The 457,809-nt window shown below is 74.6% G+C and carries 415 protein-coding genes, 3 tRNA genes and 2 pseudogenes (2 of these 420 only partly in view); 162 read left to right on the top strand and 258 right to left on the bottom strand.

Annotated elements, in window-relative coordinates; genetic code table 11:
• From WCD41_RS05045 to WCD41_RS04950, 20 genes are all read right to left on the bottom strand, one after another.
• Positions 1–170 carry the beginning of a TIGR03084 family metal-binding protein gene (locus WCD41_RS05045; protein WP_337712267.1) on the bottom strand. It extends 943 nt beyond the left edge of the window, so only the first 170 of its 1,113 coding nucleotides appear in the window; its start codon is at positions 168–170; its stop codon lies beyond the left edge, outside the window.
• A gap of 36 nt (positions 171–206) precedes the next feature.
• Positions 207–758 (bottom strand): flavin reductase family protein, encoded by a 552-nt coding sequence (locus WCD41_RS05040; protein WP_337712266.1) that lies wholly within the window; start codon positions 756–758, stop codon positions 207–209.
• Position 759: 1 nt separating this feature from the next.
• Entirely contained in the window at positions 760–1,200 is a 441-nt protein-coding gene (locus tag WCD41_RS05035; protein WP_337712265.1) for an acyl-CoA thioesterase, read from the bottom strand.
• Entirely contained in the window at positions 1,197–7,022 is a 5,826-nt protein-coding gene (locus WCD41_RS05030) for a type I polyketide synthase (RefSeq protein WP_337712264.1), read from the bottom strand. Before WCD41_RS05030 ends, WCD41_RS05035 begins: the two co-directional genes overlap by 4 nt.
• Positions 7,023–7,125: 103 nt before the next feature.
• Positions 7,126–7,578 (bottom strand): SgcJ/EcaC family oxidoreductase, encoded by a 453-nt coding sequence (locus WCD41_RS05025; RefSeq protein WP_337712263.1) that lies wholly within the window; start codon positions 7,576–7,578, stop codon positions 7,126–7,128.
• A gap of 38 nt (positions 7,579–7,616) precedes the next feature.
• On the bottom strand, positions 7,617–8,093 hold the full coding sequence (locus WCD41_RS05020; RefSeq protein ID WP_337712262.1) for an SgcJ/EcaC family oxidoreductase: 477 nt from the start codon (positions 8,091–8,093) through the stop codon (positions 7,617–7,619).
• A 122-nt stretch (positions 8,094–8,215) separates the two neighbouring features.
• Positions 8,216–8,686, bottom strand: a complete 471-nt coding sequence (locus tag WCD41_RS05015; protein ID WP_337712261.1) for an SgcJ/EcaC family oxidoreductase — start codon at positions 8,684–8,686, stop codon at positions 8,216–8,218.
• The gene (locus WCD41_RS05010; RefSeq protein ID WP_337712260.1) at positions 8,686–9,486 is read right to left on the bottom strand and encodes an SAM-dependent methyltransferase; all 801 of its coding nucleotides are present in this window, start codon (positions 9,484–9,486) and stop codon (positions 8,686–8,688) included. The genes WCD41_RS05015 and WCD41_RS05010 overlap by 1 nt, the downstream gene beginning before the upstream one ends.
• Before the next feature lie 15 nt (positions 9,487–9,501).
• Positions 9,502–10,686, bottom strand: coding sequence for an acyl-CoA dehydrogenase family protein (locus WCD41_RS05005; RefSeq protein ID WP_337712259.1), 1,185 nt, complete (start codon positions 10,684–10,686; stop codon positions 9,502–9,504).
• A gap of 264 nt (positions 10,687–10,950) precedes the next feature.
• Complete coding sequence (locus tag WCD41_RS05000) at positions 10,951–12,123, bottom strand: glycosyltransferase (RefSeq protein ID WP_337712258.1); 1,173 nt, start codon at positions 12,121–12,123, stop codon at positions 10,951–10,953.
• A gap of 52 nt (positions 12,124–12,175) precedes the next feature.
• Positions 12,176–12,718, bottom strand: coding sequence for a DUF6239 family natural product biosynthesis protein (locus tag WCD41_RS04995; RefSeq protein ID WP_337712257.1), 543 nt, complete (start codon positions 12,716–12,718; stop codon positions 12,176–12,178).
• A 3-nt stretch (positions 12,719–12,721) separates the two neighbouring features.
• A complete protein-coding gene (locus WCD41_RS04990) occupies positions 12,722–13,300 on the bottom strand; it encodes a hypothetical protein (RefSeq protein ID WP_337712346.1) in 579 nt (192 codons plus the stop codon).
• Positions 13,301–13,317: 17 nt separating this feature from the next.
• Positions 13,318–14,985, bottom strand: a complete 1,668-nt coding sequence (locus tag WCD41_RS04985; protein WP_337712256.1) for a GMC family oxidoreductase N-terminal domain-containing protein — start codon at positions 14,983–14,985, stop codon at positions 13,318–13,320.
• A complete protein-coding gene (locus WCD41_RS04980) occupies positions 14,982–15,512 on the bottom strand; it encodes a DUF5987 family protein (protein ID WP_337712345.1) in 531 nt (176 codons plus the stop codon). The genes WCD41_RS04985 and WCD41_RS04980 overlap by 4 nt, the downstream gene beginning before the upstream one ends.
• Before the next feature lie 45 nt (positions 15,513–15,557).
• Entirely contained in the window at positions 15,558–16,898 is a 1,341-nt protein-coding gene (locus WCD41_RS04975; protein WP_337712255.1) for a cytochrome P450, read from the bottom strand.
• Positions 16,895–17,920, bottom strand: a complete 1,026-nt coding sequence (locus WCD41_RS04970) for an enediyne biosynthesis protein (protein ID WP_337712254.1) — start codon at positions 17,918–17,920, stop codon at positions 16,895–16,897. The genes WCD41_RS04975 and WCD41_RS04970 overlap by 4 nt, the downstream gene beginning before the upstream one ends.
• Positions 17,917–19,887: a CRTAC1 family protein gene (locus tag WCD41_RS04965; RefSeq protein WP_337712253.1), complete on the bottom strand. Its 1,971-nt coding sequence runs from the start codon at positions 19,885–19,887 to the stop codon at positions 17,917–17,919. Before WCD41_RS04965 ends, WCD41_RS04970 begins: the two co-directional genes overlap by 4 nt.
• Entirely contained in the window at positions 19,884–20,885 is a 1,002-nt protein-coding gene (locus WCD41_RS04960) for a DUF1702 family protein (protein ID WP_337712344.1), read from the bottom strand. Before WCD41_RS04960 ends, WCD41_RS04965 begins: the two co-directional genes overlap by 4 nt.
• 125 nt (positions 20,886–21,010) lie before the next feature.
• Complete coding sequence (locus WCD41_RS04955) at positions 21,011–22,033, bottom strand: DUF1702 family protein (RefSeq protein WP_337712252.1); 1,023 nt, start codon at positions 22,031–22,033, stop codon at positions 21,011–21,013.
• A 44-nt stretch (positions 22,034–22,077) separates the two neighbouring features.
• Entirely contained in the window at positions 22,078–22,872 is a 795-nt protein-coding gene (locus WCD41_RS04950) for a helix-turn-helix domain-containing protein (RefSeq protein WP_337712251.1), read from the bottom strand.
• Between the two features lie 196 nt (positions 22,873–23,068).
• On the opposite strand from WCD41_RS04950, the gene WCD41_RS04945 reads away from it, so the two are divergent.
• Entirely contained in the window at positions 23,069–23,674 is a 606-nt protein-coding gene (locus WCD41_RS04945) for a response regulator transcription factor (protein ID WP_337712250.1), read from the top strand.
• A 6-nt stretch (positions 23,675–23,680) separates the two neighbouring features.
• On the opposite strand, the gene WCD41_RS04940 is transcribed toward WCD41_RS04945, so the two are convergent.
• Genes WCD41_RS04940 through WCD41_RS04925 form a run of 4 tightly spaced genes read right to left on the bottom strand, consistent with a single transcriptional unit; the run spans position 23,681 to position 28,831 of the window.
• Positions 23,681–24,919 carry a sensor histidine kinase gene (locus WCD41_RS04940; RefSeq protein ID WP_337712249.1) on the bottom strand — a complete coding sequence of 413 codons (1,239 nt, stop codon included), beginning with the start codon at positions 24,917–24,919 and terminating at the stop codon, positions 23,681–23,683.
• A 44-nt stretch (positions 24,920–24,963) separates the two neighbouring features.
• Positions 24,964–26,412 (bottom strand): SagB/ThcOx family dehydrogenase, encoded by a 1,449-nt coding sequence (locus tag WCD41_RS04935; RefSeq protein ID WP_337712248.1) that lies wholly within the window; start codon positions 26,410–26,412, stop codon positions 24,964–24,966.
• Complete coding sequence (locus WCD41_RS04930; RefSeq protein WP_337712247.1) at positions 26,409–28,682, bottom strand: TOMM precursor leader peptide-binding protein; 2,274 nt, start codon at positions 28,680–28,682, stop codon at positions 26,409–26,411. The genes WCD41_RS04935 and WCD41_RS04930 overlap by 4 nt, the downstream gene beginning before the upstream one ends.
• Entirely contained in the window at positions 28,679–28,831 is a 153-nt protein-coding gene (locus WCD41_RS04925; protein WP_337712246.1) for a hypothetical protein, read from the bottom strand. Before WCD41_RS04925 ends, WCD41_RS04930 begins: the two co-directional genes overlap by 4 nt.
• Before the next feature lie 273 nt (positions 28,832–29,104).
• Between WCD41_RS04925 and WCD41_RS04920 the strand changes: the two genes are divergently transcribed.
• Both WCD41_RS04920 and WCD41_RS04915 read left to right on the top strand, forming a co-directional pair.
• On the top strand, positions 29,105–29,953 hold the full coding sequence (locus WCD41_RS04920) for an AfsR/SARP family transcriptional regulator (RefSeq protein ID WP_337712245.1): 849 nt from the start codon (positions 29,105–29,107) through the stop codon (positions 29,951–29,953).
• 46 nt (positions 29,954–29,999) lie between these two features.
• Positions 30,000–30,668 carry a winged helix-turn-helix transcriptional regulator gene (locus tag WCD41_RS04915; protein WP_337712244.1) on the top strand — a complete coding sequence of 223 codons (669 nt, stop codon included), beginning with the start codon at positions 30,000–30,002 and terminating at the stop codon, positions 30,666–30,668.
• Here WCD41_RS04915 and WCD41_RS04910 read toward each other — a convergent pair whose 3' ends face one another.
• Positions 30,669–32,072, bottom strand: coding sequence for a ferredoxin reductase family protein (locus WCD41_RS04910; RefSeq protein ID WP_337712243.1), 1,404 nt, complete (start codon positions 32,070–32,072; stop codon positions 30,669–30,671).
• A 184-nt stretch (positions 32,073–32,256) separates the two neighbouring features.
• Here WCD41_RS04910 and WCD41_RS04905 point away from each other — a divergent pair, with 184 nt between their 5' ends.
• Positions 32,257–33,222 carry a hypothetical protein gene (locus tag WCD41_RS04905; RefSeq protein WP_337712242.1) on the top strand — a complete coding sequence of 322 codons (966 nt, stop codon included), beginning with the start codon at positions 32,257–32,259 and terminating at the stop codon, positions 33,220–33,222.
• Here the strand turns inward: WCD41_RS04905 and WCD41_RS04900 are convergent.
• Entirely contained in the window at positions 33,211–34,308 is a 1,098-nt protein-coding gene (locus tag WCD41_RS04900; protein WP_337712241.1) for a winged helix DNA-binding domain-containing protein, read from the bottom strand. The genes WCD41_RS04905 and WCD41_RS04900 overlap by 12 nt on opposite strands.
• 209 nt (positions 34,309–34,517) lie before the next feature.
• Here WCD41_RS04900 and ppk2 point away from each other — a divergent pair, with 209 nt between their 5' ends.
• Positions 34,518–35,465: a polyphosphate kinase 2 gene (ppk2, locus tag WCD41_RS04895; protein ID WP_337712240.1), complete on the top strand. Its 948-nt coding sequence runs from the start codon at positions 34,518–34,520 to the stop codon at positions 35,463–35,465.
• A 37-nt stretch (positions 35,466–35,502) separates the two neighbouring features.
• On the opposite strand, the gene WCD41_RS04890 is transcribed toward ppk2, so the two are convergent.
• Positions 35,503–35,838: a bifunctional 3-phenylpropionate/cinnamic acid dioxygenase ferredoxin subunit gene (locus WCD41_RS04890; protein WP_337712239.1), complete on the bottom strand. Its 336-nt coding sequence runs from the start codon at positions 35,836–35,838 to the stop codon at positions 35,503–35,505.
• A 237-nt stretch (positions 35,839–36,075) separates the two neighbouring features.
• Here WCD41_RS04890 and WCD41_RS04885 point away from each other — a divergent pair, with 237 nt between their 5' ends.
• A complete protein-coding gene (locus tag WCD41_RS04885) occupies positions 36,076–37,521 on the top strand; it encodes an MFS transporter (protein ID WP_337712238.1) in 1,446 nt (481 codons plus the stop codon).
• An 8-nt stretch (positions 37,522–37,529) separates the two neighbouring features.
• Here WCD41_RS04885 and WCD41_RS04880 read toward each other — a convergent pair whose 3' ends face one another.
• A complete protein-coding gene (locus WCD41_RS04880; protein ID WP_337712237.1) occupies positions 37,530–38,732 on the bottom strand; it encodes an NAD(P)/FAD-dependent oxidoreductase in 1,203 nt (400 codons plus the stop codon).
• Positions 38,733–39,112: 380 nt separating this feature from the next.
• On the opposite strand from WCD41_RS04880, the gene WCD41_RS04875 reads away from it, so the two are divergent.
• The 3 genes from WCD41_RS04875 to WCD41_RS04865 are packed head-to-tail and all read left to right on the top strand — an operon-like array spanning position 39,113 to position 41,259.
• A complete protein-coding gene (locus tag WCD41_RS04875) occupies positions 39,113–40,258 on the top strand; it encodes an aromatic ring-hydroxylating oxygenase subunit alpha (protein WP_337712236.1) in 1,146 nt (381 codons plus the stop codon).
• Positions 40,259–40,286: 28 nt separating this feature from the next.
• Positions 40,287–40,478, top strand: coding sequence for a hypothetical protein (locus WCD41_RS04870; protein ID WP_337712235.1), 192 nt, complete (start codon positions 40,287–40,289; stop codon positions 40,476–40,478).
• 10 nt (positions 40,479–40,488) lie between these two features.
• Positions 40,489–41,259 carry an IclR family transcriptional regulator gene (locus tag WCD41_RS04865; protein WP_337712234.1) on the top strand — a complete coding sequence of 257 codons (771 nt, stop codon included), beginning with the start codon at positions 40,489–40,491 and terminating at the stop codon, positions 41,257–41,259.
• A 114-nt stretch (positions 41,260–41,373) separates the two neighbouring features.
• Here WCD41_RS04865 and purU read toward each other — a convergent pair whose 3' ends face one another.
• Both purU and WCD41_RS04855 read right to left on the bottom strand, forming a co-directional pair.
• The gene (gene purU, locus WCD41_RS04860) at positions 41,374–42,222 is read right to left on the bottom strand and encodes a formyltetrahydrofolate deformylase (protein ID WP_337712233.1); all 849 of its coding nucleotides are present in this window, start codon (positions 42,220–42,222) and stop codon (positions 41,374–41,376) included.
• 11 nt (positions 42,223–42,233) lie between these two features.
• On the bottom strand, positions 42,234–43,598 hold the full coding sequence (locus tag WCD41_RS04855; RefSeq protein WP_337712232.1) for an L-serine ammonia-lyase: 1,365 nt from the start codon (positions 43,596–43,598) through the stop codon (positions 42,234–42,236).
• Between the two features lie 101 nt (positions 43,599–43,699).
• Here WCD41_RS04855 and WCD41_RS04850 point away from each other — a divergent pair, with 101 nt between their 5' ends.
• Positions 43,700–44,368, top strand: a complete 669-nt coding sequence (locus WCD41_RS04850) for a GntR family transcriptional regulator (RefSeq protein WP_337712231.1) — start codon at positions 43,700–43,702, stop codon at positions 44,366–44,368.
• 54 nt (positions 44,369–44,422) lie between these two features.
• Here WCD41_RS04850 and WCD41_RS04845 read toward each other — a convergent pair whose 3' ends face one another.
• The 7 genes from WCD41_RS04845 to glyA (WCD41_RS04815) are packed head-to-tail and all read right to left on the bottom strand — an operon-like array spanning position 44,423 to position 53,621.
• Complete coding sequence (locus WCD41_RS04845; RefSeq protein WP_337712230.1) at positions 44,423–44,914, bottom strand: cyclodeaminase/cyclohydrolase family protein; 492 nt, start codon at positions 44,912–44,914, stop codon at positions 44,423–44,425.
• A gap of 38 nt (positions 44,915–44,952) precedes the next feature.
• On the bottom strand, positions 44,953–47,421 hold the full coding sequence (locus WCD41_RS04840; RefSeq protein ID WP_337712229.1) for a GcvT family protein: 2,469 nt from the start codon (positions 47,419–47,421) through the stop codon (positions 44,953–44,955).
• Between the two features lie 31 nt (positions 47,422–47,452).
• Positions 47,453–48,046 (bottom strand): sarcosine oxidase subunit gamma, encoded by a 594-nt coding sequence (locus WCD41_RS04835; RefSeq protein ID WP_337712228.1) that lies wholly within the window; start codon positions 48,044–48,046, stop codon positions 47,453–47,455.
• Positions 48,039–50,792 carry a 2Fe-2S iron-sulfur cluster-binding protein gene (locus WCD41_RS04830; RefSeq protein ID WP_337712227.1) on the bottom strand — a complete coding sequence of 918 codons (2,754 nt, stop codon included), beginning with the start codon at positions 50,790–50,792 and terminating at the stop codon, positions 48,039–48,041. The genes WCD41_RS04835 and WCD41_RS04830 overlap by 8 nt, the downstream gene beginning before the upstream one ends.
• Entirely contained in the window at positions 50,789–51,049 is a 261-nt protein-coding gene (locus WCD41_RS04825; RefSeq protein WP_337712226.1) for a sarcosine oxidase subunit delta, read from the bottom strand. Before WCD41_RS04825 ends, WCD41_RS04830 begins: the two co-directional genes overlap by 4 nt.
• Before the next feature lie 11 nt (positions 51,050–51,060).
• Positions 51,061–52,311 (bottom strand): sarcosine oxidase subunit beta family protein, encoded by a 1,251-nt coding sequence (locus WCD41_RS04820; RefSeq protein ID WP_337712225.1) that lies wholly within the window; start codon positions 52,309–52,311, stop codon positions 51,061–51,063.
• Complete coding sequence (gene glyA / locus WCD41_RS04815; RefSeq protein WP_337712224.1) at positions 52,308–53,621, bottom strand: serine hydroxymethyltransferase; 1,314 nt, start codon at positions 53,619–53,621, stop codon at positions 52,308–52,310. Before glyA (WCD41_RS04815) ends, WCD41_RS04820 begins: the two co-directional genes overlap by 4 nt.
• A gap of 110 nt (positions 53,622–53,731) precedes the next feature.
• Between glyA (WCD41_RS04815) and WCD41_RS04810 the strand changes: the two genes are divergently transcribed.
• On the top strand, positions 53,732–53,953 hold the full coding sequence (locus tag WCD41_RS04810) for a hypothetical protein (protein ID WP_337712223.1): 222 nt from the start codon (positions 53,732–53,734) through the stop codon (positions 53,951–53,953).
• A gap of 93 nt (positions 53,954–54,046) precedes the next feature.
• On the opposite strand, the gene WCD41_RS04805 is transcribed toward WCD41_RS04810, so the two are convergent.
• The 3 genes from WCD41_RS04805 to WCD41_RS04795 are packed head-to-tail and all read right to left on the bottom strand — an operon-like array spanning position 54,047 to position 55,388.
• The gene (locus WCD41_RS04805) at positions 54,047–54,229 is read right to left on the bottom strand and encodes a hypothetical protein (RefSeq protein ID WP_337712222.1); all 183 of its coding nucleotides are present in this window, start codon (positions 54,227–54,229) and stop codon (positions 54,047–54,049) included.
• A gap of 56 nt (positions 54,230–54,285) precedes the next feature.
• Positions 54,286–54,741 carry a hypothetical protein gene (locus WCD41_RS04800; RefSeq protein WP_337712221.1) on the bottom strand — a complete coding sequence of 152 codons (456 nt, stop codon included), beginning with the start codon at positions 54,739–54,741 and terminating at the stop codon, positions 54,286–54,288.
• Positions 54,738–55,388 carry a DJ-1/PfpI family protein gene (locus WCD41_RS04795; protein WP_337712220.1) on the bottom strand — a complete coding sequence of 217 codons (651 nt, stop codon included), beginning with the start codon at positions 55,386–55,388 and terminating at the stop codon, positions 54,738–54,740. The genes WCD41_RS04800 and WCD41_RS04795 overlap by 4 nt, the downstream gene beginning before the upstream one ends.
• A 76-nt stretch (positions 55,389–55,464) precedes the next feature.
• Between WCD41_RS04795 and WCD41_RS04790 the strand changes: the two genes are divergently transcribed.
• Together WCD41_RS04790 and WCD41_RS04785 are read left to right on the top strand one after the other, a co-directional pair.
• The gene (locus WCD41_RS04790; protein ID WP_337712219.1) at positions 55,465–55,896 is read left to right on the top strand and encodes a MarR family winged helix-turn-helix transcriptional regulator; all 432 of its coding nucleotides are present in this window, start codon (positions 55,465–55,467) and stop codon (positions 55,894–55,896) included.
• Positions 55,893–56,315, top strand: coding sequence for a DoxX family protein (locus WCD41_RS04785; protein WP_337712218.1), 423 nt, complete (start codon positions 55,893–55,895; stop codon positions 56,313–56,315). The genes WCD41_RS04790 and WCD41_RS04785 overlap by 4 nt, the downstream gene beginning before the upstream one ends.
• On the opposite strand, the gene WCD41_RS04780 is transcribed toward WCD41_RS04785, so the two are convergent.
• Positions 56,293–56,874, bottom strand: coding sequence for a TetR/AcrR family transcriptional regulator (locus tag WCD41_RS04780; protein ID WP_337712217.1), 582 nt, complete (start codon positions 56,872–56,874; stop codon positions 56,293–56,295). The genes WCD41_RS04785 and WCD41_RS04780 overlap by 23 nt on opposite strands.
• A 103-nt stretch (positions 56,875–56,977) precedes the next feature.
• Between WCD41_RS04780 and WCD41_RS04775 the strand changes: the two genes are divergently transcribed.
• From WCD41_RS04775 to WCD41_RS04740, 8 genes are read left to right on the top strand one after another with little or no spacing between them, the layout of a single operon-like run.
• The gene (locus WCD41_RS04775; protein WP_337712216.1) at positions 56,978–58,471 is read left to right on the top strand and encodes a class I adenylate-forming enzyme family protein; all 1,494 of its coding nucleotides are present in this window, start codon (positions 56,978–56,980) and stop codon (positions 58,469–58,471) included.
• A complete protein-coding gene (locus WCD41_RS04770; protein WP_337712215.1) occupies positions 58,468–59,262 on the top strand; it encodes an MBL fold metallo-hydrolase in 795 nt (264 codons plus the stop codon). The genes WCD41_RS04775 and WCD41_RS04770 overlap by 4 nt, the downstream gene beginning before the upstream one ends.
• A gap of 10 nt (positions 59,263–59,272) precedes the next feature.
• Positions 59,273–60,037, top strand: a complete 765-nt coding sequence (locus WCD41_RS04765) for an SDR family NAD(P)-dependent oxidoreductase (protein WP_337712214.1) — start codon at positions 59,273–59,275, stop codon at positions 60,035–60,037.
• A gap of 8 nt (positions 60,038–60,045) precedes the next feature.
• Positions 60,046–62,379: a xanthine dehydrogenase family protein molybdopterin-binding subunit gene (locus WCD41_RS04760; RefSeq protein ID WP_337712213.1), complete on the top strand. Its 2,334-nt coding sequence runs from the start codon at positions 60,046–60,048 to the stop codon at positions 62,377–62,379.
• Entirely contained in the window at positions 62,376–63,221 is an 846-nt protein-coding gene (locus tag WCD41_RS04755; RefSeq protein ID WP_337712212.1) for an FAD binding domain-containing protein, read from the top strand. Before WCD41_RS04760 ends, WCD41_RS04755 begins: the two co-directional genes overlap by 4 nt.
• The gene (locus WCD41_RS04750) at positions 63,218–63,697 is read left to right on the top strand and encodes a (2Fe-2S)-binding protein (RefSeq protein ID WP_337712211.1); all 480 of its coding nucleotides are present in this window, start codon (positions 63,218–63,220) and stop codon (positions 63,695–63,697) included. Before WCD41_RS04755 ends, WCD41_RS04750 begins: the two co-directional genes overlap by 4 nt.
• Positions 63,694–65,007, top strand: a complete 1,314-nt coding sequence (locus tag WCD41_RS04745; RefSeq protein ID WP_337712210.1) for an enoyl-CoA hydratase/isomerase family protein — start codon at positions 63,694–63,696, stop codon at positions 65,005–65,007. Before WCD41_RS04750 ends, WCD41_RS04745 begins: the two co-directional genes overlap by 4 nt.
• Before the next feature lie 5 nt (positions 65,008–65,012).
• Positions 65,013–65,828: an alpha/beta fold hydrolase gene (locus tag WCD41_RS04740; RefSeq protein ID WP_337712209.1), complete on the top strand. Its 816-nt coding sequence runs from the start codon at positions 65,013–65,015 to the stop codon at positions 65,826–65,828.
• 17 nt (positions 65,829–65,845) lie between these two features.
• Here WCD41_RS04740 and WCD41_RS04735 read toward each other — a convergent pair whose 3' ends face one another.
• From WCD41_RS04735 to WCD41_RS04685, 11 genes are all read right to left on the bottom strand, one after another.
• Positions 65,846–66,715: an SRPBCC family protein gene (locus WCD41_RS04735; protein WP_337712208.1), complete on the bottom strand. Its 870-nt coding sequence runs from the start codon at positions 66,713–66,715 to the stop codon at positions 65,846–65,848.
• 18 nt (positions 66,716–66,733) lie between these two features.
• A complete protein-coding gene (locus tag WCD41_RS04730; RefSeq protein ID WP_337712207.1) occupies positions 66,734–68,092 on the bottom strand; it encodes an FMN-binding glutamate synthase family protein in 1,359 nt (452 codons plus the stop codon).
• Between the two features lie 15 nt (positions 68,093–68,107).
• The gene (locus WCD41_RS04725; protein WP_337712206.1) at positions 68,108–68,821 is read right to left on the bottom strand and encodes a glutamate synthase; all 714 of its coding nucleotides are present in this window, start codon (positions 68,819–68,821) and stop codon (positions 68,108–68,110) included.
• A complete protein-coding gene (locus WCD41_RS04720) occupies positions 68,809–69,702 on the bottom strand; it encodes a class II glutamine amidotransferase domain-containing protein (RefSeq protein WP_337712205.1) in 894 nt (297 codons plus the stop codon). Before WCD41_RS04720 ends, WCD41_RS04725 begins: the two co-directional genes overlap by 13 nt.
• A 49-nt stretch (positions 69,703–69,751) precedes the next feature.
• The gene (locus WCD41_RS04715) at positions 69,752–70,015 is read right to left on the bottom strand and encodes a hypothetical protein (RefSeq protein WP_337712204.1); all 264 of its coding nucleotides are present in this window, start codon (positions 70,013–70,015) and stop codon (positions 69,752–69,754) included.
• Positions 70,012–70,686 carry a hypothetical protein gene (locus WCD41_RS04710; RefSeq protein ID WP_337712203.1) on the bottom strand — a complete coding sequence of 225 codons (675 nt, stop codon included), beginning with the start codon at positions 70,684–70,686 and terminating at the stop codon, positions 70,012–70,014. The genes WCD41_RS04715 and WCD41_RS04710 overlap by 4 nt, the downstream gene beginning before the upstream one ends.
• A gap of 1 nt (position 70,687) precedes the next feature.
• Positions 70,688–72,160 carry an APC family permease gene (locus tag WCD41_RS04705; RefSeq protein ID WP_337712202.1) on the bottom strand — a complete coding sequence of 491 codons (1,473 nt, stop codon included), beginning with the start codon at positions 72,158–72,160 and terminating at the stop codon, positions 70,688–70,690.
• Positions 72,157–72,339: a hypothetical protein gene (locus tag WCD41_RS04700; protein WP_337712201.1), complete on the bottom strand. Its 183-nt coding sequence runs from the start codon at positions 72,337–72,339 to the stop codon at positions 72,157–72,159. Before WCD41_RS04700 ends, WCD41_RS04705 begins: the two co-directional genes overlap by 4 nt.
• Entirely contained in the window at positions 72,336–72,797 is a 462-nt protein-coding gene (locus WCD41_RS04695; protein ID WP_337712200.1) for a hypothetical protein, read from the bottom strand. The genes WCD41_RS04700 and WCD41_RS04695 overlap by 4 nt, the downstream gene beginning before the upstream one ends.
• Positions 72,794–73,099, bottom strand: a complete 306-nt coding sequence (locus WCD41_RS04690) for a hypothetical protein (RefSeq protein WP_337712199.1) — start codon at positions 73,097–73,099, stop codon at positions 72,794–72,796. The genes WCD41_RS04695 and WCD41_RS04690 overlap by 4 nt, the downstream gene beginning before the upstream one ends.
• A 170-nt stretch (positions 73,100–73,269) precedes the next feature.
• Positions 73,270–74,001, bottom strand: coding sequence for a FadR/GntR family transcriptional regulator (locus WCD41_RS04685; RefSeq protein ID WP_337712198.1), 732 nt, complete (start codon positions 73,999–74,001; stop codon positions 73,270–73,272).
• 176 nt (positions 74,002–74,177) lie between these two features.
• Here WCD41_RS04685 and glnT point away from each other — a divergent pair, with 176 nt between their 5' ends.
• From glnT to WCD41_RS04660, 5 genes are read left to right on the top strand one after another with little or no spacing between them, the layout of a single operon-like run.
• Complete coding sequence (gene glnT / locus WCD41_RS04680; RefSeq protein WP_337712197.1) at positions 74,178–75,554, top strand: type III glutamate--ammonia ligase; 1,377 nt, start codon at positions 74,178–74,180, stop codon at positions 75,552–75,554.
• Between the two features lie 10 nt (positions 75,555–75,564).
• Entirely contained in the window at positions 75,565–76,854 is a 1,290-nt protein-coding gene (locus tag WCD41_RS04675; RefSeq protein ID WP_337712196.1) for an FAD-dependent oxidoreductase, read from the top strand.
• Positions 76,855–76,896: 42 nt separating this feature from the next.
• Positions 76,897–77,163: a sarcosine oxidase subunit delta gene (locus tag WCD41_RS04670; protein WP_337712195.1), complete on the top strand. Its 267-nt coding sequence runs from the start codon at positions 76,897–76,899 to the stop codon at positions 77,161–77,163.
• Complete coding sequence (locus WCD41_RS04665; RefSeq protein ID WP_337712194.1) at positions 77,160–79,997, top strand: 2Fe-2S iron-sulfur cluster-binding protein; 2,838 nt, start codon at positions 77,160–77,162, stop codon at positions 79,995–79,997. The genes WCD41_RS04670 and WCD41_RS04665 overlap by 4 nt, the downstream gene beginning before the upstream one ends.
• Complete coding sequence (locus WCD41_RS04660) at positions 79,990–80,622, top strand: sarcosine oxidase subunit gamma (protein WP_337712193.1); 633 nt, start codon at positions 79,990–79,992, stop codon at positions 80,620–80,622. The genes WCD41_RS04665 and WCD41_RS04660 overlap by 8 nt, the downstream gene beginning before the upstream one ends.
• Positions 80,623–80,680: 58 nt before the next feature.
• Here WCD41_RS04660 and WCD41_RS04655 read toward each other — a convergent pair whose 3' ends face one another.
• From WCD41_RS04655 to WCD41_RS04645, 3 genes are read right to left on the bottom strand one after another with little or no spacing between them, the layout of a single operon-like run.
• On the bottom strand, positions 80,681–81,481 hold the full coding sequence (locus WCD41_RS04655) for a cyclase family protein (protein WP_337712192.1): 801 nt from the start codon (positions 81,479–81,481) through the stop codon (positions 80,681–80,683).
• A gap of 16 nt (positions 81,482–81,497) precedes the next feature.
• On the bottom strand, positions 81,498–82,439 hold the full coding sequence (locus tag WCD41_RS04650) for a fumarylacetoacetate hydrolase family protein (protein WP_337712191.1): 942 nt from the start codon (positions 82,437–82,439) through the stop codon (positions 81,498–81,500).
• A complete protein-coding gene (locus WCD41_RS04645) occupies positions 82,436–83,701 on the bottom strand; it encodes an MFS transporter (protein ID WP_337712190.1) in 1,266 nt (421 codons plus the stop codon). The genes WCD41_RS04650 and WCD41_RS04645 overlap by 4 nt, the downstream gene beginning before the upstream one ends.
• Positions 83,702–83,827: 126 nt before the next feature.
• Between WCD41_RS04645 and WCD41_RS04640 the strand changes: the two genes are divergently transcribed.
• Positions 83,828–84,487: a TetR/AcrR family transcriptional regulator gene (locus WCD41_RS04640; protein WP_337712189.1), complete on the top strand. Its 660-nt coding sequence runs from the start codon at positions 83,828–83,830 to the stop codon at positions 84,485–84,487.
• Positions 84,488–84,491: 4 nt separating this feature from the next.
• Here WCD41_RS04640 and WCD41_RS04635 read toward each other — a convergent pair whose 3' ends face one another.
• Positions 84,492–85,187 carry a DUF3159 domain-containing protein gene (locus WCD41_RS04635; protein ID WP_337712188.1) on the bottom strand — a complete coding sequence of 232 codons (696 nt, stop codon included), beginning with the start codon at positions 85,185–85,187 and terminating at the stop codon, positions 84,492–84,494.
• Positions 85,188–85,268: 81 nt separating this feature from the next.
• Positions 85,269–86,018 (bottom strand): enoyl-CoA hydratase/isomerase family protein, encoded by a 750-nt coding sequence (locus WCD41_RS04630; protein WP_337712187.1) that lies wholly within the window; start codon positions 86,016–86,018, stop codon positions 85,269–85,271.
• Positions 86,019–86,083: 65 nt separating this feature from the next.
• On the opposite strand from WCD41_RS04630, the gene WCD41_RS04625 reads away from it, so the two are divergent.
• The 5 genes from WCD41_RS04625 (at position 86,084) to WCD41_RS04605 (ending at position 90,999) form a co-directional block, all read left to right on the top strand.
• Positions 86,084–86,314: a hypothetical protein gene (locus WCD41_RS04625; RefSeq protein ID WP_337712186.1), complete on the top strand. Its 231-nt coding sequence runs from the start codon at positions 86,084–86,086 to the stop codon at positions 86,312–86,314.
• A 67-nt stretch (positions 86,315–86,381) separates the two neighbouring features.
• Positions 86,382–88,295 carry a S9 family peptidase gene (locus WCD41_RS04620; protein WP_337712185.1) on the top strand — a complete coding sequence of 638 codons (1,914 nt, stop codon included), beginning with the start codon at positions 86,382–86,384 and terminating at the stop codon, positions 88,293–88,295.
• Positions 88,296–88,326: 31 nt separating this feature from the next.
• Positions 88,327–88,965 carry a DJ-1/PfpI family protein gene (locus WCD41_RS04615; protein ID WP_337712184.1) on the top strand — a complete coding sequence of 213 codons (639 nt, stop codon included), beginning with the start codon at positions 88,327–88,329 and terminating at the stop codon, positions 88,963–88,965.
• Between the two features lie 53 nt (positions 88,966–89,018).
• Positions 89,019–89,297, top strand: a complete 279-nt coding sequence (locus tag WCD41_RS04610) for a hypothetical protein (protein ID WP_337712183.1) — start codon at positions 89,019–89,021, stop codon at positions 89,295–89,297.
• Positions 89,298–89,595: 298 nt separating this feature from the next.
• Complete coding sequence (locus tag WCD41_RS04605; protein ID WP_337712182.1) at positions 89,596–90,999, top strand: DUF1996 domain-containing protein; 1,404 nt, start codon at positions 89,596–89,598, stop codon at positions 90,997–90,999.
• Positions 91,000–91,048: 49 nt separating this feature from the next.
• Here WCD41_RS04605 and WCD41_RS04600 read toward each other — a convergent pair whose 3' ends face one another.
• The 7 genes from WCD41_RS04600 to WCD41_RS04570 form a co-directional block, all read right to left on the bottom strand.
• Positions 91,049–91,663, bottom strand: coding sequence for a L,D-transpeptidase (locus tag WCD41_RS04600; protein WP_337712181.1), 615 nt, complete (start codon positions 91,661–91,663; stop codon positions 91,049–91,051).
• A gap of 95 nt (positions 91,664–91,758) precedes the next feature.
• On the bottom strand, positions 91,759–92,892 hold the full coding sequence (locus tag WCD41_RS04595; RefSeq protein WP_337712180.1) for a cytochrome P450: 1,134 nt from the start codon (positions 92,890–92,892) through the stop codon (positions 91,759–91,761).
• A 29-nt stretch (positions 92,893–92,921) separates the two neighbouring features.
• Positions 92,922–94,061 carry a cupin domain-containing protein gene (locus WCD41_RS04590; protein WP_337712179.1) on the bottom strand — a complete coding sequence of 380 codons (1,140 nt, stop codon included), beginning with the start codon at positions 94,059–94,061 and terminating at the stop codon, positions 92,922–92,924.
• A gap of 22 nt (positions 94,062–94,083) precedes the next feature.
• Complete coding sequence (dapA, locus tag WCD41_RS04585; RefSeq protein ID WP_337712178.1) at positions 94,084–95,004, bottom strand: 4-hydroxy-tetrahydrodipicolinate synthase; 921 nt, start codon at positions 95,002–95,004, stop codon at positions 94,084–94,086.
• Positions 95,001–95,915 carry an ornithine cyclodeaminase family protein gene (locus tag WCD41_RS04580; RefSeq protein ID WP_337712177.1) on the bottom strand — a complete coding sequence of 305 codons (915 nt, stop codon included), beginning with the start codon at positions 95,913–95,915 and terminating at the stop codon, positions 95,001–95,003. The genes dapA and WCD41_RS04580 overlap by 4 nt, the downstream gene beginning before the upstream one ends.
• Positions 95,912–96,769 carry a fumarylacetoacetate hydrolase family protein gene (locus tag WCD41_RS04575; protein WP_337712176.1) on the bottom strand — a complete coding sequence of 286 codons (858 nt, stop codon included), beginning with the start codon at positions 96,767–96,769 and terminating at the stop codon, positions 95,912–95,914. Before WCD41_RS04575 ends, WCD41_RS04580 begins: the two co-directional genes overlap by 4 nt.
• Positions 96,766–97,908, bottom strand: coding sequence for an LLM class flavin-dependent oxidoreductase (locus tag WCD41_RS04570; RefSeq protein WP_337712175.1), 1,143 nt, complete (start codon positions 97,906–97,908; stop codon positions 96,766–96,768). Before WCD41_RS04570 ends, WCD41_RS04575 begins: the two co-directional genes overlap by 4 nt.
• A gap of 99 nt (positions 97,909–98,007) precedes the next feature.
• Here WCD41_RS04570 and WCD41_RS04565 point away from each other — a divergent pair, with 99 nt between their 5' ends.
• A complete protein-coding gene (locus WCD41_RS04565; protein WP_337712174.1) occupies positions 98,008–98,973 on the top strand; it encodes a LysR family transcriptional regulator in 966 nt (321 codons plus the stop codon).
• On the opposite strand, the gene WCD41_RS04560 is transcribed toward WCD41_RS04565, so the two are convergent.
• Positions 98,916–100,118 (bottom strand): cytochrome P450, encoded by a 1,203-nt coding sequence (locus WCD41_RS04560; RefSeq protein ID WP_337712173.1) that lies wholly within the window; start codon positions 100,116–100,118, stop codon positions 98,916–98,918. The two genes, WCD41_RS04565 and WCD41_RS04560, sit on opposite strands and share 58 nt — an antisense overlap.
• 139 nt (positions 100,119–100,257) lie before the next feature.
• Here WCD41_RS04560 and WCD41_RS04555 point away from each other — a divergent pair, with 139 nt between their 5' ends.
• Positions 100,258–101,220 (top strand): EamA family transporter, encoded by a 963-nt coding sequence (locus tag WCD41_RS04555; RefSeq protein ID WP_337712172.1) that lies wholly within the window; start codon positions 100,258–100,260, stop codon positions 101,218–101,220.
• Positions 101,221–101,241: 21 nt separating this feature from the next.
• Here WCD41_RS04555 and WCD41_RS04550 read toward each other — a convergent pair whose 3' ends face one another.
• The 3 genes from WCD41_RS04550 to WCD41_RS04540 form a co-directional block, all read right to left on the bottom strand.
• Entirely contained in the window at positions 101,242–102,039 is a 798-nt protein-coding gene (locus tag WCD41_RS04550) for an alpha/beta hydrolase (RefSeq protein ID WP_337712171.1), read from the bottom strand.
• Positions 102,040–102,101: 62 nt separating this feature from the next.
• Positions 102,102–102,174: transfer RNA gene (locus tag WCD41_RS04545), tRNA-Glu, on the bottom strand.
• Positions 102,175–102,222: 48 nt separating this feature from the next.
• Positions 102,223–102,294, bottom strand: a tRNA-Gln gene (locus WCD41_RS04540).
• A 177-nt stretch (positions 102,295–102,471) separates the two neighbouring features.
• Here WCD41_RS04540 and ileS point away from each other — a divergent pair.
• From ileS to WCD41_RS04515, 5 genes are all read left to right on the top strand, one after another.
• Positions 102,472–105,612, top strand: a complete 3,141-nt coding sequence (gene ileS, locus WCD41_RS04535) for an isoleucine--tRNA ligase (RefSeq protein ID WP_337712170.1) — start codon at positions 102,472–102,474, stop codon at positions 105,610–105,612.
• A 72-nt stretch (positions 105,613–105,684) separates the two neighbouring features.
• Complete coding sequence (locus tag WCD41_RS04530) at positions 105,685–107,784, top strand: HNH endonuclease signature motif containing protein (protein WP_337712169.1); 2,100 nt, start codon at positions 105,685–105,687, stop codon at positions 107,782–107,784.
• Between the two features lie 212 nt (positions 107,785–107,996).
• Positions 107,997–108,665 carry a hypothetical protein gene (locus WCD41_RS04525; protein ID WP_337712168.1) on the top strand — a complete coding sequence of 223 codons (669 nt, stop codon included), beginning with the start codon at positions 107,997–107,999 and terminating at the stop codon, positions 108,663–108,665.
• Between the two features lie 82 nt (positions 108,666–108,747).
• Complete coding sequence (locus WCD41_RS04520; protein WP_337712167.1) at positions 108,748–110,577, top strand: LamG-like jellyroll fold domain-containing protein; 1,830 nt, start codon at positions 108,748–108,750, stop codon at positions 110,575–110,577.
• A gap of 47 nt (positions 110,578–110,624) precedes the next feature.
• A complete protein-coding gene (locus tag WCD41_RS04515; RefSeq protein WP_337712166.1) occupies positions 110,625–111,440 on the top strand; it encodes a class I SAM-dependent methyltransferase in 816 nt (271 codons plus the stop codon).
• Here WCD41_RS04515 and WCD41_RS04510 read toward each other — a convergent pair.
• Positions 111,418–112,707 carry an MFS transporter gene (locus WCD41_RS04510; protein WP_337712165.1) on the bottom strand — a complete coding sequence of 430 codons (1,290 nt, stop codon included), beginning with the start codon at positions 112,705–112,707 and terminating at the stop codon, positions 111,418–111,420. The genes WCD41_RS04515 and WCD41_RS04510 overlap by 23 nt on opposite strands.
• A 47-nt stretch (positions 112,708–112,754) precedes the next feature.
• The gene (locus tag WCD41_RS04505; protein WP_337712164.1) at positions 112,755–113,918 is read right to left on the bottom strand and encodes a CaiB/BaiF CoA transferase family protein; all 1,164 of its coding nucleotides are present in this window, start codon (positions 113,916–113,918) and stop codon (positions 112,755–112,757) included.
• 152 nt (positions 113,919–114,070) lie between these two features.
• Here WCD41_RS04505 and WCD41_RS04500 point away from each other — a divergent pair, with 152 nt between their 5' ends.
• Positions 114,071–115,570 (top strand): class F sortase, encoded by a 1,500-nt coding sequence (locus WCD41_RS04500; RefSeq protein ID WP_337712163.1) that lies wholly within the window; start codon positions 114,071–114,073, stop codon positions 115,568–115,570.
• A 12-nt stretch (positions 115,571–115,582) separates the two neighbouring features.
• Complete coding sequence (locus tag WCD41_RS04495; RefSeq protein WP_337712162.1) at positions 115,583–116,344, top strand: AIM24 family protein; 762 nt, start codon at positions 115,583–115,585, stop codon at positions 116,342–116,344.
• A 14-nt stretch (positions 116,345–116,358) separates the two neighbouring features.
• Here the strand turns inward: WCD41_RS04495 and lysS are convergent, their stop codons facing one another.
• A complete protein-coding gene (gene lysS / locus WCD41_RS04490; protein ID WP_337712343.1) occupies positions 116,359–117,993 on the bottom strand; it encodes a lysine--tRNA ligase in 1,635 nt (544 codons plus the stop codon).
• 46 nt (positions 117,994–118,039) lie between these two features.
• Positions 118,040–118,831, bottom strand: a complete 792-nt coding sequence (locus tag WCD41_RS04485) for a fumarylacetoacetate hydrolase family protein (protein WP_337712161.1) — start codon at positions 118,829–118,831, stop codon at positions 118,040–118,042.
• A gap of 92 nt (positions 118,832–118,923) precedes the next feature.
• Here WCD41_RS04485 and WCD41_RS04480 point away from each other — a divergent pair, with 92 nt between their 5' ends.
• Complete coding sequence (locus tag WCD41_RS04480) at positions 118,924–119,604, top strand: maleylpyruvate isomerase N-terminal domain-containing protein (RefSeq protein ID WP_337712160.1); 681 nt, start codon at positions 118,924–118,926, stop codon at positions 119,602–119,604.
• A gap of 4 nt (positions 119,605–119,608) precedes the next feature.
• Here WCD41_RS04480 and WCD41_RS04475 read toward each other — a convergent pair whose 3' ends face one another.
• From WCD41_RS04475 to WCD41_RS04450, 6 genes are all read right to left on the bottom strand, one after another.
• On the bottom strand, positions 119,609–120,538 hold the full coding sequence (locus WCD41_RS04475; RefSeq protein ID WP_337712159.1) for a hypothetical protein: 930 nt from the start codon (positions 120,536–120,538) through the stop codon (positions 119,609–119,611).
• A 61-nt stretch (positions 120,539–120,599) separates the two neighbouring features.
• Entirely contained in the window at positions 120,600–121,646 is a 1,047-nt protein-coding gene (locus tag WCD41_RS04470) for a 3-isopropylmalate dehydrogenase (protein WP_337712158.1), read from the bottom strand.
• Positions 121,647–121,839: 193 nt separating this feature from the next.
• The gene (gene serA, locus WCD41_RS04465) at positions 121,840–123,402 is read right to left on the bottom strand and encodes a phosphoglycerate dehydrogenase (RefSeq protein ID WP_337712342.1); all 1,563 of its coding nucleotides are present in this window, start codon (positions 123,400–123,402) and stop codon (positions 121,840–121,842) included.
• A gap of 247 nt (positions 123,403–123,649) precedes the next feature.
• Positions 123,650–124,672 carry a ketol-acid reductoisomerase gene (gene ilvC / locus WCD41_RS04460; RefSeq protein WP_337712157.1) on the bottom strand — a complete coding sequence of 341 codons (1,023 nt, stop codon included), beginning with the start codon at positions 124,670–124,672 and terminating at the stop codon, positions 123,650–123,652.
• A gap of 46 nt (positions 124,673–124,718) precedes the next feature.
• Positions 124,719–125,225 carry an acetolactate synthase small subunit gene (gene ilvN, locus WCD41_RS04455; protein ID WP_337712156.1) on the bottom strand — a complete coding sequence of 169 codons (507 nt, stop codon included), beginning with the start codon at positions 125,223–125,225 and terminating at the stop codon, positions 124,719–124,721.
• On the bottom strand, positions 125,222–127,165 hold the full coding sequence (locus WCD41_RS04450) for an acetolactate synthase large subunit (RefSeq protein WP_337712155.1): 1,944 nt from the start codon (positions 127,163–127,165) through the stop codon (positions 125,222–125,224). The genes ilvN and WCD41_RS04450 overlap by 4 nt, the downstream gene beginning before the upstream one ends.
• Positions 127,166–127,406: 241 nt before the next feature.
• Here WCD41_RS04450 and WCD41_RS04445 point away from each other — a divergent pair, with 241 nt between their 5' ends.
• On the top strand, positions 127,407–127,940 hold the full coding sequence (locus tag WCD41_RS04445) for a PH domain-containing protein (protein ID WP_337712154.1): 534 nt from the start codon (positions 127,407–127,409) through the stop codon (positions 127,938–127,940).
• An 80-nt stretch (positions 127,941–128,020) separates the two neighbouring features.
• Positions 128,021–129,862 carry a dihydroxy-acid dehydratase gene (gene ilvD, locus WCD41_RS04440; RefSeq protein WP_337712153.1) on the top strand — a complete coding sequence of 614 codons (1,842 nt, stop codon included), beginning with the start codon at positions 128,021–128,023 and terminating at the stop codon, positions 129,860–129,862.
• Here ilvD and WCD41_RS04435 read toward each other — a convergent pair.
• Together WCD41_RS04435 and WCD41_RS04430 are read right to left on the bottom strand one after the other, a co-directional pair.
• On the bottom strand, positions 129,849–130,382 hold the full coding sequence (locus WCD41_RS04435; protein WP_337712152.1) for a hypothetical protein: 534 nt from the start codon (positions 130,380–130,382) through the stop codon (positions 129,849–129,851). The two genes, ilvD and WCD41_RS04435, sit on opposite strands and share 14 nt — an antisense overlap.
• 10 nt (positions 130,383–130,392) lie before the next feature.
• Complete coding sequence (locus WCD41_RS04430; protein WP_337712151.1) at positions 130,393–130,581, bottom strand: hypothetical protein; 189 nt, start codon at positions 130,579–130,581, stop codon at positions 130,393–130,395.
• A gap of 88 nt (positions 130,582–130,669) precedes the next feature.
• Here WCD41_RS04430 and WCD41_RS04425 point away from each other — a divergent pair, with 88 nt between their 5' ends.
• Positions 130,670–131,038: a hypothetical protein gene (locus WCD41_RS04425; RefSeq protein ID WP_337712150.1), complete on the top strand. Its 369-nt coding sequence runs from the start codon at positions 130,670–130,672 to the stop codon at positions 131,036–131,038.
• Here the strand turns inward: WCD41_RS04425 and WCD41_RS04420 are convergent.
• Entirely contained in the window at positions 131,032–131,961 is a 930-nt protein-coding gene (locus WCD41_RS04420; protein ID WP_337712149.1) for a 2-hydroxyacid dehydrogenase, read from the bottom strand. The genes WCD41_RS04425 and WCD41_RS04420 overlap by 7 nt on opposite strands.
• Before the next feature lie 77 nt (positions 131,962–132,038).
• Between WCD41_RS04420 and WCD41_RS04415 the strand changes: the two genes are divergently transcribed.
• Together WCD41_RS04415 and WCD41_RS04410 are read left to right on the top strand one after the other, a co-directional pair.
• Complete coding sequence (locus WCD41_RS04415; RefSeq protein ID WP_337712148.1) at positions 132,039–133,199, top strand: PQQ-dependent sugar dehydrogenase; 1,161 nt, start codon at positions 132,039–132,041, stop codon at positions 133,197–133,199.
• A 29-nt stretch (positions 133,200–133,228) separates the two neighbouring features.
• On the top strand, positions 133,229–134,290 hold the full coding sequence (locus tag WCD41_RS04410; RefSeq protein ID WP_337712147.1) for a catalase family protein: 1,062 nt from the start codon (positions 133,229–133,231) through the stop codon (positions 134,288–134,290).
• Positions 134,291–134,464: 174 nt separating this feature from the next.
• Here the strand turns inward: WCD41_RS04410 and WCD41_RS04405 are convergent, their stop codons facing one another.
• The 4 genes from WCD41_RS04405 to gatC all read right to left on the bottom strand — a co-directional run bounded on the left by WCD41_RS04405 (position 134,465) and on the right by gatC (position 138,481).
• Complete coding sequence (locus WCD41_RS04405) at positions 134,465–134,980, bottom strand: hypothetical protein (protein WP_337712146.1); 516 nt, start codon at positions 134,978–134,980, stop codon at positions 134,465–134,467.
• Positions 134,981–135,153: 173 nt separating this feature from the next.
• A complete protein-coding gene (gatB, locus tag WCD41_RS04400; protein WP_337712145.1) occupies positions 135,154–136,662 on the bottom strand; it encodes an Asp-tRNA(Asn)/Glu-tRNA(Gln) amidotransferase subunit GatB in 1,509 nt (502 codons plus the stop codon).
• Positions 136,659–138,188, bottom strand: a complete 1,530-nt coding sequence (gene gatA / locus WCD41_RS04395; RefSeq protein ID WP_337712144.1) for an Asp-tRNA(Asn)/Glu-tRNA(Gln) amidotransferase subunit GatA — start codon at positions 138,186–138,188, stop codon at positions 136,659–136,661. The genes gatB and gatA overlap by 4 nt, the downstream gene beginning before the upstream one ends.
• Positions 138,185–138,481 carry an Asp-tRNA(Asn)/Glu-tRNA(Gln) amidotransferase subunit GatC gene (gene gatC / locus WCD41_RS04390; protein WP_337712143.1) on the bottom strand — a complete coding sequence of 99 codons (297 nt, stop codon included), beginning with the start codon at positions 138,479–138,481 and terminating at the stop codon, positions 138,185–138,187. The genes gatA and gatC overlap by 4 nt, the downstream gene beginning before the upstream one ends.
• A 286-nt stretch (positions 138,482–138,767) precedes the next feature.
• On the opposite strand from gatC, the gene WCD41_RS04385 reads away from it, so the two are divergent.
• A complete protein-coding gene (locus WCD41_RS04385; protein WP_337712142.1) occupies positions 138,768–139,427 on the top strand; it encodes an ACT domain-containing protein in 660 nt (219 codons plus the stop codon).
• 8 nt (positions 139,428–139,435) lie between these two features.
• Here the strand turns inward: WCD41_RS04385 and WCD41_RS04380 are convergent, their stop codons facing one another.
• The 6 genes from WCD41_RS04380 to WCD41_RS04355 form a co-directional block, all read right to left on the bottom strand.
• On the bottom strand, positions 139,436–140,251 hold the full coding sequence (locus WCD41_RS04380) for a 3-keto-5-aminohexanoate cleavage protein (RefSeq protein ID WP_337712141.1): 816 nt from the start codon (positions 140,249–140,251) through the stop codon (positions 139,436–139,438).
• Between the two features lie 236 nt (positions 140,252–140,487).
• Positions 140,488–142,626: an NAD-dependent DNA ligase LigA gene (gene ligA / locus WCD41_RS04375; RefSeq protein ID WP_337712140.1), complete on the bottom strand. Its 2,139-nt coding sequence runs from the start codon at positions 142,624–142,626 to the stop codon at positions 140,488–140,490.
• Between the two features lie 99 nt (positions 142,627–142,725).
• Positions 142,726–143,382, bottom strand: coding sequence for a hypothetical protein (locus tag WCD41_RS04370; RefSeq protein ID WP_337712139.1), 657 nt, complete (start codon positions 143,380–143,382; stop codon positions 142,726–142,728).
• 85 nt (positions 143,383–143,467) lie between these two features.
• Positions 143,468–144,415, bottom strand: a complete 948-nt coding sequence (locus WCD41_RS04365) for an NAD(P)-dependent oxidoreductase (RefSeq protein ID WP_337712138.1) — start codon at positions 144,413–144,415, stop codon at positions 143,468–143,470.
• Between the two features lie 4 nt (positions 144,416–144,419).
• Positions 144,420–145,508, bottom strand: a complete 1,089-nt coding sequence (locus tag WCD41_RS04360; protein ID WP_337712137.1) for a methionine synthase — start codon at positions 145,506–145,508, stop codon at positions 144,420–144,422.
• A 259-nt stretch (positions 145,509–145,767) separates the two neighbouring features.
• The gene (locus tag WCD41_RS04355; RefSeq protein WP_337712136.1) at positions 145,768–146,556 is read right to left on the bottom strand and encodes an ArsR/SmtB family transcription factor; all 789 of its coding nucleotides are present in this window, start codon (positions 146,554–146,556) and stop codon (positions 145,768–145,770) included.
• Positions 146,557–146,684: 128 nt separating this feature from the next.
• On the opposite strand from WCD41_RS04355, the gene WCD41_RS04350 reads away from it, so the two are divergent.
• Positions 146,685–147,545 carry a 3-methyladenine DNA glycosylase gene (locus WCD41_RS04350; RefSeq protein WP_337712135.1) on the top strand — a complete coding sequence of 287 codons (861 nt, stop codon included), beginning with the start codon at positions 146,685–146,687 and terminating at the stop codon, positions 147,543–147,545.
• Here the strand turns inward: WCD41_RS04350 and WCD41_RS04345 are convergent.
• Genes WCD41_RS04345 through mrf form a run of 3 tightly spaced genes read right to left on the bottom strand, consistent with a single transcriptional unit; the run spans position 147,528 to position 150,046 of the window.
• Entirely contained in the window at positions 147,528–148,394 is an 867-nt protein-coding gene (locus WCD41_RS04345; protein WP_337712134.1) for an EamA family transporter, read from the bottom strand. The two genes, WCD41_RS04350 and WCD41_RS04345, sit on opposite strands and share 18 nt — an antisense overlap.
• Before the next feature lie 21 nt (positions 148,395–148,415).
• Positions 148,416–148,775, bottom strand: coding sequence for a hypothetical protein (locus tag WCD41_RS04340; protein WP_337712133.1), 360 nt, complete (start codon positions 148,773–148,775; stop codon positions 148,416–148,418).
• The gene (gene mrf / locus WCD41_RS04335; RefSeq protein WP_337712132.1) at positions 148,772–150,046 is read right to left on the bottom strand and encodes a ribosome hibernation factor-recruiting GTPase MRF; all 1,275 of its coding nucleotides are present in this window, start codon (positions 150,044–150,046) and stop codon (positions 148,772–148,774) included. The genes WCD41_RS04340 and mrf overlap by 4 nt, the downstream gene beginning before the upstream one ends.
• Positions 150,047–150,105: 59 nt before the next feature.
• On the opposite strand from mrf, the gene rpmG reads away from it, so the two are divergent.
• Positions 150,106–150,270 carry a 50S ribosomal protein L33 gene (rpmG, locus tag WCD41_RS04330; RefSeq protein WP_337712131.1) on the top strand — a complete coding sequence of 55 codons (165 nt, stop codon included), beginning with the start codon at positions 150,106–150,108 and terminating at the stop codon, positions 150,268–150,270.
• Position 150,271: 1 nt separating this feature from the next.
• On the opposite strand, the gene WCD41_RS04325 is transcribed toward rpmG, so the two are convergent.
• From WCD41_RS04325 to WCD41_RS04280, 10 genes are all read right to left on the bottom strand, one after another.
• Positions 150,272–150,562 carry a DUF222 domain-containing protein gene (locus tag WCD41_RS04325; RefSeq protein WP_337712130.1) on the bottom strand — a complete coding sequence of 97 codons (291 nt, stop codon included), beginning with the start codon at positions 150,560–150,562 and terminating at the stop codon, positions 150,272–150,274.
• 10 nt (positions 150,563–150,572) lie between these two features.
• Positions 150,573–151,358 (bottom strand): enoyl-CoA hydratase/isomerase family protein, encoded by a 786-nt coding sequence (locus WCD41_RS04320; RefSeq protein WP_337712129.1) that lies wholly within the window; start codon positions 151,356–151,358, stop codon positions 150,573–150,575.
• A 10-nt stretch (positions 151,359–151,368) separates the two neighbouring features.
• A complete protein-coding gene (locus WCD41_RS04315) occupies positions 151,369–151,725 on the bottom strand; it encodes a PRC-barrel domain-containing protein (RefSeq protein WP_337712128.1) in 357 nt (118 codons plus the stop codon).
• A 10-nt stretch (positions 151,726–151,735) separates the two neighbouring features.
• Positions 151,736–152,164, bottom strand: a complete 429-nt coding sequence (locus WCD41_RS04310; protein ID WP_337712127.1) for a hypothetical protein — start codon at positions 152,162–152,164, stop codon at positions 151,736–151,738.
• A 90-nt stretch (positions 152,165–152,254) separates the two neighbouring features.
• Entirely contained in the window at positions 152,255–153,322 is a 1,068-nt protein-coding gene (gene mnmA, locus WCD41_RS04305; protein ID WP_337712126.1) for a tRNA 2-thiouridine(34) synthase MnmA, read from the bottom strand.
• Between the two features lie 7 nt (positions 153,323–153,329).
• Entirely contained in the window at positions 153,330–154,517 is a 1,188-nt protein-coding gene (locus WCD41_RS04300; RefSeq protein WP_337712125.1) for a cysteine desulfurase family protein, read from the bottom strand.
• Between the two features lie 76 nt (positions 154,518–154,593).
• Positions 154,594–155,529 (bottom strand): hypothetical protein, encoded by a 936-nt coding sequence (locus WCD41_RS04295; RefSeq protein ID WP_337712124.1) that lies wholly within the window; start codon positions 155,527–155,529, stop codon positions 154,594–154,596.
• Positions 155,526–156,125, bottom strand: a complete 600-nt coding sequence (locus tag WCD41_RS04290; RefSeq protein ID WP_337712123.1) for a hypothetical protein — start codon at positions 156,123–156,125, stop codon at positions 155,526–155,528. Before WCD41_RS04290 ends, WCD41_RS04295 begins: the two co-directional genes overlap by 4 nt.
• An 808-nt stretch (positions 156,126–156,933) precedes the next feature.
• The gene (locus tag WCD41_RS04285; RefSeq protein ID WP_337712122.1) at positions 156,934–157,893 is read right to left on the bottom strand and encodes an electron transfer flavoprotein subunit alpha/FixB family protein; all 960 of its coding nucleotides are present in this window, start codon (positions 157,891–157,893) and stop codon (positions 156,934–156,936) included.
• Between the two features lie 30 nt (positions 157,894–157,923).
• Positions 157,924–158,706 (bottom strand): electron transfer flavoprotein subunit beta/FixA family protein, encoded by a 783-nt coding sequence (locus WCD41_RS04280; RefSeq protein WP_337712121.1) that lies wholly within the window; start codon positions 158,704–158,706, stop codon positions 157,924–157,926.
• A gap of 256 nt (positions 158,707–158,962) precedes the next feature.
• On the opposite strand from WCD41_RS04280, the gene WCD41_RS04275 reads away from it, so the two are divergent.
• The gene (locus WCD41_RS04275) at positions 158,963–159,130 is read left to right on the top strand and encodes a hypothetical protein (protein WP_337712120.1); all 168 of its coding nucleotides are present in this window, start codon (positions 158,963–158,965) and stop codon (positions 159,128–159,130) included.
• Positions 159,131–159,202: 72 nt separating this feature from the next.
• Here the strand turns inward: WCD41_RS04275 and WCD41_RS04270 are convergent, their stop codons facing one another.
• The 6 genes from WCD41_RS04270 to WCD41_RS04245 all read right to left on the bottom strand — a co-directional run bounded on the left by WCD41_RS04270 (position 159,203) and on the right by WCD41_RS04245 (position 168,259).
• The gene (locus WCD41_RS04270) at positions 159,203–162,382 is read right to left on the bottom strand and encodes a condensation domain-containing protein (RefSeq protein ID WP_337712119.1); all 3,180 of its coding nucleotides are present in this window, start codon (positions 162,380–162,382) and stop codon (positions 159,203–159,205) included.
• Positions 162,379–163,050 (bottom strand): isochorismatase family protein, encoded by a 672-nt coding sequence (locus WCD41_RS04265; protein WP_337712118.1) that lies wholly within the window; start codon positions 163,048–163,050, stop codon positions 162,379–162,381. Before WCD41_RS04265 ends, WCD41_RS04270 begins: the two co-directional genes overlap by 4 nt.
• The gene (locus WCD41_RS04260; RefSeq protein ID WP_337712117.1) at positions 163,047–164,753 is read right to left on the bottom strand and encodes a (2,3-dihydroxybenzoyl)adenylate synthase; all 1,707 of its coding nucleotides are present in this window, start codon (positions 164,751–164,753) and stop codon (positions 163,047–163,049) included. Before WCD41_RS04260 ends, WCD41_RS04265 begins: the two co-directional genes overlap by 4 nt.
• Positions 164,750–165,985 carry an isochorismate synthase gene (locus tag WCD41_RS04255; RefSeq protein ID WP_337712116.1) on the bottom strand — a complete coding sequence of 412 codons (1,236 nt, stop codon included), beginning with the start codon at positions 165,983–165,985 and terminating at the stop codon, positions 164,750–164,752. The genes WCD41_RS04260 and WCD41_RS04255 overlap by 4 nt, the downstream gene beginning before the upstream one ends.
• A gap of 61 nt (positions 165,986–166,046) precedes the next feature.
• Positions 166,047–166,814 carry an SDR family NAD(P)-dependent oxidoreductase gene (locus WCD41_RS04250; protein ID WP_337712115.1) on the bottom strand — a complete coding sequence of 256 codons (768 nt, stop codon included), beginning with the start codon at positions 166,812–166,814 and terminating at the stop codon, positions 166,047–166,049.
• Positions 166,811–168,259, bottom strand: coding sequence for a lysine N(6)-hydroxylase/L-ornithine N(5)-oxygenase family protein (locus WCD41_RS04245; protein WP_337712114.1), 1,449 nt, complete (start codon positions 168,257–168,259; stop codon positions 166,811–166,813). Before WCD41_RS04245 ends, WCD41_RS04250 begins: the two co-directional genes overlap by 4 nt.
• Before the next feature lie 406 nt (positions 168,260–168,665).
• Between WCD41_RS04245 and WCD41_RS04240 the strand changes: the two genes are divergently transcribed.
• Both WCD41_RS04240 and WCD41_RS04235 read left to right on the top strand, forming a co-directional pair.
• The gene (locus WCD41_RS04240) at positions 168,666–170,273 is read left to right on the top strand and encodes an ATP-binding cassette domain-containing protein (RefSeq protein ID WP_337712341.1); all 1,608 of its coding nucleotides are present in this window, start codon (positions 168,666–168,668) and stop codon (positions 170,271–170,273) included.
• Positions 170,270–171,985: an ABC transporter ATP-binding protein gene (locus WCD41_RS04235; protein ID WP_337712113.1), complete on the top strand. Its 1,716-nt coding sequence runs from the start codon at positions 170,270–170,272 to the stop codon at positions 171,983–171,985. The genes WCD41_RS04240 and WCD41_RS04235 overlap by 4 nt, the downstream gene beginning before the upstream one ends.
• Here the strand turns inward: WCD41_RS04235 and WCD41_RS04230 are convergent.
• Positions 171,982–172,158: a hypothetical protein gene (locus WCD41_RS04230; protein ID WP_337712112.1), complete on the bottom strand. Its 177-nt coding sequence runs from the start codon at positions 172,156–172,158 to the stop codon at positions 171,982–171,984. The genes WCD41_RS04235 and WCD41_RS04230 overlap by 4 nt on opposite strands.
• A 252-nt stretch (positions 172,159–172,410) precedes the next feature.
• Here WCD41_RS04230 and WCD41_RS04225 point away from each other — a divergent pair, with 252 nt between their 5' ends.
• Positions 172,411–174,885: an HNH endonuclease signature motif containing protein gene (locus WCD41_RS04225; protein ID WP_337712111.1), complete on the top strand. Its 2,475-nt coding sequence runs from the start codon at positions 172,411–172,413 to the stop codon at positions 174,883–174,885.
• On the opposite strand, the gene WCD41_RS04220 is transcribed toward WCD41_RS04225, so the two are convergent.
• From WCD41_RS04220 to WCD41_RS04180, 9 genes are all read right to left on the bottom strand, one after another.
• Complete coding sequence (locus tag WCD41_RS04220; RefSeq protein WP_337712110.1) at positions 174,882–188,342, bottom strand: non-ribosomal peptide synthetase; 13,461 nt, start codon at positions 188,340–188,342, stop codon at positions 174,882–174,884. The genes WCD41_RS04225 and WCD41_RS04220 overlap by 4 nt on opposite strands.
• Positions 188,343–188,352: 10 nt before the next feature.
• Positions 188,353–189,759 (bottom strand): lysine N(6)-hydroxylase/L-ornithine N(5)-oxygenase family protein, encoded by a 1,407-nt coding sequence (locus tag WCD41_RS04215; RefSeq protein WP_337712109.1) that lies wholly within the window; start codon positions 189,757–189,759, stop codon positions 188,353–188,355.
• 32 nt (positions 189,760–189,791) lie between these two features.
• Positions 189,792–190,745, bottom strand: coding sequence for an iron-siderophore ABC transporter substrate-binding protein (locus WCD41_RS04210; RefSeq protein WP_337712108.1), 954 nt, complete (start codon positions 190,743–190,745; stop codon positions 189,792–189,794).
• 41 nt (positions 190,746–190,786) lie between these two features.
• Positions 190,787–191,740: an iron-siderophore ABC transporter substrate-binding protein gene (locus tag WCD41_RS04205; RefSeq protein ID WP_337712107.1), complete on the bottom strand. Its 954-nt coding sequence runs from the start codon at positions 191,738–191,740 to the stop codon at positions 190,787–190,789.
• Positions 191,741–191,864: 124 nt separating this feature from the next.
• Positions 191,865–192,686 (bottom strand): ABC transporter ATP-binding protein, encoded by an 822-nt coding sequence (locus tag WCD41_RS04200; RefSeq protein WP_373695080.1) that lies wholly within the window; start codon positions 192,684–192,686, stop codon positions 191,865–191,867.
• Positions 192,687–192,769: 83 nt separating this feature from the next.
• Positions 192,770–193,852, bottom strand: a complete 1,083-nt coding sequence (locus tag WCD41_RS04195; protein WP_337712106.1) for a FecCD family ABC transporter permease — start codon at positions 193,850–193,852, stop codon at positions 192,770–192,772.
• The gene (locus tag WCD41_RS04190) at positions 193,849–194,880 is read right to left on the bottom strand and encodes a FecCD family ABC transporter permease (RefSeq protein ID WP_337712105.1); all 1,032 of its coding nucleotides are present in this window, start codon (positions 194,878–194,880) and stop codon (positions 193,849–193,851) included. Before WCD41_RS04190 ends, WCD41_RS04195 begins: the two co-directional genes overlap by 4 nt.
• Positions 194,881–195,083: 203 nt before the next feature.
• The gene (locus tag WCD41_RS04185) at positions 195,084–195,755 is read right to left on the bottom strand and encodes a response regulator transcription factor (RefSeq protein WP_337712104.1); all 672 of its coding nucleotides are present in this window, start codon (positions 195,753–195,755) and stop codon (positions 195,084–195,086) included.
• Positions 195,731–197,746: a sensor histidine kinase gene (locus WCD41_RS04180; protein ID WP_337712103.1), complete on the bottom strand. Its 2,016-nt coding sequence runs from the start codon at positions 197,744–197,746 to the stop codon at positions 195,731–195,733. Before WCD41_RS04180 ends, WCD41_RS04185 begins: the two co-directional genes overlap by 25 nt.
• A gap of 186 nt (positions 197,747–197,932) precedes the next feature.
• On the opposite strand from WCD41_RS04180, the gene WCD41_RS04175 reads away from it, so the two are divergent.
• Positions 197,933–198,475, top strand: a complete 543-nt coding sequence (locus tag WCD41_RS04175; protein ID WP_337712102.1) for a hypothetical protein — start codon at positions 197,933–197,935, stop codon at positions 198,473–198,475.
• 69 nt (positions 198,476–198,544) lie between these two features.
• On the opposite strand, the gene WCD41_RS04170 is transcribed toward WCD41_RS04175, so the two are convergent.
• Together WCD41_RS04170 and WCD41_RS04165 are read right to left on the bottom strand one after the other, a co-directional pair.
• Positions 198,545–198,856, bottom strand: coding sequence for a hypothetical protein (locus WCD41_RS04170; protein ID WP_337712101.1), 312 nt, complete (start codon positions 198,854–198,856; stop codon positions 198,545–198,547).
• Positions 198,857–199,127: 271 nt separating this feature from the next.
• Positions 199,128–199,787, bottom strand: coding sequence for a hypothetical protein (locus WCD41_RS04165; RefSeq protein WP_337712100.1), 660 nt, complete (start codon positions 199,785–199,787; stop codon positions 199,128–199,130).
• Between WCD41_RS04165 and WCD41_RS04160 the strand changes: the two genes are divergently transcribed.
• On the top strand, positions 199,761–201,023 hold the full coding sequence (locus tag WCD41_RS04160; protein WP_337712099.1) for a toll/interleukin-1 receptor domain-containing protein: 1,263 nt from the start codon (positions 199,761–199,763) through the stop codon (positions 201,021–201,023). The two genes, WCD41_RS04165 and WCD41_RS04160, sit on opposite strands and share 27 nt — an antisense overlap.
• Entirely contained in the window at positions 201,020–201,778 is a 759-nt protein-coding gene (locus WCD41_RS04155) for a class I SAM-dependent methyltransferase (RefSeq protein WP_337712098.1), read from the top strand. The genes WCD41_RS04160 and WCD41_RS04155 overlap by 4 nt, the downstream gene beginning before the upstream one ends.
• Here WCD41_RS04155 and WCD41_RS04150 read toward each other — a convergent pair.
• The gene (locus WCD41_RS04150; RefSeq protein ID WP_337712097.1) at positions 201,756–202,052 is read right to left on the bottom strand and encodes a hypothetical protein; all 297 of its coding nucleotides are present in this window, start codon (positions 202,050–202,052) and stop codon (positions 201,756–201,758) included. The two genes, WCD41_RS04155 and WCD41_RS04150, sit on opposite strands and share 23 nt — an antisense overlap.
• 94 nt (positions 202,053–202,146) lie before the next feature.
• Here WCD41_RS04150 and WCD41_RS04145 point away from each other — a divergent pair, with 94 nt between their 5' ends.
• On the top strand, positions 202,147–203,694 hold the full coding sequence (locus WCD41_RS04145; RefSeq protein WP_337712096.1) for a 1,4-alpha-glucan branching protein domain-containing protein: 1,548 nt from the start codon (positions 202,147–202,149) through the stop codon (positions 203,692–203,694).
• Between the two features lie 74 nt (positions 203,695–203,768).
• The gene (locus WCD41_RS04140; protein WP_337712095.1) at positions 203,769–204,998 is read left to right on the top strand and encodes a glycosyltransferase family 4 protein; all 1,230 of its coding nucleotides are present in this window, start codon (positions 203,769–203,771) and stop codon (positions 204,996–204,998) included.
• 45 nt (positions 204,999–205,043) lie between these two features.
• Here WCD41_RS04140 and WCD41_RS04135 read toward each other — a convergent pair whose 3' ends face one another.
• Positions 205,044–205,790 carry an acyltransferase gene (locus WCD41_RS04135; RefSeq protein WP_337712094.1) on the bottom strand — a complete coding sequence of 249 codons (747 nt, stop codon included), beginning with the start codon at positions 205,788–205,790 and terminating at the stop codon, positions 205,044–205,046.
• 23 nt (positions 205,791–205,813) lie between these two features.
• On the opposite strand from WCD41_RS04135, the gene WCD41_RS04130 reads away from it, so the two are divergent.
• Positions 205,814–206,674: a PfkB family carbohydrate kinase gene (locus WCD41_RS04130; RefSeq protein ID WP_337712093.1), complete on the top strand. Its 861-nt coding sequence runs from the start codon at positions 205,814–205,816 to the stop codon at positions 206,672–206,674.
• Positions 206,671–207,609 (top strand): nucleoside hydrolase, encoded by a 939-nt coding sequence (locus tag WCD41_RS04125; RefSeq protein WP_337712092.1) that lies wholly within the window; start codon positions 206,671–206,673, stop codon positions 207,607–207,609. The genes WCD41_RS04130 and WCD41_RS04125 overlap by 4 nt, the downstream gene beginning before the upstream one ends.
• Here the strand turns inward: WCD41_RS04125 and WCD41_RS04120 are convergent.
• From WCD41_RS04120 to WCD41_RS04100, 5 genes are read right to left on the bottom strand one after another with little or no spacing between them, the layout of a single operon-like run.
• Complete coding sequence (locus tag WCD41_RS04120; protein ID WP_337712091.1) at positions 207,600–207,932, bottom strand: TraR/DksA C4-type zinc finger protein; 333 nt, start codon at positions 207,930–207,932, stop codon at positions 207,600–207,602. The genes WCD41_RS04125 and WCD41_RS04120 overlap by 10 nt on opposite strands.
• Positions 207,929–209,140, bottom strand: coding sequence for a THUMP-like domain-containing protein (locus tag WCD41_RS04115; RefSeq protein ID WP_337712090.1), 1,212 nt, complete (start codon positions 209,138–209,140; stop codon positions 207,929–207,931). The genes WCD41_RS04120 and WCD41_RS04115 overlap by 4 nt, the downstream gene beginning before the upstream one ends.
• Positions 209,140–210,072, bottom strand: coding sequence for a class I SAM-dependent methyltransferase (locus WCD41_RS04110; RefSeq protein WP_337712089.1), 933 nt, complete (start codon positions 210,070–210,072; stop codon positions 209,140–209,142). Before WCD41_RS04110 ends, WCD41_RS04115 begins: the two co-directional genes overlap by 1 nt.
• Positions 210,072–210,851, bottom strand: coding sequence for an enoyl-CoA hydratase/isomerase family protein (locus WCD41_RS04105; protein ID WP_337712088.1), 780 nt, complete (start codon positions 210,849–210,851; stop codon positions 210,072–210,074). The genes WCD41_RS04110 and WCD41_RS04105 overlap by 1 nt, the downstream gene beginning before the upstream one ends.
• Positions 210,852–210,889: 38 nt before the next feature.
• On the bottom strand, positions 210,890–211,699 hold the full coding sequence (locus WCD41_RS04100) for an ABC transporter ATP-binding protein (protein WP_373695079.1): 810 nt from the start codon (positions 211,697–211,699) through the stop codon (positions 210,890–210,892).
• Positions 211,700–211,775: 76 nt separating this feature from the next.
• Here WCD41_RS04100 and glgX point away from each other — a divergent pair, with 76 nt between their 5' ends.
• Both glgX and WCD41_RS04090 read left to right on the top strand, forming a co-directional pair.
• Positions 211,776–213,830 carry a glycogen debranching protein GlgX gene (glgX, locus tag WCD41_RS04095; protein ID WP_337712086.1) on the top strand — a complete coding sequence of 685 codons (2,055 nt, stop codon included), beginning with the start codon at positions 211,776–211,778 and terminating at the stop codon, positions 213,828–213,830.
• A gap of 104 nt (positions 213,831–213,934) precedes the next feature.
• A complete protein-coding gene (locus WCD41_RS04090) occupies positions 213,935–214,849 on the top strand; it encodes a DUF559 domain-containing protein (protein WP_337712085.1) in 915 nt (304 codons plus the stop codon).
• A gap of 53 nt (positions 214,850–214,902) precedes the next feature.
• Here the strand turns inward: WCD41_RS04090 and glgP are convergent, their stop codons facing one another.
• A complete protein-coding gene (gene glgP, locus WCD41_RS04085) occupies positions 214,903–217,446 on the bottom strand; it encodes an alpha-glucan family phosphorylase (RefSeq protein WP_337712084.1) in 2,544 nt (847 codons plus the stop codon).
• Between the two features lie 1,937 nt (positions 217,447–219,383).
• Here glgP and WCD41_RS04080 point away from each other — a divergent pair.
• The 6 genes from WCD41_RS04080 (at position 219,384) to WCD41_RS04055 (ending at position 229,254) form a co-directional block, all read left to right on the top strand.
• Positions 219,384–221,510 carry a maltotransferase domain-containing protein gene (locus WCD41_RS04080; RefSeq protein ID WP_337712339.1) on the top strand — a complete coding sequence of 709 codons (2,127 nt, stop codon included), beginning with the start codon at positions 219,384–219,386 and terminating at the stop codon, positions 221,508–221,510.
• A gap of 110 nt (positions 221,511–221,620) precedes the next feature.
• Positions 221,621–222,133, top strand: coding sequence for an FxsA family protein (locus WCD41_RS04075; protein WP_337712338.1), 513 nt, complete (start codon positions 221,621–221,623; stop codon positions 222,131–222,133).
• Positions 222,134–222,189: 56 nt separating this feature from the next.
• Positions 222,190–223,995, top strand: a complete 1,806-nt coding sequence (treS, locus tag WCD41_RS04070; RefSeq protein WP_337712083.1) for a maltose alpha-D-glucosyltransferase — start codon at positions 222,190–222,192, stop codon at positions 223,993–223,995.
• On the top strand, positions 223,995–225,464 hold the full coding sequence (locus WCD41_RS04065; RefSeq protein WP_337712082.1) for a maltokinase N-terminal cap-like domain-containing protein: 1,470 nt from the start codon (positions 223,995–223,997) through the stop codon (positions 225,462–225,464). The genes treS and WCD41_RS04065 overlap by 1 nt, the downstream gene beginning before the upstream one ends.
• Before the next feature lie 77 nt (positions 225,465–225,541).
• Positions 225,542–227,773, top strand: coding sequence for a 1,4-alpha-glucan branching protein GlgB (glgB, locus tag WCD41_RS04060; RefSeq protein ID WP_337712081.1), 2,232 nt, complete (start codon positions 225,542–225,544; stop codon positions 227,771–227,773).
• An 80-nt stretch (positions 227,774–227,853) separates the two neighbouring features.
• Positions 227,854–229,254 carry a neutral zinc metallopeptidase gene (locus WCD41_RS04055; protein WP_373695078.1) on the top strand — a complete coding sequence of 467 codons (1,401 nt, stop codon included), beginning with the start codon at positions 227,854–227,856 and terminating at the stop codon, positions 229,252–229,254.
• Positions 229,255–229,314: 60 nt separating this feature from the next.
• On the opposite strand, the gene WCD41_RS04050 is transcribed toward WCD41_RS04055, so the two are convergent.
• Both WCD41_RS04050 and WCD41_RS04045 read right to left on the bottom strand, forming a co-directional pair.
• Positions 229,315–230,262: a tetratricopeptide repeat protein gene (locus WCD41_RS04050; protein ID WP_337712337.1), complete on the bottom strand. Its 948-nt coding sequence runs from the start codon at positions 230,260–230,262 to the stop codon at positions 229,315–229,317.
• An 89-nt stretch (positions 230,263–230,351) separates the two neighbouring features.
• Positions 230,352–230,669, bottom strand: a complete 318-nt coding sequence (locus tag WCD41_RS04045) for a thiamine-binding protein (protein ID WP_337712079.1) — start codon at positions 230,667–230,669, stop codon at positions 230,352–230,354.
• Positions 230,670–230,713: 44 nt separating this feature from the next.
• Here WCD41_RS04045 and WCD41_RS04040 point away from each other — a divergent pair, with 44 nt between their 5' ends.
• Positions 230,714–231,217: a MarR family winged helix-turn-helix transcriptional regulator gene (locus WCD41_RS04040; RefSeq protein WP_337712078.1), complete on the top strand. Its 504-nt coding sequence runs from the start codon at positions 230,714–230,716 to the stop codon at positions 231,215–231,217.
• On the opposite strand, the gene cydC is transcribed toward WCD41_RS04040, so the two are convergent.
• Genes cydC through WCD41_RS04025 form a run of 3 tightly spaced genes read right to left on the bottom strand, consistent with a single transcriptional unit; the run spans position 231,193 to position 236,879 of the window.
• Positions 231,193–234,492 carry a thiol reductant ABC exporter subunit CydC gene (gene cydC, locus WCD41_RS04035; protein WP_337712077.1) on the bottom strand — a complete coding sequence of 1,100 codons (3,300 nt, stop codon included), beginning with the start codon at positions 234,490–234,492 and terminating at the stop codon, positions 231,193–231,195. The genes WCD41_RS04040 and cydC overlap by 25 nt on opposite strands.
• Positions 234,489–235,454 carry a cytochrome d ubiquinol oxidase subunit II gene (gene cydB, locus WCD41_RS04030; protein ID WP_337712076.1) on the bottom strand — a complete coding sequence of 322 codons (966 nt, stop codon included), beginning with the start codon at positions 235,452–235,454 and terminating at the stop codon, positions 234,489–234,491. Before cydB ends, cydC begins: the two co-directional genes overlap by 4 nt.
• Before the next feature lie 12 nt (positions 235,455–235,466).
• Positions 235,467–236,879: a cytochrome ubiquinol oxidase subunit I gene (locus WCD41_RS04025; protein WP_337712075.1), complete on the bottom strand. Its 1,413-nt coding sequence runs from the start codon at positions 236,877–236,879 to the stop codon at positions 235,467–235,469.
• 87 nt (positions 236,880–236,966) lie between these two features.
• Here WCD41_RS04025 and WCD41_RS04020 point away from each other — a divergent pair, with 87 nt between their 5' ends.
• On the top strand, positions 236,967–237,386 hold the full coding sequence (locus tag WCD41_RS04020) for a BlaI/MecI/CopY family transcriptional regulator (protein WP_337712074.1): 420 nt from the start codon (positions 236,967–236,969) through the stop codon (positions 237,384–237,386).
• A gap of 65 nt (positions 237,387–237,451) precedes the next feature.
• On the top strand, positions 237,452–238,357 hold the full coding sequence (locus WCD41_RS04015) for a M56 family metallopeptidase (RefSeq protein ID WP_337712073.1): 906 nt from the start codon (positions 237,452–237,454) through the stop codon (positions 238,355–238,357).
• 126 nt (positions 238,358–238,483) lie between these two features.
• On the opposite strand, the gene meaB is transcribed toward WCD41_RS04015, so the two are convergent.
• Positions 238,484–239,437, bottom strand: coding sequence for a methylmalonyl Co-A mutase-associated GTPase MeaB (gene meaB, locus WCD41_RS04010; RefSeq protein WP_337712072.1), 954 nt, complete (start codon positions 239,435–239,437; stop codon positions 238,484–238,486).
• Positions 239,438–239,535: 98 nt separating this feature from the next.
• On the opposite strand from meaB, the gene mce reads away from it, so the two are divergent.
• The 3 genes from mce (at position 239,536) to WCD41_RS03995 (ending at position 242,633) form a co-directional block, all read left to right on the top strand.
• Positions 239,536–239,997 carry a methylmalonyl-CoA epimerase gene (mce, locus tag WCD41_RS04005; protein WP_337712071.1) on the top strand — a complete coding sequence of 154 codons (462 nt, stop codon included), beginning with the start codon at positions 239,536–239,538 and terminating at the stop codon, positions 239,995–239,997.
• An 88-nt stretch (positions 239,998–240,085) separates the two neighbouring features.
• Positions 240,086–241,417 carry a crotonyl-CoA carboxylase/reductase gene (gene ccrA / locus WCD41_RS04000; RefSeq protein WP_337712070.1) on the top strand — a complete coding sequence of 444 codons (1,332 nt, stop codon included), beginning with the start codon at positions 240,086–240,088 and terminating at the stop codon, positions 241,415–241,417.
• A gap of 88 nt (positions 241,418–241,505) precedes the next feature.
• Positions 241,506–242,633, top strand: coding sequence for a DivIVA domain-containing protein (locus WCD41_RS03995; protein ID WP_337712069.1), 1,128 nt, complete (start codon positions 241,506–241,508; stop codon positions 242,631–242,633).
• A gap of 96 nt (positions 242,634–242,729) precedes the next feature.
• On the opposite strand, the gene WCD41_RS03990 is transcribed toward WCD41_RS03995, so the two are convergent.
• The 8 genes from WCD41_RS03990 to nucS all read right to left on the bottom strand — a co-directional run bounded on the left by WCD41_RS03990 (position 242,730) and on the right by nucS (position 251,670).
• Positions 242,730–242,993 (bottom strand): Rv1322 family protein, encoded by a 264-nt coding sequence (locus WCD41_RS03990; RefSeq protein ID WP_337712068.1) that lies wholly within the window; start codon positions 242,991–242,993, stop codon positions 242,730–242,732.
• Complete coding sequence (locus WCD41_RS03985) at positions 242,993–244,777, bottom strand: 3-hydroxyacyl-CoA dehydrogenase family protein (protein ID WP_337712067.1); 1,785 nt, start codon at positions 244,775–244,777, stop codon at positions 242,993–242,995. Before WCD41_RS03985 ends, WCD41_RS03990 begins: the two co-directional genes overlap by 1 nt.
• 60 nt (positions 244,778–244,837) lie before the next feature.
• Positions 244,838–246,289: a DHA2 family efflux MFS transporter permease subunit gene (locus WCD41_RS03980; protein WP_337712066.1), complete on the bottom strand. Its 1,452-nt coding sequence runs from the start codon at positions 246,287–246,289 to the stop codon at positions 244,838–244,840.
• On the bottom strand, positions 246,286–247,437 hold the full coding sequence (locus WCD41_RS03975) for an MBL fold metallo-hydrolase (RefSeq protein WP_337712065.1): 1,152 nt from the start codon (positions 247,435–247,437) through the stop codon (positions 246,286–246,288). The genes WCD41_RS03980 and WCD41_RS03975 overlap by 4 nt, the downstream gene beginning before the upstream one ends.
• Positions 247,434–248,816 (bottom strand): FAD-binding oxidoreductase, encoded by a 1,383-nt coding sequence (locus tag WCD41_RS03970; RefSeq protein WP_337712064.1) that lies wholly within the window; start codon positions 248,814–248,816, stop codon positions 247,434–247,436. The genes WCD41_RS03975 and WCD41_RS03970 overlap by 4 nt, the downstream gene beginning before the upstream one ends.
• Before the next feature lie 70 nt (positions 248,817–248,886).
• Entirely contained in the window at positions 248,887–250,407 is a 1,521-nt protein-coding gene (locus WCD41_RS03965; RefSeq protein WP_337712063.1) for an aldehyde dehydrogenase family protein, read from the bottom strand.
• A gap of 112 nt (positions 250,408–250,519) precedes the next feature.
• Complete coding sequence (locus WCD41_RS03960; RefSeq protein ID WP_337712062.1) at positions 250,520–251,011, bottom strand: HIT family protein; 492 nt, start codon at positions 251,009–251,011, stop codon at positions 250,520–250,522.
• The gene (gene nucS, locus WCD41_RS03955; RefSeq protein WP_337712061.1) at positions 251,011–251,670 is read right to left on the bottom strand and encodes an endonuclease NucS; all 660 of its coding nucleotides are present in this window, start codon (positions 251,668–251,670) and stop codon (positions 251,011–251,013) included. The genes WCD41_RS03960 and nucS overlap by 1 nt, the downstream gene beginning before the upstream one ends.
• Before the next feature lie 55 nt (positions 251,671–251,725).
• Here nucS and WCD41_RS03950 point away from each other — a divergent pair, with 55 nt between their 5' ends.
• Entirely contained in the window at positions 251,726–252,250 is a 525-nt protein-coding gene (locus tag WCD41_RS03950) for an NUDIX domain-containing protein (RefSeq protein ID WP_337712060.1), read from the top strand.
• Between the two features lie 39 nt (positions 252,251–252,289).
• Complete coding sequence (locus WCD41_RS03945; protein WP_337712059.1) at positions 252,290–253,282, top strand: methyl-accepting chemotaxis protein; 993 nt, start codon at positions 252,290–252,292, stop codon at positions 253,280–253,282.
• Here the strand turns inward: WCD41_RS03945 and WCD41_RS03940 are convergent, their stop codons facing one another.
• Positions 253,283–253,675, bottom strand: coding sequence for a PaaI family thioesterase (locus WCD41_RS03940; RefSeq protein WP_337712058.1), 393 nt, complete (start codon positions 253,673–253,675; stop codon positions 253,283–253,285).
• Positions 253,676–253,788: 113 nt separating this feature from the next.
• Between WCD41_RS03940 and WCD41_RS03935 the strand changes: the two genes are divergently transcribed.
• Entirely contained in the window at positions 253,789–254,148 is a 360-nt protein-coding gene (locus WCD41_RS03935) for a nuclear transport factor 2 family protein (RefSeq protein ID WP_337712057.1), read from the top strand.
• Here WCD41_RS03935 and WCD41_RS03930 read toward each other — a convergent pair whose 3' ends face one another.
• On the bottom strand, positions 254,149–256,182 hold the full coding sequence (locus tag WCD41_RS03930) for an ethylmalonyl-CoA mutase (RefSeq protein ID WP_337712056.1): 2,034 nt from the start codon (positions 256,180–256,182) through the stop codon (positions 254,149–254,151).
• A 156-nt stretch (positions 256,183–256,338) separates the two neighbouring features.
• Here WCD41_RS03930 and WCD41_RS03925 point away from each other — a divergent pair, with 156 nt between their 5' ends.
• The gene (locus WCD41_RS03925; RefSeq protein ID WP_337712055.1) at positions 256,339–256,632 is read left to right on the top strand and encodes a hypothetical protein; all 294 of its coding nucleotides are present in this window, start codon (positions 256,339–256,341) and stop codon (positions 256,630–256,632) included.
• 43 nt (positions 256,633–256,675) lie between these two features.
• Here the strand turns inward: WCD41_RS03925 and murA are convergent, their stop codons facing one another.
• Genes murA through WCD41_RS03905 form a run of 4 tightly spaced genes read right to left on the bottom strand, consistent with a single transcriptional unit; the run spans position 256,676 to position 261,004 of the window.
• Positions 256,676–257,944, bottom strand: coding sequence for a UDP-N-acetylglucosamine 1-carboxyvinyltransferase (gene murA, locus WCD41_RS03920; protein WP_337712054.1), 1,269 nt, complete (start codon positions 257,942–257,944; stop codon positions 256,676–256,678).
• A 12-nt stretch (positions 257,945–257,956) separates the two neighbouring features.
• On the bottom strand, positions 257,957–258,838 hold the full coding sequence (locus tag WCD41_RS03915) for an ABC transporter ATP-binding protein (protein ID WP_337712053.1): 882 nt from the start codon (positions 258,836–258,838) through the stop codon (positions 257,957–257,959).
• A gap of 31 nt (positions 258,839–258,869) precedes the next feature.
• A complete protein-coding gene (locus WCD41_RS03910; protein WP_337712052.1) occupies positions 258,870–259,922 on the bottom strand; it encodes a FecCD family ABC transporter permease in 1,053 nt (350 codons plus the stop codon).
• The gene (locus WCD41_RS03905; RefSeq protein ID WP_337712051.1) at positions 259,919–261,004 is read right to left on the bottom strand and encodes a FecCD family ABC transporter permease; all 1,086 of its coding nucleotides are present in this window, start codon (positions 261,002–261,004) and stop codon (positions 259,919–259,921) included. Before WCD41_RS03905 ends, WCD41_RS03910 begins: the two co-directional genes overlap by 4 nt.
• A 99-nt stretch (positions 261,005–261,103) precedes the next feature.
• On the opposite strand from WCD41_RS03905, the gene WCD41_RS03900 reads away from it, so the two are divergent.
• From WCD41_RS03900 to WCD41_RS03890, 3 genes are read left to right on the top strand one after another with little or no spacing between them, the layout of a single operon-like run.
• Positions 261,104–262,114, top strand: coding sequence for an iron-siderophore ABC transporter substrate-binding protein (locus WCD41_RS03900; protein WP_337712050.1), 1,011 nt, complete (start codon positions 261,104–261,106; stop codon positions 262,112–262,114).
• Positions 262,115–262,155: 41 nt separating this feature from the next.
• A complete protein-coding gene (locus tag WCD41_RS03895; RefSeq protein WP_337712049.1) occupies positions 262,156–262,737 on the top strand; it encodes a cob(I)yrinic acid a,c-diamide adenosyltransferase in 582 nt (193 codons plus the stop codon).
• A 2-nt stretch (positions 262,738–262,739) separates the two neighbouring features.
• Positions 262,740–263,474 carry a glycoside hydrolase family 16 protein gene (locus WCD41_RS03890; protein ID WP_337712048.1) on the top strand — a complete coding sequence of 245 codons (735 nt, stop codon included), beginning with the start codon at positions 262,740–262,742 and terminating at the stop codon, positions 263,472–263,474.
• On the opposite strand, the gene WCD41_RS03885 is transcribed toward WCD41_RS03890, so the two are convergent.
• Complete coding sequence (locus WCD41_RS03885; RefSeq protein ID WP_337712047.1) at positions 263,471–264,643, bottom strand: alanine racemase; 1,173 nt, start codon at positions 264,641–264,643, stop codon at positions 263,471–263,473. The genes WCD41_RS03890 and WCD41_RS03885 overlap by 4 nt on opposite strands.
• A gap of 40 nt (positions 264,644–264,683) precedes the next feature.
• On the opposite strand from WCD41_RS03885, the gene WCD41_RS03880 reads away from it, so the two are divergent.
• Both WCD41_RS03880 and WCD41_RS03875 read left to right on the top strand, forming a co-directional pair.
• The gene (locus WCD41_RS03880; protein ID WP_337712046.1) at positions 264,684–265,985 is read left to right on the top strand and encodes a D-arabinono-1,4-lactone oxidase; all 1,302 of its coding nucleotides are present in this window, start codon (positions 264,684–264,686) and stop codon (positions 265,983–265,985) included.
• A gap of 130 nt (positions 265,986–266,115) precedes the next feature.
• Positions 266,116–266,631 (top strand): hypothetical protein, encoded by a 516-nt coding sequence (locus WCD41_RS03875; protein WP_337712045.1) that lies wholly within the window; start codon positions 266,116–266,118, stop codon positions 266,629–266,631.
• Positions 266,632–266,670: 39 nt separating this feature from the next.
• On the opposite strand, the gene rutA is transcribed toward WCD41_RS03875, so the two are convergent.
• The 8 genes from rutA to WCD41_RS03835 all read right to left on the bottom strand — a co-directional run bounded on the left by rutA (position 266,671) and on the right by WCD41_RS03835 (position 274,784).
• Positions 266,671–267,723 (bottom strand): pyrimidine utilization protein A, encoded by a 1,053-nt coding sequence (gene rutA / locus WCD41_RS03870; RefSeq protein ID WP_337712044.1) that lies wholly within the window; start codon positions 267,721–267,723, stop codon positions 266,671–266,673.
• 23 nt (positions 267,724–267,746) lie between these two features.
• Complete coding sequence (locus WCD41_RS03865) at positions 267,747–268,787, bottom strand: LLM class flavin-dependent oxidoreductase (protein WP_337712043.1); 1,041 nt, start codon at positions 268,785–268,787, stop codon at positions 267,747–267,749.
• Positions 268,777–270,177: an MmgE/PrpD family protein gene (locus WCD41_RS03860; RefSeq protein WP_337712042.1), complete on the bottom strand. Its 1,401-nt coding sequence runs from the start codon at positions 270,175–270,177 to the stop codon at positions 268,777–268,779. The genes WCD41_RS03865 and WCD41_RS03860 overlap by 11 nt, the downstream gene beginning before the upstream one ends.
• Before the next feature lie 96 nt (positions 270,178–270,273).
• The gene (locus WCD41_RS03855; protein WP_337712041.1) at positions 270,274–271,665 is read right to left on the bottom strand and encodes an amidase; all 1,392 of its coding nucleotides are present in this window, start codon (positions 271,663–271,665) and stop codon (positions 270,274–270,276) included.
• Positions 271,662–271,856: a hypothetical protein gene (locus tag WCD41_RS03850; RefSeq protein ID WP_337712040.1), complete on the bottom strand. Its 195-nt coding sequence runs from the start codon at positions 271,854–271,856 to the stop codon at positions 271,662–271,664. The genes WCD41_RS03855 and WCD41_RS03850 overlap by 4 nt, the downstream gene beginning before the upstream one ends.
• Positions 271,857–271,867: 11 nt before the next feature.
• Entirely contained in the window at positions 271,868–273,031 is a 1,164-nt protein-coding gene (locus tag WCD41_RS03845) for an acyl-CoA dehydrogenase family protein (protein ID WP_337712039.1), read from the bottom strand.
• On the bottom strand, positions 273,031–274,245 hold the full coding sequence (locus WCD41_RS03840; protein ID WP_337712038.1) for a CaiB/BaiF CoA transferase family protein: 1,215 nt from the start codon (positions 274,243–274,245) through the stop codon (positions 273,031–273,033). The genes WCD41_RS03845 and WCD41_RS03840 overlap by 1 nt, the downstream gene beginning before the upstream one ends.
• Positions 274,242–274,784 carry a MaoC family dehydratase gene (locus tag WCD41_RS03835; RefSeq protein ID WP_337712037.1) on the bottom strand — a complete coding sequence of 181 codons (543 nt, stop codon included), beginning with the start codon at positions 274,782–274,784 and terminating at the stop codon, positions 274,242–274,244. Before WCD41_RS03835 ends, WCD41_RS03840 begins: the two co-directional genes overlap by 4 nt.
• Before the next feature lie 65 nt (positions 274,785–274,849).
• Here WCD41_RS03835 and WCD41_RS03830 point away from each other — a divergent pair, with 65 nt between their 5' ends.
• Both WCD41_RS03830 and WCD41_RS03825 read left to right on the top strand, forming a co-directional pair.
• Positions 274,850–275,605 (top strand): FadR/GntR family transcriptional regulator, encoded by a 756-nt coding sequence (locus tag WCD41_RS03830; RefSeq protein WP_337712036.1) that lies wholly within the window; start codon positions 274,850–274,852, stop codon positions 275,603–275,605.
• Positions 275,606–276,318: 713 nt separating this feature from the next.
• Positions 276,319–276,813 (top strand): hypothetical protein, encoded by a 495-nt coding sequence (locus tag WCD41_RS03825; RefSeq protein WP_337712035.1) that lies wholly within the window; start codon positions 276,319–276,321, stop codon positions 276,811–276,813.
• 4 nt (positions 276,814–276,817) lie between these two features.
• On the opposite strand, the gene WCD41_RS03820 is transcribed toward WCD41_RS03825, so the two are convergent.
• The 23 genes from WCD41_RS03820 to argS all read right to left on the bottom strand — a co-directional run bounded on the left by WCD41_RS03820 (position 276,818) and on the right by argS (position 300,185).
• The gene (locus tag WCD41_RS03820) at positions 276,818–277,252 is read right to left on the bottom strand and encodes a DUF2550 domain-containing protein (protein ID WP_337712336.1); all 435 of its coding nucleotides are present in this window, start codon (positions 277,250–277,252) and stop codon (positions 276,818–276,820) included.
• A 28-nt stretch (positions 277,253–277,280) separates the two neighbouring features.
• Entirely contained in the window at positions 277,281–277,679 is a 399-nt protein-coding gene (locus WCD41_RS03815) for a F0F1 ATP synthase subunit epsilon (protein WP_337712034.1), read from the bottom strand.
• The gene (gene atpD / locus WCD41_RS03810) at positions 277,679–279,139 is read right to left on the bottom strand and encodes a F0F1 ATP synthase subunit beta (RefSeq protein ID WP_337712033.1); all 1,461 of its coding nucleotides are present in this window, start codon (positions 279,137–279,139) and stop codon (positions 277,679–277,681) included. The genes WCD41_RS03815 and atpD overlap by 1 nt, the downstream gene beginning before the upstream one ends.
• 11 nt (positions 279,140–279,150) lie before the next feature.
• Positions 279,151–280,158 (bottom strand): F0F1 ATP synthase subunit gamma, encoded by a 1,008-nt coding sequence (locus tag WCD41_RS03805; protein WP_337712032.1) that lies wholly within the window; start codon positions 280,156–280,158, stop codon positions 279,151–279,153.
• A gap of 6 nt (positions 280,159–280,164) precedes the next feature.
• A complete protein-coding gene (gene atpA, locus WCD41_RS03800) occupies positions 280,165–281,859 on the bottom strand; it encodes a F0F1 ATP synthase subunit alpha (protein ID WP_337712031.1) in 1,695 nt (564 codons plus the stop codon).
• 42 nt (positions 281,860–281,901) lie between these two features.
• Entirely contained in the window at positions 281,902–282,729 is an 828-nt protein-coding gene (locus WCD41_RS03795) for a F0F1 ATP synthase subunit delta (protein ID WP_337712335.1), read from the bottom strand.
• 14 nt (positions 282,730–282,743) lie between these two features.
• A complete protein-coding gene (atpF, locus tag WCD41_RS03790) occupies positions 282,744–283,349 on the bottom strand; it encodes a F0F1 ATP synthase subunit B (protein ID WP_337712030.1) in 606 nt (201 codons plus the stop codon).
• A 40-nt stretch (positions 283,350–283,389) separates the two neighbouring features.
• Positions 283,390–283,596 carry an ATP synthase F0 subunit C gene (gene atpE, locus WCD41_RS03785; protein ID WP_116706531.1) on the bottom strand — a complete coding sequence of 69 codons (207 nt, stop codon included), beginning with the start codon at positions 283,594–283,596 and terminating at the stop codon, positions 283,390–283,392.
• Positions 283,597–283,687: 91 nt separating this feature from the next.
• Entirely contained in the window at positions 283,688–284,518 is an 831-nt protein-coding gene (gene atpB, locus WCD41_RS03780; protein WP_337712029.1) for a F0F1 ATP synthase subunit A, read from the bottom strand.
• Positions 284,515–284,814, bottom strand: a complete 300-nt coding sequence (locus WCD41_RS03775; RefSeq protein WP_337712028.1) for an AtpZ/AtpI family protein — start codon at positions 284,812–284,814, stop codon at positions 284,515–284,517. The genes atpB and WCD41_RS03775 overlap by 4 nt, the downstream gene beginning before the upstream one ends.
• An 86-nt stretch (positions 284,815–284,900) precedes the next feature.
• A complete protein-coding gene (locus tag WCD41_RS03770; protein WP_337712027.1) occupies positions 284,901–285,383 on the bottom strand; it encodes a Cg1360 family ATP-synthase-associated protein in 483 nt (160 codons plus the stop codon).
• Positions 285,384–285,412: 29 nt separating this feature from the next.
• Positions 285,413–286,546: a glycosyltransferase family 4 protein gene (locus WCD41_RS03765; RefSeq protein ID WP_337712334.1), complete on the bottom strand. Its 1,134-nt coding sequence runs from the start codon at positions 286,544–286,546 to the stop codon at positions 285,413–285,415.
• A gap of 88 nt (positions 286,547–286,634) precedes the next feature.
• Positions 286,635–287,921 carry a serine hydroxymethyltransferase gene (gene glyA / locus WCD41_RS03760; protein WP_337712026.1) on the bottom strand — a complete coding sequence of 429 codons (1,287 nt, stop codon included), beginning with the start codon at positions 287,919–287,921 and terminating at the stop codon, positions 286,635–286,637.
• Between the two features lie 103 nt (positions 287,922–288,024).
• Positions 288,025–288,669: an L-threonylcarbamoyladenylate synthase gene (locus WCD41_RS03755; RefSeq protein ID WP_337712025.1), complete on the bottom strand. Its 645-nt coding sequence runs from the start codon at positions 288,667–288,669 to the stop codon at positions 288,025–288,027.
• Positions 288,670–288,680: 11 nt separating this feature from the next.
• A complete protein-coding gene (gene prmC, locus WCD41_RS03750; protein ID WP_373695077.1) occupies positions 288,681–289,487 on the bottom strand; it encodes a peptide chain release factor N(5)-glutamine methyltransferase in 807 nt (268 codons plus the stop codon).
• Positions 289,487–290,578 carry a peptide chain release factor 1 gene (prfA, locus tag WCD41_RS03745; protein ID WP_337712332.1) on the bottom strand — a complete coding sequence of 364 codons (1,092 nt, stop codon included), beginning with the start codon at positions 290,576–290,578 and terminating at the stop codon, positions 289,487–289,489. Before prfA ends, prmC begins: the two co-directional genes overlap by 1 nt.
• Positions 290,579–290,693: 115 nt before the next feature.
• Positions 290,694–290,915, bottom strand: a complete 222-nt coding sequence (rpmE, locus tag WCD41_RS03740) for a 50S ribosomal protein L31 (RefSeq protein ID WP_337712024.1) — start codon at positions 290,913–290,915, stop codon at positions 290,694–290,696.
• Between the two features lie 146 nt (positions 290,916–291,061).
• Entirely contained in the window at positions 291,062–293,245 is a 2,184-nt protein-coding gene (gene rho, locus WCD41_RS03735; protein ID WP_337712331.1) for a transcription termination factor Rho, read from the bottom strand.
• A 414-nt stretch (positions 293,246–293,659) separates the two neighbouring features.
• Positions 293,660–294,586, bottom strand: coding sequence for a homoserine kinase (thrB, locus tag WCD41_RS03730; RefSeq protein ID WP_337712023.1), 927 nt, complete (start codon positions 294,584–294,586; stop codon positions 293,660–293,662).
• 14 nt (positions 294,587–294,600) lie between these two features.
• Positions 294,601–295,683 carry a threonine synthase gene (gene thrC / locus WCD41_RS03725; RefSeq protein ID WP_337712022.1) on the bottom strand — a complete coding sequence of 361 codons (1,083 nt, stop codon included), beginning with the start codon at positions 295,681–295,683 and terminating at the stop codon, positions 294,601–294,603.
• Between the two features lie 5 nt (positions 295,684–295,688).
• Positions 295,689–297,074 carry a homoserine dehydrogenase gene (locus WCD41_RS03720; protein ID WP_337712021.1) on the bottom strand — a complete coding sequence of 462 codons (1,386 nt, stop codon included), beginning with the start codon at positions 297,072–297,074 and terminating at the stop codon, positions 295,689–295,691.
• Positions 297,071–298,495, bottom strand: a complete 1,425-nt coding sequence (gene lysA, locus WCD41_RS03715) for a diaminopimelate decarboxylase (protein ID WP_337712020.1) — start codon at positions 298,493–298,495, stop codon at positions 297,071–297,073. The genes WCD41_RS03720 and lysA overlap by 4 nt, the downstream gene beginning before the upstream one ends.
• A gap of 37 nt (positions 298,496–298,532) precedes the next feature.
• Positions 298,533–300,185 carry an arginine--tRNA ligase gene (gene argS, locus WCD41_RS03710; protein ID WP_337712019.1) on the bottom strand — a complete coding sequence of 551 codons (1,653 nt, stop codon included), beginning with the start codon at positions 300,183–300,185 and terminating at the stop codon, positions 298,533–298,535.
• A 122-nt stretch (positions 300,186–300,307) separates the two neighbouring features.
• Here argS and WCD41_RS03705 point away from each other — a divergent pair, with 122 nt between their 5' ends.
• Positions 300,308–301,201, top strand: coding sequence for a thioredoxin-like domain-containing protein (locus tag WCD41_RS03705; RefSeq protein WP_337712018.1), 894 nt, complete (start codon positions 300,308–300,310; stop codon positions 301,199–301,201).
• Positions 301,202–301,203: 2 nt separating this feature from the next.
• Positions 301,204–301,977 (top strand): DUF305 domain-containing protein, encoded by a 774-nt coding sequence (locus WCD41_RS03700; RefSeq protein ID WP_337712017.1) that lies wholly within the window; start codon positions 301,204–301,206, stop codon positions 301,975–301,977.
• Positions 301,978–302,109: 132 nt separating this feature from the next.
• On the opposite strand, the gene WCD41_RS03695 is transcribed toward WCD41_RS03700, so the two are convergent.
• The gene (locus WCD41_RS03695) at positions 302,110–303,030 is read right to left on the bottom strand and encodes an endonuclease domain-containing protein (protein ID WP_337712016.1); all 921 of its coding nucleotides are present in this window, start codon (positions 303,028–303,030) and stop codon (positions 302,110–302,112) included.
• A 112-nt stretch (positions 303,031–303,142) separates the two neighbouring features.
• Positions 303,143–304,141 (bottom strand): NAD(P)-binding domain-containing protein, encoded by a 999-nt coding sequence (locus tag WCD41_RS03690; protein ID WP_337712015.1) that lies wholly within the window; start codon positions 304,139–304,141, stop codon positions 303,143–303,145.
• Between the two features lie 51 nt (positions 304,142–304,192).
• Between WCD41_RS03690 and WCD41_RS03685 the strand changes: the two genes are divergently transcribed.
• A tRNA-Arg gene (locus WCD41_RS03685) sits at positions 304,193–304,267 on the top strand.
• 114 nt (positions 304,268–304,381) lie between these two features.
• On the opposite strand, the gene WCD41_RS03680 is transcribed toward WCD41_RS03685, so the two are convergent.
• Positions 304,382–307,612: an ATP-binding protein gene (locus tag WCD41_RS03680; protein WP_337712014.1), complete on the bottom strand. Its 3,231-nt coding sequence runs from the start codon at positions 307,610–307,612 to the stop codon at positions 304,382–304,384.
• A gap of 127 nt (positions 307,613–307,739) precedes the next feature.
• Between WCD41_RS03680 and WCD41_RS03675 the strand changes: the two genes are divergently transcribed.
• The 4 genes from WCD41_RS03675 (at position 307,740) to WCD41_RS03660 (ending at position 310,740) form a co-directional block, all read left to right on the top strand.
• A complete protein-coding gene (locus WCD41_RS03675) occupies positions 307,740–308,597 on the top strand; it encodes a class I SAM-dependent methyltransferase (RefSeq protein ID WP_337712013.1) in 858 nt (285 codons plus the stop codon).
• Positions 308,594–309,541 (top strand): carbon-nitrogen hydrolase family protein, encoded by a 948-nt coding sequence (locus WCD41_RS03670; protein WP_337712012.1) that lies wholly within the window; start codon positions 308,594–308,596, stop codon positions 309,539–309,541. Before WCD41_RS03675 ends, WCD41_RS03670 begins: the two co-directional genes overlap by 4 nt.
• 97 nt (positions 309,542–309,638) lie before the next feature.
• Entirely contained in the window at positions 309,639–309,779 is a 141-nt protein-coding gene (locus WCD41_RS03665; protein ID WP_337712011.1) for a hypothetical protein, read from the top strand.
• 169 nt (positions 309,780–309,948) lie between these two features.
• Positions 309,949–310,740 carry a sulfite oxidase gene (locus WCD41_RS03660; RefSeq protein ID WP_337712010.1) on the top strand — a complete coding sequence of 264 codons (792 nt, stop codon included), beginning with the start codon at positions 309,949–309,951 and terminating at the stop codon, positions 310,738–310,740.
• Positions 310,741–310,775: 35 nt separating this feature from the next.
• On the opposite strand, the gene WCD41_RS03655 is transcribed toward WCD41_RS03660, so the two are convergent.
• Genes WCD41_RS03655 through WCD41_RS03630 form a run of 6 tightly spaced genes read right to left on the bottom strand, consistent with a single transcriptional unit; the run spans position 310,776 to position 315,520 of the window.
• Positions 310,776–311,069, bottom strand: coding sequence for a twin-arginine translocase TatA/TatE family subunit (locus WCD41_RS03655; RefSeq protein ID WP_337712009.1), 294 nt, complete (start codon positions 311,067–311,069; stop codon positions 310,776–310,778).
• A gap of 18 nt (positions 311,070–311,087) precedes the next feature.
• Positions 311,088–311,996 carry a twin-arginine translocase subunit TatC gene (gene tatC, locus WCD41_RS03650; RefSeq protein ID WP_337712008.1) on the bottom strand — a complete coding sequence of 303 codons (909 nt, stop codon included), beginning with the start codon at positions 311,994–311,996 and terminating at the stop codon, positions 311,088–311,090.
• A 3-nt stretch (positions 311,997–311,999) separates the two neighbouring features.
• Positions 312,000–312,260 carry a Sec-independent protein translocase subunit TatA gene (tatA, locus tag WCD41_RS03645; RefSeq protein ID WP_337712007.1) on the bottom strand — a complete coding sequence of 87 codons (261 nt, stop codon included), beginning with the start codon at positions 312,258–312,260 and terminating at the stop codon, positions 312,000–312,002.
• A 47-nt stretch (positions 312,261–312,307) separates the two neighbouring features.
• Positions 312,308–312,616, bottom strand: coding sequence for a hypothetical protein (locus tag WCD41_RS03640; protein WP_337712006.1), 309 nt, complete (start codon positions 312,614–312,616; stop codon positions 312,308–312,310).
• Positions 312,617–312,660: 44 nt separating this feature from the next.
• On the bottom strand, positions 312,661–313,140 hold the full coding sequence (locus WCD41_RS03635) for a (2Fe-2S)-binding protein (RefSeq protein ID WP_337712005.1): 480 nt from the start codon (positions 313,138–313,140) through the stop codon (positions 312,661–312,663).
• A 10-nt stretch (positions 313,141–313,150) separates the two neighbouring features.
• Entirely contained in the window at positions 313,151–315,520 is a 2,370-nt protein-coding gene (locus WCD41_RS03630; RefSeq protein WP_373695066.1) for a xanthine dehydrogenase family protein molybdopterin-binding subunit, read from the bottom strand.
• 203 nt (positions 315,521–315,723) lie between these two features.
• On the opposite strand from WCD41_RS03630, the gene WCD41_RS03625 reads away from it, so the two are divergent.
• A complete protein-coding gene (locus WCD41_RS03625; RefSeq protein WP_337712004.1) occupies positions 315,724–316,059 on the top strand; it encodes a DUF1330 domain-containing protein in 336 nt (111 codons plus the stop codon).
• A gap of 25 nt (positions 316,060–316,084) precedes the next feature.
• On the opposite strand, the gene WCD41_RS03620 is transcribed toward WCD41_RS03625, so the two are convergent.
• Positions 316,085–317,239: a cobalamin-independent methionine synthase II family protein gene (locus WCD41_RS03620; protein ID WP_337712003.1), complete on the bottom strand. Its 1,155-nt coding sequence runs from the start codon at positions 317,237–317,239 to the stop codon at positions 316,085–316,087.
• 49 nt (positions 317,240–317,288) lie between these two features.
• Positions 317,289–317,897 (bottom strand): dihydrofolate reductase family protein, encoded by a 609-nt coding sequence (locus WCD41_RS03615; protein ID WP_337712002.1) that lies wholly within the window; start codon positions 317,895–317,897, stop codon positions 317,289–317,291.
• Between the two features lie 190 nt (positions 317,898–318,087).
• On the opposite strand from WCD41_RS03615, the gene WCD41_RS03610 reads away from it, so the two are divergent.
• The 4 genes from WCD41_RS03610 to WCD41_RS03595 all read left to right on the top strand — a co-directional run bounded on the left by WCD41_RS03610 (position 318,088) and on the right by WCD41_RS03595 (position 320,836).
• The gene (locus WCD41_RS03610; protein WP_337712001.1) at positions 318,088–319,146 is read left to right on the top strand and encodes a homocysteine S-methyltransferase family protein; all 1,059 of its coding nucleotides are present in this window, start codon (positions 318,088–318,090) and stop codon (positions 319,144–319,146) included.
• A gap of 194 nt (positions 319,147–319,340) precedes the next feature.
• The gene (locus tag WCD41_RS03605) at positions 319,341–319,778 is read left to right on the top strand and encodes a DUF6325 family protein (protein ID WP_337712000.1); all 438 of its coding nucleotides are present in this window, start codon (positions 319,341–319,343) and stop codon (positions 319,776–319,778) included.
• A gap of 16 nt (positions 319,779–319,794) precedes the next feature.
• A complete protein-coding gene (locus tag WCD41_RS03600) occupies positions 319,795–320,076 on the top strand; it encodes an SHOCT domain-containing protein (protein ID WP_337711999.1) in 282 nt (93 codons plus the stop codon).
• Positions 320,077–320,143: 67 nt separating this feature from the next.
• Positions 320,144–320,836, top strand: a complete 693-nt coding sequence (locus tag WCD41_RS03595; RefSeq protein WP_337711998.1) for an ankyrin repeat domain-containing protein — start codon at positions 320,144–320,146, stop codon at positions 320,834–320,836.
• A gap of 12 nt (positions 320,837–320,848) precedes the next feature.
• Here the strand turns inward: WCD41_RS03595 and WCD41_RS03590 are convergent, their stop codons facing one another.
• Positions 320,849–321,661, bottom strand: coding sequence for a GrpB family protein (locus WCD41_RS03590; protein WP_337711997.1), 813 nt, complete (start codon positions 321,659–321,661; stop codon positions 320,849–320,851).
• Positions 321,662–321,903: 242 nt separating this feature from the next.
• Between WCD41_RS03590 and WCD41_RS03585 the strand changes: the two genes are divergently transcribed.
• Positions 321,904–323,382 carry an HNH endonuclease signature motif containing protein gene (locus WCD41_RS03585; protein WP_337711996.1) on the top strand — a complete coding sequence of 493 codons (1,479 nt, stop codon included), beginning with the start codon at positions 321,904–321,906 and terminating at the stop codon, positions 323,380–323,382.
• 4 nt (positions 323,383–323,386) lie between these two features.
• Here the strand turns inward: WCD41_RS03585 and WCD41_RS03580 are convergent, their stop codons facing one another.
• Positions 323,387–324,232: an SDR family oxidoreductase gene (locus tag WCD41_RS03580; protein WP_337711995.1), complete on the bottom strand. Its 846-nt coding sequence runs from the start codon at positions 324,230–324,232 to the stop codon at positions 323,387–323,389.
• A gap of 55 nt (positions 324,233–324,287) precedes the next feature.
• Between WCD41_RS03580 and WCD41_RS03575 the strand changes: the two genes are divergently transcribed.
• Positions 324,288–324,713 carry a MerR family transcriptional regulator gene (locus tag WCD41_RS03575; protein WP_337711994.1) on the top strand — a complete coding sequence of 142 codons (426 nt, stop codon included), beginning with the start codon at positions 324,288–324,290 and terminating at the stop codon, positions 324,711–324,713.
• Between the two features lie 7 nt (positions 324,714–324,720).
• Here the strand turns inward: WCD41_RS03575 and WCD41_RS03570 are convergent, their stop codons facing one another.
• From WCD41_RS03570 to WCD41_RS03560, 3 genes are read right to left on the bottom strand one after another with little or no spacing between them, the layout of a single operon-like run.
• Positions 324,721–325,182, bottom strand: coding sequence for a group II truncated hemoglobin (locus WCD41_RS03570; RefSeq protein ID WP_337711993.1), 462 nt, complete (start codon positions 325,180–325,182; stop codon positions 324,721–324,723).
• Positions 325,183–325,229: 47 nt separating this feature from the next.
• A complete protein-coding gene (locus tag WCD41_RS03565; protein ID WP_373695076.1) occupies positions 325,230–326,678 on the bottom strand; it encodes an aldehyde dehydrogenase in 1,449 nt (482 codons plus the stop codon).
• A gap of 55 nt (positions 326,679–326,733) precedes the next feature.
• Positions 326,734–327,291 (bottom strand): NAD(P)H-dependent oxidoreductase, encoded by a 558-nt coding sequence (locus tag WCD41_RS03560; RefSeq protein ID WP_337711991.1) that lies wholly within the window; start codon positions 327,289–327,291, stop codon positions 326,734–326,736.
• Positions 327,292–327,466: 175 nt separating this feature from the next.
• Here WCD41_RS03560 and WCD41_RS03555 point away from each other — a divergent pair, with 175 nt between their 5' ends.
• Positions 327,467–328,468: an AraC family transcriptional regulator gene (locus WCD41_RS03555; protein ID WP_337711990.1), complete on the top strand. Its 1,002-nt coding sequence runs from the start codon at positions 327,467–327,469 to the stop codon at positions 328,466–328,468.
• Between the two features lie 124 nt (positions 328,469–328,592).
• Positions 328,593–329,741: an LLM class flavin-dependent oxidoreductase gene (locus WCD41_RS03550; RefSeq protein ID WP_337711989.1), complete on the top strand. Its 1,149-nt coding sequence runs from the start codon at positions 328,593–328,595 to the stop codon at positions 329,739–329,741.
• Between the two features lie 19 nt (positions 329,742–329,760).
• On the opposite strand, the gene WCD41_RS03545 is transcribed toward WCD41_RS03550, so the two are convergent.
• Positions 329,761–330,816 carry a phenylacetaldoxime dehydratase family protein gene (locus tag WCD41_RS03545; RefSeq protein WP_337711988.1) on the bottom strand — a complete coding sequence of 352 codons (1,056 nt, stop codon included), beginning with the start codon at positions 330,814–330,816 and terminating at the stop codon, positions 329,761–329,763.
• A 127-nt stretch (positions 330,817–330,943) separates the two neighbouring features.
• On the opposite strand from WCD41_RS03545, the gene WCD41_RS03540 reads away from it, so the two are divergent.
• From WCD41_RS03540 to WCD41_RS03530, 3 genes are all read left to right on the top strand, one after another.
• Entirely contained in the window at positions 330,944–331,219 is a 276-nt protein-coding gene (locus WCD41_RS03540) for a DUF4242 domain-containing protein (protein WP_337711987.1), read from the top strand.
• Between the two features lie 243 nt (positions 331,220–331,462).
• Positions 331,463–332,299 (top strand): amino acid kinase family protein, encoded by an 837-nt coding sequence (locus WCD41_RS03535; RefSeq protein WP_337711986.1) that lies wholly within the window; start codon positions 331,463–331,465, stop codon positions 332,297–332,299.
• Positions 332,296–333,090: an amino acid kinase family protein gene (locus WCD41_RS03530; protein WP_337711985.1), complete on the top strand. Its 795-nt coding sequence runs from the start codon at positions 332,296–332,298 to the stop codon at positions 333,088–333,090. Before WCD41_RS03535 ends, WCD41_RS03530 begins: the two co-directional genes overlap by 4 nt.
• 7 nt (positions 333,091–333,097) lie before the next feature.
• Here the strand turns inward: WCD41_RS03530 and WCD41_RS03525 are convergent, their stop codons facing one another.
• A complete protein-coding gene (locus WCD41_RS03525) occupies positions 333,098–334,657 on the bottom strand; it encodes an alpha/beta hydrolase (protein WP_337711984.1) in 1,560 nt (519 codons plus the stop codon).
• A gap of 137 nt (positions 334,658–334,794) precedes the next feature.
• Here WCD41_RS03525 and WCD41_RS03520 point away from each other — a divergent pair, with 137 nt between their 5' ends.
• Positions 334,795–335,520: a 2OG-Fe(II) oxygenase gene (locus WCD41_RS03520; RefSeq protein ID WP_337711983.1), complete on the top strand. Its 726-nt coding sequence runs from the start codon at positions 334,795–334,797 to the stop codon at positions 335,518–335,520.
• A 307-nt stretch (positions 335,521–335,827) separates the two neighbouring features.
• Here WCD41_RS03520 and WCD41_RS03515 read toward each other — a convergent pair whose 3' ends face one another.
• A complete protein-coding gene (locus WCD41_RS03515; RefSeq protein ID WP_337711982.1) occupies positions 335,828–336,751 on the bottom strand; it encodes a LysR family transcriptional regulator in 924 nt (307 codons plus the stop codon).
• Between the two features lie 133 nt (positions 336,752–336,884).
• On the opposite strand from WCD41_RS03515, the gene solA reads away from it, so the two are divergent.
• Genes solA through WCD41_RS03490 form a run of 5 tightly spaced genes read left to right on the top strand, consistent with a single transcriptional unit; the run spans position 336,885 to position 342,966 of the window.
• Complete coding sequence (solA, locus tag WCD41_RS03510) at positions 336,885–338,066, top strand: N-methyl-L-tryptophan oxidase (protein WP_337711981.1); 1,182 nt, start codon at positions 336,885–336,887, stop codon at positions 338,064–338,066.
• Positions 338,059–339,372 (top strand): aromatic ring-hydroxylating oxygenase subunit alpha, encoded by a 1,314-nt coding sequence (locus WCD41_RS03505; protein WP_337711980.1) that lies wholly within the window; start codon positions 338,059–338,061, stop codon positions 339,370–339,372. Before solA ends, WCD41_RS03505 begins: the two co-directional genes overlap by 8 nt.
• Entirely contained in the window at positions 339,369–340,832 is a 1,464-nt protein-coding gene (locus tag WCD41_RS03500; RefSeq protein WP_337711979.1) for an aldehyde dehydrogenase family protein, read from the top strand. Before WCD41_RS03505 ends, WCD41_RS03500 begins: the two co-directional genes overlap by 4 nt.
• Positions 340,829–342,019 carry an NAD(P)/FAD-dependent oxidoreductase gene (locus tag WCD41_RS03495; RefSeq protein ID WP_337711978.1) on the top strand — a complete coding sequence of 397 codons (1,191 nt, stop codon included), beginning with the start codon at positions 340,829–340,831 and terminating at the stop codon, positions 342,017–342,019. The genes WCD41_RS03500 and WCD41_RS03495 overlap by 4 nt, the downstream gene beginning before the upstream one ends.
• 11 nt (positions 342,020–342,030) lie before the next feature.
• Positions 342,031–342,966 (top strand): PDR/VanB family oxidoreductase, encoded by a 936-nt coding sequence (locus tag WCD41_RS03490; RefSeq protein WP_337711977.1) that lies wholly within the window; start codon positions 342,031–342,033, stop codon positions 342,964–342,966.
• 16 nt (positions 342,967–342,982) lie between these two features.
• On the opposite strand, the gene WCD41_RS03485 is transcribed toward WCD41_RS03490, so the two are convergent.
• Both WCD41_RS03485 and WCD41_RS03480 read right to left on the bottom strand, forming a co-directional pair.
• The gene (locus WCD41_RS03485; RefSeq protein WP_337711976.1) at positions 342,983–343,507 is read right to left on the bottom strand and encodes a formaldehyde-activating enzyme; all 525 of its coding nucleotides are present in this window, start codon (positions 343,505–343,507) and stop codon (positions 342,983–342,985) included.
• The gene (locus tag WCD41_RS03480; RefSeq protein WP_337711975.1) at positions 343,504–344,928 is read right to left on the bottom strand and encodes an MDR family MFS transporter; all 1,425 of its coding nucleotides are present in this window, start codon (positions 344,926–344,928) and stop codon (positions 343,504–343,506) included. Before WCD41_RS03480 ends, WCD41_RS03485 begins: the two co-directional genes overlap by 4 nt.
• 95 nt (positions 344,929–345,023) lie before the next feature.
• Between WCD41_RS03480 and WCD41_RS03475 the strand changes: the two genes are divergently transcribed.
• A complete protein-coding gene (locus WCD41_RS03475) occupies positions 345,024–345,911 on the top strand; it encodes a siderophore-interacting protein (RefSeq protein ID WP_337711974.1) in 888 nt (295 codons plus the stop codon).
• 4 nt (positions 345,912–345,915) lie between these two features.
• Here WCD41_RS03475 and WCD41_RS03470 read toward each other — a convergent pair whose 3' ends face one another.
• The gene (locus WCD41_RS03470; RefSeq protein WP_373695075.1) at positions 345,916–352,947 is read right to left on the bottom strand and encodes a non-ribosomal peptide synthetase; all 7,032 of its coding nucleotides are present in this window, start codon (positions 352,945–352,947) and stop codon (positions 345,916–345,918) included.
• Between the two features lie 274 nt (positions 352,948–353,221).
• Between WCD41_RS03470 and WCD41_RS03465 the strand changes: the two genes are divergently transcribed.
• The 7 genes from WCD41_RS03465 to WCD41_RS03435 are packed head-to-tail and all read left to right on the top strand — an operon-like array spanning position 353,222 to position 358,736.
• On the top strand, positions 353,222–354,232 hold the full coding sequence (locus WCD41_RS03465; protein ID WP_337711972.1) for an ABC transporter substrate-binding protein: 1,011 nt from the start codon (positions 353,222–353,224) through the stop codon (positions 354,230–354,232).
• A 34-nt stretch (positions 354,233–354,266) separates the two neighbouring features.
• Positions 354,267–355,205: a methionyl-tRNA formyltransferase gene (locus WCD41_RS03460; RefSeq protein WP_337711971.1), complete on the top strand. Its 939-nt coding sequence runs from the start codon at positions 354,267–354,269 to the stop codon at positions 355,203–355,205.
• Complete coding sequence (locus WCD41_RS03455; RefSeq protein WP_337711970.1) at positions 355,202–356,251, top strand: FecCD family ABC transporter permease; 1,050 nt, start codon at positions 355,202–355,204, stop codon at positions 356,249–356,251. Before WCD41_RS03460 ends, WCD41_RS03455 begins: the two co-directional genes overlap by 4 nt.
• On the top strand, positions 356,248–357,324 hold the full coding sequence (locus WCD41_RS03450; RefSeq protein WP_337711969.1) for a FecCD family ABC transporter permease: 1,077 nt from the start codon (positions 356,248–356,250) through the stop codon (positions 357,322–357,324). The genes WCD41_RS03455 and WCD41_RS03450 overlap by 4 nt, the downstream gene beginning before the upstream one ends.
• A 7-nt stretch (positions 357,325–357,331) precedes the next feature.
• Positions 357,332–358,174 carry an ABC transporter ATP-binding protein gene (locus WCD41_RS03445; protein ID WP_337711968.1) on the top strand — a complete coding sequence of 281 codons (843 nt, stop codon included), beginning with the start codon at positions 357,332–357,334 and terminating at the stop codon, positions 358,172–358,174.
• 58 nt (positions 358,175–358,232) lie between these two features.
• Entirely contained in the window at positions 358,233–358,472 is a 240-nt protein-coding gene (locus tag WCD41_RS03440) for a phosphopantetheine-binding protein (RefSeq protein ID WP_337711967.1), read from the top strand.
• A gap of 3 nt (positions 358,473–358,475) precedes the next feature.
• Positions 358,476–358,736 (top strand): MbtH family protein, encoded by a 261-nt coding sequence (locus WCD41_RS03435; protein WP_337711966.1) that lies wholly within the window; start codon positions 358,476–358,478, stop codon positions 358,734–358,736.
• 25 nt (positions 358,737–358,761) lie between these two features.
• Here WCD41_RS03435 and WCD41_RS03430 read toward each other — a convergent pair whose 3' ends face one another.
• Positions 358,762–359,895 carry an alkaline phosphatase family protein gene (locus WCD41_RS03430; RefSeq protein ID WP_337711965.1) on the bottom strand — a complete coding sequence of 378 codons (1,134 nt, stop codon included), beginning with the start codon at positions 359,893–359,895 and terminating at the stop codon, positions 358,762–358,764.
• Between the two features lie 199 nt (positions 359,896–360,094).
• On the opposite strand from WCD41_RS03430, the gene WCD41_RS03425 reads away from it, so the two are divergent.
• On the top strand, positions 360,095–360,259 hold the full coding sequence (locus WCD41_RS03425; RefSeq protein WP_337711964.1) for a hypothetical protein: 165 nt from the start codon (positions 360,095–360,097) through the stop codon (positions 360,257–360,259).
• Positions 360,260–360,262: 3 nt separating this feature from the next.
• Here WCD41_RS03425 and WCD41_RS03420 read toward each other — a convergent pair whose 3' ends face one another.
• Positions 360,263–360,811, bottom strand: coding sequence for an HdeD family acid-resistance protein (locus WCD41_RS03420; protein ID WP_337711963.1), 549 nt, complete (start codon positions 360,809–360,811; stop codon positions 360,263–360,265).
• 93 nt (positions 360,812–360,904) lie between these two features.
• Positions 360,905–361,678, bottom strand: coding sequence for a hypothetical protein (locus tag WCD41_RS03415; RefSeq protein ID WP_337711962.1), 774 nt, complete (start codon positions 361,676–361,678; stop codon positions 360,905–360,907).
• 112 nt (positions 361,679–361,790) lie between these two features.
• Between WCD41_RS03415 and WCD41_RS03410 the strand changes: the two genes are divergently transcribed.
• The 3 genes from WCD41_RS03410 to WCD41_RS03400 are packed head-to-tail and all read left to right on the top strand — an operon-like array spanning position 361,791 to position 364,772.
• Positions 361,791–362,264 (top strand): pyridoxamine 5'-phosphate oxidase family protein, encoded by a 474-nt coding sequence (locus tag WCD41_RS03410; RefSeq protein ID WP_337711961.1) that lies wholly within the window; start codon positions 361,791–361,793, stop codon positions 362,262–362,264.
• Complete coding sequence (gene bla, locus WCD41_RS03405; protein ID WP_337711960.1) at positions 362,261–363,157, top strand: class A beta-lactamase; 897 nt, start codon at positions 362,261–362,263, stop codon at positions 363,155–363,157. Before WCD41_RS03410 ends, bla begins: the two co-directional genes overlap by 4 nt.
• A 22-nt stretch (positions 363,158–363,179) precedes the next feature.
• Positions 363,180–364,772 (top strand): metallophosphoesterase family protein, encoded by a 1,593-nt coding sequence (locus WCD41_RS03400; protein ID WP_337711959.1) that lies wholly within the window; start codon positions 363,180–363,182, stop codon positions 364,770–364,772.
• Between the two features lie 3 nt (positions 364,773–364,775).
• Here the strand turns inward: WCD41_RS03400 and WCD41_RS03395 are convergent, their stop codons facing one another.
• From WCD41_RS03395 to WCD41_RS03380, 4 genes are read right to left on the bottom strand one after another with little or no spacing between them, the layout of a single operon-like run.
• The gene (locus tag WCD41_RS03395) at positions 364,776–365,252 is read right to left on the bottom strand and encodes a GNAT family N-acetyltransferase (RefSeq protein ID WP_337711958.1); all 477 of its coding nucleotides are present in this window, start codon (positions 365,250–365,252) and stop codon (positions 364,776–364,778) included.
• Positions 365,249–366,016 (bottom strand): SGNH/GDSL hydrolase family protein, encoded by a 768-nt coding sequence (locus WCD41_RS03390; RefSeq protein ID WP_337711957.1) that lies wholly within the window; start codon positions 366,014–366,016, stop codon positions 365,249–365,251. Before WCD41_RS03390 ends, WCD41_RS03395 begins: the two co-directional genes overlap by 4 nt.
• 50 nt (positions 366,017–366,066) lie before the next feature.
• Complete coding sequence (locus WCD41_RS03385; RefSeq protein WP_337711956.1) at positions 366,067–366,822, bottom strand: SDR family oxidoreductase; 756 nt, start codon at positions 366,820–366,822, stop codon at positions 366,067–366,069.
• Complete coding sequence (locus WCD41_RS03380; RefSeq protein ID WP_337711955.1) at positions 366,822–367,499, bottom strand: RraA family protein; 678 nt, start codon at positions 367,497–367,499, stop codon at positions 366,822–366,824. The genes WCD41_RS03385 and WCD41_RS03380 overlap by 1 nt, the downstream gene beginning before the upstream one ends.
• A 51-nt stretch (positions 367,500–367,550) precedes the next feature.
• On the opposite strand from WCD41_RS03380, the gene WCD41_RS03375 reads away from it, so the two are divergent.
• Both WCD41_RS03375 and WCD41_RS03370 read left to right on the top strand, forming a co-directional pair.
• Positions 367,551–368,423, top strand: a complete 873-nt coding sequence (locus WCD41_RS03375) for a beta-keto acid cleavage family enzyme (protein WP_337711954.1) — start codon at positions 367,551–367,553, stop codon at positions 368,421–368,423.
• The gene (locus tag WCD41_RS03370; protein WP_337711953.1) at positions 368,420–369,175 is read left to right on the top strand and encodes a putative protein N(5)-glutamine methyltransferase; all 756 of its coding nucleotides are present in this window, start codon (positions 368,420–368,422) and stop codon (positions 369,173–369,175) included. Before WCD41_RS03375 ends, WCD41_RS03370 begins: the two co-directional genes overlap by 4 nt.
• A gap of 78 nt (positions 369,176–369,253) precedes the next feature.
• On the opposite strand, the gene ligD is transcribed toward WCD41_RS03370, so the two are convergent.
• The gene (gene ligD / locus WCD41_RS03365; RefSeq protein WP_337711952.1) at positions 369,254–370,282 is read right to left on the bottom strand and encodes a non-homologous end-joining DNA ligase; all 1,029 of its coding nucleotides are present in this window, start codon (positions 370,280–370,282) and stop codon (positions 369,254–369,256) included.
• 222 nt (positions 370,283–370,504) lie between these two features.
• On the opposite strand from ligD, the gene WCD41_RS03360 reads away from it, so the two are divergent.
• Positions 370,505–371,023: a L,D-transpeptidase gene (locus WCD41_RS03360; RefSeq protein ID WP_337711951.1), complete on the top strand. Its 519-nt coding sequence runs from the start codon at positions 370,505–370,507 to the stop codon at positions 371,021–371,023.
• A 43-nt stretch (positions 371,024–371,066) separates the two neighbouring features.
• On the opposite strand, the gene WCD41_RS03355 is transcribed toward WCD41_RS03360, so the two are convergent.
• Positions 371,067–372,716, bottom strand: a complete 1,650-nt coding sequence (locus WCD41_RS03355) for a P-loop domain-containing protein (protein ID WP_337711950.1) — start codon at positions 372,714–372,716, stop codon at positions 371,067–371,069.
• Between the two features lie 242 nt (positions 372,717–372,958).
• Between WCD41_RS03355 and WCD41_RS03350 the strand changes: the two genes are divergently transcribed.
• The 6 genes from WCD41_RS03350 to WCD41_RS03325 are packed head-to-tail and all read left to right on the top strand — an operon-like array spanning position 372,959 to position 379,004.
• Positions 372,959–374,731 (top strand): carbamoyltransferase family protein, encoded by a 1,773-nt coding sequence (locus tag WCD41_RS03350; protein WP_337711949.1) that lies wholly within the window; start codon positions 372,959–372,961, stop codon positions 374,729–374,731.
• The gene (locus WCD41_RS03345) at positions 374,728–375,837 is read left to right on the top strand and encodes a GNAT family N-acetyltransferase (protein ID WP_337711948.1); all 1,110 of its coding nucleotides are present in this window, start codon (positions 374,728–374,730) and stop codon (positions 375,835–375,837) included. The genes WCD41_RS03350 and WCD41_RS03345 overlap by 4 nt, the downstream gene beginning before the upstream one ends.
• The gene (locus tag WCD41_RS03340; protein WP_337711947.1) at positions 375,834–376,850 is read left to right on the top strand and encodes an LLM class flavin-dependent oxidoreductase; all 1,017 of its coding nucleotides are present in this window, start codon (positions 375,834–375,836) and stop codon (positions 376,848–376,850) included. Before WCD41_RS03345 ends, WCD41_RS03340 begins: the two co-directional genes overlap by 4 nt.
• Positions 376,847–378,439: an amino acid adenylation domain-containing protein gene (locus tag WCD41_RS03335; RefSeq protein ID WP_337711946.1), complete on the top strand. Its 1,593-nt coding sequence runs from the start codon at positions 376,847–376,849 to the stop codon at positions 378,437–378,439. The genes WCD41_RS03340 and WCD41_RS03335 overlap by 4 nt, the downstream gene beginning before the upstream one ends.
• Before the next feature lie 2 nt (positions 378,440–378,441).
• Complete coding sequence (locus WCD41_RS03330; RefSeq protein ID WP_337711945.1) at positions 378,442–378,711, top strand: acyl carrier protein; 270 nt, start codon at positions 378,442–378,444, stop codon at positions 378,709–378,711.
• Positions 378,708–379,004: a hypothetical protein gene (locus tag WCD41_RS03325; RefSeq protein ID WP_337711944.1), complete on the top strand. Its 297-nt coding sequence runs from the start codon at positions 378,708–378,710 to the stop codon at positions 379,002–379,004. Before WCD41_RS03330 ends, WCD41_RS03325 begins: the two co-directional genes overlap by 4 nt.
• On the opposite strand, the gene ald is transcribed toward WCD41_RS03325, so the two are convergent.
• Positions 379,001–380,098, bottom strand: coding sequence for an alanine dehydrogenase (gene ald, locus WCD41_RS03320; RefSeq protein ID WP_337711943.1), 1,098 nt, complete (start codon positions 380,096–380,098; stop codon positions 379,001–379,003). The two genes, WCD41_RS03325 and ald, sit on opposite strands and share 4 nt — an antisense overlap.
• A gap of 93 nt (positions 380,099–380,191) precedes the next feature.
• Here ald and WCD41_RS03315 point away from each other — a divergent pair, with 93 nt between their 5' ends.
• From WCD41_RS03315 to WCD41_RS03305, 3 genes are read left to right on the top strand one after another with little or no spacing between them, the layout of a single operon-like run.
• The gene (locus WCD41_RS03315) at positions 380,192–380,704 is read left to right on the top strand and encodes an Lrp/AsnC family transcriptional regulator (RefSeq protein WP_337711942.1); all 513 of its coding nucleotides are present in this window, start codon (positions 380,192–380,194) and stop codon (positions 380,702–380,704) included.
• 10 nt (positions 380,705–380,714) lie between these two features.
• Positions 380,715–381,089, top strand: a complete 375-nt coding sequence (locus WCD41_RS03310) for a hypothetical protein (RefSeq protein WP_337711941.1) — start codon at positions 380,715–380,717, stop codon at positions 381,087–381,089.
• Positions 381,079–381,474 carry a hypothetical protein gene (locus tag WCD41_RS03305; protein WP_337711940.1) on the top strand — a complete coding sequence of 132 codons (396 nt, stop codon included), beginning with the start codon at positions 381,079–381,081 and terminating at the stop codon, positions 381,472–381,474. The genes WCD41_RS03310 and WCD41_RS03305 overlap by 11 nt, the downstream gene beginning before the upstream one ends.
• Before the next feature lie 24 nt (positions 381,475–381,498).
• Here the strand turns inward: WCD41_RS03305 and WCD41_RS03300 are convergent, their stop codons facing one another.
• Complete coding sequence (locus WCD41_RS03300; protein ID WP_337711939.1) at positions 381,499–382,254, bottom strand: alpha/beta fold hydrolase; 756 nt, start codon at positions 382,252–382,254, stop codon at positions 381,499–381,501.
• A 46-nt stretch (positions 382,255–382,300) separates the two neighbouring features.
• Here WCD41_RS03300 and WCD41_RS03295 point away from each other — a divergent pair, with 46 nt between their 5' ends.
• On the top strand, positions 382,301–382,744 hold the full coding sequence (locus WCD41_RS03295; RefSeq protein WP_337711938.1) for a MarR family winged helix-turn-helix transcriptional regulator: 444 nt from the start codon (positions 382,301–382,303) through the stop codon (positions 382,742–382,744).
• A gap of 45 nt (positions 382,745–382,789) precedes the next feature.
• On the opposite strand, the gene WCD41_RS03290 is transcribed toward WCD41_RS03295, so the two are convergent.
• Positions 382,790–383,590: a siderophore-interacting protein gene (locus WCD41_RS03290; protein ID WP_337711937.1), complete on the bottom strand. Its 801-nt coding sequence runs from the start codon at positions 383,588–383,590 to the stop codon at positions 382,790–382,792.
• 59 nt (positions 383,591–383,649) lie between these two features.
• Positions 383,650–384,207: a dihydrofolate reductase family protein gene (locus WCD41_RS03285; RefSeq protein ID WP_337711936.1), complete on the bottom strand. Its 558-nt coding sequence runs from the start codon at positions 384,205–384,207 to the stop codon at positions 383,650–383,652.
• A gap of 73 nt (positions 384,208–384,280) precedes the next feature.
• Here WCD41_RS03285 and WCD41_RS03280 point away from each other — a divergent pair.
• The 3 genes and pseudogenes from WCD41_RS03280 to WCD41_RS03270 form a co-directional block, all read left to right on the top strand.
• Positions 384,281–385,633 (top strand): annotated as a pseudogene (locus WCD41_RS03280) (FAD-binding oxidoreductase); the annotation flags it as partial.
• 28 nt (positions 385,634–385,661) lie between these two features.
• Positions 385,662–386,639, top strand: coding sequence for an ERCC4 domain-containing protein (locus WCD41_RS03275; RefSeq protein ID WP_337712329.1), 978 nt, complete (start codon positions 385,662–385,664; stop codon positions 386,637–386,639).
• Between the two features lie 72 nt (positions 386,640–386,711).
• Positions 386,712–388,265 (top strand): flavin-containing monooxygenase, encoded by a 1,554-nt coding sequence (locus WCD41_RS03270; protein WP_373695074.1) that lies wholly within the window; start codon positions 386,712–386,714, stop codon positions 388,263–388,265.
• 70 nt (positions 388,266–388,335) lie between these two features.
• Here the strand turns inward: WCD41_RS03270 and WCD41_RS03265 are convergent, their stop codons facing one another.
• From WCD41_RS03265 to WCD41_RS03235, 7 genes are all read right to left on the bottom strand, one after another.
• Complete coding sequence (locus tag WCD41_RS03265; RefSeq protein WP_337711934.1) at positions 388,336–388,959, bottom strand: nucleoside/nucleotide kinase family protein; 624 nt, start codon at positions 388,957–388,959, stop codon at positions 388,336–388,338.
• A gap of 18 nt (positions 388,960–388,977) precedes the next feature.
• Positions 388,978–390,333: an MFS transporter gene (locus WCD41_RS03260; RefSeq protein ID WP_337711933.1), complete on the bottom strand. Its 1,356-nt coding sequence runs from the start codon at positions 390,331–390,333 to the stop codon at positions 388,978–388,980.
• An 80-nt stretch (positions 390,334–390,413) separates the two neighbouring features.
• A complete protein-coding gene (locus WCD41_RS03255; protein WP_337711932.1) occupies positions 390,414–390,953 on the bottom strand; it encodes a hypothetical protein in 540 nt (179 codons plus the stop codon).
• A 26-nt stretch (positions 390,954–390,979) separates the two neighbouring features.
• Complete coding sequence (locus WCD41_RS03250) at positions 390,980–391,525, bottom strand: hypothetical protein (RefSeq protein ID WP_337711931.1); 546 nt, start codon at positions 391,523–391,525, stop codon at positions 390,980–390,982.
• A 98-nt stretch (positions 391,526–391,623) separates the two neighbouring features.
• Positions 391,624–393,288, bottom strand: a complete 1,665-nt coding sequence (locus WCD41_RS03245; protein ID WP_337711930.1) for an acyl--CoA ligase family protein — start codon at positions 393,286–393,288, stop codon at positions 391,624–391,626.
• Positions 393,285–393,737 carry a rhodanese-like domain-containing protein gene (locus WCD41_RS03240; RefSeq protein ID WP_337711929.1) on the bottom strand — a complete coding sequence of 151 codons (453 nt, stop codon included), beginning with the start codon at positions 393,735–393,737 and terminating at the stop codon, positions 393,285–393,287. Before WCD41_RS03240 ends, WCD41_RS03245 begins: the two co-directional genes overlap by 4 nt.
• Entirely contained in the window at positions 393,734–394,360 is a 627-nt protein-coding gene (locus tag WCD41_RS03235; RefSeq protein WP_337711928.1) for a cysteine dioxygenase, read from the bottom strand. The genes WCD41_RS03240 and WCD41_RS03235 overlap by 4 nt, the downstream gene beginning before the upstream one ends.
• Before the next feature lie 420 nt (positions 394,361–394,780).
• On the opposite strand from WCD41_RS03235, the gene WCD41_RS03230 reads away from it, so the two are divergent.
• Positions 394,781–398,539 carry an ABC transporter ATP-binding protein gene (locus tag WCD41_RS03230; protein ID WP_337712328.1) on the top strand — a complete coding sequence of 1,253 codons (3,759 nt, stop codon included), beginning with the start codon at positions 394,781–394,783 and terminating at the stop codon, positions 398,537–398,539.
• 4 nt (positions 398,540–398,543) lie between these two features.
• Here the strand turns inward: WCD41_RS03230 and WCD41_RS03225 are convergent, their stop codons facing one another.
• Genes WCD41_RS03225 through WCD41_RS03185 form a run of 9 tightly spaced genes read right to left on the bottom strand, consistent with a single transcriptional unit; the run spans position 398,544 to position 409,216 of the window.
• Complete coding sequence (locus tag WCD41_RS03225; RefSeq protein ID WP_337711927.1) at positions 398,544–399,362, bottom strand: tetratricopeptide repeat protein; 819 nt, start codon at positions 399,360–399,362, stop codon at positions 398,544–398,546.
• On the bottom strand, positions 399,359–401,857 hold the full coding sequence (locus WCD41_RS03220; RefSeq protein WP_337711926.1) for an Hsp70 family protein: 2,499 nt from the start codon (positions 401,855–401,857) through the stop codon (positions 399,359–399,361). Before WCD41_RS03220 ends, WCD41_RS03225 begins: the two co-directional genes overlap by 4 nt.
• On the bottom strand, positions 401,854–402,399 hold the full coding sequence (locus WCD41_RS03215; RefSeq protein WP_337711925.1) for a hypothetical protein: 546 nt from the start codon (positions 402,397–402,399) through the stop codon (positions 401,854–401,856). The genes WCD41_RS03220 and WCD41_RS03215 overlap by 4 nt, the downstream gene beginning before the upstream one ends.
• A gap of 52 nt (positions 402,400–402,451) precedes the next feature.
• Positions 402,452–403,882: a hypothetical protein gene (locus WCD41_RS03210; RefSeq protein ID WP_337711924.1), complete on the bottom strand. Its 1,431-nt coding sequence runs from the start codon at positions 403,880–403,882 to the stop codon at positions 402,452–402,454.
• The gene (locus tag WCD41_RS03205; RefSeq protein ID WP_337711923.1) at positions 403,879–405,414 is read right to left on the bottom strand and encodes a hypothetical protein; all 1,536 of its coding nucleotides are present in this window, start codon (positions 405,412–405,414) and stop codon (positions 403,879–403,881) included. Before WCD41_RS03205 ends, WCD41_RS03210 begins: the two co-directional genes overlap by 4 nt.
• Positions 405,407–406,744 carry a hypothetical protein gene (locus WCD41_RS03200; protein ID WP_337711922.1) on the bottom strand — a complete coding sequence of 446 codons (1,338 nt, stop codon included), beginning with the start codon at positions 406,742–406,744 and terminating at the stop codon, positions 405,407–405,409. Before WCD41_RS03200 ends, WCD41_RS03205 begins: the two co-directional genes overlap by 8 nt.
• On the bottom strand, positions 406,741–407,805 hold the full coding sequence (locus WCD41_RS03195) for a serine/threonine-protein kinase (protein WP_337711921.1): 1,065 nt from the start codon (positions 407,803–407,805) through the stop codon (positions 406,741–406,743). Before WCD41_RS03195 ends, WCD41_RS03200 begins: the two co-directional genes overlap by 4 nt.
• A complete protein-coding gene (locus tag WCD41_RS03190; RefSeq protein WP_337711920.1) occupies positions 407,805–408,455 on the bottom strand; it encodes a PP2C family protein-serine/threonine phosphatase in 651 nt (216 codons plus the stop codon). Before WCD41_RS03190 ends, WCD41_RS03195 begins: the two co-directional genes overlap by 1 nt.
• Positions 408,452–409,216 (bottom strand): FHA domain-containing protein, encoded by a 765-nt coding sequence (locus tag WCD41_RS03185; RefSeq protein WP_337711919.1) that lies wholly within the window; start codon positions 409,214–409,216, stop codon positions 408,452–408,454. The genes WCD41_RS03190 and WCD41_RS03185 overlap by 4 nt, the downstream gene beginning before the upstream one ends.
• A gap of 324 nt (positions 409,217–409,540) precedes the next feature.
• On the opposite strand from WCD41_RS03185, the gene WCD41_RS03180 reads away from it, so the two are divergent.
• Both WCD41_RS03180 and WCD41_RS03175 read left to right on the top strand, forming a co-directional pair.
• Positions 409,541–410,332 carry a hypothetical protein gene (locus WCD41_RS03180; protein ID WP_337711918.1) on the top strand — a complete coding sequence of 264 codons (792 nt, stop codon included), beginning with the start codon at positions 409,541–409,543 and terminating at the stop codon, positions 410,330–410,332.
• An 89-nt stretch (positions 410,333–410,421) separates the two neighbouring features.
• Positions 410,422–411,072 (top strand): class F sortase, encoded by a 651-nt coding sequence (locus tag WCD41_RS03175; RefSeq protein WP_337711917.1) that lies wholly within the window; start codon positions 410,422–410,424, stop codon positions 411,070–411,072.
• Here WCD41_RS03175 and WCD41_RS03170 read toward each other — a convergent pair.
• Both WCD41_RS03170 and WCD41_RS03165 read right to left on the bottom strand, forming a co-directional pair.
• A complete protein-coding gene (locus tag WCD41_RS03170; RefSeq protein WP_337711916.1) occupies positions 411,065–411,676 on the bottom strand; it encodes a class F sortase in 612 nt (203 codons plus the stop codon). The two genes, WCD41_RS03175 and WCD41_RS03170, sit on opposite strands and share 8 nt — an antisense overlap.
• Positions 411,677–411,678: 2 nt before the next feature.
• Complete coding sequence (locus WCD41_RS03165; RefSeq protein WP_337711915.1) at positions 411,679–412,380, bottom strand: CHRD domain-containing protein; 702 nt, start codon at positions 412,378–412,380, stop codon at positions 411,679–411,681.
• Positions 412,381–412,615: 235 nt separating this feature from the next.
• Here WCD41_RS03165 and WCD41_RS03160 point away from each other — a divergent pair, with 235 nt between their 5' ends.
• From WCD41_RS03160 to WCD41_RS03145, 4 genes are all read left to right on the top strand, one after another.
• Positions 412,616–413,167: a sigma-70 family RNA polymerase sigma factor gene (locus WCD41_RS03160; protein ID WP_337711914.1), complete on the top strand. Its 552-nt coding sequence runs from the start codon at positions 412,616–412,618 to the stop codon at positions 413,165–413,167.
• The gene (locus WCD41_RS03155; RefSeq protein ID WP_337711913.1) at positions 413,164–413,844 is read left to right on the top strand and encodes a zf-HC2 domain-containing protein; all 681 of its coding nucleotides are present in this window, start codon (positions 413,164–413,166) and stop codon (positions 413,842–413,844) included. The genes WCD41_RS03160 and WCD41_RS03155 overlap by 4 nt, the downstream gene beginning before the upstream one ends.
• A 172-nt stretch (positions 413,845–414,016) precedes the next feature.
• On the top strand, positions 414,017–417,859 hold the full coding sequence (locus WCD41_RS03150) for a multifunctional oxoglutarate decarboxylase/oxoglutarate dehydrogenase thiamine pyrophosphate-binding subunit/dihydrolipoyllysine-residue succinyltransferase subunit (RefSeq protein WP_337711912.1): 3,843 nt from the start codon (positions 414,017–414,019) through the stop codon (positions 417,857–417,859).
• Positions 417,860–418,036 carry a DUF6104 family protein gene (locus tag WCD41_RS03145; protein WP_274191560.1) on the top strand — a complete coding sequence of 59 codons (177 nt, stop codon included), beginning with the start codon at positions 417,860–417,862 and terminating at the stop codon, positions 418,034–418,036.
• A gap of 193 nt (positions 418,037–418,229) precedes the next feature.
• Here WCD41_RS03145 and WCD41_RS03140 read toward each other — a convergent pair whose 3' ends face one another.
• The 8 genes from WCD41_RS03140 to WCD41_RS03105 form a co-directional block, all read right to left on the bottom strand.
• A complete protein-coding gene (locus tag WCD41_RS03140) occupies positions 418,230–419,240 on the bottom strand; it encodes a CobW family GTP-binding protein (RefSeq protein WP_337711911.1) in 1,011 nt (336 codons plus the stop codon).
• Positions 419,241–419,282: 42 nt separating this feature from the next.
• A complete protein-coding gene (locus tag WCD41_RS03135) occupies positions 419,283–420,212 on the bottom strand; it encodes an ABC transporter substrate-binding protein (protein ID WP_337711910.1) in 930 nt (309 codons plus the stop codon).
• Complete coding sequence (locus tag WCD41_RS03130) at positions 420,209–420,949, bottom strand: ABC transporter permease (protein WP_337711909.1); 741 nt, start codon at positions 420,947–420,949, stop codon at positions 420,209–420,211. Before WCD41_RS03130 ends, WCD41_RS03135 begins: the two co-directional genes overlap by 4 nt.
• A gap of 3 nt (positions 420,950–420,952) precedes the next feature.
• Positions 420,953–421,588: an ABC transporter permease gene (locus WCD41_RS03125; protein WP_337711908.1), complete on the bottom strand. Its 636-nt coding sequence runs from the start codon at positions 421,586–421,588 to the stop codon at positions 420,953–420,955.
• Positions 421,585–422,664: an ABC transporter ATP-binding protein gene (locus WCD41_RS03120; RefSeq protein WP_337711907.1), complete on the bottom strand. Its 1,080-nt coding sequence runs from the start codon at positions 422,662–422,664 to the stop codon at positions 421,585–421,587. The genes WCD41_RS03125 and WCD41_RS03120 overlap by 4 nt, the downstream gene beginning before the upstream one ends.
• A gap of 146 nt (positions 422,665–422,810) precedes the next feature.
• On the bottom strand, positions 422,811–425,501 hold the full coding sequence (locus WCD41_RS03115; RefSeq protein ID WP_337711906.1) for a putative bifunctional diguanylate cyclase/phosphodiesterase: 2,691 nt from the start codon (positions 425,499–425,501) through the stop codon (positions 422,811–422,813).
• 523 nt (positions 425,502–426,024) lie between these two features.
• Entirely contained in the window at positions 426,025–427,269 is a 1,245-nt protein-coding gene (locus WCD41_RS03110; RefSeq protein ID WP_337711905.1) for an NAD(P)-dependent malic enzyme, read from the bottom strand.
• Between the two features lie 247 nt (positions 427,270–427,516).
• Positions 427,517–427,858, bottom strand: coding sequence for a S24 family peptidase (locus WCD41_RS03105; protein ID WP_337711904.1), 342 nt, complete (start codon positions 427,856–427,858; stop codon positions 427,517–427,519).
• Positions 427,859–427,950: 92 nt separating this feature from the next.
• Here WCD41_RS03105 and sodN point away from each other — a divergent pair, with 92 nt between their 5' ends.
• The 3 genes from sodN (at position 427,951) to WCD41_RS03090 (ending at position 430,019) form a co-directional block, all read left to right on the top strand.
• Positions 427,951–428,364 (top strand): superoxide dismutase, Ni, encoded by a 414-nt coding sequence (gene sodN, locus WCD41_RS03100; protein WP_444876294.1) that lies wholly within the window; start codon positions 427,951–427,953, stop codon positions 428,362–428,364.
• 115 nt (positions 428,365–428,479) lie between these two features.
• Positions 428,480–429,118, top strand: a complete 639-nt coding sequence (locus tag WCD41_RS03095) for a histidine phosphatase family protein (RefSeq protein ID WP_337711903.1) — start codon at positions 428,480–428,482, stop codon at positions 429,116–429,118.
• A 4-nt stretch (positions 429,119–429,122) separates the two neighbouring features.
• A complete protein-coding gene (locus WCD41_RS03090; RefSeq protein ID WP_337711902.1) occupies positions 429,123–430,019 on the top strand; it encodes an NUDIX domain-containing protein in 897 nt (298 codons plus the stop codon).
• On the opposite strand, the gene WCD41_RS03085 is transcribed toward WCD41_RS03090, so the two are convergent.
• Positions 430,016–430,573, bottom strand: a complete 558-nt coding sequence (locus tag WCD41_RS03085; protein WP_337712326.1) for a class I SAM-dependent methyltransferase — start codon at positions 430,571–430,573, stop codon at positions 430,016–430,018. The genes WCD41_RS03090 and WCD41_RS03085 overlap by 4 nt on opposite strands.
• A gap of 19 nt (positions 430,574–430,592) precedes the next feature.
• Positions 430,593–430,943 carry a hypothetical protein gene (locus WCD41_RS03080; protein ID WP_337711901.1) on the bottom strand — a complete coding sequence of 117 codons (351 nt, stop codon included), beginning with the start codon at positions 430,941–430,943 and terminating at the stop codon, positions 430,593–430,595.
• A gap of 89 nt (positions 430,944–431,032) precedes the next feature.
• Between WCD41_RS03080 and WCD41_RS03075 the strand changes: the two genes are divergently transcribed.
• Entirely contained in the window at positions 431,033–431,953 is a 921-nt protein-coding gene (locus WCD41_RS03075; RefSeq protein WP_337711900.1) for a diacylglycerol/lipid kinase family protein, read from the top strand.
• Between the two features lie 468 nt (positions 431,954–432,421).
• Positions 432,422–432,676, top strand: a complete 255-nt coding sequence (locus WCD41_RS03070) for a WhiB family transcriptional regulator (RefSeq protein WP_274282119.1) — start codon at positions 432,422–432,424, stop codon at positions 432,674–432,676.
• A 187-nt stretch (positions 432,677–432,863) separates the two neighbouring features.
• On the opposite strand, the gene WCD41_RS03065 is transcribed toward WCD41_RS03070, so the two are convergent.
• Positions 432,864–434,345 (bottom strand): sensor histidine kinase, encoded by a 1,482-nt coding sequence (locus tag WCD41_RS03065; RefSeq protein ID WP_337712325.1) that lies wholly within the window; start codon positions 434,343–434,345, stop codon positions 432,864–432,866.
• A 114-nt stretch (positions 434,346–434,459) separates the two neighbouring features.
• On the opposite strand from WCD41_RS03065, the gene WCD41_RS31090 reads away from it, so the two are divergent.
• Complete coding sequence (locus WCD41_RS31090; RefSeq protein WP_373695073.1) at positions 434,460–434,534, top strand: 50S ribosomal protein bL37; 75 nt, start codon at positions 434,460–434,462, stop codon at positions 434,532–434,534.
• Between the two features lie 70 nt (positions 434,535–434,604).
• Here the strand turns inward: WCD41_RS31090 and rsrA are convergent, their stop codons facing one another.
• A complete protein-coding gene (rsrA, locus tag WCD41_RS03060) occupies positions 434,605–434,943 on the bottom strand; it encodes a mycothiol system anti-sigma-R factor (RefSeq protein ID WP_337711899.1) in 339 nt (112 codons plus the stop codon).
• Positions 434,940–435,761: a sigma-70 family RNA polymerase sigma factor gene (locus WCD41_RS03055; RefSeq protein WP_373695072.1), complete on the bottom strand. Its 822-nt coding sequence runs from the start codon at positions 435,759–435,761 to the stop codon at positions 434,940–434,942. The genes rsrA and WCD41_RS03055 overlap by 4 nt, the downstream gene beginning before the upstream one ends.
• 69 nt (positions 435,762–435,830) lie before the next feature.
• On the opposite strand from WCD41_RS03055, the pseudogene WCD41_RS03050 reads away from it, so the two are divergent.
• Positions 435,831–436,318 (top strand): annotated as a pseudogene (locus WCD41_RS03050) (aminoacyl-tRNA deacylase).
• Here the strand turns inward: WCD41_RS03050 and WCD41_RS03045 are convergent.
• Entirely contained in the window at positions 436,305–437,432 is a 1,128-nt protein-coding gene (locus WCD41_RS03045; RefSeq protein ID WP_337711897.1) for an epoxide hydrolase family protein, read from the bottom strand. The pseudogene WCD41_RS03050 and the gene WCD41_RS03045 sit on opposite strands and share 14 nt — an antisense overlap.
• Before the next feature lie 62 nt (positions 437,433–437,494).
• Between WCD41_RS03045 and WCD41_RS03040 the strand changes: the two genes are divergently transcribed.
• Positions 437,495–438,445, top strand: coding sequence for a helix-turn-helix transcriptional regulator (locus WCD41_RS03040; protein ID WP_337711895.1), 951 nt, complete (start codon positions 437,495–437,497; stop codon positions 438,443–438,445).
• Here the strand turns inward: WCD41_RS03040 and WCD41_RS03035 are convergent.
• Positions 438,438–439,475 carry an NAD(P)-dependent alcohol dehydrogenase gene (locus WCD41_RS03035; protein ID WP_337711894.1) on the bottom strand — a complete coding sequence of 346 codons (1,038 nt, stop codon included), beginning with the start codon at positions 439,473–439,475 and terminating at the stop codon, positions 438,438–438,440. The two genes, WCD41_RS03040 and WCD41_RS03035, sit on opposite strands and share 8 nt — an antisense overlap.
• An 82-nt stretch (positions 439,476–439,557) precedes the next feature.
• Between WCD41_RS03035 and WCD41_RS03030 the strand changes: the two genes are divergently transcribed.
• Positions 439,558–440,133, top strand: a complete 576-nt coding sequence (locus tag WCD41_RS03030) for a TetR/AcrR family transcriptional regulator (RefSeq protein ID WP_337711893.1) — start codon at positions 439,558–439,560, stop codon at positions 440,131–440,133.
• A 3-nt stretch (positions 440,134–440,136) separates the two neighbouring features.
• On the opposite strand, the gene WCD41_RS03025 is transcribed toward WCD41_RS03030, so the two are convergent.
• Both WCD41_RS03025 and WCD41_RS03020 read right to left on the bottom strand, forming a co-directional pair.
• Positions 440,137–440,793, bottom strand: a complete 657-nt coding sequence (locus tag WCD41_RS03025) for an alpha/beta hydrolase family protein (protein ID WP_337711892.1) — start codon at positions 440,791–440,793, stop codon at positions 440,137–440,139.
• Positions 440,790–441,590 (bottom strand): SOS response-associated peptidase, encoded by an 801-nt coding sequence (locus tag WCD41_RS03020; RefSeq protein WP_337711891.1) that lies wholly within the window; start codon positions 441,588–441,590, stop codon positions 440,790–440,792. The genes WCD41_RS03025 and WCD41_RS03020 overlap by 4 nt, the downstream gene beginning before the upstream one ends.
• A 55-nt stretch (positions 441,591–441,645) precedes the next feature.
• Between WCD41_RS03020 and aroA the strand changes: the two genes are divergently transcribed.
• From aroA to WCD41_RS03005, 3 genes are read left to right on the top strand one after another with little or no spacing between them, the layout of a single operon-like run.
• A complete protein-coding gene (gene aroA, locus WCD41_RS03015) occupies positions 441,646–442,959 on the top strand; it encodes a 3-phosphoshikimate 1-carboxyvinyltransferase (RefSeq protein WP_337711890.1) in 1,314 nt (437 codons plus the stop codon).
• A 10-nt stretch (positions 442,960–442,969) separates the two neighbouring features.
• Positions 442,970–444,007, top strand: a complete 1,038-nt coding sequence (gene rsgA / locus WCD41_RS03010; RefSeq protein WP_337711889.1) for a ribosome small subunit-dependent GTPase A — start codon at positions 442,970–442,972, stop codon at positions 444,005–444,007.
• The gene (locus WCD41_RS03005) at positions 444,004–445,059 is read left to right on the top strand and encodes a cation diffusion facilitator family transporter (RefSeq protein WP_337711888.1); all 1,056 of its coding nucleotides are present in this window, start codon (positions 444,004–444,006) and stop codon (positions 445,057–445,059) included. The genes rsgA and WCD41_RS03005 overlap by 4 nt, the downstream gene beginning before the upstream one ends.
• Here the strand turns inward: WCD41_RS03005 and WCD41_RS03000 are convergent.
• A complete protein-coding gene (locus tag WCD41_RS03000) occupies positions 445,016–445,603 on the bottom strand; it encodes a nucleoside/nucleotide kinase family protein (RefSeq protein WP_337711887.1) in 588 nt (195 codons plus the stop codon). The two genes, WCD41_RS03005 and WCD41_RS03000, sit on opposite strands and share 44 nt — an antisense overlap.
• A gap of 37 nt (positions 445,604–445,640) precedes the next feature.
• Here WCD41_RS03000 and WCD41_RS02995 point away from each other — a divergent pair, with 37 nt between their 5' ends.
• Positions 445,641–446,891: an FAD-binding domain-containing protein gene (locus WCD41_RS02995; protein ID WP_337711886.1), complete on the top strand. Its 1,251-nt coding sequence runs from the start codon at positions 445,641–445,643 to the stop codon at positions 446,889–446,891.
• Between the two features lie 16 nt (positions 446,892–446,907).
• Positions 446,908–447,675, top strand: a complete 768-nt coding sequence (locus tag WCD41_RS02990; protein WP_337711885.1) for a DUF5710 domain-containing protein — start codon at positions 446,908–446,910, stop codon at positions 447,673–447,675.
• A gap of 204 nt (positions 447,676–447,879) precedes the next feature.
• Here WCD41_RS02990 and WCD41_RS02985 read toward each other — a convergent pair whose 3' ends face one another.
• The 4 genes from WCD41_RS02985 to WCD41_RS02970 all read right to left on the bottom strand — a co-directional run bounded on the left by WCD41_RS02985 (position 447,880) and on the right by WCD41_RS02970 (position 453,439).
• Positions 447,880–449,895, bottom strand: coding sequence for an HNH endonuclease signature motif containing protein (locus WCD41_RS02985; protein WP_337711884.1), 2,016 nt, complete (start codon positions 449,893–449,895; stop codon positions 447,880–447,882).
• A 661-nt stretch (positions 449,896–450,556) separates the two neighbouring features.
• The gene (locus WCD41_RS02980; RefSeq protein ID WP_337711883.1) at positions 450,557–451,060 is read right to left on the bottom strand and encodes a DUF6912 family protein; all 504 of its coding nucleotides are present in this window, start codon (positions 451,058–451,060) and stop codon (positions 450,557–450,559) included.
• Positions 451,057–452,013 carry a patatin-like phospholipase family protein gene (locus tag WCD41_RS02975; protein WP_337711882.1) on the bottom strand — a complete coding sequence of 319 codons (957 nt, stop codon included), beginning with the start codon at positions 452,011–452,013 and terminating at the stop codon, positions 451,057–451,059. Before WCD41_RS02975 ends, WCD41_RS02980 begins: the two co-directional genes overlap by 4 nt.
• A 10-nt stretch (positions 452,014–452,023) precedes the next feature.
• On the bottom strand, positions 452,024–453,439 hold the full coding sequence (locus tag WCD41_RS02970; RefSeq protein WP_337711881.1) for a WS/DGAT/MGAT family O-acyltransferase: 1,416 nt from the start codon (positions 453,437–453,439) through the stop codon (positions 452,024–452,026).
• A gap of 66 nt (positions 453,440–453,505) precedes the next feature.
• Between WCD41_RS02970 and WCD41_RS02965 the strand changes: the two genes are divergently transcribed.
• Positions 453,506–454,288 carry a TrmH family RNA methyltransferase gene (locus tag WCD41_RS02965; RefSeq protein ID WP_337711880.1) on the top strand — a complete coding sequence of 261 codons (783 nt, stop codon included), beginning with the start codon at positions 453,506–453,508 and terminating at the stop codon, positions 454,286–454,288.
• A 116-nt stretch (positions 454,289–454,404) separates the two neighbouring features.
• On the top strand, positions 454,405–454,956 hold the full coding sequence (locus WCD41_RS02960; protein ID WP_337711879.1) for an Rv3235 family protein: 552 nt from the start codon (positions 454,405–454,407) through the stop codon (positions 454,954–454,956).
• A gap of 42 nt (positions 454,957–454,998) precedes the next feature.
• Here the strand turns inward: WCD41_RS02960 and secA are convergent, their stop codons facing one another.
• Positions 454,999–457,809, bottom strand: the 3' portion of a protein-coding gene (gene secA / locus WCD41_RS02955) for a preprotein translocase subunit SecA (RefSeq protein ID WP_337711878.1). The gene runs 405 nt beyond the window's last position; only the last 2,811 of its 3,216 coding nucleotides appear in the window; its start codon lies off the right edge, out of view; its stop codon occupies positions 454,999–455,001.

The following is a 457,809-nucleotide window of genomic DNA, read 5'->3' as shown; positions in this document are numbered from 1 at the left end:
AGCGAGAACACGAACGCGAGGTGGGCGACCTGGTCGGCGATCGTCCAGCCGGTCGCGGGGGTCTCCTGCTGCCACTGCTCGTCGGTGAGCCCGGCGACCATCGTCTCGATCGCCTCGGAGTCGGCCCGCAGCACGGCGAGCGCGCGGTGCGGCTCGGGGATGTCGGTCATCGTCGTCTCCTCTGCCGGGGATGGATCTGGGGTGGGTCAGGCGGCCCGCAGGAGCGGGGCCGGCGGGTCCTGGCGGCCGAAGCGGCCGCGGTGGAACAGGAGGGCCGGATCGGCGTCGTCGGCGCCGGTGTCGGCGGCGAGCACCTCGCCGACGACGATCGCGTGGTCGCCGCCGTCGTGGGTGGTGACGACCCGGCACTCCAGCCAGCCGAGCGCGCCCGTGATCAGGGGCGCCGCGGTGTGGGCGCCGAGCGCGTGGTCGACGGCGTCGAACTGGCGGGCGCCCGACGGCCGCCCCTTGTCGGCGAACCAGTGCGCCGCGGCGACCTGGTCGCCGCCGAGCACCGAGACCCCCAGCGCTCCGGAGCGCTCGATGGCGGCGTGGATGCGGGAGGTCCGGGCGACGCAGGCGAGCACCAGCGGCGGGTCGAGCGACACCGAGGTCACGGCGTTCGCCGTCATGCCGTGGCCGTCCGGGCCGGGGGTGGTCAGCACGGTGACGCCGGTGGCGAAGGAACCCATGACCGCGCGCAGGCTGCGGGCGATCTCCTCGGGGTCGGTGAGGCCCGTGGGTCCGGTGGGGCGCATCTCAGACACCCACCGGGACGGCCGAGTAGGGCGCCAGCGCCTCGCGCAGCGCCGCGGGCACCCGCGTCGGGACCGTGTTCGTGTTCGGTCCGCGCATGCACGCCACCCGCTGGCGGCCGCGGGCCACGAGCGTCTCGTCGCCGTCGGTCACCCGCACGTAGTCGAAGGCGAACTGGACCTGGGTGGACGTGAGCTCCTCCAGGCGCATCCGGATCGACAGCTCGTCGAACGCGGTGATCTCGGAGAAGAACTCGCAGTCGACCTTCAGCGTGAACAGCTTGAGGTCGTCGCGGACCTCGGCGAGCACCGCGGGCGCCTGCTCCTTGAGGAACATCTCCCGGCACCGGCCCTGCCAGCGCAGGTAGTTGACGTAGTAGACGTTCCCGACGAGGTTCGTCTCCTCGAAGCCGACGGTGTGCCGGATCTCGTAGTAGCCGCTCATCGGTCCTCCTCCTTCTCGGGCTCGGGCGCGGTGGTGCCCAGACCGGCCAGCACGACCGGTCCGTCGTGGTCGGTGGTGCGCGTGACCCACGTGGCGATGCGGTGCTCGCCGGCGGTGAACGTGACCCAGCCGTCCCGGGCCCGCTCGAGCGTGATCGCGGACGACATCGAGCCGGTCTTGCGCACGCACTCCAGCGCCGTCCAGACGCGGGTGCGGGCGACGTCGCCCGGCTCCCCCGCCTCGGCGGCCGCGAGGTCGGCGACGGCGGTGAGCGCCGTGCCGAGCAGGTCGGCCCAGCCGGCACCCGGCCCGCCGAGGCCCGCCTCGACGTCGCAGGCGACGACACCGTCGCCGACGGCCGCCAGCGTGAGGCCCGCGCCGTGCGACGCGGTCACCGTCCGCGGCGAGCCCGGGATCTCCGGGCGGCCGTCGGGGCGGTGCGCGACCGTCGTCGGCGTGCCGAGGGCGCGGGACACCGCGAGGGTCGTCGCGGCCCGGCGGCAGGCCAGGGACCCGTCGCAGTCGTCGGCGTCGGGCTCGACCGCGACCGCGCGGGTGCCGCCGAGCTCCCGCTCCAGGCCGCGCTCGACCAGGGAGGCGAGCAGCGGCGCGGGCCACGGCCCGGACCCGTCGCGGTGGCGGACGGCCCGCAGGACCAGGCCCTCCCACCGCTCGACGAGCGCGCCCTCGGGGTCGCGGACGTCGATGTCGTAGGTGTAGCTGTCGCCGTCCTGCCCCCGCTCGCGGGCGTCGATGACGAGGTGGTCGCACGCGTCGACCCGCGGGTCGGCGAGGTGCAGGCGCTCCACCGACTGCGGCAGCAGCGTGGCGTCGGGGACGCAGCACTGCAGGGCGTGCATCACCGTGTCGCGGGCCCCGGGGTCGGCGAGCAGCCGCTCCTGGGGCAGGTAGGGCGCGAACCAGACCGGGTCGGATCCCACACCCACCTCGGCGACCGCGTGGCGCGCGGCGGCGCGGCGGTAGCCGGTGAGGCGCTGGAAGCGCTTGCCCTGGAACAGGACGCCGCCGTAGAGCTCGCGACCCGGGTCGAGCGGCACGAGCGGGAGGTCCGGGAGGGTGGCTCCCCCGTCCACCGCGGGCTCGGCCCCGAAGTGCAGCCGGGCCCGGAAGTGGTCCGCGGCGAAGCCGGTGTCGGCACTGCGCACCGCCACGTCGACGGTGTGCGCGTCCCGGGCGAGCGCCGCCACACGCAGGGTGCCCGAGCCGCCGGGCGCGACCACGACGGGCCGCAGGAACTCCATCCCGCTCATCGTCGGGACGTCGTCGCGGCCGACGACCGCGCCGGCGACCTGGGTCATCGCCTCCATCCCGACGACCGCCGGCAGCAGCAGGTCGCCGTCGAGGGCGTGGTCGGTCAGGTACGGGTCGCTGCCCTCGGAGAGCTCGGCGTCGGCGACGATCTCGATGCCGGGGTAGTGCACGAGCGGGCGGTCGAGGAAGCGGCGCAGCGGCAGCTCCTCGCGCTCCACCGGCAGCGTCTCGAGCCCGCCGGTGCGCCCGGAGATGACGAGCGTGCCGGGCGTCGTGGTGTCCGCGACGACGCGGCGCAGCAGGTCGATGCCCACGTCGGCGGGGATCGGGGTGATCCCGTCGCGCTGGAGGGCCTCGACGACGCCGAGCTTCTCCCCCATCCCCGCGCCGGACCACACCGACCACTCGCAGGCGATCGCCCGGGCACCGGGGTGCTCGTCGGCGAACCGGCGGGTCAGCTCGGTCATCTGGTCGTTGGCGGTGGCGTAGTGCCCCTCGCCGCGCAGGCCCGCGCGCCCGATGATGCTGCCGAACGTGATCAGCAGCCGCACGCGGTCGCCGTCGACCGCACCGAGCACGGCGCGCAGTCCGTCGATCTTGGGAGCGAGGGTGGCGCGGAACTGGTCGGCGGTCAGGTTGAGCAGGGCGCCGGGCTCGTTGCGCCCGGCCCCGTGCAGCACCGCGGTGACCGGGCCCTGCTCGCCCTCGACGGTCGCGACGGCACGCGCCACGGCGTCGGCGTCGGTGACGTCGGCCTGCGCGTAGGTCACCCGGACCCCGGCCGCGGCCATCCGCTCGAGGTTCTCGGCCAGCTCCGGATCGGCGTCCGGGGCGCTGCGGCCGAGCAGGCCGAGCGCCGCGCCGGAGTCGCCCGCGAGGGCGAGCGCGCTCTCGGCGGTGATGCCCTTGCCGCCGCCGGTGACCAGCAGGACGTCGTCGGGACCCAGCGGGGACGTCCCCGCCCGGGGGTCGACGACGCGCAGGCGCGGGACGGTGCGGGTGCCCTCGGCGTCGTGGCGGACCTCGGAGTACCCGGTCGTGGCGGCGGTCTCGGCGAGCACGACGTCGACCGCGGCCGTCCGGGAGGCGGCGGCGGGCTCGACGTCGGCCAGGTCGACGACCGTCACGCGCGTCGAGGGGTCCTCGAGGCGCAGGGTGCGGGCGAGCCCCGCGGCGCCCAGGCCCTGCTGGACGACGACGAACCGCGTCCCGTTGGGGCGCGCGAGCGCGTCCTTGGCCGCGTCGAGGGCGAGCTCGGGCAGCTCGGGGCCGCCGTCGGCGGGCAGGCAGAGCAGCACACCGTCGCCGAGCCCGGCGCCGGCGAGCGCCTCGCGGACCGGCTCGGCCAGGACGTGGCCGGCCGGGGCGTGGACGCTCCAGTCGGCCGTGACGCCCGGGCTCCAGCGCACGTGGAAGGGGTGGGGCGCCTCGACGTGGGCGACCTCGAACGGCCGCACCCAGTCCCCGATGCCGGCGGGCTCCGCGGGGTTCTCCACGGGCCGGGCGGTCGCGGCCAGCTCGTCGATCATCTCGGCGATCTCGCCGAGCGCCGCCGTGCCGAGGTTCGGCATGCCCTCGAGCGGCGGCCGGCCCAGGGCGCGGCAGACCTCGTTGACCAGCTGGCCGACGGTGATCGACGACAGGTGCAGGTCGTCGAGCGGGTGGGTGTCGGCGTGCACGGCCTCGGCCGGCAGCTCGACCCGCTCGGCGGCCAGGCGGCAGAGCAGCTCGAGCGTGCCCTGCTCGGTCGAGGCCTCGGCGGAGGTCTCCGCGGCGGTCTCCGCCGCCGCGGGCGCCGGGCCGACGTCCATGCCCTCGCCGAGGGCGGGCGCCGACTCGCACGGGTTGGCGAGGAAGGTCATCGACCCGTCGAGCGGGAGCGGGCGCAGGACGCGGCCGGCGAACAGCGCGCCGGTGTCCACCGGCGCGCCCAGCGCGAACGCGGCGCCGACGACACGCAGGAGGCCGGCGAGCGAGGGCTGGTCGGTGTCGATCGCGAGCGCGGGCGTGGAGGGGGCGACCTGGGCGGCGAGGCCGGTCAGCACCCGGCCCGGTCCGACCTCGACGAGCAGGTCGGAGTCCTGCGCGACGGTCTCCGCGGCCGCGGTGAAGCGGACGGGGGCGACGATCTGCTCCGAGAGCAGGATCGGGAGGTCGGTGCCGGGGTCGAGGGGCGCGCCGGTCACGGTGGAGACCACCGGACGGACCGGGACGTCGAACGCGGTCGCCCGCAGCTCGTCGGCCATGGCGGCGGCCGCCGGCGCGACGCCGGGCGAGTGGAAGGCGTGCGACACCGGCAGCGGCGTGGCGGTCAGCCCGGCGCGCCGGGCCTTCTCCGCGACGGCCTCGACGGACGGGCGCGGGCCCGACACGACGGTCTGCTGCGGGGCGTTGAGCCCGGCGACGACCGCGTCGGTGCCGACGCAGAGGGCCTCGGCGGTCTGCTCGCCGGTCTCGAGGCCGAGCATCGTCCCGTCGCCCTCGCTCGCCGCCGCCATCACCCGGCCGCGGACGCCCGCGAGGCGCAGGACCTCGGCCTCGGACAGCGCGCCGGCCCAGTGCAGGGCGGTGAGCTCGCCGAGGCTGTGCCCGGTCGTCGTGTCCGCCGTGACGCCCAGGTCGCCCAGCACGCGCAGGGCGGCCAGCGAGCCGGCGACGATCCGCGGCTGCGCGACCTCGGTGGCGACCTGGTCGCCACCGGTCGGCAGCCCGCGCAGCACCTCCGCCGCGGCCGGGAACCGGCGCGGCAGGGCGGCGTCGCCCGCGCCCGACCCCGAGCCCTGCCCGGGGAAGAGGAAACCGATGCGCGGGGCGTGCGGGGCCGTCGAGAGCGAGATGCCGTCCGCGTCGACCACGCCGCCGACGGCGCCGTCGGCGACCAGCTCGCCGGCACGGGTGAGCTTCCGGACGGCCTCGTCCGGCGTGCGGGCGACGACGGCGAGCCGGACCGGGTCACCGGTCAGCTCGCCCGCGAGGGCGCCGGCCAGGTCGGCCAGCTCGGCGAGCGAGAGCTTGGCGACGACCGTCGTGAGGTCCTCGAGGCGCGCGGCGAGCGACGCGGCGTCGGGGGCGTCGAGCAGCAGGAGCTCGGCGTCCTGACGTCCCGCGACGATCTCGTGGGTGCGCTCGTCGAGCGCGTCACGACGGTCGGTCCCCGGGGCCTCGCCGAGGGCGATGTGGCTGTTCACGCCGCCGAAGCCCATCGCCGAGACACCGGCGCGCCGCGGGGCTCCCGCCGGCCACGGGGTCGCGGCGCTCGGCACCTGCAGCACCGCGTCGTCCGCGGTGAGCAGGGCGTGCGGCTCGCGGTGGCCCGTGGCCGGCGGGATGACCTGGTGGTGGACGGCGAGGGCCGCCTTGATCAGGCCGGCGACCCCCGCCGCGGCCTTCGTGTGGCCGATGTTGCCCTTGACGGTGCCGAGGGCCGCGGGCACGGCGGACCGGTCGGCGTCGCGCCGGGCGGTCGAGATGGCCTCGATCTCGGTCGCGTCGCCGAGCTCGGTGCCGGTGCCGTGGCCCTCGAAGTAGGCGACGTCCGCGGGCGTCCACCCGGCGCGGGCGTACGCGCGCTCGATGGCGGCCACGTGGCCGTGCGCCTCGGGGCGGGTGATGCCGCCCTTGCCGTCGGAGGACACGCCCCAGCCGGAGATGGAGGCGTAGATCCGCTTGCCGGCGGCGACGGCGTCGGACTCGCGCATGAGCACGAGCACGCCGCAGCCCTCGCCGGGCCAGAAGCCGTTGGAGCCCGCGTCGTAGACCTTCATCTCCCCCGTCGCGAGGGCGCCGGTCTTGGCGAAGCCGATGACCTCGAACGGGTCGATGGAGAGGTCGACGCCGCCGGCGAGGGCGACGTCGAGGCCGCCGTCGGCGAGCTGGGTCGCGGCCGACGAGACCGAGAGCAGCGACGACGAGCAGGCGCCGTCGACGGTGAAGCCGCCGCCCCCGAGGTCGAAGACGTTGCAGATGCGCCCGGCGATGGTGTTCGCGAGCCCGCCGGCCAGGGTGTCCTCGTCGATCTCGGGGAACGGCGACTTGTACTGCCGCTCGAGGTCGGCGAGGAAGGCCGCGGTCTCCTCGGTCGCCCAGCCCTTGTCGGTGAGGGCGGCCGCGACCGTGCGCCGCACGTAGGGCCAGCGCAGGCGCATGACGTTGGCGCGCGTGAACTCGCCGGTGAGGCTGTTGCCCAGGACCACGCCGGTGCGGGCCCGCGGCAGGCCGTCGCCGTCGGTGAAGCCGGCGTCGGCGAGGGCGCGGCCCGCGACGTCGAGCGCGAGCCAGTGGGTCGTGTCGGTCGTGCGGTACGTCGAGCCGGCGACCTTGTGCCCGACCCGGTCGAACTCGTAGTCGCGCAGGACGGCCGCCTGGGACGCGTAGAAGCGGTCCGGTGCCGACGGGTCGGAGGAGTAGTAGTCCTCCGCGTTCATCCGCTCGTCGGGCAGCCGGCGGAACGCGCGCCGCCCGGCGAGGACGTTCTCCCAGTACTCCGCGGGCGACGACGCGTCGGGGTAGCGCAGGCCCATCCCGACGATCGCGATCCGTTCTCCGTCCATGGTCCTCGCGCTCCCGTAGGTCGACAGGGGTCCGGGGGGAAGGCCGCCGTCCGCGGCCCCGGTCGGGGACCGCGGACGGCGGGCCGTGTCTCAGCCCTGGGTCTCAGCCCTGGATGGGGCTGGTCTGGTGCGACAGCAGCTTCCAGACGCCGTCGCGGCGCACGAGCACGTACGACGCGCGGACCTTCTCGCCGTCGGTGAGCTCGACGCCCGGGCGGGTGACCCCGCCCGTCGTGATCGCGACGGTGACGCCCTCGGCGACCGTGCGGATCTCGGTGGGCTCCTCGACGAGCACCGTGCCGGCGAGGTCGCCGGCGAACTGCTCGGCGGCGTAGGCGCGGATCTGGTCGCGCCCGCGGAGCTGGTCGTCGGCGATCAGCATGCTGCCGTCGTCGGTGAACAGGTCGGCGAACGCGTCCGCGTCGCCCTCGTCCCACGCGACACGGGCACGCAGCGGCACGGTCAGCGCGGCGCCCTCGTCACCGGTGGTGTAGCCGGAGTAGCGGTCGGCCCAGTGCTTGGCCTGGTCGACCAGGGTCGAAGCCGAAGTGGTCATCGCGGGTCCTCCTCGGGGGGTCGTGGCGGTCGGGCCGGTCACCAGCGCAGGGTGGCGCCGCCACCGCGCGGGCTGTTCTGGTAGGCGGCGAGCTGCCACTCGCCCTCGCGCTTGACGACCACCCAGGTCGAGCGCACCGCGAGCTCGGGCGCGATCTCGGTCTCGCCGGGGGCGAGGATGCCGCCGTGGGTGCGCAGGAGGGCGCAGTCGTCGGTCGCGAAGCGGACGTCGACCGGCGTGCCGGTGACGCCCGTGCCCTTGAACGGGCCGGCGTAGGCGGCCGCCATGAAGGCGCCGATCTCGCTGCGGCCGCGCTTGAGCACGTCGCCGGGCAGGACGAGGATGCCGTCCTCGGTGAACACGTCGGCCACGCCGTAGCCGTCGTTGCGCGACCACGCCTCGACGAGGCGCAGCGGCACGCCGAGGACCTCCTTCTCCCTGTCGCTGGTGAACTCGCCGTAGTAGTCGGCGAGACGGTCGGCCAGGTCCTGCCGCTCGGCGGTCGGTGTCGACATGTGTCCTCCTCGGTTGACCGGGTCGGGTCCCGGAGCGGGGGCCGGGACCTCGTCCATCGTCGGGGTGGTGCGGGCCGCGGATCGTCTCCTCGGCTGCGGCCGCTGCCGGGCCGGCGGACGTGCTAGCGGACGGCCGGGCAGCTGTGGTGTGACAGGAGCTCGAGCTCGCCGGGCGCGCGACGGCGGACCACCCACGTGGCGCGGATGCGCCGCTCGGGGGCGACCGCGGACTCGCCGGGCATGACGATCCCGCCCTCGGTGACCGACACCGCGACGTCGTCGGTGACGAGGTCGCAGGTCAGCGGGCCGCCGGCGACGGACGCGCCCGCGAGCGGGCCGGCGAAGCCGGTCCGCATGAAGTCGCGGACGGCCTCCCGGCCGAACAGCTCGTTCTCCCCGAGGGCGAGGCTGCCCTCGGGCGCGAAGACGTCGGCGAAGCGGTCGGCGTCGTTGCGCGCCCACGCGTCCTGGATGCGCTGGGCGATGGTGAGCACGGCCTTCTGGTCCGGGGCCGTGAACTCCCGGTAGTACGCCGGGTCCTCGACCACGCCGTGCCGTTCGAGCACGGCCGTGGCGTCTCCCCAGCCCGACATCAGCGGGCCTTCCGGGCCACACCGCCGAGCATGCGCCCGACGGTCTCGCCGTACTCGCCGTCGGCGTGCCAGCGGCCCACCGGGACGATGCCGGGCGCGACGACGTCGAGACCGGTGAACAGGCCCTCGATCGCGGCGGGCTCACGGAAGATCATCGGCGCGGTGGCCTGGTCGTAGCTGTCCTCCATGTCGGCCTGCTCGCGGGTGCGCGCGGGGTCGACGGTGAGGTGGGACAGCGCGAGGTAGGACCCGTCGGGCAGCGCGGCCCGGTAGCGGTCGACGATCCCCTGCGGGTCGTCGGCGTCGGTGCAGAAGTGCAGCACCGCCACCATCAGCAGGCCCACCGGCTCGTCGAAGTCGATGAGCTCCCGGGTGCGCGGGTGGCGCAGCACGGCCTCGGGGTCGCGCACGTCCTCGATGACGATGCGGGTCTCGGCCGAGTCGTCACCGAGCAGGATGTCGGCGCCGTGGGCCTCCACGGCCGGGTCGTTGTCGACGTACAGCACCCGCGGCCGCTCGCAGTGGCGCGCGGCGACCTGGTGGGTGTTCTCCATGCTCGGCAGGCCCGCGCCGAGGTCGACGAACTGGCGGACGCCGCGCTCGGCCAGGTACTGCACGGCCCGGCCCAGGAACGCCCGGTTCTCCCAGACGACGTCCCGGGTCAGCTCGCTGCCGACCTTGGCCATGACGGCGTCGCCCGCGGCCCGGTCCTCCGGGTAGTTGCTGGAGCCGTGCAGGAAGTAGTCGTACATGCGGGCCGGCGAGGGCCGGCCGAGGACGACGGAGTCGTTCGTGGTCATTCCGGTTCCTCCAGCTCAGAGGTACATCGTGTTGGCTTCGAGCCCGCACATGACCCGGCCGAACAGCTCGAAGTTGGTGTTCGGGTGCATGAGGGCGTGCTTGCTCAGCGCGGTCACGTCGCGCTGGATGCGCTGGATGGCGACGGTCGAGTAGATCGACGACCCGCCGCTCGCGTCGGCGAGGATGTCCACGGACTCCTTGGCCAGCTGGGCCATCCGCCCGAACGAGGCGCGGTAGCGCACCCGGTCCTCGAGCTTCCAGGGCTCGCCCGCGGCGCCCTTGCCCTCGAGCATGTCGGCCATCTTGTAGCCGTGGTACTCGGCCTCGTCGAGCTTGAGCAGCGCCTCGGCCACCTGGAAGTGCGTGATCGGGGCCTCGGCCTGCGCGGTGTAGTCCGTGAAGGTGATCTTGCGACCGGGCAGCCGGGCGAAGAAGTCCGCCTGCGCGGCCCGCGCGAGCCCGAGGACCACGCCGATGAACCCGGACGCGCCGGTGGCCAGCATGGGCTGGTTGAACAGCGCGGAGTCCCGGTTGGCCTCCGAGCGGTACTGGTTGCCCATGATCGCGGCCATCGGCAGGGTCCGCTCCCACGGCACGTGGACGCCGCGGGCGACCGAGGTGACGCTGCCGGTGCCGACCAGGCCGGTGGTGTGCCAGTCGTCGACGATCTCGAGGTCGGAGATCGGGACGAGGCCCGCGACGGGCCACTGGGTGCCGTCCGGGGCGGGGGCCATCGTCAGGACGACCTGCCAGGTGCTGTGCAGGGCGCCGCTGAGGAACGACCAGCGGCCGTCGACGACGAGGCCGTCCTCGGTCTCGGTCGCGGTCGCGGTCGGGCTGAGCACGACGCACACGCGGGACCGGTCGTCGGCGAAGACCTCGTCCTGGACGTGGTCGGGGAACATCCCGACCATCCAGGCGCCGATCGTCCACGCCGAGGCGTTCCACGCGACCGAGCCGTCGGCGCTCGCGAGGGTCGAGAGCACCTCGATCATCGTGCGGGTCGAGGACTCGTAGCCGCCGAGGCGGGCCGGGCGGCGCATGTGCAGGACGCCCTCGCGGGTCAGGGCGTCGACGGCGTCGTCGTGCAGGCGCCGGTTCTCCTCGCTCCAGCCGCGGAGCGCGGAGAGCTCCTCGGTGAGCGCGGCGGTGCGCTCGAACAGGCCCTCCTCGGGCGGGACGGTGGTCACGCTCTCCATCTCTCCTCCTGCCATGACTCCCCCTGGCCTCCGGTGTCTGGTGCCACGATCCGGCGTCCGGGCCCTCCCGGACGCCTCCTCGCTTGCGGCCCGCGGGTCCCTCAGGACCGGGCCCCGGCGCCCGTCGCGGCTCCTCTCGGTGCCGCCGCGGCCGGGCGGCGACCGTCGTCCGGTTCGCACTGTTCGCGGACCACCGTGACGGTCCGCGGGACCGGCGGACGTCTCACCGATTGCGCGCGGCGCGCCCCGCTCCCGGGGCGGGGATCACGCCGCCGCGGAGCCGGGCGGGAACGCCGTACGGGCGGATGCGGCCTGCGGGCCGAGGACGCCCTCGACCACCGCGGGGAGGGCGGGCCTGCTGCGCACCAGGTCGGCCAGCGCGGCGGCGGCGTCGGCCATCGCGGCGTCGTCGAGCACGGCGAGGCAGGTCGCGGCGACGTCCGCCGGGTCGTCGGGGTCGCCCGCGAGGACGCCGGCGCCGGCCCCGGCGAGCGCCCGGGCGTTCCCGATCTGGTCGTCGAAGGCCGGCATCATCACCGACGGCCGCCCCGCGAGCGCCGCGGCGAGCGCGGTGCCGTGCCCGCCGTGGTGCACCACGACGTCGCTGGTCTCCAGGAGGTGCGACACCGGCACCGGCCCGGCGACCCGGACCGCCGCGGGCCACGGCCCCCACTGCGCGACGGCGTCCGCGGGCGCGGCGAGCACCACCTCGCACCCGGCGCGGACCAGCGCGGTCACGAGGGTCGGCACGACCGCGCCCCGCCCCGCGGCCTCCGAGCGGGAGACGACGGTGCCGAGCGTGACGCAGACCCGTCCGCCGTCCCGCCCGGCGTCCGCCCGCGGCACGATCCGGTCGGTGAGGTCGCCGGGGCCCTCGTAGGGCACGTGCCGGAACTCCCGGGTCCGGTGGGCCGGGACACGGCCGCCGCGCAGCTCGTGGGGCCAGGGGGTGAGGACCTCGCGCGGAACGGACCGCAGCGCGTCGGGGTCGGCGACACCGCGCAGCTCGCGCCGCGCGGCGACCTCGTACTCGCGGGGCGCCTCGACGCTCCACCGCAGCTCGAGACACGGCAGGCCGGTCTCCGCGGCGGCGACACGTCCGGCCAGGTCGGCCCGTTCCACCACGACGACGTCGGGTCCCCAGTCGCGCACCGCCCGCCGCAGGCCGGGCAGGCGGTCCCGGGCCGAGCGACCGAAGAGCCGCCCGCGGTCCCAGGACGACGGGGCGTCGGCGACCTCGCGCGATCCGACCGCCCCGCCGGTCGCGGTCCCGTGCCCGACCCCGAGCGCGGGCAGGCCGGTCGCCACGACGGCGCCGACGGCGTCGGGCGACGTGGCGAGCACGACCTGGTGGCCCGCGAGGCGGCAGGCCCAGGCCAGGGGGACGAGAGAGCCGAGGTGGCCCGTCAGGCCGACGGTGGAGAAGAGGATGCGCATGGCGGGTCCCGTCGAGGATCGGCGCCGCGCCGGGGCGTCACCGCGGCGCGGCTCAGGTGGTCACGCCGAGCAGCAGCCCGGGGACGACGACGGCGCCGCAGGCCGCGACCGCGGGCAGGACGCGGCCCGGCCCCGCCCGCAGGACGGCGGCCCAGGCCAGCGCGACGGCGGCGGCGAACAGCGCCGCGGTGGTGGTGGCGGTCAGCGCGGCGACACCGGCGACGGCGATCGCCACGGGGGCGACCCGCGCCGCCGCACGACGCAGCCGCGGGCGGTCGCGGCGCACGGCCGCGAAGGGGATGACGAGCCCGGCGACGCCGAGCGCGGCGAGCCCGCCGGTCGGCATGCCCTCGGCCGGGCCGGCGGTGAGCAGCAGGGACACCCCGGCCGCGGCCGTGCCGAGCGTCGCGACGCGGGCGACGGGCGCCTCGTCACGGGCGTCCAGGAACGGCCGCAGGCCGATGGCGGCGACGGCGAGCACGATCCCCACGGTCAGCAGGAGGTCGAGCGCCATCGGGCCCACGACCACGGGGACGTCGAACCCGTGGTCGTGGGCCCCGCCGCTCGGCGGGGGCGGGGGCACGGCGGTCGCCATGGCTCACCCGACCGGGACGGGGCGGCGCACCGCGCAGGTGCACGCCGCGACCGGGTCGTCGGCCCGCGGGTGGCGGTGCAGCACCATCGCCACGATCATCGGGATGGTGACGATGGTGTTGTAGAACAGGTGCAGCTCCACCCGCGGGAACACCAGCTGCGCGATCGAGGTCGGCACGGTGGCCCCGAGCAGGAACGACCCCGTCAGCGCCTGGAGGAGCAGCAGCAGGTGCTCGAAGTGGTGCCAGATCTGGATGCCGGTGGCGATGTTCCACCAGGTCCGCGACCGGCCCGTGAAGCCCGGGCGCAGCAGCAGGAACGCGCCCATCATGATCACGGCGTAGCCGTAGTGCATCCACTCGGAGCTGACGAGCCAGGGCCACACCAGTCCCAGCAGGCCGTTCGCCTGCTTCGTCGGCCACCCGAGCGCGTAGATCTGGACGGCCTGGGCGATGTGCTCGGCCCAGTGGCCGACGACCACGACCGCGTAGACGGCGAGGGCTCGCTTGTGCCAGCGGGTGTTGAGGGCGTCGACGAGGTCCCGCCACGGGGTCGGGCGTGTGCCGGGGTCGACGGTGTTCACGGAAGTCACGCCAGTCCTCACTTCACCGACAGTGCGAGGGTCCTGCGGGTGCTGACGCCGCCGTCCGGGGTCGGCGCGCCGTAGGCGACGTCGATCCCCCGGTCCCGGGCCGCAGCGACGATAGCGGGCGCGGCGCGCTCGGCCAGGGCCGCGATGGTCATGGCTGGGTTGACAGTCAGTGCCCCGGGCACGGACGACCCGTCGGTCACGAAGACGCCCGGGTGCCCGCGCAGCTCGTGGTCCGGCGTGAGCGCCGAGGTCGTCGGGTCGTCCCCGATCCGGCAGGAGGCCAGCGGGTGCACGGTGTAGGCGCCGACGACGTCGTTGGTCCACGGCTCGACGGTGCCCAGGCCCTGGCCCTCGATGATCTCCTTGCACTCGGCGTCGGCGAGCTCCCAGCCGCGGCGGGTGTTCGCCGTCGGGTGGTAGGAGAGCGCGCCGCGCCCGAGCATCTGCTGGGAGATGCGCTGGGCGTTGCCGGTCTCGGGCGGCGGGCCGAAGACGCCCTCGTTGTCGTCCTCGGTCATCTGGAAGATGGTCAGCCAGTCCTGCCAGCGCTCGAGCATCTCCTTCTTGGCCCGCCCGAACCAGCGCGGGCCCCCGTCGGCGGCCTCCTCCGAGTTCTGGGCGAGGATCGTGCCCAGGCCGGGCGGGAAGTACAGCTGCTCGAGCGAGTAGCGCTCGTACTCGGGCAGGTCGGCGGTCAGGCGGTCCCAGTTGGCGACCGTCGGGCCCTTGCCGATCTGGTTGGCGCGGTAGCCGATCCCGGCCTCGCGCGTGAGCCCCAGGATGCGCTGCACCGCGTCGTCGTCGAGCACCGCGGTGTTGAGGCGCTCGCCGTTGCCGGAGAAGTAGCGCCCGACGCCGTGCGGCATCTCCCCGAGGTGGGGCTCGGAGCGCTGCAGGATCACCGGGGTCGCCCCGGCGCCCGCCCCGAGCACGACGATCTTCGCCTCGATGACCCCGCTGTCGTGCAGGACGCGGTAGTCCTCGGCGTCGACGACCCGGTAGTGCACGCGGTAGGAGCCGTCCTCGGTCCGCTCGAGGTGCTGGACCTCGTGCAGCGGGCGGATCACGGCGCCGTGCGCGAGCGCGGCGGGCAGGTAGTTGGTCAGCAGCGAGCGCTTCGCGTCGAAGCGGCAGCCGGCCATCATCCAGTTGCAGTTGGTGCAGCTGGCGTTGTCGATGGCCACCGGCGTCGGGTTCGCGGTGCGCCCCGAGTGGTGGCACGCCGCCGCCCAGAGGCCGCCGGCGAAGGTCACGTCGTCCCAGCTCTGCTTCGTCACCGGCAGCGACTCCTCGACCCGGTCGTACCAGGGCTCGAGGGAGTCACGGGAGATCGCGGCCGGCCACATCCGACGGCCGATCGACCCGTGGCGGTCGAAGACGAAGCGGGGCGCGCGGGGGTGGGCGGCGAAGTAGACGACGCTGCCGCCGCCCACGCAGTTGCCGCCGAGGATGCTCATCCCGTCGCCGACGGTGAAGTCGAAGATGCGGGTGTACGACGACCCCAGCTCGAAGTCGTGCTGGAAGTCGTCGGCCGCGAGCCACGGCCCGCGCTCGAGGACGGTGACGTCGGCGCCGCCCGCGGCCAGGTGGTAGGCCTCGATGGCCCCGCCGAAGCCGGAGCCGACGACGACGACGTCGGTCTTCTCGATGCTGGTCGAAGGCGTCTGGGTACTCATGCGGGGCTCCCCGAGGGTGTCGTGTCCGGGTGCAGGTCGGCCAGGGCGCGGCGGTACGAGTACGCCGGGAAGCGCCAGAGGCCGTCGGCGTCGGGCGTCGCGATGCCCATGGCCCGCAGGCCGGGGTGGCCCTCGGCGATCGCCTGCGCGGTCGGCAGGTGGGCGGCGGAGTCGAAGGCCATGTTGGCGAACATGAACAGCCCGACCCAGACGTCGCGCTCCGGGTGGCCCGGGGCCACCAGCGAGGACAGCAGCGCGGCGCGGTCGTCGTAGCCGAGCGCCACGAACGCCGGGAGCGCGCCGTCGAGGGCGACGTCCCGCTCCCCCGCGTACTTCGCGGCGTGGCCGTCGAGCATCGGGGCGAGGAAGGGCAGGCCCTCGGCGAAGCCGGAGGCCGGGTCGAACAGCAGCGTCAGGGCGCCGGACTCCACGGCGCCGGGAGTGTCGCTGACGCCCGCGATCGCCGGGTCGTCCGCTCCGCGGCGGCACCCGGGCAGAACGGTGTCGGCGAACGCCTCGAGGGTCATGGTGACGGGATCACGGGAGATCTCCACGGCGATCGCTCCTTCCTGTCAGGAGGGCTTGTGGACGGTCAGGGGCAGGCCGCCGCGCACCCGCAGCGACAGCATCGGCTCGCCCCGGGGCTCCCGGGAGACGGAGCGCAGCGGAGCTCGACCCGATGACGACGAGCCGGCCACGGCGCGCAGGTCCAGGTCGCGGCACAGGCGCGCGAGGACGAGCACGGCCTCGGCGGTGCCGAGGTTCGAGCCGACGCAGAAGTGGCGGCCGGCGCCGAAGGGCAGGTACGCCTCCTTCGGCCACGTCGCCCCCGGGGCGAAGCGCTCGGGGTCGAACACCTCCGGCTCGTCCCACCAGGCCGGGTCGCGGTGCAGCGTGTACGGGCAGACGACGACGTCGGAGCCCGCGGGCACGCGGTACCCGGCGACGACGTCGTCGTCGACGGCCACCCGCGGCAGCAGCCACACCGGCGGGTGCAGCCGCACGGTCTCGGAGACGACCTGCGCGGTGTAGGACAGCCGGGCGAGGTCGTCGACGTCGCCCGGCCGGTCGCCGAGCACCTCGCGCGCCTCCGCCCGCACCCGCCGGCGCACCTCCGGGTGACGGGAGAGCCGGTGCAGCGCCCACGACAGCGTCGCGGCCGTCGTCTCGTGCCCGGCGAGCAGCAGCGTGACGAGCCGCCCGCGCAGGGTGGCCCGGTCGACGCCCGCCCCGAGGCGGGCGACGAGCTCGCCGCGGCCCGTGTCGAGGATGGCGTCGACCACCGCGACCAGGCGGCGCTGGGCCGCCCGGAAGCGGTGCCCGCCCGGCGTGGGCCGCCACGAGACCGACGCGCCGAGCGTGACCGCCTCGAGCATCGCCTGGTCCTGCACGGTCTCGAACGCGTGCCCGAGGTCCGGGTACGCGGTGAGGTCGGCCCCGACGAGCGTCCGGCCGAGGACCCCGAGCGTGAGCGCGGTCATCTCGGCGGTGACGTCCACCGGCCCGTCCTCGACGCGGGCGCCGAGGCGCTCGACGAGCGCGCCCGCCTCGTCGGCGACGACGGGGATCTGCTCGGCCAGCCGCGCCGGCGTGAACGACGGCGCGACGGCCCTGCGCTGCTCCTTCCACGCCGGCCCGTCACTGGTGAGCACGCCGTCGCCGAGCACCCGCCGGGCCTCGGCGAGGCCGATGCCCTTGGTGTAGTTGCCGGCGTGGGTGGTCAGGACGTGCGCCGCGGCGTCCGGGTGGTTCACCACGAACATCGTCTTCGGGCCGATCCGCAGGCGGGCCAGGGGCCCGTACCCGCGGGCCCGGGTGAGCAGCGCGAGCCGGTCGGTGAACAGCTCGCGCAGCAGCACCGGGGTCGCCGCGAGGGGCGGGCCCGGGGCGGCCGGCGCCGCCGGGGCGGTCATGCCGCCGTCCGCTCCGGCGGTGCCGGGACCGCCGCGGGCGTGGAGGGCAGGGGCGTGACGGTCGCTGTCGGAGCGGCCGGAGCGGCCGTGCCGTCGGTGGCGGCGGCGGCGTTGTGCTTGTCCCGCAGGTACAGCGACCACAGGTAGCCACCACGGATCAGGCACACCGTGGCCGTCGCGAAGAACAGGCCGTAGGGCAGGTTGATGCCGGTGATCACGCCGTAGGTGACGGCCACGCCGGCGCCGAAGCAGAACTGCGGGAACGGCTTCGACGGGGTCGTCCCCGGGTCGCTGATCATGTAGTTGGTGAACAGGATGAACGCCGTGCCCGTCATCGTCGCGAGCGCGCCGGGGATCGCGTTGTCGACGACGAACCCGCGGACCACGGACTGGATCACGAAGAACGACAGCCAGCCCGCGATGAGCCACATGCGGTCGGTCAGCTTGGCGTTCAGCAGGGTGCCGAGGACGAGGATGACCGCCACGAGGATCCAGTCGGCCGCGCCCGAGAGGGCCTCGGTGAACTGGTAGGGCGGGGCGATCGAGGCCCACGGGAAGAGCACCAGGATGGTCGCGATGCCGAAGTTCGACGGGTTCATGAAGTGCCGCAGGCGGCCCTTCACCGGGGCGCGGAGGACCCACTTGGCACCCACCGCGACGACGACGCCGAACATCATCGTCCAGACCTGGTCCAGCGTGTAGGAGAGCATGTTCACCGCGAGCGCGGTGATGTGTGCCGGGAAGAGGAACTCCATGAGGCCCTTGAACCCGTTCCCGGCGTACCGGGGCGCGCGGCCCTCCTGCCAGGACCCGATCTTCTCGAGGCCCAGCTCCACCGTGTAGGCGGTCGCGAGGGCGACGAACGGCCAGGTCCAGGGCTGCTCGAACCCGAGGAACGCGTAGCCCGCGATGTTCAGGACCGAGATCGACATCGCGAAGCGCCGCAGCGCGGTGATGTGCTTGGGCTCCCGGGCGGGGGCCTTCTCGACGGTGCCGGTCGTGCTGCCGGTCGTGGTGCTCATCGGACGTCCTCCGGCGTGGTCGGGACGGTCGCGGCCTGCCCGAGCGCCACGGTGTGCCGTCCGGGGGCGAGGTCGACGGTCTGGGTGTGGGTCGCGCCGGTGGCGTCGCGCCAGCGCAGCGTCACGGGCAGCGGGGCGTCGTGCGCACCGAGGCCGAGGTGGACCTCGCTGGAGCGCTTGCCCGAGTGCCCGCCGCCGCCGTCGACGCGCTCGACGATCTTCCGGCCGTCGGGCAGCGTGACCTCGGCGGTGGCGCCGACGACCGGCGAGCCGGGCCCGGCGGTCTGCGTGCCCTCGCGGACGAGGTTCAGGGTCATGGCGTTGCCGGCGTCGGGGGCGGTGTTGCGGTAGAACGCCGGCTCCTCCCACTGGCGGGCGATCGCCAGGTCGAGGCGGCCGTCGCCGTCGGCGTCGCCGGTGGCCACGCCGCGGGTCGGGGTCGGGACGTCGAGCCCGAGCTCGTGGGCGAGGTCGGCGTAGCCGCCGTCCGCGCGGGGCGCGAAGAACCGCATCGGCTGGTTGCCGGACAGGTCGTCACCGCGCGAGACCCGCGGCCACATGGCCGGGTCCGACACCAGGGTGTCGTTGGCGGTCGCGAGCTCCTGCAGCTGCGGCCAGCGGTTGGTCTCGCCCTTGACGAAGCCGGTGGCCTGCGCGATCGCCAGGTTGCCGGAGTTGTCGAAGTCGCCGGCCTTGGCGTCCCAGGCCCAGCCCGACCAGGCGGTGCCGGACGCGGTCGAGTCGTCGACCCACGGCGCGCGGCCCTCGGTCATCGCGGCACCCATGGCCTCCGGCGTGCGCTCGGTGGCCATCCACTGGAAGTTGGACTCCTGGATGCCGTAGGGCTGGGTGATGTTGGAGACGAACAGGTCGGACACGCCGTCCCGGTTGAGGTCGGCGAAGTCCGCGGCCATGCCCTTGAACGAGTCGGCGCCCATCCGCTTGGACTTCGGCGCGGTCGGGTTCCGGTCGCCGTGCACCGCCTCGAACCGGATCTGCCCCGGGGTCGAGCGGTTGTGCAGCATCGCGTCCCGGCCGTGGTCCTGGGCCAGGTAGAGCTCCGGACGCTGGTCACCGTCGACGTCGGAGGCGCTCGAGCCGAGCACCCAGCCGCCGGAGATGTCGTCGGGCAGCACGCCCGGCTGCTCGACGAACGACGCCGGCTGGCCGGGCGCCCCGGCGACGCCCCGGAAGACGTGGTCCCGCCCGCCGTTGTGGGCGTTGGACAGCGAGGCGTTCATCGCCACGCCGCCGGAGCGGGTCGGGTCGAGCACCGGGCCGTCGGGGAAGTAGTTGCCGACGTAGAGGTCGAGCGTGCCGTCGCTGTCGAAGTCGTCGACGGCCACGGCGTTGGTGTTCCACTGCTCGCCGGTGTAGGTGGGCCCGCCCGCGTTCGGCACGAGCTCGGTCGCGCGCCAGGCGCCGGGGCCCTGGGCCACGCCCGGCTGAGCGAGGTGCACGATCGGCGTGCGGCCCCAGTAGTAGACGACGAGGTCCATCCGGCCGTTCTGGTCGACGTCGGCCGGGGTGCAGCCCATCGGCGCCATGTGGGGGTTCATCGGCAGGTCGCCGCTGGTCAGCGCGTAGGGCGCGTACCGCTCGTCCGAGCCCTCGACGGGCGCCGGGGTGATCGAGACCTGGTCGGTGCGGGTGTCGACGACGCAGAGGTCGTTGGCGAGCCGGTCACCGTCGAGGTCGTTCATCGCGATCGCGGCACCGACCGAGGAGATCCAGGCGTCGATGTTCGCGTAGTCCTGGTTGACGGCACGGATCTGCCGCTCGGGCAGGCCCTGGGGCAGGCCGATCGAGCGGGACTCGAAACCGTAGCCGCCGGCCAGGGTGGTGGTCTCCTCCCGGGTCACGCCCGGGAGGCGGGCGGCGAGGAAGAGCACCGCCACGAGGGCCAGGGCGACGACCCCGGCCACGTTGCGGCGCAGGAAGCGCAGCACGGTCCACAGTGCGCTCATCGGGCACCTCCGGTCGGGGCGGTCGGGGCCGTCAGCCGGCCCGTGGTCAGCGCCTGGCCGATGTGGCGGCGCCAGGTCTCGTAGGCCGGCTCACCGGGGCGCTCGGCGCCGTCGGCCCCGTCCACGGGACGCGTGTCCTCGCACACCCGGGCGGCGGTGACGGGGTCGGTGCCGGCGAGGACGGCGGTGGCGGCCCCGACGTGCGGGACCTCGAGTCCCGCCCGCAGGCGGGCCTCGGCGGCGAACGCCGAGCCCTGCGCGAGGTCCGCGCGGTACGGGCCCGAGCGCGTCACGAGGTGCTCGAGCTCCTCGGTCGTGGCGCCGCCGGCGTAGGTGGCGGCGAGGCCGATGCCGCCCCACAGATCGGCGCGGCGGTGCTCCGGGTAGGCGTCGACGAGGTCGGCGGCGCGGCGCGCGTCCGTGCCGGCGACGAACCACAGGGCGCGACCGATGCCCTGGTCGATCGCCCGGCCCTCGTAGGCCGCGTCGTCCCGGGCCCAGTCGAGCACGGGGCGGCGACGGTCCCCGTGGACCCAGTCGTCGGTGTGGAAGTAGGCCTGGTGGAAGCCGTAGCCGTCGAGGACCAGCCACCGCAGCAGCGGGTCGAACCGGTCGGGGCGCGGCCACAGGAGCCGCGGCAGCCGGGCCATCGCCCAGCCGACCCCGACCAGCGCCATGTAGACGTGGTCGCGGCCGCGGCCGCCCAGGAAGGTGTCGACGCGCCCGGAGCGGACCATCGGGAGGGCGTCGAGGACCGCGAGGCCCATCGCGGCGCCCTCCGCGGCGAACCCGCGGAACCGGGTGGGCACGGTCTCGAGGTACTCCTCGAGCTCGGCGACGGTCCGGGTGCCGACGGCCTCGCCGAACCCGTCCAGGAACCGCGCGCCGACGGTCTCGAGGACCTCCTTCGCCGCGGCGTCCTTGACGTGGAAGCCGCGGGTGGCGAGGCGCGTCTCGTCGTGGCTCGGCGTCAGGAGACGCCGTCGCCAGGTGAGCATGTCGGTCACGGCGCTGGTCCTCTCGGGAGTCGGGAGCAGGTCGGTCAGGTCGGCTGACGTCGGGTCGAGCGTCGCCGCGCGGGCGGCGCGGACACGTCTCGTGTGTTGCGGCGGGGCCCGGCCGGTCAGCCGGCCCGCACGCGAGGAGAGACCGCGGGCGACGCGGCCAGGCGGGCACGGATCCGCGCGCGCCAGTCGAGGTAGGCGGGCACGCCGGCGGCGCCCGGTGCCGGCGCGAGCCCGGTGACCAGGTCGGCCCCGCCGGGCACGGACGTGCCGGCGAGTGCCCGCGCCCCCGTGGTGACGTGCGCGGGCACGGTGCCGGTGTCGGCGGCGGCGTCCTGCGCCGCGCGGGCGGCGAGCACGGCACCGAGGGCCAGGTCCTCCGGGGCGCCGGCGGCCGCCAGCCGGCGGAGATCGTCGGCGGACGCGCCGCCGGCGAGGGTCGCGGCGAGCCCGACACCGGCCCACAGGTCGGCGTGCCGGTCCGGCGCGAACGCGGCGACGGCCGCGGCGACCCGGGGGACCTCGGCGCCGTGGAAGAACCACAGCGCCCGGCCGACGCCCTGGTCGGCGACCCGCGGGACGCCGGCGTCGTCGCCGCGCCACGGGACCGACGGGAGGCGCTCCTGGCGCCCGAGCCACCGGGGCGGGTCGAAGAACGCGAGGTCGAAGGCCCAGCCGTCGACCGCGAGCGCGGACAGCACCGCCTGGTGGTCGACGTCGTCGAGGTCGGGCACGGCCCGCGACCAGATCGCCGTCGGGAGCTTGGCGAGCGCGAACCCCACCCCGATCCAGCCGAGCAGCACGTGGTCCCGGGCCGGTCCGGTGAGCAGGTCGCGCGCCCGGGTACCGCCTCGTGGACCACCGCGGGGGTCCATCGCGTCGACGACGCAGGCGGCCATGACGGCCCCCTCGTGGTGGAAGCCGCGCAGGGGGTCGGGCTCGGCGGCGGCGCGTGCCGCGACCTGGGGCAGCGGCGAGCCGTCGACCGTGCCCCGGAACCCGCGGACCACCGCGGCCGGGACCGCCTCGAGATGGCGGACGGCCGGTCCCCCGGTCACGGGGAAGCCGCGGGCGGCGAAGGTGACGTCGCCCTCGGTGGGGGCGAGCAGCCGGCGGCGCAGCCGGCCGGTGAGCGTGGCCATGGGAACTCCTCCGGGCTCTGCTTCGTGTCCGGGTCGGCGGACCGTCAGGCGACCGCGCGCAGGTGGCGGACGGCGCCGGCGGCGGGCGACGGACCGGGCAGGCCCTCGGCGGGGTCGAGGAGGGAGACCGCGATCGGGGCGTCGGTGGGCGCCGGCTCGGCCAGCGTCATGTCCACGGGCGGGACGACGTCCTCGTGCGGGCGGACCTCCAGCGCGGCCGTGGCGACGCCGGCGACGCTCGCGTCCGGTGCGGCCGCGACGGCGAGCACGGTCCACTCGCCGGCCGGCAGGCCCTCCAGGACGGCGCCCTGCTCCCCCGGCGTGACCGTCGCCAGGGCGACCGGCGCGGCCTGCGGCACGGAACCGTCGAAGACCCCGACGGCCACGCGGTCGGCGTCCTCGGCGCCCTCGACGCCGACCGACACCGACGCGGCGCCCGGGCCCTCGCCGGCGGCGTGCTCGAGCACCTCGGCGGACGGGACGCGCGAGTAGTCGGTCGAGACCGCCAGCAGCCCGGCCTCCACGGCCGGGTCGCGGTACTGGCCCGGCGTCAGCCCGACCGCCCGCGTGAAGCGGCTGGTGAAGGTGCCGACGCTGGAGTAGCCGACCGAGCAGACGATGTCGGCGACCGTCTCGTCGGTGGTGAGCAGGCGGCGCTTGGCCTCGAACAGGCGGACCGCGGTCAGGAAGCGGCCGGGGGTGACGCCGATCGTCGAGGAGAACACCCGCGAGAAGTGGAAGGGGCTGACGAAGACCTCGGCGGCGAGGTCGTGGGTGGTGATCGGCTCGTCGTAGCGCGAACGCATGGACGAGACGGCGTGCTCGACGGCGGCCTGCATGGCGGCTCTCCCGGGGCTCGGCGGCGTGGCGTTGCGGCCACGTTCGCCGTCGGCGCTCCGGGTCCGGTCACGGACCGGTCAGCGCGGGGCGGGAGAAATTCACACGATCCGTCGGACAGAACCCCTGGTCCGGATGTCATGGTGAGCGGGCCGGAGCGGAACTTGCCGCGACGCCAGCCGCGAGGAGGCCGAACGGGTGATCAGGGTGCTCATTGCGGAGGATCAGCACTTGGTCCGCGGCGCCCTCGTGGCCCTCATCAACCAAGAACCCGATCTCGAGGTGATCGCCGAGCTCGCGGAGGGCGACGCGATCGTGCCGACCGCGCGCGAGGCCGGGCCGGACGTCGCGGTGATCGACATCGATCTCCCGGGCAAGGACGGCATCAGCGCGGCGTCCGACCTCCACGACGCCCTGCCGTCGTGCCGCACGCTGATCCTCACGAGCCTCGGGCGGCCCGGCACCGTGCGCCGCGCGCTCGACGCCCGGGTCAACGGCTTCATGCTCAAGGACGCCCCGGCCGCCAAGCTGGCCAACGCGATCCGCGAGGTCGCCGTCGGGCGCCGTGTGGTCGACAGCGAGCTCGCCCTCGCGGCCTGGGACACCGAGGACTGCCCGCTGGCGGCCCGCGAGATCGAGGTCCTGCGCCTGACCGCCGACGGCCACACCGTCGACGACGTCGCGGGGTCGCTCCACCTCTCCACGGGCACGGTGCGCAACTACCTGACCTCCGTCGTCACCAAGCTCAACGCCCGCAACCGTGTCGACGCGATCCGCATCGCCACCGAGGCCGGGTGGCTCTGAGCCCGGTCAGTCGCTGCGCCCGGCCCCGGACAGCGGGATCCGGCCGACGACGACGAACTGGTCCTCGTCGCGCTCGGCGGTGAGCTCCCCGCCGAGCTCGGCGAAGCGCTGGCGCAGGTTCGCGATGCCGCGGTGCGCCGAGTCGGGGCGGTCGTCGGGCAGGGCGCCCTTCTCGTCGGCGCGGTCGTTGGTGACCGTGATCCGCGCGGTGTCGCCCGACGAGGACACCGAGACGGTGCAGACCTCGGCCTTCGAGTGCCGCAGGATGTTGGTGACGGCCTCGCGCAGCAGGGTCGCGAACAGGGTCGCCACGTCGTCGGGGAGCTCGAAGTCGTGGCCGCGGATCGCGGTGTCGATCTCGGCCGCCCGCAGCACCGAGCGCGCGGACCACAGCTCGTCGGCGAGGGACAGCGACGTCGCGCCCGAGGCCACCATCCGCACCTCGCCCAGCGCGCGCCGGGAGACGCCGAGCAGCTCGTCGAGCTCGGTGCGCGCCCGGTCCGGCTCGGCGAGCACGAGACGGTGCGTCAGCTCCGCCTTCAGCGTGATCGCCGAGAGGCTCATCCCGAGCAGGTCGTGGGCGTCGCGGGAGAACCGCAACCGCTCCTCCGCCACCGCCATGCGGCTGAGCTCCTCGCGCGCGTCGTGCAGGTCCCGCACGAGGCGGGCGAGGCGGGTCAGCCCGAAGATCACGAGCCCGGTGATCGCCGTCGACGACACCGCGTAGGCCGTGGCGAACACCGGTTCCAGGTCGTCGGCGCCGAAGCGCCGTTCCATGAGCCCGCTCGCGACGACCACGGCGCCGTAGGCGGGCATGCCCCACCGCAGCGGCAGCGCGAGGAGCAGGCTGCCCGCCATGAAGCCGGTGAACCCCGTCCAGAACGTCCCGAGCCAGAGCGCCGGGAGGTAGACCAGGCCGGCCATCGCCGGCAGGGCGATCGCGGAGTGCAGCGGGGTCAGGGCGCCGCGGGGGCGGCTGAAGTACCCGAGCTGGAGGCCCAGGATCCCGGCGGTCAGCGTCGCGCTGATGATCGCCGCGACGAGCCCGAAGTTCTGCACGACCCCGACGTAGGACAGCGCGCCGTAGCCGCTGCACACGATGGCGACGAGCGCCGCCGAGAAGTTCGCGGCGGACCGTGAGACGTACAGGCCCGCGGCACGCACCTCGTCGGCGGTCTGCGGGCGGTCGCCCTCGACGGAGCGGAGATCCGCCGGGATCGGCCCGTAACTCCCCGAGACGGGCACATGCGAAGCCTAACTGACGATGCCGCCGTGCCGGCAGGACGTCGTCAAGTGTTCACGATCGGATCCATCACCGGGTCGAGGACGCAGACACCGACCGGGACCTCGCCCGGCCACAGGGCGTCGAGCAGGGTCTGCCAGCCCTCGGCGGCCCCCAGGGGGACGGGGTGCGTCGCCACCCCCGTGTCGCGCCCGACGAGGTGGAGCACCTGCTGCAGGGCCCCGGCGTGCGCGATCCCGGTGGCGTGGGTGAGGGAGCCCAGGGCCCAGGCGCTGCGCTCCCGCCGGCAGGTCACGAGCACGACGGCCGCCGGGGAGCTCGGCTGGGCGCCGATCTGGGCGAGGCAGGCCCGCACCACGTCGGTGACCGCGGGCGCCGGAGCGACGGCGCGCAGCGCGTGCCCCTCGGGGTCGTAGTGGTACACCCCCCGCGGGAGGTCGGCGCGATCCAGCGCGAGATAGATCTCGAGCTCGTAGAGCCAGGCGGTGCTGAGGTAGGGCCGCTGCGTCGTCTCCACGCCCGGCGAGTCCTCCCGCACCGACGGCGGGCGGTGCGCGCGCAGGCGGGCGGCGCGGTGCAGGAGGGCGCCGAGGCGCTCGGCCGGGAGGGGGGCACCGGTGAAGGCCGGCGCCTCGTAGTGCGGGGCGAGCACCGTGTCCAGGGGCCCCTCGGCCTGCGGGCCGCGGGGCAGGGCGCGGACCGGTCCGGCGTACGGGGCCCGCGTCACCGGGCCGGCCCGGCTGCCCTCGCGCAGCCGGAAGCGCTCCTCGACGGGCCCACCGGGCCGCCGGGTGCGGGCCTCGAACTCGAGCTCGTGGGCGCTCCACGTCGAGAGTCCCGGGTCGAGGTCCTCGTCGTAGCAGCCGTCCGGGCGGGCGACGACGACCACGCCGATCGCGATCAACCACCCGATGACGTCCTCGACGTCCTGCGCGGTCGCGCCGTCGAGACACGGCGCACCGGACACGCTCTCGACGTCGGAACGCCCCGACAGGTCCGAGACCTGCCGGCCGGTCGCGAGACGGGCGAGGATCGCGCCGAGCGCCGGCCCCTCGCAGACCAGTTCGTGGCGCGCCCCGGGGGCGTTGACGACGAACCGCCCCGCCCACGGACGGATCACGGCGAACCGCGACAGGCGCACGATCGCGCGCGGGTCGGCCGGCGCGGGCGCGAACGGGGCGACGGCCGCGATCGGGACCGCGGACAGACCGGCACGCTGGCGCCCGGGCAGCTCGAGCGAGTGCACGACGGCTCCGGACACGCCAGCGAGGACGTCGGCGAGCTCGGCCATCCCGTCCGGGTCGGTGTTGCCCAGGTCCACCGGCCCCAGGGCGAGGCGGCGCAACTGGGACTCGACCCGCAGGCCACGGGCACCGAGCGAGATCTCGCCCCACGGCGCGAGGAGGACCAGGTCGTGGTCGTCGGACTCCACGGCGACGTCCTCGCGCAACGCCCACAGCCGCCGCAGGGTCCGCTCGTCGCGGGGGGAGGTCACAGGAACACCGGACGAGGGTTCAGCTCGTCGTACGGGGTCGGGGTCGCCAGGCGGCCGAGGGCCACCGGCGCGTCGAACAGCCGGCCGGGGGCGAACCGGGCCCACATCGGCCGCAGCGTCGGCACGACGGTGCGCACCACGGGGAGCCCGATGTCGGGCCGGGTCTGGTCGAGCACGAGGGGCTCGAGGCCGTGGGCGACGAGCCGGTCGACCAGGGGGCCCGCCCCGGTCCCCGCGACGGGGTCGGCCGGGGGTGCGGCCGCGGCGGACGGGACCAGCCACGGCTCGCTCGCCACGTCGACCTCGTCCAGCCACCGCCGGACGTCCGGGTCGTCGGGGACGCGGGCGCCCTCGACGACCATCTCCGTCGTCGCGGTTAGCTCGCCGAGCGCGCGGTGCAGCGCCGTCGACGGGTCGGGGTCGGCACCGAGACCGAGCATGACCCGGTCCGTCGGGACGCCGTGCCGGCGGGCCGCGGACACGGCGGCGACCACGGGGACACCGAGGTCGGTGGTCAGGTCGAGCGCCCACACCTCGCGTCCCAGGGCGCCGTGCGCGTCGCGGGCGCGGCGGCCGTCGGCGTCGGCTGTGAGGTCGACCGCCGGCATCGGCGTCCGGTGGTACCACCAGAGGGCCACGGCGTCGCGCTCCACCAGCTCGAGCAGCCCGCCGCGGATCGCCTCGTCACGGGTCGGGCCGGCGGCGCAGCCGCTCGAGTCGGCGAAGGCCCAGGACGGGCCGGGGGCGCCGTGGTAGAGCATCGCGGTCGGCAGCCACCGCGCGGCACCGTCGCGCAGCGACCACAGCGGGCTCCAGTCGGTCTCCTCGGTGTCGTCGACCGGCGGGCCGATGTGGTTGAACGGGCCGTGCGCCGCGTTCCACGCCGCCGGGTCGGCCGACTGGCGGGGGTCGACGAGCAGGACGTCCCGCGGGTCGAGGGCGTCGGCACCGAGGTCGCCGCGGCGGGCGCGCACCCGCATCTCGTCGCCGTGGTACTGCCCGGACCAGCGCTCGAGCGCCTCGCCGAGTGCCGCGGCGCGCGCGGCGCGCTCGGTCGGTCCGGTGCCGGCGTTCCCGATCCGGGTGCGGCGTCGGACGTCCTCCAGCGCCAGCGCGCGGGCGGGCGGTGTCGGGCCGGTCCGCGCGACCATCGTGGGGCCGACGGCACCGGCCGCGACCTCGAGCACGGGGACGACCCCGGTCACGGGACTCACGAGGTGGACGTACCCGTCCGGGGCCGAGACGCTGCACGGAGGATCGTCCGGCGCGGGGCCGAGCGCGATCGGGGCCCGGCCGCGGCGCGCGACGAGCCCGGCGTCACCGCAGCCAGGGCACTGGGGGCGGCGCCGGAGCTCGTGGAGCTGGTCGGCGGTGGTGCGGCTGTCCAGGACGAGCACGCCACGGTGCACCGGACGCGTGTGCCCGTGCGCCCAGGCGTCGACCTCGAGGGCGGCGCGGTGGGCGGCGAGCCCGACGGCGGCCGGGTGCGACGGGAGCCGCCGCGCCAGCGGACCGGGGTCGCCCCGGCGCGCCAGCAGCGCCTCCTCGGCGCGCCGGTGGATCCGCAGCCGGGACCCGAGGCAGTGCCAGCACGGCCCGTCGGCGTCGGCACCGAAGAACGGGCCGATCCACTGCCGGACCCCGCGAACTCGCACGGGGAGCCAGGGGACGCCGTCCGCGCGGAAGCGCTCGGCGAGCTCGCCGAGCCGCGGGTCCAGGTGGTCGTCGACCGCGACGACGGCGACCTGGGCCGCCTCGTGCACGGTCCCGGGGTCCGGGTCCTCCGGGCGGCGCACCCGCAGTCCGGAGGCCTCCAGGGCCCCGGCGAGGGCGCGCGCCCCCGAACGGTCGCCCAGGTCGTGGAGGGCGACGACGGTCGGCGGGATGCCGGAGAGCGTCCGTCCGGTCGCCGCGCGGTGGAAGGCCTCCCGCTCGGCCCGGCCGTCGCCCGTCCGGTCGGCGGGGTCGGCGTCCTCGAGGACCCCGAGGGCACGGAGCCGCTCGAGCACCGCGACCACGTCGGCCGGCGCGACCCCGTCCGGCGCCGCGGCCACGAGGTCGGCGACGTCGAAGGCGTCGGCGTCACGCCGGCCGTCGACCAGGGTGGCCACGGCCGCCGCGGCCCGGCCCCACACGGTGACGAGGCCGTCCTCGCCGATGACGACGAGGCCGCCGTCCTCGGGCTCGAGGCGCAGGTGGCGGCCGACGCGTATCGCGCCGCTGCCGGCCACCGCCTGCCCGGGCACGGCGGCGTCGTCCGTGGCCGTCACCGCGGCGCCGCCTCCGTGCGCATGCACACCGAGGCCAGGACCGGTGCGGTCAGGTCCGGGGCCCACCCGTCGAACGTCTCGACGACCACCGGCGGGACGCCGGCGGCGGTGGAGCGGTCGGGGGACGCGAGGGCGGTGTCGTGCGACATCGGGGGGCTCCGTTCCTGGACGGTTCCTGGACGTTCTTGGTCGGTGGGGCTGTCGACGTCGGGCTGTCGACGAGGAACCACGGTGCTCGAACGGGGCCGCGAGCAGCAGTGCTCCGTTCACCGGCCGCATGTGAAGCCGTCACACGGACGAGTGAGACCTGCACGACGCGCAGATGGCGTGCGCACTGACCGCGGCGCGCCGTGATCGGCAGAGTTCCTCCCCGTTCACCGATGCGAAGCGACCGTCCGACGACACCGACAAGGGACGAACTCGTGACACTCACGCTCACCACTGCCCCCGGCGACGTGGGACCCGTCGACGGTCCCCGCGCCTTCGACGACGCCCTCGACCCCGACGTGCGATTCGCGCTGCTCGGGCGCCTGGAGGTGGTGGTCCACGGCCGCGACATGGCGCCGACCGCCCCGCGCGCGCTGCAGCTGCTCGCCCTGCTCCTGCTGCGGCCCCGCCAGGTGGTCCCGACGGACACCATCGTCGCCGAGCTCTGGGGCGACCGGCCCCCGAAGCGGGCCCGCGCCGCGGTGCAGACCCACGTCTACCAGCTGCGGCAGTGCTTCTCCGACCTCGGCCTCGCCGGCGATCCCGACCGGGTGCTCGTCACGCGCGCTCCCGGCTACGCCCTCGAGGTCGACCCCGCCCGCACCGACCTGCACGCCTTCGACGCCGGGTGCCGCGAGGGTCGTGACGCCCTCGCCGAGGGGCGCGTCGACGAGGCCGCCGCGCAGCTGCGGACCGCCGAGGACCTCTGGGCCGGGCCGCCCATCGCCAACGTCCCGCCGGGCTCCGTGCTCGCCGTCGAGAGCGTCGAGCTCCTGGAGCGGCGGCGGGCGGTGCGCAGCGCGCGCATCGACGCCGACATCGACCGCGGCCGGCACCGCGAGCTCGTCGGCGAGCTCTCCGCCCTCGTGCTCGCCCACCCGCTCGACGAGGGGCTGCACGCGCAGCTCATCCGCGTCCTCGGCCGCTGCGGCCGGCGCTCGGACGCCATGGGCGTCTTCCGCCGGCTGCGCGACGTCCTCACCGCCGAGCTCGGCGTCGAGCCCGGCGACGAGGTGGCCGACGCCTACGCCGAGCTGCTCACCCTCGGCGCGGACGCCGCCTGATCACACGTCGCACCACCACCATCACCCCTGTCGGGGAGGAGTAGAGATGTCCGGTCGCCGTTACGGCCAGTACTGCGGTCTCGCCAAGGCCATGGAGCTCGTGGGCGAGCGATGGGCGATGCTCGTCGTCCGTGACCTCGTCCTGCGGCCCAAGTCGCTGCCCGAGCTGCAGGCCACGCTGCCCGGGATCCCGCCCACGACCCTGACCACCCGGCTCAACGAGCTCGAGGCGGGGCGGGTCGTGCAGCGGCGGCTCGCCGAGGCGACGGTCCGCTACGAGCTCACGCCGTACGGCCGGCAGCTCGAGGACGTCCTCGCCGACCTCGGCGCCTGGGGCGCGCGCTCGCTCGGCGCCCACCCGGCGCCGGACGAGGTCTTCACGCCCGACTCGGCGGTGCTCGCCCTGCGGGCCACCTTCACCCCCGACGGCGGCGAGCCCGCGGTGTTCGTCGTCGACATGGGCGCCACGATCGTCACGGCCCGCGTGTCCCCGACCTCGGTGGAGGTCGCCGAGGGACGCGCCGACGACGCTGATCTCACGCTCGGGTTCCGCGGGTCGCCGATGCCGTTGCTGACCGGCGAGATCACCGCGGCGCGGGCCCGGCAGGACGGTCTCGTCGTCGCCCACGGGGACGTCGACCTGCTCGACCGCTTCCCGCGGCTGTTCTCCGTCGGGGCCACCCCCGCGCCCGCCGCGCCGCTGATCCCCGCCTGATCACCGCGTGCCGCCCCCGTGACGCCCGCCGGGGGCGGCGCCGGTCCCCACCGGCTCGGCCCGGGGGTCCCGTGCCGCCCGCGGCGAGGGCACGTCGGCCGGGGTGGCCGCCGGGAGCTGGCCGGTCCAGCCGAACTGCTCGCTGTGCACGGTCGCGGGCGGGACACCCAGCCGCTCGAGGGCGGCGAGGGTGCCGGACAGCAGCGAGGGCGGGCCGCACACGTAGTACTCGAGGCGCCCGCGGGCGCGCGGCAGGACCTCGCCGAGCAGGTCGGCGTCGATCCGCCGGCCCGCGGTGCGCACGACCTCGAGGTCGAGGCGGCGGGCCAGCACCTCGAGCTCCGGGCCGAACAGCGGCTGGTCGGCCCGCTCCGCGAGCACGAGGCGGTGCAGGCGCCGGTCGCCGCGCTCGGCGAGGGTGCGCAGCATGCTCATCATCGGCGTGATCCCCACGCCGCCGGCGATCAGCACGAGGCCGTCCACGTGCTCGGGGGCCTCCGGCGTGAAGCTGCCGTGCGGGCCGTCGAGCCACACCTTGCGGCCCGGCCCCATCCGCGCCAGCGCGCGGGTGAAGTCGCCGTTCGCGCGCACGGTGAGCTCGAGGCGGTCGGCCAGCTCGGCGCTGGAGGCGATCGTGAACGGGTGTTCCTGCACGCCGATCGCCCGGCGGTGCAGCCGCAGCCACACGAACTGGCCGGGCGCGAAGCCCTTCAGCCCGCGCCGGCGGAACACCGGGGTGAGCGCGAGCGTCGCGACCTCCGGCCCCTCCTGGCGCACGCCGTAGACGACGTAGGCCCCGCGCTGCGAGAACAGCGGCTGCCACACCCACCGGCGGGCGAGGACCCCGAGCAGCAGCAGGACGAGCGCGGCGAGGACGACCCGCATCACCGGGTCGGCGACCAGGTCGCCCATCCAGATCACGTGCAGCCCCGCGAGCAGGAGGGCCAGGGCGGCCGCGCCGACGTGCAGGCGCGCCCACCACTCGTAGCGCGTCCCGCGCCGCCGCCCCCACGCCGCGGCACCGGAGAGCAGGATCATCCCGGCGAACGCGGCGTACCCGAGCCCGATGCCGAACGAGACACCGAAGGGGTTGATCAGCTTCGGGCTCCGGACGACGGCGAGCACCGTGTGCGCGGCGACCAGCACGAGGGCGGCGACGCCCAGCCACCGGTGGACGCCCATGACGCGATCGATCCCGAGGGCGGTGGTCAGCGCCCGGATCCGCGAGGCGCCGACGGTCGTCAGCACCATCGCGACCACCGCGACGAGGCCCGACAGGACGATGGCGGGGCCCAGCAGCTTCCCGGGGTCCAGGCCCTCCCGGCCCAGGTACACCGCCGGCGGCCCCAGCAGCAGGAGGACGAAGGCCGACGACCACACCGCCCGTTTCGCGCGCTTCGACACGGCTCCCGACGCTAGGGGCGCGCCGGCGGATGATCGTCCGGCCCTGAGAGGACGAGATCCGTTCGGGAGACGGGCGGCCGTCCGGGCACGGTGAGATGGCGTGCTGCTGCATCGAACGGTCCAGAAGATGCGGCTGAACGCCGCGCCCGACTCTCAGGGCACGACACCGGGTAGCCCTGGCGGCGTGACCTCCCTGCTGACCGGACTCCTCCGCGGCACCGCCGCCGGCGCCGCCGGGACGACCGCGCTGAACGTGACGACCCAGGCCGACATGGCCCTGCGGGCGCGACCGGCGAGCGACACGCCCGTCGAGACGGTCTCGGCGCTCGCGGACCGCGCCGACGTGTCGATCCCCGGCCGACGTCGCGAGCGTCGCCACCGCCTCGAGGGCCTCGGCGGGCTCGCGGGCACCGCCACCGGGGTCGCGGTCGGTGGCGTCGGCGGCGCCCTGCGCAGCGCCGGGGTGCGGCTGCCGGCGGTGATCGGGGTGCCGGTGCTCGGCGCGGCCGCGATGCTCGCCTCCGACCTGCCGACCGCTCGCCTCGGCCTCACCGACCCGCGCCGGTGGGCCTCCGCCGACTGGGCCGCCGACGTCGTCCCGCACCTCGCCTACGGCGCGGCCACCCACGCCACCCTCGCCGCGACGTTCCGCGCCGACGAGCAGGCCGAACCGGACCGGCGTCCCGCGACCCTCGGGACGCTCGCCCGCGCCGCGGCCCTCGGCGCCGCGACCGGGGCCCGCAGCACGTTCGGCACGGCGGCGCTCTCCTGGCGCGCCCGTCCCGGCGACCGCGCCCCCGGCGGCCTGCTCGCCGGGCGGTTCGGGCGGGGCGCGGCGACGCTCGGCGCGCTCGGCGAGGCCGCCGGCGACAAGCACCCCGCGATCCCGCCGCGGACGGCGGCGCCCGGGCTGGCGCCGCGCCTCGGGCTCGCGGCCGTCGGGGCCGACGTCGCCGCGTGCCGCGACGGCCACGAGGGCGGGCCGGGCGTCCTGGTCGCGACGGCCGCCGCGGCGGGCGCCGCGTTCGGCGGCCAGCACCTCCGGGCCCTCGCCCGGGACCGCTTCGGCACCGACCTCCCGGGTGCGCTGGGCGAGGACGCCCTCGCCGCGCTGCTGGCGTGGTGGGGAGCCGGGCGGTCAGCGGGGTGACGCCGCGACCGTGACCCGGTGGTGCGCGCCGCCGGAGAGGAACCCGGCCAGCGCGCGGCCCTCCTCCCCGACGGCGGTGCGCTCGGCGCGGGTGACGCGGCGCCGGGGCGTCACGGTGACGGCGGCGTCGGCGGAGGTCGTCCACGTCGCCGCCACCCGGCCGTCGACGAGCACCACGCGCTCGCCCGCGACCGAGAGCCCGCGGTCGGCGTCGTCGATGATCCGGCGGCGGTCGTCGTAGCCGAGGATCGCGTTGTCGAAGGCGGGCAGGAACCGCACGGGGGCCGGGGTGTCGGGGTCGGGCCGCGGCGCGTCCGGGAGGTCGAGGAGCTCGCGGCCCCGCTCGTCGCGGAAGCCCACGAGCCGGTCGCGCACCGCGGCGACGGCCGCCGGCAGCCCGGCGAGCCCCGACCACGCCCGCAGGTCGGCCGACGCGGCGGGCCCGTGGGCCGCGAGGTAGCGCAGCACCAGGGTCTCCCCCACCGGGTCGGTGCCGTCCGCCACCGGCGGGTCGACCGGGCGCCCCAGCCACGACGCGACGAGCAGGCACCGCGCCGGGCCCACCTCGCCCCAGAGCCCGCGCGGCGGGACCTGCACCACCGGGACGAGGGTGCCGACGCTCTCGCCGAGCACGCGCGGCGCGACGTCCGGCCACCGCGCCGCGAGCTCCCGGCCGACCTCGGGCAGGGTGCGCGGCTCCTGCGCGAGGAGGCGTCCGCCCAGGTCGGCGAGCTCGTCGAGGTCGACCGCCGCGAGGTCCCGGCGGTACACCCCCAGCAGGCGCTGGCGCAGCATGGCGTCGTGGCGCGACCGCCAGGTCAGGGCGTCCTCGGCGGTGACGAGGTGGACGGTGCGGCGCATGAGGTGGGTCCGCACGACGCGCCGGCCCGCGAGGTGCGCGGAGAGCTCGGCCGGGTCGAACCCCGCGAGCCGGGACCAGAGCCCCGTGTAGGGCTCCTGCGGTTCCTGGGCCTGCAGGCCGCCGAGGTGGGCGACGGCGTCGAGCACTGGGACCGACGCGCGCTCGAGGAGGTGCTGGCGGGCCAGCGAGGCCCGGTTGAGGGCACGCCGGTCGAGGACGGTCACGCCGGGCAGCCTGGCACGGGGGGCGCGGGGCCGGGCTCGTCGGGAACGGCCGTCGGAGCAGCGTCCCGGAAGGTGGTGACGCGAACGGGGACTTCCGGCGCGTAGAAGCAGCGAACCGCCCGTTCGCTGCGAAGAGGGTGGGCGTGGGACGCCGCACAGGAGGGGCTCGTGTTCACCTGCGCGCCACCTGGTCGGGCGAGCATGCGCCGGTGACCGACGAGGACCGGGACGAGCAGATCGACATCGACGGAGCGTCCGTGGAGGACCACGGCGACGACGACCCGTTGCTGGTGGGCGCGGACGGGCTCCCGGTCGACACGTGGCGCGAGGGCTACCCGTACGCCGAGCGGATGTCGCGCGTGGAGTACGAGGAGGAGAAGCGCCTCCTGCAGATCGAGCTGCTGAAGTTCCAGAACTGGGTCAAGGACTCGGGCAGCAAGGTCGTCGTGCTCTTCGAGGGCCGCGACGCGGCGGGCAAGGGCGGCACGATCAAGCGCTTCATGGAGCACCTCAACCCGCGGGGCGCCCGGGTCGTCGCGCTGGAGAAGCCCAGCGAGCGCGAACGCAGCCAATGGTACTTCCAGCGCTACGTCGAGCACCTGCCCGCGGGCGGTGAGATCGTCCTGTTCGACCGCAGCTGGTACAACCGCGCCGGCGTCGAGCGCGTCATGGGCTACACCGAGGCCCGCGAGTACATGGAGTTCATGCGCGCCGCCCCCGACCTCGAGCGGATGCTCGTGCGCAGCGGGATCCACCTCGTGAAGTTCTGGTTCTCGGTGTCGCGCAACGAGCAGCGCACGCGCTTCCTGATCCGGCAGGTCGACCCGGTGCGACGGTGGAAGCTCAGCCCCACCGACCTCGCCTCGCTCGGACGATGGGACGACTACACCGCCGCCAAGGAGGCGATGTTCTTCTACACCGACACCGCCGACGCGCCGTGGACCGTCGTCAAGAGCAACGACAAGAAGCGCGCCCGGCTCGAGGCGATGCGCCACGTGCTCTCCCGGTTCGACTACCCCGAGAAGAACCACGAGCTCGTGGGCACGCCCGACCCCTACGTCGTCGGACCGGCGGCGTCGCTGTTCGAGCACGGCGAGAACGGGAGCGCGCCGGCCGCCCCGCCGCCCCTGGCGATGCCGCCGCGGCCCCGCAGCTGACGGCGGGTCACGCGGCGCCGGATCACTCGACGCCGGGTCACTCGACGCCGGCCAGCTCCCGCGCCTCCACCCGCACGGTCTCCTCGACCCAGACGAGACCCTCGTCGACCGTGACGCGGTGGGTGCGCACGGGCTTCTTCGCCGGCGGCCCGCTCGGCCGGCCCGTGCGCAGGTCGAAGCACGCCGCGTGCAGCGGGCACTCCACCGCGCAGCCCTCGAGCCAGCCGTCGGACAGCGACGCGTCCTGGTGCGTGCACGTGTCGTCGATCGCGTAGAGCTCGCCGTCCGCGTTGAAGACCGCGATGGCCACCGAACCCTGCACCCGGACCGACTCCCCGACGGGGATGTCGGACAGTTCGCCCACGTAGATCATTCTGGCTCCTGTTGCGCCGTGCGCATCGAGTCTTGCTATCCGCAACACAGAGCCTGAAGCTCGGGAATCCCGCCGTCAAGGGCACTGGCCGACCGCACCGAAGATTTACGTTGCAGCAATAGACCGTGACTGATACACGTCTCATATGTCAGCGGCGTGAGTCCCTCGCCGCGGTCGGGATGCCACACTCTGTGGCGCATCGAGCCCGCCACCGCCGCCGGCTCCAGGAGTGATCACATGGCCGAGCACGCGCAGCCGCGGGGACCGCGGCGGCGCGGCGGCGTGCCCCGCGCGATCGAGGGCGAGCACACCGTACGTCGGGCGACCGCCGCCGCGGCCATCGGCAACGTCGCCGAGTGGTACGACTTCGGGATCTACTCCTACCTGGCCGGCGCGGTGCTGACCAGGGTGTTCTTCCCCGACGCGGGCCCCTGGGCCGCGGTGTACGCCCTCGGCGCCTTCGCCGCCGCGTTCCTCGTGCGCCCGCTGGGCGGGCTGTTCTTCGGCCCGCTGGGCGACCGCATCGGGCGCACCAGGGTGCTCTCGGTGACGGTCGTGCTCATGGCCGCGGCCACCGTGCTGCTGGGCCTGATCCCGGGCCACGGGGCGATCGGCGCCGCCGCGCCGGTCCTCGTGCTCGTCATGCGCATGCTGCAGGGCTTCTCGGCGGGCGGGGAGTACACGGGCGCGCTGACGATGATCGCCGAGTACGCCCCGGACCGCCGGCGCGGGTTCTTCGGGAGCTGGCTGGAGTTCGGCACGCTCACCGGCTACACCCTCGGTGCGGGCGTGAGCGCGGCGCTGATCGCCCTGCTGCCCGACGACGACCTGCTCGCCTGGGGCTGGCGGGTGCCGTTCATGCTCGCCCTGCCGCTCGGCGTCGTCGGCATCTACCTGCGGCTGCGCCTCGAGGACACGCCCGCCTTCCGCCAGCTCATGGAGCGCTCCCCCGCCCTGGCGACGATGCCGCTGCGCCGCGCGCTGCAGATCCTGTGGGTGCGCTATCGACGCGCGCTCGCGGTGGCCGGCGGCCTCGTCGTCGCCTGGAACATCACCAACTACGTGCTGACCAACTACATCCCGATCTACCTCACGACCACCCTCGCCGAGCACGGCGAGACGGCCACGGCGGAGGCGACGTCGACCGCGCTGCAGGTCGTCGTGATGGTCGCGATGCTGCTCGTCGTCACCGCGCTGGGCCGGCTCTCCGACCGCGTCGGGCGCCGGCCCGTGCTCCTCGCGGGCAGCCTCGCGCTCGTCGTCGGCGGGCTGCCGGCGGTCTGGCTCCTGCGCCAGGGGCTGCTCGGCCAGCTCGGCGGGCTCGCCCTCATCGGGGGCTGCCTCGTCTGTTTCGCCGCGGTCGCGCCCTCCACGCTGCCCGCCCTGTTCCCGACGCTGGTGCGCTACGGCGGGCTCGCGCTGACGTTCAACGTCGCGGTGTCGCTGTTCGCGGGGACGGCGCCCACCGTGATCGCCGCGGCGACCACGGCCACCGGCAACCTCGACTGGCCGGGCTACTACCTGGTCGCCGCGGGGGTCGTGGGCCTGGTCAGCGTCCTGTTCCTCACCGAGTCGGCGGGCCGCCCGCTGCCGGGTGCGGCGCCGCTGGCCTCCAGTGCCGAGCTCCCGCCGCCCGAGGTCTCGGACGACGGGGTACCGCTCGAACCGCCGCGCGAGCGCTGACCACCCGCTCAGGCGGCCCGGGCCGGACGGCCGAGCTCGCTGCGGCGCACGCGCCCGAACACGCGTGGGTTGCCCATCCCGAACACGCCGGTGGTGACACCCTCACCGTCGACGTAGCGCGCCACGAAGCGGCCGTCGGCGGGCTCGCCGTCGACGACGTCCACGTGGTCGGCGGCCGACGGGTGCCCGGCGAGCTGCAGCATGCGCCCGTACTGCTCCGACCACACGTAGCCGCTGGGCCGGAAGGTGGCCCCGGGACGACCGGCGTCCGCGAGGAGGTTCGCCGCGGCGACCGCCGCCTGCTCGCCGGCGCTGGTCCAGTGCTCGTGGCGACGACCGGCGTCACCGTCCCCGTAGCGGGCCACGTCGCCGACCGCGACCACGTTCGGCAGGTCGGTGACCATCCCGGCGTCGGTGCGCACGCCGTTCGCGATCCGCAGGCCCGACCCCTCCAGCCACTCGGTGTTGGGCACGATGCCGATGCCCACCACCACCACGTCCGCCGGCACCGTGGTGCCGTCGCCGAGCTCGACGCCGACGACGCGGCGACCACGTGCCTCGCGGGCGGGCACCGTCGCGAGGCCGGCGACCGCGGCGCCCGGGCGCAGGTCGGTGCCGTGCCCGGCGTGCAGGTCGACGCAGCTGCGGGCGATCCGGGGGCCCAGTACGGGCGCGAGCGGGAGCGGGAGGCCGTCGAGCACGGTGACCTCGAGGCCCATCGACCGGCAGGTCGAGGCCACCTCGGCGCCGATGAACCCGCCGCCGACGATCGCCACCCGGGGCGAGCCGGCCCGCAGGGCGGCGCCGAGCGCGAGCGCGTCGTCGAGGGTGCGCAGCGTGTGCACGCCCTCGACGCCCTCGGTGCCGGGGAGGCGGCGGGCCCGCCCGCCGGTGGCGACCACGACGCCGTCGGTCGCCACGTCGCCGCCGTCGGCGAGCACGACCCGCCCGCCGGCCGGGTCGAGGCGTGCGGCGGCGACCCCGAGCCGCATCTCCAGGGCCAGCCCGGCCTCCTCCTCGGCGTCGAGCAGGCCGATCGCCTCGGCGTCGAGGTCGCCCGCCAGGAACGCCTTGGACAGCGGCGGGCGGTCGTAGGGCCGGTGCGGGTCGTCGCCGACCAGGACCAGGCGGCCGTCGTACCCGGCGCTGCGCAGGGCCTCGGCGGATCGGATCCCGGCGACGGACGCTCCGACGATCGTGATGGTGTGCATGCGGCCTCCTCGTGGGCCTCGACTAGGGGGACGGACCGACGACGGGCCACCCCACGATCTGGAGTGGTGTGTTGCGCGATAGGAGACACGATGCTCCATTCGCAACAAAGGACCGTGGGAGACGTCGACCCGCTTGTCAAGAGGGGATCGACGTGGCGCTGTGACGCATCCCCGCGACGGCCCGTTCGCCCGCACCCTTGACGGCGGACCTCGCGGTCGGGGACCGTGTTGTTGCGCATGACGGATCGTGTTCCGTATAGCGCAACTCAGCGGCGAGTCGGCGTCAGGCCGTCGGCCCGCTCCCACCCCGGGTCGCGACCGTTGCGCCGGTCGGACGACGCCCCTCCCCCGTTGGCGCCACCTCGAGGAGCACGATTCCCATGACCACCGGAGAGATCGCGCCGGAGATCGCGACGCCGGCGCTGCCGGCGAGCCTGCGCGGCACGTTGCCGGGCCGGTACTACACCGACCCCACGATCTTCGCGGCCGAGCAGGCCCTCATCTTCGAGACCGGCTGGTTCTGCGCGGTGCTCGCCGCCGACCTCGTGAAGGCCGGCGACTTCGAGACGGTGCAGATCGGGCGCGAGAGCGTCGTCGTGGCCCGCGGCCGGGACGGCGCCGTGAACGCCTACCTCAACGTGTGCCGCCACCGCGGCGCCCGGATCTGCACCGAGGAGAAGGGCAGCGTCCGGCGCTCCTTCCAGTGCCCGTACCACGCCTGGACCTACGGCCTCGACGGCAAGCTCATCTCCGCCCCGAACATCGGCGACATGCCCGACATCGACCGCGTCGAGTACGGGCTGCACCGCGTGCACGTGCGCGAGTGGCTCGGGTACGTGTGGCTCTGCCTGGCCGAGGAGCCGCCCTCGTTCGAGGACACCGTGATCGGCGACGTCGCGGCCCGTCTCGGCTCGCCGGACGCGATCGTCGGCTACCAGGTGGCCGACCTGAAGCTCGGCCGGCGCATCTCCTACGACGTGAAGGCGAACTGGAAGCAGATCGTCGAGAACTTCATGGAGTGCTACCACTGCGGGACGATCCACCCCGAGCTCACCGAGGTGCTGCCGGAGTTCGCCAACGGGCTCGCGGCGCAGTACTTCGTCGGCCACGGTGCCGAGTTCGGCGAGGACGTCGCCGGCTTCACCGTCGACGGTTCGGCGGGTCTCGAGCGCATCCCCGGCGTCGCCGAGGACCAGGACCGGCGCTACTACGCGATCACCGTGCGCCCGCAGGTCTTCGTCAACCTCGTGCCCGACCACGTCGTGTTCCACCGCATGTTCCCGCTGACCGCGGAGCGCACGCTGGTGCTCTGCGACTGGCTCTACCTGCCCGAGGTCGTCGACTCCGGCGCGGACATCGACCGCTCGGTGGAGCTGTTCCACCGCGTCAACCAGCAGGACTTCGACGCCTGCGAGCGCTGCCAGGTCTCCATGGACTCCCGCTCGTACGCGCGCGGCGGCGTCCTGGTGCCCAGCGAGCACCACATCGGCGAGTTCCACGACTGGGTCGCGCAGCGCGTCGGCTGAGTCCCCCGAGACCTCCAGGAGAGCAACGATGTCCATCACCCCCGAGAACCGCGACCCGTCCGGCACCGACGTCTCCCCGACGCCGTACCGCGACGCCTTCCGCGTGGCCGACGAGCTGGCCGTCCACGGCAGCGACTGCGTCTGCCCGACGTGCGCGGCCCGCCTGCCCGGCCTGCTCGCCGAGCTCGCCGCCGCCATCCGCCGGGACTCCTCGGACTGAGCGTCGTCCCATGGGAGCCACCGACGGTTCCGCGGTCCAGTCGGTCGACCGCGCGATCACGATCCTCGAGATCGTCGCGGCGCGCGGGGAGGTCGGGATCACCGAGATCGCCGACGAGCTCGACGTGCACAAGTCGACCGCCTCCCGGCTCGTGGCGGCGCTCCAGCACCGGCACCTGCTCGAGCAGCTCGGCGAGCGCGGGAAGTACGCCCTGAGCTTCGGCGTGGTCCGCCTCGCGGCCGCCACGACGGCCCGGCTCGACGTGGCGCGGCTCGGCCAGCCGGTGTGCCAGCAGCTCGCGGAGAGCCTCGGCGAGACCGTCAACATCGCGGTCACCGACGGCGAGGCCGCCATCACCGTCGCCCAGGAGTACGGCAGCGCGGCCATCACCTCGCAGAACTGGGTGGGGCGCCGCAGCCCCCTGCACGCCACCGGCGCGGGCAAGGTCCTGCTCGCGTGGATGCCCGAGGGCGAGCGGCGCCCGGTGCTGCGCCGCCGCCTCACCCGCTACACCGACGACACGATCGTGGAGACCGCCGCCCTGCGCACCGAGCTGGCGCGCGTGCTCGACGAGGGACACGCGCGGTCGTTCGAGGAGCTCGAGGTCGGGATGCACGCCGTCGCCGTGCCGGTGTTCTCCGCCGACGGCACCGTGGGCTCGGCGCTCTCGGCCACCGGCCCGGCCTACCGCCTCCCCCGCCGCCGCGCCCGCGCGATCGTCGCCGACCTGCGCGACGGCGCCGCCGAGCTCTCGGCGAAGCTCGGCTACCGCGGGGAGTAGGGGCCGGGGGCGCGACCGGCACGTACCGCAGCCCCGAACCTCTGTTGATCATGCGCAAGGTGCCGCTCGCCGCGGCGCGAGGCGCGCCGGCGTTCCGACGAGCCGCGACCCGCGTCAGCGGAAGACCACCGTCCGGTGGCCGTCGAGCAGCACGCGGCGCTCGCAGTGCCACCGCACCGCGCGGGAGAGCGCCAGGGCCTCGGCGTCGCGGCCGACGGTCTGCAGCGCACGGGGGTCGTGGGTGTGGTCGATGCGGACCACCTCCTGCTCGATGATCGGCCCCTCGTCGAGGTCGGCCGTCACGTAGTGGGCCGTGGCGCCGACGAACTTCACCCCGCGGTCGTAAGCCTGGTGGTAGGGCTTCGCGCCGGCGAAGCCGGGCAGGAACGAGTGGTGGATGTTGATCGCCCGGCCGCGCAGGGTCGCGCAGGCGCGGTCGGAGAGCACCTGCATGTAGCGGGCGAGCACCACCAGCTCGGCGTCGAGCTCGTCGACGAGCCGCAGCATCTCCGCCTCGGCGTCCGGCTTCGTCGCGGGCGTGACCGGCACGCAGAAGTACGGCAGCCCCGCGGACTCGGCCATCGGGCGCAGGGTCTCGTGGTTGGAGAGCACCCCGACGAGCTCGGCGCCGAGGCTCCCCGAACGCCAGCGGAAGATCAGGTCGTTGAGGCAGTGACCCGACGTGGAGACCATCACGAGCACCCGCGGGGCGCGCAGCGCGTGGAAGGCGTGCTCCATGGCGTAGTCCTCGGCGACGGGGGCGAAGTCGGCCGCCACCGCGTCGAGGTCGGTACCGGCGGGCGCCGCGACGCGGGTACGCATGAACAGGCGCCCGCTCACGGGGTCGTCGAACTGCTGGTGCTCGACGATGTCGCCGCCGTGCGCGGCGAGGTGGCTGCTGACCGCGCGGACAATGCCGGTGCGGTTCTCGCAGCTCAGGGTCAGGACGAAGGACTCGGTCACCGGGGATCCCGTCAGCACTCGACGATGTTGAGAGCGAGCCCGCCGCGGGCCGTCTCCTTGTACTTGACCTTCATGTCGGCACCCGTCTCCCGCATCGTCTTGATCGCCTTGTCGAGCGAGACGTGGTGGATGCCGTCGCCGCGCACCGCCATGCGGGCCGCGGTGATCGCCTTGACCGACGCGACGGCGTTGCGCTCGATGCAGGGGATCTGCACGAGCCCACCGACGGGGTCGCAGGTCAGGCCGAGGTTGTGCTCGATGCCGATCTCGGCGGCGTTCTCGACCTGCGCGGGCGAGCCCCCGAGCAGCTCGGCGAACCCGGCGGCGGCCATGGAGCACGCCGAGCCGACCTCGCCCTGGCACCCGACCTCGGCGCCCGAGATCGAGGCGTTGCGCTTGAACAACAGCCCGACCGCGCCCGCGGTGAGCAGGAAGCGCACGGCGGCGTCGTCGTCGAACGCCGGCAGCGCGCGGGCCGCGTGGCGCAGCACCGCGGGCACGATCCCGGCGGCCCCGTTGGTGGGCGCGGTGACGACGCGGCCGCCGGCGGCGTTCTCCTCGTTGACCGCGAGGGCGTCGAGCGTCACCCGCTCCATGTCGTTCGCGGCGCAGGCCTCGGCGTCGAGGCGCCGGCGCAGGTCGGGCGCGCGCCGCCGGACGCGCAGGCCACCGGGCAGCACGCCCTCGGTGGAGCAGCCGCGCTCGACGCACTCGCGCATCACCGACCACAGGTGCAGCAGCCCGGCGCGGGTCTCGGCCTCCGGGCGCCAGGCCCGCTCGTTGGCGAGGACGACGTCGCTGATCCGCAGGCCGTGGGCGCGGGCGATCGCGACGAGCTCGTCGCCGGAGGCGAAGGGGTGGCGCTCCGGGGTCGCGTCCTCGCGCAGCACCGGCTCGCCCGTCTCGTCCTCGTCGAGCACGAACCCGCCGCCGACCGAGTAGTACTCCCGGCGCTCGAGCACGGCACCGGAGGCGTCGCGGGCGGTGAAGACCATGCCGTTGCTGTGGAAGGGCAGCCGCCGGGTGCGGTGGAGCACGACGTCGTCGTCGACGGAGAAGTCGATCGCGTGCTTGCCGGCCAGGGCGATGCGGCCCTCGGCGCGGGCCGCCGCGACCAGCGGCCCGGCCTCCACGGGGTCGACCAGGTGGGGCTGCTCGCCGCACAGGCCGAGGACGACCGCCGTGACGCTGCCGTGCCCGTGACCGGTGGCCCCCAGCGAGCCGAAGAGCTCGGCGCGGACGGACGCGACGTCGTGCAGGCGGTCGGTGTCGCGCAGGCGCGCAGCGAAGAGGAAGGCGGCGCGCATCGGGCCGACCGTGTGCGAGCTGGACGGGCCGATCCCGACCTTGAACAGGTCGAACACCGAGATGGCCATGAGCACCCCCGAGGGGCTGTGTCGAGCGTTTGATGTTGAACTAGTATATCAATACGGTCGACAGAGGAGAAGACGTGATCGCCTTGTTGTACGCTCCGCGCATGACCGTTCTCCCGGACGAGCAGGAGACCAGCCCCCCGCTGTCGCTGTCCGAGCGCGCCTACGCCGCGATCCAGGACAAGCTGATCATGCTGGAGATCCCGCCGATGGCGCCGATCGACGAGGTCGCGCTGGTGGAGTCGCTGGAGGTGGGCCGCACGCCGGTGCGCGAGGCGCTCAAGCGGCTCGAGGTCGACCGCCTGGTCGTCTCCTACGCCCGCCGCGGCACGTTCGCGACGGCCGTCGACATCACCGACCTCGCCTACATCTCCGACATCCGTGTGCAGCTCGAGCCCCTGGCCGCGCGCCGGGCCGCGGAGAGCGCGTCGGCGGCGGTGCGCGAGGAGCTCGCCCTGCTCGCCGACGCCACCGAGCGTCTCGACGTCCCCGAGCTCTCGCGCGAGGAGCTGATGCGCTGGGACATGCGGGTGCACCGCGCGATCTACCGCGCCGCCGGCAACCCGCACCTCGAGGACACCCTGGTGCGCTACGACAACCTGGCGACGCGCATCTTCTGCCTGTTCCTCGACCGCATGCACGACTTCGTCTCCCACGTCGAGGAGCACGCGGGCCTGCTGCGCACCATCGCCGACGGCGAGGCCGACGTCGCCGCCCGCCGCGCCCGCCAGCACGTGCAGGGCTTCGAGAAGGCGATCCGCTCGGTCATCTGACGTATGTGAGCGAACTTCGGTGCCATAGCACCGAAGTTCGCTCACATGGGCCGGTCAGCGCAGCAGCTGCTCCCGCACGACGGCGGTCACCTTCGCCGCGCGCAGGACGACGTCGTCGACGGGGTCGATGGCGAGCAGGAGCTCCTCGCGCACCACGGGGTCGGTGATGCCGGCGAGGTGCACCTCGACCTCGACGCGCGCCGTCCCGACGGCCGCGCGCAGGGCCTCCGCGGCCGCGGCCACGTCGCTGACCAGCACCCGGTCGCCCGTGCGCAGGGTCTCCGCGAGGTCCAGCGCCCGCTCGGCCAGCTCGATGACGCGCACCGCGTGGCGGGCGGCGCCCACGGGGTCGGCGGCCTCGGCGCCGGCGAACCGCCGCGCGGCCTCCTGCAGTTCCTCGGCCCCGGGCCCGGAGCCCCGCACCCGGGCGAGGAGGGCGACGCCGACCGCGGCGTGCAGGGCGGCCGCTCCCCGGCCACCCGGCCCGGACGACGCCAGGGACTCCAGGACCTGATCGAGCGTGTCGCTGCGCACAACGCCTCCCACGGGGACGTCCGCCCTTGCGTCTCCGCCCGCCGCCGTCTTCAGCGTCGGATCCGCGCCATCTCGGGGTCGACGAGCGGTTCGCTCGCGACCGTCGCCCGGACGGGGTGCCCGAAGTACTGAATCTCTACGGGGGTCCCCGGCTCGAGTCCTGCGGGCAGCCACGCGTAGGCGATCGGCCGCCCGATGGTGTGCCCGAACGCCGCCGAGGTCACGTAGCCCGAGGGCTCGCCGTCGACGAGCACCGGCTCGTGACCGAGCACGACGCTGCGCCCGTCGTCGACCGTCAGGCAGGTCAGCGACCGCGCCACGTCCTGGGCGCCGTCGGCGGTGACCGCCGCACGGCCGACGAAGTCGCCCTTCGTGGACGGCCGTACCGCGAAGCCCAGGCCCGCCTCGTACGGCGAGTGCTCGGTGGTCATGTCGGTGCCCCAGCTGCGGTAGCCCTTCTCCAGCCGGAGGCTGGTGAACGCCGCCCGCCCCGCGGCGACGACGCCGTGCGCCTGGCCGGCCCGCCACAGCACGTCCCAGAGCCGCTGCCCGTACTCGGCGGTCGTGTAGATCTCCCAGCCGAGCTCGCCGACGTAGGACAGGCGCATCGCGGTCACCGGGACGCCGCCGATCTCGGTCTGCACGCACCGGAAGAACTTCAGCCCCTCGTGCGAGAGGTCGGCCGGGGTCAGCGGCTGCACGAGGTCGCGGGCGAGCGGGCCCCAGACGCCGATGCAGCAGGTGCCGCCGGAGATGTCCCGGACGGTGACGTCGCCGGCGTCTCCTGCGGCGCGCCGCAGGAGATCGAGGTCCAGCGGCCCGTTCGCCCCGACCTGGAAGAGCTCCGGGCCGAGCCGGGCGACGGTGAGGTCGCTGCGGATGCCGCCGGCCTCGTCGAGCGCCAGCGTGTAGGTCACCGACCCGACCGACTTGTCCATCTTCCCGGTGGTCAGGCGGTCGAGCATCGCGCACGCGCCCGGCCCCGACACCTCGATCCGGGTCAGCGACGTCATGTCGTACATCGCCACCGCGGTCCGGGTCTTCCACGCCTCCACCGCGGCGATCGGCGAGTGGAACCGCGCCGACCACGCGTCGCGCGTCGGCGGCAGCCACTCGGTGGGCAGCTCGGCGACCAGCGGGGCGTTGGCCGCGTACCACTGCGGGCGCTCCCAGCCGCGCGCCTCGAGGAACACCGCGCCGAGGTCGGTCTGCCGCGCGTGGAAGGGGCTCGTCCGCACCTCGCGGGGCGAGAGCTTCGGCTGCAGCGGGTGCACGACGTCGTAGATCTCGACGAAGTTCTGCTGCGAGGTCTCGGCGACGTAGTCGTCGGCGAGCTGGAACTCCTCGAAGCGGTGCACCGAGCACCCGTGCAGCTCGATCTCGCTGCGGCCGTCGATCAGCAGCTGCGCGACGCTGCGCGCGACCCCGGCGGAGTGGGTGACCCACACGGCCTCGGCGATCCAGAAGCCGGCGACGTCCGCCGACTCCCCGATCAGCGGCCCGCCGTCGGGGGTGAACGAGAAGATGCCGTTGAAGCCGTGGTCGATCTTCGAGTCGTTCAGCGAGGGCAGCAGCAGGCGGCTCTGCTCCCACTGGGGCGCGAAGTCCTCCTCGGTGAACGGCAGCATCGAGGGCTGGCGGCTGTCGCTGACGTCGTCGACCTCGGGCAGCTCGCCCAGCGACACCGGCATGGGGCGGTGCGCGTAGGAGCCGATGCCGATGCGGTCGTGGTGCTCGCGGTAGTACAGGTCCTGGTCCTGGTGGCGCAGGATCGGCAGCCGGGCCTCGATCGCCTCGTCGTTGCGTCCGGCGAGGTCGGGCACCTGGCCGGTGAAGACGTACTGGTGCGCGAGCGGCAGCAGCGGCACGCGCATCCCGACCATGTCGCCGATCGCCTGTCCCCAGAACCCGGCGCACGACACGACGACGTCGGCGGGCACCAGGCCCTGGTCGGTCTCGACGCCGGTGACGCGCCCGCCGGCCTGCGCCACGCCGGTGACGCGTGTCGAGCCGCGGAACACCGCGCCGCGCGACTCGGCCCGGCGGATCAGCGCGGTGACGGCACGCGACGCCTTGGCGAGCCCGTCGGTCGGCGTGTGCAGCCCGCCGAGGATGCGGGTGGGGTCCATCAGCGGGTGCAGCCGCGCGCACTCGTCGACGTCGACGACCTGTGCCGGGATGCCGCGTGCGGTGGCCCAGCCCTGCTTGCGGTGCAGGTCGGCGAGCCGCTCCGGGGTGGTGGCGACCTCGAGGCCGCCGACCTGGTTGAAGCACCACTGGCCGTCGACGTCCAGGGCGAGGAACTTCTCGACGGTGTAGGAGGCGAACTCGCTCATCGTCTTCGACGCGTTGGTCTGGAACACCAGGCCGGGCGCGTGGGAGGTCGACCCGCCCGGGAGCGGCAGCGGGCCCTGGTCGAGGACGGTGACGTCGGTCCAGCCGCGGCCGGTGAGCTCGTCGGCCAGGTTGGCGCCGACGATCCCGGCTCCGATGACGACGACGCGGGGTGTGGTGCTCATGGCGTCTCCACGCGGGAACGGGGTGGGTGGATCAGGGCTGGAACTCGGCGGCGGCGTCGACGAGCCAGTCGGCGACGTAGCCGGCGAAGGAACTGCGGACGATCACGGCGAGGTCGTCGACGTCGTGTGCCACGAGCAGCACGGCGGCCAGGCCGAGGAGGGTCTGGGCACACCGGCCGCGCGGGAACGCGGCGGGGCGCAGGTCGAGCGCGCAACCGAACGCGAGCAGCTCGCGGGCGGCGGTCCCCCGCACGCGAAGGCTCGTGCGCTGCGCGGAGACGTCGACGGCCATGCCGCCGTGGGCGCTCGCCGTCTCGTCGACGTGGAACTCCCAGCCCTCGGGGCGTGCGGTGGCGCTCGTGAGCAGCCACTCGTCGGGGCCGAGGCGCACGGCGGTGCCCGCCGGGAGCGCGGTCCACGTGTCGGGTGCGGTCGGCAGCGCCGCCCCGACGGCGGCGGCGACCGCGGCGGGCCCGCTACCGGCCGGGTCCACGCGCAGGTCGACGGCCGCGACGGGGTCCTCGACGTCGAGCCGCAGGGCCGTGCCGACGGAGGCCGCGGCGAGGGCGTCCCGGCGGTCGGCGAGCGGGTGGACGAGGGTCGGGCCAGGGCTGCGGTCAGCCATCTCGGCGGGCTCCTTCCGGGTCGACGAGCACGGTCTCGCCGATGCGGGCGGCCACGAGCTCGTCGCCGACGGGCACGTGGACGACCTCGCCGAGGCGCTCCCGCCCGCCCTTGACCAGGGCGAGCGCGAAGGGACGGGCGAGCGCGGCGCTGTGGTAGCTGGAGGTGACGTGCCCGAGCATCGGCACGGGCGCCGGGGGCAGCACCCCGTCGGCGCAGAAGTCGACGATCTGCGAGCCCTCGGGCAGCTTGGTGGCGGCGTCGGTGGGCAGCAGCGAGACGAGCTGCTTGCGCAGCGGGTTGCGGTTCTCCGGGCGCGCGTAGGAGCGCTTGCCGACGAAGTCGTCCTTCTTCTTCGACACGGCCCAGCTCATGCCGAGGTCGTGCGGCGAGACGGTGCCGTCGGTGTCCTGCCCGATGATCGGGTAGCCCTTCTCGGCCCGCAGGACGTGCATGGTCTCGGTGCCGTAGGGCGTGATCCCGTACTCCTGCCCGGCCTCGAGCAGCCGCTCCCAGACCGCGGGGTAGTACCAGGAGCTGACCGTCACCTCGAACGCGAGCTCGCCCGAGAACGAGATGCGGGCGAGCCGCACGGGCACGCCGTCGAGCGTGGTGTCCTGCCAGGTCATGAAGCCGAACGCGTCGTTGCTCGCGTCGACGTCGGGGAAGACCGCGCCGATCACGTCCCGCGAGCGCGGGCCCGCCACGGCGGCGATCGACCACTGCTCGGTCACCGAGGTCAGCCGCACCCGCAGGTCGGGCCACTCGGTCTGGAGCCACTCCTCCATCCCGTCCAGGACGTGGGTGGCGTTGCCGGTGGTGGTCGTGACGAGGTAGCGATCCTCGGCGAGGCGCAGCACGGTGCCGTCGTCGACGACCATCCCGTCGTTGCCGCACATCACGCCGTAGCGCACGCGCCCGACCTTCAGGCTCGACATCATGTTCGTGTAGAGCCGGTCGAGCAGGACCGGCGCGTCGGGCCCCCGGACGTCGATCTTGCCGAGCGTCGAGGCGTCCATGATCCCGACCGACGTGCGCACCGCGGCGCACTCGCGCAGCACGGCGGCGGTCATGTCCTCGCCGGCGTGCGGGTAGTGGCGGGCGCGCTTCCACTGCCCGACGTCCTCGAACTCGGCGCCCGCGGCCACGTGCCAGGCCTGCAGCGGGGTGGTGCGCACCGGGTCGAACAGGTCGCCGCGCTCGCGCCCGGCCAGGGCCGCGAAGGCGACCGGGGTGTAGGGCGGCCGGAAGGTCGTGGTGCCGACCTCCTGGATCGGCCGGCCGGTGAGCTCCGCGAGGATCCCGAGGGCCAGGATGCCGGAGGTCTTGCCCTGGTCGTGCGCCGTGCCGATGGTCGTGTACCGCTTGACGTGCTCGGGGTGGGTCATCCCGGCGCCGACGGCGCGCTCCATGTCGGCGACGGTCGCGTCGCGCGCGACGTCCACGAACTGCCGCGTGGGGTCACCCGCGGTGCGCCAGAGCACGAGCGTCGGCTCCGGCCACTCCGGGGGTTCCGCCACGGGCGCGTCGGTCCCGCCGGCCTCGCGCAGGACGTCCGCCAGCGCGAACGTGCCGTTGGCGGCGCCGACGGCGGTGACCCCGTCGGGGGTCGGGGTCGCCGGCCGGAACGCGCCGATCGCGGGGTCGTGGACCAGGGTGCCGCCGACGTGGCTGACCAGGTGCGCGGTCGGGTTCCAGCCGCCGCTGACCAGCAGGAGGTCGCACGGGACCTCCCGGCGCTCCGGTCCGACGAGGGCCGCGGTCAGGCGCTCCCCGCCGCGGGTGCCGTGCACGAGCGTGCCGGTCTCGACCGGGATGCCGCGCTCCTCGCACCGCTGCCGCCGGCCCTGCGGTGCCCGCTCCCGGGCGTCGAGGACCCGGACCGTCGCCCCGGCGTCGGCCAGGTCGGCCGCCGCGGCGTAGGCGGCGTCGTCCGTGGTGAACACGACGACCTCCCGGCCGGCGAGCACGCCGTGGCGGTGCAGGAGGTCGCGCGCGGCCGAGGCGAGCATGACGCCGGGGCGGTCGTTGTCCTCGAAGACGACCGGCCGCTCGATCGCGCCCGCCGCGACCACCACGCGCCCGGCGCGGATCCGGTGCACGCGCTGGCGGGTGCGCGCGGTCTCGCCGCGGCGCTCCAGGGCGAGCACGAAGCCGTCGTCGTAGTGGCCGAACGCCGTGGTGCGCTGCAGGTGCGTGACCCCGAGCGCCGCGAGCTCGGCGACGACCTCGTCGACGAAGGCGAGCGACGGCGCGCCGTCGATCGTCTCGGTGCCGGTCAGCGTCCCGCCCGCGACCGGGCGGTCGTCGACGAGCACGACGTCCTGCCCGGCGCGGGCGGCGGTGCGCGCCGCGACGAGGCCGGCGGGGCCGGCGCCGACGACGAGCACGTCGCAGTGGTGGTGCCGCCGGTCGTAGCGGGCGGTGTCGGGCACCTCGGCGAGGCGGCCCTGGCCGTTGACCCCCCGCACGACGAGGCCGTCGGTGGCCTCGACCGTCGCGGCGAGCAGCATCGGCTCCGGGAACGGCTCCTCGACCTGGATCAGGCCGGTCGGGTCCTCGGTCCACGACGACGTGATCCCGCGCGGGCGCCCGTACTTGACGCTGGTGGTCTGCGGGCGGGCGTCGTGGGCGAGCAGCACCGAGGCGACGGTGTCGCCGGGGTGCCCGGTGTACGGGGTGCCGTCGACCGTGATGGTGACGGTGCCGCGGCGGTCGACGCGGCCGTACCCGGCGACGCGGCTCATGAGGTCAGCTCCGGGGTGGTGAGGAACCGGTGGGTGCGGGTGTCGCGGACGGCGGTGAACCAGCGTCGGCACCCCGCGGCGTGCACCCAGCGCTCGGCGGCGGGGCCCTTGGGGTTGTCGCGGAAGAACACGAAGTGCGCCCACTGCTCGTCGGTCAGCGAGGCGGGGTGCTCGGGGTAGGCCACTCCGGCCTGGCCGCCGAAGGAGAACTCGGTCTCCTCGCGGGGGCCGCACCAGGGGCAGGCGATGAGTTGCATGCGGGGCTCCTTCAGTGCGCCACGGCGGCGGCGCCGTGCTCGTCGACGAGGGCTCCGGTGACGAAGCGGTCGAGGCCGAACGGCGCGACGAGGGGGTGGGGGCGGCCGTGGGCGACGGTGTCGGCGAACGCCCAGCCCAGCCCGGGTGTCGCCTTGAAGCCGCCGGTGCCCCAGCCGCAGTTGAGGAAGACGTTCTCGTAGGGCGTGGCGCCGACGATCGGGCTCGCGTCCGGGGTGACGTCGACGATCCCGGCCCAGCTGCGCAGCAGGTGGGCGCGGGCGAACACCGGGAACAGCTCGACGGCCGCGGCCATCTGGCGCTCGATGATGTGGAACGCGCCGCGCTGGCCGTAGCCGTTGTAGCTGTCGACGCCGGCGCCCATGACGAGCTCGCCCTTGTGCGCCTGCGACACGTACACGTGCACCGCGTTCGACATGACGATCGTCGGGTGCACGGGCTCGAGGAGCTCGGAGACGAGGGCCTGCAGCGGGTGCGACTGCAGCGGCGCGCGCACGCCGAGCATGTCGAGCAGCGTCGAGGTGTGTCCCGCCGCGCAGAGGGCGACGGTGCCGGCGGCGATGGTGCCGCGGGTGGTGTGCACGCCGGTGACGCGGTCCCCGTCGCGGACGAAGCCGGTGACCTCGCAGTTCTGGATGATGTCGATGCCGGCCTCGCTCGCGCGGCGGGCGAAGCCCCAGGCGACGTAGTCGTGCTTCGCGATACCGGCCCGCGGCTGGAACGTCGCCCCCTGGACCGGGTAACGGATGTCCGCCGAGACGTTGACGATCGGGCAGATCTTCGCGACCTCGTCGGGCCCGAGCCACTCGGCGTCGATCCCGTTGAGCCGGTTCGCCTCGACACGGCGCACCGAGTCGCGGACGTCCTGCTCGGTGTGGGCGAGGTTGAGCACGCCGCGCTGGCTGAACAGGATCGGGTAGCCGAGGTCCTCCTCGAGGCCCTCCCACAGCTTGAGGGCGTGCTCGTAGATGCCCGCCGACTCGTCCCACAGGTAGTTCGAGCGGATCAGGGTGGTGTTGCGGGCCATGTTGCCGCCCGCGAGCCAGCCCTTCTCGAGCACCGCGACGTTGGTGATGCCGTGGTTCTTCGCGAGGTAGTGCGCGGTCGCGAGGCCGTGGCCGCCTCCGCCCACGACGACGACGTCGTAGACCTTCTTCGGCTCGGCGTCGGTCCAGAGGTGGTCGGGGTGCTCGGGCAGGTGGGCGCCCGGGGGGTTCGGTGCTGTGGTGCCTGGAGTCGTCATGCCTGCAGCTCCGGGTAGAGGGGGTGGCGGGCGGCGAGGGCGGCGACACGCTCGGCGAGCGCGTCCAGCTCGGTGTCGGTGACCTGCGGGCGCAGGGCCCGGGCGATCACGTCGCTGACGATCACGAAGTCGTCGGCGTCGAAGCCGCGCGCGGCGAGCGCGGCGGTGCCGATGCGGACGCCGGAGCTGACCATCGGCGGGCGCGGGTCGAAGGGGACCGCGTTGCGGTTGACGGTGATGCCGACCCGGTGCAGGCGGTCCTCGGCCTGCTTCCCGTCGAGCTCGGAGTCGCGCAGGTCGACCAGGACGAGGTGCACGTCGGTGCCGCCGGAGACGACGCCGACGCCGCGCTCGGCGAGCAGGCGGTCGTCCAGGATCCGGGCAGCGAGGATGCGGGCACCGGCGAGGGTGCGGGCCTGGCGGTCGCGGAACTCGGGCTCGCCCGCGAGCTTGAACGCCACCGCCTTGGCGGCGATGACGTGCTCGAGCGGGCCGCCCTGCTGGCCGGGGAAGACGCTGGAGTTCAGCTTCTTCGCGAGCGCCGTGTCGGCCGAGAGGATCACGCCACCACGCGGGCCGCCGAGCGTCTTGTGCGTCGTCGAGGTGACGACGTGCGCATGCGGCACCGGCGAGGGGTGCAGGCCCGCGGCGACGAGCCCCGCGAAGTGCGCCATGTCGACCATGAACCAGGCGCCGACCTCGTCGGCGATGCGGCGGAACTCCGCGAAGTCCTGCTGGCGCGGGTACGCCGACCAGCCAGCGATGATCAGCTTCGGGCGGCGCTCGTGGGCCAGGGCCTCGACCTCGGCCATGTCGACGCGGTGGTCGTCGGCGCGGACGTGGTAGGCGGCGACGTCGTAGAGGCGCCCCGAGAAGTTGAGGTGCATCCCGTGGGTGAGGTGGCCGCCATGCGCCAGTGCGAGGCCGAGGATCGTGTCGCCCGGCTCGAGGAGCGCGGCCATGACGGCGGCGTTCGCCTGCGCGCCGGAGTGGGGCTGCACGTTGGCGAACTCGGCGCCGAAGAGGGCCTTCAGCCGGTCGATGGCGAGCTGCTCGACGACGTCGACGTGCTCGCAGCCGCCGTAGTAGCGCCGCCCCGGGTAGCCCTCGGCGTACTTGTTGGTGAGGACCGACCCCTGCGCCTGCATCACCGCGAGCGGCGCGAAGTTCTCGCTCGCGATCATCTCGAGCGTCCGGTCCTGCCGGCGCAGCTCGCCGGCGACCGCGGCGGCGACCTCCGGGTCGGCCTCGAGCAGCGAGCGGTCCAGCACCAGGGTGGTGCGGGCCCCGGGGGCGACAGTGATCGACATCCGGCGATCCTCAACGTTGCCAACTGATATATCTGACGGCGACGACTGTAGACATCGAGGCTCGACAGGGTCAACACTTGGCGGGCAACGAGGACGAGGGAGGTCGCGGGATGGACGAGGCAACCGATCAGTGGACGGCCGGGTTCGAGATGGGCCGGCTCGACCAGCAGCTCGCGACGCTGGTCCTGCGCGACCGGACGGTCGGCCTGAGCATCCGCAGCGTCAACCGCGCCGAGGCCGAGGAGATCGCGCGCCGGCGCGGGTACGAGCTCCGGGTGCGCGAGGGCGCCGAGCCTGGCCAGGTGTGGGCGGTGTTCTCGCCGACGCCCTGAACCACGGCGTGTCGGAGATCAGCAGTCCGAAAAGCACCGCTGACCGCTGATCGACAGTGCCTTTCAGCCTGCTGATCTCCGCGTGGGGGCGGATCAGTCGTCAGGTGTCACGAACAGCGCGCCCATGGTCGTCTCGCCGGCGCTCCCACCCGAGAGCGGGTGGCCGATGACCAGCTCCGCACCGGTCACCACGAGCAGCGCGAACAGGAAGATGCCCACGGCGGCGAGGACGTACGGGGCGAAGCCGCCGGACGCCGTGCGCGTTCGTCTGGTCACGGAGAGACAACGACCCGCCCGGTCGAGCGATGCGTTCGCCGTGAGATCCGCGTCGGTCACACGCCCGTCGAGGAACCCGGGCGCACGATCATCAGCACCGTCACCACGGCCCACAGCAGGTTGAACACGCCGGTGGCGGCGGCGAGCCGGCCGGTCGCGGCGACGAGCACCTCGCGGGGGCCGGCCCCCTCGAGCAGCACCTTCTGGCGCGGCAGGACCACGCCCGCGAGGACCCCGGCCGCCGTGAGGGTGAGGACGATCGACACGAGCACCCACGGCTCGCCCAGCACGCCCATCGACGACGCCGTCGCCAGCCCGAACACCGGGACCGCGATGCCGACGAGCGCGTAGGTCCGGCAGATCCGCGCGAGCACCGGCAGGCGGGAGACCGCGCCCGGCTCGTCGTCCAGGGCCCGGCGCGCCTCCGGAGGGAACATGCTGGTCGCGACGCACACCGGGCCGATCGCGATGATCGCCGCGAGGACGTGGACCGAGAGCAGGACGGCGTTCACGCCACCGCCACCGCGGCCCCGGTGGCCCGCCACACCGTGCCCCGCCGCTCGTGGCACATGAGGCCCTCGACGGCGTGGGCGACCTGCGGGCCGATCTCGCGCTCGAGCAGGTAGAGCGCCATGTCGATGCCGGAGGTGACGTTGCCGGCGCTGACGAGGTCGCCGTCGTCGACGACGCGGGCGTCGACGGGCAGGGCGGCGGTGCCGGCGAGGTCGGCGCCGCGCTCGTGGGTCACCAGCGGCCGGTGGTCGGCGAGGCCCGCGTGGGCGACGAGCAGCGACCCGCCGCACACCGTCGCGACGACCGTGCCCGCGCGCCCGACGGCGTCGCGCAGCGCGGGCGTCAGCGGACCCGAGCCGGCGCGTCCCAGGAGCGCCGCGACGCTCCCCTCGACGGCGGGGTCCAGCGAGAGCGAGCCCGCGGCACCGGGCACGACGACGAGGTCGGCGACCGCGGGATCGAGCGTCGCGGTCGCCGTGAGGGAGACCGCGGGGAGCCCGCTCGGCACCTCGCGGGGCCCCTCGACGCTGACGAGCTCGACGGTCACCGCCCCGCCGGAGAAGCCACCGCCCGCGTGGAAGACCTCGAACGGCCCGAGGACGTCGAGGGGGTCGAACCCGTCGAACAGCACGATCTGCACGCGCATGCCGCCTCCTTGGTTTCAGTCGGACTGTAACTGCTTACAGTGTGACTGTAACCCCGCCCGTCCCGGAGGTGTGCCCGTGAGCGAGACGCCGCCGCCCGCGAGCGCCGCGTTCCTGCTCATGGCCCTGGGGCGGCGGATCCGCGAGGAGGTCGAGGGCGCCCTGAAGAACGAGGGGATCGCGCTGCGCCACCTCTCCGCGCTCGGCCACCTCGCGCCGAACCCCGGCCTGTCCTACAGCGAGCTCGCCCGCCGGGCAGGAGTGACACCGCAGAGCATGCAGGCCACGCTGGCGGCCCTCGAGGCGCGCGGCGCCGTCGCCCGCGACACCGACCCGGGCCGCGGCCGCACCGCCGAGCTGCACGTCACGCCCGAGGGCACACGCCTGCAACGCACCGCCATGGCGATCATCGCCGAGGTGGACGACCGCCTGCGCGCCCGGCTCGACGACGAGAGCCACCAGGTGCTCACGCGCGCGCTGTTCACCCTGTTCCGCGGGGAGGTCGAGTGATCCGGGGCGCCGCCCGCATCCTGCTCGGGCTCTTCCTGCTCGTCGCCGGGACCGCGCACCTCACCGTGGCGCGCGACGCCTTCCGCGCGCAGGTACCGACCTGGTTCCCCGCCGACGCCGACGCGGTGGTCGTCGTCTCCGGGGTCGTCGAGATCGTCCTCGGGCTCGCCCTCGTCGCGCTCGTGCGCCACCGCGCGCTCGTCGGGCTCGTCGTCGCGGCCTTCTTCGTGGCGATCTTCCCGGGCAACGTCGCCCAGTTCGTCGAGGGCCGGTCCGCCTTCGGTCTCGACACCGACGCGGCGCGCGGGGTGCGCCTGCTGTTCCAGCCGGTGCTCGTCGCGTGGGCGCTGTGGTGCACCGGGGCGTGGGAGCTCCTGCGGAGGAACAGCCGCAGAGCTAGGACGCGCCCACGATCCTGAGCGCGAACCCGCTGTACTGGTCCGCGACCTCCTCGGCGGTCAGCGCGCCGTCGTCGGAGAACCAGCGCGCGATGCTCACGCACAGCTCGCGGATCGCGAACGAGGCGAGCGCGGGCGACTCGACGTGGAAGTCGCCCGCCTCGACGCCCCGGGCGATCACCGCGCGCAGGGCGTGCTCGTGCTCGCGCCGGCGGGCCTGCATCTCACCGATGGCGGGCTCGGAGAGGCTGCTGGTGTCGCGATTGACGACGAGGGCCTCGCGGCGGTGCGTGGCGTGGCGGTGGGCGTAGACGCGGGTGGCGCGGCGCAGCTGCTCGGCAGGCGGATCGTCCGGGTCGAGCACGCGGTGGAAGTCGTCGAGCACGCCCGCCGTCGTGCGGTCGACGATCCGCAGCAGCAGGTCGTGCTTCGAGCCCATGTGGTTGTAGAGGCTGGGCGTCCGCACCTGCAGCGTCTCGGCGATCTCGCTGAGCGCCGTCCCGTGGTAGCCGCGGCGCGCGAACAGCGTCAGGGCCGCGTCGAGGACGACGTCGGGGTTGAGGCCGGCCCGGGTCACCACCGGCTCATGGTGGCACGGCGAACGAGCGCTCGTGAGTCTTGTCCGATCCTTGTGGTGCTCGCTACGGTCAAACTAACGAGCGCTCATCAGCTTGGGAGGCGCGATGCTGCGTACCGAGGTGATCCGGCCCGTGCACGAGCTGCTCGACGGCCACGCGGCCGCCCGGCCCGACGACGTCGCCTTCGCCGACGACGCCCGTGACGTGTCGTGGCGGCGGCTCGCGACCACCACCCGCCGGCTCGCCGGCCACCTCGCCGCCCGCGGCGTCCGTCCCGGCGACCGGGTCGCGATGGTGATGGCCAACGCCGTCGAGACCGCCGAGACCTACCTGGCGATCCCCCGGGCCGGCGCGGTCGCGGTGTGCCTCAACCCGGACGCCGCGCCCGCCGAGCTCGCCTACATGCTCGCCGACTGCGGCGCCCGCGTCGTGGTCACCGACGTGGCGCACGCCGGACTCCTGGGCCCGGACGTCACCGCGATCGTCGTCGGCGGGGACTACGAGGACCTCGTCGCCGACGAGCCCCCGACCCCGGCGCCCGACCCCACCGACCTCGACGTCACGGCGTTCATGCTCTACACGTCCGGCACCACCGGGCGTCCCAAGGGCGTCGAGCTGAGCCTGCGCAGCTGCCTGTGGGTGGTCGCCGCGTGCTGGGCGCCGATCGTCGGCCTCGGGCCCGGCGAGACCGTGCTCTCGGGGCTGCCGCTGTTCCACTCCTACGCCCTGGACATGTGCGTGCTCGGGATCGTCGCGACGGGGGCGAGCGAGCGCATCCTGCCGCGCTTCTCCCCCACCCGGATCCTCGAGATGCTCGGCGACGGCTACACGGTCCTGCCCGGGGTCCCGACGCACTTCTCCTATCTGCTGCAGGCCGCCGGCCACCGCCCACGGCACCGGCTCCGGATGGCGGTCTCCGCCGGCGCGATCCTGCCCGCGTCGGTGAACGAGACCTTCGAGCAGGTGTTCGGCGTGCCGCTGCTCGACGGCTACGGCATCACCGAGACCTCGACGATGGTCGCGATGAACTGGCCGCACGGGACGCGGCCGTACGGGTCGTGCGGGCTGCCGCTGCCCGGGCTCGCGGTCCGGCTGGTGGACCCCGCCACCGGCACCGACGCGCCGCCCGGCGGCGAGGGCGAACTGTGGGTGCGCGGACCGGGCGTCATGCGCGGCTACTGGAACCGCCCCGAGCAGACCGCCGACGTCCTCGTCGACGGCTGGTACCGCACCGGCGACCTCGCGCGCGCCGACGCGAACGGCTACCTGACGATCTCCGGCCGCACGAAGGAGATGATCATCCGGGGCGGCGAGAACATCTACCCCGCCGAGATCGAGGCCGTGCTCCTGCGGGCGCCCGGGGTGGGCGACGCCGCCGTCGTCGGCCGCGCGCACCCCGACCTCGGGGAGGAGCCGGTGGCCTTCGTGGTCGGCGACCCGGACCTGGACGCGGTGGCGGCGCACTGCCGGGAGCACCTGACGGGGTTCAAGGTCCCCGTCGCCTTCCACCTCGTCGACGTCATCCCGCGCACGGGCTCCGGGAAGATCAAGCGCTTCGAGCTCGCGCGGCTGCTCAGCGGCGAGAAGGCCCCGGCGTGAAGGTCGGCGACCTCGAGGTCCTCCCGATCGTCGACGGGACGGGGCGGGAGCAGGCCCGCGAGGTGCTCTCCGCGCCCGGCGGCGGCGACCGGTGGGCCTGCCACCCCGAGCACCTCGACGCCGACGGGAACCTCGAGCTGACCCTCGGCGGCTTCCTGCTGCGCACCGGCGACCGCGTCGTGCTCGTCGACGCCGGCGTGGGGCGCATCCACAACGACCACTACGCGGGCGGCGGGTTCCTCGACGCCCTCGACGCGCACGGCGTCGCACCCGGCGACGTCACCGACGTCGTCTTCACCCATCTGCACTTCGACCACGTCGGCTGGGCGACCAGCAAGGGGCAGGTCGTCTTCGACCGCGCGACCTACCGCGTGCACGCGGCCGACTGGGCCCACTTCGTCGAGGCGGCCGACGCCGACCCCGGCGCGGTGCGCAAGCTCGCCCCGCTGCGCGAGCGCCTTGCGACCTTCGACGCCGAGCACACCGTCGCCCCCGGCCTCGACGCCCGCCCCACGCCCGGTCACACGCCCGGCTCGACCAGCTACGTCGTCTCCAGCCACGGGGAGCGCGCCCTGCTCATCGGGGATGTCGCGCACTCGGTCGTCGAGCTCGAGGAGCCCGACTGGGAGGCCGTGTTCGACGTCGACCCGGTCGCCGCGCGGGCGATGCGCAACCGCATCGCCGACGAGGTCGCCGACACCGACGACCTCGTCGTCCCCGCCCACCTGCCCGGACTCGCCGTCGGCCGGATCGTCACCTTCGGCGACCGGCGCCGCGTCGTCATCTCCTAGAAGGAGCCCCATGGATCTGCAGCTCGCCGGCACCACCGTGCTCGTCACGGGGGCCGGGCAGGGCCTCGGCCGCGCGATCGGCGAGGGGTTCGCGGCCGAGGGCGCCCAGGTCGCCTTCGGCTACAACACCTCGTCCGCCGGCGCCGAGGAGGCGGCCGAGGCCGCGCGCGCCGCGGGGGTGAAGGCGATCGCGGTCGCCGTCGACACCCGTGACGACGCGGCGGTCACGCGTGCGGTCACGACCGTGGAGGCCGAGCTCGGGCCGATCGGCGTGCTCGTCAACAACGCGGCGGTGACCAGCCGCGGGCGCTTCCTCGAGCGCGACGCCGACGAGTTCGCCGCCGAGATCGACGTGACCGTCACCGGCACGGTGCGCATCTCCCACGCCGTCGTCCGGCGCATGGCCGAGCACGGCGGCGGCGCGATCGTGTCGCTCATGGGCGACTCGGGGCGGGTCGGCGAGTCCGGGCTCACCGTCACTGCGACCGCCCGCAGCTCGACCCTCGGGCTGACGAAGTCGCTGGCCAAGGAGCTCGCGCGCCACGGCATCCGCGCCAACGCCGTCTCGATCGGGCTGGTGCAGACCGACCGCTTCTCCGACCACGCGGGCGGCACCGACGACGAGCGCCTGAAGAAGATCACCGCGCTCTACCCGCTGCGCCGCCTCGGGCGCCCCGAGGACGTGACCCCGACGATCCTGCTGCTGGCCTCGCCGTGCTCGTCCTGGACCACGGGCCAGGTCGTGTCGGTCAACGGCGGCTTCGCGATGCCATGAGTGGTGCCATGACGCCCGACGACCAGCACGCCCCCGCCAGCGGCACCTCGGTGCGCCGCAAGGAGGACGTGCGCCTGCTCACCGGGCGCGGACGCTTCGTCTCCGACCTCGCGCTGCCGCGCATGCGCCACGTCGCGTTCGTGCGCAGCCCGGTCGCGCACGGCCGCATCACCGGGGTCGACGTGGCCGAGGCGCTCGAGGTCGACGGGGTGTCGGCGGTGTTCACCGGCGAGCACCCGGCGATCGCGCCGGTCGCGCTGCGCGCGCAGTCCGCCCTGCCCGGCTACGTCGAGACCGACCAGCCGCCCCTGGCACGCGGGAAGGTGCGCTTCGCCGGCGAGGCCGTCGCCGCCGTCGTCGCCGCCGACCGCTACCTCGCCGAGGACGGCGCCGAGGCGGTCGTCGTGGACTACGACCCGCTGCCGCCGACGGTCTGCGCCTGGGTGGAGCCCGAGCACCCCGTGCACGACGAGGCGCCGGACAACGTCCTGCTCTCCCGGACCTTCCGCGCGGGCGACGCCGACGCCGCGCTGGCCGAGGCGCACGTCGTCGTCGACCGCGAACTGACCACCAACCGCCACGGCGGCAACCCCATCGAGTGCCGCGCCGGCGTCGCCCGATACGAAGATCGCAGGCTGACGTTCTGGTCGGGCACCCAGGTGCCCTACATCGTGCGCACCCAGCTCGCCGAGCTGCTCGACCTGCCCGAGGGCAACATCCGCGTCATCGCCCCCGACGTCGGCGGCGGGTTCGGCGTCAAGGCGGTGCTCTACCCCGAGGACGTCGCGCTCTGCCTCATGGCGATGGCGATGCCCGGCGTCCCGCTCAAGTGGGTCGAGGACCGCGTCGAGCACCTGCTCGCGGCCACCCACGCCCGCGACCACCGCTACGTGCTGCGCGCGGGGTTCGCCGCCGACGGCGAGCTGCTCGCGGTGAGCGCCGACGCGTGGTGCAACGCCGGCGCCTACTCCGTCTACCCCTGGACCGCGGGCATCGAGCCCCTCATGGCCGGTGGCCTGCTCACCGGGCCGTACAAGCTCGCGCACTACACGTGCACCGTCCGCGGCGTCGCCACCAACACCAGCCCGTCCGGGCCGTACCGCGGCGTCGCGCGTCCGTCGACGGTGTTCGCGATGGAGGCGCTGATGGACTCGGGCGCCCGCGCGCTCGGCATGGACCCGATCGCCCTGCGGCGCCGGAACCTCATCCTTCCGGCCGACGTGCCCTACCGGATGCCGTCGCGGCTGGTCGACGACTCCGGCGCCTACGAGGCCTGTCTCGACAAGGCCGTCGCCACCTTCGACCTCGACCGCTGGCGCGCCGAGCAGACCCGGCGTCGCGTCGAGGGCGGGCGCCCGCTCGGCATCGGCGTCGGCGTCTACAACGAGCTCACCGGCCTGGGCCGCGCCGCGTCCGCCGGGCCCCGCATGGCGTTCCGCACCGGCCACGACGCCTGCACCGTGCGGATCAACCCCGACGGCGCGGTCACGGTGTTCTCCGGCGTCACCTCCCAGGGCCAGGGCCTCGAGACGACGATGGCGCAGGTCGTCGCCGACGCCCTCGGCGTCGACTACGACGACGTCGAGGTCCGCTACGGCGACACCGACTCCTCGCTGTGGGGCTTCGGGGCCTTCTCGTCGCGCCAGGCTGTGATCAGCGGCGGCGCGGCGCACCTCGCGGGCGAGCACGTCCGCGGGCAGGTCCTCGCGCTGGCCGCCGCGCTGAAGGAGGCGCCGGTCGAGGAGCTCGACCTGCGCGGCGGGCAGATCCACATGGCCGGCCAGGAGAAGCCGATCATCTCGCTGGCCGAGGTCGCCCGGGTCGCCTACCTGCAGTCCGACCGCCTGCCCGAGGGCTTCGAACCCGGGCTGGAGGGGACGAGGTTCTACGACCCGATCCGCGGGGCGTTCGCCGCCGGCGCCCAGATCGCCGCCCTCGAGATCGACCCCGCCACCGGCGAGATCGGGATCCTGGACTGGGTCTGCGTCGAGGACGCCGGCCGGATCGTCCACCCCGTGATCGTCGACGGCCAGATCGCCGGCTCGATCGCCCAGGGCATCGGCGGCGCCATGTACGAGCACCTCGTGTACGACGACGCCGGCAACCTCTCCACCGGGACGCTGCTCGACTACCTCATGCCGACCGCCGGCGAGATCCCCGAGCTGCGGATCGGGCACGTGAGCACCCCGGCCGCGAACCCGACGGGCGTCCGCGGGGTCGGCGAGGGCGGCACGCTCGCGCCGAACGCCGTGGTGGCCGGAGCGGTCGCCGACGCGCTGGGCGTCGAGGTCGACGACCTACCCGTCACCCCCGCCCGGGTCTGGGAGCTGGTGCAGCGATGAAGTGCCCGCCGTTCTCCTACCACCGCGCGACCGACGTCGCCGACGCCGTGGCCGCCCTGCAGGCCGCCGACGACGAGGGCAAGATCCTCGCCGGAGGCCAGAGCCTGGTGCCGGTCCTCGCGCTGCGCCTGGCGCGGCCGTCGGTGCTCGTCGACGTCAACCGGGTCCCCGGGCTGGACTCTCTCGAGCGGCGCGACGGGGTGCTGCAGGCCGGCGCGCTGGTCCGCCACCTCGCGCTCGCCGGCCAGGCCCTCCATCCCCTCGCCGCCGAGGCCGCCCGCTGGATCGGGCACACCGCCATCCGCAGCCGCGGGACGCTCGGCGGCAGCCTCGCGCACGCCGACCCGTCGGCGGAGCTGCCCGCGGTGCTGCGCGCCTGCGACGGCGCGGTGCACGTCGCCGGCCCCGCGGGATCGCGGCGCGTCGGCGCCGACGACCTGTTCGTCGGCGCGCTGCAGAGCGCCGTCGGCGAGAACGAGATGATCACCGGCGTCGAGCTGCCGGTGCCCGACGCCTGGGGCTTCGCGGAGTTCGCGCGGCGCCACGGCGACTTCGCCGTCGTCGCGGTCGCCGCCGCGCGCTTCGGCGACCGGGTGCGCGTGGCCGTCGGCGGCGTCGCCGGTGTGCCCCACCTCGTCGACGCCGGCGACCTCGACCACGTGGGCGACGAGATCTCCGACGACCACGTCGCCCTCCTCGCCGCGGCCGCCGCCGACGACGTCGACCCGGCCTCCGACCTCCACGGCTGCGCCGGGTACCGCCGTGCGCTCACCGAACAGATGACCCTCCGGGCGCTCGCGGACCTCGCCGGGCGTCCCCAGCCCGTCCGGGAGCCGGCATGAAGATCACGCTGACGGTCAACGGCGAGCGGCACCGCGTCGACGTCGAACCCCGCCGCACCCTGTCCGACGCGCTGCGCGAGGACCTCGGCCTGACCGGCACCCACGTCGGCTGCGAGCACGGGGTGTGCGGCGCGTGCACGGTCCTCGTCGACGGCCTGCCCGCCCGCGCCTGCCTCATGTTCGCGGTGCAGGCCGACGACGCCGAGGTCGCGACCGTCGAGGGCCTCGCCGCCGACGACGGCACGCTGCACCCGCTGCAGGAGGCGTTCTCGCGGTGCCACGGGCTGCAGTGCGGCGCCTGCACGCCCGGAATGCTCATGACCGCGGCCCATCTCCTGGAGACCGATCCCGACCCTGGTCGCGAGCGGATCCGCGCGGAGATGGCCGGCAACATCTGCCGCTGCACCGGCTACGTGGGCATCGTCGACGCCGTCGAGGACGCCGCCCGGCGGTCCCGTTCGGAGGCGACGTCGTGACCTTCGCGCGCGACGCCGCCCTGCTCTCCGAGCGCCTCGGCGCGCTCGACGCCGACCTCGACGAGCTGCCTCCCCGGCCCGAGCGGACCGAGAGCCAGCAGGAGCAGGCCACGACGCTGCTCGAGCGGGGCCGCGCGGCGCGCGAGGGCTTCCTCGACCACCACCTCGGCGCCGTGTACGACGCCCTCACCGACGGCGCCACCCGGACGCTGCGCGCCGCGGAGCTCACGTACGCAGCCGCCGAGCTGGTGCCGGGCCTGACCCCGACCCGCGAGCGCATCGCCGCCGAGCGCCGGCACCCGCAGAAGGACAAGGAGGGCCGGGAGGTCGACCAGGGAATCTTCCTGTCCCGCGTCCTCGACGACGCGCGCACCGGCTACCACCTGATGCACGCCATGGCCCAGCCGCGCCGCGAGGCGCTCGACCTGCTCGACCACTTCCGGGAGACCGGTCGGGTCGACCTCGGGACGTGCCGGCTCGAGCGTGACGGCACCGTCGGGCACCTGACGATCGCGCACCACAAGTACCTCAACGCCGAGGACGACGAGTCGACCGCGGCGATGGAGACCGCCACCGACCTCGTCCTGCTCGACGAGCGGATCGAGGTCGGTGTCCTGCGCGGCGACGAGGCCCGGCACCCGCGCTACGCGGGACGCCGCGTCTTCGACACCGGCGTCAACCTCACCCGGCTCTACCACGGCGAGGTCTCGCTGATCGAGTTCTTCGTCGAGCGCGAGCTCGGGCTGATCACCAAGTGGTACCGCGGCCACAGCCTCGGAGCGGGCGAGGTCAGCATCGTCGAGCGGCGCCACGAGAAGCCGTGGATCGCCGCCGTCGACACCTTCGCCATCGGCGGGGGCTGCCAGTTCCTGCTGGTCATGGACCGCGTCGTCGCCCGGTCCGGCGCCTACGTCAACCTCCCGGCACGGCGCGAGGGCTTCCTGCCCGGCTGCGGGAACATGCGCCTGCCCCGCTTCGTCGGCGAGAAGGTCGCCCGCCAGGGGATCTTCTTCAACCGCGACATCGACGTCGACTCCCCCGAGGGCCGCCTCATCGTCGACGACCTCGCCGCCGACGAGGCCGGGATGCAGGCGGCGATCGACGACGCCGTCGACGCCCTCACCGCGACCGGGTCGGTCGGCGTCAACGCGAACCGCACCCAGATGCGGGTCGGCGTCGAGCCGCTCGAGACCTTCCGGCACTACATGGCCAACCTCGCCGTCGGCCAGGCGCGCTGCATGTACTCCCCGGCGATCATCCGCAACCTCGAGCTCGCCTGGGATCCGAAGCGACGCGGTGGTGTGAAGTAGACGCCGTGATCACTCCCGACGGTGTCGAGCTGGCGGTCCAGGTGCACGGGCCCGAGGACGCGCCACCGATCCTGTTCCTGCACGAGTTCGGCGGCGACCACCGCTCGTGGGCGCCGCAGGTCGCACACTTCGCGGACCAGTACCGCTGCGTCACCTACGACGCGCGCGGCTACCCGCCCTCGGCCGTGCCGACCGACCCCGCCGCCTACTCGCAGGACCACGCCGTCGCCGACGCCGTCGCGGTGCTCGACGACCTGGGGATCGAGCGCGCCGTCGTCGTCGGCAACTCCATGGGCGGGTTCGCGACCCTGCACCTCGGGCTGCGCCACCCCGGGCGCTGCGTCGCCCTCGTCGTCGCGGGCTGCGGCTACGGCGCGCCCCCGGAGCAGACGGAGGCCTTCCGCGCCGACGCGCTCGCGCTGGCCGACGCCTACCTGCGCGACGGCAGCGCCGCGGTCGCCGCCGACTACGGGAACCGCGCCTCCCGGCAGCCGCTGCGCCGCCGCGACCCCGCCGCCCACGACGAGCACCTGCGGATCCTCGCCGAGCACAACCCGACCGGCGCGGCCCTGACCATGCGCGGCGTGCAGGCCGCGCGGCCCTCGATCTACACGCTGCGCGACGAGCTCGCGACGATGACCGTGCCGACCCTGCTCGTCGTCGGCGACACCGACCGCGACGCCCTGGACGCCAACCTCGTGCTCGCCGCGACGTTGCCGGACGCGGGGCTCGCGGTCCTCCCCCGCACCGGGCACCTCACCAACCTCGAGCTGCCGGAGGTGTTCAACGGGCTCGTGGCGGACGTCCTCCCGTCAGCGTGAGGCCGAGGCCCGGGTCGTCAGCCCTCGGCGACCACGGCGAGCCGGTCGAGCGAGTCCCGCAGCCGGTCGGGGGTCGTGGCGCGGGCGCGCGCGAAACGGTGCTCGTCGACCAGGTGGGTCCAGTCGTAGGTGTGCCGGACGGCGGTGCGCCCGCCGCTGAGGGGCTGGAGCTCCCAGCGCCACCGGTGACCGGGCGGTGGCGTGCGGCCGGGGTCGGACGGCGTCCAGGCGAGCAGGCGGCCCTCGTCGAACTCGACGACGTGGTTCTCGCGCTCCTCGCCCATGGTCAGCCGCGTGACGAAGACGTCGCCGACGCCCCGGACGCGCTGCCCGTCGGCGGCCTCCGCGAGGTTGTCGTTGCCGTCCCACGCGGGCTGGCGGGCGGGGTCCGCGATCAGCTCGAACACCGTCGCCGCCGGCGCCGCGATCACCCGCGCGGCCGTGACCACCCGCGGCGCGTCGAACAGGGCGGCGAGGCGGTCGAAGGCGCCGCGGACGATCTCGCCGTAGGGGTCGTCGCCGAGCACGCCGAGCACCTCTTGCCCGCGGGCGAGGTGGTGGCGCGCCCGGTCGTCGTCGCCGACCCGTCGGTAGTCGTCGGCGAGGCCCAGGTGCAGCGACGGGTAGAAGTGCGCGACCTCCCGGGAGGCGACCTCGTCGGCGGACTCCAGCGCCCGGAGATCCCACGCCAGCTCCTGCTCGGCGTCGGGCTCGGCGTCGGCGGCGAAGTGCGCGACCACGCAGCGGTGGTAGGCGTCGTCGTCGGCCGCCGCGACGCCCCACAGCTCCGCGAACGCCGCCCGCGCCCCGTCCACGTCGCCGGACCGGAACAGCTCCGAGGCGGCGCCGATCTGAGTCATCACGGGGTCCGCGGCAGGGTCGGTCACGCCCCGCACCGTAGGCCGTCAGAACCCCTGGCCGGGAATCCAGTTCGTGCCGGCGAGCGGGACGCGGGCCATGGCGGCGGCCTCGATGGTCAGCGCGACGAGGTCCTCGGGCTCGAGGTGCAGCACGTGGGCCTTCCCGCACGCCCGCGCCAGCGTCTGGGCCTCCATCGTCAGCACGCGCAGGTAGTTCGCCACCCGCCGGCCACCCTCGACGGGGTCGAGGCGGGCGGACAGTTCGGGGTCCTGGGTGGTGATCCCGGCGGGGTCGCGGCCGTCCTGGAAGTCGTCGTAGTACCCCGCCGCCGAGCCCATCGCCTCGTACTCCGCGGCGTACTGCGGGTCGTTGTCGCCGAGCGCGATCAGGGCGGCGGTGCCGATGGCGACCGCGTCCGCGCCGAGGGCCATGGCCTTGGCGACGTCGGCGCCGGTGCGGACGCCGCCGGAGACGATGAGCTGGACCTTGCGGTGCAGCCCGAGCTCCTGCAGCGCCTGCACCGCCTGCGGGATCGCGGCCAGGGTGGGGATGCCGACGTGCTCGATGAACACCTCCTGGGTGGCGGCGGTGCCGCCCTGCATCCCGTCGACCACCACGACGTCGGCGCCGGCGGCGACGGCGAGCTTGACGTCGTAGTAGGTGCGGGTCGCGCCGACCTTGACGTAGACCGGCTTCTCCCAGTCGGTGATCTCGCGCAGCTCGCCGATCTTGATGGCCAGGTCGTCGGGGCCGGTCCAGTCGGGGTGGCGGCAGGCGGAGCGCTGGTCGATGCCGGGTGGGAGGGTGCGCATCTCGGCGACCCGGTCGGAGATCTTCTGGCCGAGCAGCATGCCGCCCCCGCCGGGCTTGGCGCCCTGCCCCAGCACCACCTCGATCGCGTCCGCCGCCCGCAGGTGGTCGGGGTTCATCCCGTAGCGGCTCGGCAGCAGCTGGTAGACCAGCGTCTTCGACTCGCCACGCTCCTCGTCGGTCATCCCGCCGTCACCGGTGGTCGTCGACGTCCCCGCCTCCGACGCGCCCCGCCCCAGCGCCTCCTTCGCCTGCGCGGAGAGGGCACCGAAGCTCATCCCCGCGATCGTCACCGGGATGTCGAGGTGCAGGGGCCGCGTGGCGTGGCGGTCGCCCAGCACCACGTCGGTGTCGCAGCGCTCGCGGTAGCCCTCCAGCGGGTAGCGCGACATCGACGCCCCCAGGAACAGCAGGTCGTCGAAGTGCGGCACCGCGCGCTTGGCGCCCCACCCGCGGATGTCGTAGACGCCCGTGCGCGCCGCGTGCTGGATCGCGGCGATCGACGCGCGGTCGAACGTCGCCGACTCCCGCAGCCCCCGCTCCGATGGGCTGTTCAGTCGGGTCGAGCTCCGCTTCGCTTCGTCTCCCGGCATCTCAGTAGCTCCCCATCAGTAGCTGGCGCTGTGCTCGCTGGTGAAGTGGTAGAGCGTCCGCCCCGAGCCGTACCGGCGGAACTCGTCGACGGCGTGGTCGAACCCGGCCGCCGCCAGCAGCTCGGCGAGCTCGGCACGGTGCTCGTCGCGCATCTCCTTCTCGACGCAGTCCGCGCCGAGCGTCCCGACGCGGCCGCGCACGTAGAGCCGCGCCTCGTAGATCGAGTCGCCGAGCCCGTCGCCCGCGTCGCCGCAGACCACCAGACGCCCGGCCTGCGCCATGAACGCGCCCATCGCGCCGATGTCGCCGCCGACCACGATGTCGATCCCCTTCATCGAGATCCCGCAGCGCATCGACGCCCGGCCCTCGACCACGAGCAGGCCGCCACGCCCCGTGGCGCCGGCCGCCTGCGACGCGTCGCCGCGCACCCGCACGGAGCCCGACATCATGTTCTCGGCGACGCCGTTGCCGGCCGACCCGTCGACGACGACGTGGCCGTGCTGGTTCATCCCCGCGCAGAAGTAGCCCGCGTTGCCCCGGACGTGCACGTCGATCTCGGCGTTGATGCCCGCCCCGATCGCGTGCGCGCCCAGCGGGTTGAGCACCTCGTACGACGTCGCGGTCGGCGCGTGGAGCTCGGCGTTGAGGGCGCGGACCCCCGACTCGCGGAGGTCGACGGTGACGGGACCGGAGCGCCCCTCGGCTTCCGCACGGCTCAACGCCGCCATGTGTACACCTTTCCGTGGTCGGGTTCGGTGACGCGGGCCTCGCCGATGCCCGGGAGGTCGGCGAGCGCCCGGAACTCCGAGGCCATCGCCACCCACCGCGGGTGCTCGGCGATCACGGCGGGCTTGCAGGCGATCTCGTCGCGGACCACCGCGAACCCCTCGTCGGTGGTGACCAGCAGCGTGTAGAAGCCGTCGAACGTCTCCCCCAGCCGCAGCAGCGCCTTCTCGAGGTCGTCACCCTCGGCCAGGCAGGCGGCCACGAACCGGGCGCCGACCTCCGAGTCGTTCTCCGAGTCGAACGTGACCCCCTGGCGGCGCAGGTCGCGGCGCACGGTGGCGTGGTTGGAGAACGACCCGTTGTGCACCAGGCACTGGTTCGGACCGACCGAGTAGGGGTGGCAGCCCTCCGGGATGATCGCGGACTCGGTCGCCATGCGCGTGTGGGCCAGCCCCTGCCAGCCGGTGACCTCGCGCAGCCCGTAGGTGACGGCGAGGTCCGACGGGTGCCCGACGCCCTTGTAGACGACGAGGTCGTCGCCCCGCCCGACGACCAGCGCGTCGGGCGCGGCCGCGGTGACCGCGGCCACCAGCGCCTCGGCCGCCACCGGCGCCGTCAGGACCGTGGTGTCCCCGACGCGCGCCGCTGCCACCGGGGGCCGGTTCGGCAGCAGCGCGCCCACGGTCACGTCGAGGTCGCCGGGCGCGCGCAGCACGGACACCGCGCTCTGTCCGGGCGGGTTGCGCTGGTCGTCGCCGTAGACCGCGACCCCCACCGAGTCGGGCCCGCGTTCGGAGACCCCGCAGAGCATGTCGTCCAGGAGCCTGCCGAGCTGCGGATGCAGCTCGGGGTCGCGCAGGTGCAGACCGATGATGCCGCACATGGAGGAGAGCCTTCCTGCGTCGGAGGGACCTACGGAGGAGACGGCGGCGTCACCCGCCGACGGGTGCCGCGTGGGCCCGACGGGCCGCCCACGTGTACGCGTCGAACACGCTCACCGCGTAGACGAACAGCCCGCCGGCCAGGCGGCCGACCAGCGAGGTGTCCGGCGTGGTGAGCTGCCAGGTGATCACGCCGAGCAGCAGCGTGTAGAAGGCGAACATGAGGCCGCGCACCGGCAGCTTGACCAGGACGTGGCCGCACCCGGGCAGCACGACGGCGACGAGCAGCACCATCCACGACCGGATCCTCATCATGGTCTCGCCTCCAGGGGGGCCTCGACACCGTCGCCGACCTCGGTGAGCACCGCGACGGCACGGGTCAGCGCCTCCGGCCGCAGGCGCGGGCGGCCGAACACCACGCGCCGGGTGGTGCGGTAGCTCGCCTGCTCGGCCTCCGCGACCCGCAGGACGACCCGCAGGCCGCCCCGGCCGATGCCGAGCTCCTTGGTCTCCGGCTCGCCCAGCAGGCCGGTCGCCGGCGCCAGCACCCCGGGCGAGGGCGCCCGCCCCGGCCCCGCGCACGAGACGCGGACCGGGCGGGGCGCCCCGGCGGGCGGCGTGAGCTCGTGGGTGAAGCCCGCGTCGGGCGAGAAGAACTCGGTGCCGGTCGGGCGGAGCAGGACGTTGAGCGTGCCGGGGACGGCGAGCGCCCGGTGCACGACGACCTCGACCCACAGCACCGGCAGCTTGCGCAGCGCCACGGACTCGACGATCGCGCGCAGCGTCACCGGCTGCCCGTCGAGGTCGCCGGTGAGCACCGGGTAGCCGCCGCGCTCGCCGCGCAGCCGCGCCCCGTCGAGCAGGGGCACGACGTCGGCGAACAGCGCCCACCGCTGCGCGCCCTCGGCCCGCCGCGCCCGGCGGTGGAGCACGGCGAGCGTGACGATCCCGGCGGCGACCAGGACGATCACCACGGCGGTGGTCATCTCAGTACCCCTGCGGGCGCGGGAGGTCGGCGGTGAACTGGGCGCCCCGGCGGACGAACTTGTAGCGCCGCAGCACGAACCAGATCGAGGCCAGCAGGTAGAACGCCAGGATCGAGAGCAGCGCGACGCCGTACCCGAGGAACGTCGCGAAGAAGACGACGGCCGCGAGCGCCAGCAGCGCGATCGCCGGCGCCGGGTGCAGCGGCAGCGTGTAGGCGCGCGCGATCGTGCCGAGCGGCCACAGCTTGCGGAACCGCATGAAGCTCGGGCCCATGAAGCTGTACATCAGCAGCCCCGACAGGATCGAGAACGTGATCACCGTCGAGAGCAGCGTCGGCTGGTCGAGCACCACCGGGAGCAGGGCGAACGCGATCGCCACCGGCACGAGGAACACGATCGCCCGGAACGGCGTGTGGTACCGCGGGTGCACCGCGCCGAACCACTCCGGCAGGTAGCGGTCGCGGCCCATCGAGAACCACGCCCGGGAGGCGTCGTTGATGCACCCGTTGGCCGACGCCAGGGTCGCGCACAACGTCCCGAGCAGCAGGAGCACCACCAGCACGTCCTGCCCGGAGACCAGCGCGGCGTCGAACAGCGGTGTGATCGCGGTGCCCAGGTAGTGCCAGGGCAGCGTCCCGGCGCAGACGTACCAGGTCAGCGACGCCGCGATGATCAGCGTCATGATCCCCGCGAGGCTGCCCAGCGGCACCGAGCGCGGCGCGGAGCGGCACTCCTCGGCGGCCTGGGCGGTGCCCTCGATGCCGAGGTAGAACCACATGCCGAACTGGAAGGCCGCGATGACACCGATCCAGCCGTACGGCAGCGCGTTCGTCGCGTCGCCCGCGAGCCCCGCCAGGTCCATCTCGGCCGACGGCGACCACGCCCGCAGGCCGATGAACAGCACGAGGATCGTCACGAACGCGAACCCGGTGATGACGAGGTTGAGCGTCAGCGACGCGAACACGCCGCGGTAGTTGAGGAACGCCAGCGCGAGGATCGCGAGCACCGCGAACGGGTACGGCGAGAGCTCCTGCTCGCTGCCGAGCAGCCCCGACAGGGCCGTGAGCAGCGCGCTCATCACGTTGGCGTTCGCGGCCTCGAGCATCGTGTAGGCGAGCGTGAGGTACAGCCCCACGTTGAATGCCATCAGCGGCCCGACGGTGTGCTTGGCCTGCGCGTACTGCCCGCCGGCCGCCGGGATCGCCGAGGTGACCTCGGAGTTGATCATCACGATGCACGTGTAGAGCAGGCCGACCACCCAGCAGGCGACCAGCGCGCCGTACATGCCGCCCTTCTCGACGGCGAAGTTCCACCCCATGAACTCGCCGACGAGCACGATCCCGACGCCGAGCGCCCAGATGTGCATGGGGGCGAGCACGCGGCGCAGGGCGGGGCGTTCGTTGCCGGGCCCGTCGTCGGTCCCCGTCGCGGCCGCCGGCGGGGCCGGGGCCGGGGCGTCCTCGGTGGCGCTCATGCCGACCGCACCCCCGCTCCGTCCGCCGGGGCGGGCGGGTCCTCGAGCGGGTCCGGAGCGTTGACGAGCGACGACTCGTCGTGGCGTCGCCCCGTCCGCACCAGGTCGCTCACCAGCCAGATCGCGAGGATCGCGCTGAGGATCCAGGCGATCAGTTCCACCACGGCCACGGCACTCATGACTGCCTCCCGGGGTCGGTGTCGCTCTCGGTGCCGGCGGGACCGAACCGTTCCTCGACGACCTCGCGGTACTCGCGGAACGACGCCCTATAGACGAACCCGAGGTAGAGGGCCAGCAGCACGATCGTGCCGAGCAGCGCGAGGACGTCGATCTCGTACTTGTCGTCCGCCGGCTGGTTCGCCTCGACGCCCGCCGAGATCGTCGGCAGGTCGGCGACGCCGGCGTCGATCATCTTCTGGTACTGGGTGCGCTCGCCGGGGGTCAGCGGCAGCTCGGCCAGCGGCCGGGTCTCGGTGGTCGTCTCGTCCTCGGCGCTGGTGATGTAGGTGGTGGCGAACAGCGTCACGAAGATCAGGGCGAGGATGACCAGGGCGTCGAGGAGCTGGCCGCCCACCGACTGCTTCGGGGGCTCGTAGTGCTCGCGGCGGGTGCCGCCGCCGTCGATCCCCGCGCTCACGACGTCCTCCGCGCGGCGTCGCGGGCCGCCCGCTGGGCGTCGAGGTTCTCGATGTCCGGGCGGTAGACCTGGTCGCTCGCCAGCCGGTAGCGGCGGACGAGCGCCGCGGCCGAGGCGGTGTTCAGGCCCCCGAGCAGGACGAGCGCGACGGCGAGCACCACGAACAGCCCGGTGCTCGGGACGGTGGGCGCGGCGGCGACGAGGACGAACACCAGCACCACCCACATCGCGACCGTCGCGGCGAGGGCGAGGAGCCGGTCGCGGCGCAGCAGCACCGCGATCCGGTCGTCGAGGCTCTTCATCTCAGTTGCCTCCGGGCGCGGCGCTCCGGCGTCGACGAGCGTTCCGACGACGTCGTGCGGGCGCTGGTCCGTGCTTTGGTCCGGTTCGCAGACCATGGACGGAAGGAGAGTAGGTGGCCCGCGCCACACCGTGTCAACCCCGCGTGAAACGGACCGGTGCCCGGAACGGGTCAGGCGGACGACCACGCGGAGTCGACCTCGGAGCCGTCCTCCTCGCCGAAGACGATCGCCCGCAGCTGGCGGCGGGCCCGCTCGAGGTGGGCTCGCATCGCCTCCGCGGCCGCCTCGGAGTCGCCGTCGCGCACGGCCTCGTAGATCGCCTGGTGGTCGCGCAGGGTCTCCTCGACGGGCTCGCGGAACGGCAGCAGGTCGCGCGGGCTGAACAGCTCGCCGCGGGCCGTCTCGACGGCGTCGCACAGGCGGTCGTTGCGCGCCGCCCGGGCCAGCGCGACGTGGAAGCGTGAGTCGGCCTGACGGAACGCGGTGCGCCCGATGACGTCGCGCAGCGCGACGAGCGACTCCTGCACCGGCGCGAGCGTGACCTCGGTGTGCCGGTGGGCCGCCAGGGCGGCGGTCTGGGTCTCCAGGGCGATGCGGAAGTCGACGATGTCGTCGATCTCGCCGGCCTGCTCGCGCATCCGGGCCCGCCACGCCTCGGCGGGGCGGCGCAGCTCGGTGACGTAGGTGCCCCCGGCCGACCCCCGCCGGACCTCGACGTAACCGTCCTCGCGGAGCTGGCGGATCGCCTCGCGGAGGCTGATCCGCGCCACCCCGAGCTGCTCGGCGAGCTCGCGTTCGGCGGGCAGCCGCTCCCCCGGGCTGACGTCCCCACGGTGGATGCGCAGGCGCAGGTGGTCGGCCACCGCCTGGGTCAGCGACGTGGAGGTGACCTGCCGGGCCATGCACCGAGACTAGCGCGCACGGTCACCCTGTGTATCGAGCCGCGATCCGGGCCCCTCCACGGCCTCCGACCGGATGTGACGGGGTTGACACTCCTCGCCGTTCCCGGTTGCCTCTGGCAAAGGTTCTAAGTCCACACCTTGATCCGCGGTCGGCGCGGCAGAGGGAGGCCCGGCTCATGGCCACCGGCGATGACAGTGCACACGACACCGCACGGAACGACCTGCGGGAACGTGCCGAGGCCGACGGCATCGAGTTCTTCCTCGCGATGTTCGTCGATCTCCACGGCAAGCCGTGCGCGAAGGCGATCCCGTTCTCGTCGTTCGACCTGCTGATGGACGGCGGCGCCGGGTTCGCCGGCTACGCCGCGGGCGACCTCGGGCAGTCCCCCGCCGACCCGGACGTGCTCGTCGTCCCCGACCCCGCGTCCTACACCCCGCTGCCCTGGAAGCCGGGCGTCGCGGTGCTGCACTGCGACCCCCACGTCGAGGGCAAGCCCTGGCCCTACGCGCCGCGCGTGATCCTGCAGCGCCAGCTCGCGGAGCTCGCGGACAAGCGCGGCTGGGTGTTCAAGACCGGCACCGAGCTCGAGTACAGCCTGCTGCGCCGTCGCGAGGACGGCACGCTCGAGTTCGCCGACCCGCACGACACCGCGGCCAAGCCCTGCTACGAGGTCAAGGGCCTGACGCGGATGTGGGACCACCTCTCGACGGTGTCGCGCCACCTCAACACCCTCGGCTGGGGCAACTACGCGAACGACCACGAGGACGGCACCGGCCAGTTCGAGAACAACTGGGAGTACGCGGACGCGCTCACCACGGCCGACCGCACGATCTTCTTCCGCTACATGGTCCACATGCTGGCGCACGACGCCGGCATGGTCGCCACGTTCATGCCCAAGCCGTTCAGCACCGTCACCGGCAACGGCCTGCACATCCACCAGAGCCTGTGGACGCAGGACGGCACGCCGCTGTTCGCGGACGACGCGGACGCGCTGGGCCTCTCGCCGACCGCCCGCCACTACCTGGGCGGGCTCATCGAGCACGGCCGCGCGGTCGCCGGGATCATCTGCCCGACCGTCAACTCCTACAAGCGCATCGGCGTCGGTGCGCCGACGTCCGGTTCGACCTGGGCGCCCGCGTACGTCGCCTACGGCGGCAACAACCGCACGGTGATGCTGCGCGTCCCCGAGGGCGGGCGCATCGAGCACCGGGGCGTGGACGGCTCGGCCAACCCCTACCTCGCCGCCACCGCGCTGCTCGCGGCCGGCCTGGACGGCATCGACCGTGAGATCGATCCGGGCGCGTGCACCGACGACAACCTCTTCACCCTGCACACCGACGAGGTGCGCGCCCGGGGCATCAAGCACCTCCCGAAGACGCTGGACCGCGCCGTCGAGGAGCTCGTGACCGACGACGTCCTGCGCGCCGCCCTCGGCAAGACCTCGGGCGGTGACTTCATCGACTACTACGCCGCGGTGAAGCAGGCCGAGTTCGACGAGTACCACGCGTCGGTGTCGGACTGGGAGGTCCGGCGTTACCTCACCCAGGCCTGAGAGGACCGCGTTGACGAACAACGGCAGTTCCCGGACCAACGGCCACCGCCACCCGTCGGGGTACTCGGCGTGGAGCCTGTTGCGTCGCGGCGCGGTGGGCGGGAAGTGGCCGCGCGCCTGGCGGGAGCACGACCTCGGGTCCTCCTACGACGCGGTGATCATCGGCGGCGGGGTGCACGGTCTCGCGACCGCCTACTACCTGGCGCGCGACCACGGGATGCGCAACGTCGCGGTGCTGGACAAGGCCTACATCGGGTCGGGCGGGTCGGGGCGCAACACCGCGATCCTGCGGTCGAACTACCTCACCCCCGAGGGCGTGCGGTTCTACGACCGGTCGGTGAAGCTCTACGAGCACCTGGCCGCGGACCTGAACTACAACGTCATGTTCTCCCAGCGCGGGCACCTGACGCTGGCGCACAACGACGCCTCGCTGCGCACCATGCACTGGCGCACCGAGGTCAACAAGCTGCAGGGCGTCGACTCGTCGGTGATCGACCCCGACGAGATCAAGAAGCTGGTGCCGTACCTCGACACCTCCCCCGGCACGCGCTACCCGATCCTCGGGGCGCTCTACCACCCGCCGGGCGGCATCGTCCGCCACGACGCGGTCGTCTGGGGCTACGCCCGCGGGGCGGACGCGCACGGGGTGCACATCCACCAGCAGACCGAGGTCACCGGGATCGACGTCAGCCACGGCCGCGTGACCGGGGTGCAGACCAACCGCGGCCGGATCGCCACCCCGGTGGTGCTCAACGCGACCGCCGGGTGGGCGACGCTGATCTCGGACATGGCCGGGGTCTCGATGCCGGTGCAGACGTTCCCCCTGCAGGCCGCGGTGACCGAGCCCGTGCGCCCGTTCCTCGACACCGTCGTCGTCTCCGGGACCCTGCACGTCTACGTGTCCCAGACCGACCGCGGTGAGCTCGTGTTCGGCGCGAGCGTCGACCCGTTCGCGTCGTACTCGATGCGCGGGAGCCTGGAGTTCACCGAGGGCATCGCCGGGCACGTGCTCGAGCTGATGCCCGCGCTGCACCGGATGAAGCTGCTGCGCCAGTGGGCCGGTCTCTGCGACATGACGCCGGACTACTCGCCGATCATGGGCCCCACCCCGGTGGAGGGCTTCTACGTCGACGTCGGCTGGGGGACCTACGGGTTCAAGGCCGGTCCGGTCTCCGGGGAGGCCATGGCCGCGACCCTGGCGACCGGGAAGCCGCCGGAGATCATCGCCGCGTTCGGGCTCGACCGGTTCGCCGACGGCCGCCTGGTCGGCGAGAAGGGCGCGGCCGCGGTCGGCCACTGAGCACGCGTAGACCCGTTCCCGTATCGCTGGGGTGATCTGCTGATGATGCTGCTGCCGTGCCCGTGGTGCGGGCCGCGCAACGCGACCGAGTTCCGCTACGTCGGTGAGGCCGGTCCGCGCCCGGACCCGGCGTCGGCGACGCCCGAGGAGTGGCGCCGCTTCCTCTACGTGCACGCCAACCCGTGCGGGCCGGTGCGCGAGACCTGGTACCACCGCGCCGGCTGCCGGCGCTATCTCGCGGTCGAGCGTGACACCGCCACCAACGAGGTCCGGTCCGCCGTCGACTCGGCCACGGGGGTCGCCCGATGAGCCTGCTGCCCACCACCCGCCGCGGTGGTCGCGGCGCCGACGCGCCGGTCCCGATGCGGCTGGGCCCGCGACCGGGCGAGGTCATCGATCGCCGCCGCACGCTCCCGTTCACCTTCAACGGCGACCCGTACACCGCCCACCCCGGTGACACGATCGCCTCCGCGCTGGCCGCGGCGGGGGTGCGGCTGCTCTCGCGCAGCTACAAGTACCACCGCCCGCGGGGCCTGCTGACCGCCGACTACCTCGACCCCGGCGCCTTCTTCCAGGTCGGCGACGAGCCCAACGTGCGGGGTGCGCACCGGCTGGTCGAGGCCGGCATGGAGGTGTCGTCGCAGAACACGTGGCCCTCGCTGCGCTTCGACGTCAAGGCCGTCAACCAGCTCGCCGGCCCCTTCCTCGCGACGGGCTTCTACTACAAGACGTTCATCAAGCCCGAGCCGCTGTGGCCGCTGTACGAGAAGGTCCTGCGCCGGTTCGTGCACGCCGGCGCGATCACCCCGGACCCCGGTGGCGCGTTCTACGACCACCGCTTCGCCCACCCCGACGTCGTGGTCGCCGGCGGCGGCCCGGCGGGCATGGCCGCCGCCGTCGCCGCGGCCCGCGCCGGGGCGTCGGTGATGCTGGTCGAGGAGAACCACGACCTCGGCGGGCACCTCCGCTTCGGCGACGCCGCCGACCTCGCCGCGCTGGCGGAGCTGCGGGCGCAGGTGGCCGGCGAGACCGGCATCGAGGTGCTCACCGACTCGGTGGTCACCGGCCGGTACGACGACAACTGGGTCGGCATCGCGCAGCGCAACCTGCCCGGCGTCACCGAGCGGCTGGTCAAGGCCCGGGCGCGCACGCTCGTCGTCGCCCCGGGGCTGATCGAACGGCCCTACGTGTTCGGCGGCAACGACCTGCCCGGCGTGATGCTCTCGACCGCCGCCCGCCGCCTGATCAACCTCTACGCCGTGCGGCCCGGGCAGCGGGCGGTCGTGATGACCGCCAACCCCGAGGGCGACGCCGGCGTCGCCGACCTCGAGGAGGCCGGCGTCGAGGTCGCGGCCGTCCTCGACGCGCGGCGGCAGCAGGGCGTCGTGCGCGCCCACGGACGCGGCGGGCTGCGCACCGTCGAGACCACCGACCGCCGGCGCATCGAGGCCGACCTGCTGGTCACCGCCACCGGCTGGACCGCGCCGACCTCGCTGCTCAACCAGTCCGGCGACCGCCCGGTCTACGACCGGCGCTCCGCCCGCTTCGTCCCCGACCCTGCGCGGATGCCTGAGAACGTGCTCGCCGCGGGCGAGATCGTCGGCGACGCGACGGTGGCCGAGATCGTCGAGCACGCCGACGCCGTGGGCCGCGAGGCCGCCCGCCGAGCCCGGCGGGACACGACGGCCGTCACCGTCCCGGAGCTGCGTCCCGACCCGCACCCGGAGCTGTTCAGCGCGGGCACGGGCGGGTTCGTGGACTTCTGCGAGGACGTGTCCGCCAAGGACATCACCACCGCGGTCGCCGAGGGCTACGACTCGGTGGAGCTGGTCAAGCGCTACACCACCGTCACCATGGGTCCCACCCAGGGCAAGCTCGAGACCGTCAACGCCGTCGCCCTCGTCGCGGCCGCGACCGGCCGCAGCATCGCCGAGACCGGGACCACCACCTGGCGCCCCGTCTACGCCCCCGTGACCCTGGGGGCGCTGGCCGGGCGGCCGCACGAGCCGGTGCGGTACTCCCCGATGCAGCCCTGGCACGAGCGCCACGGCGCGACCCCGCTGGTGGCCGGCCAGTGGATCCGTCCCGAGCACTACGGCGACCCGGCCGCCGAGGTCCGGGCCGTGCGCACCGGCGTGGGGATCATCGACGTCACCCCGATCGGCAAGCTGGACCTCCAGGGCCCGGACGTGCCGGAGCTCTTGAACCTCCTCTACGTGAACAAGTGGTCCAGGCTCGGGATCGGCCGCGTGCGCTACGGCGTGATGTGCGCCGACGACGGCGTGGTCCTCGACGACGGGGTCACCGGACGCCTCGGCGAGGACCACTACCTCATGTCCACCACGTCGTCCGGCGCGGCGACGGTGTGGGAGTGGGTGGAGAACTGGCTGCAGACCGCCCACCCGGACTGGCGGGTCCACGTCACCCCGGTGACGACGGCCTACGCGTCGATCAACATCGCCGGTCCGCGCTCCCGCGAGCTGCTGTCGCGGTTGACCGACGTCGACCTGTCCGCCGAGGAGTTCGGCTACATGCACGTCCGGGAGGGCAGCGTCGCCGGCGTCGAGGACTGCGTGCTGTGGCGGATCGGCTTCACCGGCGAGCTCTCCTACGAGATCCACGTCCCGGCCGGCTACGGCCTGCACGTGTGGGAGCAGCTGATGAGCACCGGCGCCGACCTCGGCGTGACACCCTTCGGCGTCGAGGCCCAGCGCATCCTGCGGCTGGAGAAGGGCCACTTCATCGTCGGGCAGGACACCGACGGTCTCTCGCAGGGCTTCACCGCCGGCATCGACGGGCTGATCAAGCTCGACAAGGACGACTTCGTCGGGCTCCCCGAGCTGCGCTGGCAGCGCGAGCGCGACACCCACCCCCGCCTGGTGGGGCTGCGCCCGGTCGACGGCTCGATCGTGCCGCCGGAGGCCAGCCAGATCCTCGACCGCTCCGGGGGCATCGCCGGGCGCGTCACGTCGAGCCGGATGTCCCCGACGCTCGGCCGCTCCATCGGGCTCGGCCAGATCGACCGGGAGCTCGCCGAGATCGGCAACCACGTGACGGTCCGGCTCCCGGACGGGCGCGACATCACCGTCGAGGTCACCGAGCACGTCCACGTCGACCCCGAGGGAGCGCGCCAGCGTGTCTGAGGCCCCGATCTCACGCAGCCCGGTCCGGCCCGGCACCGCCACGGTGCGGGACGGCTGGGAGGTCGACGCCCGCATCGCCGCCGGGCAGCTGACCCTGTCGGACGAGACCCCGCTGGCGAAGGTGCACGTGCGGGCGCCGTTCGACAGGGCGAGCCGCGCGGCCCTCGGCGTGGGCTTCGGCCGCACCGCGCGCGCCGACCTCGGCACCGGCGAGGTGCTGGTGATCGGCTCCGGGCCCGGCGAGTGGCTGCTGCTCGGGGCACCGGGCACGGCCGGCGCGCTGCGGGCGGCGGTCGAGCAGCGACTCGCCGGCACGGGCGAGTTCACGACCGTTCTCGACCTCACCCACGGCCGGGCGCTGGTCCGGCTCACCGGGCGGGAGGCGGCCACCGTCCTCGCGGGCGTGTGCGCCATCGACTTCAGCGACGCCGTCACGCCCGACGGCACGGCACTGCGCACGTCCCTCGCCGCGGTGGTCACCGACATCGCCCGCGACGACCGCTCCGGGGTCCCGAGCTACCTGCTGCACGTCGAGCGCTCGTCGGGCCAGTACCTCGCCGACGCCCTGCTCGACGCCGGCCGCCCGTCCGGGCTGGAGGTGACCGCGCTGCGCGGCATCGCCTGATCGCCGTCCCGGTGACGAATCCCCGCAAATTTGCCGGGGTTCGTCACCGAGTTCTCGATCAGTCCACGAACGCCACCGCCCGGGCCGGCGCGGCACTGGTGCCCGGCAGCTTGATCGGGAAGAAGCCGACCGTGAAGCCGGTCAGCGGCAGGGCGCCCAGGTTCGTCATCTGCTGGACGATGAACGCCTCCTTGTCGCGGATGGCGAAGTGCCCGTCCCAGATCTGCCCGGGGTCGCCGGTCTCCTCGAACGCCCGGCGCATGACGGGGAAGGGCCGGTCCCAGGCCATCGCGTCGGTGCCGAGGATCGTGGCGCCGCGGGAGGTCAGCCAGCGGGTGGTCTCGCCCGTCATGCCCGGGTAGTCGAAGTACTCCGGGTCGGCGACCGTGTACCAGTCCTCCTGGCCGGTGCGCAGCAGCACGGCGTCGCCGTCGGCGATGTCGCGGCCGGTGGCCTTCACCGCGGCCTCGAGGCCCTCGACCGGGATCGCCGTGCCCGGCGAGACCCATTCCCGCAGGTCGAGCACCATGCCGGGGCGGAAGAGCTCGTCGAGGCCGATGTCGGACAGGGTGCGGGCGGGCCTGCCCTCGATGCGGTTGCCGCTGTGCAGGGGCGCGTCGACGTGGGTGCCGCAGTGGGTGTTCATCTCGGTGAGCAGGTCCTCGCCCCAGCCCTCGCCGTCGGGCAGGTCCGAGGGCTCGCACCCGAAGATCGAGGTCATCCGGTCCAGCCCGCCGGACTCCGGGCGGAGGTACTCGATCTTCGGGGCGATCACGGTCTCGAGCGCGCGGAACGACTCGTGGACCAGGGCGCGGCGCTCCGGGTCCATCGTGCGGGTGAGGTCGACGAGTGTCGTCATCGTGAGCCTTTCCGGGTCAGAAGCCCGACCGCAGCCGGGTCACGGCGGGTGCGGGCAGCACGGTCTGGGACGTCTCCCCCAGCACCGGCGAGCGCAGGGAGACGACGTCACCGGGCTTCAGCCACCCCGAGTACGAGGCGATGTCGGGGGTGTCGACGTGCTCGAGCAGGCAGCCCCCGGGCACGGTCCCGGAGCCGACGACGTCGCCGGGCACGAGCTCGGTGCCCCGCGAGACGTAGGCGAGGATCTCGCCGAACGACCAGTCGGCGTCCGCCAGCGAGCCGCGCGCGATCTCGGTGCCGTTGACCGCCGCCGACACCTCGAGCGGGAAGCGCCCGTCGGGCGCGGGCCCGAACTCGTCGACGGTGACCAGCGCCGGGCCCAGCGTGATCGCGCTGTCCTTGGCCTTGCCCATCCCGATGCCGTGGGCCATGTCGCGGATCTGCAGGTCCCGCGCCGACCAGTCGTTGAAGAAGGTGAGCCCGACGATGTGGCTCGCCGCGTCGTCGGGGTGCAGGTCCCGCCCGCCGCGGCCGATCACCGCGCCGATCTCCAGCTCGAGGTCGAAGAGCTCGCACGCCGGGGAGATCGCCACGTCGTCGTGCGGCCCGACGACCGCCGACGGGTTCCCGAAGTAGAACGCCGGCGTCTGCGACCACACCTCGGGGAGCTCCGGGGGCCGGCCCAGCGCGCGGTAGCAGCCGCGCAGGTGGTCGAGGAAGCACAGCGCGTCGCGCACGGCCGGCGGGCGCGGGATCGGCGCGAGCAGCCGCACGGCGTCGAGCGACCGGACCTCGGCGGGGTCGGTGCGGGCGGTCTCCGCGGCCGCCGCGAGGCGCTCGCCGTCGTCGCCGAGCAGGGACAGCAGGGTCGTCCCGGCGGCCAGACCGCTCACCTTCTCGCCCTCGAGCAGCCCGGCACGGGCTCCGTCGCCGGCGTCGTAGGTCACCCACTTCATGACGGTCCTCCAGCGGGGGTCGTGGCGGGCACGGCGGTGTCCGCCGCGGGGGTGGTGCCCGGGAAGCGTGGCGCGGTGAACAGCAGCACGACGGCGACGCCGAGCAGGGCGACGGCGCCGAGCAGCGGCGCGGTGTAGCTGCCCGTCGAGCCGCGGACGGCGGCCATGAGCAGCGGGCTCGCGCCGACGCCGAGGGTGAACACGGCGTAGAAGACGCCGAACATCCGGCTGTAGGCGGCCATCCCGTAGTACCGGGCGACGAGGTAGCCGACGACGTCGACCTCGGCGCCGAGGGCGAGCCCGACGCCGACCGCGGCGGCGCTCGCGAACGTGGGCCCGCCGACGACGAGCGCGACGTAGCCGAGCGCCGCGACGAGCAGGACGCCGACCATCACCCGCGGGGCGAAGAAGCGGTCGACCAGCAGGCCGCTGATCACCCGGCCGACGATCACCGCGATGCCGACGAGCCCGGCCGTGGCCGCCGCCGACGACGGCGCGACCCCGGCGTCGCGCAGCAGCGGGACGAGGTGGACGGTGAGACCGCCGACGGCCAGCGAGATGGCGAAGAAGGCGACGGCGAGGCGGGCGAAGAGCGGGGTACGCAGCAGGGGTGCGATCCGGAACGTCCCCCGGGGGCCGGCGGCGGCGGTGACGGGCCGGTGGCGCGGCATCAGGAGCAGCACGAGCAGCGCGCCGACGAGGATGACGACGCCGAGGATCCGGTAGCCGCCGCGCCAGTCCTCGGCGATCAGCCCGCCGAGGATCTGGGGCACGGCGAACGCGACGAGCCCGGCGCCGCCGAGCGCGATCCCGAGGGCGAGGCCCCGGGCGCGGTCGAAGCGCTCGTTGACGGTGCGTGTGAAGGCGACCGCGGTGGAGGCCGCGGCCAGCACGTACATCCCGACCCACACGGCCAGGTAGCCCGCGAACGACCCGCCGCTCGCGGACAGCAGGAAGTAGGCGCCGCCGAGCACGACGAGCGAGACCACGCCCGGGATCCGGACGCCGAACCGGTCGACGATCACGCCCACGAACGGCGAGGTGAGGATCGTGATGACGGCGCCGACGAGGGCCAGGGACGACAGCTGCGAGCGGGACCACCCGAACTCGGCTTCGAGCGCCGGGATGAACAGTCCGTTCGTGTAGAAGGGCATCACGGCGACGCCGGTGCCGATGCCGACGGTGGCCGCCGTCAGCGCGGCCCCGTGCCGGCGCAGCTCGCCGAGGGGGCCCGGCGACGGGGCGGGGGGTGCGAGGGACATGAGGTCTCCGGTGACTCGAATCCGTACCCGAGTACAACTTCAGTGGTGACGGACGTTAGAGCCTCGAGCCGTCACGAAACAAGACCCGAGTACAGGTTCGTGTGTGCTCGTGGTGTACTGGGGGCGATGAACCTCGACACCGCGCCGACGATCCGCGAGCTCGTGGCGGATTCCGGCGCCGCTCCCGGGCCGCCGCCCTCCCGCCGGACGCGGGGCCGCACCGAGCGCCGCGACCGCATGTTCGACGCCGCGGTGGAGCTCTTCGTCGAGCAGGGCTTCGACGAGACCTCCATGGACGACATCGCCGAGCGCGCCGGTCTGGCGCGCACCACGGTGTTCAACCACTTCCCGCGCAAGATGGCTTTCCTCGAGGAGTGGACGCTGCGGCGCCGCCAGCAGGCCGCGCAGTCGTTCAAGGACTCGGACCGGACGCGCCAGCCGGCGCGCACGCTGCTCGCGAGCTACTTCCGTGCGCTCGCCGAGGTCAACGTCGCCACCCGGGTGGAGACCACGGCGATCATGCCCATGGGCGTGCGCCAGACCGACATCCTGCTCGACCACCCGCTCTCGCGGGACCTCGCGGAGCTCCTGACCGACGCGGAGGCGACGCTCGCCCCCTCGGCCACCCCGCAGCAGGTCGGCCGTCTCCTGGCCCTCGGGTACTTCTCGGCCGTGATGCGGTGGGTCGCGGTCGACCCGGAGCCTTTCGACCTCGCTTCGGAGCTCGAGGCCGTGCTCGACACCGTCCTCGACGGGGCCCTGGCGGCCGGGGCCCCGCCGGACTGAACGGTCAGGTCCGGGCGCCCTTGATGAGACGCTGGGTGGAGCGACGGAACGCCCAGATCACGACCAGGCCCATGAGCGCCGTCAAGGGGAACCCCGTGACGACCTTGGCCGCCGCGAGCCCGCCCGTGGAGTCGGCGAGGTAGAGCGTCTGGTTGACCGCGAAGCGCCCGGCGAACACGACGGCGGCGAACGCGGTGGCGACGACGTGGGCGCGCCGGGAGCGGCGGTCACCGCGCCAGTCGAACTGCGTGCCGTACAGCCAGCCCCAGGCCATTCCGGTCAGGGGCCGACGGATGACCAGCGTGGCTACCAGGACGAGGGTGGCCGCGAACGCCATCCAGATGCCGACGAGGAAGAAGTCGCGCGCCGAGCCGGTCCAGACGGTGATCGCGCCGGCGGCCGCGACGCCGATGATGCCGCCGGAGGCGGACACCAGCGTCTCCTTGCGCACGACCAGCCGGAGCACGGCCAGGGCGATCGCGGCGCCCAGGGCGATGGCGAGGCTGGTCAGCAGGGGGAGCGACGCGGTGGCGGTCGAGAAGACGATCGCGGGCACGTTGGTGTAGACGACCCCGGGCCAGCCGCCCATCTGGGCGAGGATCGCCTTCCCCGGCGAGGTGGGCAGTGCGGTCGTGGGGTCCTGCGGCCCGGCGACCGGCACCGGCGCGGTGACGGCGTCACGCTCGTGCTCGGTGATCATGTCGTCCTCCTGCTGCGTCGGGGTGACCGGACCCAGGAGAAGGTGTGACGTTGCGGCCGACTCAATCCGGTGTGGCCGGGGTCACCCGGCACCCAGGGAACTCCGGTACGCCGCGAGGGCCGCGCGCGTGTCCTCGGCGGCGAAGACGCCCGCGAACACGTCGACGCTGGCGTCGATGCCCGCCGACAACGGCTGGTCCTGCCAGGTCTCGAAGAGCCCCTTCTGGGCCGCGACGACGGTCCGGGTGTGCCCGCCGACCCGCCCGAGCAGGTCGGTCACCGCCGTCTCGAGGTCCTCCGGGGCGACCGGGCGCCCGGCGAGCGCGGCGACCTGCGGGGCGTCGGCCGCGTACACGTCGCCGGTCAGGATCATCTCCTTGGCGTGCCCCAGGCCGACGAACGGCGCGAGCAGCGCGGCCTCGATCACCGACGGGATGCCGAGCCGGACCTCGGGCAGGCCGAACCGGGCCCGGGTCGTCACCACCCGCAGATCGGCGGCGAGGGCGAGCTCGAAGGCGCCGCCGAGGCAGGGCCCGTCGATCGCGCAGATCGTGACGGCGGGGATGCGGCGGACCGCGGCGAGCATGTCGCGCAGGGCGGCGATGAACGCGCGCGCCGCTTCCGGGCCGTCGAGGGCGAGGAACTCGCCGATGTCGACTCCGGCGCTGAACGCCCGGTCCCCGGCGCCGCGGAACACGACGGCACGGAGGCCGTCGTCGGCGCCCAGCGCCCGCGTCACCGCCTCGATGTCGACCCGCCGCAGCGCGTTGCGCTTCTCCGGCCGGTCGAGGGTGACGTGCAGGACGCCGTCGGCGCGCTCGGTGCGGACCATGCCACGCTCCCGGTGGGTTCCCGAGGGCCCGGAGCCCCCGCATGATGGATGGGGAGGAGGTCACCGTGTCCGACGAAGAGCTGATCGTCGAGTTCGCCCTGACGCGGCTCGACCACCCCGGCCTCGACCTCGACGAGGTCGCGGCCCTGCTCGTGCGCCGGCTCGGGCCGGAGCGGACGGTCGACTTCGCCGCGCAGAACCTCTCCGACCGCGGCGAGCTGCGCGGGGCGCTGTTCGACGCCGCCGTCGAGCGGGTCATGCGGGTGGTGCTGGCGCTGCGCGACGCAGCCGACTGACACCCGACTGAGACCCCGGCCACAGCCGCTTGAGCATGCCGTGACGGCACACCGTCGGCTGGTCGGTATGACGCAGACGCCCACCAGCACCCGACCCCGGCTCCGGGACGTCGAGGACTACTTCGACAACCCGGACTTCGCCCACGCGACGATCTCGCCCGACGGGACGCGCCTCGCCTACCTCGCGCCGGAGTACGGCCGGACGCAGGTCTGGGTGCGCGGCCTCCACGAGGACCACGAGCAGGCCGTCTGCGTCACCCACGACAGGCGGCGCGGCGTGAAGACCTACCGCTGGACCGACGACCCGCGCTGGCTGCTCTACCAGCAGGACACCGACGGCAACGAGGACTGGCACCTGTTCCGCGTGGACCTCACCGCCCCCGAGCAGCCCGCCGTCGACCTGACGCCGCTGCCGCCGGGGTCGCGGGTGGTCGGGGCCGAGCCGCTGCCCTCGGACCCCGGGGCGCTGATCGTCTGGATGAACCAGCGGCCGATGTTCTTCGACGCGTTCCGGGTCGAGGTCGCGACCGGCGCGACGACGCTGCTCCACGAGCAGCCCGACGTGCGGTCCAGCTACCTCACGGACCGCGACGGGCGCCCCGTCTTCCTCTCGACGCTGACCGAGGACGGCGCGTACGAGTTCTCCGCGGTCGACCCCGAGACCCTCGAGGCACGGCTCCTGCGTCGGGTCGGCGGGCCCGAGCACCCGCTGGGCGTGCAGCCGCAGATCGTCACCCCGGACGGGTCGGGCCTGCTGCTGGGGCTCTACCAGGACTCCGACGACCTGCGGCTCGTGCGCATCGACCGCGAGACCGGCGAGGAGACGGTCGTCGCCGCCGTCGACGGGGCGAGCCTGGACACGATGGGGATGATGGCGCCCGGCCTCCTGCCCTCCACGGTGTTCGAGAGCGCCCGCACGCGCGAGGTGATCGCCGCCCGCTTCGTCGGCGACCGGGCGCGGATCGAGGTCGTCGACCCGGCCTACGCCGACCTCGTCGCCACACTGTCCGCGCTGTCCGACGGGGTGCTGCACTCCGCGCTGTCCGACGACGCCGAGCGGTACTGGCTCGCGATCTTCGTCCACGACCGCGAGCCGGGCGTCACGTGGCTCCACGACCGCGAGACCGGGGAGAGCCGGATGCTCTTCCGCGGGTTCTCGCACATCGGCCCGGACGAGCTGGCGCCCATGACGCCGGTGCGCTTCCCCGCCCGCGACGGGCTGCCGCTGCACGGCTTCCTGACGCTGCCGGTCGGGCTGCCCGCGGAGCGGCTGCCCCTGGTGCTGGTGGTGCACGGCGGGCCGTGGGCGCACGACACGTGGGGCTACGACCCGGAGTCGCAGTTCCTGGCCAACCGCGGCTACGCCGTGCTGCACGTCAACTTCCGCGGGTCGAGCGGCTACGGGCGCCGGCACATCACCGCCGCGATCGGCGAGCTCGCGGGCACCATGCACGACGACCTCATCGACGCCGCGCGCTGGGCCGTCGACGAGGGTGTCGCCGACCCGGACCGCATCGGCATCTACGGCGGCTCGTACGGCGGCTACGCCTCGCTGGTCGGCGTCACGGTGACGCCCGACTTCTTCGCCGCCGCGGTCGACTACGTGGGCATCTCGGACCTCGCGAACTTCATGCGCACGCTGCCGCCGTTCGCCCGGCCCAGCATGATCAACAACTGGTACCGGTACGTCGGCGACCCGGAGGACCCGGAGCAGGAGGCCGACATGCGGGCCCGGTCGCCGATCACGATGGTCGACCGGATCCGCACACCGCTGCTCGTCGCGCAGGGCGCCAACGACGCGCGCGTCGTGCAGGCGGAGTCCGACAACATCGTCGCCTCGTTGCGCCGGCGGGGCGTGCCGGTGGAGTACCTGGTCGCGCAGGACGAGGGCCACGGCTTCGCGAACCCGGAGAACCAGTTCCGTCTGTACCGGGCCATCGAGCAGCATTTCGCGCAGCATCTGGGGGGAGACCGTCTCTGACCCCCGTCTCCCGACCACCCGAGGAGCCAACGTGCAGGTCGCCATCCCGATCTTCCCCCGTTTCACCGCGCTCGACGCGATCGGCCCGTACGAGGTGGTGCAGCGGCTGCCGCAGGTCGAGCCGGTGTTCGTCGGCGAGCAGCGCGGGGAGGTCCGGACGGAGAACGGGTTCCTCGGCGTCGTCGCCGACGCGACGTTCGCCGAGGTCCCCGCCCCGGACGTCGTGATCGTGCCGGGCGGCTTCGGCACGCGGGCGCTGCTCGAGGAGAACCCGTTGCTGGCGTGGCTGCGGGCCGTCCACCCGGGCACGCGGTACACGACGTCGGTCTGCACCGGCGCGCTGCTGCTGGCCGCGGCCGGGCTGCTCGACGGGCTCACCGCGACCACGCACTGGGGCGCGGTGGGGACGCTCGAGGAGCTCGGGGCGGTGCCGGTGCGCCGGCGGGTGGTCGAGCACCTCCCCGAGCGGATCCTCACCGCCGCCGGCGTCTCGTCCGGGATCGACATGGCGATCCGCCTGGTGGCGCTCCTCGAGGACGACGTCGCCGCCCGGGCCGCGCAGGTGTTCGTGGAGTACGACCCCGAGCCGCCCTTCGACGCCGGCCACCCGGACAAGGTCGACGAGGAGGTCATGGCCCGCGTCGCGGAGTACCGCACCGCGCGTCGCTGATCGGGCTCATCGACCACGACCCCCCGACGGCGAGGTCCCGGTACCGTGCGCCCGTGGACGACCCCCGACGAGATCGCTCCGCCGCGGCGCGTCGCCGGGCCCTGTCCGCCTCCGCGCGACGGGACGACGGTGGGAGCCGGCTCGCCGGCCGCGTGCGCCCCGACGAACGCCGCCGGTACGTGTTCCAGCTGTGGACCACGTCCGCGTTCGCGGTCGCCTGGCTCGTGGTGTTCGCGCTGACCGGATCCTGGATCTTCCCGGTGCTCGCCGGCGGGTTCCTGCTCCTCACGGGACTGGCCGCGGCCGCCCTCAGGGTGCTCGGGCGGACCTGAGAGATCCCACGGGCACTCGGACGCCGGATTGCGACGTCCGGCTCATACCGGGCGTTGTTCAGCGCCCGGATCGATCCTCTGGGCGGCGCCCACGCCTCCGGGCTCTCAGGTAGACGATCTCGGAACCCCGGTGTCCCTAGGTTCGTCGCCGTCGGAGCCGGGGCGGCGACGCTCCCCCTCGCATCCCGCCGCCCGGGCTCCGCCGACACCCACCCGCTGGACACCCCTGCCCGCGCGCGTCGGGACCCGGACGAGCTCCCCCGTCCCCCGACGCCGCGGGCCCCCTCAGGAGGTTCCCGTGCCCCGACGCGGACGACATCGCTCCAGCCTGCCGGCGCGCCTCATCGCGGCCGTCGCAGCCCTGCTCGTCACCCTCGGCGTCGTCGTGGTGGCCGGCTCGGCCGCTGCCGACGACTCCGGGGGCGGCGGCGTCCTCAGCGCCCTGACCGGCGGCGAGGACTCGGGTAGCGACGCCGACGACTCCGGTGACGACGGCTCCGGCGGTGACGACGCCGACGGCTCCGGCGACGCCGACGGTTCCGACGACGCCGACGGTTCCGGCGGCACCGACGAGACCGGCGACGGCGACGCGCAGGACGAGGCCGACGGCGGGTCCGACGCCCCCTCCGACGAGCAGCGCGAGCAGGACGGCCAGCAGGACGGTCAGGACGGCCGGGACGACCGCCGGAGCGACCGGATGGACCGCGAGCGGCCGGCCGAGGACGTCGGCGAGGTCCGGGGCGACGGCGGGGGCGCCGCCGCCGAGGCCGCCGCTGCCGCCGACCCGTTCCCGGGACGCGACCAGATCGCCCCGGCCGGCGAGGACGACTACGTCGCCATCGCCGACGTCGAGCCGAGCGGCAACATCGGCGACGGCGGGCAGTTCCGCGGCGGGTCCTACACCGTCGACTGCGGCGTCAGCGACCACAACAACTCCGACAACTACATGGCCGCCCCGGGCAAGCGGAACGGCGCGCAGCACGTGCACGACTACGTCGGCAACCGGACCACCGACGCGGACTCCGACGAGACCTCCCTGCAGGAGGGCGCCACGTCGTGCGGCAACGGCGACCAGTCGACGTTCTTCTGGCCCGTGCTCCGCGACCTGAACGGCACCGGCCCGGACGTCGGGCGGGACGGCGGCAGCCTCGACGGCAACGTCGGCTCGATCCTGACGCCGCGGTCGGCCCAGCTGACGTTCCGCGGGCACGGCGACCGGCCGGTCCAGGCCATGCCGGCGCACCTGATGATCATCATGGGCAACGCCAAGGCCGGCGCCCAGGACCAGAAGAACGCGAACGCCAAGTACACCTGCACCGGGCAGGAGCAGCGGGTCACCGACCGGTACCCGATCTGCGGGCCGGGCTCGCGGCTCGTGCGCATGCTCGACTACCCGAGCTGCTGGGACGGCGAGAACCTCGAGACCGAGGACCTGCGCTCTCACATGAGCTACCCCGACGAGCGCGGCAACTGCGAGCGCGACGAGGTGCCCGTCCCGGCGCTGCGGATCACGCTGACGTACGACCAGCCCGAGGGCCGGGCGTTCTCGATCGACAGCTTCCCGAACGAGCAGCACAGCCCGACCACCGACCACTCCGACTACGAGAACATCGCCACCGAGGAGCAGTCGCGTCGGGGCGCGGAGTGCATCAACGAGAACCTGCGCTGCGCGGACATCACCCGCGACGGCACCGGCGGGTGATCAGGCGCTGACCAGCCGCTGACCGGGCGGTGGGACGAGGAGCGGGTCGTCAGCCCCGGCGGGCGGCCCGCTCCTCGGAGCCGTTGACCACCTGCACCTTGTCGCCGTTCTGCAGGTCCTCGAACGTCGCCCTCGCGTCGTCGGTCTCCATGCGGATGCAGCCCGCCGAGGAGCGCGAGGGGTCACCGCCGTGGAAGGCGATCCCGCCGTCGGCGAAGAACACCGCGTAGGGCATCGGCGCCGGGCGGCCGTCCGCCGTCCGCGACTCCCCGGAGACGTGGTCGGCCTCCTTGCGGTACACGCGCAGGGAGTGCCCCACCGGAGTGGCGCGCCCCTCGCCGCCGGACGCGATCCGCATCGGGCCCCGGGTGACCTCACCGTCGCGGATCAGCCACGCCTGCTGGGTCTCGAGGTCCACGCACGCCCGCGCCGACACCGAGCACGGCGTCCCCGGCACGAGCGCCTCGGCGTGCGTGGCCTGGGCCACCGCACTGCGCTCCGGGCTCTCGGCCGCCGGCGCCGCCAGGGCGGGGACGGCGAGGGCCGTGCCCGCGGCGACGGCCACCGCGCCCAGCACGCCGGCCGCGCGGCCCGGGTGCCGGCGCACGGCGCTGCGGGCGACGACGAGCCGGTGACGGCCGTGTCGCGCCGGGGTCGAGCTCATGGGGCGTCCTCCTCCGCGACGGGGAGACGACCCCGCCACCCCTGAGTCGGCGGATCACGGCGACCGCTCCATCCGCCGACCGGGTGACGGTCGGGTCAGCCGATGCGGACCGGCAGGCGCGTCGGACCCAGGTGGTTGCCGCCCTGGAGGCTGCTCCACGTGACCTCCCCGGCGAGGCGCAGCGGGGGGTGGGCGCAGAGCTCGGTCAGCAGGATCGCCAGCTCCGTGCGCGCCAGCGCCGCGCCCGGGCACAGGTGGATGCCCCACCCGAAGCCGAGGTGCCCGCGGGCGTCGCGACCAGGGTCGAAACGCTCGGGCTCGGCGAAGCGCGCCGGGTCGCGGTTCGCCGCCGCGAACGACAGCAGCACCGCGTCGCCCTCCTCGACGCGCTGACCGGCGACGGTGACCGGGCAGGTGGCGCGACGCGCGAAGTTCTGGGCCGGGCTGCGGTGGCGCAGCATCTCCTCGACGAACGCCCGCGCCGACGACGGGTCGGCGCGCAGCCGCTCCTGGCGCGCCGGGTCCTCGAGCAGCAGGGCCACCAGCGTGCTCGCCGCGTTCATCGTCGTCTCGTGTCCCGCCACCGCGAACGTCGCCAGGATGCTGATGCGCTCGTCCTCGTCGACCTCGCGCCCATCGACCTGGGCGCTGAGCAACGCCGCGACGAAGTCGTCGCCGCCGTGCGCACGGTGCGCGGCGAGCTCGGCCGCCATGAGCTCGGAGATGCGCCGGAAGGCTCCGGCGAAGTCGACCGCCTCGCCGTCCGCCGTCAGCCCCGACCACGTCTGCTCGGTGACCTCCCGGAACTGCTCGACCGTGGCGGGCGAGAACCCGACGAGCTCGGTGAGCACGGCGAGCGGGAGCGGCAGCGCGACCTCGCGGACGAAGTCCCCGCCCCCGCGCGCGGCGAACGTCCCGACGAGGTCGGCGATCGTGCGCTCGAGGAACGGGCGCATCTGCCGGACCCGCGCCGTCGAGAGCGCCGGCCCCATCAGCCGCCGGTAGGCCGTGTGCCGCGGCGGGTCGAAGTCGATGGGGATGGAGCGCTGCGTGCCGTCGGTCGGGATGCGGTGGCCCGACGCCGACGAGAACGTGCCCGGGTCACGCAGGACGGCGCGGACGTCGTCGTAGCCGGTCAGGGCCCAGAAGCCGCCCCGGCGCCCGGAGCGGGCGACGGGGCCCGCCGCCCGCGCCGCGGCGTAGAGGTCCCAGACCCCGGGTTCGGTCAACGACGGGTCGTACGGGTCCCAGTCGGGGCTCACTCCCCGGCCTCGCGGGGTCCGACGAAGCCGGTCTGCCCCGCCTCCGACCCCAGCGCCAGCACCGGCCCGTCCATCTTCTCCTGCCACACGAGCGACTCCATGCCGATGTGCAGCGGGTGGTCCTGGACCGTGTAGACGGCGAGGCCCTCGGGCCCCTCGTAGTGGGCGTGCTCGAGCCAGCCCGGCGCCGAGAGCAGCAGGTCGCCCGCCTCCCAGGTGATGTCCTGGCCGTCCACGGTGCTCATGCCGGAGCCCGCGAAGTGGTAGTTGATCGCGACCGACGAGTGGCGGTGCCCCGGCCCGCGCGGCCGCGACGGGCGGCCCGCCGGCATCCCCGACGCCGTGACGAAGAAGCTGTGCGTGGCGCCCTGGCGCCGCTGGGTCGCCGGGTTGTAGAGCGCCATGATCGTGCGCTTGCCGTCGCCGACCTCGGTCGACAGGTGCGACGCCACCTCGGCCCACGGCCAGTGCAGGGCGCGGGACTCGACGACCTCGATGTCGACGAGGAACTCGTAGCCGCGCAGGCGCGCACCCTGGTCGCCGATCGCGATGTCCGGGGCGGTCGCGCGGGTGTAGGCGACCTTCTCGCTGTCCGCGGTCGCCGCCGCCGGGGCGTCGGCCGGCGAGGGCCGCCAGGTCAGCGGCAGGTCCTCGGCGTAGTGCACCCCGAGCTTCTCCAGCAGCGGGGCGTTGGAGTAGCTCAGCCGGGCCCAGACCTCGCCGCCGTCGTTGACGAACCGGAACGGCTGCATCGACGGGAGGTTCGCGACGTCGAGGTGCGCGAGGTCGACGTGGGAGTCGGCGACCTCGATGCGCCCGCTCCCGAGGATGCCGATCTCGACCCGGTGCGCGTTCTCCCGCAGGGGCGCGGTCTCCTCCCCCGGGTTGAGCACCTCGATCGTCACGGCCACCCCGGGGGCGAGCCCGAGGCCCGGGGACACCGCGGACGGGTGCACGATCCGGCTGCCGCGGCGTCCGTTGGCCGGGCGGGGGGCGGCGGCGAGGCGCTCGATCTCGGCCTCGATCTCGGCGCGCGACACCTTGAGCGGCGCCCACGGCCGGGGCGTCGACGCGGCGTCGCCGCTCACGTCGACGATGCGCGTGGCGGTGTCGGGACGGGTGTCCGTGAGGCTCATGGGGACTTCCTTCCGGAGATGATCAGGACTTCTCGAGCAGGGCCGCGCCCTGCGCGAGCAGCGCGTCGACCCGCGGGCGGGCCTCGTCGGTGAGGGGGATCAGGGGCGGGCGGACGTGGTCGGAGGCGATCCGGCCCTCCCGGGCCAGCACCCACTTCGCCGGCGCCGGGTTGGTCTCGACGAACAGCAGGTCGACGAGGGGATGCAGCCCGTAGTGCAGCTCGCGGGCGGTCTCGTGGTCGCCCGCCTCCCACGCCTCGTACATGCGCGCGACGGCCCACGGGGCGAGGTTGCTGACCGCCGAGATGAACCCGGCGCCGCCGAGCGCGAGCAGCGGCAGGCCGAGCAGCTCGATGCCCGACCAGACCATGAGGTCGCGCCCGCAGAGGTGCAGCACCCGGGAGAAGTGCTCGAAGTCCTTCGTCGTCTCCTTGACCCCGACGACGTTGTCGCAGTCGCGGAACAACCGGGCCACGGTCTCCGGGGCGACGTCGACCGCCGTCCGGGAGGGCACGTTGTAGAGCACGATCGGCAGGTCGGGGAACTCGCCCGCCACCGTCGCGAACCAGCGGTACAGGGCCTCCTGGGTGGGCCGCGCGTAGTAGGGCGTGATCACCAGCGCGGCGTCCGCACCGGCCTCCCGGGCGGCCGCCGTGATCTCCAGCGTCTCGTCGAGCTTCGCCGACCCCGTGCCCGGCAGGAACGGCACGGCGTCGTCGACCTCGGCGGCCACCGCGCGGATCGCGGCGATCCGCTCGGCGGCCGACTGCGCCGACGGCTCCCCCGTCGACCCGCCGATCGAGACGCCGTGCGCCCCGGACGCGAGCTGCCAGCGGACCAGGCCGCGCAGGGACGCGAGGTCGAGCGTGCCGTCCGCGGCGAACGGCGTGATCACCGGGGCGATCGAGCCGCGGATCCGGGACGGGTCGCTGCGCCACTTCACGACGGGTCCCCGACCAGCAGCCCGGCCACGGCCAGGTCCGACAGGCCCATACCCATCGGCTTGAACACCGTCAGGCGCGGCGCCGCGGGCCGCGTGACCTTGCCCGCGACGACCTCGGCGAGCGTGTGGACGCTCCCCCAGTCGTCCCGTTCGCCCAGCTCACGCGACCCGCGGCGCGCGTTCGGCTCGCTGTCGACGACGGTGAGCGCGGACGCGGCGAGCACGTCGGGGGCGAGCTCCGCGTGGGTCGGCAGGATCGCCCCGACGGCGTTGAGGTGCGCGCCGGCGGCGAGGTGCCGGGCTTCGAGGAACGGCTCGTCGGCCCGGGTGATGGCGGTGACGACCGGGGCGTCGCGGGTCGCGTCGTCGACGCTCGCCGCGACGTCGGCGCGCAGGCCCAGCTCGTCGCGGACCTTCCGCGCCAGCGCCTCCGCGCCGGCGGCCGTGCGGTTCCAGAGCCGGACCCGGCGCAGCGGGCGGACCGCCGCGACGGCCTCGACCTGCCGCAGCGCCTGGCGCCCGGCGCCGAGCACCGCGAGCTCGTCGGCATCGGGGTCGGCGAGCCACCGCGTCGCGACCGCGGCGATGCCCGCGGTCCGCAGCGCACCGGCGGCGCCGGCCTCGGCGACCCCGAGCGTCGCCCCGTCGGCGGCGGCGAACACCGTCATCAGCGCGCTCGCCCCGGCCGGGGTGTTCACCCAGGTCTTGAAGATCGTCAGGTCGGCGGTGAGGTCCACCGCGCCGAGCGCGTGCGCGCTGCCGCGTCCGGTCCCGACCGGCCAGGTGCTCATCGTCTTGTCGACGTTCCACGCCGTGCCGTCGGCCTCGTGGGTGAGCACGCGCTCCAGCGCGTCGATCACCGCAGGCACGGTGGGCCCCGAGCGGACGTCGTCCTCGGTCCAGGACCTCATGCCCCCACCCCCGCGAGCACCGGCTCGTCGACGACCCCGTGGCGCAGGATCCCGACGCCCGAGACCTCGACCTCCAGCTCGTCGCCGGGGCGCAGGAACCGCGGCGGGTCCTGCCGCAGCCCGATGCCCCGGGGCGTCCCGGTCGCGATGAGGTCGCCGGGGCGCAGTGGCGTGAACGTGCTGACGTAGGCGACGAGCTCGGCGAAGGAGAAGGTCAGGTGGTCGGTCGTGTCGTCCTGCACCACCGCGCCGTTCAGTCGGGTCGTGACGCGGAGCGGTCCGTCGCCGACCTCGTCGGTCGTGGTCAGCCACGGCCCGACGGCACCCGACCGGTGCCAGTTCTTGCCGGCGGTCGCCTGGGTGGAGTGGAGCTGCCAGTCGCGGACGCTGTTCTCCGCGACGCCGGTGACGCCGGCGACATGCGACCAGGCCTCGGCGGCCGGGATGCGCCGGCCGGCGCGGCCGATGACCAGCGCCGCCTCGCCCTCCCAGTCGAGGGAGTCCTCGCCGGCCGGCCGCACGACGGGCGTGCCGGCGCCGACGAAGGAGTCGCCGAAGCGGGCGAACAGGGTCGGGCGGGCCGGTTCCTCCGGGGCGCGGGTGGACTCGGCGGCGTGCGCGGCGTAGTTGAAGCCGACGCAGACGACCTTGGGGTGGTCGCCGATCGGCGGCTCCCAGGCGAGGTCGGCGACGGGCACGCGGGGGTCGTCGGGCCGCGGGGTCACGGGGTCGGCGAGCAAGGCCTCGAAGGACGGGACCCGGTGGTCGAGGCGGGCGACCCGCTGGTCGGGGCCGTCGCCGAGCACGACCCCGAAGCCGGACGAGGCACCGGTGCGGAAGCGGGCGATCCTCATCCCGCGGCCACCGGCTCGCGCGTGGCCGCGGTGGCCCCGACCGGTGCGCGCAGACCGGCCCGCTCGAGGCGGGGCAGCACGTCGCGGGTGAAGTCGGCGATCCCGGCGTCGTAGTCGACCCAGGTCAGCAGGGTGCCGTCGATGCCCGCGGCGCTGAGCATCCCGAGGCGCTGCGCGATCGTCTCCGCGGTGCCCACCAGCGGGAAGCCCCCGGCACCCGCGGCGAACCGCTGGCGCATCGCGGCCATGACCTCGGGCGGCACGACCTGGGTGTTGGCGCCCTGGAGCCGCATCCAGGCGTCGACGCTCTCGACGTCCTCGAACTCCTGGGAGAAGCGCCGGAGGTAGGCCTCGGCCTCGGCGTCCGTGTCCCGCTGCACGACGACGGTGTGGGTCCAGAGCCGCACGTCGCGGCCGAACTCCTCGCGCGCCATGCGCCGGTAGCCCTCGATCTGCGCGCGGATCGCGTCCTCCTCCTCGGACTGCACGATCACGAAGCACAGGTCGGCGTGCTCGGCGGCGAAGCGCATCCCGCGCGGCGACCCGCCGGCGTTCATGATCGGGATCGTCGGCTGCACCGGCTTGGGCTGCGAGACGCCGCCGACGACGTCGAAGAAGCGGCCGTGGAAGTCGAACTCGTCGGTCTCGGCCCAGAGCCTGCGGATCACCTCGAGCCACTCGGCGAGGTGGTCGTAGCGCTCGTCGTGCTCGCGCATCGGCGCGCCGAACATCTCCAGCTCCGGCCGGTTCCAGCCGCCGACGACGTTCAGCGCGAACCGCCCGCCCGAGATGTGGTCGACCGTGGCCGCCTGCTTGGCCGCGACGATCGGGTGCATCGTCGGCGCGTGGGACGTGGCGAACACGCCGATGTCCTCCGTGGCCGCGGCGATGCCGGCGGCCCAGGTGAACGGCTCCATGACGCGCCCCGACCGGTGCTCGGGGCGGCCCTCCGGATAGCCCTTCCAGCGCGCGAACGGCACGACGGCCTCGAACCCGGCGCGGTCGGCGGCGCGCGCGGTGCGCACGGAGCGGGCCCAGTCCATCTCGTGCGCCTCGGGCACCAGCGTCTGCGACGCCCCCGATCCGTTCGTGCAGAACAGCCCGAGCTTGAGCGTGTTGCCGCTGAGCAGCGGATGCATCGCAGACCTCCTCGTCCGTGGTGGTGCGCTCCCGACGCTAGAGAGCTGGAACACATAGCACCATGACGAGTAACTCGACCCTCGGATAAGCTTTCTCGTATGACTCTCTCGTCCCAGCTGCGCCGCCTCGAGATGTTCTGCGCGGTGGTCGACGAGGGCGGCGTGACGCGGGCGGCCGAGCGGTTCCAGGTGGCGCAGCCGTGGGTGTCGGCCCAGCTCCGGACCCTGGAGAAGGCCGTGAAGGCCCCGCTGTTCGTGCGAGAGGGTCGCCGGATCGTGCTGACCGAGGCGGGGACGCGCTTCTACGCCTGGGCCAAGGAGGTCCTGGCCAGCGGGGCGCAGGTCCAGCGCGACATCGAGGACCTCGACGCCGGCACGGCGGGGTCGCTCGCGGTCGCCACGAGCATGGCGATCGGCACGTACCTCATCCCGCCGCTGATGATCGACCTGCGGCGCGGCCGCCCGGGCGCCGACATCACGATCTCGATCAGCGAGCCGGCGGTCGCGATGCGCCGGGTCGAGATCGGCGAGGTCGACTTCGCCGTCACCACCTGGTACGACGACGTCCCGCCGGCGGGCGTCCAGGCGGAGAAGCTCTGGGACGAGGAGATCCTGCTCTGCGCGGCGCCCGGCGGGCCGCCCGACGGCGACGAGGTCGACCTGGCCGACACGCTCGCGCTCCCGATCGTCGGGGTGCCGGCCGGGGTCGCGATCGAGCGCGTGCTCGACGACCGGCTGCGCGCCCATGGCCTGCCGGCCCCGTCCTACGTCATCCGGCTCGGGCACGCCGAGGCGCTCAAGGCGGCCGTGGCCGCGAACGGCTGGGTCTTCTTCGCGCCCCGCTACTGCGTCGCCGACGACGTCGCGGCCGGCCGCCTGCGCGCCGTCCGCCTCCGGGACGCGGAGCTCACCGAGGGCATCGGCCTGTTCTCCCGCGACACGAGCTGGTTCTCGCCGCTGCAGCGTGCGGCCGTCGCGGCACTGCGGGACGTCGCCGCGAGCAAGCGTCAGGAGCCGACGCGCACCGGCAGGGTCGCGAGCGACGGGAACATCAGCGACGGGTAGCGCTCGGACGGGCCGTCCGGCTCGATGCGCGCGGCGTGACGGGCCAGGCCAGCGACGGTCTCCTGGAGCTGGATGCGGGCGAGCGGCGCGCCGACGCAGTGGTGCAGGCCGCCGCCGAACGCCAGGTGCCGGGACGCGTTCGGACGGGTCAGGTCCACCCGCTCCGGGGCGTCGAAGCAGCGCTCGTCGAGGTTGGCCGACCCGATCCCGCACAGCGTCGTCGCCCCGGCCGGGATCGTCGTGCCGTCCGTGGCCACGTACTCCGCCGTGAGGATGCGGGGCACCACCTGCACCGGCGCCCGCAGGCGCAGCGTCTCCTCGACCATCGGGACGACCAGCGCCGGGTCCTCGCGGACCTCCGCGAACAGGCCCGGGACGGTCGCGAAGAGCTCGATCACGTTCGAGATCGACGTGCGGGTGGTCTCGAAGCCGGCGTCGAGCACGGTGTGCATCAGCGAGAGCACCTCGTCGCGGGACAGCTCGCCGCGCTCCTCGGCGTCGAGCAGGCGACGGACGAGGTCGGTCGGCGCGGTGGTGCGGCCGAGCAGGCCGTCGAAGTAGTCGAGGTAGAACCCGGAGACCTCGTCCAGGCGGGCCTGGCGCCCGGCGTCGAGCGGGAACGGCGAGAAGATCATGAGGAAGTCGACCTGGGTCCGCAGCATCGGCTCCCAGTCCTCGTCGGGCATCCCGATCAGCAGGCGCAGCACGCCGCGGGGCACGCGGGCGGCGAGCTGGGACACCGCGTCGAACCGCCCGCCGGACGCCGTCAGCGCGCCGAGCTCGTCGGCGACCTCCGCCGCCGCGGCCGCCCGGAGCTCCTCGACCCGCCGCGCGGTGAACAGCGGCGCGACGACACCGCGCAGGCGCGTGTGGACCGGCCGGTCGGTCTGCACCATGTTGGCCCGCAGCCGTCGCCGTGCCGGGCCCTCGGGCATCCACGCCGGCGCGTCCTGGCCCTCGGGCTGCATCCGCCCGGTGGTGTCGCGCAGGACCGCGTGGGTGTCCGCGTAGCGGGTGAGCACATGCGTCGGATGATCGGGATCGCCGACGGCGAGCACGGCGCCCTGGTCACGGATCGCCCGGTACTCGGCGTGGCGGTCGCCGGTGAGGAAGTCGGGATCGTCGAGATCCAGCGTCGCGGTCATGGGGTGGCTCCTCGGTCGCGGGGAGCACCCCACGCTAGGAGCCCACGATCCATCAGCACCAATACCGGAAACACGAGGAACACATCGCCGGATCGTGATGGGTTGCCCAGTCACGGCGTGCCTGCTCTGATCATCGCCCGTGGGCCACCCCGGCGCCGGCGCCGACCAGCAGCGCCTCCGCACCGCCCCGGGCCTCGCGATCGCGCTGCTCTCGGCGTTCTCCTTCGGCCTCGCCGGCCCGTTCGCCGCCGCGCTGCTCGCGACCGGCTGGTCCCCGCTGGCCGTCGTGCTGGGCCGTCTCGGCGGCGGCGCGCTCCTGCTCGTGGTGCCGCTGGTGGTGATGGCGGCGCGGGGCCGCTACCTGCGGCGACGCCACCTGCGCCCTGTCCTCGTGTACGGCGTCGTCCCGCTGGCCGGGGCGCAGGTCTGCTACTTCAGCGCGGTCGGGCACCTCTCGGTCGGGGTGGCGCTGCTCATCGAGTACACCGCGCCGGTGCTGCTGCTCGCCTGGACCTGGGCGCGCACGGCGCTGCGTCCCCGGCCCGCGACGCTGCTGGGCGCGGTGCTCGCGATCGCGGGGCTGGGGCTCGTCCTCGACGTCGGACGCGGCGCGGACGTCGACGTCGTCGGGGTGCTGTGGGGTCTGGGGGCCGCGGTGTGCCTCGCGGCGTACTTCCGGTTGTCCGCCGGCGAGGAGGGCACGGGCGGCACCGGCGGCGAGGACGGGCCGCCGGCGCTCGTGCTGACCGCGGGCGGCGCCCTGGTCGGCAGCGCGGTGGTCCTGCTCGTCGGGCTCGTCGGCCTGCTGCCGATGGAGGCGACGACCGCCCCCATCGACCTCGCCGGCTGGTCGGCCCCGTGGTGGGTGGGCGTCCTCCTCGTCGCGGCGCTGTCGACGGCGCTCGCCTACCTCACCGGCATCGCGGCCGCCCGTCGGCTCGGGTCGCGCCTGGCGTCGTTCGTCGGCCTGAGCGAGGTGCTCTTCGCGGTGCTCGGCGCCTGGTACCTCGTCGCCCAGGAGCCGACGGCGACGCAGGTCGCGGGCGGCGTGCTCGTCGTCGCCGCGATCGCGCTGATCCGGTGGGCCGAGCCGGTCGGCTGAGGCCGGAGCGGACCCGTGTCCTCAGGACACGGGTCGCGCGAGACCGGTCAGCACCTCCACCAGCCGCTCCGGCCACAGCTGGATCCCGACGTGCGAGGTCGGCACGTCCACGACGGTGAAGGGCGTGGCCAGCGCGACGTCGGCCTCGGCGACGAACCGGTCCTGCAGCGCCGGCATCAGCGCCCGGTCCCGGGAGAGCCGCACGTAGGTGTGCGGCAGCGCGCCCCAGCGCTGCGGGTCGACGCGCACGGCCTCCTCGTCGATCGCGAGCGCCTCGCGCACGTCCATCGCCGCGAGGACCGCCCGGAGCTCGGCACGGGTGCCGTCGGCGAGCAGGGCGTCCTGGAGCGCGTCGAGCGCCGCCGGGTCCTCCGTGTGCAGGTCGACGTGCAGCTCCCCGGCCTCGAGGGGGTCGGCGAGCAGCAACGTCGGCGCCACCGCGTCGAGGGCCGACGGCGCGACCGCCGCGTACGCCGACGGCCCGGCGTCCACGCAGCACCAGGCCGAGGCGTAGACGACGTGGTCGAGCAGCTCCGGCACGGCGTTCGCGACGGCGGTGACGGTCATGCCGCCGCGGCTGTGGCCGACGAGCACGACCGGGCCGTGCTCGTGGGCGGCGCGCACGACGTCGACGACGGCCGCGACGTCGTCGGCCGTGGCGATGCCGACCATCCCGGTGGGACGCGCGTCGAGGCCGTGGCCGGGGAGGTCGACGGCGACGGCCCGGTGCCCCCGCAGCGCGAGCGCGCGGCCCACCGGCCCCCAGTGGGAGGCGTTGGCGAACGCGCCGTGGACGAGCACGTAGGTGGTCGTCGACACGACGCGGCCTCCCCGAACGACGAACGCGGCGCACCGGAGACCGGTACGCCGCGTTCATGATGTAGCCCCGAGGGGATTCGAACCCCCGCTACCGCCTTGAGAGGGCGGCGTCCTAGGCCGCTAGACGACGGGGCCCTAGGAGAACGGTGAGGAGTCTAGATCACGCTCCGCCACCGCTCGCAGCTGGGGTACCAGGACTCGAACCTAGAACAACTGAACCAGAATCAGCCGTGTTGCCAATTACACCATACCCCAAGGCGGTCACCGAGCGTGACGAGAACGCCCCTGCCCGATGACGGAGCCAGTCTAGGACATGGCCGCGCCGGGATTCGACACCCCCCGCAGCGGGGCGGGGCCCGCAGGTCAGAACCGCCCTGCGCGCCCCGGTAACCTGGGTGAGTTCGGCTGCCGCACCACCAGGAAGATCGTGACGTGAGCTCTTCGCCGTCTGCCGGTCCCGCGGGCAAGCCCGCGTTCGCCCCTCTCCCCGCGAGCGTGGACCTGCCCGCCATCGAGCGCGAGGTGCTGGCCCGCTGGGCCGACCGCGACGTGTTCCGTCGCAGCCTCGAGCGCACCGCGGACGGCGAGCCGTGGATCTTCTACGAGGGTCCCCCGACGGCCAACGGCCAACCCGGCACCCACCACGTCGAGGCCCGCGCGTTCAAGGACCTCTTCCCCCGCTTCCGGACGATGCGCGGCTACCACGTGCCGCGCCGCGCCGGCTGGGACTGCCACGGCCTGCCCGTCGAGCTGGCCGTCGAGAAGGAGCTCGGCTTCACGAGCAAGGGCGACATCGAGGCCTACGGCATCGCCGAGTTCAACGCCGCCTGTAAGGAGTCGGCGCTGCGCAACGTGTCGGCCTTCGCGGCGATGACTGAGCGCATGGGCTACTGGGTGGACCTCGACGAGGCCTACTTGACCATGGCCCCGCGCTACGTCGAGAGCGTCTGGTGGTCGCTCAAGAAGATTTTCGACGACGGCATGCTCGTCGAGGACCACCGCGTCACCCCGTACTGCCCCCGCGACGAGACGCCGCTCTCGGACCACGAGGTGGCGCTCGGTTACGAGGACGACGTCGATCCCTCGGTCTACGTGCGCTTCCCGCTCACCGACGGCGTCTGGGCCGGGGCCGACCTCCTGGTGTGGACGACGACGCCCTGGACGCTGCCGTCGAACACCGCCGTCGCGGTGGCCCGCGACATCACCTACGTCCGCGCGCGCACCGGCGACGGCGCCGACCTCGTGGTCGCCGAGGACCTCCTGCCGGTGCTGGGCGAGGACGCCCAGGTCGTCGAGCGCCGCGCCGGCGCCGACCTGCTCGGCAGCCACTACCGCCGCCCGCTCGACCTCATCGGCGGCGACCGCTTCGGCGACGCGCACCGCGTCGTCCACGGCGACCACGTCACCACCGACGCCGGCACCGGGCTCGTGCACATGGCGCCCGCCTTCGGCGCCGAGGACCACCTCGTGGCCAAGGCCGAGGGCCTCGAGATGGTCAACCCCATCGGTCCGGACGGGCACTTCGAGGCCGACGTCCCCCTCGTCGGCGGGATGTTCTTCAAGGCCGCCGACCCGACGCTGGTCGAGGAGCTGCGCGCCCGGGGCGTGCTGTGGCGCTCGGAGTCCTACGAGCACTCGTATCCGCACTGCTGGCGCTGCCACACACCGCTGATCTACTACGCGCTGCCCTCCTGGTTCATCCGCACCACCGAGATCCGCGACCGGCTCGTGGAGGAGAACGAGCGGACGAACTGGTACCCGCCGCACATCAAGCACGGCCGCTACGGCGCGTGGCTCGAGAACAACGTCGACTGGGCGCTGTCGCGCAACCGGTACTGGGGCACGCCCCTGCCGATCTGGCGCAACGAGGCCGACCCGTCGGAGATGGTCTGCGTCGGCTCGCTGGCCGAGCTCTCGAGCTGGGCCGGCACCGACCTCTCCGAGCTCGACCCGCACCGGCCCTTCGTCGACGACGTCACGTTCCCGGCGCCCTCCGGCACGGGCACGATGCGCCGCGTCACCGACGTCATCGACGTCTGGTACGACTCCGGCGCGATGCCGTTCGCCCAGTGGGGTGCGCCGCACCACCACGAGGCGGACTTCGCGGCGGCCTACCCCGCGCAGTACATCTGCGAGGCGATCGACCAGACCCGCGGGTGGTTCTACTCGCTGATGGCCGTGGGCACGCTGGTGTTCGACCGATCGTCCTACGAGAACGTCGTCTGCCTCGGCCTGCTGCTCGACGAGCAGGGCCGCAAGATGTCGAAGCACCTGGGCAACGTGCTCGACCCGTTCGAGCTCTTCGAGTCCCACGGCGCCGACGCGGTGCGCTGGCTGATGCTCGCCCAGGGCTCGCCGTGGGTCGACCGGCGCGTCGGGCACGAGGCGCTGCGCGAGATCGTCCGCAAGATCCTGCTGACGTACTGGAACACCGCGTCGTTCCTGGTCACGTACGCGAACGCGTCGGGGTGGACGCCCTCGTCGGAGCCGACGCCGAGTGACCACCCCATGGACCGCTGGGTCCTCGGCGAGCTCGCCACGTGCGTCCGCGACGTCACCCGCGCGCTCGAGGACTTCGACTCCTCGAGCGCCGGCCGCGCGATCTCGGCGTTCGTCGACGAGCTGTCGAACTGGTACGTGCGCCGCTCGCGCCGCCGGTTCTGGCAGGGCGAGCCCGCGGCGCTCTCCACGCTCCACACCTGCCTCGAGACGCTCTCGCGGCTCATGGCGCCGTTCACGCCGTTCGCCACCGACTACCTGTGGACGCTGCTGCACGGCGACGTCGTCGAGGGCGCGACCGACTCGGTGCACCTCGCCGACTGGCCGGAGCTCGACGAGACGGCGATCGACCCGGTGCTGGCCGAGCGGATGGCGCTCGTGCAGCGCATCGTCGAGCTGGGCCGCTCGACGCGCGCGGCCAGCGGGGTGCGCACGCGCCAGCCGCTCTCGCGGGCGGTGGTGGCCGCGCCGGGGTTCTCGTCGCTGGACCCCGACTTGCTTGCCGAGATCGCCGAGGAGCTCAACGTCGGTCGCGTCGAGGCGGCCGGGTCGGACCTCGTCGAGGTCACGGTGAAGCCGAACTTCCGCGCGCTGGGCAAGCGCTTCGCGAAGCGGACCCCGGTCGTCGCGGAGGCCGTCAAGGCCTCGACCGCCGCGCCGGTCGACGGCGAGCTCACGGTCGTCGTCGACGGCGAGGAGATCACGCTCTCCGGCGACGAGATCGTCGTGGAGGAGACGCCGCGCGAGGGCTGGGCGGTCCGGTCGGAGGGCGGTCTGTCGGTCGGGCTCGACACCGAGCTCACCGACGAGCTGCGCGCCGCCGGCCTCGCCCGCGACGTCGTGCGCGTCGTGCAGGAGGCCCGCAAGACCCGGGGCCTCGAGGTCTCCGACCGCATCGCGCTGACCTGGGCCGCCGAGCGCGCCGACGTGGCCGACGCGGTGCGCACGCACGCGGGCACGATCGCCGAGGAGGTGCTCGCGGTGTCGATGACCGAGGGCGCCGTGAACGGCGACGCCGCGGCCCGCTCCGACGACCTCGCGCTCGCCGTGGCGATCACTCCCGCACCGGTGTGACCGGAGGACGGGCCACGTCGGCGTCCACGTTCCCGGGCGGCGTTGTCGGGGGTCGGGTCTAGCGTCTTCGTCATGAGCATCGACCACGACCCGCGCGTCGGCCTGGCCGCCGCGCTGGCGGGTCGTGCTCCCGGTGCGGACCTGCACGCGTTGCTCGACACCGTGGACCCGAGCTCGCTGGACGGGCCGGAGCTGGCGGCGTACGTCCGGGCACGGTTCGCGGTGCACAACCGCGCCGAGGCCCAGCTGCTGGCGTCGCTGCGCGAGCTGGGGTGCGCTGCCGAGGACGCCGAGGGGCGCCCACGGCGGTTGCCGAGCTCGGACGGCTTCTCCGGCGACGAGGTGGCCGCGGTGCTCGGGTGCTCGCGGGCGGCGGCGTCACGGCGCCTGGAACTGGCCGACGACCTGCTCTCGCGGCTCCCGGCGCTCGGCGCGGCGCTGTGGTCCGGCGTGCTGGACGAACCGAAGGTCCGGGCGATCAGCGAGTGCGTGCGCGACCTGTCCGCGGATCACGCCCGCCTCGTGGTGGCCGAGGTGCTCGACGAGGCCGGCGGGTTGCCGGTGATGGCGCTGCGCGAGCGGGTCACCGAGCTCGGGCTCGCGATCGACCCGGACTGGGCCGAGCGCCGCCGCAGGCGCGCGGAGGCCCGCGGGCGGGTGGAGCTGGCGGCGAACCCGTCGGGCACGGCGACGCTGTCGTTCTGCGACGCCCCGGCCCCGGACGGGATCGCGTCCATGTCGCGGGTGGAGGCGCTCGCGGCGCAGCTGCGGGCGGCCGGGGTCCTGACCCCGATCAACCCGCTGCGCGTGCACGTCGGCATGCGCTTGTTGAACGGCTCCACCGCCGGCATGACCGACCCCGAGATCATCGACCTGCTCGCCGCCGAGTACCACGCCACCGCGACCCCCGACGATCCGGCCGGCCGCGATGACAGCGGCCCCGACGACGGTCCCGACGACTGCGGCCCCGACGACCGCGGCCCCGACGACCGCGGTCCCGACGACAGCGGCCCCGACGACGGTCCCGACGACAACGGCGCCGACGACGGACCGGACGACGGACCGGACGACGGACCGGACGACGGACCGGGCGACGGGAGCGAGGGACGTCGTCACGACCTCGACCTGACCGTGCCGGCGCCGGGCTCGCGTGCGGCGCAGGGCACCCTGGAGCTCTCGGAGCTCCCCACACCGCCCGTCGAGCCTGACGACGATGTGTCCGCGTCGTGGTGCGAGCCGCGGGCCGGGCGGCTGCGGCGAGGCACCGTCGAGGTCCGGCTCCGGCTGTCCACCGCCCTCGGGCTCGACGCCCACCCGGGCATCGTCCCCGGCTACGGGGCGGTCACCGCCCCGATCGCCCGCGACCTCGTCGAGCAACACCGCTCCGGGGAGTGGCGGGTCGTGCTCGTCGACGGCGACGGGCACCTCGAGCACGTCGTGCTCGCCCGCCGACGACCAGCCCGCCCCCGCGGTCCGGACGCGGCGCGGGGGAAGGCACCGGGCGCGACCCGGACCGGGGCGATCGTCGAACTCCAGGTTCCGACGACGCTGCTCGGCGCCCTCACCCCCGAACACCACGGTCCCTGGGCGCCGCTGCTGCGCGAGCTCCTGGCCCGGATGACCGACCTCCGACGCTCCGGCGGTCTCGGGCGAGCACCCGACACCGCGAGCGGCCCCGACCAGTGGCGGCGCCGACACCCCGCCGCCGAGGCCGACCGCTGGACCCGCGCGCGCGACCGGCACTGCGTCGTGCCCTGGTGCCGCCGTCCCGCCCACCGCGCCGAGATCGACCACACCCGCGACCATGCCCACGGCGGGCCCACGGTGACCTGGAACCTCGGGGCCTGGTGCACCCAGCACCACCGCGCCAAGCACCTCGCGGGCTGGCGCGTCCGCCAACCCCTGCCCGGCTGGTTCGTCATCCGCACCCGCGCCGGCATCACCCACACCACCGGGCCCCCACGCATCCTGCGACCCCTCCCCGACCCCACCCCGGGGGTGCGGCCCCGCCCCCTGCCGCACGACGGCCGGCCCGACCCGGACGCGGCCGCCGACCACCTCGACGACTGGCACCGCCGCTTCGCCGCGGCCTCCGGCGGCGGCCGGAAGGCCACCCCACCGGCACCGAGACCGGCGGCCCGCCACGATCCCGATGACCCACCGCCGTTCTGACCGGCGTCCCGCGGTCGGCGCCTCCTCCCGTGGCGAGGAGACGTCACCCCAACAGAGGCGCGGCGTGCGCGTCGGTGCGCGACACGCCGGACGTCGCGTCACTCGTTAGGCTTTTCGGGTTCATACACAACCCCTTTCGTCCGATGGCCAGAACGTACGGATGATCAGCGGATCGCCGTGCGTCCTGAGTCGTCGCCCGGAAGGTGGTTCGAATGCCCAGGGACACCTCGTCCCCCCAGCAGCGCCGGTTCGTCCGGCTGATCATCGGCGCCGGCCTGGTCGGCGCCCTGTTCATGTCGCTGGCCATGACGAACACCTTCTCGGCGTTCGTCGCCACGATCACGAACAGCAACGACACCGCCGCGGCGGGCTCGCTGATCCTGCAGGAGTCCGGCGCCGCCGGCACCACACCCTGCAACAGCACCGACGGCGGCGGCGTCAGCACCAACACCGCGACGTGCGCGACGTTCAACAAGTACGGCGGCAGCACCACGATGGTGGCCTCGAACGCCACCGGGACCACGAACAACATCGTGACCACCGTGAACTTCAAGAACACCGGCACGCTCCCGGCGACGGCCTTCAACATGGCCTTCGGTGCCTGCACCCAGCCCACCGCGCCCGCCGGCGCCGGCACGGCCACCGACTTCTGCACCAAGCTGCACGTCAAGGTGACCTCGGGCGCCACGGTCGTCCAGGCCGACACGGTCGCCTCGGCGCTCGCCGGCACGAACGTCAACCTGCCGGCCGCACTGATCCCGACGGCCAACTCGGGGAACACGATCCCGCTGACCTTCACCGTCTACCTCGACAGCACGGCCGGCAACACCTACCAGGGCCTGTCGGCCTCGCAGCCGATCACCTGGACGCTGACGAGCTGACGGGCGGGCCGGCACGCCAGTGGGTACCACCTTCCCCGACACCGCCGACGGGACAGACGGAACGTACGTCGACCCCGACGCGGTGACGGCTCCCCTCCCGCTGCCGATCTCCCCGGAGCAGGGCCCCCGCCGGTCGTCGGGCATCGCCGGCATCGTCACGGCTGTCGTGGTCGTGGTGCTGCTGGCCGGCGCCCTGGCGTGGCACCTCTCCGGGGGGCGCTGGCAGATCATCTCCACGCCCTCGATGGGCACCGCCGCGCCGGTGGGCGCGGTGGTGCTCACCCGGCCCAACGCCGGGATCGCCGTCGGCGACATCATCACCTTCCAGCCGCCCGCGCCGGAACGGCCCCGGTCGGTGACGCACCGCGTCGTCGCCGTCGAGCCCGGTCCGGACGGTCCGGGACTGCGCACTCAGGGCGACATCAACGGCTCGGTCGACCCGTGGGTCCTGCACGCCCCGGACCTCACCGGCCGGGTGGTCCTCGTCCTGCCCGGCCTCGGGTGGTTCGTGCGGGCGCTGCCGGCCCTCCTCGCCGGGATCGTCGTGCTGTGGTGGGCCACGCGACGCTTCATGCCGTGGCTGTGGGCGGTGCCCACACGGGTGCTCGGCCTGTCGATCCTGCTGGCCGCGGTCAGCCTGTGGCTGCGGCCGTTCGTCGGCACGACCACGCTCGCGACCCAGGCCGACGCCGGCGAGGCCCGCATCAGCATGGTGTCGACCGGCCTGCTGCCCACCCGCGTCACTGCCGACACCGGCGGGACGCTCGACCTGGTCAGCGGCCAGACGGGCCTGCTCACGACACCGCGGTCGCAGGAGTCGCAGGGCAACCTCCTGACCAGCGGCGTGCACATGCCCTGGTGGCTCTGGATCGTGATGACCGCGTTCTGGCTGCTGCCGATGGTCTACGGCCTGGTCGCGGCGCGGCGCCACCCGCTCGTGGGCCCGGCGGACGGGGCCGACGACCGCCGCCGTCCGCCCGACCCGGACACCGACCCCGGACCGCGCGACTCCGGACTGCGCGACCCAGGCCCGCGCGACCCCGGCCGCCGCGGACCCGGTGGGACGTCGACGTTCCTGGGCATGGCGCTGGCGGTCGCGCTGACGGTCTCCGGCGACCCCACGTTCGCGGCCTTCACGGCGCGGGTGACCAACACGGCGAGCACCGCGGGCGCGAACCCGTACTTCACGTGCCTCGGCGCCACGGCGGGCCTGGGCAGCAACTACGTCGCCTGGCCCCTCGACGACCAGAACGTTGCGAACCTCGCGACCGCACGCTCCCTGACCGGCGGGACCACCGGCACGTACACCGGCCTGCTCGGCTTCGCGGCCGCGACCAGCAAGCCCTGCCCGCGCGACACCCCGGCCCGCGCGGTCAACATCCTCGGTTCGGCCCTGGTCCTGTCCCACGTCGCCACGACGAACACCACCGCGATCGCGAGCACGAACGTGTTCTCGCTGGTCGGGTGGTTCCGGACGTCCACCGTCACCGGCGGGCGGATGATCGGCTGGGGCAGCACCCGGACCGGGATCACCAACGCCGGCTACGACCGGCACCTCTACATGACCAACTCCGGGCAGCTGACCTTCGGCGTCTACCCCAACGCCACGAAGACGATCACCAGCCCGAACGCCTACAACGACGACGCCTGGCACCTCGCGGTCGCGACGCTCTCGCCCGCGGGCATGGTGCTCTACGTCGACGGCGTGCAGGTCGCCGCGGACCCGACGACCACCACGGCCGAGGGCGGCACGACGCGCACCGGCTACTGGCGCGTGGGGTACGACAACCTCAGCGGCTGGCCCAACGCGCCGACGACGCCCGCGTGGTCGGGCAGCATGTACGACGCCGCGGTGATGACCAACGCCCTCACGCCGGCGCAGGTCGCGCAGCTCTACCGCGCCGGTACGTAGGGTCACGTGCCTTGGCAGGCCCGGTCCGCCGGTCGACACTGCAGGTCATGGCCGCCCCCACCCACGACTGGACCGTCGTCGACGAGGGCTGGGGCCGCCGGGCCGTGGACTTCGCGACGCTCTCCGAGCCCGGCAACTGCCGCGAGTACGTCGCGGTGCACCACCAGCTCGGCGTCGACGCCGGCGACCGGCTCCTCGACGTGGCCTGCGGCTCCGGGCTCGCGCTCGAGCTGGCCGGGCTGCGCGGCGCGACGTGCGCAGGCATCGATGCCTCGGCACGGCTCGCCGCCGTCGCCCGCGACCGCAGCCCGGCCGCCGACGTCCGGGTCGGCGACATGCACGCCCTGCCCTGGGCCGACGGCAGCTTCGACGTCGTCACCAGCTTCCGCGGCATCTGGGGCACGACGCCCACCGCGCTCGCCGAGGTCCACCGCGTGCTCGCGCCCGGCGGGCGCGTCGGGCTGACCGTGTGGGGGCACATCAAGGTGTCATCGGGCGCCTGGTCGCTCGCGCCGTTCCGGCTCGCCGAGGCACCCGCCGTCGCCAACCAGGCGGCGATGGTCGCGCTCGGTCGCCCCGGCGCGGGCGAGGAGCTGCTCACCTCCCACGGGTTCACCGACGTGCGGCGGATCGCGCCGCGGTTCGCCTGGGAGTTCGCCGACCCCGAGGTCTACGCCCGGGCGATCGCCGCCACCGGCCCGGCGTACGAGGCGATCCGCACCGTCGGCGAGCAGGCGTTCCACGACGCCGCCGTCGCCGCGGCGGAGCAGCACGTTCGCGACGGGCTCCCGCTGCGCGCCGAGATCGACCTCGTCGGCTACCTCGCCCGCACGCCGGCGCTCACGCCGTCTCCTTCTCGCTGACCGCCTCGGTCCGCCCCGATCCCTCGCGCAGGCCGAAGACCGCGAGCAGCGTCAGCACCGAGAGCCCGGCGACGTAGAGGGCGATCGGGGTCGACGAGCCGGTGGCGCCGAACAGCGCGGTGGCGACGATCGGCGTCACCGCACCCCCGACCATGCCGCCGACCTGGTAGGCGATGGAGATCCCGCTGTAGCGCACCCGCACCGGGAAGATCTCGCTGAACAGCCCGCCCTGGGCGCCGGCCATGATGCCCTGGACGACGGCCGCCACCGCGAAGGCGAGCCCCGCGAGCGCGGGCGATCCCGTGTTGACCAGCGCGAACATCGGCAGCGGCCAGATCACCGCGGTGAGTGCGCCGACGACGTAGACCGGTCGCGAGCCGATGCGGTCGGACAGCACGGCCGCCCCGACGATCGTCGCGACCCACACGACGGTCGACAGCATGATCAGCGTGAGCAGGGTCGTGCGGTCGTAGTCGAGCACCGTGGTGCCGTAGCTGAGCATGTAGACGATCACCGTGTAGCCGATCGCGGGCGGCGCGATCGAGGCGAGGCTCGCGAGGACGAGGACCTTCGGGTGGCGGCGGACCAGCTCGGCGACGGGCACCGTGCTCGTCTCCCGGTTGCGCTTCACCGCCTCGAACTCCGGGGCGTCCTGCAGGCGGCTGCGCACGACGAAGCCGACGCCCACGAGCACGACCGAGAGCAGGAACGGGATGCGCCAGCCCCACGACCGGAACGCCTCGTCGGGCAGGCCCGCGACGGCGAGGAAGGCGAGGTTGGAGGTCAGCACGCCGATCGGCACGCCGAACTGGGCGAAGCTGCCGTACACCGCGCGCCGGCGGCTCGTCGCGTGCTCGGTGGCGATGAGCACCGCCCCGCCCCACTCCCCGCCGACCCCGAAGCCCTGCAGGAGACGCAGCAGGACGAGCAGGAGCGGGGCCCCGACGCCGATGGCCGCGTACGTCGGCAGCAGGCCGATCAGGGCGGTCGCGCCGCCGGTGAGCAGCAGGGTGAGGACGAGCATGGCCTTGCGGCCGAGGCGGTCGCCGTAGTGCCCGATCACGGCGGCACCCAACGGGCGGGCGACGAAGCCGACCGCGAAGGTGCCGAACGCGGCGAGCGTGCCGGCCACCGACGAGAACTGGGGGAAGAAGAGGCTCCCGAACACCAGCGCCGCGGCGGTGCCGAAGATGTAGTAGTCGTACCACTCGATCGACGTGCCGACGAAGCTCGCGGTGAAGATGGTCCTGCGCGAGGGAGCGGCCATGGTCTGGCAGGGAAGCGCACCCCCGCCTGGAGGACAACCTCGCGGTGTCAGGTCTTCCGGAACTCGGAAAGGACGGCGTCGGTGTGCTCGCCGACGTCCGGGATCGGCCCCATCCGCAGCGGGCGGCCGGGCAGGCCGATGGGCGGCACGAGCGCGGGCGCCTCGCCGCCCGGGGAGCCGACGGTGCGCCAGCGGTCGCGGGCGGTGTGCTGCGGGTGGGAGAGCACGCCCTCGTCACCGACGAGGTCGCGCTGCCGGGCGTGGGCGATCCCGGCGCGCCCCAGGCGTGCCACGACCTCCTCGCCGCCCAGGCCGGCGAACACCGCGTCGATCGTCGCGTGCAGCTCGTCGCGGTGCTCGAGGCGGGCCGACCCGGTGGCGAAGCGGTCGTCCGTCGCGATCGCCTCGTCGCCCAGGACCTCCGCGCAGAACCGCACCCACTCGCGCTCGTTCTGGATGGCCAGGACGATCTCGGCCCCGTCGCCGGCCGCGAACGTCCCGTAGGGCGCGATCGCGGGGTGGGACGTGCCCGCCCGCCGCGGGGCACGCCCGGCGCCGGCGGCGTAGGTCAGCGGGAAGCCCATCCACTCGCTCAGCGCGTCGAAGAGACTGACCTCGAGCGCGGTCCCCTCCCCCGTGCGCTCGCGCTCGTAGAGCGCCGCGAGGATGCCGGAGAACGCGTACATGCCGGCACCGATGTCGGCGGCGGGGATGCCCGCCTTGGCCGGCTGCTCGGGCGTCCCGGTCATCGTGACCAGGCCCGTCTCGGCCTGGATGAGCAGGTCGTAGGCCTTCGCGTCGCGGTACGGACCCTCCGAGCCGTAGCCGGAGATGCTGCAGTGGACCAGTCGCGGGTGCTCGCGGCGGAGCTCCGCGGCGCCGAGACCGAGACGCTCCGCCGCCCCGGGCGCGAAGTTCTGCACGAAGACGTCCGCGCGGGCGAGGATCCGCCGCAGGGCGGCGATCGCGTCCGGGTCCTTGAGGTCGAGCGTGACGCTCTCCTTGCCGCGGTTGAGCCAGACGAAATGGCTCGAGAGCCCGCCGACGACCGTGTCGTAGTCGCGCGCGAAGTCGCCCCGGCCCGGCCGCTCGATCTTGATGACACGGGCGCCGAGGTCGGCGAGGTGGCGCGTCGCGAGCGGGGCGGCCACGGCCTGCTCGCAGGCCACGACGAGGACGCCGTTGAGCGGGAGGGCGCTGGGGTCGGCCATGGCGTCGATCGTGCCCGCCGGGGCGCATCCCCGCGCAGGACGGCTCGTTGTGACGGACGTCGTCCTGATCTTCCGAACCGACTCGCCCATTCGGCCGAATGATGCGGCGTCGGGGTCGATGATCGGGCACGGCGAGCAGCGAGGTGCGACGGATGGGACCACGAATGGGGCGGTCGGTCGGGCAGGTGGTCGGGCAGGTGGTCGGACGCAGGGCGGGCACGGCCGCGCTCGCGCTCACCACGACGGCGCTCGCGATCGGCGGCACGGGTGTCCTCGCCCAGGCCGGGGTGGTGTCGCTGGCCGTCGCGCCCTCCTCGCAGTCGGCGCCGGCCGACCAGGGTCTGCTGCGCGTCGCGCACCTCTCGCCCTCGACCGGCGCCGTCGACATGTACGCCGAGGGACCGGGGCTCGCCCTGACCAAGGTCGCCTCGAGCGTGTCGTACCGCGGCCTCACCGACTACCTGCCGGCCGCGCCCGGGGTCTACACGCTGCAGGCGCGACCGGCCGGCGCCGCGGCGTCCAGCCCGCCCGCCCTCACCGCGAGCGTCGCCGTCACCCCCGGCTCGGCCCAGACCGCGGCGTTCGTCGACGTCGGCCCGAACGGGGCGCCGCAGGCCGAGCTGCTCAGCGACCGGACCACGACACCCCCGCCCGGATCGGCGCTGGTGCGCGTGGTGTCCGCGGCCGCCGGGGTCGGCGCGCTCGACGTGACCGCCCGCGGCGGGGGCCCGCTCGCCGACGACATCTTCTACGGCGCGGCCTCGGACTACGCGACGGTCGAGGCGCGCACCTGGACGATGGACGTCACCACGAGCTCCGGGCAGACCACCGAGGTGACGCTGCCCGTGGGGAGCTCGTCGGTGAACTCCGTGATCGTCACCCGCGACCCGCAGGGCGCCCTCGCCGTCGTGGCCGTCCCCGACGGCGCCGCGCCCACCCCGGCCGCGGCCGACCCCACCACGACCGCGAGCCCCGCCCCGTCGTCGACCTCGGCCCCGTCGGCGAGCCCGCTGCCCTCCACCGGGGCGGCGCCGACCGCGACCAGCTCGCCCTCGACCAGCTCGACCCCGACGCCGGCGCCGCGCCGCACCCCCAGCGGCGGCGTGCCGGCCGGATTCGGTGGGCTCGCCGGGGCGTCGCTCCCGAGCGCCGCGCCGGCCGCCGCGCCGATGCCGGTCGTCGCCGGGCCCGTCTCGCCGCGCGCCGCCCTGCACCCGACCGGCCTGTCGGTGCCGGCCGCCGGTGTGGCGGCGAGCCACCTGACCGACCTCGGGATCGACAGCCGGGGCGGCACCCTCCAGGCCCCCACCGGCCCGCAGGACGTGGGCTGGTTCCGCGAGGGTCCGGTGCCGGGCCAGGCCGGGCCGGCCGTCCTCGTCGGGCACGTCGACTCGTGGCAGGGCCCCGGGGTGTTCTCGCGGGTGCGTGACCTGCGCGCCGGCGACACCGTCGACGTCCCGCGCAGCGACGGCACCACGGCGCACTTCGTCGTCGACTCCGTCGAGCAGTTCGGCAAGCACGCCTTCCCCACCGACCGGGTCTACGGCCCGACCGCGGGGCCGGCGCTGCGGCTCGTGACCTGCGGTGGCACGTTCGACCCCGCGACGCGGTCCTACGAGGACAACGTGGTCGTGTTCGCGTCGCCGCGCTGACACACTCTCGCCGTGCGCAGCAACCTCTTCGCCCCGGAGAACCAGGAGCAGGAGTCCGCGCAGCCGGGCCTGCGCCTCCAGAACTCGAAGATGCTCAAGATCGAGCTCAACGGCGAGTGCCTCGCCCGCCAGGGCTCGATGGTCGCGTTCCAGGGTGACGTGCGGTTCGAGGCCCTGGGCTCGGGCGGGATCAGCGGCTTCCTCAAGCAGCAGCTCACCGGCGAGGGCGTCCCGCTGATGAAGGTCGGCGGGCGGGGCGACGTCTTCCTCGCCGACGCGGCCCAGGACGTCCACCTCATCGACCTGGAGGGCCCGCACGACGCCCTGTCGATCAACGGCAAGAACGTGCTGGCCTTCGAGCCGACCCTGTCCTACGACATCGCGATGGTGTCCGGCGCGGGGTCGATGTCCGGGGCGGGCCTGTTCAACTGCGTGTTCTCGGGCCGCGGCCGGATCGCGATCACGTGCAAGGGCTCGCCCGTGGTGCTGAACGTCGACCAGCCCACCTACGCCGACCCCCAGGCCGCCGTCGCGTGGTCGGCGGGCCTGCAGGTCGGGGTGCACCGCGCCGATCAGCTCGGGCTCGGGACGCTCTTCGGGCGCACCACCGGCGAGGCGTTCACGATGAACTTCGCGGGCCACGGATTCGTCATCGTCCAGCCCTCCGAGGAGGTGCCGGTCGGCAGCGGGGTCGGTGGCGTCGGGGGCCAGGGCGGCGGGCAGCAGGCCGGCCAGAGCGGCGTCGCCGGGGTGCTGGGCACCTTCCTGCGCTGAGGGGCCGGTGGAACTCAGCCGCCGAGCAGGTGCCGGACGCGCTCCGGCCCGGCGGCCAGGAGCAGCGTGGGCAGGCGCGGGCCGGTGTCGGCGCCGACGAGCAGCTGGTAGACGACGACGAAGAAGCGGCGCTGGGCGGCCTTGAGCTCGTCGGTCGGCTTGACGTCGAGCGGCAGCCCGGCCTGCTTCTTCGGCACGCCGTAGACCAGCGTGGTCAGGCCGTCGAGCGACCAGTCGTCGGTGAGGTGGTCGCGCAGCATGGCGACGGCCTCGCGGTCCTGGTCGTCGAGCGAGGCGAGCAGCACCGTGTCCGGCTCGTCGCGCAGCCGGGTGTGGGCCTCGTCGGGCATGTAGCTCTGGACCCACGCGGAGGCGCGGTCGAGGCGCGGGCGCGCGCCCTCCAGGCTGGCGCCGACCCCGGCGAGGATGCGCTCGAGCTGGGCCGGGTCGCCTGCGGTGACGTCGACGACCGACGCCAGCGTCCGGTACGCGACCGGCTCGGGGGTGCGGGGCAGCTCGCGCTCGGCGGTGGTCACCGCGCGGACGTGGCCGGTGGTCTCGATGCCGCCCGCCGTGCCCGCGGCGACCTTGCGCCCGAGGGCGTCCCACTCGTCGTAGAGACGGTGGATCTCCTGGTCGAACGCGACCTTGATCGCCTGGTTGGGCCGGCGGCGGGCGAACTGCCAGCGCAGCACCGGCACCTCGAGGATCTCCAGGGCGTCGCCCGGCGTGGGCACCGAGCCCCGCGAGCTGGACATCTTCGCCTGGCCGGTGATGCCGACGAACGCGTACATCGGCCCGATCGGCTGCCGCCCGCCGAAGACCTCGTCCACGATCAGCCCGCCGACCTGGTACGACGAGCCGGGCGAGGAGTGGTCGACGCCGGAGGGCTCGAAGTGCACGCCCTCGTACGCCCAGCGCATCGGCCAGTCGACCTTCCACACGAGCTTGCCGCGGGTGAACTCGCGCAGCAGCACCGTCTCGGAGAACCCGCACGCGCACGTGTAGGTCATCTCGGTGGAGTCGTCGTCGTAGGCGGTGATCGTGGTGTCGTCGCGCCCGCAGGCGCCGCAGTAGGGCTTGAAGGGGTAGTACTCGCTGCTGTGGACGACGTCCTCGTCCTCGTCAGGAGCCGCGTCCTTCTTCTTCGTCCGAAACCGGCCGAGGATGCCGTCGATCGCCCGCCGCTCGCGCATCGCCAGCAGGACCTGGTCGCGGTAGGCGCCCGAGGTGTACATCTCCGTCTGGCTGACGCCGCGAAACGGGACGCCCAGCTCCTCGAGCGCCGCGATCATCGGCGCCTTGAAGTGGTCGGCCCAGTTGTCGAAGGGGCTGCCGAACGGGGCCGGCACCGCCGAGAGCGGCTTGCCGATGTGCTCCGACCACGCCGGGTCGACGCCGGCGGGGACGCGGCGGTAGCGGTCGTAGTCGTCCCACGAGATCAGGTGCTCGCAGTCGTGGCCGCGGCGGCGGATCTCGTCGGCGACGAGGTGCGGCGTCATGACCTCGCGCAGGTTGCCGAGGTGGATCGGGCCCGACGGGCTCAGCCCCGACGCGCACACGATCGTGGTCCCGGGACCGGCCGCCGCGATGACCTCGTCGGCCATCGTCGACACCCAGTCCGGCTCCGGTGTCCCGGCCGTCTCCATCACGTGCGCGCGCCCTCCTGATCGATCCTGTCCAGGATACGGCGCGCTATCGCGCCTGGACGGGGTTGGTCAGGGTGCCGATGCCCTCGACGGTGACGCCGACCTGCTGGCCCGCGGTCATCGGCCCGACGCCGGCCGGCGTGCCGGTGAGGATCACGTCGCCGGGCAGCAGCGTCATCACCCGCGAGATGTAGGCGATGAGCTCGTCGACGGGGTGGAGCAGCAGGTGGGTGCGGGAGTCCTGGCGCACCTCGCCGTCGAGCTCGGTGCGGATCGCGAGGTCGCCCGGGTCGACGGTCGTCTCGATCCACGGCCCGAGCGGGCAGAACGAGTCGTAGCCCTTCGCCCGCGTCCACTGCCCGTCGGCCTGCTGCAGGTCGCGGGCGGTGACGTCGTTGGCGACCGTGTAGCCGAGGACGACGTCGCGGGCGCGGGCCTCGGGGACGTCGCGGCACGGCATGCCGATGACGACCGCGAGCTCGCCCTCGTAGTCGACGCGCTGCGAGTCCGGGGGCAGCTGGATCGGCACGCCCGGCCCGATCACGGTGGTCGAGGGCTTCATGAAGATCAGCGGGGCGGGCGGGGCCTCGCCGCCCATCTCGTCGACGTGGGCGGCGTAGTTCTTGCCGATGCAGACCACCTTGGACGGCAGGATCGGCGCGAGCAGGCGGACGTCGGCGAGCGGCCAGGTGCGGCCGGTGAAGGTCGGGTCGCCGAAGGGGTGCTCGGCGATCTCGGCGCACACGTCGCCGCCCTCGGGGTCGCCGCCGGCCGTCGTGGGCGACTGCAGGGCGGCGAACGAGACTCCGTCGGCGTGGGTGATCCGGGCGAGGCGCACGGGCGCGGACCCTATCCCTCCCGGTGGGGCGGCGCCCGTTCCCGCACCCCGAGAGAAGTCACACCGGGGGCGCGCCGGGCAGGGTCGTCCCGATGCCACCGACCACCCCGGGCGACGACGTCGCCTACCGCACCGTCCGGAAGGCCGTCGCGGAGATCGTGACGACCGGCGACGTCGCCGCGCGCCCGGTCCCGTCCTGCCCCGAGTGGACCGGGCGCGACCTCGTCGGCCACCTCGTCGACATCGCCTGCCGCGTGTCCGCCCGGTGCGGGCGGCCGGTGGAACCCGGGGTCGTCGCCGGCGTCGGGACCGTCGAGGACGACCTGGCGGTGTGGGAGACCGTCGGCGCGCGGCTCGACCCGCTGATCGCGGGCGGCGGCGCCGAGGTCATGGTGATGGACGCGTTCACCCACGAGCTGGACCTCCACCGGTCCGCGGGCACCGCCCCGGAGCGCGGCCACCCCGCCTTCGCGACCTCGTTGGGCGTCCTCGTCGCGGGGGTGGGCGGCGAGATCCGGGAGCGCGGGCTGCCGGCGCTGCGGGTGCGCGCCGGGGGCTCGCAGTGGATCGCCGGCGACGGCGAGCCCGCGGCCACCGTCACGGGCGCCGACTACGACGTCCACCGGGCGTTCGCGGGCCGCCGCTCGCTCGACCAGGTCCGGGGCCTGGACTGGAGCACCGACCCGGACGCCTGGCTGCCCGCGTTCCGCTGGAAGGCGTTCCATCCGCCCGCACGGCCGGTGGAGTCGGCCACCCCGCACTGGCGCCTCTGACCGGTCAGGGCTCGCCGGCGGCCACCGGCACGTCCTCGTCGACCCACGACCACTGCTCGTGGTCCGGGGCGACGGCGTTCAGCTCCACGAGGCCCGCGGCCGGCACGGCGATGTAGACGCCCTGGTCGACCCACAGCCACGCGAGACGGGTGCCGGCGGCGTGCGCGGCGCGGGCGACGGCGACGTGCAGGACGGTGCTGAGGTACTTGGCGCGACCGGCGTACTCGAGGTCCACCACGTCGTCGCCCAGACGCAGGCGCAGGCGGTGGCGCCAGTCGTCGGTGATCTCGACGTGCTCGAGGCGCACGACGAGCGCGTCCCTCACCAGCCGGGCGAGGTCGTCGACGTGCTCGCGCAGGGTGTCGGCGAACTGCTCGGTGTGACCGTCGTGGAACGCGAGGTTCGCGAGGTGGGCCTCGGGGTCGAACCCGGGGTGCCAGTGGTCGGCCTCCCCGATGGCGCCGAGCACCGACCCGGCGGTCGGCGGTTCACCGGCGTCGGCGACGGCCTCGGCGATCGCGTCGACGTCGGGAACGGGGCGCGGGAGCACCCCGGCCTCGGCGAGCACCCGCAGCACCCGCTCCGTCTCCGCCCGCCCCTCCGGCGACAGCACCGGCGGAGGCGTGGGCACGAACGGAGGCGTGGTCGTGGGCGTGGCACGGGGTGTATCAGCCTGGCGGCCACGCTGACGTTGGACGTCAGGAAAGCCCCCACGATCACTCGGGGCGCGGCGTGCCCGACGGACGCTGCGCCAGGCCATGCCGCCGAGCACCGCGAGGGCCAGCGCGGCCAGGACGAACGGGAACGCGCGGTCGAGCACCGTGCGGTCGGGGCCGTCGGCGGTCACTCCGATGACGACGAGGTACACCGCGGCACCGACGCCGCAGGCCAGCTCGACCGCGGCGACCAGGAGGTCCGACCGGCGTGCGTCCATGATCGTGGCGGCTTTCCTGACGATGAACGTCAGCGTGGCCGCCAGGCTGACACGAGGCCGGCTAGGCCGGGGTGCGGGTGCCGGCGGCCGAGGAGACCAGGGCCGCGAGGCGGTCGCCCACCGCGTGGGTGCCGCCCGGGTTGGCGTGGTCGCGCGTCGCCAGGTCGAACGCCACGGCCGCCTCGACGCGACGGGCCAGCTCCGGCTCGCCCAGGTGGTCGAGCAGCAGCGCCACCGAGAGGATCGCGGCAGTCGGGTCGGCGATGCCCTTGCCCGCGATGTCCGGCGCCGAGCCGTGCACCGGCTCGAACATGCTCGGGTTGGCGCGCGACACGTCGAGGTTGCCGGACGCCGCGAGCCCGATGCCGCCGGTGACGGCCGCCGCGAGGTCGGTGAGGATGTCGCCGAACAGGTTGTCGGTGACGATCACGTCGTAGCGCGACGGGTCGGTGATCAGGTGGATCGTCGTCGAGTCGACGTGCTGGTAGTCGACCGAGACGTCCGGGTGCTCGAGCGAGACCTCCTCGACCACGCGCGACCACAGCGACCCGGCGTGGGTCAGCACGTTGGTCTTGTGGACGAGCGTCAGCTTGCGGCGGGGACGGGCCGCGGCGCGGGTGAACGCGTCGCGCACGACCCGCTCGACGCCGAACGCCGTGTTGACGCTGACCTCGGTCGCGATCTCCTGCGGCGTGTCCTTGCGCAGCAGGCCTCCGGTGCCGGCGTACGGCCCCTCGGTGCCCTCGCGGACCACGACCAGGTCGATCTCGCTGTTGCCGGCCAGCGGCCCGCGCACGCCCGGGTAGAGCCGGGCGGGCCGCAGGTTGACGTGGTGGTCGAGCTCGAAGCGCAGGCGCAGCAGCAGCCCGCGCTCGAGGATGCCGCTCGGCACCGACGGGTCGCCCACCGCGCCCAGCAGGATCGCGTCGTGCTCCCGCAGCTCCGAGAGCACCGATTCGGGCAGCAGCTCGCCCGTCGAGTGCCAGCGCGCGGCCCCGAGGTCGTACTGCGTGGTCTCCACCGACGGTGCGAGCTCTTCCAGCACCTTGAGCGCTTCGCCGACGACCTCGGGCCCGATGCCGTCGCCGGGCACCACCGCGAGTCGCATCCGCACCAACCTCCACGAGCGGGTCGCCCCGCGACGGAGTGACCGGGGCTGACCCGGGGAGACTACTAGGCGTGTCGGTCGATCACGGAACCGGATCGCCGGATCGTAGGAATGCGATGTCCGACGGGGTTGCTGCGCCCGGCGGGGTTTGGGTCGGGGACCGCTCCCCCGCCGGGCCCAACGGACCAGCAGGTCAGCTGAAGCTGATCAACCGCGTCGTGCGCGCGTCGAGGGTCTGCCCGATCGGCTCGAGCACCTCGGGGGCGACGGCCTGGTCCACACGCAGCAGCATGATCGACGAGGAGCGGTCGCGCTGCTGCGAGAGCTGCGCGGCCTCGATGTTGACGCCCGACTCGCCGAGCTGGGTGCCGACGGTGCCCATCGCGCCCGGGCGGTCGGAGTACTCGAAGAGCAGCACGTGGCCCTCGGCGCGCAGGTCGAAGCTGCGGCCGTTGATCTCGACGAGCTTCTCGACCTCGTCGGCACCGGTCAGCGTCCCGGAGACGGTGACGGCCTCGCCGTCGTCGCGCACCGCCCGCAGCGTGACCATGCTGCGGTGGTTCGGGCTCTCGGTGGCGGTCTCGACGGTCGCGGTGACCCCGCGCTCCTCGGCCAGCGCCGGTGCGTTGACGAACGTGACCGGCTCGTCGACGACCTCGCCGAACACGCCGCGCAGGGCGGCGAGCGAGAGCACCGAGACGTCCTCGTGCGCGAGCTCGCCGCGCACCTGCACCTGCAGCTCGCTCGGGGCCCCGACGAGGTCGGAGAGCAGGGTGCCGAGCTTCTGGGTGATGCCCAGCCAGGGACGGACCTCCTCGCCCACCGCGCCGCCGGAGACGTTGACGGCGTCGGGGACGAAGTCGCCGCGCAGGCCGGCGAGCACGGAGTGGGCCACGTCGGTGCCGGCGCGGTCCTGGGCCTCGGCGGTGGAGGCGCCCAGGTGCGGCGTCACCGTGACCTGCGGGAGCTCGAAGAGCGGGCTCGAGGTGGTCGGCTCGGTGACGTAGACGTCGATGCCGGCGCCCGCGACGTGCCCGGAACGTACGGCCTCGGCCAGCGCCTCCTCGTCGACGAGGCCGCCGCGGGCGGCGTTGACGACGATGACGCCCGGCTTCGTCTTCGCCAGCGCCTCCTTGCCGATGAGGCCCTGGGTCTCCGGGGTCTTCGGCAGGTGGATCGTCATCATGTCGGCGCGGGTGAGCAGCTCGTCGAGGTCGACGAGCTCGATGCCGAGCTGGGCGGCGCGGCTCTGCGGCAGGTAGGGGTCGTACGCGATGACGTGCGTGCCGAACGCGGCGATGCGCGCCGCGAACAGCTGACCGATCTTGCCGAGGCCGATGACGCCGACGGTCTTGCCCTGGATCTCCACGCCCGAGAGCTTGCTGCGCTCCCACTTGCCCTCGCGCAGGCTCGCGTCCGCCTGCGGGATGTGGCGCGCGGTGGCCAGCAGCAGCGCGAGCGCGTGCTCCGCGGCGGAGACGATGTTCGAGGTGGGCGCGTTGACGACCATCACGCCGTGGGCGGTGGCCGCGGGGACCTCGACGTTGTCGAGCCCGACGCCCGCACGACCCACGATCTTCAGCTGCTTGGCGGCGTCGAAGACCTCGGCGTCGACCTGCGTCGCGGACCGCACGAGCAGCGCGTCGGCGGTCGCGACGGCCTCGAGCAGCGCCGGGCGGTCGGTGCCGTCGACGGTGCGGATCTCGACCTCGTCGCCGAACACCTCCAGCGTCGACGGCGCGAGCTTCTCGGCCATCAGGACGACGGGCTTGCTGGCGGCGGTGGTCACGTGTGATCGCTCCCGGGGGTCGACGGTCGGTCCACGCCGACGAGCCCTGCTGGTATCGCGATGTCGCACGCCGACGTGCTGCGGGCGATGATTCCGCACTCACGGCGAGCTTACCGACCGGTCGTGAACCGATTCACACGCCCGCGCCCGGAGCGAACGGGGAGTTTCGACGCCTAGAAGCAGCGAGATACCCGTTCGCTCCGGAAGGCCGGGCTCAGGTGGTCGGGCGCGCCATCCACGGCATGAGGCCGCGGAGCTTGGCGCCGACCTGCTCGATCTGGTGGGCCTTGCCCTCGTCCTCGAGCTTGGTGAAGTTCGGGCGGCCGTTGTCGTCCTCCGCCACCCACTCGCGGGCGAAGGTGCCGTCCTGGATCTCGCCCAGGATCTTGCGCATCTCCTCCTTGACCGCGTTGTTGACGATGCGCGGGCCGCGGGTGAGGTCGCCGTACTCGGCGGTGTCGCTGATCGAGTAGCGCTGGCCCCAGATGCCGTTCTCGTACATGAGGTCCACGATCAGCTTGAGCTCGTGGAGGCACTCGAAGTAGGCGATCTCGGGCTGGTAGCCGGCCTCGACGAGGGTCTCGAACCCGGCCTGGACCAGCGCGGACGTGCCGCCGCAGAGCACGGCCTGCTCGCCGAAGAGGTCGGTCTCGGTCTCCTCGGTGAACGTCGTCTTGATGACGCCCGCCCGGGCGCCGCCGATCGCCGCGGCGTAGGACAGCGCGAGCGCCTGGGCACCGCCGGTCGCGTCCTGCTCGACGGCGATGAGGCACGGCACGCCCTTGCCGTCGACGAACTGGCGGCGCACGAGGTGGCCCGGCCCCTTGGGCGCGACCATCGCGACGTCGACGTCCTTCGGCGGCTGGATCAGGTCGTAGCGGATGTTGAAGCCGTGCCCGAAGAAGATCGCGTTGCCCGACTCCAGGTTGGGCGCGATGTCCTCGGCGTAGATCGTGCGCTGCTTCGTGTCCGGCGCCAGGATCATGATGACGTCGGCCTCGGCGGAGGCCTCGGCGGGCGTGACGACGCGCAGCCCCTCCTCCTGGGCGCCGGCACGGCTCTTCGACGACTCCGGCAGGCCGACCCGCACGTCGACGCCCGAGTCGCGCAGCGACAGCGCGTGGGCGTGGCCCTGGCTGCCGTAGCCGATGACGGCGACCTTGCGCCCCTGGATGATCGAGAGGTCGGCGTCGTCGTCGTAGAAGACTTCGGCGTTGCCGGTGGTCGGGGCACTCATGATGCGGGACTACTTCCTTCCGGATACGGCTGTACGGACGACGAATCTAGCGGTGGTGCGCGGCGATGGAGCGCGGCCCACGGGCCAGCGCCACCATCCCCGACTGCACGATCTCGCGGAGACCGTAGGGCTCCAGCATGCGCCGCAGGGCGCTGAGCTTGTCCTCCGTCCCGGTGGCCTCGACCGTGACGGCCTCCGGGGAGACGTCGACGACCTTGGCCCGGAACATCTGGACGACCTCGAGGACCTCCGAGCGCACGCTCGCGTCGGCCCGGATCTTCATCATCACGAGCTCGCGCTGCACCGACGTCGCCGGCTCCAGCTCCACGATCTTGATGACGTGCACGAGCTTGTTGAGCTGCTTGGTGACCTGCTCGAGGGGGAAGTCGTCGACCGTCACGCAGATGGTCATGCGCGAGATCCCCTCCTCCTCGGTGGGGCCCACCGCGAGCGACTGGATGTTGTAGCCGCGCCGGGAGAACAGGCCGGAGATGCGCGCGAGCACACCCGGCTTGTCCTCGACGAGCACCGAGAGCGTGTGCGTGGTCGTCATGCGGGCACCTCGTCCGCTCCGCCGGCCTCCGGGTCGTCGAACAGGGGACGGATGTCGCGAGCGGCCATGATCTGGTCGTTGCCGGTGCCGGCGGCGACCATCGGCCAGACCTGGGCGTCGGCGCCGACGGTGAAGTCGATGACGACGGGACGGTCGTCGATCGCCATGGCCTCACCGATGACGCGGTCGACGTCGTCCTTCGACTCGCAGCGCAGCCCCTCGCAGCCCAGCGCCTGGGCGAGCAGCACGAAGTCGGGCACGCGGTGCTTGTGCGTGCCGAGCTCGGTGTTCGAGTAGCGCTCCTCGTAGAACAGTGTCTGCCACTGGCGGACCATGCCGAGGTTGCCGTTGTTGATGACCGCGACCTTGATCGGGATGCCCTCGATCGCGCAGGTCGCGAGCTCCTGGTTGGTCATCTGGAAGCAGCCGTCGCCGTCGATGCACCACACCGTGGTGTCGGGCATGCCGACCTTGGCCCCCATCGCGGCGGGCACCCCGTAGCCCATCGTCCCGGCGCCGCCCGAGTTGAGCCACGTGCGCGGCTTCTCGTAGCGGATGAACTGCGCCGCCCACATCTGGTGCTGGCCCACCCCCGCGGAGTAGATCGCGTCCGGGCCGGCGATCGCGCCGATCCGCTCGATGACGTACTCCGGCGACAGCGTCCCGTCGGCGGGGTCGTCGTAGCCCAGCGGGAACGTCTCCCGCCACCGCTCGAGCTGCTCCCACCACGGCCGCAGCTTCTCGGTGCGGGCGTCGCGCCCGCCGTCGGCCGCCGCGCGCAGCGCCGCGGTGAGCTCGGTGATGACCTCGCGGGCGTCACCGACGATCGGGACGTCCGCGACGCGGTTCTTGCCGATCTCGGCCGGGTCGACGTCCGCGTGCACGACCTTCGCCTCGGGGGCGAACGTCGACAGGTCGCCGGTGACGCGGTCGTCGAACCGCGTGCCGAGGGCGATCAGCAGGTCGGCCTTCTGCATCGCGGCCACGGCGGCGACCGTGCCGTGCATGCCCGGCATCCCCAGGTTCTGGCGGTGGCCGTCGGGGAAGACGCCGCGGGCCATGAGGGTGGTGACCACGGGCGCGCCGGTCTCGTCGGCGAGGTCGAGGAGCTCGGTGGAGGCCTCGGCCTTGATCACACCGCCGCCGACGTAGAGGACGGGACGACGCGCCTCGCCGATCAGGCGGGCGGCCTCCCGGATCTGCTTGCTGTGCGGCCGGGTGGTCGGCCGGTAACCGGGCAGCCGGGTCTCGACCGGCCAGCTGAAGGTGGTCTGCGCCTGCAGGACGTCCTTGGGCAGGTCGACCAGGACCGGGCCCGGGCGCCCGCTCGCCGCGATGTGGAACGCCTCGGCGATCGCGCGCGGGATGTCGGCGGGGTCGGTCACCAGCATGTTGTGCTTGGTGATCGGCATCGTGATGCCGCAGATGTCGGCTTCCTGGAACGCGTCGGTGCCGATCAGCTTGCGCCCGACCTGGCCCGTGATCGCGACCACCGGCACCGAGTCGAGCATCGCGTCCGCGAGCGGGGTGACCAGGTTCGTCGCCCCGGGCCCCGACGTCGCGATGCACACCCCGACCCGCCCCGTCGCCTGGGCGTAGCCGGTGGCGGCGTGGCCGGCCCCCTGCTCGTGGCGCACGAGGATGTGGCGCACGAGCCGGGAGTCGAAGAGCGGGTCGTACGCGGGGAGGATCGCGCCGCCGGGGATGCCGAAGACGACGTCACAGCCGACGGCCTCGAGCGAGCGCACCAGCGACTGGGCGCCGGTGGCCGGCGAGGGGTCGACGTGCGTGGGACGGATCGCGTCCTGCTGCACGGGAGCCTGCAGGTTGGTGTCCTGCTGCTCGGTGGGCGCACCGGTCCGCGGAGTGGGGCGCCGGGTCTCGGCGCCGTGCGCGGCCGGACCCGTGGTGCCGGGGGGCGCCGGTCTGGCTGTGGTCATCGGGTGGTCCACCTCGGTGGGTAGCGGAACGGGGTCAGAACATGAAAAAGCCCCCACCGCCGGGAGGCGGGGAGGGCAGGCGCGTCAGCAGGTTTCTCGCGACAGGCTCGTGAGCCCGTCAGGCGCTGACGCGCCCCGGGATTACGAGAATTCGCCGCTGGATCACGCAGAGGAGGGTAGGTCGACGGTCTGCGCGGCGTCAAACCGGCCCCCTCGTGCCGGGGCTGGCACCATCGAGGGGGTGACGAGCGAGCAGACCACCGACGACCCGGTCACGGCGGCGTCCGGCCCGGCGACGTTCCGGCCGGTGCCGCTGGTGGCGCTGGTCGCGGTGGGGTTCGTGACGATCGGGCTCTCGCCGATCGCCTTCCAGGGCGGGCCGTGGTTCCTGCTGTTCCTCGCGCCGCTCGTGCTGGCCTGGTGGCTGGTCCGCACCCGCACGGTCGTCGACGGGACGTCGCTGCGGGTCCTCTCGGCGTGGGGCTCCACGCGGGTGCCGTGGGACGAGCTCGCGACGCTGCGGGTCGCCGAGCGGGGCTGGGTGCGCGCGGTGCGGGGTGACGAGTCCGAACTGGCGCTCGTCGGCGTCCGTCCCCGTGACCTCGGGCGCGTCGCCCAGGCCAGCGACGGCCGGATCGACATGCCCACCCCGGACGAGGTCGCCGCGGCACGCGACCACCAGCGCGAGCTCGAGGCCACGCGCCTGCGGATCGCCCGGATGCGCGACCGGCAGGCCGAGGAGGAGCCGACCGAGCAGGGTGACGAGCGGGCGTAATGTCGCCGGTGGTCCGCCACCGATCACATCCCTGATCACCTTCCTGCTCACATCCCTGCTCACGTCCTGCGAGGTCACCCGTGCCGCCGCTGCGCTCGCGCGTCACCACCCAGGGCCGCAACGCCGCCGGGGCTCGCGCCCTCTGGCGCGCCACCGGCCTCACCGACTCCGACTTCGGCAAGCCGCTCGTCGCGATCGCCAACTCCTACACGCAGTTCGTGCCCGGGCACGTGCACCTCAAGGAGCTGGGCGAGCTCGTCGCGGGCGCGGTGCGCGAGGCCGGCGGGATCGCGCGGGAGTTCCACACGATCGCCGTGGACGACGGCATCGCCATGGGCCACGGCGGGATGCTGCACTCCCTGCCGTCGCGCGAGGTGATCGCCGACGCCGTGGAGCACATGGTGCAGGGCCACGCCGTCGACGCGCTGGTGTGCATCTCGAACTGCGACAAGATCACCCCGGGCATGCTCAACGCCGCGATGCGGCTGAACATCCCGACGGTGTTCGTGTCCGGCGGCCCGATGGAGGCCGGCAAGGCCGTGGTCGTCGACGGCGTCGCGCAGGCACCGACCGACCTCATCACCGCGATCTCCGCGTCGGCGTCCTCGCAGGTCACCGACGACGGACTCACCGAGGTCGAGCGCTCCGCGTGCCCCACCTGCGGGTCGTGCTCGGGCATGTTCACCGCCAACTCGATGAACTGCCTCACCGAGGCCCTCGGCCTCTCGCTGCCCGGCAACGGGTCGACGCTCGCCACGCACGCGGCGCGCAAGCAGCTCTTCCTCGACGCCGGCCGCACCGTCGTCGAGCTCGCCCGGCGGTGGTACGCCGAGGACGACGACGCCGTGCTGCCGCGCAACGTCGCCTCCAAGGCGGCGTTCGAGAACGCCATGGCGCTCGACGTGGCCATGGGCGGCTCGACCAACACGGTGCTGCACATCCTCGCCGCCGCCCACGAGGCCGGGCTGGACTTCACGCTCGCCGACATCGACGCGGTGAGCCGCCGGGTCCCGTGCCTGTCCAAGGTCGCGCCGAACTCCTCGCACCACATGGAGGACGTGCACCGCGCCGGCGGCATCCCCGCGATCCTCGGCGAGCTCGACCGGGGCGGGCTGCTGCACCGCGACGTCCACACCGTCCACGCCTCGTCGCTGCGGGAATGGCTGGGCCGCTGGGACATCCGGGGCGGCTCGCCGTCGGACGAGGCCGTGGAGCTCTTCCACGCCGCGCCGGGGGGCGTGCGCACCGTCGAGCCGTTCTCCACGACCAACCGCTGGTCCTCGCTCGACACCGACGGCGCGGACGGCGTCATCCACGACGTCGCGCACGCGTTCTCCGCCGACGGCGGGCTGGCCGTGCTCACCGGCAACCTCTCCCCCGACGGCGCCGTCATCAAGAGCGCCGGCCTGCCCGAGGACGGGCGCCACTTCCGCGGCCCGGCCCGCGTGGTCGAGAGCCAGGAGGAGGCCGTCTCGATCATCCTCGGGAAGCAGGTGCAGCCCGGCGACGTGGTCGTCGTGCGCTACGAGGGTCCGGCCGGCGGACCGGGGATGCAGGAGATGCTGCACCCGACGGCGTTCCTCAAGGGCGCGGGCCTGGGTGCGGTGTGCGCGCTGGTCACCGACGGGCGGTTCTCCGGGGGCAGCTCCGGCATCAGCGTCGGCCACGTCTCCCCCGAGGCGGCCGCCGGCGGCGCGATCGCGCTCGTGCAGGACGGCGACGAGATCCTCCTCGACGTCGACAGCCGCCGGATCGAGCTGCTCGTCGACGACGACGTGCTCGCCGAGCGCCGCGCCAAGATGGAGGCCTCGGAGCGTCCGTGGCAGCCCGCCGCCGAGCGGCATCGCCACCTCACCAGCGCCCTGCGCGCCTACGCGAAGCTCGTCACCTCGGGCGCGACGGGCGCGGTCAGGTCCGTCTGAGCGACCGTACGGCGCGGGGTGTCGTCCCGCCGAGCATGACGACGCCCGCGCCGACGCCCGCCACGAACGCCGTGAGCGGCGCGGACGCCGGGCCACCCACCACGCCGATCACCGCCCCGACGACGGCGATCACCGTCAGGACCGCGCCGAGCACCAGGAACGGCCGCGCGCCCACGAGCCACCAGCGAGCGAGCGCGAGGAAGTGCACGCCCACGACGAGCACCACCCACGGCACCGAGAGCTGGGGCGCGAGCCTGCCGAGCAGCGCCGTGCCCCCGAAGAGCGCGACCACCTCGATCGCGACGACCACCTGGTAGGAGCGCGTCAACGGGAACATCCCCGCGTCGCCGCCGGCCCGCCGTCGGCGGACGTACGCGAGGACGGTCGTCGCCGCGCACGCCACCGCCGCCACCGCGGTGACGACGTGCCCGATCGGCCCGAGCAGGCCGGCGTTGAGGACGACGAACAGCGCCCCGAAGCCCGCGCCCACGAGGTCGCCGACGTCGATCGGGCGGTCCACGGCCCGGACGCTACGTCACGACGGGCGGGTGCCGCCGCGACGCCGCGCGCAGGGCGTCGGCGATCCGGCGGCACTCGTCGCGGGTGAGGACGGCGGTGTGCCGTCCCAGGGTCATCACGGCGAACGGGTCGCCGTCCTCGATCTGCACGGACACGATCTCCTCGCCCGCACCCGTACTGACCGTCGTCCACGTCGTCATCGTCCGCTCCCGTCTCCGGCCGTCCCTCCCGTCATTTCTACATACTTGCGTGTCAGCTGGCAAGTAAATGTCGTGGAACGATGCCCGGGTGGCGAACATCGGCGCGTGGTGGCTGGCGTCCCGGCCCGCCCTCGCAGGCGAGCAGGTGGTCACGCGCTGGCTGGCGAACCGTGCTCAGAACGGCCGCGCCGTCGGCGGGGCGCTGTTCCTGACGACCCGCAGGCTGGTCTTCTGCCCCCACCGCCTCGACCAGCTCACCGGGGGACAGGGGTGGGACGTCCCCCTCGGCGAGGTCGCGACGGTCGACGTCGCCCCGAGGACCGGCCACCCCTTCGACGGCGGACTGCGTGACCGGCTGCGCGTGCGGTCGGCGCGCGGAGCCCAGGAGCTGTTCGTGCTGAACCGGCTCCCGCACGTCGTCGACGCCGTGCGGGCCCGGTTGCCGCGCGCTCAGTAGCCGTTGATCACCAGGTTCGGCGGGTCCTCGCCACGGGCGACCGCGGCGAGCTGGTCGTGGACGACGCGGTAGGCGCGGTCGAGGTGCCCGGGGACGCTGCCGCCGACGTGCGGGGTGATCAGCAGCTGGGGCGCCGACCACAGCGGGTGGTCCGCGGGCAGGGGCTCGGGGTCGACGACGTCGATCGCCGCGCGCAGCCGCTCGGCCCGTAGCTCGGCGAGCAGGGCGTCGGTGTCCACCACGGGGCCGCGGGCGGCGTTGACCAGCAGCGCCCCGTCGGGCATCGCGGCGAGGAAGGCGGCGTCCACGAGGCCGCGCGTCTCGTCGGTCAGCGGGACGAGGAGCACGACGACGTCGTGGTCGGGCAGGAGATCGGGCAGCTCGGAGGTGGCGTGCACCCCGTCCCGGGCGCGGCGCCCGACGCGGGTGACGGCCGCGACGTCGAAGGTCTCGAGCCGGCGGGCCGTCTGCTCGGCGAGGTCGCCCGCGCCGACGAGCAGCACCCGCTTGCCGGTGAGGGTGTCGGTGATGTGCTGGTCCCAGCGACCCTCGTCCTGGGCGCGGACGAACGGCGGGATCTCGCGGAGCACGGCCAGGGTCGTGGCGAGCACCCACTCGGCGGTGACGCCGCCGTGCGCGCCCTGGCAGTCAGAGAGCTGCACGCCCTCGGGCAGACGCCCCACCCACAGCTCGGCGCCCGCCGAGAGCAGCTGCACGAGGCGCAGCCGCGGGCAGCGCTCCACGAGCCTCAACGCCTCGGAGGTGGCGAGGAAGCCGGGGATGAGCACCGCGGCACGCTGCGCGGCGTCGGGCAGCTCGTCGGCCTGCTCGTCGTATCGGACGAGCTCGAGGCCGTCGATGTCGGCGAGGGCGGCCTCGCCCTCGGCGTGCGGGACGAGGACGGTCACGGGTTCCTGGGCCACGGTCGGCGGAGGGTAGTCCACCGCGCGGGACCCCGTCTCACGGCCGGCACAGCCCGGGACGCCTACTGTGTCCCACCGTGATCGGTCCGCGCCGCTGCGCCATCCTGCTGGTGGTGCTGGTGGCGCTCCTGGGCGGATGCGCCCAGTTCCCCGACGCCGGTCAGCAGCCGTGGCGCGAGCGCCCCGACCTCGGCGCCGAGCGGGCCCCGCAGCCGCAGCTGCCCGAGACCGGCGAGCCGACGCCGGCGCCGAACTCCGGGCCCCCCGCGACGCCCGCGCCGTGCGTCGACCCCGACCCGCAGGTGGTGGCCACCTGCCTCGCGCCGCTCTCGGCCGTCGTCACCCTGCCCGGTGGGGCCGCGGCGCTCGTGGCCGAGCGCACCACCGGCCGCATCCTGCGGATCACGCCCGACGAGGAGCCCGAGACCGTGGCGACGGTCCCCGTCGACGCGGCCGGCGACGGCGGGCTCACCAGCCTCGCCCTCTCCCCCAGCTACGCGGAGGACCAGCTCGTCTACGCCTACGCCACCACCGGCGGGGGCAACGCGGTGATGCGGATCGCGCCGGGCGACGTCCCCAAGACCGTGCTCGGCGGCATCCCGAGGGGCCCGTCCGGCAACAGCGGCGCGGTCGGCGTCGAGCCCGACGGCACCCTGCTCGTCGCCACCGGCGACGGCGGCGACCGGGCCGCGGCGACGTCCCCGACCTCGCTCGCGGGCAAGCTCCTGCGCATCGACCCGTTCGGGCGCCCGGCCCCCGGCACGCCGGACCCGGCGTCGCCGGTCGTCGGCAGCGGGCTGCACGCGCCCGGCGACGTGTGCGCCGACCCCACCACCGGCGTCAGCTGGGTCACTGACCAGGCCGGACCGCGCGACGTCCTGCTCGCCGTCCGGCCCGGCGAGGCGCCCGGCGCCGCGGCGGCGACCTCACCGGCGTGGACCTGGCCCGAACGCCCCGGCGTCGCCGGGTGCGCCGCGTTGCCGGGCACGCTCGTCGTCGGCCTCGAGGGCTCGAGCGCCATGTTCGTGCTGCGCCCGACGCCGCAGGGCTCGTTCGTCGGGACCCCGCAGGCGGTGCTCGCGGGCACCTACGGGCGCATCACCGGCACCGACGTCGCCTCCGACGGCCTGATCTGGTTCACGACGGCCAACAAGGGCGGCGGCGGTCCCGTCACGCCCACCGACGATCGTGTCGTGCGCATCCGGCCGCCGTCCGGAGGGGCGAGCGGGGCGGATTAGCCGGAGACCGGTCGTGGGCAACCGGACCCGTGACCACCACCCCGCTCCCGTACACCGACGACGTCGAGGTCCGCGAGCCCGACGAGGACGAGCACATCCGCCGCTGCATCGACTCGCTGCTGCGGACCAACGAGATGACGTTCGACCTGTACCGGCACGGCTACCGCGCCACCCACGCCAAGAGCCACGGCATCCTGCGCGGCCACCTCGAGGTGCACGACGACCTGCCGCCCGAGCTGGCGCAGGGCCTGTTCGCCACGCCGGGCCGGCTGCCCGTCGTCGCCCGGATCGCCACCGAGACGGGGCAGCTCGACGACGACCGCAAGCCGAACGCGCGCGGGCTCTCGCTCAAGGTCTTCGGGGTGCGCGGCGAGTCGCTGCACCCCGACGACCCCGCCCACGACGTGCAGGACTTCCTGTTCAACACCCTGCCGGTGCTGCCACCGGGCACCGCGCAGAAGTTCATGGAGATCACCGAGATCCGGGAGAGGCACTTCTCGGACCCCGACGCGATCGCCGCCGAGATCGCCGCCCGGCCGGACGGGGAGGCGCTGTCGGCCTTCGACCGCCTGGCGGTGCTGCACCCCGTCGCCAACGCCTTCTACACCCAGGGCGCGTTCCGGTACGGCGACCACGTCGCCAAGATCGCGCTCTACCCCGGCACGGCGGAGCAGGAGGCCCTGGCGTCGGAGGAGTACTCGGGCGCCGACCGTCGCGGCATCCTCTCGGACCTGCTCGACACCTGGGCGACCGACCGCGAGACGGTGTTCGACGTGCGGGTGCAGCTGCGCACGGACGCGGAGACCATGCCGGTGGAGGACGCCGGGGTCGACTGGCCCCAGGAGCAGAGCCCGTACCGCAGCGTGGCGACCGTGCGCCTGCCGGCGCAGGACCCGTACTCGCCGGCCCGCCGGGTCTTCGCCGACGACCGGCTGGCGTTCCGCCCGTGGCACGGGCTCGCCGCGCACCGGCCGCTGGGATCGGTGAACCGCCTGCGCCGACAGGCCTACTGGGAGATGGGCGGGCAGCGCTTCGCGCTCAACGCCGTGAAGGGCACCGAGATGCGCTCGGCGGACGAGCTGCCGGACTGACCGAGCCGGGATCGTGTTGGGTGGCATTTCGGACATCCAGTGTCTGCGGTGGCCCACCGCTGACACGGCGATCACCCGTCCGGCAGACGCACCGCGGCCCCGCTCCTCCGCTCGGGGGGCGGGGGAACGGGGCCGCGGGCTCGCCCGATCTGGGGAGCGGACCAGGCGAGACGATCAGTCGTCGCTGTCGTCCTCGTGGCTGTCGCCACCGAACGAGAGGACGCTCGAGCCGTGCGACGCGATGGCGTCGTCGATCTGCTGCGCGCCGGCGCCGGTGGCGTCCTGGACGCGGCCGGTGAGCGCGGACACCTGGCCGGTGACCTCCTGCTCGCCGTCGGTGAGGTGGCTGTCGACCGGCACGCCCGCGGCGTTGAGGTTCGTCTGCACGTCGGAGGTGACGGCGGACGTGATGCGGCCGACGTCCTCCTTGCCCTGGTGGACGTGCCCGCCGACGAGCTCCTCGACGTCCTTGACGTCCTGCGGGGCCTCCGGGACCTCCTGCAGGCCCTCGATGTTGCTCGAGACGACGTCCTCGACCGTGTGCGACGAGTTGTCGAAGTTCGGCGCCTCGGCGGCGAACGCGAAGGACGCGGTGCCGCCGGTCAGCGCCAGCGCCGCGGCGGCAGTGAGCGCGCCCCGGCCGGCGACCTTGCCGACCGTGCTGGCCTGGCGGGCACTGTGTGCACCCATTCGGACCCTCCAGTAGTTCGTGTGCGTCGGGGGAAGCGACCGAGCGATGGCACGCCGTGACGCCCGGTCAAGAAGCGGCTACACGCTGCTCCCTGAATCACCCAACGGAGGGATCTCGTTCGGGTTACGCCTAGATCACGGAAAACATGATCGTGATCTGCCGCCCGCGCGACTCACCGACAGCGTTCGAGCACCAGCTCCTGCACACGAGCCGCGTCCGCCTGGCCGCGGGTGGCCTTCATCACGGCACCGACGATCGCGCCCGCCGCCTTCGTCTTCCCGGCGCGGATCTTCTCGGCGATGTCGGGCTGGGCCGCGAGGGCCTCGTCGACGGCCGTGGTCAGCGCGCTCTCGTCGCTGACCACCGCGAGACCCCGCCCCGCGACGACCTCGTCGGGCTCGCCCTCACCCGCCAGCACGCCGTCCACGACCTGGCGCGCCAGCTTGTTCGTCAGCGTGCCCTCGGCGACCAGCGCCACCACGCGCGCGACCTGCGCCGGCGTGATCGCGAGCTCCGGCAGCGTCACCCCCGCCGTGTTGGCCTGCTGGGCGAGGTAGGAGACCCACCAGGAGCGCGCGGACTCGGGCGGGGCACCCGCGTCGACGGTGTCGGCGACCAGGTCGAGCGCGTCGGCGTTGACGAGGTCGCGCAGCTCCTCGTCGGACAGGCCCCACTCGGTCTGGATGCGCGCCCGGCGCTCCCACGGCCGCTCGGGCAGGCCCGCGCGCAGGGTCTCCACCCAGTCGCGCGAGGGCTCGAGCGGCGGGAGGTCGGGCTCGGGGAAGAAGCGGTAGTCCGCGAAGGTCTCCTTCGGCCGCCCCGCCGACGTCGTGCCGGACTGCTCGTCGAAGTGCCGCGTCTCCTGCGTGACGGTGCCGCCGGAGAGCAGGACGCCGGCGTGACGGCCCATCTCGTAGCGCACCGCGCGCTCCACCGAGCGCAGCGAGTTCACGTTCTTGGTCTCGGTGCGGGTGCCGAACTCGCTCGTGCCCTTCGGCTTGAGGGAGACGTTCGCGTCGCAGCGCATCGAGCCCTGGTCCATGCGCACGTCGGACACGCCGAGGCCCCGCAGCACGTCGCGCAGCGCCGTCACGTAGGCCCGCGCGACCTCGGGGGCGCGCACACCCGCCCCGACGATGGGGCGCGTGACGATCTCGATCAGCGGCACGCCGGCGCGGTTGTAGTCGAGCAGGGAGTGGTCGGCGCCGTGGATGCGCCCGGTGGCCCCGCCGATGTGCAGGGACTTGCCGGTGTCCTCCTCCATGTGCGCGCGCTCGATCTCCACCCGCCAGGTGGTGCCGTCGTCGAGCGGCACGTCGAGGTACCCGTCGAAGACGATCGGGTCCTCGTACTGGGAGATCTGGAAGTTCTTCGGCATGTCCGGGTAGAAGTAGTTCTTCCGGGCGAAGCCGGAGCGCTCCCGCACCCGGCAGTTCAGCGCCAGCCCGATCTTGATCGCGGACTCGACGGCGGTGCCGTTGAGGCGCGGCAGCGAGCCGGGAAGGCCCAGGCAGACCGGGCAGATGTTGGTGTTGGGCTCGGCGCCGAAGGCGTTGGCGCAGCCGCAGAACATCTTCGTGGCGGTGTTGAGCTCCACGTGCACCTCGAGCCCCATGACGGGGTCGAAGCGTTCGCAGACCTCCTCGACGGTGTACGGAGCCGCATCGACGGTGACGGTCATCGGGTCGTCTCCAGGGCACGCAGTTCCGGGATGCGGGGGGCGGTGTCGGCACCGCGGGCGACCTCGTAGGCCGCGGCCACCCGGTAGGCACGGTCGTCGGCCAGCGCCGGGGCCATGATCTGCAGGCCGACGGGCAGGCCGTCGTCGGCAGAGCGGCCGCACGGCACCGAGAGCGCGGCGTTGCCGGCGAGGTTCGACGGGATCGTGCAGAGGTCGGCGAGGTACATCGCCAGCGGGTCGTCCGCGCGCTCGCCGATGGGGAACGCCGTCGTCGGCGTCGTCGGCGAGATCAGGACGTCGCAGGTCTCGAACGCGGCGGTGAAGTCGCGGACGATCAGCGTGCGGGCCTTCTGGGCCTTGCCGTAGAGCGCGTCGTACGACCCGGCCGAGAGGGCGTGCGTGCCGATCATGATCCGGCGCTTGACCTCGGCGCCGAAGCCCGCCTCGCGCGTCAGCGACATGACCTCGTCGGCCGCGTGCCCGCCGTCGTCGCCGACCCGCAGGCCGTAGCGCATGGCGTCGAAGCGCGCGAGGTTGCTGGAGGCCTCGCTGGGGGCGATCAGGTAGTACGCCGGCAGGGCGTACCCGAACGACGGGCACGAGACCTCGACGACCTCGGCGCCCAGCTCCCCGAGCACCCGCACGGCGTCGGTGAAGGCCCCGAGCACGCCGGGCTGGTAGCCCTCGCCGGAGAACTCGCTGACGACGCCGATGCGCACCCCGGCGAGGTCGCCGCGGGCGCCGGCCTGCGCGGCCTCGACCACGGGCGGCAGCGGCGCGCTGACCGAGGTCTGGTCGTTCCCGTCCTGCCCGCCGATGACCTCGTGCAGCAGGGCGGCGTCGAGCACCGACCGGGCGCACGGGCCGATCTGGTCGAGCGACGACGAGAAGGCGATGAGGCCGTAGCGCGAGACCGTGCCGTAGGTCGGCTTGACGCCGACGGTGCCGGTGACCGCGCCGGGCTGGCGGATCGAGCCACCGGTGTCCGACCCGAGCGCGAGCGGGGTCTCCCCCGCGGCCACCGCCGAGGACGAGCCACCGCCCGAGCCGCCGGGGATGCGCGTGAGGTCCCACGGGTTGCGGCTGGGCCCGAACGCGGAGTTCTCGGTCGAGCTGCCCATGGCGAACTCGTCGAGGTTGGTCTTGCCCAGCGGCACGAGCCCGGCGGCGCGCAGCCGCGCGACGACGGTCGCGTCGTACGGCGGCCGCCAGCCCTCGAGGATGCGCGAGGCCGCCGTCGTGGGCATGTCGGTGGTGGTGAGGTTGTCCTTGAGCGCGATCGGCACCCCGGCCAGGGGCGACGCGGGCGCGCCGTCGGCGATCGCGCGGTCGGCGGCCTCGGCGGCGGCCAGCGCGCCCTCGGCGTCGAGGTGCAGGAAGGCGTGGACACCGCTCTCGGCGGGCCCGTCGACGGCCTCGATGCGCTCGAGGTGCGCCCGGGTGACCTCCGCCGACGAGACCTCGCGGGCGTGGATGCGGCGCGCCAGCTCGGCGGCGTCGAGAGAGATCAACTCTGATGCGCTCACAGTTCCTCCCCCAGGATCCGCGGCACGCGGAACCGTCCTTCCTCGGCGGCCGGCGCCTCGGCGAGCGCGACGTCACGGCGCAGCGAGGGCTCGGTGGCGTCCGGGCGCAGGACGTTCGTCTGCGGCACGACCTGCGCGGTCGGGGGGACGTCGTCGGGGATCTCGCCGACCCGGGAGACCGTGTCGACGATGGCGTCGATCTGTCCCGAGAACATGTCCAGCTCGGCGTCGGAGACGGCGAGCCGGGCCAGGCGGGCGAGGTGGGCGACGTCGTCGCGGGTGATGTCGGACATGTCCCTCCGGGAGTCGTGCGGTCGTACGAGGTCGAGCGTCACTGCCTCCCCGTCGCGCCCACCCATCCTATGACCGGCCCCGACCGGGTTTCCGGCGGTCAGGTCTGATCACGCCTCGCCTGGACGGGGGTCGGACTGCGAGGATGCCGCCCGTCCCGTCGGTGGGGTCCCGTCGGTGGGGTCGCTCGGGGGATGCGACGGCGCGGGTCGAACCACGAGCCCGCGGTCGTCGGGGGGCGCGCCGGGGTATGCCCGGCGCCGGGAGTCCCGGGAGTCGAGGAGGGCCGTGACCTACCTGCTGCGCGTGGTACTGCCGGATCGTCCGGGCACGCTCGGGGCGCTCGCGTCCGCGCTCGGCGCCGAGGGAGCGGACATCCTGTCCGTCGACGTGGTGGAGCGCGGGGGCGGTTCGGCGGTGGACGACCTGGTCGTCGACATGCCGAGCTCGCGGCTCCCCGACGTGCTCATCACCGCGGCGGAGGCGGTGAACGGCGTGGTGGTCGAGTCGGTGCGGCCGTTCGCCGGTGCGCTCGACACCACCCGCGAGCTGGAGCTCGTCGAGGCGATCACCGCGCGGCCCGAGGAGGGGCTGACGCTGCTCGCGGAGGGCGTGCCGCGCCTCTTCCGCTCCGCCTGGGCGCTGATCACCGAGGCCACCGGCGAGGGCCTGCGCGTGCGCCGCGTCGCCTCGAGCGCCGCCGCGCCGGAGACGGAGGCCGTCGAGCTCGGGTGGCTGCCGCTGGAGAAGGCGACCGTGCTCGACCCCGCCGGCGGGCACACCGTGCCGGAGGCGTGGACCGACCTGGACACCGAGCTCGCCGCGTCACCGCTGGGACGGCCCGAGCGCGCGGTCGTCGTCGGCCGCCCCGGCGGGCCCGCCTTCCGCCCTTCCGAGCTGGCGCGCCTCTCGCACCTGGCCGGAATCGTCGCGACGATCACCGGCTGAGCCGGCTCCTACCGCCGGTGCTCGGCGCGCGACCCGGGCCACAGCCCCGAGGACCGCAGGCCGCCGCGCACCCCGCCCCGACGCCGCTCGTAGCGGCCGCCGACGTCGTGGCCCAGCGCGTAGCGCACGAGCTCCTCGTTGCCGGTCGCGAGCCAGGTGCCGTCGGGACCCTTGAGGGTGTCCTCGAAGCCGATGCGGGTGTCGAGGTTGTTGCGCTTGGCGTACTCGAGCACGGGCCAGGCGCCCGCCTCCTCGCCGTGCAGCAGGATCGGCGCCGGCACGGGGCCGAGGGCCTTCAGGATGCGCACGGCCTCGGCCACCGCCGTGTCCGGGTCGGTGACGGTGACCTCGGCCAGCACCCGCACGGTGCCCCGGGGCAGGCCCGCCTGCTTGAGCTGGACGGCGTCGCCGGTGGTCCAGACGCCGAGCTCGACGCCGATGTCGACGGCGTCGAGCGCCGCGCACACGCGCTGCCAGCCACGCTCGTGCACGTTCACCGACGCGACGTCGGGCCGCGCGTGACGGGGCAGGCGGCCCCAGTGGCCGATGATCTCGGTGCGCTTCAGGGGGTCCGGCTCGACCCAGCGGGCCGTCGTCACCCCGATCTCGAGCTCGGGGGCCTCGCGGCGGATCGCGTCGACGACCGTGCCGATGACCCGCGGGTCGAGACTCTCCTGACCGTCCCGGTCGCGGGGGTGGACGTGCAGGCTCTGGACACCGAGGGCGGCCACCGCGCGGGCGTCGCGGGCGAGGTGGCGCGGGCTCATCGGCACCGCCGGGTACACGTCGGCGGGGCGGGCACCGTTGGGGCAGCATTGCAGCACCGCGGTGTCCCTCCCCTCTCGCGATCCGGACAGGTGTCCAGCTTCGACGCTGCCGGCGGCGAGGGCAACGCCCAGCCGTCGACGTAGGAAATCCCACATCGATGCCACCCGGACGGTCGTACGCGGTCTCACCCGTCGGTGTGAGTCTGCCCGATGTCACGGGATGGTTGCGCCCGACCCGGGGACGGGGAGCGGAGTGGGCAGGCCGGGACCGCTGAGACGGTCTCAGCAGGTCCTCAGGAGTCCTCGCCGCCCTCGCCCGCGGAGGGGTCGACGGCGGCCGCGGCCGCCGCCTCGGGCCCGTCGGCGAGCAGCACCCGGAAGCCGTCCTCGTCGAGGATCGGCACCCCGGCGGACACCGCCTTGTCGTACTTCGATCCCGGCTCGTCGCCGACGACGAGGAACGCCGTCTTCTTCGACACCGAGCTCGCCGCCCGGCCGCCGCGGGCGAGGATCTCCTCCTTCGCCTCGTCGCGGGAGAACGTCGGCAGGGAGCCGGTGACGACGATCGAGAGGCCCTCGAGCGTGCGGGGCACCGACTCGTCGGCCTCCTCGGCGAGCTCCACCCCGGCGGCACGCCACTTCTCGACGACCTCGCGGTGCCAGTCGACCGAGAACCACTCCCGCACGGCACGGGCGATGGTGGGCCCGACGCCGTCGACGGCCGCCAGCTCCTCCTCGGTGGCGCCGTCGATCGCGTCGACCGACCGGAAGTGGCGTGCGAGCGCCTGCGCGGCCGTGGGCCCGACGTGGCGGATCGAGAGCCCGACGAGCACCTTCCACAGGGGGCGGTGCTTCGCGGTGTCGAGGTTGGTGAGCAGCTTGCGCCCGTTGGCCGAGACGTTGCCCGCCTTCGTGCGGAAGAGCTCGACCTGGATGAGGTCGTCCTCGGTGAGCCCGAAGACGTCGCCCTCGTCGTGCACCACCCCGGCGTCGAGCAGCGCGCTGGCCGCCTCGTAGCCGAGCACCTCGATGTCGAAGGCGCCCCGGCCCGCCACGTGGAACAGGCGCTCCCGCAGCTGCGCGGGGCACGAGCGGGCGTTGGGGCAGCGCAGGTCCTTGTCGCCCTCGCGCATCTGGCGCAGCTCGGTGCCGCACTCCGGGCAGTGGGTGGGCATGACGAACGCGTGCTCGCTGCCGTCGCGCGCGTCGACGACCGGACCGAGCACCTCGGGGATGACGTCACCGGCCTTGCGGATGATCACCCGGTCGCCGATGAGGACGCCCTTGCGCTCGACCTCGCCCGCGTTGTGCAGCGTCGCGAGCGAGACCGTCGAGCCCGCGACGAGCACCGGGTCCATCTCGGCGAACGGGGTGACGCGCCCGGTGCGACCGACGTTGACGCTGATGTTGCGCAGCGTCGTGGTGGCCTGCTCGGGCGGGTACTTGTAGGCGATCGCCCAGCGCGGCGCCCGCGACGTGGAGCCCAGCCGGCGCTGCAGGGCGACGTCGTCGACCTTGACCACGACCCCGTCGATCTCGTGCTCGGCGTCGTGGCGGTGCTCGCCCCAGTAGGCGACGTGGTCGATCACCGCGTCGACACCGTGGAGCACGCGCGTGTGCGTCGAGACCGGCAGCCCCCAGGCGGCGAGCGCGTCGTAGGCCTGGGACTGGCGCTCGGGGGTGAACCCCTTGCGCTTGCCGAGCCCGTGGCAGATCAGCCGCAGCGGGCGGGTCGCGGTGACCCGCGGGTCCTTCTGGCGCAGCGAGCCGGCCGCGGAGTTGCGGGGGTTGGCGAAGGGCTGCTTGCCGGCGGCGACGAGCCCGGCGTTGAGCTCCTCGAAGTCGGCGAGGCGGAAGAACACCTCGCCGCGCACCTCCATGAACTCCGGCACCGGGAACTCGTCGGTGCCGGTGAGCTCGGTCGGCACGTCGGCCAGCGTGCGCATGTTGAGCGTGATGTCCTCGCCCGTGCGGCCGTCGCCCCGGGTGAGGGCGCGCGTGAGGTGGCCGTTCTCGTAGAGCAGGTTGACCGCGAGCCCGTCGATCTTGAGCTCGCAGAGGTAGAGCAGCTCCTCGGTGGGGAAGTCGAGCTCGCGCTGCACCCGCAGGACCCACTCGCGCAATTCGTCGCCCGCGAAGGCGTTGTCGAGCGAGAGCATGCGCTCGAGATGGTCGACCGCGACGAAGTCGGTGGAGAACCCGCCGCCCACCCGCTGCGTCGGCGACTCGGGCGTGACCAGCGACGGATGGGACTCCTCGAGCCGTTGCAGCTCGCCGAACAGCTCGTCGAACTCGCCGTCGGTGACGATCGGGGCGTCGAGCACGTAGTAGCGGAACTGGTGGTCCGACACGACCTCGGACAGCTCGCGGTGACGCTGCGCGGCGTCGCTCGGCACGTCGCTCTGTTCCGGGGCCTGGTCCGTGCTGGTCACAGGGGCGAGATTAGCCGTGCACCCCGACAGTGAACCGTGACTCGACCGTGTCGGGGCCCGGCCCCGGGGCGGCGCGGAACGGGATCGAGCTCGCGAGCGTCAGGACGCCGAGGCAGGAGAACAGCAGGACGGTCGCGCGAGCCCCGCGGGCGTGAGGACGTTCCCGCCGGCGTCGAGCAGCGCCACGATGACCACGAACGCCGCCACCGGGACGGCCGTCGCCGCCCAGGCCAGCCGGCGCCCGCGTGGCGTGCCGCGCCCGGCCAGGGCCCACCCGCCCGCCATGGCCGGCAGCACGAGGAGCAGCGCGGTCGGGTCGACGGCGAAGATCAGCGGCACGAGCGTCAGGCGGCGGCCCGGACGCCCGCGGCGCCGGCGGTGCTCGGCGTACCCGAGCAGCCCGCCGACGACGGCGCTGGTGAGCAGGATGAAGCCGAACGTGCCGAGCCACGTCACCTCCGACGCGGAACCGGCGACCGTGGCCATGAACCCGCGCAGCGCGGCGCCCCAGGCGATGCCGCCCACGACGCCCGCGGCCACCAGCGCCGGCCCGGTCCGTGGTGGTGCGCCGGCGAGCCCGAGCACCGCCAGCCCCGCCACCGCGACCAGGGCCACGAGCAGCACGGCGTGCCAGGCGCCGCGCGGGGTGTCGAGGGCGAAGCCGCCGCGCGTGCGGTCGGCGGCGAGGACGACGGGCAGGGCGGACACCCAGGCCAGCGCGCCGACGCCGGCACCGAGGACCAGTGATCGGGACATGACGCCTCCCCGGGGATGGGCACGGAGAGTACTCGCGATCGGCCGTCCGGGCGGCAACGATCGCGTGACGACGCGCGCTCGGTGACTACGCGTGTCGTCCGAGGTGCCGTTCCACCGACGCCACGAACCCGGCCGCGATGCCGGCGTAGGAGGTCTCGGTGACGCCGCCGACGTGCGGGGTCACGGCGACGTTCTCGGCCAGCAGCGGGTCGTCGGGGTCGATCGGCTCGGTCCAGGTGACGTCGAGCCCCGCTCCGGCGAGACGGTGGTCGCGCAGGGTCGCGTGCAGCGCCTCCTTGTCGACCACCCCGCCGCGGGCGACGTTGACGACGTGTCCGCCGGGGCGCAGGGCGTCGAGGGCCGCGGCGCCGACGATGCCGCGCGTCGCGGGCGTGAGCGGGCAGGCGACCACGAGGTCGTCGCAGCGGGCCAGCGCGGCGAGCAGGTCGTCGACGTGGTGGTAGTGGTCGTCGTCGAGCAGGTCCGCGGCGCGGGGCGTCTCGGCGCGCGGGCGGCGCCCGATGCCGACGGGGACGGCGCCGAAGGCCCGCAGCCGCACGATCACCTCGGCGCCGATGTCCCCGACGCCGAGCACGCCGACGGTGCGCCCGGCCAGGGTGCGTCCGGACGGCTCGCCGACGAGGCTCTTCGCGACGTTGGCCCGGGCCTCCTCGAAGCGGCGCAGCAGCGCGAGCAGGTGCAGCAGGGCCACCTCGGCGACGGCGACGGCGTTGCCGGACTCCGCGCCCGACACGTTGTCGACCGGCAGGCCGCGGGCGGCGGCCGCGTCGAGGTCGACCCCGGACAGGCCGACGCCGAACTGCTGGATCATGCGCGGCGTCGTGGCGTCCATGAGCGCGCCCGAGATCGTGCTGCCCATCGGGCACAGGACGTCGACGTGCCCGAGGCCGCCGCCGGGCACCTCGACGGGGATGTCGACGATCTCGACACCGGCCCAGCCGACCGCGTCGAACGCCGTCTCGAGGGCCCCTTGCAGGGCGGCGAACCCGCCGCCGACCAGTCCGATCCGCACGCTCTCAGTATCCCCAGCCCTCGGGCGGGTCGACGAAGGCGCGGGCGAGCTCCGCGGCCGTGGTCGTCGCCCGCCGGGCCCATCCGGGGCTCGCGCCGGCGAGGCCGCAGGTCGGGGTGACGACGGCACGGTCGGCGAGGCGGGCACGGTCGAAGCCGAGCCGGTCGGCGAGGTCGAGGGCGGGTCGGGCGAGGGCCTCGAGCTCGGGCCGCGCCGCCGGGTCCGTCGAGGGGACGATGCCCAGCCACAGCTCGGTGCCCGCCTCCCAGATCTCGCCGAGGGCGTCGAGCACGTCCTTGGGGGCGTCGGGGCCGCCGAGCGCGGTGAGGTCGACGGCGACGGCGTCGGGCCCCGTGGCGGCGATCAGCGCGAGCGGCGGGGTGGGGTGACAGCAGTGGACAACGACCCGCTCGGCGCCGGCCTCCCGCGCCGTCTCGACCGTCGCCTGGAGGAGCGTGCGGGCCTCCGCCCCGGGGACCGCGCCGACCGTGCCGTACCCCGACGGCGTCCGCAGCGAGCCGGCGAGGACGGCCGGCAGCGTCGGCTCGTCGATCTGCACGACGACCGGGGCCCCGGTGCGTCTCGCCAGCTCGGCGACGTGCGTACGGAGACCCTCGCCGGCACTGGCGGCGAACTCCGCCAGCGCGCCGCGGTCGGTGAGCACCCGGTGCCCGGAGCGCAGCTCGACGCTCGCCGCGAGCGTCCACGGCCCCGCGACCTGGCACTTCACCGCCGGCGCGCGGACCCCGGCCTCGCCCAGCGCCTCGTCGAGGGCGTCGACGTCGCGGGCGAGCAGCTCCTCGGCGCGGCGGTGGTCGCCGCCCGGTCGGCGCGCGACACGCCAGCCCGACGGCCACACCTCGACGGCGAGGTCGACGAGCAGGGCGGCGGTGCGCCCGACCATGTCCGCGCCCACCCCGCGGGCGGGCAGCTCGGGCACGTAGGGCAGCCCGGGCACCTCGCCGACGATGGTGCGGGCCGCCTCCCGGGGGTCGGTGCCCGGCCACGACCCGAGGCCGGTGGCCCGGTCGCCGGGCCGGGGCTCGGGGGTGCCGGTGCTCTCCCCGTCGACCGGCGCGCTCGTCTCGCTCACGGGGCCAGGATCCACCTGCGGAGCGGAGGCGCGCGCTCCGGGGTTCCGAGCGAGGGGCACCTTCGGTCGGGGGTTCCGAGCGAAGGGCGCCTTCGCACGGGGGTTCCGACCAAAGGGCACCTTCGGTCGGGTAGACGGGCGAGGGGCGCCCCCGGCCGGAACGCGGTATCCGGGCGCGGCGGTGCGATACTCCGGCGCGGCGACGCGTGGGAGATCAGGGCGAGGAGGGCACGGACACCCCGGCCGCACGGCGGCGGGGTCAGCGACGAGCACCGCGGAGGTCGACCGAGGGCGGCGGCCAGCCCACCCCGAGACGATCGGCGAGGCCGGCGACGCCGTCGTCGGTGACCTTCACCGCCCGGTGGCCGGGGACCGAGCGCAGCCAGCCGTCCTCGTCGAACCGCGCGAGCAGCGCCACGCCGAGCGGGCCCGACACGTGGTGGCGCTGCTCGGTCCAGTCGACGCAGCAGCGCACGGCGTGCAGCCCGGCGGGGACCGTCACCCCCAGGTCGGCGAGACCGGCCCGGCCGGCGTCGGTGAGGTGGTAGGCGCCGTCCTCCGACACGTAGCCCGGCAGCTGGTGGCTCCGGCGCTCGGTGGGGTCCGGGGTGCCATCGGTGCCGTCGGAGCCGTCGATCCAGCCGCGCTCGCGCAGGGCGTCGGTGACGGCGACGCCGAGCCGCCCGGCGAGGTGGTCGTAGCAGCGACGGGCCAGCCGCAGCGCGTGGGCACGCGTGCCCTCCCGCAGCGAGCGCACCGGTCGGGCCGGCGCGATGCGGCCCAGCACCTCGACCAGCCGCGCGACCTCGGGTCCGGCGAGGCGGTAGTAGCGGTAGCGGCCGGTCGCGACGACCTCGGTCAGCCCCCGCTCGGTCAGGCGGCCGAGGTGCCCGCTCGCGGTGGACGGGGCGACGCCGGCCTCGGACGCCAGGACGCTCGCCGGCAGCGCGCGGCCGTCCGCGAGCGCCAGCAGCATGCGGCAGCGGGCGCGGTCGGCGAGCAGCTCGCCCACCGCGGCCATGTCGACGTCGCCGTCCTCGGTGGCCATGGCCCCGACGGTAGGAGCAGGACGCTGCGGTGTGCGCCGAACCGTGGAGCGGCCGCGATCGAGTGAGTGGCGTGACGGACACTGGATGACAGCGGCGCCACTCCGCTGACACCGGGCGCGCTGGCAGCATGGAGCGCGTGGAGGTGCTGGCGGCGCGGGTGTGGCGGGAGCGCGCCGACGCCCACGCCGAGCGGGCCGACGCGCTCACCGCCGGGCACCGGGCGCGGAGGGCGCGCGGCGAGGCCCACCCCGTCGAGGACTTCCTCTACACCTACTACCCCACCCGCCCGAGCCGGTTGCGGCGGTGGCACCCGGGCGCCGGGGTCGTGCTCGAGGGTGCCGACGAGCGCGCCGGCTGGCGGCACTACGTGGCGGACGACGGGGGAACCAGAGTCGACCACGAGACCCTGCGGACCGAGCGCGCCGCGACGGTCGCCTTCGTCGACGGCCTGCTCCGGGCCACCGCGCGGCGCCCCGCCCAGCTCGGCTGTTTCGGGCTGCACGAGTGGGCCATGGTCTACCGCGACGAGGACACCCGGCACGCCGTACCCCTGCGCCTCGGGGCGAGGGGCACCGACGAGGTTGTCGAGTCCCACCGCATCCGCTGCTCGCACTTCGACGCCTTCCGGTTCTTCACCGACGCCGCCGCGCCCCGCAACGCCGTCACGCCGACCCGGGAGCGGCAGGTCGAGCTGGAGCAACCGGGGTGCCTGCACGCCGGGATGGATCTCTACAAGTGGGCCGACAAGCTGGGTCCGCTCGTGCCGGGCGAGCTGCTGCTGGACACCTTCGCGCTCGCCCACGACATCCGCGTCCTCGACATGCGTGCCTCGCCCTACGACCTCGCCGACCTCGGTTACGCGCCGGTCCGCATCGAGACCCCCACGGGCAAGGCCGCCTACGCCGCCGCGCAGCGGGGCTTCGCCGAGCGCGGCGCCGAGCTGCGGCGACGGCTCCTGGACGCGCTGGGGTCACCCCTGCGGGCGTGACGTCCGCACCGCCCCGATGCTCGCCGCGACCACCATCGCGATCGCGAGCGCCGAGACGACGGTGAGCTCCTGGCCGAGGACGACGAACCCGGCCGTTGCCGCGATCGCCGGCGCCAGGCTCATGAGCACCGAGAAGGTCGAGGTCGGCATCCGGCGCAGCGCGAGCAGCTCGAGGCTGTAGGGCACGAGCGAGGACAGCAGGGCCACGGCGAGGCCCCAGCCGAGCACCACGGGGTCGACCATTGCCGCCCCGCCCTGCGCCACCCCGAACGGCAGGGTCAGCACGGCCCCGACGGTCATCGCGAGCGCCAGCCCGTCGAGGCGCTCGAAGCGCCCGCCCGCACGGCCCGAGGCGAGGATGTAGGCCGCCCACATCGTCGCGGCGCCGAGCGCGAACAACGCCCCGGGCCAGGTCAGCCCCGCCAGCCCGGCCCGACCGAGCAGCGCGACCCCCGCGAGCGCCAGCGCCGCCCACAGCCAGCTCGACGCCCGCCGCGAGGCCACGACCGAGAGCACGAGCGGGCCCAGCACCTCGAGCGTCACCGCGGCCCCGAGCGGGATGCGGGCGATGGCCTCGTAGATCAGCGAGTTCATGCCCGCGAGGGCCACGCCGAAGCCGGCGACCAGCGCCCAGTCGCGGCGCCCGAGATGGCGCACCCGCGGCCGGCACACGACCAGCAGCACCAGCGCGGCGAACGCGAGGCGCAGCGACACCGCGCCGACCGGGCCGACCCGTGCGAACAGCCCGGTCGCGGCCGTCGCCCCGAACTGCACCGAGAACTGGCCGACCAGGACCATGACGACCGCCCCGGCGCGGGTCCGCGTCTCCGGGTCGCGCACCTCCGTCACCCCGGAGACGCTGTCACGACCTCAGCCGGCCCGCAGGTGATCCGGGGGCGGGTGCTCCACGCCGCCGGCGAGCCAGGTGCAGAGGTCGTCGACGTCGGCGGCCTCGTGCAGCGGCCCGGCGACCACGGCCGGACCGGTGGGTGCGCGCGCGTGGTCGCAGGGCTGGACCAGCACGAGCGCGCCGGCGCCGTGCGGAGCGGTGCCCTGCCCGCACGCCGAGGTCGTCAGGCACGGGGCGCTGACCAGCACCCCGTGCGGGCACCGGCGTACGGCGCCGCGCAGCGCCTCGCCCACGTCCTCGCGACCGACGGCGGGCCGCTGGTGGTGCGGGCAGTCCGCGGTGCCGCAGTAGACGGCGGTGAAGCCGACGGTGCCGGTCACCGCTCCCCCTCGCTGCCGTCGAAGGCCTCGTCGGCGACGCCCGGCAGCTCGGCGCACGGGTCGGTGTGCGGGTGCGCGAACGGGTCCGGGAAGCGCCGCCACGCCGCCTCGCCGCGCGCGAGCTCGGCGTCGGTGAGCAGGGCCGCGTCGAGGGCGGCGACGATCGCGGCCGGGTCGGCGTCGTGGACGAGCACCACCAGTTGCTGCTCGCGGTCGCCGAACCGCTCGTCCCAGCGCAGCGCCGCGGCGGCGCGGCGTTCGTCGTCGACCGCGTCCCATGCGCCAGAGCCGGCGAGCCACGTCCCGGCGACCCCGATCTGCAGCGCCCCGCCCGCCGACTCGAGCCGGAGCACGTGCTCCGGCTGCGAGGCGACCCACACCCGCCCGCGCGCCCGGATCGTGCCGTGCAGCAGGACGTCGACCGCGGCGTGCAGGCGCTCGGGGTGGAACGGCCGGCGGTGCCCGACGTGCAGCAGCGACACGCCGGCGTCGCGCGCGAGCGGCGGCTGGCCGCGCAGCAGGGGCGCGTGGGCGTCCTCGGGGACGCCGCGGCGGGCGTCGGGGCGCAGGTCCGCGAGCCGGGTGACGATCTCCGCGCCCAGCTCGACGGCGACCTCCGGCGCACCGCCGGGCGGGTCGGCGAGGGTGAGCCGCTCGGCGCGCGGGGCGAGACGGTCGAGGACGGCGTCGAGGCGCACGCGGTCCCAGGGGCTCGGGCACCGGCCCGCGACGACGAGGACGTCGGCGTACTCGGCGTGCGCGACGACCACCTGCGCGACGGTGCGCTCGTCGTCCGCGGTGAGCGCGAGTCCCCGTTCGACCAGGCTCTCGTCCCCGCCGGCGTCGTCGAGCCAGGTCTCGGCGTCGATCACCCCCACGACCCCGCGCAGGGCGAGCACGCCCGTGAGCGGCTCCTGAGCACCCTCCGGCACCAGCGTGTGCAGCGCCTCGGCGGCGGCGTCCGGCTCCATGCCCGGGTCGAGCAGGAGGACCACGTGGCGCACGGCGGCATCGCGGGCGAGGCGCAGCAGCAGCGGCAGCAGGTCGTCGCGCAGCGTGCAGGCCACGCAGCCGTGGGCGAGCTCGAGCACCGCGTCCCGCGCACCCTCGTCGTCCACCACCCGCCGGTGGACGACGCCCTCGCCGAGCCCGCGCAGGTCGTGGGCGACGAGCACCCCGCGCGGTCCCCGCAGTGCCGCCGCCACGGCGGCCGCCGCCGCGCGGTCGGCGCCGCACACCAACGTCAGTCCCGTCTCCGGCCCCTCGGGCATAGCGCTCCCCTCTCTCGCGTTACTGTGAACGATAATCATTCTCAACAACGAAGGGAACCATGGCCCGCAACGACATCCGCCCGATCGTCAAGCTCCGCTCGACCGCCGGGACCGGCACGACGTACGTGACCCGCAAGAACCGCCGCAACGACCCCGACCGGCTCGTGCTGCGCAAGTACGACGCCCGCGTGGGACGCCACGTGGACTTCCGCGAGGAGCGCTGAGCTACGCCTGGTCCGGCGGGGTGTCGATGACCCGCAGCACCAGGGCGACCAGCGCGTCGGCGTGGAGCCGCCCGCCGCTGCGGGGCACGACACCCCGGCGCTCGTCGTCGGCCACGAACTCTTCGGCGACGCGCTCGAGCGCCCGCACCAGCGGGTCGGCGAGCTCGGGCGGCACCTCGCCGATCAGCTCGAGCGAGCCGTCCTCGTTGCGACTGGTCGAGATGTGCAAGAGCGCCTGGCGCAGCACGCGGCGTGGCTCGCCGGCCACCAGGTCGTCGTCCGGTGTCGTCATGCGGTCATCCTCACCGTCCGCGGTACCGCGGCGGGCGCTTCTCGGCGAAGGCCGCCTGGCCCTCGAGGGCGTCGTCGGTGCGCATGACGCGCACGAACGCCTCGTGCTCGCGGGCCATCGCCGCATCGTGGTCGAGGCCCAGGCCGTCGAGCACGCGCGCCCGGGCCTCGCGGACGGCGAGCGGCCCCCGATCGGCGATGGAGCGTGCGAGGGCCAGGGCCGTCGGCAGCAGCGCGTCGGGCGCCACCACCCGGTTCACCAGCCCGGTCCGGTGCGCCTCGGCGGCGTCGATCGGCTCGCCGGAGAGGATCATCTCCATCGCCAGCCCGAGCGGTACCGCCCGCGGGAGCCGTACGGTGCCGCCGGCCCCGGGGATGATCGCCCACTTCGTCTCGGCGAGCCCGAACGTCGCGTTGTCCGAGCACACGCGGATGTCGCAGGCGAGCGCCATCTCCAGCCCGCCGGCCAGGGCGTGTCCGTTGACGGCGGCGATGAGGGGCTTGGCGCGGTCGACGGCGGTGAAGCCCCCGAAGTTCCACGGCGGGTCCTCGCCCGCACGGACCCGGTCGCGGTAGGCCGGGATGAGCCGCTTGAGGTCGGCGCCCGCGGAGAACGTCGACGCCCCGGCCCCGGTGAGCACCGCGACGAGCCGCGCGTCGTCCGCCTCGAACGCGGCGACGGCCTCGCCGAGCGCCTGCTGGTGCTCGGGGTCGAGGGCGTTGCGGGCCTCGGGGCGGTCGATGGTCAGGACGACGACGCGCGCGTCGTCCGGGTCCTCCTCGACACGGATCGGCACGGCGTCGTCCTCAGCGCCGGGCGAGCCGGCGGGCGGCGCCGGGCGACGACGTGGCCAGGCCGTAGTGCTCGAAGACGGCCGGCTCGTCCTCGGCCGCGAGCTCGCCGTCGGTGTCGATCGACGGCGCGTGCTTGGCGAGGTCCTTCGCCACGGTGACCCGCACGTGATCGGGCGCGACGGTCGCGCCGGCCAGCGGCACGAACGCGAGGCGGCGGCGTCCGACGATGCCCACGACGACCGTCGCGAACGCCGGCTCGTCGGTCACGGTGTCGACGTAGATCGCCTCGAGCGTGCCGATCTTCCCGTCGGCGGGGTCGACGACGGCCTTGCCCTGCCAGTCGCGGATGTTCTCCGCCTCGAAGCCCATGGACCGGAGGTTAGCGGCGCGGGGACGACAGGATGCGGACCGCGAGGGCCTCGGTGACGGCCAGTCGCGGCGTGTTCCGCCGGGCACGCTCGACGATCTGACGCGGCGAGAGGCCCATGTCGGCGTAGAGCCGGACGATGTTCTCCTGGGCCGGGGTCCAGGAGGGCGTGGCCGGACGGGCGACACGACGCGGGGCGCGACGGGGCGCCGGCACGCGCGGGACGTCGACGCGATCGTCGCCGGCGTCCTCGCGCGTCTCGCCGGCCGCCGTCCGGTCGACGACCCGGTAGGCGTCGGCGCTCTTGTTGACGGCCACCGCGGTGACCGTCGGGCCCTGGCGGTACCGCGCCTGGCAGTCCGGGGCCGTGCAGTAGGTGTATCCCAGTGCGGCGCGCTCCGTGGGGATCCCGCGGCCGCACCCGATGCAGACGGTGCTCATGCTCACACCGATTCTACGCCTGGGGCTATACGGAGTGGGGTGCCGCGAGGGGGTTCGACGGCCCCGGGGAGTGCGCGGCCCCGGGGTCGCTCAGCGGGACGTCGACGCGATCGTCGCGCTGCCGAGGACGACGTCGCCGCCGGGCTCCGGGCGGTAGAACACCACGGCCTGCCCCGGCGCGACGCCGCGCAGCGGCTCGTCGAGGACGACGTCGACGCCGTCGTCACCGACCCGCACCGTCGCCGTGGCCAGCCCGCCGTGGGCGCGGACCTGGACGACGCAGTCGGTCGGTGCGTCCGCGAGCCATACCGGGTCGGTGGCGTGCAGCGCGGTGACGTCGAGGGCCTCGGCCGGCCCGACGCGCACGGTGCGGCCGACCGGCTCGAGCCCGAGCACGTAGCGCGGACGGCCGTCGGGCGCGGGGCGGGAGATGCCGAGACCATGGCGCTGGCCGACGGTGAACCCGTGCACGCCGCGGTGGTGGCCGACGACCTCGCCGGAGGGGTCGACCATCTCGCCCGGCGCCTCCTCGATCCGCTCGCCGAGGAACGCGCGGGTGTCGCCGGAGGGGATGAAGCAGATGTCGTGGCTGTCCGGCTTCTCCGCGACCACCAGGCCGCGCTCCGCCGCCTCCGCGCGCACCTCCGACTTCGGGCTCGCACCGAGCGGGAAGAGCGCGCCGGCGAGCTGGTCGGGCCGCAGGACGCCGAGGACGTAGGACTGGTCCTTGTCCGGGTCGGCGGCGCGGCGCAGGAGGCCGTCCCCGCCCAGGCGGGCGTAGTGCCCCGTCCCCACCGCGTCGAAGCCCAGCGCGCGGGCCCGATCCAGCACCGCCGAGAACTTGATCTTCTCATTGCACCGCAGGCAAGGGTTCGGCGTGCGGCCGGCGGCGTACTCGGCGACGAACGGCTCGACGACGTCGTCGCGGAACCGCGCGGCCATGTCCCAGACGTAGAACGGGATGTCGAGCACGTCGGCGCAGCGCCGGGCGTCACGGGAGTCCTCGACCGAGCAGCAGCCGCGCGCGCCCTCGCGCATCGTGGCGGGCTTGGCGGAGAGCGCGAGGTGCACACCGGTGACGTCGTGGCCGGCGTCGCGCAGCCGCGCGGCCGCGACCGCCGAGTCGACGCCGCCGCTCATGGCCGCGAGCACCCTCATGACCGGCTCACGACCGCGCCAGCGCGTCCCCGGCCCGGCGGGCGCGCTCGACGACCGGCCCGATCGCCTCGATCACCGCGTCGACGTCGGCGGCCGTGGAGTTGTGGCCGAGCGAGAAGCGCAGCGAGCCGCGGGCGAGGTCCTCGTCGAGGCCCATGGCCAGCAGGACGTGGCTGGGGCGGGCCACACCCGCGGTGCAGGCCGAGCCCGTGGAGCACTCGATGCCGCGGGCGTCGAGCAGCATCAGCAGGCTGTCGCCCTCGCAGCCCGGGAAGGACAGGTGCGCGTTGCCCGGGAGCCGCGCGCCGGGACGGTCCAGCGGGACCCCGTTGAGGCGGGCGTCGGGCACCTCGGCCACCACGCGGGCGACGAGGTCGTCGCGCAGGGCCGTGAGCGTGGTGCGGCGACGCTCGACGTCGGCGACGGCGGCGCGGACGGCGGTCGCCAGGCTCATCGTGCCGGGCACGTCGAGCGTCCCGGAGCGGACGTCGCGCTCCTGCCCCCCGCCGTGCAGCAGCGGGGTGCAGGCGGTGTCGCGCCGCAGCAGCAGCGCCCCGACGCCCACCGGGCCGCCGAGCTTGTGCCCGGTCAGCGAGAGGGCGTCGACGCCGCTGGCGGCGAAGTCGACGGGCACCGCGCCGACGGCCTGCACGGCGTCGGTGTGGATCGGGACCCCGTGGGCGTGGGCCACCTCGGCGAGGGCGGCGACGTCGTTGACGGTGCCGACCTCGTTGTTGGCCCACATGACGCTGACGACGGCGACCTCGTCGCCGTGGTCGTCGAGGAGGGCCTTCAGCGCCGCGGGGTCGGCGCGGCCTTCGGCGTCGACGGGCAGGACGTCGAGGACGGCGCCCTCGTGCGCGGCCAGCCACTCGCCGGCGTCGAGCACGGCGTGGTGCTCCGCTGCGGAGACGACGACGCGGGTGCGACGCGCGTCCGCGGCCCGCCGGGCCCAGTACAGGCCCTTGAGGGCGAGGTTGTCGGCCTCGGTGCCCCCGGTGGCGAGCACGACCTCGGACGGCAGCGCGCCCACGGCCTCGGCGATGGTCTCGCGGGACTCCTCGACGGCCCGGCGGGCGCGGCGGCCGGCCGAGTGCAGCGACGACGCATTGCCGACGCGCCCGAGCGCCTCGGTGAGGGTGGCCGCCGCCTCCGGCAGCATCGGCGTGGTCGCCGCGTGGTCGAGGTAGGTCATCGACCGGCCAGCGTAATCCCTTCGTGTGCGACGGGCCTCCCCCGACCTGCACCCGCGCCGTGGCGCCGGGAGGTCGTCACGGTGCGAACTGCAGCCGCACCGTCCCGTCGTCGGGCAGGACCAGCACAGTGGACGAGCCGCGCTGGTACGCCTCGGGGACGAGGAAGAGGCGGTTGCCTGCGGCGACGAGCAGACGCAGGTTGCGGTAGCGGTACTGGTGCTGCTGTCCCGGCGCGGGCGGGAGGCTCGTCTCGACGATCGCGGGGTCGGTGAGGTAGAGCCGGTCCCGGGTGTCGAGGACCACGCTCGGGCGGCGGACGAGCGTGGCGGCGAGTACCTCGGCCTGCCCCCGGCCGTAGGCGCCGGCGAAGGAGTTGGCCAGCCAGAACGAGCTGAGCACCGCGAGGCCGAGCACGAAGCTCCACAGGACACGGCGGCCGGGCAGGTGCCGCCGGACGCCGGCGAGCAGCGTCGCCGTCGCCGGCGTCGCGACGTCCACGCCGTAGGCGACGAGCACGGCCCCCAGGCCCAGGCACGCGGGAGTGACGCCGATCGGTTCGGTCTGGGCGACGGTCGGCCGCACGATCCCGACAACCGCCCGGACGAGCAGCGCGACGCCGAGCAGGACGAGGACGGCACCGGTCGCGCCGGCCCGCCGCTCGCTCCGCGGGCCGATCCAGGCGCGGACGGCGGCGTTGACGCCGATCGCGACGATGCCGACGACGAGGATCGCGCCCAGGGGGAAGAAGATGGCCGCGACGCTCTGCAGGGCCAGTTCCTGCGTGCTCATCCGCAGCGTGGGGACGTCGATGCCGAAGTAGGCGTACTTGGCGTACGTGGTGACGTAGCCGAAGTAGTAGAGCAGGGCCGCGATCACGGTGGTCGGGGCGAGGACCCCGGCGAGGTTCTTGAGGCGCTCGGACAGGGAGGACCGCTCCGCCGGCTTCGGCGCGGCCCTCCGACGCGGCCGTGGCGCACCCGCCGAAGCGCCGCGCGCGGACGTGCGGCTCATCGATCGGACACAGGCAGCCACCCCCCGCTCGACCGCGCCTCTTGACACTCCGGCGGTTCAGGAGTCCCAGGCGGAAGAGCGAAGCAGGCGAACACGCGCGTGTCGTGCGTCATCCGCACCACGACGGGTTCCGCGGGTGTCGGCTCCAGCTCGCGCACCTCCTCGGCGTCGCACGGCCGGAGCGCCGGCGACGTGCACGACATCTCGACCTCGACGAGCAACCGCGCGAACCAGTTCTCGGTCCGTGCCGCGGTCTCGTCGATCGTGAGGCCCATCCGGCACCCCGTTCCTGCACCGTCCACCGGCGGCGGGAGGACGACCGGCGGTGTGGAGTCGGTGCACACACGGACTGCTGCGTCGAACTCCAGCGGTCTCGTGGTGCAGTCGTTCTCGAGATCGTCGAAGTCGTCGAACAGTGAGAACACCGTTCCGGGCCTCTGATCCACGAGGCGCACATCGACGACTTCCATCTCCGTCTCGGGAGCACCGTCGAGACCGCGGTTCATGACGACTCCGCACTGACGCTCGCCCGGCCTGGTGAACTGTCCCCACGCGGCCGGATAGAGGTTGTTCAGCGTCGGGCCGGAGAGCTGCACCGATCGTTCGTCCGGAACCGGTGCGGGCCGCGCGCTCGGGGGCCTCTCCTCCCCCGGCGGGGCGACGTTCTCCCGCGGCGGCGCCACGGCGAGCGGTCCAGGCCCGGGGTCGGTGCCACCTCCGCGCGCGGGCGGCGTCGCGGCGGGCGCCGCGGACGGGGTCGCCGGGCCGCCCGGAGTTCCGGGAGCCGAGCCGGCCGGTACCGGCGCAGCACCGGCGACCGGGCCACCGTCCGGCGGGCGCGCGGCGGGAGACGACGGCCGCAGCGACGGGTCGCCCGGCGCCCCGGCGCCCTCACCGCCACCGCCCGGGGCCGGGTCGTCGGCTCCGCCGGCCGGGGATGCATCTCCACCAGCCGCGCCCGACCCGCCGTCGCCGGACGCGTCGGTGCGCGGTTCGGCGTTGCCACCCGTGGAGCCGGGATCGCCCGCGGACCACGGAATCGCCGACGTCGGCAGCATCGGCGCGACGGTCGGGGTCGGACCCGAGAACCCGGGAGTGGTGCGCACCGGAGGGAGTGCACTCGGGTTCGGCGCGGACCGTGCCGAGGACAGCAACCCCCACACGGCGATGAGGAGAACGACGACTCCGAGCGTGATCGCGAGGGCCAGCACACGGCGATCCCGCCGATCCGGATCGTCGTCCTCGAACTCCTCCGCGTCATCGTCCCGCCCCACGGAGAAAGAGTAGGGAAGGACACTTCGACGGGTCTGTAGTCCTTTGGACGTAGACGCCCCGAAATGAGCGAAGGGCCCCTTCGCTCGATCTACTCGAGCGAAGGGGCCCTTCGGTCAGAACGGCGTGCGCCTACGAGCTGCGCTTCCCGACCTCCTCGGTCAGCTGCGGGCTGATCGAGAACAGATCGCCCACGACACCGAAGTCGGCGATCTCGAAGATCGGCGCCTCGGGGTCCTTGTTGACCGCGACGATCGTCTTCGAGGTCTGCATGCCGGCGCGGTGCTGGATCGCGCCGGAGATGCCGAGCGCGATGTAGAGCTGCGGCGAGACCGTCTTGCCGGTCTGCCCCACCTGGAACTGGTTGGGGTAGTAGCCGGAGTCGACGGCGGCGCGCGAGGCACCGACGGCGGCGTGCAGCGAGTCGGCGAGGGTCTCGACGACGTTGAAGTTGTCGGCCGAACCGACGCCGCGGCCACCGGCGACGACGACGTTCGCCTCGGTGAGCTCGGGGCGGTCGCCGCCGACGATCGGCGCGCGGTTCGAGACCTTGGCGGACTTCGCCTCGTCGATCGCCGGGACCTCGACGGTCTCCTGCGCCCCGGCGCCGGCCTGCTCCTCGATCTCGATGGAGCCGGAGCGCCACGACACCACGGCGGTGTCCGTGGTCGCGCGGGACTGCACGGTGAAGGCGCCACCGAAGATCGAGTGGGTGCCCTCGCGCTGGCCGTCGATCTCGACGAGGTCGTTGAGCCAGCCCGAGTTGGTGCGCACGGCCAGGCGGCCGGCGACCTCGCGGCCGTCGGCACCCGCGGCGATCAGCACGGCCGGCGGGGAGACCCGCTCGACCAGCGCCGCGAGCGCGTCGACCTGCGGGGTCGACAGGTAGTTCACGGCGTCGTCGGACTCGGCGACGTAGACCTTCTCCGCGCCGTGCGCGGCCAGGCCCTCGGCGAGCTTCGCCGCGGTGCCCGGGGTGCCGACGACGACCGCCGACGGCTCGCCCAGGCGGCGGGCCGCCGTGAGCATCTCGTAGGTGTTCTTCTTGATCTCCCCGTCGACGTGGTCGACGAGGACCAGGACCTCAGCCATGGTTCTCCTTCGCGGTGTCGGTGGGGTGGATCAGATGAGCTTCTGGCCGACGAGGAACTCGGCGATCTTGGCGCCGCCGTCGCCCTCGTCCTCGACCTTCTGTCCGCCGGACTTCGGCGGGCGCGGGGCGAAGGAGTCGACCTGGACCAGCGAGCCGGCCAGACCGACCTCGTTGGCGTCGAGACCGAGGTCGGAGATGCCGATCGCGTTCACCGGCTTCTTCTTCGCGGCCATGATCCCCTTGAACGAGGGGTAGCGCGGCTCGTTGATCTTCTCGCCGACGCTCACGACGGCGGGCAGCGCCGCGGTGACGTCGCAGGTGCCCTCGTCGGTCTCGCGCTTGACGCTGGCGGAGCCGTTCTCGACGGTCAGCGCGTTGGCGTGGGTCAGCGACGGCCAGCCGAGCACCTCGCCGAGCATGCCGGCCATCGCGCCGCTGCGGCCGTCGGTGGCCTCGTTGCCGGCCAGCACGAGCTGCACGTCGTCGACGGTGCCGATGGCCTTGGCCAGGATCTTGGCCGTGGTCACGGCGTCCGACCCGTGGATCGCCTCGTCGTTGACGTGGACGGCCTTATCGGCGCCCATCGACAGGGCCTTGCGGATGGCGTCGGTGGCGCGGTCCGGGCCGACGGTGAGCACCGTGACCTCGGCGTCGCCGGCCTCCTTGATCTTGAGCGCCTCCTCGACGGCGCGCTCGTTGATCTCGTCGAGGACGGCGTCGGAGGACGCACGGTCGAGGGTCTTGTCGGCGTCGGAGAGCGTGCGCTCCGACCAGGTGTCCGGCACCTGCTTGATCAGCACGACGATGTTCATGGGCCTGCTGCGACCTCCTGTGCTCGCATCCCGGCGGGACGCAGTTACCGCTGAGTAAGGTACTGGTCAGTAACTTACCTTCTGCCCCGACTCTCCCACGCCCCGTGCCCGGAGGCAGCGTGGCGTACACCTCTCTTGTTACTCGCCAGTAGGGTGTAGGGCCTTACTGGCGGGTAACTCGGTGGCGCCCGATTCGGGCGATATCCTGGTGTGACACGGGGCGGACAGCCCACCCCGCCGCACCGCAGGAGTCGTCGTGCCCGGTCTGTTCTCGAAGATCAGTGAGTTCCTGAAGAGCCCGCAGGGACGCAAGTACACCGACCAGGCCAAGCGCTACGCGCAGGACCCGAAGAACCGCCAGAAGGCGCAGGACATGGTGAACAAGTTCCGCGGCAAGGGCGGCCCGGGCGGTGGGCAGCACTGAGCCACTGACGGACGACGGGTTACTGGCTGGTATGTCTCGGTCAGCGAGAGATACCAGCCAGTAACCGCCGGCTCAGGGCGCCGGGACCGCCTCCCCGTCCACCGCGGGACGCGGCAGCGGGTGCACCGGTGGCGTGGCCTCAGGACGTTCCAGCCGGACCGCGAGGCCCCCGGCGGTCGGCGCGTCGAAGACGTCGCGCACCTCCAGGGTGCGGCCCGTCTCCTCCGCGACCCGCGCCACCAGCTTCGTCGCCAGCAACGACTGCCCGCCGAGGGCGAAGAAGTCGTCGTCGGGGCCCACCGCCCCGAGGCCCAGCACCTCCGCGACGAGCCGGCACACCAGCTCCTCGCGCGGTCCCTCGGCGGCGCGGCGGGTGGTCGTCGCCCCCGGCGGAGGCAGCGGCAGCCGCGCCGTGTCGACCCGCCCGTCGGCGGTGCGCGGGAACTCCCCCACGATCACGACGGCGGACGGCACCATGTGCTCGGGCAGCGCCGCGGCGAGGCGCGCGAGCACGTCGGCCGGGGTCGGCGCCGCACCCGCCGGGACCACGTGGGCGACCAGCCGGTCGTCGCGCAGCGAGACCGCGGCCTCGGCGACGTCGTCGGACTCCTCGAGCACGGCCTCCACCTCGCCCGGCTCGACAGGGTGCCCGCCGACCGTGATCCGGGTGTCGGCGCGTCCGACCAGGCGCAGGGTGCCGTCGTGGTCCCGGCGCACGAGGTCCCCGGTGCGCACCATCCGCTCCCCCGGCGCCCCGCTGGGGTCGGCGACGAAGCGCGCGGCGGTCAGGGCCGGGCGGCGCAGGTAGCCGGTGGCGAGGGCGGCGCCCGCGACGTGCAGCTCGCCGACCGTGCCGTCCGGGACGTCCTGCAGGGCCCGGTCGAGCACCCGCGTGCGCGTGCCCGTGAGTGCCCGCCCGATCGGGGCCCGCGACGGGACGCCCGGTCGGCGCCGGGGCAGGTCCGGGCCGGCGGCCACCGTCGACCACACCGTCGCCTCGGTGGCGCCGTGCAGGTGGGTGACGTCCGCGCCGGCCAGGTCGAGGCCCGCGAGCAGCGCGGTGGGCATCGCCTCCCCCGCGACCAGCGCCGTCACCCCCGCGAGCGCCCCCGGCGCGGCGTCCACCATGGCGCGCCACCGCGTCGGCGCGGCGGCCAGGACGGGCCCCTCGTGGGTGGCGAGCAGGCCGGCGAGCGCGGCGGGGTCCTCGACCGCCGCCGTCGGCGCCACCAGGACGGCGGCGCCGGTGACGGCGGGCAGGAGCAGGTCGAGCGCCGTGGCGTCCCGGTCGACGGGCCCCGCCGCGACGAGCGTGCGGCGCGGCGCGAGCCCGATCCGCACGGCCAGGTCCGCCAGCCGCGTGCGCAGCGCCGCGCGCGGCACCACGACCGGCTCCGGGCGCCCCTGCGCGCCGGGCACGGGGACGACGAGGGCGGGGTGCGCGTCGTCCACGGCGGCCGGGGCCGCGGCGCCGGAGCCGCCCTCGGTCACGTCCACCGACGGCAGCCCCGGCACCGCGTCCCGCGTCTCCGCCGACACCAGCGCGAGCGTCGGTGCGGCGTCCTCGAGCACCAGCGCGCGCCGGGCCGCGGGGGCGTCCACGTCGACCGGGAGCCACGCGGCCCCGGCGTGCAGCACCGCGAGCACGGCCACCGCCGGCTCCGGCCCGCGGCGCAGCGCGACCGCCACGAGCGTCCCGGGTCCCGCGCCCGCGTCCCGGAGCCGTGCGGCGAGGCCCCGCGCCCGGCGATCGAGCTCGGCGTGGGTGAGCACGGTGCCCTCGGGGGTGACGACGGCGGGCCGGTCGGGGTGCTCGCGGGCCGCGGTCCCGAGCAGCCCGGCGAGGTCGTCGGCCGGGAGGCGCTCGACCGGGGCACCCCGTCCCGCGGCCACCGCGGCCGCCCGCGCGTCGCCGTCGATGAGGGGCACGGCGGCGAGGGTGCGGTCGGGCGGGGTCGTCGCGAGCGTGCGCAGCAGCGCGTCCAGGCGGGCGTGGTGGCCCTCCAGCGCCGCGGCGTCGTAGGTGGCCGGGTTGGCGTCGACGTCGAGGAGCAGGCCGCCGTCCGGGCCGCGCTGCACGTGGACGGCCAGGTCGTGCACGGCGCCGCCGGACAGGGGCCGGCCGGTGCCGGTGGTGCGGGCGCCGAAGCGCAGGGTGTCCACGGGCCGGACGTTGACCCACGGCCCCACGAGCGCGGCCTCCCCGCGCGGGCCGTCGGCCGCGTCCAGGCGCAGGTCGCGGCGCAGGTCCTCGAACCGGTAGTGCTGGTGGGCCCGCACCGCGGCGAGCTCCGCCACGACGGCGGCGACGAGCTCACCGACCGTCGTCGTCGGGCCCGCGTGCAGACGCAGCGGGACGATGTTGACGAGCATCCCGGGGGTGCGCGCGGCCGGGGCACCGGAACTGCCGAGGCGGCCCATCATCGGCACGCCGAGGACGACGTCGGGCGCCCCGCCGGTCGCGGGCGAGAGCCGGCGCAGGTAGAGCGCGACGGCGGCGAGCACCAGCTCCGGCCAGTGCCCCTTCGCGCGGTCGGCCGCGGCCTCCATCGCCACCACGACCTCGGGCGGCAGGCGGCTGCTGCGCCGCAGGAACGACCCCGAGACGCGGCGCGTGTGCCCGGCGAGGGTGGCGGGCTCGGGCGGGCCCGGGAACCGCTGCGCCCAGAACGCCCGGTCGTCCTCCGCGGCGCGGCGGCGGGCCTCGACGTCGGCCTCCACCAGCTCGGCGAGGCCGCCCCACCGGGCGCGTGGCGCCGCGTCGACCGCGAGGCGCGCCGCGTAGAGCGTCGCCACCCGCCGGGCCACGAGGGCCTGGCCGTAGGCGTCCATGACCACCTGGTGGTAGCGGTGGAACCACACGTGGCGGTCCTCGCCGAGGCGCAGCACCGCCTGGGCGAACAGTGGCCCGCCGTCCAGGTCGGCGGGCTCGGCGAGCGCCCGGTCCATCCAGGCCTGCGCCGCCGACTCCGGGTCGGGCTCGGCGCGCAGGTCGACGCGGGTCACCGTCCACGGGGCACGCTCGCCGGGCGGGACCGGGATCTGGCGCGGCTCGCCGTCGCGGACGACGAAGCGCACGTGCAGCGCCTCGGTCTCGGAGACGGCGTCGTGGATGGCCGCGGCGAGCACGTCGCCCGCCAGGGGGCCGGTGATGTCGATGCGCTCGCCCGTCGTGTAGCTCGGGTTGGCGGGGTCGAGGTGGTGGGCGAACCAGATGCCTTCCTGCGCCCCGGTGAGGGGCAGGTCGTTCACGCCGGAGCCCGTCGGGCGGCGTGGTCGAGCGCTCCGAGCGCCTGCTCGGTCGAGAGGACGACCCCGCAGCGCTGCGCGGTCCAGGTGAGCGCCTGCTCGTGGTGCGCCCGCGAGAAGTCGGCCACCGCGTCGGCCACGAGGAACGGCTGCACGTCGCGCATGAACGCGTCGACGGCCGTGACCATGCACCCGATGTGCGCGTAGATGCCGGTGATCACGAGCTGGTCGCGCCCGGCCTCCGCGAGCAGCTCCGCGAGGCGGCTGCGCTGGAAGGCGCTGTAGCGCCACTTCGTCAGCACCTCGTCGCCGGGCTCGGGCGCGAGCTCGTCGACGATCGACACGACGCCGGGGTCCTCGAGGTAGGCGGCGGCCGGCCCTCGGCCCCACAGGTCGTCGAGCAGGCCGCGGTCCGCGGGCGGCTGCTCACCGGGCTGCGCGGTGTAGACGACGGGGACGCCCAGGTCGCGGGCGCGCGCGGTGAGCGCCGCGATGTGCTCGACGCACACGCTGACCGGCTCCTCGGTCCGCGAGAACGGGGCGAGGAAGTAGCGCTGCATGTCGTGCACGAGCAGCACCGCGCGGGCGGGGTCGGGCGACCAGTCCGGCCGGCTCGCCGGCAGCTCGTGCGACCGCGGCATCGGGTAGGGCGCGATCGACGGGATGCTCACGATGGCTTCTCCTCTGCCTGGTTCTCGGTGGCGCGCGCGGCGAGTGCGGCCCGCAGCGCGCGGCGGCTGGTCTTGCCCACCCCGGTGACGGGGAAGGCGTCGACGACCTCGACGGTGTCGGGGACCTTGTAGGCGGCCACCCCGCGCTCGCGGACGAAGCGGCGCAGCGCGGCCGGGCGCGGCGCCTCCCGCCCGGGCACGGGGATGACGTAGGCGTGCGTGCGCTCGCCGAGGAAGTCGTCGGGGACACCGACGATCGCGGCGTCGACGACGTCGGGGTGGGCCAGGAGGTGGTTCTCGACCTCCTCGGCCGCGATCTTCTCCCCGCCCCGGTTGATCTGTTCCTTCACGCGGCCCGTGACGACGATGTCGCCGCGCTCGGTGATCCGGACGAGGTCGCCGGTGCGGTAGAAGCCGTCGGCGGTGAACGCCGTCGCGTTGTGCTCCTCGGCGCGGTAGTAGCCGCGGATCGTGTAGGGCCCGCGGGTCAGCAGGGCGCCGACCTCGCCCGGCGGCACCTCGCGCTCGTCGGGGTCGGCGGGGTCGACCACCCGGATCTCGTCGTCCGGGGAGATCGGGCGGCCCTGGGTCTCGGCGACGACGTCGTCGGGGTCGTCGTCGCGGGTGTAGTTGACGAGCCCCTCGGCCATGCCGAACACCTGCTGCAGACGCGCGCCCAGGGCCACGGGGATGCGGCGGGCCAGCTCAGCGGCGCACTTGGCCCCGCCGACCTGGAGCGTCGTCAGGCTGGTCAGATCCCGCGACGTGCTCCCGGCGGCCTGGACCCACGCCGCCGCCAACGGGGGCACCACCGCCGCCAGCGTGACCCGCTCGGCCTCGATCAGCCCGAAGCAGGTGTCGGCGTCCGGCGAGGGCGCGAGCACCGACGTCCCGCCCGCGTGGACCACGCCCAGCAGGCCCGGCGAGCTCATCGTGAAGTTGTGCGCCGCCGGCAGCGCCGCGAGGTACACGGTGCCCGGGCCCAGCCCGCAGATCTCCGCGCTGGCGCGGACGCTGTAGAGGTAGTCGTCGTGGGTCCGCGGGATGAGCTTCGGCAGGCCCGTGGTGCCGCCCGAGAGCTGCAGGAAGGCGACCGAGCCTGCGTCGACGTCGTCGCCGGGCAGCCGGTCCGGCGGGGTGCGGCGCAGCGCGGCGAGGGTGAGCGCCCGGTCGGGGAGCTCGGCGTCCCGTTCGGCGGCGACCACCACATGCCGCACGCTCGGCACCTCGGCGGCGATCCCCGCGGCCGCCGCGGCGTGGTCGAAGCGGTCGTGGCGTCCGACGGTGACGATGGCCGTGGCCTCGGCGTGCTCGACGAAGTACCGGATCTCGCTGGCGCGGTGCGCCGGCAGCGCGAACACCGGCAGGGCCCCGAGCCGGAACAGCGCGAAGATCGTCTCGAGGTACTCCGGGACGTTCGGCAGCCACACCACGACCCGGTCGCCCGGCGCGATCCCGATCTCGGCGAGCCCGGCGGCCAGGCCGCGGGCCCGGGCGTCGAGCTCGCCGTAGCTCCACCGCTCGGGACCCGACGGCCCGGTGCCGACGACCGCCGTGCGCGGGCCGTGCGCCGCGACGGCGGCGTCGAGCAGCGCGGGGAAGGTCTGCCCGGTCCAGTAGCCCGCCGCCCGGTAGCGCTCGGCGACCTCGGGCGGGTAGGGCACGACGCCGGCCGCGATGGTGTTGATCGCCGGGCTGGTCACGGCGTCGCCTCGAGACCGAGCGCGGTGAGCAGCGTGCGGAACTTCGCCCCGGTCTCGGCGAGCTCCGCCTCGGGGCGCGAGCCCTCGACGACGCCGGCCCCGGCGTAGACGCGCACGGCCCGCCCGGCGACCTCGGCACAGCGGATCGTCACCGCCCACTCGCCGTCCCCGGAGGCGTCGCACCAGCCGACGAGGCCGGAGTAGAAGCCGCGCCGGAACTCCTCGAGCTCCTCGATGGCGTCGCGGGCGATCTCGGTCGGCTCACCGCACACGGCGGGCGTCGGGTGCAGCACCTCGGCGAGCTGGAGCGCGGTCGGGGCGGGGTCGCGCAGCCGGCCCTCGATGCGCGTGCCGAGGTGCCACAGGGCGGCGGTCCGGGTGACGCTGGGCCGGGCGGGGACGTCGAGGGAGGTGCAGTACGGCGCCAGTCGCTCGGCGACCCGTTCGACGACGAGGGCGTGCTCGCGCAGGTCCTTGGTCGAGCTGGCGAGGACTTCGCCGCGGCGGGCGTCCTCGTCGGGATCGGGGCTGCGCGGCGCCGTGCCCGCGAGCGGGTGGGAGACGACGACGTCGCCGCGCCGGGCGGCGAGGAGCTCCGGGCTCGCGCCGAGCAGCGTGCGCGGCACGTCCTGCGCGTCGGGCGCGGTGACGTCCGCGGCGAACAGGTAGCCCGACGGGTTGCGGGAGGCCAGACGTTCGAGCACCACCGCGATGTCCAGCGGCTCGGGCGCCGTGAGCGTCGCCGCGCGCGCGAGCACCACCTTCTCCAGCTCGCCCTCGGCGATCATCTCGAGCGCCCGCCGGACGGCCGCCGCGTAGCGGGGCGGGGGCGGCTCGGCGCGGAAGTCCCAGCGGGTGCCCACCGACGCGGGCGCCGAGGGCGGCGCGGTCAGCGGCGGGGCCGGCGGCGCGTCCTCGGCGGTGCGGGCGACGGTCGGGGTGCGGTGGACGTGCGCGGGGACCACCAGCCGCGCCTCCGCCGCCGAGAACCCGATCGCGCCCACCACCAGCGGGTCGGGGTTGCCGGCGGCCCGCTCGGCGGCCAGCGTCGCGGCCGCCATCGCCCCGACCGAGCCCGTCGAGGCGTCCGGGACCCGGGTCCGGATGCCGGTGGTGCGCAGCGTCGTCTCGCGGGTGGAGAAGAGGAAGGCGCCGGGGCCGGAGCCCGGACCCGGCGGCACGTCGACCGACACGTCGGGGGCCGGACCGGCGCTGGTCGGGGTGCTGGTCATGGGTGTCCTCTCGTACTGCGGCCGGGTGGTGCGGGAGGCGAGAGTTCGGGGGCGGGCGGGGTCAGGGTCCGAGCGAGGCCCCGCCGTCGACGTAGACCGTCTGCAGCGTCACGTGCCGGGCGGCGGCGGAGGCGAGGAACGCGACGACCTCGGCGACGTCGTCGGGGGCGGCGATCCGCCCGAGCGGGATGCCGAGCTTGAACGTCTCCGCGGATCCGCGGACCAGCGCGTCGTGGTCGGCGGGCAGGTCGCCCATCGCGTCGAGCATCCCGGTGTCGGTCGACCCGGGGCACACGACGTTCGCGCGCACGCCGCGGCCCGCGAGCTCGAGGCCGAGGCAGCGGGTGACGGCGACGGCCGCGGCCTTCGACGCCGCGTAGGCCGCCATCCCGGTGCGGGGCACGCCCGCGGCGTTGGACGCGACGGTGACGACGGACCCGCGGCCGCGCTCGGCGAGCCGCGTGCCGACCGCCCGGCACGCGTGCATGACCCCGGTCGCGTTGACGTCGAGGCAGTGCCGCCAGTCGGCGTCGTCGATCTCGGTGACGGGCGCGACGTGCAGTACGCCGGCGACGTTGACGAGCGTCTCCAGCGCCCCGAGCGCGTCCTCGGCCGCCGCGACGGCCTTGTCGACGGCGGCACCGTCGGTGACGTCGGCCGCGACCGCCACCGCGCGCGCCCCGCGGGCCCGCAGCTCCTGCGCCGCGGCCTCGGTGGCCTCGGCGTCGCGGTCGAGCAGCGCCACCGGCGCCCCCGCGTCGGCCAGTCGGCGGCACACCGCCAGCCCGATGCCGCCCGCGGCGCCGGTCACGAGAGCGACCCCGCTCATGACGTGATCACCCCCGGGTCGCCCCGGCCGGGCCCGACGGTCGCCGGCTCACCGGCCTCGTCGTGCTCCACCTCGGGCACCGGGCGCCGGTGCCCGAGCACCGAGTCGAGGATCTCCTCGGCGCGCACCGCCGTCGTCGAGAGCAGGGTGGAGCTGATGCCGTGGGTGTGTTCGGTCGGTCCCTGCAGGTAGACGCCGGCGCGCAGCGGGTGGACGGCGTGCAGGCGGTAGTCGCGCTCGACGAGGAGCTCGCCGTCGTCGGCCCGCCGGCACCACGCGCCGACGTCGCCGAGCATCCCGCTCGGGTCGATCGGGCGGTAGCCGGTGGCGTAGACGACGACGTCGGTGGTGATCGTGTGCGTGCGCCCGGTGGGCAGGAACTCGACCTCGACCTCGATGTCGGCACCCTCCGTCGCGGGCTCGCGCACCCCGGCGATGCGGCTCGCGCCGTGGACGTGGAGGCGCTGCCGGCCGGCGACCTGCTCCTGGTAGGCGCGGGCGTAGAGGTCCTGGATCAGCTCCGGGTCGACCACGGAGTAGTTCGTGTTCGCGTGGTAGTCCATGAGCATCTGCTTGACCTCGCCGGGCGCCGCGTAGAAGTGGTCGACGGCCTCGGGATCGAAGATCCTGTTGGCGAAGGAGGTGTCGTCGGCGGGGCTGTAGCCGTAGCGGCTGAACACCGAGTGCACCTCGGCCGCGTCCTCGCGGTCGTGCAGGTGGGCGGTGGCCTCCGCGGCGCTCTGCCCCGCGCCGATGACGACGTACCGGCGGCTACGGGGCGCGGCGAGGGTGAGGTCGGCGAGGCGGAACAGGAGCTCGCTGTTGTGCCAGACGCGGTCGCCGCGCTGCACGCCCGGCGGCAGCCAGGGCACGAGACCGGTGGCGAGCACGAGGTTACGGGTGCGCACGACGCGGGTGCTCGCGGTGTCCCCCTGGGCGTCGCGCAGGACGACGTCGAGCTCCTCGACTGTCCCGTCCGGGCCCGGCACCGGGTGCACCGCCACCGCCCGCGTCCCGTACGACACCAGGTGCCGCACATCCGCCGCGCACCACTCCAGGTAGTCGTGGAACTCCACCCGCGACGGGAACATCGTCTTCGTGTTGATGAAGTCCGCCAGACGGCCCTGACCCTGCAGGTAGTTGAGGAACGACCGCGGGCTCGTGGGATCCCGCATCGTCACCAGATCCTTGAGGAACGACACCTGCATCGTCGCCCCCTCCAGCAGCATCCCGCGGTGCCACCCGAACGCCGCCTGCTGCTCCACGAACGCCGCCGCCACCCGGCCCGAGGCCGGCGAACGCTCGTTGTGCTCCTGCACCGCCAGCGCCAGCGCCAGGTTCGACGGGCCGAACCCCACGCCCAGGACGTCGAGGACGGCGACGGGGTCGGTGCCCTCTCCGGCGGCATCGGTGTCGGGACCTGCCCGCCCCGGCTCGCGATCCATCGCACTCCCCGCGCTCGATGCTGATCGTTAGGAGACCCTAACCTAACTCTCCCGGATCGGGCGACGGAACTGTCGGCCCGGCCACACCACGTGATCGGTCGGTCACGGGGCGACGCGTTCGCGCAGCGTCTCTCCGGCGTCCCCCGAGGGCACGCGGCGGCCGCGTCCATCCCAGCTCAGGAGGCCGGGAGAGCCCATCGCCCACGGGGGCGACGTGATCGTCACGCAGCGCGGAGCCCCCGGGCGGCACCGGCGGCGCCGGGAGGTGATCTCCTGTGTCCGGTTGACCGTCGACCTCCGTGAGGTGAGCCTTACCGCCGTGACCGGGCCGATCACCGGAGCGCAGGTCCTGCGTGGCTCGATCCGCAACCAGCGGGGACCCGTGGCGTCCGCCGCCGTCCTGTTCATGGGCCACCAGGGCTGCGAGGCGCTGGTCCCGGTGCTGGTCGGCGTCGTCGTGGACCGGGCGATCGCGGCGGGCGACCCGGTCGCGCTCGTCGGCTGGCTCGCCGTGCTCGGGCTCGACTTCCTCGTGCTCTCGTTCTGCTACCGCTGGGGTGCCCGGCGCGCGTGGCTCGGCGACGTCCGCGCCGACCAGCGGCTGCGCCTCCTCGTCGCCGACCGGCTCCTCGACCCGCGGGGCGGCGCCGAGACGGGCCGGCTGCCCGGCGAGCTCGCGAACATCGCGGTGGCGGACGCGAAGCGGGTCGGCGTCGTCAACTTCGCCGTGCCGCTGGGCCTGGCTGCGCTGGCCGCGATGGCGGTCGCGGCCGTCGCCCTGCTGCGGACCTCCGTTCCGCTCGGCCTGCTCATCCTGCTCGGCACGCCGCCGCTGCTGCTGCTCGTGCACTTCCTCGGCGTCCCGCTGCAGCGCCGCAGCGGCCCCGAGCAGGAGCGTGCGGCGCGCGCGTCCGGCGTCGCCGCCGACCTCGTCGACGGCGTCCGGGTGCTCAAGGGGCTCGGCGCGGTCCCGGCGGCCGTCGCCCGCTACCGCCGAGCCAGCCGGGATGCGCTCGGGGCCACGCTCGGCGCGACGCGGGTGCAGGCGGGCTACCAGGGGGCGGTGCTCGCGGCGAACGGTCTCTTCCTCGCCCTCGTGGCCCTGGTCGGGGGCCGCCTCGCGGCGGACGGGCAGATCAGCGTCGGCGGGCTGGTGGCGGCGGTGGGGCTGGCCCAGTTCCTCATCACCCCGCTGCAGATGCTGGGCTGGGTCAACGGCCGGATCGCGCAGGGCCGCGCGTCGGCGGCGCGCCTGGCCGAGGTCCTGGCCACCGGCCCGGCGGTCGCGGCCGGCGACCCGGACACCCCGGCCGCGCCGGCCCGTCCCGCGCTCGCCCTGCACGACCTGCACCACGGCTCGCTGCGCGGTGTCGACCTCGAGGTCGGCGCCGGCGAGACCGTCGGCGTCGTCGCCGCCGACCCCGCGGACGCGGCCGCCCTCGTCGCCTGCCTGTCCCGCGAGGTCGACCCGGACCGGGGCACCGTCGCCGTGGACGGGCGCCCCCTGGCCGAGCACCCGCCGCGGACGGCGCGCACGACGGTGCTCGTCGCCGCCCACTCCGCCGAGCTCTTCTCCGGGACGCTGGGCGAGAACGTCGCCGCGGCCGCACGGAACGGCACGCCGGTGGCGCCCGCGATGGCGGCCGCGCAGGCCGACCAGGTCGCCGAGGTGCTGCCCGACGGTGCCGAGACCGTGCTCACCGAGCAGGGGCGCTCGCTCTCCGGCGGTCAGCGCCAGCGGGTCGCGCTCGCCCGCGCCCTCGCCGCCGACGCCCCCGTGCTCGTGCTGCACGACCCGACCACGGCGATCGACGGGGTCACCGAGGCCCGGATCGCGGAGGGGCTCGCAGCGCTGCGCGACGGGCGCACGACGCTGCTGCTCGCGACCAGCCCGGCCCTACTCGACGTCGCGCAGCGGGTGGTGCTGCTCGTCGACGGCCGGGTCGCCGCGACCGGGACACACGCGGCGCTGCTGGACGCCGAGCCGGCCTACCGGGCGGCGGTGCTGGGGTGACGGGACCGGAGCGCTCCATCCTGCCCGTCGCCGGGGCGCGGGCGGTCCGGATCGCCGTCGGCCGCCTGCTGCGGGGCCGCCGGGGGGTGCTGGGGCTCGGGCTCGCCGCGCTCGTCGCCAGCGCGGTGGCCGGCACGCTCGTCCCGCCGCTGCTCGGGCAGATCGTCGACGTGGTCGTCGACCGCCGCGGGGCCGACGCGGTCACGGGCCCGGTGCTCGGGCTGGTCGGCGCGGCGCTCGCGCAGGGGCTGCTCGCGGTGGTGGGCATGGCGGGGATCGCCCGCGCGGGCGAGGAGGTGCTCGCCGACCTGCGCGAACGGTTCGTCGCGCGCGCCCTCGGGCTGCCCCTGGCGCGCCTCGAGCAGGCGGGCGCGGGCGACCTCACGTCGCGCGTGACGTCCGACCTCGCCCTCGTCGGCGACGCCGTCCGCCAGGCCGTGCCCGACATGGCCCGCGGCGCCCTGGTGATCGTGCTGAGCCTCGTCGGGCTCGCCGTGCTCGACTGGCGGTTCCTGCTCGCCGCGCTCGTCGCGGTGCCCGTCCAGGTGCTCACGGCCCGCTGGTACGTGCGGCGGTCGAGCCCGCTCTACCGCGAGCAGCGCGAGGTCGGCGGGGCCCAGCAGCAGCAGCTGCTCGACACCGCGGGCGGCATCGCGACCGTCCGGGCCCTCGACCTGCACGACGACCACACGGCGCGCGTGCGCTCGCGGGCGGCGGAGGTCGTCGACCTCGCGCTGCGGGTCGTGCGCCTGCAGACCGGCTTCTTCGGCCGGCTCAACCTCGCCGAGTTCCTCGGGGTGGCCGCCGTGCTCGCGACCGGCTTCGCGCTGGTGGACGCGGGGGCCGCGACGGTGGGTGTCGCCAGCGCCGCGGCGCTGTACTTCATCAACCTGTTCACCCCGATCAACGAGGTGCTGTTCCTCCTCGACACGGTGCAGTCAGCGGGCGCGAGCCTCGCCCGGGTGGTGGGGGTGGCGGAGACCCCTGAGGGGTCCGCGGACGAGCAGCAGGCGGGTGGGGCCGCCGACGGCGTCCGGATCCGGGGTGTCTCCCACGCCTACACGACCGGGCACGAGGTGCTCTCGGACGTCGACCTGGACATCGCCCCCGGCACGCGGCTGGCGCTGGTGGGGGCGAGCGGGGCCGGCAAGACCACGCTCGCCACGATCGTCGCGGGCGTGCACCACCCCACCGCGGGCGCCGTGACGGCCGGGGACGTGGCGATGGTCAGCCAGGAGGTGCACGTGTTCGCGGGCCCGCTGGCCGAGGACCTGCGCCTGGCCGCGCCGGAGGCGACCGACGACGAGCTGTGGGCCGCGCTCGACGCCGTCGACGCGCGCGAGTGGGTGGAGGCGCTGCCCGACGGCCTGCGGACGGTGGTCGGCACCGGCGGGCACACCCCCACCGCGGCCCAGGCCCAGCAGATCGCGCTCGCCCGGCTGCTGCTCACCGACCCCGCGGTCGCCGTGCTCGACGAGGCGACCGCCGAGGCCGGCAGCGCCGGGGCGCGGGTGCTCGAGGCGGCCGCGGACCGGTCACTGCGTGGGCGCACGGCCCTCGTGGTCGCCCACCGGCTCTCCCAGGCCGCGGCGTCCGACCGGATCGCGGTGCTCGACGCGGGCGTGCTGGTGGAGGTGGGCACCCACGACGAGCTCCTCGCCGCGGGTGGGCGCTACGCGGAGCTCTGGGCGGCCCGGACCGGGCGGTCCTAGCAGGGGGCGCCGCTCCCGCCGTCGCATCCGCCCCCACCGCCGGTGGGGCCGCTCGAGGCCCTGAACTTGATCTTTCCCCGCGCCGACTGCGGCAGGGACCTCGTGATCGCTGCGCCTCCGCCGACGACCAGCGCGGCCAGGGCGACGACGCAGACGATGGCGACGACGGTCATGAGATCCCCCTCCGGTCCCCTTGTCGGCCGAGTTCCCCCGAGCCTTCCGACCGAACCTCGCCTCGCGTCAGCGGAGTGGCTCCGCAGACGTTGAGTGTCCGTATCTCCACTCTCACGCGCCGTTCGAACACGCCAGTTCGGGAGACGTTGGCCGCCGACCTGCGGATCGTTACCAGTTCGTGACCTGCTGTTCGAGCTCTGCGGGTGCCGATCGGGGCGGCGTTGTCGGGGGTCGGGGCTAGCGTTCTTCCCGTGAGCATCGACCCGGGCACCCGCCGCGGCCTGGCCGCGCGGCTGGCCGGCCGCGCCCCAAACACCGAGCTGGCGGCGCTGCTCGACGAGGTCGACCCCACCACGCTGGCCGGGGAGGACCTGGCGGCGTACGTGCGGGCGCGGTTCGCGTTGCACAACCGCGCCGAGGCCCACCTGCTGGCCGGGATGCGGGAACTCGGTATGGCGCAGGACGGGCACAGCACCCGGCTCGGGAGCTCGGATGAGTTCTCCGGTGACGAGGTGGCGATGCTGCTGGGGCACTCGCGGACCATGACCACCCGCCGCCTCGACCTCGCCGACGACCTGCACGTGCGGCTGCCGCAGCTGGGGGCGGCGTTGTGGGCGGGCTGGCTCGACGAACCGAAGGTCCGCGCGATCAGCGAGACCGTGGCCGACCTGAGCGACGACCACGCCAACCACGCGGTCGCCGTCGTGCTGCCCGAGGCCGCCGAGCTGCCGATCATGGGGTTGCGGGAGCGGGTCACCGAGATCGTGCTCGACCTGGACCCCGACTGGGCCGAGCGGCGCCGCCGACGCGCGGAGGCGCGGGCGCGGGTGATCCTGACGGCGAACCCGTCGGGGACCGCGACGCTGTCGTTCGTGGACGCCCCGGCGCCGCAGGGCATCAACTCCCAGGCCCGTCTGGACGGGTTGGTGGTGGCGTTGCGTCAGCTCGGGGTGCGCACCACCCCCGAGGCGCTGCGGGCGCATCTGGGGATGCGGATCCTCGACGGCTCCACCGAGGGCATGACCGACCGCGACCTGGTGCTGCTGCTGGCCGCGGAATACCACGCCACCAACAACCCCGACGACCACGACAACACGCCCGACACCCCCGACAACGGACCCGACAACGGACCCGACGACGGACCCGACGACGGACCCGACGACGGACCCGACGATCGCCCCGACAGCGACGGCCCGAACGACCACGGTCCCGACGGCGACGGCCCCGACGACGGGCCGAACGACGACAGGCCGGACGACGGACCCGACGACGGACCCCACGACGACGACGGGCCGAACGACGACAGGCCGAACGACGACGGCCCCGGCGACGACGGCCCCGGCGACGACGGGCCCGGCGACGACGGGCCGGACGACGACGGGCCCAGCAATGGCGGTGGCCGCGCCGGCAGCGGCTCTGGCGACACCGGCCCTGGCGACAGCGGCTCTGGCGACACCGGCCCTGGCGACAGCGGCTCTGGCGACACCGGCCCTGGCGACAGCGGCTCTGGCGACAGCGGCTCTGGCGACAGCGGCTCTGGCGACACCGGCCCTGGCGACACCGGTCCTGGCGAGGGAGCGGCCGGCGCCGGAGGCGATGACTGCAGCGACAGCGGTGCCGACGATGCCGGCGATGTCGGCGATGCCGAGGACCCCGCCGCGGGATCGTCGGCGGTGGTGCCGGCGCCACGGCGGCCCGGCGAGCAGGGCGCCCTCGACCTCCCCGGACTTCCTGACCCGGTGCCTGACCGGGAGGCCGGGTCAGCGGAGGACGGCCGGCGGGTGGGGCGGTTGCGGCGCGGGGTGGTGGAGGTCCGGCTGCGGCTCTCCACCGCGTTGGGTCTGGATCGGCATCCCGGGGCGGTGCCCGGGTTCGGCACCGTCACCGCCCCCACCGCCCGCCAGCTGATGCGCGAGCGGCACCACGGGGAATGGCGCGCGGTGCTCACCGACCCCGGGGGCCACCTCGAACACGTCCTGCTCGCCCGCCACCGACCAGCGCGGCCCACCCGACCAGCCAGCCCCTGCGGCCCGGATGGGGCGCGGGGGCAGCCGAGCGGGGCGGTCGTCGAACTGCAGGTGCCGACGACACTGCTCGCCGCCCTCAACCCGGATGATCATCCCTCCTGGGCGCCGCTGCTGCGCGAACTCCAGCACCGGGTCACCGGCCTGCGCGCGGAGGGGAAGTTGGGGCGCCCACCGGATGCCGACTCCGGTCCGGACACCTGGCGGCGCCGCCGGGCGGGGGCCGAAGCCGAACGCTGGGTGCGGGCCCGCGACCGGTGCTGTGTCGCCCCGGCCTGCCGGCGCACCGCGCACGGCGCCGAGATCGACCACACCCGCGAGCACGCCGCCGGCGGGCCGACGGTGACCAGCAACCTCGGGGCGTGGTGCTCGCACCATCACCGCGCGAAGCACCACGCCCGCTGGCGGGTGCGGCAGCCCCGTCCGGGGTGGTTCACCATCCGCACCCGGGCCGGGGTCACCCACACCACCCGCCCCAAGAAGATCCTCACCGCGCTCCCCGGGCCCCGCTACGCGGCCACGCCTCGGCCGATCCCCGAACAGCACTGGCCCGACCCCGAGCCCGGCGAGGAACCCGGCACCGGGCCCGCCTGGCGCGACCACCTCGCCGCCACGTTCACCGGCCGCCAGCGAAAGAAGGACGAGACACCTCCCAAGGCCCCGCCGCCCCCCGACCCGAACGACGACCCACCCCCGTTCTAGGAAGCAGACCCCACCCCGAAGTCCAGCACACGGTCCAGGACGCGCCGGGCGGTGGCGCCGTCCACCGCGGCCGGGTCGTGGATCAGCTCCATCGCCATGGGCTGCCCCGGCGGGGTCTCCCAGAACGCCAGGGTCAGGTCCGCGAACGACGCCCCGGTCGGCACGGCGTCCAGCGCACCGAGCATCGACTGCTCGGCCCCGAGCGCGGCCTCCTCGTGGTGCACCAGCGCCGCGGGCGGGCGCGTGAGACCCGTGTGGGCCGCGACGTCGGCGAACGCCGTGTCGTGGGCGAACGCCGCGAGGTCGTCCCGCCGGACCCGGGCGAGCAGCTCCTCGACCGACGGCTCTCCCGAGGTGTCGGTGCGCACCACGATGAGGTCCGACACCGACCCCACGAGGTCGTCGAGCGCCGCGTCGACACGCCCCGCGTTCATCGTCACCAGTGGGAGGTCCTCCCCCGCCCCCTCGGCCGTCAGCGCCGACGCCAGCCCGGCCTGCAGCACCATGAGCAGGCTCGTGCGGGTGCGCCGCGCCAGCGCGTCGAGCGCGCGGCGGTGACCGGCATCCAGATCGGCCGCCAGGACCACGGCCTCCTCCGGCTCCCGGTCCGCCGACCCGACCGACCCGACCGACCCGACCGACCCGACCGGGAGATCCACCAGGTCCTCCCGCGACGCCGCGTCGCGGGCGGACAGGGCCCGGGCCCACCGGGCGTAGTCGGTGTAGGTGACCGGCAACGGCGCCCAGTCCGGCGCCCGTCCCTCACGGCGGGCCGCGTAGGCGGTGGCCAGGTCCCGCAGCAACGGGACCACGGACCACTCGTCCACTGCCGTGTAGCCGAGGACCAGCAGCAGGCGACCGCCGACGAGGTGCGCCCGGAACGCCGGCTCCGCGGCCAGGTCGAACGGCTCGCGCGCCAGGTCCCCGAGCGCGCCGCTCCGCTCGGTCAGCCCGGGTCCGGCGGCGAGGACGCGCCGCGACGAGCCCACCGTCGTGCGCAGCGGCTCGTGCCGGGCGACCACGTCGTCGACCGCCGACGACAGCGCCGCCCGCTCGAACGGCCCGTGCAGGAGCAACGCGTGGTCCGGGCGCCGCCGCGTGCCGTCGGCCACCAGCCGGCGCTGCGCCGGCGCGAGCGGCTCCTCCTCCCCGGGCGGGCCACTCGGCACCGGCCGGGGGCGGGCGCGCGGGGCGTCGGCCACGCGGGTCGCGAGGGCGGACACCGTCGGCGCCTCGAACACGTCCCGCACGGCGAGCTCGACGCCCAGCGCCTCGCGGACCCCGGAGACGAGCCGCATCGCCGCCATCGAGTGCCCGCCGAGCGCGAAGAAGTCGTCGTCGACACCCACCCGCTCGAGCCGCAGCACCTCGGCGACGATCGCGGCCAGCCGCTCCTCCTCCGGCGTGCCCGGCGACGCCGACGACACCAGCGCCGCCCAGTCCGGCGCCGGCAGGGCACGGCGGTCGACCTTGCCGTTCGGCGTCAGCGGCACCGGCCCGTCCAGCGCCACGACGAGCGACGGCACCATGTGCTCGGGCAGCCGCGCCGACGCCCGCGCCCGCACGTCGTCCACGTCCACGGAACCCGACGCCAGGCTCACGTAGCCCACGAGCCGGACGAGGTCCCCGTCGCGGTCGGCGACGGCGACGGCCTGCTGCACGTCGGGGTGGTCGGACAGCGCGGCGGCCACGTCACCGGGCTCGATGCGCACCCCCCGGATCTTGATCTGGTCGTCGTCGCGGCCGAGGAAGTCGAGCACCCAGCCCGACGACGCCTCGGGGTCCGGGCGCCAGCGGGCTCGGTCGCCGGTGCGGTAGATCCGGGCGCCGGGCGCGCCGGAGGGATCGGCGACGAAGCGGGACGCCGTCAGCCCGAGCTGCCCGACGTACCCATGGGCGAGCCCCCGACCGCCGATGTAGAGATCGCCCACCACCCCGGGCGGCACGGGCTCGAGGCGCGGCCCGAGCACCCGCGCGACGGTGTTCGGGTCGGGCTCGCCGATCGGCAGCGGCCCCTCCCAGTCGGTGCGGGTCGGCCACAGCGTCGAGTTCACCGTCGCCTCGGTGAGGCCGTACGCGACGAGCATGTGCAGCCGGTCGGCCCAGCGCGCGACGAGGTCCGGCGGCACCGTCTCGGTACCGACCAGCACCGTCGTCCCGTCGGGGATGACGCAGTCCGCCGGCAGCGCGGCCACCAGCGACGGCGGCAGGATGGCGTGGCTGATCCGGCGCTCGTGGAGGAAGTCGGTGAGCGGCGGGCCGGCGACCCGGGCCTCCTCGGGCAGGATCTCGAGCCGCCCGCCGAGCGTCAGGGCCATGGCCAGCTCGAACGCGGCGACGTCGAACCCGACCGACGCGAACTGCAGGATCCGCGACGACGCCGTGACGCCCATGCGGTCCACCGCCGTCGCCGCGAGGCTCGCGATCCCCTCGTGCGGCACGACGACGCCCTTGGGCAGGCCCGTCGATCCCGACGTGTAGAGCACGTAGGCGGCGGCGTCGAGGCTCGCCGGACGCCGGCGGTCCCGCCGCGGTGACGGCGAGACCCCGTCGAGGACCAGGTGGGGCCCGGACGGCACCCGCTCGGCCGTCGCCGGGGTGACGATCACCCGCGCCGCGCCGGAGTCGGCCAGCATGTGCGCCAGCCGCTCGGACGGGTGGGCGAGGTCGAGGGGCAGCCACGCGGCGCCCCGCTTGAGCACGGCCAGCACCGCGGCGACCATCGTCGTCGACCGCGGCACGGCCACGCCGACGACGTCGTCGGGCCCGACCCCGTCGAGCAGGTCGGCGACGCCCTCGGCCAGCCCGTCCAGCTCGGCGTACGACACCTCGCCGTCGGCGTCGGCGACGGCCACCGCGTCCGGTGTCGTGTCGGCGTGCCGCTCGAACGACGCGACCAGGCTCTCCTCCGGCACGGCGCGGGCGTCCGGGCGGCCCGAGAGCGCCGCGAGGCGGGCACGCTCGTCGTCCTCGAGCACGTCGATCCCGGCCACCGGGGCGTCCGGCGCCTCGACCACCGCACCGGCCACCCGCGCGAAGCGCCGTGCGATCCGCTCCGCCGAGACGGCCTCGAAGAGGTCGGCCGCGTACTCGAGGTGCAGGGTGACGGCCCCGTCGGCGTCCTCGACGAACGAGAACACCAGGTCGAACTTGGCGGTCGTGCCGGCGACGTCCTCCTCGGCGACCGCGAGCCCGGGCAGCGAGAGCGGCGACCCGGACCGGACGTGGTGGCCCACCATGACCTGGAAGAGCGGCGTGCGCGCGAGCACGCGCGGCGGCTCGAGGTGCTCCACCACCGCCTCGAACGGCACGTCGGCGTGGGCGAACGCGGCCAGGTCGGTCGCGCGCACCCGGTCGACGAGCTCCCCGAACGACGGCGACCCGGCCAGGTCGGTGCGCAGCACCACGGTGTTGACGAAGAAGCCGACGAGGTCGTCGAGGCGCGGGTCGGTCCGTCCCGCGACGGGCGCGCCGAGGGGGACGTCGTCCCCGACGCCGAGCCGCGAGAGCAGCACGGCCACCGCCGCCTGCAGCACCATGAACGTGCTGGCCCCGCGGTCGCGGCCGAGGGTCCGCAGGCCCTCGGCGACGGCGGCGTCCAGGGGCAGCGCGACCGTGCCCCCGGTGAAGCTCGGCGCCGCCGGGCGCGGCCGGTCGGTCGGCAGCTCCAGCTCCTCGGGCGCACCCGCGAGCGCGTCCGCCCAGAACGCCAGCTGGCGCCCGGCCTCCGCGGACCCCTCACCGAGCAGCTCGGCCTGCCAGAGCGCGTAGTCGGCGTAGGTCACCGGCAGCGGCGCGAAGGCGGGCGCGTGCCCGTCGCGGCGCGCCGCGTACGCCGTGGCGAGGTCGGCGAACAGGGGCCCGTCGGACCACTCGTCGGTGGCGATGTGGTGCAGCACGAGCACCAGCAGGTGCTCCCCGTCCCGCTCGACCAGGGTCGCCCGCAGCGGCGGACGGCGGGTGAGGTCGAACGGACGGGCCACCTCGGCGGCGACGATCTCGGCGGCCTCGTCCTCGGACCCGGCCGACGCCCGCCGCAGCGGCACCCGCACGTCGTCGAGCACCCGCTGCGTCGCGCCGTCGACGAGCGTGCGCAGCGGCTCGTGGCGGGCGACGACGTCGTCGAGCGCGGCGTCGAGGGCGTCCGGGTCGAGCGGCGCACCGTCGGGACGCAGCCGCAGCACGATCGGGTAGTGGTACGCCCCGCCGCCCACCTCGTCGAGCTGGGCCAGCATCCACAGCCGCTGCTGGGCCGCGGACAGCGGCAGCGCGTCGGGTCGCTCGCGAGGCGCCAGCTCGGGGCGCGCGTCGGCCGGCTCGCGGGAGCCCACCCGCCCGGCCAGCGCCGCCGGGGTGGGCGCGTCGAAGAGGTCGCGCAGGGCCACGTCGGCGCCCAGTGCGGTGCGCACCCGCGAGAGCAGCCGGGTGGCGATGAGCGAGTGGCCGCCGAGGTCGAAGAAGTCGTCCTCGGGCCCGACGCGCGGGACGTCGAGCACCGCCGCGAAGATCCCGCACAGGGTCTCCTCGGCCTCCGTCGCGGGCGGGCGGCCACCGCCGGCCGGCGACAGGTCGGGCGTCGGCAGGGCGCCGGTGTCGAGCTTGCCGTTGACGGTCAGCGGCAGCGTGTCGACCTCGACGAGCGCGGCCGGCACGAGGTGGTCGGGCAGCCGGGTGCGCAGGTCGTCGCGGACGGCGGCCACGTCCAGCTCGCCGGACGGCACCACGTACCCGATCAAGCGCGCCGACCCGCCCGGCCCGGACCTGTCGGCGACGACGGCGGCGCGCGCCACGGCGTCGTGCGCGGTCAGCGCCGCCGCCACCTCGCCGGGCTCCACGCGGTGGCCCCGGATCTTGACCTGGTCGTCGGTGCGGCCGAGGAAGTCCAGCACTCCGCCGCTGCCCGGACGGCGGCGCACGAGGTCGCCGGTGCGGTACATCCGCCCGCCGGCCGGGTCGGTGGGGTCGGCGACGAAGCGCTCCGCGGTGAGGCCCGCCCGGCGCCAGTAGCCGCGCGCGAGCCCGGTCCCGGCGATGTAGAGCTCGCCCGGCACGCCGTCGGGGACCGGGCGCAGCCACTCGTCGAGCACGTGCGCGCGGGTGTTGGTGATCGGGCGCCCGACGGTCGGGGTGGCGCTGTCCCCGGTGCCGCCGCCGAGCGTGTTGATCGTGTACTCGGTCGGCCCGTAGAGGTTGTAGCCGAGCGTCCCCTCGGCGTCGCGCAGGGTGGTCCAGACGGAGTCCGAGACCGCCTCGCCGCCGAGCAGCACCAAGGGCATGCCGCGGTCGGCGAGCAGCCCCTCCTCGATCAGCGCCTCGGCGTAGGTCGGGGTCACGTTGACGACGTCGACCGCGTGCTCGTCGGCGTGCGCGACGAGCCGGGCGGCGTCGCGGCGCAGCTCCTCGTCGAGGACGTGCACCTCGTGGCCCTCGACGAGCCAGAGCAGCTCCTCCCACGACATGTCGAAGGCGAACGAGACGGTGTGCGCGATCCGCAGCCGGCGCCCGCCCGCGGCCGCGACCACCGGGTCGAAGATCTCCGTCCGGTGGTTGATCTGCATATTCGTCAGCCCGCGGTAGGGGGTGACGACGCCCTTGGGCCTGCCGGTCGAGCCCGAGGTGTAGATCAGGTAGGCGGGCCGGTCGAGGCGGTCGGCGCGGTCGCGGGCGAAGTCGCCGAGCTCGGCGTCCGACAGCGGGCCCGCCGGCAGCGCCGATCGCTCGGCGGCGACGGCCGGGTCGTCGAGCACGATCGTCGGCACCCCGTCGAACCGGTCCGCGACCCGCGCGACCGTCACGAGCACGACCGGCTCGGCGTCAGCGATGGTCCCGAGGAGCCGCTCGGTCGGGTGGTCGAGCTCGAGCGGCAGGTACGCCGCCCCCGCGCGCAGCACCGCGAAGAGCGCGACGACGGTCTCGGCGGAGCGCGGGACGGCCAGCGCGACCACGGTCTCCGGGCCGGCGCCGCGGGCACGCAGCAGGCGTGCCGTGCGGTCGATGGCCGCGTCGAGCTCGCGGTAGGTGTACTCGACGTCCCCGGACACCAGGGCGAGGTCGTCGGGCACGAGCGCGGCCCGCTCGGCGAGCAGGTCGGCGACGGTGACGTTCCCCAGGTCGACCGGGGCCCCGTCGCGGCCCACGACGACGGCGTCCCGCTCGGCGGGCAGCAGCGGGTCCAGCGCGGGCACCGCCGTGTCGGGGTCGGCGAGGACCTGGTCGAGCAGCGTGGTGAAACGGTCGAGCCACGCTCGCGCGTCGTCGTCGGAGAGCGTGTGGGCCAGCGTGATCCGCACCCGCTCGCCCGGGGTGACGATGACGGTCAGCGGGTAGTGCGTGGCGTCGTCGTTGCGCAGCGCCGTGACGCCATGGCGGGCGGAGAGGTCGGCGATGCGCTCCTCGCCGCCCTCGGGCCGGTAGACGAACAGCGTGTCGAACAGGGTCCGCTGGCCGGCCGCGCGCTGGATCGCGCCCAGCCCGACCCACTCGTGCGCGAGCAGGCCCAGCCGCTCGTCCTGCACCCGCGCGAGCAGCGCGCCCGCGGACTCCCCGGCGTCGAGCACGAGGCGGGTCGGCACGGTGGTGAGGAACAGGCCGACCGTCGTCTCCACGTGCGGCACGGCGTCGGGACGCCCGGCGACCGTGGTGCCGAGGACGACGTCGGTGCGCCCGGTCGCCGCCGCGAGCACGAGGCCCCAGACCGTCGAGAGCACCGTGTGCGCGGTGATCCCCCGCTCGCGGGTCAGCGCGCGCAGGCGGGCGGTGACGTCGGCTCCGAGCTCGAGGTCCTGCTCGCGCAGCGGCTCGGGGGTGTCGGGGCCCACGAGCGTCGGCCCCTCGAGCCCGGCCAGCGCGGTCCGCCAGGCCTCCATCGCCGCGTCGGTGTCCTGGGCGGCGAGCCAGGCGAGGTGGTCGCGGTACGACCCGGCGGGCTCGAGCTCGTCCCCGGAGTAGGCCCCGAGCAGCTGCGCGAGCACCGTCCACGCCGACCAGCCGTCCCACAGCAGCAGGTGCCGCGAGATCAGCACGCGGTCGGTCTCCGGGCCGCGCACGAGCACGACGCGGAAGAGCGGCGGCGCGGCCAGGTCGAAGCCGGCGGCCCGGTCCTCGGCGGTCGCCGCCGCAACGGCGTCGTCGTCGTGCGCGTCGACGACGGTCACCGGCGGCTCGAGGGAAATGGCCACGAACTGCACCGGCTCGTCGAGCCCCTCGCTGGTGAAGCCGGCGCGCAGGGCGTCGTGGCGGGCGAGCAGCGTCGCCACCGCGCCGCGCAGGCGGTCGGCGTCGAGCCGGTGGTCGAGGTCGACGGTCTCCTGGATCCGGTAGACGTCGGCCTCACCGTCGAGCCCGGCGTGGAAGAACAGGCCCTCCTGCAGCGGAGAGAGGGGCCAGACCTCGGCAACGTCGACGTCCACCGGCACCTGGTGCGGGTCAACGGGTTGCCGCAGGTCCTCGACCCGGGCGGCGTCCACGGCGGTGTCCGGCACCCGCGCCGCGACACCCGCCGGGCTGCGGCCGGCGAACACCTCGGCGGGCCCCACGGCCAGGCCCGCGCGGCGCGCCCGGCTCGCGACCCCGATGGCGGAGATCGAGTCGCCGCCCAGGGCGAACCAGTCGTCGTCGGGGCCGCACGACTCGCGGCCCAGGACCTCGGCGAAGATCGCGCACAGCGTCCGCTCGGCCTCGGTGGCGGGCTCGCGGGCCGGGCCGCCGCCCAGCTCGGGGGCCGGCAGCGCCGAGCGGTCGAGCTTGCCGCTCGCGGTCAGGGGCAGCGCGTCGAGCACCACGACGGCGACCGGGACCATCGCCTCGGGGAGCTCCCGCGCCAGGGCGTCCCGCACGGCGTCGGGATCGGCCCCACCGACCGCTCCACCGACGACGTAGCCGACCAGCGCGGGCGACGGGCCGTCGCGGCGCACCGTCACCGCGGCCCGTTCGACGCCGGGCTGTGCCGCGAGCGCGGCCTCGACCTCGCCCGGCTCGATGCGCTGGCCACGGATCTTCACCTGGTCGTCGGTGCGGCCCAGGTACTCGATCGCGCCGCCGGGCAGGCGCCGGACCAGGTCGCCGGTGCGGTAGAGCCGCTCGCCGGGCGCCCCGTGCGGGTCGGCGACGAAGCGCTCGGCCGTCAGGCCCGGCCGGCCGGTGTAGCCGCGGGCGAGCTGGACGCCGGCGAGGTGGAGCTCGCCGGGCACGCCGTCGGGGACCTCCGCGAGGCAGCCGTCCAGCACGCGCAGCGCGGTGTTCCAGACCGGCGTGCCGATGGGCACGCGGACCGTGTCGGCGTCGCTCACCGGGTGGTGGGTGACGTCGACGGCGGCCTCGGTGGGTCCGTAGAGGTTGTGCAGCGGGACGCCCGTGAGCTCCCGCCAGCGTGCGGCGGCGCTCGCCGGCAGCGCCTCCCCGCTGGCGAGCACGCGGCGCAGCGGAGCCGCCCACGACGGGTCCCCGGTGACGTCGTCGGAGGCGAGGAACGCCTCGAGCATCGACGGGACGAAGTGCATCGTCGTAACGCCCGCGTCGGCGACCAGCCCGGCCAGGTAGGAGGGGTCGCGGTGCCCGCCGGGCCGGGCGACGACGATCGCCGCCCCGGTGACGAGCGGCCAGAAGAACTCCCAGACGCTGACGTCGAACCCGACCGGCGTCTTCTGCAGCACACGGTCGTCGGCGCCGAGCCCGAAGGTGTCCTGGGTCCACGCGAGCCGGTTGACGATCGCGCGGTGGCTGACGACGACGCCCTTGGGCCGCCCCGTCGAGCCCGACGTGAAGATCACGTAGGCCGCGTCGTCGGGGTCGACGGCCGCGGGAGCGGTGTCGGCCGTGCCGGTGTCCTCGACCAGCACGCGGCGGGGCCCGTCGGGGAGGACGTCGATCGAGGCGGTGGTGACGACGACCTCCACCCCGGCGTCGGCGATCACCGCGGCGAGGCGCTCGCGGGGCAGGTCGACGTCGAGCGGGACGTAGGCCTTCCCGGCGTGCAGGACCCCGGCGAGCGCGACGACGAGGTCGGCCGAGCGCGGCACGGCGACCCCGACCACGGGGCCGGCGTCGGCCAGGTGCCCCGCAAGTCCGGCGGCGCGCCGGGCCAGGTCGGCGTGGGTGAGCCGGGCGTCCTCGGCGATCACCGCCGGCGCGTCGGGGGTGGCCGCGGCCTGCGCGGCGATCCACCCGGTGAGGGTCGTGGACGGGACGGGGTGCGCGGTGTCGGGGAGGCGCGGCGGGGCGTCCCGCACCGGGATGGACGCGACCGGGGCGTCGAGGTCGGCGGCGAGGCGCTCGAGGGTGCGCCGCAGCTGGGCGACGACCAGCTCGGCGGCCGTGGCGTCGACGCGGGTCGGGTCGTGCTTGATCGTCAGGTCCAGGCGCGGACCGACGGCGGCGATGAGCGCGACCGGGTAGTGCACGGCGTCGACGACGTCGACGGCCTCGACACCCTCCGGCTGCGGGTAGTTCTCCACCACCACGAGCGAGTCGAACAGCTCCCCGTGCCCCAGCTCGCGCTGCAGCGCCGCGAGCGCGACGCCGTCGTGGTCGAGCAGCTCGGTGCGGTGGCTCTGCAGCGCGTCGAGGACGTCGGCGACCGGCTGCCCGGGCGCCCAGCGCATCCGGACCGGGACCGTGTTGATGAACAGCCCGACCGCGTCCTCGATGCCGGGCAGCACGCCGTCACGTCCGGACACGGTGCTGCCGACGACGACGTCGCGGGCGCCGGTCAGGCGCCCGACCATCAGCGCCCACGCGCCGTGCAGCACGGTGCCGAGGGTCAGGCCGCGGCGCCGTGCCGCGGCGACCAGCCGGCTCGTGGTCTCCTCGTCGATCCCGAGGTGACGCTGGTGGTGACGGGGTGCTCGGGACGGCCCGGAGATGCCGGCGGAGGCATCGGGAGCGAGCGCCTCGAGCAGCCGCGTCGGGCCCTCGAGGTCGGCCAGGGCGTCACGCCAGGCCGCCACGTCGGCGGCCTGGTCGGGGAGGCGGGCGTACCGGGCCCGGTGGGTGGCGAGGTCGACGTCGCGGGCCTCGTCCCCCGAGTCCGCCAGCAGCTCGCGGACCACCGTCGCCACCGACCAGCCGTCGAGCACGATGTGCTCGAAGGTCAGCACGAGGGCGGCCGCCTCGTCGCCGGTGTGCACGAGCGCCGCACGGATCAGCGGCGGGCGGGCCAGGTCGAAGCGCTCGTCGCGCTCGGCCACGACGACGTCGTCGAGCGCGCGCCCGGTCGCCGGGGTGTCCAGGGCGCGCAGGTCGACCTCGCGCCACGGCAGCTCGACGGCCTCCGCGATCGCCTGGACGACCCGGCCGTCGGCGCGCTGGGCGAACCCGGCCCGCAGCTGCGGGTGGCGGGCGAGCAACCGCCGGCCGGCCGCGCGCCAGGCGGCGGCGTCGACGGGTCCGCGCAGCCGCACGACCTCCTGGACGGTGTAGACGTCCGAGAGCGCGGCGTGGACGAAGAAGCCCTCCTGCAGCGCGGAGACGGGCCAGACCTCGGCCGCGTCGCCGAGCGCGGCCCGGGCGGCGTCGTCCAGCTCGACGGCGACGGTCTCCCGGGCCGTGTCGTCGTGGGCCGACGCCACCTCCGCGAGGCCGGCGACGGTCCGGTGCGTGAAGATCTGCCGCGGGGTGATCCCGAGCCCCGCCGCGCGGGCGCGCGCGACCAGCGAGACCGACAGGATGCTGTCGCCGCCGACCGCGAAGAAGTCGTCGTGCACACCGATGCCGGGCACCCCGAGCAGCTCGGCGTAGAGCGCGGCCAGGACCTCCTCGCGCGGGGTGCGCGGGGCGGCGCCGCCGACCTCGGCGGCGAGGTCGGGCGCCGGCAGGGCGGCGCGGTCCAGCTTGCCGCTGGGCAGGGTCGGCAGCTCCGGCACGGCGACGACGGCCGCCGGCACGAGGTGCTCGGGCAGCCGGTCGCGCAGGCCCTCGCGCACCGCCGAGGTCAGGGCGGTGACGTCGCGGAACGGCGCGGGGGTCGTCGTGCCGTCCGGTCCCCCGCCGCGGAAGGCGGGGCCGGCGTCGCCGTAGACGACCTCGAACCGGGTCGGGTCCTCGGGGTCCCAGGTCGCCCGGGCGGGACGGTCGGTGACGAGCGCGATCAGGTCCTCGGGGTCGGCGGCGGGCCCGCCGGGCGGCGCGGTGCCGTCGACCCGGGCCAGCGCCTCAAGGTCCGGGGTCAGGCGGGCGTTGGGGATCCCGACGACGCGCACCACCGACCCCGCGCCCGACGCCGCCAGCGCCTCCCGCACCTCGTCGACCGACCCGGTCCAGGTCAGCTCATGTGAGCGAACTTGGGTGCTATAGCCCCGAAGTTCGCTCACATGGGCCGAACGGAGGACCGCGTGGTAGCGGTAGCGGGAGAGCTCGTCGTGGAACGGGGAGCGCTCGAGCTCGACGTCGGCCGCCAGGCCCAGCTCGTCGGCGACGGCGCCGAAGAAGCCGGGGTGCACCAGCAGCTCGGGCTCCCAGGCGACCGACGCGTCGACGGCGCGGCGCAGGGCGTCCGGGTCGGGCCCGGCCGCCCGCGCCGTCTCCACGCCCGCGCGCAGCGTACGCAGCAGGCCGGCGTGGCGGACGTCGCCGACGAGGATCGACCCGCCGGGCGCGAGCAGGCCCGCGGCGTCGTGCAGCACCCGCCGCAGGTGCTCGCCGTCGGGGAAGTACTGCACCACCGAGTTGATCATGATGGTGTCGAAGGGACCGCCCGCGACCCCGCCGACCTCGTGCGCCGGGCGCGTCTCGAGCACGACGCGCTCGCGCAGCACGTCGGAGGCCTCCACCCGGCGCCCCAGCGCGGCGATGCCCTCGGCGGAGAGGTCGATGCCGACGTAGCGCTCGACGTGCGGGGCGACCTCGGTGAGCAGCAGGCCGCTCCCGACGCCGATCTCGAGCACGCGCCGACCCGCCGGCAGGTCGCGGATGCGGGAGACCACGGCGTCGCGCCACACCCGCATGTGCTCGCGGGGGATGTCGGTGCCGTCGTAGGTGGAGTTCCAGCCGGCGAAGCCGTCGTCGAAGAGCGAGGCGTCCTCGTCGGCGGCCGAGTAGAGGACCTCGTGCAGGTCCTTCCACTCGTCGACGCGGGCGTCCCCGTCGGGGGTCAGTGCCGGCACCACGTACCCGACCAGCCCGCGCCCGGCCGGCAGGTCGTCGCGGACCACCACCGTGGCCTGGGCGACCGAGGGGTGGCCCTGGAGCTCGGAGGACACCTCGCCGGGCTCGACGCGGAATCCGCGGATCTGGACCTGGTCGTCGGTGCGCCCGAGGAAGTCGAGGACCTCCCCGTGGCGCACGACGAGGTCCCCGGTGCGGTAGAGACGCTCGCCGGGCTCGCCCCAGGGGTCGGCGACGAAGCGCTCGGCGCTCAGACCGGCGCGGCCGAGGTACCCGCGGGCGAGGCCGGGCCCGCCGAGGTAGAGCTCGCCGGGTACGCCGTCGACGGCCGGCTGCAACCGGTCGTCGAGCACCCGGGCGGTGGTCATCGGGTCGGGGACGCCGATCGGGACCGAGGTGCCCTCGAGGGTGTCGGGGCGGGCCTCGCCGAGGGTGGAGTTCACGGTGGCCTCGGTGGGGCCGTAGGCGTTGAACATCCGGTGGTCGCGGCCGTAGCGCTCGACCAGCTCCGGCGCGACCCGCTCGGTGCCCGCGAGCAGCACCCCGGCCGGCAGCACCACGTCGTCGGGCAGCGCGGCGAGCAGCACCGGCGGCAGGATCATGACCGAGACGTCGTGGGCGTGCAGGTAGTCGGCGAGCTCCGGCACCGGCGCGCGCAGCTCGCTCGGCACGATCACCAGCCGGCCCCCGGAGAGCAGCGACTGGCACAGCTCCCAGAACGCGACGTCGAAGCTCGGCGAGGCGAACGCGAGCACCCGGTCGTCGGGCCCGACCCCGAGCCGCTCGGTCTGGGTGGCGACGAGCTTGTCGACACCCGCGTGGGTCACCAGCACGCCCTTCGGACGTCCGGTCGACCCCGACGTGTAGATGACGTAGGCGAGCGCGTCGACGGGCACGCCCGGGTCGAGCGCGACCGGCGCGACCGCGGCGAGGTCGAGCTCCTCGAGCAGCAGGGCGTGCTCGCCCCACTCCGGCGGCAGCTCGTCGCGCAGGGTGCGCGTCGTCAGCAGCACGGCCGGTGCGGCGTCGTCGAGGACGAGCCGGATGCGTTCCTCGGGCTGCTCCGGGTCGACCGGCAGGTGGGCCGCGCCCGCGCACAGCACCGCGACCTGCGCGACGACCTGGTCGACCGAGCGCGGCAGCGCCAGGCCGACCAGGCGCTCGGGGCCGGCGCCGTGGGCCGCCAGCACGGCGGCGAGCCGGGCGGCGCGGTCGGCGAGGCCGGCGTAGGTCAGCGACTCCTCGCCGAGCTCCACCGCGACCGCGTCACCCCGCGCGGCGACCTGCTCGGCGAACCGGTCGGGCCAGGTCCGTCCGACACCGACGGGCGCCGGGCGATCGGCGTCGAGCGTGCTCACCCGGCGTCCCTCACAGTCCCACCGGCACGTCCGCCGGGCGCGCCGGGGGCGTGACCGGCTCCCCGCGGGGGATCTCCGTCGGCCGGTGCTCGCACAGCGAGTCGACGATCTCCCCCGCGCGCACCGCCGTCGTCGAGAGCAGCGTCGAGCTGATGCCGTGGGTGTGCTCGGTCGGTCCCTGCAGGTAGACGCCGGCCCGCAACGGGTGCGCGGTCGTGATCCGGTAGTCGCGCTCGACGAGCAGCTCCCCGTTGTCGGCGCGGCAGCACCACGAGCCGACATCGCCGAGCAGCATCGTCGGGTCGATCGGGCGGTAGCCGGTGGCGTAGACGACGACGTCGGTGCCGATCGTCTCGTGCTCGCCCGTGGGCAGGAACTCGATGTCGATCTCGATGTCACCGCCCCCGGCGCCGGGCTCCCGGACCTGCGCGACCCGGCTCGCGCCGTGGACGTGCAGGCGCTGCCGGCCCGCGACCTTCTCCTGGTAGGCCCGGGTGTAGAGCTCCTGGATCAGCTCCGGGTCGACCACCGAGTAGTTCGTGTTCGCGTGGTAGTCCATGAGCATCTGCTTGACGTCGCTCGGCGCCTCGTAGAAATGGTCGACGGCGTCCGGGTCGAAGATGCGGTTCGCGAAGGACGTGTCGTCCGCGGGGCTGTAGCCGTAGCGGGAGAACACCGAGCGCACCTCGGCGTCGGGGTACCGGCGGTGCAGGTGCTCGGTGGTCTCGGCCGCGCTCTGCCCGGCGCCGAGGACGACGAACCGCCGCGGCGGGACGGGGCTGTCGTCACGGTCGACCGTCGCGAGCCGGTGCAGGAGCTCGCTGTTGTGCCAGACGCGCTCCCCGCGCTCGACGCCCGGCGGCAGCCACGGCACCAGGCCGGTCGCGAGGACGAGGTTGCGCGTGCGCACCGTCCGCTCGCCGTCGGGGCCGCGCAGGACGACGTCGAGCTCCTCGACCATCCCGTCCGCCCCCGCCACCGGGTGCACCGCCACCGCCCGCGTCCCGTACGACACCAGGTGCCGCACATCCGCCGCGCACCACTCCAGGTAGTCATGGAACTCCACCCGCGACGGGAACATCGTCTTCGTGTTGATGAAGTCCGCCAACCGCCCCTGACCCTGCAGGTAGTTCAGGAACGACCGCGGGCTCGTCGGGTCGCGCATCGTGACGAGATCCTTGAGGAACGACACCTGCATCGTGGCCCCTTCGAGGAGCATCCCCCGGTGCCACCCGAACGCCGCCTGCTGCTCCACGAACGCCGCCGCCACCCGGCCCGAGGCAGGCGAGCGCTCGTTGTGCTCCTGCACCGCCAGCGCCAGCGCCAGGTTCGACGGGCCGAACCCCACCCCGAGAACGTCCAGGGTCTCCGGTTCCGCGGCCGTCGTCCCGTCGATGTCGACATCGTTCGTCCGCACGTTCATCACGCTCCCGGGGTGGGTGATGTCGATCAAGGGGTGTTGTAGACCCGCGCGAGCTCCGGGGTGATCTGGTCGACCAGGTAGGGCAGGCTCAGCGGGCTCGAGAAGCCCAGGGCCCCGGCGACCGGCGAGGACTCCTCGCCGAGGAACGCCACGCGGTTGGCCCGCGTCGCGCCCAGGTTCGCGAACACCGGGTTGGCCAGCGCGGTCTGGGGCGCGACGCCGACGACGGCGATCCCCTGCGCGTCGAGCCGGCCGATGTTCTCGCTGGAGAGCGTCTCGGTGGTCTGCGGGACGCCCAGCCCGAGGCCGGTGAAGACCTGGGTGCGCAGGTCGTCGCGGCCCAGCGAGATGAACTCGTTCGCCGCCACGAGCGTCACCGAGACGTTCTTGCCCGCGAACTGCGGGTTGGCGTTGCGGGCGTCGGTGAGGCGGCGCTCGACGTCGCCGACGGCCTGCTCGGCGCGCTCCGGGACGCCCAGCGCCCGGCCGGTGATCCGCGTCTGCTCCTGCCACGGGGCGGCGACGTCCTTGACCGGGTCGGCCAGGGTCGGCGCGATCTGGGAGAGCCGGTCGTAGGTCGCCTGGTCCATGTAGGAGTACAGCCCGATGATGACGTCGGGCTGCAGCGCCGCGATCTTCTCGATGTCGAGCTCGTCGCTGCCGACGACCTCGGGCCGCTGACCGTTCAGGGCCTGCTGCGCCCAGGGGCGGGTCGAGCTGTCGAAGGCGCCGATGGACTGCCGCACGCCGACCGGGACCACGCCGAGGGCGAGGACGAAGTCGGCGTCGTTGTAGCCGACGGTGACGACGCGCGCGGGGCGGTCGGGGATGGTGGTCTGCCCGTAGGCGTGGTTGATCGTCACCGGGAAGCCGGGCGCGGCGGCGCCCGGCGCGGGCTCGTCCCCGCCGGATCCGCACCCGGCCAGCAGCAGGGCGAGGACCGCGGCCAGCGCGGCGGCGAAACGGACGCGGAGGGTCATGTCGGGGGTGCTCCGGGGGTCGGTGTGGACAGGGACGTCGCTCAGGTCGTGCCGTAGACCCGCGCCAGCTCCGGGGTGATCTGGTCGAGGGCGTACGGGAGGCTCAGCGGGCTGACGAACCCGAGCGCGCCGGCCACCGGCGAGGCCTCGTCGCCGACGTAGGCGACGCGGGACTCGCGCACCGCGGGGAGGTTCGCGAACACCGGGTTCGCGAGCGCGGTCTGCGGCGGGACGCCGAGCACCGCGACGCCTTGCGCGTCGAGCTGACCGAGCTGCTCGCTGGAGAGCGTCTGCGTGGTCGGGTCGACCCCGAGCCCGAGCCCGCTGAACAGCTGCGTGCGGGCGTCGTCCTGGCCGAGGACGTAGAACTCCCCGGACGTGACGAGCGCGAGGTCGACGTTCTTGCCGGCGAACTGCGGGTTGGCGGCGCGGGCGTCGGCGAAGCGGCGCTCGACGTCGCCGACGACCTGCTCTCCGCGGTCGGGCACGCCGAGCGCCCGGGCGGTGATGCGGGTCTGCTCCTGCCACGGGGTGGCGGCCGTCTCGGACGGGTCGGCCACCGTGGGCGCGATCTGCGAGAGCCGGTCGTAGGTGGCGCGGTCCATGTCGGAGTACACGCCGAGGACGAGGTCGGGCTGCAGCGAGGCGACCTTCTCGATGTCGATCTCGTTGCCGCCGACCTGCTCGGGCCGCGCGCCGTTCAGGGCCTGCATCGCCCAGGGGCGGGTGGTCTCGTCGAAGGCGCCGATGAAGTCGCGCACCCCGACCGGCACGGTCCCGAGCGCGAGGACGTGGTCGGCGTCGTTGTAGCCGACGGTCACGACGCGGGCGGGGCGGTCCGGGACGGTGGTCCGCCCGAAGGCGTGGTCCACCGTCACCGGGAACCCGGGCGCGGCGGCGCCCGGCGCCGGCTCGTCCCCGCCCGATCCACAGCCCGCGAGCAGCAGGGCGAGGACCGCGGCCAGGGCAGCTGCGAAACGGACTCGGAGTGTCATCCAGGGCGCTCCGGGGGGATCGTCGGTGATCGGGTCGTCGGTACGCAGCGCAGTCGTGCCGGCACCGACGGTGTGTGTGCAGGGGAGGCTTGCCTAAGTCGGACGAACGGTCAACTCGGGGGCGTCATGCGTCACGTCGGTGGGCCCGGTCGCGGCCGATCGGGACGACCATCGGCGTCCCGGCGACCGGGTCGTCGATGACGCGGGCCTCGAGGCCGAAGACGTCGCGCACGGTGTCCTCGGTGAGCACCTCGTGCGGGGTGCCGGCCACCGCGATCTCGCCGTGGTGCATGGCCACCAGCCGCCCGGCGTAGCGGGCGGCCAGGTTGAGGTCGTGCAGCACCATGACCACCGTGCGGCCGCGCTCCTGGTTGAGGCGCTCGACGAGGTCGAGGACGTCGACCTGGTGGGCGAGGTCGAGGAACGTGGTCGGCTCGTCGAGCAGGAGCACGTCGGTGCCCTGGGCCAGCGCCATGGAGATCCAGACGCGCTGGCGCTGACCGCCGGAGAGCGTGTCCAGGGTGCGGTCGGCGAAGTCGCGCATCCCGGTCCACTCGAGCGCCTCGGAGACGGCCTCCTCGTCGTCGGTCGACCACTGGCGGAACCAGCGCTGGTGGGGGTGGCGGCCGCGGGCGACGAGGTCGGCGACCGTGATGCCCTCCGGCGCGGTCGGGTCCTGGGGCAGCACGCCCAGCACCGTCGCGACCTCACGGGACGGCACCGCGTCGAGGCGCCGGCCGTCGAGGAGCACGTGGCCGTGCTTGGGCGCGAGCAGGCGGGCCATCGTGCGCAGCAGCGTCGACTTGCCGCAGCCGTTCGGGCCGATGACGGCGGTGACCGTGCCGTCGACGACGTCGAGATCGAGCCCCCCGGAGCCGTCCGGACCCGCAGCCCCGCCGACGACGATCGACTCGCCGTACCCGACGCGCACGCCCTCGACGCGCAGGCGGACGGCCGCATCCCGATCGGAGGTGGTCGCGGCGTGTTCGGTCGCGGCGTGTTCGGTCGCGGCGTGTTCGGTCTCGGCGCTCACGCGGAGTCCTTCCTCGTGCGACGGACGAGCAGGTAGAGCAGGTAGGGCGCGCCCAGGACGACGGTGACGACGCCGACCGGCACCTCGCCGCCGAGCAGCGTGCGGGCCACGAGGTCGCCGGCGACCACGAGCAGGGCGCCGGCGACGGCCGACGCGAGCAGGGGTGGGCGCGAGCCCCCGGTCAGGCGCAGGGAGACCTGCGGGACGACGAGGGCGACGAACCGGATCGGGCCCGCGGCCGCGGTGGCCGAGGCCGCGAGGACGACGGCGAGGACCAGCAGCGACAGGCGCGAGCGGTCGACCCGCTCCCCCAGCCCGCGCGCGGTGTCGTCGCCGAGGTCGAGCGCGTCGAGGCGGAACGCCAGCGCGACTGCGATCGGCAGCACGACGGCCAGCACGATCGCGATCGGGACGACGTGCTCCCAGCCGCGGGCGTTGAGCGAGCCGCGCAGCCAGATCAGGGCGAGGCTCGCCTGCTGGACGTTCGCGATGACCAGCAGCCACGACGTCACCGACACCAGGGCGACGCTGATGCCCAGGCCGACCAGGATGAAGCGGAACGCGTCGAGGCCCTGGCGGTAGGCCAGCGCGACGACGAGGGCGGCCGCGGCCAGACCGCCGACCAGCGCCGCGACGGGCAGGCCGACCGACGCGAGGAGCCCCACCGCGGCGCCGCCGCTGCCGGCGAGCACGATGACGAGCAGGGCCGCGACGCCCGCGCCGTCGGTGACGCCGAGGACGTCGGGGCTGGCCAGCGGGTTGCGGGCGATGCTCTGGGTGAGCGCGCCCGCCACGCCGAGCGCGGCCCCGACCAGCGCGCCGCAGAGCACGCGGGGCAGCCGGAGCTGCGTGATCACGAACGTCTCGCCACGGCTGCCACCGCCGGCGAGCACGCGCAGGACGTCGGGCACCGCGATCGGGTACTCCCCGCGCCCGATGCTGACCGCTCCGAGCAGGACGAGCAGGGCGGCCATGACGAGCACGACCGTCGCAGTGCGGGGACGCCAGACCGCCGACACGGGGCCGACGCGCATCGGGCGGCGGCCGCCGACGTGCCGCTCCTCCTCCGTGGTGGTCACAGGCGCACCATCCGGCGCCGGCGGACCATGGCGATGAAGAACGGCGCCCCGACGATGCCGAGCACGATCCCGACGGCGAGCTCGGCCGGGCGCACCACGACCCGCCCGATCACGTCGGCGCCGAGCACGAGCACGGCGCCCACCAGCCCGGCGAGCGGGAGCAGGCGCCCGTGCGAGGGCCCGGCGAGCGCGCGGACGATGTGCGGGGCCATGAGGCCGACGAACCCGACCGGCCCGCTGACCGAGACCGCCGCGCCCGTCAGGAGCGTGACGCCGATCAGCCCGACGGCGCGGGCCCGCGTGATGTTCTGCCCGAGGCCGCGGGCGCTGTCCTCGCCGAGCGCGAGGACGTCGAGGGCGCGGGCGTTCGCGGCGGCCAGCACCAGGCCGACGAGGACGAACGGGAGCACCTGCAGCGTGAGGTCGGCGCCCCGGTCGTCGAGCGCGCCGGCCGCCCAGAAGCGGTAGGCGTCGAGCGACGGGCCGTCGCCGAGCACCATCCCGGAGGTGATCGCGAGCAGCAGCTCGGAGACGGCGAGGCCGGCGAGCGCGAGGGTCACCGGCGTCGGGCCGCCGGTGCCGGCCGCGCCGAGGGTGAACACGAGCAGGGCGGCGAGCGCGGCGCCCGCGAAGGCGAACCAGATGTAGCCGTGGACGTCGGTGACGCCGAGGACGGTCGTCGACAGCACGACGCAGAAGGCCGCGCCGCCGCTGATGCCGAGGAGCCCGGGGTCGGCGAGCGGGTTGCGGGTGTGGCCCTGCATGAGGACGCCGGCGACGCCCAGCGCCGCACCGACCATGATGCCGAGCAACGTGCGCGGCAGCCGCAGCTCCCGCACGACGATGTCGGCCGGCGCGCCCGTCGGCGCGGTCAGCGCCTGCCAGACCTCCGCGGGCGTCGTCGGGGCCGCCCCGACGGCGATGCTCGCGACGACCACGACTGCCAGCGCGCCCAGCCCCAGCGTCAGCGCGAGCACCGGGCGGCTGCGCCGTCGTACCGGGGGCCGGGACAGGGGTGGCCGGGCCACGGCTGTCGTTGCCACCGCGCGCCTTTCGCTCGACTCCGGGTGATGTGGGTAGGCGAACCTAACCAGCCGCAGGAGTTGCTTCCCCGCCCCCGCCCCGGGCACACATCCGTGTCAGCGGTGGGCCACCGCAGACACTGGGGCGTCGTCAAGGGGAGCACGCCGATAGGGCCACACGCTCGCCGGCGCGACACGCCGGGTGCAGGTCAGCGCGCCCGCCCGAGCCCGTGGTCGCGGGCGAGCAGTGCCGCCTCGGTCCGGCTCGCGACGCCCAGCTTGGCGAAGATCGCGGACAGGTTGTTCGTCACCGTCTTGGTGGCGACGCCGAGCCGCGCGGCGATCGCCGCCGTCGCCACGCCCATGGCGAGCATGTCGAGGATCTGGCGCTCCCGGGCGGTGAGCACCGCCAGCGGGTCGGGCGTCGCCCGCGCGTCCGCGACGGCCCGCACGCCCACACCCGAGCCGAGGAACGTCGCGCCGGTCGCGACCGCGTGGATGGCCCGGACGATCTGCTGGCGCGAGTCGCCCTTGAGCACGTACCCCGAGGCGCCGGCGTCCAGGGCCGCGCGGACGGACTCGTCGTCGTCGAGCATCGTCAGGACCAGGACCCCGACCCCCTGCGGACGGACGCGGCGGGTCACCTCGACGCCGTCGATGCCCCCCGGCATGTGCAGGTCGACCACGAGGACGTCCGGACCCTGCGCCGTCACCGACCGGACCGCCCCGTCGCCGTCCGCGGCCGTGGCGACCACCTCGATGCCGTCGACGGCCGTCAGCAGCGCGGCGAGCCCGTCGCGGATCACCGGGTGGTCGTCGGCGAGGACGACGCGGACGGGCGGCTCGGTGTGCTCGGTCATCGCGCGCCCAGCGGCAGCCACGCCTCGACCCGCCCGCCGTCGAGCGACGGCGCCGCCCGCACCCGGCCGCCGAGCTCCTCGGCCCGCTCGAGCATCGACCGCAGCCCGACGCCCGGGTCCCAGGCCGTCGCGTCACCCGCGCCGTCGTCCCGCACGTCGACGAGGAGCTCGCCGTCGCCGCACCGGATCGCGACCTCGACGTGGGTGGCCCCGGCGTGCCGGGCCACGTTGGTGAGCGCCTCGACGACGATGCGGTAGGCCGCCACCTCCACGGCCGCCGGCAGGTCGCCGACCGTGCCGCCCACCGCGAAGGTCAGGTCCTCGCGTGCCAGGCGCTGGGCGTGGCGCCGGACGGCCTCGACGAGCCCGAGCTCGTGGAGCGCGGTCGGGTGCAGCCCGTTGATCAGACGCCGGACGTCGGCGAGCGCGCCGGTGACCCCGGTGCGGATGCTCTCGCCGAGCTCCGCGACCCGGCCGTCGGAGAGCGTGACCACCGTGTCGGCCTGGAACGCGACGCCGGTGAGCACGGACGCCAGCCCGTCGTGCAGGTCGCGGCGGAGCCGGCGGCGTTCCTCCTCCCGCGCGCCCACGATCTCCTGCCGCGAGCGCCGCACGGCGGTCGCGAGCGCCTCGGCGTGCAGGGCCACCCCGATCGGCAGCGCCATCAGCTCGAGCACCGCGCGGTCGGACGGGTCGAGACGTTCCTGCCCGGACCGGACCCCGACCCGCAGCTCCCCCACCATCCGCCCGGCGTGCCGCAGCGGGAGGGTCTCGACGCCCGGGGGCCGGACCCCCGACTCCGCGACGAGCTCGCCGTCCTCGACCAGCGCCGCCCACGGCAGCTTCAACGCCTGGCACACCGCGGGCAGCACGTCGGCGGGACGCTCGGCGCCGTCCGCGAGCTGGGCGGTCACCGACGACACCGCGCGGACCGGGTCGGCGCGGTCGCCGTAGAGCAGCGCGTCGACGAGCCGCTGCAGCCGGACGCGGACGGGGTCGAACGCGGCCGCGACGACGACCGTCGCGGCCACGGACGAGGCGAGTCCGTCGGCGGGGCCGAGCAGCCGGGTCACGAGCTCGACGACGGCCACGTACGTCGCGACCAGCGACGCCGTGAGGACGACGTAGGTGACGGCGCGCGACCACAGCAGGCGGATGTCGAGCAGCCGGTGACGCAGCACGGCGATGGTGATCGCGACCGGGATGAGGGCGACGAACATCGTCGAGATCACCGGGAAACCCGTGCCCGGCGCGGCGATCGACCAGATGGTCCGGGTCGCGCCGATGACGACGACGGTGCCCGCCGCGGCGAGCAGGGGCCACAGCACCTGCCGGCGGGTGCGCTCGTCGCCGTGGCGGTAGCGCAGGACGAGCACCACGACGCCGGCGAGGTAGGTCGCCGCGAGCAGGACGTTCGTGGCCACCCCGAGCAGGCTCGTGTCGAGTCCGGGGATCGCGATCAGCGACCACGCCGGCGGCACCTGTCCCGGCGCGAAGCCCGGGATGGTGGCGAGCGGGTAGGGGTCGGCGCTGAAGGTCAGGACCTGCAGGACACCGTTGGCCAACAGCAGCGCGAGTACCGGGCGCGCCGGCAGGTGGGCGTCCGGGAAGACCAGCAGGGCCAGCGGCAGGAACAGCCCGACCGCCCAGGGCCAGGCCGCCGAGTAGACCGTCGCCGTGGCGGTGATCGCCGTCGGGTCGCCGGCGAGGGTCGCCCGGACCAGCCACGGGGTGACCGCCGCCGTCGCCGTCTGCGCGACGGCCACGCCGAGCAGCAGCCACCCGAGTGGGCGCCGGGGACGCCGGCTCGCGATCAGCCCGCCGCAGAGGGCGCAGACCGTCCCGACCGTCGCGTTGGTGAGCAGGAAGCTCTCGCGGGCGGCGACGAACGGCATGCCGGTGACGAGGACGCCGACGACGGTCGCCAGCGCCTCGAGGAGCCCGACCGCGGCGAGGCCGGCGGCGAGCCCCGTGGTGACGCCGGTGGACACCCGGCCCGTCCGCACCCCCATCCGCACATCCTGGGCCGCTTCCCGGCGCTTGTCTGCGGGCGTTCTCCCCGGTCAGGGCGGGAGTTTCGTCCCGGTAGGCCGCCGCGGGGCCGGGACGTCCGGCTCTGACGTCCGGGACGTGCGGCCCCCGACGCTCGGTCCGTCCGTCGCCACCCACCTCGTCCGCCATCTCGTCCGGGAGCCGTCATGACCGACACCCTCACCCGCACCGACACCGTCGCCCGTCCCGCCGGGATCGCGACCGTCGTCGGCGGGGCCGTCACCACCGTCCTCGGGCTCGTCGCCGCCGTCGCGCCCTCCCTCGTGGGCCCGGCCTGGTTCGCGACCGTCGTGCCCGCGGCCCTCCTGTTCGCCGTGGGCGTCCTCGGCGTCCGGCACCGCGCCCGAGGCCTCGGGGCGTCCCGGCTCGTCACCGGGGCCCTCGCCGTCGCGGCCGGCGCCACGATCGCCTTCGCCCTGGCCCACCTCTACGCACTGGCCGACGAGGACACGGCGATCCTGCTGTTCAGCGTGTTCATGGTGCTCATGGCCGTCGGACTGGTCGTCGCGGCGATCGGGATGTTCCGCGGCCCGGCCGGGTTGCCGCGCTGGACGACGCTGGTCACGGGCGTGTGGCCGGTCGCCACCATCCCGGTCGGCGCCGCGGTCGGGGACCTGCCGCACTTCGGCGCCATCGCCGTCTGGGGCCTCACCTGGATCGCGCTCGGCGTCGCGCTGTTCCGTGCGTGACGGTCGGCAACGCACGACGGGCCGGCCCCCACCGCCTGGGGGGCCGGCCCGTCGTGTCGGCGTGGAGCGTCAGAGCACCTCGACGTGCACGTCGTTGAGGAAGTGGTTGCCGCTGAGGTTGTTGCTGAGGATCTCGCTGCAGGTGACGTTGCCGAGGTTCCCCGTGATCGGGACCTGGGTGACGATGTTGCCCAGCTTCGAGTCGCCGATCTCCGACGCGGCCGAGGACTCGCCGGACGTGACGTTGCAGTCGTCGTCCGAGCTGACCGACGTCGTCTCGTGGTCCGACTCCTCGTGGCACTCGCTCGCCGAGGCGAACGGGGCGGCGACCATGAGTCCGGCCGCGACGCCGACCGTCACGACACCCATCTTCTTGAACACGTGAACTCCTCGCGTAGCGCAGTCAGGGGAGCCGGTCGTCGCCGGTGCCCAACTCCCGGTGACGGCCGCGCCGCCGTCGTGCACGCCGAGTCGACCCACACGGTGACGGCAATCACCCAACGAGAGGAGTCCGATGGAGTTACGCAACGTTCTCGACTACTACTCCGTGCAACATTCTGCCCCTGTCGGCGCTGAGCAGTGGCACCTTCGATGCACTGACACTGATCTCTTCGGTGGAGCCTCGACCTGCCCCTAAACGTCGTCGCGCGCGTCACTCATGCCGAGTCGCGAACTGGAGGCGGTGACGCAGCGCGACGACGTCCAGCTCGGGCGGCGGGTCGCCCAGGGCCGCCAGGAGACGCTCGGCCGCCGGGGCGTCGACCCGCCCGAAGTAGTCGGCGGTCGCGGAGTGCACCACCCACCAGAGCGCCGGGTGCCAGCGGGCGTCGGCGGCCAGCTCGACCAGCGTCGGCGCCTTCGCCGGCCACGGCACCGGACCGGAGATGTCGATCAGGCGCTGCAGGCGCCGGCCGGCGGCGTCCGCCCGCAGCGCGTGCCACGCCGACGCCGACTCCCCCTCGTCGGACTCGAAGGGGCCGCACCACACCCAGTACGAGGCCGGGTCGGCGAGGGCGGGGTCCGGGTCGTCGAGGAGGATCCCGATGCGGGCCAGGAACTCGTCGCGGGGCGCCCAGTGCCCGACGTACATGAGGTTCCCGTAGCAGGGCATGACGCGGTACAGCGCGAGCGCGAGGTCGAGATCGCCCTCGACGAGGTCGGAGAGCTCGTGGGGAACGTCGGCGGTGTCGTCCTCGTGCTCGGAGCCGCCGTCGGGTCCGCGGCCGTAGCCCGGCGCGCGGGCGACGGTCCACGCGCACGCCCGCTGGAAGCGCTCCTCGCCGACGTGGCGGGCGAGGTCGTCGAGGTCCACGGCGACATCCTCGCCCTCCGGCACCTTCGACTGCTGGGCTCGCCGCCCCTGAGACTCGGTATCCTTCGCACGGGTCCGCAGTTCGTCCCGCGAACGACCGCGACCCATCTGTCGAGAGCCACTGGGGGCACGGTTGTCGAAGGCGCTGCCCGCGTGACCGGTCCGCGTACCTCCCGGCTGCCGAACCCCGAACCGCCGGCCGAATCAATCGAGCCGGGCGCGCTGGAGCGTCAGCAGATCCTGCTCATGACAGTCCCGCCTCCGCGATCCGGGAACGTCGTCACCTCGCTGAAACGTGTCGACGGTGTCGTCTCGGCGTCGGCGGTCTATTCGGGGATCGACGTCGTCGCGCGTCTGCGGGGATCCGAGGAGACCCTCGCGAGTACTCGCCGAACCATCGACAACCTCGGCGCGCCGATCGACCACATCGACACCTTCGACGTGCATCGAATCTTGACGGGACCCCGCTTCCACGATTCCACGGTCCTTCTTCGTGGTTGTTGCCGCGCCTACATCCACTGCACGATCAACGTGCCGGAGAACACCGTGGAATTTGCGGCGACAGTCCTGCGCGAACTCAGCTGCACGGTGGCCGTCTACGTCAGCCGCGACGAACCCACGTCGCTCATCCTCGAGGTCCTCGCCACGGACAAGGGTGAGTTCGACGACGTCGTGATGTCGAAGGTCCAGGGCGAGTGGGCGATCGTGAAGAGCACCCGCACCTACCTAGTGATCAACAACATGTCGTGGACCGACTGGGTCGAAGCCCTCGAGCCGGCGATCTTCATGAGCGTGTCCGATCGCGACAATCCGTTTGCGGGCGATCTCAAGCGACGGATCGAGGAGGACACGGGGCTTCGATGCTGGAAGTACGATGACAATATCCCCAAGGGCGCGGCGGACTGGCCCCGTTCGGTCGATGAAGCCATGGCCGCCGCTCCGCTGCACATCTACGTCCTGAGCGAGAGCTTCCTGACGAGCGGAGAATGCCAACGGGAATTCGGACAGAGCGTGCAGATGGTTCGGGATCCCCAGGACATCTGCGCTCTACTCGCGCCCGGATTCGAGATGTCGTCGCTGCCCGAGCGGTATTGCGTGCGCAACTGCATCCTGGGCGACCGGTTCCTGGCGTACGCCCGCCTGCTCGACTGGCTTCACGAGCGGCTGGTCGCCACGGCGAGTGCCTACACCGACTGGCCCGCGCCCTCCCCGGGACCGCGGTCCGGCGAGCAGTGACCCGGACCCCCCTCCCCCTCACCGGCGAGCGCACGGTGCCCGGGCTGGCCGTCGAGAACTACTGGTTCCGGCGCCACGAGGCCGTCTACCTGGCCCTCGCGCCCGCCTGCGCCGGCGCGGTCGTGCTCGACGCCGGGGTGGGCGAGGGCTACGGGGCGGCGCTGCTGGCGCGCTCGGCCAGGCGGGTCGTGGCCTTGGAACTCGACCCGGCCGTGGCCGCCCACGTCGCCGCGCGCTACCCCGAGGTCGCCACCGTCCGGGCCGACCTGCAGGCCTTCCCGCTCGCCGACGCGAGCGTCGACGCCGTCGTGAACCTGCAGGTGATCGAGCACCTGTGGGACCAGCCCGGCTTCCTCGCCGAGTGCGCGCGGGTGCTGCGCCCCGGCGGGCGGCTGCACTGCGCCACCCCCAACCGGCTGACGTTCTCGCCCGGCGCGGGGCCGGAGGACCGCCCGCTCAACCCGTTCCACACCCGCGAGCTGACCGGGCCGGAGCTGGTCGGGCTCGTCACCGACGCCGGCCTGGAGGTCGAGGAGCTGCGCGGGCTCCACCACGGGCCGGGGCTGCGGGACATCGACGCCCGCCACGGCGGGTCGGTGATCGACGCCCAGATCGCGCTCGCCCTGAACGGCGGGCCGTGGCCGGACCGGCTCGCCGCGGACGTGGCGTCGGTAACCGCCGGCGACTTCGTGCTGCGCGCCGAGGACGTCGACGCGTCGCTGGACCTGCTGGTCAGCGCCGTCCGGCCAGCGTGAGCACCGGGTCGGCGACGGTTTCGGGCAGCGCCTGGCGCATGACGCCGGCGGCTGCGTCGGCGACCACGACGTCGCCCGTGTCGCCACCGCCGGTGCAGTGCGTGCCGCCCGCGGTGACCTCGCCGCCGTTGGCCGTGCACAGGTCGGCTGTCGTCACCGGGACCCCGGGGACGGGCGAGGCGCTGGCCGTGCCGGCGAGCCCGAGGAGGGCCCCGCCCGCGGAGACGGTGGCGAGTGCGCCGGCGACGAGGCGTGCGGTGCTCCGGTTCGTCATGGAGGGCCCAACGAGGCGGCGCCGACCCCGGTGATGCGACGTCACCGTTCGAGGGACAGACTCCGCCCGAGGGGTGCCGACGAGAGGGGCGTGCTTGAGCAGGGAACCGGTGGGCACCTTCTGCCTCGTCCTGCACTCGCACCTGCCGTGGCTGCTGCGCCACGGCGCATGGCCTGTGGGCGAGGACTGGCTCTACCAGGCCTGGGCGCACTCCTACCTCCCCGTCGTCGAGACCCTCGACCGCCTCGCCGCGCGCGGTCACCGCGACCTGCTGACCCTCGGCGTCACCCCCGTCCTCGCCGCGCAGCTCGACCACCCCGCCGCCCTGCGCGCGATGCACACGTGGCTGGCCGACTGGCAGCTGCGCGCCCACGAGGCCCACGTCACCGACCCCGCGCTCGCCACCCGCGAGCACCGCGCCGCCGCCCACGCCCTCGAGGTCTTCGAGCGCGACTGGCGCCACGGCGGCTCGCCGGTGCTGCGCCGGCTGGCCGATTCCCGGACGGTCGAGCTGCTGGGCGGGCCGGCGACCCACCCGTTCGCCCCGCTGCTGCCCGGGCGGGTGCGGCGCTTCCTCCTCGACGCCGGCCTGCGCGACGGCGCGCTGCGCCTGGGTCGGCGACCGGCCGGCATCTGGGCGCCCGAGTGCGGCTACGCGCCCGGACTGGAGCAGGACTACGCGGCCGCGGGCGTCAAGCGGTTCCTCGTCGACGGCCCGGCACTGCGCGGCGACACCGCGGCCGCCCACCCCGTCGACGGCACCGACGTCGTGGCGTTCGGACGCGACCTCGAGGTGACCTACCGCGTCTGGTCGCCCCGCGCCGGCTACCCGGGCGCCGCCGAGTACCGCGACTTCCACACCTACGACCACACCACCGGCCTCAAGCCCGCCCGGGTCACCGGCCGCCGCGTGGCCACGGCGGACAAGAAGCCCTACGACCCGGACCGCGCGGCCGCCGCCGTCGCCCGGGACGCCGCGGACTTCGTCGACACGGTCCGCACGAGGCTGGCCGACCTGCGCGCCCCTCGGGGCCGGCCGGGGCTCGTCGTCAGCGCCTTCGACACCGAGCTGTTCGGGCACTGGTGGCACGAGGGCCCGGCGTGGCTCGAGGCGGTGCTCACCGCGCTGCCCGAGGCCGGGGTACGGGTGACGACGTTGCGCGGTGCCGTCGAGGCCGGCCACGTCGAGGAGCCGGTGGTGCTGCCGGCGTCGTCGTGGGGGTCGGGGAAGGACTGGCGGGTGTGGGACGGGCTCGCGGTGCGCGAGCTCGTGGCCGACAACGAGGACGTGGCGCGGCGCTTGCTCGCCGCCGTCGACGGAGCCGGGGAGTCCGCGGGCCGCGACGCCACCCTCGACGCGCTGGCGACCCAGGCGGCGCTGGCGCTCTCGAGCGACTGGGCGTTCATGGTCACCAAGGACTCCGCCGCCCACTACGCCCGGCGCCGCGCGGCCGAGCACCGCGACCGCGTGCGCGAGCTGACCGACCTCCTGCCCGCCGGCCGGCACGCCGAGGCCGCCGCCCGCGCCGCGACCTTCGCGGCCCAGGACGACGTGTTCGGGCGCCTCGACGCCCGCGCGCTGCGCCGTCAGCCGAGTCGCCAGGCCGCTCCTACCTACTCGGGAGTAGGGTCGCTCGCCTGATGTCTGCGGAGTGGCTCCGCAGACGTTCAGTGTCCGTAGCTCCACTCCGATCACGGACCGGGAGGGGTCGAGGGGTGCGCGTCCTGATGCTCTCCTGGGAGTACCCGCCGGTGGTCGTCGGCGGGCTCGGGCGCCACGTGCACGCGCTCGCGACGGCACTCGCGGACGCCGGCCACGACGTGGTCGTCGTCGCCCGCCAGCCGACCGGCACCGACGCCGCGACCCACCCGACGACGCTCGAGCGCCACGACGGGGTCCGCGTCCTGCGGGTCGCCGAGGACCCCCCGCACCTGGAGTTCGTCCGCGACCTCGTCGCCTGGACCCTCGGCCTCGGGCACGCGATGCTCCGCGCCGCCGGGACGCTGCTGCGCGATTGGAGCCCCGACGTCGTGCACGCCCACGACTGGCTCGTCGCGCACGCCGCCATCACCGTCGCGGACCTGACCGGGGCGCCGCTCGTCGCCACCGTCCACGCCACCGAGGCCGGACGTCACGGCGGCTGGCTCTCGCAGACGCTCAACCAGCAGGTGCATTCCGTGGAGTGGTGGCTGGCGCGCCGCGCCGACGCCGTCATCACGTGCTCGCAGGCGATGCGCACGGAGGTCTCCGGGCTCTTCGACCTCGACCCCGACGACGTCGCCGTCGTCCACAACGGCATCGACCCGGCGAGCTGGCTCCGGTCCGTCGAGCGACGGCCGGGCCCGCCGACCCTGCTCTCCCTCGGGCGCCTCGAGTGGGAGAAGGGCGTCCAGGACCTCGTCGCCGCCCTGCCGGCGATCCGCCGCGCCCACCCGGGCACGACGCTCGACGTCGCGGGCACCGGCTCCTGCTCCGACTGGCTCGCCGAACGGGCCCGGGCGGCCCGGGTCCGGCGGTCGGTGCGGCTGCTCGGCCACGTCGACGACGCCACCCTGCGCGACCTGCTCGCCGGCACCGACGCCGCGGTCCTCCCGAGCCGCTACGAGCCGTTCGGCATCACCGCGCTCGAGGCCGCGGCCGCCGGCGCCCCGCTCGTCGCGTCCCGGGCGGGCGGGCTGGGCGAGGTGGTCGTCGACGGCGTCACCGGCCTGTCCTTCGACCCCGGCGACGTCCCCGGGCTGGCGCGGGCCGTGATCCGCTGCCTCGACGACCCCGCTGCCGCCCGCACCCGCGCCGACGCGGCGCACGCGCGCCTCGCCACCGACTTCGCCTGGCCCGCCATCGCCGACCGGACCGCCGAGGTCTACGCGAGCGCCCGCCCCGCACCCCCGCGCGTCCTGGGCCGCCCCAAGATCCCGACGGGGAACGTCTTCGGGCTCACCTGAACGGCCTACGTGAGTGAAATTCGGGGCTATAGCCCCGAACTTCACTCACATGGGCTGGGCCGGCGACCCCGCCGAGGTGCCCGGCGCGCCGTCCGGCTCCGCCACCGCCTGCCCCGCCGCCAGCGCCGTCTTCCGCGCGATGTCGGCGAGCGCCTCGCGGTCGGCGGCGGCGGCCTCGTAGTCGGCCATCCGGTCGCGGACGACCCGGGCGGGGGCGCCGACGGCCACGGCGTGGTCGGGGATGTCGCCCCGCACCACGGCGTGCGCGCCCAGCACGCACCCGCGCCCCACCCGCGCCCCGCGCAGCACCGTCACCTTCGTCCCGATCCACGTCTCCGGACCCACACGCACCGGCGACTTCACGATGCCCTGGTCCTTGATCGGCACGTGCACATCGGCGTAGCGGTGGTCGAAGTCGCACACGTAGATCCAGTCCGAGAGCAGCGTCGCCTCGCCGAACTCGATGTCGAGGTAGCAGTTGACCGTGTTCTCGTTGCCGAACACCGAGCGGTCGCCGATGCGCAGCGAGCCCTCGTGGCAGCGCAGCCGGGTGTGGTCGCCGATGTGCACGAACCGGCCGATCTCGAGGCGCCCGAAACCCTCCCGCGCCTCCAGCTGCACGCCCTTGCCCAGGAACACCAGCCCGTGCAGGACGATGTGCGGCTGGCGCACCCGGACCTTGAGCATCCGCCAGTAACGCACCAGGTAGAACGGCGTCCAGGCGCGGTGGCGCACGATCCAGCGCAGCGACGCCCAGGTGAGCAGTCGCGGCTGGCGCGGATCCGACCCCACGGTGACGACCCTACGATCGCCCGATGTCCCGCCCCGTGTCCCCCCGCAGCCCGAGGGTGGCCGTCGTCGGCAGCGTCAACCTCGACCTGGTCGCCCGGGTCGAGCGGCTCCCCGCCGCCGGGGAGACGCTGACCGCCCACGGCGTCACGCGCGTGCCCGGCGGCAAGGGCGCCAACCAGGCGCTCGCGGCGGCGCGGCTCGGCGCACGGGTGCGGCTGCACGCCGCGGTCGGCGACGACCCGCTCGCCGGCGAGGCCCTGGCGCTGCTGCGCTCCGGCGGCGTCGACCTGCGCGGCATCACGATCGCCCCGGACGCGCCCACCGGCACCGCCATGATCCAGGTCGACGACGACGGCGAGACCACCATCGTCATCGACGCCGGCGCCAACGCCACCCTGGCCGTCGACACAGCGGACCTCGACGCCGACGTCGTCCTCACCGTGCTCGAGGTCCCCGACGAGGCCGTCGCGACGGCCATGGCCGCGCCCGGCTTCACCGTGCTCAACGCCGCGCCCGCGCGCCCCGTCGCCGGCGACGTCCTCGTCGACGTCGACCTGGTGTGCGTCAACGCGCGCGAGTACGGCGAGCTCGCCGCGCACGCCGACCTCGACGCCGTCGCCGCCGTCGCGATCACCCACGGCGCGGCGGGCGCCGAGCTGCGCCGCCGGGGACGCGTCGTCGCGCACGTGGAACCACCGCCCGTCGACGCCGTCGACGGCACCGCCGCCGGCGACGCCTTCACCGCCGCCCTCGCGCTCGCGCTCGCCACCGAGATCGACGACGAGACCGCCCTGCGCCGCGCCTGCCGGGCCGGCGCGCTCGCCGCGACCCGTCCCGGCGCCCAGCCCTCGCTCCCCACCCTCGAGGAGGTCGACGTCCCGTGACGCCGCTGATCGTCGACACCGACCCCGGCGTCGACGACGCCTACGCGCTCGCCCTCGCCGCCCGCGCCCCCGAGGTCGACCTGCGCGCCGTCACCGCCGTCTTCGGCAACGTCGACCTCCCCACGACGACGACGAACGCGCGGCGGCTGCTCGGGATGCTCGGCCGCGGCGACGTCCCGCTCGGCGTCGGCGCCGAACGTCCGCTGATCCACCCGACGACGCAGCGTGCCGCCGACGTCCACGGCGACGACGGGCTGGGCGGGGTCGCCGAGCGCTTCGGCCCGCTCGGGCCGGAGCCGGTGGGACGGGCCCTGGACGTGATCACCTCGGTCCTCGAGACCGCGGGCGAGCCCGTCGTCATGGCCGCGATCGGCCCGCTCACCGACGTCGCGCTGCTGCTCGCGACCCGCCCGGACCTCGCCGAGCGGATCGGGCGGCTCGTCGTCATGGGCGGGTCGATCGGCATCGGCGGCAACGTCAGCGCCGGGGCGGAGTTCAACGTCTGGTCCGACCCCGAGGCCGCGCGCCGGGTGCTCGTCGAGGAGCGGGTGCCGACGACGATGGTCCCGCTCGACCTCACGCACGTGGTGACGGTCGACCGGGCCTGGCTCGCCCAGCTGGCCGCGTCCGGGCCCGTCGGGGAAGCCCTGGCCGCCACGCGCGACGTCTACGGCCGCGGCGAGCGCCTGGGCGTCGACCGCGTCCCGATCCACGACGCCGTCGCACTGCTCGAGGCGGTCGCGCCCGGGACGCTGGCGACGGTGCCGCTGGAGCTCGAGGTCGACACCTCGCTCGGGCCGGCCCGGGGCACGGTGCTCGCCGACCGCCGCGGGCGTGTGCCGGGAGGCCGGACGGTCGACGTCGCGGTACCCGACGGCACCGACGTCGACGGCGTGCGGGACGCGCTGCTCGCGCGGCTGGGCGATCACATGTGATCGCGGCAGGTCGCCGCCTGCGGCAGCGCCTCGAGGCGCTCGTCGTCGATGGCCTTCCCGCAGACCGTGCAGGTGCCCCAGCTGCCGTCGTCGACGCGGGCGAGGGCGGCGTCGATCTCGCCGATCTGCCGCGCGACGTCGTCGGCCATCCCCCGGTCCTCCATGCGGGTCTCGACCTCGGTGGCGACGTCGGCCTCGCGGCGGCCGCGCAGGCCGATGTCCTCGTCCGACGGGTCCGGGTCCTCGGCCGCCACCGACCGTCCGAGCTCCTCCAGCCGCTCGCGCTCCTCGGTCAGCCGGGTCCGCGCCTGCTCTGCGTTCATGGGCGCGGGCTGCCCTCCCCCGCCACCGCCTCACACACGTACGCCTCCGGCCCGGTCGCGAGGCGGGCCAGGACGACGGTGGCCTCGGCGTCGCCGCGCAGCTTGAGACGCGGCCGCAGGGCGTTCGGGTCGACGTCGAGGCCGCGGACGAGGATCTCGACGCGCCCGACGCCCCGGGCCGCCAACGTGCGGCGCAGCGTCTTCTCGGTGTACCGGCCGTGCTCGAGCACGCGGAACGCCCGGACGCCGGGCGGCGGCGCGTCGCCGGAGAGGTAGGCGAGGTGCTCGTCGAGGCGCCACAGGCCGTGGCGCGCGCCGTACTGGCGCACCAGGCCGGCCCGGACCACCGCGCCGTCGGGGTCGACGATCCACTCCCCGGCCGGCGCCACGGGGCAGGTGTCGTCCCCGGCGTCGGTGACCTCGAAGCCCGCCCCGCGGCTCGAGAGCACCGTGGCCCGGCGACGCGTCGTCGCGAGGCCTGCCGACCACAGCGCCGCCTCGCGGACCCGGCCGTCGAGGGAGACGAGCTCGACCTCCGCCGCCCAGGGCGCGAGCGCGGGATCGAGGCCCGGGGCCGTCGAGACGACGAGGTCGTGTGCGTGGCGATACGGACACTCAACGTCTGCGGCGCCACTCCGCTGACACACACCGGCGGCAGCCGCTAGCCCGTCCAGCGGAGGGGCGAAGTGCTCCGGGCGCCAGGTGCGGCGGCCGGCGGCGGTGCGCCGTGCCGGGTCGGCGACGAGCACCGTGTCCCGCGACGGCGGCGCGAGGGCGTCGGCGCGCACCAGCGGCACGCCGGGCACGTTCACCCGCGCCATGGCCAGGCGCACCGGGTCGAGGTCGGACCCGACGAGCCGGCGGGCGACCGGGGACAGCGCGACCAGCTCCGCACCCACCGAGCAGGTCACGTCGTGCACGTCCCGGCCCGCCAGCCGGGCCGCGCGGTGCGCCGCGACCGGCGCGGCGGTGGCCTGCTCGGCGGCGTCGGCGGTCAGCAGCCAGCCGTCCGGGACGCGCCCGCGGGCGCGGTCCTGCAGCAGCGCGGTCTCGAGCACCGGGCCGGCGCGGTCACCGAGCCGCTCCCGCAGCGTCTGCACCGCCCGCAACCGGTCCCCGCCGACCAGGGACGCCGCACCCTCGACGGCGTCACGCCCGGCCTCCGAGGCCAGGTACGCGACGTCGTCGAGGGTGAAGGCGTAGGGCACTACACCCGGACGGGATCCGCCGGCCGCACCCCGGTGACCAGCGCGTTGTAGAACAGCGAGCGCGGCACGACCCGCGAGAGCACCCGCGCGTCCAGCCACGACAGCCGCTGCCAGCTGCGGTACGCGAACATCGCCCAGCCCATGCCGAGGCGCTCCGGGGGCACCGCGGCCTCGAAGGTGCGCACGGGCCAGCCGAACACCGCGGCCGTCAGCTCCTCGGTGACGACGCGGACGTCGACGGCGCCCGCGGCGTGGGCGAAGCGCTCGAGGCGGTCGGGGTCGAAGACGTGCTGGTCGACCACCGACTCCAGCGCCGCGGCGCGCGACGACTCGTCGAGCTCGACCTGCGGGCGCAGCCACGACGCCGGCGCGAACCGGGTGGTCGCCCACCACGTGGCCTGCCCCAGCTTGCGGGCGTAGAGGTCGCCGAGCCGAGTGGGCTCGCCGGCGAACACGAACCGCCCGCCGGGCCTGAGCACGCGCAGGATCTCGCGGAAGGCGGTGTCGAGGTCCGGGATGTGGTGCAGCACCGCGTGCCCGACCACCAGGTCCACCGACGCGTCGGGCACCGGGATCGTCTCCGCGTCCGCCACCCGACCCTCGACGTCGAGGCCCAGGTTCGCCGCGTTGCGCGTCGCCACCGCGACCATGCCCGGCGAGAGGTCGGTGACCGTGCCGCGCTTCGCGACCCCGCCCTGCATGAGGTTGAGCAGGAAGAACCCGGTGCCGCAGCCCAGCTCGAGGGCGTGGTCGAACGGCCCGGGGTCCGGGGACACCGCCCGGAAGCGGTCGACGGCGAACGTCGTGCAGCGCTCGTCGAACGAGATCGACCACTTCTCGTCGTAGGAGTCGGACTCCCAGTCGTGGTATAGGACGTTCGCGAGCTTCGGGTCGTCGCGGGCGGCGTCGACCTCGGCCTGGGTGGGCGCCATCAGCGACCCAGGAACGTGGCCTTGCCCGGCCCGTTCTCGACGAAGGAGCGCATCCCGATCGTCTGGTCCTCGGTGCCGAAGAGCGCCGCGAACAGCTCCGACTCGACGGCGAGGCCGTCGCGCAGGTCGATCTCGAGGCCGCGGTCGATCGCGTTCTTGGCGGCGGCGAGCGCGCGGGTCGGGCCGTTGGCGAACTGCGCGGCCCAGGCGTGGGCGCGGGTGTAGACCTCGTCCGGCGGCACGACCTCGTCCACCAGGCCCATCTCCAGGGCCTCGGGGGCCTTGACGAAGCGGCCGGTGAAGATCACGTCCTTGGCCTTCGCGGGCCCGACGAGCCGGGCGAGGCGCTGCGTCCCGCCGCCGCCGGGGATGATCCCGAGCAGGATCTCCGGCTGGCCGACGGTCGCGTTGTCGCCGGCGATGCGCCGGTCGCAGGACAGGGCGACCTCGAAGCCGCCGCCGAGCGCGTACCCGGTGATCGCGGCCACCGTCGGCTTGGGGATCTCCGAGACCGCCCCGAAGCCGCGCGAGAGCTGGTGGGTCACCTCGGCCATCTCGGAGTAGGTCATGTCGGCCATCTCCTTGACGTCCGCGCCGGCCGCGAGCGTCTTCTCGCCGCCGTAGACGACGACCGCGCGCACGTCGTTGCGGCTGGTGGCCTCCGCGGAGACCTCCTCGAGCTCCCGCTGGACCTGGCGGTTGATGGCGTTCATCGGGGGCCGGTCCAGGCGGATCGTGCCCACCCCTCCGTCCACCTCGAGCCGCACGAACTCCGTCACCGAGCCTCCTGAAGTACCGGGGAAATCCGCGGGCGACCCTATCGCCGGAACGCGGTGAAGCGCCGCCGGCGGCTCGTGAGCTCCAGCGGCTGGTCGAAGGTCGCCGACAGGTTCTCCGAGGTCATGACGTCGTCGAGCAGGCCCTGCGCGACCACCCGCCCCTCGCGCAGCAGCATCGCGTGGCTGCAATTCGGCGGGATCTCCTCGACGTGGTGGGTGACCATGACCGTCGCCGGGCCCTCCGGGTCGGCCGCGAGCTCGGAGAGCAGCTCGACGAGGTCCTCGCGGGCGCCGAGGTCGAGCCCGGCGGCCGGCTCGTCGAGCAGCAGCATCTCGGGGTCGGTCATCAGCGCCCGGGACAGCAGCACCCGCTGGCGCTCGCCCGTCGAGAGCGTCCCGTAGCGCCGGGACGACAGGCCCGCGACGCCCATCATCTCCATGAGCCCCGCCGCGCGGCGGTCGTCGGTCTCCTCGTAGCGCTCGCGCCACGTCCCGAGGACGCCCCACCCGGCGCTGCGCACCACGTCGAACGCCGTCTCGTCGGGCGGCACCCGGCCGGCCAGGCTCGCGGAGGCGAGGCCGATGCGGGGGCGCAGCTCGAAGACGTCGACGCGCCCGAGCCGCTCACCCAGCAGCTCGACGGTGCCGGTGGTCGGGTGCATCTCCGCGGCCGCCAGCTTGAGCAGCGTGGTCTTCCCGGCGCCGTTGGGGCCGAGGATCGCCCAGCGCTCGTCGAGCTCGACGGTCCAGTCGAGGTCGGCGAGCAGGTCGGAGCCGCCGCGCCGCACCCCCACGCCGCCCATGCGGACGACGGTGTCCGGATCGGTCGGGCGGGTCTCCGGCTGCATCACGGCCGCCATCCTGACGGATCACATCTCCGCACGGGCGACGGCCCACCCGGTCATCGGGCACGATCTCGCTCCGATGCCCACCACCGCTCCCCCTCCCGGCGCCCCGCTCGGAGCCCACCTCGACGGCGACGTGCTGCGCGTCACCGTCCCGGCCGCGCCGAGCGCCGAGGCCGTGGAGCTCTGCCTGCGCGAACCCGACGGCGAACGCCGGATCGAGCTGCGCCGCACGGACGACCGGTGGTCCGGCGAGGCCCACGGCGTGGCGGCCGGGACGCCCTACGGGCTGCGCGTGCACGGGCCCTGGGACCCGGCCCGGGGCGTGCGCACCAACCCCGCGAAGCTGCTGGTCGACCCGTGGGCCCGCCGCGTCGAGGGCCGGGTCACCTCGCTCGAGGCCGCCCGCCCGTTCGCCGGCACCGATCCGTTCTCGGCCCGCCGCAGCGACCGCGACTCCGCCGGCGCCGTGCCCCACGGCATCGTCACGGCGCCCCTCGACCCCGCGCCGACCGCCCGGCCGGAGGTGCCGTGGGCGGACACCGTGATCTACGAGACGCACGTCCGCGACCTCACGAAGCTCCACCCCGCGGTGCCCGAGGAGCTGCGCGGGACCTACGCGGGCGTCGCCCACCCCGCCGTCGTCGAGCACCTCGTCGCCCTCGGCGTCACCACCCTCGAGCTGCTGCCGGTGTTCGCCCACACGGCCGAGCCGTCGCTGCTCGCGCGCGGCCGGGACAACCACTGGGGCTACTCGACGCTCGCCTACCTCGCCCCGCACCCGCGCTACGCCTCACGGCCGGGCCGTGAAACCGAGGAGTTCCGGGCGATGGTCGCGACGCTGCACGCGGCGGGGCTCGAGGTCGTCCTCGACGTCGTGTTCAACCACACCTGCGAGGGCGGCGCCGACGGGCCGTCGCTGTCCTGGCGCGGCCTCGACGCCGCCGGCTGGTACGCCCTCGACGCGCGCGGCCACGACGTCGACGTCACCGGCTGCGGCAACACCCTCGACGCCGCGTCCCCGCTCGTGCGCACGCTCGTCGTGGACTCGCTGCGGCACTGGGTGACGACGATGGGCGTCGACGGCTTCCGCTTCGACCTCGCCTCCACCCTCGGACGCCCCCACGGCGGCGCCTTCGACCCGGCGACGCCGCTGCTCGCCGACATCGCCGACGACCCGGTGCTCGGGCAGGTCAAGCTCATCGCCGAGCCGTGGGACGCGACCGGCGAGGGCTACCAGGTCGGCGGCTTCCCGGCGCCCTGGGCGGAGTGGAACGGGCGCTTCCGCGACGGCGTGCGCGACTTCTGGCGCGGCCACGGCCCGCTCTCGGAGATCGTCACGCGGATCGCCGGCTCGTCGGACCTCTACTGGCCGGCGCGCACCCCCGCCGCGTCGGTCAACTTCGTCACCGCCCACGACGGCTTCACGCTCGCCGACCTCGTCGCGTACGACCGCAAGCACAACGAGGCCAACGGCGAGGAGGGCCGCGACGGCACCGACGACAACCGCTCGTGGAACCACGGTGCCGAGGGCCCCACCGACGACCCGGCCGTGGTGGCCCTCCGGGCGCGGCAGGCCCGCAACCTGCTCACCACGCTGCTGCTCTCGGCCGGCACCCCGATGCTGCTCGGCGGCGACGAGCTCGGCCACACGCAGCACGGCAACAACAACGTCTACTCCCTCGACGACGAGACCTCGTGGCGCGCCTGGGACGACCCGGTGCTCGTGGACTTCGTCGCCCGCGCCCTCGCGCTGCGCCGCGCCACCCCCGCGCTGCGGCGCACCGACTTCTTCTACGGGCGGGAGGACACCGACCCCGACGGCGCCGCCCCCGACATCGCCTGGCTGCACACCGACGGCCGCGAGTTCACCGAGCCGGACTTCCACGACCACGGGCGCACGCTCGTCGTGCGCGTCGACGGTGACCCGGCGCTGCTGCTCGTCCTGCACGCCGGCGGGGCGCCCGTCGACGTGCTGCTCCCCGACGCGTTCGGCGACACGGCCTGGGCGCCGGTGCTCGACCCCGGCACGGCCACCGGCGCGCCGGCCTCGGAGGAGCCCCTGCCCGCGGGCGACGTGCTGTCGGTCCCGGCGCACACGGCCCTCGTGCTCCGGGCGGCCGCAAGATCCTGACGAGGGGAGCGTGCGCTCCGCTGCGCGGAACGCGCGCTCCCCTCGTGCAGATCTTCCGGCGCACGGGATGGATCCGAGGGCTCCCGTGCTGCGTCGAACCACGCGTGAGCACCAAGCACCAGCAGCACATCGAGCTCCGGAAGCTGATCCGGCGCCAGCACGGCGTCGTCAGCCTCGAGCAGGCCGTCAAGGCCGGGTACTCGCGCCAGGCGGTGGCGCGCAAGGTCGCGACGAAGGCGTGGTTCCCGGCGGGCCCGCGCGTCTACCAGGTGGGCGAGCACAACAAGACGGCACGATCCCGGACCGTCACGGCCCTGCTCTCGCTGGGCCCGGACGCGACGCTGGTCGGCACCTCGGCGGCGTGGTGGTGGGGCTTCTGCGACACCCCGCCGCCCCGGACACAGGTCGCCGTCCCCCCGGGTCGCCGCCCCCGCCCACGCGACGACGTCGACATCGTGCGCAGAGCCATCGCGTCCGTGGACCGCACGAAGCTCTCCGGGGTCGCCGTGACCTCCCGCGCCCTCACCGTCCTCGACGCGGCCGCGGAACTCGGGCTCGACGACGGCGCGACGGTGGCCGACACCGCCCTGCAGAAGGGCTCGGTGACCGTCGAGAGCCTGCGCGAGGCGCACACGCGCACCGCCGGACGGCGCGGGGCCACCATCGGTGCCCAGATCGTCGCGCTGGCCGCGGGCGGGGCGCGGTCGTGGGCCGAGCGGGCGCTGCACCGCGAGATGCGCGCCGTCGGCATCACCGGATGGTCGGCCAACACCGGCATCGACCTCCCCGGGTACGGCCGCGCCCTGGGCGACGTGGTGTTCGACGAGGAGAAGGTGATCGTCGAGGTCGACGGGTGGGCCTACCACCGTGACCTGCGCGCGTTCCTCGTCGACGGGCCCCGTCAGTCGGCACTCGCCGCGGCCGGCTGGGTCGTCCTGCGCACGCACTGGTACGAGCTGCGCCAGGCGCCCGACGTATTCGTCGCCCGCCTGCGCGCGACGCTCCGCGCAAGATCCTGATGAGTGGAGCGTGCGCTCCGCTCAGCGGAACGCGCGCTCCACGAATCCGGATCTCAGGCCGGCAGGACCACGCGGCCCAGCTCGACCGGCGCCGCCAGCAGGTCGTGGCGCGGCAGGACGCGCACGGTGTAGCCGAGCACGCCCGCGTGGGGCAGGGCGACGACGGCCTCGAAGCGGTGCGAGCCGTCGTGCCCGCGCCCGATGGAGGTCATCGGCGTCACGACCGACTCCGAGAGCTCGTCGGCGTCGTCGGCCCGCCCGACCACGGCCTGCACGAGCACCTCGTCCGGGTCGAGGCCGCCGAGCTCGACCTCGGCCCGCACGGTCATCGGCGCGCCCAGCACCGGGGTGTCCGCGCCGCCCGAGGCGTCGACCTCGGCCACGGCCACCGACGCCCAGGCGGCGTCCAGGCGGGCCCGGTAGTTCGCGAGCTCCTTCGCGCCGGCGTACCCGTCGGCGAGCACCCGCGCGGCGGACCGGGCGGCCGGGACGTACCACTGCTCGACGTAGTCGGTGACCATCCGCGTCGCCTGCACCTTCGGCGAGAGCGAGGCGAGGGTGTGCCGCACCAGCGAGGTCCAGCGGTCGGGCACACCGTCGGCGCCGCGGTCGTAGAACAGCGGCGCGACGGTCGTGCCCAGCAGCTCGTAGAGCGCGTTCGCCTCGATGTCGTCGCGGCGGTCCGGGTCGTCGACGCCGTCGGCGGTCGGGATCGCCCAGCCGTTGCGACCGTCGTAGAGCTCGTCCCACCAGCCGTCGCGCACCGACAGGTTCAGCCCGCCGTTGAGCGCCGACTTCATCCCCGACGTCCCGCACGCCTCGAGCGGGCGCAGCGGGTTGTTCAGCCAGACGTCGCAGCCCCAGTAGAGGTAGCGCGCCATCGACATGTCGTAGTCGGGCAGGAACGTGATGCGGTGGCGGATCGCGGGGTCGTCGGCGAACCGCACCATCTGCTGGATGAGGCCCTTGCCGGCCTCGTCCGCGGGGTGCGACTTGCCGGCGATCACCAGCTGCACCGGGCGCTCCGGGTCGAGCAGGATCGACCGCAGCCGCTCCTGGTCGCGCAGCATCAGCGTGAGCCGCTTGTAGGTCGGCACGCGGCGGGCGAAGCCGATGGTGAGCACGTCGGGGTCGAACACGCGCTCGGTCCACGCCAGCTCGGGCTCCGAGGCGCCGCGCTGCAGCCACGACGCCCTGACCCGGCGGCGGACCTCCTCGACGAGACGCCGGCGCAGCGTGCCGCGCATCTCCCAGAGCATCGCGTCGGACACCCCGAACAGCTCCGGGCTGCCGGCGGCCTCGGCGCCGGCGGTGAGGCCGCCGATCTCGCGGGCGGTCCAGGTGGGGCCGTGGACGCCGTTGGTCACCGAGCCGATCGGCACCTCCGGGGCGTCGAACCCACCCCACAGGCTCTGGAACATCCCCCGCGAGACCTCGCCGTGCAGCTGGGAGACGCCGTTGGAGCGCTGCGCGAGCCGCAGGCCCATGTGGGCCATGTTGAACATGTCGCCCGCCGGCTCGCGCCCGAGCGACAGCACCCGGGCCGGCTCGATGCCGGGCAGCATGTCGGCGGTGAAGTAGTGCTCGACGAGCCCGACCGGGAAGCGGTCGATGCCGGCGGGCACCGGGGTGTGCGTCGTGAAGACGGTGCCGGCGCGGACGGAGGCGAGCGCCTGGTCGAACTCGAGCCCGGCGTCGGCGACGAGCTCGCGGATGCGCTCGAGGCCCAGGAAGCCGGCGTGGCCCTCGTTGGTGTGGAACACCTCGGGCGACGGGTGGCCGGTGAGCGCGCAGAACGCCCGGACGGCGCGCACCCCGCCGATCCCGACGAGGATCTCCTGGCGGATGCGGTGCTCGGCGTCGCCGCCGTAGAGGCGGTCGGTGACCTGGCGCAGGTCGGGGTCGTTCTCCTCGATGTCGGCGTCGAGCAGCAGCAGCGGCACCCGCCCCACCGACGCCTGCCACACCCGCGCCCGCAGCGTGCGGCCCTCGGGCATCGCGACGCCGACCAGCACCGGGGTGCCCGACGCGTCGGCGAGCAGGTGCAGCGGCAGGCCCTGCGGGTCGAGCGCGGGGTAGTGCTCCTGCTGCCACCCGTCGAGGGAGAGCGACTGCCGGAAGTATCCAGATCGATACAGAAGGCCGACGGCGACCAGGGGGACCCCGAGATCGCTCGCCGCCTTGAGGTGGTCGCCCGCGAGGATGCCGAGGCCGCCCGAGTAGTTCGGCAGCACCTCGCTGACCCCGAACTCCATGGAGAAGTACCCGACGACCGACGGGAGGTCGGCCGAGCTCCGGGCCTGCGCCTGGTACCAGCGCGGCTCCCCGAGGTAGGTGCGCAGGTCCTCCGCGCGCTCCTGCACCCGGCCCACGAACGCGGCGTCCTCGGCGAGCTCGGCCAGACGCTGGGGGCGCACCTCGCCGAGCAGCCGGACCGGGTCGCCACCGGTCGAGCGCCACGCCGCCTCGTCGACGGTCGCGAACAGATCCTGGGTGGGCCCGTGCCACGTCCAGCGCAGGTTGGTGGCGAGCTCCTGCAGGGGCGCGAGGGCCGCCGGGAGCTGGGCGCGGACGGAGAAGCGACGCAGAGCCTTCACGCGCGGGGAGCCTACGGCTCGACCCCCGACGCGCCGTGCGGGCCCACCTCCCCTGGATCGATCCGATGACTACGCTGCGTCGCGTGAGCGCGCTGGGGAGATGGTGGCGGTCCGGACGACGGTCGAAGGGGGCCGAGGAGCCCCGGGAGGACCTCCGGGAGCAGCCGCAGGAACGGCCGACCGAGCCGCGGTACCCCGTGACCGGCGGGCAGCCGGCGGTCGGTTCCGACGGCGCCAGCACGCCGCCGTTCGAGGAGAGCTACGGGGGCTACGACGGCCGCCGCGACCCCCACCGCGAGGTCCCCCGCGGCGAGGTCGTCACCGGGCCGTCCTCCGGCTCGTGGCGCCGTCGCCGGGAGAACTGGGGACCCGCCGAGGACGTCGAGGTCGGTCCCCCGCCACCTCCGGACGCCCGCCCGACCACCGGGCCCTTCCCCGTGCCCGGTCCGGCCTCGGGACCGTTCCCCGCGCCCGGGACGGTCGCCCCGTCCGGCCCGTTCGCCTCCCCGGACCCGGCCGACCACCCCTCCTCCGGCCCGTTCCCCGCCTCCGGCCCGTTCCCCGCCTCCGGCCCCTTCCCCGCGGCCGGCGGGCCCCCGTCGGGCGGCTTCCGGGCCGTCGGCGGCGACGCACCCGACCTCGACGCCCGTCGCCCACCGGCGCCGAGCCTGCCGCCGTGGCGGCGCCCCGCGACGCCGCCCTGGGGGATCGCCACCGGCCGCCCCTCCCGCTCCCCCTCACCGACCTCCCGTCCCCCGTCCGCATCGACTCCGCCCGTTGCGGGTAGCGGACCGGACATGAGTTCGTCGTCGGACCGCGAGCCCGACCCCACGGCGCGCGACGGGATCGCGCGTCCCGAGGGCCGTCCTGCCACCGAGCACTCCGTGGACTCTGGGGACGCCGTGGACGCCGCGGTGCCCCCGGCGTCGGACCCGTCGTGGTTCACCCCCCGCACGCCCTACGCCCCCTTCCCCGAGGAGGCGGCCAAGGACACCGGCACCCCTGCTCAGGCGGACGAGGACGACCCGGTCACGACCCGGATCAGCCCCAGCACCCCGACGGTCGGCGCCACCGGCGACACCGCCGCCGACGAGGGACCCGATCGCGCCCGCGGTTGGCGCCCCACCGCGGCCGGCGCGGCCGGGCTCGGCGTCGCCGGGGTCGCCGCGGGTGTCGCCGGAGGCGCCGGCCTCGGTCGCTCGGACGACGAGACCCGCGTCGACGAGGAGGCCCGCCCGGCCAACGAGGCCGGCGGCGAGCGTCCCGGCTCCGCGGCGGCCGCCAGCACGCCGTCGGCCAGCACGCCGTCGACCAGCACGCCCTGGGCTCCGCCGCCCGCGCGGCCGTCGGCGTTCTCGACCCCGCCGACGCCCCCCGCGCCGTCGTCGTCGCCCTCGTTCTCCTCGCCCCTCGCGCCCCCGGCCGACGAGGTCCCCACCGACGAGCCCACCGACGAGCCCTTCCGACCCGTGTCCCCAGGACACGGGTCGACCGACCCGGCCCCGTCGGGGAGCAGCCCCGACAGCACCGACAACACCGACAGCACCGACGACGACCCCCTCGGCGTCGGCCCGGTGAGCGTCGACCCCGACGCGCACGTCCACAGCCTCGCGCCGGACGCCCCGCGCGACGAGGTCCCGGCCTCGGACGGCCCGGACGCCACGACGGCCTTCACCGGTGTCGCGGCGGCCGGCGCGCTCGGCGCCGCCGGTATTGCAGCCACCCGTCAGGGCGGTGACGCACCGTCCCCCGGTGACGTCACCGAGCCCGACCCGACGGGCGCGGACGTCCCCGCGGAGGAGCCGGCGGGCGCCCCGTCGACCGACCCGGGCACGGAGCCGCCGACCACCGTCGCGGAGCCGGACCCCGCGCCGGAGCCCGAGCCCGAGCCGCTCGCCACCCGCGGGACGCCCGGACCCCAGCCGACCACCCCCGGCATCCCCGCCGAGGCGGTCGACCGCCACCACCTCCCCCAGGGCCGGATCGGGATCGACGAGGTCACCCCCGAGGTCTCGGGCGGTCGCTTCCCGTCGAAGGCCGTGGTGGGCGAGGTCGTGCCCGTCGCGGCATCGGTCTGGCGCGAGGGCCACGACGCCGTCGCGGCGACGGTCGTCTGGCAACGCTGCTCGGCGGCGAGCCACGGCCAGGACCCCGACGCCGGGATCCCGTGCGGCGACGAGGCCCCGCGCAGCACGCGCATGACGCCGACCGGCCCGCTGACCGACCGGTTCGCGGGCCAGGTCGTCCCGGACGCCGAGGGTCTGTGGAGCTTCCGGATCGACGCCTGGAGCGACCCGTGGGCGACGTGGCGGCACGCCGTCGACGTCAAGACCCGCGCGGGTCAAGGCGCGTCGGAGCTCGCCAACGACCTCGAGACCGGCGCCCGGCTGCTCGAGCGCGGCGCCGAGGGCATCCAGCAGCGCCTGCGCGACACCCCGCGCCTCGCCGACGACGAGCCCGTGGGCGAGCGGACCGGCGGGATCGCCATGCCGCCCGCGCTCGAGCTCGCCCACTCCCTCACCCGGGCCGCCGAGCAGCTCCGCGACACCGACAAGGACCTCCCCGAGCGCCTCCGGCTCGCCCTCTCGGCGCCGGTGCACCGCACGATGACCGAGAACCCCGTCCGCGAACTGGTGACCCGCGGCGAGACCCACCACGTGCAGGTCGAGCGCTCGCTCGCCCTCGACGGGGCCTGGTACGAGTTCTTCCCGCGCTCCACCGGCGGCTGGGACGACGAGGGCCGCCCGGTGCACGGCACGTTCGCCACGGCCACGCGCGAGCTCGACCGCGCCGCGGCCATGGGCTTCGACATCGCCTACCTGCCGCCGATCCACCCGGTGGGCACGGTCAACCGCAAGGGCCCGAACAACACCCTCACCCCGGGGCCGGACGACGTCGGGTCGCCGTGGGCGATCGGCTCGGCGGCGGGCGGGCACGACGCGATCGACCCGAACCTCGGCACGATCGAGGACTTCGACGCGTTCGTCGCGCACGCCCACGACCTGGGTCTCGAGGTCGCGCTGGACCTCGCGCTGCAGTGCGCCCCGGACCACCCGTGGGCCGCCGAGCACCCGGAGTGGTTCACGATCCGGCCCGACGGGACGATCGCGTACGCCGAGAACCCGCCGAAGAAGTACCAGGACATCTACCCGGTCAACTTCGACACCGACCCCGAGGGGATCTACGCCGAGGTCCTGCGCGTCGTCCTGTACTGGATGGACCACGGTGTGCGCGTGTTCCGGGTCGACAACCCGCACACCAAGCCGCCGAACTTCTGGAACTGGCTGATCGCCGAGGTGCACCGCCGCGACCCGGGCGTGGTGTTCCTGGCCGAGGCGTTCACCCGTCCCGCGCGGCTGTTCGGGCTGGCCAAGGCCGGGTTCAGCCAGTCGTACACCTACTTCACGTGGCGCACGGGGCGCGACGAGCTCCGCGAGTTCTTCGAGATGCACCGCGACCGGCTCGACGAGTGCCGGCCGAACTGCTTCGTCAACACCCCGGACATCCTCCACGAGTCGCTGCAGGTCGGCGGCCCGGGCATGTTCGCGCTGCGGGCGGCGCTGGCGGCCACGCTCTCGCCGGCCTGGGGGGTCTACGCGGGCTTCGAGCTCTTCGAGCACCAGCCGGTGCGTCCGGGCAGCGAGGAGTACCTCGACTCGGAGAAGTACCAGCTGCGTCCCCGCGACTTCGCGGGCGCGCTGGCCGAGGGCCGCAGCCTCGAGCCGTGGATCACGCGGCTCAACCAGCTGCGCCGGGACCACCCCGCCCTGCGCCAGCTCCGCACGCTGCGGTTCCACGAGACCGACAACGAGGCGCTGCTCGCCTACTCGAAGACCGACCCGCACACCGGCGACACGGTGCTCTGCGTCGTCACGCTCAACCCCTACGGCGTCGAGGAGGGCAACGTGCACCTCGACATGCCGGCGCTGGGCCTGGAGTGGCAGGACCGGTTCGGCGCGTTCGACGAGGTCAGCGGGCAGACCTTCGAGTGGGGCGAGACCAACTTCGTCCGCATCGAGCCGTGGCGCGACGTCTGCCACATCATCTCGGTGCTGCGGCGGTAGGCGACCGCATCCCGTGACCCTGTGCGCCCGCTGAGAACCGGGCGCATCGGGCACGATCCAGGGTCTCCGCGCGTTGTGGAGGACGAGAGCCCTGGGAGGTCACCGTGCGCATGCTCGTCGCCCTCGCGGTCTATCTGGCCGTCGAGATCACCGTGCTGGTCCTGGTCGGCCAGGCCGTCGGGTTCTGGGGACTGCTCGGGGTGCTCGTGCTCTCCGCGGTCCTCGGGGCCTGGGCGATCCGGCGGGAGGGCCGCCGGTCGATGACGGCGCTGATGGACGCGGCACGCCGCGGCCGCCCCGCCGAGGCCGAGGTCGCCGACGGGATGTACGTCGCGCTCGCCGGCGTCCTGCTGGTCGTGCCCGGCCTGCTGTCGACGCTCGCGGCGCTCGTGCTGCTGGTCCCGCCGGTGCGCCGGGCCCTGGCGCGTCGCGCCGCGGACCGCGCCGTCCGTGCCGGCAGCGCCCGGGTCGGTCCGTCGGTGACGGTCGTGGGTGCCGGCGGTCCAGCGTGGGGTCCCGCGAGCCCCGCGGGCCCCGGTCGGCTGGACACCGGGTCGTTCCGCGGCACGGTCATCGAGGGCGAGGTCGTCGACCGCGGGGACGACGGCCGTCCCTCGACCTGAGCGGATGCCCGCCCGGGGCACCGGTCCCGCGCCCCCGACCACTAGCGTGACGCCTGATGAACGAGGGAGTCAGCGCGAGCGCCATCGCCTCCGCGCCGAGCGATGAGGACCATGTCCGCGACGTCACCGAGGACCACGGCGTCTCGGCCGTCGAGGAACCCAGCGCGGACGACTTCCGACATGCGCGGACGCTGCCCGTCGACGACGAGTGGTACAAGCGTGCGGTCTTCTACGAGGTGCTGGTCCGGGCGTTCGCGGACTCCAACCGCGACGGGTTCGGCGACCTCTCCGGGCTCACCGACAAGCTCGACTACCTCGCGTGGCTCGGCGTCGACTGCGTCTGGCTGCCGCCGTTCTACGACTCCCCGCTGCGCGACGGCGGCTACGACATCCGCGACTACCGCAAGGTGCTGCCGGAGTTCGGCAGCACGGAGGACTTCGTCGAGCTGCTCGACCAGGCGCACGCCCGCGGGATCCGCGTCATCACCGACCTGGTCATGAACCACACGTCGGACCAGCACCACTGGTTCCAGGAGTCGCGCCGCGACCCGGAGGGGCCGTACGGCGACTTCTACGTGTGGTCCGACGACGACACCCGCTACGCCGACGCGCGGATCATCTTCGTCGACACCGAGTCGTCGAACTGGACGTACGACTCGGTGCGCGGCCAGTTCTACTGGCACCGCTTCTTCTCCCACCAGCCGGACCTCAACTTCGACAACCCGGCCGTGTGCGAGGCGATGATCGACGCGCTGCGGTTCTGGCTGGACCTGGGCATCGACGGGTTCCGTCTCGACGCCGTGCCGTACCTCTACGAGCGCGACGGCACCAACGGCGAGAACCTCCCCGAGACCCACGCGTTCCTCAAGCGCTGCCGCAAGGTGGTCGACGACGAGTACCCCGGCCGGGTGCTGCTCGCCGAGGCCAACCAGTGGCCCGCCGACGTCGTGGAGTACTTCGGCGACGCCGAGGTCGGCGGCGACGAGTGCCACATGGCGTTCCACTTCCCGCTGATGCCGCGCATCTTCATGGCGGTCCGGCGCGAGTCCCGGTTCCCGATCTCGGAGATCCTGGCGCAGACGCCGGCGATCCCGGAGAAGGCCCAGTGGGGCATCTTCCTGCGCAACCACGACGAGCTCACGCTCGAGATGGTCACCGACGACGAGCGCGACTACATGTACGCGGAGTACGCCAAGGACCCGCGCATGAAGGCCAACATCGGCATCCGCCGGCGGCTGGCCCCGCTGCTCGAGAACGACCGCAACCAGCTCGAGCTGTTCACCGCGCTGCTGCTCTCGCTGCCCGGCAGCCCCGTCCTCTACTACGGCGACGAGATCGGGATGGGCGACAACATCTGGCTCGGCGACCGCGACGGCGTCCGCAGCCCGATGCAGTGGACGCCCGACCGCAACGCCGGCTTCTCCACGTGCGACCCGGGCCGGCTCAACCTGCCGATCATCATGGACCCGGTCTACGGCTACCAGGCGGTGAACGTCGAGGCGCAGTCGAACTCGACGGCGAGCCTGCTGCACTGGAACCGCCGGATGATCGACATCCGCAAGCAGCACCCGGCGTTCGGGCTCGGGTCCTTCCACGAGCTCGGCGGCTCCAACCCGAGCGTGCTGGCCTACGTGCGCGAGCACGTCGACGCCGAGGGCCACCGCGACGTCGTGCTCTGCGTGAACAACATGTCGAGGTTCCCCCAGCCGGTGGAGCTCGACCTCATCGCATGGAAGGACCGGGTGCCCACGGAGCTCACGGGGGGTGTGCCGTTCCCGGCGATCGGGGAACTGCCGTACCTGTTGACCCTTCCCGGACACGGCTTCTACTGGTTCGCCATCCACGAGGCCGAGGAGCGCTGATGCCCGCCACGAGCTCGCCCGACGGAACCGACCCGCTCGGCGGTCTGCACGACGCCCTGCTCGCCTGGCTACCAACCCAGCGGTGGTTCCCGGCCAAGGGCCGCGAGGTCGCGGGCCTGCGCACGGTCAGCCACAGCGTGGTGTCCGCGCCCGACGAGACGCCCGGGGTCGAGCACGCGGTGATCGCGGTGTCGTTCGCCGACGCGGCCGACACGGCGGGCAGCTCCGAGGAGCGCTATCAGCTCGTGCTGGGCGTCCAGCAGAGCCCGCCGGCCGACGTGGAGTACGCGGTCATCGGGCGACGGCGCAACGAGCAGGGCGGGGAGGACGTCGTCTACGACGGCCTGGCCGACGGGCGGATCAGCCGCCTGTTCCTGTCGCTGATCACCGAGAACGCCACGCGAGGCCCCCTGCGGTTCATCGCCGAGCCCGACACCGAGGCGCCGATCGTCGGGCCGGGTCGACCCCTGATCGGCGAGCAGTCCAACAGCTCGGTGATCTACGGCGAGCGCGCGATCATGAAGCTGTTCCGGCGTGCGACGGCCGGACTGAACCCGGACCTGGAGCTGCACCGCGCCCTGGGCCGGCAGGGCAGCCACGAGGTCGCCCCGCTGCTCGGGGCGATCGAGGGCGAGCTGCCGGGCGAGTCCGGTGCGGCCGAGCCCATGACCGTCGCGATGCTGCAGACGTACGCGTCGAACTCCGCCGACGGCTGGTCGATGGCGCTGGCGAGCGTCCGCGACCTGCTCGCCGAGGCCGACCTGCGTGCCGACGAGGTCGGCGGCGACTTCGCCGGCGAGGCCCACCGCATCGGCAAGACCGTCGCCGCCGTGCACCTCGAGCTGGCGGCGGCGCTGGGCACCCAGCCGCTCGACGCCCGCGGCGCCGAGGAGATCGAGGCGTGGATGCTCGAGCGCCTCGAGCGCGCCGCCACCGCCGTCGAGGGCGTCGCCGAGCAGCGCGAGGCGATCGCCGCCGTCCTGCGCGGCGTCACGGCGGCCGGGCCGTCGACGGTGCAGCGCATCCACGGCGACCTGCACCTGGGCCAGGAGCTGCGCACGCCGACGGGCTGGCTCGTCATCGACTTCGAGGGCGAGCCGTCGAAGTCCCTGGCCGACCGGATCCGTCCCGACTCCCCGCTGCGCGACGTCGCCGCGATGCTGCGCTCGTTCGACTACGCGGCGTTCCACCAGCTCGGCGAGTGGGAGCAGTCCGCGGACGACCCCGACCCGCAGCTCGAGCGGCGTGCGCAGGAGTGGGCCGACCGGAACCGGTCGGCGTTCTGCGACGGCTACGCGGAGGTCGCCGGGACCGACCCCCGGGAGTCCCCCGAGCTGCTGCGGGCCTACGAGCTCGACAAGGCCGTGTACGAGGTGCTCTACGAGACCCGCAACCGGCCGGGGTGGGTGTCGATCCCGCTGCGCTCGATGCGCCGCCTGCTCGCGCCGGCGGGGCGCGGCGAGCGCTGAGCGTCCACCCGCGATCACCGCGGCGATCGCGGGTACCTGTCGCAGAACGGTCCGTCTCGAAGCAGGAGTGGTGAGCAATGTCCGTCCCCGGTAGCCGAGTCCGCGGGCCCGCGTCGCCGACCCCCTCGGACCTCGACGTCCACCTGCTGATGGAGGGCTCACACCGCGACCCCCACGGGGTGCTGGGGCCGCACCGCGACCCCGAGTCGCCGGGCACGGTGATCGTGCGCGCGCTGCGCCCGGGCGCGGACGCCGTCGACGTCGTCATCGACGAGGGGCCGACGGCCGGGCGCTACCCGCTCGCCGAGGTCCACGCGGCGGGCGTCTTCGCCGCCGGCGTCCCGGGACCGTTGCCGCGCTACCGGCTCGCGACGCGGCGCACCGACGAGGCCACCGGCGAGACCGTCGAGACCATCGCCGACGACCCGTACCGCTTCTCCCCGGTGCTCGGCCCCGTCGACCTGCACCTGATCGGCGAGGGCCGCCACGAGCGGCTCTGGGACGCCCTCGGCGCCCACTTCCGCCGCTGGCCCACCCCGTCCGGCCCCGTCGAGGGCACCTCGTTCACCGTCTGGGCGCCCCACGCGCGCGGCGTGCGGGTGTGCGGCGACTTCGACGGCTGGGACGGCACCACGACGCCGATGCGCGCGCTGGGGTCCGGGGTCTGGGAGCTGTTCGTCCCGGGGATCGGCGACGGCGCCCGCTACGGGTTCCGCATCCTGTCCCCGGACGGGCACTGGCTGGACAAGGCCGACCCGATGGCCTTCGCCGCGGACCTGCCGCCCACGCCGGCCTCGGTGGTGACGACGTCGACCCACGAGTGGACCGACCAGGACTGGATGACGCAGCGGGCCGCGTCGGCGCCGCACAGCGAGCCGATGAGCGTCTACGAGATCCATCTGGGCTCGTGGCGCCAGGGGCTGGGGTACCGCGAGCTCGCCGACCAGCTCGCCGAGTACCTCACCGACACCGGGTTCACCCACGTCGAGCTGCTGCCGGTCGCCGAGCACCCCTTCGGCGGGTCGTGGGGCTACCAGGTCAGCTCGTACTATGCGCCGACCTCGCGCTTCGGCTCCCCCGACGACTTCCGCTACTTCGTCGACCGCCTGCACCGCGCGGGCATCGGCGTCATCGTCGACTGGGTGCCGGCGCACTTCCCCAAGGACGAGTGGGCGCTGGCCCGCTTCGACGGCACGCCCTGCTACGAGCACGGCGACCCGCGCCGCGGCGAGCAGCTCGACTGGGGCACGCTCGTGTTCGACTTCGGGCGCTCGCAGGTCCGCAACTTCCTCGTCGCCAACGCGCTGTACTGGCTCGACGAGTTCCACATCGACGGCCTGCGCGTCGACGCCGTCGCCTCCATGCTCTACCTCGACTACTCGCGCCCCGACGGCGGCTGGACGCCCAACCGCTACGGCGGCCGCGAGAACCTCGAGGCGGTGTCGTTCCTCCAGGAGGTCAACGCCACCGTCTACAAGAACCACCCGAGCGTCGTCACGATCGCCGAGGAGTCGACGGCGTGGCCCGGCGTCACCCGGCCGACCCACCTCGGCGGCCTGGGCTTCGGGTTCAAGTGGAACATGGGCTGGATGCACGACACGCTCGACTACATCGGGCGCGACCCCGTGCACCGCAGCTTCCACCACAACCAGATGACGTTCTCGATGACCTACGCGTACAGCGAGAACTACGTGCTGCCGCTCTCCCACGACGAGGTGGTGCACGGCAAGGGCTCGCTCTGGACGCGCCAGCCCGGTGACGACGAGCGCAAGGCCGCCGGGGTGCGCGCCCTGTTCGGCTTCATGTGGGCGCATCCCGGCAAGCAGCTGGTGTTCATGGGCGGCGAGTTCGGCCAGGTCCGCGAGTGGTCCGAGGAGCGCTCGCTCGACTGGGAGCTGCTCGACGACCCTCAGCACGGCGGGCTGCGGCGCCTCGTCGGCGACCTCAACGCCGCGTACCGGTCGCTCCCCCCGCTGTGGGAGCTCGACACCGACCCGGCTGGCTTCTCGTGGATCGACGCCAACGACGCGACGGGCAACGTGCTGTCGTTCGTGCGCCAGGACCGCGCGGGCAACCCGGTGGCCTGCATCGTCAACTTCTCCGGCGCGGACCACCCGAACTACCGGGTGGGGCTCCCGTCGACCGGGCGCTGGCGCGAGGTGCTCAACACCGACGCCGACGTCTACGGCGGGCGCGGGGTCGGCAACTACGGGGCGGTCATCGCCTCGTCGACGAGCTGGCACGGACGCCCGGCCTCGGCCGAGGTCACCCTGCCGGCGAACGGTGTCCTCTGGCTCGCACCGGCGTGATCGATCCGGGGGGCGAGGGCGGCGAGGTCGACGGTCGGGTTGTGCGGAACCGCACCTCCCCCGGGCGCGCGCCCGGCATGATGGCGCGCGTGCGGGGATCGGTGCGGGCGCTGGTGGTGGCGTGTGCGGTGCTGGCCGTGCTGGTCAGCTCGGCGTGCGCGTTCCCGGTGGACGGGCGGGCGGTCGCGGGCCCGGAGGTCACGGCGGGCATCGACCCGTCCTTCATCCGGGGCACCGACGGCGGCGAGGAGGACCGCCTCGCGGCGGCGACCCTGCGCGACCTCGAGGGCTTCTGGGGTCAGGCGCTCCCGGCCCTGCCCGGCGGCACGCCGTTCCGCCCCCTCGCGGGCTACTACTCGGTCGACCCGGGCGCGGGGCGTCCCTCCGCCGCGACGGGCGTGCCCTGCCTGCGCAACCCGCAGGAGGTGCAGGGCACCGCGTTCTACTGCCCCAGCGCGGACATCATCGCCTGGGACCGCGGCGAGCTCCTGCCCCAGCTGCGGCGCGACTTCGGCGACGCCGCCGTGGTCGTCGTGCTCTCGCACGAGTTCGGCCACGCCGTGCAGGGCCGCCTCGACCGCACCGGCGCGCTCCAGAACGCGCCGACGATCCTGCTCGAGGCCCAGGCCGACTGCTACGCCGGCGTGTTCCTGCGCAAGGTGCGCGACGGCGCCCTGCCCGACCTGCGCACCGGCGCGGCCGGCATCGACGGGGCGATGGGCGCTCTGATCGGGTTCCGCGACCCGGTGGGCACCTCGCCGCGCAACGCCGACGCCCACGGCAACGCGTTCGACCGCGTCTCCTCGTTCCAGGACGGCTTCGACGGCGAGCCCGCGGTGTGCGCGGCGATGGGGCGCGAGCGCGAGTTCACCCAGCAGTCGTTCCGCTCCCAGGCCGACGAGAGCGCCGGCGGCAACCTCGGGCTCCAGCCGCTGATCGACGCCATGGTCCCCGACCTCGACCGCTGGTTCGGCGAGGAGGTCCGCCGCCGCGGCGGGCAGTGGACCCCACCGGGCACCGAGCGCGACCAGGCGACGTGCCCGGGCACCGACGGCGCGGTCCAGGGACCCGTCGCGTGGTGCGCACCGGACGGGGGCGGCCCGTCGGCGGTGCACATCGACGCCGCCGGCCGGCTGCCAACCGACCACGCCCAGATCGGCGACTACGCCACGGGCACCCTGCTCGCGTCCCGGTACGGCACGGCCGCCCTCGCCGCGCTGAACCGCCCGACCACGGGCGCCGAGGGCGGGCGCGCCGCGCTCTGCCTCGCCGGGGCCTACAGCGCGGCGGTGGGCACGGGCGGCAGCTCCTTCGCCCTGTCCCCCGGCGACCTCGACGAGGGCGTGACGCTGCTGCTGCGCGAGGACACCCCCTCGCGCGGCACCGACGGCGTCGCCGCCGCGGGCACGGGCTACGAGCGCATCCGCGTCTTCCGCGCCGGCGTCACCGGGGGCCCCGACGCCTGTCTGCGCGGCGTCTGAGGCGTGTCAGCGGAGTGGCTCCGCGTACGATGAGTGTCCGCGGAGCCACTCCGTCGGGCACTAGTACAGCGCGCGGGCCAGGGCGCGGCGGGCCGTGGTGACGCGCTCGTCCTCGGTGCCGAAGAGCTCGAACAGCTCGACGAGGTGGGTCCGGGCGCGGTCGCGCTCGTCGCCGGCGGTGCGCGCCACCGTCGCCACGAGACGGTCGAACGCCCCGGTGACGTCCTGGGCCGCGACCTGGGCGTCGGCGGCGGCGATCTGCGCGTCGACGTCGTCGGGTGCGGCGTCGGCGCGCGCGATCGCCGACGGGTCGGCCGACTCGGCGCGCTCGAGGAACTTCACCTGCGCCAGGGCCGCCTGGGCCTCGGCGTGGTTCGGCTCGCTCGCGAGGATCGCCTCGTAGGCACCGGCGGCCGTGGCGTAGTCGCCCTGCTCGAGGGCCTCCTCGGCGGCGACGATGCGCGGGTCCTCGGGCTCCTCGACGGGCTCGGCGGCCGCGTCACCGTCGGCGCGGGCCTCGGCCTCGGCGATCCCGGGCATCTGCTCGCGCAGGGCGTCGAGCAGCTGGGTGATCCACTCCCGCAGCTGGGGCTCGGGCTGCGCACCCTGGAACGACGTCACGGGCTGGCCGCCGGCGACGACGACCACCATCGGGATCGACTGCACCTGGAAGGCCTGCGAGATGCGCGGGTTCGCGTCGACGTCGATCTTCGCGAGGACCCACGCGCCGCGGCCCTCGGCGGCGAGCTTCTCGAGCACCGGGGAGAGCTGCTTGCACGGCTGGCACCACTCGGCCCAGAGGTCGACGACCACCGGCACGGTCATCGAGCGGTCGATGACCTCGGACTGGAACGTCGCCTCGGTGACGTCGATGACGGTCGGGGGCGCCGCGCCGTCGGCGGGCGGGCCCGCGGGACGCTGGGCGCCGCCGTCACCGGCGGCTCCCGGCGACGAGGGTCGGGCCTCGGCGCGGGCCTTCAGCCCGGACAGGTCGACGGCCCCGGCCATCGCGGAGGAGAGTGCCGCGGCCTGCGCCGCCTGGCGGGAATCGGGACGTGCCACGACGCCAAGTCTGCCACTCGGGCGCCGCACGTCACCTACGGGCGCAGGCGCTCCTCGACGCGCGCCACCTTCGCCTGCATCTGGCCGGTGTGGCCCGGGCGGATGTCGGCCTTGAGGACGAGCGACACCCGCGACCCGTAGCGTCCGGCGGCCTCGGTGGCCCGCCGGACGACGTCCATGACCTCGTCCCACTCCCCCTCGAGCGAGGTGAACATCGACGAGGTCTCGTGCGGCAGGCCGGACTCGCGCACCACGCGCACGGCCGCCGCCACGGCCTCGGACACGGACCCGTCCTCGGCCGGGGAGCCGTCGACGCCCACACCCGACGGGGACACGCTGAACGCCACGATCACGAGGCCCAGCGTGCCACGCGCCCACGGTAAGGTTCCGCGTCGTCATGACCGCCTCCACGCCGCTGCCGTTCGACCCGATCGCGCGCGCCGCGTCGATCTGGACCGAGCGCATCGGCGAGCCGCGGGCGATGGCCGCCGTCACCAGCGTCATGCGCGTCCAGCAGATCCTCCAGCAGGCCGTCGACGGCGCCCTGCGCCCGCACGGGCTGACGTTCGCGCGCTATGAGGCGCTCGTGCTGCTGCAGTTCGCGCGCACCGGGTCGCTGCCGATGCGGATCATGGGCGAGCGCCTGCAGCTGCACCCGACGTCGATCACCAACATCGTCGACCGTCTCCAGGCCTCCGACCTCGTGGTGCGCCGCCCGCACCCCACCGACGGCCGCACGACGCTCGTGGAGATCACCGGCGCCGGACGGGATCTGTGCGCAGCGGCCACCGCGTCGGTGACGGCGATCGACTTCGGGCTCGTGGGTCTCGACGACGACGAGACGCAGATGCTCACCCGGCTGCTCGCCCGCGTCCGTCACGCCGCCGGCGACTTCGCCTGAGCGTCCAGCGTCCCGCCGGCCAGGTGCCGGACCTCGTCGACGAGGTCGAGCCCCTCGCCCCGGTGGGCGAGCAGCACCACGGTGCGTCCGGCGGAGGCGTCGAGCAGGTCCGCGACGAGTACGGCGGCCGTGGCGGGGTCGAGGCCCTCGGTGGGCTCGTCGAGCACGAGCACCGCGGGGTCGACGAGCAGCGCCCGCGCGGTGGCGAGCCGGCGGCGCTCGCCCCCGGACACGGTGCCGGCGGCCAGCCAGGTGTCGAGCCCGTCGGGCAGGCCGGCGAACCAGTCGCCGAGGCGGACCCGGTGCAGGACCGCGACGAGGTCGGCGTCGCTGGCGTCCGGGGCGGCGAAGTGCAGGTTCTCGCGGAGGGTCGTGGCGAAGACGTGGTCGTGCTCGCCGACCAGGGCCACGAGACGGCGCCAGTCCTCGCCGCGGACGGCCGCCGCGTCGACGCCGCCGAGGGTCACCGTGCCGCGGCGGGGGTCGAGCAGCCGCAGCAGCACCGCGGCCAGCGTGGACTTGCCGGCTCCCGACGCCCCGGTGATCCCGACGCGGTGCCCGGCGGGCAGGTCGAGGTCGAGACCCCGCAGTGCCGGCTCGGCGCCCCACCCGGCGGTGACGTCGTGGAGGTGCAGGTCGCGCCCCGCGGGTGTGGCCGGGTGCCCGGGCTCGCGCGCGGGCGGCACCGGGACGGCGAGCGCGGCGAGACGGGCGCGGGCCCGCCTCCCCCGCACCACCGCGGCGGCGGCCGCGGGGAGCGCGACGACGGTCTCGCCGAGGGCCAGCGGGGCGAGGACGGCGACGGCGGCGAGCTCCGGCGAGACGCTCGCCGGCGCAGCGAGCGCCGCGGCCACCGAGGCGGCGCCGAGCCCCAGCTGCGCGAGGGCGCCCGCCACGGCTCCGCCCGCGGCCTCGCGGCGCCGCGCCCGGGCCAGCGCCGCGGCCGTCGCCCGGGGCCGGGCGCGCAGGGCGTCGGCGCCCCGGGCGGCGAGCTCGTCGCGGGCGGCGTGGGTCTCGACGACGGCCGCGCGCAGGTCGTCGGTCGCCGCCTCCGCGGCGGGCGCGGCGCGGCGGGCGGCGAGCGCGGCGGCGAGCGGCGCGCCCACTGTGGCGACGGCGAGCCCGGGCAGCAGGGCCGCGGCGACGACGGGGCTCGCGAGCGCCGCGACACCCAGCAGCACCGGGAGCGCCAGCCCCGCGACGGCCAGCGGCAGCACCCCGCGGACGAGGCCGTCGAGGCGCAGGTCGACGTCGTCGGTGACCCGCGCGAGGAGGTGGCCCCGGCGCCCGGCCACCGCCCCCGGCACGCGCTCGGCCAGCGCGGCCACCACGCGCCGGCGCCACCGGACCATGCGCGCCAGCACGTCGGCGTGCGCCGTGACCCGCTCCAGGTAGCGCAGCACCGGCCGCGCGATTGCGAAGCCGCGCACCGCGACCACGGCGATCGACAGCGTGAGGATCGGCGGCTGGGCCGCGGCGCGGGCGATGAGCCACGCCGCCGCCGCCGTGAGCGCCACGCCCGCCACCGCCGCGCCGGTCCCGAGCGCCACGGCCGTCGGGAGCCCGCGTCTCGCGGGTGTCGCAGCGAACGCGCTGCTCGCTGCTTCTAGGCGCGCAAAGTCCCCGTTCGCGCCGGCAGTCGCCGGCTCGGGCTCCGACGGCGCCGGAGCGAACGCGGCGTTCCGACGCATAGAAGCTGCGAACAGCGCGTTCGCTCCATCAACCCCGGGCGCGCCCAGCTCCACGACCCGGTCGGCGGCCTTGCGCAGGGCGGGGCGGTGGGCGACGGCGAGGACGAGCGCGCCGCGGCCCGCCAGGGAACGGAGCTCCTCGACCACCGCGCGCTCGGTGTCGGCGTCGAGGTGCGCCGTGGGCTCGTCGAGCAGCACGACCGTGCCGGCGGGGTCGTCCGACGCCTCACCCAGCACGCGCGCGAGGGCGAGGCGGCGGCGCTGCCCCGACGACAGCGAGCGCCCGCCCTCCGCCAGCGGCTGCGCCGGGTCGAGCGGGAGGCCCAGCCGCCGCAGCACGTCCGGCGACCCGGCACCCAGCGCCTCCCCGACGGTCGCCGCGTGCGGGAGCTGCGGGTGCTGGCCGAGCACGAGGAGGCGCCCCTGGACCGACACCGACCCCGAGGACCGCGCGGCGTCGTCCAGCGTCCCGGCCAGGGCCCGCAGCAGCGTCGTCTTGCCCACCCCCGACGGCCCGGCGACGACGACCAGCTCGCCCCCGCGGGCCTCGAGCACCGGCAGCGACGGGGTCGCGTCGAGACGCCCGGGGTGGGTCACCGACAGCCCGCCGACACGCACCCGCGCGTCCCCGGCGGAAACCGTCCGCGCGAGCGACGGCGCCGGGGCGGACGAGGACAGCGCGTCCCGCTCGTCCAGCACCGCCGTGGCCCGGGCCGTGTCGTGGAAGCGGGCGCCGGCCTCGCGCAGCGGGCGGTGGGCCTCGCCGGCGAGCAAGATCGCCACGAGCGCCGGGTAGAGCGTCATCGCACCCTCGACGAGCCGCACCCCGGCCCCCACCGCGACCAGCCCCACCGACAGCGTCCCGAGCAGCTCCAGGGCCGCCGACGACAGGAACGCCACGCGCAGCACGCGCGTCGACGCCGCGCGGTGCCGCTCGCCGAGGTCCGTGACGGACTCGACCGCGCGCCGCTCCCGGCCGAACAGCCGCAACGTCGCGAGACCGGTGACCGTGTCGAGGAAGTGCCCCGCCAGCCGCTCCCCGGCCGCCCACTCGCGGCGCGCCGCGGCCCGTGCGGCCCAGCCGAGCAGCACCGCGAACACCGGCACCAGCGGCAGCGTCACGGCCACGACCAGCGCCGACGTCGGGTCGGCGAGCGCGAGCACCGCGATCACCGCCGGCGGCAGCACCACCGCCACCACGAGCGCCGGCAGCGTTGCGGTGAACCACCCGCGCAGGGCGTCCACCCCGTGCGAGGCCAGGGGCACGATCGCGGGCGCGTCGTCGTGGCCGAGCCGCTCGAGCAGGCGCTCGCGCTCCTGCTCGACGACCCGCTCCCCCGTCCGGGCCGCCAGCACGGGCTCGAGCCACGCCAGCACCGCCCGGGCGGCCACCACCAGGACCAGCACGAGGACGGCGGCACGTGGCACGACCCCCGGGCCCACCACGAGCGACGTCACGACGCTCGCGGCCGCGAGGGCCGCCGCGACCGTCGACGCGGCCTGGAGGACACCGACGAGCACCAGCCCGGCCACCCCCGCCCGAGGAGCCAGTCCCAGCAGCCGACGGTCGACGGGCCCCGTCACGAGGACGCCACCCGCTCGCTGGCCACGCGCCGCCGGAACACCCAGTACGAGAACGCCTGGTAGGCGACGACCCCGGGCAGGACGACCACCGCCGCGATCGTGATGAGCTCCAGCGCGCCGGGGCTCGCCGCGGCACCGGCGACGGTCAGCGAGAACGCCGGGTCGAGGGTGCTCGGCAGCACGACGGGCAGGTGCGCGGCGAGCACCCCGACCACCCCGAGCGCGACCGCCAGGGACGCCGCCGCAAAGGCCAGCACCTCGCGGCGGAGCAGCACGCACAGCAGGACCACGCCCACCGCCCCCAGCCCGAGCGGCGCCACCACTGCGACGAGCACCGCGACCGGCCCGAGCACCACCAGCGCCGCCGTCCGTGCGCGCACCCGCAGCGGCCCGGTCGTGCGCAGCCCGAGGAATGTCGCACCCTGCAGCAGCGCCACCCCGACGCCGAGCCCGGCCCCGAGCAGCGCGGGCGCCGACACCAGCGGCGCCAGGGACCGGTCCAGGCCCGCCCCGGCGACCTCCCCGTCGGCCCCCAGCGCGAGCCCCGTCGCGAGCACGCCGAGCACCGCGCCCCACAGCGCCGCGACCAGCAGCGACGACGCCGCCAGCACCCCGTCGCACCACCGCCGCCAGCGCTCGGTCCCGCCCTTGCCCCGGAACTCGAGCGCGACCCCGCGCGCCGCGAGCAGCAGCAGGAGCAGCACGAACGGCAGGTAGAGCCCGCTCATCAGCGCCGCGTACCAGTCGGGGAACGCCGCGAACGTCACCCCGACGGCGGCGACGAGCCACACCTCGTTGCCGTCCCACACGGCGCCGATGGTCGTGACGCCGGCGCCGCGCTCGTGGTCGTCGCGGCCGAGCGCGGGGGCGAGCACGCCGACGCCGAAGTCGAACCCCTCCAGCACGAAGAACAGCACCCAGCACGTGACCGCGAGGGCGAACCACAGGGTCGGGAGGTCCATGACCGGTCTCCGTCAGTACGAGGGAACGAGGGGGCGGTCGGGCTCGCTGTCGTCGGCGGGAACGGGCGCCGGGTCGTCGCCCGCCGTGCGGGCGACGCGCAGCACCAGCCGCACCCACACCACCGCCAGCACCCCGTAGACCAGCGCAAAGCCGGCCAGCGACGCCGCGAGCTCGACGGGGGTCAGGCCGGGCGAGACGCCGTCTTCGGTGCGGAAGAGCCCGAAGACCAGCCAGGGCTGGCGCGCGGTCTCGGTGAACAGCCAGCCCGCCGTCGCCGCGAGGGCGGGCAGCACCGGCACGGTCCAGAGCAGGCGCAGCAGCCACCGGTCGACGGGGTGGCCCGCGCCGAGCTCCCGCCCACGGCGGGTCCGCCACAGCACCCAGGCGGCCACGACGGTCGCGAGCACCCCGAACCCGATCATGAAGCGGAAGCTCCAGTACGCCATCGGGACGACCGGCACGTAGTCGCCCGGGCCGAACTGCGCGGTGTACTGCGCCTGCAGGTCGTCGATGCCCTGCACGGTGGCCGTCGGGTCGCCCGTGGCCAGGAACGACAGCAGCCACGGGACGTCGAGGGAGAAGAACGGCTCCTTCTCCCCCGGCGCCCCGACGGCGAACAGCGAGAACGGCGCGCCCGCCTGCGTCGCGTAGAGCGCCTCCGCTGCGGCCATCTTCATCGGCTGCACGGCGGTCATGACCTTGCCGAGCAGGTCGCCGGTCAGCGCCACGAGCGCGCCGGCGACGAGCGTCGTCCACGCCCCGACCCGTGTGAACGACCGCCACTGCCCGTCCGGGTCGCCCCGGCGCACGCGGTACGCCCCGATCGCCAGCAGGAGCGCGCCGCCGCCGGCGAACGCGCCCGCGATCGTGTGCGGGAAGGCGGCGAGCACGACCTCGTTGGTCAGCAGGTCGGTGAAGCTGCCGAGGCGGGCGCGGCCGGTGTCCGGGTCGAGCGTGTAGGCCACGGGGTTCTGCATGAACGCGTTGGCCGCGAGGATCACGTAGGCGGAGATCAGCGTGCCGATCGCCACGATCCAGATCGTCGCGAGGTGCAGCGCGGGGTGCAGCCGGTCGGCGCCGAACCACCACAGGCCCAGGAAGGTCGCCTCGAGGAAGAAGGCGAGCATGCCCTCGATCGCGAGCGTCGGACCGAACACGTCGCCGTAGAAGCGCGCGAACGACGACCAGGACAGGCCGAACTGGAACTCCTGGACCAGCCCGGTGACGATGCCGACCGCGAAAGTGATCATGAGCAGCTTGCCCGCGACCAGCGTCGACCGCTGCCAGCGCGGGTCCCCGGTCCGGTACGCGGCCGTCTGCAGCAGCGCCGTCAGGGACGCGAGCGAGATCGAGAGGGGGACGAACAGGTAGTGGTAGATCGTCACGACCGCGAACTGCAGTCGGGACAGCTCCAGCGCGGTCACGACGACCTCCTCGCCTACGACGCATCGTCGTATCTACGACTCAGCGTAGTACGACGGTTTGCGTTGGCAAGGGGATCCACGGCTAGGATGAGTGACGTGGCCCTGGGAGAGCTCGAGCGCGCGGTGATGGCGCAGCTGTGGGCCGCTCCGGCGCCCCTGACCGTCCGCGAGGTGCACGACCGGCTCGACCGCGAGCTCGCGTACACCACGGTGATGACCGTCCTCGGCCGTCTGGCCAAGAAGGGCATGGTCCGCCAGGAGCGCGACGGCAAGGCCTACCGCTACACCGCGGCGGCCACCCGCGAGCAGCTCGCGGCGTCGCTCATGCTCGACGCGCTCGGCGACGTCGGCGAGGACCGGACGGCCGCGCTCGTGGCGTTCGTCGACCGGGTCGGCCCCGAGGGCGCGGCCGCCCTGCGCGCGGCACTGCAGACCACGCCCGCGCCCGTCCTCCCCGAGGTCCCCCAGCCGCGCACCGACGGCGAGGAGCGGGGCCCCGACTCGTGATCTCGGGCCCGTCCTGATGGTCCAGCTCCGCTGCGCTTCGTGTCCGCCCGCGCCAGACTGACCCCATGGCGTCGGTGTGGCTCGCCGCGCTGGCCCTCGTGCTGGCCGGCCCGGTCCCCTCGGTGCTGGCCCGCGCCCGCTGGCCCCAGCGCGTCCCGCGCGCCGCCATCGTGCTCTGGCAGGCGATCGCGCTGGCCGCCGTGCTGGCCGCGGTCGGCAGTGCGCTGGCCGCGCCCGAGGAACTGCTGCGGGCCCTGGCCCCCGAACGGCGGCAGGGCACGCCGACGGTCGTCGCCGTGGTGATCGCCGCCGTCCTGGCCGGGCTCATCGTCCTGCGACTGGTCGGCGTGCTGGTGCTGCTAGCGGTGCGCACCCGGCGCCGCCGGGCCCACCACCGGGACATGGTCGACCTGCTCGACCGCGCCGAGCGCAGCGCCCTGATCGGCGGCGGCGCGGGCGCGACGTCCGTGCTGCGGGTCCTCGACGGCGCCGTCCCCTTCGCCTACTGCGTCCCCGGCCGGGCACCGCGTGTCGTCGTGACCGAGGCGGCCCTCGACACCCTCGACCCCGACGAGCTGCGCGCCGTCCTCGCCCACGAGCAGGCCCACCTCGACGCGCGCCACGACCTCGTCCGCGAGGGCTTCGTCGCCCTGCACCAGGCGTTCCCCGTGCTCGCGCGCAGCCGCCAGGCCCGCGACGCCGTCGGGCTGCTGCTGGAGATGCTCGCCGACGACGCCGGCCGCGCCCGCTGCTCGGACCGCGCGATGGCCGGGGCGCTCGAGGCGTTCGGCGTCACCGGGGACCGCGAGATCTCCGCACGCCTCGAGCGCGTGCGGGCCCGGGCCTGCGGCGGCCCCGTGCTCGCGACCGGCACCTACCTCGCCGCGGCCGCGGTGGTCGTCGTGCCGACGATCGCGGTGGTCATCCCCTGGCTCGCCGTGGCCCTGCCGGCCGCCGGCGTGCTGCGCTGAGAAGCGGTCGCCGGCGCGGGTCGGGAGCGAGAGTCACCTCGAGTGCCTGGGACGCAGCGAGGGAGTCCCTCGCTCCGGCGCCCCGGCACCCCGGCACCCCGGCAACCCAGCACCCCGGGGCACCGGTCAGCTCCGCACCGAGCTCACGACCTCGTCGGCGGCCGCGTAGGGGTCCAGCTCGCCGGCGACGACGCGCTCGGCCAGCTCCCCGAGCGCCGCGGCCCCGGCCAGCTCGCGGATGCGCGCCCGCAGGTCGGCCAGCGCGATCGCCTCGATCTCGGCGCGCGCCCGGCGTCGCGGCCCCTCGGTGAGGCGGTCGTGGTCGGCCATCCAGGCGCGGTGGTCGTCGAGGGCGCCGACGAGGTCGTCGATCCCCTGGCCCGACGCGGCCACCGTCCGCACGACCGGCGGGCGCCACGACGGGCCCGAGACCTCCCGCCGGTTCAGCGACACCATGTGCTGCAGCTCCCGCACCGTCGCGTCGGCGCCGTCGCGATCGGCCTTGTTGACGACGAACACGTCCCCGACCTCGAGGATGCCGGCCTTGGCCGCCTGGACACCGTCACCCATCCCGGGCGCCAGGAGCACGACCGTCGTGTCGGCCAGGGCGACGACCTCGACCTCCGACTGGCCCACCCCCACCGTCTCGACCAGGATCACGTCGCAGCCCGCGGCGTCCAGGACCCGCAGCGCCTGCGGCGTCGCCGCGGCGAGCCCGCCGAGATGACCGCGCGTGGCCATCGATCGGATGAAGACGCCCGGGTCGGTCGCGTGCTCGCCCATCCGCACCCGGTCGCCCAGCAACGCGCCGCCGGAGAACGGCGAGCTGGGATCCACGGCGAGGACACCGACGCGCCGGTCGTCGGCACGCAGGGCCGTGACCAGCGCCGACGTCGTCGTCGACTTCCCGACCCCGGGTGAGCCGGTGAGGCCCACGACCCGCGCGCGCCCGGCGTGGGGAGCCAGGGCGGCGGCCAGCTCGCGCAGCTGCGGGCTCCCGTCCTCCACGAGGGAGATCAGCCGTGCCACCGCGCGAGGGGTCCCGTCGCGCGCCCCGGCGACCAGTTGATCCAGGTCCACGGCGCGGCACGGTACCGATCGCCACGCATGCTTGATAAATCGAGCGTGCGCTGCGTCACGGAGCGGGCACTTCGATTCAGATGGTTACCCTGCCCGCCATGGCTTCCGACGGGACACCGGGCGACCTGGCCGCGAGCGGGATCACCACGATCGACCACGTGGGGATCGCCGTCCCCGACCTCGACGCCGCGATCGCCTGGTACGCCGAGAACCTCGGCCTGGTGGCGACCCACCAGGAGACCAACGAGGAGCAGGGCGTGCGCGAGGCGATGCTGCACGCGCCCGGGGACGACGCCGGGCCGGCCGTGCAGCTGCTCGCCCCGGTGGACGAGTCGTCGACGATCGCCAAGTTCATCGACCGCAACGGACCCGGGCTCCAGCAGGTCGCCTACCGGGTCACCGACGTCGAGCAGAGCGCCGAGACGCTGCGCGCCAAGGGCCTGCGCCTGCTCTACGACGCCCCGCGGCGCGGCACCGCCGGCTCGCGGGTCAACTTCGTGCACCCCAAGGACGCCGGTGGCGTGCTGGTGGAGCTCGTCGAACCGGCCGAGAAGCACTAGAGGACACCGACCCGCTCACACCCCGGTCCCCAGGACTGTTACCGGTCGGTAGCCTCGCGCCACCGCACCACACCCGGAGGCAACACCAGTGCAGGACATCCGCGACGCCATCCTCGCCGACGACACCGCCGCCCTGGCCGGGCTCTCGGTCCCCGAGTCGTACCGGGGCATCACCGTGCACGCCGACGAGGCCGACATGTTCGAGGGGATGGCCTCGCGGGAGAAGGACCCCCGCAAGTCGCTGCACCTCGACGACGTCCCCACCCCCGAGGTGGCCCCCGGTGAGGCGCTCGTGGCCGTCATGGCCAGCGCCATCAACTACAACACCGTGTGGACCTCGATCTTCGAGCCGGTGTCGACGTTCAGCTTCCTCAAGCGCTACGGCAAGATCTCGCCCCTGGCCAAGCGCCACGACCTGCCCTACCACGTGGTCGGCTCGGACCTCGCCGGCGTCGTGCTCAAGACCGGCGAGGGCGTGCACACCTGGAAGCCCGGCGACAAGGTCGTGGCGCACTGCCTCTCGGTCGAGCTCGAGGCCCCCGACGGCCACGACGACACGATGATGGACCCCGAGCAGCGCATCTGGGGCTTTGAGACCAACTTCGGCGGCCTGGCCGAGCTGGCGCTGGTCAAGACCAACCAGCTCATGCCCAAGCCGGACCACCTGACCTGGGAGGAGGCCGCCTCCCCCGGGCTGGTCAACTCCACCGCCTACCGCCAGCTGGTCAGCGCGAACGGCGCCAACATGACCCAGGGCGACGTCGTGCTCATCTGGGGCGCCTCGGGCGGCCTGGGCTCCTACGCCACCCAGTTCGCGCTCAACGGCGGCGCGACGCCGGTGTGCGTGGTCTCCTCGCCGGAGAAGGCCGAGATCGCCCGCAAGATGGGCGCCGAGCTGATCATCGACCGCTCTGCCGAGGGCTACAAGTTCTGGTCCGACCCCGAGACCCAGGACCCGCGCGAGTGGAAGCGGTTCGGCCAGAAGATCCGCGAGCTGACCGGCGGCGACGACCCCGACATCGTCTTCGAGCACCCCGGCCGCGAGACCTTCGGCGCGAGCGTCTACGTCGCCAAGCGCGGCGGCACGATCGTCACCTGCGCGTCGACCTCGGGCTTCATGCACCAGTACGACAACCGGTACCTGTGGATGAACCTCAAGCGGATCATCGGGTCGCACTTCGCGAACTACAAGGAGGCCTATCTGGCGAACCGCCTGGTGGCCCAGGGCGCGATCCACCCGACGGTCTCGCGGGTCTACCCGCTGCACGAGACCGGCGAGGCCGCCAACGACGTGCACCACAACAGCCACCAGGGCAAGGTCGGCGTCCTCGCCCTCGCCCCCGAGGAGGGCCTCGGCGTCACGAACACCGAGAAGCGCGCCCAGCACCTCGAGGGCATCAACCGGTTCCGGGGCGTCTGATCGTCGCCGGTACGGTGCGCGGACGGGTGGGGACGACACCCTCACCCGTCCGTGGAGCACCCCGCGTCCCGCCGGTACCGTGAGCCGCATGCCGTCCGACGAGCACGAACTGTTGCCGCTGGGGACCGGCTTCGACGTCGTGCGCCGCGGGTACGACCGCGGACAGGTCGAGGAGCACCTCGACCGCGTCGAGGCAGACCTGCGGATCCTCACCGCCGACCGCGACGCCGCCGTGGCGCAGGCGACCGAGCTCGCGCGGGCGCTCGACCACCACCGTGCGCACGTCGAGGACCTGCGGGCGCAGGTCGACCGTCTCTCGGCGCCGCCGGACACCATGGAGGGCCTCTCCGAGCGCCTCCAGCGCATGCTGCGCCTGGCCCAGGACGAGACCCGCGCGATGCGTGACGAGGCCGCCGACGCCTCCCGCCGTATCCGCGAGGACGCCGACGAGTACGCGCGCCGCACGATGAACGGCGCCGACGAGCACGCCCGCGGCACCACGGCCGAGGCCGACGAGCACGCCCGCCGGATCACCGGCGAGGCGAACGAGCGGGCACGCCGGACCGTCGAGCAGGCCGAGGAGCAGGCGCGCGCCACGCTCGAGGAGGCCCGCCGCCAGGCCCGCGAGATCCACGAGCGCGCCGAGGCCGAGGCCGAGGAGGCCCGTCACCGCTACGACGACGGGCTCGCCGACAACGAGCGCCGCCGGCACGCGATGGAGGACGAGCACCGCGGGGTCATGGAGGGCGCCCGCACCGAGGCCGCCCGCCTGCGCCAGGAGTCCGAGCAGGAGCGCGAGCGCCTCGACACCGAGGGCCAGGCCACGCGCGACCAGGTCGAGAACGACTTCGCGGTCGCCATGGCGGCCCGTCGCCGCGAGGCGATGCGCCAGATCGAGGCCGACGAGCGCACCTCGCGCGAGCGGGCCGACAAGTACGTGCAGGACGCCTCCGAGGAGGCCCGGCGCCGTCTGCGCGAGGCCGACGCCGAGGTCGCCGAGATGCGGCGCCTGCGCGACCGGGTCGGCCAGCAGCTCAACACGCTGCGCACCGCGCTCGGGGCGCTGCCGACGGTCGACTCGTTCCCCGAGGAGGGGCACGAGGGCGACGGTCGCCCGGTGCTGCCCGACCCGCCGGGCCCGCACGCCAACGGTTCCGGATCCGACCTCGGCGGCGCCTCCGCGCCCGAGCAGCGCAGCGCGGCCCCGACCCGCTGACGCATCAGCGCGCGTGTCCGGCATCCGCCGCAGCTCACCCCTATGTGAGCGATTTCCGGTGCTATAGCACCGGAAATCGCTCACATGGGGCGCCGATCAGGAGCGCCGTTTCCGCCGCCAGCAGCCCGTGTGCCAGTGCCGGCGCTCGACCGTCCCCTCGGGCTCGTCGGCGGGCCAGGCGACCACGTGCGGCGTGCCCGGCGGGATGTCCTGGTGGCAGCCGGGGCAGACGTAGGTCTTCGTCGCCGCCGTCCCGCTGATCGAGCGCACCGTCCAGCCGTCCTCGTCGCGCACCCAGCCGCCCCGCAGCGGCGGGGGTGCCGCGGCGGGGGGCGGGGGGCGACGGGAGCGGCGGGCCACTACTTCTTCTGGTAGTCCCGGAACCCCTGGCCGGTCTTGCGGCCGAGACGCCCGGCGGTGACCAGGTGCTCCAGCAGCGGCGCGGGCGCGAAACCGGGGACGCGGAACTCCATATACAGCGAGCGCTCGATCGCCAGCGACACGTCGAGGCCGACGACGTCGAGCAGCGCGAACGGCCCCATGGGCAGCCCGCAGCCGTTCTTCATGGCCGAGTCGATGTCGTCGGCGGTCGCGTAGTTCGCCTCGAGCATCGCGGTGGCGTCGTTGAGGTACGGGAAGAGCAGCGCGTTGACGATGAAGCCGGCGCGGTCGCCGCAGAGCACCGGGTGCTTGCCGATCTTCGCGGTGACCGCGCGCACGGTCGACGTCACGTCGGGCGCCGTGGTGATCGGGCTGACGATCTCGACCAGCTTCATCACCGATGCGGGGTTGAAGAAGTGCATCCCGATGACGTCGTCGGGGCGCTGGGTGGCCGCGGCGCACTCGACCACCGGCAGCGACGAGGTCGTGGTCGCGAGGATGGCGCCCTTCTTGACGACGTCGTCGAGCGCGCCGAACACGGCCTGCTTGACCTCGAGGTCCTCGGCGACGGCCTCGACGACGAGGTCGCAGCCGGCGAGGTCGTCGAACGTCGTCGTCGGGCGGACGCGCGCCAGCGTCTCGTCGCGGGCGTCCTCGGAGAGCTTGCCCTTGACGACGGCCTTCTCCAGCGACTTGCGGATGCCCGCGACCACGCCCTCGCCCTTGGCCTCGGTGCGGGCGCGCACGATGACCTCGTAGCCGGACTTGGCGAAGACCTCGGCGATGCCGGTGGCCATCGTGCCGGTGCCGACGACGCCGACGGTGGCGACCGTGCGCTGGTCGCCGCCCTCCTCGCCGGGCGGCGGCGGGGTCAGGGAGTCGGCGACGACCTCGGGCGAGCCGGGGGCGGCGTAGGTGTAGAAGCCGCGCCCGGACTTCCGGCCCAGCAGCCCGGCCGTGATCATCTGCTTGAGGATCGGGGCGGGCGCATGGCGCTGGTTGCGCGACTGCCGGTACATCGTGTCGAGGATCTCGTAGGCGGTGTCGAGGCCGATGAGATCCATCAGCGCGAGCGGGCCCATCGGGTAGCCGCAGCCGTAGCGCATCGCGGCGTCGAGGTCCTCGCGCCCGGCGTAGTGGGACTCGAACATCCCCACGGCCTGGTTGAGGTAGGTGAAGAGCAGGTTGTTGGCGATGAAGCCGGCGCGGTCGCCGCACACCACCGGGCTCTTGCCGAGCTGGACCGCGAGGTCCGTGACGTCGGCGAGCACCTCGGGGTCGGTGACGACCGTGCGCACCACCTCGACCAGCGCCTGCACGGGCGCCGGGTTGAAGAAGTGCATGCCGACGACCTGGCTCGGGCGCTCGGTGCGCACCGACAGCTCGGTGATCGAGAGCGACGAGGTGTTCGAGGCGAAGATCGTCTCCGGGCCGCAGACCTTGCTCAGGGCGGCGAAGACCTCGGCCTTGAGCTCGAGGCGCTCCGGCACGGCCTCGACCACGAGGGCGACGTCGGCGAGGTCGCCGAGGTCGGTGCTGATCTGCACCCGTCCCAGCAGGGCCTCGCGGTCGTCGGCGGCGAGCTTCGAGCGGTCGACCGCCCGCTGCGTCGACGCCTCGAGGGTCTCGCGGCCCTTGGTGGCGGCCGCCTCGTCCACCTCCACGGCGACGACCTCGATGCCGCCCCGGGCGAACACCTCGACGATGCCGGCCCCCATCGTGCCGAGACCGACCACTCCGACCCGGGCGAATTCGCGCGCCACGCCGTTGCCTTCCTGCCGACGACCGTTGACGGGCGCGATCCTGCCATGTGCGCCGCCGTCTCACCCGGGCCCGACGGAGGGGTTCGTACTTGTCGGTAACTTGACCGTTCCGGTAGGTCGGGGCGCCCGACGGGCCAGGAGCAGGGCCCCGACCAGCGCGGCGAGGACGAACGCGCCCGCCGCGACCCAGAACCCGGCGGCGATCCCGGCCGGCGCGGCCGTCCCGCCCGGTTGCTCGCCGTCGGCGGCGATCACGACCGCCCCGATCACCGCGATGCCCAGCGTGCCGCCGAGCTGGCGGACGGTCTGGACGACGCCGGAGGCCTGGGTGCGCTCGGAGACCCCCACGCGGGCGAGCGCGTCGGTGTTGGTCGGGGACAGCGTCAGCCCGAGCCCCACCCCGACCAGGGCCATCCCGGGCGTCTGGAGGACGTAGTCCAGCCCCGGCAGCGCGAGCAGCCACAGGACCGTGCCGACCGCGCAGAGCACCAGACCCGTGAGCACCGGCCCCCGGACACCGGCCCGGTCGAACCACCGGCCCCCGACCTGGGCGGCGAGGGTCAGCGGCAGGATCAGGGGCAGCACCGCGAGCCCGGCGCTCATGGGCCCGAAGTCGAGCAGCTCCTGCAGGTAGATCGAGCTGTAGAGCACGAGCCCGAGCAGTCCGAACTGCACGAACCCCATGACCACGGCGGCACCGGTGAAGCCGCGGTCGGCGAACAGGCGGACGTGGATCAGCGGGTCGGACGCGCGCACCTGGCGCACGACGAACCAGCCCGTGGCCGCCAGCCCGCCGACGACCAGGGCCAGCACCGGCGGCGACGACAGGCCGTCGGTGCCCGCGAGCTGGATCCCGAACGTCGTCGCGGCCAGCCCCGCCACCACGAGCACGACGTCCAGGGGCCGGATGCGGGTGCCGGGGACGCGGGCGGCGGGCACGGGGGCGATCGCCACGAGCACGAGCGTCGCGATCCCGACCGGCACGTTGAGGAAGAACACCGCGCGCCACGAGACGTACTCGGTGAGCAGGCCGCCGATGAGCGGGCCGAGCGCGACGAAGATCTGGCTGATGCCGGCGAAGACGGCCATGGCGCGACCGCGCTCCCCCGGGCCGAACGACGCGATGACGATCGCGCCCGACACCGGCACCATGAGCGCCGCGCCCGCCCCCTGCAGCGTGCGGCAGGCGATGATCGTGGCCTCGCCGAGGGCGCCCGCCGGGGCCAGCCCGCAGCCGACGGACGCCAGGAAGAACAGGCTGACCCCGGACCGGAACGCCCGCCGGGGCCCGAGGAGGTCCGCGGCCTTGCCCCCGAGGGCGACCAGGGCCGCGAGGGCGAGCACGTAGGCGTTGACCACCCACTGCTGCCCGGCGGGGTCCAGCGACAGGTCGCGCCCCATCGTCGGCAGCGCGACGGACACGACCGTCTGGTCGAGCATGATCATCGACAGCGAGCCGGTCATGGCGACCAGCACGAGCCACCGCTTCGGGTCGGGCGCGGGTGAGCTCACTTGTCGCGCCCGCGCAGCTTCCAGCCGACCATGGCGGCCGCGGCCGGCAGGAGCGCGATGCCGTGCGGCATCCCGGCGACCGGCGCCGGGTCGGTCCGCCCGGGACGCGACCACGGCCGGCCCTCGTGGCCCGCGTGGGCGGGACGCAGCCCGATCTCGTCGAGCATGTTGACCGACATCATGCCGCCGAACACCGGGTTCGGGTTGGGCCCGCCGCCGCCGAGCTCGGCGACGCGCCGGCCGAGATCGGTCGCGAACCCGGCGGGGTCCACCGTGTCGTGCCCGTCGGTGATCTCGAGCGCGGCCTCCTGCAGGGCCACCGCCTGGTCGAGGATCTCGTCGAGGTGCGCGACGACCTCGTCGCCGCGCCGGACGGTGCCGTCGTGTCCCTCGGTGACGGCCGACACCGCGCCCTCGGCCGCGGCCGTGGCGACCGCGCCGAACACGGTCGTCAGCTTGAGCTGGTCGGCGTCGCGCATCGCCCCGCACGGCCCGTTGACCTCGTCGCCGAGGTGGACGAGCCCGGCGTCGCGCAGGTGGACGATCACGTGCCCGGCGCAGTGCCCCTGGCTGCGCAGCACCCGGACCGCGCCGTCGGCGAACGACCAGCCGGTCATCCGCACCGAGCCGAGCGACAGTCGCTCCAGCGGGCGCTCCTCGTAGGTCCGCGTCGTCGTCCCGAACGGGTGCAACGGCTGGAACAGGGAGACGACCTTCTTCGCGGACAGCGCCGGCGGCGCGGGGAGCGGGGCCACCCCGGTGAGGCGGTCGAACGCCCGCTCCCAGTAGGTCACCGGGTCCCGCATCTGCTCGACGTCGCGGGCCGACACCCAGTGCTCGGCGGGCACGCCGAGCTCGGCGGCGAGCTCGTCGACCAGGTCGTTGTTGCCGACGTGGTCGGTGTGGCCGTGGGTGGTGATCAGCAGGAGCCGCGACCACGGCCCGACCCGGTCGACGGCCGTGCGCAGTGCGGCCCGGAACGCCTCGGTGACGCCCGTGTCGACGAGGACGAGGTGCTCGCCCGCCCGGTGCACGAGCGCGTTGCCGACGTCGGGCTGCTCGTGGGCGATGTCGAGCTCCTGGCCGAGGACGAGGACCGTGCGGTCGTCGATCTCGACGAGGCTGCCGAGAGGGGTGGGCTCGGTCATCGTGGGGTGCTCCCGGAGTGGTCGGTCGGCGGGACGTTGTGGTTGATCCGGAAGACGTTGCCGGGGTCCCACGCGTTCTTGATCGCGACGAGCCGGTCCCACGTGTCGCGGTCGTAGGCCGCGCGCACGTCGGCCACCGAGACGTGCGCTCCGGCGAGGAAGTTGACCAGGGCGCCGCCGTCGCTCCACGCCGCCAGGTCGTCGAGGAGGGCCTGCTCGGCGGCGGTGTCGGACACGCTCGGGCCCGTCGGGTGCGGGTGGGCGGTGGTGTAGACGGTGGCGGCCGCGTCACGGTGACCCACGGCGTCCGGCACGGCCGGCGGGCGCGCGAGGGCCCCGCCCATCAGGCGCAGCTCGACGAGGAACGGGGCGCGCGGCCCGGCGTGGCGCAGGATCGTCGCGAGGACGTCGCCGTCCACCCGCCGCAGCGCCAGCGAGCGGCTGTTCGTGGCCAGCGGGGTGACGGGGTCGTTGTGGATCGTCCCGATCGCGGTGACGGGCAGGGTCGCGACGCTGTCGAGCAGCGGGGTCGCCGCGGCGCGCACTGGGGCGATCACCTCCTCGCACCGCGCGGGCTCCCCCGACGAGCAGACCCGCACGTGCGCGCACCAGCGCCCCCGCACCGCGGCCGGGACGGCCGGCACGTCGGGGAAGGTCATCAGCGCGGCGGACAGGCTCACCTCGTCGGGCGCGCCGTCCCCGGTCGCGACGAGCGCCGCGAGCACCGCCGGCGCGTCCTCGCCCGCGAAGAAGAGCCCGCCGCCGTACACCTCGCGCAGCGGGACGAGGCCGATCTCCATGCCGGTGACGACGCCGACGTTGCCCCCGCCCCCGCGCAGCGCCCGGAACAGGTCGGGGTGCTCGTCGGCGGTGACGCGGCGCGCGACGCCGTCGGCGGTCACCACGTCGAGGCGGCGCACGTGGTCGGCGGCGAAGCCCCAGCGCCGCCCGAGCTCACCGAGCCCGCCGCCCAGGGTGTACGAGACGGCGCCGACGGCGGGCGCGGACCCGACGAGCGGCGCGAGGCCGTGCGGGGCCGTCTGCCGCAGCACGTGGTCCCAGGTCGCCCCGGCCTCGACCCACGCGGTGCGCGCGGCAGGGTCGACCCGCACGCCGTCGAGGCGCCGGGTGGTGATCAGCAGGGTCCCGTCGCCGGCGGCGACCGTGATGCCGTGCCCGGTCGCCTGCACCCCGACGGCGAGGCCCGCCCTCACCGCGTCCCGGACCGCCGCGAGGACGTCGGCCGCGCTCGTGGCGCCGACGACGACCGCCGGGTGGTGCCGCACCGACAGGTCGAAGCCAGCGAGCTCGGCCTCGTAGCCGTCGTCACCCGGGTGGAGCACCGGACCCGCGACACGCTGTCCGAGATCCTGGGTCACACGGGTGAGCCTGGCCTACCGCCGTGCGATCACCAAGACGCCGGAAGCGTGATCGAGTGACGGAGCGCGGTCAGCCGCGGCGACCGTAGAGCACGCTGACCAGCCGGGTGAGGAACCGGACGACCCAGCGCGGCCGCTCGAACGTCATGATGTTGACGCTGCGGAAGCGGCGCTCGGAGATCGCGAGCGGGCGGGTGAACTCGCGCAGCCCGTCGACGCCGTGGATGCGTCCGAAGCCGGAGTCGCCGACGCCGCCGAAGGGCAGCGAGGGGATGCCCGCGAACGCGATGACCCCGTTGACCGACACCATGCCGGCGCGCAGGCGGCGGGCCACCTCGTGGCCGCGCTTCGTCGCGAACACCGAGGCCCCGAGGCCGTAGCGCGAGGCGTTCGCCCGCTCGACGGCCTCGTCGATGTCGCGGACGCGGTTGACGACGACGGTCGGGCCGAACGTCTCGTCGGTGACCGCCGTCGAGTCCTCCGGCACGTCGGCGAGCACCACGGGCTCGACGTAGGGCGCCCGCACCGACTCGCGGCCGCCGACGACCGCGCGGCCCCCGCGGGTCAGCGCGTCGTCGATCTGGCCGGAGATGATCCCGAGCTGGCTCGGCATCGTGATCGGCCCGTACTGGGAGTCCGGCGCCCCGCCGGGGGTGACGTTCGCGGCGCGGCGGGCGACCCGGTCGAGGAGGTCCTCGGCCACCGCGTCCACGACGTACACGCGCTCGACGCCGACGCAGGTCTGGCCGGCGTTCGACATGGCGCCCCAGACGACGGCCGCGGCCGCGTCGTCGAGGTCGGCGTCGGCGTCCACGAGCAGGGCGTCCTTGCCGCCGCACTCGACGAGCACCGGCGTCAGCGACTCCGCGCAGGTCGTCATGACCTTCTTCGCGGTGGCCGTCGAGCCGGTGAACGCGACCTTGTCCACCCCCGCGCGGCACAGCGCGGCGCCCGTCTCGCCCTCGCCGGTGACGAGCTGGAAGACGGCGTCGGCGTTGTCATCGGCACCGACCGCCTCGGCGAAGCTGTCGACGAGCCACTTCCCGACGCCCGGGGTGAGCTCGCTGGGCTTGAAGACCACCGTGTTGCCCGCGGCCAGCGCGTAGACGATCGAGCCCATCGGCGTGAACACCGGGTAGTTCCAGGGGCCCAGCACGCCGATCACGCCCATCGGCGGGTACTCGACGGTGGCCTTGTGGTTGATCATCAGCAGGCCGGCGGCGGCGTTGCGCGGTCCGAGCACCTTCGCGGCGTGCTTGGCGGCCCAGTGCAGGTGGTCGAGCGCGAGGATGCCCTCGATCCGGGCGTCGTCGAGCGGCTTGCCGGTCTCGCGGCTGACCACGGCAGCGAGCTCCTCGCGCCGCCGGTCGATGAGCTGGCGCCAGGCCGCGAGCTTGTGGGCCCGGCCGTCGAAGCCGAGGTCGGTCCACCACCGCGACGCCCGCCGCGCCCGCGCGACCGTCGCCTCGACCTGCTCGGGCGTGTGCCGCGGGTAGGAGGCGATCACGGCCCCGGTGCGGGGGTCGAGGGAGTCGAACGTGGTCTGCTGGGTGGCCGCGGGCACCGTCCCCGCGTCGCGGGTGCTCGTCATGGCCATGAAGGTACTTGCGAGTAGCGGTCAGGCGCGACTGTTCGTCCGTGTCAGCGGCGTGGCGTCGCAGACACTGGGTGTCCGTATTCTTCCGTGGATCAAGGAACGGCGATCACGACAGGGCGGCGCGGATGCGGTCCGCGGTCGCGTCCAGGCTCGCGCGGTCGGGGCGGGTCCAGTCCGCGAGCAGGCGCAGCCCGTCGCCGCGTCGGCGCGGGATGACGTGCAGGTGCACGTGCCACACCGTCTGCCACGCGACCGCCCCGTCGGCGAGCAGCAGGTTCACCCCGTCCGCCAGCCCGGCCGCCCGCAGCCCCGCCGCGACCCGCCGCGCCAGCGCCCACATCGCCGCGCCGTCGGCGTCGGTGGTGTCCGCGAGGTGCGCCGCGTGCGCCCGGGGCACGACGAGCACGTGCCCCGGCGTGACGGGCTGGAGGTCGAGGAACGCCACGGCACCCTCGGACTCGGCGACGACGCTCGCCTCGCCGCGCCCGTCGACGATCCGGCAGAACACGCACTCGCCGTCGACCTCGGCGGGCAGGCGCTCGCGCACCCGTCCGCGGCCGAGGCGGCGCGCGAGGGCGCGCGTCAGGCGCCCACCCATCAGAACAGGCGGAACTCGTCGACCTCGGCGCCGCGCAGGGCGTCGTAGTCGAGCGTCACGCAGCGGATCCCGCGGTCGACGGCAAGCGTCCGGGCCTGCGGCTTGATCTGCTGCGCCGCGAACACCCCAGCCACCGGCGTCAGCAGCGGGTCGCGGTTGAGCAGCTCGAGGTAGCGGGTCAGCTGCTCGACGCCGTCGATCTCCCCCCGCCGCTTGATCTCCACCGCCACCGACGCGCCCCCGGCGTCGCGGCAGAGCAGGTCGACCGGGCCGATCGCCGTCGGGTACTCGCGCCGCACCAGCGTCCAGCCGTCCCCCAGCGTCGTCACGTGCTGGGCGAGCAGCTCCTGCAGGTGGGCCTCGACGCCGTCCTTCACCAGGCCCGGGTCGACGCCGAGCTCGTGGCTGGAGTCGTGCTGGATCTCCTCGAGGGTGATCGTCAGCGTCTCGTCCGCCTTGTTCCGGACCGTCCACACCCCCGGTTCCTCCGTCAGCCAGCACGGGGGGCTCATCCAGTTCAGCGGCTTGTAGGCCCGGTCGTCGGCGTGGACGCTGACCGACCCGTCCGCCTTGACCAGCAGCAGCCGCAGCGCGCTCGGCAGGTGTGCGGTGAGGCGGCCGGCGTAGTCGACCGTGCATCGGGCGATGACGAGGCGCACACCCCGCAGAGTAGGAGACGGGCGACCGGGATCATCCCGGGGTGTGGACCACCCGGTGACGACCAGCAGCCGCGAGATCTACGCCAACCCGTGGCTGACGCTGCGGGAGGACACCTTCCGCCGGCCCGACGGGTCCGACGGTCTCTACGGCGTGATCGACAAGCCCGACTACGCGCTGGTCATCGCCCTCGACGGCGACCGCCTGGCCATGGTCGAGCAGTACCGCTACCCGCTCGGGATGCGCCGGTGGGAGTTCGTCCAGGGCACCGCCCCCGACCGCGCCGAGATGCCCGCCGAGGAGCTCGCCGCGCGCGAGCTGCGCGAGGAGACCGGCCTCACCGCGGCCACCTGGACCTACCTCGGCCTGCTCGACGTCGCGCCCGGCGTCTCCTCCCAGCGCGGCCGCGCCTTCCTGGCCACCGACCTCACCCCCGGCCCTCCGGAGCGCGAGGCCACCGAGGCCGACATGCGCTCCGCGTGGGTGACGCGCGCCGAGTTCGAGGAACGGGCCCGGACCGGCGAGATCACCGACGCCCAGACGCTCGCCGCCTACACCCTGCTCGTGCTCCGGTCGTCGTAGCGGTGCGTGCCCGCCGCCGTGGACGGGCAGAGTGGGGACATGGCGTTGGTGCGGCTCGGTCCGCTGTCGGTGCCCACCCCGGGCGAGGTGGTCGGCTGGGTCGGCGAGGTCGTCGACGTCGGTGCCCGCCTGCCCGGTCGCGTGGACGCCCTGCTCGACGAGGTGACGCGCCTGGTCGGCGTGCTCGGGCAGCTCGCCGAGCGCGTCGACGGCCTCGTCGACCGCGCGGACACGATCGTCGTCCGCGTCGACGGGGTGATGAGCCGCGTCGACGGCGTCATCACCGAGGCCGGGCGCATCACCGACGGCGCGAACGAGGTCGTCGGCTCGGCCCGCGCGATCACCGGTGGCGCCGAGGAGGTCGTCGGCTCCGCCCGCGCGATCACCAGTGGGGCCGAGGAGGTCGTCGGCTCCGCACGCAAGATCACCGAAGGTGCCGACGAGGTCGTGTCGTCGGCGCGGGGCATCACGGGCGGCGCGAGCGAGGTCGTCGAGTCCGCGCGCCGCATCACCGCCGGCGCGGACGAGGTCGTCGGCTCGGCCCGCACGATCACCAGCGGCGCCGAGGAGGTCGTGGGCAGCGCGCGCAGCATCACGAGCGGCGCCTCCGAGGTCGTCGACTCCGCACGCTCCATCACCAGCGGCGCCGAGGGCGTCGTCGGCTCCGCCCGCGAGATCACCGACGGCGCGCGGGAGATCGTCGAGGGCGCCGGCGCGACGAGCCGTTCGGCCCAGGAGCTGCTGGACCTCTACCGCCCGATGCTCGAGCGCGGCGCGCCCCTGGCCGGCAAGTTCGTCGACGAGCTCAGCCCGGAGGAGGTCGACGCGGCGATCAAGCTCGTGGACCAGATGCCGCAGTTCACCGAGCACATGGTCACCGACATCATGCCGATCCTCGCGACCCTCGACCGCGTCGGACCGGACCTCCACGAGCTCCTCGACGTCACCAAGGACCTGCGCCAGGCGATCGACGGCATCCCGGGGTTCTCGTTCCTCAAGCGGCGCGGCGCCCGGGACGACGACGAGGAGTGATCACGTCGGGATCACGGCCTGCGTCTGCATCGTCCGCGCGACGAGGCGGCCCCGGTCGTCGGTGAGGTCGGTCTGCACGACGATCTGGGTGCGCCCGGAGTGCACGGGCCGTGCCGTGGCCAGGACCTCGGAGCCCGACACCGCGCGCAGCAGGTGCGTCCCCGACTGCGTGGTCGCGGTCCGGGCGCCCTCCGGGAGGCCGAGGTGGGCGCAGACGGCGCCGGTGGTGTCGGCGAGCGTCATCAGCGCACCGCCGTGCAGCAGCCCCCCGAGAGTGGTGTTCGCGTCGGACCAGGGCAGGACGGCGACGGTCTCGGCGGCGGACGCGGTCTCGAGGCGCATGCCGAGGGCGGCGGCGTAGGGCATGGCGGCGATGAGGTCGTCCGGGGTCACGGACGACAGCCTGGGGCCCCGCCGCGGAGATCGTCCATGACCTGCGAGGTCATCGACCGGGCTACCGCGGCCGGGTCAGGGTTCTCCCGACACCCACCGACGAAGGAGGACCCATGGAGTCCGTCGACCGCTACCTCGCCGCCTGGAACGCCACGGATCCCGCCGCCCGCCGCGACGCGGTCGCCGCGGCGTTCACCCCCGACGCCCGCTACGTCGACCCGCTCGCCGACGTCTCCGGCCACGACGGCGTCGACGCGCTGATCGCCGGGGCGCAGGAGCAGTTCGCGGGCCTGACCTTCACCCGCGGCGACGTGCTGGACGCCCACCACGACGTCGTGCGCTTCACCTGGCACCTCGGTCCCGACGGCGGTGCGGGTGGAGAGCCCGTCGTCGTCGGCTTCGACGTCGCCGAGATCGCCGAGGACGGGCGCCTGCGCACCGTCCACGGCTTCCTCGACAAGGTCCCCGGCTGACTACCCGCCCGCGACGGGTGTCGGGGACGGGGCGGCGTCGAGACCGTTCGCCTCGCGGACGACGTCCACGAACTCGCCCATGATCCCGGTGAGCGAGTAGGTCTTCGGCGTGACGATCCGCTGCACGCCGAGACGCTCGAGCTGCTCGGCGTCGGCGGGCGGGATGATCCCGCCGACGACCACCGGGATGTCGTCGGCACCCGCGCGGGCCAGGCCGTCGAGCACGGCCGGGACGACCTCGAGGTGCGAGCCCGACAGCACCGACAGGCCGACGACGTGCACGCCCTCCTGCACGGCGGCCGCGACGATCTCGGCGGGCGTGAGGCGGATGCCCTGGTAGATGACCTCGAAGCCGGCGTCGCGGGCGCGCACGGCGATCTGCTCGGCCCCGTTGGAGTGCCCGTCGAGCCCCGGCTTGCCGACGAGCATGCGCAGCGACCCCGCGCCCATCTCCTCGGCCGTCCGCCGCACGCGGTCCCGCACCTCGGCGAGCTCCTCGGGGGCCTCGCCGGCCCCGGAGCTCGCGGCCGACACGCCCGTCGGGGCGCGGTAGGAGCCGAAGACGTCGCGCAGGGCGCCGGACCACTCCCCCGTCGTCACCCCGGCGCGGGCGCACTCGAGCGTCGCCTCCATGAGGTTCTCGTCGGTGCCCGCGGCCGTCCGAAGGTGCTCGAGGGCGGCGTCGGCGGCCTCCTGGTCGCGCGAGGAACGCCATTCCTGCACCGCGCGGGCGGCCTCCTCCTCGACCGACTTCTCGACCGTGAAGATCGCCTCGGCGCCCTCGGCCTGCAGCGGGCTGGGCTCGGTGGAGGTGAACTTGTTGACGCCGACGACGACGTCCTCGCCGGACTCCATCCGCTGGCGGCGCCGGGCGAGCGACGACACGAGCTGGGACTTCATGTAGCCGGAGTCGACGGCCGGCACCGCGCCGCCCATCTCGGCGACCTTGGCCATCTCCGCGCGGGCGCCCTCGACGATCGCCGCGGTCTTGGCCTCCATGACGTGCGACCCGGCGAAGATGTCGTCGTGGTCGAGCAGGTCGGTCTCGTAGGCCAGCACCTGCTGCATCCGCAGCGCCCACTGCTGGTCCCACGGCCGCGGCAGGCCCAGCGCCTCGTTCCACGCCGGCAGCTGCACCGCGCGCGCCCGGGCGTCGCGCGACAGCGTGACCGCGAGCATCTCCAGCACGATCCGCTGGACGTTGTTCTCCGGCTGCGCCTCGGTGAGCCCGAGGGAGTTGACCTGCACGCCGTAGCGGAAGCGGCGCATCTTCTCGTCGGAGACGCCGTAGCGCTCGCGGCAGAGCTCGTCCCAGAGCTGCGAGAACGCCCGGAGCTTCGCGATCTCCTCGATGAAGTGCAGCCCCGCGTTGACGAAGAACGAGATGCGCCCGACGACCTGGCCGAACTTCTCCTCGGGCACCTGGCCCGAGTCGCGCACCGCGTCGAGCACGGCGATCGCCGTCGAGAGCGTGTAGGCGACCTCCTGCGTCGGCGTCGCCCCGGCCTCCTGCAGGTGGTAGCTGCAGATGTTGATCGGGTTCCACTTGGGCACGTTGAGGTAGGTCCACGCGATCATGTCGGTGATCAGGCGGACGCTCGGCGCCGGCGGGAACGCGTACGTCCCGCGCGAGAGGTACTCCTTGACGATGTCGTTCTGCGTGGTGCCCGCGAGCTTCTCGCGGTCGGCGCCGTGCTCGTCGGCGACGGTGACGTAGAGCGCCAGCATGTACATCGCCGTCGCGTTGATCGTCATCGACGTGTTGGCGTCGTTCAGCGGGATGCCGTCGAAGAGCGCCCGCATGTCGCCGATGTGCGACACCGGCACGCCGACCTTGCCGACCTCGCCCTTCGCGAGCTCGTGGTCGGGGTCGTAGCCGGTCTGCGTGGGCAGGTCGAAGGCCACCGAGAGGCCGGTCTGGCCCTTCTCCAGGTTGCGTCGGTAGAGCTCGTTCGACGCGCGCGCCGACGAGTGGCCGGCGTACGTCCGCATGACCCAGGGGCGGTCGCGGGCGTCGTCGCTGGGGTAGGGCACGTCGGGTACCTCCGCTGCGCTTCGTCACCTGGCGATGACCCGCTGATGTTACCGACGGGTCTCGGCGACGGAATCGCACGCGGGATGCCGTGGGACACAGGATCGGTCAGGTCGGGACACGCAGCGCAGCGGAGCTGGACCGGTCACACTGGCGGGATGGGGTCCATCACCGAGATCGCGCTGGTGGTGTCGCTCGTCATCCTGCTCGCCGGCGTCCTGCGGTACACCTTCGGACGCGGCCCCCAGGGCGCGGTGCCCGACGCGACCGGCGACCTGGGCCTGCTCGAGACCGTCGCCGTCGTCCCCACGCGCGAGGCCGCCGACGTGCTGGTGGCGAAGCTCGCGCGGGAGAAGGTGCGGGTCACTCTCAGCCACGGCGTCGAGGGATGGCGGCTGCTGGCCTTCCCCGGCGACGCCGACGACGCCCGGGTGGTCCTCCGCGCCATGTGAGCACTTTCCGGGCCGATAGGCCCGGAAAGTGCTCACATGGGAGTCAGCGCTGCGGCGGCGCGACGATCCGGTGGATGTCGCCGCCGAGGGCGGCGAGGTTCTCGACGAACAGCGGGTAGCCGCGGTCGATGTGGGCCACGTCCCACACCTCGGTCTCGCCGTCCGCGCACAGCCCGGCGAGCACCAGCCCCGCCCCGGCGCGGATGTCCGACGCCCACACCGGCGCCGACGACAGCCGCCGCACGCCCCGGACCACCGCGTGGTGCCCGTCGGTGCGCGCGTCGGCCCCGAGCCGCACCATCTCCTCGACGAACCGGAACCGGCCCTCGAAGACGTTCTCGGTGATCATCGACGTGCCCTCGGAGATGGCCGAGAGCGCGATCGCCATGGGCTGCAGGTCGGTGGCGAAGCCCGGGTAGGGCAGCGTGACCCAGTCGACCGAGCGCGGCCGGCCGTCCATGACGACGCGGAAGCCCCCGTCGAGGGTGACGACCTGCGCCCCGGCCTGCCCCAGCCGGTCGAGCACGAGGTCGAGGTGGTGGGGGTCGACGCCGTTCACGGTGACGTCGCCGCCGGCCATGGCGGTGGCGAAGCCCCAGGTGGCGCCCACGATGCGGTCGCCGATGACGCGGTGGGTGGTCGGCGTCAGCGGCCCGCCGCCGTGCACGGTGAGCGTCGACGTGCCGCCGCCCTCGATCTTGGCGCCCATCTGCTGGAGCATCGTGACGACGTCGACGATCTCCGGCTCGCGGGCGGCGTTGTCGATCACGGTCGTGCCCTCGGCGAACACCGCCGCCATGAGGATGTTCTCGGTGGCGCCGACGCTGGGGAAGTCGAGCCAGATCTGGGCGCCCCGCAGCGTCTCGGCCCCGGCCACGACGCAGCCGTGCGAGATCTCGCTCGACGCGCCGAGCAGCCGCAGTCCCGCCTGGTGCATGTCCAGCGGGCGCGAGCCGATGGCGTCGCCACCCGGCAGCGGCACCACCGCGCGGCGGCACCGGGCCACGAGCGGCCCCAGCACGCACACCGAGGCCCGGAGCCGCGACACCGAGCGGTAGTCCGCCTCCGGGGTCAGCTCGGCGGGGACGTCGATGGTCACCGTGTCGCCCTCGACGGTCACCGCGCACCCGAGGCTGCGCAGCACGTCGGCCATCAGCGGGACGTCGAGGATCTCCGGACAGTTGGTGATGACCGTCCGACCCTCGGCGAGCAGGGCGGCCGCCATCAGCTTGAGCACGCTGTTCTTGGCGCCGACCACGTCGACCGCCCCGGACAGCGGGCCGGAACCGCGCACCACGAAGTGCTCGTTCATCGGCGGGTGACGCTACCCGCCCGCCACCGGCCGGCCGTCGCCAGCACCCTCGACGGCGGGCCCGGCCCCCGGCGCCACCCCCGAGGCCGCCCCCGCCGCGGCCCCCATCCGCTCCGGACGGCGCGGCACCACCATCGGCGTCCCGGTCTCCGGGTCGGGCAGCACCCGGCAGGCCAGGCCGTAGACGTCGGTCACCAGCTCCTCGGTGAGCACGTCCCGCGGCGCCCCGGTCGCGGCGACCACGCCGCCCTTGCGCAGGGCGATGAGGTGCGTGGCGTACCGGGCCGCCTGGTTGAGGTCGTGCAGCACCGCGACGAGCGTGCGCCCGAGCTCGGCGTGCAGGCGCGCGCAGAGCTCGAGCACGTCGATCTGGTGGGAGATGTCGAGATAGGTCGTCGGCTCGTCCAGGAGCAGGATCGGCGTCTCCTGCGCCAGCGCCATCGCGAGCCACACGCGCTGGCGCTGGCCGCCGGAGAGCTCATCGACCAGGCGCGAGGCCAGGTCGGCGACGTTCGTCAGCGCCATCGCCTCCGCGACGGCCACCTCGTCGTCGTCCGACCACTGCCTGAGCAGCTGCTGGTGCGGGTAGCGGCCGCGGGCGACGAGGTCGCCGACGGTGATGCCGCCGGGGGCGGTCGCGGTCTGGGGCAGCAGCCCGAGACGGCGCGCGACCTCCTTCGACCGGTAGCTCGCGATCGCCTGCCCGTCGAGCACCACCGAGCCCGCCTGCGGGGCGAGCACCCGGGCCAGCGCCGCGAGCAGCGTCGACTTCCCGCACGCGTTGGGCCCGACGATCACGGTGAACGAGTCGTCGGGGATCTCCACGGAGAGGTCGCGGGCCACCGTGCGGCCCTCGTAGCCCAGGGTCACGTCCTGGGCGTGCAGGCGGGTCATGGGGCTCCTGGGAGATCCGGTCGGGCGGGGGTCACGTCGTGCTCCCCCGCCACAGGCGCACGAGCAGCACGACGAGGTAGAGCCCGCCGATGAGGCCGGTGGCGATCCCGACCGGCAGCGGGACGGGCGAGAACAGGCGGGTGACGGCGAGGTCGCTGACGACGAGCAGCGCCGCCCCGCACAGCGCGCTCGGCACGAGCACGGGCGTCGCCGCGCGGGTGAGGCTGCGGGCGATCTGCGGCGCCGCGAGCGCGAGGAACGGGATCGGCCCGGCCGCGGCCGTCGACGCGGCGGCCAGCGCGACCGCGCACAGCAGCAGGATCGTGCGGGTGCGCCCGACGTCGACGCCGAGCGCGCCGGCCGGGCGGTCGCCGAGCTCGAGCAGCGAGAGCCGCCGCGCCATCCCGAACAGCACCGGCAGCAGCACGACCACCCCGACGCCGAGGGCGAGGATCTGGGGCCAGCCGCGATTGCTGAGGTCGCCGAGCAGCCAGGCCTGCGCGTCGACGGCGGTCTGCAGCACGGCGGTGGTGATCAGCCAGCTGTTCACCGCGAGCAGCGCCGCGCCGATGCCGATCCCGATGAGCACCATGCGCAGGCCCTGGGTGCCGCGCCCCGCCGAGAGCGTCACCACGACCAGCGCCGTGACGATGCCGCCGAGCAGCGCCCCGAGCGAGGTCCCGAGGGTGCCGGCCCCGAACGTCACGATGGCGACGAGCGCGCCGGTCGACGCGCCGGTGGTGAAGCCGATGACGTCGGGGCTGCCCAGCGCGTTGCGCGACAGGCTCTGCAGCACCGCGCCGCTGACGGCCAGCGCCGCGCCCACCAGGACCGCGAGGACCAGGCGCGGCAGCCGCTGGTCGAGCACGACGAACTCGGTGGCCCGGCTGCCCTGCCCGACGAGCGTCTCGCCGACCTCCGCGAGCGTCAGCGGGAACGCCCCGGTGGTCAGCGAGACCAGCGCCCCGACCACCACGATCAGCGCCGCGACGGCCCCGACGGCCACCGAGCGCGGCCCGACGCGCAGCGAGATGCGGCCGCCGCCGAGGCGGAGCAGGCGACCGGTGACCAGCGGGGTGCTCACACGCCCACCAGCCGGCGGCGGCGGCACAGGGCCACGAAGACGGGCGCGCCCAGCACGGCGGTGGTGACGCCCACCGCGATCTCGCCGGGCGGGGCGACGACGCGGCCGACGACGTCGGCGACGAGCAGCACGATCGCTCCCAGCACGGCGGTGTAGGGCAGGAGCCAGCGGTGGTCGGGCCCGACGATGCCGCGCACCACGTGCGGGACGGCGAGGCCGAGGAACGCGATCGGCCCGACGGCGGCGGTCGCGGCGCCCGCGAGGACGGTGACGACGGCGCCGGCCGCGATCCGGGTGCGCTCGACGTTGAGTCCCAGCGCCTGGCCGGCGCGGTCGCCGAGCGCGAGCGTGTCGAGCGCGCGGGCCATCCCGATCGCGGCCACGACCCCGACGGCGATGAAGGGGCCGATCGTCACGAGCACGTCCAGACCCCGCCCCGAGAGCGAGCCGAGGTTCCAGAAACGGAAGGAGTCGAAGGTGCGCGGCGTGAGCACGAGCGCCGCGTTGACCAGGGCGATGAGCACGGCCGTCACCGCGGCCCCGGCGAGCACCAGCCGGTCCGGCGTGCCCGACGCGCGGCCGGTGGCGCCCAGCGCGTGCACGACGAACATCGCCACCGCCGCGCCGACCAGCCCGAACCACACGTAGCCGGTGACCGTCCCGATCCCGAAGACGCCGATCGCCACGACGACCGCCGCCGACGCGCCGGCGTTGACGCCGAGCAGGCCCGGGTCGGCCAGCGGGTTGCGCGAGAGTCCCTGCATCACCGCGCCCGCGAGCCCGAGCGCGGCGCCGACCGCCAGCGCGAGCAGGCCGCGGGGCACCCGCAGGTCGCGGACGATGGCCGCCTCGGTGTCCAGCCCGCCGGGGTCCCCGCCCCACAGCAGCGCCCAGGACTGCGCGAGCCCGATGTCGCGCGAGCCGATCCCGATGCTGACCAGGAGCACGAGCACCGCGATCACGATCAGGGCGAGCAGCCCGAGCGCGCGGGTCGCGGACCCGGCCACCCCACCGGACGTCCCCGGCCGCCGCGCGGGCGGCGCCTGCCCGGGCGCGTCGATCACCACCGCGCGGTCACCCACCCTCTCGCGTCACGACCCCTGCCGCCCTGCACCCTAGCCGTTAGGGTTGCCTAGCCTCAGGCTTCCTGTTTGTCCGATTCCGACCCCCCAGGAGTACGTGTGTCCCCCGGCCCGCTCAGGCGACTCGTCCTCGCCGCCACCGCCGCCGCCCTCCTGGTCCTCGCCGCCTGCGGCGGGGGCGGTGACGGCGGCAGCGGCGGCGCCCCCGCCGGCTCGGCCGTCGGCGACCGGTACCCCGCGACGATCGACACCCAGTTCGGCCCCGTGACCATCCCGGAGCCGCCGCAACGGATCGTCGCGCTGGGCTGGTCGGACGCCGAGACCGCGCTCGTGCTCGGCGTGCAGCCCGTGGGCGCGTCGGACTGGCTCGGCTTCGGCGGCACCGGCGTGGGCCCCTGGTCGCCGCCGTACGGGACGCCGCCCACGATCCTCGGGACCACGCAGCTCGACTACGAGGCCGTCGCGGCGCTGCGCCCCGACCTCATCCTCGACACGCGCTCGTCGGGCGACCGGCAGCGGTACGACACGCTCTCGCGCATCGCGCCGACCGTCGGCCCGCCGCCGGGACTCGCCGCCGCCTACGGCACGACGTGGCGCCAGCAGATGGACATGGTGTCCCGCGCGCTGGGCAAGCCGGACGTCGGCGCGCAGCAGATCGCCGGCCTCGAGGAGAAGTTCCGCGCCACCACGGCCGCCAACCCGTCGTTCGCGGGCAAGGCGGCGGGCGTCGGCGCCTTCTACGGCGGCCAGTGGGGCGCCTACGTCCCCGGCGACGCGCGCGTCGACGTCATGGACGAGCTCGGGTTCCGCACGCCGCCGCAGATCGAGGCGCTCGCACCCCAGGCCGCGGGCTCGTTCTACGTGTCGCTCTCGGGCGAGCAGGTCGGGCTCCTGTCGTCCGACCTCACGGTCGTGTTCCCGATCAACGCGAGCGCCGACGCGATCCGCACCGACCCGGTGCTCTCCCGCACCCCGGCCGCCGCGGCGGGTCACCTCGTCGTCCTCGACGACACGACCACGAGCAACGCGTTCTCGTCCGGCTCGGTCCCCGGCACCGCCGCCGCGCTGGACCGTGCCGCACCGCTGTTCGCGCAGGCGCTGCAGCGCTGAACGACTCGGGTGGACGGCCACGGCGTCCCTAGACTGACGCCGTGGCCGTTCACCTGACCCGGATCTACACGCGCACCGGCGACGACGGGACCACCGGTCTCTCGGACTTCTCGCGCGTGCCCAAGACCGACCCGCGGCTCGCGGCGTACGCCGACTCCGAGGAGGCCAACGCCGCGATCGGCGTCGCGCTCTCGGTGGGCGCGCCGCCGGCGGAGATCGTCGCCCCGCTGCGGCAGATCCAGAACGACCTCTTCGACGTCGGGGCGGACCTCGCGACGCCGGTCGTGGAGACCCCGGAGTACCCGCCGCTGCGGGTCACCGAGCGCCAGATCGAGCGGCTCGAGGGCTGGTGCGACGCGTTCAACGAGGGCCTGCCGAAGCTGAACTCGTTCATCCTGCCCGGCGGCACCCCCGCCGCCGCGTACCTCAACGTCGCGCGCACCGTCACCCGCCGCGCCGAGCGCAGCACCTGGGCGGTGGTCGCGGCCGACCCGGACCGCACCAGCAAGCTGCCCGCGCACTACCTCAACCGCCTGTCGGACCTGCTGTTCATCCTCGGCCGGGTCGCCAACCCTGGCGGCGACGTCCTCTGGGTCCCCGGCGGGCCGGAGGAGCAGCGCTGACGATGTTCGACGAGCGCTTCGCGCGGCTGGACACCGAGGTCTGGACGCCCGCCTACCTCCCGGCCTGGAGCTCACGCGCCGACGCCGCGGCCACGTGGGCGGTCGACGACGAGGGCCTGCACCTGACGATCCCCCCGGAGCAGGGGCTGTGGTGCGCCGGCGACCACGAGCCGCCGCTGCGCGTCTCGGGCGTCCAGTCCGGCAACCGCTCCGGGCCGGTCGGCAGCACCGACGGCCAGCAGCGGTTCCGCGAGGGACAGACCGTCCGCGAGGAGCAGCCGACCGTCCTCGGGTTCACGCCCCGCGCCGGGATGGTCGAGGTCGAGTGCCGCGCCCATCTCGGGCCGTCGGCGATGTTCTCGGCGTGGCTCATCGGCCTCGAGGACGCCCCCGAGCGCTGCGGCGAGGTGTGCCTCGTGGAGGTCTTCGGGGACACGGTCGCGGAGGGCCGCGCGGCGGTCGGCTCCGGGATCAAGGCGTTCCGCGACCCGGCGCTCACCGAGGACTTCGTCGCCGAGCCCCGCGACCTCGACGTCACCACCTGGCACCGCTTCGCCGCGCACCGCCAACCCGGCCGCGTCGACTTCATGATCGACGGCGTCGCGACCCGGACCTGCCGCCAGGCGCCGGACTACCCGATGCAGCTGATGATCGCGGTGTTCGACTTCCCCGACCACCCGGCCCACGACCCGGCCGGCACCCCGGAGCTGGTGGTGCGCAGGGTGACCGGCCTCTAGCCGAAGGCCTGCCCCTCACCCCGGTAGGTCGGCGCGGTCAGCACGATCTCCCCGCCCCGGATGCCGTGGTACGCGGTGACGTGCTCGGCGAGCTCGCCGGCCTTCGCGTGACGCATCCACACGCGCTCGCCGAGCGCGGGCAGCTGCGGTCCCCTGACCGGCGTCTGCACCTCGCCGGCCCCCTCGGTGCCGGTCAGCACCAGGTCGCCCGGACCGAACGGGGTCGGCAGCCGGGACGCGGCGGCAGGCCCCGAGGCCACCCAGCCGCCGCCCGCCAGCGTCGCGTGACGGTCGTCGGGGCGGCGCACCACGGGCAGCGCGTAGGCGACCGCGGGCCGGGGGTGCATGCGGGTGTAGCCGTCGAAGAGCGTCGAGCCGATCAGGGCCGAGCCCGCGGCGATCTCGGTGACCGACGCGTCGGCGCGCGTGGTCTCGACGCTGCCGCTGCCGCCGCCGTTGACGAACGCGAGGTCGGCGACCTCCCGCACCGCGTGCACCACGGCACCCCGGCGCTCGGCCAGCTCGCCGGCCGACCGGCGCTGCATCCACCGCACCGCCGCGTCGCGCAGCCGCGCGCCGGTGGCGTCCGGCACCCCCGCGATCTGTCCCTCGTAGGCCATCACCCCGACGAGCCGGAACCCCGGCCGGGCCACGATCGCCCGGGCGAGCCGGCGTGCCGCGTCCGCGGTCCGGACCGGTGAGCGGCGCGCGCCGACGTGCAGGCCCGGCAGGGGGCGCCAGGCCGCGTCGAGGTCGAGGCACACGCGGACCTCGGGATGCCCGGCGCCCAGGGCGGCGTCGACGAGGTCCAGGTGCTCGACGGCGTCGACCATGAGCGTCACCGTCGTCCGGGCGTGCGCGTCGGCCGCGAGACGGCGCAGCGCGGCGCGGTCGACGGTCGGGTAGCCGACGAGGACGTCGTCGCTCGTGCCCAGCCCGGCGTGCCAGAGCGCCTCGGGCAGCGTGTAGCACATCAGGCGCCCGACGCCCTCGCGATCGACGGTGCGCTCGATCAGGGCCCGGCACCGCAGCGACTTCGTGGCCAGGCGGACCGGGAGCCCCCGGACGCGGGCGAGCAGGTCGTCGAGGTTGGCGTCGAAGGCGTCGAGGTCGACGATCGCGAAGGGCGGGTCGAGGTCCGCGGTGGCGCGATCCCAGCGGCTGATCACGGGCCCAATCTCCCACCGCCGGAGCCGCTACGGTGCCGGCATGGGTCGCGGTGACACGTGGCGGAACTGGGCCGGCACCGTCCGCGCGACCCCCGCCCAGGTCCACCTCCCCCGCTCCGTCGACGAGGTCGTCGCCGCGGTGCGTGCCGCCCGGGGCTCGCGGCTGCGCCCGCGCGGCAGCGGCCACTCGTTCACCGCCCTCGCGGCCACCGACGCCCACGTCGTCGACCTGCGGCGATGGAGCGGGATCGAGTCGCTCGACACCACCACCGGCCGCGTGCGGGTCCGCGCCGGGACGACGCTGCGTGCGCTGAACGCCGCGCTCGACGCGCACGGGCTCGCCCTCGAGAACCTCGGCGACATCGACGTCCAGACGATCTCGGGCGCCGTCGCCACCGGCACGCACGGCACGGGCGCGCGGTTCGGCGGCCTCGCCACCCGGGTCGTCGCGCTCGACCTCGTGCTCGCCGACGGCTCGGCGGTGCACTGCGCGGCGGGCGAGGAGCTGTTCGAGGCGGCCCGGATCGGGCTCGGCGCGTTCGGCGTCGTCACCCACGTGACGCTGCAGGCCGTCCCGGCGTTCGCGCTGCGGGCGAGCGAGCGCCCGGAGCCGCTCCCCGAGGTGCTGGCCGGGCTGGACACGCTCTTCGAGGACGCGGACCACGTCGAGTTCTACTGGTTCCCCTACGGCGCGCGGGCGCTGGTGAAGCGCAACGCCCGCGTGCCGCTCGCCGAGGCCCCCGCGCCCCTGCACCCGGTGCGACGGTTCGTGGAGTACGACGTCGTCGAGAACGCCGCGTTCGGGGCGCTGTGCCGGGTCGGGCGCGCGTTCCCCGCGACCGCCGTCCCGCTGGGCCGCGCCGCGTCGGGGGTGCTGTCGGCGCGCGAGTACGGCGACCGCTCGCACCGGGTCTTCACGACGCGGCGCCGTGTGCGGTTCGCCGAGTCGGAGTGGGCGGTGCCGCGGGCACGGCTCGCCGAGGTGCTCGACGCGCTGCGCGCGCTGGTCCCCCGTCTCGAGCACCCCGTGCTCTTCCCCGTCGAGGTGCGCGTCGCCGCCGCCGACGACGTGTGGCTCTCCACCGCCCACGGCCGCGACACCGCCTACGTCGCGATCCACCAGTACGCCGGCGCGCCCCGCGCGGAGTACTTCGCGGCGTTCGGCGAGATCGCCGCCGCGGCCGGCGGTCGCCCGCACTGGGGCAAGGAGCACCACCTCGACGCGGCCGCCCTGGGCGAGCGCTACCCGCGGTTCGACGACGTCCGCCGCGTGCGCCGCGAGGTCGACCCCCAGGGGCTGTTCGCCAACGAGCACCTCGACCGCGTCCTCGGTCCGGCCTGACGGGGCGCGAGCGGCACGGTCCGGCGGGCCGTTGATCGTGCTCGGTTCGCTGACACTCAGCGTCGCCTTCATTGCCCCGAATGGGGCGGAAAGACCCCATCGATCCCGAATTCGGCTACGCTCCGCGTCCATGGCCGAGCGATCGACGACGTCCCGGGCCATCGCCGTCGGCCAGCTGCCGGCGGCGACGGCTGCGTTCATCAGCGAGCAGGGGGCGGTGCGCGGACTGTTCCGCGACCCGCTCGCCGAGGTGACCCACGCGCTGCGCACCGACGAGACCACGACCCGGCGGCGGCTGTTCGGCGGCGCGAAGACCTCGGTCCGCACGGTCGAGATGCTGCTGACGCCCGACCTGCTCGTCGTCTCGTACCGCGACGGCACGGTCGACGAGGACCTGGCCGCCCAGGTCAGCTTCCACCGGCTGAACCAGATCGAGTTCGCGCCGCTGCCCTCCGAGCTGCTCGACCGCGCGGCGGGCGCGAAGCTCGCCGTGCCGGCGGGCCTGATGCCGTTGACGAGCACCCCGGTCGGCAGCACCCAGCGCGGGAGCCGCATGGTGCCGCTGGGCGACGGCCCGGACGCCGCGCGCTTCCGCGAGGCCCTGCTCGCCGCCACCGAGCGCACCCGGCGCGGCGCCGGAGCCTAGGGACGGACCCCGCGGAGCACGGGGTCCGTCACCGGCGACTCAGCCGAGCAGCGGCTTCACCTTCGTGCCGAAGTCGTGCACGCCCTTCTCGAAGTCGTCGAACGTGAACATCATCCCCTGGACGCCGGGCATCTTGGCGACCTCGTCGATCTGCCGCGCGACCGTCTCGTACGAGCCGACCAGGGTGGCCATGTTGAAGTTGACCGCCCCCTCGGGGAGGTTGATCGTGCGCGCGGTGCCCCCACCGTCGGCGGTCTTGTCGGCGCTGCCCTCGTCGCTCATGTAGCCGAGCGCGCCGGCGTCGGCGCCCTCGTTGTAGGAGCGCCACTTCGCCTGGGCCTCTTCGTCCGTGTCCGCCATGATCGCCATGAACAGCGGCAGCGACTTCACGTCACGGCCGGTCTCCTTGGCGAACGAGGCGAGCTTCTCGGTGGGCTGCCGGTAGACCTCGGGGTCGTTGACGCCCGGCGAGAGGATGAAGTTGTAGTCGCCGTACTCGGCGCAGAACCGCATCCCGCGCTCCGACTGGCCCGCGCAGACGATGTCGACCTTGCCCGACGGCCGCGGCGAGAGCACGCAGTCGTCCATCTGGAAGTACTTCCCGTCGAGGTCGCAGCGACCGGTCTCCCACAGGTCGCGCAGGACCTTCACGTACTCGGTGGAGTAGTCGTAGCGGTAGCCGAAGTACTCGTCGCCGGGCCACAGGCCCATCTGCTCGTACTCGCCCTTGGCCCACCCGGAGACGATGTTGACGCCGAAGCGCCCGGGCGCGATCTGGTCGATCGTCGACGCCATGCGCGCGACGAGCGCCGGCGGCAGCGTGAGCACCGCCGTCGAGGCGTAGAGCTTGATCCGGTCGGTGACGGCCGCGAGGCCCGCCATCAGCGTGAACGACTCCAGGTTGTGGTCCCAGAACTCCGTCTTCCCCCCGAAGCCGCGGAGCTTGATCATCGAGAGGGCGAAGGCGAAGCCCTGGCGCTCGGCCTCCTGAACGACGTTGCGGTTGAGGTCCCACGTCGGCATGTACTGCGGAGAGTTCTCCGAGATGAGCCAGCCGTTGTTGCCGATGGGGATGAAGACGCCGAAGTCCACTTCGGGACCACCTTCCTGCGGGGTCAGGAGACGGGGAGAGGGAGCGCACGCAGCGCCGGGACCACCTCGCGGGCGAGGAGGTCGAGCGAGGTCCGCGCCGCCTCGACCGGCATGCCGGCCCAGTCGGTGCGGAACACGAAGTGGTCGACGCCGAGCTCGTCGCGCCACGGGAGGAGCGCGGCGGTGCAGTCCTCCGGAGACCCCACCACGAACCGGTCGTGGGCGAGGTCGTCGTAACCGACCCGGAACGACTCGGTTCCGGGCATGACACGGTCCTGGCCCCAGTCGGCGTAGACCTCGTACTTGCGGGCCAGGTGCGGCATGGCCAGCTCGAGGGCCTGCTCCCGGGTGGGGGCGCAGAACACCTCGCGGATCAGCGGGAGCTCGCCCACGCGGTCGCGGCCGGCGGCCGCCCGCTCGGCGTGGAACAGCTCGAGCTGCCGGGCGACGGTGGCCCGGGTGGCGTGCGGATTGATCATCCACGTGTCGGCGAGGCGGGCCGTCCGCCGGACCGCGCCGTCGGAGTTGGCCGCCATCCAGATCGGCGGCCGTGGTTCGGCGGCGGGACGGAAGGTCGCGCGGGCGCCGTCGAGCCGGCACCACGGGAGGTCGGCGGAGACCGCCTCGCCGCGCCACAGCGCCTCGACGATGCGCAGGTTCTCGGTGAACCGCCGGACCTTGTCACCGGGCGGGACGCCGAACGCGTCGTACTCGACCTGCCGGTAGCCCAGGCCGATGCCGAAGATCGAGCGGCCGCCGGCGACGACGTCGAGACCCGCGTAGGCCTCGGCGGTGTCGACCGGGTTGTGCAGGGCGAGCAGGTGGATGCCGGTCCCGACGGCCATGTCGCCGGCCTCGGCCGCGAGGCGCGCGAGCCACGGCAGCGGCTGGATGTGCGCCATCGACTCGGCGAGGTGGTGCTGGCCGGCGAAGACGGAGTCGAGACCCGCGTCGCGCGCCGTGCGGACGAGCGAGAGCTGCTCCTCGAGGGCGACGAGCGGGTCCCGCCCGGGCGGCTGCTGGTGGGTGAGGAACACCCCGGCGCGGATCCGGTCAGAGACCACGACAGGCCTCGGCGAACTCGGCGGCCGGGCGGTCGTCGCCGAGGGAGAGCACGGCGTCGCGCACGCGGTCGGCGACGCCGGCGTCGGCCACGCGCCCGATGGTGCCGTCGAACTTCTCGGCGATCTCGGCGTTGGTCAGTGGGCGGCGGTCGTGGCCGCGGTTGACCTGCTCGCGGTGGGCGACGACGCGGCCGTCGGCGAGCTCGATCTCGACGCGCCCGGAGTAGGCGTCGGGGAACAGACCCTCGTCGTCGTCGGTGACCTCGACGCGCCGCGCCAGGGCGAGGATCTCCGGGTCACCGAGGGCGTCGTCCTCCAGCTCGGCGAGGGTGAACCGCCCGCGGGACAGGGCCGCGGACACCACGAACGGCAGGCTGAACTTGGCGTCGTACTCGTCGCGCGGCGCCCACTTGTTCTCCGCGGGCTGGCACACGACCTTGCCCGGCACCGGGTGGATGGCGCAGCGGATCGCGCGGACGTCGGCCGGAGCGATGCCGTGCTCGTCACGCAGGAGCAGCGCGGCGTCGGCGAACGCGTGGTTGAAGTGGCAGATCGGGTAGGGCTTGACCGCCGTGCGCATCAGCTCCCACTGCGTGCCGAGCCCCTCGGACACCGCCTCCGGGCGGGTCGCGCGGCCGGCGAGGTGGGTGGCGTAGAGCCCGAAGCGGCCCTCGTAGACCGCAGCCGGCCCGGTCCAGCCCGCCTTCGCGAACGCCGCAGCGGTGAGGCCGGACATCGCCGCCCAGCCCGGGTGCAGGCGCTTGGTCCACGACCCGTCCTCGAGGAACTCCAGCAGGCCCGCCGCCATCGACCCGACGACGCCCTGCGCCGCGGCGAGCCCCGCGGCGTCCAGCCCGGTGAGCCGGCCGGCGGCCACCGCGGCCCCGAACGCCCCGGCCACGGCGGTGGGGTGGAACCCGACGTCGTGGAACCCGCCGGCCCCGCCGAGCCCGACGCGGGCGGACACCTCGACGCCGAGGACGTAGGCGGCGAGCAGGTCACGCGTGCTCGCCCCGGCGACGGTGGCGGCGGAGATCGCCGCGGGCAGGGCGGCCGCGGACACGTGGGTGACCGCGGGGATGTGGGTGTCGTCGAAGTCCATGCCGTGCACGAGCACCCCGTTGAGCACGGCGGCGTCGCGCGGCGAGAGCCGGTCCGGCATGCCGAGGACCGGGTGGGCGCCGCCGCCGAACGTCGTCAGCGCGTCACGGGCCACCCCGGAGAACCGGTAGGCGGTGGACGCGAAGGCCAGCCCGACCGCGTCGAGGACGAGGTACCGCGCCCGCTCGAGGACCTCGCCGGGGATGTCCGCGGCGTCGAGCGCGGCGGCGAACCCGGCGACCCGGCCGGCCTGGCCGGCGGTCGTGCGGGTGGGGCTGTCCAAGGACAACGGGCGCTCCCTTGCGGCACGCAGCGCAGCGGAGCTGCCGCGCCGGAGGCGGATAACAGTCGGGTGACTGGCCTCACAGGACCATACGTCAGACGTTTAGGACGCGGAAGGGGGCGCCTGCCGGTGGTGCGCGGTCCGCGCCTGGAACACGCGCGCCGCCCACAGCGCCGTCGCCTCTCCGTGGGGTGCGGCGACCAGCTGGGCGGAGACGGGACAGCCGTCGGGTGCGAGCCCCGTCGGCACCGCGAGACCGGGCGCCCCGGTGAGGTTGCCGAGCATCGTCGAGCGCGACTGCGCCGCGTAGAGGGGGTACTCCTGCCCGCCCACGACGACGGTGCCGTCGGGCAGCCGGGGCGCGGTCGACGGGCAGGTCGGCACGACGAGGAGGTCGGCGTCGGCGAACACCACGTCGAGCTCGCGCTGCAGCTCGACCCGGAACTGCAGGGCCCGCAGGTAGTCGACGGCCGGCGTGACGATGCCCTGGCTGATCCGCTTCACGACGACCGGGTCGTAGGTGTCCCAGCGGGCGGCGTCGACGCGGTGGAGCGTGGCCGCCTCGGTGAACACCACCTGGTAGCCGATCGGCAGCGCGTCCCCCGCCGACGGCACCTCGCCCGGCACGACCTCGGCACCGGCGGCCACGAGCTCGTCCACGAGGTGCTCGACGCCGGCGCGCACCGCGGTGTCGCAGAGCTCGGTGAACGCACCACCGGGCACGGCGATGCGCAGGCCCGTCAGGTCGTCCCTGTCGACCGGGTCGTGCGGCGGCAGCGGGCCGCTGCGCGGGTCGGCGCCGTCCGGGCCGCGCAGGACCGCGAACAGCCGCTCGACGTCGCGCGCGCTGCGCGCCAGCGGGCCGACCGTCTCGGTGGTCCAGGACAGCGGGAACACCCCGGTGCGCGGGATCGCGCCGGCCGTGGGCTTGAGGCCGGTGAGCCCGCACCACGCCGAGGGCAGGCGCACCGAGCCACCGACGTCGGTGCCCAGCGCGAACGGCACCGCGCGCGCCGCGACCGCGGCCGCGGAGCCGGTCGACGACCCGCCCGCCCAGCGCTCGGGGTCCCAGGGGTTGCGCACCGCGCCGAACCGCGGCGGGTGCGGCCCGCCGACGGCGAACTCGGTGGTCCCGTCCTTGCTGACCGGGATCGCGCCGGCCTCCTCGAGGCGGCGCACGACGGTCGCGGAGGTCGTCGCGGGCTCGTCGCCGTGGTTCCAGGATCCGTGGGTCGTCGGCACCCCGGCCACGTCGATGACGTCCTTGACGCCGAACGGGACGCCCTCCAGCGGGCGCGCGGTGCCGTCGGCCCAGCGGCGCTCCGACGCGCGCGCGGCGGTGCGGGCACGGTCGCCGAGGAAGCGGATCGTGCAGTTCAGCGCCTCGTGGGCGGCCGCCAGCCTCGTCAGGGCCTCGTCGACGGCCGCGAGGGGCGACGTGGTGCCGGCGGCGTAGGCCTCGAGGAGGCCGGTGGTGTCGGGGGCGTCGTTCACGGGCGCAACCAGGCGTCGCCGTGCGCCGGGTCGGCGGCGCCGTCGGCGGGCAGGGGGCGGGCGCGCAGGCGAGCGACCGCGGTCTCGGCGCCCTCGACCGCCGCGCGCAGGGCCGCCACGACCTCGTCGTCCAGCGTGTAGCCGAGGCGGGCGGCGAGGGCAGCCAGTTCCTCGGGGGACGGGACGCTCACCCGATGCCCGGTCATCCGATGGAGGCCTTCCCCGCCAGCAGCGACCGGGCGACGACCGTGCCGAGCATGTCGTTGGTGCCCTCGCCGATCGACATGAGCGGGGCGTCGCGGTAGAGGCGCTCGACCTCGAACTCCGTCGAGTAGCCGTAGCCGCCGTGGATGCGCATCGCATCGGTGGCGCACTCCAGGGCCGCGTCCGACGCGAAGATCTTCGCCATGCCCGACTCGGTGTCCATGCGCACGCCCTCGTCCATCCGCGAGGCCGCCCAGTAGGTCATCAGGCGTGCGGCCTGCAGCTTCACGGCGATGGCGGACAGGCGCAGCTGGACGGCCTGGAAGTCGCCGATCGGCTGGCCGAAGGCGCTGCGCTCGCGGGCGTAGGACAGGGACTCCTCGTAGGCGCGCTGCGCGATCCCCACCGAGCGCGCCGCAATGTTGATCCGCCCGGTCTCCAGCGACGAGAGCGCCTGCTGCAGCCCGCGCCCCTCGACCCCGCCCAGCAGCCGGGACGCCGGCACCCGCACGTCGTCGAGGACGACCTCGCACGACTCGGTGCCCTTGTAGCCGAGCTTGCCCATGTCCTTGGTGATCTCGAGGCCGGGCGACCCGGCGTCGACGAGCAGCATGCTCATGCCACGGTGCGCGGGCTCGGCCGAGGGATCGGTCTTCACGAGCACCGGCAGCGGGTCGGCGTGGCGGGCGTTCGTGATCCACATCTTGGTGCCGCGGACGACGTAGTCGTCGCCGTCCCTCCTGGCGGTGGTGGTGATGCTCTGCAGGTCCGTGCCGGCGCCGGGCTCGGTGAGGGCGATCGCGGTGCGACGCTCCCCCGTCGCGAGCTCGGGCAGGTAGCGCTGCTTCTGCTCGTCGGTGCCGTGGCGCGCGATCATCCAGCAGGACACCGAGTGGCTGCCGAGGATGCCCGCGATGCCCATCCACCCGCGCGAGATCTCCTCGAACGTCAGCGCGAACGAGACGGTGTCCGCGGCCAGCCCGCCGTGCTCCTCGGGCACCGCCAGACCGAAGAGCCCCAGGTCCGCCATGCCCTTGACGATCTCCGTCGGGTAGCGGCCCTCGTGCTCCCAGTCGCGCGCGACCGGCACGATCTCGCGGTCGACGAACGACCGCAGCGTCTCGCGGAAGAGCCGCTGCTCGTCGTTGAGCCGGAAGTCCATCAGTGCTCCTCGGGGGGTCCGAACGCGCCCGCGGCACGCAGGGCGGCCAGGCGCTCGTCGTCGTAGCCGATGCCGCGCAGCACCGACTCGGTGTGCTCGCCCATCGCGGGGCCGCCACGGGCGGGCGGGGTGTCGTCGCCGGGCGGGCCGACACGCACCGGCGAGCGCAGCGACCGCACCGTCCCCCACCGCGGGTGGTCGGTCTCCGCGACCAGCCGCCGGGCGACGGTGTGGGAGTCGGTGAGGGCCTCGCCGACGTCGTGGATCGGCGCACACGGGATGCCCGCGGCCGCCATCGCGGCGATCCAGGTGGCGACGTCCCGGCCCCGGAACAGCTCCTCGAGCAGCGGGACGAGGACGTCGCGGTGCCGGTCGCGCTCGCGGAACGTGACGAACCGGGGGTCGGTGGCGAGGTCGGGCTGGTCGAGCACGACCGTGAGCCGCTGCCAGAACTTCTCCTTCGCGCAGCCCACGACCAGCCACCCGTCGGCCGCCTCGAAGGCCTGGAAAGGCACGAGCGACGGGTGCGCGGAGTGGTGGGTGCGCGCCGGTTCGTAGCCCTCGGTGAGGTGCCACGTCGCCGGGTAGGTCAGGAGGCTGACCGCGGTGTCGTAGAGGCTGACGTCGCAGTCGGTCCCGACGCCGTCGCGCCGCGCGGCGTGGATCGCGGCGAGCAGCGAGATCGCCGCGACGAACCCGCCGCTGTAGTCGACCAGCGAGAGGCCGGCCTTCTGCGGCGCCCCGCCGGGCTCGCCCGTCAGCGACATCCAGCCACCGAGGGCCTGGAGCACGTAGTCGTAGCCGGGCTCCTTCGCGCGCGGGCCGGTCATCCCGAACCCGGTCAGCGAGCAGCAGACGATCCGCGGGTTGACGTCCTCCAGGTCCTCGTAGCGGATCCCGAGCTTCGCGGGGACGTCGCCGCGCAGGTTCGAGTAGACGGCGTCGGCGGAGCGCACCAGGTCGTGGAACGCCTCGCGCCCGGCCGGGGTGCGGATGTCGAGCAGCACCGAGGACTTGTTCTTGTTGAACGACTCGAAGAACAGCGAGTCGCCGTCCTCGGCGTACGGGGGGACGTGGCGCCCCACGTCGCCGCCCGACGTCGGGTCCTCGATCTTGACGATCTCGGCGCCCAGCTCGGCGAGGTGCATCGAGCCGAACGGGCCGGCGCCGTACTGCTCGAGCGAGAGGATCCGGATGTCCTCGAGGGGCCTCACTGCGCGTTCTCCCCGGCTTCGTTCTCCAGGGACAGGGGTGTGGCGGCCTGCGGGAAGTGCGACGCGGCCCGCGGGGCGTCGCGGCGGTGGACGTAGAAGGCGCGCTTGAACGTCAGCACCTCGACGCCGTCCTGGTTGAGCCCGCGGCTGCGCACCCGCACGATGCCCGCGTCCGGGCGGCTGCTCGACCCCCGCGTCTCCAGCACCAGCGACTCCGACCACAGCGTGTCGCCGGCGAACACCGGGTTGCTCAGGCGCAGTTCGTCGATGCCGAGGTTCGCGAACGCGTTCTGGCTGGTGTCCGACACCGACTGCCCGAGCACGATCGAGATCGTCAGCGGCGAGGCGACGATCATGCGGCCGAACTCGGAGTCGGCGCCGACCTGGGCGTTGAAGTGCGCCTGGTTCGTGTTCATCGTCAGCAACGTGAACCAGGTGTTGTCGGTCTCGGTGATCGTGCGCCCCAGCGGGTGCTGGTAGACGTCACCGACCACGAAGTCCTCGAAGAAGCGTCCCTGCCACCCCGCCACCACCGCCATGGACCGGGACGCTAAACGTCTGACGTTTTCCCCACAAGGATCGTCGACCGTCTACGCTCGGCGACGTGCCTGCGCAGCCGCCCCCGTCCGGCACGTCGGCACCCGTCGCCCACCTGCGGGTCCAGCGTGTCCGCCCGGCCTACCGGCAGGTGGCCGACGAGCTGCGCACCCAGATCCTCGCTGGCGCCCTGCCCGCGGGCACCCGGCTGCCGAACGAGGCCGAACTGGGCCGGGCGTTCGGGGTCAGCCGCAGCACCGCGCGCGAGGCCCTGCGGGTGCTCTCCAGCCAGCACCTCGTCGAGACCCTGCGCGGCGTGCAGGGCGGCACGTTCGTCAGCGAGCCCGATCCCGCGCGGGTCGTCGAGGACGTCGGCAGCGCCCTCGGCGTGCTCGTCATGACGCCCCGGCTGCACGTCAGCGACCTCCTCGAGGCACGCCTGCTCCTCGAGCCCGCCGCCGCCCGCCTGGCCGCCCAGCGCGCCGACGCCGAGACCGTCGAGGCCGTCCGGGCCGCCGCGGCCGCCCCGCGCGACGACCGCGACCCCAGCGGCTTCGTCGGCCACCTCGACTTCCACACCACGCTGCTCATGGCCACCGGCAACCTGATGCTCACGCTCATGGGGCAGCCGGTGAACGACGTGCTGCGCACGCGTCTGCGGCGCGCCGGCGTCGAGGCGCGCGAGTGGGACAAGGTCGACGCCTGCCACCGCGAGATCGCCGAGCACATCGCCGAGGGTCGCGCCGGCGACGCCGAGGAGGCCATGCGCGACCACATCGTGGAGCTGCGCCGGCTCTACGAACGCGACGGGTTCTGGGCCTGACCCTCGGCGGAGACGACGGGCGACGCCGTGCCCGTGAGGGCCGGCGCGCCACGGGGGTGGCGGATCGTCGCGACCGGCGCACTGCGCACGATCGACACGCTCCCAGCACTGCGCGGGGTGCCTCTCGCGAGCGGCGTAGCGGCCCGGCCGGAGATCAGCAGGCCGAAACGCACCGTTCTCGGGCACTCAGAGGTCACTTTCGACCCGCTGATCATGGGCCCGAACGTTGGCGGCGCGAAAGCGGGCTGCGACGGGGAGATCACAAGCGCACTATCCACCTGCCGGGGTCGCTGGAGGTGCATGGCGCGCTCCCGATCACGGGACGGCGCGAGACCGGGTCGCGACCGGCGCGGTGCGCATGATCCACACGCTCCCCAGGCCTGCGCGTGGTGCCTCTCGCGAGCTACCGGCGCCGACGGGCGCTGACCCGGGGCCATGATCGCTCCGACTGCCGTGCACCAGATGACATCGGGTCGATGGAGCACCTGGAGCGATCACCGCCGCCCCGCCACCGTCACGCCTCTCCCGCGCAGTGATCGTGGCGCCTTTCCTGACGTCCAACGTCAGGGTGGCCGCCAGGCTGGAACACCCCGGGCCCACGCCAACCCCGGCGTGTCGTGCAGCGAGCGTGTGGCGATCCTGGCGTCACACGCCAGGAAAGCCGCATCTCTCGCACTTGACCAGCGCGGAGCCACGCCACCACGGTGACGAGCGTGGGTGCGCGCAACCTCATGTCTCACGCCATCGTCGTCGACGACCTCCCGCCGTCGGTCGCGGAGTTCGTGCGCGGCGAGGGGCGGGCGCGCGGGCTGATGGACCCGCTGCCCGCCGTCACCCACGGGCTGCGCACCGAGGAGGAGACGATGAACCGGGAGTCGCGCGGCGGCCCGACGTCGGACCGGTTCGTCGTCGAGATGCTCCTGACCCCGGAGCTGCTGATCGTGGCCCACCGTCAGTCCGACGACGCCGAGACCGACCCCGGCGCACGCGTGCGGTTCCACCGGCTCGACCAGGTCGGGCTCGTCGACGCCGGTTCCGAGAAGGCCGCCACGGCCCGGCTCGCGATGCCCGCGAAGTCGATCCCGGTCACGAGCACGCCGCTCGGCGGCGCCAAGCGCGCGACCTACCAGCTCCCGATCGCCATCGACCCCGACGTGCAGCGCTTCCGCGATGCCCTCACCGCAGCGGTGGAGCAGGCCCGCGTCTGACGCGTCAGCTCGCCTGCCGGTAGCCCGTCGACCGGCCCGGTGGCGTGGACTCGAGCCAGGAGGAGAAGCCGGTCAGGGCGTCGGCGCTGATCGCGAGCTCCCACTCCCGGCCGTCCTCGCGGCACGAGAGCACCGTGGCGTCGGCGGGGTGCATCTCGCCGGCCACGGGGGCCCGGCGGTCGACGATCTCGAGGCGGGTGCGGTCGAGCACCACGTTGGCCCCCGAGCTCAGGCCGGTCACGCGGTACCAGCGGAACTCGTCGCCCCGGTACCGGGCGAGGCCGGAGTGCCAGCCCCGCAGGTCGTCCGCGCTGCGCTTCTCGCGCAGCGCGACGTCGACGCCTCCGCGGCGCAGCAGCCGGATGCGACGCAGGAGCAGAAACAGGACGACGAGCAGCACCGCGAGCACCACGATGGCCGCCAGCTCGGCGATCATCATGGCTCCCACCGGTGCTGCTCGCCCTCCCTCAGTGGCCGGGGTTCTCGCCGGCCGCCCGCAGGCGGGCCCGCGCCCGTGCGGCGGCGGCCGCCGTGTCGTCCACGTCGTCGCCGCCGCCCTCGGCGCGCTGCAGCTCGTCGCGCGCCGCGGCGACGTCGATCTCGGAGGCCAGCTCGGCGAGCTCGGCCAGCACCGTCACCGACTCCGCGGTGACCGAGAGGAACCCGCCGAAGACGGCGGCGTGGAACGACTCGCCGTCGGTCGGGTCGATGCGCACCACGCCGGCCTCGTCGAGCGCGGCGATCATCGGCTGGTGCCCGGGCAGCAGACCGATGTCGCCCTCGACCGTGCGGGCCGAGACGAAGCTCGCCTGGCCCGACCACAGCCGCTTCTCGACGCCGACGATGGCGACCTCCATCTCGGCCATCAGGACTGGTACTTCTTGATGTTCGCCTCGACGTCGTCGAGACCGCCGCTCATGGCGAACGCCTGCTCGGGCGCGTTGTCGTACTCGCCCTTGGTGATCTTGTCGAACGCCTCGACGGTGTCCTTGACGTCGACGAACGAGCCCGGCTCGCCGGTGAACTGCTCGGCGGCGTACATGTTCTGCCCGAGGAAGCGCTCGATCCGGCGCGCGCGGGCGACGGTGAGGCGGTCCTCCTCGGAGAGCTCGTCGATGCCGAGGATGGCGATGATGTCCTGCAGGTCGTTGTAGCGCTGCAGGATGCGGATGACCTCGCGGGCGACCCGGTAGTGGTCCTCGCCGACGTACTGCGCGTCGAGGATCGTCGAGGTCGAGGTCAGCGGGTCCACGGCCGGGAAGATGCCCTTGGCGAACACCGACCGTGAGAGCTCGGTGGTCGCGTCCAGGTGGGCGAACGTGGTGGCCGGCGCCGGGTCAGTGTAGTCGTCGGCGGGCACGTAGATCGCCTGCATCGAGGTGATCGAACGGCCGCGGGTCGAGGTGATCCGCTCCTGCAGCTCGCCCATCTCGTCGGCCAGGGTCGGCTGGTAGCCCACCGCCGAGGGCATGCGGCCCAGCAGCGTCGAGACCTCCTGGCCGGCCTGCGTGAACCGGAAGATGTTGTCGATGAACAAGAGCACGTCCTGCTCCTGCACGTCGCGGAAGTACTCGGCCATCGTCAGGGCCGACAGCGCGACGCGCATGCGGGTGCCCGGCGGCTCGTCCATCTGACCGAAGACCAGCGCGGTGTCCTTGAGGACGTCCGCCTCGCCGAGCTCGACCCAGAGGTCGTTGCCCTCACGGGTCCGCTCCCCCACGCCGGCGAACACCGAGGTGCCGCCGAAGTTGCGGGCGATGCGCTGGATCATCTCCTGGATGAGGACCGTCTTGCCGACGCCGGCGCCGCCGAACAGGCCGATCTTGCCGCCCTCGACGTACGGGGTGAGCAGGTCGACGACCTTGAGGCCGGTCCAGAGCACCGAGGTCTTGCCCTCGAGCTGCTCGAACGGCGGCGGGTCGCGGTGGATGCCCCAGCGCTCGGCGTCCGAGGCGTAGCCCGGCTCGTCGAGGCAGTCGCCGAGGGTGTTGAACAGGTGGCCCTTGACGACGTCGCCGACCGGCACCGAGATCGGCGCGCCGGTGCTGCGCACGTCCTGGCCGCGCACGGCACCGTCGGTGGGCTGCATGGAGATCGTGCGCACCTGGCCGTCGCCGAGGTGCTGGGCGACCTCGAGCGTCAGCTTCTTCGTGACGCCGGAGAGCGTCACGTCGATGTTCAGGGCGGTGAACAGGTCGGGCACCTCGCCACGCGGGAACTCCACGTCGACGACGGGCCCGAGGATGCGGGTGATGCGGCCTTCGGCAGCCGGCGAGCCCTGCTCGCTGTCCGCGGCTGAAGGACTGGCGGCGGTGGACTGGGTCATCGTCAGCTCCCCTACTCGGCGAGGGCGTTGGCGCCGCCAACGATCTCGCTGATCTCCTGCGTGATCTGGGCCTGGCGCGCCTGGTTCGCCTCACGGGTCAGGTTGTCGACCAGGTCGTTGGCGTTGTCGGTCGCGGCCTTCATGGCGCGCTGCCGGGCCGCTGACTCGGACGCCGCGGCGTCGAGCAGCGCCGCGAACACGCGCGCGCGGAGGTACTTGGGCATGAGCCGGTCGAACAGGACCTCGGGCTCCGGCTCGAACTCGTACTCGGCCCCGCGCTCCTCGGAGTCCGACGAGGAGGACTCCTCGTCCGAGGACTCGTCGTCCTCGAGCTCCAGCGGGGCGATCTGGCGGGACACGACGGTCTGGCTGGCGACCGAGTTGAACGCGGTGAACACCACGTGCAGCTCGTCGACGCCGTCCAGGCCCTCGGCGTCCTCCGGCGGGACGAACGACGTCGAGCGAGAGGACCCGCCCTCGCCCTCGCCCTGGTCCTCGTCGGACGGGCGCTGCACCGTCTCGTCCCCGCCGGCGAGGAAGGTCGCGGTGAGCGTGTCCGCGGCCCGGGTCGCGTTCGGGTAGTCGGGCACCTCGGAGAAGCCGGTCCACCGGCCCGCGGTCTCACGGTTGCGGAAGCGGAAGTACGCGACGCCCTTGCCGCCGATGACGAACAGCGACGTCTGCTTGCCGGCGTCCGAGAGCTCGCGCATGACCCGCTCGGCCTCGCGCAGCACGTTCGCGTTGTACCCGCCGCACAGACCGCGGTCGCTGGTGACGACGAGGACGCCGGCACGGCTCGGCTCCTCGCGCGCCACGAGCAGCGGGTGGTCGCTGGCCCCGGCCTTGGCGGCCGTGGTCAGGACGTGCGTGAACTCGTCGGAGTACGGCCGCGCCGCGTGGACGCGGGCCTGCGCCTTCGCGATGCGCGAGGCCGCGACCATCTCCATCGCCTTGGTGATCTGGGCGATGTTCTTGGTCGACCGGATGCGCCGTCGCAGGACGCGGAGGGATGCAGCCATAGGGCCCTAGCTCCCCGAACCCTGCGTCTGCGACGACGCGGACGACGCGTCGGTCTCCGCGTCGCCCGACGACTCCTGCGGGCCCTCGTCGGAGTCCGTGCCGGACTCGTTCTCGCCGAAGAGCTCGCCGCTGCCGCCGTCGTCGGCCACGCCCTCGCCGGAGCCGGTGGCGAACTGCTCCTTGAACTCGGAGACCGTCTTGGTCAGACGCTCCTCGTCCTCGTCGGAGAGCTGGCCGGACTCGCGGATCGAGGAGAGGACCCCGCCGTCACGCCGGACGTGCTCGAGGAACTCGGTCTCGAAGCGGGCGACGTCCTCGACGGGCACCGAGTCGAGGTGACCGCGGGTGCCGAGGAAGATGCTCACGACCTCCTCCTCGACCGGGTACGGCTCGCCCTGGCCCTGCTTGAGCAGCTCCATGAGGCGGGCACCGCGGTCGAGCTGCGCCTGGCTGGTGGCGTCGAGGTCGGAGCCGAAGGCCGCGAACGACTCGAGCTCGCGGTACTGCGCCAGGTCGACGCGCAGGCGGCCGGCGACCGAGCGCATGGCCTTGACCTGCGCCGAACCACCGACGCGCGACACCGAGTTCCCGACGTTCAGCGCGGGCCGCTGGCCCTGGTTGAACAGGTCGGCCTCGAGGAAGCACTGGCCGTCGGTGATCGAGATGACGTTCGTCGGGATGTAGGCCGCGATGTCGCCGCCCTTGGTCTCGACGATCGGCAGGCCGGTCAGCGAGCCCGCGCCGAGCTCGTCGTTGAGCTTCGCGCAGCGCTCCAGCAGCCGCGAGTGCAGGTAGAAGACGTCGCCGGGGTAGGCCTCGCGGCCCGGCGGGCGGCGCAGCAGCAGCGAGATCGCCCGGTAGGCCTCGGCCTGCTTCGACAGGTCGTCGAAGACGATCAGGGTGTGCTTGCCCTGGTACATCCAGTGCTGCGCGATCGCGGAGCCGGCGTACGGGGCGATGTACTTGAAGCCCGCGGGGTCGGAGGCGGGCGCGGCGACGATGGTCGTGTACTCCATCGCGCCGGCGTCCTCGAGCGCCTGGCGGACACCGGCGATCGTGGTGCCCTTCTGGCCGACGGCGACGTAGACGCAGCGGACCTGCTGCTCCGGGTCGCCGGTCTCCCAGGCCTCGCGCTGGTTGATGATCGTGTCCGTGCAGACCGCGGTCTTGCCGGTCTTGCGGTCACCGATGATCAGCTGGCGCTGGCCGCGGCCGATCGGGGTCATGGCGTCGATCGCCTTGATCCCGGTCTGCAGCGGCTGCTTGACCTCCTTGCGCTGCACGACCGACGCGGCCTGCAGCTCCATCTCGCGCTCGCCCTCGGACTCGATCTCGCCGAGGCCGTCGAGCGGCTGGCCGAGCGGGTCGACGACCCGGCCCATGAAGCCGTCGCCGACCGGGACCGAGAGCACGCGACCGGTGCGCGTGACCTGCTGGCCCTCCTCGATGGTCTCGTACTCACCGAGGATGACGACGCCGATCTCGCGCTCCTCGAGGTTCTGGGCCAGGCCCAGGACCCCGCCGGGGAACTCGAGGAGCTCGTTCGTCATCGTCGAGGGCAGCCCCTCGACGTACGCGATGCCGTCACCCGTCGAGGTGACGATGCCGACCTCCTGACGGGTCGAGTCCGCGGAGTACGAGGACACGTAATCCTCGATCGCGCTACGGACCTCGTCGGAGGTGATGGTCAACTCGGCCATGGCTTCCGCTCTCGCTAGTCGTTAGGGGTCACGTGCTGGGGCTCAGCCGAGCCGCCGGCTCAGTTCGTCGAGCCGGCCGGCCACGCTGCCGTCGATGACCTCGTCCCCCACCTGGATCACGAGACCACCGACCAGGGCGGGGTCGACCTCGAGGTGCAGGGTGATGTCCCGACGGTAGATGCGCGTCAGGGCGTCGGCCAGTCGTCGTTGCTGCTGGTCGGACAGGGTGATCGGCGAGCGCACGGTCGCGACGGACCGCTCCCGGCGCTCGGCGGCGAGCTCGGCCAGGCGCTCCAGGCCCTGGGCGATGCCGCGGCCGGTGGGGTGGGCCACGAGCTGTGCGGTCAGCTTGCGGGTGATGGGCTCGGCCTTGTCGGCGAGGAGCCGGTCGAGCACCTGCTGCTTGCCGTCGGCGTCCGCCGCCGGGTCACCGAGCAGGCGCTCGAGGTCGGGCTGCCCCGCGACGATGCGTCCGAGGCGGAACAGCTCGTCCTCGACGGCGTCGAGCCGGCCGTCCTTCTCGGCGGAGAGGAGCAGGGCCTCCCGGGCGACGATGCGCAGGGCGTCGACGAGGTCGTCGGGCCGTGACCACGACGACGAGACCGCGGTGCGCACGACGTCGGCCGTCGCCGAGGTCACCTGCTGGTCGACCAGACGGGACGCGAGGCCCTCCCGGTCGTCCGCGGAGCGCGACGAGTCGGCCAGCGTGCGCCGCAGCACCGCCTCGCGGCGGAGCAGGTCGGCGACGGCGTCGAGCTGCTCGGCCACGGTGCCGAGGTCGCCCGCGGACGCCTGCGCCGTCGACTCACCGAGACGTCGGCGCGTGGCCTCGAGCGCGTCCCGGCTCGCGGCGTGGAAGTCGGCCGTCAGGCCGCTCGTGGCCGTCATGCCTGCCCTCCGTTCCCGCTGATGACGCTCGCGTCGGGGTCGGCGGACGCGCCGCCCGCCGATCCACCCATGGCTTCGAGCTCGTCGAGGAAGCGGTCGACGCTCTGGCCCTTGCTCGCGTCGTCGGACAGCGCCGACGACACGATGCGACGCGAGAGCTCGACGGACTCGCGCCCGGTCTGGGCGCGCAGCTCGGCGATCGCGCGGGACCGCGAGGCCTCCAGGGACTGACGCCCCTGGGCGCGGACCCGCTCGGCCTCCTCCTGCGCCCGGGTGTCCATGTCCTGGCCGATGCGCTCGGCGTCGGCACGGGCGTCGTCCCGGATGCGCGCGGTCTCGTCGTCGACCCGCGCCAACCTGTCCCGGCTGCGCGCGAGCTCGGCCTTGGCGTCGGCCTCCATGGCCTCGGCCTTGGCGATCCCGCCCTCGATCTGCTTCTTCGTGTCCTCGTGCGAGGTCACGACGTTCGGCCACGCGAACTTGCCGATCACGTAGACGAGCAGCGAGAAGGCGATCAGGCCGACGATGATCTCCGCGACGTGCGGGAACGCGGCGTACGGCTCGCCCGCCGGCTGCTCGGCCAGCACCTCGATGGCACTCATGTGTTCACCTCCCGCCCCTCCGGCGACCGGTCAGGGGGAATCAGATGGCGAACGCGAGCACCAGACCGATGATGGCGAGCGCCTCGGAGAGCGCGAAGCCGATGAACGCGATGGTCTGCAGCTGGCCACGGGCCTCGGGCTGGCGGGCCACACCGTTGATGAACGCCGCGAAGACGATGCCGACGCCGATACCGGGGCCGACGGCGGAGAGGCCGTAGCCGACCATGTTGAGGCTGCCCTGAACCATGAGGGGTTCCTTTCCGGGTGGTCGTTCGTGGAGGTCGGGGGGAGGTGGAGATCGGGTGGGACGACGCCGGTGGTTCCGGCGACCCCGTGACCTAGTGCTCGTCGGCCAGCGACGCACCGATGTACGACGCCGTGAGGACCGTGAAGATGTAGGCCTGCACCACCTGGATGAAGGCCTCGAAGAACGTCATGACGATCGCGAAGGCGAACGCGAACGGCGACAGGACGTTCAGGACGAGGTCGTCCGCGACGGTGAGCATGTACTCGCCACCGAAGATGAAGACCAGCAGCAGCAGGTGGCCGGCGAGCATGTTGCCGAACAACCGCAGGGAGAGCGTGACCGGACGCAGGATGAAGTTCGAGAGGAACTCGATCGGGGTCAGGATGACGCGGACCCACCCCGGCACACCGGGCGGCCACGTCATGAGCCGCACGTACCCGCCGAAACCCTGCTTCCTGATGCCGACGTAGTTGTAGATCAGCCAGGTGATGGCGGCGAGCGCGTAGGCCATGCCCGGGTGCGAGAACGACGGGAACTGCACGAACGGCAGGATCCCGAACACGTTGTTCACCAGGATGAACGCGAAGAGCGCGACCAGGTAGGGCACGTACTTGCGGAACTCAGGGCCGATGTTGTCGCGCGCGATCTGGTCGCGGACGATGCCCTGGAACTTCTCCGCGAGGAACTGCAGCCGTCCCGGCACCACCTTCGGGTCCTTCGTCGCCAGCGCGAAGAAGAGCCACACGAAGCCGGCCGCGACGATGAACTGGATCGAGACCTTGTCGACCCATTCGAGGACAGGGACGCCCTCGAAGATCGGGGGGAGGTTGAAGTCCTCGACACCGGGCGCCTTGAAGCCCTCGGCCGGGGTGCCGGGCGGGACCGGCGGCGCCGGCACCTGCGTCAACAACGACGAGATCACCCGTGCTGCTCCTTCCGGTCCTCCGGGCCGGCGGGTTCACCGGGTCGAGGGGGGTCGGGGGGGACGTAAAGGTATCGGATGTAGATCAACGCGAAGGACGCCGCCCCACCGGCCAGCAGACCGATGAGGAGGAACCACCGCGTCGAGAGCAGGGCGTCGAGCCCCCACCCCAGACCGCCGAACACGAGGATCCCGGTGATCAGGTGGGAGAGGACCGTCCAGGCCTCCGACGGGGAGTGGTCGGACCCCTGCCGAGGGGTGCGACCCGCATCTCCGCGGAGGCTGTCCTGCGCCATCGAGGCGCACCATATCAGCACGTTCGTCGCAGTCCACTACGGGACGTCGGAGGCCACATCCCTGGTCGGGGGATCGCCGGGACCCTTCAGACCGCGATCGTGGGCCCGGGCTTGCGGGCGTAGGCGATGACCTCGCCGACGATGAACGCGAGGGCCGTCGGACCGAGCGCCAGCGCCGCGATCCGGGTGTCGACGACGCCGAGGGCCTGGAGCACCAGGAAGATCACGAGCAGCAGGCCGAGCTTGCCCATCATGCTCACGAGCGCCGCCGCCATCACCACCATCGGGTCGGCGGCCGCGGTCCAGCGCATCACCAGGGGGCCGAGCGAGCACACGCCGATGACGACCACCGCGCCGACGACCGCGGCGACCACCCCGGTGACCCCGGCGAGCAGGCCGGCGACGACCGCGGCGAGCACGGCCACGACGACCGCGGGCCAGAGGCCGCCGCGCAGCATCGCGCTACTGGCCTCGAGGACCTGCGCGGTGGTGGCGGGGGTGGCGTGGGGGGTCTGCTGGGGACGCGTGTGCTGCTGGGGGGTCGGCTCGGGGGCCTCGGGGCTGGTCATCGGGTCTCTCTCGTGGAGGGGTGCGCCGGTCAGGCGCGGGAGCGCAGGCGCGGGACGGCGGAGGCCAGTACGGCGACGAGCACGCCCCCGGTGACCATCCAGACCACCAGGAACGCGTTGTCGACCAGCGCGAGGGCGACGGCCCCGAACGACAGCACGCCCGCCCACAGGTAGATGAGCAGGACGGCGCGGCGCTGGGAGTGGCCGATCTCGAGCAGCCGGTGGTGCAGGTGCATCTTGTCCGGCGCGAAGGGGCTGGTGCCCGCGCGGGTCCGGCGGATCACGGCGAGCAGCAGGTCGAGCAGCGGGACGAAGACGACCGCGGCGACGACGATCAGCGGCGTGACCAGGGCCAGCGCCCCGGTGGCGCCGGTGGTCGAGTAGTTGGTGCGCCCGGAGGCCGTGGTGGTGGCCGCGGCGAGGGTCAGACCGATGAACATCGAGCCGGAGTCGCCCATGAACAGGCGGGCGGGCTGGAAGTTGTGGGGCAGGAACCCCGCCAGCGCGCCGGCGAGGACGGCGGCGATGAGCGCGGGCGGGTAGGCGTTGACGTCACCGTTCTGCTGGCCGAGCAGGCCGAGGGCGAACGCGCAGGTGGCGGTGGCGGCGATCGTGCCGATGCCCGCGGCGAGACCGTCGAGCCCGTCGACGAAGTTCATCGCGTTGATCAGCAGGACGCACAGGAACACGGTGATGAGCACGCCCTGGTCCTGGCCGAGCAGCAGCACCGAGCCGGTGCTCCCGCCCGTGCCGCCCCACGGGAGGTACACCGCGGTCCACTGCACGCCCATGAGCACGAGCACGCCCGCGGCGGTGGCCTGGCCGGCGAGCTTGGTCAGCGCGTCGAGGCCGAACCGGTCGTCGAGCACCCCGACGACGACGATGACGCCGCCGGCGACGAGCACGGCGATCGTCTCGTTGGAGTAGTCGAAGGCGCGGCGCAGCACCGGCAGCTGCGAGGCCACGAACACGCCCCCGACGACACCGAGGTAGATGCCGACGCCGCCGAGGCGCGGGATCGGGATGGTGTGCACGTCACGGCCGCGGGGCACCGCGATCGCCCCGATCCGCAGCGCGAAGCGGCGGACCAGGCCGGTCAGCAGGTAGGTGACGACCGCGGCGGACAGCCCGACGAGCAGGTACTCCCTGATCGGGAGCCCCATCGGGGCGAAGTCCGGTGACGGGCCCACGGCACCCGAGGGTAGACCCGGGCTCCGACGCCGAGCGTGAGCCGCCCTCGTGTCGAGGTCGCTAGCGCGGGTAGGCCGGGAAGCGCGACACCAGGGTGCCGACCTCCTCGCGCACGTCGGCGAGGGTCTTCTGGCCCACGTCGGTGCTCTCGTCGGCGGTGACCGCGGTGGCGATGAGGCGGGCGACGTCGCCCATCTCGCCCTCGGTCATGCCCTGCGTGGTGATCGACGGCGAGCCGACGCGGATGCCCGACGCGGTCATCGGCGGCTGCGGGTCGTACGGGATCGCGTTCTTGTTGAGCGTGATGCCGGCGAGCCCGCTGCGGGCCTCCGCCTCCTTGCCGGTGACGCCGAGGGGCTGGAGGTCGAGCAGCGCGAGGTGGGTGTCGGTGCCGCCCGAGATCGCGCGCATGCCCTGGGTCTCGAGCCCGGAGGTGAGCGCCTGCGCGTTGGCGATGACCTGGCGGGCGTAGCGCTGGTAGTCCTCGGTCGCGGCCTCGGCGAGCGCCGTCGCCTTGGCGGCCACCGCGTGCATGAGCGGGCCGCCCTGCAGGAACGGGAAGACGGCCTTGTCCAGCGCCTTCGCGTGCTCGGCCTTGGAGACGAGCATGCCGCCGCGGGGGCCGCGCAGCACCTTGTGCGTCGTGAACGTGACGACGTCGGCGTAGGGCACCGGGCTGGGGATGGCCTTGCCGGCGACGAGGCCGATGAAGTGGGCGGCGTCGACCCAGAGGATCGCGCCGACCTCGTCGGCGATCGCGCGGAACTTCTCGAAGTCGATGAGGCGCGGGTAGGCGGTGGCGCCCGCGACGATCATCTTCGGGCGGTGCTCGAGCGCCAGGTCGCGGACCTGGTCGTAGTCGATGAGACCGTCGTCCTCGCGCACGGTGTAGGGCACCGGCTCGAACCACTTGCCCGAGAAGCTGACCTTCGCGCCGTGGGTGAGGTGCCCGCCGTGGGGCAGGCTCATGGCCAGCACCTTGTCGCCGGGCTGGCAGAACGCCGCGTAGACCGCGAGGTTCGCGTTGGCGCCCGAGTGCGGCTGGAGGTTGGCGTGCTCGGCGCCGAAGAGGGCCTTGGCACGGTCGATGCCGATGAGCTCGGCGCGGTCGACGACCTCGCAGCCGCCGTAGTAGCGCCGGCCCGGGTAGCCCTCGGCGTACTTGTTCGACAGCGTCGAGCCCAGCGCGGCGAGCACCGCGGGGCTGGTGAGGTTCTCGCTCGCGATGAGCTGGAGTCCGCCGCGCAGCCGGGTGAGCTCGTCGTCGACGACCTGGGCGATCTCGGGGTCGACGGCCTTGAGCGCGTCGTAGTCCGGGCCCCAGAAGTGCTGCGAGTCGGCTGCCATGTCGGCCCACGTTACCGGCGCATCACGGGGGCGCGCGGCCCCCGTGGTACGAGGGTCACAGTCCTACGTGAGCGAACTTGGGGCCTATAGGCCCCAAGTTCGCTCACATGGTGACGGGGACGCCGACGACGCGGGAGACGTCGTCGGCGCTGACCGCGCCCTCGCGGCGCAGGCGCGGGGTCTCGCCGGTGAGGTCGACGATCGTCGAGCCCACGCCGGACGCGCAGACCCCGCCGTCGAGGTAGACCTCCACCGACTCGCCGAGCTGGTCACGCGCCTCCTGCGCCGTGGTGGCCGGCGGCTGCCCGGAGACGTTCGCGCTGCTCTGGGCCATCGGGCCGACCTCGCGCAGCAGCTCGAGGGCCACCGGGTGCAGCGGCATCCGCAGCATCACGGTCCCGCGGGTGGTCCCGAGGTCCCAGGCGAGGCTCGGCGCGTGCGGCAGCACGATCGACAGCCCGCCGGGCCAGAACGCCTCGACGAGGTCGCGCGCCACCGGCGGCACCGCGCCGACCAGCCCGTCGATCGTCGACCAGCTGCCGACGAGCACGCCCAGCGGCATGTCCGGCCCGCGGTGCTTCGCGGCGAGCAGGTCGGCGACGGCCGTCGCGTTGAACGCGTCCGCGACGATGCCGTACAGGGTGTCGGTGGGGGTGACGACGAGGCGTCCCGCCCGCACCGCCGCCGCCGCGGCGGCCAGCCCCGTGGGTCGCGTCGCCGGGTCCTCGCAGTCGTACACCGTGGCCACGACGCCCCAGCCTAGGCGCGCGTCCCGGTGGCCACGCGGGGGCGTCCGGTGAGATCGGGCAGGGTCCTGACCTCGGTGAACCCCGCGCCGTCCAGCACCTCCCGGACCGCGGCCGGGTGCGAGTCGTCGTGCTCGATCCCCACCGCTCCCCCGGGCCGCAGCAGCCTCCGGGCCAGGGTCGCGACGGGCCGGATGACCGCGAGCCCGTCGGCGCCGGCGAACACCGCGCCGTGGGGGTCGGCGTCGACCTCGGGCGGCACCGCGAGCCCCTCGGGGACGTAGGGCGGGTTGCAGACCACGAGGTCGGCGGCGCCGTCGAGGTCGGCGAGGACGCCGGGGACGGTCACGTCGGCCTCATGGAGGGTGACGCGGGAGCCGGCGAGGTTCCGGCGCGTCCAGCTCAGGGCGTCGGGGTCGACCTCGACGGCGTGGACGGTGGCGTCCGGGCGTGCGTGGGCGATCGCCAGCGCGAGCGCGCCGGTGCCGGTGCAGAGGTCGACGACGACGTCGGCCCGCTGCGCCAGCGCCCACTCCAGGAGCACCTCGGTCTCCGGGCGGGGCACGAACGCCCCGGGGCCGACGGCCACCTCGACGGGCCCGAGCACCGCGGTGCCGAGCAGGTGCTGGAGGGGTTCGCGGGCCGCCCGGCGGGCGACCAGGGCGTCGAGCGCGGATTCGTCGGCCGGAGGCTCGGCGAGCAGCAGACGCCCCCGCGGGATCCCCAGGACGTGGGCGACGAGCTGCTCGGCGTCCGCCCGCGGCGACGCGACCCCGGCGTCGGCGAGCCGGGTGGTGGTGCGGGCGAGCAGAGCTGTGATCAGGACTGAGTCGCCTCGTCTGCGGCCTTCGCCATCCGCTCGGAGCGGTCGGCCGCGCGCAGCGCGTCGAGCACCCCGTCGAGGTCGCCGTCGAGCACCCGGTCGAGGTCGTGGGACTTGTAGCCGATGCGGTGGTCGGAGATCCGGTTCTCGGGGAAGTTGTAGGTGCGCACCCGCTCGGAGCGGTCGACCGTGCGGACCTGGCTGCGCCGGTCGGCCGACGCCTGCGCCTGCTCGGCCTCGTCGGCGATGGCCTGCAGGCGGCTGCGCAGCACCTCGAGGGCGCGCGCCTTGTTCTGCAGCTGCGAGCGCTCGTTCTGGCAGGAGACGACCACGCCGGTCGGCAGGTGGGTGATGCGGACCGCCGAGTCGGTGGTGTTGACGCCCTGCCCGCCCTTGCCGGACGACCGGAAGACGTCGACCCGCAGGTCCTTCTCGTCGATCTCGACGTCCGCGGCCCCCTCGACCTCGGGGTAGACGAGCACCCCGGCCGCGGAGGTGTGGATCCGGCCCTGCGACTCGGTGACGGGCACGCGCTGGACGCGGTGCACCCCGCCCTCGTACTTGAACCAGGACCAGACGCCCTCGGGCTCACTGCCGGGCGCGGTCACCGTCACGGTGACGTCCTTGTAGCCGCCGAGGTCGGACTCCGTCGCCGAGAGCACCTCGACCTTCCAGCCGCGGCGCTCGGCGTAGCGGGAGTACATGCGCAGCAGGTCGCCGGCGAACAGCGCCGACTCCTCGCCGCCCTCCCCCGACTTGACCTCGACGACCACGTCGTTCGCGTCCGCGGGGTCGCGCGGCACGAGCTGCTCGGCCAGCCGCGCCCGCAGGGTCTCGACGCGGGGCTCCAGCTCGGTGACCTCGGCGGCGAACGCCGGATCCTCGCGGGCGAGCTCGCGGGCGTCGGCGAGGTCTGCCTCGGCCGAACCCAGCTCGCCGACCGTCGCCACGACCGGCGAGATCGCGGCGTAGCGCCGGCCCAGCGAGCGGGCGAGCGCGGCGTCGGCGTGTACGTCCGGGTCGGCGAGGCGCGCCTCCAGGCCCGCGTGCTCCTCGAGCAGCGCGGTGACGCCGGGCGACGACGTCATGCTGTCCTGGGCCACCTCGGACCTCCTCTCCACGGACCTGCCCCGACACCCTTCCCCGACACGCAGAACGCCCGCCGCCCCGCGCGTGGCGCTGGGGCGACGGGCGTCGCGGGAGCTACTTCTTGTTCGGGGTGCGCTTCCCGTAGCGGGCCTCGAAGCGGGCCACACGGCCGCCGGTGTCCATGATCCGCTGCTTGCCCGTGTAGAACGGGTGGCACGCGGAGCAGATCTCGACGGTGATGTTGCCGCCCGGCTTGGTGCTCCGGGTGGTGAACGAGTTGCCGCAGCCGCACAGCACCTGGGTCTCGTGGTAATCGGGGTGGATGCCGCTCTTCACGGATCGGGGTCCTCTCGTGTGATGGTCGCCGGGTCCCCGTCGTGCGTGGGGTGAACCGGAACCTGCCTCGCGGGCCATTCTCGCAGGACCGCCCGCTGGTCCGTGTAACCACCTCGGGGCCGGCGGTGTTCCCGGCTCGGGGTAGCTCAGTCGTCGTCCTTGCCGGGCGTCGTCTTCGCGACCTGCATGAGGAACTCGATGTTCGTCCGGCTCTTGCGCAGCCGGTCGAGGACGAGCTCGATCGCCTGCTGGGAGTCCAGCGCGGCCAGCACGCGGCGCAGCCGGTGGGTCACCGCCATCTCGTCCGGCGAGAGCAGCAGCTCCTCCTTGCGCGTCCCCGACGGATCGGGGTCGATCGCGGGGAAGATGCGCTTGTCGGCGAGCTTGCGGTCGAGCTTGAGCTCGGCGTTGCCGGTGCCCTTGAACTCCTCGAAGATCACCGTGTCCATCGTCGACCCGGTCTCGACCAGGGCCGTCGCGAAGATGGTGAGCGAGCCGCCGTCCTCGATGTTCCGCGCCGCGCCGAGGAAGCGCTTCGGCGGGTAGAGGGCGGTGGAGTCGACACCACCGGACAGGATGCGCCCGGACGCCGGGGCCGCGAGGTTGTACGCGCGGCCGAGGCGGGTGATCGAGTCGAGCAGGACCACGACGTCGTGACCCATCTCGACCAGGCGCTTCGCCCGCTCGATGGCCAGCTCCGAGAGCGAGGTGTGGTCCGACGGCGGCCGGTCGAAGGTGGAGGCGATGACCTCGCCCTTCACCGAGCGCTGCATGTCGGTGACCTCCTCCGGCCGCTCGTCGACGAGCACGACCATGAGGTGGACCTCGGGGTTGTTCGTGGTGATCGCGTTGGCGATCGCCTGCAGCACCATCGTCTTGCCGGCCTTGGGCGGCGAGACGATCAGCGCGCGCTGGCCCTTGCCGACGGGCATGACCAGGTCGATGACGCGCGTCGTCAGCAGGTGCGAGTCGGTCTCGAGCCGCAGCCGCTCGTTGGGGTAGAGCGGGGTGAGCTTGGTGAACTCCGGACGCTTGCGCGCCGCCTCGGGGTCGAGCCCGTTGATCGAGTCGATGCGGACGAGCGGGTTGAACTTCTGGCGGTTCTGCTCGCCCTCGCGCTGCTGGCGCACCTGCCCGGTGACGGCGTCGCCGCGGCGCAGGCCGTGCTTGCGCACCAGCGACATCGACACGTAGACGTCGTTCGGCCCGGACGCGTAGCCCGAGGTGCGGACGAACGCGTAGTTGTCGAGCACGTCGAGGATGCCGGCGACGGGGATGAGGACGTCGTCGTCGCGGACCTCGGGCTCGCCGCCGCCCTGGCCGCCGCCGCGCTCGGTGCGCTCGCCGCGGTCGTTGCGGTTGCGGCGACGGTCGCGGAAACGCCGGCCGCGGCGGCGTCCGCCGCCGTCCTCGTCGTCCTCGTCGTCCTCCCGCTGGTTGGTCTGCTGCTGGCCGCCCTGCTGGTTGCCCTGGTTCTGGCCACCCTGGTTCTGGTTGCCCTGCTGGTTGCGGCCGCCGCCCTGGCCGCCCTGCTGGCCGCCCTGGTTCTGGCCGCCCTGCTGGCCCTGCCCGTTCTGGTCGGGCCGGCCGCCCTGCTGGCGGTCACGGTCGCGGTCACGATCGCGGTCGCGCTGGCGCCGGGACTGACCCCGGCCACCGTCACCGTCGCCGTCGGGTGTGGTGTCGGTGCGCTCGGTGCCGGGCGCGCTGTCGGTGGTGTCGGTCGTGTCGGTCGCCGTGTCGGCAGCGGGGACCTCGGTGTCCGCGGCTGCGGCGGCGTCCGGCGCCTCCGCGCCCGGGCCGGCGTCACGGCGGGCGCCGCGACGGCCCCGGCGCGACGAGGTCGGCGCCTCGGTGGGGGTGTCGGTGGGGGTGTCGGTGGGCGCCTCGGTCGCGGCGGCGGCCACCGCCTCCGCGGCGGGCACGGCGTCGGACGCCGCGGTCACGGCGGCCGGCTCGACCGGTGCCTCGACGGGCGCCTCGGTGGGAGCAGCCCCGTTCGTCGAGGTGGTGTCGTCGGAAGCCTCGGTGACCTCGGCCGGGGTCTGCTCGGGCGGCGGGCCCGAGGCCGAGGTGGCCCGCCGACGACCGCCGCGACGCCGGGGCGGGGCGGTCTCCTCGGCGGAGCCGTCGGTCGCGGCCTCCGCGGGCGCCGACGCCGGGGCCTCGGCCGGCGCGCCGTTGGCGGCGGCGTCCTCACCGAGCGGCAGCTGGTCACCACCGCCGGACTGCCGCTTCTTGATCTCGGCGATGAGGTCGTTGCGCCGCATCCCCGTCGTGTCGGAGACGCCGAGCGAGGTCGCGAGGTCGCGCAGCTCGGCGAGCACCATTCCGGAAACACCTCCCCGCCGGCGCCGCTCGGGCGCGGGAGTCGCGGCGCCGTCGGCGCCGTCGGTGGAGATGACGTCGGTTTCGGTCACGCAGGTCCTTCCTGACCGACCCGGGGACCAACCCGGGCCGCGGACGTGTCCGCCCCGCACAGCGGGGCTGGTCGCGGGTCCGTCACCGACCCGGCGGACCGGCGACTGTCGGTCTCGGGTGGGAAGGCCCGCGGAACTCTCGTACAGCGATCATGAGTGTCCGTCCGCCGGGAGGCCCGGCGGCTGGGGAAGAGGGTGGCCCCGAACGGAGGCGGGACCTAGGCACCGACGCGCCACACGCGTGGTCGCTGTGGGCCTCAATGTAGACCCCGGCCCTGCGACCGGCAACAACCACCCCCCGCGTGCCGCAGGGGCCGGAACGCCTCAGACGATCTCGACCCGGGCGCCCTCGGTGTCGACCGCGAGGGAGCGCACGGTGAACCCGGCGGTGTCGAGGTCGTCGGGCAGGCGGCCGTCGAGGGTCAGGGCGAGCACCGTGGGCCCCGCCCCCGACACGACCGCCGGGACGCCGGCCCCGCGCAGGGCGTCGACGACGGCGGCGGTCTCCGGGTAGGCGGGCCGCCGGTAGGGCTGGTGCAGGCGGTCCTCGGTGGCCGCGAGCAGCAGGGCGGGGTCGCTGGTCAGCGCGTGCACGAGCAGCGCCGAGCGGGCCGCGGTGAACGCCGCGTCGGCGTGCGGGACGCGGTCGGGCAGCAGGCCGCGGGTGGCCTCGGTGGAGCTGGAGCGCTCGGCGACCAGCGCGACCGGCCGCAGCGTCGGGTGCGGGGTGAGGTGCGCGGCGTGCCACGCGCCCTCGTGTCCCCAGCTCACGACGAGCCCGCCGTAGAGGCAGGCCGCGACGTTGTCGGCGTGCCCGTCGAAGCCCGCCGCGAGGTCGAGCACGGCGTCCTCGCCGAGGGGGTGCGTCGGCTCCAGCAGCGCCCGGGCGGCCACGATCCCGGCCACGGCGGCGGCCGCCGACGACCCGAGCCCGCGGCTGTGCGGGATGACGTTGCGACACCGCAGGCGCAGCGACACCCGCGGCGCCCCGGCCCGGTCGAACGTCGCGTGCGCGGCCCGCAGCACGAGGTGGCGCTCGTCGCGGGGGACGCGCGCCGCGCCCTCCCCCTCGACCTCCACCGAGCAGCGGTCACCGTCGCCGACCGACAGCTCGACCTCGTCCCACATCCCCAGCGCCAGGCCGAGGGTGTCGAAGCCGGGCCCGAGGTTCGCCGACGTCGCCGGCACCCGGACGCGTGCGACGGTGCCCGCGGGCAGGTCCGCCAGGTGGCCGGCCTCCCGGCCCGCCACCTCCGCCCCGGCGCTCAGCGCAGGCCCAGGGCGTCGGCGACGGCGTCCACCTGCGGCGGGAGCACGACGGGGTCGGACGCGTCGGCGAGCGCGGTCGCGGGGTCCTTGAGCCCGTGCCCGGTCACCGTGCACACGACGAGCTGGCCGCTGTCGAGGCGCCCGGACCGGGCCTTGGCGAGCAGCCCGCCCACCGACGCCGCCGAGGCCGGCTCCACGAACACGCCCTCGCGGGCGGCGAGCAGCCGGTAGGCCTCGAGGATGGCGTCGTCGTCGACCATGGTGATCTCACCGGCGGACTCGTCGCGCGCGGCGATCGCGCCGTCCCAGGACGCGGGCGAGCCGATACGGATGGCCGTCGCCAGGGTCTCCGGGTCGCTCACCGGCGCGCCGCGCACGAGCGGGGCCGCCCCGGCCGCCTGCACCCCGAGCATGCGGGGCGTGCCGGCCACGACGCCGTCGCCGGCGTACTCGGTGTAGCCGCGCCAGTAGGCCGTGATGTTGCCGGCGTTGCCCACCGGCAGGGCGTGGACGTCGGGTGCGCGGCCGAGCTGGTCGCAGATCTCGAACGACGCGGTCTTCTGGCCCTCGATGCGCGCCGGGTTCACCGAGTTGACCAGGGCGATCGGGTACTGCTCGGCGGCGCGGCGGGCCAGTTCGAGGCAGGCGTCGAAGTTGCCCTCGAGCTGCAGGATGCGCGCGCCGTGCACGGTGGCCTGCGCGAGCTTGCCGAGCGCGATCTTGCCCTGCGGCACCAGCACCGCGCAGGTCATGCCGGCCCGCGTCGCGTAGGCGGCGGCCGAGGCCGAGGTGTTGCCGGTGGACGCGCAGATCACCGCCTGGGCGCCCCCGGCGAGGGCCTCGGTCATCGCCACGGTCATGCCGCGGTCCTTGAACGAGCCCGTCGGGTTGGCGCCCTCGATCTTGAGGTGGACCTCGCAGCCGGTGAGCTCGGAGAGGTGCGGCGCCGGCAGCAGCGGCGTGCCGCCCTCGCGCAGCGTCACGACGCCCCAGCCGGGCTGCACCCGGGGCATGCGGTCGCGGTAGGCTTCGATGATGCCGGGCCACTCGACGCGGGCCCCCAGCGCGTGAGCAGGCATGACGGTCACGATCCACCCCCCAGCTCGGTCACCGGACGTCCCAGTCCCTCGACCCGCAGCACGCCGGCGACGCCGCGGACGGCGTCGAGACCGGTCAGGGCCTCGACGGTGGCGGCGAGCGCGGCGTCGGAGGCCGAGTGGGTCACGATCACCAGTGTGGCGTCCTTGGGTCCGGGCGCGCCATCGTCCGCGTCACTGCCGGACGTCCCGCCCCGGCCTTCCTGCCGGACCGTCGCGATCGAGACCCCGTGCTCGGCGAACACGCCCGCGACCTGCGCGAGCACGCCCGCGCGGTCGGTGACGTCGAGCGCGACGTGGTAGCGGGTGTGGGTGTCGCCCATCGCGAGCACCGGCAGCGCCGCGTGGGCGGTGTCGCGGGGGCCGCGCCCGCCGATGACGCGGTTGCGCGCGGCCGCGACGAGGTCGCCGAGCACGGCGCTCGCCGTCTGCGGGCCTCCCGCGCCCTGGCCGTAGAACATCAGCTGCCCGGCGGCCGCGGCCTCGATGAACACCGCGTTGTAGGCGCCCGAGACCGAGGCCAGCGGGTGCGAGCGCGGGATCATCGCCGGGTGCACGCGGGCGCTCACGCTGCCGTCGGTCTGCTCGCAGATCGCCAGCAGCTTCACCGTGCAGCCCAGCGCCTTGGCCGCGGCGATGTCGGCGGCGGTGACGTCGCGGATGCCCTCGCGGTACACGTCGTCGGCGGTGACGCGGGTGTGGAAGGCGAGGCTCGCGAGGATCGCGGCCTTGGAGGCGGCGTCGTAGCCGTCGACGTCGGCGGTCGGGTCGGCCTCGGCGTACCCGAGCCTGCCGGCCTCCTCGAGCGCCTCGGTGTAGTTGGCCCCGGAGGACGCCATCGCCGAGAGGATGAAGTTGGTGGTGCCGTTGACGATGCCGGCCACGCGCACGATGCGGTCGCCGGCCAGCGACTGCTGGATCGGGCGCAGCAGCGGGATCGCGCCGGCCACCGAGGCCTCGTAGTAGAGGTCGGCGCCGGACTCGTCGGCGGCGGCCGCGAGCGCCGCGCCGTCCTCGGCGAGCAGCGCCTTGTTGGCCGACACCACCGACTTGCCGTTCTTCAGCGCGGTGAGCAGCAGCCCGCGCACGGGCTCGATGCCCCCGACCAGCTCGACGACGACGTCGACCTCGTCGCGGGACACCAGCTCGGCGGCGTCGGTGGTGAGCAGGTCGGCCGGCACGTCGGGATGGCGCTGCGGGCGGCGGACCGCGACCCCGACGAGGTGCAGCGGCGCCCCGATCCGGGCCGCGAGCTCGTCGGCCTGCTCGGTGAGCAGGCGGACCACCTGCGAGCCGACGACCCCGGCGCCCAGGAGGGCGACGTTCACGGCGCGTCGATGGTCCAGCTCCGCTGCGCTCCGTGTCTGAGTCATGACACCTCCAGTCGCGCCAGGTCGTCGAGCGTCTCGCGCCGCAGCAGCGGGCGCGACGTGCCGTCGGCCACGGCGACGACCGCGGGCCGCGGGACCTTGTTGTACGCGCTGGCCATCGCGTAGCAGTAGGCCCCGGTCGCGGCGACGGCGACGAGGTCGCCGGGCGCGAGGTCGGCGGGCAGCCAGCAGTCGCGCACCACGACGTCGCCGGACTCGCAGTGCTTCCCGACGACGCGGGAGCGCACCGGCGGGGCGCTCGCGGCCGAGCGTGACACCAGGCGGCAGTCGTAGTGCGCGTCGTAGAGGGCGGTGCGGATGTTGTCGCTCATCCCGCCGTCGACGCTGACGTAGCGGCGCCGCGCGCCCCCGCCGAGCTCGACGTCCTTGACGGTGCCGACCTCGTAGAGCGTCACCGTGCCCGGGCCGACGATCGCCCGGCCCGGCTCGACGGCGATCCGCGGCGGCGCGAGGCCCACCCGCGCCGACTCCCGCTCGACGATGGCGCGCAGCTCGCCCGCCATCCACGCGGGCGAGCGGGGGTGGTCGGCGACGGTGTAGGCGATGCCCATGCCGCCGCCGAGGTCGACGGTGCCCAGGGCGTCGGCGATGGCCTCGCCGTGCTCGTCGCGCAGCTCGGCGAGCAGCCCGATCACGCGGCGCGCGGCCAGCTCGAAGCCGTCGGCATCGAAGATCTGCGAGCCGATGTGGCTGTGCAGCCCGACGAGGTGCAGCCCCGGCGACTTGATCACCCGGCGCACCGCCTCGGCGGCGTCGCCCGCGGCCAGCGAGAAGCCGAACTTCTGGTCCTCGTGGGCGGTGGCGATGAACTCGTGGGTGTGGGCCTCGACGCCGACGGTCACGCGGACCATGACGTCGGCCCGGACGTCGCGCCCGCGGGCGATCTCGTCGAGCCGGGCGATCTCGACGTAGGAGTCGACGACGATCGCCCCGACGCCGGCGTCGAGCGCCGCGGCGAGCTCGTGGCGGCTCTTGTTGTTGCCGTGGACCGTGATGCGCTCGGGCGGGAAGCCCCCGCGCAGCGCCGTGAGCAGCTCCCCCTCGGTGCAGACGTCGAGGCCGAGGCCCTCGTCGGCGACCCAGCGGGCGGTCTCGGCGGTGAGGAACGCCTTCGCGGCGTAGTGCACGAGGCCCGGGTCGCCGTACGCGGCGGCGTGCTCGGCGCACCGCGAGCGGAAGTCGGCCTCGTCGACGACGAACAGCGCCGTGCCGTGGTCCCGGGCGAGGGTGCGGACGTCGACGCCGGCGACGCGCACGACGCCGTCGTCGCCACGCACGGCGTGGCGGGGCCACACGGCGGCGGGCAGCGCGTCGAGGGTCGCGGCGTCCGGGGGGCCGGCGCCGTCCTCGGGCTGCGGGATGACGTCGGCGTGGCGGGGCCCGGCGGGATGGGCGCGGGTCATCGTGGGTGCTACCAGCTCTGCTCGTGGTTTCCAGTGGTCACATGCGCTCGGGCGCGCTGACGCCGAGCAGGCCCAGGCCGTTCTCGAGCACCTGGCGCGCCGCGGAGCACAGCGCGAGGCGCGCGGTGTGGATGGCCGCGGGCTCCTCGTCGCCCTGGGGCAGGACGCGGCAGGAGTCGTAGAAGCGGTGGTAGGTGCCGGCCAGCTCCTCGAGGTAGCGCGCGACCCGGTGGGGCTCGCGCAGGCTCGCGGCCGAGGACAGCACGCGCGGGAACTCCCCGAGCGTGCGGATCAGGTCGCCCTCGCGGGGGTGGGTCAGCAGCGCGAGGTCCGGGTCGTCGGCCGAGACGCCCAGGTCGGCGGCGTTGCGGGCCAGCGACGCGAGCCGCGCGTGGGCGTACTGCACGTAGAACACGGGGTTCTCGTTGGTGCGGCTCGAGATGAGGTCGAGGTCGATCTCGAGCACCTGGTCGACCGAGCTGCGCGCCAGCGTGTAGCGCGCGGCATCCACGCCGACGGCGTCGACGAGGTCCTCCAAGGTGATGATCGTGCCGGCGCGCTTGGACATCTTCACCGGCGCGCCGTCGCGCACCAGGTTCACGAGCTGCCCGATGAGCACCTCGACGCGCGCCGGGTCGTCGCCGAACGCCGCCGCGACGGCCTTGAGGCGGTGGATGTAGCCGTGGTGGTCGGCGCCCAGCATGTAGATCGCGAGGTCGGCGCCGCGGGCGCGCTTGTCGCGGTAGTAGGCGATGTCGCCCGCGATGTAGGCCGGGGTGCCGTCGGACTTGATGACGACGCGGTCCTTGTCGTCGCCCTGCGCGGTGGAGCGCATCCACCACGCGCCCTCGGCGAAGTACAGCGCGTCGTCGTCCTTGAGGTCCTGCACGGCCTTCTCGACGGCGCCGGAGCTGTGCAGCGCGAGCTCGGAGGACCACACGTCGAAGTGGGTGCCGAACCCGTCGAGGCTCGCCCGCATCTCGTCGAGCATGATCTGCACGCCGAGGCGCTTGAACGCGGCGTGCTTCTCGCCCTCGGGCTGGTCGAGCACTCCCTGCTCGGTGTCGACCACCTTCTGCGCGACCTCGGCGACGTACGCCCCGCCGTAGCCGTTCTCCGGCACCGGGCGCCCCTCGGCGGCCGCGATCAGCGACTCGGCGAACCGGTCGATCTGCGCGCCCGCGTCGTTGACGTAGTACTCGCGGGTGACCGCGGCGCCCTGGCTCGCGAGGACGCGACCGAGCGCGTCACCGACCGCCGCCCACCGCGTGCCCCCGAGGTGGATGGGGCCCGTGGGGTTCGCGGAGACGAACTCGAGGTTGATCGCCTGCCCGGTCAGCGCGTCGGTGTGCCCGTACGCCTCCCCGGCCGCGAGGACACCGGCGACGATGCCGCCCTGCGCGTCCGCGGCCAGGCGCAGGTTGAGGAACCCGGGGCCCGCGACCTCGGCGGCGGCGATGCCGTCCTCCTGCTCGAGGCGCTTGGCCAGCCAGCCCGCCAGGTCGGCCGGCGGCACCCCGGCCTTCTTCGCCGAGCGCATGGCGAGGTTGGTGCTGTAGTCGCCGTGCTCGGGGTTGCGCGGACGCTCCACCGTGACCGTCTCGGGCAGCACCGTCGTGTCGAGGCCGCGCTCGGAGAGCACGTCCACGGCGACGGCGTGCAGGAGGTCGGCCAGGGCTGCGGGGGTCACCTCGAGGATTCTAGGGACCGGGGCCTGCGCGTTCTCGGCCCGGAGTCACCCGTGGGGTGGCCCCGTCCGGTGATCACGGGGGGTCACGGAGGCGTGACGGCGTCCTCCGTAAACTCCTGGCCATGGCGAGTGGTGGGTCCGGCCGCAGGTCCGGATCGAGCTCCGGGTCGAGCTCCGGGTCGAGGTCGTCCTCCGGCCCGGCACGGGGTGGACGCAGCGGCAACGGCCAGGCGCGCGGAGGTAGCGGGCAGCGGTCCCAGCAGCGGCCGAACGCCAAGCGCGGCCCGAACCCCGTCACCCGCGGCAAGCGCCCCGCCGCCGGCACGCGGCGCCAGGTCCCGTGGCTGCTCATCGGCGCCATCGCGGTGATCGTGGTGCTGGCGGTCGGCGTCATCGGCTTCGCGCTCTCCCGCGAGAGCGAGGTCAGCGCCTGGCGCCCCAGCGACGACAACCGCGACCCGTCGCTCGCGATCCCCGGCATCGTCACCGGGCAGTACGCGGGTCAGCAGCACGTCAACGCCCAGCAGCGCGTCGCGTACGACCGCTCGCCCCCGTTCGGCGGCCCGCACGACGCCTACTGGGCGGCGTGCACCGGCATCGTCTACCCGACCCCGGTGCGCACCGAGAACATGGTCCACTCCCTCGAGCACGGCGCGGTGTGGATCGCCTACAACCCGGACCAGATCTCGGGGCCGGCGCAGCAGGCGCTCGCGGCGCGGGTGCAGGGCCAGGACTACACGATGATGTCGCCGTACCCGGGCCTCGACCAGCCGATCTCGCTGCAGTCGTGGGGCCACGAGCTCAAGCTCAGCGACCCGAACGACCCGCGCATCGACCAGTTCATCTCCTCGCTGCGCCAGAACCAGTACGCCTACCCCGAGGTCGGGGCCAGCTGCGACGCCCTCGGGCCGGGCTACTTCGACCCGGACAACCCGCCGCCCTTCGACGCCTCGCCCCCGCCGCCGGACGCGGTGACGATGGACGGGCGCGGCGCGCAGGCCGGGAACGGGGGCTGAGCGTGGCCGCCGACACCGAGGTCGACCGCGTCGACACGCCCCCTCCCCCGCCCGTCGACGACGACGGGGACGACGGCGGCGGCTCCGGCGGCTCCGGCGGGTGGTGGTCGGCGAGCCCGGGGTGGGCCAAGGCGGTCGTCGCCGGAGGGCTCGCGCTGGTGCTCGTGCTCGTCGGGGTCATCGGCGGCATCGCGCTCGGCCGGTCCACCGCCACGACGTACGGCCCCGCCGAGGGCTCGATCGACGTCGGGTTCCTCCAGGACATGGTCGTGCACCACGGCCAGGCGGTCGAGATGGCCGTGTGGGCGCGGAACAACACCGCCGACCCGCAGGTGCGCCAGATCGCCTTCGACATCGAGTCGACCCAGACCTCGCAGGTCGGGCGCATGGAGGGCTGGCTGACCCTGTGGGGCGAGCCGCTGAGGCCACCCGGCGGGCAGTACATGGGCTGGATGGGCATGCCGACGGCCGCGATGCCGGGCATGGCGTCGCCCGACGACCTGGCCCGGATGCGCGCCTCCACCGGCCGCGAGCTCGACGTGGCGTTCCTGCAGCTCATGCTGCGCCACCACCAGGGCGGCCTGCCGATGATGCAGGCCGCGGCGTCCGAGGCGTCGGTGCCCGCGGTGCGCGCGTTGGCCCAGAGCATGGTGGCGTCGCAGTCCGCCGAGTCGGCGACGATGACGCAGATGCTCGCCGAGCGCGGCGGGGCACCCCTCCCGGCCCCCGCCGACCCCCACGCCGGCATGGCCCACGACATGCCCGGCATGAACTAACGGCTCCGACACACGGGGTGGTGTCAGCGTGGCGGCCACGCTGACGTTGGACGTCAGGAAATCCACCCGCTCGATCCCCGGGGCCCTCGATCGCGATCCTGGTGACGGGACCCCGCGGATGCGCGGGAATCGTCACCGCCGTCCCGATCTCGACGCCAGGGTGCGACGCAGACGCGACAGGAACCCGTCCGGGTCGGTCATCAGCTCGTGCCAGTGGGTTCGCACGACGACCCAGCCCTCGGCGGCGAGCGCCGACTGCCGCGGCCCGTCGGTGAGGAAGGCACGCAGGTCGCGGTGGTATGCCCACCCGTCGATCTCGAGCACCACCTTGTCCCCGGGGAACACGACGTCGCCGACGGCGCGCCCGTAGCCGGGCAGGACGACCTCGGTGTTCGCGATCCACCCGCGGATCCCGGCATCCCTGATCAGCCGGTGTGCCCGACGCTCGGCCTCCGACCGCGCTCCGCCCGCCGCGAGGACGATCAGCTCACCGGCCAGCGGCGCGCCCCGCCGCCCGGCCGCACGGTGGTGCGCCGACACGAGGGCCGGGAGACCCACGCGACGCCGGAGCAGCGCGCGATCCATCAGGCGCGCCCCCTCGGTCAGCCCCATCCGCACCCCGGCGTCGAGCACCGTCGGGGCCCGGCACGTCACGGCCAGGCCCCGATGGCGGGTGCGGTCGGCGGCGTCGACCGTGCGACGCGACATGAGGACGCCGTCGCGGGGCCGGACCTGGCGGTCACGATCGACCGCGATCTCGACCCGGCCGGGAGCGGCGTCGAGGAGGTCCCACCACCACGCCGCGGACCGGCCGACGAGCACGGCCCCGTCGCCGACCGACAACATCGCCGCGAACGTCCTCGACGCGGGCGTCTCGTCGTGCTCGAGGACGTGGAACACCCGCGGGCCTGCGCGTCGCCACGCCTTCGCCGCGAGACGGCGGGCGATGGTGTCCTCGCTCAGCCCGGCGACCCGGGCCTGGGCGAGGCTCAGGACCCCGTGCTGGAGGCGGACGAGACGACGGAGCTCGGACATCTGCTGGTGGGTGCTCATGCAGGGTTCGACGCAGCGGCGCTCGCCACGGATCCATCCGGTTCCGCGCAAGGTCGGGAACCCGGTGACGGATTCCCCGTGAATCTGCGGGTATCGGTCACCGAGCTCACGATCAAGGGCCCAGGCGTGCCCGCACCTCGGCCTCGGCCGCCGCGATCGGGCTCTCGCCCGCCTCTCGCCGCAGCGCGTCGAGCCGCTCGCCGGCCTCGGGACGGCTCCACTCCCGCGCGAAGTCCCCGGACAGGATGTCGTCGTGCATCACGCGCGCGAAGCGCGACGCCTGCTCGTCGTGGGACTCGAGCGCGCGCAGCGCCCGCAGCTGCCCGTACTGCGACGTCCGCGAGTGCAGCCCGAGCTGCCCGAACAGCCCGTCGCGGGCCACGTGCGCGAACACCTCGGCGGGCTCGGCGGACAGGTAGAGCTCGTTGAGCACGGCCTCCTCGCTGAAGCCCGCCTCGATCGCGACCCGGTGCGCCGTGCGCACGACGTCGAGGATCGCCGGCCACACCGCCTGCTCGCTGAACAGGTCGAGCGCCGCCTCCTCCCGCGCGCTGGAGACGATCGCGCCGCCGAGCGTGCCCCCGATCGCCCGGGCGACGGCGAGCGTCGTCTCCCACGCCCGCCCGGTGGCGTCGCGCTCGACCGAGACGAAGCACGGGAAGCCGTGCCGGTCCACGTAGCGGTCGCGCACCGCCGCGCCGATCATCCGCGGCGCCACCATGACGACGTCGACGCCGTCGGGCACCTCCAGCAGCCCGAAGTGAAAGTTGTAGCCCGACGCCACGACCAGCGTGTCCCCCGCCCGCAGACCGGGCGCGATCTCGGACCGCACGAGCTCCGGCTGCACCTCGTCGGGCACCAGCAGGAGCACGACGTCGGCGGCGTCGGTCGCGTCGGCGATCGAGCGCAGGTCGAAGCCCTCCTCGGCCGCCGACGCGGCGTACGCGTCGTCCCGGTTCCCGACGACCGGCGCGTGCCCCGAGTCTCGCAGGTTCGCCGCCTGGGCCGCGCCCTGGTTGCCGAACCCGATCACGCCGATCGTCCGCCCGGACAGCGCCGTGAGGTCCGCGGCGTCGATGCTGCGGTCACGATGGATCTCTGCGTGTGCCATCACCCGAGCGTCGGTGCTCCCCTGCTCGTGCGCTAGTGTTGCCACCGGTCCGCCCCCGTAGCTCAGGGGATAGAGCACCGCCCTCCGGAGGCGGGAGCGCAGGTTCGAATCCTGCCGGGGGCACCACGGTCGACCTGCGTCGACGCTCCGTCGAATGATCGACCGGACGCGTCGTGACACGGGCGTGACGTGATCCGGCGGTCCAGTCGCCGCTTCCGCCCGACCAACGACAGCCAGGTCCTACCTCCGCTTGCGACCGGCCGGCGGTGTCGCCGGGTGCACCGTCCAGGTCATGCGCTCCCGCGGGTCGTACCGGCAGTGCGTGCCGGTCTGTACGGATCGGTCGAGGTGCGCGCCGAGCTCGGGGAGGACGGCCCCGACGCGCTGGGTCGCCTCCCGCAGCCGGGCGCTGACGGCCTTCCGTGCCCGTTCCGTCGTCCCGGCGCCGAGCGGCCGGTCGCGGCCGGCCAGCCCGGCGGACTCCCGAAGCTGTTCGAGCAGCGCCGTGCGCTCGGCGTCGGCGCGCTCCTTCCGTCCGATGTCGTGATCACGGTGGGCCGACGCGAGGTCGTCGTCGAGCTCGGCCAGGCGGCGCCGGTAGGCGGCCCGGGCGGTGGCGTCGAGCAGCGGACCGCCCTCGGGGTCGTGCTCGACCGCGCCGGCGAGCTCCAGGACGTGGATCTCGCAGCCTGGCCGCGCGAGCAGCGCGGCGAGATCGGCCAGCCCCTTCAGAGCGGGCAGGTGCACGGTCGTGGCGCCGTGGCGGACGCGCCACAGCTCGCCGTCGCGGCGCAGCTCGGCGTCGGTCGGCGGGTCGCCGGGACCGTCCCGCACGCCGGACGCCGCCGTGCCGCCCAGCCGCGCGGTCACGGCGTGCAGGCCCAGCTCTGCGGCCGTCCGCGCGGCCCGCTCGCGATGGCCGTCCCCGGCCCCGAGCGTCGCCAGCTCCGCACCCGTCTCGGCCTCCCACGCGCGGGCCCCGAGCCGCCGGTGCACCTCGAGCGCCTGGCACATCCATCGCTCGGCGTCGGCCCGGCGGCCCAGCGCAGCCGCCAGTACGCCGGCCCAGTGGGCGTTGCTGCCCATGAAGCAGACCAGGGCTCCGTTCACCCCGCACGCGTCAGTGACCGGTTCCAGCTCGGCCAGAAGCTGGGCGCACACCGCGCGGTCGTCGAGTCGCACCGCGGCCGTCGTCATACCGCCGACGAACACCGGCCACAGGTATGAGCGGTCGTCGCGCCACGTGTCCAGCGCCAGCACGATGTCCAGGTGGCGGCGCGCGCCGTCGAGGTCGTCCGGCTCCCCGCTCAGCGCCAGGAACCCGGCGGCCACAGCGTGCGCGTGGGAGGGGACGCCGACCCACCACCGCACGGCCTCCGCCGCGGTGGCCCGCAGCAGGTCGGGGTCGCCGCGCGCGCGGACCAGCCCCAGCAGCTGGGACATCCGCACGTTGCCGGTGTCCGGCTCGCCGAGCCGCTCGCCGAGTGCGCTCGCCTCGTCGATCAGCCGCTCGCCGACATCCAGCCGTCCGTCGACGACGGCCAGCGCGGCGCGCCGGGTCAGCGCCAGGTAGTCGTGCCGGGGCTGGCGGAACCGCTCCGCAGCGTGCAGGTAGTCGCCGAGCACGGCGCGGAACGCCGCCGACCCCAGCTCGAGCAGCGCGTTCGCGGTCAGCAGGAGACCCTCGGCGTGCCGCTCGGCGTCACCGGTGCGCTCGGCCAGCGTCGTGATCTCCCGGGCGAGCTCGTGGCGGGTCGCGGCCCGCCCGGGTGTCCACAGCACGTCGTGCCGGGCGAGCAGGCAGGCGGCCAGCGTGGCCGGATCGTCCAGCGTGCGAGCCACGTCCAGCGCCCGCTCGGACAGCGGCGCCGCCCGCGGCCGGTGGGCGGGCACCGAGTGGTGCAGCTCGCGGGCGAGGCCGGCGGTGAGCTCGGCCTCCAGCGCGGTGCCGGTACCGCGCACCCCGGCCAGCGCCGTCTCGAGTTCCTCGACGATCGCGGCGCGGGCCATCGCGAACCGCGCGCCCAGGCGCTGGACACCGAGCGCGACCCGGCCGAGGCGATCGGCGTCGCCGAGCGCCCCGGCCCGGCGGCGGGCGTCGTCGAGCAGGATCCGGGCTGCGGACGCATCGCCGGAGCGGGCCCGCGCGTCGGCCTCGTCGACGAGCAGGTCGATCAGCTGCGGTCCGGTGTCCGGTGCTCCCGCGTCCTCGATGGCCCGGCGGGCGCGGGCGAGGTGGGTGGCGGCCTCGGCGAACGCGAGCCGGGACCGTTCGGCGGCGGCCGCCGTGCGTGCCCAGTGCACGGCAGGTGCGCTGCCCCGCAGAGGGACGGTTGCGGCGGCGTGCCGGGCCACGTCCGCCGCCTCGACCGGGAGTCCGCGGGCGTGCCTGCGTTCGAGCGTCTCGACGAGCTGCTGGTGGAGCTCCAGCCGCCGCGCTACCGGGAGCTCCGCCGTGACGGTCTCCCGGACCAGATCGTGCGCCAGCCTCGTCCGCGACCCGGCCGCGCCGGCGACGAGCACCCCTACGCGCACGCCGTCGGCCACTCGCTCGGCCAACTCGGTCGCGCCGACGCCGCAGACCTCGCCGAGGACGTCGGGCAGCAGCTCCGTGCCGGCCACCGCGGCGGCCTCGACGAGCCGGCGGCTGCCCTCGCCGAGCCGGTCCACCCGGCGCAGCACGAGGTCGCGCGCGGCGCTGGGCACGGCGTCCGCGGGCTGCGCCGGGTCGGCGAGCATCTCCGCGAGCTGGTGCACCAGGAACGGGCGGCCGTCCGTGCGCCGGTGCACCTCGGCCGCCCACCGCTCGGCGATGGCGGAGCCGGCCACGGCGCCGACCAGCTCGTGCACCTCGCCGCCGGAGAGGCCGTGCAGCAGCAGCGATCCCCCGCGCGCGGCCAGCTCGGCGACCGTCGCGGCCCGTCCGGCGTCGAGCTCGTCGGGCCGGTACGCCGCGACGATCACCAGCGGCACAGGCCGGTACGGCCGCGTGACGAAGCTCAGCAGCGCCAGCGTGGACTCGTCGGCCCACTGCAGGTCGTCCAGTACGACGATCACCGGTGCGCGCCGGGCGAGCCGCTCCAGGAACCGGGCGACGGCGTCGAACAGGCGCAGCCGGGCCGCGTCCGGGTCGGCCGAGGGCTCGACGGCCGGGGTGCCCGCCTCGGTCAGCTCCGGGAGGAGCCGGGCCAGCTCGGCGGCGTCGGCGGCCGGTGGCGCGTCATCCGGGACGGTCGCGCGCAGGCCGCGCAAAGCCGTGGTCCACGGCCAGAACGCGGGGGCCCGGTCCGCATCCGCGCAGGTCCCCCATCCGACCGACCATCCGCTGCGGGTGGCCGCCTCGCCGACGAGCGTCGTCTTGCCGATGCCGGCCTCGCCGCCGACCAGCACGAGGCGGGCCCGCCCGTCGGCCGCCTCCTCGACGGCGTCGAGGAGGCGGGACAACGCACGGGCGCGGCCCACGAACGCCATGCGTCGGGATTATGCCGCGACGCCCGATCCGATCGCGCGGGTCGCGCGCCGGGTCCTGACGGGTGCCAGCCGGTTCCTGGCGCCGTCTGGGTGGGACCAGTCCGCACCGATCGACGAGGAGCTCTCCATGTCCGTCACGTTCGACCCCGTCCGGTACAAGGAGACGACCCGAGCCCAGTGGCAGGACGCGGCCCCGGCCTGGCACGCCTGGGGACCGACACTGGAGACCTGGCTCGGCGAGGCGACCACACTGATGCTGGACGCCGCAAACGTGACCGCGGGCAGCGCCGTGCTCGACGTCGCGGCCGGCGCCGGTGGCCAGACGCTCGCCGCGGCCCGGCGGGTCGCGCCCTCCGGGCACGTCCTGGCCACCGACATCAGCCCGGCGATCCTGGAGCGCGCGGCCGCGGACGCCGCCGCCGAGGGCCTGGACGATGTCGTGCGGGTCCGGGAGCTGGACGGCGAGCGGCTCGACGTCGAGGCCGGCACGTTCGACGCCGTCGTCTCCCGGCTCGGCCTGATCTACTTCCCGGACCGTGCCGCCGCGCTGGCCGGCCAGTACCGGGCGCTGCGAGCGGGCGGGCGGGTGGCCGCGGTCGTCTACTCGACGGCCGAGCGCAACGCGTTCTTCTCCGTCCCGGTGTCGATCATCCGGCGGCGTGCGCAGCTGCCCGCACCGGCGCCCGGCCAGCCGGGGCCGTTCAGCCTCGGCGGGCCCGGCGTGCTGGAGGACGCGCTGCGCCGGGCCGGCTTCCGCGACGTCGGGGGAAGGACCGTGCCGGCCCCGCTGCGCCTGCCGTCGGCGGCCGAGTGCGTGCGCTTCGAACGGGAGTCGTTCGGCGCGCTGCACCAGATGCTGGCCGGGCTGTCGCCCGAAGAGCGCGACGCGGCGTGGCAGGAGATCACCGAGGAGCTGGCCGCCCACGAAACCGGCGACGGCTTCGAGGGCCCCTGCGAGCTCGTCGTCGCGTGGGGCGTGAAGTGAGGCCCGTCGTCGCGGCCGCGGTGCAGGCCACCCCGGTGTTCCTGGACCGTGACGCGACCGTCGAGAAGGTCACCGACCTCACGGCGAAGGCCGCGGCCGAGGACGCCGGCCTCATCGTGTTCCCCGAGGCGTTCGTCCCGACCTACCCGGACTGGGTGTGGCGGATCCCGGCCTGGCGCGACGCCGGCTACTACCGCGAGCTCGCCGACCAGGCGGTCGAGGTCCCCTCGGCCGCGACCCGCCGGATGGGCGACGCCGCGCGGTCGGCCGGGGCGTGGCTGGCCGTCGGCGTGAACGAGCGGGACCCGTCGGGCGGGACGCTCTACAACACGCTGCTGTACTTCGCTCCCGACGGATCGCTCGCCGGACGGCACCGCAAGCTCATGCCGACCGGGGGCGAACGCACGGTGTGGGGCCAGGGCGACGGCTCGTCGCTGACCGTGCTGGACACCCCGTTCGGCCGGCTCGGCGGGCTGATCTGCTGGGAGAACTACATGCCGCTGGCCCGGGCGGCGCTCTACGCCCGCGGGATGGACATCCACCTGGCGCCGACGTGGGACACCAGCGACTGCTGGCTCTCCACGCTCCGGCACGTCGCTCGGGAGGGGCGGACGTTCGTCGTCGGCACGAACTCCTACCTGCGGGGTTGCGACGTGCCGTCCTCCCTGCCCGACCGGGACGCGCTCTACGGCGGTGAGGAGGACACCATGTCGCACGGCGGGGCGGCGATCGTCGGGCCGGACGGGTCGGTCCTGGCCGGCCCGCTGCTCCACGCGGAGGGCATCCTGTACGCCGAGATCGACGTGGCCACCGCGCGGCTGGCCCGCCGGGAGTTCGACCCGGCCGGCCACTACGCCCGGCCGGACGTGTTCGCGCTCGACGTCGACACGACGGCGCGCACGTCCGCCCGGTTCGTCGCGCAACGCTCGGGAGCCGGCTGGTGACGGCAAGGTTCCCGGTGACCGACGGACGGCATCCTGACCCCGCGATCGCGGGCTCGGCAGGCAGCGCGCCCACCACGGAGACCCATCACCTGGGCCGATGGCCCTGCCCGCGCGCGTCGCCGATCTCGCGTCCTACGACGTGCTGCTGTCGGTGGCCGAGCTCGGCAGCATGGGCCGCGCGGCCGCGGCACACGCTCGCCCCGGGGGACACGGCTCACCGAGGCCGGCGCCCTGGTGACGGACTGGGCCCGCAGCGCGATCGACGCCGCGTGGGCGATGGAGGAGGGTGTCGCCGCGCTGCGCGCCGAGCACGCCGGCCGGCTGCGCATCGCGGCGAGCCTCACGGTGGCCGAGTACCTGCTGCCGCCCTGCAGTGCGCCGGCAACCGCCGCGCCGGGCTGCTCGCCGTGCGCGACATCCCCGGGCAGCACCCGTGGGGGGATGGAGCGACCTCCACCGCTCGCTGGACCGGCATCCGGCTCGCCGACGTGCTCGCCGCCGCGGGGGTCCGTCGCGACGCCACCGACATCGCGTTCGTCGCCCCGGACGTCGCCCCCGAGGCCAGCCCGCCGGCGCCCTACGGCGGGTCGATCACCGTCGACAAGGCCACGAGCCCCGAGGTGCTGCTGGCCTGGGAGATGAACGGCGAACCCCTCACCGTCGCCCACGGCGCGCCGGTGCGCGTCGTCGTCCCGGGCTGGATCGGCGCCCGCAGCGTCAAGTGGGTCGAGCGGGTCACCGCCCAGGACCGTCCCTCGGACAACTTCTTCCAGCAGAGCGCCTACCGGCTCCTGCCGCCCGAGCACGACGACCCCGCCCCGGGCGACGGGGTCGAGCTGACCGCCGTCGCGCTGAACTCCGCGATCCTGCGCCCCGACGACGGCGCCGGCGTGACGACCGGGCCCACCGAGGTCGCCGGCTACGCCTTCGCCGGCGAGGACCGGGAGATCGTGCGCGTCGACGTCTCCGCCGACGGCGGCCGCACCTGGCACCAGGCCGAGCTCGACGAACAGCTCGGCCCGTGGGCCTGGCGGTTCTGGCACACGAACCTGCACCTGCCCCCCGGTGAGCACCACGTCGTCGCCCGCGCCTGGGACAGCACCGCGGCCCTGCAGCCCGAGCACTCCGCCAGCCTCTGGAACCCCAAGGGCTACATCAACAACGCCTGGCCCGCCGTGGACCTCACCGTCCAGCCGTGAGGACCGATGAGCACACCGTGGGAGGACCCCGCATCTCAGATGTGCGAGCGCGTCCGCGGGGGACGTGTCGGCTGCGGGACGTCGCGGAACGCCTCCCGCACCGCACGGCGCGGGTCCGCCGAGCGGATCTCGGCCAGCGGCTCGCGGAGCTCGTCGAGCTGCCGGCGGACCTCGGCGAGATCGGCGGCGGAGTCGACCTGCTCGCGCATCGAGGCCGCGTACTGCTTGGCCTGCGTCACGGCGCCGGCCAGCGAGCGAATCGCGCCCGGGAGCCGTTCCGGCCCGATGACGAAGAACCCGATGAGGGCGAGCAGCACGAGCTCACCCATGCCCAGACCGAACACGGGTCAGACTCCCTTCGAGAGCGGGTCGGGGTCGGCGTCGGGCAGGGGCGACGCGCTGTCGTCGTCGAGGTCCTCCCAGCCCGGGTCGCGACGAGCCCGGCGGCGGTCGTGCAGGCGGCAGACCTGGATGGCCAGCTCGAGCAGCACGCAGAGGGCCACGCCGAGCACCGCCATGGAGATCGGGTCACCACCCGGCGTCGCGATCCCGGCGAACAGGAAGGCGCTGAAGATGATGACGCGCCGCCAGCTCGCGAGCTTCGCGTAGGAGACGACGCCGACGCGGTTGAGCATGACGACGACCAGCGGCGTCAGGAACCCGACGCCGAAGACGACCATGAGCGACAGGACCAGCGAGTAGTACTCGTCGCCGCGCAGCGCCGTCGTCTGCACCGAGTTGCCGATCATGAGCAGGAAGCTCAGCGCCTGGGCCACGACGAGGTAGGCCAGCACCGCACCGCCCGCGAACAGCAGCGACGCCGTGCCGATGAACGCGACGGCGCCGCGCTTCTCGCTGCGTCGCAGGCCCGGCGTGACGAACGCCCACAGCTGGCCGAGCCACCCCGGGGCGGACAGCACCACCCCGGCGGTCGCCGCCACCTTGACGCGCAGCAGGAACTGGTCGAACGGACCGGTGGCGAGCAGGCGGCAGTCGGTGCCGTTCAGCCCCGCCCGGGCCGTCGGGGGCAGCGAGCAGTAGGGCTGGATGAGCAGCGAGCCGAGGCTCGGCACGCCGAGGATCGAGTTCTCGTACCAGACGAACCCGAGCAGGGTGCCGACGGCGATCGCGACCAGGGCCCAGGCCAGGCGGCGGCGCAGCTCGTGGAGGTGGTCGAGGAGCGTCATCGCCTCCTCGGTCTCCCGGCGCCGCCGCCCGGGCCACCACCGCGGCATGCGGCGGGTCGGTGTGGACACGGGTCAGACCCGCGAGCCGTTCGAGGTGTGGGCCGGGGCGGGTGCGGGGGTGGGCGCCGGAGTGGGCGCGAGGGCGGCCGGCTCGGCGTCCTTCGTGCCCTTCGCGGCGGCGTCCTCCTCCGAGAGCGCCGACGTCTCGGCCTTGAAGATGCGCAGCGAGCGGCCGATGCCGCGGGCGGCGTCCGGCAGGCGCTTCGCGCCGAACAGCAGCAGCAGGACGACGAGGATGATCACCCAGTGGGACGGGCTCAGTGCTCCGGTCATGACGTTCCCTTCGACGAGCGACGTGGTGGCGGCGTGGGACGCCGGACTCAGCTGAACGGGCCGCCGAGGAGGAGGCCGCCGACCGGGCCCTCGACGTAGCGGGGGTCGGCCTCGGGGAACTCGGTCTCGAGGCCGTCCACGCCGGGCGCGCGGTCCTCGCCGTTGACGGCGTCGGCGGACGACTCGGTGGTGGTGCGGCCGGTGCCGAGCACGGCGTCGAGGGCCTGGGTCGGGCTCTGCGTGCTGGGGTAGCCGGTCTCCTCGGCCTGCGCGGTCCCGGCCGCCATCACGGGCAGGACGGTGGCGGCGAGGCCCAGGGCGGCGGCGGTGCCGCGGCGGCGCTTCGGGTTCGACATGGGGAGCTTCCTTCGGGGTCGGGGAGCGGGTGTCGGGGCGGCGATCACATGTTCTCGGCGCCGGCCTGGATGGCCTCGCGGATGCGGTAGTAGGTGCCGCACCGGCAGATGTTGCGGATCTCGTCGAGCACGGCGTCGTCGATGTCGCGACCCTCGGCGCGGGCCTGCTTCACCTTGGCGACGGCGGCCATGATCTGGCCGGGCTGGCAGTAGCCGCACTGCGCGACGTCGTTGTCGATCCAGGCCTGCTGCATGGGGTGCAGCCCGCCGCCCGGAGCGGTGTCGGCGAGACCCTCGATGGTGGTGACCTCGTCGGTCGGCTTGATGGCGCCGACCGGCACCGAGCAGGGGTTGAAGCCCCGGCCGTTGATGTGGCTGGTGCAGGCCTTGCAGACGTTGATGCCGCAGCCGTACTTCGGGCCCGTGACCCCGAGCAGGTCGCGGATCACCCAGAGCAGCCGGACGTCGTCCTCGACGTCGACCGACACCTGCTCGCCGTTGAGCTTGAACGTGTGTGTGGGCATGGGGATGTCCTCAGGTCGTCTTCTCGAGGCCGTCGGTGGGCGACGGCGGGATCGGCGGGACGGTCGGGTACGGCTCGAACGGCAGCGGTTCCTTGTGCAGGATCGGGAAGTACTCCGGCGTCGTGCCGGTCGCCCGCGCGTAGGCGCAGGCGATCGCCCCACTGGTCGCCGCGACACCGAACTCGCCGACGCCGCCGGGCTCGGGGGCCTCGGAGTCCTCGATGACGATGACGTCGATCTCGTCCGGGGTGTTCCACTGCCGGGTGTAGAAGTAGTTGTCCCAGCTGGCCTCGACGAAGTGCCCGTCGCGCAGGTGCAGGCCCGCGGTCAGGGTGTTGCCGATGGCGTCCATGATCCCGCCCTGCATCTGCGCCTTGACGCCGCGTGGGTTGACCACGATGCCGATGTCGACGACGTAGGTCACCTTGGTCACGCGGGGCCCGGTCCGCGCGGAGCGGATCTGGCGGTTGACCGTCTCCGGCCGGCAGTCGATCTCGACGACGGCGGCCGCGGCGCCCTTGTACTCGGTGTGGAAGGCGATCCCCTGGGCCGTGCCCTCGGGCATCGACTTGCCCCAGTCGGCCTCCTCGGCCACCCGGTCCAGGACGTTCTTCCAGCGGTCCAGCTTGATGAACTCGGACCGGAACTCGTACGGGTCCTTGCCCATCGCCTCCGCGATCTTGTCCACCATCAGCTCGCGCGCGGTGGCGACGTCCGGGGAGTAGATGTTGCGCGTCGAGCTGGTGTTGAAGCCCATCTCGACCTCGTTGAGCAGCCGGGTGTTCGCCCCGAAGTTGTAGGGCGTGACCTGGGTCAGCTCGAAGACGCTCTCCGAGAGCGTCAGGTTGCCCAGCGGCGCCTTCACCGCGGCCGCGGTGATCGGCTCGCCGAGCCCCGGGTTGACCTCGGTGGCGACGCTGGTGTGGCGCAGCTCGAAGCTGGCCACCGCGTCGCCGGCCACCACCGCACGCACCCGCGAGGTGCACAGCGGGTGGGTGCGGCCCTGGCGGGAGTCGTCGGCCCGGGTCCACATCAGCTTGACGGGCTTGCCCATCTCCTGCGAGACCTCGGCGGCCTCGAGCGCGGCGTCGAAGAAGAGCTTGCGCCCGAACGACCCGCCGCCCTCCGGGACGCGGAACGTCACCGCGCTCTGCGGCATGTCCAGCTTCCGGGCGATCTCGGCCTGCGCGGCGATCGGGTTCTTGCAGGGGCTCCAGATCTCCGCGGAGTCCTCGCGGACGTCGGCGATCGCCGCGTTCGTCTCCAGCGGGGAGCCGCTGCGGAAGTAGAAGGTGAACTCGCCCTCGACGGTGTTGCCGCCGACGTCCGGGACCGCCAGCGGCAGCTCACCCCCGCGCACCTGGGCGAGGACGGAGTCGTCGTCCTCCCCGGCGACCGTGCCGCCCTCCCACGAGACCCGCAGGGCGTTCACCGCGTCGACGGCCTGCCCGAAGGTCCGCGCCCGCACCGCCACCCCGGTGCTGACCTGGACGACGTCGGTGACCCCGGGCATGGTCCGGACCTCGTCGAGGTTCTCGACGTCGTCCGGGGACCCGTTGAGGTCGGGCGCGCGGCAGATCACCGTCGGCAGGGCGTCGGGCACCTGCAGGTCGGTGACGAACTTCTTCTTGCCGGTGACCATGGCGCGCGCGTCGGACTTCGTCCGCGACGTGCCGATGACCGTGAACTCCTCGCGCGGCTTCAGCGCGACCTCGACCGCCTCGGTCACCGGGCTCGCCGCGGCCTCGGTGAGCTCGCCGAACGGCAGCGACTCGCCGTTCTGGCCGATGATCGCGCCACCCCGGCTGGTGAGGACGCTGCTCTCCTGGCCGAGCTCGGCGGCCGCCGCGTCGAGCAGCCGCCCGGCCGCGAGGGCCGCGGCCACCCGGATCGGGGTGAAGGTGGTGAACGTCGTGTTGGAGCCGCCGGTGAGCTGGTTGAACACGAGCTCCGGACGGGCGTCGGCCAGGGTGACGTTTACCTGGTCCGGGTCGATGCCCATCTCCTCTGCGATGATCATCTGCGTCGAGGTGATGATCCCCTGCCCGTTGTCGGAGCGGGGGAGCTCGAACGAGACGGAGCCGTCCCGGTCGACCTTGACCTGGATGAGGTTCGCCGTGGGGCGTGCCGCGTCGCGCAGCGCGTCCAGCAGGTCGTAGAGCTCCGGCGTCTGCGGCTCGGACGGCAGCGCCGCGGCCGACGCGTTCGGCACGGAGTCGAAGATCGTCTGCCGCCCGATCTCGGCCGCGGCGACGAGCACGGGCGCCGCGACGACCAGACCCAGGAACCGACGGCGACCCTGGTCGGCGGGACCGACGTCGGCCCTCGTCGGGCGGTGTCGACGCCGTGGTGGCGCCGGCGCGATGCGGTGGTTCGGCAACGTTGCCTCGTCTCAAGATCCCGTAAAGCCGCCCCGTGTCAAGGCGACGTCCCGGTGGTGATGGTCTCGATGAAGTAACGAGGCAGACGCCGAATGGACTATTAGCTCGTTCGGTGTGTAAACATGGGATTCCGATGACGCTCCGTCATAACCCTGTCGAACGTCGCGTGAACGGCTGCCGTCGTGGGGGGCAGACTGCCGCCATGAGCGCGGTCTACGCCCTGAACCTCTTCGATCTCGCCCCGAACGACGACTACAAGGCCTACTCGAGACGCTCGGTGGCGGCGGCCGGCAAGTACGGCGGTCGTGTCGTCGCGCTCGGCAGGCGGAGCGAGCGGTCCCCCAGCCTGGGCGGTTCCCCGCGTCAGGTCCTCGTGCTCGTCGAGTGGCCCTCGGCCGAGGCGTTCGAGGCGTTCAAGGACGACCCCGACCACGTCGACCTCCACCCGCTGCGCGAGGGCGGCACCGAGAACTACCTCTGGTGGGCCTACGACAAGCTCGAGGATCTGCGGCCCGTGCTGAACGACCGGGACGTGTGACGACCGGGCTGCCCCCGGGTCGGGCTCAGAGCCGGGACGACGCCAGCCGCGCCCCGGCGACGAGCGCCTCGAGCTTGGCCCACTGCACCGTGGGGTGGACCCGGCGCACCAGCGGCCCCTGGGCGAAGCCGCAGTCGCTGCTCGCGACGACCCGCTCGGGGCCGACGAGCTCCGCCAGCCGCACGATCCGTTCGGCCACGAGCTCCGGGTGCTCGACGACGTTCGTGGCGTGGCTGACCAGTCCGGGCATGAGGACCTTGCCGGCCGGGAGCTCGACGTCGGCCCACACGCGCCACTCGTGCTCGTGGCGGGGGTTGGCCTGCTCGAGGGAGTAGGTGCCCACCGGCACGCGCAGGACGAGGTCGACGATGTCGCGCAGGGCGACGTCGCCGACGTGCGGGGCGTTCCAGCTGCCCCAGCACACGTGGTAGCGGGCGCGCTCCGGCGGGATGCCGTCCAGGGCGCGGATCAACGCCTCGGTCCGCACCTCCGCCCACGCCCGGTAGGCGGCCAGGTCGCCGTTCATGACGTCGTAGGTGATCGCGAAGTGGGCGTCGTCGACCTGCACCTCCAGCCCGGCGTCGACGACGGCCCGGTACTCCTCGTTGAGCGCGTCCGCCACGGCGAACAGCAGCTCCTCCTCGGAGGAGTAGTGGTCCAGGGTGGGACGGGGGACGGCACTGGCGGGCGCCACCACCGGCAGGAACGCGGCGGCGGCGCCCGCCTTCTCCGCGGCGCGGGTGAGGTTCGCGGCGTCCCGCGCGATCGCGTCGTGCCCGGTGTAGTGCACCGGCGACGTCGCCCGCCACTCCCCTCCGCCGCCGACGAAGCCCTGCGACGCCTCGTACTCGGCGTAGAACTCGCCGAAGAGCCGCTTGTCGGTGCCCGGCGGCACGTTGGAGCGCGCCGTCACCGCCCCCGCGGGCTCCGCGACGGTGAAGCCGCCCAGCCGCTCGCGGATGTAGCGCGACCAGCTGTCGGACTTGCCGTACTCGCCGTCGCTGACGACGTCGATGCCGATGTCGACCTGCCGCGCGACGACGTCCTCGACCGACCGGGCGAGCACCTCCGCGTGGTGGTCGGCGTCGACCGCCTCCCCGTGCTCGCGGGCGCGCAGGATCTCGACGAGCTCGGGAGGCCGCACGAGGCTCCCGACGTGCGTGGTGCGGATGCGGGTCACCGGCTCCACCTCCCTCGCCGCGGAGCTTGGCGAGCGCGTGATCGGACCGTCAACGTCCGTTCGCGGCAGCGGAACCGGCGTGCAGCGTGGGCCGGTAGACGAGCTCCTGGATGTTCCCGTCGAGCGTCCGGTGCTCGAGCAGCTCGAGGTCGAAGTCGTCCGCGCCGCGCAGCACCGGCTCGGTGCCGGACCGTCCCGTGATCACCGGGAAGATCGTGATCTGGATCCGGTCGACCAGGCCCGCGGCCAGGAGCGCCCAGTTCAGCGTCAGGCTGCCGTGCGAGCGCAGCGGCACGTCGGAGGACTGCTTGAGCCGGGCGACGATGTCGACGGCGTCGCCGGGCACGACGGTGGCGTCCGGCCAGTCGAGCGGTCCCTGCAGCGTGGACGACACCACGGTCATCGGCATGTTCCGCATGGCGGTCACCCACGGGTCGCGCACGTCGGAGTCCTCGGTGCTCTCGGCCAGCATGTCGACGAACTGACGAAATGTTCCCGGCCCGAAGACCATCCGCTGGGGCTCGGAGAACGAGGCGAGGCGGCGGTCGAGCAGCTCGGGGCCCTGCTTGCCCCAGTAGCCGCCCCAGTCGCCGTCGCCGCCGTAGGAGCCGTAGCCGTCGAGGCTGGAGAAGACGTCGAAGGTGTAGGTGGCGGTCATGGTGTCCTCCGTGACGCGGTGGCCGGCCCGGTGCCGGTCCCTCACCTCGTCGACGAATCCGCACGGCCTCGTTCGACATCGGTCATAAGCCGGAACTTCTCCGAGCAGTGGCGGAACCGATCGCGCCGAGGCGGTCAACGGCCGCGCGGCACGTGATCCTGGTGATGTCCGTCACGAGAGCGAGGCCCACATGACCACTCCGCAGCAGCCCTCCCGCGACCGTCTCGGCGAGCGGCTCGCGGCCGGACCCGTCGTCTGCGGCGAGGGTTACCTCTTCGAGCTCGAGCGTCGCGGCTACCTGCAGGCCGGGGCCTTCGTCCCGGAGGTGGTGCTCGAGCATCCCGAGGAGGTCGCCGCGCTGCACCGGCAGTTCGTGCACGCCGGTTCCGACGTCGTCGAGGCGTTCACGTACTACGCGCACCGCGAGAAGCTCCGCGTGATCGGCAAGGACGGGATCCTCGAGCCCCTCAACAAGCAGGCGCTCGAGATCGCCCGCGAGGTCGCCGACAGCACCGGCACGCTGCTGGCCGGCAACATCTGCAACACCGGCGTCTACGACCCGGCCGATCCGGCGTCGCACGACGCGGTGCGCGAGATGTTCACCGAGCAGGTCGGCTGGGCCGCGCAGGCCGGCGCCGACTACGTCATCGGCGAGACGTTCCGCTACCTCGGCGAGGCGCGCATCGCGCTCGAGGTGATCCGCGAGACCGGGCTGCCGTCGGTGATCCTGCTGGTGGCGGGGCAGGAGCCGGTGACCCGCGACGGCGTGTCGATCACCGAGGCCTGCCGCGAGCTGGCCGCTCGGGGCGCCGACGTCGTCGGCCTCAACTGTGTGCGCGGCCCGGCGACGATGCTGCCGCTGCTGGGGCCGATCGCGGCGGCGGTGGACGTCCCGGTCGCCGCCCTGCCGGTGCCCTACCGCACCACCGACGACCAGCCGACGTTCCACGCCCTGCGCGACCCGGTGCCGGCGCCGCTCCCCCAGGAGCTCCCCTTCCCGACCGCGCTCGACCCGTTCACGTGCCACCGTTACGAGATCGCCGACTTCACGCGCCGGGCCCGGGCTGCCGGGGTGCAGTACTTCGGCCTGTGCTGCGGCGCGGCGCCGCACCACCTCCGTGCGATGGCCGAGACGCTGGGCCGCACGCCGCCGGCCAGCCGCTACTCGCCGGACATGTCCAAGCACGTCTACCTCGGCGCGGACGAGAAGCTCCGGGCGGCGAACCAGGAGTTCCGCAAGGTGCTGTAGCCCCTCACCTCCCGCAGGTGATGTGGGAGCACCGGGGTGGGACGCACGGTGGGCGGCATCGACCACCCACGGAGGTCCGCCATGGCGTCCCATCCCCTGGACCGCAGGGTCAACTCCCGGCTCTTCCTCGGCGGCGCGGTGCTCGCCGCCGAGGGCAGCCTGTTCGTGAGCGTCCGGCAGCGGAGGGCGACCCGATGAGCGAGCCCGCAGCGACCGGTCCGATCGACTACCTCGTCGTCGAGTTCCCGCCCGGCACCCCGACCGGCGCCGGGATGCCCCCGCTGCTCGACCTCGTCGACCGCGGCCTGATCCGCATCCTCGACCTGGTGTTCCTGAGCAAGGGCGCCGACGGGGTCATCACCGGCCTCGAGCTCACCGACCTCGACGGGGACGGCGAGCTCGACCTCACCGTGTTCGCCGGGGCGTCGTCGGGCCTGCTGGGCCGGGACGACGTCGACGAGGCCGGCGCGGTCCTCGACCCGGGCGCGACGGCCGCGGTGCTCGTCTACGAGAACGTCTGGGCCGCGCCTCTCGTCGCCGCGCTCGGACGCCAGGGAGCCCAGCTGGTCGCGGGCGGGCGCATCCCCGTCGACGAGGTCGAGGCCGCGCTCGAGCCCTCGGTCACCGCCTGAGAACGGAGTCGCTGACATGCCAGGACTGTTGCGAGGACTCGCCCGCACCGCACTCGTGGCCGGCACGGCCACCGCGGTCTCCAACCGCGTCTCGCGCCGGCAGGCGGGGCGCTGGGCCGCCGAGGCGGCACCGCCACCACCGCCGTACCCGGAGTACGCGCCGCCCCCGCAGCCCGCGCCCGCCGCGGGCGGGGCCGACATGATCGACCAGCTCCGGCAGCTCGGCGAGCTCAGGAGCCAGGGGATCCTGACCGACGCCGAGTTCGAGGAGCAGAAGCGGCGGATCTTAGGAGGTTGACCACGAGCAGCGCAGCGGTCCGAACGGTGGACTGACACGGCGATCTCCGTGAGACACGCTGGTCGCAATGGTCCGCCCCGCTCCGGCCGCGACGCAGCTCGTCTGGGACGCCGTCGTCGAACGCTCCGATCTGGAGCCCACGGTCCTCGCCCTCCGTGACGCCCTGTCCGACGCCGTCGAGCAGGGGCACTGGGCCCACGTCGCGACGCTGCTGGACCGCACCGACGACGACCTCCCCGCGGCGCTGAGCCCGAACGCGCTGCGTGCCGGCGACGTCGGTGGCTTGGCCCCGCTGCACCACGCGGCCCTGCAGGGGGCGCACCCCGACGTCGTCGGCGACCTCGTCACGCGCGGGGCGTGGCGCACGCTGCGCAGCGTCGAGGGCGAGACCCCCGAGGCCGTCGCCCGACGCCTGGGCCACGTCACGCTGGCCGACCGGCTGCGCCCGGAGCCCGCGCTGGCGCTCGACGAGGAGGCCCGGGCCGACCTCGAGACGTTCCTGCACGCGCTCGTCGAGGTCCGGACGCGGCGACTCGGCCGCCCCTTCCGGCAGCCGCAGATCGGGCCTCTGCTGGAGTACCCCGCCGCGACGATGTGGGTCCGCGTCCCCGGGATGTACGGGGGCTTCTCGTGCCGCTGGGCTGAGGACACCGACGTCCCGACCGTGGAGGTCCGCAGCGCGAGCCGGGTCGTCGGCGGCTCGGGACGCACGCACCACGTCACGGCCGACGGGGTCGAGCTCGTCACGCGGGTGCTGTGAGGAGCCCGCGCCTCATCCCAAGGCCCGCCCGACCGCGGCGTTGATCCAGGTCCGCTTGGCCCGGCTGTAGACGTTGACGTCGCCGTCGGCCTCGCGGGCGAGCCGGTGCTTGAGGTCGACGTACTCGTCGCGGTGCGCCGGGTCGGCCCGCAGCCAGTCGCGGAACGCCAGCAGCTCCCGCCACACCGGCGAGCTCTTCGGGTGCAGGTGCACGTTGAGCGGCCGGCCCGGGTCGGCGTCCACGGCCACGCGCTGCGGGTGCTCGCGGTCGTGGCGATCGATCCCGTAGAGGTTCCCGGAGACGGGGACGACGCCGGCACGGTGCCAGTCGTCGCGGGCGAGGGCGTCGACGGTGTCGAGGTCCGGGACCACGACGAGGAGGTCGACGAGGTCCTTGCCCGCCATTCCCGGTACCGACGTCGACCCGACGTGCTCGACGCGCAGGGCCCGCTCGCCCAGGGCGACCTCCAGCCGGCGGACCAGCCGCCGGGCGGCCGCGGGCCAGGCGTCGTCGTAGGGCTCGACCGACACGATCTGGGTGCGCGGCGCCCGCTGTCGACGCGCGAGCAGGTACGCGAACGGCGCCACCCTCCGGTCCCAGAGACGCGCGACCGCCCCGGGGTCGCCGGCGGCGATGCGGGCGTCGACCGCGCCGTCGTCCGGTCGGGCGTCGCCGCCGACGATCAGGTGGGCCCGGGCGGGGTCGACGGGCTCGGGCACCGCGACGACGCGGATCTCCGGGGAGGCCCGCGCCGTGAACGCGGCGACGGCGTCGGACTCGAGCCACGGACCCGTCCCGAGGATCAAGGGCGGTGTCCCGCTCATCCCGCCCATGCCACCCGAGCCCCGAGGTGCGGGTCAACTCCGGGTCCCGCTGCGGAGACGCCCGCCAGCCCGCCCCATGGCAGGCGGTAACCCGAATCGGAGCGGGCGACTCCTCGACGGACATGCTTCGAATTTCGAAGCGTCTCCGCGATCCGCCCGGAGGGTCGGCCGGGGGTGACGTGGTTGTCGTTCGTTGTTAACGCTTGTCGCGGGTGTCGCCGATGTGCGGTAGACTCGAACGCATGAGCGAACAGGTCGGCGCGGTGGAGCGGGCACTGCTCGACCGCACCCGCGCCCGCTTCGCGGCTCGGGGGGTGGAGCACTACCGGCTGCTCGAGGATGTGGCCGAGCTCGACCGTGCCGGGGTGGCCGAGCGGACCGGGGACCGGCTGGTCGAGAGGCTGGTGGAGAACCTCGCCCGCTGTGACCGCCGCGAGGCGACCCGGCTGGTCGAGGAGGCCCGCGACCTCACCCCCCGGATCGCGGTCAGCGGCGAAGCGCTGCCGCCGCGGCTGCCGCACACCGCGGCCGCGCTGGCCGAGGGCGCGGTCGGTGAGGCGCACATCGTCATCGTCCGGCGGACCATGGCCCGCATCGACAAGCTCGAGCACCTGACCCCGGAGGTGGTGGCCGAGGCCGAGCAGTCATTGGCGGCCAAGGCGCGGGCGCTGTCCCCGGCCGGGTTGACCCGGGCCGCGCAGCGGCTGCTGGCCCACCTCGACCCCGACGGCGCCGCCCCGAAACCGGGCGAGGACGGCCCGGACACCGTGCAGCTGCTGCGCCACCGCAACGGCACCATGGACCTGCGCGCCCGCATCAGCGACGTCATCGCCGCCACGATGATCGACGACGGATTCGAGGTCATGTCGCGCCCCGCCGGGCCCGACGACCACCGCGACGTGGCCGTGCGCCGCGCCGAAGCGCTCAAAGAGCTCTTCGCCGCCGCCTTCGGCCCCGGCGGGCTGATCACCGACACCCGCCACGAACCCCGACCCGACCAGCCCGCCACCCCCGAACCGGCCGGCTGGACCCACGACGAGCCGACCGACGAGCCGACCGAGCCGACCGACGAGCCGACCGACGAGCCGACCGACGAGCCGACCGAGCCGACCGAGCCGACCGAGGGTCAGCAGGCGCTGATCCCCGCGCCCCGCCGCTCCGGCGACGCACGCCCCGACGGCGCCAACACCAGCCGGCCCGCCAGCCCGCAGGCCACGGCCGTCGGGAGCGCGGGGCGGGCGCTGATCACGGTCACCATCGACCACGACTGGCTGCGCCGCGCGGTCGGCCACGGGGTCCTCGACGACCAGCACCTCGTCGACGCCGCCACCCTGCGGCGGCTGGCCTGCGACGCCGACATCATCCCCCTGATCCTCGGCAGTCGCTCCGAACCCCTCGACATCGGACGGCGCTCCCGCACCGTCCCCGACGCCCTGCGCCGCGCGCTGGCCGTCCGCGACCAAGGCTGCGCGTTCCCCGGCTGCACCCGACGACCGCGGCGCTGCCAGGCCCACCACATCAGGTTCTGGGGCCACGGCGGACCCACCGAGATCGACAACCTCGTGCTGCTCTGCACGCATCACCACCAGCAGGTCCACCACGCCGGCTGGCACGTCGAGATGATCGACCGGCGGCCCTGGTTCACGCCACCACCCTGGGTGGACCCGACCCAGCAGCCACGACCCGGCGGCCCCGCACCGCCCCTGCCGACCGCGGCCTAAGCCCTCAGCGGACGGCCGCCGCCGGGTCCTTCACCACCGAGTACGCGACGTCGCGATGGGCGTCGTGCTCGGCGAGCCGCGCGACGAGCGAGGCGCGGACGTCGTCGTAGGTGTCCGATCCCAGCGGGAGGCGCAGCGGTGTCTCCCCGCTGTCGACGAGGTCGACGACGGCGCCCGCGATCTTCTCCGCGTCGTTGGGCAGCGTGAACGAGCCGTCGTGGAGGGCCCGACGCACCTGGCCGGCCGGGGTGTCCTCGTACTCCGGCATGACCGGTGCGGTCACGAGGGCGCTGCCGAACCCGGTCGGCGTCGCGCCGGGCTCGACGATCGTCAGGCCGATCCCGAACGGCGCGATCTCCTTCGCCACCGTCTCGGCGAAGCCCTCGATGCCCCACTTGGAGGCGTGGTAGTAGCTGAAGTTCGGGTAGGTCGTCTGCCCGCCCGCCGTCGTGACCTGCAGGATGCGGCCGCGCCCCTGCGCCCGCAGGTGCGGCAGTGCGGCCCGGATGACGTGGATCGAGCCCAGCAGGTTGGTGTCGACCACCTGGCGGATCTGCTCGTCGGAGGCCTCCTCGACCGACGCGAAGACCCCGTAGCCGGCGTTGTTGACGACGACGTCGATCGTGCCGAGCGCGGCGAACGCCTCGTCGACGACCCGGTGCACAGCCTCGGCGTCGGTGACGTCGAGCCGGCCGGTCCAGAGGCGGTCGCCGTGCTCGGCGCGCAGGTCGTCGAGGGCCTCGGGCCGACGCAGGGTCGCGGCGACCCGGTCGCCGCGGGCCAGGAGGCGCTCGGTCAGCAGCCGCCCGAAGCCGGACGACGTTCCGGTGATGAACCACGTGAGAGCCATGAGCCGAAGCTAGGAGTTCAAGCCGACTTGAAGTCAACGCCGTACGCTGAGGGATGTGACCACCGAGACAGAGACGCTCCTGAGCATCGGCGAGGTCAGCGAGCGCACCGGGCTACCGACCCACACGCTGCGCTTCTACGAGCAGGAGGGCCTGTTCGCGGGCCCCATCCGGCGCAACGCCGCCGGCCGGCGCCTCTACACCGAGGAGCAGGCCCACTGGGCGCGGGTCTGCACGAAGCTCCGCTCGTCGGGCATGCCGCTGCCGGAGATCCACCGCTACGTCGACCTCGTGCGCGCCGGGTCCGGCAACGAGGAGGAGCGGTTCGCGATCCTGCGGGAGCACGAGCGCAAGGTCGCGCAGCAGGTCGCCGACCTCGAGGAGGCGCTGGCGGTCATCCACACGAAGGTCGAGATCTACGAGGAGGCCCTCGCCGCGGGCACCGCCGACCAGCTCTGGCGCGACGGCCCGACCTGCGAGTGACCGACGGTCAGGACGGCTGGTACGGCGGCGCGACGCCCCAGCCCCACCGCGGGACGGGCGCCTGCTCGACGACCTCGGCACCGGACTGGGAGTTGTGCAGGGCCAGCCGCGTTCCCCACTCCACGTAGCCGACGAACGCCGCGCGGAACTCCGGATCGTCGGGGAGGCCGGCGTCGTCGGCCGCCCGGCTCATGGTCTCGGCGAAGCGGCGGCGCTGGTCGGCGGTGATCCCGAGATCGAGGTGGTGGGCCAGCATCCGCTCGTAGCCCCCGAGCGTCGCGGTGTAGTCCGCGGGCCCGCCGAACACCTCGATCCACCAGAGCGTCACGTGCGCGCGGTGCGCCTCGGAGACCCCGCCCGGGAACAGCCCGGCGAGGAGGTCGTCGGACTCGACCCGGTCGTAGAACGCGTCGATGAGACGGCGGAACGCCTCCGACCCGCCTGCCCACTCGTACAACGTCGGCGTCACGTGCAACACGGTAATCAGCACCTGACCACCGGCGACAGGGCTCGGGATCAGCCCAGGGTGAACGGGTCGCGCGTCCCGCCGGTGAGCTCCACCCAGACCGCCTTGGTCTCGAGGTAGGCGTCGACGCCGTGCACGCCGTTCTCGCGCCCGAGGCCCGACTGCTTGAACCCACCGAACGGCACGCTCGGCGACAGCACCCGGTAGGCGTTGACCCACACCGAGCCGGCCTTGATGCGCGCGGCGACGCGGTGGGCGCGGTGCACGTCCTTGGTCCACACCGCCCCCGCGAGGCCGTAGGGGGTGTCGTTGGCGAGCTTGATCGCCTCGTCCTCGTCGGTGAACGTCACCGCCGAGAGCACCGGGCCGAAGACCTCCTCGCGGTAGACGGTGTCGGTGGGCCGCACCGAGAGCACCGTCGGCTGGACGAAGTAGCTCCCCAGGCTCTCCTCGGACACCCCGCCGTAGGCGACGGTCGCGCCCTCCTCGCGGGCCTTCTCGAGGTAGCCCAGCACCTTCTCGTACTGCGGCCTGTTCGCGACCGGACCCATCTCGGTCTCCGCGTCCATCGGGTTGCCGAGCTTGATCGACGACGCGCGCTCGGCGACCAGGCGGACGAGCTCCTCGTGGACGTCGGCGTGCACGACGAGCCGCGACCCGGCCATGCACGTCTGGCCGGTGGCGGCGAAGACGCCGGCGACGAGCCCGTTCGCGGCGGCCTGCAGATCGGCGTCGGGGAACACGACCTGCGGCGACTTCCCGCCGAGCTCGAGGGTCACGGCGTTGAGGTTCTCCATGGCCGCCTTGCCGACCGCCCGCCCAGTGGCGGTCGAGCCCGTGAAGGCGACCTTGTCGACGCCCGGATGCGACGCGAGGTGGGCGCCGGTCTCGCGGTCCAGCCCGGTGACGACGTTGACGACGCCGGCGGGGATGCCCGCCTGAGAGATCAGCTCGGCGAACCCGAGGGTGGACGCCGGCGCGTGCTCCGAGGGCTTGATCACCAGCGTGCAGCCGGCTGCGAGGGCGGGCGCGAGCTTGAACGTCATCAGCAGCAGCGGCGAGTTCCACGGCGTGATCGCCGCGACCACGCCGACGGGCTCGCGGCGGGTGTAGACGAGGTAGTTCGGGTTCGGCGAGGGGATCTGCGCGCCCTCGATCTTGTCGGCCAGACCGGCGAAGTAGTGGTACCAGCCGCCCAGGCCCTGCAGCTGCCCGAGCATCTCGCGGTAGAGCTTGCCGGAGTCGTTGACCTCGAGCGTCGCGAGCCGTTCCGCGTTCTGCCCGACGAGGTCGCCGAGGCGGCGCAGGCACGCCGCACGGGCGAACCCCGTCATCCGCCCCCACTCGCCGTCCAGCGCGGCGCGCGCGGCGCCGACGGCGCCATCGACGTCCTCGGTCCCGCCGTCGGGGATCTCCGCCCATGCCTGCCCGGTGTAGGGGTTCTCGGAGGAGAACGTCCTCCCGGAGATCGCGTCGACGGACTCGCCGCCGATCAGCATGCGGAACTGCTCGAGGTCGGCCACGGAGCTCACTCCTCAACGGTCGGGACGGGGGTCAGAGCAGGGGGCGCAGGGCCCGGACTGCCGGGGCGGCACGCACCGCGGCGGTGAACTCGGCGAACGCCCGGCCGTGGGCCTCGGCGAGCTCGCGGGCGCGGTCGGTCAGGGTCGGGATGCCGTCGGCGTCGACGTAGTCGGCGCCCTCGAAGTACAGCCCCGGCGAGAGCACCTGCGCGGCGAAGAAGCCGCCCAGCACGTCGCGCAGGTCGTCGACGGCCAGGAAGTGGTGGGCCGTCGCGCCGGTGTGCACGATCGCGGTGGCCTTCCCCAAGAGCGGGGCCCGGGTGTCGCCGGCGACGCCGCGCCCGGTGTTCTCCAGGACGCCCTTGACGAGGCTGCTCGAGCGCGCGCGGTAGGTGGGGGTGGCGAAGACGATGCCGTCGGCGTCCTCGATGGCCCGCTGGATGGCCTCGGGGTCGGGACGGTCGGCGAGCTCGAGCACATCGGCCGTCGCCCCGGCCGCCGCGGCGCCGTCGAGCAGGGCACGCGCCGCCGCGAAGCTCCGACCTCCGGGCGACGGTGACCCGACGACGCCGAGGAGCGTGATGGTCATCGTCGGAGGTTAGGAAGCACCCGGGGCCCGGCCCCATCCGTCACGCGCACCGCGACAGCCGATATGCGCAGGGCATCCGCGCACGTCACGGACGGTCCACGATCGACTTGCCACTCCGTTCGATTGCCTGCAACTGTGTCCCGCGACACGGTCGCACCGGGGCGAGGGGTCACGAGTGGGCGCACCCAGCAGGGACCCGGGCGAACCCCTCGCCGGGCACGCGGTGATGAACACCGCCGACGTCGACGAGGCCCAGCACGTGGTCACCGAGGTCTACGTGCGCCACGAGCTCGACTCCCTCGGCGGGCGCCCCCTCGACGCCCGGCTCAACTGCGTGGCCTCGGAGCGGATGACGCTCGGCTACCTCGTCTACGGGGCGAACGCCTCGCTCGACCTGCCCCCGCTGGAGAGCTGCTACCACGTCAACCTCACCCTCTCCGGGAACACGCGGGTCACCCGCCGCGGCGGCCGGGACCACGCGATCACCGCGGGCGGGCGCAGCGGGGCCGTCCTGCTCCCGACCGAGCACTCGACGGTGACGTGGACGCCGGAGGCGACGCAGTTCGCGATGAAGTTCAACCGCGGGCCGCTCGAGGAGCACCTCGGGAGCCTGCTCGGGCGGCCGATCCACGACCCCCTCGACTTCGACGTCACGATGGACCTCACGACCGGTCCGGGGGCCGCCCTCCTGGCCGCGGTGCGGTTCCTGCAGACCGAGATGGACCGGCCCGGCGGCATCGCCGAGGCCCCGCTGGCCCGCGCGCAGCTCGAGACGTACGTGATGACGGCGCTGCTGCACGGCGTGCCGCACCAGTACACCGAGGCGCTGCACGCCCCCGTCGGCGAGGACCGCCCCGCCCTCGTGCGCCGCGCCGTCGACTACATCGAGGCCCACGCCGCCGACGCGTTCACCGTCCCGCAACTCGCGAGGCACCTCGGGGTGTCGACGCGCACGCTGCAGGTCAGCTTCGCCCGCAACGTCGGCGTCTCGCCCAGCGAGTACGTCCGCGACGTGCGCCTCGCCCGCGTCCACGCCGACCTCGTGGCGGCCAGTCCGAGCGACACGTCGGTCACCGAGCGCGCCGCCGCCTGGGGGTTCCTGCACCAGGGGCGGTTCTCCGAGCAGTACCGGCGCAAGTACGGGCAGCTCCCCTCGCAGACCCTCCGGCAGGGCTGACCTCCCGGGCGCTGCGCGATTCGGACGCATCGCTGCGTCTGACGGATGTCCGGCGCCGGTGACCGCTGTCTAGCGTGGTCGCGATCACACCCTGCGCTCCCCCGACCCGACGCCGGAGGTCCCCATGGTCCAGACGATCACGTACGGCCGCGAGCAGGAAATTCCGCTCAAGCACCCGCGCGAGACCGGCAAGCCGTCCATCTTCAACGACCAGAAGATGAAGCTCGGGCTGTTCGGGTCGAACTGCTCCGGCGGCCTGTGCATGACCGACGCGCCGACCACCTACGAGATCACCTGGGACCACACGAAGTCGATCGCGCAGAAGGCCGACAGACTGGGCATGGAGGCGATGGTCCCGGTCGCCCGCTGGAAGGGCTTCGGCGGCAACGTCAACTTCAACGGCACCAACTTCGAGACGTTCACCTGGGCCGCCGGCCTGGCCGAGGCCACCGACCAGATCACCATCTTCACGACCACCCACATCCCGACCGTGCACCCGATCGTCGCCGCCAACATGGCCACGACCATCGACCACATCTCGGGCGGGCGGTACGGGATGAACCTGGTGATGGGCTGGTTCACCCCCGAGATGCACATGTTCAACCCCAGCCAGCTCGAGCACGACGAGCGCTACCAGTACGGCGGGGAGTGGCTCGAGTTCGTCGAGCGGCTCTGGACCGCCGAGGGCGAGTTCGCGTTCGACGGGAAGTACTTCCAGGCCAAGGAGCTCGAGTCCGAGCCCAAGCCGGTGCAGAACCCGCGCCCGGTGCTCATCAACGCCGGCAACTCCTCGGCGGGCACGGACTTCTCGGCGAAGTACGTCGACATCAACTTCGCGTCGCTGGACCTGGAGAAGATGCCGGACTACACGCAGGCGATCAAGAAGAAGGCGCAGGAGGAGTACCGGCGCCAGATCAGCACGATGACCTACGGCCTCGTGGTGTGCCGCGACACCGAGGAGGAGGCCAAGCGCGACCACCAGCGGATCATCGACGAGGGCGACTGGCCCGGTGCCCGCCACCTCATGAGCATCATCGGCGTCGAGAGCCAGTCGTTCGGCGAGCAGATCGAGAAGTTCCAGGAGCGCTTCATCGCCGGCTGGGCGGGCCAGCCGCTGGTGGGGACGCCGGAGCAGGTGGTCGACGGCTTCCAGCGGCTCTCCGACGCCGGCATGGAGGGCATGATCATGGGCTTCCTCGACTACAACGAGGAGATCGACCACTTCGGCGCGGAGGTCATGCCGCTGATGCGCGAGGCGGGGCTGCGGTACTGACAGGCTCCCCCGGCCGACGTCAGGCGCCCGGCCTCTCCGCGTCCCGCAGCAGCCCCGTCCCGGGGTGGCAGTTGACGTACTCGTAGTACTGCGAGTCCGCGTCGACCACCGAGACCTCGTGGTAGAGCCGCAACGACGGGACGTGCCGGGCCCGGCTGACGAAGGCGACGAAGACGTTGAGGTGGCTCGGGTGCGACTCGGCCCAGCGCTCGAGCAGGTCGAGCGAGCGCCAGTACGAGATCGCGTAGGTCGTGTCGAGCGGGGTGCCGTCGAGGTCGACGCCCCGCACGTAGCGGTTGCTGTAGCAGCCGAGGCGCTGCCCCTTGTCGCGCAGGAAGTCCATGGCGTCGTGCAGGGCCGGCTCGATGGCGCCGAGGTAGAGCTCGCGCTCCTCGGCGGGGCAGTCGGTCCAGTCCTGGCCGGAGCGGATGAGCGCCACGTTCTCGTGCCCCCGCACGACGACCCGCCCGCCCCGTGCCGGGTCGCCGGCGGCGTGCAGCCGGCCCGCCGGGCTCATCCGGTCGGTCTGGGAGCGCGGGATGCGGTCGCGCATCGCCCCCCAGTAGGCGTGCTCGGTGACCTGGTCGCTGACGCCGTCGAGGACCCCGCCGACACCCGGCAGGCCCTCGGTGAAGGGGTAGAGCGTCTCGAACCGGTCGACGCCCGGGGAGAGGATCTCGCGGAAGACACCGACGTTCGCCGTCAGGCGGTCGGGCGCGTCCCACCAGCCGGCGACCTCCGGGCGCGCGAACCACTGCTGCGAGGTCGCGGCGTCGCGCCAGTACCCCACCACGACGAGGGTGTCCCAGCCCTGGGCGTCGACGTGGTGCGTGACGTCCCACCCGCCGGGACCGTCCTCGAGCGCGAACCCGTCGACGATCGCGCGCAGGGTCGCCCATCCCTCGTCCCGGTGCTCCTCGCCCCGGTACTGCACGCCGAACCAGCCCATCGCGACCCGCGTGACGTCCTGCTCGGCACGCGCGACCCAGATCGGGAAGGGCGGCACGTACTCGTCGGGGACGCGCCGCGACAGCGTGCGGGGGCGCTGCAGATGGGTGTCGATCGCGGATTCCACGCGTGCCTCCCGAGATGGGTACCGCCGGGCGAACGATCGGGATTCTCTCCCGACGCGGGGCCGTGCCGCCCGCTCCTAGCGTCGTCGCAGGCCACGAGGCCGAGACACGAGAACGAGGAGCAGGAACATGGCCACCTTCATGATCGAGCGCAACATCCCCGGCGCGGCAGGCCTGTCGGCCGAGGAGCTCAGGGAGATCGCGACGACGTCCAACGACGCCGTCGACTCGCTCGGCGTCGCGTACACGTGGAGCCACAGCTACGTCGCCGGGGACAAGTTCTACTGCGTGCACCGCACCGACGACATCGACACCGTGCGCGAGCACGCCCGGCGCGGTGGCTTCCCCGCCGACGTCGTCGTCGAGGTCGCCGCGACCATCGGGCCGGGGACGGCGAACGACTGACGCTGTGGCCGATGTCATCCCGTCGGACGTCGGCGCCGTGGGCGCGACGTGGACGGGCCCTCCCGCCCGCGTCCACGTCGCCGCCGCGACGCGGCGGCCCGTAGCTGCGGTCCGACGCGCGGTGGACACCCTCCACCCACGGCACCTCCGCACCCCTAGCCTGGCCGTGACCAGGGCCGATGCGCTGCACCCGGCGCGTTCGGCCCTGGTCGCCCCCAGTTTCCCGACGAGGAGGTCCTCCTGGTGTCCGTGTCCGCGAGCGGGTCGGCGGGTCTCGCCGATCTCGCCGCCCTGCTGAGCGACCGCTCGCTCGACGATGCCGCCCTGGCGGCGCGCAGCGACGAGGCGCCCGAGACCCCGGTCCTGCCGGGCGTCTCGGTACTCAAGATCGGCGGCCAGAGCCTGATGGACCGGGGGCGCGCCGCCGTGCTCCCCCTGATCGACGAGATCGTCGCCGCCACGCAGCACCACAAGCTCCTCATCGGCACCGGCGGCGGCACCCGCGCCCGCCACGCCTACGCGCTCGCCGCGGAGCTGGGCCTCCCGACCGGCGTGCTCTCCGACGTGGGGTCGGCGGTCGCCGGCCAGAACGCCACGATGCTCGGCTTCCTGCTCGCGAAGCACGGCATCCCCGTCGTCGAGGCCAACGCCTTCGGGACGCTGCCGCTGCGCCTCGCCGAGGTCGGCGCGGCGATCTTCCCCGGCATGCCCCCCTATGGGCTCTGGCAGCGCGTCCCGCACGAGGGCGTCATCCCGCCCTACCGCACCGACGCCGGCTGCTACCTCGTCGCCGAGACCTACGCGTGCCAGCAGATGATCTTCGTCAAGGACGAGGACGGGCTGTACACCGCGAACCCGAAGAACGACCCCGCGGCGACGTTCATCCCCGAGATCACCGTCGACGAGCTGCTCGCCCGCGACCTGCCCGACCTCGTCCTCGAGCGCGGCATGCTCGAGCTGCTGCGCGACGCACGCCACGTCCGGTCGGTGCAGGTCGTCAACGGCCTCGTGCCCGGCACCGTCACCCGCGCCCTCGCCGGCGAGCACGTCGGCACGATCATCTCCGGAGGCTCGCAGTGACCCCCGACGACCGCCAGGGCCGCGACGTCGAGTCGGCCTTCGTCCGCCAGACCCTGCTCGACCGCGACCTCGTGCGCTCCGCCGAGCCCGGCGACGTCCCCCGGGTCCGGCTGCTGCCGTGGCTCGAGGTCGTCGTCCTCGGCGGGTCGACGATCGTCGACCGCGGGCGCGACGTGCTGGTGCCGCTGACCGAGGAGATCCGGTCCCTGCTGCCCGAGCACAAGATGCTGCTGCTCACCGGCGCCGGCATCCGTGCCCGCCACGTGCTGGGCATCGGGCTCGACCTCGGGCTGCCCACCGGCGCCCTCGCCGGGCTCGCCGCCACCGAGGCCGAGCAGAACGGCCGGCTCGTGGCCTCGCTGCTCGCGTCCGAGGGCGTGTCGTACCTGCCGCACCAGACCGTCGCGGGCCAGCTGCCGGTCCACCTGGCGGCCGCGAACGCCGCCGTCTCCAACGGCTACCCGCCCTACGGGGTCCACGAGTTCCCGACCACCACCGGACGCCTGCCGGTCCACCGCACCGACACCGGCGCGCTGCTGCTCGCCGACGCGTTCGGGGCGTCCCGGCTGGTCTACGTGCGCGACACCGCGTCGCTCGCCGGCCTGCCCGACGAGGTCTCGGCGAAGGAGCTGCTCGCCCGCGACGGCGACCTCCCGGTCGACCGGCTCGCGCTCGAGCGCCTGGGCCTCGCCCGCCACGTGCGGTCGATGACGCTCGTCGACGGGACCACCCGCGGCGCGCTCACCGACGCGCTCGCCGGGAAGGGCGGCGTCACGGTCACCGCGGTCTGACCACGGCTCAGGGGAACGGCGGCCTGTCCGGCTGACAGACCGTGCCCGGCGGCGGCGTCACGAGGTCGACGAGGTAGCGCTCGCGCGCCGCGTCGACGCACGCGCCGGGGTCCTGGTAGGTCGGGTGGCCGTAGCCTTCCTGCACGAGCAGGACGGCGTTCCCGAGCCGCTGCTGCGTGGCCTCGGCGTTGCGGATCCCGGTCGCCGGGTCCCAGCGGTTGTTGATCAGCAGGACGGGGTTCGGGGTCCGAGCGTTCCACGGCCCGGCGTAGCGGTCGTCGCTGCGCCCGGGCCATCCCGACGCGCACGGGGCCCAGAGCCACCATCCGTTGACCGCGCCCCACAGCGTGCTGCTGCGGTCGAACTCCGGGACCACGGTGGGCCACGCCGTCACCGGCTGCCGTGCCGGCCCGTCGAGGCAGGAGATCGCCGACGAGGTGACGCTCGACCGGTACCCCTCGGGGGACTGGTACTGCTGGGCCGACGTCGCGAGGTTCGAGGCGTCCCCGTTGGCGGCCGCGTCGAGGTCGGCCGCGAACTGCGGCCACATCTCCGGCACGCGCAGCGGGGTGAAGGTGGACGTCTGCAGGTCGCCGTAGGTGAGCTCGCCCGGCGGGGTGGCGGTGGGCGCGGGGATCGGCCCCCGCCGGGCCCGGTCGAAGAGGGCGGCGACGCGCTGGTCGACGGTCTCGGGGCCGCGGGCGAGCGCACAGCCCGCGGGCCCGGCCTGCTGGCACAGCTCCCGGAACCGGGCGAAGACCTCGTCGGTGTGCGCGACGTCGCCGACGGTCCGCGCCTCGGCGCCCTCGGAGTACTCGACCGCGTCGATGAGGCCGTCGAGCTGCATCGCCCGCACCCGGTCGGGGAAGAGGTTGGCGTACGTCTGGCCGATGAAGGTCCCGTAGGACAGGCCCACGTACGTGAGCTGCGGATCCCCGACGGCGACGCGCAGCGCCTCGAGGTCGCGGGCGGTGTCGGCGGTGGAGACGTGGTTCAGCAGCTCGCCGCTGACCTCGCCGCAGCGCCGCGCCAGGTCGGTGGTGCGCTGGGCGTAGGCCTGCGACTCGGCCGCGGTCGCCGGGATGCTCACGCCCGCCCAGAACCGCGCCTCCTCCTCGGGCGAGGTGAAGCATTCGACCGGCGAACTGTCGTTGGTGCCCCGTGGGTCCCAGCCAACGACGTCGAACCGGCCGCCACCCCAGCGATCGAAGTCCTCGCCGCCGCCCGCCACCAGGTCGACCCCGCTCTGCCCGGGTCCGCCCGGGTTCACGAGCATCGAGCCGATCCGTTCCTGCGGCCTGCTCGCGAGACGGCGCATGACGGCCAGCTCGATCTGCCGGCCCTCGGGTGCGGTCCAGTCGAGGGGCACCGGGACCCGCGCGCACTGGAGGGCCGGATTCTGGTCGTTCGGCGCGGCGCACGGACCCCAGGCGATCGCCGGGGCCGCCGGAGCGGTCTCCGCCGCCGCGCTGACCTGCGGCGACGTGGAGGAGCAGGCGACCGCGAGGGCCGCGCACGCGGCGACGACGGCCCAGCGAACAGCGCGGGCCCTGCGACTCAGCGTCATGACCCACCACCCGTTCGAGGGACAAGTGAGGTCAAGCTACAAGGATCTGGTGACGCCATGACACCAGATCTGTCGCCTATCGGACAGTGGCCCGGTGCTGCTGCCACGCGGGCGGGGCGGGCGGTGTTCTCCGCAGCATGGCGCCCACGACGACCGACCACCCTGCCCTGCCCGCGCTGGACGGCCTCGACTGGACGGGCATCGGCGAGTCCCTCGACCGCGAGGGCTACGCGGCGACCGGGCGGCTGCTCGACCCGGCCCAGTGCGCGGAGATGATCGACGTGTTCGACCGGGACGAGGCGTTCCGCTCGACGGTCGAGATGGCCCGGCTGTCGTTCGGCGAGGGCCGCTACCGCTACTTCGCCGACCCGCTCCCCCCGCTCGTGCAGACCCTCCGCGAGCGCCTCTACCCGGGGCTCGCGGGCGTCGCCAACCGCTGGGCCGAGGTGCTCGGCGAGGAGGGCTGGCCGGCCGAGCACGAGGGGCTCGTCGAGCGCTGCGCGGCCGCCGGCCAGCACAAGCCCACGCCGCTGGTGCTGCGCTACGGGCCGACCGGCTACAACTGCCTGCACCAGGACGTCTACGGCGACCTGACCTTCCCGCTCCAGCTGCTGATCATGCTGAACACGCCGGACGTCGACTTCACCGGCGGCGAGAGCGTGTTCGTCGAGCAGCGCCCCCGCCAGCAGTCGCGACCGATGGTCGTGCGCCCCGGGCTCGGGGAGGGCGTGGTCTTCCCGGTGCGCTACCGCCCGAAGCAGGGCTCGCGGGGCTACCACCGCGTCCAGATGCGCCACGGCGTCTCGGCCGTGCACTCCGGGCAGCGCCATGTCCTGGGGATCATCTTCCACAACGCCCGCTGAGCACGTCTCGGCGTGTCGTCGCCAGCGTGTCGTGTCAGCGGCGTGGCGCCGCAGACGTTGAGTGTCCGTAACGCCACGCACTCGATCGTCGGGGCGCGGGCGGGATGCTCGGCGCTCGCCGGGGCGCGGCCACCTTCCCGACGAGCTTGCGAGTGCGGCGTGCACCCTCGTCGGGGCGCGGGCGGGATGCTCGGCTTCCTGATCGTCGCCGCGGGTCGGTCCCGCAAGATCACCAGGCCCTCACGGGCTCCACCAAGATCGACATCCCCCCGCACGAGCCTGCTGATCACCCGACGGCGCCGCCCCCTCACGGGTCGAGCGCGTCGAGCCCCGTCTCCGTCACGTGCCGCAGCGCGTCCAGTCCCGCCGCGATGGTCGGCAGCTCCTGCGAGCCGGCGCGCACGGCCGCGATGACGCGCCGGGTCGGCACCGGCGGGGTGGTGATGCGCAGGCGCCGGGTGTCGTGGTGCGCCGGGAGGTCGGCCAGGCGCGGGACCAGCGCCACCCCGAAGCCCCGGGCCACCAGCGCGGCGCCGGTGTCCCACTCGTCGGCGTGGTGTGCGATGTCGGGCGCGAAGCCCGCCTGGCTGCAGGCGAGCGTCACGAGCTGGTGGTAGGCGCGGCCGGTGTTGCCGCACACCCAGGGGTCGGCGGCAAGGTCGGAGAGCGCCACGCCGTCGCGCTCGAGCAGCGGGTGCCCGGGCCCGACGAGGACGTCGAGCGGCTCGTCGAACAGCGCGTGCTGGTCGAAGGCCGGGTCGGACGCCGGGGGGATGCTCGGCGTCGCGACGACGACGGCGAGGTCGACGTCCTCGGCGGCGAGCAGGTCGAACGAGCGCGCCGGCTCGGTCTCGCGCAGCCGCGCGCGCAGCTGCGGGTGCTCCTGACGCAGGTGCTCGAGGACCCGCGGCACGACCACGGCCGCCGCGCTCGAGAACGCCGCGAACCGCAGGGTTCCCCCGACCGCCCCCGCCCGGTGCGCCGCGAGGTCGGCCCGCGCCTGCTCCCACTGGGCGGTCAGCGTCTCGCCGTGCTCGAGCAGCGTGCGGGCCGCCGGCGTCAGCCGCACACCCCGCCCGACGGGCTCGAGGAGCGGCACCGCGAGCTCCCGTGCGAGCGCCTGCATCTGGTGCGAGACCGCCGACGGGGTGAGCCGGCAGACCTCCGCGGCGGCGGTGACGGTGCCGTGCCGGGCGATGGCCGCGAGCACCCGGAGCCGCCGGTCGATCATGTACCGATCGTACAAGATCATAGGTTCGACGTTTCGATGGACTCGGAAGGAATTCGGCTCCCACACTGCGGTCACGCACCACGGCACCGCCGCCGGCCGGTGCGTCGACCACGACCTGGAGCAGGAGATTCCCTTGTCCTACCGCGCGATCGTCGTCGGCCTCGGCGGGCTGGGTTCGGCGACCCTCTTCCGCCTCGCCTCGGCCCTGGGCGACGGTGTCCTCGGGCTCGAGCAGTTCGAGCTCGGCCACGCCCGCGGCGCCTCGCAGGACCACTCCCGGATCATCCGGCTCGCCCAGCACCAGGAGGAGTACGCCGCGCTCGCCGAGCCCGCGTACAAGGCGTGGCACGAGGTCGAGGCCGAGGCGTGCCAGCAGATCGTCACCCGCACCGGTGGGCTGGTGATCGAGGACCGCGTCGCCCGCGCCGGCATGGCCTCCGGCAGCCGCAACATCGAGGGCTACACCGCGATGTTCGACCGCTTCGGCGTCGCCTACGAGCGTCTCGACGCCGACGAGCTGATGGCGCGCTGGCCGCAGTTCACGCTCTCCGGCAGCGAGCAGGCCCTCTACCAGCCCGACTCCGGCATCGTCGACGCCGCGCGCGCCAACGCCGTACACCGCGCCCTCGCCCGGGCACACGGTGCGGAGATCCGCGCCAACACCCCCGTCCGGGCCATCCGTCCCGACGGCGAGGGCGTCTCCGTGGTCACCGACGACGGCGTGCTGCACGCCGACCGGGTCGTCGTCACCAGCGACGCCTGGACCAACCAGGTGCTCGCCGAGACCGGCACGACGCTGCCCCTGACCGTGCTGCAGGAGCAGGTCACCTACTACGCCACCCCGCACCTGGCGGAGTTCTCGCCGTCCCGCTTCCCGATCTTCATGTGGCACGGCGCCCACAACTTCTACGGCTTCCCCGTGTACGGCGAGGTCGCCACGAAGCTCGGCCAGCACATGGGCGGCCACGAGACCACCGCCGACGAGCGCACGTTCGAGCCCGACCCGGTCCGCCGGCAGCGCTACCTGGCGTTCCTCGACGAGCACGTGCCGCGCTTCGCCGGCCCGGAGCTCTACTCCAAGACCTGCCTCTACACGGTCCCCCCGGACCAGGACTTCGTGCTCGACACCCTGCCCGAGCACCCGCAGATCGTCGTCGCCAACGGCGCGGGCCACGCGTTCAAGTTCGCCGCCCTGATCGGCCAGCTGCTCGCGGAGCTCGCGCTCGACCACGTCCCGTCGCAGCCGATCGGGAGCTTCTCGATCACCCGCCCCGCCCTGACCGACCCGAGCTACCCGCGGAGCTTCCATGTCTGAGACGACCCTGCCGAAGGTCTCGCCGGCGACCCCGGCCACCCTCCCGGCTCGTCCCGTCGACCCGGCCACCTACACCGAGGAGGCCACCTACGCCGCGACCCGGCTGCCCGTCGAACTGGCCTCGACCCTGCTGCCCGACGCCTACTCCGCGGCCGAGTTCTTCGCGCTCGAGCAGCAGAAGGTCTTCGCTGCGAGCTGGGTCGCGGTCGGGCTCGCCGCCGACGTCGACCGCCACGGGGCCTGCATCGTCGTCGACGTCGCCGGCCGCTCGGTGATCGTCACGCGCAACCGTCACGGTCAGCTGCGCGCGTTCCACAACGTCTGCCGCCACCGCGCCACCAAGCTGCTCGCGAACGACGCCCGCGAGGTCGGGCACCGCGGGCGCATCCGCTGCCCGTACCACTCGTGGACCTACGACACGGACGGCGCGTGCCTCGGCACCCCGCTGTTCGAGGGGTCCGACGTCCCGGCCGGCGAGGAGTCGATCTTCGACACGTCCGTCGCCAAGGGCTTCGACAAGGCCGACTACGGGCTCATCGACGTCGCCGTCGACACCTGGGGCCTGTTCCTGTTCGTCAACCTCGACCCGGACGCCGCCCCGCTGTCGGTCCACCTCGGCGACCTGCCCACGCGCTTCCGGGACTACCGCCTCGACGAATGGGTCCCGCAGCGCCGGCTGACCTACGACATCAACGCGAACTACAAGCTCGTCGGCGAGAACTTCATGGAGTACTACCACCTGCCCTGGGTGCACCCGGAGCTCAACCAGGTCTCCAAGTTCTCCGACCACTACCGCTGGCAGGGGCCCGGGATGTACACGGGCATGTGCACGACGCCGGTGTCGCGCAACACCGACGCCGGCGGCTGGGACGGGCTCCAGGCGCTGAGCACCCTCGGTCCCCAGGACGCCGACGCCGGCCGGTTCGTCTGGCTGTTCCCGTCCACCGCGCTCGTCGTGCTCCCGAACCACGCGTTCGTGCTGTTCAACCGCCCGGTCGCCGCGAACCGCACCGTCGAGACCGCGGTCCTGCTCGCGCACCCCGAGTCGCTCGAGCACGCGGAGGCCGAGGACGGCATCGAGCAGCTCGCGAAGTTCTGGGATCTCGTGAACCGCCAGGACATCGAGATCGTCGAGCGGGTCCAGGAGGGCATCGAGAACCCGGCCTACCGGGGCGGGCGAATGTGCTTCCGCTTCGAGGAGCCGCTGCACCGGTTCCAGAACATGGTGATCGACAAGGTCGTCGGCGTCGATCGTGTGCCGGGCGGTGACGAGGACACGATGACGCGGATGTTCCCGGACCCGTGACCGCGCTCGCGTCGGGGCACGTCGTCGACGGCACGACGGTGCCCGCCCGCGACGGCCGCACGATCGCCGTCGAGGACCCGTCGACGGGCGAGGTCATCGCCGAGATCGCGCGCGGCGACGCCCACGACGTCGACGCCGCGGTGACGGCCGCACGGGCGGCGGCGCGGCACACGCGCCGGACGACACCCGCCGACCGGGCGCGGGCGCTGCGCCGGCTCGCCGCGGCCCTCGACGCGGCGAGCGAGGAGTTCGCCCGCCTCGAGACCCTCGACACCGGCAAGCCCCTGTCGCTCGCGCGCGGCGAGATCGCGGGGTGCGTCGGCTACCTCGACTACTACGCCGGCGCGGCCGACAAGCTGCACGGCGAGACCATCCCGCTCGGCCCCGGCTCGCTGGCCTGGACCGTGCGGGAGCCGGTCGGGGTCACCGCGCACATCGTCCCGTGGAACGCGCCACTGTCGATGCTGTGCCGCAGCGTCGCGCCGGCGCTCGCCGCCGGGAACACCGCCGTCGTCAAGCCCGCCGAGCAGACCCCGCTGACCGCGCTGCGGTTCGCGGGCCTCGTCGAGGCGGCCGGGTTCCCGACGGGCGCGGTCAACGTCGTCACCGGCCTCGGCGCGGAGGCCGGGGCCGCCCTGGCGTCGCACGCCGGCGTCGGGTCGCTGACGTTCACCGGCTCGGTCGCGACCGGGCGGGCCGTGCTGCGGGCCGCCGCCGAGCACATCACGCCGGTGGTCACCGAGCTCGGCGGCAAGTCGCCGCAGATCGTGTTCGCCGACGCCGACCTCGACCACGTCGCCGCGCAGGTCGTCATGGGCTTCACCACCAACACCGGCCAGTACTGCGACGCCGGCACCCGCCTGCTCGTCGAGCGGGCGGTGCAGGACGAGCTGGTCGCGCGCATCGTCGCGCGCACGGCGGACCTGACGATCGGGCCCGGCGTCGACGACCCGGATCTCGGCCCGCTCGTCTCCGCCGAGCACCACCGCCGCGTCACCGGCTACGTCGAGATCGGGCGGCAGGAGGGGGCGCGGGTCGCGGACGCCCCCCGCGAGCTCCCCGACGCCGGGTACTTCCTCGCGCCGGCCACCTTCGTCGACGTCACGCCGGACATGCGCATCGCCCGCGAGGAGATCTTCGGGCCGGTGCTCGCCGTGCTGCCGTTCGACGGCGAGGACCAGGCGATCGCCCTCGCCGACGACACCGACTACGGCCTCGGCACGGGCATCCACACCCGCGACATCGACCGCGCGCTGCGCGTGGCCGACCGTGTCGACGCCGGCTACATCATGATCAACGAGTACTGGGGCGGCGGACCCGGCGTCCCGTTCGGCGGCACCAAGCGCAGCGGCACCGGCCGCGAGCGCGGGCTGGTCGCGCTCGAGAGCTACGTGAAGCTCAAGACCGTCGTCGCCCGCGTCTCCCAGCACCCCTCGTCGGACCAGGAAGGATCCCCGTGAGCACGAGTTCTGCCGACGTCGTCGTCATCGGCGGCGGCCTCGAGGGCTGCGCCGCCGCCTGGGCCCTCACCGGCCGCGGCGTCACCGACGTCCTGATCGTCGAGCGGGCCACCGTCGGCTCGGGCGGCACCGGCAAGTCGTCGGGCGTCGTCCGCAGCCACTACGGCGTCTCCTCCCTCGCGGCGATGGCCGCGAGCAGCCTGCAGACCTTCGAGGACGCCCCGCTCGTGCTCGGCGCCGACGTCGGCTTCCACCAGACCGGCTACGTCGTCGGCGTCGGCCCGGAGAACGTCGACGCCTTCGCCGCCTCGCTCGAGGCCCAGCGCGCCGTCGGCGTGAAGACCGAGGACATCGACCACCGCGAGGTGCAGAAGCTCTGGCCGGTGGCCGACCTCGAGCCGTTCGGGGCCTTCGCCCACGAGCCGCGCGGCGGGTACGGCGACGCCTACCAGACCGCGCAGGCCTTCGCGGGCGCCGCGCGGCGGGCCGGCGCGCGGCTGCGTCAGGGCACCGCCGTCACCGCGATCCGCACGGCCGGCGACCCCGTCACCGGCGTCGAGCTCGCCGACGGCACGACCGTCGCGACCGGCACGGTCGTGCTCGCCGCCGGGCCGTGGTCGGTCGCGCTGCTCGCCGCGCACGGCATCGAGCTGCCGCTGACGCCGCACCGCGAGCAGATCGTGCTCGTCGACCCGCGTCAGCCGCTCGGCCCGGTGCCGGTCTTCTCCGACCTGGTGTCGCTGCAGTACATCCGCCCCGAAGGCGCGGGGCAGCTGCTGTTCGGCAACTCGGACCTCTCGGTGCTCGAGCCGGCCGACCCGGACCGCTACTCGAACCAGGCCACCCCGGAGGCCGTGGACGTCGCCGTCGAGAAGGTCGGCACCCGCCTGCCCGGCCTCGCGGATCCGGCGATCGCGTCGACCTACGCCGGCTGCTACGACGTCACGCCCGACTTCAACCCGGTGATCTCGGCGACCGGGCTCGACGGTCTCGTCGTCGCCGCCGGGTTCTCCGGCCACGGCTACAAGATCTCCCCCGCCGTCGGGCGGCTCGTCGCCGACCTCGTCGTCGACGGGCGGAGCTCCGACCCCGACATCCCCGCCGAGGACTTCCGCCTCACCCGCTTCGCCGAGGGTGCGCTGCTCACCAGCCCGCACCCCTACGTCGGCGCCGGCCAGATGCGCTGAGGGAGACCGACATGGACATGATCATCCACGAGCGCCGCGACGAGGCCGACGGCGTCGTCTCCCTGACGCTCGGGCGTCCCGACGGCGGTCCCCTGCCCCACTGGGCGCCCGGCGCGCACGTCGATGTGGCGCTCGCGGACGGCCTCGTCCGGCAGTACTCGCTGTGCTCCGACCCGGCCGACCGGCAGCGGTGGCGCCTGGGTGTCCTGCGCGAGCCGGTCAGCCGCGGGGGCTCGGAGTACGTGTTCGACAAGCTGCACGGCGGCGACATCGTGGCCGTCGGCGAGCCCCGCAACCACTTCGCGCTCGAGCCGGCCCGGCGCTACGTCTTCGTCGCCGGCGGCATCGGGATCACGCCGATCCTGCCGATGATCGCCGCGGCCGAGGCGGCGGGCGCGGAGTGGACGCTGCTCTACGGGGGCCGCTCGCGGGCGTCGATGGCGTTCCTGCCCGAGCTCGCGGCGTACGGCGAGCGCGTCACGGTGGCGCCGCAGGACGAGGTCGGACTGCTCGACCTCGCGGGGCTGGTGGCGATCCCGCGCCTCGGGACCCTCGTCTACGCGTGCGGGCCGGCCCCGATGCTCGACGCCGTCGGCGCGCTCATGAGCATCTGGCCCGCGGGGAGCCTGCGGGTGGAGCGCTTCGCGCCGAAGGTGCTCGAGGACGCCGGCGGCGAGTCGTTCGAGGTCGAGTTCGCGAGCACCGGCGTCACCGCGACCGTCGACCCCGGCCGCAGCATCCTCACCGTCGCCGAGGAGGCCGGGATCCCGGCGCTCTGGTCGTGCCGGGAGGGCACGTGCGGGACGTGCGAGACGCCGCTGCTCGCCGGCCGGGCCGAGCACCGCGACTCGCTGCTGACCGACGTGGAGAAGGCCGACCAGAACACGATCTTCATCTGCGTCTCGCGCGCGGAGCGGGGTTGCGGGCGGCTGACGCTGGACCTGTGACGATCGCTGTCCGCGCTCAGGCGCTGCCGCCGTAGGCCGGGTGCGTCACGGTGTCGCGCTGCTCGACGAGCCGCTGCGCGTCCTCGGCCGCCCGGCCCCGCGCGGCCTCGACGACGGCGCGGCCGGTCGCCCCGCGCGCCGACCGGCACACCGCGTCCTCGTCGCCGGCCTGCGTGTCGATCCACAGCGACACGAAGACGAGCGTGTCCTGGTCGGCGGACACCGCGCCGTCGGCCACGGCGTCGAGGACCCCGCGCGCGATCCCGACCTGGCAGGCGCCGAACACCAGCGTCTCGACCATGCCACCGTCGGCCGGGATCTTGTTCAGCATGATCGTCGGGGGGTAGAGGGTCTCGTAGGACGGCTGGTCGGGGCCGAGGCTGACGAGGATCGGCGCGAAGCCCGCGCTCGGCGCCGTGAACGACGTCATCAGGGCGGCCGCGGTCGGCGATCCCCGCTCGGCGAGCACGACGTTGACGTGAACGCCGTCCGGCGGTGTCCCGCCCCAGCCCTGCGCCACCCGTCCGTCGAGCCCGCTCATGTGCCCTCCCCAGGACTGCGCCGCGGCAGCCTCGTCGCCCCGATGACGGCGATCAGGCAGAACGCCAGCGTCCACCAGAACGTATCGGCGAACGCCAGCGCCACCCCCGGCTCGCCGAGCGGCGCCCGCGCCTCGAGCCGGGTCTGCAGGACGACGGCGAGGACGGCGGTGCCCACCGAGCCGCCGAGGGTGTTGAGCAGGTTCAGCGCGCTCGAGGCCCGCGGCAGCTGGGCGTGCGGCATCGACGAGTAGACGACGTTCATCACCGGGGCCCCGATCATGCCGAGCCCCAGCCCGCGCACGAGCATCGACGCGACGATCAGCCCCTCCGGCGGCACGCTCCCGAGCTGGGTGAACAGCACCGTGCCGAGCGCGATCAGCCCGATCCCGGTGAGCACCAGGGTGCGCGGGGCGACGCGGTCGACGGTCCGGTTGGTGACGATCGAGCCGAGCGCGGCGCCGATGCCCTGCGGGGCGAGCAGCAGGCCCGCCGCGAACGGGGTCAGGCCGCGCCCGATCTGGAAGTACAGCGGCAGCAGGAACATCGCGCCGTACACGGACGCGCCCAGCACGATCAGCGCCGCGGCGGCCGCACCGAACGGCGGCTTCGTGAACAGCCGCAGGTCGATGAGCGGGACGCCGGGGGTGCGCAGCGCGTGCACGACGTACAGCGCGAGCATCACCACGCCCACGAGGCCGACGAGCACGGGCGCCGAGGTCAGCGGACGGCCGTTGCCCAGCTCGGTGAGGCCGAACACGAGCACCGCGAGCCCGGGCGGCAGCAGGGCCGCGCCCAGCACGTCGAACTTCGCGCCCTGGGCCGCGGGCGGGTTCGGCGCCACGAACCGCCACGCCAGCGCCACGGCGACCAGACCCACGGGGACGTTGACCCAGAACAGCCACGTCCAGTCGGCCACCGCGAGGATCGAGCCGCCGATCACCGGCCCGAGCACCGGCGAGAGCAGCGGGATGACACCGACGATGCTGATGATCCGCCCGATGCGCTTCGGGCCGGCCTCCCGCGCGACGAGCGCCTGACCGACCGGCGGGAGCAGCCCGCCCCCGAGGCCCTGGATCACGCGGAAGACGATCAGGCTCGCCGTCGACCACGCCAGCGCGCAGAGCAGCGACCCGGCCAGGAAGAGGATCACCGCACCGATCCAGGTCCGGCGCCCGCCGAACCGGTCGACGATCCAGCCCGACGACGGCACCGCGAGAGTGACGGCGAGCAGGTACGCCGTCGTCACCCACTGGATCTCGGTGACCGACGCCCCGAACTCGGTCGCCAGGGTGTCGATCCCGACGTTGACGATCGTCGCGTCCAGCGTCGCCATGAACGTGCCGAGCACCAGCACGAAGGCGGTGCGCAGCAGGCGGCCGTCGATCTCCGTGGGCGGCTCGGGAGCGGCAGGCGCGGTCACGGGAGCGGATCCTCCTTCAGGCAAGGGTGACCTAACAAATCCGGCGCAGCGTGTGGCATCGTCGGCCGCGATCCACGCCGAGTGAGGAGCTGCCCATGGACCGGGACCGACCCCGGGAGCGCGTCGCCGAGGCCCTGCGGGGCGAGGGGGGCACCAAGGTGCCGTACCCCATCCGCATCCGCCGTCTCGAGATCCTCGGTACGCGCACGGTCGGCCCCGCGATGCTGCGCATGACCCTCTGCGGCCCGGAGCTCGCGGGCTTCGAGAGCCACAGCGTCGTCGACGAGCACGTCAAACTGGTCTTCCCCGACGACGACGGCGGGCTGCGCCTGCCCGAGGCGGACGGGCTGATGCTCTTCTGGCCGAAGCCGATGCCGCCGACGCGCGACTACACCGTGCGTCGCCACGACGTCGACGCCGGCGAGCTCGACCTCGACTTCGTGCTGCACCCCGGCGGGCTCGCCTCGGCGTGGGCGGCCGCGGCACGGCCCGGCGACACGGCGTGGGTCGCCGGGCCGCCCGCGGGTCTCGCCGTGCCCGGGCGCTACGACCACTACCTGCTCGCCGGCGACACGACCGCGTTGCCGGCGATCCAGCGGTGGGTCGAGCACATGGCGGCGGACACGACGGGCTGGGTGTTCGTCGAGGTCGCCGACGCCTCCGAGGAGGTCGACCTCGGCGCGCCCGCGGGCGTCACCGTCACCTGGCTGCACCGCGACGGCGTCGCCGCCGGTCGCAGCACGGTCCTGGCCGACGCGGTGCGGGCGGTGAAGGTGCCGTCGGGCGAGTCGGTGTACGTGTGGGTCGCCGGCGAGGCCGGGTCGATCAAGCCGCTGCGCCGCTGGGTGCGCGACGACCTCGGCCTCGACCCCGCCGACGTCTCCATCACCGGCTACTGGAAGGTGGGCCTGTCGATGTTCGACGAGGACCACAACCCCGGCGACGGCGAGGATCACGGGCACGGCCACGGGCACGGCGACTGACCGGTCACGGCAGCGCCCGCGCGACGATCGGCCCGATCACGGCCCAGCCCTGGGCGGACACCATCGCGGCGTGGTCGCCCTCGACCCGGTGGTCCACGAGCCGGTCCGCGCCGACCAGCTCGCGCCAGGCCTCGGCCAGCCGCTCGCCGTCGCCACCGTCGGTGGCCCGGGAGGCGGCGAAGAGGGTCAGCCGGCCGTCGTAGCGGGGCGCGTGCGAGGCGGTCCGGATCGCCACGGTCTGCTCGACCGCCGCGCGCACCGCCGCGAACAGGTCCGGCGCGCCCTCCGCCGCCCCCGGGGGCAGGGCGGCCCTCAGCTCGCGCTCGACGGTGTCGGCGTCCGGCCCGCGACCGTCGGCCCGCTCGGCCGACAGCGGACCGGAGTCGATCATCCCGGTGAAGGCGACCTCCTCGCCCTGCGCGGTGAGCAGCGCGGCGAGCGCGTGCACGACGTTGCCGCCGAACGAGTACCCGAGCAGGTGGTACGGCCCCTCGGGCTGAATCGACCGGATCGTCGCGAGGTAGGTCCCGGCGAGCTCGTCGATCGTCGTCGCGGCGACGGGCGTGCCGTCCAGTGACGGCAGCTGCAGGCCGATCACCGGACGATCGGCCGGGAGCTCCCGCACGAGCCCGGTGAACACCGTCGCGAACCCGCCCGCGGGGTGGACGCAGAACAGCGGCGGCGCCGACCCCGACCGCAGGGTCAGGACGTGGCTCCGCGGCAGGTCCGCCGTGTCGCCACCCGGGGACTCCCCCACGGTCGCCCGCGCCGCGATCCCGGCGACGGTGCCGCCCTCGAGCACGTCCCGCACCGACAGGGCGACCCCCTGGCGCCGGCTGCGCGACACGAGCGCCAGGGACACGATGCTGTCCCCGCCGACGTCGACGAACTCGTCGTCGAGCTGCACGGCGTCGTTGCCCAGCACCTCGCGCAGCACGCCGAGCAGCACGGACTCCGCGGGCGTGCTCGGCGCCCGGGCGACGGTCGCGCCCTGCTCGGGCGCCGGCAGCGCCGCGCGGTCGAGCTTGCCGCTCGGCCCGAGCGGCAGGTGGTCCAGGACGACCAGCGCCGTCGGGACCATCGCCGCGGGCAGCTCGCCGGCGAGGTGGGCGCGCACCGCCGCGGTGTCGAGGCCAACCCCATCCAGGCCGGCCCCGTCGAGGCCGGCCCTGTCGACCGGGACGACGTAGCCGACGAGGCGGCGCTCCCCGGGCCGGTCCTCGCGGACGTGAGCGACGGCGGCGCGGACGTCCGGGTGCCGCGCCAGCGCCGACTCGATGTCGCCGGGCTCGATCCGCACGCCGCGGACCTTGACCTGGTCGTCGGTGCGGCCGAGGTAGACGAGCTGGTCGTCGGCCCGCCACCGGACCCGGTCGCCGGTGCGGTACATGCGCTCGCCCGCCGGGCCGAAGGGGTCGGCGACGAAGGTGCGCGCGGTCTGCGCCGGCAGGTTCAGGTAGCCGCGGGCCAGCCCGGGGCCGGCGAGGTACAGCTCGCCGACCATCCCGACGTCGACGGGCAGCAGCCCGCTGTCGAGGACGTAGGCGCGGACGTCGGGGTCGGGCCGCCCGATCGGCAGCGGGCCCTCGTCGGCGTCGACGATCTGTGCGGGGTCGTAGTGCCACGTCACCGCGTTGATCGTGACCTCGGTGGGCCCGTAGGCGTTGAAGAGCGCCCGCCGCCCGTCGCCCCACCGGCGGGCCACGGCGGGGTCGAGCCGCTCGGCGCCGACGACCATGAAGACGTCAGGGTCGATGCGCGCGTCGTCGGGCATCGCGGCCAGGAACGACGGGAGCAGGTTGATCCCGGTGACGCGGTGGTCGGTGATGTAGGTGAGCAGCTCGGGGCCGGGCAGCCGGACCTCCTCCGGCGCAATCACCGACGTCCCGCCGGAGAGCAGCGGCAGCATCATCTGCCAGATCGCGACGTCGAAGCTGGTCGTCGCGAAGTGCAGGTAGCGCTCCCGCCCGACGCCGACGACGTCCTCCTGGAGCGCGATCAGGCCGGCGAACCCGCTGTGGCTCACCGCGACGCCCTTGGGACGCCCGGTGGTGCCCGAGGTGTAGATGACGTAGGCCAGCGACTGCTCGGTCGTGCCGCGGCGCGCGTCGGTCGGGTCGGTGTCCCAGGACGGGGACGGGGCCACCAGCGCGGGGTCGTCCAACCGCACGACGGGCACCCCGGTCAGCGGCAGGTCGACGGTGACGTCCGAGGTCGTCACCGCCGCCACCGCGGCGGCGTCCCCGACCATGTACTCGAGCCGGTCGCGCGGGTAGGTCGGGTCCATCGGCACGTACACCGCGCCGGCCTTGAAGATCCCGAGGACCGCGACGATCATCTCGACGTCCCGGCCCAGCAGCACGGCGACCGGCTGCTCGGGCCGCACGCCGTGCGCGAGCAGCGCGTGCGCGAGCCGATTGGCGCGCCGGTCGAGCTCCGCGTAGGTCAGGACCCGGTCGCGGCACTCGACCGCGTCGGCGTCGGGGTGCTCCCGCACCCGGGCGCCGAACTCCTCGAGGCAGCCCCCGCGGACGCGGTGGCCGGCGACGTGCTCGGTGCCGGCCGCGAGCACCCGGGCCTCCCGCGCCGGCTCGAGCAGCCGCAGCCGGGCGACGGGCCGTTCCGGGTGGTCGACCATGTCGCGGAGCAGCGTGCGCAGCCGGTCACCGATGCGCCGCACGGTCTCCTCGTCGAACGCCCGCGGCTGGTAGCCGAAGCGGACGAGGATCCTCTCTTCGGGCAGGACGACGACGTTCATGGGGTAGTGCGTGCCGTCGTCGGTCGCCACCCCGTCCAGCACGACACCGGGCGCCAGCGTGACGCCGGTACGCGCGGACATCGGCAGGTTCTCGGTGACGAACAGCGTGTCGAACAGGTCCCCGACACCGGCCGCGCGCTGGACGTCCGCGAGCCCGACGTGGTGGTGGTCGGTCATCGCGACCGACTGCTCGTGCACGGCCCGCAGGACGTGCTCGACGGTGTCGGCGTCGCGGTACCGGAAGCGCACCACGACCGTGTTGCCGAGCTGGCCGATCATCGTCTCGATGCCGTCGACCTGGCCCGACCGCCCCGACACCGGCACGCCGAACACCACGTCGTGCCGGTCGGTGAGCCGGGCCAGCAGCAGGCCCCACGCGGTCTGCACGACGGTCGCGAGCGTGATCCCGCGGCGCCGGGCGAAGGCCCGGATCGCGGCGCTGAGGTCGGCGTCGAGCTCGGTGTGCACGCGCTCGGGCCGGTCGAGGCCGGCCCCCTTGACGAAGCCCGGCGCCAGCCGCGTGCCGTCGTCGACGCCCGCGAGCAGCCCGCGCCACGCCTCCAGCGACGCCGCGCGGTCCTGGCGGGCGAGCCAGCGCAGGAAGTCCGTCACCGGAGCCGTCGGTGCGGCCCGTCCCCCGCCGCCGAACTCGTCGTAGACGGCGAACAGCCCCCGGCACACCAGCGGCATCGACCAGCCGTCGAGCAGCGCGTGGTGGTTGGAGACGACGAGCCGGTGGTCGTCCTCGCCGAGCGTGGCGAGGACGAAGCGGATCAGCGGCGGGCGGGCCGGGTGCCAGTCGCCGTCCAGCTCCGCGCGCGCCTCCGCGTCGACGGCCTCCTGCTGCTCCCCGCGCGGGCGACCGGTCAGGTCGACGTCGCGCCAGCCCAGCACGACGTCCTCGGGCACGACCTGCACGACCTCGCCGGTGGTCGCGGTGGTCAGCACGCTGCGCAGCGCCGGGCTGCGCCGCAGCAGCTCGGCGGCCGCGTCGCGCAGCCGCGCCGCGTCGATCCGCCCGACGAGGCGGTGCACGCCCTGCACGAGGTAGACCTCGGCGTCCTCGTCGCCGCGCGCGAGGCTGTGCACCACGAGGCCGGCCTGCAGGTCGGTCGCCGGCAGGGCCTCGCGGATGCGCCCCTCGTACCCCTCCACCGACGCGGGGTCGACCAGCACCTCGGGCGCGGCGTCCTGCGCGTCGTCGGTGGTGCGCGCGAGGGCCGCGAGCGACGCGAGGTCGGGCGCGGCGAGCAGCTCGCGCGGGCGCAGCTCGAGGCCGTGGGCGCGCAGCCGCGAGCAGGCGCTGATCGCGGTGATGCTGTCGCCACCGAGCCCCACGAAGTCGTCGTCGACCCCGACCCGGTCGAGCCCGAGGAGCCCGGCGAGCACCTCGCACACGGCCCGCTCGCGGTCGGTCTCCGGCGCCCGGCCCGTCCGCGTCGTCGGCGGCGCCGGGAGCGCCCGGCGGTCGAGCTTGCCGCTGGTCGTGGTGGGCAGCGCGTCGAGCACCAGGACCGTCGAGGGGACCATGTGCTCGGGGACGTGCGCGGCGAGGTCACGGCGCACGGCGTCGGACGTGACGGGTTCCCCGGCCGGCACCACGTAGCCGACGAGCTGGGGCCGCCCGGTGTCGGTGCGCACCACCGCGGCCGCCGCCCGCACGCCGGGCAGCTCCGCGAGCCGGCCCTCCACCTCGCCGATCTCGACCCGGTAGCCCCGGATCTTGACCTGGCCGTCGCCACGGCCCAGGTAGTCGAGGCCGCGCCCGGGGACCCAGCGGGCGAGGTCGCCCGTGCGGTACATCCGCGCGCCGGGCGGGCCGGAGGGGTCGGCGACGAAGCGCTCGGCGGTGGTCGCGGGGTTGCCCAGGTAGCCGCGGGCCAGGTGGGGCCCGGCGAGGTGGAGCTCGCCGACGGTGCCGTGCGGCACGGGCTGCAGCGCGACGTCGAGGACGGCCACGCGCGTGCCGGGCAGCGGGCCGCCGATCGTCGGCGACCCGCGGTCGATCGCGGCGATCGTGGCGTCGACCGACGCCTCGGTCGGCCCGTAGACGTTGCGCGCCGCGACGCCGGAGTCCGCGACCCGCTGCCACAGGCCCGGCGGCGTCGCCTCCCCGCCGAGGACCAGCAGCGCCGGCGGGTGCTCCCCGGTGAGCAGGCCCTGCTCGACGAGCTGCGCGGCCATCGACGGGGTGGTGTCGACGACGTCGATCCGGTCGGCGCGGAAGGCCGCGAGCAGCTCCTCGGCGTCGCGGGTGAGCTCGGCGTCGTAGACGTGCAGCTCGTGCCCGCAGAGCAGCCAGAGCAGCTGGTCGATCGAGGCGTCGAACGCGAACGAGTAGGTGTGGGCCACGCGCAGCACGCGCCCGGCCGCGACCTCGTCGACCGTCGTGCGGTGGTGCGCGAGCAGCCCCGCGAGCCCCCCGGCCCGGCCGAGCACGCCCTTGGGCCGCCCGGTGGACCCGGAGGTGTAGATGACGTACGCGAGCCGGTCCGGCGACCCGGGAGCGGCCGCCGGCGGGCCGTCGGGGAGCGCGTCGGCCTCGGCGGCGAGGGTCGCGGCCTCCTCCTCCGTCACCACCAGCACCGGGCGGGCGTCGTCGATCAGCTCCTGCCGGCGCCCGGGCGGGTGCGCGAGGTCCAGCGGCAGGTAGGCCGCGCCCGCGTCGAGCACCGCGAGCAGGGTCACGACGAGGTCGACCGAGCGCGGCAGGGCGATCGCCACGACGTCGTCGGTCCCGACGCCCCGGGCCCGCAGCGCCCGCGCGGTGCGGTGCACGCGGCCGACGAGCTCGGTGGCCGTGAGCCGCTCCGGGCCGCACACCAGCGCCGTGCCGTCGCCGACCTCGGCGGCGAGGCGGTCCAGCGCGGCGGGGACGTCCTCGGGCTCACCGGTGACGGGCGGCCCGGCCCAGTCCCCCCGCAGCGCGGCCTCCTCGTCGGGCGTCGTCAGTTCGACCCGCCCGATCGGCGGAGCGTCCTCCCCGGTGAGCGCGTCGATCACCCGCAGCAGGGCGTCCGCCCGCCACTGCACACCGCGGCGGTCGGCGAGCCGCTCGTCGACCTCGAAGCCGAGCCGCAGCCCCCCGTCCGCGGTCGGGGTCGCGGTCAGCTCGAAGTCCTGCGGCGGCCCGCCTGCGACGTTGCGCATCACGCCGGTCGAGCCGGCGAAGTCGATCGTGTAGTCGAAGGCCTTGAGGTTGATGCCGCCGACCAGCATCGCGCCCAGCCCCGGCACGCCGAGCTCGCGCGGCAGGTCCGCGCCACGGAAGCGCTGGTGGGTGCGCATCGCCTTCATCTGCCCGGCCACCCGCGCACTGAGGTCGTCGAGCCGGTCGTCGCCGCGGACGGTCATCCGCAGCGGCAGCAGGTTGACGGCCATGGACGGGGTGCGCAGGGCGGCCTTGCCGACACGGCACATCAGCGGCATGCCGATGACCACGTCGGACTCGCCGTGGGCGCGGTGCAGGAAGGCGGCGAAGCAGGCGATGAGGACGTCCGCCCAGGTGGTCGAGCTGCGCTTCCCGATCTCGCCGAGGCGCGCGAGCGTCGCCGGGGAGACGACGGCCGCGGCCGCGACGGTGCGCTCCGGGGCCCCCGACGCCGTGCGGGAGGCGCCGGACGGCTCGGGCAGCGGGGTGAGCTGGTCGCGCCAGTAGGTGCGGTCGCGCTCGTACCGCTCGCTCGCGCGGTACTCCCGGTCGGCGGCGACGAGGTCGGCGATCGCCCCGAACTCCGGCGCCGGCCGCTCCTCGCCCCGGACCAGCGCCGTGTAGTGCGCGGCGGCCTTCCGGGCCAGCATCGCCGCGGAGTACCCGTCGATGATCACGTGGTGGTAGAGCTGCACCCACCATGCCGTGCGGTCGGTGAGCACCAGCAGGGTCTGGCTGTGCAGGGGGCGGTCGACGAGGCCGCGGCACGCCTCGGCCGCGCGCGCCCGGATCGACGCGACCGCCGTGTGCGCCGCGGCGACGGGGTCGGGCTCGGCGCGCAGGTCGACGGTCTCCGGGGGCGCCGCGGGCTCGTCGGCGAGGCGCTGGGCCGGCCCGTCCGGGGTGTCGTGCAGGCGCAGGCGCACGGTCTCCGCCTCGTCGAGCGCGCGCCGGACCGCCTCGGCGAGGGCGGCGAGGTCGAGCGTCTCCGGGCCGTCGATCTCGACCACGTCGCCGACGAGGTAGTGGGGCGAGTCGGGCTCGAGCCACTGCGCGTTCCAGATGCCGAGCTGGGCACCGGTGAGCTCCAGGAGCCCGTCCTCGCGGGGACCGTCCTGCGGGGTCACCGTCTCGACGCCAGCGGTCGTCACGCCGTCCTCCCGTCCCGCGGAGGACGGACAGCCGTCGTCCTCGCCACCGACTTGTGGTTAGGCATACCTAACACACGAGTGGGTCACGCGTCCCGTCCGCGAGACGAGTGACGCGTGGTGTCGGTCTCGCCACGTCCTGCGACCGCCCCGCTGGTGCGGTGCGGCAAGCCTGCCCTAACCTCCCCCCGACTCGACGACGCCGACTCGACGACGCGCGGAGCCCGCCGGACGGGCGCGGAAGGGAGCACCTGTGAGCCCAGTGGGCGAGCACGCCACGACCGTTCGGAGGACACCCCTCCGCCTGCTCCTCGCGGGCCTGGCCGCGCTGCTCGTCCTCGCGGGCTGTGGTGGCGGGGGCGAGTCGTCCGGCGGGGGCGCCTCCGGCGAGACCCGGACCGTCGAGTCCGAGCGCGGCCCGGTGCAGGTGCCCGCGGCCCCGCAGCGCATCGCCGTGCTGTCCGGCGGTCTCGCGGGTGACCTGTTCACCCTCGAGGCGCCGGTGGTCGCGGCCGACCCGCGCGTGCTGGGCGTGCAGAACGACGCCTCCGGCTTCCCGCCCAGCTGGTCGGCGCAGGCCCAGCAGCAGGGCACCGCGCGGCTCGCGAGCGAGGGCGCCGGGCTCTCGATCGAGCAGGTCGCCGCGGCCCGGCCGGACCTGATCATCGGCGGCGGCCAGGGCTTCACCGCCGCGCAGGCCGCCAACGCCTACCCGCAGCTCCAGCAGATCGCGCCGACGGTGCTGCTGCCCGCCTTCACGCAGTGGCAGGACCAGCTGACCCGGATCGCCGACGTCGTCGGGCGCGCGGACCGCGTGCCGGGCCTCCTGCAGGCCTACCAGGACCGGGCCGCCCAGGTCCGCGGGGCGCTGCGCGTGCCCCCGCAGCCGACCGTGTTCCTCTACCAGGCCCGCGACGGCAAGTCCTACGTCATCACGCCGACGGCGGCGCTGCCCCGCATCGCGACCGACCTCGGGTTCACCGCGGACGACGTCATCACCAAGGCCGACAACCCGCCGCTGTTCGGGACCGGCGACTCGTTCGAGGTCAGCCAGGAGCTGCTCCCCCGGGTCGCCGACGCCCCGACCGCGATCTTCGTGCCGATCGGGCAGACGCCGCTGGACCAGCTGCGGACCAACCCCGTGTACGCGCGCCTGCCCGCCGTCGCGGCGAACAACGCCTACGAGGTGCCGTCGTCGAGCTTCCGCCCGGACTACCAGGGCGCGATGACCACGCTCGACACCTTCGCCACCCTGTTCCGCTGAGCCCGCCGCACCTCCGTCCCACCCGAGGAGCCCGATGCGCGTCGTCCTGTTCGGTTACCAGAAGTGGGGAGCGCGGCTGCTGGCCGCGCTGCTCGAGTCCCGCCACGAGGTGGTGCTGACCGTCAGCCACCCCGAGGAGGGCGAGTGGGCGCCCGCGATCTTCGAGGAGTCCATGGGTGACCTGGCCCGCGTGCACGGCATCCCCGTCGTCTACCGCGAGAAGGCCGTCGACGACGAGCTCGTCACCACCATCAAGGAGTCCGGCGCCGAGATCGGCCTGGCGTGCAACTGGCGGACCTGGATCAGCCCGGAGGTGTTCTCGGCCCCCGAGCGCGGGACGGTGAACACCCACGACTCGCTGCTGCCGAAGTACGCCGGCTTCTCCCCGCTGAACTGGGCCCTGATCAACGGTGAGAGCCAGGTCGGCATCACCGCGCACTGGATGGACGCCGACCTCGACCGCGGCGACATCATCACCCAGCGCACGGTGGCGGTGACGCCGACCGACACCACCGAGGACCTGTTCCACCGCACCGTCGGCCTGTTCGGGGAGCTCTCGCTCGACGCGTTCGACCGGATCGAGCACGGGCCGCACGACTGGCTGCGCCAGGACCCGGCGCACGCGTCGTTCTTCCACAAGCGCGCCGACCCGGACAACAGGATCCACTGGGACCGGTCGGCCCGCGACCTCGTCAACCTCGTCCGCGCCCAGACCGGGCCGTACCCGAACGCCTGGTGCCTGCACGAGGGGCGGCGGCTGCGGGTGCTCGAGGCGTCCGTCTCGCGGGAGAAGGCCGGCGGCACGCACGGGCGCGTGTTCGCCCGCGAGGGCCGCGGCGTGATCGTCGTCGCGGGCCCGGAGTCGTGGCGCGGCGGGCAGCACGGGCTCGTGCTGCAGCGCGTGCTCGACGAGGACGGGACCGAGCACGTGGCCGGGGACTGGTTCCGGCGCATGGGGGACTACCTCGAGTGACCGCGACGACGGCCACCTCCGCCGAGGAGCGCACCGCGCCACCCCTGGCCACCGGCACCGCCCGCGCGGCGGGCCTGGTGGGCGGGCTGGTGCTGCTCGTCGTGGCCGTCCTCCTGTCGCTCGCGGTCGGGGCGCTCCCGGTCTCGCCGGCCCAGGTGATCACCGCGTTCACCGACTACGCCGGCACCGACGCCCACGTCGCGGTGCGGGAGCTGCGGCTGCCGCGGACGCTGATCGGGCTCGCGGTCGGCGCGGCGCTGGGCGCGGCGGGCACCGTCATCCAGGGCGTGACGCGCAACCCGCTCGCCGACCCCGGGATCCTCGGCATCGAGGCCGGGGCGGCGTTCGCCGTGGTCACCGCGATCTACATCTTGGGCATCACCACCACGGCCGGCTACACCCCGTTCGCCCTGCTCGGCGCCGGGGTGGCCGCGGTCGTCGTCTACGCCCTCGGGGCGTCGGGCCGGGCGGCGGCGAGTCCCGTCACGCTGGCCCTCGCGGGCGCGGCCGTGGCGGCGCTGCTGATCTCGCTGACGTCCGCGCTGGCGCTCCTCGACTCCGGCACCCTCGACGCGTTCCGCTTCTGGGTGGTCGGGGCGCTCTCGGGGCGCGACCTCGGGACGCTCGCCGGCGCGGTCCCGTTCCTGGGCGCCGGGCTGCTGCTCGCGCTGTACTCCACCCGGGCGCTCAACGCGCTGGCGCTCGGCGAGGACGTCGCGCGGTCGCTGGGCCAGCGAGTGGCGCTGACCAGGGTGCTCGCGGCGCTCGCCGTCGTCGGGTGCGCCGGCGGCGCGGTCGCGGTCGCCGGACCGATCGGCTTCGTCGGGCTGGTCGTCCCGCACGCCGCACGGGCGCTCGTCGGCCCGGACTACCGGTGGCTCATGCCCTACGCGATGGTGCTCGGCCCGGTCCTGCTGCTGGTCGCCGACGTCCTGGGCCGGGTGCTCGTGTCGCCGGGCGAGCTGCAGGTCGGCATCGTCATGGCCGTGATCGGCGCGCCGGTGTTCATCTGGCTGGTGCGCCGGGGACGGCTGGCGCAGCTGTGACCGCCACCGACAGCACCAGCACCAGCACCGACAGGCGTCCCCGCCGCGTCCCCGTGCGCACCGCGCGGTTCTCGCGCCTGCTCGACCTGCGGCTGCTCGCGGTGTGCGCCGGCGCGGTCGTCGTCGGGCTCGTGGCCGCGGCGCTGTCCGTGAGCGTCGGGGAGTTCCCCATCCCGCTCGGCGACGTCGTCGCGACCCTCGTCGGCACGGGGACCCGGAGCGACGAGTTCATCATCATCGGGCTCCGGCTGCCCCGGGCGCTGGTGGGCCTCGGTTGCGGGATGGCGCTCGGGCTCTCCGGGCTGATCCTCCAGACGCTCGTGCGCAACCCGCTGGCGGCGCCGGACATCATCGGCGTGACCGGGGGCGCGAGCCTCACCGGTGTCGCCATCCTCGTCCTGGGCGCCCCGGCCGCGCTGCTGCCCGTCGGGGCGTTCGCCGGTGCCGTCGCGTCGGCGACGCTGATCTACGCCCTGGCCTGGCGCGGCGGCCTGTCCCCGTTCCGGCTGGTCCTGATCGGGATCGCCCTCGCCGCCGCGGCGACGGCCGGGACGCAGTACCTGCTGGTGGTCGGCGAGCTCATCGACGTGCAGCGCGCGGCGGTGTGGCTGATCGGCAGCCTCAACGGCGTCACCTGGGAGGAGTTCTGGCCGCTCGCGGTCGGGCTCGTGATCCTGCTGCCGGCCGCGGCGGGCCTCGCCCGCAGCCTGGACGCGCTCTCCCTCGGAGAGGACTCGGCGCTCGCGCTCGGGGTCACCGTGCAGCGCGCCCGCCTCGGGCTGGTGGTCGTGGCGGCCGGGCTCGCGGCGTTCGCGGTGGCGGCGGCCGGGCCGATCGGGTTCGTCGCGTTCATCGCGCCGCACATCGCCCGGCGCCTTACGGGACTCACCGGGGCGGCCGTGCTGCCCGCGGTGGCGCTCGTCGGCGGGGTGCTGGTGATGGTGTGCGACCTGGTCGCCCGCCTGGTGCTCGCGCCGATCGAGCTGCCCGTCGGCACCGTGACCTCGGTCGTCGGCGCCCCCTTCTTCCTCTACCTGCTCCACCGCGCCAACCGACCCGCCCGAGGAGGCTGAGCCCGTCATGAGCCTGAGCGCCCGTGACCTGACCCTGGGCTACGGCGGGGACCCGGTCGTCGCCGACCTGACGCTCGAGCTGCCCGCCGGGGCCGTCACCGCGATCGTCGGGGCCAACGCGTGCGGCAAGTCGACCCTGCTGCGCGGGCTGGCCCGGCTGCTCGCGCCGCGGTCGGGGGCGGTGCTGCTCGACGGCACCGAGCTCGCGAAGCTCGGGACCCGCGAGGTCGCCCGCCGGCTGGGGCTGCTGCCGCAGTCGCCGGCCGCGCCGGAGGGCCTGACCGTCGAGGACCTCGTCGCCCGGGGCCGCTACCCGCACCAGTCGTGGCTGCAGCAGTTCTCCGCCGACGACCAGGCGCACATCGAGTGGGCGCTGGAGGTCACCGACACCGCCGTGCTGCGCCGCCGCGCGCTCGACCAGCTCTCCGGCGGCCAGCGCCAGCGGGCCTGGATCGCGATGGCGCTGGCGCAGGACACCGGCACGCTGCTGCTCGACGAGCCCACGACGTTCCTCGACATGGCCCACCAGGTCGAGGTGCTCGACCTGCTCGCCGACCTCAACCGCGAGCAGGGCCGCACCGTGGTGATGGTGCTGCACGACCTCAACCAGGCGTGCCGCTACGCCGACCACCTCGTCGCGATGCACCGCGGCCGCATACACGCGCAGGGCCCGCCGGCAGACGTCGTCGACGCCGGGATGGTGCGGACGGTGTTCGGGCTGGACGTGCGCATCGTCGCCGACCCCGAGGAGCACACCCCGATGTGCATCCCCGCCCGGCGCCGCCGGCGGCGCTCCCAGCAAGCCGACACCGAGGAGCCCGGCACCGTGTCGGAGACCCCTCTCCCTTGACAGCGCTCACCGCGCGATCGTTAGGTAAGCCTGCCCTGAGAACGAGGAGGACCCGACCATGGCGGAACCGGCGGTGTTGGACCGCGACCGGATCCGGGGCGACGTCGCCGCGGCCCTCGGCGAGGAGCCCGCGGACGTCGGTGACGACGACGACCTGTTCGACCTCGGGCTCGACTCGATCCGGCTCATGAGCCTGGTCGAGCAGTGGCGCGGCGACACCGGGGCCGACGTCGGCTTCGTCGACCTCGCCGAAGAACCGACCGTCGCGGCCTGGAGCCGCCTGTTCACCGGAGGCTGACCCGTGCCGAACCCCTTCGACGATCCCGACGGCCGCTTCCTCGTCCTCGTCAACGACGAGGGCCAGCACAGCCTCTGGCCGGTGTTCGCCGACGTCCCCGCCGGCTGGACGGTGGTGTTCGGTCAGGACGGCGGCTCCGACGAGGCCGGCGGGGCGCCGGGCGCCGACCGTGACGCCGCGCTCGAGTACGTCGAGACGCACTGGACCGACATGCGCCCCCGCAGCCTCGTGGCCCGGATGGAGGCCGCCGAGCAGGGCCGCTGACCTGCGGCGTCACCCACGCCAACACCTACACCGACGCCGCGGCCAGCAGCGGCACGACGTGCTCCTCGCCGGTCAGCGAGCCGTGCTGGCCGGGCAGGCGGGCGAGCAGCCGCTCGCCCTCGGAACGCACGACGGCGGCGCCGCCGCGCAGGACGGCGACGACGTCGGGGATCCGGGGGCGCACGGCCTCGTCGAGCGGCCCGAACCAGCCGCGCTCGACGACCTCGGCGCCCGGCAGCACCCAGGCGTCCTCGCCCAGCACGCCGCGCCAGGTCGCGAGGACGTCGTCGGCGGCGCCGTCCTGCGCGTACACGAGGCGGGCGCGGGGGTCCCCGCCGACCAGCGCGACGCCCGCACGCAGGTCGTCGTCGGTGTCGGCGTCGTAGCGGCGCTCCACGGTGACCATCCCGTGGTCACCGGTGACCGCGAGCAGCGTGCCGGCCGGCAGCTCGGCGACCAGCTGCTCGACGAGCCGGTCGATCTGGCGCAGCTGCCAGCGCCAGGCCGTCGACCCCGGTCCGTGCAGGTGGCCGAGCTGGTCGAGGTCGGCGTGGTAGCCGTAGACGAGCTGCGGGCCCGGGCGCCCCAGCGCGTCGAGGAGCTCGGCCGCGAGGTCACCGAACGCCCCCACCCCGCGGTACTGCGCGCCCCGCAGCGCCGAACGCGTCAGCCCGGACTCGCGGAACGCGCGGTCGGACACCACGGTGGCGCCGACGTCGCGGGCCACGGCGCGCTCGAACACCGTCGGGTGGGGCTGGACGTCCTCGGGAACGAGGAGCTCGACGGTGTGGCGGGCGTCGCCGGCGTCGCTGGTCCAGGTCAGGGAGTCGAGCAGGGTGCCGTCCACCCGGAACCGGATGCCGAGTGTGCCGTGGGTGCCGGGCGGCAGGCCGGTGCCGAGCGAGGTGACGCTGATCGAGGTGCTGCTCGGGAACCCGGCGAGCAGCGGTCCGTGCTCGGCCATGGCGGCGAGGAACGGGGCGTCCCGGGCGTGCGCGTGGAGCAGCCGGTGGCCGAGCCCGTCGACGAGCAGCAGCGCCGCGGCGCGCACGGGCGGCAGGCCGAGACGCCCGGTGCCGTCGGTAACGGCGTCGAGCAGCGCCGGCATGACGTCGTGCAGGCCGGGGCGGGTGGCGTCGGGCAGGACGAGATCCTCCACGGCGCGCATCCTCGCCGACTCGCCGCCGCCGCCGCGAGGGGCACGTTCCGCAGGTTCACGGCTCACCTGATCATGGGCGCCGTACTGGTCGCCTGTCACAAAATGTGACTAGTTGTTGAGCTGTACGAGTGAACGATGCTGGCGTTCACTGGTACGGACTGTCACCGTCGAGACGTTCCGTGACCGAGGGAGGCCCATCATGTCCGTCGACGCCCCGCCGCGCCCCGTCGCCCTCGTGGCGCCCGGACACGTCCACGACCGCACGTGCTTCTGGGACGTCCTCGCGTGCCGCTGGGCCGGCCCGGCGCACGCGGCGCCCACCGACACGCGACTGCCGGCGCCGCGCCGCTCACCGGAGGCGTGATCGTCAGGCGGCGCGGCGCATGCTCAGGGCGAGGCCGACGTCGGCGGCGCCGCGGAGCAGGAAGCCCAGCGCCACCATGATCGCGATCGTGCCGACGGCGGTGGCCGGCGAGAACAGCAGGACGAGCGCGACGAGCAGGCTCACCACACCGAGGACGATGTTCCAGGTGCGGTGCTCGCGCTCCGAGCCCGCGACGAGCAGGTCGTGCACGCCCGCGATGATGAACCAGAGGATGAGGCCCCAGGCCAGCACGAGGATGCCGCCGCCGGGCTGGAAGAGCACCAGGATCCCGGCCACCAGGGCCAGGACGCCGAAGGCGGCGAGCCACCCGCGGCCGGTCGAGCCGGTCTCGGCACGCCAGGCGACCCCGATCTCCAGCGCGCCCTGGATGATCAGGCCGAGGCCCAGGGCGAACGCCACCCCCAGCAGCGCCAGCCCGGGATAGAACAGCGCGATCACCCCGACCAGGATCCCCAGGACCCCGGAGGCCATGATCCAGCCCCACCCGCTCGAGGCCCGGCGTACGCCCGCCCCACTCGTCGCGCTGGTCATCGCACGTCCCCTCCTGTCACACCGGTGATCAGGGCACATCGAATCGCCGTCGGCGCCCCGTGTCGAGAGGGCATCCGGCCGCTTCGGGGGAGATCACCCTCCGGGGGCGCTCGCACGGTCCGGCAGGCGCAGCGGAAAGGCCTCGACACAGCGCGGTTCCTGCGGCGTGCCGTTGACGATCTTCACCGTCAGGAGGAGCTGGAAGCCGCCGCCCTCGTCGACGCCGTCCTGACGCAGCCGGCCGAGGAGGCGCCCGACGTCGGTCGTGACGAGCCGCGCCGCCGCGTGCGTCCCGACACCGGACACGCCGGCGAGGACGTACACGGTGCCGGCGGAGTAGTACGGGTTCTCGACGCGGAGGACCAGGGCCGCGTCGGTCCCGTTGTCCTCGTCGTCCATCTCGTGGCCGGACCGCCGGCGCCCCGGCCCGATGATCGAGCCGTCGTCGGGGGCGAAGGAGTAGAGGACCTGCCCGCCCAGCTCCTCGAGGATGGACGCCGACCACGTGTTGGCACGTGGGCCGCCGATCAGCACCAGCGCCGGCGCCGAGCTGGCGTCCCGCAGTGTCGGCGCCTCCTTGACCTCGAAACCGCGGCGCAGCGCCCCCATCGTCCTCTGCAGTGCGAGCAGCGCCCGGACATCACCCGTACCGAGGATCCCCGCTGACCGCCAGCCGTCCGGCGTGCGGTCCCAGATCGGCAGCAGGAAGGTGAGCGGGTGCCGCGGCGCGCCCCAGAAGCGGCGCACGTCCGAGGTGCGCCGGCGCCGTCGCCAGACACCGACGAGCACCGCCGCGCCCGCGCCGATGAGCGCGGCGAGCAGATTGATCCCGAGGTCGACGAAACGGTCGAGCAGGTCTGCGAGCACGGCATCCCCCCTCGGCGCCCGGCCCGGTCGCGCACATGATCGCGGCTGAGCGGCGGGAGCACCAGCGTCCGGCCCTTGCCGCCCGTGTGTGGGCGTGGTGAGGTCCGCGGTCGTGGCCACCGCTCTGCTCGACCCCGCCGTCCCGGGCGACGCCCACGCCGCGGAGCGCCTGGCGACCGAGCCGGTGATCTGGCTGGGCACGGTCGCGCTGGACGGGCGCCCGCACACCGTGCCCGTGTGGTTCGCGTGGAGCGACCCCAAGGTGACGATCTTCAGCCGCCCCGACACCGCGAAGGTGGCCCACCTGCGCGCGGGCCACGACCTCGTCACCGTCGCCCTCGACACCGCCGGGCAGGGCACGGACGTCGTCACCGGCAGCGGGAGGGCCACGCTCTCCACGTTCACGAAGGTCGAGAAGGCGCTCGACGCGTTCGGGCGCAAGTACGCGCCGATGCTCGGCGGACAGCCGCTCGACGCCTGGTTGATGACGTTCTCGCTGCCGATCGTGGTCACCCTCGACCGGTTCGTGGCCTGGCGCAGCACCTCCGAGGGACTCGAGTACCGGTCGCTACCCTCCGCCGGGTGATCACCCGACGCACCGCGCTGGTCGGCGCCGGCCTCGCCGTCCTCGCGGGGTGCACGCCGTCGACCACCCCGCCGTCGGCACCTGCACCGGAGCCTCCGCGGACGATGTCGGAACCCCCGATGGCGCTCGCCGGCCTCGAGCAGCGCTCCGGCCGCCGGATCCGGCTGCTCGCCCTCGACACCGGCAGCGGGCGGGCCGTCGCCCACCGCGCCGACGAGCGGGCCCTGATGTGCTCGACGGTGAAGGTGCTCGTCGTCGCGGCCGTCCTGCAGCGGGCGCGCGCCGAGCCGGGCCTGCTCGAGCGGACGATCCGCTACACGCGCGCCGACCTCCTGGAGTACGCGCCGACGACGGAGCGCTTCGTCGACCAGGGGATGACGGTCGCGGCGCTGTGCGAGGCCGCGGTCGTCGTCAGCGACAACACCGCGGCCAACCTGCTCACCGGGCTCCTCGGCGGGCCGGCGGCGACCACGGCGTTCGTGCGGACGCTCGGCGACGCCGTCACGCGCGCGGACCGTCCCGAGCCGGACCTGAACGAGACCGCGCCGGGCGACGAGCGCGACACGACCACGCCCACCGCGATGGTGGCCGACCTGCGGGCCCTGGTCCTCGGTGACGCCCTGGACCCCGCGGGGCGCGACCTGCTCACCGGCTGGATGGTCGGCGCCGTCACCGGCACCGAGCAGATCCGCGCCGGCGTCCCGCGCGACTGGCGCGTCGGGGACAAGACCGGCTCGGGCGCGCAGGGCGAGAACAACGACGTCGCCGTCGTCTGGCCGCCGGGGCGCGCGCCGTGGGTGATCGCGGTGTTCACGAGCCCCGCCGACCCGAACAGCACCAACGGCCGCGCGACGATCGCCGACGCCACGAGGATCGCGACCGCGGCGCTGTAGAGAGCCACTACGGTCACCGGTCATGGGGGACGAGGAACCGCCGCAGCGTCCCGCCGTGCGCTGGCTCTCCCCCACAGAACTGGTCCGCACGGGCGTGACCGTCCTGCTCGGCAGCACGGTCGCCGCGTACGCCGACAAGCGCGACGTCATGGCCGGGACGACGTTCGCCCAGCGCGTGCCGGAGTACCGCGGCGAGGGCGACTTCTGGTTCGACTTCCTCTGCGACACCGGCGACGGCTTCAACGCCATGGCCACCGTCGCGACCCTGCTCGGCGCGCGCACGGTCACCGTCGACGGGCACGCGCTGCCGCGCGGGAGCGTGCTGCTGATGGGCGGCGACGAGGTCTACCCGGTGGCGGGCACCGTCGCCTACGAGGAGCGCCTGGAGGGGCCGCTCGAGGCGCAGTTCGTCGCCGATCCCGAGCACGGGCCGCCGACCGTCTACGCGATCCCCGGCAACCACGACTGGTACGACGGGCTCACCGCGTTCCTGCGGGTGTTCTGCCAGGGCCGCCACTTCGCCGGCTGGGACACCGACCAGCGCCGCTCGTACTTCGCGCTCGCGCTGCCGCGCGGGTGGTGGGTGCTGGCGATCGACATCCAGCTCGACACCTACGTCGACGCCACGCAGCTGGAGTGGTTCCGCGACGTCGTCGCGTCCATCCCGGACGGCGACCGCATCGTGCTGCTCACCGCCACGCCCGCCTGGTACGGCGCGCAGGACGGCGACGACCGCTCGATGGACCGGCTCGCGTTCTTCCTGCGCGACGTCCTCGGCGACCGCGACCTGCCGGTGCGTCTCGTCCTCACCGGCGACACGCACCACTACGCGGTCTACACGCTCGAGCACCCCGACCGGGAGCAGGTGCTCGTCACCGCGGGACACGGCGGCGCGTACACGTCGCCGACCCACTTCCTCCCCGAGACCCTCGACGTCACCACCGATCTCGCGGCGCCCGGGCCGCGACGCGCCACCGGCACCCACCGCTACGTCCGCAGGCCGCGCACGTTCCCGACGATCGGCCGCTCGCGTGCCGAGGCGTTCCGCGTGCTCTGGCGGCTGCCCCTGCGCAACGGGCTGCTGCTGCCGTTGATCCTGCTGCTGCAGGCCCTCGTGATCGTGCCCTGGGTGATCGGCATCCCGGCCGTCTCGGTGATCGCCGCGGTGGCCGTGGCCGGCGGGTCCTACGGGTTCGTCGTCCCCCAGCGCGCCGGACGCCTGCGCCGCCTCGGGCTCGGCCTCGGCCTCGCGGTCCCCGAGGTGGCCGTCGCCCTCGCCGCGACGCACGTCGCGACCAGGATCGACACCCCCCTCGCGACGGTGCTGACCGTCGTCGTCGCGGGGGTGGTCGCGAGCCTCGTGCTCTCGACGTTCCTGCTGATCGCCGCCCGCGGGGCCAACCGCAACGAGCTCTTCGCCGCCCAGAGCATCGAGGACCACAAGGGCTTCCTGCGGCTGCGCATCGCGCCCGACGGGACGTTGACGGTCTTCGCGCTCGGTGTCGAGCGCGTGCCGCGGCGGTGGGCGTGGACCCCGGGCGCCGCGCCGCGGTGGACGCCCCGCTCCCCCGTCGACGTGCACCTCGTCGACGACCCGCTGGTGCTGCGTCCCTGAGGTCTACAGGGCCAGCGTCAGGTGCACGCTGTGCCGGTCCTCGCGGTAGTCGCCGAACGGCGCGCAGGGCACGAACCCGTGGCGCGCGTAGAGCCGGCGGGCCGGGGCGAAGTACTCCGACGACCCCGTCTCGAGGCTCAGGCGCCGGTAGCCCCGCCGCCGGGCCTCGGCGACGACGTGCCGGACGAGCGCCCCGCCCACCCCGAGCCCCTGGTACGCCGACGCCGTGCGCATCGACTTGATCTCGCCGTGGGTCGGGTCGAGCTCGCGCAGCGCCCCGAAGCCCAGCAGCACCCTGCCGTCGTTGCTGTCGTCCCAGACCGTCCAGAACGTGACGTCCGGGGCGCGCAGCGCGTCGAGGTCCAGCGCGTGCTTGCTCTCGAGCGGCGTGACGGCGCGCATCTCGTCGAGGTGCTCGGCGAGCAGGGCCGCCACCTCGGGACCGGCGAGGTCGTCGACGGTGATCGCGACGCCGCTCACGGGACGGGGGCGAGCGTCGGCCGCTTCGCCGCGCGCTCGTCGCCGCTGCTGCGGCCCTGCGCGCGGCGCTGCACCCACGGCCAGAGGTGCTCGCGGGCCCAGCGGACGTCCTCGACGCGCCGGTGGCCCCACGTCGTCGGCGTCACGGGCGGCCACGGCGCGTGCCAGTCGACCTCCGGCGGCAGGCCGAGGACCTCGCACACGCGCGCGGCGACCCGGGCGTGGCCGTCGGGGTTGAGGTGGAGCCGGTCGTCGGTGCGGGCCCGCATGTCCGCCAGCGGCGGCATCACCCACAGGTCGACGAGGTAGGCGCCCTGGCGGTGGGCGATCTCGCGGATGTGGTCGTTCATCGCGGCGAGGCGCCGGCCGATGAGGTTGAGCAGCGGGCTCTCGCGGGTGTCGAAGCCGGTGAACACCAGGACGTCGGCACCCGTGGCCCGCAGGGTCGCGACCGCCCCCTCGAGGCGCTCGGCGAGCACCGCCGGGTCGGCGCCGGGGCGCAGCAGGTCGTTGCCCGCCGCGCAGACGCTCACGAGATCCGGGGCCATCCGCACGGCCTCGGGCACCTGGGTGGCGATGATCGGGTCGAGCAGCAGCCCGCGCACCGCGAGGTTGGCGTAGGTGAAGCCCGGGTCGCGGCGGGCCATGCCGGCCGCGAACCGGTCGGCCCATCCGCGTTCGAGCCCGGTGGTCGGGTCGGGATCGCCGACGCCCTCGGTGAAGCTGTCGCCGAGGGCGACGTAGCTGCGCCACGTGCCGCTCACGCCGGCCGATTCTGCCCCTGGCCCCGGGCCAGCCGGGAGGGGGCTCCCGGTTACCGGCCGCCGGCGACGTCGAGCACGCTGCCCGTGCAGTAGGACGCCTCGTCGGAGAGCAGCCAGGCGATCGCGGCGGCGACCTCGTCGGCCGTGCCGGCGCGGCCCACCGGCACCAGCGGGCCGATCCGTGCCACCCGGTCGGGCTGCCCGCCGACGGCGTGCAGCTCGGTGTCGATGATCCCGGGGCGCACCACGTTGACCCGCACGCCCTCGTCGGCGACCTCCTTGGCCAGCCCGAGACCGAGGGTGTCGGTCGCCGCCTTGGAGGCCGCGTAGTCGACGTACTCCCCCGGCGACCCGAGCCGCGCGGCCGCCGACGACACGATGACGATCGAGCCGCCCGGCCCGCCGTGCGCGGTCGAGAGGCGGCGCACCGCCTCGCGGCACGAGACGACGGCGCCGACGACGTTGACCGTCAGCATCGCGGTCACGCGCTCGGCCGACATCGCGTCGACCCGCGACTTCGGCACCACGACCCCGGCGTTGACGACGACCCCGCCGAGCGGCCCCAGCGCGTCGGCCGCCGCGAAGGCCGCCTCGACGTCGGCCTCGACCGCGACGTCGGCGCGGACGGCGACCGCCTGGACGCCCTGCTCACGGGCTCGTCCGGCGACCGTCTCGGCGGCGCCGGCGTCGCTGCGGTAGGTCAGGCAGACGTCCCAGCCGGCGGCCGCGGCCCGGTCGACGACGGCCGCGCCGATGCCCCGGCTGCCGCCGGTGACGAGGAGGACCCTGCTCGTCTCCGGCGCCATCAGACGAGGAACCGCAGCGCCGAGTCCCGGCCGTCGGCGCGGGCGGCGCGGTGCTCGGCGAGGTTGGTGTGGTCCGCGAGACCGCGCCCGTCGGGCCCCTTGCCCATGCCGGCGAGCACGGCCGCCTCGGCACGCTCGACCTCCTCGGCACCGGCCAGGGCGGCGCGCACCTGGTCGGCGGTGGCGACGGCGAGGCCGTCGTCGTCACCCAGCACCAGATCCCCCGGCCGCACCGGCACCCCGCCCAGCGCGACCGGTCCCTCGTCGAGGCCGCGCGGGTCGCGGGCGCTGCCCGAGGCGGGCGTCGAGCCGCGCGCGAACACCGGCAGGCCGATCCGGCGCAGGCCCGCGACGTCGCGGCAGTAGCCGTCGATGACGACCCCGGCCAGACCGTTCCGCCGGGCCTCGGCGGTCACCAGCTCGCCGGCGACGGCCCGGGCACCCCGGGGATTCACCACGACCAGCACCGAACCGGGCGCGGCCTGCCCCGCGGCGAGGAGCACCGGGAGGTGGTCGTCGGGGGCGACGACGGTGACCGCGGGCCCGGCCATCCGCACGTCGGGCACCATCGCGCGGATCGCCGGGTCGGGCAGCAGGAAGGTCTTGTCGGCGTCGCACAGCGAGGAGGTCGCGAGCGCGCGCACCCGGCCGAGCTCCTCGGCGGTCAGGGGATCCACGGCACGGATGATCCTCGACGCGGCGGCGTGTGGCGACGATCCTTCGTCCTCGTGCCTTCCCCTGTCATCGTCGAGGTCGCCGTCAACGGGGCCACGCCGCGGTCGGTCAACCCGCACGTGCCGCTGACCCCGGCCGAGGTGGCCGACGAGATGCTCGCCTGTGTCGCGCGCGGGGCGAGCATCGCGCACGACCACCACGAGGCGATGTTCGTGCCGTCCGGGGTGCACCCCGTCGAGCCGTACGTCGAGGCGTGGACGCCGGTGCTTGCGCAGTACCCGGACCTGCTGCTCTACGCGACGATGGCCGCCGGGGCCCGCGGGATCCCGATCGAGACGCGCTGGGCGCACCACGAGGAGCTCGCCCGCCGCGGCATGGGCGGGCTCTCGCTCGTCGACCCGGGGTCGGTGAACCTGGGTCTGACCAGCGACGGCGTCGTCGCCGAGGCCGCCGCGCCCGGGCCGTACCAGAACAGCCTGGCCGACACCGAGCACATGTTCGCCCGCTGCGCGGCGCACGGCACCGGCCCGTCGATCTCGATCTTCGACCCGAGCTTCCTGCGGGTGGCGCTGACGCTGCACCGGCACGGCCGCGTGCCGCCGGGAGCGATCGTCAAGCTCTACTTCGGCGGCGCGCTGGAGTTCGGGCTGCCGCCGACCACCACCGCGCTCGAGGCCTATCTCGAGATGCTCGAGCCGTCCGGGCTGCCGTGGTCGGTGGCGGTGCTGGGGGGTGACGTCGTCGCGACCGGGCTGGCGGAGACCGCCGTGCGCCGGGGCGGGCACGTGCGGGTGGGGCTGGAGGACCACGCGGGGACCTCGACGCCGACCAACACCGCGCTCGTCGACGAGGTCGTGGCGCTGCTCGCGGACCTGGGGCGGCGGCCGGCCACGATCGCCGAGACGCGGGGGCTCCTCGGGCTGTGAGCTCGCTGGTGGCCCGCCTGCGAGCGGCGGGGTGCGTGTTCGCGGAGGAGGAGGCGGCGCTGCTGGCGGACGCGCCGGAGTCGGCCGTCGCCCGGCGAGTGGCCGGCGAGCCGTTGGAGCAGGTGCTGGGGTGGGCGGAGTTCGCGGGGCTGCGGGTGGCCGTCGCGCCGGGGGTGTTCGTGCCGCGGCGGCGCAGCGAGTTCCTCGTGGGTGCTGTGCTGTCCCTGCTCGGCGGCGGCGAGACCGTCGTCGACGTCTGCTGCGGGACCGGGGCGATCGGGGCCGCGCTGCTGGCCGCCCGCCCCGGGCTCGTCCTGCACGCCGCCGACGTCGACCCGGCCGCCGTGGCGTGCGCGGCCCGGAATCTCCCCGGGGCCGCCGGGGTGCACGTCGGCGACCTGCTGGCGGCGCTGCCGCCCTCGCTCGCCGGGCACGTCGACGTCGTCGTGGCGAGCACGCCGTACGTGCCGAGCGAGGCGGTCGCCGCGATGCCGCCGGAGGCGCGGGAGCACGAGCCGCGCGTGGCGCTCGACGGCGGCGGGGACGGCGTGGACGTCGTGCGGCGGCTGGCGGGTCAGGCGGCGGCGTGGCTGCGGCCCGGCGGGCACCTGCTCGTGGAGTGCGCGGAGCACCAGGGCGACCGGGCGCGGGCCGCCCTCGTCGCGGCGGGGTTCACGGCGTCGGTGGCGCGCGACGAGGAGCACGACGCGACCGTGGTCGCGGGCACGCTCGGTGACGCCTCGCGCCCATGATCGTTCCGAGTGCGTGGCGTGACGGACACTGGGCGTCTGCGGCGCCACGCCGCTGACACGGGCGCGCCCCATCGTCGGTCACTCGGCGCTGTCGGTGCTCCCGGCCTTCGCCGTCTTCTCCGCCGCGCGCTTGCGGCGCTTGCCCTCGTGCATCGCCTGCACGCGGGCGACGGGGATCGTGCGGCCCTCGGCGATCAGCTCCTCGGGCAGTGCCTGCGGGGCCGGGCGGGCGGCGGCATCCTCCCACGGGTCCGGGCGGTCGGGCGCCGTGGCCACCGTGATCTCCGCCGGCACCACGGAGTCCAGCTCGTCCCACGTCACCGGGAACGACACGGGCAGGCCGGGGCGCACACGGGGGCTGTAGACCGACACGATCGTCGAGCCGCCGGCGCGGGTGGGGTCGACGAACACCTTGCCGCCGCGGTCGGCCTTGATGAACGCCGTCGTCGCGACGTCCGGGTCGAGGCGCTCGGTGTGGAGGGCGAGCGCGCGGGTGGCGCCGGCGACGTCCTCGTGGGTCGGGCCGGGAGCGAGGGGGACGAGGATGTGGACGCCCTTCGCGCCCGTGGTCTTGACCACGCCCTCCAGACCGGCGTCGTCGAGCGCGCGGCGCACGAGGTGCGCGGCCGCGACGACGGCGTCGAACCCCGCGTCCTCCGGCGGGTCGAGGTCGAGCACGAGGTGCTCGGGGGTGTCCATCGCGTCCGCGCGCGTCAGCGTCGGGTGGAACTCGATCGAGCGCTGGTTGGCGAACCACAGCAGCGTCGGCAGGTCGTCGCAGAGCGCGTAGGCGACCTCGCGCTGCGACGTCTCGGCCCAGAACGACACCGTCCGCACGAAGTCGGGCGCGTACTTCGGGACGTTCTTCTGCATGAACGGCTTCTGCCCGCGCAGCGCGCGCACCACCGAGAGCGGGCGCTCGGCGAGCGCGGGGAGCATCCGCGGCGCCATCCGTTCGAGGTAGTCGACGAGCTGCCGCTTGGTCACCCCCGCCCCCGCGAACAGCTCCTGGTCGACGTTGGTCAGCGCGACGCCGGCGCGTTCCTCGTCCTGTTTCGAACCCTTGTCCGAACCCTTGTCCTGTGCGGCGGATCCCTTTGCGGCCACGGCGTCACCTTCCTGCTCGGGAGCCGGTCCGGCAAGGAGACAGGGGGTCCCGACGCCTTCTCAGCAAGATGAGAGAGTCCCCGCTCGGTAGTCGCGTTGTCACGGTCCGCATCCGGGTCGTCACCCGGAGGACCACCCGGACAGACCACTCGTCCGTGGCACCCGCGCTGCCGTTGAGAGGGAGGCGCCGTGGGTACGGCGCGAACCGTCGAGAGGAGCACGGTGGGTCGGCACACGTGGATGGACATCGGGACCGGGGCGCGGGACGGCGCTCGTCGCGCCCGGCGCCGGATGGGCGGCCGCGTCGCGGCGCTCCTCCTCGGGCTCGTCGCGCTGGCCGGGCTCGGCAGCGTCGGCGCGGTCGCGATGGCCGTGCCGAAGGCCGCCATGCCCTGTGAGGACAACGTCAAGGCCTGCGCCCGCCTCTCGACGAACGAGGCCTGGCTCTCCGACGGCAAGGGCAACGTCCTGCGCGGCCCGGTGCGGATGAACCACGGCTCGCCGGGTCACGAGACGCCGGTGGGCTTCTTCGCCGTGCAGCGCAAGGAGGAGGTCCACCTCTCGAAGGAGTACAACAACGCGCGGATGCCGTGGTCGGTGTTCTTCGACGACAACGGCCGCGCGTTCCACGGCGGCGACCCCGCCCGCCAGTCGGCCGGCTGCGTGCGCATGGCCGACGCCGACGCCCAGGCCTTCTTCAACGGCCTCAACGTCTACGACCGGGTGCAGATCGTCGAGTGACCTCCACGTGAGCAGTTCCCGGGCCCCCGGCACCGGAAAGTGCTCACGTGGTCAGGCGCAGCGACCGCAGGCGGTTGAGGGCGGCGGCGACCTCGTGGCGGCGGGGGCGTGCCAGGTCCTCGGACCGGCCGTCGAGCAGGGCCGCCACCCCGCGGCGGTCGAGCTCGGCGTCGAGGAGGTCGAGTCCCTCGGCGAGGGTGATCGTCCCGTCGAGCACGTGGTCGCCGAGCAGCGCCAGCGCCCGCCCGATGCCCGCCACCTGGGAGCGGTCGGCGATCTGCTCCACGGCGGACAGGTCGATGTCGTCCTCGCCGAACGTCAACGTGTCGCGGCCCCGGGCGGTCACCCGCCGCTTGCCCCTGGCCGTCGGGTCCAGGGAGGCGGGGTCGACGACGCGCGGTGCGACGGAAGGGAAACCGCTGTGCTCCACGGTCCGGGACGGCCCGGCGGCCGCGATCTCGTGGGCCCGCGCGGTGACGTCCGACGCCCGGTAGGCGTCCATCATGATCACGGTGTCGGCGACGCCGAGGTAGTCGCCCGACCCGCCCATCACCAGCACGGTGGACACCCCGTGCTCGGCGTGCAGCGGACGGACCCGCTCGACGAACGGCACCAGCGGCTCGGTCGCGATCAGCTGCTGCATCCGGGCGTCGCGGATCATCATGTTGGTCGCCGAGGTGTCCTCGTCGATCAGCAGCACGTCGGCGCCGGCCTCGACCGCCTCGACCGTCGACGCCGCCTGGCTGGTCGAGCCGGAGGCGTTGGTGGTCGAGAAGTCGTCGGTCGGCTCGCCGGAGGGCAGGTGCGCGACGAACGCCGAGACGTCGTCGCGGATCACCGCCCGCCCGTCCTCGGCGCGCAGCTTGACCGCGTCGAGCCGCGTCACCACCTGCTCGCGCCCGTCGCCGGGCACGTGGTCGTAGACCCCGTCCTCCAGCGCGCGCAGCAGCGTCGACTTGCCGTGGTACCCGCCGCCGACGATCAGCGTGACACCGTCGGGAACGCCCATCCCGCGGACCGGCCCGGCGTTCGGCGCCTCGAGCGTGACCTGCAGCGACTCCGGCCCGCCGAACGGCGTGGCCCCGGCGAGCGGGCGGTCGTCGACGCCGCTGCGCCGCGGCAGCACCGCCCCGTCGGCGACGAACCCGACCAGCCCGCGCCCGGCGAGCGCCGAGCGCAGCGCGACGGCGTCCTCGACGGTCTCGACGAACGTCCGCGCGGCGTCCGGGTCGGCCGAGCAGATCGCCTCGCGCGCCGCGGACGGCAGCGTCTCGGCCAGCAGCGTCGCGGCCTCCCGCCCGAGGACGCGCCGCTTCGGGCCCGGGAACGGGACGCCGACCTCCACGACCACCACGCCGTCGGCGTCGACCGTGCCGGCGCGGCGCTCGAGCACCTCGGGCCCGCCCGCGTCGACCTGCACCGGCGTCCCGCGCAGCGCGCGGCGCAGCTCGCGGAGCAGGAACCCGGCGAGCGCGCGGCGGCGGTCGGCGGTGCCGTACAGGTCGGCGGGCAGGCCGGCGTCGGACACCGTGAGCCGCACCCGGCTCGGCGGCGCGAAGGGGTCGGCCTGGACGCGCAGCACCTCGAGAGCCACGCCGGAGACGGTCCACGACCCCGACAACGACTTGTAGCGCCCGTAGCTCGCGCCGTCGAGCGAGCGCAGGGACGCGGCCAGGTCGGAGCGGGCAGCCATGGTCGGGATGGTGCCCGCCAGGGAGCACGTCCACGCCCCCGACCACGCCCCCGGGAACTCTCGCGCGCCCCCGGGCGTCGTCCCTCGGAGAGCCCCGCGGAGATCTGTCCGGTCTGTGTCGACCCGCCCCCGGAAAAGAACTCACAACCGTTTCACGGAAGGACCCCCGCGCCTAGGGGGAGCACTGCTCACGCAATAGTGGAACGGCTCACACCGTCGTGTCCTGACCCCAGAGGAGCGCCGTGATCGTCCTCGGCCTGTCCGGTCTGCCGCACTCGCAGGAGCACCTGCACCGCACGCACCCCGACATCGCCCCGCTCGACGAGCGGATCTGCCAGGGGCTCGACAGTGCCGCCGCGCTCGTCGTCGACGGCCGCCTGGTCGCGGCCGCCTCGGAGGAGCGCTTCACCGGGGCGAAGGGCACCGGCGCGTTCCCCGCGCAGGCCGTCGCGTCCTGCCTCGCCGAGGCCGGGGTCTCCCCCGACGACGTCGACCTCATCGCGCACGGCTTCGACTACGACCGTCACCGCCGGGCCTTCACGCTCGCCGGCGCGCCGTTCGACGAGGTCTACGCGAGCGCCACGGTGATCGACGCGCTGACCGGCCTCGGGTGGACCCGGGTCGCCGAGCGCTTCCGCCCGGTGCGCCACCACGTCGCCCACGCCGAGTCCGCGCTCGCGCCGAGCGGGTTCGACCGCGCGCTCGTCGTCGTCAGCGACGGGATGGGCGAGACCGAGTCGCTGTCGGTGTTCCGCGCGCACGGCGACGATCTCGAACTGCTGCACACCGTCCCGATCGCGGCGTCGCTCGGCATCCTCTACTCGATCGCCACCCGCTTCCTCGGGTTCCAGTTCAACAACGACGAGTACAAGGTCATGGGCCTCGCGCCCTACGGCGAGCCGGACCGGTTCCGGCCGGTGTTCGAGAAGCTCGCCCGCGTCGACACCGAGCGCGGCACGGTCGTCGTCGACTGGCCGGCCGGCAGCCTCACCGAGCCCGAGGCGGGCTACCCGCACGCCCGCGCGTTCCTCGCCGAGGCGGCCTTCACCCCGCGGGTCCCCGACGGCGACATCCACCGCGACGAGGCCGACTTCGCCGCCGCGCTGCAGGACCGCCTGACCACCCTGCTCACCGAGCTCGTCGGGCACTGGCTCGAGCGCACCGGCGAGCGGAACCTCTGCCTGGCCGGCGGGACGTTCCTCAACTGCAAGTCCAACCAGTCGATCGCCGACCTGCCCGGCGTCGACGCGATGTTCGTCCAGCCCGCCTCCGGCGACGACGGCACCGCCCCGGGCGCGGCCTGGCACGTCGCGCGCACCGAGGGCGGCGGGCTCGCCCCGGTCACCGGCCCGTTCGACCCGTACCTGGGCCCGGCCTACACCGCCGACGACGTCCGGGCCGCACTCGACGCCCGGCCCGACCTGACGTGGACGTGGCTCGGGGAGACCGACGAGTACTACGCCCGCGCCGCGGACGACATCGCCGCCGACCGGATCGTCGCCTGGTTCTCCGGGCGCATGGAGTTCGGCCCGCGGGCGCTGGGCCACCGCTCGATCCTCGCCCGCCCCGACGGCGACCGGATCAAGGAGCGGATCAACGGCGCGGTGAAGTTCCGCGAGGCGTTCCGGCCGTTCGCCCCGGCGGTGCTCGACGAGGACGTCGACCGCCTCTTCGTCACCCGCGGCTTCGAGCCCGACCGCTACATGCTGTGCACCGCGCAGGTCCGCCCGGAGGCCCGGGGCGTCGTCGACGGGATCGTCCACGCCGACGACTCCGCGCGGATCCAGACGGTGCGCGACGACCTCGCCCCCGGCTTCGCGCGCCTGCTGCGCGGGGTGAAGGCGCGGACCGGCTCCGGCGTCGTCGTCAACACCTCGTTCAACGTCAAGGGCCAACCGTTGATCATGGCGCCGGGCACGGCGCTGGACACGTTCGCCGGGATCGCGCTCGACCGTCTCTACATCGAGGGCTACGTCGTCGAGCCGCTCGCCGGGCCGCTCGCCGGGGACGCATGAGCGGCATCCGCCCGCTGACGCGGGAGGACCTGCCCGCCGTCGCCGCGCTCTACGAGCGGCTCGCCCGCTCCGGCACGGACACGCCCCCGGCGGAGCTCGCCGGCTACCTCGCGCGCACGACCCTGGACGCCGCGTGGGCCGACCCGGACATCCCGCCGCTGGTCGCGGAGGGCTCCGACGGCGGGATCGTCGGGTACCTCGGCTCGTACCCGCGGCGGTTCCGCGTCGACGGCCGCGCCGTGCGGGTGGGCTGCTCCGGGCACCTCGTGGCCGACCCCGCGACCCCCGGGATCGGCGCCCTGCTCACCCGGGCCTACCTGCGGGGCCCGCAGGACGTCACGATCACCGACGGCGCCACCGACCTCATGCGCCGGATGTGGCGCCAGCTGCGCGGGCGGGTGCGCACCGCGCCGTCGTTCTCCTGGTACCGCGTACTGCGTCCGACCTCGGCGGTCACCGCGCACCTGGGCGACCGCGGACGCCCGGTGCCGGCGCCGCTGCGCACGGTCGGCGGCGGCGTCGACACGCTCGTCCGGCGCCTCCCGCGCCTGGGCGCGCGCCCCGCCCCGGCGCCCGACCCGGACCTCGTGTCCGAGCCGCTGACCGTCGACGCCCTCGTCGAGCAGATGTCCGAGGCCCCGCGGCACTGGCGCCTGCACCCGGACTACGACGCCCGCCACCTCACCGCCCTGTTCGCCGAGCTCGACGCGGTCGCCCCGCACCGCGGCGAGGTCGTGCGCCGCCTCGTGCGCGGGCGCGGCGGCAAGGTCGTCGGCTGGTACGTCGCCTTCGCGCCGCCGGGCGGGATCGTGCAGGTCCAGCAGCTCGCGAGCACCACGGGAGACCCGGGCCCGGTGCTCGACCACCTGATCGCCGACGCGGACGCCCGCGGCGCGGCCGCCGTGGCCGGGCGGCTCGAGCCGTCGCTCGCCGAGGCCGTCCGCGACCGGCGCTGCCTGGTGCGCCCCGCGGCCTGGGCGCTCGTGGACAGCGAGGACCCCGGCGTGCTTGCGGCGATGGACGCCGACGACACGCTCCTGACCCGGCTCGACGGCGAGTGGTGGATGGGCCACCACGTGCTCTGGCGTGAGGGAGAGTCCGCATGAGCGGTCCGACGGTCTACTCGACCTGCCCGCAGTCCAAGGACGTCGCGGCGTCCGAGTACCTCGACGCGGTCGCCGCGACGGCGCGGTGGAGCGAGGAGGCCGGCTGCGCGGGGATGCTCGTCTACACCGACAACGGCATCGCCGACCCGTGGCTGGTGGCGCAGACGGCGATCGCCGCGACGACGCGCCTCGCGCCGCTCGTGGCCGTGCAGCCGGTGTACATGCACCCGTACACGGCGGCCTCGATGGTGTCCTCGCTCGCGTACCTGCACGGCCGCGCGGTGCACCTGAACATGCTGGCCGGCGGGTTCCGGAACGACCTCGTCGCGCTGGGCGACCGCACCGGGCACGACGACCGCTACGCGCGCACCGTCGAGTACACGCAGATCGTCACCGCCCTGCTGCGGGGCGAGACGGTGACGCGGGACGGCCGCTGGCACCAGGTGGAGAACCTGCGCCTCGCGCCGGCCCTGCCCCCCGAGCTGATGCCGGAGGTGCTCATCTCGGGCTCCTCCCCCGCCGGCCGCGCGGCCGCCGAGGAGATCGGGGCGACGCCGGTCCGGTACCCGGAGCCGCTGGGTTCCGGCGCCGACAGCGACTCCCCCACCGGCGGTGGCGTGCGCATCGGGATCATCGCCCGCGACGACGCCGACGAGGCGTGGCGCGTCGCCCACGAGCGCTTCCCCGCCGATCGCACCGGCCAGGTCGCGCACGCGATGGCCATGCGCGTGTCGGACTCGCACTGGCACCACCAGCTCGCGGGGGTCGCGAAGAACCCCGCACCGCCGGCCGAGCTGGGCACCGAGCCCGAGCCCTACTGGCTCGGCCCGTTCGAGAACTACCAGTCGTTCTGCCCGTACCTCGTCGGGTCGCACGACCGCGTCGCCGCCGAGGTCGCGCGCTACCTGGAGCGCGGCACCGAGGTGTTCGTGCTCGACATCCCGCCCGCGGCCGAGGACCTCGGCCACGCCGGCGAGGTGTTCGCCCGCGCCGGAGCGGCGGCCCGGGCATGACCACGCCGGCCCGGCACCTCCAGGACCTGCTCGCGGAGTCCGCGCAGCGCCATGCCGACCGGCCCGCGCTGGTCGGCACCGACGTGGTGATGACCTACGCCGAGCTCGACGGGGCGGTCAACCGCGTCGCGCACGTGCTGCTCGAGCACGGCCTCTCGCCCGGGGCGCGGGTGTGCGTGCTCGCCGAGAAGGCGCCGTGGACGATCGCCGCGCTGATCGGGACGCTGCGTGCGGGCGGCGCCTACGTCCCCGTCGACCCGGCCGGGCCGACGTCGCGGGTGGCGCGGATCGTCGGCGCCGCCGAGCCCGAGGTCGTGCTGGTGGACGCGGCGTCACGGGCGCTGCTCGACGAGGTGCTCGCCGAACTGCCGGGTCCGACCCCGCTCGTCGGGGCCATCGACGTGCAGGACGGGCTCGCCTTCACGCGCGACGACCTGCTCACCGCCCCGACCACGGACCCCGGCGTCGCACCGATCGACCTCGCCCACCTGCTGTTCACGTCCGGCTCCACCGGCGTGCCCAAGGGCGTGATGATCACCCACGACACCGTCCTCGCGTTCGTCGCGTGGGGGCTGCGCCACTTCGGGACCCGCCCCGGCGACCGCGTCTCCGGCCACCCGCCGCTGCACTTCGACCTGTCGACCTTCGACATCTACGCCACGCTCGCCGCGGGCGCCGAGCTGCACCTCGTCCCGGCCTCCCTGGGCGTCGACCCGCGGGCGACGGCGGCGTTCCTGCGCGACCGGGCGCTGACCCAGTGGTTCTCGGTGCCGAGCGTGCTGACCTACCTGGCACGGTTCGACGTCGTCGCCCAGGACGACTTCCCGGCGCTCGAGCGGCTGCTGTGGTGCGGGGAGGTCCTGCCGACCCCGGTGCTCGCGCACTGGATGCGCCGGCTGCCGCACGTGCGGTTCACCAACCTCTACGGCCCGACCGAGGCGACGATCGCCTCGTCGTTCCACGACGTGCCCGAGGTCCCGGCCGACGAGACCGTGCCGGTGCCGATCGGGACGGCGTGCGACGGCGAGGAGCTGCGGGTCCTCGACGAGGCGATGGCCCCGGTGCCCCCCGGCGAGGTCGGCGACCTCTGGATCGGCGGCGCCGGGCTCTCGCCGGGCTACTGGCGCGACCCGGAGAAGACGGTCGCGGCCTTCGTGCCGGACGCCGCGGGCGAGCGCCTCTACCGCACCGGCGACCTCGCCCGCGTCGACGGCGCCGGCGTCGTGCACTTCCTCGGCCGCGCCGACTCGCAGGTCAAGAGCCGCGGCTACCGCATCGAGCTCGGCGAGATCGAGGCCGCGCTCGCGACCGTGCCCGGCATCCGCGAGTGCGCGGTGGTCGGCATCGACACCGGCGGCTTCGAGGGCACCACGATCTGCGGCGCGTACTCCGTGACCGAGGGCCACGTGCTGCCCGCCACCGACGTCCGGCGGCGGCTCGCCGAGCTGGTGCCGAAGTACATGGTGCCCGCGCGGTGGGCCGAGCTCGACGACCTGCCCCACAACGTCAACGGCAAGATCGATCGTCCGGCGCTGCGGGAGCGCTTCGCGCCCACTCCCGCCGCGGCCGCCCCGACAGGAGGACGCTGACCATGCCCGACGCCACCCCCACCGCCGGCACCGGCCCGATGACCGAGCAGCTGACCGACCTGGTCCGCGACCGCCTCGGCGTCGAGGTCCCCGCCCCCGCCACCGACCTCGTCGCCGAGGGGCTGCTCGACTCGCTCGCGCTGGTGACGCTGATCGTCGGGCTGGAGGACACCTTCGGCTGCCGGCTCCCGCTCGACGACTTCGACATCGACCGGTTCCGCAGCGTCGACGCGATGGCCGCGTTCCTCGCCGAGGTCGGGGTGACCGGGTGAGCGCACCCGCCGCGTCGCCGGAGACGGTCGCCCTGGACACCGCCGCCCTGGAGACCGTCGCCCTGGACACCGTCGACGGGCACCTCGCCGCGGTCGTCGAGCACCTCGGGGCGCCGCCCGCCGACCGCGACCCGCTGCTCTGGGCCGCGCACGAGGCCGCCCTGTGCGCCCGGGCGCTGCTGGCGATGCGCGCGGGCTCGGCGTCGGGCCCGGACGTCGACTGGTCGTCGGTGCTCGCGTCGGCACGGGCGTCGATGGCCGCGGTCTCCTACGCGCGGCGCGAGGCCGGCTAGAGGGTGCTGACGGGGAGGCCGTGGGCCTCGCCGACGGCGGCGCCGTAGAGCTCCCCGCCGTGGGTCGCGAGACCGGCGGCCAGCCCGGCGTCGGCGGCCAGCGCGTCGCGCCAGCCGCGATCGGCCAGCGCCAGCGCGAACGGCAGCGTCGCGTGGGTGAGCGCGTGGGTGGAGGTGTTCGGCACCGCGCCGGGCATGTTGGCCACGCAGTAGAAGAGCGTGTCGTGCACCGGGAACGTCGGGTCGGAGTGCGTCGTCGGGTGCGAGGACGCGAAGCAGCCACCCTGGTCGATGGCGATGTCGACGAGCACCGCGCCCGGCTTCATGCGGGCGACGAGGGCGTCGGAGACGAGCGTCGGGGCCTTCGCGCCCGGGACGAGGACGGCGCCGACGACGAGGTCGGCGTCCAGGACGGCGCGCTCCAGGTTGTCGACGCTCGAGTACATCGTCTGCACCCGGCCCGCGTAGCGGGCGTCGAGGGCGCGCAGGGTGTCGAGGTTGGTGTCGAGCACGGTGACGCGGGCGTGCATGCCGACCGCCATCTGCACCGCCGAGGCGCCGGAGACGCCGCCGCCGATGACGACGACGTGGCCGGCGGGCGCGCCGGGGACGCCGCCGAGCAGCAGGCCGCGGCCCGCCTGGGAGCGCATGAGGTGGTAGGCGCCGACCTGGGGCGCGAGCCGGCCCGCGACCTCGCTCATCGGGGCGAGCAGGGGCAGCGCGCCGTTGCGGGTGACGGTCTCGTAGGCGATGGCGGTGGTGCCGGCGTCGAGCAGGGCCTGTGTGCACTCGCGGGACGCGGCGAGGTGGAGGTAGGTGAAGAGCGTGAGGTCGGCGCGCAGGCGGTGGTACTCCGCGGCCACCGGCTCCTTGACCTTGACGACCATGTCGGCGTCGCCCCACACGTCGTCGGCGTCGGCGAGGATGCGGGCGCCGGCCTCCTTGTACTCGTCGTCGCCGAACGCGGAGCCGAGGCCCGCGCCCTGCTCGACGGTCACCTGGTGGCCGTGGGCGACGAGCTCGCGCACGCCCCCGGGCGTGAGGGCCACCCGGAACTCGTTGTCCTTGACCTCGGCGGGCACCGCGACCTTCATCGTCCTTCTCCGTCCGTTGGCGTCCTGCCTCCAGGGTGAAGTTCCTGCGTCGTGATCGGTAGTTCAATGCAGATGATTCTGTAGAGTCGCACCGTGCGCGAAGGATCGGACGACGCGACGCGTCTGGCGGCCGCTCCGCCGAACGATGTGCGGCCCCTCGACGAGGTCGATCGCGCCCTCCTGGCCCACCTTGTCGCCGACGCCCGCGTCACCAACGCCGCGCTCGCCGAGGCCGTCGGCATCGCCCCGTCCACGTGCCTCGCGCGGGTGCGGTCGCTGCGCGAGCGGGGCGTGATCCGCGGGTACCACGCGGACGTCGATCCGGCCGCCGTCGGGCTGCCGCTGCAGGCGATGATCTCGGTGCGCCTCCAGAGCGACGCGCGTGACCGGCTGGGCGAGTTCACGGGGCTCGTCCGGCGCCTGCCGGAGGTGCGCGACGTGTACTTCGTGGCCGGCGAGGACGACTACCTGCTGCACGTCGCGACCGCGGGGACGGGCGCGCTGCGCGACCTCGTCGCCCGCCTCAACGCCCACCGTGACGTGGCGGGCACCGTCACGAGCCTGATCTTCGACCACCTCCGGCCCGTCCCCGCCCCCGGCTCGTAGGCTTCCGCCCGTGATCGTCGGCCTGACCTTCGCGGTCCTCGCGCTCGCCCTCGCGTGGGCGCTGTGGTGCGCGGTGTCGGCGGTGGTCGGCCAGGCCCCCACGGTCCGGCACCGGATCGGGCTGCTGGTGCTCGAGGCGGTGGCGCTGGTCGTCGCGCTGGTCATCGTCGTCGGGCTCGTGGTCGAGGGCGGGCGCACCACCGGCGCCGTCGTCGAGATCGTCGGCTACCTCGTCGCGGTGCTGGCGGTGCTGCCGATCGGGGCCGCGCTGGCCCACGGCGAGCGCACGCGGTACGGCTCGGTGGTGCTCGCGGTCGCCGGGGTCACGCTCGCGGTGCTGGCGCTGCGCACCGGCCAGGTGTGGGCGGTGACCGGTGCCCGCTGAATCGTCAGGGCGGTCCCTCTCCGGCGGCCCCGGCCGCGTGCTCCTGATCGTCTACGTGATCTTCGCGATCTCCGCGGGCGCCCGGGCGGTCTACCAGATCGCCGTCCAGTTCGAGCGCGCTCCGGAGGCCTACCTGCTCTCGGCGTTCGCGGCGGCGGTGTACCTCGTCGCCGCGGTCGCCCTGGGTCGCGGGGCCCGGCGCGTGGCGCTGGTGGCGGTGGTGATCGAGCTGGTCGGGGTGCTGGCCATCGGCACGCTGTCGCTGCTGCGCCCGCAGGACTTCCCCGACCCCACGGTGTGGTCGGACTTCGGCGTCGGCTACGGCTTCGTCCCCGTCGTCCTGCCCGTTCTGGGCCTGCTGTGGCTCCGCCGCGTACGTGAGTGAAATTCCCGGCTATCGCCGGGAATTTCACTCACGAAGGAAGGTGAGCAGGGCGACGGTGAACTCGTCGGGGGCCTCGAGGTTGGGGTAGTGCGCCGCGTCCTCGATCTCGACGACGTCGCGGGCGACCTCGCGCGCCATGCGCCGGTGGTCCGGGCTGTCGAGCAGGCCGACGATCGCGAGCACCGGGAGGGTCAGCTCGCGCGAGCGCGCCGCCGCGTCGGCCACCGGCGTGGGCAGGACGGGCATGCCGTCGGGCACGTGGTGGTCGAGGGTGTCGTCGGTCATCCGTCGCACGTGGGCGACCATGTCCGGGGCGACGTCGTCGAGCGGGCGCCCGACGCCGAAGCTGATCTCGAGGAAGATCTCGGTCCAGAGCGCGCGGTCGCGGGCCTGTTCGGACGCCGCCCAGCGGGCGAGGAGCTCCAGCGTCGCCGGGTCGCGGAACTCGGCCCCGCCGGCCCCGGCGCCGCTGACGACGAGCCCCGACACCAGCTCCGGGGCCTCGAGCGCGAGGTCCACGGCGACGGTGGCGCCCAGCGAGATGCCCGCGACGGTCGTCGGCCCCAGGTCGAGGTCGCGCAGGAGCGCGGCGACGTCGTCGACGTGACGGAACGGCGCCGTCGGGGTGGGGGACGCGCCGTGGCCGCGCAGGTCGGGCGCGATGACGCGGTGGGTGCGGGTGAGCGCGGCGATCTGCGGCGCCCAGAGACGGTGGTCGAGCGCGCCGCCGTGGAGGAGCACGACGGGCCGGCCGGCCCCCTGGTCGATGTGGTGCAACATGACAACCAAGGTGTCATGTCTCGAGCCATATGACAACATGGGTGTCATGACGGCTCCGGGTGCCCGCCTCGCCGCGGTGTTCGACGTCCTCGGCCCTCTCTACCGGCGCGGGGTCCGGGCCGTGGAGCAGGAGGGCGGGATGCCCGTGGGCGTCCGGGCGGTGCTGGACGCGCTCGCGGGGTGCGGGGCAGCGACGGTGCCGACGGTGCCGACGTTGGCGCGGACGCTGTCGCTGAGCCGGCAGTTCGTCCAGCGCTCGGTCGACGACGCCGCCGAGCGAGGGTGGGTACGCACGCGCGAGAACCCGGCGCACCGCCGGTCGGTGCTGGTGGAGCTGACCGACGCCGGGGTGGAGGTGCTCAGCGACGTGCGCGACGGCGAGCGCCGGGAGCTCGGGGCGCTGGAGGAGGGACTGGACCCCGACGACCTCGACGCCTGCCTGCGCGTCCTGCGCGCCCTGTCCACCCGCCTGGCCGACCACCCCATGTGAGCGAACTTCGGGCCTATGGGCCCGAAGTTCGCTCACATACGCCGGTCAGCCCAGCCCGGTCCCCTCGACGCCGCGGCGCCAGTAGCCGTCGAGGTCGACCGCCGCGGTGGGCAGCAGCGCGCGCAGGCGGCGGCGCACCGGGCGCAGCGCCCCGGCCTCGGCGCCCATCCACGCGAACCCCTGGCCCCCGGGCGGCGTGAACGCGGCGACGCCCTCGTCCAGCAGGGTCGTCGTGCCCGGCGCCGCGCCGTCGCGGTGGCGCCAGTCGACGGTGACGTGCGGCGGGACGTCGCCGAGGTACGCCTCCTCGGCCGCGTCGGCGACCTCGACGACGAGGTGCACCGGCACCGCGGGCAGCTGGTCGACCCACCGCGCCAGCGCCGGCAGCGCGGTCTCGTCGCCGCCGAGCAGGTACCAGTCGCGGTGCTCGACGGCCAGGCTCGAGCGCGGGCCGTGCAGCGACAGCGCCCCGCGCGGGTCCTCCGCCCACGCCCCGGCGAGCCCGTCGCCGTGGCGCACGAGATCGATCTCGACGACGCCCGCGGCCGGGTCGTGGCGGCGCAGCGTGTACTCGCGGTACGGCCGCGGGATGCCCGCCGACGGCACGACGAGCCCCCTCGCGTTCAGCTCCGGCTCCGGCGGCTCCTCCCCCGGTGCCGACGGGAAGAACACCTTGGCGTGGTCGGTGGGCCCGGCGACGGGCAGGTCGGCCAGGTCGCCCGCCAGCCGCACGCGACGCATCCGCGGGGTCAGGTCCAGCGCCTCGACGACCTCGACCCGGCGGGGACGCGTCGCCTCCGGGCCGTGCTCGACGTGCGAGACGACCGGAGCGTCGCGGACCACCATGTGCCCTACGTTAACGAGCCCACCGCCGCAGGTACTGCTCGGTCGGCGACGAGAGCGGTTTACGGGAGGACGCGGTACCGCAGGTGCATCGCCCCGCTCGCGAACCGGCGCTCGCCGACCAGCTCGAGGCCGAGGCGCACGCCGTCGGGCAGGAACCGCGTGCCGCCGCCGACCACCACGGGCATGACCACCGGCGCGATCTCGTCGACCAGGCCCGCCGCGAGCGCCGCGGACGCGAGCTCCGGCCCGTCGACGGTCAGGTCGCCCGCGTCCTTCAGCGCCCGCACGGCGTCGGCGTCGAGCTCCCGCTCGATGCGGGTGCGTGCGCTGGCGACCTCCTCGAGGGTCCGCGAGTAGACGACCTTGTCGGCGGCCTGCCAGGTCTTCGCGAACGCGGCGACCTCCGCCGGCTCGCCGGGCAGGGCGTCCGCGGTCTCCCAGAAGACCATCGTCTCGTACATCCGACGCCCGTAGAGGTAGGTCCCGACGCCGCGGGTGTACTCCTCCATCGCCGTGTGCAGCTCCGCGTCCTCGGTGATGCCCCAGCCGAAGTCGCCGTCGGCGTCCGCCGTGTAGCCGTCGAGCGACGTCAGCATCGAGTAGATCAGTCGGCCCATGGCGTCCTCCGGTTGCATTCTGCAAGTGGTTCGGGAGCATAGCGGTCCGTGCTAGGACTCGGGAGGGCTCGAGCAGCTCGCCGCCGTCGTCGGGTCCGGCCACGTCCTCCCGGGTGACGACCCGTCGGTCGCCGACCTCTGCGCCGACGAGGCCCTCGGCGTCCCGGCGGGCAAGCCCGCGTGCGTCGTGTGGCCGGGCGACCGCGACGAGGTGACCGCCGTCGTGCGCGCGGCCCGCGCCGCCGGGGCGACGGTGACCGCGCGCGGCGCGGGCACCGGGCTGTCCGGCGCCGCGACCCCCGACGACGGCGCGGTGCTCGTGTCGTTCGCGCGGATGGACCGGGTCCTCGAGATCGACCCCGTCGACGCCGTCGCGGTGGTCCAGCCCGGGGTGTCGCTCGCCGATCTCGACGCGGCCGCCCTCGCGCACGGCCTGACCTACCCCGTGCACCCCGGCGAGACGTCGGCGTCGCTGGGCGGCACCGTCGCCACCAACGCCGGGGGCATGCGCGCCGTGCGCTACGGCGTCACCCGCTCGCACGTGCTCGGTCTCGAGGCGGTGCTCGCCGACGGCTCGGTGGTGCGCACCGGCGGCCGGCTCGCGAAGATCTCGTCGGGCTACGACCTCACCCAGCTGCTCGTCGGCTCGGAGGGCACGCTCGCCCTGGTCACCGAGGTGATCGTCCGGCTGCACCCGGCGCTGCCGTCGCGGCGCACGGTGCTCGCGCCGTTCCCGGACGCGGACGCCCTGATCGCCGCCGTCGGGCGGGTCATCGCGTCGGGGTTGGGCCCGACCATCTGCGAGTACCTCGACGGCCCGACGATGCGCGCGGTGTGCACCGCCGCGGACCTGTCGCTGGGGCTGCCCGAGGACCTCGTCGACGCCGACCACCTGCTCGTCGAGCTCGCCGGGCGGCGCCAGGAGCGGGTGGACGAGGACGCCGAGGAGCTCGCCGACGTGCTGGGCGCCGCCGGGGCGTCCGACGTGTTCGACCTCCCCGCGGGCTCGGCGCGACGGCTCGTCGAGGCGCGCGAGAAGGCGTTCTGGGCGGTCAAGGCGGCGGGTGCCGACGAGATCGTCGACCTCGTGGTACCGCGCTCGGCGATGGCGGCGTTCCTCGGGCGGGCCCGGGCGGCGGGCGACGCGCACGGCTCGCGGGTGCTGGGCTGCGGGCACGCGGGCGACGGCAACGTGCACCTCGCGGTCTTCCAGCCCGATCCCGCGCTCCTCGAGAAGACCCTGCACGACGTGTTCGCGGCCGGGACGGCGCTCGGCGGGGCGGTCTCGGGCGAGCACGGCGTCGGGCGCGCCAAGGCCCACGCGCTCGCGTCGTTCGGCGACCCCGTGGCGCTCGACGTCGTCCGCCGCCTGCGGGCCGCGCTGGATCCGGACGGCGTGCTGAACCCCGGGTGTGCGCTGCGCTGACGACGCTAGGGTCCCGGACGTGGCGGAGATGGTCATCGCCCGGAATCCCGACGAGGGGTCGTCGCTCGGCTTCCTGCTCTGGCTGCCCCTCGGTGACGGCCTGCTGTTCCGGACCTCGGACACGTGGCCGCGGACCAAGGCGCTCTACTGCCACCCGGCCGACCTCGAGGAGTGGCCGGCCGAGCCCGACGTGGTCGAGCGCGTCGCGCTGCGCTCGTGCGCGCGTCGCGGGGCGGCGATCGACGTCGTGCTCGACCGCGCCCGCGAGAACCGGTCCCAAGTCGTCTACACCCGTGGCCGCGGCCGCGACATGGTGTTCTGGCAGTCGCCGCGCACCCGCAAGCAGGCACGACCGCAGGTCCGGACGCCGACGGCGCGCCCCGGCGGGCTGGACGACGACGGGATCGAGATCGTCGTCGACGCCCACGAGCGCTACCCGTACACGTTCGGGAAACAGCAGGCCCGGACCGTGCGCCGCGCCCTCGTGGCCGGCGACTACGGCGTCCTGCTCGGGGACACGCTCGTGGCCTCGGTCGAGCGCAAGTCACTGCCCGACCTCGTCTCCAGCGTGACGAACAGCCGGCTGCGCTTCGCCCTCGGCGACCTCGCCGCACTCCCCCGGGCGGCCGTGGTCGTCGAGGACCGGTGGTCGCAGGTGTTCGCGCAGCGACACGTCCGGCCCGCGCAGGTCGCCGACTCCCTCGCGGAGCTGCAGGTCCGGTGGCCCGCGATCCCCATCGTCTTCGCCGAGACCCGGCCGCTGGCCGAGGAGTGGACCTATCGCTACCTGGCCGCGGCGCTGGCCTGGGCGCGCGACGAGCAGGCCGTCGGCACCCGGCTGCCGGGCGCGGTGACCGAGCTGTCGGGCGGCGGCACGTCCGAACCGTCCACCGCGGAGGTCCGGGCGTGGGCACGCGGGCACGGCATCGAGGTGCCCGACCGCGGACGGCTCCGGCCCGCGGTGTGGGAGCGGTTCCGGGCGGCGCGGTTGTCCGAGGAGCGCTGACCGCCGACACTCGTGAGCGTGCGCAACGATCCCGACGTCGTCGTCATCGGGGCCGGTTTCGCCGGGCTCTACATGGTCCACCGCCTGCGCGGGCTCGGGATCTCCGTGCACGGGCTCGAGGCCGCCGACGGCGTGGGCGGTACCTGGTTCTGGAACCGCTACCCCGGCGCGCGGTGCGACTCGGAGAGCTACTACTACTGCTACGCGTTCTCCCGCGAGCTCGAGCAGGAGTGGGACTGGACGGAGCGCTACCCCGGCCAGGCGGAGATCCTCTCCTACCTCGAGCACGTCGCCGACCGGTTCGACCTGCGGCGGTCGTTCTCGTTGTCGACGACGGTGTCCTCGGCGAGCTGGGGCGGCGACCGGTGGGTGATCGACACCGAGGGCGGCGAGCGGTGGACCTGCCGGTGGCTCGTGACGGCCGTCGGCTGCCTGTCGTCGGCGAACGTCCCCGACATCCCCGGTCTGGCGTCGTTCGCGGGCGAGTGGCACCACACCGGGCAGTGGCCGCACGAGGGCGTCGACGTCACCGGACGGCGGGTCGGCGTCGTCGGCACCGGCTCTACCGGCATTCAGGCGATCCCCGTGCTCGCCGCGTCGGCCGCGCACCTGACCGTCTTCCAGCGGACGGCGAACTTCAGCATCCCGGCGCGGAACGCCCCGTTGTCGACGTCCGAGGCCGCGGGCTACAAGGCCGACTACGCCGCGATCCGCGAGGTCCAGCAGGCGTCCACCAACGGTCACCCGTTCGTCGTCAGCGACGTCGACACCCTGGCCCTGCCCGACGACGAGCGGCGCGCCCTCTTCCAACGGGCCTGGGAGCGCGGCGGGCTGCGCTTCCGCGCGGCGGTGCGCGACGTGCTCACCGACCCGGCGGTCAACGACGAGACCTCCGAGTTCCTCCGCTCCAAGATTCGTTCGACGGTCGACGACCCCGAGGTCGCCGAGACCCTGACCCCCCGCGACCACCCCTTCGCCACCAAGCGCCCGCCGATCGACACCGACTACTTCGAGACCTACAACCGGCCGAACGTGTCGCTGGTGGACGTGCGGGCGGACCCGATCGAGGCCGTCACGCGGGACGGGGTTCGGCTGGCCTCCGGCGCCGAGCACCCCCTCGACGTCCTCGTGTTCGCCACCGGCTTCGACGCCCTGTCCGGGCCGCTGCTGCGCCTCGGCCTGCGCGGCCGCGACGGTGTGGCGCTCGCCGACGCGTGGGCCGAGGGCGCCGCGACCTATCTGGGGCTCGGCGTGGCGGGCTTCCCGAACCTCTTCACGATCACCGGGCCCGGCAGCCCGTCGGTGCTGACGAACATGCCGACGTCGATCGAGCAGCACGTCGAGTGGATCGCCGACCTCGTCGCCCACCTGCGGGCCCACGACCTCGACGCCGAGCCGACGCCGGAGGCCCAGGCGCGGTGGGCCGACCACGTGCGCGAGGCGGCCGACGCGACGCTGCTGCCGCAGGCGGCGAGCTCCTGGTACCTCGGCGCGAACGTTCCGGGCAAGCCGCGGGTGTTCCTGCCCTACGCCGGCGGGTTCGCGCGCTACCGCGGGATGTGCGACGCGGAAGCGGCGGCGGGCTACCCGGGGTTCGCGCTGCGCTCGCGGCGCCGGGCGGCGTGAGCCGGGTGATCGTGGTGGATTTCCTGACGTCTGACGTCAGCGTGGCCGCCACGCTGAGACACCCCGTGCCTCAGGCGGTCTGGAGGGCCGGGCGGTCGGGGTGGTCGGCGCGCACGACGAGGTCGGCGACGGTGACCGGGTCGACCTCGTCGGTGTAGCGGGCGTAGGCCGGCAGCGTCCAGGCCTCGTCGGGCGGGGTGCGGCGCTGCAGCACCGTGTCCGACAGCGCGAGGTGCACCGCGACCTCCGCCGGAAGGCCCCGCCCCAGCAGCAACGGGCCGTCGACGACCACCACCCCCGATGGCGGCAGGGTGACCCGCTCGGCGCGGGCGGCCCGCTCGACCTCCACGTCCCAGAGCCGGGGCAGCACCTGCCCGCTCCCGCCCGGGCCGAGTGGCGCCAGCACCTCGCGCACGAGCGCGCCCGCGTCGAGCCAGTCGTCGTAGAACGCGTCCGGGTCGGTGCGCCCGCGCTCGAGGCGCACCGACGCCGGGCGCAGGAAGTCCCACGCCGACACCCGCACCACGGGCCGCGAGCGCACCCGCAGGGGGTCGACGAGCGCGTCGGCGAGCACCTCCGGGCGGGCCGGCGGTGCGCCGTCGACCAGGACCCGGACGTGGCCCGGACCGGCGCGCTCGACGGCGGCGACGAGCTCGGCGGCGAGGGCCTCGGGGGTGAGCGGGCGGATCGGCATCCCGCCCAGCATCGCTGATCAGGTCGGCGTGCGCTCCGACCGCGCCGCGTCGTCGATGGCCCCCTGCCCGGCCTGGTCCTCGGACGCCGCGTCGGCCTCGTCGGCCTCCGGCGGGCGCGGGTGCATCATCAGGAGGGCGACCAGCGAGATCACCGCGCAGATCAGGATGTAGATCGAGATCCAGAAGCTCGACCCGGTGGCGGCCAGGAGCCCCGCGGCGATCAGCGGCGCCGGGCCGCCCGCGGTGATCGACGCGAGCTGGTAGCCGAGGCCGGCGCCCGTGTAGCGGATGCCGGTGCCGAAGCTCTCGGAGATCAGCGCCGCCTGCGGGCCGTACATCAGGTCGTGGAACACCAGGCCGAGCACCATCCCGAGCAGCACCAGCCCGCCGACCTGCGTGTCCAGGAGGGCGAAGTACGGGAAGGCGTACAGGCCGGTGAGCACGACGCCGATGCCGTAGACGAGGCGCCGGCCGATCTTGTCGGAGAGCCACCCGAAGAACGGCACGCTGACGATGCCGAAGCAGGCCGCGACGATGAGGTAGAGCAGCAGGTCGCTGCGCTCCAGGTCGAGCTGCTGGGTGCCGTACACCAGCACGAACGAGGTGAACAGGTAGAACGGGGCCTGCTCGGCGGTGCGCACGAACATCGCCTTGAGCACGTCGCGCCACTGGGTGCGCAGGGTCTCGGCCAGCGGCAGCTTCGCGACCTTGCCCGAGGTCTTGATCTGCGCGAACGCCGGCGACTCGAGGACCGTCAGGCGCACCCAGAGGCCGATCCCGATGAGCACGACGCTGGCGATGAAGGGCACGCGCCAGCCCCACTCGAGGAACTCCGGCCCCGAGAACCGCCAGACGACGAACGTGCCGAGGGCCAGCCCGATCGGGACGCCCGCCTGCGGCCAGGCCGCCATGAGCCCGCGCTGGCGCCGGTGGCCCCACTCCATGGCCATGAGCACCGAGCCGCCCCACTCACCGCCGACGCCGATCCCCTGCAGCACCCGCAGCAGCGTCAGCAGGATCGGGGCGGCCACGCCGATCGTCTCGTAGGTGGGCAGCAGGCCGATGACGACCGTCGCCCCGCCCATCAGCAGCAACGTCGCGACGAGGCTGTACTTGCGGCCGATCCGGTCGCCGTAGTGGCCGAAGATCGCGGCGCCGATCGGCCGGGCGGCGAAGCCCACGAACTGCGTGGAGAACGCCAGCAGCACGCCACCGGTGCTCGAGTTCGCGAAGAACAGCGGACCGAACACGAGCGCGGCGGCGGTGTTGTAGAGGAAGAAGTCGTACCACTCGATGGTGGTGCCGACGGTGCTCGCGACGACGGCCCGGCGCTTGAGCGCCCGACGGTCAGTTCCGGCGGGGAGGGTGCTCATGCCGGACAATCGTCGTTACCTCACTCACACAGGGCAATACTTCGTGTGCCCCGCGTGACTGGGCCGTTCAGAGCAGTGGCTCAGATCACCGAGAAGCGGTCGGTGAGCGGTTCGCCGTCGTCCCGGCTGATGACGCAGCTGACCTCGCGGCCACCGCGCGTGGCCCCCGCGGAACCCGGGTCGGCGAACGCCGCCCGGCCGGGGACCACGGCCGTCATGCGCAGGTCGTCGCGGTCGACGCCGCCCGCGGTCGGCACCAGCAGGTCGGAATCGACGTACATCGCGCAGTAGGCGCGGCCGAAGTCGGCCAGGGCGCGCTCGCCGGGGTACGACACCGCGCGCCCTTCGCCGATCGGCGCCGTCGAGGCGACCACCTCGACGTCGTGAGGGGTGCCGCACTGGGCGTCGGCGTCCGGGCCGAACCCGCCGCCACCGGCCAGCTCACCGCGGGCGCACTGGCCCTCGAACAACGTGTACTGCTCCAGGTCGCCGCCGGGGCCGAAGGTCAGCACGTCCGGCGCCGCGGTGAACGGCCGCCAGCCGCCCATGAGGGCGCCGGCGAGCAGCACCACGAGGACGACGCCCACGGCCACGGCGGCGACCACGACACGGCGCGGCACGGCCGGGCGCGCCGTCCCCGCGGCGCTCAGTTCTCCTGCTCCACGTGCATGGCCTGCTCCTCCACGGTGCCCGGCTCGTTGTCGATGGCCGCGACCTCGCCGATCGCGTCGTCGGCGGGCAGGCCGGTCGCCTCGGCGCTGCCGGCCGCCGACGAGACGCCGAGCTCGACCTCCCGGTCCACGAGCTGCTCGGCCTCGGTGGCACCGTCGGCGCCGTCGGCGTCCAGCACGGCTCCGCCACCGACGCCGTCGACGGCGTTGGCCGGGTCGTCGACGGACTCGTCGAGCTCGTCGATCGGGGTCGCGGCCAGCGGCCGGTCCGGCGGCTGCTCCGCGCCGGCCTCGGGCTCCTCCTGCGGCAGGCGGTAGTCGATGCTGGGGGACTCGGTCTCCCACTCCTGGGTGCCGCCGAGACGCACGTCCCGGCTGTAGCCCTCGGGGGAGTCCATGCCGTCCTCGAGGGGGTCGGCGTCCAGGCGGTCCTCGTCCAGGATCACGGACGGCTCGGTGTCCAGGCTGGTCATGTCGTTGTCCAGGACGGCTTCGCCCCGTTCGACGGACTCCTCGCTCACGCGTCCTCGCTCCTCGTCGCTGGTCGGCGGACAGTCTCCGCCGTCCCGCAGCGTTTCCCGCCACCGCCCCCCGGCATGCGTGGCGTGCGCCGGGAGGCTCAGCCGCGGATGCGGGTGGTGCCCTCGCCCCATTCCTTGGCGCGGAGCTCGAACTTCTGGATCTTCCCGGTCGAGGTCTTGGGCAGCTCGTCGACGATCTCGACGTCACGTGGGGCCTTGTACCGCGCGATCGTGGCCTTGACGTGCTCGATGATCGTCTCGGGCTCCGCCGACTGCCCCTGCCGCAGGATGACGAACGCCTTCGGTCGTTCGCCCCAGCGCTCGTCGGGCACGCCGACGACCGCGGCCTCGAGCACCGCGGGGTGGGACAGCACGGCCTGCTCGACCTCGACGGTCGAGATGTTCTCGCCGCCGGAGATGACGACGTCCTTCGCGCGGTCGCGCAGCTCCACGTAGCCGTCGGGGTGCATGACGCCGAGGTCGCCGGAGTGGTACCAACCGCCGGCGAAGGCCTTCGCCGTCGCGTCCGGGTCGCGGAAGTAGCCGGACATGACGTTGTTGCCCCGCATGACGATCTCGCCCATCGTCTCGCCGTCGTGCGGCACGTCGACGAGCTGCACCGACGCCCAGTCGGTGACCTCCTCGCCGAGCACCTCGACCACCCGCAGCGGCTCGGTCTGGAGCATCCCGACGCCCTGGCGCGCCTGCAGCTTCGCCCGCGCGTGCTCCTCGAGCCCGCGCCACTCCTCCTGCCACTGGCACACCGAGTACGGCCCGTAGGTCTCGGTGAGCCCGTAGACGTGCACGATCCGGAAGCCCATCTTCTCCATCTCGAGGATGGTGGTCGGGCTCGGCGGGGCGCCGGCGGTGGTGACGACGAGCGCGTAGTCCAGTGTCCGCGCCCCGGCGGCGTTCATGATCGTGGTGACGACGGTCGGGGCGCCGTTGAGGTGCGTCACCCGGTGCTCGCCGATGAGGCTCCAGATCGCGTCGCCGCGGACCTCGCGCAGGCACACGTGCGTCCCGCCGATCGCCGTGATCGCCCACGGCGTGCACCACCCGTTGCAATGGAACATGGGCAACGTCCACAGGTAGACCGACGACGGGTCGTGGTACGAGTGGACGATCTCGCCGAAGGAGTTCAGGTAGGCGCCGCGGTGGTGGTACTGGACGCCCTTGGGACGCCCGGTCGTGCCGCTCGTGTAGTTGATGCTGATCGTCGAGCGCTCGTCCGCGACCTCCCAGGGGAGGTCCTCGCCCTGGTCGCCGCGGGTCAGCAGGTCGTCCCACGTGGCGCCCCCGACCGTCGCGCCGGCGTCCGGGCCCTGCGGGTCGACCAGGGTGACGATCTCGCGCACGGTCTCCAGCGAATCCGCGATCGGGTCGACCGTGGGACGCAGCACCGAGTCGACCACCAGCACGCTCGCCTGCGAGTGGTCGAGGATGTAGCGGACCTCCTCGCCCGACAGGCGGGTGTTGACCGCGACGAGCACCGCCCCGGCCAGCGGCACCCCGAAGTGGGCGACGAGCATCTCCGGCACGTTGGGCAGCAGGCACGCCACGCGGTCGCCGGGCGCGACGCCGCTCGCCCGCAGCGCGCGGGCCAGGCGCTGGGCCTGCTCGGCGAACTGGGCGTACGTCGTGCGCTGCTCGCCGTGCACGATCGCCGTCTTGTCCGGGTAGACGTCCGCCGAGCGGCGCAGGAACGACAGCGGCGTCAGCTCGGTGATCCAGGTCTCGGGCGCGGTCACGCCCGCGATCATCGTCCTTCGCCGTGTGACGGGCCAGGGTGCTGCGCCGAATCCTGCTGGGCGTAGTCGGGGCGCTCGTCGGACCCGGGGGCGGTCTCCAGGCCCTCCGCCGCCCAGGCGCGGAACCCGCCGACGACGTCGGTGGCCCGGTGCAGGCCCAGGTCCTGCAGCGCCGCCGCGGCCAGCGAGGACGTGTAGCCCTCGGAGCACAGCACGATCCACTGCCGGTCGTGGTCGCCCGCCTCGGCGACGCGGGCGTCGGAGGTGGGGTCGAGACGCCACTCGAGGTGGTTGCGCTCGATCACGAGCGCGCCCGGCACGGTGCCCTCGTCGAGGCGCTGCCACCCGGGCCGGATGTCCACCAGCCGCGCCCCGGCCGCGACGGCCGCGGCGGCGTCCGCCGGTCCGAGGCGCCGCAGGCGGGCCCGGGCCGCGGCGAGGAGGTCGTCGATCGCGCTCACTCGGGCGATCGTCCCGGCTCGACGAGCTCCGAGCGCGTGCGCCGCAGCACGCCGCCCTCGACGCCGTAGTAGGACATCGCCGACAGCGGCGGGGAGTACGCGTGGACGCTGACCGCGGTCTCGGCGGCGCGGTTGGACACGTCGTGCACGTGGCCGAGGCCGAAGGCGACGCTGCGGCCCGGGTCGAGCGCGCGGCGGCGCAGGCCGGGGCCACGCGCGAGCAGCTCCTCGGCCGCGCAGGTGTCGTCGTCCTCGCGGCCGGCGGTCCAGCGCCACTCGGTCAGCGAGCCCCGGACGACGGTCAGCGCGCCGAGCGAGCCGCCGTGGTCGTGCAGCTCGGCGGCCTGGTCGGTGGCCCAGGAGATCAGCCAGACGTCGAGGTGGTCGTCGGCGTGCAGGCGCCGCGACCAGCGGTGCCGGGGGTCGACCTCCACGGGGTGGTGACCGGCGGCGACCTCCGCCGCCACCTCGCGGGTGAGCGCGGCGAGGTCGGCGAGGCTGGCGGGGGTCGGGCCGTCCTGCCAGCGCCGCAGGTCGGCGCGGCGGGAGCGGGGGCGGGTGAAGGTGGGGCTCGTGACAGGGGTGAGAGGGGTGTGCGCGGCGTGCTCGACCAGGGTGGTCACTCGTCCTCCGGTGCTGCGGGCGTCCGCGCGCGCACGTCACCGGTCGTCGGCGACCGGGCCGGGGAGGTGGCGGTGCGCTGCGCGGGCGAGGGGGATGTCGCGGCCTGGACGGCACGCGACCCGACTCGTCAGGCCCGGCAACACCGCTGGTCGAACATGTGCGCACGACGGCTCTCCCACAGGGGGCCGAGGAGGAAGTGCTGCACGCCGTCATTTGACCACGGCGGCGGGGGTTCGTCACGTCCGGGTCCGCGCGCGCGGCGGGCTGTCGGGGGGCGGTCCTACGCTGGGAGGGCAGTCACCACCACCACACTCCGCCACCACGATCCGGAGGACACCACGGAGCGCACGTCTGCGTCGGGAGGCCGCGAGCGCGGCTGGGTCCGGCGTCTCGCCCGCGACTGCTGGCGCCACCGCGCGCTGACGGTCGCCGCCCTCACCGCCTCCGTGTTCGGGGTCAGCCTCGAGGCCGTCGGTCCCCTGCTCATCGGCACGGCGGTCGACCGCGCCGTCGCCGGGTCCACCGCGGGGCTGGGATGGCTCGTCGCCGCGATGGCGGGCATCGCCGTCGTCCGCTTCGGCGCGGCCTTCCTGCGCCGCTACCTCGGGGGGCGCCTCTCGCTCGGGGTGCAGCACGACTTGCGGCGGCGGGTGTTCGGCTCGGTCTCGCGCCTCGACGGCCCCAAGCAGGACGCGCTGCGCACCGGCCAGGTGGTCTCGCGCGCCAACTCCGACCTCCAGCAGGTCCAGGGGCTGCTCGGCATGGTCCCGCTGGTGGCCGGCACGGTCGGGCAGCTCGTGGTGTCGGTCGCGATCATGCTGTGGCTCTCGCCGCTGCTCACGGCGGTCTCGCTCGTGGTGCTGCCGATCGGCATGGTGTTCACCGCCCGGATGCGCCGCAGGCTCTTCCCCGCCACGTGGTCGGCCAGTCAGCGCGCCGCCGAGGTCGCCCAGCACGTCGAGGAGACGGTCACCGGCGTCCGCGTGGTCAAGGGCTTCGGACAGGAGAGCCGCGAGGTCGGGCGGCTGCGGGCCGCGGCGCGGCGTCTCTACGCCGAGCGGCTGCGCGCCGCGTGGCTGAACTCCCGCCTCACGCCGACCCTGACGGCCCTGCCCACGGTCGGCCAGCTCGTCGTGTTCGCCCTCGGCGGCGCGATGGCGGTGAACGGCAGCATCTCGCTCGGCGTGTTCATCGCCTTCACCTCCTACATCGCGGCGCTGGTCGGCCCGGCGCGCCTGGTCGCCGGCCTCGTCGTCATGGGCCAGCTCGCCCGGGCGGGTGTCGAGCGCGTCTACGAGCTCATCGACTCCCAGCCCGAGATCGTCGACGCGCCCGGTGCGCACCCGGTGCCCGACGGCCCGCTCGGCGTGCGGCTCGACGACGTGCGCTTCGGCTACGCCCGCAGCGAGCCCGTGCTCGACGGGCTCTCGCTCGCCGTCGCGCCGGGCGAGACGGTCGCGCTCGTCGGCACGGCCGGCTCGGGCAAGTCGACGGTGGCCCTGCTCGCACCGCGGTTCTACGACGTCCAGGGCGGCACCCTGCGCATCGGCCCGGACGACGACCTCGTCGACGTGCGCGACGTGCACCTCCAGTCCCTGCGCCACGCGGTCGGGGTGGTGTTCGAGGAGGCGTTCCTCTTCTCCGACACGGTGCGCGCCAACATCGCCTACGGCAGCCCGGACGCCACCGACGAGCGGGTCCGCGCCGCCGCGGTCGCCGCGCAGGCCGACGCGTTCATCACCGAGCTGCCCGAGGGCTACGACACCCGTGTCGGCGAACGCGGGCTGACGCTCTCGGGCGGCCAGCGCCAGCGCGTGGCCCTCGCCCGCGCCCTGCTCTACGACCCGCGGGTGCTGGTGCTCGACGACGCCACCTCGGCGGTCGACGCCACCACCGAGGCCGCGATCGGCGAGACGCTGCGGGCGGTCACCGCGCAGCGCACCACGATCGTCATCGCCCACCGTCGCTCCACCCTGTCGCTCGCCGACCGGATCGCGGTGCTCGACGACGGGAAGGTGGTGGACGTCGGCACGCGCACCGAGCTCGAGGGGCGGTGCCGGCTGTTCCGCGAGCTGCTCGCGGGCCCGGCCGACCGCATCGACGAGACCGGCCGCACACCCGAGGACGACGCGGTGGAGGCCGAGGAGCAGGTCGGCGGGGAGCGGGTCGGCGGGGAGCAGGCCGTCCCCACGCTCACCCGCTCGCTGTGGCCCGACGACCCCGCCCCGGACCGCCCCGTCCCGCCGCCGTCGGCGACGCCCGTCGCGGCCGGGGCCGAGGCCCTGGCCGGCGGCTTCGACGGCGCGGGCTCGCCGGAGATGCGCCGCGAGCTCGACCGGCTGCCGCCCGCCTCCGAGGAGCCGCACCTCTACGGTGAGGACCCGACGGCGCCCGACCCGGCGTTCCGTCTCGGCCGCCTGCTGCGCCCGGTGCGCTGGGCACTGGTCCTCGCGGTCGTGCTCATCGGCCTCGACGCGGCCGCGACCGTCGCGTTCCCGTCGCTGGCGCGGCTCGCCGTCGACGGCGGCATCCAGGCCCGGTCGCTCGACGTGCTGTGGCTCGCCGTGGGTCTCGGCGTCGTCGTGGTCGCGGTCGACTGGTTCGTCGTCGCCGTGCAGACCGTGCTCACCGCCCGCATCGGCGAGGGGCGGCTGTACCTGCTGCGCACGCGCAGCTTCGCCCACCTGCAGCGCCTCGGTCTGGACTTCTACGAGCGCGAGCTCGGCGGCCGGATCATGACGCGGATGACCACGGATGTCGACGCCTTGTCGTCGTTCCTGCAGACCGGGCTCGCGCAGGCGGTCGTCGCCCTCCTGACGATCGTCGGGGTGGCGGTGGCGCTGCTCGTCACCGACCTCGAGCTCGCGCTCGTCGCGCTCGCGGTGATGCCGGTGCTCGTCGTCGCCACCGTGATCTTCCGACGGCTGTCGTCGGCGGCCTACGCCGAGGCGCGCGAGCGGGTCAGCGTCGTCAACGCCGATCTGCAGGAGAACGTCGCGGGGCTGCGGGTCGCCCAGGCCCACACCCACGAGGAGCTCTCGGCGGCCACGTTCGCCGACAACAGCGACGCCTACCGCCGTGCGCGGTTGCGGGCGCAGCGGCTGATCGCGACCTACTTCCCGTTCGCGGCGATGCTGTCCGACCTCGCGCAGGCCGTGGTGCTCGGCGTCGGGGCCGCGCGGGTGGCCACCGGCGGCCTGTCCCCCGGCGTGCTCGCCGCGTTCCTGCTCTACCTGGCGATGTTCTTCGGTCCGGTGCAGCAGCTCTCCCAGGTCTTCGACGGCTACCAGCAGGCGCGCGTCGGCCTCACGCGCATCGGCGAGCTGCTGCGCACGCCCACCTCGGTGCCCGCCCCGGAGCACCCGGTGGTGCTCGACGACCTGCGCGGCGAGGTCGAGCTGCGCGACGTGGGCTTCTCCTACGCGGGTGCCGAGACCCCGGCGCTCGCCGACTTCTCGCTGCACGTCCCGGCCGGCCGCACGGTCGCGCTCGTCGGGGCAACCGGAGCGGGCAAGTCGACGGTGGTCAAGCTCGTCGCGCGCTTCTACGACGCGTCACAGGGCACGGTGCTGATCGACGGCGTCGACATCCGCGAGCACGACCTCCCGACGCTGCACCGCCGGCTCGGCGTGGTGCCGCAGGAGGCGCACCTGTTCGTCGGGGACGTCGCCTCGAACATCGCCTACGGCGACCCGGAGGCCACGCCGGCGCGGATCGAGCAGGCGGCCCGCGACGTCGGGGCGCTCGAGATGATCGCCTCGCTGCCCGAGGGCTTCCGCCAGCCCGTGGGCGAGCGCGGCGGCGGTCTCTCGGCCGGGCAGCGCCAGCTCGTGGCCCTCGCCCGCGCCGAGCTCGTCGACCCGCGCCTGCTGCTGCTCGACGAGGCCACGGCGGCGCTCGACGCGGCCACGGAGTCGGCGGTGCTGGCGGCCGGGGAGAAGTTGGCGGCGCCGCGCACGACGTTCGTCGTGGCCCACCGGCTGGCGACGGCCGCGCGCGCCGACCACATCGTCGTCATCGACGGCGGGCGGATCCTCGAGGAGGGCACGCACGCGGAGCTCCTGGCGCGCGGCGGCGCCTACGCCCGGCTCTGGCGGGCCGGGGCCGGGACGGTCGACGACGCCGTCGGCGAGGGCGGGCTGGCCGACCCCGACGACGACCTCGCCCGGGCCGGGTAGCGCCTCAGGGCGTCAGCCGCAGCTCGACGGTGCGCGAGCGCGCGGCGTCGTCCCCCGACGTCCGGGTCTGCTCGGCGGCGGCGAGGTCGAACGTCGTCAGCGGCGGACCGTCCTCGGCGAGCGCCGCGGCCACCGACTGGGCCCGGGCGAGCGCGACCGTCGAGCCCCCGCTGCTCGGCCCGCCCGCCACGGCCACCGAGCGCCCGACGACCTCCACCTCGCGCACCTGCCCCACGAGCCGCGGCCCGAGATCGGCGAGCAGGCGCCGGCCGCCGGTGGTCAGCGTCGTGCCCCCGGCGAAGAGGCCCTCGTCGAAGGTCACCTCGACGACGCCGTCGCGGGCCCGTGCCGTGAGTCCGGGCCGCGCGAGGGCGTCCGCGAGGGCAGGCGCAGGATCCGGGACCGCGGCGGGAACGGGGGCGGGCGTCACCGGGGTGCCGGGTGCCGCCGCGACCGGGGCCTCCGGGGCCGACGGCCCGCCGGCCGCGAGCGTGCCCCCGACGGCCACCGCACCGAGCAGCACCACCACGCCGGCCACGACCACCACCCGGCGGCGGCGGCGGCGCCCGCTGCGGAGGTCCGCCACGGCGGCGAGCCCCGCCGCGGCCGCCGGGTCGCCGGGACGGGCCGCGTCGAGCGCCCGCCAGGCCTGTTCCGCCCCGTCGAGGTCCCCGTCCTGGGCGAGGACCCGCGCGCGTAGGTCGAGGACCTCCGGGTCGGCGCTGTCCAGCCCGTCGAGGTGCTCCCGCGCGCCGGCGAGGTCACCGGCCCGCGCGGCGTCCCGGGCCTCGGCGAGCGCCATCTCGGTGGTCAGAGTGCTCACCGCGGGCCGCCCGTGAGGCCGCCGCCCGCGGTCGGGTCCGGGGTGTCCGGCGGGATGAGGCGGCGCAGGCGGGCGTTCACCGAGGCCAGGCCCTGCTGGTCGCCGGCGGCGATCGCCCGCTCGCCCTCGGCGATGAGCCGGTCGGCCTGACCCCGGGGCTCGAGGTCGTCGCGCATGTCGCGGAGCAGCGAGAACAGCGTGACCTCCCACTCGGGCCCGGCCTGCAGCAGCCGGACGGTCAGCCGGCGGACGCGCTCCAGCAACGCCTCGGCCGCGGCGAGGTCGTTCTCCGCCCGCGCACGGTCGGCCCGGCGGCGGATGTCGTCGAGGTCCCGCCGGTCGTCCTCGCCACCGCGCTGCGCGACGAGGTCGGCGACGTTCTCGATGCCCTCGTCGAGGTCACGCAGGATCGCCGGCGCCCGCACGGCGTCCTCGACCTCGTCGAGCTCGGCCTGGACCTCACGCACCCGGAGATCCCCGGCGAGCGCGGAGCCCGGGTCGGCCCTGGCGTCGCGGATCTGGTCCCGCGCGTCCCGGAGCTCGCCGTCGAGCGCGTCGAGGCGCCGGGCGGCGCCCGGGACGTTCTCGGCGTCGGCCGACACCCGCAGGTTCTCGGCGCGGCGCTCCGCCTCGCGGTGCGCACGCTCGAGGTCGGCGACGTCGGGGGCGCGGGTCTCGTCGAGGTTGAGCACGGCCTCGAACTGCACGTCGCCGAGCGGCACGTCGGCGGTCACGCTCACCAGTCGCGAGGCGTCCACGTCGACGGTCACCTCGACCTCGGTCCCGAGCGGCAGCTCGATGCGGAAGTCCCGCGGTCGGATCTCGATGAGGCCGACCTCGCGGTTCCGGTCGGCGCGCGGCCGCTCGCCCTCGACGACGGGGATCCGGATGACGGCGTCGGTGTCGCCGCGGCGCAGGGCGATCGTGGTCCGGAAGGTTCCCTCGCCGTGGGCCGGGAGCGCCGCGCCCTTCTCGACGAGCGGGGCGAAGGAGCGGTCGGCGCGGGCGATGCCCAGGGACTGGGTGAGCACGGCGCCGCCGAACTCCACCTCGACGTGCGTGATCGTCAGCGTGTCGGGCGCGAGGGGCACCGGGCGACCGGCCGGATCGGTGAGCTCGACGACGAACCGGGAGGTGGTGCCGGGCGTCATGCGCACCTCGGTGAGGAACCCGCCGTTGGGAGACACCTCGACCCGCGGTCCGCGGAACCCCAACGGCCCGGTCTGGTCGGCCAGCACCACCCCGAAGCCCGTCCAGTCGACGGGCGAGCCGCTGTGCAGCCGCCCCGCCACGGTCGGGGTCTCCGAGGTGGTGGTGGGGTCGTAGTGCAGCTCGACGGTGTAGCCGCCCGGCGCCGGCGCGGCGACGACCCGGGGAGCGCGGACGGTGCCGGCGAACACCGCCGCACCCCGGGCCACGACGGTGGTGGGGTCCTGGCTGTGGTCGACGGGGATGCCCAGACCGTGCTGCGGGTCGGCGAGGCGCTCGCGCAGTCCGGGTGCGAGCGTCGTGCCGCCGACGAGCAGGAGCAGGTCGATGTCACCGGGCTTCAGGCCACCCTCGACGAGGGCGTCGCGGCAGCGGGCGATGGCGCGGTCGTAGAACGGCTCGGCGACGCGGTCGAGCTCGTCACGCGTCAGGGTGTACTCGAAGCTCACCGGCCCGTCGTCGCCGACCGCGAGGTCGACCAGCATGTCCACCCGGTCGGCACGCGAGAGCTGGATCTTCGCGTCCTCCGCGGCGACCTTGAGCCTGGCGAAGTTGCCCCGCCACGCGGGGTTGCCGCGCTCGAAGTCGCGCAGGCCCAGCTCGCGGGCCGCGGCCGGCGCGAGGACGTTGCCGACGAGCGCCCAGTCGATGTCCTTGCCGCCGAGGTTGGGGTTGCCGGCGTGGTCGAGCACGAGCAGCTCGCCGTCGCGCTTGGTCACGATGGCGGCGTCGAACGTGCCGCCGCCGAAGTCGAACACCATCCAGTAGGCACGCTCGGCGGCCTCGTCGCCAAACCCGTAGGCGAAGGCCGCCGCGGTGGGCTCCTGCAGCAGCGGGCAGTCCTCCCCCAGGCCGGCGAGCGCCGCGGCCTGCTGGGTGGCCTTGTTCTGGTTGATGGCGAACGCCGCGGGCACGGTGATGACCGCCGACGCCGGCGGTTCCCCGAGCTGGTGGGCCGCGTCCGCGCACAGCGAGCGCAGCACTGCGGCCGAGAGCTCCGGCGCGGTCAGGGAAATGCCGGCCCGCGCGAACGGGGTGGACGCCTCGGCCAGACCCATCCGCTGCTTGAACTCGGCGACCGCGTTGTCGGGGTCGGTCTCGGTGCGCTCCCGGGCCCGGCGTCCGACGTGCACCACCCCGGGCTTCGGCATCCACACCGCCGAGGGCGTGTAGTCCCACCCGTCGTTGTTCTTGATGATCTGCACGGCTCCGTGCTCGAACAGCGCCACGGCGCTGTTCGTCGTGCCCAGGTCGATGCCGAAGTCGACGGTCTCGCGCGCGCTCATGATCCGGTCGCCCCCCTGTCGGTCTCCGCGCCGACCGGCTGGCCGACGATCACCTGTCCCATCTGGATGCGGCGCCCGGCCAGGTAGACGGACGGGCGCACCGTCTCCGTCACCGTCTCCCGGGCGACCGAGTGGTCGTCCTCGAAGGCGAGGGCCTCCAGGGCGAAGCCCGAGTCGAACGCCAGGCCGTCGTGGTCCTGGACGTCGATGCCCGCCTCGGCCAGGGCGTCACCGGTCGAGCGCAGCAGCTTGCGCAGCTGGCGCCCCGACGCCGAGCCGTCGTCGTCGCGGTCGAGGCGCCGACGGGCGCGCCAGAGGTTGGTCGCGGCGATCGCGAGCGCCTTCTCGTCGAGGCTGCCGGGCTCCTCGTCGCCGGGTTGCGGGACCGGCGCGGTCTCCTGCTCCGGGGGCGCCCACTGCGCGACCAGCGCCTGCAGGCGCCGCCGCTGCTCGGCGTCCCAGGCGGGCGGGCCGATCCGGAACGCCCGTGGCTGACGCCACTGGCGCCACCGGGCCCGCCACCCGGTCGATGCTGCGCTCACCACTGCCTCCCCTTCACGGGAACGGTGCGCGACGGAGCCGAGGCCATGCGCGTCACCACCGGGGTCCGATGTCGATCCGGCGACGGGTCCTGCGGTCGACGAGGTAGCAGCCACCGAGGATCAGGGGCAGGGCGGCCAGGATCATGACCGCGTGCTGCACGAACACGGCCAGCGCGATCCCGCCCGCGATCATCAGCACCCCCGGCAGGACGTCCCGGAGCAGCCGCAGCACGCCGTGCCCGATCCGTGCGGGACCCACGCGGTCCGAGGGGTGCGGATGGTGTCGCGCCTCCTCCAGCGCGCGCCGCCGGACGTCGCGCAGCATCCTCTGGTCGGCCGGGTCCTCGACGATCGTGAGCAGGTGTCCGGCCATGCGCGCGGCCTCACCGAAGCGGCCGACCTGCAGCGCCGCCGTCATGCGGTCGACCAGCGTCGCCACCCCGCCACCGGCGCTCGTCAGCCCGTAGCGGCGCAGGACCTTGTCCGCCGCCGCCCGCCGGGAGAGGCCCCGACGGTTCTCGTCGACGGCGCGACGAGTGGTCGCGGAGGTCGCGAGCGCCTCGGCGGCCCCGAAGACCGCGGCGATCTGCCCGGCGTCCGGATCGTCCTCGAGCATCTCCAGCGCGGCGTTGTTGAGCACGATCGCGGTGCGGTCGCGCAGGTCGCTCAGGAGCCGGGAGCGGTCGTGAGGGGCGAGGCCGTCGATCCAGGCCAGGTCGTCGAGGACCTGCGGTCGGAGCAGCGCGACCGCGCCGTGAGCGTCCCCGCCGAGTCGGTCCTGCGACTCGACGAGCCTCCCCTCCACCCGCTCGACCCGCTCGGCCACGGCGCCGAGGAGGAGGTCGTCGAGGTCCACCGCGGCCAGGCCCCACCGCTCGGCCTCCTCGCGCAGCCGTCGCGGGTCCCCCGATCGCGCGGCACACGACACGACCGACGCCACCAGGGCGGACGGCGCTCCGGCCCGCAGCTCCTCCACGGCGCGCGCGTCGAGGCGCCGAGCATCGCCGATCGCCGCGACCCGCGCCTCGAGGTGCGTCCACGTCGCGGCGTCGGCGAGGACGGCCGACCACTGCTCGCGCGCGGTCCGCCACGTCCGGCCGCGGTCGCCGGCGCGCTCGGCGTCGAGCGCCAGGGCGTGGGCCTCGACCGCCTCGTCGTGCCGCTGGTGGGACCGGCACCCACAGGACGTGACGTCGTCCCCCCAGAACCACAACAGCTCGTGCACCAGACGTCGGCGGGGGTCCGCGAGCACGTCGTACGCGGCCCGCACCTCCTCGTCGGTGGTCGGGGTCAGCAACGGCAGCCGCGGGTCCGACCCGACCGCCACCCCCACGGCCGCCGCGGCCGCGTCCTTCTTCTGACGCTCCCGGACCGCGCGCGCTCCCGCGTCCGTCGCCACCCCGGTCACCCGGAACGCGTTGCGGCGGTACAGCTCGTCATCGGCGACCTCGCGCAGGACGGCCGCGACCGGACCCGCGCTCACGAGGTCACCAACAGCGCGACGGTGACCCCGACGAGCAGGGCGGCGACGAGCATGATGACCACCAGGACGGGCGAGCCGGTGAAGACCCCGACCGCGACCGCACCGGCGAGCAGGGGCACCACGGCGGCGGCCGACCAGCCCACCGCCCGCTGTCGCGCGGTGTCCCGCGCGGTGTCCCGGCCCGGACGGCGCCTGCTCCACCAGCCCACGCACCGGCGTGCCCCGGCCGCGACCGCCGCCGAGACGCCCGCCGCGGTGCCGATCACGGTCCCGACCGCGAGCACCGCGACGAGGGCGATCCCGAGGAGCGTGCCGATCACGATGCCCACGGCGAGCACGCCCTGGGCGTCGCGGGGGTTCGTGACCACCGCGACGGCGAGGCCGATGACTCCCCCGGCGATGGCCAGCCCGAGGACGACGGCCGGTCCGTTGCGCAGCCCGCGCCGTCGGCGGGAGGCGGGACGGTCCGGGGCGGTCGCGGGACGGGACCCGGCCGGGCTGGGTCCCGGCGCGGGAACGGACGTCGCGCGCCGGACCTCGCGCGCCTCGACCTGGTTCCGCGCGATCGTGTCGCGGGTCGCCGTGGAGGTCGCGAGCGCTTCCGCGTCGGCGAGCACGTCCAGCGCCTCGGCGAGCTCGCCGGGACGCCTCCGGCCGACGACGCGCAGCGCGGCGTTGTTGAGCACGACCGCCGCGTCCTCGCGCAGCGCGGCAAGACTCCGGAACCGGTGGTGCGGGGCCAGGGCCTCGAGGTGACCCAGCTCGGCCACCGTGCCCGGTCGCAGCCGTTGCGCCGCGGTCAGCGGGGTGGTGTCGAGCAGCTCCCGCGCCTCGGCCAGCCGGGCCTCGATCGCCGCGACCCGGTCGCCGACGGCCTCGACAACCAGGTCGTCGAGCACGTCGGCGTCGAGCAGCCAGCATTCCGCCTCCTCCCGCAGGCGTCCGGGGGCGTGGCCGGCCACGGCCCGGGCGAGGATCGTCGCCACCAGGGCACGCGGTATCTCCTCGGTCAGCGCCTCGGGCGCGGCCGCGTCGAGTCGGACGTCGTCCAGGACCTCGAGCCGCGCGAGCAGGTGCCCTCGAGGGTCGTCGTCCTCCAGGAAGACGTCCCAGTCGTCGCGTACGACCGACCAGTCGACCGTCTGCCCGGCGAGCTCGAGGTCGAGCACCTCGGCGTGGGAGCCGACGGCGGTGTCGTGACGCTCGTGGGTCTCCGGTGCACACCCGCACGCCGTGACGTCCTCGCCCCAGAACCAGAACAGCTCGTGCACCAGGCGGCGCCGCGGGTCGGCGAGCACGTCGTAGGCGGCGCGCACCTCCTCGTCGGTCGGCGGGGCCGGCAGCGGTAGCCGGGGGTCCGAGGCGAACGGCACGCCGACCGACGCCCGGGCCGCGTCCTTCTTCTGCCGCTCCCGCACCGCGCGGGGTCCGGCGTCCGTCGGGAGCCCGGTCACGCGGAACGCGTTGCGCCGGTACAGCTCGTCGTCGGCGATCCGGCGCAGGTAGGCGACGACGTCCGCGGTCTCAGGCACGGCGCCACCCGACACCCATGAGGAAGACGCCGAGCCCGAACGCGAGCGGACCCCATCCGCCGATCCCCACGACCAGGACGACGGCTCCCAGCAGGGTGAGGAGCAGCCCGACCCAGAACACGGGAGTGGCCGCACCGCCGTGTCGCCGGCCCACCGGGCTCTGCGTCCTCGCGGCCTGGATCCTGCGCTGGACGTCGCGCAGCTGGGCCCGCTCACCGGGGTCGTCGACGATCTCGAGGAGCGCGGACACCATGAGGTGGGCGTCGTGGAGCCGGCGGGACTCGAGCGCGACGACCATCCGCTCCATGAGGACGTCTTCCTGGCCGGGGCCCAGCCCGAAGCGCCCGAGCACCGCGGCGGTCCTCGGTCGGCGACGGGCGCTCTCACGGTTGCCCGTCACGGTCGCCCGGGTCGCCGGGTCCGTCGCCAGCGACAGCGCGTCCTGGTACGCGTCCACGGCGACGGTGACGTCGGCTGCGGGCTCCCGCTCGACGACGGCCAGCGCGGCGTTGTTGAGCACGATCGCCGCGTCGTTGCGCAGCTCCGCGACCGGGCGGAACCGGTCGGCGGGGGCGAGGTCGTCGATGCGGTCCAGCTCGTCGACGACGGCCGGGCGCAGGGCACGCAGCGCCGCGCGCGGGTCGGTGTCGAGGCGGGCGCGGGCCTCGACGAGGTGCGCCTCGACCGCGGCGATGTCCTCGTGGACGACGTCGAGCAGCAGGTCGTCGAGCTCCGACGGGCGCAGGCCCCACCGCTCGGCCTCGCCCCGCAGGCGGGCCGGCTCGGGGTCGCGGGCCGCCCGTGCCACGACGGTGGCGACGAGCGCCCGGGGCGCTCCGGCGCGCAGCTCGTCCACCGCGTCGACGCCGAGGCGGCGGGCGTCGGCGGTCGCGACGCGGGTGCGCAGGTGCGCCCAGGTGCCGGCGTCGTCGAGCGCCGCGACCCACGACGCCCGCGCGTCGGCCCACGGCCCCCCGTCCTCGAGCGCCGCGGCATGAGCCCGCACCGCCCGGTCGTGGCGCTCGTGGGTGTCCGGGGCGCACCCGCAGTCCACCACGTCACCCCACAGCCAGAACAGCTCGTGCACCAACCGCCGCCGCGGGTCCGCCAGCACCTCGAACGCCGCCCGCACCTCCTCCGCCGTCGGCGTCTGCGGCAACGGCAGGCGCGGGTCCGAACCCACCACGACACCCACCGCCGCGGCGGCCGCGTCCTTCTTCTGCCGCTCCCGCACCACGCGGGGACCGGCGTCGGTCGCCACCGCGGTCACGCGGAACGCGTTGCGCCGGTACAGCTCGTCGTCGGCGAACTGACGCAGGTACGCGGTCACATCGTCACCCCCCGCCGCCAGCGGGTGAGGCGGTCGACGTACTGCGCCCGCACGGCCGGCGAGAGGCTGACGGCCTCCTCGAGCAGATCCGCCGCGTGCTCCAGCGCTCCCGCCCGGCGCGAGAGCTCGCGGGCCTCGGCGACGAGCCGGCGGGCACGCTCCTCGCGGTCGGGGGACGGGGCCGGGACGTCGCGCGGTGCGGGCACGCCCGGGCGCCCCGGGCGCCGCGCGTGCAGCGCCGCCAGCACCGCGCCCGCGTCGGCGGGCCGGCCGTCGGGGTCGACGGTCAGGGCGGCCATGACGAGGGCGTCCAGGTCGGCGTCGACGGCCTCGTTCCAGCGGCTCGGCGGCAGCAGCGGCCGGCGGAAGCGGGCGAGCGAGAACGACGAGAACGCGCCGCCGTCGTGGTACGGGAGGCGGTTGGTCAGCAGCAGGTAGGCGATGGTGCCGACGGCCCACACGTCGCCGCGACAGGTGTAGCCCTCGTTGCGCATGACCTCCGGCGCCATGAACGCGTAGGTGCCCTGCGCGCTCGCGGCGAGCGTGAACGGGTCGACGCGCTTGGCCAGCCCGAAGTCGCTGATCCGCACCCGCATCCCGCGCGCGTCGTACCCGACGAGCACGTTCGCGAGGGTCAGGTCGCGGTGCAGGATCGGCGGGTCCTGCTCGTGGGCGACGGCCAGGCCGGCGGCGAGCTGGCCGACGACGTCGACGACCACGTCCACCGGGACGTCCCCGCGGTGCGCCTCGATCAGACGCTCGAGGCTCCCGCCGGCGACGTACTCCATGGTGAAGAAGCCGCGGACGCCGTCGGCGGTGGGCACCGTGCCCGCGTCGAAGAGGCGCACGATGTTGCGGTGGCCCATCACCGAGAGCAGGCGGGCCTCCTCCAGCATCTCGCGGGTCTCGGGCAGCGAAGCGACGCGCTTGAACAGCTTCATCGCCTGCCAGCCGAGGAACTCGTGGCGCACGCGGTGGACCTCGGCGAAGGCGCCCTCGCCGAGGCGTCGCTCGACGACCAGCGACTCGCCGATGCGGGTCCCGCTCTCGATCAGCGACATCACGCGGTCCCGGGGGCCACGAGCAGCACCGTGACGTCGTCGGTGCCGCCCGCCGCGCGGGCCCGGACCACGAGCGCGGCGCACGCCGTGTCGGGCGCGCGGTGCCCCGCGGCGACGTCGGCGAGCTCGGCGGCGATCGCGGCGTCGTCGAGGACGGTGAGGCCGTCGCTGGCCAGCACCAGGAGGTCGTCGGGCTCGCGCCGGTGCTCGGCGACGGCGGGGTCGGCCGGGCCGGGCATGCCGGCGAACCGGGTGAGCGCCCCGTCGTCGCGGCGGTGGTCGGCGGTGAGCGGGAGCAGCCGACCGGCGCGCAGCAGCAGCACCCGGCAGTCGCCCAGGTGCGCGGTGAGCACCGTGTCGGCCCGCACCTCGAGCACCACGACGGCGGCGCCGGCGTTGCCCGGTCCGTAGCGCGCGGTCGCCCGCACGTGGTCGCTGACACCGGCGAGCACCGTGCGCAGCGCGGACGTCGAGCCGGCCGGCACCCCCGCGGCGATCCGGTCGACGACCACCTGGGCCGTCGCGCCGGCGTCGGCCAGGCTGCCGATGCCGTCGGCGACGACGAACCACCCGGCCGTCGGGTCGGCGGCCCACCGATCGTGGTTCTCCCGCCCCGACCGCGCCTCGGTGCAGGAGGCGTAGCCGTTCATCCGGGCTCCCCGTCGCACACGATGAGCCGGTAGCCGAAGCCGGTGACGGTCTGCAGCAGCACCGGGCTCGACGGCTCGGCCTCGATGCACCGGCGGGTCGCGCGCACGACGCCCGCGAGGTCGTTGCGCGTGTAGACGCGATGGGCAGGCCACTCCTCGGGGTCCCCCCACAAGGCGCTGATCAGCTCCGCGTGGCTGCACGCCACCGCCTCACCCTCACGGCTGCGGCCCACCATGTACCGGATCAGCTGGTGGCCCTGGGGGCGCAGCCCGGTGACGGGGGTGTCAGGGGTGTCGGGGCCGGCCGCGCAGCGGTGGGCCTGCGCGCCCACCCAGTCGTAGCGCAGGCACGGCGTCCGCACCGCCACCGCGGGCGGCGGCCCGAACGGCGCGGGCTGGGTGGTGTGCGGGTCGAGGAAGGTCAGCTCCCAGTAGACCGGCTCCCCCGCCGCGTCCATGTCGCCGAGGATCAGCACCGCGTCGCCGTGCTGCACCCGGCGCCGCCCCTCGAGACGCCGGGTCGTGCCGTCGTGACGAAGCAGCGTGCCGTTGACGCTGCCGTTGTCGGCGACCGACCAGAGGCCGTCGTCGAGGTCGAGCGTGCAGTGCACGCGGCCGACCCACCGCTGCGGATCCGGCGAGAGCGCGACGTCCGGGGCGTGGCCGGGCGACGGGCGGCCGACCGTCAGCGGCCCCGACGCCAGCTCGTGCGTGCCGACCTCGCCCTCCGGCGACGTCACCCGCAGCACCGCCACCCGCACGCCGACCCCCTGTCCTCGCCCCGACCGCGCTGCGCCGTCCGGCGGCGTCCCGCGGGCAGTCTGCGCGTTCCACGTCCCACCGGACGATGGCCGGGACATGGAAACCCGATGGACGCGCGCGGGTCAGGCGATCCGGAGATCCCACACGGAATCCTCACGATCGAGCAAGGTCGACTCCCGCGGAGCCCCAGCTTTCGGCCCGGCGGCCGCGTCGGTTCGATTTTGCGCAATTCAGACGAAAACGTGAACCGATCGCGGTCGGCGGCGCGGAGGGCAGGCACAGGTCGGCGACGACGCCGGCCACCTGCAGAGAGGCCCCACACCGTGAGCATTCGTCGCAGGCTCGCCGCCACGCTCGTCTCGGGCGTCGCGGCGCTGGCCCTCGCCGGCGTGGGCGCCGGCACCGCGGCCGCCGCCGACCCGATCGCCACCATCCCCGACCTGTCCGGGCAGTCGTCGTCCGTGCGGCTCGACTCCGGCTTCACCGACGCCCTGGGCCAGCTCCAGGTCGAGCCCGGCACCATCGGTGACGCCACGCTCTCCGGCGGCAGCGTCTCCTTCCCGATCACCGGCGGCAACGTCACCGTCTACCGCCCCGGCGACGCCAACCCGTACGTCCAGGGCCGCATCGAGCACGACGGCAGCGGGCTGAGCCTGACCAAGGGCGACACCCGCGTCGAGCTGACCGACTTCGTCATCGACCCGGGCAACCCCGCCACCCTCAGCGGCAAGGTCAGCGCCGGCGGGCAGACGCTCGCCGAGTCGGCGGTGCTGTTCGACCTCGACGGCTCGACGCTGCAGCCCATCGCCACCGACGCCGCGGCGGGCACCGCCACGCTCACCGGTACGACCGTGCGGCTGTCGGCGGGTGCCGCCGACGCCCTCAACCAGGCGTTCGGCACCGAGGCCATCCAGGGCGGCCTGACCATCGGCGTCGCCACGATCGTCGTCAACCTGCCCGGCCAGATGCCGGCGATGCCGCAGGGCGGCGTCGAGACCGGCGGCGGGTCCACCAGCGGCCCGGACGCCGGCCTGATCGCCACCGGTGTCGCCGCCCTCGTGGCCGCGGGCGGGCTCGGTGTCGCCGCCCGCCGGCGCGCCGCGCATCGCCGCTGACGTCCCCTGACCCGGGTTACTGGCTGGTATCGCTCGCCCAGCGAGCGATACCAGCCAGTAACCGTCGATCCGGACCCTCGGAGCACCCGATGACCACCTCCACCGCACGCCGCCGGGGGCTCGCTGCCGCCGTGGGGCTGCTCGTGGTGCTCGGTCTCCTGCTGGTGGGCCTCGGCGCGCTGGCCACGACGCCACCCGCCCCCGCCGCGACCGCGAGCCCACCGGTCCCGTCCACCCCGTCCACCCCGTCCCCCGCCGCCGGCCCGCGCCAGGACCCGGCGTCCGGCCCCCGACCGGTGGGCCTGGCGATCCCCGCGCTCGGCGTCGACGGTCCGGTCAACGAGGTCGGCCTGCAGCCCGACGGCACGCTCGAGGTGCCGGCGCCGGGCCCCCGCTACGACGAGGCCGCCTGGTACCGGGGCTCGCCGACACCGGGGCGCGTCGGTCCCGCGGTGATCCTCGGGCACGTGGACTCCGCGGCGAACGGCCCGTCGGTGTTCTACGCCCTGGGCCGGCTGCGGCCCGGGGACCGCCTCACCGTCACCCTCGCCGACCGCTCGACGCGCACGTTCGCCGTCGACGCGGTGCGGTCGTACCCGAAGGACGCCTTCCCGCGCCTCGACGTCTACGGCGACACCGCCGGGCCGGAGCTACGCCTGATCACCTGCGGCGGCGACTTCGACGACGCCGCGCGCTCGTACCGCGACAACACGGTGGTCTTCGCGCGGCTCGTCACCTGACGCGGACGGCGTGCACCACGAGGTTGTCGGTGTAGCTGCGGGCGCCGCGGTCGAAGTCGCCCGCGCAGGTCACCAGCCGCAGGACGTCGGTCGCCGTCGCCCCGAAGACCGCGAACGTCGGGAACGTGTCCTTGGCGACCTGCTCGGTGCGCTCGATCGCGTAGCCCGCCACCGAGCCGTCGGACCGGCCGACCTCGACGACGTCGCCGGGCCGCAGGTCGCGGAGCCGGAAGAAGACGGCGGGACCCCTGCGCGAGTCGACGTGTCCGAGCAGCACCGTGGGCCCGCGGCCGGCGGGGAGGGGGACGTCCGCGGGCGTCGCCCCGGCGCGCTGCGCCGAGAGCGTCCGGTCGAACCACCCGACACGCGCGTAGTCCTGCGGGACCTCGGCGGTGCCGTCCGGCGCCACGCCGAGCGACAGGACCTCCGGCTCGTCGACCCCGATGGCCGGCACCCGGACCGACACCGGGACGACCGCGTCGGCCGCGACCCGCTCGGTGGTCGCGGCCTGGGGTGCGGCCGCGCGGCCGGGACCGTCCGGCGCCGCGCCGGCACAACCGGCGAGCAGCAGGACGAGCCCGGCCAGCGCGAGCGCGAGACGCATCGTCAGGAACGGCCGGCGCGCCGGCGCAGGGCGAACGCTCCCGCGGCGGCCGCCGCCACGAGGGCCCCGGCGCCGAGGGCGGCGGGCGCGGCGTCGGTCGACCCGGCCTCGGTCGCCCCGGCGCCGGTCTCGACGCCGCCCATCGGCACGGCCATCAGCTGACCGCGCACGGCGCCGGCCGAGTACTCGGCGGTGTGGGTGTCACCGAAGAACGCCGACGGGTTCTCCTCGATCTGGCGCACCGTGAAGCCGGTGCCGGTGTCCTGGCCGTTCGCCATCACCCCGGTGGTGAACGGCCCCTGCAGACAGCCGGAGCTCGTGCGGGTGTCGCCCTCGCCCTCCGGGTTCGGGAACGCGATGCGCGGCGGGCCCGCGGCACCCTCGGCGGCCTCGTGGATGTGCGTCGCCGTGCGCGCCGGGCTCTGGTACTCGCCGGTGATGCCGTTCAGCGTGAGGTCGTAGCAGATGACGTCCTCGTCGCTGTTGATGCGGTAGTTGAAGGTGCCGGTGGCGCCGGGCTGGCCGGGCGCGGGCTGACCGTTGGTCCCGATCACGGTGTCGGGGGTCGCCATGACCGTGAACATGCTGGTGAAGCTGTCCGGCTCGTCCACCGGGGTGTCGGCCAGCGCGGTGCCGCCGCTGAACAGGACCGCGCCGGCGGTCAGGACGGAGAGGGCGGCGAGCTTCGGGAGTGCACGGCGCACGAGGGCCTCCTGGTGGGCGGGATGTCCGGATCGCCCGTCTCTACGGAGCCCTCCGCCGCCGCGTTCACCGGATTCGCCGGAAATGTCCGTGAACGGATCCGGCGTGCCCGCCGTACCCACGACCGTGACCCGCGCCGCCCCCGTGTCCGTCGTGCCGACACCGCGGCACGTCACGGAACGGTCACACGCCGACGTCCAGAATGCTCCGAACGCCAGGCCGCGTAGGGGGGAACGGGTGAGCGACGCTGCGGGCACGGCGCGCGCGCCCGTGAACCTGCGCCGCGTCGAGGACCTCGAGGCGGCCTACCGCGACCACGCCGGCGAGCTCGAACGGTTCGCGCTGCGCCAGCTGCGCGACCCCGGGGCGGCGGCCGACGTGGTCCAGGAGGTGTTCGTACGCGCCTGGCGCCACGCCGAGCGCTACGACGCCGCCGTCGCGAGCCTGCGCGTCTGGCTGTTCACCATCGCGAAGCACGTGGTCGTGGACCACGTCCGCCACCACCGCAGCCGGCCGGGGACGCCGACCGCGCCCGGCGACCTGACCCTGGTGACCGAGGGCGCGCCGGACTTCAGCCACGACCTCGTGACGTCGTGGTTCGTCGAGGAGGCGCTCACCCGCCTCGGCGACGACCAGCGCAGCGCCATCGTCGAGACCTACGTCCGCGGACGGCCCTACGCCGAGGTCGCCGCGGAGCAGGACGTGCCCGTCGGCACGCTGCGCAGCAGGGTGTTCTACGGCCTGAAGAACCTGCGGCACATCATGGACGACATGGGAGTCCCGCTGTGACCACCACTCCCAGCGACCACGATCGCCTCCGCGAGCTGCTGGGCGCGCACGCGCTCGGCGGCCTCGACGACGCCGAGCGGGCCGAGATCGAGGCGCACCTCGAGGGGTGCGCCGCGTGCCGTGCCGAGCTCGCCGAGATCGCCCCGCTGGCCGGGCCGCTGGCCAGTGTCGACCCGGACGCCGCTCCCACCCCGACGGCCGCGCCGGACGACTTCGCCGCCGTCCTGGGGCGCGTCCGCGCGGAGGAGGCCGTCGTGACCCCGCTCGACGCCCGTCGGCGCCGGCGTGTCCCGCTGCTCGGCGCCGTGGCCGCGGCGGCGGTGATCGGGCTCGCCGGCGCCGGGATCGGCGTCGCCGCGAGCGCGGCGGGCGAGCCCCCGGTCGAGCCGGCCGCCGTGCAGGCGCTCGACCCGGGCGTCCGCGCGGACGCCGGCACGATCGACCACACCTGGGGCGTCGAGGTGGTGCTCACCGCCTCCGGGTTCGCCGAGGGGCAGCGGTACGAGGTCACGGTCCTCGACCGGGCCGGGCGGCCCGTGCCCGCGGGCGCCTTCCGGGGCACGGGCGCGGCGGAGATGGTCTGCCGGCTGAACTCCTCGGTGCTGCGCGAGCAGGCCGGCGGGTTCGTCGTCACCGACGCCGACGGCGACGAGGTCCTGCGCTCGCGTTTCGCGTGAGGTGACGCACCCTGCGTGGCCGTGAGGTGGCCCTGCGACACCGTTCGTGTGTCGAGCCACCGCATGGACCGGTGCAGTAGCCGACAGGGCACCGACCCCGGGGAGTGTCAAGCGCTAATCTGGACACGCTTCCGACGGCCACCGCGACGACTGATTGAGGCGATTTCGAGTCGTGTCGAGTAGTAGCCCGACCGCCCAGTTCGGACCCAACGAGTGGCTGGTCGACGAGATGTACCAGCGCTACCTGGCCGATCCCCAGTCCGTCGACGCCGCGTGGCACGACTTCTTTGCCGACTACAGCCCCGACACCGCTCCCGACGAGGCCGGTGCGCACGCCAGCGCGGGCAACGCCGCCAACGGCACCGCGCCGCTGTCGGCCGAGTCCGCCGAGGCGCGCCGGGCCCCGGAGCCGGCGGCCGAGCCGGTCCCGGAGAAGGCTCCCGAGAAGACCCCCGAGCAGGCTCCCGAGAAGCCGCAGCCGGCCGCGCCGCAGCAGCAGGCCCCGCAGCAGCCGGCCGCACCGCAGCAGCAGGCCCCCACCGGCACCCCGTCCTCGGCGGCCTCCGGGCAGGCCGACGGGGCGAGCAAGCCGGCCGCGGGCACCACCAGCCCGGCGAAGTCCGCGCAGCCCGGCGCGTCCAACGGCGCGGTCGAGACCACCAGGCCGCTGCGCGGGGCGGCCAACGCGATCGCCAAGAACATGACGGCGTCGCTGCAGCTGCCGACGGCGACGAGCGTGCGGGCGGTGCCGGCGAAGCTGCTGGCCGACAACCGCATCGTGATCAACAACCACCTGCGGCGCACGCGCGGCGGGAAGGTGTCGTTCACCCACCTCCTGGGCTACGCGATGGTGCGCGCCCTCGCGGACTTCCCGAACATGAACCGGCACTTCGGCGAGGACGAGAAGGGCAAGCCCGCCGTCGTCGACCCGGGTCACGTCAACCTCGGCCTGGCGATGGACCTGCCGGGCAAGGACGGCTCGCGCTCGCTCGTGGTGGTGGCCCTCAAGGGCACCGAGAACATGAGCTTCGCCCAGTTCTGGGCGGCCTACGAGGACATCGTGCGCAAGGCCCGCCAGGGCGCGCTGACCGCCGAGGACTTCGCCGGTGTCACGATCTCGCTGACGAACCCGGGCACCATCGGCACCAACCACTCGGTGCCCCGCCTCACCGTCGGCCAGGGCACGATCGTCGGCGTCGGCGCCATGGAGTACCCCGCCGAGTTCCAGGGGGCGAGCGAGGAGAAGCTCGCCGACATGGGCATCAGCAAGATCATCACGCTGACGTCCACGTACGACCACCGGATCATCCAGGGCGCCGAGTCCGGCGACTTCCTGCGCCGGATCCACCACCTCGTGCTCGGCGAGGACGGCTTCTACGACGACATCTTCGCGTCGCTGCGGATCCCGTACGAGCCGATCCGCTGGCGCCAGGACCTGCCGTCGTCGCAGATCGACCGCACCGCGCGGATCATCGAGCTGATCGACGCGTACCGCACGCGCGGCCACCTCATGGCCGACACCGACCCGCTGTCGCACCCGCAGCGCAAGCACCCCGACCTCGACATCGCGTCGCACGGGCTGACGCTCTGGGACCTCGACCGCGAGTTCCCCGTCGACGGCTTCGGCGGGCGCAACTGCATGAAGCTGCGCGACGTTCTCGGCGTCCTGCGCGACTCGTACTGCCGCACCATCGGCATCGAGTACATGCACATCCTCGACCCGGAGAAGCGCGCCTGGCTGCAGGAGCGCATCGAGCGCCCGCACGAGAAGGTGCCGGTCGCCGAGCAGAAGTACATCCTGTCCAAGCTCAACGCGGCCGAGGCGTTCGAGGCGTTCCTGCAGACCAAGTACGTGGGGCAGAAGCGCTTCTCGCTCGAGGGCGCCGAGACGGTCATCCCGCTGCTCGACGCCGTGCTCGACACGGCCGCCGCGCACGAGCTGGACGAGGTCGTCATCGGCATGCCCCACCGCGGGCGCCTCAACGTGCTGGCCAACATCGTCGGGAAGCCGGTCTCGCAGATCTTCCGCGAGTTCGAGGGCAACCTCGACCCGGGCCAGGCGCACGGCTCTGGTGACGTGAAGTACCACCTCGGCGCCGAGGGCAAGTTCTTCCGGATGTTCGGCGACGGCGAGACGACGGTGTCGCTGACGTCGAACCCCTCGCACCTCGAGGCCGTGGACCCGGTGATGCAGGGCATCGTGCGGGCCAAGCAGGACGTGCTCGACAAGGGCCCCGAGGGCTTCACCGTGCTGCCGGTGGCGATGCACGGCGACGCCGCGTTCGCCGGCCAGGGCGTCGTGGCCGAGACGCTGAACCTCGCGCTGCTGCGCGGCTACCGCACCGGCGGCACCGTGCACGTGATCGTCAACAACCAGGTCGGCTTCACCACCGCGCCCGAGCACACCCGCTCGACGCACTACTGCACCGACGTGGCGAAGATGATCGACGCGCCGGTCTTCCACGTGAACGGCGACGACCCGGAGGCCTGCGTCTGGGTGGCGCGGCTGGCCGTGGAGTTCCGCGAGCGCTGGAACTCCGACGTCGTGATCGACATGATCTGCTACCGCCGCCGGGGCCACAACGAGGGCGACGACCCCTCGATGACCCAGCCGGAGATGTACGACGTCATCGACGCCAAGCGCTCGGTGCGCAAGACCTACACCGAGTCGCTGATCGGGCGCGGCGACATCTCGCTGGACGAGGCCGAGCACGCGCTGCGCGACTACGGCAGCCAGCTCGAGCACGTGTTCAACGAGGTGCGCGAGCTCGAGAAGGCCGACCCCGAGCCCAGCCCGTCGGTCGAGTACGAGCAGGCCGTGCCGAACTCGCTGCAGACCGCGGTGCCGCTCGACGTCATCCAGCGGATCGCCCGCGCGCACACCGACCTGCCCGAGGGCTTCGCGGTGCACCCGCGCGTCAAGCCCGTCCTCGACCGTCGCGCCAAAGCCGCGGCGACCGACACCGAGGAGGGCATCGACTGGGCGTACGCCGAGCTGCTGGCCTGGGGCTCGCTGCTCATCGACGGCAAGCTCGTGCGGCTGTCGGGCCAGGACTCCCGCCGCGGGACGTTCGTCCAGCGCCATTCGGTGATCATCGACCGGCACGACGCGTCCGAGTACGTGCCGCTGCGCAACCTCACCGCCGACCAGGGCAAGTTCATGCCCTACGACTCGGCGCTCTCGGAGTTCGCGGCCGTGGGCTTCGAGTACGGCTACTCGGTGGCCAACCACGAGGCGCTGGTGCTGTGGGAGGCGCAGTTCGGCGACTTCGTCAACGGTGCCCAGTCGATCATCGACGAGTTCATCTCGTCCGGTGAGGCCAAGTGGGGCCAGACCTCGGACGTGGTGCTGCTGCTGCCGCACGGCCACGAGGGCCAGGGCCCCGACCACACCTCGGGGCGCATCGAGCGCTTCCTGCAGCTGTGCGCCGAGGGGTCGATGACGGTCGCGCTGCCGTCGAGCCCGGCGAACTACTTCCACCTGCTGCGCCGCCACGCCACCGACGGCGTCCGCCGCCCGCTGGTCGTCTTCACCCCGAAGTCGATGCTGCGCAACAAGGCCGCGGTCAGCCCGGTGGAGGAGTTCACCTCGGGCGGCTACCGGCCGATCCTCGACGACCCCGCCTTCTCCGGCGGCGGGACCGACGGGGTGACGCGCCTGCTGCTCTGCGCCGGCAAGATCTACTACGAGCTGGTCGCGGCGCGCGAGAAGGCGGGCCGTACCCACGACACCGCGATCGTGCGGATGGAGCAGCTCTACCCGCTCGCGACCGAGGAGCTCACCGCCGTCCTCGACCGGTACCCGAACGCGGGCGACGTCCGCTGGGTGCAGGAGGAGCCGGCGAACCAGGGGGCCTGGCCGTTCCTCGGGCTCTGGCTCCCGGAGCGCATGAACGGGCGCCTGCCCCACCTCAAGCGCGTCTCCCGGCGCCGGATGGCCGCCCCGGCGGCCGGCGTGGCCAAGGTGCACGAGGTGGAGCAGAAGGCGCTCATCGCCGAGGCTCTCGCGGACTAGATGTACTTCACGGATCGCGGGATCGAGGAGCTCGAGGACCGGCGGGGCGAGGAGGAGGTCAGCCTGGCGTGGCTGGCCGACCGCCTCCGCGCCTTCGTCGACGCCCATCCCGAGCACGCCGGCGCCGCCGACCGGTTCGCGACCTTCCTCGCCCGCGACGACAGCGACGACGAGTAGGGACGACGAGTAGGCGCGCCCGGTTCTGACCGAAGGGCACCTTCGCTCGCCTCGACGAGCGAGGGGCGCCCTTCGCCGGAACGGCGGGCGAGCGGCACTCGAGACGGGCCAGGCCGGGCGAGCGAACGGGGAGTTCGCGCGCATAGAAGCAGCGAGATACCCGTTCGCTCCGAATGGGGCTTGAGGCAGAGGCTCAGACGGCGTCGACGCGGTCGGACTCCTCGTAGCGCAGGATCGGCAGCAGCGACGGCTCACGGCGGATGGGGTCGGGGTCGGGGTCGACCGCGCAGGCGTCGATCGCCGATTCCAGGCCGGCCGCGTCGAGCCCGGCGCCGAGGAACACCAGCCGGGCGCCGGCGACGTCGACCGAGCGGGGCGCCGGGCGCACCCGGATCGCCGTCCCGACCGTCTGCACGACGAACGGGGCGGCACCCGGGAAGCGCACCACGCCCTTCGCGCGGAACACGCCGACCGGCCCGGCCTCGAGGAACGCCGCGAAGCGGGCCGGGTCGAGCGGGGCGTCCCGCGCCACGGCGACGCTGTCCCAGGCGGCGTGGGCGTGCTCCTCGCCCAGGTCCTCGCGCAGCAGCACGTCGAACGACAGCTGGCCCGATCGCGGCGGACCGCGCCGGGCGGGCGGGTCGACGAGCAGCGCCGGGTCCACCGCGCCGCGCACCACCGGCAGCACCGGGCCGGGGGCCGCCGCCCGCAGGGACACGAGCAGCGGGGCGGGGTCGTCGACCCGGTCGACCTGGTTGAGCACCACGAGGTCGGCGAGGCGGACCACGTCGTCCGCCGCGTCTCCCTCCACCGCGTCGACCACCACCACGAGCCCGCCGTAGGCCGCGTGCTGCGCCTCCCCGGCGATCGCGTCGAGCAGCAGACGCACCAGCTCGCGGGGCTCGGCAAGGCCGCTGGCCTCCACGACGACGAGGTCGAGGCGGGCGGACGGCGCCGTCAGCTCGGCGAGCAGCCGCGCCAGGCCGTTGGCGTCGGTGGTGCAGCACAGGCACCCGTCGGCCAGGGACGTCACGCTGCTGGCCTGCCCGGCCACGAGCATCGCGTCGATCCCGATCGCCCCGAAGTCGTTGACGACGACCCCGATCCGCACGCCGTCGGCGCGGCGCAGCAGGTGGTTGACCAGGGTCGACTTGCCGGCGCCGAGGTGGCCGGCGACCAGCACCACGGGGACGCGACGGGGCACGCCGACCACCCTCGCACAGGGTGATCGACGTGCACCGGGGCGCTAGTTGATGCCCGCCGAGTTCAGCCAGTCGCGGGCGACGGTGGCGGGGTCGGGACGGTCCGGACCGGCGAGGCGCTGGTTGAGCTGCGTGAGCTGCGCGGTGTCCATCCGGGCCGAGATCTGGTTGAGGGTGTCGGTGACGCGGGGATCGCCCGACTTCGCGCGGTTGACCACCGGCACGACGTTCTGCGCGGCGAAGTTCGAGCGCGGGTCCTCGAGCACCACGAAGTCGTTCTCGGGGATCGCGGCGTCGGTGGTGAACAGGTCGGCGGCCTGGACGGTGCCGTCGCGCAGGGCGGCGACGGTCAGCGGGCCGCCGGCGTCGAGGGCGCGGAACTCGCGGAACGAGCAGTTGTAGTTCCGCTGGAGGCCGGGGACGCCGTACGAGCGCTGCTGGAACTCCGGCGGGCCGCCGAAGGAGACCGTCGGGCACAGCGGCGCGAGGTCCTGGATCGAGCGCAGGTTGTTCTGCGTCGCGTAGGCGCGCGTGACGACGACGGCGTCCTTGTCCTCCGCGGCGCTCTGCTGCAGCAGCTGGAGGTTCGGGTCGACCTTCGTCGTGAGCTGCTGGTAGACCTGGTCGGACGCCGTGGCCGTGGCCTGCGGGTCGAGGAACTGCAGCAGGTTGCCCGTGTAGTCGGGCACGAGGTCGATCTCGCCGCGCTGCAGGGCCGGGTAGTAGGTCTCTCGGCTGCCGATGCCGAAGCTGCGCTCGACGGCGACGCCGCGGGTCTCCAGGGCGGTCGCGTAGATCTCGGCGATGAGACGGTTCTCGGTGAAGTTCGCCGAGCCGATGCGCACGGTGCCCTGGGCGGACGGCGCGGCGGGCTGGGTGGCTAGCGGGTCGGAGCCGCCGCCCCCGCACCCGGCGAGGAGGACGCCGACGGTGGCGACCGCGGCCAGGAGCAGCGCGCGGGTGGATCGGATCATCGGTCGTGCCTCTCTGCGGATGACGGGGTGGACGCGGACTGCAACGACTCGGCGGCCGGACCCTCCGGGTGGCGGCGCATCCCCAGACGTTCGGGGCCGGGCGTCACGAACCGCCCGAGGAGCTGCAGGACGAGCTCGACGACGATCGAGAGCACGGCGACGACGAGCGCGCCGCCGAGCATCTGCGGGAAGTCCCGCACCGAGAAGCCGTCGATGATGAAGCGCCCGAGGCCGCCGAGGCCCACGTAGGCGGCGATGGTGGCGGTGGCGATCACCTGCAGCGTCGCGAACCGCAGCCCGGCGAGCACCAGCGGGACCGCGGCGGGCACCTCGACCTGCAGCAGGATCTGGCTCTCGCGCATGCCGATCCCCCGCGCGGCGTCGACGGCGCCCGGGTCGGCGCCCGCGACGCCGGAGTAGGCGCCGGCGAGCAGCGGCGGGATCGCGAGCAGCACGAGCGCCAGCGTCGGCGGCAGCAGGCCGAGCCCGAGCAGCAGCACGAACAGCACGAGCACGCCGAGCTCCGGCAGCGCGCGCAGGCCGTTGGCGACGCCGACGACGGCGAGCCCACCGCGGCGGGTGTGCCCGATGACCGCACCGATCGGCAGCGCGATGACCGCCGCGATGACGACCGCCAGCGCCGTGTAGCCCAGGTGCTCGAGCACGCGGGCGGGGATGCCGGCGGAACCGCTCCACCGTGAGGGGTCGGAGAACCAGGCGACGAGCCGTCCGAGCACCGTCTACACCCCCGCCCGGGCCCGCGACCAGGGCGTGAGCGCCCGCCCCAGGGCCAGCCACAGCGCGTCGAAGATGAACGCGAGCACGATCGACCCGACGATCCCGGTGACGACCATCGCCGTGTAGTCCTGCTGGAAGCCGTCGGTCATCAGCGTGCCCAGGGAATCGATGCCGACGAGGGCGCCGACGGTGACCAGCGAGAACGACGACACCGACGCCACCCGCAGCCCGGCGGTGAGCACCGGGACGGCCAGCGGGAGCTGCACGCCGAGCAGCAGCCCGGCGGGCCGGTAGCCGACCGCGAGCGCCGCGAGGGTGACGGAGGCGGGCACGGCGTCGAGAGCCTCGGCGACGCTGCGCACGAGCAGCGCGACCGTGTAGATCGTCAGCGTCAGCCCGACGTTGACCGGGCTGAGGATCGGCGTGCCGAGCACCACGGGGATGAACACGATGAGCGCCAGCGACGGGACCGTGTAGAGCGCCCCGGACAGCGGCACGAGCACCCGGCGCGCGCCCGGCGACCGGTGGGCCCACCAGCCCAGGGGCAGGGCGATCAGCAGCCCGAGCACCACCGGCACCAGGGCCAGCAGGACGTGGGCGATCACCAGCGTGTCGAGGTCGTAGCCGAAGGCCCTCACGAGGTCCCGGCCCGGTCGAGCAGCGACAGCACGTCCTCGGGGTCGACACCGCCGCGGTAGCGGCCCCCGCCGTCGACGGCCACCCCGCGTCCCGCCGGCGAGCTCAGCGCGGCGTCGAGGGCGCCGCGCAGCGTGCCCGCGCCGTCGGACGCGGCGTCCGCACCGTCGGTGACGTACAGCGACCCGAGGTCGTGGCGGGCGCCGTCGGGCCCGAGCCAGGCCGACGGCCGCTCGCTGCCGTCGAGCAGCACCGTCCACTCCCCCGGCACGCCGGACGAGCCGTTGGCGTCGGCCTGCGTCGGCAGGTCGACCAGACGCAGCGCGGTGGCCGACACGAACCCGAGACGCCGGTAGCCGCGGTCGCGTCCCACGAACCCGGACACGAACTCGTCCACCGGGGCGGCGAGCAGCTCGTCCGGCGGCGCGAACTGGGCCAGGCGCCCGCCCACCCGCAGCACGGCCACGCGGTCGCCCAGGCGGATCGCCTCGTCGATGTCGTGGGTGACGAACAGGATCGTCTTGCCGAGCTCGGACTGCAGGCGCAGCAGCTCGTCCTGCAGCTCGACGCGCACCACGGGGTCGACCGCCGAGAACGGCTCGTCCATCAGCAGCACCGGCGCGTCACCCGCGAGCGCCCGGGCGACGCCGACGCGCTGCTGCTGGCCGCCGGAGAGCTGGGCGGGCCAGCGCTGGGCGAGCGGGGAGAGACCGACGCGCTCGAGCACCTCGGCGGCCCGCTTCCTGGCGTCCTGCCGCGACAGGCCCTGGAGCACCGGGACCGTGGCCACGTTGTCGATCACCCGGCGGTGGGGGAAGAGCCCCGCCTGCTGGATGACATAGCCGATGCCGCGGCGCAGCTCGGGAGGGTCGACGGCCGCGACGTCGCGGCCGTCGAGGTGCACCGAGCCCGACGTCGGCTCCACCATGCGGTTGACGGTGCGCAACGAGGTGGTCTTGCCGCAGCCCGACGGCCCGACCAGCACGGTGATCTCGCCCTCGCGCGCCGTCAGCGACAGCTCCTCGAGGCCGACCGTGCCGTCGGCGAACCTCTTCCCCACGTCCCGGAACTCGATCACGTCCACGGCTCCCGGGGATCGGACGGCGGCACTACGGATCGGGCCACCGAGTCGAGGCGTGAATGTAATGCGGCACCCCGACAGCCGCGACCGATCAAGGGCCTGCGACACCGGGTGATGTGATCCCGGTCTCAGGCCACGACCGATCAGCCCGCGGCGCGGTCCTCCGGCGAGAGCGGTCCGCGGCGCAGGAGCTGCGTGAACGCCTCGACCGGCATCGCCCGGGCGAACAGCCAGCCCTGGTAGGCGTGCACGCCCAGGTCGCGCAGCACGGCGAACTGGTCGGTGTCCTCGACGCCCTCGGCCACGCAGATCTGGCCGATGGCGGCGGTGAGGTCCACGACGGCCCGGGCGACGGCACGGTCGGACTCCCCCGTCGCCACCCCGCGGACGAAGCCGCGGTCGAGCTTGACGATCTGCGCCGGCAGGCCGGTGAGCCGGGACAGCGACGAGTAGCCGGTGCCGAAGTCGTCGACCGCGAAGCGCACCCCGGCGGCGATGAGCTCGTTCATCTCCCGCAGCGTCGTCGACGGCAGGTCGGCCAGGCAGGTCTCGACGAGCTCGAGCACCAGGCGGTCGTAGGGCAGGCCGGCCCGGGACACGGCGTCGTGCACGGTGTCGAGGAAGTCGGGGTCGCCGGGCAGCAGGCCCGCGAGGTTGACCGCGACGGACGGCGCCACCCCGTCGGGCCCGGACGGCGGCCACACCGCCGCCTCGCGCACCGCGGTGCGCAGCACCCAGCGGTCGAGGTCGCCCATGAGGTCGGCCGCCTCGGCCACGGGCAGGAACTTGTCGGGGAAGAGCAGCCCCTGCTCGGGGTGCTGCCAGCGCACCAGCGCCTCGGCGGTCTGCACCCGCCCGTCGGGCCCCACGACGGGCTGGAAGTGCAGCACCAGCTCGTCGTTGACCATCGCCTCGCGCAGCTGGGTCTCCATGCGCAGCGCCTCGTCGGCGCCCTTCATGATCGCCTCGTCGGCCAGCGCGAACCGTCCGGTGCCGCCGCTCTTGGCCTCGAACAGCGCGGCGTCGGCGAAGCGCATGAGGTCGCCCGTGCCCGGGTGCCCCGGGGCGGGCTCGAGGCCCGCGAGCTCCGTGGCCCGCTCCTGGCGCAGCACCTGCTCGACGGGGTCGGCCGTCGGGTCGATGTCGGGCCGGGACGGGTCGGGCAGGGCATCGGCGCCGATCGTCGCGCCGACGGCGGCGCCGACGGTCGCCGAGATCCGGACGAGCTGCCCGTGCACCGGGATCGCGGTGCGCAGGATGCCCGCCACGGTCGCCGAGAGGGCGTCGAGGCCGCCGTGCAGGTCGACGTCCGCACAGACGACGACGAACTCGTCGCCGGCGCTGCGCGAGGCGGCGCAGCCGGCGGGCAGGCGCTCGCGCAGCCGGGCGGCCAGCTCGACGAGCAGCTCGTCGCCCGCGTCGTGACCCAGCGAGTCGTTGACGCGCTTGAAGTTGTCGAGGTCGCAGAACAGCACGCCGGTGCGCCGGGCCGTCGGGCCCGCGAGCAGCCGCGAGACGGTCGTGGACAGCGCGCGGCGGTTGGGCAGGCCGGTGAGCTCGTCGTGCATGGCCTGGTGGCGCAGGCTCGCCTCCACGCGCCGGGCGTCGGTGACGTCGGTGAACACGACGAGGTGGGTGACGCCGCCGTCGTCGTGCACCGACACCGAGACGTGCAGCTCGCACCACACCGCGCCGGCGTCGGCACCGTCCGCGCCGCGCTCGCGGGTCCGCAGCGCGCGCGGCGTGCACGACCAGCTCACCGAACCCGCCGAGCCCGCCGGGCGGGCCAGCAGCGGGGTCGCCGGGCCCGCCCCGGCCGCCGCCTCGGCGCCGAGGTCAAGCAGCTCGTCGGCGCGGCGTCCGCGCAACGCCTCCGGACCCTGGCCGAGCAGCCGGCACAGCGCCTGGTTGGCCTTGACCAGCCGCTCGTCGTCGTCGAACAGCGCGATCCCGACCGGGGCGACCGCGAGCAGGTCGGTGAAGCGCTGGGTCAGGGCCCGCAGCCGCTCCTCGGCCTGGCGGCGGGCGGTGACGTCGGACGCGGTGCCGAGCACCGTGCCGTCGGGACGCAGCGCGGCGTGCAGCTGCAGGATCCGCCCGGTGCCGTCGCCGAGGCGCGCGTCCGCCTCCAGCGGGGTGCCGTCGGCGACGAGGGCGGACCAGCGGCGGGCGAACCCGCGGCGGTCGGCCGGGTGCAGCGCGGCGAGGAGGCCCTCTGCGCGGCGCTGGGGCCGGTGGTCGAGCCCGAGCAGCTCGGCGAGCACCGGCGAGAGCCACGCCGACCCGGTGGCGAGGTCGACCTCCCAGTGCCCGAGGCCGGCGATGCGCTCGACGTCGGCGGCCGTCGGGCCGTACACCGGCGCCGGCTCGGGGGCCGGGGCCTGCGGCACCAGGACCAGCACCGCCCCGCCCGCGGCCTCCGGCCACGCCACGATCTGCACCGGCAGGGGCGCCCCCGTCACGCGCCGCAGCCGGGCGACGAGCAGCCCCTCGGGGCCGGCGGCGGGGTCGACGGGCGCGATGTCGGCGAGCAGCTCGCCGAGCGGGCGCCCGAGCATCCGGCACGGCTCGAGGGCGCCGGTGGGGTCGACGAGCTCGGCGACCGCCTCCCGCACGGCGACGATGCGGCCGTACGCGTCGTGGCGCAGGGCCGGGCCGGGCGGCAGGACCGGGCGACCGTCCGGGCCGCCCTCCGGCCCGCCGTCGGCGACGGGCAGGACCGCGAGCGCCCCGGCACGGTGCCGCGCCGCCGGCCCGGGGACGGCCCCGGGGACGACGGTCCCAGGCACGACGGAGAACCCCCGCGAGCCCGGCACCGGCACGGCACTGCCCACGTCTGCGCTCCCCTCGCACGCGGTACCCCCCGCCCCGTGTGGAACGGACCCTCCGCGTCTGTCTCAGGCAACGAAGGAGACCCGGTGGGGGTCCGGGTGGATCACCCTGTGGAGGGACCCCGCGCGGCGACCGTGGGCCCGGACGCGTTGTCCTGCACGACACGGACGGTCGACCTTGAGGTCACCGACCGGTCGTCGCGCCGAAGCGCAGAGCATCCACGACGAACGGCCGGCGGTTTCCTGGACACTCGTCCGATGGGCTGGGTGATCACCCACCTGCGGCTCGACGGCCTACCGACCGTACGCCGCGCGGCGGACGAGCGGTCCGGGACACGCCGCGAACGCTCCGCAACGTCCGTCGGGGTGAAAGGAGATCCGCCGGGTGGGCGACACCGTTACGAGGGGCTCCGCGGGTTACCGCCTGGTACCCGTCGCGAGGACGACCCACACCTCTGGTGGACAACTGGATTGCCCACCAGAGGTGACGTGGGATCTCTGCTCAGCTCATCCCCTCAGTTGCCCCTCAGTGCCCGTGCCCCTCGGCGGCGACCTCCGCGACGTGGCGCCGCACCACGCCCTCCTCGGCAGCCGCCCGCGCGACGGCCTCGGCCACCGCGGGCGCGACCCGCGGGTCGAGGGCGCTCGGCACGATGTGGTCGGCCCCGAACTCCTCGTCACCGGCGGCGATGTCCGCGATCGCGTCGGCGGCGGCGAGCTTCATCGCCTCCGTGATGCGCCGCGCCGCCGCGTCGAGCGCCCCGGCGAAGACGCCGGGGAAGGCGAGCACGTTGTTGATCTGGTTCGGGTAGTCGCTGCGCCCGGTCGCGACCACCGCGGCGTGCTTGCGCGCCACCTCGGGGTCGATCTCGGGGTCGGGGTTGGACAGCGCGAAGACGATGGCGCCCTCGGCCATCGAGGCGATCACCGACTCGGGGATGGTCGAGCCCGAGAGGCCGAGGAAGACGTCCGCGCCGGCCACGGCGGCGGCGAGGTCGCCGCGCACGCCGCGCGGGTTCGTCTGCTCGGCCAGCGCCATCTTCTCGACGTTCATGCCGTCGCGGCCCGCGTGGATGACGCCGCGCGAGTCCAGCACGACCACGTCGCTCGCCCCGGCCGACAGCAGGATCTTCGCGCAGGCCACGCCCGACGCCCCGGCGCCGCTGACGACGACCTTCAGCGAGGCGAGGTCGCGGTCGAGCACGCGGGCGGCGTTGCGCAGCGCGGCGAGCACGACGATCGCCGTGCCGTGCTGGTCGTCGTGCATCACCGGGCAGTCGAGCGCGTCGATCAGCCGGCGCTCGATCTCGAAGCAGCGGGGGGCGGCGATGTCCTCGAGGTTCACCGCGCCGAAGCTCGGCCGCAGGTGCACGAGGGTCTCGACGATCTCGTCGACGTCGGTGGTCTCGAGCACCAGCGGTATCGAGTCCAGGTCGGCGAACGCCTTGAACAGGGCCGACTTGCCCTCCATCACCGGCAGCGACGCCCGCGGGCCGATGTCGCCCAGCCCGAGGACGGCCGTGCCGTCGGAGACCACGGCCACCAGGCGGTGGGTCCAGGTGTAGCGCGCGGTGAGCGCCTTGTCGTCGGCGATGGCGCGGCAGACCTTGGCCACGCCCGGCGTGTAGGCGATGGCGAGGTCGCGGCGCCCGGCCAGGCCGACGGTGGGCGTCACGGAGAGCTTGCCGCCCTCGTGGGACTCGAAGACCTCCTCGTCGGTGATGTCGCGGCCGTCGAGGGCGGGCTGGTTCGTGGTGGCGTCTTCGCTCACGGTGGCTCCAAGCGGGCGGTGGGGGACGCGGCGGGGCACGGTCCGGGTACCCGGGCGGGAGGCGGTGGGGGCGCCCGCGGTCGGCGGGGCGCCGGGCGGGCCGTCGGCGCGGGTGGGCGCGCGGCCCGGGCCTGGAGTCCTCCGACGCCCGGTCGTCGGCCATCCTCGCGCGTCCGCCGGGGTCCTGTCTGCGTCCGGGGTCACCCCGGCGCGGCGCGGACCCTGGCGACGCCCGCGGTCCGCACCCCTACCGGGCCCGCAACCGCCGCGGCCGCGGCCACAGGCGCCAGCGGACGGGCCCGAGCACCTCGGCGGGACCGAGGGTGCGGGAGTCGGTGGAGGCCTCCGGGTCGTCGCCGACGGCGAACCAGCCGTCGTCGAAGGCCAGGGCCGCGCGCTTGACCGAGAGCTGCTCCGGGCGCGAGGCCCAGCGCACGAGGGCGACCTCTCCGGCCCGCACCCCTGCACCGGGCCGGTACAGGACGACGTCGCCGTCGCGCAGCGTCGGTGCCATCGAGCCGCCGCGGACGAGCACACGCCGCGGCAGGCGTCCCACCAGCGTGATCAGCAGCTCCCGCGAGGTCCTCACCGGCCGCGCTCCACGTGTCGGGGCCCCGTCACGGGGGTACGTTGACTGACGTCGGAACGATCACCATTCCTCACGAGGAAGAGGGAGGCGAGATGGGACTGCTCTCCAGCGTCCTGCGCCCGCGTCTGGAGGCCACCGCGCACTGCGACCTCCCCTGCGGCGTCTACGACCCCGCTCAGGCCCGGATCGAGGCCGAGTCGGTCAAGGCGATCCAGGAGAAGTACCAGGCCAACGAGGACCCGGCCTTCCGGGCCCGCGCCATCCAGATCAAGGAGGAGCGCGCGGACCTCGTCAAGCACCACCTGTGGGTGCTGTGGACCGACTACTTCAAGCCGCCGCACTTCGAGAAGTACCCGCAGCTCCACGAGCTGTTCAACAAGGCCACCAAGGCCGCCGGTGGCGGTGAGGGCGGCGCCAAGTCGTCCATGGACCCGAAGAGCGGCCAGCAGGTGCTCGACCACATCGCGGAGATCTCGGACATCTTCTGGGAGACCAAGAAGGGCTGAGACCCCGCACGCACGCCTCGACGCGCCCGTCCCCGACCCCCGGGGGCGGGCGCGTCGCTGTGTCCGGGCGCTGTGTCCGGCTGTGTCCAGGCGCCCGACCGGGTAGAACGCACCCGTGAGCGAGACCCCCATCGGGCGCATCTACGTCCTGCGACACGGCGAGACCGAGTGGTCCCGCGACGGGCGCCACACGAGCCGCACCGATCTCCCGCTGACCGGGAAGGGCCAGGAGGCGGCACGGACGGCCGGGCGCCTGCTGGAGACGCTGCGCGGCACCGGCAACCCACCGCCGGCGGTCTGGACCAGCCCCCGGCGGCGCGCCACCGACACCGCACACCTGGCGGGTCTCGAGCCCTCCGCGGTCCGCGAGGACCTCGTCGAGTGGGACTACGGCGCCTACGAGGGCCGCACGACCCCCGAGATCCGCGAGGACGTGCCGGGCTGGACGGTGTGGACCCACCCCAGCCCGGGCGGCGAAACGGGCGCCGAGGTGGCCGCGCGCCTCGACCGCGTCCTCGCCGACGCCGAGCAGGAGCTCGCGGCGCGCGACGTCGTGGTGGTGGGCCACGGCCACGCCGGGCGGGTGCTCATCGCCCGCTACCTGGGACTCGCCCCGACGGCCGGGGTCGGGTTCGCGTTCGACGCGGCGTCGGTGACGGTGCTGGGCCACGAGCGCGGGGTGCCGCGCATCGACCTGCTCAACGCGCCCGGCGGGCTCGTCGAGGCCCCGCCCCCGCCCGCCGACCGCCACTAGGGCCATGGCCCGCCGCCACGTCACGGTCCACCTCGACGGCGACGCCGCCCGCGCCGTCGACGCGCTCCGCGCCGACTGGGACCCGGCGATGCTGCGGATCTGCCCCGCCCACGTCAGCGTCGTCTACCCGGAGGAGACGGTCGACGAGGCGCTGCTGCTCGAGCGTCTGGAGGAGGCGGCCCGGGAGACGGCACCGTTCGCCGTCCGGCTGGGGGGCGTCGAGGCCGACGAGGACGGCGCCGGCGGGGTGTTCGCGATGGTCGAGGACGGCGTCCCCGCCCTCGAGACGCTCCGCGACCGCCTGCTACTGCCACCGCAGGGCTTCGCCGGGCACCCGTTCCACGCGACGATCGCCCACCCCCGCACGTCGCCCTCGCCGGCGACGTGCTGGTCGCGGGTGCGGGGCGGCCGCCTGGACGCGACATCGACGGTGCACGAGGTGCTGTGGACGGTCACCGACGACGTCGGGCGCGAGGTGCTGGCCCGGTTCCCCCTCACCGGACCCGCCACGGCCCCGCGGGTCGCCATGGCCGCCGGCGTCCTCGTCGACGGCGGGCGCGTGCTCCTGGGCCTGCGGCGCGCCGACCGGGCGTCCTTCCCGGGCGTCTGGGATCTGCCGGGCGGCCGGGTGGAGCCGGGCGAGTCACCGCGCGGCGCGGCCCGGCGCGAGCTGCGCGAGGAGCTCGGCGTCGACGCCGAGCTCGGGGCGCCGTGGCGGCGGCTCGTCGACGACGACCTCGGCGCCGAGCTCTCGCTCTGGCTCGTCCCCCGCTTCGACGGAGGGCTCCGCAACGCCGCGCCGCACGAGCACGAGCGGCTGGCCTGGTTCGGCGCCGACGAGCTCCCCGCCCTCGAGCTGGCGCACCCGTCCTACGTCCGGCTGCTGACCGACGCCCTCTAGCGACCGGCGCGGAACCGGAACGACCGCTCGCCGGCGTCGGCGGAGGCGTCGAGGAACCCGGCGTCGCGCAGCCGGTCGGGCAGGGTCTCCGGGTCGACGACCACCATCGTGTCGCCGATGTGCAGGAGCCGGAACCGCAGGCTGCGCACGCTGTCGGACCCCGCGAACACCCCGCCCGGGCGCAGCACCCGCGCCGCCTCGGCGAACACCCGGTCCTGCTGGGCGGGCGAGGGGACGTGGTGGAGCACGGTGAAGCACACGACGACGTCGAAGCTCGCGTCGCGGAACGGCAGCCGGGCGCCGTCCGCGGTGTGGACCTCGACGCGGCCGGCCATCTGCCGGTCCAGGTCGGTTGCGAGGCGCGGATCGACCTCGACGGCGGTCAGTGACCCGGTCCGCTCGACCAGCCACCGCGTCGTCACGCCGTAGCCCGGCCCGATCTCCAGGACGTCGCCGCCCAGATCCAGGTCCGCCAGCGCCCAGGGCATCACCTGGCCGTGCATGCGCTCGGCCCAGCGGTCGGAGCGGCACAGCCTGCGGTGCATCACATTCATCGCCACGTGGCCCTCCCCCTCACCTGTCCGCCCACGCGCGCGCGGGCGCGCAGAGGAGGCCGTAGAGCACCGCGGCCGCGGCGACGATCACCGGCACGCCCCACTCCGGGCGCTCGGAGGGCACGGCGGCGTAGAAGGCGCAGCCGGCGGTGAGCAGCTGGGCGACCAGCGCCGGCCCGCGGGCGCCCCGCTCGCCGCGCAGCAGCAGCACCGCGACCACCGCGAGGCCGAGCGCGAGGAGGAGGACGAAGCCCCACACCGCGAAGCCCACCCCGCCGGTGGCCAGGAGCACCGCGACGACGCCGCCGACGGCGGCCTCGGCGAGCACCCCGACGGCCGCCAGACGGACGGATCGGGGTGGGGCGGTCACCCCGTCAGCGTAGGTATGCCCGAGAGATGGGCGACATCCCGGGACCACACCCCCCGAACGGAGGGGGCGCGGCGTCTACGGTGAGCGCCGTGCGTGCGCTGCTCGTGGCCAACCCCTCGGCCACCACGACGACGGCGGCCGGTCAGGACGTCATCGCGCACGCGCTCGCCAGCGAGATCAAGCTGGACGTCGTCGCGACCCGCTACCGGGGCCACGCGGCGGAGCTCGCCGCCCGCGCCCGCTCGGAGGCCGTCGACCTCGTCATCGTGCTCGGCGGCGACGGCACGGTGAACGAGGCGCTGAACGGCCTGCTGGCCGACGGTCCGGGCGAGGGCGTCCCGGCGCTCGGCGTGGTGCCCGGCGGCTCGGCCAACGTGTTCGCACGCGCCCTGGGCGTGCCCCGCGAGCCGCTCGAGGCCACCCACACGCTGCTCGGCGCCATCGCCGAGGGGCGGTCCCGCACCGTCGGGCTCGGGCGCGCCGACGAGCGGTGGTTCAGCTTCAACGCGGGGCTCGGCTGGGACGCCGACGTCATCGCGTCGATGGAGCGGGCCCGCGGGCGCGGCCGGGACGCGACACCGAGCCGCTACGTCGCCACCTCGATCCGCCGGTGGACGCGCACCCGCCTCGACCCGCCGGACCTCACCGTCGAGATCGCGGGCGAGGAACCGGTCCCCGGCGTGCGGCTCGCGATCGTGTCCAACACCGACCCCTGGACCTACCTGGGGTCCCGGCCGGTGCGCACCAACCCCGGCTGCTCCTTCGACTCCGGCCTCGGTCTCTTCGCGCTGAAGTCGGTCGGGCTGCCGACGGTGCTGCGGCTGATCAACCAGATCCTCAGTCGCGACGGGGCCGCCGGGCTGAAGTCGGTCGTGCGGCGCGACGACGTGCCCGCGATCCGGATCACGAGCGCCGATCCCGTCAACCTCCAGGTCGACGGTGACCACCTCGGTCAGCGCAGCGATGTCGAGTTCGTGGCGGTTCCCGAGGCCCTGCGCGTGGTCGTGTAGCGCCCGTTGTGAAGCGGGCGTGAAGCCGACGGGCGGTCGCCGGCCTTCTGAATCGAGTCCACCTGCCGCCGCTCGTCGCGGGACCCCGGACGGGTGGACGGTTCGTCGTGCGGGAATCGTCGCTCGTCGCAGCCGAGCGGTCATGACCGTCCGCGCCATTCCACTCACCGACCGAGTTCGCCCGTCGAGCCGCTTGGCACTCGATCTCGTTGGTCACGTCCTGCAGATTGAGTCGCATCCCCCGCGAAAGCCGGGAAGGACGCACGGCCCCCACGGGTGGTGAGTCCGGACCGGTCGGGTCCGTCGTTCGGAAATGCGAGCGGCGGGCGGGAGATCGGGAGACAGCGAGTGTCGCCGGATCTCCATTGGCAGGTCACGGGCCCACCGAGGGTCCCGCGACACGGTCGAGACGACCACGACCACGACCGGTGCGCTCCCCGAGGCGCACCCACCGAGGAGCTCAGAACGATGGACTGGCGGAACGACGCTGCTTGCCGCGACGAAGACCCGGAACTGTTCTTCCCCGTCGGCACGAGTGGCCCCGCGCTCTCCCAGATCGCGCGTGCGAAAAGCGTGTGCCGTCGCTGCCCGGCGATGACCGAGTGCCTCACGTGGGCGCTCGAGTCGGGCCAGGACGCCGGCGTCTGGGGCGGTGCGAGCGAGGACGAGCGCCGCGCCCTCAAGCGCCACGGCGTGCGGCCCGAGGTGCACACCGGATTCTGATCACGACCGAGGTCGCCAGCTCCCCGGCGACCTCACCCGTCCCGGCGACACAGCACTGCTCCCCCACCGCCGCCGGGACACCTGCTCGGACGTTCGCTCCCCACGCGGCCGGACCGGCCGAGCGATTCACGAAGGCCCCGGGCCGTCCCCCGAAGACGGCACCGGGGCCTTCGTGTGTCCGGCGAGATCAGCGCCCCCGGTGCTGCAACGGCACCCGCAGGACGGCCCGGGTGCCGGCCTCGTCGCCCGGACGCATGCGCAGCGTGCCGTCGAGCTCGGAGTCGACGAGCGTGCGCACGATCTGCAGGCCCAGCCCCGTGGCCCGTTCGAGGGAGAACGTCTCCGGCAGCCCGCGGCCGTCGTCGCGGACCTCCACCTCGAGCTGGGCGGCGGTCCGCGACGCCCCGATGACGACCGTGCCGGACGCCCGCTCGGCGAACCCGTGCTCGAGGGCGTTGGCGACGAGCTCGGTGAGGACCATGACGAGCGGGGTCGCCATCACCGCCGGCAGCACGCCGACCTCGCCCTCGCGGCGCATCGCCACCCGGGCTCCGGGGCGGGCGAGGTCGTTCATCATCGGCAGGACGCGGTCGAGGACCTCGTCGATGTCGACCTTCTCGTCCACCGACGCGGCCAGCGCCTCGTGGACCAGGGCGATCGACGCCACCCGCCGCACCGACTCGGTGAGCGCCTCCTGGGCCTCCGCGTGCTGCGTGCGGCGGGCCTGCAGGCGCAGGAGGGCCGCCACGGTCTGGAGGTTGTTCTTCACGCGGTGGTGGATCTCGCGGATCGTGGCGTCCTTGCTGAGCAGGGCGCGGTCGCGGCGGCGGACGTCGGTGACGTCGCGGGCGAGCACCAGCGCACCGCTGGGCACGCCGCGCGGGTGCAGCGGCAGCGCGCGCAGCACCGCCGTCGCGCCGTGGCCCTCGAGCTCGGCCCGCTGCGACGGGGTGCCGGCCAGGGCACCGCGCACGTGCTCGGCCGCCTCGGCGCCCTCGAAGGCGTCGTCGGCGACCTCCCGGACGACCGTGGCCAGGTCCTCCCCGACGAGCTCCTCGCTCCACCCGAGGCGGTGGAACGCCGAGGCGGCGTTCGGGCTGGCGTAGAGCACGCGGCCCGTCGAGCTGATCCGCACCAGCCCGTCGCCCACCCGGGGCGACGAACGGCCCTCGTCGCGCCCCTCGGCGGTCGGGAACGTGCCGTCGGCGACCATCTGGCACAGGTCGGTCGCGACGGCCAGGTAGGAGATCTCGAGCGTGCTGGGCACCCGCGGGGCGGCGAGGTTGGTGTCGCGGCCCAGGACCGCCACCACGTCCCCGGAGGAGGGCTCGCGCACCGGCACGACCTCGCGGCGCACCGACCGCCCGCGGTGCCAGCGCGGCTGGTCCTCACGGCGCAGGGTCGCGTCGCCGAACGCGCGGTCGAGCTGCGGATGCTGGCTCGTCGACGCCCGCGCGCCGACCATGTCCTCGGGATGGGCGGTCGCCGTCGTCGTCGGGCGGCACTGCGCGACGCACAGGAAGCCGTCCCCGGACCGGACCCAGAGCAGGAAGTCGGCGAACGACAGGTCCGCGAGGAGCTGCCACTCGGCGACCACGCGCTGGAGGTGGGCGGCCGCCGCCCCGGAGAGCGCGGTGTGGGCGGCCAGGAGGTTCGAGAGCGTCGACACCGGCCGGCCGCGGTTCCCCACGGCGATCATCCAACCACCGGGCGGGAGACGGAGCGGAGCGGGAGCTCGACCCATGGATGAGGTCACGGGCCCTCGACATGCGACGATGGACGCATGTCGAAGCGCGCGCGCCAGAAGCGGGACCGCAAGAAGAAGGCCAGCAACCACGGCAAGCGCCCCCACGCCTGAGCGCCTGCCCCCCACGTACGAAGGGCCCCTCCGCCGCTGCGGAGGGGCCCTTCGTCGTGGGTGGTGCGGCTCAGGTGCGCCAGGACTCCACGCGGGTCTGGTTGACCTCGACCACCGTGCCCGCGGGGCCCCGCTCCACGGTGACCTCGGCCTGCTCCATCACCGTCGCGCGGATCTGCTCGCGCAGCCGCTGGTGCAGCCCGGCCGGGGCGTGCTCGCCGCTGCAGCTGCGGGTCAGCAGCGTCTTGACCTTCTCCTCGAGTCCGTAGCGGGCCAGGCAGGGCCCGCACTCGTCGAGGTGACGGCGCAGCTGGGCGTCGCGGGCCTCGTCGCACTCGTGGTCGAGCAGGAGCCAGACCTCGGCGAGGACCTCGGAGCAGTCGGTCTCGTGGGGTTCGCCGCAGCTCATCGTCCCGACCCCTCTCCGGTGGTCGCGTGGGCCTGCCCGTCGCGGATGAAGCCGCGGTCGCGGGCGGTGTCGGTGAGGGCCTCCCGCAGCTGGCGCCGCCCGCGGTGCAGCCGCGACATGACGGTGCCGATCGGGGTGCCCATGATCTCGGCGATCTCCTTGTAGGCGAAGCCCTCGACGTCGGCGAGGTAGACCGCCATGCGGAAGTCGTCCGGCAGGTTCGACAGCGCGTCGCGGATGTCGTTGTCGGGGAGGTTCTCGAGCGCCTCGGCCTCGGCCGACGGCAGGCCCGAGCTGGAGTGCTCACCGGCCTGGGCGAGCTGCCAGTCGGTGATCTCCTCGGTGGGCGACTGCTGGGGCTGGCGCTGCCGCTTGCGGTAGGTGTTGATGTAGGAGTTGGTGAGGATCCGGTACAGCCACGCCTTGAGGTTCGTGCCGGGCCGGAACGAGGCGAACGACGAGTACGCCTTGAGCACCGTCTCCTGCACCAGGTCCTCGGCGTCGGCCGGGTTGCGCGTCATGCGCAGGGCCGCGCCGTAGAGCTGGTCGACCATCGGCATGGCGTCGCGCTCGAAGCGCGCCGCGCGCTCCTCGGGCGTCTCGGTCGCCACGTCGACGGCGCTCTCGTCGGGCGTCTCGCTGGTGGTCACAGCCCTCGCCGCGTCGGCCACGGGGCTCCCTTCGCGCCGCGCCACGGGCGCGGTCGGGACGTCGATGAATCCCGGGGAGACTACCCGCGCCGGACGCAGGACATCCGGACCCGCGGACGACGTCACGCCGTCGAACGGCGTCGCGGTGGCGGTGCGGGCCTCCGCCATCGTCATCACTGCTGGCATGTCCGCGTCAACGCCGCGACCGGGTCCGCGATTCCCCTACCCTCGCCGTTCGTGGCGGTGCGACGAGCGGCGGCGGCGACCCCGGCCCTGGTGGCCCTCGACGACGCCGGGATCCGGTACACCACCCACCCGTACACCGCGCCGGGGAAGGCCGCCTACGGGACCGAGGCCGCCGACGCCCTGGGGCTCGACCCGCAGCGGGTCCTCAAGACGCTGGTCGCGGAGGTGGACGGGACGCCGGTGCTGGCGATGGTGCCGGTGGCGGGGACGCTCGACCTCAAGGCGCTCGCGGCCGCGCGCGGCGGCAAGCGGGCAGTCTTGGCCGACCCCGCCCGGGCGGAGAAGCTCACCGGCTCCGTCGTCGGCGGCATCTCGCCGCTCGGCACGCGGCAGGCGCTCGACGTCGTGATCGACCTCTCGGTGGCCGAGCACGGGACCGTCTTCTGCTCGGCCGGCCGCCGGGGGCTGCAGATGGAGCTGGCCCCGACGACCTCCTCGCCGCGACGGGCGGCGCGCTGGCCGAGATCAGTTCGTCGTGAAGAAGGCGCGCAGGTCGGCGACGACCGCCTCGGGCACCTCGAGCACCGCGAAGTGCCCGCCGCGCTCGTGGCGGCTCCAGTGCACGACGCCGGTGTTGTCGCGCTCGGCGAACACCTTGATCGTCTGGAAGTCGTCGGCGAACACCTGCACCCCGGTCCGCGCGGCGCTCACCCGCGGCTCGACGCCGGAGTGCGCCTCCTCGAAGTGGTAGCGCACGGCCGTCGACGCCGTGTTCGTGAGCCAGTAGAGCGAGACCTGGGTGAGGATCTGCTCCTCGGTGACGAGGCTGGTGCCGTTGCCGAAGGAGTTGAAGAGCTCGTTGTAGGCCAGCTGGCCGACCGGGGAGTCGGCGAGGCCCACGGCCACGGTCTGCGGGCGCGAGCCGTTCATCTGGTTGTAGCCGCCGACCGCCTGGAACCACTGCATGTGCTCGAGGCCGGCGTGGTCCGACGGCTCGAGGCGCTCGAACTCCGAGGGGTCGCCCGACGGGAAGCTGAACAGCTGCAGGACGTGCAGGCCGAGGAACCCGGGCGGGTCGAGCAGGCCGAGCTCGCGGGCGACGAGCGCGCCACCGTCGCTGCCGTGGGCGCCGTAGGTCTCGTAGCCGAGCCGGCGCATGAGGGTGTCGTAGGTGCGGGCGACGCGGGCCATCGTCCAGCCGCGGTCGGCCACGGGCGTCGAGAACCCGAAGCCCGGCATCGACGGGACGACGACGGAGAAGGCGTCCTCGGCCCGCCCGCCGTGGGCGACGGGGTCGGTGAGCGGGCCGATCACGTCGAGGAACTCGGCGAACGAGCCCGGGTAGGTGTGCAGCAGGAGCAGCGGCGTCGCGTCCGCCTCGGCCGACGGAACGTGGACGAAGTGGATCGTCTGCCCGTCGATCTCGGTCAGGAAGTTCGGCACGGCGTTCATCCGCTCCTCCTGGGCGCGCCAGTCGAAGGTCGTGCGCCACTGCTCGACCATCGCGGCGAGGTAGTGGTTCGGCGTGCCGTAGTCCCAGTCGTCACCCGGGGCGGGACGCGGGAGCCGGGTCCGCGCGAGCCGGTCGGCGAGGTCGTCGAGGTCGGCCTGGGGGACGTCGACGGTGAAGGGGGTGATCTCTGCGCTGCTCATGAGAGAACGATAGGAACCAACCAGGCACGTTTCCTTCCTCGTTCCCGAGCAGAATCCCGGGAATGCGCGACACCTCCGCCCGGATGCTGGCCCTGCTCTCGCTGCTGCAGTCGCGGCCCGACTGGCCGGGCCCCGAGCTCGCCGAGCGCCTCGGCGTCAGCGTCCGGACGATCCGCCACGACGTCGCCCGCCTGCGCGAGCTCGGTTATCCGGTCGACGCGGAGACCGGGCGGGCCGGCCGGTACCGGCTCGGGGTCGGCGCCGCCCTGCCGCCGTTGCTGCTCGACGACGACGAGGCGGTGGCCGTCGCCCTCGGGCTGCGCGCCGGCAGCGGGCCGGCCGGCACCCGCGAGGCCGGGGAGCGCGCGCTCGCGAAGCTCGACCGCGTGCTGCCGCATCGCCTGCGACGCACCGTCGCCGCGCTCACCGAGGCGACCGCGCGCGGCCCCGAGAACACCGGGTCCGACGCGCCCGACCCCGAGGTGGACCCCGCGCTGCTCCGGACGGTCGCCGAGGCGATCCGGGACTCGTCGTCGCTCCGGGTCGCCGGCGACGACGGTCCGAGCCGCCTGCTCGAGCCCTACCGGCTCGTCAGCTGGGAACGGCGCTGGTACGTGGTGGTGCGGGAGCCCCACCCCGGCCGCTGGACGGTCCTGCGGGCCGACGGCCTGGCGCTGCGGACGCCGGGCGGGCCGCGCTTCACGCCCGTCGACCCGCCCGAGGACCTCACCGACCTGGTGCTGCGCGAGGTGGCCGCCGCGGGGTGGTCGGTGCACGCGCGCGTCGTGGTCGCGGCTCCGGCGTCCGAGGTGCTCGCGCGCATCAACCCCGCGGTGGGTGTGGTCGAGCCCCGCGACGCGCGGAGCTGCGTGCTCGTGACGGGCGCGGACAGCGTCGCGACGATCGCCGCCTACGTCGGCATGCTCGACCTGGACTTCCGGGTCGAGGGCCCGCCGGAGCTGGTGGACCAGCTCCGGGTGACCGGGGAGCGCTACCTGCGGGCGATCAGCTAGCCATCTCCACCACGAACCGGAACCGCACGTCGCCGCGTCCGAGCCGGTCGAGGGCCTCGCCGAGCCGGTCGGGCCCGAGGACCTCGACGTCGGCGACGATGCCGTGCTCGGCGGCGACGTCGAGCATCTCCCGGGTGGCGGGCACGCCGCCGCTGCCGGTGCCCGCGATCCGCTTCTCGCCGACGACCAGGCTCATCGGGTCGATCTGCAGACCGGCCGGCGGGATGCCGGCGAGCACGTAGGTGCCGTCGACGGCGAGGGCGCGCAGGTAGGGCGCGAGGTCGAGCGGGTGGCCGGTGGTGTCCAGGAGCAGGTCGAAACGACGGGCGTGATGGGCGAGCGCCTCGGGGTCACGGGTGAGGACGACGTCGTCGGCACCCAGGGCCTTCGCGGCGTCGGCCTTGTCCTCGCTCGTGGTCAGCGCCACCGTCTCGGCGCCCAGCGCGTGGGCGAACTTGATCGCGACGTGCCCGAGCCCGCCGACGCCGACCACGCCGACCGTCGTGCCCGGCCCGGCGCCGAAGCGGCGCAGGGGCGACCAGGTGGTGATCCCCGCGCACAGCAGGGGCGCCGCGCCCGCCGGGTCCAGGCCGGCGGGCAGGGCGTACACGAAGTACCGGTCGACGACGATCCCGGTGGAGAAGCCGCCCTGGGTGATGCCGCCCGAGACGCGGTCCTCGCCGCCGTAGGTCAGGGTCGGGAACGCCTCGCAGTCGTTCTCTCGGCCCGCGCGACACGCCGCGCAGGTGCGGCACGAGTCGACGATGTTGCCGACGGCGACGCGGTCGCCGACGGCGAGGTCGTCCACGGCGCCGCCGAGGGCCTCCACCACGCCCGTCATCTCGTGGCCCGCGACCAGCGGGAACGCGGCGGGATCGCGGCCGGCGAGGGCGTGCCGGTCGCTCGCGCAGACGCCGCAGTGGGTGACGCGGACGACGACGTCGTGCGGGCGCGGGTCGCGCCGGTCGAACGTCCACGGCTGCGGGACGGCACCCGGGGTCGCGGCGGCCCATCCGGTGACCTGGTGCATGAGCAGTCCTCCCCATCGTGACCAACCGTTTGGTTACTTCCCAACGTAGCACCCAACTGACCAGTTGGTTACTCTCGTCGCCGTGCCCAAGGACGGTGCGGCGACCCGTCGCCGCCTGCTCGACGCCGCGACCGCGGAGTTCTCGCGGTACGGCATCGCGGGCGCGCGCGTCGACCGCATCGCCGAGGCCGCGGAGGCCAACAAGGCGCAGATCTACGCGTGGTTCTCGTCCAAGGACGGCCTGTTCGACGCGGTGTTCGCCGAGCACCTCGCGCTGATCGTCGACCTCGTGCCGCTCGACGCGACCGACCTCCCGGGCTACGCGGTGCGCCTCTACGACGCCTACCTCGAGCGACCGTCGGTGATCCTGCTCGCGACGTGGGCGCGCCTGGAACGGGTCCCGACCGGCGACCTGCTGACCAGCGTCGCGCCCGACGTCGACGCCAAGCTCGCCGCCATTCGCGCCGCCCAGTCCGACGGGCTCGTCGACCCCGCCCTCGAGCCGCGCGACGTGTACTCGATGGTGATCGCGCTGTCGATGTCGTGGTCGCCCGCCGCGACGGTGTTCACGGCCGCGCCCGACGACCCCGCCGCCGACCACGAGCGTCGACGGGCGGCCCTGCACGCCGTGGCGACCCGGGCGTTCGCCCCGGCCTGACGCTCACTCGACGGGGCCGGGCAGGTCGCGGCGCCCGGGGAACAGCGTGTCCAGCCAGGGGCCGACGGCCGCGCGGATCGGCCCCTTGGCCTTGAGCGAGTGGTCGCCCCGCAGCGTCACGACCTCGCGGTGCTTGCCCGGCGACGGGACACCGAAGCGGTCGCGGTCGCCCGACACGGCGAGCACCGGGATGCCGGCGTCGTCGACGGCGTCGATCTCCGGGCCGCGGTCGGGGCGCGTGCCGTCCCGGCGTGCCGGGGCCAGGAGCGGGAACGCCAGCGTCAGCACGCCGATCGGGGTCGGCTCGGCCACGAGCGCACCCCGGCACGCGACGCGCGCGCCCGATGACCGCCCGCCGTGGACCTGCGGGGTGTCCGGGAACCGCTCGGTCAGCGCCGCGAGCACGCTCGCCCAGGCCTCGTCGAGCTGCGCGGCCGGCGGCGGCGCCTTCCGGTGCGCCACGCGGTAGGGCTGCAGGACACGGGCGACCGCGAGGAGCCCGGCCGCCTCCTGGGCCGCGACCATGTCCGGCGCCTGGATGCCGCCGCCCGCGCCGTGGCCGAGGACCAGGAGCCCGAAGCACAGGCCCGGCGTCTCGAGGACGACCCGGGCGGGCCCGTGCGGCGTCGGGACCTCGAACTCCTCGGCGGTGACGATCACTGCGTGGCCGGCACGTCGGCGTCGGTGTCGGTGTGGAGGTCGAGGTCGAGCCCCGCCTGCTCGGGCTCCTCGTGGCTCTCCTCGATCAGCTCGGGCCCGTGGTTCTGCACGTTGTTGACCTTGGTGGAGACCTGGCGCAGCTCGAAGGACGTCAACAGCTCCACCGGGGGCGGCTCGAGGAGGTCGGTCGGGTCGTCGTTGTCCGGGTCGAGCCAGTCCGGCCAGCGCTCGGCGGGGAGCACGAGCGGCATCCGGTGGTGGATCTCGGTGAGCGGGCCCGCGGCGTCGATGGTGACGACGGTGGTGCTGATCAGCGGCGCGGTGCCCTTCGGCGCGTCCTTGGCCCGCCAGGTCTCCCACAGGCCGGCGAAGGCGAGCGACCTCCCGCCCGGGAGGGTGATGAAGTACGGGACCTTGCGGCCGCCGGGCCCGTCGCGCTGCCACTCGAACCAGCCGTCGGCCGGGAGCAGGCAGCGGCGACCCTTCACCGCGCGACGGAAGGCGGGCTTGCTGGTCAGCGAGTCGGACCGCGCGTTGATCATGCGGTTGCCGATCTTCGGGTCGTCGGCCCACCCCGGCACGAGACCCCACCGCATCGCGCGCAGGCTGCGCTCCAGCCGCTGGGGGTCGGCCTTGCCGGCCGCGTCCCGCGGGTGCCGGTCGACCACGCCGACCACCGTGGTGGTGGGCGCGACGTTGTACTCGGGACCGGGCCACGCGCCGTCGGTGGCGTCGACGGCGTCGAACTCCTCGGCGAGGGTGGCGGGGTCCTTGGCCTGGCTGTAGCGGCCGCACATACCTCCATCCTGGCACCGGCCACCGACAACCCGTCGGCCGCGAGAGGATGGGCCCATGAGCGATCAGCCCTGGGCGGCACCGACGGCGGACGGGCCCGTGCGCGGCACGGTGTCGGTGCCGGGATCGAAGTCGGTCACCAACCGGGCGCTGGTGCTCGCCGCGCTGGGCACCGACGGGGTCACGCGCACGGTGCGCGGCGCCGCCCGCTCGCGGGACACGACGCTCATGGCTGGCGCCCTGGACGCGCTCGGCGCCACCGTCACCACCACCGAGGGCCGCGCCGGCACCCTCGACATCGCGATCACCGCTCCGCCCGTCTTCCGGGCCGCGCACGTCGACTGCGGCCTCGCCGGCACCGTCATGCGCTTCGTCCCGCCGCTGGCGGCCCTCGCGGACGGGCCCGTCGTGCTCGACGGCGACCCCCGGGCCCGCGAGCGGCCCATGGGCGGCATCGTCGCGGGTCTGCGCGGGCTGGGCGTCGAGGTCACGGGCGAGGCGCTGCCGCTCACCGTCGCGGGCGGTCCGCACCCGGCCGGCGGCGAGGTCACCGTCGACGCCTCGGCCTCGAGCCAGTTCGTCTCCGGCCTGCTGCTCTCCGGCGCCCGCTACGCGCGCGGGGTCACCGTCACCCACGCCGGCGAGCGCGGCGTCCCGTCCCTGCCGCACGTCGCGATGACCGTGACGATGCTGCGGGCCGCCGGGGTGACGGTGACCGAGCACCCGAGCCGCTGGCACGTCGCCCCCGGCCCGGTCACCGCACCGGCCGTGCTCGACGTGGAGCCGGACCTCTCGGGCGCCGCCGTCTACCTGGCCGCCGCCGTGGCCACGGCCGGCGAGGTGACGATCGCCGGGTGGCCCGAGGGCGACCTGCAGCCCGGGGGCGTGGTGCGCCGCGTGCTGGAGGCGTTCGGTGCCCGGGTCACCCTCGGCGCCGAGGGCCTCACGGTCCGCGGGCCGGGCCGGCTCGACGGAGTGGACGTCGACCTGCACGAGGTCAGCGAGCTCACCCCCACCGTCGCCGCCCTCGCCGCCCTCGCCGCGCGCGACGGGGCGTCGTCACGGCTGCGCGGGGTGGCCCACATCCGCGGCCACGAGACCGACCGGCTGGCCGCCCTCGTCGCGGAGCTCGGCACCGTCGGCGCGCGCGTCGCCGAGACCGAGGACGGGCTGGAGATCGCCCCGGGGCCGCTGACGGCACCCACCCGGCCCTGGCGGGCCTACGCCGACCACCGCATGGCCACCGCCGGGGCGATCGTCGGGCTCGTCGTGCCCGGCGTGACGATCGACGACGTCGCCGCCACCACCAAGACCCTCCCCGACTTCGCCGCCGACTGGCCGGAGCTCGTGGGCGCCGGGGTCGGGGTCTGAGGCCGGGAGGGTGACACCCAGCGGATCTCGGGGCGGCGGGCGGGGCTCGGCCTCGCGGCTCGACGAGTCCGACGTCCGGGTGCGCCCCGGCCGGGGCACACGCCCCCGCAGCAAGCGCCGCCCCGAGCACGCCGACGCGACGGAGGCGATGGTCGTCGGCGTCGACCGCGGACGGTGGACGTGCGCGCCCGACGAGGACCCGGAGCTCCGCGTCGTCGCCATGCGCGCCCGCGAGCTGGGGCGCACGCCCGTGGTCGTGGGCGACCGGGTGGGGCTCGTCGGCGACGTCTCCGGCGGCGAGGACGCCCTCGCCCGGATCGTCCGCGTCGCCGAGCGCACGAGCGTGCTGCGCCGCACCGCCGACGACACCGACCCCTACGAGCGGGTGGTCGTCGCCAACGCCTCGCACCTGGTGATCGTCACGGCGCTGGCGGACCCGACGCCGCGCACCGGGTTCGTCGACCGTGCCCTCGTGGCGGCCTACGCGGGCGGCCTGGAGCCGGTGCTGTGCCTGACGAAGGCCGACCTCGCCGACCCGGACGGGTTCGCCGCGAACTACGCCGCCCTCGACCTGACCGTCGTCGTCACCCGCGCCGACCGGGACCCGGCCGCGCTGCGCGAGGTCGTCGCCGGCCGGGTGTCGGCGCTCATCGGGCACTCCGGGGTCGGCAAGTCGACGCTGGTCAACGCGCTCGTGCCGGACGCCGACCGGGCCGTCGGCGAGGTCTCCGGGGTCGGGAAGGGGCGGCACACGTCGACGTCGGCGGTCGCGCTGGCGCTGCCCGATCTCTCCGGGTGGGTGATCGACACCCCCGGCATCCGGTCCTTCGGCCTCGCCCACATCGCGCCGGACGACGTCGTGGCGGCGTTCGGCGACCTGGCCGCCGCGATCGAGGAGTGCCCGCGGGGGTGCGGGCACCTCGGGCCCCCGGCGGACCCGGAGTGCGCGCTCGACGCGGAGGTCGCGGCGGGCCGCCTGTCCCCCGCCCGTCTGGAGGCCCTCCGGCGGGTCCTGGAGGCGCTGCGCACGCCGGCGTGGGAGACGTGAGCGACGACGAGGGCGGGGGGTCCACCCTCACCGTCCTGCTCGCGCTGGCGTCGAACGTGCTGGTCGGCGTGCTCAAGCTGGTCGCCGGGCTGCTCACCGGCTCGTCGGCGATGCTCGCGGAGGCCGCGCACTCCGTCGCCGACACCACCACCGAGGTCTTCCTGTTCACCGCGCTGCGCCGCTCGGGCCGGCGTCCCGACCGCAGCCACCCCTTCGGCTACGGCAAGGAGCGCTTCTTCTGGGCGATGATCGCGGCGGTCTCGGTGTTCGTCACCGGCGCCGCCTACTCGATCATCGAGGGCATCCGGACGATCCTCGAGCAGCCGCGTGACCCGGCGGAGGAGCAGTACGCCTGGGTCGCCTACGGCGTGCTGGCGCTGTCGTTCCTCATCGAGGGCACGTCGTGGCAGCAGGCGGTGCGGCAGGTGTGGCGGGAGAAGCGCGAGCTGCGGCTCTCCCTCTACCGCTACCTGCGGCTGTCCGACGACCCGACGGTCAAGAGCGTGCTGTTCGAGGACTCCGCGGCGCTGGTCGGGCTGGTGTTCGCGGCGCTCGGCGTCGGCCTGCACCAGCTGACCGGGTCGTCGGTGTGGGACGGCGTCGCGTCGATCCTCATCGGGCTGCTGCTGGTGTTCGTCGCCTACGCGCTGGGCCGCACGAACAAGAACCTGCTCATCGGGCGCTCGGCCGAGCCGCGGGTGCTGCGGGCGGTGTTCGACCACCTCGCCGACGCGCCCGAGGTCGACACCGTGGTCGACCTGCAGTCGATGCTCACCGGCACCGACTCGGTGCTGCTGTGCGCCCGCGTCGACTTCGTCGACACCCTCTCCGCGGCCGACCTCGAACGGGCCTGCGTGCGGCTCGACGACGAGCTGCACGCGCGGTTCCCGGACCTCGACCAGGTCTTCATCGAGCCCGTGCCCCGTACCGACCCGGACATGCGCGCGGCGGTGCTCGAGCGCTACGGCACGCTGCTCGCGACCTGGCAGCGGGAGCACGACGCGGGTCTCACCGGATCACGACGTCCGCCCGGTGGGCCGTCGCCGCGATGAGACGCGCGTTGGCCGCGTCGCTGCCGTCGGCACGGGCGACGGCCTCGGCATGGCTGCGGCCGTGGTGCTCGTGGCGGGCGACGAGCCGTGCCCGGCGCACCTCCTCGTCGGGGGCCACGAACCACGCCTCGTCGAGCAGCGCGCGGATGCCGTCCCACGGCGGCTCGTCGAGCAGCAGGTAGTTGCCCTCGGTGACGACGACGAGCGCGTCGGGCGGGACCTCCAGCGCCCCCGCGACGGGTTCCTCGATCTCGCGGCGGAACTCGGGCGCCCACACGGTCGTCTGCCGCGACCGCACACGGTCGAGGAAGGCGACGTAGCCCGCGGCGTCGAAGGTGTCGGGGGCGCCCTTGCGGTCGCGGCGGCCCAGGCGGTCGAGGACGGAGCCGGCGAGGTGCCAGCCGTCCATGCCCACCACCGCGACCTCCGGGCCGGCGAGCGACGCCGCGAGCGTGGACTTCCCGGCGCCCGGGCCGCCGACGATCCCGAGCAGGCGACGGCGCCCGTCGTCGCGGGCGGCCCGGAGGAGGTGGGTGATGTCCACCCGCGCATGATTGCCCACAACCGGGTACCGCTGGTGGATGGAGCTCCCCGTCCCCGCGCCCGGTCCCGACGCCGCGGTGGCGTTCGTCCGCGAGCACCTCGCCGACCTGGCCTGTGACACGCCCGCCGCGTCGCCGTCGTTCCGGGGCGGGCAGACCGCCGCCGACGCCGCCCTGGCCGCGCTCGACGTCACCGGCTACGCGGGGCGTCGCAACCAGGTCCTGCCCGAGTCGCGGCGCGGGGCCTCGCGGATGTCGCCGTACATCCGCCACCAGCTCGTCGACCTCACCGCCCTGTGGGACCACGTCGCGGACGCGCCCGCGAACGACCGCCGCAAGTACCGCGACGAGCTGGCCTGGCAGGAGTTCACCCGCCACCTCTACGGGCGGTTCGGCCGCGACGGGCAGCCGGCGCTGCGCGAGGAACTACGGGCCCGGCCGCCCTCGCCGCCCGAGCCCTGGGACGAGCCGTGGCCCCGGGACATGGCGTGCATGGACGCCACGGTCGGCGAGCTGCACACCGACGGGTGGTTGGTCAACCAGACGCGGATGTGGCTGGCGAGCCAGTGGACCGTGCGGGCCGGGGCGCGGTGGCGCGACGGCGAGGAGGTGTTCTTCACCCACCTCCTCGACGGTTCGCGGGCGGCCAACCGCCTCAACTGGCAGTGGACCACCGGCGCCGGCAACGGGAAGGCCTACGCGTTCTCGCGCTGGCAGGTGCAGAAGCGGGCGCCCTCCCTGTGCCGCGGGTGCGCGCTGCGGGACGCGTGCCCGGTGGCGTCGTGGCCCTCGGACGAGCGCACGACCCGGGTCCCGGTCTCCGAGCTGCTGCGCGCGGACCCCGATCCGTCGGTGACGGCCGGGCCCGCGCTCCCGACCGGGGACGGCGACGTCGACGCGGTGTGGCTCACGGCGGAGTCGCTGGGCGACGCCGACCCCGCCCTCGCCGCCCACCCCGGCGTGCCGGCGGTGTTCTGCTTCGACGAGCCGTTGCTGCGCCGGCTGATGCTCTCCGGCAAGCGGCTGGTCTTCCTCACCGAGACCCTTGCCGACCTCGCGACCCGGCGCCCGGTCGAGATCCGGCGGGGCCGGGTGGCCGACGAGCTCGCCGGGCGGCGCCTCGCCGTGACCTTCGCGCCGGTGCCGGGGTTCCGACGTCGCGCCGCGGAGCTCGGGCCCGCCGTCGTGCACCCCTGGCCGTGGCTCTTCCGGCCCCGCGCGGGGCGGATGCAGTCGTACACGGCGTGGCGCAAGGGGATGCCGGCACAACCGGACCGGATGCCGGCGTGACGTGCCAGGCTGAGCCATGGTGCGCGAGCAGCAGCCGTGGCTGGACGTGCCGTTCGGGGAGAAGGACGAGGCCAAGGCCGCCGGCGCACAGTGGGACTGGCGGGCCAAGCGCTGGTACGCCCCGCGGCCGGGGATGGCGGAGCTGGCCCGGTGGTTGCCGACGATCTCCGCCGAACCGTCGGACGACGTCGATCTCGCCGGGCCCACGTCCGGCTCCGAGCTCGTGCGGGCGGGCGGGCGGCCCTGGCCGGCGGGCGCCGAGGGCGAGGTGCGGCTCGCGGAGGCGTTGCACGAGCTGACCGGGGCGGCCGGCGGGACCGGCGGCGCCGGGCCTCGTCGCCCGCCCTGGCGGGTGCTGCACGCGGTGCCCACCGGCCCGGGCCGGGGCGACCTCGACCACGTCCTGCTCGGCCCGCCGGGCCTGGTCGTGATCACCACCGAGCACCACCACGGGCGCTCCGTGCGCGTCGACGGCGACCGGATGACCGTCGACCGCGAGCCGGTCGACCACGTTCCCCGAATGCGGGCGGAGGCCGAGCGCTCCGGACGCCTCCTCGGGGCCGCCCGCCGCGACGATCCCGGGGCGCCCCCGCCCGCCACGGGCGCCCTGGCCGTCGTCGCCGCGTCGGTGACCACGGTGTCGCCGCCGCGCGACGTGCTCGTCGCGACCCCGGCGGGCCTGCCCCGGCTGATCACTGCCTTGCCCGCGGTGCTGGCCGATGACGAGATCGACGAGCTGTACGCGGTGGCCCGGCGTCTGGGGACGTGGACGCGCGAGCTCTGAGCCGTCGGGGTCGGGGCAGCCAGCCACACGACCAGCTCCTCGGCCTCCGCGACCCGGGCACGCCGTCGTCGCTGCGCGAGTCGACCTCGGCACGCAGCCGCGGAGCCGTCGCACCGACGATGGCGCAGCTGGGGACCACCCCGACCACCCCGGCCGCGGAGCTCGACGGTGTGGTCGTGGTCGCCGCCCCTCGGCGACTGAGTGCTAGAAGGGCGGCGGGTCCGGGTCGTCGGCCCGGGGCGGGCGGCAATGGGCCGGCCGCGTCGGCGGCGGGCCTCCTAGGTGTGGCGCTCTCGGCGGCGTGGCTCGCGGACCGATGATCGGCCGACGAGGCGGGTACGGCTCGTTCTCCCAGATCGGGCCGTCGCCCGCGAACTGGTGGGGCTCGGCGCTCGAGGAGACGGTGAACGGCCGGGGCGCGGGGAGGTCCTCGATCACCGGCCGGGGTGGTCGGTCGTACGTGTGGCCCGTGGGGCTGGTCCAGCGGAACCACCCGGGGCGGAACTGCTCGAGGAACCAGCCCTGGTCCTTCAGGTCGTGGTCGTGACCGCAGGCGGGGCCGAGGTTCGACCCGACCGTGAGTCCGTGCTCGAGGACCGAGCGGGTGTGGTCGATCTCCGACTCGAGCGCCGAGGCCCCGCACGGTGGGAAGACGCACGAGCGGTCGCGCATCGTGATCCAGCGCCGCAACGCCGCCGACGGGAAGCGGGCGAGGGCCTCCTGCGCGCGCCGTCGTCGCCGCGCGGCCACGCGCGCCCAACCGGACTCGTCGAGGGGTTCGCGGCCGCCGGCCGGCGCTCGGCGCGGTTGAGCCGCCTGCTCCTGGGCGGCCTGCTCCTGGGCGGCCTGCTCCTGGGCGGCCTCCTCCCGGGCGGCCTGCTCCTGGGCGGCCTGCTCCTGGGCGGCCCGCTCCTCGGATTCCCGCGCCGCCCGGTCCTCGGCGCGGGCGGTGCGCCAGCAGGCGAGCTGGTGCTGCAGTTCGGTGAGCAGCGGCGCCCAGCCCGGGTGATCACCGGGGTGCAACCGGTCGAGCGCCGCCTCGGTCACGTGCAGCTCGACCACCGGCCTCGGCGCGCCCGCGACGGGCGGCTCCGGCGGCGTGGTGGTGGCGTGCGTCGGGCGGTGGCGGGTGATCAGGGCAGCGGTCAGAGCCCCGGTGTCGTCGGTGACCGCCACCCTCCACTCGGCGTCGCAGTAGGCGGCGGCGAGCTCGCGGGCCGTACCGGCCGGGATCACGCCCCAGCCGGGCAGCCGGGCCGGGCGGTCGTCGATCTGCAGCAGCGTCGCGAGTCCGACCCGCAGCTCGAACCGCGACTGCCGCGTCGGCCGCCGCCCGGACCGCGAGGCGCGCTCCGGCTCGTCCGGCGGCGCCTGGGCGGGGTCGGGGGTGCGACGGGGCTGGGGATCGTCCGGCAGGGCCGCCGCCAGCACCGCGGCGACGATCTGCTCGTCGGTGGCGCCCGCGTTGGCCGGGTGGAACACCGCCAGTACGACGTCGGCACGGATCGTCTCGATGAGTCCCGTCCGACCGGCGGCTTGGGCGCGGGCGGCGAGGGCATTGACCCGGCGCGTGAACGCGACCCCGCCGGGCAGGGGGAGGTCCATCGCCGAGAGGTTGACCGTGCCGGCCCCGGTGCAGCGCGCCCGCACCCGGCGCTGGCGGCGGTGCTTGCGGTACAGGTTCTCCGCCCAGTCTGAGTCGAGGGCCTTGGCGAGCGCCTGCGCCCGGTCGATCAACCGCGACGGGGTGAGCCCGCCCGCCTCGTCGACCAGCGCGTCGATCACCTCGGCGGCGTGCTCGCCGGAGAGCCCCGAGGTCTGGCGCACCAGGATCGCCACCCGCTGCTCGTCGATCAGCCCCGCCCGCCACGCCGCCCCGAGCCGCGGGTGGCGCTCCGCGGCCTCGGCCAGGTCGAGCATCCGTGCGACCGCCGTGCGCGACGCCGACAGCACCACCCTCAGCTCGTCACCGGCCGCCTCGACGTCGATCTCGGCCCTCCCGCCGGGCTCCGAGGGGTCGGCCAGCGACGCCTCGCGGGCGGCGAGATGGAAGCACGCCTGCTGATGGGCCAGCTGGCGCCGCTGGGCCGTCACCAGGCGCACCGTGTCGTGGGGCGACACCCGCATCGGGTCGATCTGCTCGAGCACAGCGGCCAGCCCGGCACCGGCGGGCAGCTCCTCGAGCCCCGCCGGCACCACCTGGAAGCCATCATCGAACACGTGTTCGATGATACCGCCCACCCCCGACACCGCGGGTGCGTTCGCCCAGATCTGAAGTGCCGACTTGTCCGGCTACCGGGATCGAGAGGCAGTTGATCTACGGCCACGAGCCACCGTGTCATCGACGCAGCCGCCAGCGTCGCGCTGCTGTTCCGAGACGCCAACCCGGTCGCGCCGGAGGCCTGACCACAGTGCTGGCGATGGTCGACGAGTGGCGCGGCAACCTCGACGCCCAGTGCACCCGCTCGGTCGACCAGCTCCACGCCCTGCTCCGGGGCCTCGTGCCCGGCGGAGTCCGCACCGACCCTCACCGCAGCGGCCGCGGCCACGCTGGCCGGTACGGTCGAGACCGCCCGCCCGGTCGAGGTCGCCAGCGCGGTCGGACTGGAAGGGGGCACCGCGCCGGCGGGCGGCGTCCACCCCTTTGGCCGGGCCGCTGACGGCGAGCGCCACCAGGACACCGGCCGACGCCGGCACCAGCCCGAGACCGTAGGCCGCGCGACGCCCGACCAAGCCGCGGAGGCGACCGTCGCGGGGCGTCGGTCGGGTGGTCGTCGCGGCGCTGCTCATGTCCCGGAACGGTAGGAGCTACCCCCGACACCGCGGATCGCCACGAGGGACCAGATCCCGTCTCCCCCGCAGGTATGACCCCGGAGGTCGCTCAAAGCAGCTCGAGCACGAACGGCAGCTCCTGCACGCCGTACCAGGCGAGCTCGTGGTCCTCGGCCTCGCCGAGGGTGAACTCCGCGTCCGGGTCTCCCAGGTCCGCCGCGTCGACCACCGCCGCCGCGGCCCGCACGGCCTCGCCGGCCTCCTCGAGGTCGAGGTGCACGGCCGCGAGGCGCGCCATGGGGATCGGCCCCCCGACGCGCACGACGGCGTCGTCGAGGTCGGGGCGCAGTGTCACGTCGTCGACGTCCGCGCTGACCACGGCCCGGCGGGGCGACGCCGACGGGTCCTCGGCGAGCTCGGTCGCGAGCAGCCGCAACGACGCCCGCGCGGCCTCGCTCATGGCGACGTACTCGAGCTCCTCGTCGTCCCCGGACGCGTAGGCCTCCCGCAGGCGCGGGGTGAGAGCGAAGGCCGTGCCCGACAGCGGCTGCAGCTGCTCGGCCTCGAGCAGGCGCCGCAGCCCGGCGACCGTGGCCGGCACGTAGATCCTCACCGCTCCCCCGTCCTCTCGCGCACCCACCGCGCCGCGGTCGTCCGCAGGGCGACCTGCGCGACCTCGGCCTGCTTGCGGGGGTCCATCACGTTCCAGCCGGTCACGGCACGGTCCTCCTCGTCGGGGGCGTGCTCCGTCACCGCGATCCCGGCGGCCCGCAGCCGCTCGGTCTCCCCGGAGGAACGCCCGCCGATCAGCCCGCGCAGCCAGCCGTCGGTGGCCCCGACGGGATTCGACCACACCGCCGGCGCGGCCCCCGTCCGGGCCAGGGGGACGAGCACGAGCGCCTCGTCGACGCGGGGCAGGTCGGCGTCGAGCAGGAGGTCGGCGGACGTCGCCGAGCACACCCCGCCGTCGACGTAGCGGCGTCCCGCGATCCGCACCGGCGAGAACCAGCCCGGGACCGCGCACGACGCCGTCGCCGCCTCCGCCATCGACGCGGGCGGCGCCCCGGTCCGCCCGAACGGCACGCGGGCGCCGCTGTCGTAGTCCATCGCCACGATCCGCACCTGCGGCGCCTCCGGCCACTGCTCCCGCGCCCACTTCGCGGCCCACCGACGCAGTCCGGTGGTGTCGCCACGTCCCGTCGGCAGCAGCGCCGCCCCGAACGCCAGCGGCGGGAACCGGCGCGGGTTGCGCGCGATCTCGCCCAGCAGCCGCAACGACCCGGGCCCGACGCGCGGCAGCGGCGGCAGGCCGCGGCGTGCCGTCGACTGCGGTGCCCCCTTCGGCCGGGCCGGTGCGGGCGGGGGGTCGAGCAGCTGGGCGAGCATGTCCGACACCGGCACGCCGCTCGCCAGGGCCGCCGCCACCACCGAGCCCGCCGACGTCCCGACCAGCACGTCCGCCTCGCGCGCGTCGCGACCGGTCTCCTGCTCCCAGGTCGTCAGGGCGGCGACCATCCAGGCGTAGCCCAGCTGGCCGCCGGTGCCGAGGACGATGCCCAGGCTCACCGCAGGCCCCTCACCGCGGCACCGTCGCCCGCAGCTCGGCCAGCGACTCGGTGACCAGCTCGCCCAGCTCGTCGACGTCGGCCATCGAGTCGCGGTCGGCGTTGAAGCCGTAGAACACCCCGCCGTCGTACGACGTCAGCCCCACCGCCAGGGACTGCCCCTTCGCGAGCGGCACCACCGGGTACATCTCGAGCATCCGCGCCCCCGCCGCGTACAGCGCGTGCTGCGGACCCGGGACGTTGGAGACGACGAGGTTGAACAGCCGCCGCGCGACGCCGTTGGCGGCCCGCGCGCCCAGCGCGTGCAGCGTCGGCGGCGCGAACCCGCCGACGCGGACCAGCGCGTTCGCCCCGACCGACTGCCCCGACTCGCGGTGCTCCCGCATCGCGTGCGCCACGTGGTGCATCCGCAGCACCGCGTTCGGTTCCCCGACGGGCAGGTCGACGAGGAACGACGCGATCTGGTTGCCGAGCAGCCCGGCCCCGGCGATCGACCCCGTGGTCTCGGCGTCCCCGCGCACCGACAGGGGCACCATCGCGCGCATCGTCGTCGTCGGCGACACCGTCGCCCCGCGGGAGAGCAGCCAGTTGCGCAGCGCTCCCGAGATGACGGCCAGCACGACGTCGTTGATCGTGCCGCCGTGGGCGCGGCGCACCGCGCGGTAGTCCTCGAGGTCCGTGCGGGTCATCGAGAAGCGACGCTGGGTGGAGATCGGGACGTTGAGGGGGCTGACGGGTGCCGGGCGCACCGCCGTCCGCACCGCCGAGAACAAGCCCCCGGCGACGCCCGCGACCTTGGTGACGGTGTCCGCCGCGTCCCGCACCGCGTCCCGGGCCGCCTCGACGGCGTTGCCGGGGCGCGAGACGTTCTCGCTCATCGCGTCGTAGATCAGCCGCCACGGGGACGGCTCGCGCCGGGCGACCCACTCGTCCTCGGGGGTCGGGCGGCCGGTCGCGGTGTCGTCCAGCACGACCTGGCCGATGTCGATCGACGCGACCCCGTCGACCATGGCCTGGTGGGTCTTGGTCACGAGCGCCACCCGGCCCCCCGACAGCCCGTCGACGAGGTACATCTCCCACAACGGCCGGGTGTGGTCGAGCGGGCGCGACATCAGGCGGGCGACCAGGTCGCACAGCGCCCGGTCGGTGCCCGGAGGCGGCAGCGCGGAGCGCCGCACGTGGTAGGTGACGTCGAAGTCCGTGTCGTCGATCCACACCGGCCGGGCCATGCGGCCGGGGACCTCGCGGATCTTCTGCCGGTAGCGCGGCACCAGCCCGATCCGGCTCGAGATGAGCTCGACGAGGCCGTCGTAGTCGAACCCGGACCGTGGCTTGCGGAAGATGGACACGCTCCCGACGTGCATCGGCGTCGTCGGTTGATCCATGTAGAGGAAGGAGGCGTCCAGCGCCGACAGGCGGTCCGGCATGGGCGCGATCGTCGCACAGCGCCGCAGCCGCGGCCGGGGGTCGGGGCGTCTGCCAGGCTGGTCGTGATGTCGCCCTCATCGCGTTCACGCCCCGTCTCACCGAAGGACGCCTTCGTGACGGTCTACGGGCGCAAGCCCGTGCTCGAGGCGCTCGGCGACCCGGCGCTGGAGGTCGACAAGGTCGTGCTCGCCGAGGGTGCCGACCGCGACGCCGTGCGCACCTTCACCGACGCCGCCCGCGCGCGGGGCCTGGTGCTGCAGCGGGCGTCGGCGCAGCGCGTGAAGGTCCTCGCGGGCAACGGGCGCCAGGACCAGGGCGTGCTCGCCGACGTCGTCGCACCTCGCATGCGGCCCGTGGAGCACTTCCTCGAGGACCTCGCGGGCCATCCCTCCGCCACGGCCCGGGTGCTCGTGCTGGACGGGCTGACCAACCCCGCGAACGTCGGCATGATCCTGCGCTCGGCCACCGGCGCCGGCCTCGAGGGCGTCCTGCTGCCGCGGCGGGGCGTCCCGGCGATCGACCCGCTGGTGATCAAGGCCTCGGCGGGCGTCGCCTTCCACGCGCCGGTGCTGCGCGCCCGCACCGCCGCCGACGGCCTCGCTGCCCTCGCCGAGGCGGGGTTCGTGCTGCTCGGGCTGGACGGGCCGGCCCGCATGTCCCTGTTCGACGCCGAGCTGCCCGAACGCGTGGCGCTGGTCGTGGGCGGGGAGACCGACGGGCTCACCGACGACGTCCGCGCCGAGCTGCACGGCACCGTGACGATCCCCCTCGCCGACGGGGTCGAGTCGCTCAACGCCGCCGTCGCCGCCTCGGTCGCCTGCTTCGAGCTGGCCCGGCGACGCGGCTGAGCGGAGTTCGCCGAAGCGGCCCCGAGAGGCCCGGCGGCGTGCCTACGCTGACCGCCGTCCCGCGGACCGGCCTCCTCCCCCGGCCCCGCTCGTCGCGCCCTGCCGGGAGGACCCGAGTGACCGTCACCATCTTTGCCGCCCTGCCGACGGCCACGCCGGCGCGTGCCCGACGGGTGGGCGCGGCGCCCGTCCCCCGGGTGCGTCCGCTCGACGAGGTGCTGGCCGCAGGTCCCGCGCACGACGACGGGCCCGCGGACGACGGGTCGGTGCCGGTGCGGCGCGTGCAGGACGAGCTCGACCGGCTCGCCGCCGCCCTGCGCCCGGTGGCGGCGCGCCTGCTCACCGCGGTCGGCGACGTCCTGGCGGGGCGGCGCCCGGCGCGGCATCTCGGCACGCTCCTGGCCCCGGACGCCCTGGCCGCGCTCGTCCGGGCGGCGCCGGGGCCGGCCGCCGTCCGCGCCGGGACGTCACGGGCGCCCAGTGCCGGTGGTGCCGGTGGTGCCGTGCGCGGGCTCCGGGTGTGCGCCGTGGGGCTCCGGGCGGTCGAGGTGGCCGCCGTGGTCCCCGGGCACGACCGCGTCCGGGCGGTCGCCGCGCGCCTCGAGCGCGCTGACGACGGTCCCGCCGACCCCGGGCGGTGGCACCTGGTGGTGCTCCGCCTGGGGTGAGCCGCCCGGACCGATCAGCCCGGACCGATCAGCCCGGACCGATCAGCCCGGCGTGCGGGGCGGGGCCCCGTGGCACTGCTTGTACTTGCGGCCCGAGCCGCACGGGCACGGCGAGTTGCGGGACGGGGTGTCGGCGCGGCGGGCCTGCTGCGGGTTGGCGCGGCCGCCACCGGTCACGCCGCCCTCGCCCGCAGCATGCCGTGCGGCCTGGCCGTCCTCGTCCGGACCGCTGTAGTTCAGCTCCTGCGGACGCCGGCCGCCGAGGCCCGCGCCGCGGAACGCGTCGGGCACGGCGCTCTGGTCGAGCTGCGAGAGCGCCGGTCCCGCCGCCGTGGCGGGACCGCCGTCCCGGCCGTCGTCCTGCGCGGCCCGCTGCGCCCGGCGGCCGCCCTGCGGGCCCTGCTGCCCGCCGGGACGCTGCGTGGCGGGCGCCGGGCCGCGACCCGGACGGCCCCGTCCGCCGCGCCCCGTCGGGACCTGCCCGGCGGCGGGAGCCGCGGGCGCCTGGGCGGCGGGGGCCTGGGGTGCGCCCCCCGGCTGGCCCGGCAGGCCGGGCGCCACGGGGCTGCCCGGCGCACGCTGCGGCACCGGGATCGCGCTGGTCGGTGCGCCGGTGAGGCGCGGGTCGACGGGGAGCGGCGCGGCGCCCGCCGTCGTCCGGGTCTGGGAGGTGCGCGGGTCGGGCGTGTCCGGGGTGATCGCCGCCTGGACGTTGGTGTCGGTGGACGGGTTCGCCCCCGGCACCGCGTCGACGGGCGCCTGCTCCTCGACCTGGATGGTCAGGTTGAACAGGAACGCGACGGACTCCTCGCGGATGCCCTCCATCATGGAGGTGAACATCTCGAAGCCCTCGCGCTTGTACTCGATCTTCGGATCGCGCTGGGCCATCGCCCGCAGGCCGATGCCCTGCTTGAGGTAGTCCATCTCGTACAGGTGCTCGCGCCACTTGCGGTCGAGCACCGAGAGGACGACCTGGCGCTCCAGCTCGCGCATGCCGCCCTGCGGCGCGATCTGGTCGATCTCGTTCTCGCGCGCGGCGTAGGCGTCGAGCGCGTCCGTCGTGAGCACCTCGACGAGCAGGTCGCGGTCGACGTCGTCGTGCTCCTCGACGACGTCCTCCCACGCCACCCCGACGGGGTAGAGCTGCTTGAGGCCGGTCCAGAGCTTCTCGAGGTCCCAGTCCTCGCTGTAGCCCTCGGAGGTCGCGCCGTCGACGTAGGCCGTGACGACGTCGACGATCATGTTCTGGACCTGGTCGGACAGGTTCTCGCCCTCGAGGACCCGGTGGCGCTCGGCGTAGATCACCGTGCGCTGCTGGTTCATGACCTCGTCGTACTCGAGGATGTCCTTGCGGGCCTCGAAGTTCTGCTGCTCGACCTGGGTCTGGGCGCTGCGGATGGCCCGCGAGACCATCTTGGCCTCGATGGGCATGTCCTCGGGCAGGTTGAACCGGGTCATGATCGACTCGACCATGGCGCCGTTGAACCGGCGCATGAGCTCGTCGCCCAGCGACAGGTAGAACCGCGACTCGCCCGGGTCGCCCTGACGGCCGGAGCGGCCGCGCAGCTGGTTGTCGATGCGCCGCGACTCGTGGCGCTCGGTGCCGAGCACGTAGAGCCCGCCGGCCTCCTTGACCTCCGCGGACTCCCGCTCGACCTCGTCCTTGACCTCGGCCAGCGTGTCGTCCCACGCGGCCTCGTACTCCTCGCGCGTGTCCACCGGGTCGAGGCCCGTCGCGCGCAGGCGCTGGTCGGCGATGAAGTCGGGGTTGCCGCCGAGCACGATGTCGGTGCCGCGGCCGGCCATGTTGGTGGCCACCGTGACCGCCCCGCTGCGGCCGGCCTCGGCGATGATCGAGGCCTCCTGCTCGTGGAACTTGGCGTTGAGCACCGAGTGCGGCACGCCCCGCTCGGTGAGCAGCTTGGCCAGGTACTCGGAGCGCTCGACGCTCGTCGTGCCGATGAGCACCGGCTGGCCGCGCTCGTAGTGCTCGGCGACGTCGTCGGCGACGGCCTCGAACTTGGCGGGCTCGGTCTTGTAGACCAGGTCGGCCTGGTCGACGCGCTGCGGCGGGCGGTTGGTCGGGATGGTGACCACGCCGAGCTTGTAGGTCTTCGACAGCTCCGCCGCCTCGGTCTGGGCGGTACCGGTCATCCCGGAGAGCTTGTCGTAGAGGCGGAAGTAGTTCTGGAGCGTGATCGTGGCCAGCGTCTGGTTCTCGGCCTTGATCTCGACGTTCTCCTTGGCCTCGATGGCCTGGTGGAGCCCCTCGTTGTAGCGGCGGCCCACGAGCACGCGGCCGGTGAACTCGTCGACGATCAGGACCTCGCCGTCGCGGACGATGTAGTCCTTGTCGCGGAGGAAGAGCTCCTTGACCTTGATCGCGTTGTTCAGGTAGCCGACGAGCGGGGTGTTCGCCGCCTCGTAGAGGTTGTCGATGCCGAGCTGGTCCTCGATGAAGGACACGCCCTCCTCGGTGACACCGATCGTCTTCTTCCGCTCGTCCACCTCGTAGTGGACGTCCTTCGTCATCTTCGGCGCGAGGCGCGCGAACTCCGTGTACCAGCGGGCGCTCTGCTCGGCGGGGCCGGAGATGATCAGCGGCGTGCGGGCCTCGTCGATGAGGATCGAGTCGACCTCGTCGACCACCGCGAAGACGTGGCCGCGCTGCACGCACTCCGCCTTCGACCACGCCATGTTGTCGCGCAGGAAGTCGAAGCCGAACTCGTTGTTCGTGCCGTAGGTGATGTCGGCCTGGTAGGCGCGGCGGCGCTCGTCGCTCGGCATCCCCGAGTAGATGGCGCCGACCTCGAGCCCGAGGAAACGGTGCACGCGGCCCATCCACTGCGAGTC

The organism is Actinomycetospora aeridis, assembly GCF_037400275.1.
GTDB classification, from domain to species: domain Bacteria; phylum Actinomycetota; class Actinomycetes; order Mycobacteriales; family Pseudonocardiaceae; genus Actinomycetospora; species Actinomycetospora aeridis.
The sequence above is the reverse complement of the archived record's forward strand: the minus strand, read 5'-3'. Positions and strand labels throughout refer to the sequence as shown.

Excerpts from the sequence above, each read along its gene's own strand:
- WCD41_RS05040 (WP_337712266.1), bottom strand. The coding sequence starts at position 758 with ATGCGCCCCACCGGACCCACGGGCCTCACCGACCCCGAGGAGATCGCC.
- WCD41_RS05035 (WP_337712265.1), bottom strand. The coding sequence starts at position 1,200 with ATGAGCGGCTACTACGAGATCCGGCACACCGTCGGCTTCGAGGAGACG.
- WCD41_RS05030 (WP_337712264.1), bottom strand. The coding sequence starts at position 7,022 with ATGGACGGAGAACGGATCGCGATCGTCGGGATGGGCCTGCGCTACCCC.
- WCD41_RS05025 (WP_337712263.1), bottom strand. The coding sequence starts at position 7,578 with ATGACCACTTCGGCTTCGACCCTGGTCGACCAGGCCAAGCACTGGGCC.
- WCD41_RS05020 (WP_337712262.1), bottom strand. The coding sequence starts at position 8,093 with ATGTCGACACCGACCGCCGAGCGGCAGGACCTGGCCGACCGTCTCGCC.
- WCD41_RS05015 (WP_337712261.1), bottom strand. The coding sequence starts at position 8,686 with ATGTCGGGCTGGGGAGACGCCACGGCCGTGCTCGAACGGCACGGCGTG.
- WCD41_RS05010 (WP_337712260.1), bottom strand. The coding sequence starts at position 9,486 with ATGACCACGAACGACTCCGTCGTCCTCGGCCGGCCCTCGCCGGCCCGC.
- WCD41_RS05005 (WP_337712259.1), bottom strand. The coding sequence starts at position 10,686 with ATGGAGAGCGTGACCACCGTCCCGCCCGAGGAGGGCCTGTTCGAGCGC.
- WCD41_RS05000 (WP_337712258.1), bottom strand. The coding sequence starts at position 12,123 with ATGCGCATCCTCTTCTCCACCGTCGGCCTGACGGGCCACCTCGGCTCT.
- WCD41_RS04995 (WP_337712257.1), bottom strand. The coding sequence starts at position 12,718 with ATGGCGACCGCCGTGCCCCCGCCCCCGCCGAGCGGCGGGGCCCACGAC.
- WCD41_RS04985 (WP_337712256.1), bottom strand. The coding sequence starts at position 14,985 with ATGAGTACCCAGACGCCTTCGACCAGCATCGAGAAGACCGACGTCGTC.
- WCD41_RS04980 (WP_337712345.1), bottom strand. The coding sequence starts at position 15,512 with ATGACCCTCGAGGCGTTCGCCGACACCGTTCTGCCCGGGTGCCGCCGC.
- WCD41_RS04975 (WP_337712255.1), bottom strand. The coding sequence starts at position 16,898 with ATGACCGCCCCGGCGGCGCCGGCCGCCCCGGGCCCGCCCCTCGCGGCG.
- WCD41_RS04970 (WP_337712254.1), bottom strand. The coding sequence starts at position 17,920 with ATGAGCACCACGACCGGCAGCACGACCGGCACCGTCGAGAAGGCCCCC.
- WCD41_RS04965 (WP_337712253.1), bottom strand. The coding sequence starts at position 19,887 with ATGAGCGCACTGTGGACCGTGCTGCGCTTCCTGCGCCGCAACGTGGCC.
- WCD41_RS04960 (WP_337712344.1), bottom strand. The coding sequence starts at position 20,885 with ATGCTCACCTGGCGACGGCGTCTCCTGACGCCGAGCCACGACGAGACG.
- WCD41_RS04955 (WP_337712252.1), bottom strand. The coding sequence starts at position 22,033 with ATGGCCACGCTCACCGGCCGGCTGCGCCGCCGGCTGCTCGCCCCCACC.
- WCD41_RS04950 (WP_337712251.1), bottom strand. The coding sequence starts at position 22,872 with ATGCAGGCCGCCGTCGAGCACGCCGTCTCGTCCATGCGTTCGCGCTAC.
- WCD41_RS04925 (WP_337712246.1), bottom strand. The coding sequence starts at position 28,831 with ATGTCGCACGACACCGCCCTCGCGTCCCCCGACCGCTCCACCGCCGCC.
- WCD41_RS04915 (WP_337712244.1), top strand. The coding sequence starts at position 30,000 with ATGTCCGGTCGCCGTTACGGCCAGTACTGCGGTCTCGCCAAGGCCATG.
- WCD41_RS04890 (WP_337712239.1), bottom strand. The coding sequence starts at position 35,838 with ATGATCTACGTGGGCGAACTGTCCGACATCCCCGTCGGGGAGTCGGTC.
- WCD41_RS04885 (WP_337712238.1), top strand. The coding sequence starts at position 36,076 with ATGGCCGAGCACGCGCAGCCGCGGGGACCGCGGCGGCGCGGCGGCGTG.
- WCD41_RS04880 (WP_337712237.1), bottom strand. The coding sequence starts at position 38,732 with ATGCACACCATCACGATCGTCGGAGCGTCCGTCGCCGGGATCCGATCC.
- WCD41_RS04875 (WP_337712236.1), top strand. The coding sequence starts at position 39,113 with ATGACCACCGGAGAGATCGCGCCGGAGATCGCGACGCCGGCGCTGCCG.
- WCD41_RS04870 (WP_337712235.1), top strand. The coding sequence starts at position 40,287 with ATGTCCATCACCCCCGAGAACCGCGACCCGTCCGGCACCGACGTCTCC.
- WCD41_RS04865 (WP_337712234.1), top strand. The coding sequence starts at position 40,489 with ATGGGAGCCACCGACGGTTCCGCGGTCCAGTCGGTCGACCGCGCGATC.
- WCD41_RS04855 (WP_337712232.1), bottom strand. The coding sequence starts at position 43,598 with ATGGCCATCTCGGTGTTCGACCTGTTCAAGGTCGGGATCGGCCCGTCC.
- WCD41_RS04850 (WP_337712231.1), top strand. The coding sequence starts at position 43,700 with ATGACCGTTCTCCCGGACGAGCAGGAGACCAGCCCCCCGCTGTCGCTG.
- WCD41_RS04840 (WP_337712229.1), bottom strand. The coding sequence starts at position 47,421 with ATGAGCACCACACCCCGCGTCGTCGTCATCGGAGCCGGGATCGTCGGC.
- WCD41_RS04835 (WP_337712228.1), bottom strand. The coding sequence starts at position 48,046 with ATGGCTGACCGCAGCCCTGGCCCGACCCTCGTCCACCCGCTCGCCGAC.
- WCD41_RS04830 (WP_337712227.1), bottom strand. The coding sequence starts at position 50,792 with ATGAGCCGCGTCGCCGGGTACGGCCGCGTCGACCGCCGCGGCACCGTC.
- WCD41_RS04825 (WP_337712226.1), bottom strand. The coding sequence starts at position 51,049 with ATGCAACTCATCGCCTGCCCCTGGTGCGGCCCCCGCGAGGAGACCGAG.
- WCD41_RS04820 (WP_337712225.1), bottom strand. The coding sequence starts at position 52,311 with ATGACGACTCCAGGCACCACAGCACCGAACCCCCCGGGCGCCCACCTG.
- glyA (WP_337712224.1), bottom strand. The coding sequence starts at position 53,621 with ATGTCGATCACTGTCGCCCCCGGGGCCCGCACCACCCTGGTGCTGGAC.
- WCD41_RS04810 (WP_337712223.1), top strand. The coding sequence starts at position 53,732 with ATGGACGAGGCAACCGATCAGTGGACGGCCGGGTTCGAGATGGGCCGG.
- WCD41_RS04795 (WP_337712220.1), bottom strand. The coding sequence starts at position 55,388 with ATGCGCGTGCAGATCGTGCTGTTCGACGGGTTCGACCCCCTCGACGTC.
- WCD41_RS04775 (WP_337712216.1), top strand. The coding sequence starts at position 56,978 with ATGCTGCGTACCGAGGTGATCCGGCCCGTGCACGAGCTGCTCGACGGC.
- WCD41_RS04765 (WP_337712214.1), top strand. The coding sequence starts at position 59,273 with ATGGATCTGCAGCTCGCCGGCACCACCGTGCTCGTCACGGGGGCCGGG.
- WCD41_RS04760 (WP_337712213.1), top strand. The coding sequence starts at position 60,046 with ATGACGCCCGACGACCAGCACGCCCCCGCCAGCGGCACCTCGGTGCGC.
- WCD41_RS04755 (WP_337712212.1), top strand. The coding sequence starts at position 62,376 with ATGAAGTGCCCGCCGTTCTCCTACCACCGCGCGACCGACGTCGCCGAC.
- WCD41_RS04750 (WP_337712211.1), top strand. The coding sequence starts at position 63,218 with ATGAAGATCACGCTGACGGTCAACGGCGAGCGGCACCGCGTCGACGTC.
- WCD41_RS04730 (WP_337712207.1), bottom strand. The coding sequence starts at position 68,092 with ATGCCGGGAGACGAAGCGAAGCGGAGCTCGACCCGACTGAACAGCCCA.
- WCD41_RS04725 (WP_337712206.1), bottom strand. The coding sequence starts at position 68,821 with ATGGCGGCGTTGAGCCGTGCGGAAGCCGAGGGGCGCTCCGGTCCCGTC.
- WCD41_RS04720 (WP_337712205.1), bottom strand. The coding sequence starts at position 69,702 with ATGTGCGGCATCATCGGTCTGCACCTGCGCGACCCCGAGCTGCATCCG.
- WCD41_RS04715 (WP_337712204.1), bottom strand. The coding sequence starts at position 70,015 with ATGATGAGGATCCGGTCGTGGATGGTGCTGCTCGTCGCCGTCGTGCTG.
- WCD41_RS04710 (WP_337712203.1), bottom strand. The coding sequence starts at position 70,686 with ATGACCACCGCCGTGGTGATCGTCCTGGTCGCCGCCGGGATCGTCACG.
- WCD41_RS04705 (WP_337712202.1), bottom strand. The coding sequence starts at position 72,160 with ATGAGCGCCACCGAGGACGCCCCGGCCCCGGCCCCGCCGGCGGCCGCG.
- WCD41_RS04700 (WP_337712201.1), bottom strand. The coding sequence starts at position 72,339 with ATGAGTGCCGTGGCCGTGGTGGAACTGATCGCCTGGATCCTCAGCGCG.
- WCD41_RS04690 (WP_337712199.1), bottom strand. The coding sequence starts at position 73,099 with ATGAAGAGCCTCGACGACCGGATCGCGGTGCTGCTGCGCCGCGACCGG.
- WCD41_RS04685 (WP_337712198.1), bottom strand. The coding sequence starts at position 74,001 with ATGGCCCGGCAGGTCACCTCCACGTCGCTGACCCAGGCGGTGGCCGAC.
- glnT (WP_337712197.1), top strand. The coding sequence starts at position 74,178 with ATGGCCACCGGCGATGACAGTGCACACGACACCGCACGGAACGACCTG.
- WCD41_RS04670 (WP_337712195.1), top strand. The coding sequence starts at position 76,897 with ATGATGCTGCTGCCGTGCCCGTGGTGCGGGCCGCGCAACGCGACCGAG.
- WCD41_RS04665 (WP_337712194.1), top strand. The coding sequence starts at position 77,160 with ATGAGCCTGCTGCCCACCACCCGCCGCGGTGGTCGCGGCGCCGACGCG.
- WCD41_RS04655 (WP_337712192.1), bottom strand. The coding sequence starts at position 81,481 with ATGACGACACTCGTCGACCTCACCCGCACGATGGACCCGGAGCGCCGC.
- WCD41_RS04650 (WP_337712191.1), bottom strand. The coding sequence starts at position 82,439 with ATGAAGTGGGTGACCTACGACGCCGGCGACGGAGCCCGTGCCGGGCTG.
- WCD41_RS04645 (WP_337712190.1), bottom strand. The coding sequence starts at position 83,701 with ATGTCCCTCGCACCCCCCGCCCCGTCGCCGGGCCCCCTCGGCGAGCTG.
- WCD41_RS04640 (WP_337712189.1), top strand. The coding sequence starts at position 83,828 with ATGAACCTCGACACCGCGCCGACGATCCGCGAGCTCGTGGCGGATTCC.
- WCD41_RS04635 (WP_337712188.1), bottom strand. The coding sequence starts at position 85,187 with ATGATCACCGAGCACGAGCGTGACGCCGTCACCGCGCCGGTGCCGGTC.
- WCD41_RS04630 (WP_337712187.1), bottom strand. The coding sequence starts at position 86,018 with ATGGTCCGCACCGAGCGCGCCGACGGCGTCCTGCACGTCACCCTCGAC.
- WCD41_RS04620 (WP_337712185.1), top strand. The coding sequence starts at position 86,382 with ATGACGCAGACGCCCACCAGCACCCGACCCCGGCTCCGGGACGTCGAG.
- WCD41_RS04600 (WP_337712181.1), bottom strand. The coding sequence starts at position 91,663 with ATGAGCTCGACCCCGGCGCGACACGGCCGTCACCGGCTCGTCGTCGCC.
- WCD41_RS04590 (WP_337712179.1), bottom strand. The coding sequence starts at position 94,061 with ATGAGCCTCACGGACACCCGTCCCGACACCGCCACGCGCATCGTCGAC.
- WCD41_RS04580 (WP_337712177.1), bottom strand. The coding sequence starts at position 95,915 with ATGAGGTCCTGGACCGAGGACGACGTCCGCTCGGGGCCCACCGTGCCT.
- WCD41_RS04575 (WP_337712176.1), bottom strand. The coding sequence starts at position 96,769 with ATGAGGATCGCCCGCTTCCGCACCGGTGCCTCGTCCGGCTTCGGGGTC.
- WCD41_RS04570 (WP_337712175.1), bottom strand. The coding sequence starts at position 97,908 with ATGCATCCGCTGCTCAGCGGCAACACGCTCAAGCTCGGGCTGTTCTGC.
- WCD41_RS04565 (WP_337712174.1), top strand. The coding sequence starts at position 98,008 with ATGACTCTCTCGTCCCAGCTGCGCCGCCTCGAGATGTTCTGCGCGGTG.
- WCD41_RS04560 (WP_337712173.1), bottom strand. The coding sequence starts at position 100,118 with ATGACCGCGACGCTGGATCTCGACGATCCCGACTTCCTCACCGGCGAC.
- WCD41_RS04530 (WP_337712169.1), top strand. The coding sequence starts at position 105,685 with ATGAGCATCGACCACGACCCGCGCGTCGGCCTGGCCGCCGCGCTGGCG.
- WCD41_RS04525 (WP_337712168.1), top strand. The coding sequence starts at position 107,997 with ATGCCCAGGGACACCTCGTCCCCCCAGCAGCGCCGGTTCGTCCGGCTG.
- WCD41_RS04515 (WP_337712166.1), top strand. The coding sequence starts at position 110,625 with ATGGCCGCCCCCACCCACGACTGGACCGTCGTCGACGAGGGCTGGGGC.
- WCD41_RS04510 (WP_337712165.1), bottom strand. The coding sequence starts at position 112,707 with ATGGCCGCTCCCTCGCGCAGGACCATCTTCACCGCGAGCTTCGTCGGC.
- WCD41_RS04505 (WP_337712164.1), bottom strand. The coding sequence starts at position 113,918 with ATGGCCGACCCCAGCGCCCTCCCGCTCAACGGCGTCCTCGTCGTGGCC.
- WCD41_RS04500 (WP_337712163.1), top strand. The coding sequence starts at position 114,071 with ATGGGACCACGAATGGGGCGGTCGGTCGGGCAGGTGGTCGGGCAGGTG.
- lysS (WP_337712343.1), bottom strand. The coding sequence starts at position 117,993 with ATGGAGACGGCCGGGACACCGGAGCCGGACTGGGTGTCGACGATGGCC.
- WCD41_RS04480 (WP_337712160.1), top strand. The coding sequence starts at position 118,924 with ATGCCACCGACCACCCCGGGCGACGACGTCGCCTACCGCACCGTCCGG.
- WCD41_RS04475 (WP_337712159.1), bottom strand. The coding sequence starts at position 120,538 with ATGGACGCACGCCGGTCGGACCTCCTGGTCGCCGCGGTCGAGCTGGCC.
- WCD41_RS04470 (WP_337712158.1), bottom strand. The coding sequence starts at position 121,646 with ATGCGACTCGCGGTGGTGCCCGGCGACGGCATCGGGCCCGAGGTCGTC.
- serA (WP_337712342.1), bottom strand. The coding sequence starts at position 123,402 with ATGGCCGAGAAGCTCGCGCCGTCGACGCTGGAGGTGTTCGGCGACGAG.
- ilvC (WP_337712157.1), bottom strand. The coding sequence starts at position 124,672 with ATGAGTGCCCCGACCACCGGCAACGCCGAAGTCTTCTACGACGACGAC.
- ilvN (WP_337712156.1), bottom strand. The coding sequence starts at position 125,225 with ATGACGACCACGCACACGCTCTCGGTGCTCGTCGAGGACAAGCCGGGT.
- WCD41_RS04450 (WP_337712155.1), bottom strand. The coding sequence starts at position 127,165 with ATGACCACAGCCAGACCGGCGCCCCCCGGCACCACGGGTCCGGCCGCG.
- WCD41_RS04430 (WP_337712151.1), bottom strand. The coding sequence starts at position 130,581 with ATGACGACGTGGACGACGGTCAGTACGGGTGCGGGCGAGGAGATCGTG.
- WCD41_RS04405 (WP_337712146.1), bottom strand. The coding sequence starts at position 134,980 with ATGGGTGCACACAGTGCCCGCCAGGCCAGCACGGTCGGCAAGGTCGCC.
- gatB (WP_337712145.1), bottom strand. The coding sequence starts at position 136,662 with ATGACCGTCACCGTCGATGCGGCTCCGTACACCGTCGAGGAGGTCTGC.
- gatC (WP_337712143.1), bottom strand. The coding sequence starts at position 138,481 with ATGTCCGACATCACCCGCGACGACGTCGCCCACCTCGCCCGCCTGGCC.
- WCD41_RS04370 (WP_337712139.1), bottom strand. The coding sequence starts at position 143,382 with ATGTCCCGATCACTGGTCCTCGGTGCCGGCGTCGGCGCGCTGGCCTGG.
- WCD41_RS04355 (WP_337712136.1), bottom strand. The coding sequence starts at position 146,556 with ATGGCCACCGAGGACGGCGACGTCGACATGGCCGCGGTGGGCGAGCTG.
- WCD41_RS04350 (WP_337712135.1), top strand. The coding sequence starts at position 146,685 with ATGGAGCGCGTGGAGGTGCTGGCGGCGCGGGTGTGGCGGGAGCGCGCC.
- mrf (WP_337712132.1), bottom strand. The coding sequence starts at position 150,046 with ATGCCCGAGGGGCCGGAGACGGGACTGACGTTGGTGTGCGGCGCCGAC.
- rpmG (WP_337712131.1), top strand. The coding sequence starts at position 150,106 with ATGGCCCGCAACGACATCCGCCCGATCGTCAAGCTCCGCTCGACCGCC.
- WCD41_RS04325 (WP_337712130.1), bottom strand. The coding sequence starts at position 150,562 with ATGACGACACCGGACGACGACCTGGTGGCCGGCGAGCCACGCCGCGTG.
- WCD41_RS04315 (WP_337712128.1), bottom strand. The coding sequence starts at position 151,725 with ATGGGCTTCGAGGCGGAGAACATCCGCGACTGGCAGGGCAAGGCCGTC.
- WCD41_RS04310 (WP_337712127.1), bottom strand. The coding sequence starts at position 152,164 with ATGAGCACCGTCTGCATCGGGTGCGGCCGCGGGATCCCCACGGAGCGC.
- mnmA (WP_337712126.1), bottom strand. The coding sequence starts at position 153,322 with ATGAGGGTGCTCGCGGCCATGAGCGGCGGCGTCGACTCGGCGGTCGCG.
- WCD41_RS04300 (WP_337712125.1), bottom strand. The coding sequence starts at position 154,517 with ATGACCTACCTCGACCACGCGGCGACCACGCCGATGCTGCCGGAGGCG.
- WCD41_RS04295 (WP_337712124.1), bottom strand. The coding sequence starts at position 155,529 with ATGAGCCGCACGTCCGCGCGCGGCGCTTCGGCGGGTGCGCCACGGCCG.
- WCD41_RS04285 (WP_337712122.1), bottom strand. The coding sequence starts at position 157,893 with ATGGCTGAGGTCCTGGTCCTCGTCGACCACGTCGACGGGGAGATCAAG.
- WCD41_RS04280 (WP_337712121.1), bottom strand. The coding sequence starts at position 158,706 with ATGAACATCGTCGTGCTGATCAAGCAGGTGCCGGACACCTGGTCGGAG.
- WCD41_RS04255 (WP_337712116.1), bottom strand. The coding sequence starts at position 165,985 with ATGACCAGCACCCCGACCAGCGCCGGTCCGGCCCCCGACGTGTCGGTC.
- WCD41_RS04250 (WP_337712115.1), bottom strand. The coding sequence starts at position 166,814 with ATGAGCGGGGTCGCTCTCGTGACCGGCGCCGCGGGCGGCATCGGGCTG.
- WCD41_RS04245 (WP_337712114.1), bottom strand. The coding sequence starts at position 168,259 with ATGGATCGCGAGCCGGGGCGGGCAGGTCCCGACACCGATGCCGCCGGA.
- WCD41_RS04240 (WP_337712341.1), top strand. The coding sequence starts at position 168,666 with ATGGGCCACCAGGGCTGCGAGGCGCTGGTCCCGGTGCTGGTCGGCGTC.
- WCD41_RS04230 (WP_337712112.1), bottom strand. The coding sequence starts at position 172,158 with ATGACCGTCGTCGCCATCGTCTGCGTCGTCGCCCTGGCCGCGCTGGTC.
- WCD41_RS04210 (WP_337712108.1), bottom strand. The coding sequence starts at position 190,745 with ATGACCCTCCGCGTCCGTTTCGCCGCCGCGCTGGCCGCGGTCCTCGCC.
- WCD41_RS04205 (WP_337712107.1), bottom strand. The coding sequence starts at position 191,740 with ATGACACTCCGAGTCCGTTTCGCAGCTGCCCTGGCCGCGGTCCTCGCC.
- WCD41_RS04180 (WP_337712103.1), bottom strand. The coding sequence starts at position 197,746 with ATGGGGGTGCGGACGGGCCGGGTGTCCACCGGCGTCACCACGGGGCTC.
- WCD41_RS04175 (WP_337712102.1), top strand. The coding sequence starts at position 197,933 with ATGACCGACACCCTCACCCGCACCGACACCGTCGCCCGTCCCGCCGGG.
- WCD41_RS04150 (WP_337712097.1), bottom strand. The coding sequence starts at position 202,052 with ATGACGAACCGGAGCACCGCACGCCTCGTCGCCGGCGCACTCGCCACC.
- WCD41_RS04130 (WP_337712093.1), top strand. The coding sequence starts at position 205,814 with ATGTCCCGCCCCGTGTCCCCCCGCAGCCCGAGGGTGGCCGTCGTCGGC.
- WCD41_RS04120 (WP_337712091.1), bottom strand. The coding sequence starts at position 207,932 with ATGAACGCAGAGCAGGCGCGGACCCGGCTGACCGAGGAGCGCGAGCGG.
- WCD41_RS04110 (WP_337712089.1), bottom strand. The coding sequence starts at position 210,072 with ATGGCGCCCACCCAGGCCGAGGTCGACGCCGCCCGCGACGACCCGAAG.
- WCD41_RS04100 (WP_373695079.1), bottom strand. The coding sequence starts at position 211,699 with ATGCAGCCGGAGACCCGCCCGACCGATCCGGACACCGTCGTCCGCATG.
- glgX (WP_337712086.1), top strand. The coding sequence starts at position 211,776 with ATGCCCACCACCGCTCCCCCTCCCGGCGCCCCGCTCGGAGCCCACCTC.
- WCD41_RS04075 (WP_337712338.1), top strand. The coding sequence starts at position 221,621 with ATGCTCGTCGCCCTCGCGGTCTATCTGGCCGTCGAGATCACCGTGCTG.
- treS (WP_337712083.1), top strand. The coding sequence starts at position 222,190 with ATGAACGAGGGAGTCAGCGCGAGCGCCATCGCCTCCGCGCCGAGCGAT.
- WCD41_RS04065 (WP_337712082.1), top strand. The coding sequence starts at position 223,995 with ATGCCCGCCACGAGCTCGCCCGACGGAACCGACCCGCTCGGCGGTCTG.
- glgB (WP_337712081.1), top strand. The coding sequence starts at position 225,542 with ATGTCCGTCCCCGGTAGCCGAGTCCGCGGGCCCGCGTCGCCGACCCCC.
- WCD41_RS04055 (WP_373695078.1), top strand. The coding sequence starts at position 227,854 with ATGGCGCGCGTGCGGGGATCGGTGCGGGCGCTGGTGGTGGCGTGTGCG.
- WCD41_RS04050 (WP_337712337.1), bottom strand. The coding sequence starts at position 230,262 with ATGGCCGGGGCCGTCGACCTGTCCGGGCTGAAGGCCCGCGCCGAGGCC.
- WCD41_RS04040 (WP_337712078.1), top strand. The coding sequence starts at position 230,714 with ATGACCGCCTCCACGCCGCTGCCGTTCGACCCGATCGCGCGCGCCGCG.
- cydB (WP_337712076.1), bottom strand. The coding sequence starts at position 235,454 with ATGGACCTCCCGACCCTGTGGTTCGCCCTCGCGGTCACGTGCTGGGTG.
- WCD41_RS04020 (WP_337712074.1), top strand. The coding sequence starts at position 236,967 with ATGAGTGACGTGGCCCTGGGAGAGCTCGAGCGCGCGGTGATGGCGCAG.
- WCD41_RS04015 (WP_337712073.1), top strand. The coding sequence starts at position 237,452 with ATGGCGTCGGTGTGGCTCGCCGCGCTGGCCCTCGTGCTGGCCGGCCCG.
- mce (WP_337712071.1), top strand. The coding sequence starts at position 239,536 with ATGGCTTCCGACGGGACACCGGGCGACCTGGCCGCGAGCGGGATCACC.
- WCD41_RS03995 (WP_337712069.1), top strand. The coding sequence starts at position 241,506 with ATGCCGTCCGACGAGCACGAACTGTTGCCGCTGGGGACCGGCTTCGAC.
- WCD41_RS03975 (WP_337712065.1), bottom strand. The coding sequence starts at position 247,437 with ATGACCGAGCCCACCCCTCTCGGCAGCCTCGTCGAGATCGACGACCGC.
- WCD41_RS03965 (WP_337712063.1), bottom strand. The coding sequence starts at position 250,407 with ATGACGAGCACCCGCGACGCGGGGACGGTGCCCGCGGCCACCCAGCAG.
- WCD41_RS03960 (WP_337712062.1), bottom strand. The coding sequence starts at position 251,011 with ATGGGTGGGCGCCTGACGCGCGCCCTCGCGCGCCGCCTCGGCCGCGGA.
- WCD41_RS03945 (WP_337712059.1), top strand. The coding sequence starts at position 252,290 with ATGGCGTTGGTGCGGCTCGGTCCGCTGTCGGTGCCCACCCCGGGCGAG.
- WCD41_RS03935 (WP_337712057.1), top strand. The coding sequence starts at position 253,789 with ATGGAGTCCGTCGACCGCTACCTCGCCGCCTGGAACGCCACGGATCCC.
- WCD41_RS03925 (WP_337712055.1), top strand. The coding sequence starts at position 256,339 with ATGGGGTCCATCACCGAGATCGCGCTGGTGGTGTCGCTCGTCATCCTG.
- murA (WP_337712054.1), bottom strand. The coding sequence starts at position 257,944 with ATGAACGAGCACTTCGTGGTGCGCGGTTCCGGCCCGCTGTCCGGGGCG.
- WCD41_RS03915 (WP_337712053.1), bottom strand. The coding sequence starts at position 258,838 with ATGACCCGCCTGCACGCCCAGGACGTGACCCTGGGCTACGAGGGCCGC.
- WCD41_RS03890 (WP_337712048.1), top strand. The coding sequence starts at position 262,740 with ATGTTCGACGAGCGCTTCGCGCGGCTGGACACCGAGGTCTGGACGCCC.
- WCD41_RS03880 (WP_337712046.1), top strand. The coding sequence starts at position 264,684 with ATGGGTCGCGGTGACACGTGGCGGAACTGGGCCGGCACCGTCCGCGCG.
- WCD41_RS03875 (WP_337712045.1), top strand. The coding sequence starts at position 266,116 with ATGGCCGAGCGATCGACGACGTCCCGGGCCATCGCCGTCGGCCAGCTG.
- WCD41_RS03845 (WP_337712039.1), bottom strand. The coding sequence starts at position 273,031 with ATGGACTTCCGGCTCAACGACGAGCAGCGGCTCTTCCGCGAGACGCTG.
- WCD41_RS03835 (WP_337712037.1), bottom strand. The coding sequence starts at position 274,784 with ATGGCGGTGGTGGCGGGGTGGCAGGGACGCTTCTTCGAGGACTTCGTG.
- WCD41_RS03820 (WP_337712336.1), bottom strand. The coding sequence starts at position 277,252 with ATGATGATCGCCGAGCTGGCGGCCATCGTGGTGCTCGCGGTGCTGCTC.
- WCD41_RS03815 (WP_337712034.1), bottom strand. The coding sequence starts at position 277,679 with ATGGCCGAGATGGAGGTCGCCATCGTCGGCGTCGAGAAGCGGCTGTGG.
- atpD (WP_337712033.1), bottom strand. The coding sequence starts at position 279,139 with ATGACCCAGTCCACCGCCGCCAGTCCTTCAGCCGCGGACAGCGAGCAG.
- WCD41_RS03805 (WP_337712032.1), bottom strand. The coding sequence starts at position 280,158 with ATGGCTGCATCCCTCCGCGTCCTGCGACGGCGCATCCGGTCGACCAAG.
- atpA (WP_337712031.1), bottom strand. The coding sequence starts at position 281,859 with ATGGCCGAGTTGACCATCACCTCCGACGAGGTCCGTAGCGCGATCGAG.
- atpF (WP_337712030.1), bottom strand. The coding sequence starts at position 283,349 with ATGAGTGCCATCGAGGTGCTGGCCGAGCAGCCGGCGGGCGAGCCGTAC.
- atpE (WP_116706531.1), bottom strand. The coding sequence starts at position 283,596 with ATGGTTCAGGGCAGCCTCAACATGGTCGGCTACGGCCTCTCCGCCGTC.
- WCD41_RS03775 (WP_337712028.1), bottom strand. The coding sequence starts at position 284,814 with ATGGCGCAGGACAGCCTCCGCGGAGATGCGGGTCGCACCCCTCGGCAG.
- WCD41_RS03770 (WP_337712027.1), bottom strand. The coding sequence starts at position 285,383 with ATGACCAGCCCCGAGGCCCCCGAGCCGACCCCCCAGCAGCACACGCGT.
- WCD41_RS03765 (WP_337712334.1), bottom strand. The coding sequence starts at position 286,546 with ATGGGGCTCCCGATCAGGGAGTACCTGCTCGTCGGGCTGTCCGCCGCG.
- glyA (WP_337712026.1), bottom strand. The coding sequence starts at position 287,921 with ATGGCAGCCGACTCGCAGCACTTCTGGGGCCCGGACTACGACGCGCTC.
- prfA (WP_337712332.1), bottom strand. The coding sequence starts at position 290,578 with ATGACGTCGTCGCCCGGCGTCACCGCGCTGCTCGAGGAGCACGCGGGC.
- rho (WP_337712331.1), bottom strand. The coding sequence starts at position 293,245 with ATGGTGCTCGCCGAGCTGCGCGACCTCGCGACCTCGCTCGGCGTCTCC.
- thrC (WP_337712022.1), bottom strand. The coding sequence starts at position 295,683 with ATGCCTGCTCACGCGCTGGGGGCCCGCGTCGAGTGGCCCGGCATCATC.
- WCD41_RS03720 (WP_337712021.1), bottom strand. The coding sequence starts at position 297,074 with ATGACTCAGACACGGAGCGCAGCGGAGCTGGACCATCGACGCGCCGTG.
- lysA (WP_337712020.1), bottom strand. The coding sequence starts at position 298,495 with ATGACCCGCGCCCATCCCGCCGGGCCCCGCCACGCCGACGTCATCCCG.
- WCD41_RS03705 (WP_337712018.1), top strand. The coding sequence starts at position 300,308 with ATGGCGAGTGGTGGGTCCGGCCGCAGGTCCGGATCGAGCTCCGGGTCG.
- WCD41_RS03695 (WP_337712016.1), bottom strand. The coding sequence starts at position 303,030 with ATGAGCACCCACCAGCAGATGTCCGAGCTCCGTCGTCTCGTCCGCCTC.
- WCD41_RS03690 (WP_337712015.1), bottom strand. The coding sequence starts at position 304,141 with ATGGCACACGCAGAGATCCATCGTGACCGCAGCATCGACGCCGCGGAC.
- WCD41_RS03680 (WP_337712014.1), bottom strand. The coding sequence starts at position 307,612 with ATGGCGTTCGTGGGCCGCGCCCGTGCGTTGTCCCGCCTCCTCGACGCC.
- WCD41_RS03675 (WP_337712013.1), top strand. The coding sequence starts at position 307,740 with ATGTCCGTCACGTTCGACCCCGTCCGGTACAAGGAGACGACCCGAGCC.
- WCD41_RS03665 (WP_337712011.1), top strand. The coding sequence starts at position 309,639 with ATGGCCCTGCCCGCGCGCGTCGCCGATCTCGCGTCCTACGACGTGCTG.
- WCD41_RS03655 (WP_337712009.1), bottom strand. The coding sequence starts at position 311,069 with ATGGGTGAGCTCGTGCTGCTCGCCCTCATCGGGTTCTTCGTCATCGGG.
- tatA (WP_337712007.1), bottom strand. The coding sequence starts at position 312,260 with ATGACCGGAGCACTGAGCCCGTCCCACTGGGTGATCATCCTCGTCGTC.
- WCD41_RS03640 (WP_337712006.1), bottom strand. The coding sequence starts at position 312,616 with ATGTCGAACCCGAAGCGCCGCCGCGGCACCGCCGCCGCCCTGGGCCTC.
- WCD41_RS03635 (WP_337712005.1), bottom strand. The coding sequence starts at position 313,140 with ATGCCCACACACACGTTCAAGCTCAACGGCGAGCAGGTGTCGGTCGAC.
- WCD41_RS03625 (WP_337712004.1), top strand. The coding sequence starts at position 315,724 with ATGAGCGCGGTCTACGCCCTGAACCTCTTCGATCTCGCCCCGAACGAC.
- WCD41_RS03615 (WP_337712002.1), bottom strand. The coding sequence starts at position 317,897 with ATGACCGCCACCTACACCTTCGACGTCTTCTCCAGCCTCGACGGCTAC.
- WCD41_RS03610 (WP_337712001.1), top strand. The coding sequence starts at position 318,088 with ATGACCACTCCGCAGCAGCCCTCCCGCGACCGTCTCGGCGAGCGGCTC.
- WCD41_RS03605 (WP_337712000.1), top strand. The coding sequence starts at position 319,341 with ATGAGCGAGCCCGCAGCGACCGGTCCGATCGACTACCTCGTCGTCGAG.
- WCD41_RS03600 (WP_337711999.1), top strand. The coding sequence starts at position 319,795 with ATGCCAGGACTGTTGCGAGGACTCGCCCGCACCGCACTCGTGGCCGGC.
- WCD41_RS03595 (WP_337711998.1), top strand. The coding sequence starts at position 320,144 with ATGGTCCGCCCCGCTCCGGCCGCGACGCAGCTCGTCTGGGACGCCGTC.
- WCD41_RS03590 (WP_337711997.1), bottom strand. The coding sequence starts at position 321,661 with ATGAGCGGGACACCGCCCTTGATCCTCGGGACGGGTCCGTGGCTCGAG.
- WCD41_RS03585 (WP_337711996.1), top strand. The coding sequence starts at position 321,904 with ATGAGCGAACAGGTCGGCGCGGTGGAGCGGGCACTGCTCGACCGCACC.
- WCD41_RS03580 (WP_337711995.1), bottom strand. The coding sequence starts at position 324,232 with ATGGCTCTCACGTGGTTCATCACCGGAACGTCGTCCGGCTTCGGGCGG.
- WCD41_RS03565 (WP_373695076.1), bottom strand. The coding sequence starts at position 326,678 with ATGCTGATCGGCGGCGAGTCCGTCGACGCGATCTCCGGGAGGACGTTC.
- WCD41_RS03560 (WP_337711991.1), bottom strand. The coding sequence starts at position 327,291 with ATGACCATCACGCTCCTCGGCGTCGTCGGGTCACCGTCGCCCGGAGGT.
- WCD41_RS03550 (WP_337711989.1), top strand. The coding sequence starts at position 328,593 with ATGGTCCAGACGATCACGTACGGCCGCGAGCAGGAAATTCCGCTCAAG.
- WCD41_RS03540 (WP_337711987.1), top strand. The coding sequence starts at position 330,944 with ATGGCCACCTTCATGATCGAGCGCAACATCCCCGGCGCGGCAGGCCTG.
- WCD41_RS03525 (WP_337711984.1), bottom strand. The coding sequence starts at position 334,657 with ATGACGCTGAGTCGCAGGGCCCGCGCTGTTCGCTGGGCCGTCGTCGCC.
- WCD41_RS03520 (WP_337711983.1), top strand. The coding sequence starts at position 334,795 with ATGGCGCCCACGACGACCGACCACCCTGCCCTGCCCGCGCTGGACGGC.
- WCD41_RS03515 (WP_337711982.1), bottom strand. The coding sequence starts at position 336,751 with ATGATCGACCGGCGGCTCCGGGTGCTCGCGGCCATCGCCCGGCACGGC.
- WCD41_RS03505 (WP_337711980.1), top strand. The coding sequence starts at position 338,059 with ATGTCTGAGACGACCCTGCCGAAGGTCTCGCCGGCGACCCCGGCCACC.
- WCD41_RS03490 (WP_337711977.1), top strand. The coding sequence starts at position 342,031 with ATGGACATGATCATCCACGAGCGCCGCGACGAGGCCGACGGCGTCGTC.
- WCD41_RS03485 (WP_337711976.1), bottom strand. The coding sequence starts at position 343,507 with ATGAGCGGGCTCGACGGACGGGTGGCGCAGGGCTGGGGCGGGACACCG.
- WCD41_RS03475 (WP_337711974.1), top strand. The coding sequence starts at position 345,024 with ATGGACCGGGACCGACCCCGGGAGCGCGTCGCCGAGGCCCTGCGGGGC.
- WCD41_RS03460 (WP_337711971.1), top strand. The coding sequence starts at position 354,267 with ATGCGCGTCGTCCTGTTCGGTTACCAGAAGTGGGGAGCGCGGCTGCTG.
- WCD41_RS03445 (WP_337711968.1), top strand. The coding sequence starts at position 357,332 with ATGAGCCTGAGCGCCCGTGACCTGACCCTGGGCTACGGCGGGGACCCG.
- WCD41_RS03440 (WP_337711967.1), top strand. The coding sequence starts at position 358,233 with ATGGCGGAACCGGCGGTGTTGGACCGCGACCGGATCCGGGGCGACGTC.
- WCD41_RS03425 (WP_337711964.1), top strand. The coding sequence starts at position 360,095 with ATGTCCGTCGACGCCCCGCCGCGCCCCGTCGCCCTCGTGGCGCCCGGA.
- WCD41_RS03420 (WP_337711963.1), bottom strand. The coding sequence starts at position 360,811 with ATGACCAGCGCGACGAGTGGGGCGGGCGTACGCCGGGCCTCGAGCGGG.
- WCD41_RS03400 (WP_337711959.1), top strand. The coding sequence starts at position 363,180 with ATGGGGGACGAGGAACCGCCGCAGCGTCCCGCCGTGCGCTGGCTCTCC.
- WCD41_RS03385 (WP_337711956.1), bottom strand. The coding sequence starts at position 366,822 with ATGGCGCCGGAGACGAGCAGGGTCCTCCTCGTCACCGGCGGCAGCCGG.
- WCD41_RS03355 (WP_337711950.1), bottom strand. The coding sequence starts at position 372,716 with ATGGCTGCCCGCTCCGACCTGGCCGCGTCCCTGCGCTCGCTCGACGGC.
- WCD41_RS03345 (WP_337711948.1), top strand. The coding sequence starts at position 374,728 with ATGAGCGGCATCCGCCCGCTGACGCGGGAGGACCTGCCCGCCGTCGCC.
- WCD41_RS03340 (WP_337711947.1), top strand. The coding sequence starts at position 375,834 with ATGAGCGGTCCGACGGTCTACTCGACCTGCCCGCAGTCCAAGGACGTC.
- WCD41_RS03335 (WP_337711946.1), top strand. The coding sequence starts at position 376,847 with ATGACCACGCCGGCCCGGCACCTCCAGGACCTGCTCGCGGAGTCCGCG.
- WCD41_RS03330 (WP_337711945.1), top strand. The coding sequence starts at position 378,442 with ATGCCCGACGCCACCCCCACCGCCGGCACCGGCCCGATGACCGAGCAG.
- ald (WP_337711943.1), bottom strand. The coding sequence starts at position 380,098 with ATGAAGGTCGCGGTGCCCGCCGAGGTCAAGGACAACGAGTTCCGGGTG.
- WCD41_RS03300 (WP_337711939.1), bottom strand. The coding sequence starts at position 382,254 with ATGTTGCACCACATCGACCAGGGGGCCGGCCGGCCCGTCGTGCTCCTC.
- WCD41_RS03295 (WP_337711938.1), top strand. The coding sequence starts at position 382,301 with ATGACGGCTCCGGGTGCCCGCCTCGCCGCGGTGTTCGACGTCCTCGGC.
- WCD41_RS03290 (WP_337711937.1), bottom strand. The coding sequence starts at position 383,590 with ATGGTGGTCCGCGACGCTCCGGTCGTCTCGCACGTCGAGCACGGCCCG.
- WCD41_RS03285 (WP_337711936.1), bottom strand. The coding sequence starts at position 384,207 with ATGGGCCGACTGATCTACTCGATGCTGACGTCGCTCGACGGCTACACG.
- WCD41_RS03275 (WP_337712329.1), top strand. The coding sequence starts at position 385,662 with ATGGTCATCGCCCGGAATCCCGACGAGGGGTCGTCGCTCGGCTTCCTG.
- WCD41_RS03270 (WP_373695074.1), top strand. The coding sequence starts at position 386,712 with ATGGTCCACCGCCTGCGCGGGCTCGGGATCTCCGTGCACGGGCTCGAG.
- WCD41_RS03265 (WP_337711934.1), bottom strand. The coding sequence starts at position 388,959 with ATGCCGATCCGCCCGCTCACCCCCGAGGCCCTCGCCGCCGAGCTCGTC.
- WCD41_RS03260 (WP_337711933.1), bottom strand. The coding sequence starts at position 390,333 with ATGAGCACCCTCCCCGCCGGAACTGACCGTCGGGCGCTCAAGCGCCGG.
- WCD41_RS03245 (WP_337711930.1), bottom strand. The coding sequence starts at position 393,288 with ATGATCGCGGGCGTGACCGCGCCCGAGACCTGGATCACCGAGCTGACG.
- WCD41_RS03220 (WP_337711926.1), bottom strand. The coding sequence starts at position 401,857 with ATGAGCGCGCGCGAGACCGTCGACTTCGGCATCGACCTGGGCACGACG.
- WCD41_RS03195 (WP_337711921.1), bottom strand. The coding sequence starts at position 407,805 with ATGTCGCTGATCGAGAGCGGGACCCGCATCGGCGAGTCGCTGGTCGTC.
- WCD41_RS03190 (WP_337711920.1), bottom strand. The coding sequence starts at position 408,455 with ATGAACGGCTACGCCTCCTGCACCGAGGCGCGGTCGGGGCGGGAGAAC.
- WCD41_RS03175 (WP_337711917.1), top strand. The coding sequence starts at position 410,422 with ATGACCACCTCCACCGCACGCCGCCGGGGGCTCGCTGCCGCCGTGGGG.
- WCD41_RS03170 (WP_337711916.1), bottom strand. The coding sequence starts at position 411,676 with ATGCGTCTCGCGCTCGCGCTGGCCGGGCTCGTCCTGCTGCTCGCCGGT.
- WCD41_RS03145 (WP_274191560.1), top strand. The coding sequence starts at position 417,860 with ATGTACTTCACGGATCGCGGGATCGAGGAGCTCGAGGACCGGCGGGGC.
- WCD41_RS03135 (WP_337711910.1), bottom strand. The coding sequence starts at position 420,212 with ATGATCCGATCCACCCGCGCGCTGCTCCTGGCCGCGGTCGCCACCGTC.
- sodN (WP_444876294.1), top strand. The coding sequence starts at position 427,951 with ATGGGACTGCTCTCCAGCGTCCTGCGCCCGCGTCTGGAGGCCACCGCG.
- WCD41_RS03090 (WP_337711902.1), top strand. The coding sequence starts at position 429,123 with ATGGCCCGCCGCCACGTCACGGTCCACCTCGACGGCGACGCCGCCCGC.
- WCD41_RS03085 (WP_337712326.1), bottom strand. The coding sequence starts at position 430,573 with ATGAATGTGATGCACCGCAGGCTGTGCCGCTCCGACCGCTGGGCCGAG.
- WCD41_RS03070 (WP_274282119.1), top strand. The coding sequence starts at position 432,422 with ATGGACTGGCGGAACGACGCTGCTTGCCGCGACGAAGACCCGGAACTG.
- rsrA (WP_337711899.1), bottom strand. The coding sequence starts at position 434,943 with ATGAGCTGCGGCGAACCCCACGAGACCGACTGCTCCGAGGTCCTCGCC.
- WCD41_RS03055 (WP_373695072.1), bottom strand. The coding sequence starts at position 435,761 with ATGGCGGAGGCCCGCACCGCCACCGCGACGCCGTTCGACGGCGTGACG.
- WCD41_RS03045 (WP_337711897.1), bottom strand. The coding sequence starts at position 437,432 with ATGAGCAGCGCAGAGATCACCCCCTTCACCGTCGACGTCCCCCAGGCC.
- WCD41_RS03040 (WP_337711895.1), top strand. The coding sequence starts at position 437,495 with ATGCGCGACACCTCCGCCCGGATGCTGGCCCTGCTCTCGCTGCTGCAG.
- WCD41_RS03035 (WP_337711894.1), bottom strand. The coding sequence starts at position 439,475 with ATGCACCAGGTCACCGGATGGGCCGCCGCGACCCCGGGTGCCGTCCCG.
- WCD41_RS03020 (WP_337711891.1), bottom strand. The coding sequence starts at position 441,590 with ATGTGCGGCCGCTACAGCCAGGCCAAGGACCCCGCCACCCTCGCCGAG.
- aroA (WP_337711890.1), top strand. The coding sequence starts at position 441,646 with ATGAGCGATCAGCCCTGGGCGGCACCGACGGCGGACGGGCCCGTGCGC.
- WCD41_RS02995 (WP_337711886.1), top strand. The coding sequence starts at position 445,641 with ATGGAGCTCCCCGTCCCCGCGCCCGGTCCCGACGCCGCGGTGGCGTTC.
- WCD41_RS02990 (WP_337711885.1), top strand. The coding sequence starts at position 446,908 with ATGGTGCGCGAGCAGCAGCCGTGGCTGGACGTGCCGTTCGGGGAGAAG.
- WCD41_RS02970 (WP_337711881.1), bottom strand. The coding sequence starts at position 453,439 with ATGCCGGACCGCCTGTCGGCGCTGGACGCCTCCTTCCTCTACATGGAT.
- WCD41_RS02965 (WP_337711880.1), top strand. The coding sequence starts at position 453,506 with ATGTCGCCCTCATCGCGTTCACGCCCCGTCTCACCGAAGGACGCCTTC.